Genomic DNA, 446,374 nt, shown 5'->3' with positions numbered 1-446,374 from the left:
CGGCCGGCAGCTTACCGTCATCGATCGCCTTGATGAACTCGGCGCCGTCCAGGCCGCCATCCCTGAGATGCTCGGTGCGCGCGGCGGTCCCGGGCGCGTAAGCCGCGAAATAGTTGAACGGCTGGTGGTGGAACTGGAAGTTCGGCACCGGCGTCGCGTTCTTGCCGTCCAGCGTTGCCTGCCAGGCGCCGGCATACCAGGCCCAGCTCACCCCCTTCAGCGACAGGAGATCGCCGATGGTGATGTCGTGCTGCGGCGGCAGCGTGGTGGGCGCGGCCGGGTCGGCGAGCGCCTTGTCGCCGCCCTCGGCCGGCTTGTTGTGGCTCGGCTGGTAGGGTGGCTGCATGGTGTTGACGGCGTAGAAGTCGGGCGTGATGGCGCCGTCATTGACGAATTTCGGCGCGCCGCCGAGCGCCGAGGCCGGCGAATTGTCGGCAACCTTCAGTGTCACGCCGTCGGGCTCGACGACGGCGATCTGGTCCTTCACCGGGCTGGTGTCGGCGTTGGGATAGACCGGCGTACAGGCGCAGGCGAGCTGGAAATGGTTGAGGAACGAGCCACCGAAGGCGCCCTGGAAGAAATTGTCGGCCAGCACGTATTTCTTCGCCACCGCCCACATCGGCAGGATCGAACCATCATAATGACCCATGACCAGGCCGCCGGAATCGGCCCAGGCGACGAATTTGTCGTTCTTGCCGCCGTCGATCTGCATCTGCTCCTGATAGAAACGGTGCCACAGATCGTGGGTGATGACGTTGGTGCCCTCGTTGAAACCCTTGGGGTCGTCTATGGCGAAGGCGGCGTTGGCGAGATGCGCCGTCTGCGCCTCCGTCACCGCGGGCGTGACACCTTTTCCGGTCAGCCCGCCCCAGGCCGGCGGAAGTTCGGCGAGCGGCTTGCCGTCGCGGTCGAACTGGCGCGCCTGGTCGGTCGAGACATTGGCCAGCCCATTGGCGCCGGGGAAGCCGCCATAGAGATTATCGAAGCTGCGGTTTTCGGCATAGATGACGACGACCGTGTCTATCTTGTCGAAGCCGGGAGGGGCGGCATTGGCCGCCGCGAGGGGAACCAGGGCCGAACCGGCCAGACAGAAGGAAGTGAGGAGCTTGAGCCTCGTCATGGAAAGACCTCGTGGCTTGACTGTGGCTAGAGAGACGCGCGGGGAACCATAGCGGCAGGTAACGTGGATGCCTTGTCACCTTTGTGACATCCGCCGCCTCGGCGAACACGGTTTCGTGAGCACTGGGGCCGGTCATCAATCCGTTGCACTGCATTCCTATTCCCGGGCCAAAGCGGACCTTGCCCCATGAAGACGAGACGATGGGAAAGCCTGATGATCGCGATTGCCGCGATCTCGACCTTCGCACTTGCCGCGCTCGCGAATACGGCGGACGGCGTCCATCCCGGCCCGCTATCGCGCGCGCAAGCGTTCGCGCGCGCCGAGGCGCTGACCGCCTTGGGCCGAAAAATGTTCTTCGACCCTGCGCTGTCGGCCTCGGGCAAGCAGGCCTGCTCGTCCTGTCATGATCCGCGCCACGCTTTCGGTCCGGCCTCGGCATCTCCGGTCGAGATGGGAGGCCCGAACCTCGACCAGTCGGGCGTGCGCGCCGTGCCGTCGCTGCGCTATCTCCAGGCGGCACCTGCCTTCACCGAGCATTTCCACGATTCCGAGGACGAAGGCGACGAGAGCGTCGACAACGGTCCGACCGGTGGCCTGACCTGGGACGGCCGCGCCGACCACGGCAAGGACCAGGCGAAAATCCCCCTGCTCTCGCCCTTCGAGATGGCCAACAAGGATGAAGCAGCCGTCTCCGCCTCCCTGCGCAAGACCGCCTATGCCGATGACTTCAAGGCCGTGTTCGGGCAGGATGTCTTCGAGCGCCCGGGCGACGCCTTCACCGCCGCCGCCGAGGCGCTTGGCACGTTCGAGCAGAGTGCCGCCGATTTCTATCCCTATTCCAGCCGCTACGATGCCTTCCTTGCCGGCAAGGCGACGCTGTCGGCGCAGGAACTGCGTGGCCGCGAACTGTTCGAGGACGAGGCGAAAGGCAATTGCGCCTCCTGCCATCTCAGTGAACCCGCCAATGACGGCGAGCCGCCGCAATTCACCGATTTCGGGCTGATCGCCATCGCCGTGCCGCGTAATCCGGCGATCCCGGCCAACGCCGACCCCGCCTATGCCGATCTCGGCCTGTGCGGTCCGCTGCGCACCGATTTTCGCGGCCGCACCGATTATTGCGGCCTGTTCAAGACACCGACGCTGCGCAACGTCGCGCTGCGCAAGAGCTTCTTCCACAACGGCTATTTCCACACGCTGCGCGACGCCGTCGCCTTCTATGCCAGCCGCGACACCGACCCCGGCCGCTGGTATCCGAGGAATGCCGACGGCACGGTCGACAAATATGACGATTTGCCAAAGGCTTACTGGCCGAACCTGAATCAAGACCCACCCTTCGACGGCAAGAAACCCGGCGACAAGCCGGCGCTGAACGACGCCGAAATCGACGATATCGTGGCGTTTCTGCAGACGCTCACCGATGCCGATCAGCGGACCGAGCCAGCGAATTGAACCCTTGGACCTCGCGCGGGCCGACGTGCCGGATTGGCCGCGCCCGCGAACCAGTTTCTGGCCTTGCCGGATTGCCGCGCGGGCCGGGAGGAACGGTAAAGAAGGACATTCGTCATTAGGGCTTCCTAAACTGCTCTGGGGTATCCCTTGCCAATCGATGGTAGGACGCCGATGAACGCATTCGGGCGAGCAGTCGGATTTGTGGTGATCCTTGTCACCGGCGCAGCAATGCTGGTGGCTTTGCACATCGATGCCCAGCGGGATTACGCGCTTGCCAGGGAACGTTATCTGGAAAACTCCCGGGCGGCATCGCGCGCGACCGCCAAGACCGTCGAAGACGCCTTGCGGTCCGTCTACGAAAATGTCCGGACCCTGACCTATCTGCCAAGCGTCAGGAACCTCGACCGGCACGGCACCAATCTGGGCGACGAAGGCCGTGCGACCATCCAGCAGATCTACAATAACCTCGCTAACAACGTCTCCATTTCCGAGGTCTACTTCCTGCCGCTGGATTTCGACCCGGACCGCTTCGACGCCGTGACCGGCAAGCTCGAGGAGCCGATCCTCCAGTTCGACCAGTTGATCGTGAATGCCAGGGCAAGGTCAGACGCCGCCGCGTACACAAAGCCCGTCAAGCTGGATGACAATTCGCTGATCCGTCCGCCCGAAGAAGTTGAAACCTATGAATACCATGAACTGGTCAAACAGCTTGCCTGGCTGAAGGCGAACTATCCCAATTCCAGCAACATCGACGGGCTGGATGTGCCGGTCATCGGCACGAAGGAACTCATCACCTGCGACAACACCGATTTCATCCATACCGGCAATGACGCTGATCGCTCTGGCTTCATTCTTTCGGTCCCGGTCTTCGGCCAGGATGGCAGACTGCGCGGCTCCGTCTCGGCGATCATGCTCACCTCGGCGTTGAGGAAACTGTTGCCGAGCAGCGATTATGTCATCGTCAATTCAGGCTACGGGTTCGAATCCGACCAGCACAAGATGTCGACGGCCCTGGCGGCTGATTCCCACGCTTTCACGGCTGCGGACCCCAATCTGATCTATTCCGAAGTCCTCCCGCTCTCGCTCAACGATCCTAGAAGTGCCTGGGGTCTCTGGGCCGGTTTTCCCAACAGCAGATTCGACGACAACATGGACGCCCAGGCCGTGCGGGAATTCGAACTGGCCGGCTACGCGGCGGTCGCGGTCGTCACGCTGCTGGCGCTGGCCTGCTGGTATGCGATCGGGCGCACGATGACGATGCAGGCCGATGCCGCCGAGACCCTGGAGCGGCGGGTCGAGGAACGCACCATCGAGATCCAGCACCTCGCCACGCACGACATCCTTACCGGCCTGCCCAACCGGGGTCTGTTGGCCGGCACGATGGACGAGGCGCTGAGAAGCCTCAGGGAGGGCGAGAAGCTGGCCGTCCATTGCGTCGATCTCGACCGTTTCAAACCGGTCAATGACACGCTCGGCCATCCGATCGGCGACCGGCTCCTCAGTGAAGTGGCGAGGCGCCTGCAGCAGCAGGCCGGTGAGACCGCCATGGTGGCAAGGATCGGCGGCGACGAATTCGTCATCCTCCAGCTCTTGCTCGATGGCAGTGACGAGGCCGGCGTTCTGGCGAGCCGGGTCATTCACGCCCTGGCCGGCGAATTCTTGATCCAGGGCCACAAGATCAACATTGGCAGCAGCATCGGCATCGCCGTCTTCCCGGACGATGGGCAAAGTTCGGAAATCCTCATCCGCAATGCCGACCTTGCCTTGTACAAGGCCAAGATGGAGGGCCGCGGGACCTGCAGGTCTTTCGAGGCAGGAATGGACGCAAGACTGCGGGAGCGGCGCCAGCTCGAGTCCGAGCTTGCTCTCGGCGTCGCGAACGAGCAGTTCGTCCTGCACTATCAACCGCTGCATGACGCACAGACCTCGGAACTGACGGGCTTCGAAGCGCTGGTGCGATGGGAGCATCCGCGCCTCGGCCTGCTCCAACCATCGGAGTTTATCCAGATGGCCGAGGAGACGGGCGTGATCGAGGCGCTTGGCGAGTGGATCTTGAGGCGTGCCTGCGTCGACGCCGCGAAGTGGCCCGCGACCATCAAGGTCGCGGTCAATCTCTCGCCGGCCCAGTTCAAACAGCAGACGCTGCCGCTTCAGGTTGCCTCGGCGCTCGTGGCCTCGGGCCTGCTGCCGTCACGGCTCGAGCTGGAAATCACCGAGTCGGTGCTGCTTGCGCACAATGAAAACACGATAACGACGCTCCACCGCCTGCAGGATCTGGGCATCAGCATAGCCATGGACGATTTCGGCACCGGCTATTCCTCGCTGAGCTATCTCAGGTCGTTCCCGTTCAACCGCATCAAGATCGACCGCAGCTTCGTCAGCCTGATGTGCGAGAGCAGCGAAAGCCGGGCGATCGTCAAGGCCGTCGCCGAACTCGGCGCGACGCTCGGCATGACCACGACCGCGGAAGGCGTCGAGACCGAGGACCAGTACAGGCTGGTCAAGGAAAATGGTTGCACGGATGTCCAAGGCTGGTTCTTCGGCCGCCCAATGCCGTGCTCCGAGGTTCATAGACTTTTCGAAAGGCCAAATGCCTTGAGCGCGTAGGCGATGCGGCGCGCCGGAGACACCGACACTGCGCGACGCCGTCGCCTTCTACGCCAGCCGCGACACCGACCCCGGCGCTTGTACCCGAAAAACACCGACAGCACGGTCGACCAATATGACGATTTGCCAAAGGCTTACTGGCCGAACCTGAATCAAGACCCGCCCTTCGACGGCAAGAAACCCGGCGACAAGCCGGCGCTCGACGACGCCGAGATCGACGACATCGTGGCGTTTCTGCAGGCGCTGACGGATGCGGATCAGGTGGGGGGCCACTGAAGCGTCGGGACGAGCATGGCACCCAAAACGAAACGCCGGCGGGCCAGCGCCCCCCTCTGTCCTGCCGGACATCTCCCCCTCAAGGGGGGAGATTGGCAGCTTCGGCGCCGGCTCTTTTCTTCAACACCGAAAATTGGCGAAAGCCGTGGTGACATCCGATCTCCCCCCTCGAGGGGGAGATGTCCGGCAGGACAGAGGGGGGCGCTGGCCCGCCGGCTTCTGCAAGGGATCGAGCCAATCCCGCTCACAGCGCCCTGATAACGCCCCCATCCACGCGGATATTCTGCCCCGTAATATATCCCGCCCCTTCCGAAGCCAGGAAGGCAATCGTGGCGGCGATCTCCTCACTCGTCCCGTAGCGCTGCATCGGCACGTTGTCGCGGCGCTCTTCGGTGCCGGGCAGGCTGTCGATCCAGCCGGGCAGCACATTGTTCATGCGCACATTGTCGGCCGCGTAGGTGTTGGCGAAAATCTTGGTGTAGGCGGCAAGGCCGGCGCGGAACACGGCCGAGGTCGGGAACATCGCGTTCGGCTCGGCGACCCAGGCCGTCGAGATGTTGATGATGGCGCCGCCCTTCTGCTTGACCATCTGCGGCGCCACGATGCGCACCGGTCGGATGACGTTCATCAGGTAGACGTCCATGCCGGTATGCCACTGCTCGTCCGTGATCTCCAGGATCGGCGCGCGCGGGCCGTGGCCACCGCTGTTGACCAGCACGTCGATGCGGCCATAGCGCTCCAGCGTCAGGTCGGCGAGACGCTGCAGATCGTCGTTCGACTGGTTGGAGCCGGTGACGCCCAGCCCGCCAAGCTCCTTGGCCAGCGCCTCGCCCTTGCCGGACGAAGACAGGATCGCGACCTTGAACCCATCCGCCGCCAGGCGCTTCGCCGCCGCCGCCCCCATGCCGCTGCCGCCGGCCACGATGACGGCTGTCTTTTCTGAATTCATTGGGATTTCCTCATCGAGTTGGCGGGGCTTGCGGTTTCAGCGGTCCTATAGCCGGTTTCGCCGCGCAGTTCGAACCAGAAAGACTGAATCGAGCTGCAGAAAACTTGCGCGGTGAGCTGCGCCCCCTACCCATCCACCGTCTCCAGCACGCTCAGCAGCGTGCCTTCCATGTCGGGCTCGTCGCCGGAGCAGACGCACAGCATCTCGGCGTCGCCCTCGCCCACCGAGAGATAGGCGTGGCCCATGGTGGAATCGATGTAGACGCTCTCGCCCTCTCTCAGCCGCACCGGAGCGTACTGTTCGGTGTGCAGTTCGATCTCGCCCTTGAGCACGATCAGGAATTCCTCGCCGGCGTGCCTGGTCAGCGGGCCGAATTCTTCCGGCGTGCGGGCGCGCGCATAGGCATGGATCGGCACCATGCGTTTGCGCACCAGGTCGGTGGCGAGATACCGGTAGTCGTAGTTGCGGGTCAGCTGGCGCAGCGTGTTGGATTGCGAGGTCACCGAACGGCGGGTGCGCGACGCCGGCTGCTTGCGGTCGCCGCTGAGCAGTTCCGTCACATGGATGCCGAGCCCCTCGCAAATCTGCAGGAGCTTGTCATAGCTCAGCGACATCTGGTCGTTCTCGACCTTGGACAGCGTCGACACCGCGACGCCGGTGAGAGAGCTGACCTCCTGCAAGGTCCAGCCATGGGTTTTTCTCAGGGCCCGCAGACAATCACCGAGGTTCGGTTGCTCCGACATTGTCAGCTCCATGGCGCGGCGGTCCAGCCGCTTCTCCACTCTAGCTATTCGAACTCCCGGCCGTCATCAACAACGCCAATAATTTTCCTATACGCTAAATATTGACTGGATACGAAATTATTTTTACGACTGATGGATGCAGTCGAATTCTCCCACGAAGATCATCGTCATCGGCGGCGGCATCGCCGGCCTCTCGCTTGCCGCCGAGGTGGCGGATTGGGCCGCAGTCACCGTCATCGAGCGTGAGCCGCATCTCGGCTACCACGCCAGTGGCCGTTCCGCCGCTCTGTTCACCGAGACCTATGGCAACCGCCTGGTGCGCGCGCTGACGCTGGCCAGCCGGCAGGCAATAGTTGAAGGCGGCTTCGTCGCCCATCGGCGTGGCGCGCTGCACGTCGGCTGGGTCGGCGACGATACCGCCATCGACAAGCTGGCTCATGAATTGCAGGCGCTGGTGCCGAGCGTGCGGCGTCTGTTGGCGGCCGAACTCCACGCACTGGTTCCGGTCATTGCCAGGGAAAACACCTGCGGCGGAGTCTATGAACCGGACGCGGTGGATGTCGATACCGGCAAGATGCTGGGGTCCAGCGCCTCGGCGCTGAAGGCCGGTGGCGGCATCATCCGCACCGGCGAGGAGGTCCGCTCCATATCACGCGACGGCAGCGCTTTTCGGATTGAAACGAGCGCCGGCGTCTACTCGGCCGACATCGTCGTCAACGCCGCCGGCGCCTGGGTCGATATCGTCGCCGGCATGGCGGGGCTCCCGAGCCTCGGCTTCCAGCCGAAACAGCGCACCGCCTTCCTGTTCGACCCGCCCGCCGGCATGGACATTGCCAGTTGGCCGCTGGTGGTCGACCTGCACGAGCAGTTCTACTTCAAGCCCGATGCCGGCAGGCTGATCGGCTCGCTCGCCGACGAGACCGATTCCGAGCCTTGCGACGCCTGGCCGCAAGACATCGACGTCGCCATCGCCGTCGACCGCATCGAACAGGCGACGTCGATGCGCATCGGCCGTCCGTCGACGCCATGGGCGGGCCTGCGCACCTTCGCGCCCGACCGCACGCCGGTCGCTGGCTTCGACCCGCGCCTGCCCGGCTTCTTCTGGCTCGGCGGCCAGGGCGGCTACGGCTTCCAGGTCTCGCTGACGCTGGCCAGGCTGAGCGCGGCGCTGATACGCGGGCAGTCCTTGCCCGAGGATGTCACGGCCCTCGGCGTCACCGCCGCGGCGCTGGCGCCCGATCGCTTCCTGGCCCCGGCGTCGGCTCCATGAATTTCACGCCCTTGCCTCAACCCGTAAAATGTCATCAGGAGCGTTTGCGATGAAATCCACCGTTCCAGAGCGCCTATGCCGACCGCGCCTTCTATGGGCACCAGGGCAGCATTCCGGGCTACGTCGCCGTCATGCTGCACGACCCGGAGGCGGACCTCACCATCGCCATGACCAGCAATGTCGGCTCCGGCAATCGCCTCTCCTTCCAGGCCAGCGGCCTGCACCCGGTGGTCGATCAGGCGATCCGCATCATTCTCGACTGACCGCGTTCAGCCGCCCTGCCCGGACGATGGATCGGGCAGGCCCGGCAGCATCTGGCTCAGCACCCGGTCGCGAAGGAAGATATGATGGAAGATGGCAGCGGCCGCGTGCAGGCCGGCGAGCCACATGATGATATCGCCAAGCGTGCCATGGATCTCCGCCAGCGGCGCTCCCCAGGAGCCGGAAAACGGACCGATCGCTCCCAACCCATAGACCGCGACCGGATGCCCGCCAAACCATGCGCCGAGCATGGCGGTCGCCGGGACAGCGAACAGAAGGGCGTAAAGCGCCCAGTGCGTTGCTTTCGAAGCAATCTCCATCCAGCCAGGCATGGCCGGCGAATCGGGAATGCGATCGAAAAGGCGCCAGACCAGGCGAATGACCAGCAAACAGAGAACCGAGAGGCCAAGCGACTCGTGCAGCAGCAATGTCGATGCCCTGGCCGTGGAATAGACGCGTTCGGGCGGCCCTCCGGCGGATACGAGGAAGGCGGCGAGCACCAGCAAAGCCGTCAGCCAATGGAGAGCCTGGGCAACGCGTCCATAACGGGTTGTCGAGCCGGAAAGCGACATGCGAAAACTCCCAAAAAGGTGAGAAAAATCCTGACGAGGATGAACGTGCAGCTATTTTCCCGGTTCCTCAAGTAACATCAGTTTACCGCCCATGTCGGTTGCGTCGCTGCCGCTGGCGGCGCTGCCTGACGAGACGAAGTCCCTAGAGCGGTTCAGTGTTTGTTGAAATCGCCGAACCGCTCTAACTCTTTGTTTTCACGCAATTCCCTAGGGAAAGCGCTACGCGCTTTTCCCGGGAAAACCGCTACGCACTTTTCCTGGAATTGCTCTAGCCTTGCTCCGTCCAGATCAGACGCAGCAGGCGAAGCAGCGTTGCCCGCTCCTTGGCTGTCAGCCGATGCAGGAACCGGTCTTCATGCCGGCGAACCTGTCGCCGCCATCCGGGCATGGCCTTCCTCGCGGCCGGTGTCAGGGTCAGCACCTGCACGCGCTTGTCGTCCGAATGGTCGTCGCGCTCGACCAGCCCTCGCCCTTCGAGCTCGGCAAGCAGCGGCGCCATGTTGGCGCTCTTCATGCCGAGCTGGCGGCAGAGTTCGGCGGCGCGGATACCGGGTTGTTCGTCGATGAGCGCCAGCATGCCATAGGTGACCGGGCGCAGCGCCGCATCCGCCAGCTCGACGGCGAAATCACTCAAGGCCAAAGTCGAGGCACGCCTGAGATTGTAGCCGATCTGCGCGTCGAGCGCGTCTTCGGTAATCGACCCTAATGCCCCCGGATCGGGGTGCGCACTGGGATCGGCGTGAATTTCCGTCTCATCCATGCTCGAACCGATCGCCGTGATCAAAGCCCTTGTCAAGCAAAAAAGACTATGCGACATAGCAAACTAGATAGCTATATCGCATAGCAATTTTCGCGACCGTCGCGCCGTATGAGAGGACACTGACCATGACCGAAGAGCCCGTTGCCTTCGATGTCGAGAACGGCATCGCCTGGGTGCGTTTCAACCGGCCGGACAAGCGCAATTGTATGAACCCCGCACTCAACCGGCGGATGATGGAGGTTCTGGACGAACTCGAATTCCGTGACGATGTCGGCGTGCTGGTGCTGTCGGGCGAAGGCAGCGCCTGGTCGGCGGGCATGGACCTCAAGGAGTATTTCCGCGAGACGGAAGCCAAGGGCCTCGGCGCCATCCGCAAGGCGCAGTCCGAAGCCTATGGCTGGTGGCGGCGCCTGCGCTGGTACCACAAGCCGACCATCGCCATGGTCAATGGCTGGTGTTTCGGCGGCGGCTATGGCCCGCTCTTTGCTTGCGATCTCGCCTTCGCCGCCGATGAGGCCCGGTTCGCCTTGTCGGAGATCAACTGGGGCATACTGCCCGGCGGCGGCGCCACCAAGGTGGTGGTCGACCTCTTGTCGATGCGCGACGCCATGTACCATGCGCTGACGGGCGAGCTCATCGACGGCAGAAAGGCCGCCGCCTGGAAGCTGGTCAATGAAAGCCTGCCGCTGGCCGACCTGAAGGCGCGTGTCGCCGAGGTTGCGAACGTCCTTTTGAAGAAGAACCCGATTGCCCTGAAGGCGACCAAGGACGCTATCCGCCGCGTTACCGAGATGACCTATGACAATGCCGAGGACTATCTCGTGCGGGCGCAGGAAGCGGCCAACTCCCATGACAATGACGGCCGCAAGGAGGGCATCCGCCAGTTCATCGACGAGAAGAGCTACAAGCCGGGTCTTGGCGCCTACGACAAGGCCAGATGACGCGATAAACCATCGACGCAATCTGGGAGGAGATGCGAATGCCAACCTGGACGACATCGGATCCCGTGGCCTTGCACGCCGGGACGCAGCCGGACCGTCTTGCCTGCGTCGACCTGGCATCCGGCAGGCGCTGGACTTATGCGGCGCTCGACCGGGCCATCCAGCGCGCCGTCGGCGTCCTCGAAACCGCCCGTGGCATCGAAAAGGGGCAACGGATCGCCACGCTTGCCCGCAACAGCGCCGACCTGCTTGTCCTGCAGCAGGCCGCCATGCGGCTCGGCGCCATCTTCGTGCCGCTCAACTGGCGGCTCGCCGGCGCCGAACGGCAGGCGATCCTTGCCGATTGCGGCCCGGTGTTGCTGCTGCATGACGCAGCGCTCGAAATGACGTTGCCGGCGGGCTGCCTATCGATCGAAGTCGCGACCTTCGCCAAGGCGGTCGAGGCTCAGGCGCCGGCACCGCGCCGTCCCCTGCCGGACGGCGATACGCCATCGATCATCCTCTACACATCGGGTACGTCGGGCCGGCCGAAGGGCGTCGTCGTCACGGAGCGCAACGCGTTGGCCACCGCAGTCAATTTCGGCGTGCTGGGGCGCGTCGGCAATGCCAGCGTCTTCCTCTGCGATGCACCGATGTTCCATGTCATCGGTCTCATCACCAGCCTGCGTCCGCCGCTGCTGCAAGGCGGCACGGTGCTGATCTCGCCCGGGTTCGACGCCGGTGTGACCAACCGCCGCCTGGCCGACCCCGCCCTCGGTATCACCCACTATTTCTGCGTGCCGCAGATGGCGAGGATGCTGCGTGAACACCCCGACTTCGCGCCGGCGCGCTGGACGTCCCTCACCGCCATCTTCACCGGCGGCGCGCCGAACCCGGCCATCGACATCGTTTGGTGGCTGGCACAAGGCATCCGCATGGTCGACGGCTTCGGCATGACGGAAGCCGGCACCGTGCTTGGCATGCCGGTCGAGGCCGAGCGGATAGCCCGCAAGGCCGGCTCGGCCGGCCTGCCTGCGCTGACGATCGGCCTGCGTATCGTCGACGACCACGGCCGGGACGTCGCCGCCGGCGAACCGGGCGAGATATGGCTGTCCGGCCCCTCGATCACGCCGGGCTACTGGAACCGGCCGGAAGAGACGGCGCGCGCCTTCACCGCCGATGGCTGGTTCCGCACCGGCGACATCGCGCGGCGCGATGACGAAGGCTTCGTCACTCTCGTCGACCGCCGCAAGGACATGTTCATCTCCGGTGGCGAGAACGTCTATCCCGCCGAAATCGAGATGGTGCTGCTCGACCATCCCGACATCGCCGAAGCCGCGGTGATCGGCGTCGCCGACGAGCGCTGGGGCGAAGTCGGCCGCGCCTTCATCGTGCTCAAATCCGGCCGCGTCCTGGATCCGGCCGCTCTCGCAAGCCATTGCGGCGCCCGCATCGCCCGCTACAAGGTGCCGAAGCAGTTTCTGCTCACCGAGGCGCTGCCGCGCACCGCGTCCGGCAAGATCCAGAAACACATTCTGCGCGGGTGGGCGGCCGGCGTATAGGCCTGACGCCGCGCCACCGTCGCCTGTCGCAAGATCGCCACGGCGTTCGCCTAACCTTTTATGAGGATATCGACGCTAGGGTCGGCGCGACACCAACGGAGGGGGCTCCTTGCTCACCGTCACCGAGGACGATTTCTCCGAATACCATGTGCCGCCCAGACGCATGCTCATGCATCATCCCCGGCACGGCCTGTCATTGGAGAACCTGTCCAGGGAACGGCTGGCGGCGCTCAATTTCCTCGACCTTCCGCATGTCGACGAACTCTACGCCGAATATGACTCCTTCGCCGCGCTGATCGGAAGCCATGTCGACACCCTCTATCTCGATGACGTGCTTGCCGACCATGAGCCGTACCGGCTAGAAGCCGCCGGCAATCCGAACCTGATTTTCATGCGTGACAGCTCGGTGACCTTGCCGTGGTCGCCCTCGACATTCATTCCGACCCGGCCGGCTCTGCCGAGCCGCGCCCGCGAGGCTGAAATCGTCACCGCCGCCCTGCAAAGACTGGGCATGAAGCCGCTCACCCGTCTCGAGCATGACGAATATCTGGAGGGTGGCGACGTTCTGCCGGTAACCTTCGACGGCCGGCGCGTGTTGCTTGTCGGCTTTGGCGTGCGCACCACCAAGGCGGCCGCGATCAAGCTGGCGCTCGACCTCATCCCCCACCATGTCGACTATATCATCGGCCTCTCGCACGATCCCGAGTTGCTGCATCTCGACACCGGCTTCACCGTGCTGCCCAACAAGGTCATCCTGGCGGCGGCCGGCATGTTCGGCGCTGGCTTCCTCATCGACGAGGATCGCCGGCTGAGCCCGGTGAACCCGCTTGCCTATGCAGAGGCGCTGGGCTGTTCAATCGTTCGCTGCGACAAGGCCGATGCCATCGCCCATGAACGCTGCAACCTGTTGCCGCTGGGCAATCGCAGCTACCTCGCCTTCGACCTCCCGGCCGAACTCAAGGCCACGCTGGAAGCGGCCGCCGGCGTAACAATCCATCTCGTCAAGGGCACCGAGATCGCCAAGGCGACCGGCGGCGTCCATTGCCTGACTAGGCCATTGTACGCCTGACACGGGAAGCCGGCTGGCCGGCCGCTGATCGGCTCGTCGACCCCAAGTGCAGTCAGAGAAGTCACAGTCAGAGAGATCGCGGTCAGAGAGGTCGGCGTCAGAGCTTGTCGTATTTGATGTTCGAGGCGACATACTCGTTCTTCAGCCGTCGCTGGCCGCCTTCGAACGGACCGGTGTTGAAGGCAAACACCTTGAGCTCCGGCATGTTCTCCGGCGTTGCCGTGCGCTTCCAGGCGTTGAGGAAATCGCCGTTCATGGTGGCCAGCCTCTCGAACACCGTCTCCTGCAAGGTTTCGACCGGCAGCGGCAGTGTCGCCCCCTCGACCAGTTCGACAGCCACTTCCATGCGCTTGTTGTGGGCGGCGTCCTCATAAGAGATCAGGCGGAAGGTCGACAGCACCGGCGCCAGCACGTCGAGGCCGAACAGGATCTCGCGCAAACTGTCCGGCGTGACCTTGGCGCCGTAGTATTCGATCGACATGTCGGAGCGGCCGTAGATGAACAACAGCGGCAGATCGAGGATGCGACCGCTGTTTTTCAGCATGTCGCCATGTCCAGTGTCGCGCAGGATGCGCTTCAATTCGCCGAAGCGCAGCACATGGCCGCGATCGTGGATGTTGTAGCGAATCTTGGGCGATATGTTGTAGGGCCGCGAAATCGTCGCCACCAGCTCGCCCTTGGCGTTCTCCTCCAGATAATAGGCCAGCGGATTGTACTGGAAGACCATCGGCGTGACGCCGTAGCCGACACGGATGATCGCCTCGCGCAACCGTTCGTCGCCGAGCAGTGCGCGGCGCAAATTGATGGTGAGTTCGCTCTCGAGCGCGAGATTGACCTCGAGGTCGGAGGCGCCGTAGCTGCCGACGACGCGGCGGAATTTCTTCAGGAGATAGTCGCGCAGGCTTTCCGAGATCCCCTCGCCACCAAAGGCGGCATCGATGGTGAATTTGGACCAGTCGAGACGCGGATCGTCGACGAGCGTCTTCAGGAACGGCGGGTAGCCCATGACCACATAGCGGAAGCGCGGGCCGAACTCGTGGATCGTGTTGACGATCTTGTCAAGGTTCGGGCCCGTCGACTTCAGGATCGTCGTGTCAGTCAGGGAGATCGCGACGTTCATGCCGGTCGCCCACGCGCCGAGCGCGAAGGCGTTGAGGATGAACAGGGTCTCGTTCTCGCCAGTGATGCGCAGGAACGTCATCTGCATCATCTGCTTGGTGATCAGCCGTTCGGTCTTGCCCCGCACCCAGCTTGTCGGCATGCCGCTGCTGCCGGAGGATTCATCGACCATCACCCCCATCGACGGCAGCTTGCCACCCAGCAGCCGCTCTTCCTGAGGGTATTTCTTGACGTAGCTGTCCTTGTCCATTTCCGGAATGGACGTCAGGTCCGGCTTGGTGACGTGGTCGAGCATAATTTCGGGCTTGCCGCCCAGCCTGTCGATATAATCGCGATAGGCCGGGACCTTGGCGTAGGCATGATAGAAATTCGCCCAGGCGCGCCAGGCGCCGACGCCCCACCGCATCCGCTCGAAACCCGGGATGAGCAGGATCTTGTAGGCATGCCGCGACGAGGCGAAGGCGCGCTCGACGACGTTGACGAGCGCGACCAGCGCCAGGAAGAAAGGCCGCACCGCTTGCTTGATCAGCCGCATAGGATGATGTCCTCGAACGGGAGCCGGTAGCTCAGGGGTGGGGTTTGGCTCTTGCCGAGCCGCAGCAGCAGCCAGACCATGTCCGCGCCGCCTTTTTCATCCGGCATGCCGAAATAACCGATCATGTTGGTGCGCGCCTCGTCCGAGGTGATCACCGAACCGTAAGGCTGCCAGTAGTAGCCATGGCGGGTGACGATCAGCCAGAGACGGAACATGGTGGTGCCGGCGTTGAACCAGTCCTCCATGGTCACGTAGGGACCGCGCAGCCAGCCGATGGTGCCGACGCCCTTCATGCTGCGGCCATAGACGAAACCGACAAGACTTTTGATGCCGGGCAAGGTCCAGAAGCCGGGGCTGGTGAAGAAGCTTTTGAGCAGCCGGGCGGAGAAACCGAGACAGCGTGCCGACAGGCCGTCGCCGGTAATGTCTTCCTCGCGCGTGCCAAAGCGCAGCCAGCGCACCAGCTCGTTGCGGATCGGCGCGTTCATCATGTCGTGAAAGAGTGCCTGGCGGTTGAGCTCGATCACCCAGTCGATGGCCTGGGCATCGCTGCGTGCCTCGAAGCGGTGGCCGGTGCGCCGCGCTTCGGCCTCCATGTCCAAAAGCAGCGCTTCGGGGATCGCCTGCCCGTCATAGGGAAGCCGGGAGGTGTGGCGATCGAGAATCAACTGGCTGTCGAAATCGGCCACCGGAGCCGCCGCCGGCCTCAGCGTCAGGCGTGAGATGATTTGCGGCGTCTCGGTATCGCCGCCGGGATACATCGCGGAGAAATCCGTGCGGCAATCGAGCTCGTAGCCCAGGCCATGCGCGGCGATGGCGCAAACCTGGGCGAAGATGCCCGCGGTCAGCCAGGTAAAGCGGCCATGCGGATCGGCCACCCATAAACCGCGGCGCGGCAGAAAGATGATGTCCGCCTCGCTGTCGCTGCGGATGCGCAGCCGGAAAGGTTGCGTGTTGTGAGGACTGGGGCAACTGACGGCGTAGCGGGCAATTTCCCGCCAAATGGCCGGTATCGTTACATTGCTTTCGGTCAAGGTATCGCCCTCCACGCGCGCCTTAGCAAGTAACAAACAAACAATACTGAAATGTGATTTCAGATGACTAACAAACGCTTATGCAAATGTACGGGATACTGCCGGTGTCAGGGACGTCGGGCACCCGCCTCGACCTTGAAGTCAGCTGAATCGCCGGGCAAAAAACCGCGGCGGCAGCGGCCACGATCTCCGCATTGTCCCTAGCCACCGAACCGCGCAAAGCCGTCGCGCCGTCACTCCTGACACGACGGCGCCGCCGTCAGCCGTGCCTCTTCACGTCATTCGCGGGCATTTGAATAAAAGGCGCCTGTGGATATTTACCCAGCGTTGCGCCAGGCCGGCCAAGATAACATTAGGGCGGGATCATGGAGGGACCATTGACCAGCGATTTTTCAGCCGCCCGTCTCCATCTCGAACGCGCCTACCACTATCTTCGCGGCAATGACGAGACGAGTCGTTCGACATGCGAGGCCCTCGACCTGTTGATCGAGATGGTGGCGGAAGCACAGCACAGGAAGCCGGAACCCGGGCTGCTGGAATTTCCGCGAGCGGCGGCGCGCCGGCACGGTTGAACAAAACGCGCCGTGTTCAACGGATTCAGGCCGCGCGCATCAAGTCTTCGTCTTCTTCACGCATGTCGCTTTGGAGCGACATGCATTTTGTCTGTCAGGACGCTCTGCGTCTCGATGCGTCGTCGGCCATTGGTGCCGCGCGCGCCACGATCCGCTCCAGCGGTTCGGGCCGGTGCAGCAGGAAGCCCTGGCCGAACTCGACGCCGATGTCGCCCAGCATGGCCACCGTGTCCTGCCGTTCGATCTTCTCGGCCACGACGGCGCAGCCGAGGCTGCGGGCGATGCTGGTGATGGCCAGCACGATCTCGCGGTCGAAGCGGCTTTCCGTGATATGCTCGATGAAGGAGCCGTCGATCTTGATGGCATCGACCGGAAAGCGCCTGAGATATTCAAACGAACTCATGCCGGCGCCGAAATCGTCTAGGCTGACCCTGCAGCGCCGCTCGCGCGCCTTGCGCACGAAGGTTTCGGCGGCATCGAAATTGGTGACGGCGGCGGTTTCGGTGATCTCGAAGCCGATGCCCGAATGCGGCGCCCCGGTTTCTTCGATGGTGCTGTCGACGAAGTCCCACAGCCCAGGATCGCTCAGCGTCTGTGCCGACAGGTTGAAGCCGAGCGTGATCACGCCGGATTTCATCGCCGCGCTGTGCTGCGACAGCGCGGTGCGGATGATCCAGCGGTCGAGCCGGGCGGCAATGCCGAAGCGCTCCGCCGCCGGTATGAACTCGCCAGGCGGGATCAGCCGACCGCCCTTTCCGGCAAGCCGCGCCAGCACCTCGACATGGCGGTTCTCTTCCCAGGGCCTGCCCAGCCGGTGGATCTCCTGGCCGAACAGTTTCAGCCTGCCGTCATCCATGGCGTCCACCGTGTCGGCGGCGAGCCGTGCCGCGTTGAGGCCGCCCGAACCCGAGATGGCATCGGTCGAAAACAGCGCGAAGCGATCGCGCCCGGCGGCCTTGGCCGCGTAGCAGGCATCGTCGGCGCAGGCCAGCGCGTCGGCAACCGTGGTGACACGGTCGCGGACAATGGCGATGCCGATGCTGGCCGCCAGCCGGCGCGATGTCGCGGCAAGGCCGAGATCGGCGTCGCGCACGGCCGCCAGGATGGCGCAGGCCAGCCGCTCGGCTTGCTCGGTGTCGCAACCGGGCACCATCAGCGCGAACTCGTCGCCGCCGAGCCGCGCCGCATGCGCCGACGGCGGCAGGCAACGGCCAATACCCGCCGCGACGCTCTTCAGCGCCAGATCGCCCGCGGCATGGCCGGCGAAATCGTTGAGCGCCTTGAAGTAGTCGAGGTCGATGTAGAACACCGCAAGCGTCACGCCGGTGGCGATGTGGTCGGCGAGCAGCCTGTCGAAGGCGGCGCGGTTCCACAGTCCGGTCAATGCGTCGTGGCGGGCGGCGAAGGCAAGCTCCTGCTCGCGCAGCTTGTCCTCGGTGATGTCGCGCACCGTGCCGAGGACTTGACCGGCGGCACCGGCGGCGGCGATGAAACGCAGCAGCGATTCGACATGGCGGATCTGGCCGTCGCGCTTGATAATGCGGTACTGCGAGACGATGACGCCGTCGGTTTCCAACGGCACCCTGTGGGCGCGTTCGGCGGCGTCCTTGTCGTCGGGATGCAGGTAGCTGTGCCAGAGATCGGCCGTCACCTCGTCGGTCACCGCCACGAGGCCGAATATCTCCCTTGTGCGCGCGTCCCAATAGCTCTTTCTGGTGGCGATGTCGTAGTGCCAGATGCCGCTGCCGCTGGCGGCGAGCGCCAGGCGAAAGCGGATATTGACCTGTTCGAGCGCGGCTTCGGCGGCCTTCTGCTTCGAGATGTCGGTCTGCACGCCCATCAGCCTGAGCGGCTTGCCGTCGGCGTCGCGCTCGACGATGCCGCCGCGGTCGAGCACCCATATCCAATGGCCCTGCTTGTGCTTGAGCCTGAGTTCGGTCTCGATGGCGTCGGTCAGCCCGGCAATGTGGCGGTCGCCGCTGGCCAGCGCCCGTTCCCGGTCGTCGGGATGGGTCAGTTGCAGCCACAGGTCGCTGGCATTGGCAAGTTCGCCCTCCTCGTAACCCAGCATCCGGGCCCAGGTCGCCGAATAGAAGCAGTCGCCGGTGCTGAGATCCCAATCCCAGACGCCAAGATCGGCGCTCTCCAGGGCCTTGGCCCAGAACGCTCCGTTGCGACTTTTCTTGCCCTGATCCGCCATCGTCCGTTTCGCCTGCCCCACCCGTCGGGCAATCTGCGGCAAAACCAGAGAAGAAACAGTTACCGGGGCAGCGAAGGGGCGGAGTGTCTACTCTCCCGGCGGCAATCGTGACTGCAGCCTTTCGATTGGCGGACAAGAACCGGAGTTTTGCGCGCCTCGAACGATCCTAGGAATGCCCGAGGTCACCAGCCAGCCCGGTGATCCCAAGGCAAACGAGAAGAGGACCTCCCCATGACCAAGCAGGAAGACAACAAGGCCGTCGTCGTCAAATGGTTCACCGACTTCTGGGGTGAAACCTGTGACCTCTCCGTCGTCGACGCCGTCGCCGCGCCCGACATGCTGCTGAAATATTCGCTGCACGAGCCGCGCCGCGGCCGCGACGACATCAAGGCCTTCATGACCGATTTCCGTGCTGCCTTCCCGGATCTCAACTTCTGGGCCACCGCCGATCTCATCGCCGAGGGCGACTATGTCGTCGGCCAGTGGGAGGGCGGCGGCACGCATACCGGCCCGGCCTTCGACGACTTCCTCACCGGCTCGCTGCCCGCCGCCACCGGCCGCACCATGCGCTTCACCGGCACCACGGTGCTGAAGGTGATCGACGGCAGGATCGTCGAGGAAATCGGCCTCGACGACGGCGTCGCCGCCCTCACCCAGCTCGGCCTGATCAAGGCCGCCTGAGAAACTTCGCGCAATATCGAGGCTTCGGCCAGGCGGCATTGGTGCCGCCTGGCCGTGCCGGTTACTGGGTTGGCGCCATCGCGTGCTCGCATGACACTTTGGGGTTCATGTCGGCGAACGTGCCGGTCGGGTTGCCTTTCCAGGCCCAGACATGCAGCTCGTAGAATTCACCCAGGCCATAGCGGTTGGGCGCGCTGTTGAAGTTGAACAGCTGCCCTTCGAGGGATGCCGGCCCCTTCGAGGTGATGTATTCGACGGCCACCAGCTTCAGCGTGCCGTCGGCCATCGGCTCGTACATCACAGCTTCGGGACGGGCGATGTCTATCTTGTCGTCCTTCAGATACCCGCCATTGACATAGTGGATGCCCATGGCGCCGCCGGTGATGCCGCTGGCGCAGGGAATGGGCGCATAGCCTTCCGCCGTCGCGGCGTTGACATCGAGAAACCGGCTGTTGGCCGCCCGCACCTTCTCGGCCAGCGGACTGGCATCCGGCGCGCCCGCTGGCGCCTCCTGATGCGCTTGTGCGAAGGTCGTGCAGACGGCCAGCATGGCCCCCGCCATGAGAAGCCCGTTGCGAAAGTTCGATTTCATATCCATTCCATTCCTGTTGAAAAAGCACGGCTGGCCGGCCGCCGATAATACGGCAGCGCGACAGGCAAGCGCCGTGGCTGTTGCTGCTTGGAGATCCCGAAAACGACGCGGCGAATGCCGGTCATCCCTTCGGCAGATACGGGATCGTTCCGGCCAGATCGGTGTCGTCGATCAGCTGGAAACGGCTGTCGCTGCCGCCCTGGCGGGCCGAAACGAAAGGCGCATAGGCCGGATCGTTGGTGAAGGCGCGCGCCGCGGCTTCCGACGGGAAAGCCATCAGGGCGATCAGCGTCGTGTCGAGCGGCTTGCCTTCGAGCGTCTTCACATTGCCGCTGCGCGACAGATATTTGCCGCCATGCTTGTGGACGAGGTCGTGCACCGAGGCGGCATAGGCCGGGACCCATTTCGGGTCCCTCATCTTGATGTCCGCGATAACGTAAGCAGTCATTGTGGTCTCCTGGTTGCGGCGCACGGGGGTATCCCGTACACCGGCCAAAGGGCTCGCATGGCAGGGCCCACGCCAGCCAGTCCGCGATCTGTACTGGGCCGGTACAGTTTCTGTACTCGCCGCCTCAATCACGAAGGGCTAATGTTCTCCCAAGGTTCGAGGGAGAGGGCACAAGTCATGACCCAGCACGGATACAAACAGTTCTGCCCGCTATCGATGGCCGCCGAGGTGCTGTGCACCCGCTGGACGATGGTGCTGATGCGCGAGCTCGTGGCCGGTTCGACCCGCTTCAACGACCTGCGCCGCGGCGTGCCCAAAATGTCGCCGACCCTTCTGTCGCAACGGCTGAAGGAGCTTGAGCTGGCGGGGATCGTCGAGCGCAAGGAGGTCCAGGGAGAAAAAGGGATTTTCGACTACCGGCTGACCGAGGCCGGCCGCGACCTGCGCCCGGTCGTCGAGGCGATGGGGTTCTGGGGCCAGAAATGGGTCGAATCCCGCCTGTCCCTCAAGAACCTCGATCCGTCGCTGCTGATGTGGGACATGCGGCGCAACCTGAACCCCTCGCCGCTGCCCGAGGGACGCACGGTGATACAATTTCTGTATCAGGAACTCCCCGCCTCCAAACGCTCCTGGTGGCTGATCGTCGAAAAGCACGGCGAGGTCGACCTGTGCTGGTACGATCCGGGTTTCGACGTCGACCTCTATGTCTCGACCGACCTGCACACGATGACAGCGATCTGGATGGGAGTGCTCACCGTCGAAAAGGCCGGCGCGAAGGTCGCCCTGACGGGCGACCAGGCCATCGGCAGGAAGATGCAGACCTGGCTCGGGCTCAGCCCGTTCGCTGTGGAACCCAAACGCGCGGCGTAGGAACCGGTGCTCTCGTCAAGCGCGTGGAGAAGCTTAGGCGCGCTTGCCGCCCCTTTCATTTGCGAGGTGATAGGGTTGCACGAGAATTTCGGCAGGAATGTTCCATTCCTTGTTCAGTTTGAAGATCATGTCGAGGGTAAGGGCGCGCTTTCTGTTCAGCACCTCGGTCGCCCGAGGCGACGACCCGATCACCTCGGCCAAAGCCTTTCGCGGCAGGTTGAACAATTGCATGTGCGAATGAATGGCTTCCACGGGATCGGGTGCTTCAATCGGGTAGTGCTTATCCTCGTAAGCCTCGATCAGCGTTGCGAGAACGTCGAAGCGATCGCCGTCGGGAGAGCCGATCTCCGGCTCATTCTCGAAATATTTGGTGATTTCGGCGATCGCCCAATCGTAGTCGGCTTCGGTCTTAATGGGTCGAATGTTCTCCATCACACCTTCTCCGGATCAATCTTGTCATACTCTTTATGTGTCCCGACGAATTTGATCAGGACGCGGTGAAATTTGTAGGCGACGTGGACGATCAAGCGGTACTTGTTGCCGCCAATATCGAAAATGACGCGGTTGTCGCCCACGAAATCGACGGTCGCCCCGAATGCGTCCTTGAGGTCGGCCGGAGTCTTCCAATCGGCCCTGCCGACAGCAACATACCAAGCAGTCAAAGGCGCTTCGGCTTGATGGTGCTTGGCCCAAAAGTCCTTCAGCGCTTTCTTGGCGATGATTTGCATCGCTTTATATAGCGAATTCCCAAATCGGGAACAAGGGAAATTCCCAAATTGGGAAGGACTGCGTTACATGCAACATCTTGACCTCGACCACGCATGCGCCTCCTGACAGTTGTCCGGAAACGGGTGGTGGAGCCGGCTTCCGCCGGCTTCAATGTACTTATGTTCATCACCTTGGCCAAACATCTGCAACCCGCGCCGCTGCCGGTGGCCGACGATCCGCGCTGGGTGCGCATCGTGGCGCGCGACAAGTCGGCCGACGGCGCATTCTGGTATTCGGTGGCGACGACCGGCGTCTATTGCCGGCCGTCCTGTCCGTCGCGGCACGCCAACCCCGCCAATGTCCAGTTGCACGACACTTTACAACAGGCGAAGGCGACAGGCTTTCGCCCATGCCGCCGCTGCAATCCGGACGGCCCTTCGCTCGAGGCCGCCAACGCCGCGATGGTCGCCGATGCCTGCCGCAGGATCGAGCAGAGCGAGGTGGAACCCTCGCTCGCCGAACTGGCTGATGCCGCCGGCCGCAGCCCCGGCTATTTCCATCGCGTTTTCAAGGCGGTCACCGGGCTGACGCCGAAAGATTACGCGGCGGCCCGGCGTGCCGCCCGGGTCCGTCAGGGCCTGGAAGACGGCGTCAGCGTGACATCGGCGATCTACGATGCGGGCTTCAATTCGAGCGGGCGTTTCTACGAAAAATCGACCGGCATGCTCGGCATGACGCCGACGCGCTATCGCGCCGGCGGCGCCAACGAGGAGATCCGTTTCGCCGTCGGCGAAACCTCGCTCGGCACAATCCTGGTCGCCTCGAGCCGCAACGGCGTCGCCTCGATCCTGCTCGGCCAGGATCCCGACACGCTGGTGCGCGACCTGCAGGACCGTTTCCCCAAGGCGCGGCTGGTCGGCGGCGACAGCAACTACGAGGCGCTCGTCGCCCGCGTCGTCGGCTTCGTCGAGGCGCCGGCGCTCGGTCTCGACCTGCCGCTCGACGTGCGCGGCACCGCCTTCCAGCAGCGCGTCTGGCAGGCCTTGCGGGACATCCCGGCCGGCCGCACGGTTTCCTATGCCGAGATCGCGCGGCGTATCGGCGCGCCGAAGGCGACCCGCGCCATCGCCGCCGCCTGCGCGGCCAATCCCCTTGCGGTCGCCATCCCCTGCCATCGCGTGATCAGGAAGGACGGCGCCCTGTCGGGCTATGCCTGGGGCGCGGAGCGCAAACGCGCGCTGCTCGACCGCGAAGCCGGCGGGCCGGTGAAGGCACCCGACAATGCCTGCCGGCCCTCGCGAGCCTGACGAGGATCCGGCAATGCGCGAGATGGCCAGGTCTCCCACCACCGGTGCGAACAGCCAGATCGCCAACGGCGAGGCCGTCAACCGAGAGGACGCGAAGGCACTGGTGATGGCCGCCATGGGAGAGCTGGTCGAGGATGGCCAGGCCGAATGGAGCCGCACCGCGACGGGTGAGATCGAGCTGCGGTTGATGTCGGGTGAAGTGTTCGTGCTGGGGGAGGTGTCCGTCCGGCGTGTTGCGTAAATACACTCAGCACTCTACGGCGCCCCCCTCAGTCCTGCCGGACATCTCCCCCACAAGGGGGGAGATCGGCGGCTTCAGCGCCGGCTCTTTCTTGCAGCATCGGAGATTGGCGAAAGCCATAGTGACGGCCAATCTCCCCACCCGTGGGGGAGATGTCCGGCAGGACAGAGGGGGGCGCCGTAGAGCACTTACCCCGGCTCCCTCCAGGCCCAGCGCCTGAAATTCAATTTAAAAGCAAGCATCGGAGTGAGGAACATCCGGCACATGGCTAGGGTTCAGGCACAACAAGGAGTGAAGGCAATGAACCACATGCAAGCCCATATGCCGGCGACAGCCGCCAGCGCCGGCCTCGACACCATCACCTATGCCGTCGGCCGGTCCGCCCTTGGAGCCATCCTCGTGGCGCGCAGCCCCATCGGCGTCTGCGCCATCCTGATCGGTTCCGACGCCAATGCGCTGGAACAGGACCTCGCCGACCGCTTCCCCGGCAGCGTGCTGCTCGAAGACGAGGCGGGCTTGCACGACGATCTCGCGGCGATAGCGCGCTTCATCGAAACGCCCGGCGCCGGTCTCGACCTGCCGCTCGACATGCGCCACGGCACGCCCTTCCAGCAGCGCGTGTGGGAGGCGCTGCGCACGATCCCGTGCGGCGCCACGGTCACCTACACCGCCCTTGCCCGGCGCTTCGGCATGCCGGACGGCGCCCGCGCCGTGGCGACGGCCTGTGCCGCCAACGCCATCGCGCTCGGCATTCCCTGTCACCGCGTGCTGCGCGCCGACGGCTCGCTGTCCGGGTACCGCTGGGGGATCGAACGCAAGCGCGCCTTGCTGGAAAAGGAGGCCACGATATGAAAGCCGACGCCAGGGTTGCACCATCGCTGGTCGAAGCCGCCGAGACGCGCATCGCCGTCTACGACTGGCCGGCGCTCGCCGCCGAGCTCGACGGCTTCGGCTGCGCGGTGATGGAAAAGCTGCTCTCACCGCAAGAGTGCCGGCAGCTCGCCGGCCTCTATCCGCAGGAGCAGCATTTCCGCAGCCACATCCACATGGCCAGACATGGCTTCGGCAAGGGCGAATACCGTTATTTCCGCTATCCCTTGCCCGACCTCATCGGCGGCCTGCGCGGCGCGCTGTATCCGAGGCTTGCCGAGGTCGCCAACCGGTGGAACGAGCGCATGGGGATCGCCATGCGCTACCCCGGCACGCATGCCGCGTTTCTCGAACAATGCCATGCCGCCGGCCAGGCCAGGCCGACGCCGCTTTTGCTGCAATATGTGCCTGGCGACTTCAATTGCTTGCACCAGGATCTGTATGGCGACCTCGCCTTCCCGTTGCAGGTGGCGATCCTGCTTTCCGAGCCCGGCGAGGATTTCACCGGTGGCGAATTCGCGCTGACCGAACAGCGGCCGCGCATGCAGAGCCGGGTCGAAGTGGTGCCCTTGCGCCAGGGCGATGCGGTGGCTTTCGCCGTCCACAACCGGCCGGTGCAGGGAACCAAAGGCAATTATCGCGTCAATCTGCGTCACGGCGTCAGCCGCCTGCGCTCAGGCATGCGCCATACCGTCGGCATCATCTTTCATGATGCGAAGTGAGGTATTGAGGCGGTCGGGAGCCTGCATCAGTGGACACCATCTCCAGGATCCACGGACAGGCATAATAGTCGGCAATGCTCTTGACGACGCCGCCATCGGCATGGATCCGCACCAGATACGCCGGCCGCCAGACATCGCCATATTGCCTGTCGACGACCAGCACGATCTCCTCTTCGAACACGCCTGGCCGCATGCGCCAGGGCAGCTCGCTGCGCTCATATTCCACGAAGTAGGGCGAGGCCGAGAGCAGGCCGCTGTAGCAGTCCGAAACCTGCAGCCGCGCATCGGCGCTGGTCAGTGCCCGCACCCCGTCCCAGTCCCTGGCGTTGAAGAGCGCGACATAGCGATCCAGCAGCCGCCCCAGTTCAGGATCATGCGGCGGCGCTGCGACCGGTTGCGCTGGCAAGGCGGCGAGCTTGGCGCGGCCGCGATTGAGCGCCGACTTGACGCCGCCTGGGGTCGAGCCGACCAGGTCGGCGATCTCCTCAAGCGAATGGTCGAAGACGTCCTTGAGCAGCACGCAGGCGCGCTCCTTCGGTGGCAGATGCACGACCAGCCGCTCGATGGCGCGGCCGGCGCCCGGACCGGCCGGCTCCACCGGCAGCACGATGTCGTCGCCGGCATAGAAGGCTTCGGCCGCGTGCCGCGTGCGGCGGTTGCGGATGAAGTCGATGCACCTGTTATGCGCGATGCGGAAAAGCCACGGTCGCAGCGCCTGCGCATCGTCGAGCAGCTCGATCTTGCGATAGGCCTCGAACAGCGCCTCCTGCATGATGTCCTCGCCGTCCAGAGCCGAGCCGGTCATGCGCGCGCAATAGCGATGCAGCGTGGCGCGCAGATGCGAAACCGTCTCCAGGAACGCGGCATAGCGCAGGTCGAACATACGGTCGGGCTCAGGCCAGGCCCGCATGCCTTGTGTCGTGTCGGGAGATTTGCGGATCTGCTGGTTCATCGCGGCACATAGGTCAGGGTCACCACGCCATTTGCGAAACGATTGATGTCGACCAGTTCGAGATCGACCGGTCCGACATCGTCGAAGGCGTGCTTGCCGTGCCCGACCCATGTCGGCACGATCGACAGATGATACTCGTCCACCAGCCCTGCGGAAAGCAAGGTGCGGTCGAGCTGCGACACGCCATATTTCAGGATGTCGCCGCCCGGCTGGCGCTTCAGTGCCGCGAGCGCCTCGGCGACGTTGCTCTCTATGAGCGAGGCATTCCACGTCACCGTCTCCAGCGTCGTCGAAGCGACCAGCTTCTTCAGGCCGTTGATGCGGTCCATGTACGGCCCCTTGATCTCGGGCCAGCGCGCGAAGAACATCTCGTAGGTGACGCGGCCAAGCAGGAAGAACTCGACGTTCGAAAGCGCCTGCAAGGCATGGTCCACATTCTCTCCGACGAAGAAAGGCGAGGCCCAGGTCATCGGCTCCTCGACGACGCCATCCAGTGAGACGAAACTCGACACGATCAGCCGCCGCACGCTCACGCCGCCTTTTCGCTGGTCTTTTCACCGGCAGCCGGCAGTCCCATTCTCGGCCGTACCCAGGCGGCGAAGCGGGCAATGGCATCGTCGGCCTCCGGCGCCCGCCCCGCCATCATCTGGAAGGAATGCAGCATGTCGTCAAAGACATCGAGCCGCGTCTCGACGCCCGCCTGCCTCGCCCGCTCGGCGAACATGAGGCTTTCGTCGACCAGCGTCTCATCGGCTCCAGCCTGCAGGAAGACGGGTGGAAAACCGGAGAGATCGGCGTAAAGCGGGCTGACCTCGGGATCGCGCCGATCGGCATTGCCGATGAAATTGGCCGCCAGCCAGTCGACGGCTTCCTTGGCAAAGGCCGGATCCTTTTCACGGTTGGTCTCGTAGCTGGCAGCGGTCATCGCCATGTCGAACCAGCCGGAGATGATCAGCGCGGCGACCGGCAGCGGCCGTCCCTGCGCACGCAGCCGCTGCAGGACGCCATAGGTCAGCACCGCGCCGCAGGAGTCGCCGGCGATCACGACACGTCCGGGGTCGAAGCCCTGGTCGGCGAGCCAGTTCCAGGCCGACATCGCCGCCTTGAGCTGGGCCGGGTGCTTGGCCTGATGCGCCAGCGGATAGTCGTAGAGCAGCGCCCGGCACCCCACGGCCTTGGCGAGATGGCCGACCATCTTGCGGTGGGTGTAGATCGAGCCGCCGATGAAGCCGCCGCCATGCGCATAAAGCAGCACCCGCTGCTCGTCGGCGCCTTTGGGCACGACCCACATCGCCGCCACGCCGCCGGCATCGACCTCGATATAGTCGACGCCGCGCGGCTCGCCGGTCAGCGCCGTCCAGTGGATATCGTTGTGGTCGATGATCGCCTGCGGGCTGGTCAGCTTGCCCGCATTGGCCGCGATCGCGGCGTAATGGTTCCTGTTTGCCTCGCTCTCGATGCTCGCCATGATATTCTCCCGGGGTTGCGGGTCGCGGAAGGCGCGACCTTCGGAAGGCAGAGACGTACGGGCAGGCAAAAAGGATACGTGGCGGTGGGCGCTTTTTTGCGGACGCGCTCAGCCTCCGCCAAATATGGCAGCATGCCGCCGGGCGAATTCGACGAACGGCGTCGGCCGCACGCCGAACATCTCATGCGTCGCCAGATGCACGCGCGATTTCGGCCGCCGCAGCCGCTCGGCCAGTTGCTCGTCCAGCGCATCGGCGAAGGTGAGAGAAATGCCGCTGGCCAGCAGATTGCGCCGGCGCTCCTGCGGACTGATATCGACATAGCGGACCGGCTTGCCGATCGCCTGCGAAATCCGCGCCGCGATGTCGCTCATGGTCAGCGCCTCAGGTCCGGTCATGTCAAGGCTCTCGCCTTCGTGGCCACTGTCGCGCAGCAGACGGACGGCGACCTTGGCGATGTCCTCGACATCGACCGGCGACAGCTCGGTGTCACCAAGCGCCAGATGGAAGGCGCCTTCGGCGGCAATGGTCGGCGCGTCGCGCAAATAGACCTGCATGAACTGGCTGGGGCGAAGGTGGGTCCACGCCATTCCGGCGGCTTCGAGATAGCGTTCGATGTCCTCATGCATGCGCGTGAAGCGGAACTTCGTCGCGTCATAGCCGATGTTGGATTCGGCACCGGAAAACTTCACCACATGCGCGACGCCGGCCTGCCTGCAGGCGTCGATGAAGCGGCACTGCGTCTCGACCATGTCTTCAGCGGCGGTCGAAATCATCAGCACACGATCGATGCCATTAAGTGCCGCGCCAAGCGTCTCCGCCCGGTTCATATCGCCCTCGACCAGTTCGACGCCGGCCACTCCGCCGAGCCCTACCGCCGATGCCCGGTCCAGATCGCGAACCAGCGCCCTCACTTCATGCTTCTGCCGCGCGAACTCGCGCACGATTGCCTTGCCGTTCAGGCCGGTGGCGCCTGTCACCAGGATCATGGTTCTGTCTCTCCCATTCAGCATTGATGCGGCCGCCCTTCCGACAACCGCACCTTGAAGACGAAGAGAGGCGGGCAAAGGATTCCGCCCAATTGTCTTTTTTGTTCGCGCGAGCCCTCGGCGATCAGCCCGCCGGCGCATAGCGGCTGACCACCATGCCGCAGGCATAGGCTTTCGAACCAAGCAGCCGCAGGTTTCGGAACCCGCCTTGGTCGAAGATGCGGCGGCCCGCGCCCAGCACGGCAGGATTGACGAACAGCTGAAACTCGTCGACCAGCCCTGCCACGATCAGCGCCGAGGCGAAGCCGGCGCCGCCGAAGACGGCCATGTCGCCGCCCTCGCCCGCCTTCAGCGCGTTGACCTCGCGCAGCAGGTCTCCGCTTACCACCGTCGTACGCTCCCATCGGGAGGCCTCGAGCCTGTCGCTCGGCACCACTTTGCGCGTCTCGACGACACGCCGGGCGAAGGCATAGAACGGATCGGCCGGATATTTCCTCGCCGCATTGCCCCAATGGGTGAGATAGCCCTCCTCGGCCATCTTGCGGCTGAGCAGGATGGTGTCGATGCCGGCGAACACGGCGTTGAAATCGCGCTTCAGTTCGGCGTCCCAGCCATTGTCGTCGCCCCATTCCCAGAGTTGCCATGGGTGGTCAGCATCGGCGCCGACGAAACCGTCGACCGACATCTGCATCTGCAGGATGAGCTTTTTCATCGGGTTGTCCTCGCCAAGCCTGGTCGCAAATGGTTTACTTTCGGAACCATTTGATCTGCCGGGAAAATGATGTCAATAGTAAAGTGATTTAAAAATAGAACCATAGAGATGTCGACACGTGAAAGATCCGGTTGCCCGATCAACCTGTCGCTGGAACTGCTCGGCGACCGCTGGACGCTGCTCATCATCCGCGACCTGATCTTCGCCGGCAAAAGGCATTTTCGCGAGTTCCTGCAATCCGATGAAGGCATCTCCTCGCGCACATTGGCGGAGCGGCTGCAGACACTGCAGGATGAAGGCATCATCACCCGCAGCGGCGACCCGAGCCACGGGTTGAAGGCAATCTACCGGCTGACCGAGGTCGGCATCGACCTCTTGCCGGTGCTGGCCACGCTCGGCGCCTGGGGCAGCAAGCACCGCAAGGCCGATGACAAGCTGGCCCGCATCGCCGACGAACTGGCGGCCGGCGGTGAGCCGGCGCTGGAGCGAATGAAGGCAACGCTGCGGGCGGAGCATATTGTCTAGGCTCCGCCTCGCCTGTGGGCAAAGGACGAGCCCTCGGCGCTTCGCATTGACAACGATCCGCATTTGTTCTCTATATGTTCTGGTCTATCAGCAATCGCGGATGAGCGGAACAGGATGGAAACGACGGCCACCATCCTGCATGCCGATCTCGACGCCTTCTATGCCTCGGTCGAGCAGTTGCTGGACCCGGCATTGCGCGGCAAGCCGATCGCGGTTGGCGGCGGCGTGGTGCTCGCTGCCTCCTATGAGGCCCGTGCCTTCGGCGTGCGCGGCGGCATGCCGGGGCGCAAGGCGCGCGAGCTTTGCCCGCAATTGACCTTCGTCGGCGGTAATTTCAGCCACTACCAGCGGCTGGGCGATGCGGCGATCAAGGTGCTCGACGATTTCACGCCGGTGGTCGAGCGCATCTCCATCGACGAGGCCTTTGCCGATGTCGCCGGCTGCACTCATCTGTTCGGCTCCCCCCGGGAGATCGCGACGGCGATCCGCCGCCGTGTGCGGGCCGAACTCGGCCTGCCGATCTCGATCGGCGTGGCGCGCACCAAGCATCTGGCCAAGATCGCCTCGCAGGTCGCCAAGCCCGACGGGCTGGTGGTGGTCGACCCCGGTACCGAGCTTGCCTTCCTGCACGACTTGCCGGTCTCGCTGATGTGGGGCGTCGGACCGGCGACCAGGGCGCGGCTGGCCGAGATCGGCGTCGAGACCATCGGCGAACTGGCCCGGACGCACTGCGGCGCGCTGACGCGGCTGCTCGGCCCCGCCGCCGGTGAAAAGCTCGCGGCCCTGTCGTGGAACCGCGATCCGCGCAAGCTGGAGACGAAGCGCCGGGCGCACTCGGCCGGCGCGCAGTCGGCGCTCGGGCAAAAACCGGCCGTTGCGCGGGTGATCGTGCCGACACTGCTGCATCTGGCCGACCGCGTCGCCAGCCGGCTGCGCGCCAGGAACCGCCCCGGCCGCACGGTGACGGTGCGCGTGCGCTTTGCCGATCTCAGCGCCGTTACGCGCTCGATCACGCTGGAGCAGCCGATCTCGGCGACCATCATGCTGGCCGAGATCGCGGGGGATTTGGTGCGCGGCGTGCTCGTCGATCATCCACGGGAGAAGACGATCTCGCTGCTGGCGATCTCGGTCTCGCACCTGGAGGAGAGCGTCGAACTGCAGCTTGACCTGCCGCTCGGCCTTGCCGACGAGAAGCGCCGCCCGGGCAGCCAAAAAGGGCTCGCCCGTTTCGGCGCCGACCGTGCCATCGACAAGATCCGCGAACGCTTCGGCAAACAAGCGGTCGGCTACGGCACGGTGGCGCTGGAGGCGGCGCGCTCGGTGCCCGATGAATTCAGGGAGTTGGCGGAAAAAGAGTTGTGAGCGGAGGAGCCCTCGCCGTCGCTCACGCCTTCCGGATCAACTTCCCGAATCAGGCGGCACGGCGGTCACGGCGGACAGCAGATCGCGCTTCACCATCACCGGCTTTTGGTAGACGCGAAATTGGGTAGCAGGTCAGTTTGCAGATCGCGGACATCGTTGCAATGATCGAAGCTATGCATGTCGCCCGGAAGTGTTTTCGGTTCCGGGACAACGACATGCATAAAATCAGAAGCTTACAGCAGATCGGGCGAATCCTATCCGCCGCGACATGCTGTAAGGAGCGGAGACGCTGATCGTTAGCGGGTCTTATAAGGAGAGTTGCCGCGTGACTGTCCTTGACAAGGCAAAGCAGTGGGCGAGGGCCATCAAGCGCGATGTGGTGGCCTTGTGGCTGGCCGCCCGCGACCCTCGCGTTCCCTGGTACGCCAAAGTTGCCGCCGGGGCAGTCGCCGCCTACGCGCTCAGTCCTATCGATCTGATACCCGATTTCATTCCCGTACTCGGATATTTGGACGATCTGATCGTCGTACCACTCGGCATCCTGCTTGCGGTGAAATTGATCCCCGCCGATCTGATGGCGGAGTTTCGCGCGGAGGCCATTCGCCGATCCAAACCGACCAGCCGCGGCGGTCTCGCATTCATCGTTGGAATCTGGATTCTGGTGGCCGCCGCGCTCATCTGGTTATTCTGGCCAGGGCGCTCGGCCTAGATTTTATCGCTCGACCGCCCGCGGACCACAAACGATGTTGGTGACCTGTCGAAAGACCCACCTCAAAGCCGCGCGGTGCCGAAAACCCGATCCCAGAATATCGACGTCACGCCGAAATTGGCGTTGTCGTCGAGATGGTGGTGCACCGCGTGGCGGCGCTTGAGCGTATAGAGATAGCTCGGATGGGTCGGATGCCAGTGATGGATCATGTGGTGGACGCTGACGTACCAGAGATAGCCCAGCATCAAGCCGCAGCTCACCGCGCTGGCGGTCGCGAAATCCGACACCATCCAGACAGGCAGGAACGCCACCAGCGCATGCACGCCCAGGCTGAGCCAGGTGGGCGTGCCCACCGGACTGCGCTCCTCGACATGGTGACGATCATGCAGGTCCCGGATCCAGGGGACATGGTGCAGCACGAACCGGTGCAGGACGTATTCGATCAGCGTCCACAGGCCAAGGCACATCAGCGCCGTGCCGATCCAGTCCGGCGCGCTTTCCTCTCCGGCCTCGATCAACCCGGCCACACCCAATATGGCAATCACCAGGGGATAGACCACGAAGTCGCTGTAGTAGCCGATCAGACCCAGCTGCATTCGGACGCCTCACCTGACTTTCGACGCCGCCCCAAAAACGATGCTATCAGATTGCCGGACTCGCGCATGAGGTGCAATGCAGATGCGACTGACATAGCGTCGCAATTTCCCGGTGCAAGGGCGGAAATGATCAACGCGGGATCGGCCGGCTTCGCACCACTGCCGCAAACGGACATGCAAACATGGCAAAACGCAGCGCGGGCCTGCTGATCCATCGCCGTAGCGGGGGTGACATCCAGGTGCTGCTGGTGCATCCCGGCGGCCCGTTCTGGGCGAAGAAGGACGATGGCACCTGGTCGATCCCGAAGGGCCTTGTCGACGAGGGTGAGGACCAACTGGCGGCGGCACGACGCGAGACCGAGGAAGAGCTCGGCGTGAAGGTCGAAGGCCCCTTCTCGCGCCTTGGCGACTACCGGCAACCGGGCGGAAAGACTGTCACCGCCTGGTCCGTCGAGGCCGACATCGATGTGGCCGCCATCAGGAGCAACATTTTCACCATGGAATGGCCGCCGCGATCCGGAAGGATGAAGGAATTCCCGGAGGTCGACAGAGCCGGCTGGTTCACATTGGCTGAAGCCGAGGTGAAGATGCTTGCGGGGCAACGCCCGATGGTGGTGGACTTGGCGGAACGGCTGGGGGCGGCATGATGCGGTCGCGATAAGCTGCCAACCACCCCTACAGCATGTCGCGGCGAATAGGATTCGCCCGACCTGCTGTAAGCTTCTGATTTTATGCATGTCGTTGTCCCGAAACCGAGGACACTTCCGGGCGACATGCATTAGGAGCGGGGAGATTGGCTGTCGTTCCTCAAACTTCGTCGTCGTCCACGCCGCATCCCAGTGCGCCATCGGCATGCGCGATACGTACCGGCGTAAGTGGCGCCGGGCACCGCGTCTGAGATGACCGCGCCAGTTACCCCTGCCAGTTGCGACACATCGCAAGGCGGTAGTGGGTCAGTTTGAAATCTGAAGACGATAGTCGAACTCCCAGCGCCCCAGCCTCGTTAGTTGCGCGCCTATCGCGTCCCATGTATCGCCCTCGGTAGCCGTGCAACGATCTGTGAGAAATTTTTCCAGCTCATCGTAGTCAAATCTGATCATGAAGATTACGCTTTCCCCAGAAAATACGTTGCCGCTTTGTGAGCGAAGAAAACGGTTCGGAGAGCAGACGGTCACCGTAAATGCGTCGGCGCTGGTATCTCCTTCTGGGCCTGCATAGAAATCTATAATAACGGAAAAATCGGTGGGATCGCGCGGCTTCCACGTATCAAGGGCGAATGTGCCAGCCTTGGTCTCTACAACTCGGTGACCCTTATATTGTGCTCTCATGAGGACAATTCTCCACGCTTGGCGAAAGCCCCTATTGTGATCGGGGCGGAATTTCAAACTGACCCACTACCCGCAAGGCCCTGGGATTGACGTGCACGCCCGCTCACTGCAATCTACGTTAACCAGCTGTTTACCATGCCGCGGCTGAGATTGGGGGACAGTTGGAACCGTTCTTGGACACGAACCTCCTGAATTGGGACGATCGGGCCGAACTGCACGCGACCGACAGAACCGGCAGCTATCGTATCGAGAACGTGCTGGCTGGTGGATCCAATCTCTATGAGCTGGAAACGCGCGAGATCGGTGACTTATTCGGCAAGGACATCGTCCATCTGCAGTGCCACATCGGGCTCGACACGATCAGCCTCAGGAATCTCGGCGCCGGCAGTGTGACCGGCCTGGACTTTTCACCAAGGGCGATCACCGCGGCGCGAGTTTTCGCCTCCAAGGCGGGCAGCGACGTTCGCTTCGTCGAAGCGCCGCTGTACGAGGCTGTCGAAGCGCTCGACCGGACCTATGACATCGTCTACGTTACCTGGGGATCGGTGAACTGGCTTGACGATGTCTTCCGTTGGGCCCGGGTGGTTGCCGATCTTCTGCGGCCCGGCGGCCGGCTCTATATGGCCGAGGGCCATCCCTTGATGTTCCAGTGCAATCGCAAGGCTGCTGCGCTCGAATTGAAGGACGATTGGCGAACGCCGGTAGCGCGACCTCTCGTCTGGAACGAAGAGCTGACCTACACCGGCGATGAGCGCACCTTGAAGCATCCTCGCTACTATGAATGGATTCATCCGATCAGCGACGTGGTGAACGCCTTGATCGCTGCGGGCCTGACGCTTGATTTCCTCAATGAGCACGACACCGTTTCCTGGCAGCACTTTTCATTCGCGGTAAGGGCCGGCAAGGATATGTACGGCCTGCCGGAAAACGCCCCCAAGATTCCAATGGCCTATTCAATCGGGGCAACCAAGCGCGGCGTCGGAACGTATCGGATCGCCCAGAAGAAAGTCGATAGCCACTAGTTTCGCCATGTGGCGAAATCTAGTGCGGTCCGCGCGCGGTGTCCGAAGGCGCAAAAATTTTAAGGACTGTGAAGGCTAAAATTAAGTTATAGCGAACTAATATTCCCTTGATGAGGCTTCAAAGAGCCTGACTAACACAGGGAATCTTGTTTTATTGGCTGTTTTCGCCGACATGTCCGGCCGCATGAAGGGGGCCGTCTTTTCCCCGGCGAGGATTCCGGTGGCGATCGCGGTTGTGGTCATTGCCGTTTGCGCGGCGTTCGCTGACCATCAAAACAAAGTCGTTGCGGACCAGGCCGCCCGCGCGGATGTCCTCGCCGAAGTCAATGTCGTTCGCGCCAGGCTCGAAGGGAACATCAACGGCAACCTCCAGCTGGCGCGAGGACTGGTCGCGGCAGTCACAACCGAACCCTACATGGGGCAGCAACGTTTCGCTGAGCTTGCCAGCAGATTGTTCAACGAAGAGTCTCAACTTCGCAATATTGCCGGCGCGCCCGACCTGGTCATTTCCTTGATGTACCCGATGGCCGGCAACGAGAAAGCCATTGGTCTCGATTACCGCAAGAACGACCAGCAGCGTGCGGCTGCCTTGCGTGCGCGTGACGAGCGCAAGCTTGTTCTCGCGGGCCCGGTCGATCTGCAGCAGGGAGGACAGGGCTTCATCGGCCGGTTTCCGGTATTCGTAAAGAGTGCGGGAAATACCGACCGGTTCTGGGGAATCGTTTCCGCGGTCGTCGACGTGCAACGCCTCTACCAGGCGAGCGGACTGCTCGACAAGAATCTCGGGATTGAGGTCGCGCTCATCGGCAATGACGCCCCCGGCGCGAAGGGACTCCGGTTCTTCGGTGACGAACGTGTCGTCAAAGGCGATCCGGTGACGGTCGACATTCTTGTCCCGTCAGGCTCCTGGCGGATCGCGGCGATTCCCAAGGGCGGTTGGCCCGCCACGCCCGCCAACGCCTGGCGGCTCCGGGCGATCATGGCGGCGGCAGCGGCACTGATTTTGTTTCCCTTCCTGGCGGCGGGCCGCCTGATCAATGAAAGGCAGCGAAACTACTGGGAACTAAATCGGCTGTCGCGACGGCTGGAACTTGCCCTGGAGGCCTCGGCCATTGGCGTTTGGGAACACGACCTCGAAACCAACCATCTTGCTTGGGACGACCGCGTCAACGAAATATATGGCAGGGAGGCTGATGGCGGACCACGCGGATATACCGACTGGGCCGGGGCCATTCATCCCGACGATCTGCCTCAGGCGCTTACAGACTTCGACAATGCCGTGACCGGGCGAGGCACATATTCATCGGAATACCGGGTTGTTCGTCCAGACGGCGAAATTCGCCATGTCCGGTCCAGGGCGATCTTTTACGAGACCGCGAACAATTCGCCCCGAATGGTGGGGGCCGAATGGGACGTGACGTCAGATGTAATGCTGAACACCGATCTGGTTCGCGCAAAACAGCTGGCCGAGTCGAAAAATGCGGAACTCGAAGCTGCCAAGGCGCGCACAGAACATGTCGCCATGCACGATTCGCTGACGGATTTGCCCAATCGGCGCTACCTGGACCAGGTGCTGAATGATTACGCGGCAAAGGCCAGGCTGAACGGCGGCCATGCCGCACTGCTTCACGTCGATTTGGACCGCTTCAAGCACATCAACGATACGCTCGGCCACGCGGCGGGCGACGCGATGCTGGTGCATGCCGCATCCGTTCTCAAGTCCAACGTCGGCGATCGAGGTTTCGTCGCTCGGGTTGGAGGAGACGAATTCGTCGTGCTCTGCACGGTAGGCGGTGAAGATGCCCAGGCGGCCGCGCTTGCGGACCGCATTATCGAAGAGATGCGCAGGCCCGTTTATTACCACGGTCACCAGTGCCGTTTTGGCGTCAGCGTCGGAATTGCAATCGACGATGGTACGGGCGCCGAAACCAGACAGTTGCTGGTAAATGCCGATATCGCCCTTTACCGGGCAAAGAGACGTGGCCGCAACCGGTTTGAATTCTTCACTGGCGAGTTGCAAAGCGAAATCGTCAACACGAAGAGAATTGCCGACGAAATTCTCGCCGGCCTCGAACAAAATCAATTCATCGCGTTCTACCAGCCTCAATTTAGCGCCAGGACGCAGGAGATCGTGGGAGTTGAAGCGCTGGCTCGGTGGAACCACCCTGAGAAGGGTATTCTGACACCCGACGTTTTCCTGAAGACCGCCGAAGAACTGAACGTCGTCTCGATAATAGACCAGAAAATCCTCCAGCAATCGCTTTTGGATTTCGAAGCATGGTCCGCGCAGAAGATTGGCGTTCCGCGCGTGTCAGTCAACGTTTCGGCACGGCGCCTTCACGATGAGCAACTCATAGCGAGTTTGCGAGATCTCGACATCAGGAAGGGAACGTTTTCCTTTGAGCTCGTCGAATCCATCTTCCTCGACGACAACGATGACCTGGTCACGTGGAACCTCGAGCAGATCAAGCAACTCGGTATCGACATCGAGATCGACGATTTCGGCACCGGCTACGCCTCAATCGTCAGTCTGCTCAAATTGCAGCCTCGCCGCCTGAAGATAGACCGCCAGTTGGTCGATCCAATCGTGAATTCACCCCAGCAGAGGCAAGTCGTGTCTTCGATCATCGAAATCGGCAAATCCCTCGGCATCGAGATCGTAGCAGAGGGTGTCGAGACGATGGAGCACGCCCGTCTGCTTAAAGCGCTTGGCTGCGACATTCTGCAAGGCTACGCCTTCGCGCAGCCCTTGGATTCCGACGGGCTGAGCAGATTCGTTCGATCTCGTCGGTTGTCCGTCGCCGGCTGATTCCGTTCGAATTCCCAATGCATGTCGCCCGGAAGTGTCCTCGGATCCGGGATAACGACATGCATAAAATCAGAAGCTTACAGCAGGTCGGGCGAATCCTATTCGCCGCGACATGCTGTAGGCTTGGCGTGACCTCACCTGAACAGGGCAGCCGTCCACGCTCCACCCGCCGCGTTCGACTCCACCGCCGCGGCGACGAACTTCACGCCGCGCGCGCCGTCGACCACGTCGGGCACCTGCGCCGCGCGGGCTGGATCGACCGCGCCTCCCGAGCGGTGGGCGCGGATGATGTCGGCGGCGTCGCGATAGAAATTGGCGAAGGCCTCGATATAGCCTTCCGGATGTGCCGCCGGCATGCGCGACACGCGGCGGGCTTCAGCCGTCGAGCCATGGCCGCCGCGCACCAGCGTGCGGGTTTCCTCGCCATGGACGGAAAAGCGCAGTTCCTCCGGCCGCGCGCCCGACCATTCGAGCCCGGCTCTGTCGCCATAGATGCGCACGGAGAGATCGTTGTAGTGGCCGGGCGATGTCTGGCTGGCCAGGATCGTACCGCGCGCGCCATCGGTCCAGCGCACCAGCACATGCGCATTGTCATCGAGCCGGCGTCCGGGCACGGCGGTGAACAGGTCGGCCGAGACAGCCTCGGCCTCGCGGCCGGAAATGAAGCTTGCCAGGTTGAAGGCGTGCACGCCGATGTCGGCCAGCACCGCCGACTGCCCTGCCCTCGCCGGATCGGTGCGCCACTCCGCCTGCTTCTGGCCGTCGGCGTCGATCGGCTTGGTCAGCCAGTCCTGGATGTAGGCCCCATGCACCGACACGATCCGGCCGAGCTCGCCCGTCATCACCATTTCGCGCGCCTGGCGCACCATGGCGTAGCCGGTGTTGTTGAGCGTGACGACGAAGCGGCGCTTTTTCGCCTTCGCGAGCGCCACCAGCGCTTCGGCGTCACCGAGCGTCGTCGACAGCGGCTTGTCGCAGATCACGTCGATGCCGGCTTCAAGGAAGGCGGTGGCGATCGGCGCGTGCAGATGGTTGGGCGTGACGATGACGACCGCCTCGATGCCATCCGGCCGCGCGGCTTCGCCCTTTGCCATGGCGCTAGTCGGCATAGCTGCCGCCGTCATCGGCGGCACCTCCATCTTCGGCGGCCGCGGCGGCTACACCGGCACCATCATCGGCGCCCTGATCCTCACCGTGCTGACGACGCTCTTGACCATCCTGCAGATGCCTGAGGGCGCGAGAAGGATCTTGTTCGGGCTGATCGTGCTGTTCGTGACGGCGGCGTATTTGCGGATCGTCGAGGAGCGGTAGAAGCATCTCGAAGTCCAGTGGTTACGACGAAGGATTTTGGGTTAAGCTGGCGCATTCCTGCCCTGCTAGAGAGGCACCCTTATGGTCGCACGTCCGCGTGGAGGATAAAGCAACGGATCTGTCGCAGGCGGTCTTGAGGACGACGATCTCGTCTTGCGTTTATTTATCAGGAGGCGGTGAGAGGTCTCACGCATCAGAAGACCGTTGTCGAGAACATGAACACCCGCGCCGGGAGTCTTATCTTTGCCACCGCATTCGCAAACTCGTTGCTGGGCGGCGCGGCCCTTTCCAACGAACTTGGAGTTTGGGACTGGACCGCGGTGACCCTGCTGTTCAGCATCGGCGGCCTGATCGTCTTCATGCTTTGGCCCTACCATCAGTACACATTCCGCTTCGATCCAGAAGAGCTGCTCCATCAGTATGTCGATGGCAACAAGCCGACGACAATGTCGGCCATGCACCGCGCGCTGGCCCTCCGCATCAAGGCGGACATGGCCAGCAACTGGCGGATTATCCAGCGGCTCCGGGTGGCGTTGCAGTTTGCGCTGGTCTTTCTGTTGCTCGATATCCTGGCTTGGCTTCTGGCGATCGCGGGCGTTTGAGAACGTTCCACCGACGTGATGACTATTGCGTCGATCTGCTTGGGCGCTCGTGCCGAGGCAGGGCTTGCGTCAATGAGCTTTGCTCTCCTGGGCTTCGGCGAACTCAGTCTTTCTTCCACGCCGCCAGCAGCGGGCCTTTGCTTCCATAGACGGGGTCCTTGCCCGGACGACCTACCCTGGGGATCGTCACCACCGCCTTGGCGTGATCGGCGGCGGTCGTGCATTCGTCATAGGTGCCGGACGGCGGATAGGCGCCAACCACGAGAAAGTCGTCGGAGGCGAAGATGCGCTGGTGCCCGGTTCCGGCCGGAAGAACCGCGACATCGCCGGCCTTCAGCGCCAGCGTTCGTCCCTTCTTGCCGCCGAACCGGACTTTCGCGATACCGCGCGCCACGCCCAGCACCTCGTGGATGCGCGAATGGTAGTGGAGATAGTCGTAGATGCCGTTGCGCCAGCTGTCCCCCCATCCGTTAGCCGAGAAAAGCTCCTCCATGACGGCGGCGGGATCGAACTCCTCCGGCAGCGTGACGGCACCGCGATAAACCATCAGCGGCCAGGACGGATGGTTGGGCACCAGCCCATCGTCCCCAAACCTGAACTCGTTCGATTTTCGTGGCCTGACAAGATCGGCCGCCTGTTGCCTGTCCGGTCTTGCGGCACCGGTCACCTGTTCGGCAGCGTTCTTGATGCTTTGCAGGATGCTCATGACGTCGCCTCGTCTCGGGGAACCCAATGCTGACTTAACCTGCGTGGCCGTCGCTTGGTTCCCCGCAGGCTCAGCGCCCGCGAAGCCGGGAACCGATCGCCGCACATCAGACGGATCGGCTCATCATCCCATCGGAATGGCGGGCGGTCGACGGTGTCATCCAGTAAGGGTGGCGTTCTCGCACGGCTGGCCTTCACCGAAATCCGATAAGCGACCGCACCCGGCCGGTCTTGCAGGGTGCCCGCCTGATCAGCCCGAGGTTGAACGTTTCATGGCGCCCTCACAACGCCAGGCTTCCCTGCTCCGCTCCTTCGGCGTTGGGATCGCCGGGCGCGGTGGCCCAGGCGAGTTCGACCAGCGTCACGGTGCGCCGGCCGGCGCCGTCGAGCTGGCAGACGATGAGACCCTGCTCCTCGATATAGGTCAGCAGACGCCGGGCGCGGCGCATGGAGTGCGAGCCATAGGCGCGGGCGATCGCGGCGTCGCTCGGGCACGGCCAGCCCTCCTTAGCCGCGCGCGCGATCATCATGAACACGCCCTGCATGTCCTCCGGCAGCAGCGAGGCGCGCACCGAAACATCCCGCCACGCATCATCCTCGGCCATCTCGGACCCCACCCCGGCACGGGCGCGTGTCAGCATGCGCCGGAATTCCTGGAGATCTGGCACCACCGAAGCCAACCCCTCGATGCGGCAGCGCACGACGAACTCCTGGTAGAGGACCCCGATGACGCGAAATCCCGCATCGGGCTCGGCCAGGATGGCGCGCAGGATGCGGTCCATCCGCTCGCGCCGTTCGGCCAGATCCTCGGCGCTGATCGGCGGCTCGACCGGTTCGGGGCGGATGTCGCGCGGCGCCGATTTCGCCGCCATCAGTTGCTCCAGCAGGTCCGGCGACGCCACCCGGCGCGGCGCGCGCATCGTCTCCGGCGGCGGGGCGGCCAGGATGATGGCGCGGGCATCCTCGAGCGCCGCCTCCGGCAGCGGCATCAGCCTGGGCGTGCCGTTGCGCGGGCTGGTGTCGGTCGGGCCAATGCGCAGGCCGAGAGGGCGGCGCGACAGCGCCGGCCCCAGCGCCATGAACTGCCCGCGCTCCAGATCGCGAAAGGCTTCCGCCTGCCGTCGTTCCATGCCCAGGAGATCGGCGGCGCGCGCCATGTCGATATCGAGGAAGGTGCGGCCCATGAGGAAGTTGGAGGCTTCCGCCGCCACGTTCTTGGCGAGCTTGGCCAGCCGCTGCGTGGCGATGATGCCGGCCAGCCCCCGCTTGCGGCCGCGGCACATCAGATTGGTCATGGCGCCGAGCGAGAGCTTGCGCGCCTCGTCCGGCACCTCGCCGGCCACCGCCGGCGCGAACAGCTGCGCCTCGTCGACCACCACCAGCATCGGGTACCAGTGGTCGCGCGCCACCTCGAACAGTCCGCCGAGGAAGGCGGCGGCGCGCCGCATCTGGTTCTCGGCATCGAGCCCTTCGAGGTTGAGCACCGTCGAGACACGGTGGATGCGCGCCCGCTCGCCGGCCGCCTGCAGGCCGCGCTCGGTATGCTCCTCGGCATCGATCACCAGATGGCCGTAGCGTTCGCCCAGCGAAACGAAGTCGCCTTCCGGGTCGATGATGGTCTGCTGCACCCAGGGCGCGCTCTGTTCGAGCAGCCGTCGCAAGAGATGTGACTTGCCGGAGCCCGAATTGCCCTGCACCAGAAGGCGGGTCGCCAGCAACTCCTCGAGATCGAGGTTCGCCGGGGTGCCCGCCGTCGTGTTTCCCATCTCGATCGCAACGGTCATGCCAGACTCATCAACTCCTTCGCAGACGGGCTTACCAACCCGATCGCGGCCCGTCGAGCGGCGCGGAGCCTGCGATTCGCGTTGCGCACAGCCGATAGAACGATGACGTGGCCACGATGGACGACCGGAAACCGGCGGGCCGCCTGCCGTTTACAGCCGCGGCCCTGTGGATAGTAACCACCTGTTCACCATGGGCCGGTGTTCCAATTGCGGACACCAGGCATCCGCCTAACCTGACCCTGCATCGCGCCCCAATGTGATGCACCCAACGCCCCCAAATGGCGACCGGCGTCTTCAAGTTCTTCTGTGTATGCGCCGGTCGTCAGCACGTCACGTCATCGCATCCTGCCGTGATACCGGCGGCAACTGCGGTGCGGCTGGTGCAATCCGACAATCATACATGCCCCGCGGACCGGGCGGAACGAGCAGCCCCATCGAAACAGGATGGGCGTGCAAAGTTTGGGTTGACCGCCTCCGATGGCGAGGCGACACTTCATCCCACAGCAAGGCAGGAGGTAAAACGATGGATGAGCCCGACCGCTGGCGCCACATGTCCAGCGCGCCGAAAGACGGCAGCCGGATACTCGTTACGGTCCGCCCGTCCGAACAGGGGCCAGCCGAAGTCGACCTCGCCTACTGGTCACGCGCCGATCAGTTCGGTGACGAAGGCTGGCGTGCCTCCGATTCCTCGCCCGGCCGCGTCGTCGAATATGTCGAGCCGGAACTGAAATGCTGGATGCCGATGCCCTCGGCCAATCTCAGCCGGGGCGCCTCGATGCCGGCGCCATGGGAAGGCGACGACGCGCAACAGCTGGACGGGTCGGGGATTTAACGCGCCTTCGTCCTCTCAGAACAAAAATGCTGCCGTCGCCGGGTTCGGCCCGTTACGGCCGTCGGCCGAATCCATGCCGCTGATCGTCTCCAGGTCCTGCGCGTCCAGCTCGAAATCGAAGACGTCGAAATTGGCTGCGATACGGTCCTGGCGCACCGACTTCGGGATGACGATCAGCCCTTGCTGGAGATGCCAGCGGATCATCGTCTGCGCGGCGGACTTGCCGTGTTTGCGGGCAATGCCTGATATGGTCGGGTCGCTCAGCAAGCGGCCGCTGCCCAGCGGACTCCAGCTTTCCGTATGGATGTCGTGCCGGGCGTGAAACTCCCTGAGCGCGCGCTGCTGGAAGCGCGGATGTAGCTCGATCTGGTTGACGACGGGTGTCACGCCCGTCTCGCCGATGATGCGTTCCAGATCATCAGGATTGAAATTCGAGACGCCGATCGACTTGATGCGGCCGGCCTGCTTCAGCTCGACGAGCGTCTTCCACGCCTCGACATATTTGTCCTGGCTGGGCACCGGCCAGTGGATCAGGAACAGGTCGAGCTGCTCGACGCCGAGCTTCTGCATCGTGTCGTCGCAGGCACGAAGCGCCGCATCGCGCTGGTGGGCGCCGTTGCGCAGCTTCGAGGTGATGAACAGCTCGCTTCGCGGCACGCCGGCGGCACGGATCGCCTCGCCGACCCCTTCCTCGTTCTGATAACCCTCGGCGGTGTCGATCAGTCGGTAACCGGCCTGGATCGCCCAGCCCACCACTTGCGCGGTGATGTCGTGATCGACCTGCCACACGCCAAGGCCAAGCTGGGGAATGGCGGCGCCGTCGTTCAACGTGATCTGTTCGGGCATGGTCTGGTCCTTTTGCGGGGGATGGTCCAGCCTATCTAGGCCCGACATCGCGCAGCGGCCAGTCGGTGGGGGAAAATTCGTGTCCCTCACTTCGGTCGGCGCACCGCCCGCACCACGCCGGCGTTTCCGCTGCCGCAGAAGAGGCGGTCGCGGCCGTCGGATTCCAGCCCCGAGACACCCATGCCGGCAGGCATGTCGAGCTTCTCCAGAACCTTGCCTGTCCGTGGGTCTATGCGGCGCAGATCGCTTTCGTCGCCCTCCCAGGTGGCGTGCCACAATTCGCCGTCGACCCAGGTCACCCCGGTGACGAAACGGTTGGATTCGATGGTGCGCAGGATCGCCCCGGTCTCGGGATCGATCTGGTGGATCTTGCGTTCCCGGTGCTGTCCGACCCAGAGCGCGCCCTCTGCCCAGGTGAGCCCGGAATCGCCGCCATTGCCGGGTGCCGGAATGGTGGAAAGCACCTCGCCCGTGTCGGGATCGATCTTCTGGATGCGGTCCTTGGCGAGCTGGAAGAAATGCCGGCCGTCATAGGCGGTGCCGGCATGTGCCGCGACATCGATCGAGCGCAACGCCTGACCGCTCTCCGGATCGAAGGCGTTCAGCCTGTCGCCCGAGGCAAACCAGACGTTCTTGCCGTCAAAGCTCACCCCGGCCACCGTATTGGCATCGGGAAAGGGTCCGTATTCCCTCAAAATTTCGGCCGCTGAATGTTTCATGTCTTGATCCTCGATGGTGGTCCTCATCGCTTCCTAGCCGTTCGGCAGCGGCGCCGGGAGTAACAAGGTGGTCGTGAAACCCACCACCGGCGGCGTCATCCAGCGGCGCGCCCGGCCATGGCCGAAGGACTGCACCTTGCCGGCCTCGGCAAGCGGCTCGAGCGCCCGCTGGACGCTGCGCTGGCCGGTTCCAAGCGCCATCGCCAAGGCCGAGCTCGACCAGGCCTCGCCGTCGGCCAGCAAGGCCAGCACGGCCGCGTGCCGCTCCTCGATCGGCCGCGCCAGCACCATCACCGCGCGCACATGGCGCGGCCCCAGCGTGAAGCCATGCTTGGTGGCGCTGATGCCGGCCAGTGCGCGAAGCTCGGCGCGCAGCCGCCCGATCTCGACGCGCAGGCGCGCGCGGTGCGATTCATCGGCATGCCTGCCGCCGAAGGCCCGCGCCACGAGTTCCCCCCGCGACACGTCCCCGGGCCAGGCTTCGGCGAGCGACCGTGCCAGCGAAAACAGCACCGGCCGGCTCGCCAGCGAGATCGTGACCCCGCTGCTGCGCACGGCGTAGCGGAAAGCATCGACGACCAGCGCCGGCGATCCCTGCAATGCCTCGACCTCTTCGAGCAGCAGCGGCTGCTCCCTGCCCTGCACGATCAGCCGCGCAGCGGGTGTCTCCAGCGCCAGCCATGCGCTGTCGACCTCCGCGATGAGGCCGGGAATGCCGGCCTTGCGGGCGGCATGGCGTGCCCACTCCAGCGCCGCGCGCGCCGGCCTGGTCCGCAGGCGCCGCATGGCGATGCCGGCGACGGCGAGCTCGTGCGCGGCTCTGGCTGCTGGCGGAAGCGGCGCGGGGTCGAGCCCGGCCAGCACATGTTCGGCCTCGTCGAGGCGGCCGATCAGCAGCAACCGCCGCACCTTGAGATGGCCGGCATGCGCCGCGTTCAACCGGTCGCCATGCTTTTCCAGCGTCGTGCGGGCCGCGTCGAGCGCCTTGGCCGGCCAACCGAGATCACGCGAGACCAGCGCGATCTCGGCCTCGGCGACGACGCATCTGGCCCGCGCGACGGCCTCTTTCGGGGAGAAGGCGCGCACGGCCCGCCGCAACAAGAGCTTGGCGCGATCGAAGTCGCCGAGCTGCGCCATCGCGATGCCGCGCAGCGCCAGGGCCGGCGCGTCCTCGCGCAGGGCGACGCGGTCGAGCGCGCCGAGCGGATCGCCGGCCGCCAGCGCCAGCGCCGCCGAGGTGATCAGCGAGTCCATTCAAATCCCGTCACACTTGTAACTCCCACCTCGGCACCGAGCCGCCCTAACTTAAGTCAGTACCGTCAACCAGCAAGCCGGCAATGACGGCATGCAAGGGAGAACCAGAAAATGCCTGCCTCCACCGACCTCGACACAGCCAATGATACGACCAAGCACGCCGCACGCCACCCCTGCTGCGCCGGACCGGATCTCTCGGATCCCGCCGCGCCTGCGGCACCCCGGCATACCCAGGCAACACCACACCGCAACGACGCCACGACTGGCCAAGGAGAAGACCAATGACCATGACGATGAAGACCCCGCCGATCGTTTCACGGCAGGATTGGGAAGCCGCGCACCAAAAGATGCTGGTGAAGGAAAAGGCGACGATGCGGGCCAGGGACGCGCTGTCGGCCGAACGCCGGCGCATGCCATGGACGGAAGTGGACAAGGCTTATGTCTTTGAAGGCCCCGATGGCAAGGTGAGCCTGCTCGACCTGTTCGAAGGCCGCCGCCAGCTGATCGTCTACCGCGCCTTCTTCGAGCCCGGCGTCTATGGCTGGCCGGAGCACGCCTGCCGCGGCTGCTCGCTCGGCGCCGACCAGGTCGGCCACCTCGCCCATCTCAACGCCCGCAACACCACGCTTGCCTATGCCTCGCGCGCCCCGCAGGCCGACATTGCGCGGCTGAAGCAACGGATGGGCTGGGACATGCCCTGGTACACGATCACCGACAGCTTCGACAAGGATTTCGGCGTCGACGAATGGCACGGCCACAACGTGTTCATCCATGATGGCGACCGCATCTTCCGCACCTATTTCATCAACAACCGCGGCGACGAGGCGTTGGGTACTGTCTGGAGCTATCTCGACGTCACGCCGCTCGGCCGCCAGGAGACCTGGGAGGACTCGCCCGAAGGCTACCCGCAGACCCCGCTCTACAGCTGGTGGAACTGGCACGATAATTACGAAGCCGGAGCCGACAAGAAATGGGCCGAAGTGTCCGCCGCCGGCGAGGCCGCCTTCCGCGACAAGGCCAACCAGTAGCCGGCGCAAGACTGTCCAGCCTGGGTTCCCCTCCCCCCTCCGGCAGGGCCGAGGAACCCAGGTCCCGACGGGTCGCAACCAGCAAGGGAATAAGACCATGAGCGATATCCATTCCGGCATCGGCAGCGCCGAAAATGCCGCCCCTCGTGGCATCGCCGACTGGCTGTGTCTCGCCGCGGCGCCCACCTTCGCGGTGATGGCGCTGGTCTCCTGTCTTCAGGGTGGCGATGCCGCCATGCTATGCATGGACGCTAATCCCTCGCCGCTGGCCGGCCCGATCCTGACCGGAATGCCTGCCATGTATGTGCTGATGAGCGCTTTCCATCTGGCGCCCTGGCTGCGGGTGATCTCCCGCCGGTAGGCGCCTGCCCACCTCACATGGCGATGTCGTTGACCGGCAGCAAGGGCTTGGGAAGGTCGCTCTCGCCGAGCCCGGCGCGCATCTCGATCTCGATGTCGCGGCAGATCTGCGAGATCGGCACATCGTTGGCGTTGCCCTCGAAGGGGTTGGCGCTGCTCTCGCCGACCTGGTCGAGGGACATGTAGGCCCAGCCCAGCAACGTGCTGAACGGGATCGTCAGCCAGATGGCGATCGAGCCGAGCATGCCGTCCAGTTTGCCCATGTCGGCGAACACCGGAACCACGCCGAACGGCAGCAGCGTGCAGAAGATCATCACGAACATGGAACTGACGATGGCGTATTGCCGGGGATAGGGATTGTTCTTGATGCGGTCGCAGCGCGCCTGCTGGTCGTGGAAGTCGCGGATCAGCTTCGTCAGTTCGACATAGACCTGCGACGGGACCTTGGCGTCCTTGAGCAGCCCGTTGACCTGGACCGACTGCAATTCGAGCAAGGCTATCGCCGGACGAGGCGATTTCAGGACAGCCGCGGTCTGGTCGCCCAGCAGCGGGCGCAAGTCGTCGGCGATCGAGCCCTTGTCCTCCTGGATGTGGTAACGCCGCCGGTATTCGATGTTGGCGGCCTTCCCCATCGATTCCCACGGCATCGGCCGCCGCAGCGCGTATCGCAGCGCCGTCATCCAGGCGATGTGGCGGTAGACGAGCTGCCGAGCCGTCGGCGCATCGAGGAAGTCCCGGCAGAAATTGGACCACATCCGGCTGCTGGCCGTGATCTGCGTGAAAGCCTGCAGCGCCTCACCGCTGCGGGTGAACACCTGCGAATTCTTGAAGCCTGCGACCAGCGACACCGTGGTGCCGAGCACCAGCACCACCGACCATGGCACGGAGAACCCGGCAATGCCTGGCAGGAGGTAAGCCGCCACGGCCAGCCCGCTCACCACCACCATGTAGAGGACGCTGCGCCGCGACCAGAGCGCGAAATCGACCACCTTGTAGGAACGGCCTACATACATTGAATGCCCTCGAAAACGTGGATAGCGGACAAATCGAGCTATCCTGCCGTGACGCCTGGCGCAATTCCAGGAAACGCTCCGCCGCTCTAGCATGCCGCATGTCCGGGATGAATGGCCGTTCTTGGTAGAGAGCCGCACAAGGCCGGCGCATGTGGTCGCGCGCCGTCCGGGTCCTCGGGCTCCGGCCCGGTGGCCTTGAGCGGACCGTCCTTGGCGATCTCGATCGCCGACTGCGGGCCGGGATCGACCGCGGCGATCGACGACAGCCCTTCCAGCCGGCATTCGCGAGGGCGCCTCGCCGCTCACTGGCCCCAGCAATTGCTAATTGACAGGTCGAAGGAAACGGCGCTCACTCGCTCGCGAAGGTGGATCGCTGCGAAAGGCGGGATCTCGACCGTCGGCGTCACCTCGGGAGGATGCCATGCCGACAGTCATTGCCCACCACAACATCACCAAAGATGCCAAGCACTGGCTCAATTCACCCAAGCGGGCGGAGCTTTTCGGTGCGCTCGGGGTAACCAACATCCGCACATTCATCGATCCCCAGAACCCGACCCGGGTGGCGGTGATGATGGACGTTCCCGATATGGCTAAGTTGGCGGGAATGATGCAGAGCAAGGCTGCCGCCGATGCGATGGCCCATGACGGCGTGGTGCCGGAATCCCTCGTGGTCCTGGTCGAAGCGAGGAAATAATCGCTTCGCAACGGCGTCGAGGGGAAGTCTTGGCGTCGTTGCGGTTCGGCTTGACCTTCAAGCACGCGGACACGACACCGTGACCGCGGCGGCGCGGACCGCCGCACGCCGCGACCGTTCACAGTCCAGGCGGCCTGACAAAGCCGTCGGTGAGCCTGGCCAGTGCCCGAGCAATGGCAAGCAGTCTCAGGTCCGCGTGGCGGCGGCCGACGAGCTGGACGCCGATCGGCAGGCCCTCACGGTCGAGGCCGATCGGGATGACTGCGACCGGATGCCCGGTCAGGTTGAAGCGGCAAGCGTGGCTCAGCGCGGCCCAGTACGGCGTTTCGACGCCGTCGACCGGGATCGGCACGCCCGTCTCTTGGTGGAGGAAGGCCGTGCACATCGTCACCGGGCAGACGAGCACGTCCCAGTCGTCGAAGAAGCGCTCCCAGGCGAAGATGAATTCATCGCGCTGGTTGAGCGCCTCGATATAGGCCGCCAGCGACGGCGAAGCGTCGCGCGGCAGCTGGAAGACCTGCGAGTACCAGGTGATCAGGTCCGAGAACAGCGCCCGCTCGGCAGCGAAATCATGCGACGGCAAGGCCTGCCCCACGCGCGCGCCGCCGGCCTCGATGACGGCGGCGAAGCCGGCGATCGCATCGGCGATGTCGAGCGCGACCGGCACCCGGGGAAAAGTCGGCGCCCAGGCGACCCTCAGCCGGTCCAGCGGCGGCTCCGGCGCTTCTTCCAGCGCGACCGGCGGAACCTCCGTATCGAGGCCGTCGGCGCCGGCGATGATGCGGTGAGCGAGGATGAGATCGTCGACATCGCGGGCCATCGGCCCGATGCCTAACAGCAGGCGGAAGCTGCGCGGCATGTCGGGCGGATCGCCATAGCTGCCGGTGATCGGCACCGTCGCCTCCGTCGGCCTGAAGCCATAGATGCCGCAGAAATGAGCCGGTATCCGGATCGAACCGCCGGCGTCGCTGCCGATCTCCAGCGGCACCAGCCCGGCCGCGACCGCGGCCGCGGCGCCGCCGCTGGAGCCGCCCGGCGTGCGTGCGACATCCCAGGGATTGAGTGTGCGGCCGAAGATCGGGTTCCAGGTCTGCAGGTCGCGGAGCCTGGGCGGAACATTGGTCTTGCCGATGATGATGGCGCCGGCCTTGCGCAACCTGGCGGCAATGGTGCTGTCCGTTGTCGGGATGTGATCGGCCCAGGCCGTCAGGCCGACCGTGGTGCGCATGCCCGCGGTGGCGTGGCCGTCCTTGAGGGTAATCGGCACGCCATGCAGCGGGCCGACGGCATCGCCGCGCGCGATCGCCGTATCGGCGGCCTTCGCCCCGGCGCGGGCCGCCGCCTCGTCGAGAGTGACGATGGCGTTGATGAGCGGATTGACCAGGGCGATACGGGCTAGCTGCGCCTCCATGGCCTCGCCGGCGCTGATCCGCCGTTCGCGGATCGCCGCCGCCAGACGGGTGGCGGTCATGAAGGTGGAGTCGTTGGCGAGGGCGTCGTTCATGTCCTTATCCTCCCTGAGGAGGCAACCGGGGAGTAGGGAGCGCGGATCGACCACATTCCCCTATTCCCCTACTCCCCGGCCATCTCCTTCTTGAACGTGTCGAAATCGACCTGCATGCCGTTGAAGATGGTGCTCCAGTGGCGCGTCAACGCCGACATGGCGACCGCCTCCTGGATCTCCTGGTCGGTGGCGCCGGCCTTCCTGGCGGCCTGCGTGTCCGACCAGATGCAGTAGCTGCACGGAATCTGCGCGGCGACCGCCAGTGAGATCAGCGACTTCACCTTCGGCGACAGCGCTGTGTTATCGCTGAGCTCAATGGCCTTGACCTCGGCCCAGGCGCCGGGCAGGCCGGCCTTCGGGAACTGCTTCACGAAGCTCGGCACGCCGCCCATGGTCGACTGGATGTCCTTGAGGGTGGCGTCGTAATCGTCAGCATGGGCGGGAGCCAGGGCCGGAATGGCGAGGACCGAGCCGAGAACCATGGCGCGGGCGAGATTATTGCGAATGCGGCTGACGGCAGACATGATATTCTCCTTTGCTGTGGGTTGGCGCGCCGGAAGCCGGCCGCGTGACCCAGAAAGGATGAAGCGGCCAACCGGAAAGTTCGCCGCCGCCGGATTTTCACGAAGACGTTATTCCTCCGAGCGGGCCGGCCGTGCGGAATTGTAGATGCGCATACCGCGCACTTGGTGCTCGCCATGGAACAGGACGAAGGCAAAGCCCGGCGGGCAGTGGAACGGATCTTCCGGCGGATTGAGGAAATTGCCTTCGAGCACGGTGACATTGCCGCTGGCCAGCGCCCGCACCGGCTCGGCGCGGACGCCATCGCCGGTGTCCCCGTCGACGATCTCGGCAAACAGATGACGCCCGAGGCGCCGCGGTCCCCCCGCCAAGCCGATTTCGAGGTCGTCGGCGTAGTGGGCCAGGAAGCGGTCCCTGCCACCGCCATAGAGCGAGCGGAATTCCGCGACATAGAAAGCAAGACGCTCCGCCACCAGCTTCTGGTGATCCCTGTCGGACAGGCCGGCCGATGCCAGCAAGAGCTCCGAAAGCCTGACTTTGGCGTCGGACAGCCGGCTGCGCACCGTGCCGACCGGCACGCCCAGGATGGCTGCAATCTCCTCATAGCTCGGCGAGCTGCCGAAATAGCGCAACATGACGGTGGCGCGTTGCATCTCCGGCAGCCGGCCAAGCGCTGCCCACACCCAGTCCCGCAGGTCGCGGCTTTCGATCCGGCTTTCGATGCGCTCCTCGTCCGCGAGCTCGCGGAAAACACGGTCGGTTTCGGCCGGCTTGGCGCAGGGCCGGCGCCGGCGCAGCGCCATCAGGCAGTGGTTCCTGAGGATGGAATGCAGCCAGCCGCCGACCGCGGCGGGATCGCGTAGGCCATCCAGCCGTGTGAGCGCGGTGACGAAAGTTTCGTGGACCGCGTCCTCGGCATCGCTGGTGTAGCCTAGCATCGACAAGGCGATGGCATAGAGCTGCGGCCGGTAGCGTTCGAACAGCAGGCCGAGACTGGGCGCCTCGCCACCGCGTGCCGCCATCACCAGCTCCGCGTCGGGCTTGCTACCCTCACGGTGAAAATTGGGCTGCCCCATGTCTGCATTCCCTGCCGCGATCATATCACAAATGGACAGGATGCGCTGAGGGGTCGGAAAGTTCGGCGGGGAAGGCCGGCGCGTCGGACTCCTCGCCAGGAAGCGCGGTCGAATTATGCCGGGCCGGAACTCAGATGCTGGATGCCGCTGCTTGCGGCCAGCCCATGATTAGAACGAATCCGGCGTCCGAACTGTTCTCATTCCGGCCGCTTCCCGGCCCCAAACCGCAACCCGTCCATCAACAGCTTCACCAGCCGGCGCGAGCGGTCGCGCCATTCCGGCGTGTCGGGCGCCGAGTAGATGCCACCGAGCGCATGCAGCACGTCGGAGGCATCGACGTCGCCGCGGATCGTGCCGTCGGCCACCGCCGCCTCGACCAGTTGCCGCAAGGCCTGCGACACGCGTCCCGACGTGTCGGAAAACAGCGTCGAATTGGTGGTGAACAGGATGCGCAGGCTGGTCGCCAGGCCGCGCTTGGTGGCGATGTAGTCGACGAAGCGGTGCATCCACTCTTCCAGAGCGACATCGGAGGGATGTTTTGCCGCAAGCTCGCCGGCGGCAGCGCACAGCGCCTCCGCCTCGCGGCGGTAGACCACCTCGACCAGATGCTCGCGCGTCGGGAAATGCCGGTAGAGCGTGCCGATGCCGACCCCGGCGCGCCGCGCGATCTCCTCCAGCGAGGCGTCGATGCCGCGTTCGGCAAACATGATGGCCGCCACCTCGACCAGCTTGTCGCGGTTGCGCCGCGCGTCGGCGCGCAACGGCTTGTCTGCGGCGGCGGGGTTTTGTTCGACAGTCGTGACAGGCTCAAAAGCCAATTTTTTTCTCCACCAGGGATATGGGGGCTTGAACCATGCGTGGCCAGCCCCCACGTAAATAAACGGAGGCACCTCCGCTTTTAGTGGAGAACCTTTATCATATAATCAGGGAGCCCGGTATGTCACGTCTTTCGAAGCCGCAAGCTGTCACCTTCCCCGCCTGCGGCGGATTGGCTGTCGCCTGACCTTGTCCTTCCCTGCCAAAGCGCCAGATCATCCCCCTCAGCGTCAAGCAACTGGAGCCAGACGCCCATGACCACCCTTCCCCTCTCGCTTACCGTCAACGGACACCACCATGAACTCGAGGTCGACACCCGCGTCACCTTGCTCGACCTGCTGCGCGAGCGGCTTGAGCTCACCGGCACCAAGAAGGGCTGCGACCGCGGCCAGTGCGGCGCCTGCACGGTCCTGGTCGACGGCAAACGCATAAACTCCTGCCTGGCGCTGGCGGTCAGCCATGACGGCGCCGAGGTGCTGACCATCGAAGGTGTCGCGCACGGTGAAGAACTGCATCCGGTGCAGGCCGCCTTCATCGCCCATGACGGCTTCCAGTGCGGCTTCTGCACGCCCGGCCAGATCATGAGCACGCTCGGTCTGATCGCCGAAGGACAGGCTGGCGCCGATCCCGAGCGCATCCGCGAGGGGCTGAGCGGCAACATATGCCGCTGCGCCGCCTATGGCGGCATCGTGGAGGCCGTTCTGGAGGCCCAGCAACAACTTGCCAGAACCGACCGGAGGACCGCGGCATGAGAGACTTCGATTTCGTCAGGCCGGCCACCATCTCCGAAGCCATAGCGGCGGCGGCCGGACCGGGCTCGGCCTATCTCGCCGGCGGCACCAATCTGCTCGATCTGATGAAGGGTGGCATTACCGCCCCCGAACGGATCGTCGACATTACCCGCCTGCCGGAACTCAATCGCATCGAAACGCTCGATGATGGCGGCTTGCGCATCGGCGCGCTGGTCCGCAATGCCGATCTCGCACACGATCCGGCTTTCGCCAAGGCCTATCCGGCGGTGGCCGAAGCGCTGCTTTCGGGCGCCTCGGCGCAGCTTCGCAATGCCGCCACCGTCGGCGGCAATCTGCTGCAGCGCACGCGGTGCAGTTACTTCTACGACACCGCCAGCGCCTGCAACAGGCGCGAACCCGGTTCCGGCTGCTCGGCACTGGGCGGCGAGAACCGCCTGCACGCCATCCTGGGTTGGAGCGATGCCTGCATCGCCACCCATCCCTCCGATTTCTGCGTGCCGCTGGTGGCGCTGGATGCCGTGGTCGAGATCGAGGGCAAGCAAGGCCGGCGCCATGTGACACTGGAGGAATTCCACCGGCTTCCTGGCGACACCCCGCAGCGCGAGACTGTGCTGGAGCCGGGCGAGTTGATCGTTGCAGTGCGCCTGCCGGCGGAAGCAGCCTCCTTCGCCGCTCACGCCCGGTATCTGAAAGTGCGCGAACGCACCTCCTATGCCTTCGCCGTCGTTTCGGCGGCCGTGGCACTTGTCGTCGATGGCGGCAAGATCCGCGGCGCAAGGCTGGCGCTGGGCGGTGTCGCGGCCAAGCCATGGCGCGCGCGTTCGGCGGAAGCCGCTCTGCTCGGCGCCGATGCCGACGAGGCGAGCTTCGTTCGCGCCGCGGACGTCGCGTTGGCAGACGCCAGCCCCTCCGGCGACAATGCCTTCAAGATCGAGCTTGCCCGCCGCATTGTCGTCAGGGCGCTGATATCAGCAAAGGCCGGAACGCCCGAGCGGATCCCGGCCCTTCCTGCCTCACCCTTTTCCTCCATTCCCGGAGTGCGCCATGACGCTTGAACTCAGCCTCAACCAGCAACCCGCCCATACGCGGCAGGGCTCCAGCATCGGCCAGCCGCTGACCCGCCGCGACGGATTCTTGAAAGTCACCGGCACGGCGCGCTACGCCTCCGACAACCACCCGCCCGGCATGCTCTATGCGGTGCTCGCCGTCTCAAGCATCGCGCGCGGCCGGGTCGTGTCGCTGGATATCGAGGCGGCCAAGGCGCATCCGGGCGTGGTCGAGGTGATGACGCCACTGAACCGGCCGGCGCTCGCCACCGATCCGGATGCCAAGGACCATCCCTTCATGTTCCGGCTCGACCTGCTGCAGAACGATGCGGTTCGCTACGCCAACCAGAGCATTGCCGTGGTGATCGCGGAGACGCTGGAAGCGGCGACCGAAGGCACGGCGCTGCTGTCGCCGCGCTATGAAGCGCTGCCGGCGCGCGTCGGTCTCGACGGCGCCAAAAGCTTCGTGCCCCGCGGCGTCGGCGTCGGCAACCCGGCGGTGCAGCGGAAGGGCGATGTCGAAGCCGGCCTCGAATCGGCAAGGACGCGGATCGAGGCGACTTACGAGACGCCGGCCCAATACCACAACGCCATGGAGCCCCACGCAATCGTCGCCGCCTGGGATGGCGACCGGCTGTCGATCGACATGCCGAGCCAGGGCCTTGCCATGGCGCAGGGCCGCATCGCCGGCCTGTTCGGCATCGCACCGCAGAACGTCCACATCCGCAGCCCTTTCCTGGGTGGCGGTTTCGGCTCCAAGGGCATGATTTCCGGGCCGCAAGTGCTGGGCATACTGGCGGCGAAGCTCGTCGGCCGCCCGGTCAAGCTGGTGCTGCGACGCGAGCAAATGTATGGACCGGTCGGTCATCGCGCCCCGACGCGCCAGACATTGCGCATGGGTATGGATGGCGAAGGGCGGCTGACCGCGATCTCCCATCACGCCAGGACCACATCGAGCACATTCGACGATTTCTTCGAACCGGCGGCCGACGCCTCGCACACGCTCTATGCCAGTCCGGCCATCGCCACCTCGCACGATGCCGTGCGGCTGGACACCGGCACGCCGCTGTTCATGCGGGCGCCCGGCGAGGCCACCGGATCGATCGCGCTCGAAAGCGCCATCGACGAGGCGGCCTATGCCTGCGGTATGGACCCGCTGGACTTCCGGCTCAGGAATTACGCCGAAGTCGAGCCGATGACCGGCAAGCCATTCTCCTCCAAGGCGCTGCGCGAATGTTACGAACAGGCGGCCGAGGCGTTTGGCTGGGCGAGCCGCCCGCTGCAGCCGCGGCGGATGCGCGACGCGGATGGTTTCCTCACCGGCTGGGGCATGGGCACGGCGACGTTCCCGGCCCTCATGTTCCAGGCCGAGGCCCGAGCCGTGCTGAGGGCCGACGGCAGCGGCTTGATGGAGACCGGCGCTCAGGACATGGGCCAAGGCGCCTGGACCGCCTTTGCCCAGATCGCAGCCGACGGGCTCGGGCTCGACATCGACCAGGTCGATTTCAGGGCCGGCAATTCCGACCTGCCCAATGCGGGCATCGCCGGCGGTTCGGGTCACACGGCAACGGCCGGCATGGCCATTCACAATGCGGGTGCGGCGGTCATCGCCAGGCTTGCCGATCTTGCCACCGGTAACGAAGCCTCGCCGCTGTTCGGCGCCGGTAATGAAGGTGTCCTGGCGCGCGGCGGACGCCTCTACCGGCGCGACGACGAAAGCCGCAGCGAAAGCTATAGCGAGATCCTTGCCCGCGCGGGCCTTGCCGAGATCGAAGGCCATGGCAAGGGTGCACCGGATCCGGCGTCGCAGGAGGCCTACGCCAAGCACGCGCATGGTGCCGTCTTTGCCGAGGTCAAGGTCGACCCGGATTTAGGCCAGATCCGCGTCACCCGGCTGGTCGGCGCATTCGCTGCCGGACAGGTCATCAATCCGCGGCTGGTGCGCAGCCAGTATTATGGCGGGATGATCTGGGGCGTTTCCTTTGCGCTGCATGAGGAAGCCGTCACCGACCGGCGCTCCGGCCGGATCCAAAATGCCAACCTCGCCGAATACCATGTCCCGGTGAATGCCGACGTGCCGTCGGTCGAAGCGCTGCTGGTTCATGAGGACGATCCTCACGTGAACGCACTCGGCATCAAGGGCGTCGGTGAAATCGGCATCACCGGCACGGCCGGCGCCGTCGCCAATGCAGTCTGGCATGCGACCGGCGTGCGCCCGCGGCGCTTTCCGATCCGGATCGAGGACCTGCTGGGGTGAGGAGCGGTCCGCCCGAAGGAACGGTTGGACCCTCCCTACCCCCTAACTCCAATTCATCCCCCAAGCGTCAAGCAACTGGAGCCAGACGCCCATGACCAGCAAGACCACAATTCCCGTCCATCTCGATATCAACGGCCAGCATCACACGCTGGAACTCGAACCGCGTGTCACGCTGCTCGACGCCCTGCGTGACCGGCTCGGCCTGACCGGCACCAAGAAGGGCTGCGACCATGGCCAATGCGGTGCCTGCACCGTCCATGTCGACGGCGAGCGCGTGCTGGCCTGCCTGACACTGGCCGCGCAAGCCGAGGGCCGCACCATCACCACCATAGAGGGGCTTGCACGGGAGGGCGAACTGCATCCCGTGCAGGCTGCCTTCCTCGAACAGGACGCCTTCCAGTGCGGCTATTGCACGCCAGGCCAGATCATGTCGGCGGTCGCCTGCATCCGCGAGGGCCATGCCGGATCGGACGAAGAGATCCGCGAATACATGGCCGGCAATCTCTGCCGCTGCGGCGCCTACCCGCACATTGTCGCCGCCGTGCGCCAGGCAGCGCTGGAGGCCGCGTCATGAGGGACTTTTCCTATCTTCGCGCCACCTCGGCCGACGCCGCCCGCCAGGCGGCCGCTCTCCCCGGCGCCATGCTGCTTGCCGGCGGCACCACGTTGATCGACCTCGCCAAATGCGGCGTCGCCGAGCCCGACACGCTGGTCGACATCACCCATCTCGAGGGGCTGGACCGGATCGAGATCAACGAGCGTGGCGCCATCATCGGTGCGCTTGCCAGGATGGGCCATGTCGCCGACCACGCGGACATCAAGAACCGCTTTCCCGCCATCTCGGAGGCGCTTTGGCAAGCGGCCTCGGCGCAGATCCGCAACATGGCAACCATTGGCGGCAATCTGATGCAGCGCACGCGTTGCCCCTATTTCCGCGATCCCTCGAATTTTGCCGCCTGCAACAAGCGTGAACCCGGCAGCGGCTGTTCGGCGATCGGCGGCGTCACCAGGGGCCATGCCGTGCTTGGCACCAGCGAAGCCTGTATCGCCATGTATCCCGGCGACCTCGCCACAGCGCTCGTCGCCTTCGACGCGACGGTATATCTCGGCGATCGGCGCATCCTCGTCGATGACTTTTTCCTGTCGCCCTGCACGACGCCGGACAAGGAACACGCGATCGAGCCCGGCGAGATGATCACCGCCATCGAAATCCCATCCTCCGCGGCCGCGCGGCGTTCGACCTACCTCAAGATCCGCGACCGGCAATCCTACGAGTTCGCCGCGGCCAGCGCCGCCGTCGGGCTCGAACTGGAATCCGACGGACGCACCATCCGCGACCTGCGCGTGGCGCTCGGTGGCGTCGCCACCAAACCGTGGCGGGCGCGCGCCGTCGAAGACGCGCTGAAAGGCAAGGCGCTGGAGCCGGAAGCTGTTCGCGCCGCAAGCCTGCTCGCCGTCGAAGGCGCCGTCGACCATGGCGCCAACCACTACAAGATCGAGCTCGCGCCGCGCGTCGTCGCACGGGCTATTCTCAAGATGGGAGAAACGGCATGACCGTTCACAGCATCAGAGTTGGTGAACCGAAACGGGGCGACGCCTCCGACGGCGGCGCCGAAGCCGTCGGCGGCCGGCTGTCGCGCGTCGACGGCCCAGCCAAGATCACGGGTGCGGCCAAATACGCCGTCGAGCAGCAGCTCGAAGGCCTCGCCTACGCCGTGCTGGTCGAAAGCACGATTGCATCCGGCAAGGTGCGCGCCATCGACAGCGAGGCGGCCGAGGCAGCACCGGGCGTACTCAAGGTGCTGACACCGGACACGACCATCAGCCTGAAAACCGCCTCGGACTGGTTCGGCACCCCGCCGCCCGACAAGCCCTACTGCCCGCTGGCGCGCGACGTCACCTTCTCGGGCCAGCATGTCGCCGCCGTCGTCGCCGAGACCTTCGAGCAGGCCGTGGCCGCCGCAGCGATGGTCAAGGTCAGCTATGACGAGACGCCGGCAATCGTCGACCTCAGCGATGGCAAGGCTGGTGACGGCATTCCGGTCGACGCCATGACCAAGGAATGGGGCGACGCGTCCGCCGCCTTCGCCGCGGCCCCGGTGCGCATCTGCGCCGCCTACAACACGCCGCGCGAATACCAGGCGCCGATGGAACCGCATGGCCTTATCGCCCGCTGGGAAGGCGACCACCTGACCGTGTGGGAGCCGAGCCAGTGGCTGGACGGCATGGCGCGCACCTATGCAGAATGGTTCGGCGTGCCGTTCGAGAATGTGCGGCTGGTGTCGCCCTATATCGGCGGCGGCTTCGGTTCCAAGGCGCTGGCGCTCAGCCATGGCGCGATTGCCGCGAGTGCCGCGAAAATGCTCGGCCGGCCGGTGCGGCTGGTGATGACGCGGCCGCAGACCTTCACCGGTTACGGCGGCCGCGCCGCGACCCGCCAGACGGTGACGATCGGCGCCGACCATGACGGCATGATCCAGTCGATCGTGCATCGCGGCGTCAACGAAACCTCGATCGATGGCATGTGGGTCGAGCCGCTGGGCTCGGTCACCTCGATCATGTACGCGACGCCGAATTTCTCCTCGAAACAGAATGTCGTGCGGGTGAACTCGGTGGTACCAGGCGCCATGCGTGCGCCGGGCGAAAACCCGTCGGCCTTCGGCATCGAAAGCGCCATTGACGAACTCGCCTACGAGGTCGGCATCGATCCGCTGGAAATCCGGCTGCGCAACTACGCCGAGCAGGACCCGCATGCGAAAAAAGCCTGGTCGACCAGGCAGTTGCGCGAGGCTTTTACAGCAGGCGCCGACCGCTTCGGCTGGACTAGGCGCACGCCCGAGCCACGCTCGATGCGCGACGGGAACCAGTTGATCGGCTGGGGCGTGGCCGCCGGCACCTATCCGGTGCGGCGCGCCTATGGCGAGGCGATCGTCCGCATCCTGGCCGATGGTTCGGTCGAGGTCGAAAGCTCCTCGATCGACATGGGCCAGGGCACCTACACCATCCTGGCGCAGACCGCCGCCGAGACGGTCGGCGTGCCCGCCGACAACGTCGTGGTGAAGCTCGGCGACTCCCGCTTTCCCCGTGCCGGCGTCGCCGGCGGCTCACGGCTGGCCGGCGTGATGACAGGCGCCGTCCACAAGGCGGCGACGTCGGCGCTCGACCAGCTGATCGGTCTGGCGATCAGCGATCCGCGCTCGCCCTTCCACGCGCTGCAGGCCAACACTTTGGTCGTCGCCAATGGCCGCATCACCGCGCCACGCGGCGACGGTCCTGATGTCTCGGTCGCCGAATTGCTCAAAAGCATCGGCCGCGACCGCATCGAGGCGACCGGCGACACTATGCCGGCCAATTCGAGCGCCGAGGATCGCTACAAGAACTACACCACCATCGCCATGGCGCTGCCGCACACCGAGGGCGACTATTCCCGCCATTCCTGGTGCGCGCATTTCGTCGAGGTGCGTGTCGACGAGGATTTCGGCACGGTGCGCGTGTCGCGCGTGGTGTCGGCGCTGGATTCGGGCCGGCTCTACAATCCGAAGCTGGCCGAAAGCCAATGGAAGGGCGGCATCATCATGGGTATCGGCCAGGCGCTGCTCGAGGAAGGCATCGTCGACCGCCGCCACGGCCGCATCGTCAACAACAACCTCGCCGACTATCTCGTCCCCACCAATGCCGACATCCCCGACATCGAGGTGATCTCGGTCGGCATCCCCGACCTGCACTCCTCGGTGCTTGGCGGCAAGGGCGTCGGTGAACTGGCGATCGTCGGCATGGCGCCGGCCATTGCGAATGCTGTGTTCCACGCGACGGGCAAGCGGATTAGGGATCTGCCGATTACCTTGGAGAAGCTGATTTAACAGTGAAGCGAGTAATCTGCCCCCAAGTGGGGGAGATGGCCGGCAGGCCAGAGGGGGGCGCTGTCCCGCCGGCATGTCAGCAGTTTGCGATCGCAAGTTTATGCAGCTCCTCAGCGCTCTCAGATTGACCGAAAGGCCGCGATCCTTCGCGCCCCCTCTGCCCTGCCGGGCATCTCCCCACGAGGGGGAGATCGGCTACTTCACCACTCCAGCCCGAACACCAGCTTGCCGAAATGCAGGCCGCCGGCGGCCATGTGGGTGTAGGCTTCGGTCGCTTGATCGGGTGAAAACATCTTGTCGACCACCGGCTCGATCCGGGCCGCGCCGATGGCATGGGCGGCGTCGAAGAGATCGGACACGGATCCGGTGTTGTTGCCGACCACCTTCAGCGCCTTGATGATGATCGGCAGCAGATTGACCGTGGCCTCGGCGCCGGTGACGAAGCCGATGGTGAACAGCGTGCCGCCGGGCGCGGTGGCGTTGACGGCGCGGGCGAAGGTTGCGGTTCCGCCGGTCTCGACGATGAGGTCGGCGCCGAGACCGCCGGTCAGCTCCAGCACCTTGCCGTCCCAGTCGGGCGTCGCGCGGTAGTTGATGAGATGATCGGCGCCGAGTGCCTTCGCCCGCTCCAGCTTCTCGTCCGACGACGAGGTGATGATGACCGTGGCGCCGGCGGCCTTCGCGAGTTGCAGGGTGAAGATCGAGACGCCGCCCGTGCCAAGCAGCACGACGACCGAGCCCGGCCCGACATTGGCGGCGCTGATGGCGTTCCAGGCCGTGGTGCCGGCGATCGGCAGCGTCGAGGCCGCCTCGAAGGAGAGATGCGCCGGGACCGGCACCAGCGAATTGGCCGGCAGCGCCACATATTCGGCCAGCGATCCCGGCAGCGAGATGCCGCGCATCTGCGTCGTCTCGTAAGGCCGCGGCGGCCCACCGATCCAGCGCGGCTTGGCATGCGCGACGACGCGGTCGCCGATGGCGAATCTGGCAACGCCCTCGCCCAGCGCTACGATCTCGCCGGCGGCGTCGGCGACGGGGATGAGCGGAAAGCTCGGTCCGGGATAATTGCCGCTCGCCACCGCGACATCGACGAAATTGAGGCTCGCCGCGCGCTGACGGATCAGCACCTCCCCACGCTGCGGTTCGGGGGTTGCAACGGTGACGGCGCGGAAGGCGTCCAGCCTGGGCTGGCTGAGTTCGATGGCTTTCATGGTTTCACTCCGGTGGGACGATTGATGGATTGAGTGAACCTATTTGCTGCGCTATCTCTGGATAATCCTTGTTTTCTGCAATTGAGAACTGTGAATGATGCAGCAATCTCACGAACCCGCGGCCCTTGCCGAGATGGCCGCCTTCGCGGCCATCGCCGAGGCGCGCTCCTTCACCCGCGCGGCGGCGCGTGTCGGACGCGACGCGACCATCCTGTCGCGGCGCCTGCAATCGCTTGAGACGCGGCTGGGGGTGAGATTGCTCTCGCGCACGACGCGCAGCGTGTCGCTGACCGAAGCAGGCGCCGAATTCCTGGTGCGTGTGCGCGCCATCCTCGCTGCCGTCGACGAGGCCGAGGCCGTCGCGTCCGCGCATGCCGGGGGCGGCCCGCGCGGCGTGCTCAGGCTGGCCCTGCCCGGCACGTTCGGGCGCATGTGGATCGGGCCGCTGCTGCCTCAATTCCTTGCCGAATTTCCCGATGTGCGCATCGAGGCCGAATTCTCCAACCGCTTCACCGATCTGGTCGCCGAGAATTTCGATGTCGCCGTGCGGCTGGGCAGCCTGGAGGATTCGCGCCTGGTGGCACGCAAGGTGGCGACGCGACGCCGGCTGCTCTGCGCCGCCCCCTCCTATCTTGCCCGCAGGGGCAGGCCGGAGACACCGCAGGCACTGCTCGACCATTCCTGCCTGGGCTTCTCGGGCTTCCAGACCTTTCCGGCCTGGGAGATGACCGACCGCGAGGGCCGGCGCGCGCGCGTTGAGGTTTCCGGGCCATTGGTCAGCGACGACGCCGAGGTGCTGGTCGACGCCGCCGTGCAAGGCGTCGGCCTGATGATGAGCACCGACTGGCTGGTCGGCCGCGAGCTTGCCGATGGACGGCTGGTGCCCGTGCTGGAGGAGTGGACGCTGGCGGACGAAGGCGCGGTCTATGTCGTCACGCCCTCGGCCAAGGGAAAGGCCGCCAAGACCCGCGCCTTCGCCGACTGGATCGGCAAGCGCTTCGCGCCGGAGCCGCCCTGGCGGCGGTAAAGCCTCTGACCCGCTGGCGGTAGAGACCACGCGCTCCGCCCTCAGGGTCCATGAGCCGCCAGCGGCGTGCCGATGTCCGACACGAGTTTGACGAGGTCGGCTTGGCGTCTCGTGCCGGTTCTGGCGAAAATCCGATTGAGGTGGGTCTTCAAGGTGTTTTCACCAATGCCGAGCGACGACGCGCTCTTGGAGGCTGACAATCCGCCGCCGATCCGCAGCAGCACCCGGGCCTCCGCGGGTGTAAGGTCGAACAGCGTGATCAGAACGGCTTCCGGGAGGGGAGAAGCCGATGTCGTCGTCGATATGAACACAGCCGCGCATGCCGGCCGGAAAACCGCGCGCGCCGTTCCTTCAGTCAGCGGCAACACATAGGCAACGGCGGGCGGCTGGCCCTGGGCCGAAACCGGCAGCCCTATGCCGCGCGCGCCAAGCGAAGCATCCGCGCCCGCCGCACTGGCGATCGCGTCCAGAAGGGCGCGGGCCGCCACCGGATTCTGTGCCTGGAGCAGGCCGTTCCTGGAGAGAATGGGACCCTGCGCCGAAAACATCTGTTCGGCGGCCGCATTCGCATGGAGGATTGCTCCGTTGGCGTGGGTAAGCACGACAGGCACAGCCAGATGATCGAGCGCCTGGCGATAAAGATGGGTGATGACGCGGCCCTGGTCGAGCAGATCGCCGATCAGCGAAGCACGGCGCAGATGCGGCGAGAGCAATTATCGATCCCGGCATTTCCGCCCAAAGTGTCGCGCAACAACTCGGCCTGTCGGCGCGCTATGTCCACGACCTCCTTCAAGAGACGGGAATGAGCTTCTCTGAACGCGTTCTCGAACTGCGTTTGCAGAGCGCCCACAGGATGCTCTCGCACAAACACAGCGACATGCGGGTCAGCGACATCGCCCTGACAAGCGGATTCAGCGACGTATCGTACTTCAACCGCTGCTTTCGTCGCCGCTTCGGCTATACGCCGACAAGCGCCAGATAAGTTTTGCAGCTCTCGGTCCGATACCAGCCCGTGCGAGGCCGAGACCGATGACGCCGAACTGCCACAGTGCGCGCAAAAGACGCTGCTTTTCGCTCCAGTCCAATTCCAGTGCCGGCCTGCCCAAGACAAGGCCGGGCTCCAATGACATGTCAACCTCAGGGTGAAACAGCGCGGTGATCGAGACCGGCTTCGACCTGCCGATGTCGGCCAATGCGACACTTGGCCTGTCCTATGTCGGCCAGTTCGGCGGCCACAACACCGACAACGGGGCCAAGGCAGATCTCAGCGTCAGGTTCTGACAGTGAGAAAAGATCAGGCGGACCCAGCAAGGACGCAATATCTGGCGGGACAGCGCCGTTCCTGCCGGGCGACCGCGCAGAAATGGACAAAAAAGACCTCGCGGCCCTGCGGACCGCGAGGTTCAGCGATGCTAAAAGGCTTTGTAGCCGCTCTAACCTATCTATCCTTGCCAAGGCACGGATCGAACACCGGGATCAATGCCAACAACACCGCGGCTTCCTGGATCAATCCGGCCAATGCATGGTCGGCGAGCACGCAATCAGGACACAGCTGTCGCACCCTTTTCATCACATAATTGGTGGAAATTACTGAGCGGCGACGATAGCCCCGCAATGTAAGGAGAATGGCTGTCTGAAGCTCCATTGCCCCATGATGTACCGATTTTGACTGCTCGGACAGGCTATCCTGTTTATTCCGGTATTCTGAACTCAAATGAAGGGTGGACATCCGCCATCCTCTCCAAAATATCGCAGCGGACGCCCTGTTACCCGAAGAAACCACTCTCGACTTTGATCTAGGACAAAGACTTATGGTTTATTTCTCACTTATTTTGAGTGTGCCTTGCAGTGCGTAAGCACGCCTTCTTGACGGAAACTGTTCCACATTTTTCCTGGACTTGTTGTTGTAGCGTTGAGCCAGACCAGGCCGAGCCGAGGGTGGACGATATCGAGAGCCCGGAAGCGAGCGTATTTGACGTCCGTGGGACCGGAAGCGCAGGAACCTGCAGGCTGGCTGAACTCACCCAGTTGGGAGGCGGAAAGGGGTTGCTTACTTCCCCTGCCCTTTCAGGAATTGACCGAGCAGGTCCACCGGCAACGGGAACACCACGGTGGAGGAGCGCTCGCCGGCGATGTCATGCAAGGCCTCGAAATAGCGCAGCTGCATGGCCTGCGGCTCGGCCGCCAGCATGCGGCCCGCCTCGACCAGTTTCGCAGCCGCCTGCTGCTCGCCTTCGGCATTGATCACCTTGGCGCGCCGCAGCCGCTCGGCCTCGGCCTGCTTGGCGATGGCGCGGACCATGTTCTCGTTGAGGTCGACATGCTTGATCTCGACATTGGACACCTTGATGCCCCACGCATCGGTGCGCTGGTCAAGGATTTCCTGGATGTCGCTGTTGAGCCTGTCGCGCTCGGCCAGCATCTCGTCGAGTTCGTGCTTGCCGAGCACCGATCGCAGCGTGGTCTGCGCCAGCTGGTTGGTGGCGGCCATGTAGTCCTCGACCTGGATGACCGCCCGTTCGGCGTCGACGATGCGGAAATAGAGCACGGCATTGACCTTCACCGAGACGTTGTCGCGCGAAATCACGTCCTGCGGCGGCACGTCCTGCACCACCACGCGCAGGTCGACCTTCACCATCTGCTGGACGAAGGGAACGAGGATGATGAGCCCGGGCCCCTTGACCCCGGTGAAGCGGCCGAGCGTGAAGACCACGCCGCGCTGATATTCCCGGAGGATGCGGATGGCCGCGGACAGGAATATGACCACAATTAGCGCTAGTACCAGATAGGCCACATAGCCGATGTTCATTGCCTTGCTCCATTCCTTCCCGCGTCGCGCCGCCGCACGGTCAGCACGAGGTCGCTGATGTCCGTCACCTCGACGCTGTCGCCGGCCGCGACGGGTTCATCGGCCTTCGCTCGCCAGCGCTCGCCCAGGGCCAGCACATGGCCCTCGCCGCCCTGCCAGTCGAGGATCTCGGCCGGCTGGCCGCGCATCGCTTCGCCGCCGACGCGCGGCGGGTTCCGGCGCGCCGCCCAGAGATAGGTACCGCTCAGCAGCGCCAATCCAAGCGTCAGCGCGGCGGCCGGACCGATGACGGCCCATGACATGGCAAAGCCCGGCCCCTCGATCCGCAGCAGCATGGCGGCACCGAACAGAAAGGCGGCCACGCCGCCGAGCCCGAGCACGACGGTGGGATTGAAGGCCTCGATGATGAGGAAAACGATGCCGAGCAGCATCAGGGCAAGGCCGGTATAGTTGATCGGCAGGAGATCGAGCGCATAAAGGCCGAGCACGAGACAGGTGGTGCCGATGACGCCGGGCGCGACCGCGCCCGGGCTGGTGAACTCGAAGACGATGCCATAGACGCCGACCAGCATCAGGATGACGGCGGTGTTCGGATCGGTGATGACGGAAAGCAGCTGGATGAACCAGCCCGGCTCCAGCGTCTCGACCGGCAGCCCCTTCGTCGCCAGCACCACTTTCTTGCCGGCCACATCGACGGTCCGCCCATCGGCCAGTTGCAGGAGCTCGGTGGTGTCGCGAGCGACGAAATCGATCACATGTTCCTGCAATGCCGCATTGGCCGACAGGCTCGCCGCTTCGCGCACGGCCTTCTCGCCCCAGTCGCCATTGCGATTGCGCAGTTCGGCGAGCGAGCGGATCAGGGCGACCGCGTCATTGGTCACCTTGGTCATCATCGCGTCGCCCGCCGGCCGTCCGGTGGCATCCTTCTGGTTGTCCTTCTGGTCGCCCGGAAGCGCCGGCAGCCCGCCCATCTCCACCGGTGTCGCGGCACCCAGATTGGTGCCGGGCGCCATGGCCGCGACATGGGTGGCATAGAGGATGTAGGTGCCGGCACTCGCCGCATGGCCACCGGCAGGCGCGACATAGCCGATGACGGGCACCGGCGAAGCCAGGATATCGGAGATCATCTGGCGCATCGAGGTGACCAGCCCGCCGGGCGTGTCGAGTTTAAGGATGAGGACCGCGGCGTCCCGTTTGGCGGCGACGCCGAGCGCTTCCTCGAGCTGCCTTGCGCTTGCCGGCCCGATGGCGCCATCGATCGCCACGCTCAGCGCAACCTTCTCGCTCCCGGCCGAAGGGAAGAGAGAAACGACAGCCGCGGCGACGAAGGCCGCGGCGAAAAGGGCCACCCGCGCGAAGGTCACGCTCAAACTCCTACCCAAGATATGGGTTCGATCTCATCGAAATCCATGAGCAGGCCTCCCGTTCGCAAGCGGGTGGCCAGATCGGCACGGGCGGACCGGCAAAAGGATGCCGGCACCGGAGCGCCAGCCCAAATTTCGCGTACCTTGGGCGCGCATTCCAGATCTGCGGGAGGAGCCCGTCACTCGCGCGCCGAGCCCCCACCCTTGGTCCGTCCCAGATCACGCGTGCGCGTGCGGGTGACGGAAGTCCCAGACGGCCCAGCCGGATACGGCAACCACCAGCACGCCGAGAACGACGTCGGTGGCCATCGCATGTGTGTTCGCCATGAAACCGAGTAGCCAGGGCGAAACGATCAGCCAGAGCCCGAGAACGACACTCACCCATTCTTCCCACTCGGCGAATGCGGTAAGCGCTGCCAGAGCCATGACACCCAGCACGACGCCAACAACCCAGGCGTTCCATGCAGGTGCGGTCTCAGCAGCGAAGCCGATTACCCAAGGTGAGATGAACAGGCAGATGGCAAGGACCAGATTGAGCCAGTCCTGGCCCTTCTTTCCTTCCATGAGCATATTAGCCATGACAACCTCCATAGATGAAGCTTGACCAAAGCAATTCGCGTGCGACGCACGCTTACCCATTGATGTAATTATGCTTCACGTGGCCTTCAAGACCTGCTCGGCGGCAGGCTCGGCCGGGCGTAGCTAGGGTTCCCTGCACCCTTTGCGGTCGCCTCGCTCCCGAACGGGATCAGTGCGCGGCATTCCCAGTGCAGGGATTGCAGCCGAGGTTTTGCCCCGGGGCGCAAATCCCAGGGTTGTCGTTGCCGACAATCGTGAGAAATTCGAAGCGCGGCACCTTCTCCGCTGGTGATTGACAGTGCCGGGCAACGGCGTAGCGTATGCCTACTGGTCTGGCGCGCCGATCGTTCGCGGGGTTGGACTGTCTGCCGCTCGAAAATGCAAGGAAAAGCGGCGCCACCTGGCCAAGAAAGCGGCGATATTCCGGCCCGCCTCGCACTCGGGAGGAGCCAATGGCAACCAGTTGGCAGTTGTCCGGAAATTATTTCGAAAATTGTAACTGCGACGTCGTCTGTCCCTGCCTGATGTCACCCAAAGCGCAACTGACGTCAAAGCCGACGCAGGGCGTCTGCGACGTTGCCCTGGCCTTTCACATCGACACCGGCAATTTCGGTGATGCGCGGTTGGACGGCCTCAACGTCGCGATGGTCGCGCGCACGCCCGGTCCGATGGCGGAGGGCAACTGGACGGCCGCTGCCTATATCGACGAACGGGCCGATGACACGCAAATGGAGGCGCTGGGCGCGATCTTCACCGGCGCCGCAGGCGGCCCGATGGCTATGCTCGCGCCGATGATCGGCACGAACCTGGGAGCCAAGAAGGCGCCGATCAGGTACCAGATCGATGGCAAGAAGCGGTCGGTGGAGATCCCGGGGGTCATGCATGTTGCGGTCGAACCGCTGCCGACGATGCGCGAGGACGGAGAGATGTGGGCGGCCACCGGCCATCCCATCAACCCCGACAAGCTGTTCATGGCGATGGGCGTGCAAGACAGCACGTTCAGCGACCACGGCATGCGCTGGGACAATTCCCGCCGCAACGGGCACTACGCTTCGATCAACTGGTCGGGCCAACAATAGGTCCGGCCGCCAGAGCGGGACGCTCCATTCGGTCAATGGGTCCGGCTCCGTCTCTTTGTTTCAGGGGTGTTTCTGCAATGCCGGCGGACTGAGTTCGGCTGCGAAATGCTCGATCGGAACGGACTTGGGCCATGCTCGATGCTGGGACCCCGTCACTGGCGCTGCAGCGAAACATCATCGCTGCGCTGCTGATCGCCGTTGCCGCCGCGGCCTGGGCCATGCTCATCCGGCTGCAGATCGGCATGGACATGCCGATGGCCATGAACACGCCCACGATGGGCATGAATGCGCTACTGTTCCTCGTCGTCTGGATCATCATGATGGTCGCCATGATGTTCCCGACGGCCGCCCCCATGATCCTGACGTTTCACCAGGTCCAGGCCGGGCGGCGGGGGCCCGGCGCAACCTTTGTCTCGACCTGGGTATTCGTGGGCGGGTATATGCTGGTCTGGGGCCCGTCGGGCGTACTCGCCTTTGCCGGCGCGGCGGGCGCGGAGAATATTGCCGGGCGAGAGGGAATGTCCACGGCGACGGCCGCTCGCATCGGCGGCGCGCTGCTGATGGTTGCGGGTGCCTACCAGCTCTCGCCGCTGAAGGATTTGTGCCTGGCCAAATGCCGTACTCCAATGAGCTTCATCCTGACCTCATGGCGCGACGGGCACTGGGGCGCGGTGCGCATGGGCTTGGAGCATGGGCTCCTTTGCCTGGGCTGCTGCTGGCTCCTGTTTCTCACTCTCTTCCCGCTCGGGATCATGAACATCGCGGTCATGGCCGTGGTCACGCTGCTGGTCTTTGCGGAAAAGACCTTCCCGATGGGAGAGAGGCTAGCAAGGCTGGCGGGCGCCGCCTTGCTGCTCTACGGCGCGGCGGTGCTGGTCCTTCCACGGTTGCTGCCGACTTTTCCGGCAGCCGAAGCCATGGCTGGAATGTGATGGCTTGATCGCATTCGACGGACCCCTCTACAGTCAGTCTGGTATCGTGCCACGGTCACCGGTGACCACCTCGCCGTCTTCCTTGGTGAAATGGATCGCCGGATGGTCAAGCAGGTCGAGCACAAGCTCGGATGGCCGGCACAGCCGCGTCCCCTTGGCTGTTTCGACGATCGGCCGGTTGATCAGGATCGGATGCTCCAGCATGGCATCGAGCAGTTCCTCATCGTTCCATTTGGCATCAGCCAGGCCAAGCTCGGCATAGGGCGTGCCCTTTTCGCGCAGCAAGGCGCGCACCGGAATTCCCATGGCGGCAATAAGCTGGCGCAGGCGGTCCCGGCTGGGTGGGTATTTCAGATATTCGATGACCACCGGCTCCTCGCCGCTCGCCCTGATCATGGCAAGCGTGTTGCGCGAGGTGCCGCAGTCGGGATTGTGGTAGATCGTTACGGTCATGGCCTGGTCTCGACGGCAAGAGGTTGGATTTCGGCTTGCGGCTGCAGCAGCCATGTCATCAGCGCCAAGGCGAGGCCGGCGCCCGCGAACTCGGCGGCGATGAAGCCGGGAAGGCTTGCCCAGCTGATTCCGGAATACGTGTCGGTGAACGCCCTTGCCACCGCGACCGCGGGATTGGCGAAGGACGTCGAGGCGGTGAACCAGTAGGCAGCGGTGATATAGAGGCCGACCAGCCAGGGCACGGAGGCACGTTCGAAGCGCAGGCCGGCGAGGATGACGGCGAGCAGGCCGAAGGTGGCAACGCCCTCCGAAAGCCATTGCGCGGCGCCGGTGCGGCCATGCGTCGACAGCACCAGCGGCGCCAGGCCGAACATCAGATGAGCGATCATCGTTCCGGCAATGCCCCCGGCAAGTTGGGCCAGCATGTACAAGGCGCAATCGCTGGCCGGCAGGCGGCGCGAAAGTGTTAGGGCGAGCGACACTGCCGGATTGAAATGGGCACCAGATATCGGGCCGAGGATTGAGATCAGCACGACCAGGCTCGCACCGGTTGGCAGCGTGTTGCAGAGAAGTGCCAGCGCGCCGTCGCTCGTCAGCGACTGCGCCATAATGCCTGAACCGACGACCGTAGCCACCAGCAGCGCCGTGCCGAGGCCTTCGGCGACCAGGCGTCGCGGCAGGTCGAATTGACGCTCGACTGTCATCGAACCGTCTCCTGCGCATCGGCCGCGCAGCAGCTCGGCGCCAGCGCCGGAGCGCAGATTTCGGGCCTTCCGTAGCAGCAATCCTCCATCAGGAAGCGGATCAGCCCGCTCAGCGCATCATACTCGGCGCTGTAGACCATGGACCGGGAATCACGCCGCACGCTCACCAGTCCTGCCCATTCGAGCTCCTTCAGGTGGAAGCTCACATTGGACGCCGAGACCTCGACTTTCTCTGCGATAGCGCCTGCGGCAACACCATCCGGACCCGCAATCACCAGATGCCGCAGGATGCGCAGACGCGTCTCCTGCGAAAGCGCCGCGAAAGCGGACAGGGCTTGACGTTCATTCATATTTCAACAATCCTAGAAATGTTGAAACAAGGATTACCGCACATGCTCGTCTCTGACAATCGGGAATTTGAACCCACCATCGTCAGTGATCCCGAGGACATCGCCATCGCTGGCCTCCTGGGCTTTCTGGCCGGTCACAAGGACAGGCCGTTGGTGTTTTTCTACGATGGCCGGCCGGTAAAGCCCGGCTACCACGTCACCGAGGTGAAGGCGGGCACGTTCGCCGCGCTGGATTGCGGCGCCAATCCGGAAGCCTGGGCCGAGATCTTCATCCAGCTCTGGGACGTCGACGAGGGCGACCGCACGCATATGCCGGCCGGGAAATTCTCCGCGATCATCCGCAAGGTGACGGAGCATGTCGACCTCGATCCGTCCGCCCGGCTCACTTTCGAGGTCAGCGACGGTGTACGCCCGATCGCGCTTTATCGGGCCGCCCTTCCCCGGCTGGCCGACGGCGCGGTACATGTCGAGCTTTCGCCCCGGCCTGCAAGCTGCAAGCCGCGCGACCGTTGGCTGGAGGAAGAGCGGAAAGCCAAGGCCTGTTGCGAGCCTTCCGCCGGCTCGCAACCTTGCTGCGGATAAGTCGGTCGCCGCAAAGCAGGAAAGGCCCTCGCCTCACTCAGAGATAGGGTGCTCGCGCTCCCAGGTTCAGCCGGAGAAGGACACGCCCCTGTGGCGCATTCCCACCTGCACGCCGCGCACGATCAACCGGGACAGGACTTCCATGTCCAGCGGCATTCCTGGACGCCAGACGTCGAGCAGCAGCGCAATGCGGGGCTCGTCGGCGTTGTTCATCACCTCGTGCGGGAAAGTGTCGTCCCAGAGCAGGCCTTCGCCATCCGTGATCCGCTTCTCCTGATGATTGATCATCATGATGGTCGCCGGGCGGCCATCGGCCTGCCGCGGAATGACCAGGCCGAGGTGAAAGCGCATGATGGCGCGAAACGGTCCGCGATGGCTGGGAATGTGCTTGCGCGGCGCCAGGAACGAGATGGCCGCCGATTTGACTTCGGGGCACTCGGCCAGCAACTGGCTCAGAACCGGCATCCGCGCCAGGTTTTCGGGTATGCCGATGTCGTAGGCCTTGAGCACGAACATGCGCCAGTCGAGACCGTCATTGGCCGAGATGTCGGCCTGTTCCGGCATGATGTCGTGGAAGCGCGGCGCCCCGCCCAGCCGCACGGCAAGCGCTTCGTCGCGTATGCCGCGCCAGGCGGCGGTGAATTTCGCCGCCTTCGGAAAATCGCTGGCGGCATCGAGGATAGCCGGCGCGTCTATGCGCTTTTCATAGACACGCCGGACCCCATTGGATGCAAGATCGTAGATGCGCGACATCTCATTGCCTCGAGGACACCATAAACGGGCCGCCGATGGTTCGGGTTGCACATTTTGTTCATTGCGTCGTGAGCGTCGATACTATCCGTGGCCCGGTCCCGACATCGACGATCTCAGGCCTGGTGCTATCGACCGCGCCGTTCCAGCCGCCGCCGAGCGCCTTGTTGAGGGCGATATAGTTGGTCGCCAGCAAGACGCGGCTCTGCAACAATGAATCCTCGGCCGAGTAGAGCGAGCGCTGGGCGTCGAGCACGTCGAGAAGACTGGTCTCGCCGGCCTTGTAGAGCGTGCCTTCGAGACGTGCCGCATCGCCATAGGATTTCGCCGACGCGGCAAGCTTGCCGAAGCGGATACGCTCCTGCGCCAGCGCAACGAGTGCGTTCTCGACATCCTCGAGCGCGGTCAGCACCGAAGACCGGTAGGCGATGAAATACTGGTCGCGCTGTGCCTGGGCGACCTCGACGGCCGCTTTCAGCTGCCCGGCATTGAACAGCGGCGCGCTGAGCGTCGGCCCGAAGGACCAGCCGATGGACGAATTCTTGCCGAGGTCGCCGAGATTGAGGGCCGCCGTACTGATGTTTCCCGTCAGGCTGACCGTGGGATAGCGCGCGGCCTCCGCCTGGCCGACCTTGGCGTTGTATTGCGCGTATTGCCGCTCGGCCATGCGCACGTCGGGACGCGACAGCAGGATATCGGCGGGAATCCCGGTCGGCATCGGCAGGCGTGGCGCCGGGATCGGCTTGCTGCGCTTCAGGCGCTCGTTGAGTGCCGCCGGCGGCCGGCCGGTGAGCACCGACAAGCGATGCAGCGCTTCGGCATAGCTTGCCTCCAGCGTCGGCACCGCGGCCTCGGTGCTGGCCGCTTGGCCCATCGCCTTGGCAACATCGGCGGCGGTCGCAGTGCCCGCCTGCGCCATGGTGCGGGTGAGTTCGGCGGTCTGCCGCTGCGACGCGGCCGAACGCCGGGCGAGCGCGATGCGCGCCTGATAGCCGCGTGCCTGGGTGTAGTCGGACGCGACATCGCCGACCAGGGTCAAAAGGGTCGAGCGCAATTCCTGCTCGGACGCGTCCACCCCATAGCGTGCCGCCTCGACACCTCTGCGGTTGGCGCCGAACAGGTCGAGTTCCCAGCTGGCGTCGAAGCCGGCCTGGTATTCCGCGTAGACGGAATTGGTGCCAGATGTCGTCTCGGCTGACTTGTTGCGCGTGACCGAGCCGGATCCATCCACCGACGGCGCCAATGCGCCGGCGGACTGGCGATAGCTGGCGCGCGCCTCGCGGATCTTGGCCTTCGTCGTGGCGACATCGAGATTGCCGGCGACCGCTTCCTCGACAAGCGTGTCGAGCTGCGGGTCGCGCAGGCGCTGCCACCATTGCGAAAGCTGCGCCGGCTGGACGGACTTCGTCGGCTTCTGGCCGCTCCAGTTTGCCGGCATCGGCAGGATGGCTGTCCGGTAGTCCGGCCCGACGACGCATCCCGCGAGCAAGGCCGCGCCGAGAACAGGCGCAAGGAGCCGCCCCGCGGCCAGCGGGCCACGTTCAAAACCTGTCATGTGAAGAACCCTTATTGCTGGTTGGCCGTCACCGGCGTTTCGCCCGTATCCTGCCCGGGATCTGGTTTGGCCACCCTGCCTTTGAAGATGCGCCGCACCGTGACGAACAGCAGCGGCACCAGGAACACGCCGATCACGGTCGCCGCGATCATGCCGCCCATCACGCCGATGCCGACGGAGTTCTGCGCGCCTGAGCCGGCGCCGCTGGCGATCGCGAGCGGCGTGACGCCGAGGATGAAGGCCAGCGACGTCATCAGGATAGGCCGCAATCGTTGTCGCGCCGCCTCGAGCGTCGCCTCCACGAGCCCCATGCCGGCCGTCTGCCGCTCGATGGCGAACTCGACGATCAGGATGGCGTTCTTGGCGGCGAGACCGATCGTGGTCAGCAGACCGACCTTGAAATAGACGTCGTTGGTCTGGCCGAACAGGCTTGCCGCCGCCAGCGCGCCGAAGATGCCGATCGGCACCGACAGCATGACCGCGAACGGGATCGACCAGCTCTCATAGAGCGCCGCCAGGCACAGGAACACGACCAACGCCGAGATCGCGTAAAGCGACATCGCCTGGTTGCCCGAAAGCCGCTCCTGATGTGACAGCCCGGTCCATTCATGTGAATAGCCGGCCGGCAGCTGCGCGACGAGTTTGTCGATCTCGTCCATCGCCGCGCCCGAGCTCACGCCCGCAGCCGCCGCGCCCTGGATCTCGACCGCCGCCGAACCATTGTAGCGTTCGAGCCGGGGCGAGCCGAATGTCCAATGACTGGAGGCAAAGGCCGAGAACGGCACCATGGCGCCGCTGGCATTGCGGACCTGCCATTTGTCGAGATCCTCCGGCTGCATGCGGAAATTCGCGTCCGACTGCATGTAGACCGGCTTCACCCGTCCGCGATCGATGAAGTCGTTGACGTAATCGCTGCCCCATGCGCTGGACAGCGTGTTGTTGATGTCGGCAAGACTGACGCCCAGCGCGCTTGCCTTCTCCTGGTCGATGTCGACCGAGAATTGCGGCTGGTCCTCCTGGCCGTTGGGGCGCGTGTTGGCGAGCAGCTTGCTCTGCGCCGCAAGACCCAGAAGCTGGTTGCGCGTCTGGATCAGCGCGTCATGCCCGGCGCCATTGACGTCCTGCAGGTAGAAATCGAAGCCGTTGGTGTTGCCGAAACCCTGGATGGCGGGAGGCGCCAGCGCGAAGACCTGCGCATCCCGGATCTTGCGGAAAGCGCCCATCGCGCGGCCAGCGATCGCCTGCGCGGCCATTGCGGGCGACTTGCGCTGGGCGAAATCCTTCAGCCGCACGAAGCCGATGCCGACATTCTGCCCGGCGCCGCCGAAGCCGAAGCCCGACGCGGTGAAGACCCCGTCGACAGCGTCCTTTTCGTCGTTGAGATAGTGGTCGGTGACTTGCTTCAGAACGCGCTCGGTGCGGTCCTGCGTGGCGCCGACCGGCAATTGCACGCTGGTGATCAGGATGCCCTGGTCTTCTTCCGGCAGGAACGAACTCGGCAGCCGGGCGAACATCCAGCCCACGGCGATGACGATGGCGAGGAAGATGGCAAGAAATCGCCACGACCGCTTGATGATGCCATGCGAGCCGTCGCGATAGGCCGTCGTGCCGCGATCGAACATCCGGTTGAACCAGCCGAACGGACCCGTCTGCGTCGCATGGTCCTTCGGCCGCCGCAGGATCGTGGCGCACAGCGCCGGCGTCAGCACCAGCGCCACCAGCACGGACAGCACCATGGCCGAGACGATGGTCACCGAGAACTGCCGGTAGATGATGCCGGTCGAGCCGCCGAAGAAGGCCATCGGCACGAACACGGCCGACAGCACGGTGGCGATGCCGACCAGAGCGCCGGTGATCTCGTTCATCGATTTTCGCGTCGCCTCTTTCGGCGACAAATCTTCCTCCGCCATGACGCGCTCGACATTCTCGACCACGACGATGGCGTCGTCCACGAGCAGGCCGATGGCCAGCACCATGGCGAACATGGTCAGCGTGTTGACGGAATAACCGAACAGCGACAACACGCCGAACGTGCCGAGCAGCACCACCGGCACCGCGATGGTCGGGATGATCGTCGCCCGCAGGTTCTGCAGGAAGATGAACATCACCAGGAACACCAGCACGATCGCCTCGGCCAGCGTCTTGACCACTTCCTCGATCGACAGCCGCACGAAGGGCGAGGTGTCATAGGGGTAGACGACCTCGACCCCTTGCGGGAAGGTCGAGCTCAGCCGGTTGATCGTCGAGCGCACCGCTTCGGCGGTGCTGATGGCATTGGCGCCGGTCGCCAGGTTGATGGCGACGCCGGCCGCCGGCTTGCCGTTGTAGTGGGCCTGCGTCGTATAGCTTTCGGCGCCGAGCTCGACGGTGGCGACGTCATTGAGGCGGACCAGCGAACCGTCCGTCTGGCTCTTCAGGATGATGTTGCGGAACTGTTCGGCGGTTTGCAGCCGGCTCTTGGCGGTCACCGTGGCGTTGAGCTGCTGGCCCTTGCGCGCCGGCAGGCCGCCGAGCTGGCCGGCCGAAACCTGCGTGTTCTGCGCCTCGATGGCGCTCGCCACGTCGTTCGGCATCAAGGCATATTTTGCGAGCTTGTCCGGGTCGAGCCAGATGCGCATGGCATAGCCCGAGCCGAACAGCTGCGTCGAGCCGACGCCTTCGACGCGTTTCAGCGTGTCGTTGACCGTGGCGTCGACATAGTCCGCGAGATCGGTCGAGTTCATCTTGCCGTCGCTGGAGACGAAGCCGATGACCATCAGGAAGCCGGTCGACGATTTTGAAACCGTGATGCCGTTGCTCTGCACCACCTGCGGCAATTGCGACTGCACCAGTTGCAGCTTGTTCTGCGTCTGCACCTGGGCGGTGTCGGGATCGGCCGAACTGGTGAAGGTTAGCGTGATCGAGGCCGAACCGGTCGAGGTCGACGTCGCCGTCATGTAGTCGAGATTGTCGATGCCGGTCATGCCTTGCTCGATGATCTTGGTCACCGAATTCTCGACCGTCTGCGCGTCGGCGCCGGGATAGGTGGCGCTGATGTTGACCGTGGTCGGCGCGATCTGCGGATATTGCGAGATCGGCAGCGTGGTAAGCGCGAGCAGGCCGCCCAACATGATCACGATGGCGATCACCCAGGCGAAGATCGGCCGGTTGATGAAAAATGCTGACATCGTCTCAGTTCCCGGTCGAGGCGGCGGGTTGCTGGCTCGTGCTGGCCATCTTGGATGGGGCCGGCAAAGCCGATGTCTGACCGCGGTCCTTGATCTCCCCGGTCGCCTCGTCGATCGTCACTTCGACGCCCGTCGCGTCGCCGCCGGGGCGCACGAGCTGCAGCCCCTCGACGATGACGCGGTCGCCATCGCCGACACCGCTGTCGACCAGCCAGTTGTTGCCGACGGTGTTGCGCACGGCGAGCACGCGCGTCTCGACCTTGCCCTGCGCATTGATGACCATGGCCGTCGCCTCGCCCTTCGTGTTGCGGGTGACGCCGCGCTGCGGCACCAAAAAACTGTTCTGGGCGACGCCCTCCTCGACCAGCGCCCGCACATACATGCCGGGCAGAAGCAGGCGGTCGGGATTGGGAAACTCGGCTCTCAACGCGAATGTGCCGGTGGTCGGGTCGACATTGGCGCCGGCGAATTCCAGCTTGCCGGTCTGCGTGTAAACGGTGCCGTTCTCGAGTTTCAGCTTGACGCTGACATTGGGTCCGCTGAACTTCAGCCGCCCTTCCGAGATCGCCTGGCGCAGATTGAGCAAATTGGTGCTCGACTGCGTGACGTCGACATTGATCGGATCGAGCGAACGGATCGTGGTCAGCACCGTCTCCTGGTTGGCGGTGACCAGCGCGCCCGGCGTCAGCGTGGACTTGTCGATGCGACCGGCGATCGGCGCGGTGATCGAGGTGCGGTCGAGGCTGATGCGTGCGGTTTCGGCGCTGGCCTTGGCGGAAGCCACATCCGCCTGCGCCTGCGCCAGCGTGGCGGCGGCATCGTCATAATCCTGTTTGGAAACAACGTTCTGCTTCAAGAGGCCGGCATAACGGTCGAACTTGGCCTGCGCGGTAGGCACCGCCGCCGCCGCCTTCTGCTGCGCCGCGACCGCACTGTCATAGGCCGCCTTGTAGCTCGCCGGATCGATGAGGTAGAGCGGCTGTCCCGCCGCCACCTCGCTGCCTTCCTTGAACAGGCGCTGCTGGATGATGCCGTCGACCTGCGGGCGTACCTCGGCGATCAACGACGCCGCCGTGCGCCCCGGCAGTTCGGCCGTGATCGCCACCGATTGCGGATGCAGCGTGACGACGCCGACTTCCGGCTTGCCGACGCCGCCCATGCCCGCGGGAGCCTTGGCTTGCTCCTGTGAGCAGGCCGCCACGAGAAGGGCTGCGGCAAGCGCCGTCCAGGGCGCGAGCCGGCGAACCGGCGGGGAGGACTGGCTGGACTGGATAGACATGGGCTGAATGATCTTTCGCTTGAGGTGCGGTGGCTGCCTGGGCATGGGATCGTGCAAGGAGGGGCGAGGCCGAACGCTGGCGGTGTCGAGCAGTGCTTCGAAGCGGCTCATGTCGCGCTCCTGCTTCGCGGGTGGAGCGCACTCGAGGATCGAGTGGCTGGCTGCGATGCCCCCGCGTCATTATGCCGATCAGCGCCGACATGCCAAGCGCCTTGCCAAGTCTCACGCGATCTTGCGGTCATGATTTTCGTCGGGCCGGTGCGCAAGCGGGAGCGACAGGCGCCAGGCGGCGAATTGCAGCCGGATCGCGCCCTTCAGCGTGTCGGCGGGCAGCGCCGCGTCGTTGGCGCGCCCGGGCAGCGCCGCATGACTGGCGCGCCCGGGCAGCGCCGCATGACTGGCGCGCCCGGCATGGCCGAGCGATGCGATCAGCCGCAGCAGCATCAGGGCTTCCCACATTGTCGTGCCTTTATTGCAAGGGGTGAACCTGGGATGGCGCGTTTCGCCACCCCGGGAAGGAAACCGGCCGGCCCGGGAACGGGTTGAGTACCGGAGCCGGCCGGCGCAGCCGGTCAGAATTGTCAGCCGTTCCCGGGCTGGGGTGGCGACATCAGGCCATCATTGGGTGGGCCTGCCGGACTGGCCGCATCATTCGGCGGGCCGCCCCAGGGACCGGGGGGTGGTCCGTGGGGCCCTTCCGCCGAAGCGAGGATTTCGAGCTGTTCTGGCGTGAGCTTGGCGCGCAGCTCGGCGATCGCGTCCTTCAGCTTCGCGGCCGAGGCGGCGCGCGCCGTGACGTCGTCGGCCAGCCTTTCCTGGAAGGCGAAGGGATCGGGCGTGCCGCCAGCACCCGCATCGGGGCCTTTCGCCTGCGGACCACGATCAGGCCGCGGCGGCGACAGCACCGCCTGCAGCGCGCTGGTGTAGTCGCGCCAGGCGTCGAGCTGTTCGCTGCGGATGCCGACGCGGGTTTCGAGCGCGGCAAGCCGGGCGGCCAGCATGAATTCCGGCGGCGGCCCCAGGCGGTGGGGGCCAAAACCTTCCGGGCCGTGCGACATCGGCCCGCGCGGGCCAAAACCCTGCTGCCAAGGCATCGGGCCATGGTCTGGGCCATCCTGCATTGCCATGACCGGCGGCCCGCCGGGTGCGGCACCCGGATCGGGTTGCGCCGCCAGCGCGGGGTGAATGGCGGCGGCGGAAAACAGGCCGAGCGCAAGAAGTCTGCTTCGCATGACGGTGCTCCTTTCATCCATACCTTGGACGCCGGGAGGATAGGAAGCGTGTTTGTCTGCTTCGCGTCGGCGTGTTGCCGAAGGTTTCCGCAAAAGGGCAATTTGTTTCCGAACGTTTCCATGAGCCGGCCAGAAACATTGCGTTGCAATTTTCCATGCCGCTTGCGCGCGCTCTCCCTATAATCGGCGCCAAGCAAAGGGCACGGCAATGCAGTCACAACCCCATATCCTCGTCGTCGACGACGACCGCGAAATCCGGACGCTGCTCGGGCGCTATCTCGACGGCCAGGGTTTTCGCGTCTCGGTGGCGGCCGACCGGCGCGAATGCGAGCAGAAGCTGGCCTCGGGCCAGTTCGACCTGACCGTGCTCGACGTCATGCTGCCGGATGGTTCTGGGCTCGATATCTGTCGCGCCTTGCGCGACCGCAAGCCGCATATCCCCGTGATCCTGCTGACGGCGCTGAAGGAAGATGTCGACCGCATCATCGGGCTGGAGCTCGGCGCCGACGACTATCTCGGCAAGCCGTTCAACCCGCGCGAGCTGACCGCCCGCATCCGTGCCGTGCTCAGGCGCTCGACCCCGGAAGAGGCGGCGCCGGCGCCCCCGCCCCGCGCCTACCGTTTCGCCAGCTATAGGCTGGAGCCGGACACCCGCAAAGTGACGGATGCGCAAGGCGCGGCCGTCGATCTCACCGGCGCCGAATTCGACCTGTTGCAAGTCTTCCTCGACCGCCCCGGCCGGCTGCTGTCGCGCGACCAGCTGCTTGATCTCACGCAAGGCCGCGAGCGTGACCCGCTCGAACGCTCGGTCGACGTGCTGATGAGCCGGCTGCGCCGCAAGTTCACCGACACCGGCGACGGGCCGCTGTTCAAGACCGTGCGCAATGGCGGTTACCAGCTCACCGCGCGCGTCGAGACGGTGGAGGCGCAGGCGTGAACTCGCTGCGCCGCCGCCTCATCCTGTTGCTGGTTGCTTCGATCGTCGGCGTCGTCGGCCTGGCGACGGTGGCCGTGCTCAGCGTGCGCGGCGGCGGGCCGCCGCCGGAACTCGTCGTGCCCTGGGTTGCCCAGCAGATGGAGCTCGTGGTGCGGCTGCTGCCGGGGCCCATACCCGATGTGCTGCGGGTGCAATTCAGCGACCGACCGGCCGATGGCAAGGTGGACCGGCAGGAGACGGCGATGCTCAATGATCTGCTGCGCCGGCGAGGTTTCGACGTCCTGGCCGTCGTCAGCGACAAACCGGGTGAACCCGCCCAGCGTGCCTCCATGCGCCTGCCCGACAGCCGTTGGGCGATCCTGGAAATTGCCCACATCGATCCGCCCAGGCGCGAATGGCTGGTGCTCGCCGGCTGGATCTCGCTGATCGTGGCCGGCGCCACCGCCGTCTCGGTCTATTTCACCGCGGTGCTGATCCGGCCGCTCGAAATGCTGGAGGCCACCGTCTCCAAGATCGGCTCGGACGGCGTGCTGGCGCCGGTGCCGGAGGTGGGATCGGCCGAGGTCAAGGCGACGGCGCATGCGCTGAACCAGCTTTCGTCCAGGCTGAAAACCGCCATGGAGAGCCGCATGCGGCTGGTGGCCGCCGCCGGCCATGACCTGCGCACGCCGATGACGCGCATGCGGCTGCGCGCCGAATTCCTCGACGAGGAGCGCGACAAGTGGCTGCACGACCTCGACGAGCTTGACCGCATCGCCGACAGCGCCATCCGCCTGGTGCGCGAGGAGGTCAACCAGGATGCCGTCGAGCCGCTGGACCTGGAGAAGATGGTGCGCGACATATCAGCCGAGATGGCCACGCTCGGCCATTCCGTCTCGATCGGGCATCTCGACAAGGTTTCGGTGCGCGCCGGCGCGCTCGGCCTGCGCCGCGCGCTGCGCAACCTGATCGTCAACGCCGCCACCCACGGCAAGGCCTGCACGATCGCGCTCGACCTCGCCGGCAGGCGCGCCGTGCTCTCGATTTCGGATGTCGGCCCTGGCATTCCGCCCGACCTCATCAACAAGGCCTTCGAGCCCTTCTTCCGCGTCGACCCCGGCCGCCAGCAATCCATTCCCGGCGCCGGCCTCGGCCTCGCCATCGCCAAGGAAATCATCGAACGCTACGGCGGCACCGTGACGCTGGAGAACCGCCAGGGCGGCGGACTGGCGCAGACCGTGGTGTTCGCGGCTGTGTGATTGCGCGAGGGCAGCGGCCGTCCGCGTCGTCAAGGGCAACCCAACGCTGGGACACTGCCAGGCAATGGGGCCCGCGACCCTCGCTAGCGGAGCGAGCTACGACGTGGCGCGCAGATTTCTGCGCATGGTCCGCCTGCCCGTCGCACGGGCCTTCTCGGCCACCACGGCGGCGATCTCGACCACCTCGCCCTCGCGCGATCTGCCGTTGGTGGCTTTGTGGAGCCGCTCGTAGGGCAGCAATTCCTTGATCCGGGCGTTGAGCGACGCGATTTCGGCCCGCAGGTCCTCGCATTCCTGCCGCTGGACATCCCGCTGTATGTCCTCCGATGCCTGTTGCAGCGCAATCTGCGAAAGATTGGCGTTCGCTTTGGAAAGGCTCATCTTGTCGGTTTCGTTCTCGTCCGTGAGCGCCGACAATCTTTCATCGGCGATCTTCTTTTCGGCCACTGCGTCGTCCAACTCGGTCTTGAGCCTGGCGATCTCGGCGGCGGCCGCGCTGTTCTCGTTCGAGGCCCGCTCCAGCCGCGATTCCAGGTCCTGTATCTCGGAACGCAATCCGCGCATTTCCGTCTGGCCGCGAGCCCGTTCGGCTTCCCAGTCGCCTTCCATCATGCTGGCCGACTCGGTCTTTTCCGCCAGCTTCGCCTGCGTGGCCTCGAGCGCCTTCTGCAGCCGGATCTCCTCTTTCTCGCTCTTCCCGAGCGCCGCCATCAGTTCGGCAAGCCGCGCTGCTTCGCTGGCGTGGATTGCCGAAAGCTCGTCCAGCCTGTGGCGCGTCTGGGTCTCCCGCTTCAGCACCTTGTCGAGCTCGGCCGACAGGCTGACATGTTTCTCCCGCAGCATCTTGCTCTCGCGCAGGCGCCTGTTGGCCTCGACCGTCCTGGCCGTCAGCCGGTTGGCGATGTCGCCGAACTCCGCGTCGCGTTTGGCGTTGGCATTGGCCATCTCCGCGAGTTCGAGCCTTACCGCTGCGAGCGTTGCGCGAAGCGTCTCCCGGTCCTGGACCAGGGTCGTCTCGCGCTGCTGCAGCAATTCGCACGCGCCGTCACGCTCGCGCAGCTTTGCCGCCGTGTCGTGCAGCTTTTCCGACAGCGTTCTCTGCTCCGCGATCAGGCCGGCATTCGCGAGCTCCAGCTCATTGGCGCGAAGAATGTCGGTGTGGAGGATGTTGAGGAATTCCCGCGTCAGATGGTGCGAGGTCGAGATCTCCGACAGTTTGCCGTTGATCTCGTCCAGATAATCCCTGGCGTCGTGGAACATCCCTTCGAAGGCATTCAGTGCCGCCAGCCGGGTCTGGGCATGAGGCGTCAGTCGTGGCGCGGTTTCGGCGGTCTCGGCATTGCCCGCCGCATCGGGAGCGTCCGCGGCATCCGCTTGTGGCGCATCGGCTTGGACTGGCGAGGCGTCGGCGCCTGACGCGGGATCCGGGACATCGTCGCCCTTTGGCGGGTCCTCGAATTCGCTATCGAGGCTGGCATCCAGGGCGTCGGCCAGATCGTCCTGTAACTCCTGGAGTGCGTTGTCTACGTCTTCAGCACGCTTGATCAGGCTCTTGAAGTTCATACGGAACTCCCTCTTACGCAACCAAACCCAGATATTTAATAAACTGCTAATATGTATCCTTACATCCGCTTATTCCGCAAGGGAAGGCCCCGGTGGGAAATGTAAATTTGCAACATTGGCGATTTGGATGCCGCGAGCAGCCGGCGTTCGCGACGGTGTGAACGTCGTGTGCAGCCTGATATGCAGCCGGCAAACGGCCTGCAGGTCGAACGGGAGGGCGTGGAGATGTAGATCAAGGTGATCGGAACCGGCTTCGGCCGGACGGGCACGGATTCGATGCGCGAGGCGCTGGCCATTCTCGGCTTCGGCCCCTGTCATCACATGCATGAAGTGATCGGCAACGAGGAGCAGAAACGGATGTGGCGTGCGCTGGCGCAAGGTGCCGCGCCGGACTGGAACCAGCTGCTCTCGGGCTATGTCTCCTGTCTGGACTGGCCCTCGGCGTATTACTGGCGCGAACTGATCGAGTTCTATCCGGATGCCAGGGTGATCCTGACCTACCGCTCGGCCGAAAGCTGGTGGGAGAGTTTTGAAAAGACGATCGCGGCGGGACTTGAGCAAAGCGTGGACCGGGAATCGCTGGGCATTGCCCTGATCGCCAGGCAGGTGTTCGGCGGCCGGCCTGGCGATCGAGCGCATGCCATTGCCTGCTATGAGGCCAATGTCCGAGCGGTGTACGCCGGGGTGCCACCGGATCGGCTGCTGGTCCACGCTCTTGGCGATGGCTGGGAACCGCTGTGCACCCATCTCGGCGTTGCGATACCGGATCAGGACTATCCCAATAGCAACAGCGCCGCGGGTTTCAGGTCGAGATTTTCGCTGAACTGATCTGGACGAATACCTGCGGTGCCGGACCGGCAAATCGCGTTCCTCGCCCCCCTCTGCAGAGGGGCGAGGAAACAGCGCGGCGTTTTATCCCGCCATGGCCAGCGGCACGGCGCTCTTGTTGGGGATCTGGATGTCGATTTCCAGCGTCGACATGGTCTCGCCGCGATCCATCGAGACCTGAAGGTAGTCCTGATCGATCTGCACATGCTTGGCGATCACAGCCATGATCTCCTCGCGCAGGATGGAGACGAGATCGGGCTGGCCACGGCTGCGGCGCTCATAGGCGAGCAGCACCTGCAGCCGCTCGCGCGCCACCGGCGCGCTGGTGCGCCGCTTGAAGAGGTCGAGGATGCTCATGCGGCCCTCCTTCCGAGCAGACGGTCGAGAAAGCCCTTGCGTTCGAAGGGCACCACCACCGGCAGATCTTCGCCTTCCAGCCGCCTTGCCGCTTCGAGATAGGCCTTGGCGGCGTTGTTGAGCGGCTCCGACAGCGTCACCGGCGAACCGAGATTGGAGGCGCGCAGCACATCCTGGCTTTCCGGGATGATGCCGAGCAGCGGCACCGACAGGATTTCCAGCACGTCGTCGATCGAGAGCATTTCGCCGCGCGCGGCGCGCGCCGCGTCATAGCGGGTGACCAGCACGTGCTTGGCGATCTGCTCGCCCTGTTCGGCGCGCATGGTGCGGGCGTCGAGCAGGCCGATGATGCGGTCGGAATCGCGCACCGACGACACTTCCGGATTGGTGACGATGACCGCCTCGTCGGCGAAGCGCATGGCGAGCTGCGCGCCGCGCTCGATGCCGGCCGGGCTGTCGCAGAAGACATAGTCGAACACCGAGCGCAGCTTGTCGATCACTTCGCCGACGCCGTTCTCGGTCAGCGCATCCTTGTCGCGCGTCTGCGAGGCCGGCAGCAGGAACAGCGTGTCGACGCGCTTGTCGCGGATCAGCGCCTGCGACAGCTTGGCTTGACCCTGGATGACGTTGACGAGGTCGAAGACCACGCGCCGCTCGGCGCCCATGATCAGGTCGAGATTGCGCAGGCCGACGTCGAAATCGACCAGCGCCACCTTCTTGCCGGTCTTGGCGACCGCGGCCCCAAGCGCGGCCGTCGAGGTGGTCTTGCCGACGCCCCCCTTGCCCGATGTGACGACCACTACCTTGCCCATGGAAAAAGCCTCCGTTGCCTGTTGTCGTTGCCGTGCGCCGCACGGTTGTTGTCAGAGCCTGCCATCATGCCATCCCAAACCGGTCCGAGGCTTGCGCGCGGCGCCTCGGCGCTTGTCCGGGCCGGAACCGTGAAACCGGGCGTCAGCATCGCGCCGCCCTAGTTCAGCGGCACGACGGCGAGCATGTCGCCTTCGAGGAAGGCCTGCACCGCCTTGCCGCGCGAGACGCCTTCCATCTCTTCGGCCGTCGTGTACCAGCCATCGACCGAAATCAGTTCCGCCTCGTTCTTGCGGCAGAAGATGCGCGCCGACCTGTTGCCCTGCGAACCGGCGATGGCGCGGCCGCGCAGCGTGCCATAGACATGGATCGAGCCCGCCGCGATGATCTCCGAGCCCGACGCGACCGAGCCCAGCACGATGACATCGCCATGCGGATGGAAGATCGACTGGCCCGAGCGGATCGGCGACTTGACCATCAGTGTGCCGGCCTGGACAGCATCCACCGCGCCGGCTTCAGCAGCCTTGGCAGCCTTGCCCTTGCCGGCCTCGGCCTTGATCTCGACCGGCTTGCCCTCTGCGGGCTTGCCGGCATCCTTGCCGCGCTCCGAAAACACCGTCTCCAGCTTGCCGGCTTCATCAGCCGCCTCCGCCTTGCCCTTGCGCCCGGAAAGCAGGCCGTCCGAAGTCGCCTCCTTGGCGCCGGTCAACAGCGGCGGCAGGTCAAGCCCCAGCGAAGCCCCTTCGAGCTCGATCGCATAGACCCGGATGCCACGCGCACCGAGCGAAGCGACCAGCAGCGCGATATCGGCGACCTCAGGCTTCAGCACATTCAAATCGAGCACTACCGGCCGCCCGGCAAAATACCCCGGCGAATTGCCGATCCAGTGATCCAGCCCCTCCAGCCAAGCCGCAATCGGCGCCTCCGGCGTCAGCGTGAAGGCCACGAACGAACGGGCGCGAAAACGAATGGATTTTGTTTCGACGGGGGCGGCAAAGGTCACGGCCAGCGAATCCTTACTGAGAGGTAAACGCTAGGGGGTTAATGGTTAACGAATGGTTAACGGGTGGCTCAGGTGGCGCGGCTTGAAGCGAATGCTGGAGCGAACAGTTTTTCCCCCAGTCGCCTCGCGAGGAACATTCCAGAAATAGCTGATTAAAAATAGCCAGCCAATCGCCTTAGCGCAACGCTTCACCTGAGGAGGTTCGAGACCATATCCAATACGAACTTCGCTGACACAAAAGAACCATACTCATGCAGGCTGTCACCTTTGGTGTTAGTCGCGTCATCGACGACAACTTTTGCAGCGAACGTTTGCAGTTGGTGACCTGACAATTCCGAAGCTACATAAAAACCGAATATCTCCATGTCCAATCCAGCGAACTTTCTGTGCTGCAGCCGTATCGACCCCAATCGCTTCTCGCTGGCTATGACAGCAGAGCCCGTGGCGAATGGTGCGATCTTGGGGGAGGAGCGTTCAGCGGGTCTGAATTTACCCGTATATTCTGCTTCAAGATGCGTCAGAAGAAGCGGGTCTTCCATGATCTTACTGATCGCCAGCTTAGTAGCAGGGGTAATGTTGGCTTGGTAGGGTTCAGCTTCGAACAGGTCGTCTAACCACTTGCCAGATTGATACTCCCAGCACATGTCGGCGACCAAAAGCTGCCCGAGCTTTGAATGATCGCCATTCCCGGCACAAATGCCAGACATTGCGACGACACGTGGGGCATACTGGTCCAGAACACGCGAAACCAACGTCGCTGCAACTACGAGCCCCATCCTGGGCATAAGAACGATCGTCCCTGACCTGCCATCCAGTTCAAAATCCCAAAGGTCAATCCCGTACCGTGTCAGGCTTTCAATCTTTACACGCCCGTCGCTGAGAAACCCCCTTCTTTCCTTCTCCAATGCTGTAAATATAATAAAATCATATCGGCCGCGGTCACGAGCCTGGGCCAGAAAAATATCTAAGGCCTGCGACCACATTTCCTGTCTATCAAAATCATAAATGATACATCCACGCGCCGCAAAATCATCGCGGCAATTGTCAGCTTCTTCGGGGAATGCCGTTATAGCTAGTACTGGGACGCGGATGTGGCCGGAATAGTCCAGCATCTTGAGAATTTCACGGCCAGAACTCCTCGACTCTCCACCCTCTACACCTGGCATCCTAATATCTAGAATACAAAGATCAGGGGAGCTCCCACCTATAGACGCAAATTGAGCGACTGTCTTGACCCTATGTATCGCAGCATCCTTGACACCCTTCTTCGATAACTCAGCACGGATAGCCTCGAATTTGTCGTCCATGTCTTCAAACACGACGATCCTCATTTAATTCTCTCCATCACTGAGTCGAATGCCGCCTCCCAATCGGGACTCTTATACGAGTAAAGTATCGCTCCAACAACCGTCTGGCCATATTTCTGCGAAATTAGCCGTGGAATATTATTCAGCTTTATACGATCCCCACTTATGATGACATCTGGGTACTGCGTTACAACAATAATCCTTGTATTTCGGCTGCATGCTTTGAGAGCCCGCAGAACCTCCATGCCGCCTACGGCCTGATTAACCCCCCCCTCACCTCCCTTGGCCTGATCCTTGGAAAAGGTTGGCAGAGCCATATCGAGGACAATAAGGCCGAAATCCGTTGCGCCAACTTTCAGGACAGCCTCTTTAACACCCTGAGCGATCTCAAGATTTCCCTCAGCCACGCCGGCCGCGAGAAGTCTCTCTGTCAAGTCAGCCGTCTTGTGTTCTTCGTCCTCAACCAATAGCACCTTCACGAGCGGTCTCCGTTATTGCAAGCTCGACCGTAAGAACAAACGATATCTCACAGTCATCTGCATTTAGATTCAAAGCCGTCGTTGAGCGTCCCTCACTACTCCCTGTGATGAAGCGTAGCTTCTTGATCCCTGAATAACCTTCCCTCGCCATTGACGTATCCAAGTCCGTGGCAGAGAAACAACTCTCTAATCTTTGGATGTGCCTCATTCGACCTTCGGCGGGCAACTTAGAGATCACTCTAACTGATAGGCGACCGATACTCCCCTGCTCCGGAATTACGCTTTCGACCACTATCGAGATGGCGGTGTCCGCTTCTCGATAGTCGAGAGCATTGCGAACCAGCACTGAAAGGCAATCGTACATTCTATGGACGGACAGACCGTCAAGGACTAAATCGACACTGTCACCTTGCCAAGTGAGGGCGGACTCCGGGAGCAAAGCGTGGTTAGTCACCTCCATTACGATGAGATCGCCGAGTTGCCGTGTGGAAGCGCTTACGAATCCGCTCTCGGGTTGTCGGAACCAACTGCCTAGCACTACTTTGGCAGATTTTTAGCGGCGGCGCGTTTTTGGAATTCCCAAGAGAGAGTTTGCGTGATTCATGGGAGGTCGGCTTGTGGAGGGCCGATCAATGGATGTGGACTGGCAAGCCGATCTCGAGCACTGGCTTCAACCGTTTTTGGCAGGTCTTTCGCATCCAGCTCGGCGCCGGATGTGTCCGCTGTACATTGCTGGTCTGATCGGGCCGGGCGACCGTAAGAGCGTACAACCGATGGCCGCGCGCACTGGCGAGGTCGGCTACGATCAGCTTCATCATTTCGTCGCGGCAGGGGTTTGGGACAGCGCCCCGCTCGAGGCCGCCCTGCTGAAGGAGGCAGATCGCCTGGTCGGCGATGAGGCGGGTTTTCTCGTCATCGACGACACAGCGTTACCGAAGAAGGGACAACATTCGGTTGGTGTCGCGCCTCAATACGCTTCGTCGCTTGGCAAGACGTCCAATTGCCAGTCACTGGTGTCGGTGACCCTGGCCTCGCGCGAAGTGCCGGTGATGGTGGGCCTTCGGCTCTTCCTGCCCGACACCTGGACGAATGATCCCGAGCGGATGATGCGGGCGCGCGTCCCGAAGGATCGACAGGTCGCTCTGACAAAGCCGGAGATCGCCATCGAAGAGATCGATCGTATCATCGCCTCCGGCGTGCGTTTCGGCTGCGTGCTTGCCGACGCGGGTTACGGGTCGAGCAGCTCTTTTCGTCAGGCTTTAAGTGAGCGCGGTCTGCTGTGGGCTGTAGGACTATCGCGACGCCAAAACGTCTATCCGGCCGATGTTGATCTGATCTTCCCGGTCGCGACCACCGGCAGGCGCCGCCAATATCATGTCCCAGACCAGCCGCCGGTCTCTGCCGAGGTGATGCTGTCTGGTGAGAGATGGCACAAGATAAGCTGGCGGCGCGGCACTAAAGGTCGGCTGACATGCCTCTTTGCGGCTCGCCGTGTCCGCGTTGCGGATGGTCATAAGCACCGGATGCTCGACAATCGCGTGCAATGCATGCCAGGCGACGAGGTCTGGCTCGTCGGCGAACGCCGGTCGACTGGCGAGCAAAAATACTATGTGTCGAACCTACCGGCCGATGCGAGCCTCAAGATGCTCGCCGCCACGATCAAGGCCAGGTGGGTTTGTGAGCAGGCACATCAGCAATTGAAGGAGGAACTCGGCCTCGACCACTTCGAAGGCCGATCATGGACTGGATTACATCGACATGCCTTGATGACCATGATCGCCTACGCCTTTCTCCAAGCCCGCCGCCTCAAAGCAGCGGGACGAAAAAAAAAGAGTCGGCGGACCACCGCCACAACCGAGCATGCCAGCTGTTAGACAAGCCATTCTCGACCTCTTCACGCGATCGCCACCCCGCAGATGTCCTCACTGTCAGAAGCTGCCCGCACACGCCCTCAAACCTAAACTGCCAAAGTAGTGCTAGACGAGTGAACCTTTCATAGACAGCATTCCACAATTCGGTGCGATACTGCCGGTGCAATTCTCCCGTGAACCCTCCCAGATGCTCATCCATGCTCGCCTGAGCTTGGTGCAGAATATCCACGGTAATCACCTTTGAAGCGCTCGCGAGCTGCGGCTCGATCTCAATCCAACAAAAGCGAATAAGCAGGTCCAAGAAAATTTCATAACTTCTGCCCGCTATAGCAGAGAGCCGCAGCTGAATTAGATTTATGCGAGTTATCTCGTCTTCGTCCTTGATCTCAGCAGAGAATATCCCTCTAGATTTATTAGGAGATTTGAATTGCAGCAAATCAAGGCGCATGTGCTTAACCAGCGACCGATATGACTCAACCCAATTGTCATTGGCCTCCACAAAGTCATAATCTATTGCCAACGCTTGGAAATGCGGCCGTTCAATAATGGAATCGACACCACCGAGCATCGTTCCCATAAGTGTGTTATGCCTAATACGCCGACCAAGGTACGATTCAATTCCAAAATTCGTATTTAGACAGAACTGCGCAAAAGCATACTTTACAACTTCCATAAGAACATAGTCAAAGGCATTGTTAGCAGGAATCTCAGCCGTTCCAGTCTGTATTCCGCTCGGTCCGATGACAATTGTAGTGGCTTGAATTGTTTTTATCTCATGCTCGATAACTCTTGCATACTCCTGAGTATAAGCATTCGGATTCTCGATTAGCCATTTCTTCATTCCGAATCCGTCAATATATATACGACTGTCATCAAAATACTTCCTAAGTTTTGACACCTGACGCTGCGCCTCGATTGCGTCCGCTTCGATGAGATAGTCGATACGTTCAAGTGCTCTACCAACCAGGCGGAGTATTGACTGTCTAACGATATCAGCTTGGTCGGCAGAACTAATCACCCAATAGAGCTTTTGAAGCGTTGGGCGGTCAAGAGTTACAAGTAAAAAATTGGCGATATTTGGAGTAGACACCAGAAGCCACTCAATGAATTTCTCCACGCTTCCGCTGAATTTTTCTAGTACGGTGTTAGACAGACTTAGTCTGAATTTAAAATCCACATCCTCATCGACCGCGCGTGACTTATATAGCGCCAGAGCAAGGACAGTGACGAGGGGCCTTGAAGCCTCGTCGCAGAAGGCATACAAGCGCTCTATTTCCTGCTCCGCCAACAAAACGTCGAGGGATTGAGTATGTTCGAGAATGAAACGGAGCTCATGGCTATTTAAATTATGCGCTTGCGAACTCGTCTTCATGTATATCAGGAAGAATATTGTACGCATAAATATACCGCTATTCTGAAAGTTTTCATAATCCATAGGGCTCCGAAATCCTACCAGTCCCTTATTCAAATCTTTACTAGTTGGCTGAGGGTAACCTAGTAGACTGTCTTCACTATCGAAGAACCCCGGTAACAATCTTGACGCAAGCACCCTATCAACGAAATGACGATATCGTGCAGGTTTGGAGAACTCCAAAAATGCAATCGATCGCCTATAATATGTGAAATCGGCGTCTTCCGGCCCGACATCATTGTAAAGGGCTAAAGGGTCAAAAGCCGATTTCTGAAAGTCGCAAAAAGCGACGAACAGTTCTGGGTCCATTGTCAGCTTTATGGTGCTGGAAATTCCGGGCCAAGCCTCGCCGATGTGCATCAATTGAAGGATACCGACTACCTCATCGACCAGTGACATCGCGTGCGATTTTCGGAGGAACGGGCCGACGTCGGACATACAAACCGGGGAAGGAATAATGTTATTTAGATGTAATAGCTGCCGGAAGTCTCCTTTCGCATATTTCTGATAGCCTTGAACGCGAGTGGACATTGCTGGGAAGTATGGAAATTCGATATCGATCGACTCTAGGGCTGTAAAGTATGGACCTGGGTGCTTCCGTTGATCTACGATTTCGGACAGATGTGAGAACTGAGCCGTCAACTCGTCCGTCCGGTTTTCGCTGCCGCGAGCCATTATATAAGCGGTCTTCTTCGCCAGATAATTAGAGGCGCCCCATTCCACAGCAAAATAGCTAAGGGCGCTCAATGCATCAACGTAGTCTGCTCCAGCCAACGGGGCCAACGTTGCGATTGCACCAATTATCCCAATGGATCTCTCTTTCCATCCATTAAGGTGACCAACTACAAAGGCAATCTCTTCCTCAGAGCCTATTGGATTGAGTTGATGCGTCTTCAGCAGATTCCGATAAGTCCCGCCGGTGTTAGGAAACGGAAACGCGCCTTCACGCCCAAGCAGCATCCTTGCTGCCAGCGCCAAGTCACCAACATGCGCGTTCTTTCGTATAAGGTTTATGCCAGTTGACGATATAATTTTCGCATCGTCCTTCGCGAGTACGCCCCTGATAATGTTGCGCGTCGCAGCACTCTTTATGTTCCGCAAGTCTTTGTATGTCCGGCGCCGATCATACCTAGTCGGTCTGACTTTGCCGCGAGAATCCAGCCCACCCCCCAATTTAGCCACCCATCCCATTTAGGATTCAGCTCGAATCCTCGCACCAAGACTAGAAGCATGTAGCTATGACATGCAAACGTCGAGTCTTTGCGGTAAAAAAGTCTGTGTAGGGTTTAGCGGATTGAACTGGTAATGCCCGGCCTGTCTCTCATTTTGATAGTAAGCCACCCCCTCACCCCCGCTTAAAATACTGCACCTCCCTTTCATGCTTCTCCGCCGCTTCCCGCGTATCGAACGTCCCCAAATTCCTTCGCTTCCCCGTCTTCTCGTCCTTCTTCCTTGAATAAAGCCGGTATTTTCCGTCTTTCAGCTTCCTGATCATCGGTCTCTCCCTTGGAAAAGACGAAGGGCCCGGCCGTCGCCGAGCCCTTCTTTTTGTCAGTCGCGGTGTTCGGGCATGGCTTTCAGCTGGTCCTTGGTCCAGTTGGTCACGGCGTGGACGTCGCCGTCCTCGTCGCGCATGAAATCGAGTTCGTTGGCGGCGACGGCGACCGGTTTGGCGCCGATGCCGAGGAAGCCACCGACATCGATGACAACCAGGCCGCTGCCATGCATATGGTCGACAGAGCCGATCTTCTCGTCGTGGGGGCCGTAGATGGACGCGCCTTCAAGCGTGTCCGGTGTCAGTTCGGCGGGGCGGAGCCTTACGTGATTTGCGTGGTCCATCAGTGCATCTCCTCTCGGGTTTGGACAGGGTGAACCTCCGAGGCGGCCAAGGGTTCCGACCGATTTCATGTCGCCGATGCCTTTGGGGTTACGCCGGTCAGACCGCACCAAGCCCACCGGCGCCGGGTACCGGTGGCGCCGCGTTTTCGTGCGCTGATCAGGGCAATTCCAGGAAAAGCCTGAAACGGTTTTCCCTTGGAAATTGCGTGGCCTAGCTGCGCTTCTTCGCCTTGAGGCTGCGCGCGGCCTGCTCGATCGCGGCGCGGTCGTTGCCCAGGCGGTCGAGCAGCTCCTGCGCCTCGTCGCCCGATATGCCCGTGCGGACGGCCAGTTCCTCCACCGTCAGAACGTCGGTGCTGGCGATCTCGCCGGTCTGCGGCAGCGCGTCGCCGGCCGTGAGCGGCAGGGCGGCCTCCCGGTCGATCTCCATCTCGGCCTGGCGCCAGTGCCGGTCATGGTCGCCATGCGCGCCGCCTTCGCGTTGCCAGATCTCGTAGGCGCGGTTCCTGATCTTGTCGTCGCGGTCGTCGCTCATATCGTTCCTCCACTCATGTGAGGCATGAACGCCGCGCCGATCCGAACGATCCAAAAAATCTGCGTGATCGCCGGGCATCACAAGGCGCCGACCTTCAGCCTGCCCGCCCGCACCTGGCGGCTACTCGCACTGGCGCCTGGGTCCGCCGGAATAGGGCTGGTAGCTGTTGTCCTCGGGCCGGTAGGAGCGGTAGCGGCTGAAGCAGGAATCGACATGGTCGGCGGAAAGCGCCGTCGTGGAAGCGGCGTCGCCCGTCTCGGCATAGCTGACTTCGGCCGAAGCGCCCCGGTCGGCGCCGGCGTCGAGATAGGGCGAGACGCAGGGGCGCAGCCGCCCGCTATAGGACATGTAGCTGTTGTCGTCGGGATGGTAGGAGCGGTAGTGGCTGGCGCACCACTGGAGATGCGACGCCGGCAGTTCGGCCGCTGCGGGCGCGGTCGAGCCGGTCGCGGCCGGGTCGGGTGCCGGCTCCTTGGCCGCGATATCAGGCGGCGCGGGCTGGTCGGCCGGCAAGCGCTGGAGATTTTGCGCCGCCTTGTTCACCGGCCGCGCGTTCCTGGTCCACAGTTCCGCCACGCTGACGGTCGGCCTTGCCTCATGCGCCGGCTTGGCGGCAAGCAGCCAGGCGGCAAAGCCCAGCCCGCTGCCGAAGACCGCAAGCGTCAAGACGAAGCCGCCGACCAGTGCCAAAATCGCTTTCACGTCACGCTCCTTCAGTCCCTGCTTATAGAATGCGGAGCATCAAGGCTGGTTCCAGCACAGCGCGCGCAAGCGTGCGTGGGCGGCGCGGGCTCAGCTCCGCTCAAGTCGGCAACCTCACCTCCAGGGAAAATTGGTTCTCCACCGCCAGCAGCGCCGCCACCATTTCCTTGTCGCGCCGCCGCTGCTGCAAATAGCCGGCCAACAACCAGTCCAGCGAGAACCTGCCCGCGCCGGCAACGGCCAGCACGAACATGCCGCCTGATATGGCCAGATCCTTCTCGAAATGCAGCAGTTCGTTCTGGCTGGCGAAGTTGGTGTGGAACAGCATGGCCGTGGCCAGGCAGAACAGGCCGAGCCCGACTGCGCCCGGCCGCGTCAGCAGGCCCGTTGCCACCGAGAGCCCTGCCCCCAGTTGCAGCGCGATGGTGGCGATGAACAGCGGCAGGCCGACGCCAAGGGCTGCCATGGCCTTGGCGGCGCCCTCGAAATGCGTGGCCAGCGTGACGCCCTCATGCAGGAAGATGAAGGACATAAGCATGCGCCCGACAAGCAGGGTCACATCCCTGACATAGAGTTTGGTGGCGAGGGTGTGCAGCTTCGCGGCGCGTTCGTTCAGGGTCATGGTCGGGCTCCGATATTTCTACACCATGCGGGCACGCGCGGGGATGGCGCTTGCCGAATGTGATGCTTGAAAGGGCCGGAGCCGGCTCGAGGGAGAGGCGCCGGCTCCGGCAATGGGCGCCAGCCACGAGCGCCCGAACTTTGGTTCATTTCGCGTTGAGGTTCACGCCAAGGCCCCCTCATCCGGCCGCTTCGCGGCCACCTTCTCCCCGCCGGGGAGAAGAGGCAGATGCCGGCGCCAGCGCCCTCCTCTCCCCTCGGGGAGAGGTCGGATTGCCCCGAATTGCTCTTTGCAATTCGGTTGGCAATCCGGGTGAGGGGGAACTTGCGCCGCCGCCCTACTTCGTCACCTTGGTGTCGATGGCCTTTTGCAGGTCGGAAAGCTCCTCGCAGCCGGCGGGACACAGTTTCTGCAGCGAGGCCAGCTGCTCATTGGCCTTGGCCATGTCGCCGGTCTCGACATAGAGCTCGCCCAGATACTCACGGGCGGCCTTGTGGTCGGGCTTCAGCTCCAGCGCCTTGTTGTAGTAGGTCAGCGCGGTGGCGGTGTCGCCGGTCTTGCGCAGCGTGAAGCCGAGCAGATTGTAGACATCGGCCTGCTGGTTGTCCTGCGCGAGGTCCCGCAGGTCCGCCAGCGCGCCCTTATAGTCCTTGGCGTCGAGCTTGGCCTTGACGGCGGTGAGGTCGGGCGCGTCGGCGCCCTCGATGTCGTCCACCGCAAAGGCCGGCATGATCGTGGCGACGGGAACGACGGTCAACACGGCAATGGCGCCGAGCAGGCCGAACAGGGCGTGCTTGCCCAGGTAGGATTGTTTCATTGTCTTTCTCGCTTTGGTTGGGAGCTCGTGCTCAGATCTGCACCGGAGTGAAGCCGTAGGCATTGCCGTCCTTGACGAAAACGCCGGTGCCCGGGAACGGGAAGTGCGAGCCGGAAATGCGGATGTTGTCCGCGATCACCCGGTCGATGAGCTTGTGGCGCGTGGCGATCGCCGTCGGCCCGTCCTGGTCGTAAGCGCCCTGCCATTCCGGGTGCGGCGCCAGAAGCGCCGGCACATACATGGTGTCGGCCGAGATCATCAGTTGCTCCTTGCCGGAGTTGGCGAGATAGACGGAATGACCCGGCGTGTGGCCGGGTGCGGCGATGATCTGAATGCCGGGCACGACCTCGGCGCCATCCTCGACCAGCCTCCAGTTCTTCCATTTCGGGAAGTTTTCGGCGATGCGCTTGCCCGCCGGCTTGCGCCCCTCGGGCAGCTTGGCCAGGCGGCTGGGATCGGTCCACCAGGTATATTCGGTGGCGTTGACGATCAGCTCGGCATTGGGGAACACTGGCGTGTTGGTGCCCTTCTCCATCAGGCCCCAGACATGGTCGGGGTGGAAATGCGAGATCATGATGGTGTCGATCGCCTTGTAGTCGATGCCGGCGGCGGCCATGTTGGCCGGCAGATGTGTGGCGTTGGCCTGCCATTGGCCGACGCCGGAACCCGCATCCATCATGATCAGCCTGCCGCCCATCTTGAGCACGGCGACGGTGAGCGGAATGGGCATGAAGTCGGTGGTCAGCCCGGCCTTGGCGAGTGCCGCCTTGGTGTCGTCGACCGAAACATCCTTGATGAAGGCCGGGTCGTGCGGCTTCTTCCAGATGCCGTCATAGATAGCGGTCACCTCGATGCCGCCGACCGAGTACTTGTAGAAGCCGACTGTGGGTTCCACCGGCATCTGCGCGAAGGCGGGCCGGGTGAATTCGAGCTTGCCGGCAAGGCCGAAGGCGGCAGCGGCGGCGGCGGATTGAAGCACTGTGCGTCGTGACATGCTGAACATGGCGTATTCTCCTGTGGGTTTCGGTGGCGGTGGCGGTGCAGGTGACGGAGGAGCCACGCCACATGGCCCTCCGTCCTGATTGCGGACGGGGTCAGGACCTGGAGGATGGTCCGAACCCCTGAACTCAGTTGCCCCAGATGCCCTGGCCTGGTTCATCCGCATCAGATTTCATCGTCGCCCGCATGCCGTGGCGGACAATCTCCGGCTTGGCGGTCGAGGCGGTGTAGGTGTTGTCGACGGTGGTGAGCGTCTGGTCGGCGGCGCTCGTGCCAAAATGGTCGCTACCGGCAAAGGCGAAACTCGAGGCGAGCAACATCGCAGCCACGCTGAGAGCGAGCTTGGTCATTTCGGTAAATCCTTGTTTCGTTTTCCAGGGGTCGCGGACCGCAAGATTGCCCGCTTGCAGAGAAGACCCGCAGGGGCCGCGCTTTATTCCCGAGCGGGGCGGGATTTTTTCGGGAAGGGCAGAAACCGGCGGCGGCGGCCATGCGGAAGCGCGCCCAGACACAATCCAGAAACAAGTTTCAACAGTTCAGAAAAACTGGCGAAAAGATCGGATGGCATAAGCATCCCTCAACGGCCGGAAATCTGGCCGCCGCACAGGGCGCACGGACACAAGCGCACGGGGTTGGGCACGGGCGATGCTACGAGGTTCGAACGGACGGATGGGGCCCCTGCCTTGCATGTCGCCCGCCGCCGGCAGCCTCCAGGCGATGCCCCGCGCTCATGCTGCCGAATATGTGAAGACAGGACGGCCGATTCCGTGATAACCGCCCGGCCAAAGAGGATCCGGCGATCAGCGATCTCCGGTCGGGATTCCGGAATCTTCCGTTTTGGACGCTTCGGTCATTCCACCTCCATCAACCACGATCAAATTGCAGCGCCGGTACAGCCGATAATGCCTGCTCGAGCGGCGGCATGATCGAGATGTGCCCGTGACGGCTTCGCCAGGACGAGAAAGTTTGGAAATGGACCACGGTATCGATATCGCCGAACTGGACAGGGAAGCGGCAAGATCGGGCGGAGAGCCCGAGACCAGACCCGACAGCGCCGATGCACTTGCGGAACTTGCCTCGGTAGCGCGCAGCCAGATCCTGGTGGGTGCCGACTTTGCCCGGGCAGGTCAGCCGGATGAGCGGCTCGACAAGGTCTTCGAGCAACTCGCCGAAACATTCGCCACGCTGCCGGCGGTGATTTCCGAAGGCCGCACCTGGACGTATCAGGAGCTGGACAAGCGCGCCAACCAGTTCGCCCGCCTGCTGGTCAAGCGTGGCGTGCGGCCGGGTCACCGGGTCGGGCTCATCCTCGACCGGTCCGCGGAAACCTATGTGGCCCTGCTCGCCGTGGCGAAGGCGGGCGCCGCCTTCGTGCCGCTGGCCACAGCCTTTCCTGAAGAGCGCATGGCGCTCATCGTCGAAGACGCCGGCGTCAGCCTGATCGTCACCATTGCCACCTACGCATCGCGTGCCGGCCAGTTGCCGGTTCCGCATCTGTTGATCGACAGTGCCGCCGCCGAGATCTCAGCCCAGTCCGACGCGCCGCTGAAGCCGCACAAGGCGCCGGCCGCAATCGAAGACATCTGCTATATCCTCTATACGTCGGGCACCACCGGCAGGCCCAAGGGCGTGGCCATCCGTCACCAGAGCTTCGTCAACTTCATCCGCGTCGCCGCCGCATCCTACGGCTACAAGCCGGGCGACCGCGTCTACCAGGGCATGACCATTGCCTTCGACTTTTCCTCCGAGGAGATCTGGGTGCCGTTCGTCGCCGGCGCGACCGTCGTGCCGGCACCCGGCCAGATGCCTCTGGTGGGCGAAGAGCTCGCCGATTTCCTGCGCCATCACGACATCACCTGCATGGCCTGCAGCCCGACGCTTCTGTCGTCCATGACATCGGAGGTATCAAGCCTGCGCACACTGCTGGTGGGCGGCGAGGCCTGCCCCCACAATCTGGTCGTGCGCTGGTCGAAGCCGGGCCGGCGGATCCTCAACACCTATGGCCCGACCGAGGCGACCGTCACCGCAACCATGGGAGCGCTGACGCCGGACCGGCCGGTGACGATCGGCGCGCCGCTGCCCACCTATTCGATCGTCATTCTCGACCCTTCGCTGCCGCAGCTTGCCGAACCTGGTGAACTGGGCGAGATCGGCATTGCCGGCATCGGGCTGGCGGTCGGCTATCTCGACCGGCCGGACCTGACCGAACAGAAGTTCATCGCCGATTTCCTCGGCCTGCCGAACAATCCGTCCAACCGCATCTACCGCACCGGCGACCTTGGCCGGATCAACGACGCCGGCGAGATCGAGTATGCGGGGCGCATCGACACCCAGGTGAAGATCCGCGGCTATCGCATTGAACTCGGCGAGATCGAGGCCGTGCTGCTGGACCAGCCCGAGATCGCGCAGGCCGCCGTCACCACCTGGGAGATCGAGCCCGGCCGCGTCGAGCTCGTTGCCTATTATGCGCCCAAGGCCGGCCAGCCTGCGCTCTCGCGCGCCGACATTGCCCAGACGATGAAGCGACGGCTGCCGGATTACATGGTGCCCTCCTACCTGGAGGAACTGCCGGCGATCCCGATGACGGTCTCCAACAAGGTCGACCTTCGCCAGCTGCCCAAACCGACCAGCGTCAGGCTGTCGGCCGACCGCGCCATGGTGTCGCCCGGCAATGACGATGAGCGTTTCCTGGCCGACGCGCTATGCGCCGTGCTGAAGTTCGACGAGGTGTCGGTCGAGGACAATTTCTTCGACGATCTCGGCGCCAACTCGCTGCTCATGGCGCATTTCTGCGCCCGCGTCCGCACCCGCAAGGAATGGGCGACGACGTCCATGCGCGACATCTATCTCTATCCGACCGTGGCGCGCCTGGCCAAGCACCTGAGCGTGGCGGAAGAGATGATGACGGCCACCAACGAGCCCGTTCTCACCCGCCAGGCGTCCAACCTCGTCTACTGGACCTGCGGCGCGGCGCAGTTGCTGTTTTACGCGCTTTACAGCTACGTGGCGCTGTGGGCGATCAACGGCGGCCTCAACTGGGTCTATGACACGCTCGACGATCCGCTTCAGCTTTATGTCAGGTGCGTGGTGCTCTCCGCCGGTGTGTTCTTCGGCATGTCGGGCTTTGCCGTTCTCGCCAAATGGGTGCTGGTCGGCCGCTGGAAGGCGGAAGCCTTCCCGATCTGGGGCCTGCGCTACTATCGCTTCTGGGTCGTCAAGACCCTGATCCGCTCCGCACCCGTCGTCCTGTTCCGCGGAAGCCCGCTCTACAGCCTGTACCTGCAGCTCCTTGGAACCAGGATCGGGAAGAACGTCGTAATCGAATCCCGCGCAGTGCCCGTGTGCACGGACCTGATTTCGATCGGCGACCGAACGATCCTGCGCAAGGAATCGCTGATCCTTGGCTACCGCGCCCAGGCCGGCTATATCCACACCGGGCCGCTGACCATCGGCCGCGACGCATTCGTCGGCGTCGGCTGCACGCTCGACATCGACACCGCGATCGGCGACGGCGGCCAACTCGGCCATTCCTCCTCGCTGCAGCGCGGGCAAAGCATCCCCGACGGCGAACACTGGCATGGATCGCCGGCGGTGCCGACCACGGCGGACTATTGCAAGGTGCGCAACGTCAACCCTCCCCGCATCCGGCGCTTCCTCTACGAGGCCGTGCAACTGATAGGGCTGTTTGCGATCGTCACCCCGCTGCCGCTTTTGTTCCACAGCTATTGGGAGAATGTCGGCGACGACTATCAGGAGACGATCGGCATCGTGGCGATCGGCACCACGGTCACGCTTTTCGGCTACATCGCCGTGGCCTTTTTCGCCGCCACGGTGGTACCGCGCCTGTTCAGCCTGATCCTGAAACCCGGCCGCACCTACACGCTTTACGGCTTCCGCTACTGGCTGCAGACGGTTGCCGAGTTCTCGAGCAACTCCCGCGTGCTCGGGCTGCTGTTCGGCGACAGCTCGGCCATCGTCCATTACATGAGCGCCATCGGCTGGAACCTCAACAAGGTGGTGCAGACCGGCTCCAATTTCGGCTCCAACCAGCAGCACGAAAACCCGCTGCTGTGCGAGATCGGCACCCAGACCATGGTGTCGGACGGGCTTTTCATGATCAACATGCACAAGTCCGCTTCCGCGTTCCGGCTCGAGCCGACGCGGATCGGCGAGCGCAACTATCTCGGCAACAACATCTACTATCCGCCGGATGGACGCACGGGCGACAACGTTCTGCTCGGCACCAAGGTGATGGTCCCGATCGACGGGCCATTGCGCGAGAATGTTGGCCTTCTGGGCTCGCCCCCCTTTGAAATCCCGCGCATGGTGAACCGCGACAAGGAACTCATCGCCGGCATCGACGAGGAAGACCGGCGCCAGCGTATCCCGCTCAAGAACCGTCACAATCTGGTAACGATCCTCCTGTTCTTGGCGACGCAATGGATCATGCTGTTCGCCACGCTGGCGATCTGGGACCGGGCGCTGAACTATTATACAGAATGGGCGGAAATCGCCCTCTTCGCGGCGGTGCTTTTGACCTCGGCGATCACCATTCCGTTCTACATCTTCGTCGAGCGGGCAAGCCTCGGTTTCCGCAAGCTAAAGCCGCAGATAACGACCATCTACGACGTCACCTTCTGGCGCCATGAGCGCCACTGGAAGCTCGCAGATTCGCCCATCGTGCGCCTGTTCGCCGGCACGCCGTTCCGGCCGATGATCCTGCGCATGCTGGGTGTCAAGGTGGGCAAGCGTGTGTATGACGGCGGCGCCAACCTGACCGAGCGTTCGCTGGTGGTGATCGGCGACGACGCCACGCTCAACGAAGGCTGCGTCATCCAGGCCCACTCGCTGGAGGAAGGCGCGTTCAAGTCCGATTTCATCCGCATCGGCGATGGCTGCACGCTGGGGCCGTCCGCCTTTGTCCATTACGGCGTGGTGATGGGCAAGGGATCGATGGTCGATGCCGATTCCTTCGTGATGAAGGGCGAGGAACTCGAGCCCAACTCCATCTGGCGCGGCAACCCGGCCAAGCTGCATCGGTTCGTCGAGCCGATCATGGAAGACTGCTCCAGGGCGTCGTCCTGACGCTTGAGCCCGATATCATCGGAGGCCACGTGGCACAGCGATCCGGAAGCACCGTGGGCATCCATATCGCCCCCGTGACCAAGGCCAATCGCGCCTTGGTCACGGCCCTGCAGCTGGCGCCGGAGCAGATGGACTTCGTCGCCAGCAATGCGGACTCCCTGCGCGAAGCCAGATCCGATCGGGACGCGCGGCCACGCGCCGTCATAGTCGGGGACCAGCCTGTCGGATTCCTGATGTACGAGGTGCCACGGGACCACGACGAGGCGCGCATCTACCGCTTCATGATCGACCGTGCCTGGCAGGGCCGAGGCTATGGCAAGGCCGCGCTGCGGGCGGTGCTGGAGGAAATCCGCGGGCTCGGCCATATCAGGCACGTGTCGATCTGTTACGAACCGGAGAACGAGGCGGCGCGGCGGCTCTATCGCAGCGCCGGTTTCGTCGAAGAGGGGCTCGACGAGGACGGCGAAATGATCGCCGATCTCCTCCTCCCAGCCGGCGACCGATGACGCCATCAGCCGATCCGTCCGAGGAAATCGCCCTGGCGCGCGCCATGGCGGCCATGGCCCCGGCCGGGGTCCGCACCGGTTGCCGGATGATCCGCGAAGGTGACGAGGCCCATCTGTTGCCGGCGGAGGCAAGTTCCATCCCCGCCCGCCAGGCGGCCATGCGGCGGGCCAGTGGCGCGGCGCGCTGGATCGCGCACCGGCTGCTCGCGAATGCCGGTTTCGACGGTTTCGCCCTCTTGCGCACGCCGTCCGGTGCACCGGCCTGGCCCGAGGGGATGACGGGCTCGCTCGCGCATGACGACGACATGGCCGTGGCGGCGGTCGCGAATGTTGCCGGCATCGGCTCGCTGGGCATCGATGTCGAGCCAGCGCTGCCCCTGCCCGATGACATTTTCTCCCTCGTAGCCATTCCCGCCGACCGCATGGGTGCCGCCGACCGGCATCTCGCCGGCCGCATCCTCTTTGCCGCCAAGGAAGCGGTTTACAAGGCTGCCTATCCGCTGGATCGCGAGGTGCTGGGCTATGAGGATATCGCCGTGGATCTCGAGACTGGCCACGCGACGACGAGCACCGGCCGCAAGGTCAGCCTCGCATACTGTATCGTCCCCCGCGTGGTCGTGCTGGGGTTTGTGGGGGAATAACGCCTATTCGCCAACCACTTCGCGATAGCTCCTCACCTGCCCGTCCAGACCGCGTATCCGCCAGCTCTGCCCGTCCTGTTGCTCGACATGGCAAGGTCCGAGTGGCACCTTGCCTCCCCCATCCGGCAGGTCCAGCACATAGACCGGATTGCAGATGCCGGACAGCCGTGCGCGCAGCGCTTCGGCCAGCGCCTGGCCCTGCGCGATCGTGGTGCGCCGGTACGCCATGCCACGCGCCAGATCGCCATGGTGCAGATAGTAGGGTTTTATCCCCAGCCGGTACATCAGCTCGCGGCACAGTTCTTCCAGCACCTCGACACTGTCGTTGACGCCCTTCAAGAGAACGCTCTGGTTGAGCAGCACGAAGCCCGCCTGCCGCAAGGCGCGGCAAGCTGCTTCGGTGGCATCGGTGATCTCGCGCGCGTGGTTGAAGTGGGTGACCACCGTCACCATCAGCCGGCCCTGTAGCGCCGCGACCAGCCCTTGCGTGATGCGCGACGGCAGCGCCACCGGCACCCGCGTGTGGATGCGCAAGAGCCGCACATGGGGGATAGTCTCGATGCGGGCGCGGATTTCGGCGAGCGCTGCGTCGGGCAGCGACAGCGGATCGCCGCCGGTCAGGATCACTTCGCGGATTTCGGGATGATCCGCGATATAGGCCAGCGCCGGCTCCAGCGCCTCGCGCGTATAGCCCCTGCCGATCGAGGTCAGCGATTCCTTGCGGAAGCAGAACCGGCAATAGACCGCGCATTGATAGGTCGGGAACAGAAGCACCCTATCGGCATGGCGATGCGTCAGACGCGGCACCGGGCTGAATTCATGGTCGGCGATCGGGTCGCCAAGCTCGCCCTCCGCCTCCTCCAGTTCCCCAGGCGACGGGATCACCTGCGCCCGGATCGGATCGGCCGGATCGTTCCAGTCGATCAGGTCGAGATAGCTTTTTGGTGCGCGCACCTTGTGCAGCGTGGCGGCGGCTTCAGCGGCTTCGCGCTCGGCCGGCGAGAGCGGCAAGGAGGCGAGGTCGCGCACATGGCGCACGCCTGCGCGGACATCGTCCTGCCAGGCGGTGTCGGCGGCGCGGGTTGCATCTTTGAGGTTTGGCATTGGCAGGTCTCGGGCTGTTCGCCCGGACCTATCGGCCGGATGGGCTGTCGGGTCAACCATCACAGGAGGCCAACGACATCCGCCGCGCCCTATGGCGCCCCCCTCTGTCTTGCCGGACATCTCCCCCTCAAGGGGGAGATCGGATGTTGCGACGGCCTTCGACAATCTTCAAGGTTACAAGGGGAACGCCGGCGCCCGAGCTGCCAATCTCCTCACTTGAGGGGGAGATGTCCGGCAGGACAGAGGGCGGCATCGTAGAGTGCCAACCTCTGCCAAGAACCCTAATCACAACCTCCGCCCACCCGCGCCCGCCATCGCCACAAAAGCGCTCTCAATGCTTTCAAACCTCAGCTCCGGATAAAGCGTCCCGACTTCCGGCGTGGCGGTCTCGAGCGCGGTCTCGCCACGGGTCCAGAATGCCCGCAGCAACCCAAGGCCGGGGACCGCCGCAATCAGCGCCTCCAGTTCCTCGGCGCTCATCTGCTTGACGCGCGGCGAGCGGCCGCTCACTTGCCGCCACAGCTCGATCATCGCGCTCTGCGTGATCTTGTTTTGCGCGATCCGTATCTCGCTGCGAACAGCGTTGGGATCCTCCAGCGCGCGCAAGGTGACCGCCGCGATATCCTTCTCGCTGACAAACGTCGCCGGCACGTTGCCGTCGCCATAGAGCGTCACCTCGTCCGGCGGCAGCGGCGACGAGCCGAAGCGCGTCAGGTCACCCAGTGTCGCCACCCAGGTCGAGAAGAAGCCGTTGGTGTAGATCACCGTATAAGGCAGGTCGGCCTCCCGAACCGCGTCGAAGACGGCCCGCTTGATGTCGAGCGGTTCGATCGACCCGGGTGCGGCGGCGGCAAAGTCGAGGCCAAAGCCGGCCGACGGCACATAGCGGGAGACGCCGGCATCCCTGACGACGCGCACCAGCGTCATCTCGTTGGCCGACCCGACATGCACCGAGCTGATGACGCGATCGACGTTGCCGACGGCGCGAACGAGGCTGTCATAATCGTCGAGATCGCCGACATGCACCGTGGCGCCCAATTCCATCAGAGGGCGCATCCGCGCTTCATTGACTGATGTGGCCGGCCGGACGAGGACGTGCAGGCTGTCGCCATTGCGGGCGCTGGCCTTCGCCATCTCGCTGCCGAGAAGCCCGGTCGCGCCGATGATCAATGTGCTGGTCATATCGTCCTCCCGTTGCCCAGAATTCCTTTAGCAAGAATGGAGCCGTCCCAGTCGCGTTCGAGGCCGATGTCATGCAAACGGCGATCGGAAAGCCGGGATATCTGGCGCAGCGTGCGGCGGCGCTCGAACGCTGCCGCGCTTCGCAGGGCAAGGCCGCTCATCGCGGCGCCGATGGGTCGAAGGGTCAAGCTCATAATCCGTCTCCTGTGTCTCACTGGGCGCAAGCCTGCCGATGTCGCCCGAGCGGGGCGAGCATGACGATTGCTCACACTTGTCTGGTCAATTCAGCGCATCGATGAACCGAAAGCCCGGTATGGATGCTTGGTACGCCTGAATATTGGGCCGTTATGGACTGGACGACAAACGACTCTTTGTGCAGGATTTGTGAGCAACGCTCACAGATCGAACCCATGCCGCGCAGATTGCCGCCCCTCACCGCTTTGCCCGCCTTCGACGCGGCGGCCAGGCATCTGAGTTTCTCCAAGGCCGCGGAGGAACTCAACGTCACCCATGGCGCCGTCAGCCGGGCCATCCGCAACATCGAGGACAGGCTGGGCATCCAGCTCTTCGATCGCGGCACACGCTCCGTGCGCCTCACCGCTGTCGGCGCGGCCTATGCGGCGGAGGTCGGCAAGGCGCTCGACCAGATCGCCGCCGCCACCATCGCCGCAACGCCCGACCGCTCGACGCGCATCCTCAACGTCAGCACGTCGGACGGCTTCGCCGGCCGCTGGCTGGTGCCGAGGCTGCATCGCTTTCATCGCGCCAATCCCGACATCGACGTGCGGCTGGCGACCTCGGGCGTTCTGGCCGATTTCGTCAGCGACGGCATCGACATATCCATCCGCTACGGGCGCGGCGGCTATAGCGGAGTGACGGCGGAATTCCTCGCCGACGAGGAGGTCTTCCCTGTCTGCAGCCCGGAGCTCCTGCAAGGCGAGCATCCGTTGCGCCTACCCGAGGATTTGAGGCATCACAAGCTGATCCACGATGCCTTTCGCATCGACTGGGCGACATGGCTTGAACAGGCCGGCGTCGAAGGCATCGACCCCAAACGCGGCGTGCGCTTCGATTCCGCCACCTTCGCCGTCGAGGCCGCCGTACACGGCGAAGGCGTGCTGCTCGGCCGCAGCGCGCTGGTCTCGGCCGACCTCGCGGCAGGCCGGCTGGTCCGGCCCTTCGACCTCGCGTTGAAATCAGCCGCCAGCTACTACGTCGTCTATCCCGAAGGCGCGCTGCGCCAGAAAAAGGTCAGGGCGTTCCGCGACTGGCTGTTCGCCGAGATCGCGACCGACTGGGCGGGCATGCCCAGGAGCGCCCCCTGAGCTCAAGCCGTTGACTCCGGCGGGTATGCGCAAGGCCGCTTGAGAGCACCTGAGCGCATACGAAGTGAGACAGGTGGCGCGACCTCTCCCGCGCCTCCCGCCTGGTTCGTCCGACATTTTCGGCATGGCCGCCGCCGGACCCGACATCGAGGCACTGCAAATGCAGCTGTCCTCATCACTATGAAGGGGGACGTGAGCCGGCCGCCGTGAGATGATGCCCGGCAAGGCAAACACGCCTTGCCCCTAAGACCTGGCCGCGAAAGGCGGACTTGGTCAGGCCTGGTCGCCATGAGCAGCTCGATGCTCCGGACGCTTGAATGGCATTTCCCGTTTGGCTGCGGCATCGCGGAACGCAGCCGTCGCCGTCACGCCCTGCCGAGAATGCTCGGAAACGGAAATCGGAGGCTGCGATGAAGCGCGTTACCCTCATGCTTGGCTGTCTTCTGCTTGGCCTGTTGGAGCCCACCAGCACTCGGGCAGCCGGCGCGATCTTCTTCGGCGACGATGAGTCCTATGGTTGGTGCTCCGGCTACACAAGCAAGGAAGCCGCGCGCAAATGCGCGCTTGGGCAGTGCAAGGACGCCGGCGGCGTCAATTGCCAGCTGGCCCTGGAATGCCAGGGCGGATGGGGGGCGATCGCCACCGGCGACAATGGCGGCTATGGCATGGCCTGTGAGACCTCCAACGAGGTCAACGCGCGCATTGAGGCCGGGCTGGTGTGCATGACCACGGTGAAAGGCTTGTGTCACACGCAAACCACCTTCTCCGAGCGCAATCAATCCATCAGCCAGGAGGACAATGCGCTGTTCGACCGCACGCTCTACGCGCAGGTCCTGCTGCTCAAGCTGGGCTACTATAAAGGCGGGATCGACGCCAATGCGGGATCGGACACACGGAGCGCGCTGAGGTCGTTTCAAACCCAGGCGGGGCTGCCGGTCACCGGCGAGCCCGACGAGAAAACCCTCGACCAGCTGACGGCCAAGTTCGGCGGCGGCGGCGCACTCGTGGCGGCCATTTTGGAGGGAAATCGCAATATCGATACATCGGACTGGCACACAAAGACCGCGGCGCCGCGCGCCGAGGTCGCGCAGGCATCGACATCGCAGAATATACCGACCTCCCCGCTCGAGGCCTTCGGCGTGAACGAAGAGGCCTTGAACGGGGCCCTTTCGGAAGGCGTCGGCAACATCAACCGCCAGACGAGCGATCGTTTCAGCTTCCAGGGCACTTTCAGCTGCGGCCGCCTGGCGGGCGACAGCAAGATCAGGTGCACGACGACGGTGGCCGATCCGGCCAGCCCGGAGGCGGATGTCGTCGATCTCTACCATGTCGATGGATCGGACGTATTCGCCCAGATGGAGGCGATGGCCGACAAGAAGGCGAGCGAGGAAGGCGGTGCCAATTACCTCGACAGGAGGTCACAGGTAACGTTCACGACCAACGGAGAAAAACGGCTGGTCGAATTCGGTTGCGTGCAGCACATCGGGGATCGGGTCTCGCACGGATTCTGCTATATCGAAGTCACGAAAAGCATCGGCGTGATGACGACCGTCGCGCCGCCGTCGTCAAATCCCGGTCCGGGCGGCGTGACGACAACGGATGAAGGAACTGCCGAGATGCGCAGGGCATACGACCTGTTGGCAGGGATGTCGCTCGCCCTGCTCAGCGTTCCGCTGAAGAAGTAAGGGACGAGAGATCCGCTGCTACAAGGCTGCCCAGGCGGCAAGCAGCCGTTCCTGCCCTCAGCCCCCGCGCTTCCTGCCCGGCGCTCCCGACAAAGAGACAGGGGATGGGCATCGATCGTTGCCCATCGGCGCCATCTGATGCCATTGTCGCCGCGACAGCGCGCCATGGGCAGATGGCGCAGCGCCAGGGAGGGTTTTCATGACAACGACACAGACCAGCCTGCCGCGCTATGACGATGCCATTGCGGGCTTTCGTATCGAGGATGAGGTTTCCAGACTGCAGGGCGACCCTGCGACCGGCATCAACGCCTATGTCGAATGCTGCGGCCGGCACACCGGCGCGAACCGCCTGGCGCTGCGCGCCATCTCGGCCGGCGGCGAACTCAGCGAATTCAGCTTCGAGGATCTGGACGACATGTCCGGCCGTGTCGGCAATCTGCTGAAGGGGCTGGGCGTCGGTCCCGGCGATGTCGTGTCCGGCATGCTGCCGCGCATTCCCGAACTGGTGGCGCTGATCCTCGGCGCCTGGCGCATCGGCGCCGTCTACCAGCCGCTGTTCACCGCCTTCGGCCCGAAGGCCATCGAGCATCGCCTCGGCTACAGCGCGGCTAAGCTGGTGGTGACCAATCCCGCCAATCGCGGCAAGCTCGACGAGGTCGAAAACCCTCCGCGAATCGCCACCATCCTCGGTGCGGGCGAGGCCCTGCCCCCGGGCGACATCGATTTCCGCGCCGCCCTTGCCGCCGCCTCCCCCGACTGCGATCCGGTGATGCGCAAGGGCGAAGACCTGTTCATGATGATGTCGACCTCGGGCACCACCGGCCTGCCCAAGGGCGTGCCGGTGCCGCTCAGCGCGCTCATGGCCTTCGGCACCTATATGCGCGACGCGATCGGCCTGCGCGCCGACGACGTCTTCTGGAACATCGCCGATCCGGGCTGGGCCTACGGCCTCTATTACGCCATCACGGGGCCCCTGCTGCTCGGTATCGCCACCACCTTCAACGAGGGCGCCTTCACCGCCAGGAGCACCTATGACGTCATCGAGCGGCTCGGCGTCACCAGCCTAGCCGGCTCGCCCACAGCCTTCCGCCTGCTGCTCGCCGAAGGTCCCGATGCCGCCGCGCGTGTAAAAGGCCGGCTGCGCGTGGTGAGCAGCGCCGGCGAGCCGCTCAACCCGGAAGTGATCCGCTGGTTCGACGCCCATCTCGCCGCCCCCATCCATGACCACTACGGCCAGACCGAGAACGGCATGATGGTCAACAACCACCATGGCCTCGCGCATCCCGTGCGCGCGGGCTCCGCCGGCTTTGCCATGCCGGGCTACCGCATGGTGGTGCTGGACGAGGCTGGCAACGAGCTCGGCCCCAACCAGCCCGGTATCCTCGCCGTCGACATCGCCAATTCGCCGCTGCGCTGGTTCGCCGGCTACCACCGGGCCGAGACGCCGGCCATATCGGGCGGCTACTACCGCACCGGCGACACGGTGGAATACGAGCCCGACGGCTCGGTCTCCTTCATCGGCCGCGCCGACGACGTCATCACCTCATCCGGTTACCGCATCGGCCCCTTCGACGTCGAAAGCGCGCTGATCGAACACCCTGCGGTCACCGAGGCGGCGGTGGTCGGCGTACCTGACCCGCAGCGCACCGAGATCGTCAAGGCCTTCGTCATCTTGGCCCCCGCCTACCAAGGCAGCCCGGAGCTCGCCGAGGAACTGGCGCAACATGTCAAAAAACGCCTCTCAGCCCACGCCTATCCGCGCGAGATCGACTTCGTGACGGAGCTGCCGAAGACACCGAGCGGCAAGATCCAGCGGTTTCTGCTGCGCAAGGCCGAGGTGGAGAAGAGGAAGGGGTGAAGGGCTGGCGCGCGGATTGGAGTCCGTTGCGCCCGAAGTGCAGACCCTTGGCGAAGTCATGTGATGCTTTGAGTCGGACCGCGAGCAGATCGGCAGTTCTTCGAGTATCTGGCCCGATCGGGGCCAATCCGCCAACAGGCCAAAACTAGATGGCCGTAAACGGCCCTGAGGGTGGTGAACCGACCTTCGTCGAAAAGCGATGGCCCGCGAGGGAAGATTGCCAAATCGGCCTTTTGGCACGCTCGACATAGAGCGGTTCGAGTGCGCCTGTTCGCCCGTAGATGGAATAGGGCGGCGCCCAACCATCGGTCGTCGGATAGTCGTGACGTCCGCAGGAACTCAGCCCCATTATGCGGCCGCTTCGTCAAATGTGATGCAAACTCCACTATTTCGAAGGCCGATGTCCAGCTGACCGCAACGCTGCGCCTAAGTTGAGCAGCACCCTGGCCCAAGATCAGTCCGCGGCTTGGATCGAGACGTGACCTCCTAACGTCGCCACATAGGCTCGGGGGTGGAATCATGTATTGGCCGATATTCGTACGGTGGCGCCAGCCGGTTGCCAGTGCCATCGACTTCGCTGCCCATCCCTTCCAGGAACAGATGGGGCGTAATACACCATGGGGTACTTTACTAAACGCAGCGATGGTCAGGTCACATACCGAAGTTGGGAAGCGGAAAAACACTCAAACTCCCGACAACTGAGGATCCTTGCTCTCAAGCTAGATCATGTAGGCGACTTCTGGATGGCGATGGGCCCATTGAAAGAATTGCGCCGGCGGTTTTCTCACGCCCACATCACGCTTGTCGTCGGAAGCTGGAATATCGAGACCGCGAAGGAGTTCCGCCTCGCCGACGACTACATTGCTTTCGATTTCTTCTCTCGCAATCCGTCGGTCGACAAAGGGCGTGAGGAAGCTGCCAGCATCAAACCTTTGCTGCTTGGCGAATTTGACCTCGCCATAGATATGCGGGTTCCTGATGAAACAAGGCCAGTCTTGCTCGCAGTTCCGGCAAGACATCGGGCGGCGATCGTGGACCAATACCGCGTGGATGGCATCGACATTGCGATCGCGCCATTCAATTTGAAGTTACGCAGAAACCTCTTCTACAAGCTCGCCCAGAGGATAGGAATTGCTGACAGAATACCTCGGAGGTTCTTTGATTGGTTCACTGATCGCAATCAAGTGCGCCTTCAGCATGTAACAGAAATACTTTCCTTTCTGGTGGCAAAGGCCGCCGCCTATTTCGACAACGAGAACGATGCGCACAATCACCAGAATGCGGCGACAAAAGGAGCCCCTGTTGTAGTGGCTCCCTTCTCGAACTCCAACCTGCGGGATTGGCCCATTGAGTATTTTGGGCAACTCGTGGCTGCGCTCGCTGAGCGTAGCGAAGTAGTCGTCATCGGCCGGAGCGAAAGTCAGGCAGCGCTCGAGAACGTCGTGAAAATCGCCAATGATCTTGGGGCCGCCTTGGTTAGCACTGCCGTCGACCTCCCGGAGCTAGAGTTCAATCAACTCATAAAGTCGGCATCGTTGGTTGTTTCGAACAACTCGGGCACAGGGCACGTCGCCGCTCAACTTGGCCGCCCAACTGTAGGCATTTTCACCGCATCACATCTGCCGGAAATTTGGGGGTTCCAAGGCCCGCTGGTTAGCATGCTTATGAGCTCGATCGAATGCCGTGGATGCGGTTTGGATCAAGTTCGCAGATGCCCGATCGGGGTCCGCTGCAAATTCGACATCAAACCGGATCGTGTGTTTGCAGAAATAAGCTCGATGATGAACCACGTGAGGGGAAAAGTTGCCGACGCGGTGCCTTTGGCCGTGAGTACTGCGGCGATCTATCCACTGCAGATGGGTCTAGCTGGCCGCATTCTGGAAGGGGCACCGTTATGATAATCGTTACTGCAAGCGACGATAATTTTGTTCCCGGGCTTTTTGTACTCGTCTATTCAGCTTGGCTGCATAATCGTACGGCGAAATTCTTCGTCATCGATGCAGGGATAGGGCTCGCCAGCGCAGCAGAATTTCGTCGCTTTTGTGAAAGAAATGGAATTGATTGTGAGCTGGTCCAAGCAGACTGCGACCGGATTTCTAATCTGCCCACGAGAGGAAAACTGACGGCTGCTGCATATGCCCGGCTTCTCATTCCCGAGATCTTGCCCGACTGCGACAAGGCCATCTACCTGGATGCGGATACGCTCGTGGTGTCAGATCTCCGCGACCTCTGGTCGGTGGACTTGGGCGACAATTTGGTCGCCGGCGTGGTCGACGGTTTCGTGGAGCAGGAAGAGCTTGATGACGTAGGATTGGTTCGGGACGAATACATCAACTCGGGCGTTTTGGCTATCAACCTCGACGCATGGCGCAGGGAAGGCATTGCGGATAGGATCTTTGCAAAAGCCAAGGAAACCGTAAGCTCGCGGTACCTGGACCAGACGGTCTTAAATTCGGTGTCGCGCGGGCGAGTTCATTACCTGGCCAGGGAATGGAACTTCTTTTCAGAGCGGTACGTCCAGAGCGAACGGCGGCTTCCCAAGGTGATCCACTATGCTGGATCGGCTAAGCCCTGGCGCTACAAGCGCGTCCCTTTTGCGGAGGTTTTCAATTCCTATAGAATCATGTCGGGATCGAATGTTCCTGCGGCGACGGCGGCTACAAAATCCGTCCGTGCCCGGAAGATTATCCTTGGCCTCATCGGATTGAGAAGGAAATATTGGTCCTCCCTGCTGGCAAGTGTCTACTACCGCCGTCGCTTTACCAAGCCACACCTGCGAAGGTTGGAAGAGATCCGTCAAGGAGGCGCTTCGGCGTAGGCTCCACTGATCCTGGACCCATAAGTGGCGCAATATTCTCGCGGCGGTACCGGCCCTTTACCAAGTCGGCGGCTGGCGGGTGCGCCGTCGCTGCCGGCATATCGGCTCCTGGCGCGATCACGATCTCCGGTGCTGTCGCGCCAGAAATGTCCGCTTTCGGGCGACGGCGAAATTGAATCCTAGATTGGGGCGCGAAGCAGACGCCCGGCATTGGTCGCCGTAAGAACGAAAAGAACGAGACTTCGTTGCCCGTCAGAGCGGCCTAAGCCAGCGTTCACAGTATGTCCAGCGGCAGCCCCTCCCCCTCACACCGCGATCTGCAGCGTCCCGTAGCGCCGCACCTCGGCCTCTATCTCCCTCACCAGCGTGTCCAGCGCGGGGTTGCGGGCGTTGCGGGCGCGGCGGATGACGTAGGCGAGGTCCGGGGGCTTGGGGAACTGCTTGTCGACTATCTCCATGCCGGGCTGCAGATGCCGCTGGCTGAGCAGCGCGACGCCGAGCCCGGAGGTCACGCCGGCGATGATGCCAGCGGCACTCGAACATTCGAACACGATCTCGAACACCGTTCCCTCGTCCTGGCCGAGATCTAGCCCCCAGCGGCGATAGAAGCAGTTGTCGTCGAAGGACAGGAACGGCACCGGGTCGCCTTTCACCAAGGTCAGTTCGGGCGACTTCACCCAATGCAGGCTCTCGCGGAAGAGCAGGATGTCGGTGGGCCGGACCTCGTGCTGGAACACCTGGATGATGGCCGCGTCGAGCGCCCCCTCGCCCAGCAGCCTCTGCAAGGCAAGGCTCATGCGCACTTGCGTGCGCACGCTCACCTCTGGGTAGAGCCGGCGAAACCGGCCAAGGATGCGCGAAAGATCCGTGCAGGTCGTATCCTCGGTCATCCCCAACGCGATCTTGCCTTGCAGCGTGCTTTTCGACAGGCTCAGGATCGCCTCGTCATGGATGCCCAGGATGCGCCTGGCATAGCCCAGCAGATCCTGCCCTGAACTGGTGAACATCGGCGCATTGGCCTTGCGGCTGAGGATTTCGCAGTCGAGGCTCGCTTCCAGCCGCCTGATCTTGTGGCTGACGGCCGACTGCGACAGGCCCAGCACCTCGGCCGCACGGGTGACCCCGCCATGTTTCTCGATCGCCACCATCGCCCGCAAGGCATCGACATCCAGGCGGCGGCTCATCACTCCAGCCATGACAATCCTCGTTTGAAACGAAAGCGGCGCTCCAGGTCCTGGCGCGGAACCGGTTTTCGAGCAAATGACTATGCCAGATTTCGTGGCAATTTCATGGATGCATCGAAATTTGTCATGTGCAAACGCGTGCGTGCCGCCATAAATCCGCCCCGGCACCCGCTTCGACGAAGAGACCGCATGACGCTCCCGAAACATCAGCCCCTGCTCTGGCCGCTCATGGCGGCCGCGCTTGTCGTCAGTTGGAGTTCCGGCTTCGTCGGTATCCGCTACGCCAGCGAGAGCGCCAATGTGATGCTGGTCCTGTTCTGGCGGACCCTGATGTCGGGACTGGTCCTTCTGCCCTTCGCGCTCATGGTCGGGCCGCGCATCGGCGCACGTGCCTTGATACAGCAGATGGCGTTTGGCGTGGCGATGATGTTCCTCTATCTCGGCGGCTTCGCGCTCGCCATCGGCCAGCGCGTGCCGACCGGCCTCGTCGCGCTGATCTCGGACCTCGTCCCCCTCGCCATCGCGGCACTTTCGCAGCCCGTTCTGGGTCACCGCCTGACATCGAGGCAATGGACCGGAACGGCGCTCGGTGTGCTCGGTGTGCTGATAGTCTCGCTGAACAGCCTCAGCCTCGGAACGGCGCCGGCCTGGGCATATATTGTGACCATCGCCTCCATGATGGTCTTCGCCCTGGCGACCGTGCTGCAGAAGCGGATGGCGACAATCGACATGCCCATCCACCAGAGCCTTTGCATCCAATGCCTGACGGCGGCGATACTTTTTGCCGCCTGCGCCGGCTGGAATGGCGGGCTGATGCCGCCCCTCGATGGCCGGTTCGAGTGCGGCATCGCGTGGCTGGTGCTGTTTTCGACCTTCTTCTGCTACGGCGTCTATTATGTGAGCCTGCGCCTCCATAGCGCCGCGCAGGTCAGCAGCGTGATCTATCTCAGCCCGCCGGTGACGATGCTCTGGGCCTGGCTGCTGTTCGGCGAGCCGCTTTCATCGGCGATGGTCCTCGGCCTTGCGGTGACGCTGTTCGGCGTCTGGCTGACGTCGTCGCGCGGCACCGCATCGAAGGCAGGTCCGAGCCCGGTCGGGCAGCCCGCCGGGCAACCGGCCGATTGATCGTGATCCCGCACCAAACCAACCATCCAACCCAAGGGAGTGAACCCCATGAAGCTGACTGATTTCAAGGCCCTCACCTTCGACTGCTACGGCACCCTCATAGATTGGGAATCCGGCATGATCGACGCCCTGAAGCCGCTGACCGCGCGAGTTGGCCGCGGCCTGAGCCGCGACGACATCCTGCAGGCGCATGCAAGGCATGAATCCAGCCAGCAGAACTGGACGCCCCAAAAACGCTACTGCGACCTTCTGGCCGTCGTCTACAAGCGGCTCGCCGAGGAATGGGGCGTCGCGGCCACGCCGGAGGAATGCATCGCCTATGGCCAAAGCGTGAAGGACTGGCCGGCCTTTGCCGACACCCCCGCAGCCCTGCAATACCTCAAGCAGCACTACAGGCTGGTCATCCTCTCCAACGTCGACAATACGAGCTTCTCCTTCAGCAACAGGAAACTCGGCGTCGATTTCGATGCGATCTACACGGCGGAGGACATCGGCTCCTACAAGCCGTCGCCCCGGAACTTCGACTATATGCTCGAAAAGCTGGCGACGCTCGGGATTGGCGACAAGCAAGTCCTTCACACGGCCGAGAGCCTGTTCCACGATCACACCGTCGCCAACCGGCTGGGCCTCACATCATGCTGGATCCACCGCCGGCACGCCGATCAGGGTTTTGGCGCCACGATGCATCCCGGCGACATGCCGAAGGTGGACTTCCGCTTCGACAGCATGGCCGACCTCGCGAAGGCACATAGGGAGGAATTGCGCGCCTGACGGAAGAGCCGCCGGCCATCCCAGCGGAAGCCCAACTCGCCTGACGGCATCAAGTCTTTTTACGGGCGATGCCGGCGTGCTCATGCGGCCTTTCGGCCGGCGCGCCGGAACCCCACAAGGCGCGGCCGAGCAAGCCCCTGCGCCTGCGCGGGACAAGATCGATATCGCTGACGAGCTTGGCGCCGCCCTTGCGCCGCTCGAGCGTGATCTTGCGGCTGTGGAACGCCTCCAGTTCGGCCCGGTGCGCCACGCTCAAGATGGTCACATTGGGCAGTTCTTGGATGATGGTCTCCATCATCCTGTCCTGGCTCTTCTCGTCGAGCGCCGCCGTTGCCTCATCCAGCACGACGATGTCGGGCGCGTGCAGGAGGAGCCGCGCGAAGGCCAGCCGCTGCTTCTCGCCGCCCGACAGGGTCTGGTCCCATGGCGCCTCTTCGTCGATCCGGTCGCCGAGATAACCGAGCCCCACCTTGTCGAGGGCGGCCCTGATCTGTGGAACCGTCCAGTCGTCGGCAGCACCTGGATAGGCGGCCGCCCGACGCAGCGTGCCCGAGGGAATGTAGGGACGCTGCGGCAGCATGAACAAGCGCTTGCCGGGGTGGAAATCGACGCTGCCGCCACCCCACGGCCACAGCCCCGCTATCGCCCGCACCAGCGTGCTCTTGCCCGTACCGGATTCGCCGGCCACCAGCAGCCGCTCGCCCGGTTGGACCACCACCTCGGTCTCCTTGACCACGGCGGTGCCGTCATCGAGCGACACGGAGAGATTGTTCAGGCTGAGCATCGTATCGTCCTTGGTCTCGCCGCGACTGATGCGTCCGAGCGCATCGCTTTCTTCCGCGCGCTCGAGCCCGTCGAGCGACATCATCAGCGAGGCGATGCGCCGTGCCGAGGCGTTCCAGTCGGCGAGGCGCGGGTAGTTGTCGACCAGCCATCCGAACGCGCTCTGCACGATGGCAAAGGCGGATGCCGCCTGCATGACCTGCCCAAGCGACATCGAGCCGTCGAGGAATTTAGGCGCGCACAAAAGCACCGGCACCACCGGCGCGAACAGGCTCGACCCCTGGGAGACCAGCGCCGTGCGCATGTGCTGGCCAGCAAGCATCGCCCACCGCTTCAGCACGCCGGCGAAGGTCCGGTCGATGCCGCTGCGCTCCTCCGCCTCGCCGCCGAGCAAGGCGATGCTCTCGCCGTTTTCGCGCACGCGCGTCAGCGTGTAGCGAAACTCCGCTTCCGCCTGATTCTTTTGCTCGGAGAGTTCGACGAAATGCCGGCCGATAATCACCATCGAGGTGGAAGTGATGGCGGCATAGATGACCGCGGTGATGACGAGGAAGCCTGGAATGGCGATATTCGATCCGCCGATCGGCAGCGTCAGCGCGCCGCCTATCGTCCACAGCACGACGATGAAGGTCGAGGCCGCCAGGAAGGCGTTGATGACGCCGGAGACGAAATCGACGGGCGATTCGGTGGCGATCCGCAGATCCTCGGATATGCGGGCCTCCGGGTTCTGGTGATCGCCGCGGACGAGATTGAGCTGGTAGTAGCGGCCGTTCGTGAGCCAGCGGCCGATGACCGATGTGGTGAGCCAGGAGCGCCAGCGACGCTGGATGGTCATGCGCAGATAGACCTGCGCGACGACGAGGCTGACGCTTCCAAGCACCAGCGGCACGAACACGGCGCTCAGGAAATAGACGGTCGGCGCATTGCGCTGTTCGATGGCGTCGAAGATCGCGCGGTTCCAGACATTGATGCCGTATTGGAAACCGACATTGACGCAGATCAGGATCAGGAGCCCGATCGTGCACGGCCAGGCGAGCTTGTCGCCGCGCCGGCTCCAATAGCCGCGCGCGCTGATCCAGAAACGCTTCAGCAGGTATTTCTTGCGCGCCTGCTCGGCCTGTTCAGGGGTCAGTTGCGGATCGGGTTCCACCGCCGCTGGCGGCGGCGGAGCCTCGCCCACGACCTCGGATGCGACCTCGACATCGGGTGCCTTCTCCCGGCGGGGCTTCCTGGCACCGTTTGGCTTGGCGCCGCCGGCCGGCTTCGGTTTGGGTTTGATGTCTGTCACGAGGGCCATAACGGCGTGGAAATCGGAAGGTTTCATCGTCCTTCGCCATAGGACGCCTCCGGCCGTGCGAAGGCTATCCTGGTGCCCCGATATCTGCCACGCCGCGCCAGACCTCACCGCCGCACAATCGCCACCAAGCCACGCGAAGAGCTTGTAAAAACGGAGGTTCCACGATGCGTCTGGTCTGGACTTTGGTGTTCGCGCTGGCGAGCGGTGCGGCCTATGCCACTTCGCCGGAGGACGACTACATCGCCGCCCGCGACAATGCGATATCGGCCATCGCCGCGATGGAAAGCGCGAATGCCCCTGTCGAAACGCTCGATGCGGCCAATGAGAAGGCCCGCGCCGATCTCGAACAGCGCCTTTCCGCGCTTCTCGGGCCTTTCACGGTCCAGGGTTTTCCGGCGGCCGGCACGATCAACATCGAAAGCCTCAGTTCCTCCGATGTCGGCTTCGGCATGCTAGACGGACTTCGCCACGGCACCGAGGACGGCCCCAGCATCGTGGTATCGACGCGCGGGCTGGTCGAGCGCTGGCTGCAGTCACGCGCCGCCGAGACGGACGCCGATCTCAAACTGCCCACCGACTTCGACGCGGCGCTGAAACTCGATGCCTTCTACACCCAGGCCATCGGCAGCGATGCCGCGTTCACCGGCACGCTCGACTTCACCGTGAAGAAGCCTGACGGCGCCGACATGGCGATCGCCCGCCTCGGCGGCTGGGCACAGGATGTCGGGCCGAACTACGACCAGGAGGTCGTCGTCACGGTCGTCAAGGGCAACAGCGTCATGATCGCCGAGGCGCCCGCGACCGTCCCGAAAATCGCGGCCTGCGACGCGGTCTGGACCGCCGCCGATGCCGCCGCCCAGAAACTGATCAAGCAAACCACCGGCGACAGCGACGAAAATACATCCGATGCCGCCGACGCCGCCTGGGCAAAAGGCGACAGCGACTTCCGCGCCTGCATGGGCAAGAACCTGCCCGACAACCCCGTCTTCCCCGCGCTGCTCGCCCAGGCGCAGACGCTGGCGGATCATATGGCCGGTAAGTAGGGGCGCGGAAGCTGCCAATCTCCCCCCTCGTGGGGGAGATGCCCGGCAGGGCAGAGGGGGGCGCGAAGGATCTCGGCTTACCAAAAAACTGGGAGCAGCACGGGGTCGGCTGAGATGTCGGCGGGACAGCGCCCCCCTCTGGCCTGCCGGCCATCTCCCCCACAAGTGGGGAGATTGGAAACTTCGGCGCCGACGCCGATTCTTGCCCCCCTTGTCACCCCCGCACCCCATTACGATATTGTCGGCGCGCTGGCCTTGCTGAACGCCGTTGCCAGCACGGTTGAAAATGGTTGAAAGGAAGTCCCGGACGCGCCATGGCGCGACGGGCGGATGAACAGCGTGGGAAACTCGGCAATGACGACAGACACAAAAGCGACGGAAACCAAGGCATTCGAGGCGGATGTTTCGCGGCTGCTGCATATGATGGTGCACTCGGTCTATTCCGATAAGGACGTCTTCCTGCGCGAATTGATCTCCAACGCCGCCGACGCCTGCGAGAAGCTGCGCTTCGAGGCAGTCAGTCGTCCGGAGTTGCTGGTCGACGATCCCAAGCCGCGAATCTCGATATCGGCCGATCCCGACAGCAAGCTGATCACCGTCGAGGACAACGGCATCGGCATGAGCCGCGACGACATGACGGAGGCCCTGGGCACGATCGCGCGCTCGGGCACGCGCGCCTTCATCGAGCGCGTCGGTTCCGGCACCGAAGACACGCAGCTCATCGGCCAGTTCGGCGTCGGCTTCTACTCCGCCTTCATGGTGGCAACCCGCGTCGACGTCATCAGCCGCCTGGCGGGAAGCGACGAAGCCTGGCGCTGGTCGTCGGATGGCAAGGGTTCCTACGAGATCGCGCCCGCCCCGCTCGAAGCCGCACCCAAACGCGGCACCCGCGTCGTGCTGCATCTCATGGACGACGCCGTGTCCTACACCGGATCCTACCGGCTCGAGCAACTGGCCAAGTCGCAGTCGGGCCATGTGCCGGTGCCGATCACGCTCATCGAGAAGCCCGGCGCCGAAGCGCGCGACATTGCCGACGGCACAGCCCTTTGGATCAGGCCGAAGAGCGAGATCAAGCCCGAGGAATACACGGATTTCTACCGCAGTGTCGCCGGCCAGTATGACGAGCCGGCCGCCACGATCCATTTCCGCGCCGAGGGCCGGCAGGAATACAGCGTGCTCGCCTTCGTGCCAAGCTCGCGTCCCTTCGATCTCTTCGACCAGGACCGCAAGGGCCGCATCAAGCTCTATGTGCGCCGCGTCTTCATCACCGACGATGCCGATCTGTTGCCGCGTTACCTGCGCTTCATGCGCGGGCTGGTCGATTCCGCCGACCTGCCGCTCAACGTCTCGCGCGAGATGATCCAGGAAAGCCCGCTGCTGGCCGCGATCCGCAAGGGCCTGACCAACCGCGTGCTCGGCGATCTCTCAAAGCTCGCGGAGAACGAAGCCGAGACCTATGCCAAAATCTGGGAAAATTTCGGCGTCGTCCTCAAGGAAGGGCTCTACGAGGATCATGAACGCCGCGAGCAGTTGCTGAAGCTTGCCCGCTTCCGTTCGACCGCCTCGGGCGAAAATTGGCGCGGCCTTGCCGACTATGTCTCGGCGATGAAGGAAGGCCAGACGGCGATCTTCTTCATGGCCGGCGACGACCGCGCGCGGCTCGAAGCCTCGCCGCAGCTCGAAGGTTTTCGGGCACGCGGCATAGAAGTGCTGCTGCTCACCGACCCCGTCGACAGTTTCTGGACGTCGATGGCGCCGGAATTCGACGGCAAGCCGTTCAAGTCGGTTACGCAAGGGGTGGCCGAACTCTCCGAGATTCCCTTGCTCGATGATGCCAAGAAGCCGGACGCGGCGGCGACGCCCGAAGTCGATGGCTTCCTGGCCTTCGTCAAAGCGGCGCTTGGCGACGCCGTGTCGGATGTGAAGCCTTCCGACCGCCTGACCGAAAGCGCGGTCTGCCTGGTAGCGCCAGAGCACGGTCCCGACCGCCAGTTCGAGCGGCTGCTCAACGCCGCCGGCCGCCTCGACAAGACGGCCAAACCGATCCTCGAAATCAACCCCCGCCACGAGCGCATTCTGGCGCTCGCCGGCCTCGGCGAAGACGAGAAGGCCTTCAGGGACGACGCCGCCCACCTTCTCTACGACGAGGCGCGCGTGCTCGACGGCGACAAGCCCGCGGATGCCAGGGCGTTTTCCGAGCGCCTTGCCCGGCTGATCGCGCGGGGTATCTCGAAGGGCTGAGGAGCGCCGGCCAGCCCTCCTCGACAGGTTTGTCGATCGGTCGCAAGGCGGCGCTGCGCAGCGAACGCCGCCTTCAAGAATTCGACGTCTCTCGCAGCCAGCGGCGCGCTGAAGTCTACTGGCTCAATCGCCTGGTGTAGACATCGCGCCTGCAATCACCCAATCTTGGCCTCGGGAACAAAACAGCGCTTCAAAGAAGGCGCGGACGTCCGGGTGCTTATGAAACGACGATGGACATTGTATGATCCACGGCTGGCCTGGATGCTCGTCGCGCCGGTGCTCCTGCTGCTGATCTTCTTCCTGGTGCTGCCGATCGCCGTGATGGGCGCCTACACCTTCTTCACCTTCGTCACCGCCGGCGTGGAAACGAGCGCGCTGACGACGGCGAACTGGCACGAATTCCTCACCGACAGCTATTATCACGGCTTCCTCCTGAAGACGCTGAGGGTCGGGGCCATGACGGCGCTGCTGTGCGGAGTGCTCGGCTATTTTCCCGCCTATTTCATCTGGGCCACGACCTTCAAGCACAAATGGCTGCTGCTGCTTTTGCTGATCGTGCCGTTCTGGATCAGCTTCACCATCCGCACCTTTTCCTGGATCAACATCCTGGGCGAACAGGGCGTCATCAACGTCGCGCTGCTCAAAATGGGCATCATCCATGAGCCCTTGCAGATGCTCTACAATGAAGGCGCGGTCATCCTGGGCATGCTGCACTTCCTGCTGCCCTACATGATCCTCAACGTCTATGTCAGCCTGGAAAGCATTGATCGCACGTTGATTTCGGCGGCTCGCTCAATGGGCTGCACGAGCGCGCAGGCGTTCCGCGAGGTCACGCTGCCCCTGTCGCTGCCCGGCCTGGCGGCGGGCCTGCTGCTCTGCTTCGTGCTGGCAGCCGGCAGCTATGTGACGCCGCAGCTCCTCGGTTCGGGCCGCGACGCGCTGTTCGGCAACCTGATCTACGACACCATCATGGGTGAGCTGAACTGGCCGATGGGCGCCACGCTTTCGATCGTGCTGTTCGTCGTGCTCGGCTTCTTCGCCGCCGTCTACACGCGCTACATGGGCATGTCTCAGATCGTCAAGGGGCTGGGCGGATGACGGGGCTTGGAGGATGAGAGGAACGCGGCGCAAGCAGGAAGGCAGATGGGCCTGGCGGCTGACCGGCTTCGTCACGGTCTGCGTCTACATCTTCATGTTCGCGCCGATCGTGGCGACGGTCATCCTGTCGTTCAACGCCTCGATGTTCGGCGGCTTCCCGATGACCGGCTTCAGCCTGCAATGGTACGGCAAGCTGATGGCCAACGAGGCGGTGCTGGCCGCCTTCCGCACATCCTTGTGGATCGCATTGGTCACGGCGATCGTCACTACCGCCATCGGCGTCACCACGGCATTTGCCTTGGTCCGCTTCGATTTTCGCGGCAAGCAGGCGCTGAGCACTCTGGTGATCCTGCCGGCGCTGGTGCCCGAAACCATCCTCGGCGTCGGCCTGCTGGTGCTGATCAAGGCCGTCGACCAGCCGAGGACGATGCTGCTGCTGGTGCTCGGCCATATCCTGCTTGCCGTGCCCTATGTCGTGCTGATCGCCCAGGCGCGCATGATCGGCATCCGGCGCGTCTATGAGGAGGCGGCACTGTCGCTTGGCGCCTCGCGCTTCTCGTCCTTCCGCGAGATCACGCTGCCGCTGCTCATCCCGGCAGTGGTGGGCGGCGCCCTGCTCGCCTTCACCATCTCCTTCGACAACACCTCGGCCAGCCTGTTCTGGCGGCCGGCCGGCGTCGAGACCATGCCCACCCAGATCCTTTCGATGCTCAAGATCTCGATCAGCCCGGAAATCAACGCGCTCGGCACCGTGATGATCCTGGTGACCGTCGGCATCCCGCTGATCGGCGGCCTGATCCTGCAAAGCCTGACAAAACTGAGAAGACGTGGCGAACCAAAGGAGGAAACACAATGAAAATCACCACCACGAACCGGCTGGAACGGCTGCACGATCGATACGCCAATGGCGACCTGAGCCGCCGCACTTTCCTGACGCTGACCGCCGCCGCGGCGGCATCGGCGGGCCTTTCCATGCCGTGGATGGGCCGGGCGCTCGCCGCGGTCCAGGAGGTTCGCTTCGACGGCTGGGGCGGCACGGTGCAGGACGCGATCGACAAGTTCGCCTTCCAGCCCTACACGGCCAAGACCAAGATCAAGGTGGTCCAGGGCACGTTCGGCGACGAGGACGAGATCATCACCAAGATCAAGACCGCCAAGCCCGGCGACTACCAGGTCATCCATTCTTCCGGCGTCAACTACTACATCAAATATGTGAATGGCGGCCTGACCTCGGAGATCAACGAGGCCAACATTCCCAATATGGCCAATGTGCTGCAGCCGATGATCGAGCCGTTCCGCAAGCTGACGCCAAAGCTTTCGGCCGTGCCCTACGACTACGGAACGACGGGCATCGCCTACAACACCAAGGTGATCTCGCCGGAGGAAGCCAAGGAAAAGGGCGCCGGGCTCCTGCTCGACAAGAAATATGCCGGCAAGGTTGGCGGCTATTCCGACATGACGACGCGCGTCTGGTACGCGGCGCTCGCCACCGGGCAGGACCCCAACAACCTCAAGGACATGGACGCCATCTGGGCCAAGGTGCGCGAGACGCGCGACCTCGCCAAGAAGTTCTGGAGCTCCGGCGCGGAACTGATGGACCTGCTTTCCAAGGGCGAGATCGTGGTGACCGACGCGTGGTCGGGCCGCGTCGCCGCGCTGCAGGACCAGGGCCATCCGATCGGCTATCTCGATCCGGCCGGCTCCTATGCCTGGATGGAGGATATGCTGATCCTGAAGGGCTCGCCCATGGCCGAGTGCGAAGAGCTGATCAACTTCATGCTCGACCCGGCGACCTCGATCGCGGTGGCCGAGGGCCAGAGCTATCCCCCGTCGCTCGACCCGAACAAGGTCAAGCTGACCGAGAAGATCGAGAAGCTGCCGGCATTCGACAAGACCGGCACCATGAAGTCGCTGACCTTCGCCGATCCGACCTACTGGGCGACCAACGAGGACGCCTGGACCAAGCAGTGGAACAGGATCTCCAAAGGTGCCTGAAAGCCAAGGCACGACACTCCATCCCCGGCCTGTCCTGGCCGGGGTAGCCGGCGCGAGCGCGGCCGCCGAGGCAAACAGCCCGGCGGTCGAGTTCCGCGACATCGACATCGCCTATGGCAAGTTCGTCGCGGTGCGCGATTTCTCGCTCTCGATCCGCAAGGGCAGCTTCGTCACCCTGCTCGGGCCCTCGGGCTGCGGCAAGACCACGATCCTGCGCTCCATCGCCGGCCTGGTCGATATTTCGGGCGGCCAGATCATGATCGACGGGCGGCGTGTCGACGACGTCCCGATCTACAAGCGCAACATCGGGCTGGTCTTTCAGAGCTACGCGCTGTTCCCGCACAAGAACGTGTTCGACAACGTCGCCTTCGGCCTGAAGTACCGCAACGTGCCGAAGCCCGAGATCGCGCGCAAGGTCGGCAAGGCGCTCGAAATGGTGCGGCTGCCGGGCAGCGAGAAGAAGCTGCCGTCGCAACTGTCGGGCGGGCAGCAGCAGCGCATCGCGCTTGCCCGCGCCATCGTCTTCGAGCCGCAGGTGCTGCTGCTGGACGAACCGCTATCGGCGCTGGACGCCAACATGCGCGAGGAGATGCGCGTCGAGATCAAGAAGATCCAGAAGGAAACCGGCATCACCGCCATCTTCGTCACGCACGACCAGGAAGAAGCGCTCGCCATGTCGGATCGCATCGTGGTGATGAACGCGGGCGCCGTGGAGCAGATCGGTACTCCGGAGGAGGTCTATGAGACGCCGGCCACGGCCTTCGTCGCCGACTTCCTTGGCAAGGCCAACATGCTTGCCGGGACCGTGAGCAGGTCCGGCCAAGGGACGGCAGCGGTGGTGCTTGGCACCGGTCAGACGATCAACGTGACCTGTCCAAGGCCGCTCGGCGACGGCAGCAAGGTCACTGTCGTGGTGCGGCCGCAGAAATTTTCGGTCGGTGCCGGAGCGAGCGCCAACCGGCTCACTGGCCGCGTCGTCTCGGCCTCGTATCTGGGCGGCAGCGCAATCTACGAGATCGACATCGGCGGCAAGACCAACCTCCGCGCCAACGCGCCGATCACCGGCCGCGTCCTTCGCGAAGGCGAAACGGCCGACCTCGGATTCGATGCCGAGGGCTGCGTTCTGCTCGACGAGGGCGGGCAGCGGATTTCATAGGCGCCGCACTCACGTCGCGAACTTCATTGTATCGCCGCATCGCCTGGCATGCGGTTTGGATGCCTGAGATGGGTCGGCGTGATGCCGATCTGCTGGCGGAACACGCGGCTGAAATGACCGGCATTGGTAAAGCCGCAGCGGTAGGCGATTTCGCCGATCTGCAGGTCGCTGCCTTCGAGCAGCGACTTCGCATGATGCACTCGTAACGCGAGATACGCCGCCATCGGGCCGATGCCGAGTTCCAGCCCGAAGAGCCGTTCGAGCTGGCGCCGCGAGCAGTTCAGGCGGCTCGCGATCTCGGCGACCGGCAGTGTCTCCTGGAGGTTGCTCTCCATCAACAGCAAAGCGCGCTTCACCGCCCGGCTCGACGCCTCCGGAAACAGGTCGCCAACGGGCTGCACGTCCCTGCTGCTTCTGATGCGGTCGAGCACCAGGATCTTGGCGGCCTTTTCCGCCGCCTTCTGGCCGATGAACTGGGACACGAAATGGCCCGCGAGGTCGGCGGCACCCGTGCCGCCCGCGCATGTCGAGCGGCCCCGGTCGACGGAAAACAGGCTGTCGGCGTGAGCGTTGACCTCCGGGAACCGGCTGCGGAAGTCCTTGATGTGGAACCAGCTGACGGCGGCGCTGTAGCCGTCGAGCAGGCCGTAGCGCGCCAGCACGAAGCTTCCCGTGCAGAGCGCCGTCAGCGGCACCCCCTTCCCAGCTGCCCGCAACAGGAAGGCCTCCTTTTCGGAACTCAGGCTGCGGTTGGTGTCGAGCAGGCCGCCGACCACGACGACATTGTCGAAATCCTCGGGATTGCCGATGCCCCCGGTCGGCAGCAATTCGACGCCGCAACTTGCCCGGATCGGCAGGCCGCGTTCGCCGACGATCTGCCAGTCGAACTCTATCCTGCGGCTGCGATCACCCTCATCGCCCGCCAGCCGCAGCGTGTCGATGAACAGCGACAGCGGCGACAGGGTGAAGTCGCGAACGAGGAGAAACGCAAACCGCCTGGCCATTGTTGTCCGGAACCGCCTTGTCTCAAGCTTATTCAGCCAGCACATTATCCTGGAACAGCGGACGATGTGTTTGCCAAAAGCGGCACCGGACTCGCTAAGGCTGGGTAGCGCCATCTGGACACCAAAGCCTACGATGTCGCATCCTCTTCTTGGGACAAGGGGAGACTGCAATGGCCAGCAAAGTCAGGGCTATCCCAGCTTACACTGCCAAGGATTATCCTCATATCCGCCAGCTTTCCGGAGCCGATGATATGCCGGCGACTTGGGAAGAGTGGCATGCGGCTTTCGAAGCTGCCAAGACGGAGAGGCTCCGCCGGCGCGAATTTACCCACGCCAAAGTCCTCATCAGACCTGGAAAATTCAAAGGGTGGCTTGATGACAACTCACTTTCGGCTTTGGAGCATACGAGACAGCTCTACGCTCAGGAGCTCCTGGATACGAAACTGGCGAGACGGGAAGCGGACCGCGAGATGGAGCGAATGTTAATCGTTTCGCAACGACAATTGCTATTCTATCGGCCGCGACGCGTAGCGTACCACGACCCCGTCACCAAAAGCTCATTCGGTCTGATCCATGCGGTCATAGCCGGCTTATATCTCGCCTGGATGGCACATCATTGGCTTGGTTGAACCCGCGTGCCATCTCTCATAAAGCGCGGGCTAAGTTTGCAGATTTCAAACTGATGCACTACCCCCGCCTGCGCATGCCTGGGGAACTGTTGATCCTGATTTCGGTTGTCTGTCGTGCGAACGATCGTTCCACGGCAGGCACCTAATGAGCGCAAAAAGAGACATGAGCCCTGCACACAAGAAGCGCGGCTCCTTTCGGAAGATCCTGAGCGGCATCGCGGCGAAAATTGCCACCGCCCCCAATCGCGCGGCCGAGCAAGGCACGGGCACCGCGTCAATGGTTGCCGAATGGCCGCTGTCGCCAGCGGCGACACTTGGGTCTTCCTTGCGCCTGAAGGGGATCGAACGCGAAGTTCGAGCCAAGCTGCCGTGGACGGTGCGGAAATTTGCCAAGGCCGAGACGGGCCGCATTGTCTTGCGCACGGCGCAGACCGACGCGGATGCGTTTGAGGCCGCCTCGGCAACCATCTCCAGGACGCTGGAGGGAATCGAGGCACTGCCCGTGCTTCCGCGAGAGGCGGAGGACATTCTCGCCATCTCGTCGCGCGAACGACACAAATGGCTCAGGGATGGTCGCCTGAAAAGCATCGGCACGCGCACCGTGAAGATGCGCGGGCGATCCAAGGCCGTGACCTTCCATGTCTTCGATCCACGCCACATCGAGGACGTTCTCGATCGCGACCTGGCGACCGCCTGGCGGGAGGAGGATGCGCTGGAAGCGTCCGAAAACAGACGGCGCGGGGCCGGCAAGGCCGCACTGACGCGAGCAGGCAAGCGCACCGGCAACGCTCGCCGTACCAGAAATTCCGGAAAGGATGATGCGCCAAAGCTCGAAGGTTGGGACACGTTCGAGGCAGAAGGATTGCTACGCTAGAAGCAAATCCGTGGCGGTTTTCAGGTTATGGATATTTCGCCTTGTCTGGGCCGGCGGGGCTCAAATCGCCCTGTAACTCCTTCGGCAGGGGAAGGCTCGAACATTGCAGGTGCACGTTGCGGGCGAGCAGCTTTCGTTGCTTCTGCTCGTGCTCCTTGGTGGCCGCTATGATCCCCAACCCGTAGGGGCCAAGTGCGACGAATTCCCAACCCGGGTGCTGTTTTTCGCGGACCGCGTAGTCCGAAGCCCTCGCCCGGGCTTGCTGGCATTGCGGCGTCGCCCATTTCTGGTCCTGCTGCGAAAGCGAGGCTCCATAGTCGACCGGAGACGTCGCGCATCCAGCCATCGTCGCGGCCAATGCCGACAATGCAAGCCCCGTCACAATTCTCATCCCAAACCCCTTGCCAACCACCGTAGAAAGTACACGGGCGCCTCCATCCCACAACGAGACCGCCGCGACCAGAGAGCCGGCTCGTTTCGTTGCGGTCTTCCCGCCGCCGGCTGAGAGAGAACGGGCGAAGGTTTTCTCAGAACGCCGTTTCCTCGCCGCTCAATTCGTTCGGCAAGGTAAATTGGCCCTGCCAGGGAACAATCCATCATTTCGAAGGTTGGAGCGTCATATCCGATGGACGCTTCCCATGCCCGCGAACACTTTCAGTCGCCGCCAGATCCTGACAGTTGGAGCCTCGGCGGCGGCATCGGTGACGCTCGGCGCGAATACGGCCGCTGCACGGGAAATCAAAGGCGGCGTCGACGACCCCTGGCTGCCGCATCAGGCCGATGCGCCCGTGCCGCTCGAAAACCCTGGGTTTGCCTTCTTCACGCCCGCCGAGGCCGCGTTCGTGCAGTCGGCGACTGAAAGACTGATCCCTGAGGACGACCTCGGTCCCGGCGCCAAGGCGTGCGGGGTGGCACTTTTCATAGACCATCAGCTTGCCGGCGCGTATGGCCGCGCGGGCAATTGGTACATGCAGGGCCCGTGGGCAAAGGGCGAGAAAACGCAGGGCTTTCAGTCGCGAATGACGCCCGCCGATCTCTATCGCGCGGCTATCAAGGCGATCGACGAACATACGATGTCGGCGCAGGGGGGCAAGCTGTTCGCGGACCTCCCGGTTGAAGCGCAAGATGCGATGCTTTCGGACCTCGAGGGTGGCAAGGTCGATCTCGGCGGGGCAGACGCCAAGACCTTCTTCCAGATGCTTTGGCAAAACACCAAGGAAGGGATGTTTTCGGACCCGATCTATGGCGGCAACAAGGACATGGCTGGCTGGAAGATGCTGGGCTTCCCGGGCGCGCGCTACAACTACCTGGATTGGGTTGATCGGCACGGTGAACGCTATGACCAGCCGCCGGTCGGCATTCGCGGCAGGCCGGCGTGGAACGGCGCGGGATAACAGGCATGGCGCAAAGGCTTCCCGGCGTCGACGTGCTGCTGGTCGGGTTCGGCTGGACCGGGGCGATCATGGCGCAGGAGCTTACCGCCGCCGGCCACGACGTGCTGGCGATCGAGCGCGGCAGCTGGCGCGAGACCAGTACCGATTTCGCGCCGTCCTTCATCCAGGATGAATTGCGCTATCGTTACCATGGACACCTGTTCGAGCAGACCGCGCAGGAGACACTCACCTTCCGCAACACGCCCGACCAGACGGCCTTGCCGATGCGACGCCTCGGTTCGTTCCTGCCGGGTACCGGCGTCGGTGGCTCGATCCTGCACTGGAACGGCCAGGCGTTCCGTTTCCTGCCTTACGATTTCGAAATCCGCCGCCAGACTGCCGCTCGTTACGGGGAGGCGATGATCCCTCCGGATATGACGCTTCAGGACTGGGGCGTCACCTATGACGAACTGGAGCCTCACTACACGCGTTGGGAAGAGCTGTGCGGCATCTCGGGCCAGACCGGCAATCTGAAGGGGCAGAAACAGGCCGGAGGCAACCCTTTCGAAGGCCCGCGCTCCAAGCCTTACCCGACACCCCCGATGAAGCAGACTTATGGCCCCATGTTGTTCGGCGAAGCGGCCGCATCGTTGAAACTGCACCCGTTTCCATGCCCTTCGGGCAACATGTCACAAGCCTATACGAATCCGCTGGGCGTCAGCATGGCGCCCTGCACCTATTGCGGCTTCTGCGAGAAATTCGGCTGCGGGAACTATTCCAAGGCGAGCGCCCAGACGACCATCCTGCCGGTGCTCATGCAGAGGAAGAACTTCACCCTGCGGACAGAGTGCGAGGTGACGCGGATCAACCTCGATGGTTCCGGCGCGCATGCCACTGGCGTGACCTATGTCGACGCCCATGGCAACGAATTCGAGCAGCCGGCCGAGCTCGTCATCGTCTGCGCCTACATCCTGCACAACGTGCACCTTTTGATGGCCTCGGGCATCGGCACCAGATACGATCCGGCGACCGGGCAAGGAACGCTTGGCAAGAACTACTGCTACCAGCTCACCCCTTCCGTCGACGTTTTCTTCGACGACAAGCTCCTCAATCCCTTCGTCGGCGCCGGCGCTCTGGGCATGATCGTCGACGACTGGAACGGCGACAATTTCGACCATGCCGGCCTCGGCTTCATCCACGGCGGCTACATTGGCGGCTATATGACCACCGGCAGGCCGATCGAGACGGAGCTGCTGCCGGAAGGCACGCCGAAATGGGGGGCCAAATGGAAGCAGGCGTTCGTGAAGAACTACCTGACCTCTATGTCGCTGTCCCTGATGGGGTCGGTAATGCCCAACAAGGCCAACTATCTCGACCTCGACCCGACCTATCGCGACGTCTACGGGCGCCCGCTGATGCGCATGACCTACGATTTCAAGCAGAACGAGTTGAAGCTGCAGGATTTCGCCATGGGCAAGATGGTGGACATCGCAAACGCTATGAAACCGCGCGAAATCAAGAAATCGCCACGCGGTCCGCACTACGACATCGCGCCTTATCAGTCCACGCATAATACGGGCGGGGCGATCATGGGCGTCAACCGGCGGGAAAGCGTGGTCAACCGCTATCTCCAGCACTGGGACGTGCCGAACCTCTTCGTCGTCGGCGCCAGCGCCTTCCCTCATAACAGCGGCTATAATCCGACCGGCACGGTGAGCGCGCTTGCCCTATGGGCGGCAACGGCAATCCGCGACCAATATCTCAAGCATCCCGGCCCATTGGTCCAGTCATGAGGCAGCGCGCCCTCCTCACCCTTGCCGCCAGCGGCGCTCTGATCGGCGCGGGCATGCTGGTGTTCGGTCCGCTCGCGCATGGCCAGATCGGCGATTTCTCCAGACAGGAGCGCGGCCGCGAGCTCGTCGCCGCAGGCGATTGCGTGGCCTGCCACACGGCGCCCGACGGCCAACCCTTCGCCGGCAACAGGCCGATCGGAACGCCTTTCGGCACGATCTACTCGGCCAACATAACCCCCGACGCGGAGACCGGCATCGGCGCCTGGAACGAAGAGCAGTTCTACCGCGCCATGCATGAAGGAGTTGCCTCCGACGGCAGGCGGCTCTACCCGGCTTTCCCCTACCCGTGGTTCACCAAGGCGACGCGCGGAGACGTCGATGACATTCGCGCCTATCTGCGCACGCTGGAGCCGGTGCGCTCGGCGCAGCGTCCCAATGAATTCACCTGGCCGTTGAACCACCGCATCGCAATGGCAGGATGGAACCGCTTGTTCTTCACTCCAGGCGAATTCAAGCCTGACAAGAACCAGTCGGCCGACTGGAACCGTGGCGCCTATCTGGTCGAAGGCCTTGGCCATTGCGGCGCATGTCACACGCCGAAGGACGTCTTCGGCGCCGACAAGACCTCGCAACGCTACCAAGGATCCGAGATACAGAACTGGTTCGCGCCGAACCTGACCGGCGACAAGCGCACCGGCCTCGGAACTTGGAGCGATCAGGATATTGTCGCCTTCCTGAAGGCCGGCCATAACAACCGCACCACCGCATACGGCCCGATGGCTGAGGTCGTGAAAGATTCCACCTCCAAAATGAGCGATGCGGATCTGAAGGCGATTGCGATCTACCTCAAGTCGCTGCCGGCTGCCCCCGCCGAGGAGCCGTCCGCTGCCCAAGGGACTGCGATGAGCGCGGGAAAGAGCATCTATGGCGACCAATGCTCAGCTTGCCACCAACTCGGAGGTGACGGCGTAAAGAACATGTTCCCCTCGCTGAAAGGCAGCGCTGCCGTACAGTCCCGCCAGCCGCTTTCGGTCGTGCGGCTCATCCTGAACGGCGGCCATCCCGCGTCCGGTCCGGCAATTCCGAACGCGCTGTCGATGCCGTCGTTCGGGTGGAAACTCTCGGACGATCAGGTCGCCGCAGTGGCGACTTACATCCGAAATGCCTGGGGAAATCAAGCCGAGCCAGTCTCCGCTGGGGACGTCAAGGCGCTGCGCGATTCAGTGCAGGCCGTAAACAGCGCCTACTAAGGCTGAACCGGGTGTTCCGGCGAGAGCGCCGCCGCCAGATTCAGACCGCCGCTTGGAACCAATGATGGGCAAGACTGTTCAGTTGTAACTTTGATGCCACGCTGACATTCTTGCCGACGGCCACCTTCAGGAGCTCCATCATGACTATTTCGTCCGGATTTCGTTCAATCGCCGTAGCCGTGATCGCCACAGCGGGCGTCAGCCTTGCCAGCGCCGCGCATGCCGACAGCGGTAAGATCCGCTTCTCCGTCTACAAGGCGGCTTTCTTTGTCGGCGGTTCCGGTGGCGAGGGCACGCTGACCTTTCATGGCCGCAGATATCCGATCTCGATCGGCGGCGTCTCGGGCGGCCTCGCCTTCGGCGTCTCCAAGACCTATTTCCAGGGCACCGTGCGCCACATCAAGCGCGCTCGGGACGTGACTGGCGTATATGGCGCGGCCGGCGGCGGCGGCGCGCTCGGCAGAGGCGCCCAGGTGATCGTGATGACCAACGACAGGGGCGCCCAGCTCGAACTCACGGGCAGACAGGTGGGCCTGCAGGTCAACGCCGATCTCAGCGGCATGAGCATCTCGCTGAGGTAGGCCATCATTTCCAGAAGCGCGTCGCCATGATCACGCGACGCGCTTCGCGCATCCAATGAAAACTCGAATTAGCTCCGCAAGCCCGGCGCTTCCTGTCCCGTGCGCTCGACATATTCGGTGTAGCCGCCGCCATAGGTGTGGATGCCTTCGGGCGTCAATTCGAGCACGCGGTTCGACAGCGCGGCCAAAAAGTGCCGGTCGTGCGAGACGAACAGCATCGTGCCTTCATATTGCGACAGCGCCTCGATCAGCATCTGCTTGGTGGTGATGTCGAGGTGGTTGGTCGGCTCGTCCAGCACCAGAAGGTTGGGCGGGTCGAACAGCATCAGCGCCATCACCAGCCGCGCCTTCTCGCCGCCCGACAGCACCCGGCATTTCTTCTCGATCTCGTCACCGGAAAAGCCGAAGCAGCCGGCGAGCGCCCGAAGCGGCGCCTGGCCGGCCTGCGGGAAATTGTCCTCCAGCGTCTGGAACACGGTGCGCTCGCCTTCGAGCAACTCCATGGCGTGCTGGGCGAAATAGCCCATTTTCACGCTCGGTCCCCGCGCCACCGTGCCGGTGTCGGGATCGGAGGCGCCGGCCACCAGCTTCAGGAGCGTCGACTTACCCGCGCCGTTGACGCCCATGATGCACCAGCGCTCGCGGCGGCGGACCTGGAAGTCGAGCCCTCCATAAATGGTGCGGCTGCCATAGGCCTTGTGCACGTTCTTCAAGGTCACGACGTCCTCGCCGCAGCGCGGTGCCGGCTGGAACTCGAAATTCACCACCTGGCGGCGCTTTGGCGGCTCGACACGGTCGATCTTGTCGAGCTTCTTCACCCGGCTCTGCACCTGGGCTGCATGCGAGGCGCGCGCCTTGAAGCGCTCGATGAAGGCGATCTCCTTGGCCAGCATCGCCTGCTGGCGCTCGAACTGCGCCTGTTGCTGCTTGTCGGCGATCGCCCGCTGCTGCTGATAGAATTCATAGTTGCCGGAATAGGCGGTGAGCGATCCCGCATCGATCTCGACGATCTTGTTGACGATGCGGTTCATGAACTCGCGGTCGTGCGAGGTCATCAACAGCGCGCCGTCATAGCCCTTCAAGAACTGCTCGAGCCAGATCAGGCTTTCCAGGTCGAGATGGTTCGACGGTTCGTCGAGCAGCATGACATCGGGCCGCATCAGCAGGATGCGGGCCAGCGCCACGCGCATCTTCCAGCCGCCCGACAGCTTGCCGACATCGCCGTCCATCATCTCCTGGCTGAAGCCGAGACCGTCCAGCACTTCGCGCGCACGTCCGTCCAGCGCATAGCCGTCGAGTTCCTCGAAGCGGTGCTGCGCCTCGCCATATTGTTCGATGATCTCGTCCATCCGGTCGGCCTGGTCTGGATCGGCCATGGCAGCCTCGAGTTCGGCCATCTCGGCCGCCACGTCGCTCACCGGCCCGGCGCCGTTCATCACCTCGGCCACCGCGCTGTGGCCCGCCATATCGCCGACATCCTGACTGAAATAGCCGATGGTGACGCCGCGATCGACCTGCACCTGGCCCTCGTCCGGCTGTTCCTGGCCCGTGATCATACGAAACAAAGTCGTCTTGCCGGCGCCGTTCGGTCCGACGAGGCCAATCTTCTCGCCCTTCTGCAGCGAGGCCGACGCCTCGATGAAGACAAGCTGACGGCCGTTCTGCTTGCCGATGTTTTCAAGTCTGATCATGGGAATTCCAAGGGGTATCGATGCGGAATTGGGATTTGCCCGCGCACTTACGCGAATGACGATGTCGGGGGAAGAGGCAGAAGCGCCGCAGATGCCTGACGGGGCGCGAGGCGCCGATCTCCTCAGCGGGGGAAATCGGCTGTCTGCATAGCCGCTCTCCCCTGCCCGCGCACATAAAAATCGACCGGCGGTCGAAATCCGCCAATGTCGAACGACTTCGGGTTGGCGGCCCGCACGGCCCGACCATCGACAACAACAGGACAGGACCACGGCAATGGCCAAGATGCTTGTGATTTACAAAACCCCGGCCGATCCGGCCGCGTTCGACCGGCACTATTTCGACGTTCATATACCGCTCGCCAAGAAGCTCCCCGGCCTGCGGCGCTACGATGTCAGCAGGCGGCCCATGATCAAGCTCTCGGCGGGCGAGATGCCGTATCTGGTCGGGACATTGTATTTCGACAGCCTCGATGACATCCGCGCCGCATTCGCCAGCGAAATCGGCGTTGCCTGTGCCGCCGACCGGCGGATATTGGCCCCGGGCGACGACGATCTGACGATGCTGCTGTTCGACGCCGACGAAGTGTGAACCCAGCCTCCAGACACACTCCAGAAACAAGATTCAACATCCGGGAAAAACTGGCGAAAAGATCGTCTGCGATAACGATCCCGTGGCGGCCGGACAGCGGCCGCCGGACAACGCCAAGGGATATCGCCTGCAATGCAACGGGGATGGATGGGCGCCGTGATTGGCATTTCGCTTGCCATGCTCCCGGTCGCACAGCCGGGCGCGGAGGCGGCTGTCACTCGCAGCGAATATTGCAGCCGGCTCGGTCTTCAACTCGACGGCGCTATCCGGACCAAGGCCAGACCGGGTGCCAGTGCGAGCCAGATCGCAGAGGCAACGGCGCTGCAGGACAAGGCGAACCGGTTCTGTGCGGAGCGCAAGCAAGCGCAAGGCATCCGGACCTACGCCAACGCCCTGAAGCTCCTCGGCGTGACACCGGTCGACCTCGACCAGTGACGGCAGCCCAAAAGGTCTGGCTATTGCGCTCGGTCCCGCCGTGTCAGTTGTCGGCGTAAGCACGATCGCAGCCATCGTGCGACCGACTGCATGAATTCGTTGCGCAGGAATCGGGTGTCGGCAGGCGTCGCGCCATGCGATGTTCACCCATCAAGAGGACCGGTCATGCTCACGCTTCACGATTATCTGCCGTCGCAGAACGGCTGGAAGGTCCGGGTCCTGCTCGGCATGCTCAAAATTCCCTATGACAGCCACCCCGTCTCGATTTTCGAGGGCGAGAGCCATACCGACGCCTTCCTCGCACTCAATCCGGCAGGCGCGGTTCCGGTCCTTCAACTCGAGGATGGCAGCGCCATCGCCGAATCCAATGCAATCCTCGCCTATCTTGCCGAGGGCACACCCTTCCTGCCGTCAGACCGCTATCGGCGTGCCAAGGTCATGCAGTGGCTGTTCTTCGAACAATACAATGTCGAGCCCGTCATCGGCTCGCTGCGCTTCTGGACCTTGACCGGACGGCTCAAGCGCAACCAGGCCATGGTGGCCGGCAAGCGCGAGGCCGGAGCCCGCACGCTCGCCGCCCTGAACCGAAGCCTTGGCGAGGCGCCGTTTCTGGCCGGCAACGACTTCACCATCGCCGACATCGCCGTCTACGCTTACAGCCATCTTGCCAGGGATTGCGGCTTTTCTCTCGCGGACTATCCGGCGTTCGCCGCATGGACCGACCGCGTGCGCGATGCCGTCGGACCCGGCTACCCCGTCCATCCCTACGCCATCGACCCGCATTCGGGCGCCTGAGCAACCTTACTTCTTTCCCTGTGGATAGATCGTCTCGCCACGCTTCAGCATTGCCACGAAGGTTTCGATCTTCTTCTTGCGGCCGGCCTCGGTCTTCATGTTGTGGGTCCGGAAGGCGAGCGAGAAGCGGTTCTGTGCGCTGAGCTTTTCCAGCATCGCCTTGGCCGCCGGCTCGGCATCGATCGCCTTTTGCAAATCATCGGGGATTTTCATCTCCTTGCCACTGCCATAGGCGCGCGCCCAGCGCCCGTCTGCCTTGGCTGCCTCGACCTCTCTCAACCCATGCTCGGTCATGCGGCCCTCCTCGACGAGGCGCGCGACATTGTCGACGTTGATCTTGCTCCAGATGCTGTTTTTGCCGCGCGGCGTGTAGCGCTGCAGGAAACTGTTCTCGTCCAGCCCCTTCCGCACGGCATCGATCCAGCCGAAGCACAGCACGACATCGATGGCTTCCTTCGGCGTGATCGACTTCAGTCCCGACCCCACCTTGTGCACCTTGATCCACACTTCGGTTTCCGTGGCGTGGTGTTCGCTGAGCCAGGCGTAAAAGCTCGCCGCGTCGGGAAATTCCCGCACCTTGTCGGGATCGACCTTGACCGGCGCCATCAGTGCGCTTGCCCAATCAGTGTCGTTGTCGCTAGCGTTGCTGTCATCTTGCCTCCGGCATCGTGCGATTCCCGGCATCATGGCATGGTTCACTACCAATTTTCGTCAGCAGTAAGGGGCACGCTGCGCCAGGCACGGAACGCACCATCCATCGCCGCGTTCCGGCAGGAGTGCAATCGCCATGGAGGATCGCGATGGCCGTGCAGACGGTTTTTGCCCATGTCAGCTGCTCCGACCTCGAGCCCAGCATCGTCTGGTACGAAAAGCTCTTCGGCAAGCCGCCGTTGCGCCGGCCGATGCCCGGCCTTGCCGGATGGCAGTTCACGGAAAGCGCCGAGGTGCAGCTCTTCGAGGACAAGGAAAAAGCCGGCACCTCGACGCTGACGCTCGGCGTCCTGCCGCTGGCGCCGGAGCGGCAGAGACCGGTGGATGCAGGCCTCGAACCCGGCCCGATCGAGAAAGCCGACAATTTCTGGATCATGCGGATGCGCGATCCCGATGGCAATCTGGTGGTGTTCGCGAGTGCGGAGCGGGAATAGAGCCGCCGCAGCCCCAGGAGCTGAGCTCGCGCTCTACGCCGGTGTCGGTGCCGCCGGCGTCAGGCCGTGGCGGCGCATGATCTCCATCATGCTGGCCTTGTCCGGCGGGCCACCGGCGGCGGCATGGAACATTGCGAAAATCTCGCGAAAATAGTCTGGGCCGATCGCCGCCGGTGTCACGATACACAGTACCGTTGCGTCGTCGGCACCCTTGTTGTCGAACCGGTGGACGGCGCCGCGTGGAATGCATAGCGCCTCTCCCGGCCCGACATCGATCGCCTTGCCGTCGACGGTCCAGGTCAGCACCCCGTCAACGCCGTAGATCGTCTCTTCATAATGATCGTGGCTGTGCGCCGGCGCCAGCAGCCGCGATCCGCCAGCCACTTTTAACTCGAAGGCGGCGATGCTGCCGTTCGAACTGTCGCCCGTCACCAGGAAGCGAATCGATAGCATCTTGTCGCCGATGGTCTCTTCGGCTGGATTGACCTGAAGATTCATGGATGACATTGCGCAAACTCCTCCGGTAAATTACATTTACTAGCAATCAGTAAACTCAATTTACCGGATCGTCAATGGCCACCTCCACCGAAGTACTGCAGACCAAGACCGAGGACCTGTTGATTGGCGCCTTGCTGCGCGTGCCTGCCCAGGCAATCCAGCGCCGGCTGATCAAGGAGCTCAACGCCGCCGGTTTCGACGAATTGCGCCTGCCGCACATGGCGGTGCTGCAGTTTCCCGGCCCGAATGGCGCGCGGCCCGGCACGATCGCCGAGCGTGCCGGCATGAGCAAGCAGGCGATCAACCAGTTGCTCAGCAGTCTGGAAAGCTATGGCTATCTCCTTCGCTCCGACGGCGAAGGCAGCGCGCGCGTGGTGCGGTCCACCGAGCGCGGCCACGCCGCTTTCTGGAAAATGGTCGACATATTGCGTGACATCGAAGAGGAGTGGCGCACCGAACTCGGACCGGAGCGCTTTGCCCAACTGAAAGCACTGCTGTTCGTCGTCTGGGACAGCCCGCTGGTGCGCTGAGATGGCGCTCATATGCCGCCGGCACCATCGGCATCTCCGATGACACCATCGGTTTCTTCCGTTTCCGCTTTCCGCATCGAGCTGCCAATCCCTGCCCTTGTCCCTCCAACAAAGGCAGAGCGAAATGCACCTTTCGAACCCGAAAATCCTGATCGTCGGCGGCGGCTCCGGCATGGGTCTCGCGCTTGCAAGGCGCTGCCTCGAAGCCGGGGCCAAAGTCGTCATCGCCGGGCGCGGCGAGGACAGGCTGCGGCAGGCACGCGAGGCGCTGGGCAATCCCGCCGCCCTCGAAACAGCCATTGTCGACATCACGCGGGAAGACCAGGTTGCGGCGTTGTTCGCCGGGATCGGCGGTCTCGACCATATCGTCAGCACCGCCGCCGATATCGAAGGCGCCTACCGGCTGTTGCCGGAGCTCGATCTCGAGGCGGCGCGACGCGTGGTCGACAGCAAGCTCTTCGGCCCGTTGCTGCTCGCCAAGCACGGCGCGCCAGGGCTGGCCGTGACCGGCTCGATAACCTTCGTTTCCGGCATCGCCGCCTATCGCCCGGCCGCGCGCGGCTCGGTCGTCGCCGCCGTCAATGCCGCGCTCGAAGGGCTGGTGCGGGCGTTGGCGATAGAACTCGCACCGGTCCGCGTCAACGCCGTCTCGCCCGGCTGGGTCGATACCGGGATTTGGGCGCAGGTGGCCGGCGACAGGAAGGCAGAGACGCTTGCGGCGATGGCCGAGCGGCTGCCGGTCGGCAGGATCGGCCAGCCCGAGGACATCGCCGACGCCATTTTCTTCCTCATGGGCAATGGTTTTACGACCGGCACGACGCTGCATGTCGAGGGCGGGCATCGCTTGGTCTAGCTGACGACGGCTTTCCCGGAATTGTTTGCAAACAAGGGGTTGGAGCGGTTCGCCGATTCAGGTCCTGAGCCGGCACCGGAGCTTGCCGGCGCCAGTGTGTCGCGCGCGGCGGCAAGCAGGTGCCGGAGCGCCGGCGGCTGGACGCGCCGGCGCCGCCAGATCATCGTCAGCGGCGCCGCTTGGGCTCGGCCAGGCCACGGCAGTTCGATCAGTTCACCACGCTCGAGCGCGTCGCTGACAGCCAGACGTGGAACGAGGCCCAGCCCCACGCCGGCCGCCACCAGCCGGGCAATGGCGCCGATGCTGCCGACTTCGGCGGCAAGTTCCGAGGCACCGATGCCCGCCTCGGCGAAGGCGGTATCGAACATGTGCCGGTAGATGCATCCAGGCTCCGTCGCCACGAAACGTTTTGCGGCAAGGGCGGCAAGGTCGCACGGAACCAGGTTCTGCCCCGGCGCTGCGACCAGCACCAGCGGTTCGGCCGCTATCGTGTGCCTGGCGAAGCGTTGATCGGCACCGCCCTTCGAGGCATCGCGGCGATCGAAGCAGAAGGCGACATCGATGTCGCCGTCCTCCAGCTGGCGCAGCAGCGTGCCGCTGTCGGTCACCTTCATCCGCACCGCAATGTCAGGATGACTGGCCTGGAACCCCGGCAGCCAGGGCGCCAGCCGGGCCGAAGCAATCGTCTCCAGCGCACCGATGGTCAACGCGCCGCTGGTCTGCCCGGACGCAGCCTGAACGGCGGCACGCGCCTCGCCGTCGAGCCGCAGCAATTCTTCCGCGACGGGCTTCAGCGCCAGACCGGCCGGCGTCAATTCCAGCCCCGCCTTCGAGCGCGCGAACAAGACAGCACCCAACTCGGCCTCCAGCGACTGGATCTGGTCGCTGACGCTCGACTGAGCGAGATGAACCGTCTCGGCGGCGCGCGTGATGTTGCGGCTGCGCGCCACGGCAAGAAAGGTCTTGAGCAGTCTGGGATGCATTATCGATGCAACGCCGCTACTGCAGCTGCGGCTTCTTCAAAAAACTACCGCGATCGGCGGACTTGACGCGCAGCCAGGTCTCGCGGCCGTCACGCACCACCCGCATCGGGATCTCGGCACCGGCCGAACCGCTTTCCCAAAGCTTGCGATAGAAATCGGCGAGCCCATCGACCGTACCGTCGCGGACCTCCGAAATGACGTCGCCTTCGCGAAGGCCGGCCTTGGCCGCCGGGCCGCCCTCGGTCACACTCATCACCACCACCTTACCGTCGCTTTCGGCCGAGAGCGCGCCGAGCCACGGGCGCGGCGGCTTGGCCACGTGGCCACGCGTGAGCAGATCGTCGAGGATCGGCGGCAACAGGTCGATCGGCACCACCATGTTGATATCGGCAACCTCGCCGGCGCGGCTCATCTGCAGGCGCAGCGAACCGATGCCGAGCAGCGCCCCCTCGGCGTTGAACAACGGCGCGCCGCCCCAGGACGGATGCGCCGGCGCGATGAAGATCGCCTCGTCGAGCAGATACTCCCAATAGCCGGCGAATTCCTGCTTGGTGACGATCTTGGCCTCGACCGCCCGGCCGATGCCGTCGGCAAGCACCACCGAGTCGCCGATCCTGGCCTTGCCGGCATCGCCCAGCGCGACTGCCGGCAGACCGGTCGGCGCCAGCGCCTGAACGAGGCCGAAGCCCGATTCCTGGTCGTAGGCCAGCGCGTGCGCCGGGATGACGCGCCCGTCATGCGAGGTCAGCCAAACCTCCTCCGCCTCGGTGATGAGATAACCGATGGTCAGCACCAGCCCGTCATCGCGGATGACGACGCCGCTGCCTTCCCGGAGTGTACCCAGCGCGCCGGCGGTAAACGCGTCCTCCGGAACGGTCGCCCGCACGGCAACCACGGAGCGCGGATTGGGATTGATGGTCATGATTTTGTCCTGCGATGCGAATGCCTGGCGGCTTCTTCTATAGGTATGCCACGGGGGAGATGCTGCAAGGGGTGAGAAGCGGTGGCCATAGGGCGAACGCCTGGCAGGGCGATGCGTCGCGCCCCGCATTGACAATAGTTCAACACAAGTTGAACTTCCCTGTCCGCAGCCCTAGCTATGGGTAACCTGCCCATCCTCCCACGATACGAGAGCCGACATGACCGAATACACCCCGCCGAAAGTATGGACCTGGAGCAAGGGCAATGGTGGCGCCTTTGCCAGTATCAACCGGCCGATCGCCGGACCGACGCATGACAAGGAACTGCCGGTCGGCAAGCACCCGCTGCAGCTTTATTCGCTGGCGACGCCAAACGGCGTCAAGGTGACGGTGATGCTGGAAGAGCTCCTGGCACTTGGCCACGAGGGCGCCGAATACGACGCATGGCTGATCCGCATCAACGATGGCGACCAGTTCGGCAGCGGCTTCGTCGACATCAACCCGAATTCCAAGATCCCCGCGCTGATGGATCGCAGCGGCAAGACCCCGGTGCGCATTTTCGAATCCGGCTCGATCCTGGTCTATCTCGCCGAAAAATTTGGCGAATTCCTGCCGGCCGAACAGCCGGCCCGTGCCGAAGTCCTGTCCTGGTTGTTCTGGCAGATGGGCTCGGCCCCCTATCTGGGCGGCGGCTTCGGCCATTTCTACGCCTATGCGCCGGCAAAGTTCGAATATGCCATCGACCGCTTCTCGATGGAGGTTAAGCGTCAGCTCGACGTGCTCGACCGCCGTCTGGCCGAGGTGGAATATCTTGGCGGCACCGGCTATTCGATCGCCGACATGGCGGTCTGGCCCTGGTACGGCGGGCTGGCGCTCGGCAGGCAGTATAACGATTCCGCCACCTTCCTTTCGGTGCACGAGTATAAGAACGTGCAGCGCTGGGCGAAGGCGATCGACAAACGACCCGCGGTGAGGCGTGGCCGCATGGTCAACCGCGCCTTCGGCGAACCGGCCATGCAGCTGCACGAACGCCATGATGCCAGCGATTTCGACACGAAGACACAGGACAAGCTGGCCGCCGAGTAGATTCGGGACAGCTGTCGAAGGCCGGCGTCAAAACAAAAAGCCCGTCACCAGTGTTAAAATCGGTGACGGGCTTTTTGCTTGATGCGTGAGACGGATCAGTGCAGCACCTCGACGACCTGACGGGTATCGGGGTCGACCAGCACGGTCTCGTCATTGATCACTGCCACGCGGTACCTGACGTTGGGAACTTCGCGCAGTTCGACCTTGTCCGGTACCGGCGAGCCGAGCTTGAGTTCGACGCCGAGCAGGTTCACCGACGCCAGCGGCTCTCTCTTGATGTATTCGCGAACGACCGTTTCCTGCTCTGGCTGCACAACGACGGTGCTGTCCGCCAGGGCCACGCCGGCACCGCCCAGCAGGACGATGGCAGCTGCGGCACTCGTAAGATAACGTTTCATGACAATCTCCATGGTTGGCGATTCCAGTCCCGCCCTGGAGGTAAACTCGTCCGTAACCCGGAGGTTCCATCCCTTTTCTTGAAATAAATATGGCAAATAACCAACAATATGCCACATTCTTTTAGCGCCGAGCGTGAGGATGTCAGCAAAGATATGCTTTGCGTGCGCCAGAAATTTCTACATGTTATTGACAGAAGCAAAAACGTCATGCCTTGAAAAGGCGACCGAAGACGTCTTCCGTGGATGGTTCGGTTCGCACACCGTCTTGCCGATAACTAACGTGTGCAGCCGGGTGTCGTTCCGAAGACCTGCCGAGCGTCCAAAAAAGGCTCGCCCTGCCGGGAGCAGAGCGAGCCACCAAAGACCGGTGGAGGTGGCGCCTCACCGGTCACATCAGGAAAACGCCCGGCGTCGGCATCCGGTTCCAGCGGGGCGCGTAGCGTGGCTGCACCGGATGCAACGATGTCGACTTCATGGCGTTGGTGTCCTGTATTTTTCCTGACGAAATTTTCAGCACGGATATCGCGCCATGGCTCCCCGCCCTCCCGTGACCAAGCACCCCTTTACGCTGGTGTTTGTCATTTTCGCGTTCATGGCGCCGCTTGTCGGCCTTGCCTGGGGCGCTCACGAATGGATAGGCTGGTAGCCAACCGGTCCAAGCGGCTTTCAGCGCATCGCCTCACCAAAACGTGACCGTTCAATAATATAAGTAGTCTCTAAATGACCATGGGCTGATGGTATTAAACACGAGCTGTCGCCAAACCGGCGGCCGGAACAGGGGAGGATGGATCCATGAATATCAAAACTGTCTGCCTGGGAGTGTTGGCTGCCACCGTGATTGCCGGCTCGGCACTTGCTGGCATTCTCGACGAGCCGAAGATGATGGCACCCTTCTTCACCGACAAGACCATGAAGACCATGAAGTCGGACGCTGCCATGAAGAAGGTCTGGGCGAAAATGTCGAAGAAGAACCAGACCGCGATGATGAAGGAATGCCAGGACGCCGCGATGAGCAAGCCGCATGCCGAATTCTGCGCCAAGCTGAACGCGCTGGCCGGCCACGCCTGACGTCTTTAGGCAAGGGATGGCGGACCCGCGAGGTTCGCCATCCCAGCCGAGTTCAAAGCCGGACGCGATCCCTACGCAGCGGCGGCAAGGTGTTGACCGAATCCTCGCTTGCGGCGGCGTCTTGTTCACGCCTGTAGATCAGCCCCAGGACGAGCACGAAGTAGCCGACCTGCAAGACAACCAACGTCACCACTGTCCAGGCAAGCGCCTCCCAGAACGAACCGGTGGCCATATAGGCCCAGACCGCGATAAGGATCGTGGTCGCTGACATCCCGACGAGAAATGGCCCAAAATACATCAGCCTTCAAGATCGCCGAAACCGTTCCTGTCCCGGCGACTCCCTCCAAATCTCCACACCTGCACACAGGCTTTCATTATTTTAGCAACTACGCAAGTACTCGATCTCCCGCTCGACATCCACGTAGAAATTCGTTGCGCGGCGGCCTTGGCAGGAGCAGTTTGGTGCTCACTGACCGCGGTAATCGGGAAAAGAAGAAGACCGGGGGGATCGGGGAATGACGCTCAAGCTTATCGGAGCTGGTTTCGGCCGCACCGGCACATGGTCGACCTTTGCCGCGCTGAACAAGCTCGGCCTGCCCTGCTACCACATGCAGGAAGTGATCATAAACAAGGCCAATAAGGGCCATCTCGATTTCTGGCGCAAGGTGGCCAACAGCTCGCCAGGCACCCAGCACGACTGGAACCGCGTGTTCGCCAACTATACGGCCACCGTCGACAATCCAGGCTGCTGCGTCTGGAAGGAATTGATGGCCGCCTATCCCGACGCCAAGGTGCTGCTGACGCTGCACCCGCGCGGCGCCGAAGCGTGGTATGAAAGCACCATCGATACGATCTACTTCACCGAGAATCTGTGGCAGTTCAAGATCCTGGAATGGCTCACCCCGTTCGGCCGGAAGTTCGGCGACATGTCGCGCAAGCTCATCTGGGGCCGCACACTGGCCGGCGTCATGGGCGACCGCGACAAGGCGGTGGCCCGCTACGTCAGCTATGTCGACGAAGTGAAGGCCGCCGTACCGCCGGAAAAGCTGCTGGTCTACAAGGTCAGTGAAGGCTGGGGTCCGCTCTGTCATTTTCTCGACGTGGCGCAGCCGAACGAGCCCTTCCCCAACCTGAACGACCGCGAAACGATCAAGAAGATCATCCGCGACATCATCAAGGGTTCCTACATCATGCTGGGGCTGACGGTGGCCGCCATCGCGGCGGTGATCGCGGCATTGTGGTGGTGGCTGGGCTAGACTAGTCGCAAAAATTGAGATGGTGGGTCAATGGTCATCTGCGACGCTTTCTCAATCGCCATGGCCTCGTCATCATGGCGGTCAGAAGGATCGCACGCTGCGCCCAGGGAAGGCTGCTGTGCCAGATTTCCCTGAGCCCCGCGGCCCTGAGGGCTCTTCGCTGGCTTCGGTGGTGGGTCCAAGCCTTGCTGATGCTCCCCGGGCGATAATACTTGTGACATAGCACCTGCGGCACACGCACAAAGGCGCCGAGTAATGACAGATGCAGAAGCCAAGTCCAGTCGGCGCAGTATTCGCCTTGGCTATTGGGCTTTATCCCGCCGCTGCGATGGAATGCCCATGCCCTGAACAGCCCGCGATTGGGAACCCACCAGCCATGCGGCTGTTGCGCCATAACGAGGCCCCGCGACAGGCTACTATGAAGTCCCGACAACCGGTCGAAGGTGCTGGTCGCGCTGTCGCCGTTGACCTCGATCACTTCCACGTCGCTATAGGCCAGCACCGCCGAGGGATTGTCCTGCAACGCTCGCACAAGCGTTTCCACATACGTTGGATCGACAACGTCATCATGGAAGGCAAAGAACATCAACTCGCCTTCTGCACTGGCCATGAGGTCGTTGGTGTTCCTTAGCCACCCGAGATTGTGTTGCCGGTTGAGGACACGCACATTGCGGTGCCCTGCGGCGAATTTAGCGACGATCTGCGGCGTGGCATCGGTCGAGCGGTCCTCGCCGATCAATATCTCCAGGTTCGGCCATGTCTGGGAGGCGAGACTGTCAAGCGTGCGGGAAATGAACGCGGCCGCATTATGGCACGGCACCAAAGCCGTAACCCGTGGGTGCCAGCCGGGCTGGGTGTGTGTGTCATGCATTCAGCCAACGCCGTAAAGTTGCTTTGCCAGCATGTCAGCAAGCCAGGGAGCAGTCGAATATTTTCCCGTGTCGACGGACAGATAATTGCCGCGCCGGGCAGTGCCAAACAGATCACGGCGGTGAATCGTGGCGCCGAGGTCGCTGAGAGAGCCTTGCCCCTGTGCAAAGACGAACCCGCCCCGGATGTCGATTGTCTGTGCCGATTCGAAGAGGCGAGAGGCGTCCGGGATCAACCTGGTGATCTCCGTGCGAACCTCATCGACGAAGAACTGTCTCCGATTCACGGCGATTTCGTCGGGTTGTGCTAACGTCAATGCGCCGCTTTGCGCAACCAAGCCAGTTGGGTACCATGAGATATAGAAACGACGCCCGTCATAATTCTTGATGTCGCCAAAAGGACCGAGCGCAATCACCGATGATACAACATCGACCGGCTGGCCGGTGCAGCCGAACAGGCTAAGGCGATATCGGTGAGACCAGCCGGGGCTTGGTTCGATACCCGCAAGCCGATCGATTGCAAGCCGGCCTTCCCAAAGGCAGTTGACGACGACGTCGAATGTCTCCCTCCCGGTCTCAGCCGCAACCCGCCATTGCCCTTCGATTCCATCTGTCGGCGTCGCCGAGAGGATTTTCGACCTCATTCGCAGCGAAATGTTCGGTTCGCTCCTCACCACCTCGACCATCCGATCGGCGATCCACTGAGTATCGACCGATCGCTCAGGCACCCGGAACCCGGCGACGATGTCGTCACTATCTGTCATTGCGGCAAGCTCGGCTCGCGAAAGACGCACGGAACCAGCTTTTGACACGTCGACCAGATATTGCGATGCGTCCGGATGCTCACGCAGCAGCGCATCCACTTTACGAAATGTGCCAGACAGCGTCTGCGCATCGACTACCGAACGGCGATGGACAAGGTAGACATCGTCAGCCGAGGTCGTGTGTGGCCGAAGATCTTCGTCGAGCAATTGCGAGATGAGCTTGCCGAAACGCAGCCCGCCCGGAATGACATGCCTTGCCGTGCGCATCGAGGGGTCGGCACCATACAGGTAGCCCAAGTGGATCTTCCCCTCGTTCCAACGGCTGGCGCAGCTGAGCGGCTCGTCCTCCTTGTCGAAGAGCGTAACCGCGCAACCCAGTCTTGCCATCATGATGGCAAGGCTGGCGCCCATGATCCCGGCGCCAAGGATCGCCACTCTGCCGCGAGTGAGCTTCATGGGCAACAAACCGCAGCGCACCGCCGCACGGCGGCCTCTGCGCAAAGCACCTGCCGGCCTTCAGTCATGGCTGCCAATTGTCTCGGAGACACACTTCCGTGGTCATTGGCCCGACTCCACATCCAACAAATAGCCCTTCGGGTCATACTCCGTATCGCTGAAAACGATCATGGTCGGATTGTCGCCGTGATACGTCTGGCTCGACCAGACCGGCGCTTCGATGAGCACGGCCTTGTTTGTTGAATCCAGAACGATCTGCTCGACCTCCTCCCGATACCGAAGCGCAATGTATATCTCTCCGGAGACATGCATGAACAGCTGTCGCCCCGTACGATGACCATGTCCTCCCCTTGTCGTCCCGTGCGGTGCGGTGACCACAAACGCCCTCCGCGGTTGAAAGCCGAATCTGCCGAACTGAACGAGCGTCAGGACCCCCCTGGCGTCACCATGAACCGATATTGAGATTTCTGCGACCTTGCCGCCAAACAAGACCCGGTCCGCCATCGTGCCCCCTCCCAAGCCTGTTATCCTGCCGGTGTGCGGCCAGGATGGCGACGTCGTTCTTCGATGTGGATAATGATAGCAGCGCCGGCTGCCGCACAATTATTTTCTAATGCATGTCGCCCGGAAGTGTCCTCGGTTCCGGGATAACGACATGCATAAAATCAGAAGCTTACAGCAGGTCAGGCGAATCCTATTCGCCGCGACATGCTGTAACCGATCAACCAGAACAAGGCCGGACGGCTGGCGCTTCGGCCCCGCTGCCAAAGTGACAGCGCGCGACCATGCGACTTGATTTATGCCAGGGCTGACCCCAGGAATTGACCGGGGTACTGCCGGACGGGTCACCAGTCCATGGCCGTCCGACCAGACTTCCCCTTCTCACATGGTGGTGAGGCCGCTTAATTATATCTCGATTGGATGAAATAGCGGAACGTCCAATGGACATTGCCGGAACCGAACAGGCCCTCTCGGACCTTTGCGCACACCATACAAGACCTTGGTCCTATAAGGAAAACCGGATGGTTCGATCCGCGGACGCACGGCCTCTCGGAGCAGACGGCAACGCGTCGTGCCCGCCCGCCTCATGGTTGGCCGACCATACCCCGCTAGGATGCCGGGCCTTGCAGCCCCTGCCTATTCCGCTTTCGCGGAAGTTTCGGCCGTCATCCAATGTGCGATGGTGTTGTCGCGGCGGTACGAGCCGCCCTGGTTGGCGCGGGCGCCGAGCACACCCCAACAATGCGCCCCCCGCCTGCGTCGACCATGGCAAGCGCCTGGGTACTACGGCTTTGCTGCCAGCCCGCTGGGCTGCGAGCTTAGCGCCAGAGATGACTTGCGGAAAGGGTCGCGTGCGGCCGTCAGGAGTGACGACAAGGATGCGGGCGCGGTATCCGCTGGGCTAGGGAGAGATGGGCAGTCTGGCCGAAGAGCCTGGCTCGCCGATGGCAGCGCGATCAACACTCGCATCTTGAAATGATGCCACAAGTCGGATTTCGCCATCGTATATGATTGTTGCCGTTGCTATTCGCGATTCCTAGCCTCTTAAAGCTTAAAGTTTCTGCTCACCCCAATTCCACCCACACCGGCGCATGGTCGCTGGCGCCGTCCTGCCCGCGCACGTCGCGGTCTATGCCCGCCCCGTTCAACCGGCGTACGAGCGTCTTCGACAGCAGGATGTGATCGAGCCGCAGGCCGGCGTCGCGCGGCCAGCGGTTCCGGCGGTAATCCCAGAAGGTGTAGAGCGTCTCCTTCGGATATTTCTTGCGCAACGCATCGGTCCAGCCTTGTTCGAGCAGCGAGGCGAAGGCGGCGCGGCTTTCCGGCTGCACCAGCGCGTTGTCGTCATAGGAGCGTGTGGCATAGATGTCGCGCGGCTCGGGCACGATGTTGTAGTCGCCGGCCAGCACGACAGGCAGGCCAGTGTCGAGCAGTTGTTCGGCATGCGCCTCCAGTCGCGCGTGCCAGGCGAGCTTGTAGGTAAATTTCGGCCCCGGTTGCGGATTGCCGTTGGGCGCATAGAGGCAGGCGATGATGATGCCGTCCACCGCCGCCTCGACGTAGCGGCTCTGCCGGTCGGCATCGTCGCCGGGCAAGGCATCGCGGGTCAGCACCGGTTCGGCACCGCGCGCGAGTATGGCGACGCCATTCCAGGTCGGCTCGCCCTTCCACACCGCGCCATAGCCGGCGTCGGCAAGCGCGGTGCGCGGAAACTGCGTGTCGCGCGCCTTCAATTCCTGCAGGCACACGACATCGGGTCTTGCGGTGGCGAGCCATGCCAGCAGGTTGTCCAGCCGGCTGTTGATGTTGTTGATGTTGAAGGAGGCGATCTTCATCGGGGATCAGGGGGCGATCCTGCCCGCCCACGCCTTCACCGTCTCCGCCAGCGTCGTCAGATGATCCGCGGTCGAGAAACCCGAAATGCTCTTGCGCGGCTTGAGATCATGGTCGCCGTCCTCGAGCCAGATCACTTCGATCGCATCGGAAAGACCGTAGGTCGCGACCTCGTCCTTCGTGCCGAACTCGTCGCGCGTGCCTTGAAAAATCAGCGTCGGCGTCTTCAGCCCGGCGAGATGTTTTGTCCGCAATTGCTCGGGTTTGCCGGGCGGATGGAAGGGATAACCGAGGCAGACCAGTCCCGATATCTCGCCCTTGGAAAACATCTCGTCGGCGACCATCGAGGCGACGCGCCCGCCCATCGACTTGCCGCCGATGATGAGCTTGCCCGTCACACCCTTCGCCCTGAGGTCGGCGATCGCCTTGATGTATTCCGGGTTCACCGTCTCAGCGCGCGGCGGCGGCTTGCGCTGGCCGTAGCGGCGCGCCGCCATGTAATGGAACTCGAAGCGCGCGACCTGGAACCCGACGGCGGCGAGCGCCTTGGCGGCGGCGGTCATCGAGGGGGAGTCCATGGAGGCACCCGCGCCATGCGCAAGCAGGATGGTGGCGGGAGCGGTGTCGTGGCCATCGAAGAGGAAGGTGGTCATGGAAAGCCCATCTTACGGAAGCCGAGTTCCTTCGCGCCCCCCTCTGCCCTGCCGGGCATCTCCCCCTCTAGGGGGGAGATTGGCCGCTTGATCGTTGCGCCAATTCTCCACGGCTGATGATTGGCGAAAGCGCCCGCGACAGCCGATCTCCCCCCTTGAGGGGGAGATGGCCGGCAGGCCAGAGGGGGGCGTTCAAGCACGGGCATGACCAACCCTCACCCCGCCGACTTCGCCAATTGCATATCCACGAACTGGACGCCCCTGGCCGCCACCCCAGCCCATTCCGACACCGCGTCGAGCTCCAGATACCGCACCCACAGCCGCCGCGCTTCGAGCAAATTGCCGGCATCGAATTCAAGCCGCGCCAGGTTGAAGACAGGATCGGCGTAAGTTTTGTCGAGCCCGATCGCCTTCTGCAAATGCCGTCGCGCCGAGGCGTCGCGACCTTGTTCGCTCATCAGCCCGGCGAGGTTGAACCAGGCTTCGACGAAGGCCGGGTCGAGTTTGATCGCCCGGGCATAATCGTGCGCGGCTTCAGCCACGCGCCCGGACCCGCGCAAACAGTTGGCGCGGTTGAAGGCGGCGATGGCGTCGGTGGGATCGATGGCGAGGCAGCGCTGGTAGAGTGCGGCGGCACCGTCATGATCGCCACCCTCCTCGGCGGCTTCCGCCTCGGCGAAAAAGTCTTCCAGCGTATCGTCGCCTTGTGCCGCTGCGCCCAGATCGAACAGCAACTGCCCGTCGAGTTCGCTCTGGCCGCCTTCGAGGTAGATCGCGTCGGGCCGGCCATGCTGCGAGCCGACATTGAGCGACTTGGCGGTGAGCGAAGCGACGGGGCCGGAGCGATGGACAGAGCGCGCGATCGCGCCCCATGTGGCGCCGCCGGCGATCAACCCGGCATATTTGCGCGCCAGGATCAGGTCGCGGAAGGAATAGGGCTCCGCGTCATGCTCGAACGCATCGAAGAGCGACAACAGGTCGAGATCGGGGCCGGACAGCCTGGACTGGTCGATCAGCGATTGGCGCGACAGCGAAGACGCCTCGGGCGCCTTCATCAGACCGAGTAGCCGCAGGAAACCGCTCTCGCTCAAAACAATACGCCCGGCCGCGCGCTCGGCGCCGAGACGGCGTTCGATCTCGCCGTCGCCCGCCTTGGTCAGCCCAGTCTTGGCCAGCCCAGCCTTGGCCAGCCCAGCCTTGGCCAGCAGCGTCCGTCCGAACACGACATGCGTGGTACGCCTGGTGACGCCGCGCCTGAGTTGGCCGTGCTGACGCTCCACCTCGCGCGCGGCGAGCCTGAGCGGAAACGCTGCCAGCGCGCCGATCGTACCAAAGACGGAACCCGGAACGGCCGGTGCCGTCATTTCTTGCTCTTGCCGACCGCCTTGAGCAGGTTGGCCTTGAGCGGATTTTCAGGCGCACCGCCCGCTGCCGCCTTCTTGGCGGCGGGCTTGGCGACCTCGTCGGCCTTGCTCTTCGACTTGGCCGGCGGCTTCGACTGCGACAGGCTGGCCTTCAGCGCGTCCATCAGGTTGATGACATTGCCGCGCTCCGGCGCCGCCGCGATGATCGGCTTGTGGCCCTTCAGCTTCTCGCGGATCATCGACATCAGCGCGATCTCGTAGCGGTCCTCGTAATTCTTCGGATCGAAGGTGGTTTCCTTCTGCTTGATCAGCGCTTCGGCTAGCTGCAGCATTTCCGGGTCAGGCTTGCCGGCCGGAATGTTTCCGAAATATTCAGCCGTGCCGCGCACTTCGTTCGGATTTCTCAACGTACACACGAACATGCCGTTCTCGCGCGCGCCGATCGTCACCACGCGCTCGCGGCTGGACAGCACCAGCCGGGCGATGGCGAGCTTGCCGGACTTGCGCATGGCCTCGCGAAGCACCGCGAAGGTTTCCTCCGCCATCGCCCCGTCCGGCGCCATGTAATAGGGCGCGTCCTGGTAGATGACGTCGACCTCGTCCTCGTCGACGAAGGCCTCGATGTTCATCGTGTGGTTGGATTCGATACGCACCGCGTCGAGGTCGGCATCATCGATGATGATATACTGCTTGTCCTCGTACTCGTAGCCCTTGACCAGGTCCGCGCGTTCGACGAGCCCCAGTTCAGGGTCGACCGGCTTCATGTTGATGCGGTTGTGGGTCTTCTTGTGCAGCTGGTTGAACGAGATGCGTTCGCTGGCGCTGGTGGCGGGGTATAGCCGCACCGGACAGCTGACCAGACTAAGCTTGAGGTAACCTTTCCAACTTGCCCTGGGCGCCATGATGAACTCCTACGCGGCCATGCGCTGACAGTTAATTCGCAGCGCTTCGTCCGAAGGACGAACAAGGCTGCGCAAATCCTACACCGACCCCGCACAATACCGGCAAATCCCTGACGAAATCTTCCCGCCGGTTTTCGGGGCACGGGCGGAGAATAATTCAAATTGTCGGAAGCGTCGATGGAGTCGGTGTGGCGCTGGCCGTTAGCCTGGGCGGCCATGGCTTCGTCATCGTAGGGCGAAGCAAGGAGCGAAGCGAAGCGGCGAAGACCCTATGATGACGAAGGAGAGGTCGGCAAATCCCGCGCGAACTCGTCGATGTCAGCCCACGGATCGCCGGACGTCTCCAAAAGCCCCGGCAGCGATGCATAATTCAAATCCTGCGGTGCATCGATCGCCTCCAGATCGCTCCAGCTCACCGGTGTCGAGGCCGGCAGATTGGTGCGGGCGCGCAGCGAATAGGGGGCGGCGGAGGTGTGGCCGCGCGCGTTGCGGTGATAGTCGATGAAGATGCGCCGCTTGCGGTTTTCCTTGCCCATGGTGGTGGTGAAGGTGTCGGGCGCGGTGGCCGCCAGATGCGTTGACATGGTGCTGGTCGCCTGGTGCAGCTTCTTCCAGTTCTGCTTGCCCGTCACCGGAACGGTGATGTGGATGCCGCTGCCGCCGGAGGTTTTTGCGAACGGCACCAGCCCGAGCCCCTCCAACTCGCCCTTGATGTGGACGGCGGCCTCCACCACCTCGCGCCACGAAATCCCCTCGCCCGGGTCGAGGTCGAAGACGATCTGGTCGGGCTTGTCGAGGCTCGTGCGATGCGTGCCCCAGGTGTGGAATTCGACGACGCCGAACTGCGCCAGCGCCAGATAGCCTTTCGCGCCCTCGACCGAGAGATAGGACTTGGTCTCGCCCTCGGAGTTGGTCGCCTGGAACGTCACCACGGAAGGCGGCATGCCGGTGAAGGCATGGCGCTGGAAGAAGCAGTCCTTGGGCAGGCCGGTCGGGCAGCGCACCAGCGACACCGGGCGGCCAAGGATGTGCGGCAGCATGAAGTCGCCGACCAGCGCGTAATAGACGGCGATGTCGAGCTTGGTCGGCCCGGTCTTGCCGAACAGCCGCCGCGTCGGGTTTGTCACCCAGATCGTGGCAAGGTCGGCTTCGGCGATCAGCCGCTTGCGTTTTGCCGAAACCGGCGTCGACAGGCCGACGTCACGCAGACCCCGAAACACGCCGTGGCGCAGTGCATTGTCCGCGGTTCGGTTGGCGAAATGGATGCGCGCCGAAAACAGCGGCTTGACCCAGTGCATCTCGCGCATGATTTCGCGCGACACGCCTTCCGGCGGCGTCGCGCCTGACGTGAGCGGCTCCAGCCGCGCCAGCAGGTCGGCCGCGGTCCCGGCATCGAAGCCGGTGCCGACCTTGCCGCGATAGTGCAGTTCGCCGTCCACCCATTCGGCCATGCCGAGCGCGGCCAACCCCTCGGCCGCGGCCGAAGTGGTGTAGCCGGCGATGACGAAATCGTCCTTTTCGAGCGCCTTGGTCTTGGTCCAGCTCTTGGTGCGGCCGCTCTGATAGATCGCGGTGGCGCGCTTGGAGACCACGCCCTCCAGGCCGAGTTCCGTCACCTTGTCGTAAAGCCCCTGCCCCGAACCCTCGACATGGTCGGAGAACTGGATGGCGGAGTTGGCGCCAAGCCCGCCAAGCAGTTCGGCCAGCAGCGCCTTGCGCCGGATGAGCGGCACCTTCATCAGGTCCCAGCCGTCGAGATGCAGGAGATCGAAGGCATAGAAATGCAGCTTGCTGCCGGCGCCCACCGCCAGCGCGTCCTGCAGCAGCGCAAAACGGGAAATGCCCTTGGTGTCGAGCACGACGATCTCGCCGTCGATGATCGCCTCGCGGCACGGCAGCTTGGCGAACGCGCTGGCCAGGTCGCCGTAGCGCTTCGTCCAGTCGATGCCGCCACGCGTGATCAGCCGCACCTCCCCGTTGGAGATATGCGCCATGGTGCGGTAGCCGTCGAATTTGATCTCATGCAGCCAGAGCTCGTTCGTATTCTCGGCAAGGCTTTCGCCCCCCGGCGGCTTCGGCACCTGGGTTGCCAGTTGCGGCTCGACACGGCTCAGCGCTGGCGCCTTGGCCGCGCCGGGCAGCTCGCCCGGCTTCAGCGACCCAGGCTTTGGCGCGGACTTCGCGGCCGGTTTGGGCGGCGCCAGCAGCTCCTCGATGCGCAGGCCGGATTTCACGCTTTCCGGTCGTGCTTCGAGGATGTTCAACGCCGTATCGGCGGCGAGGTCGCGCTCCTTGAACAGCAGCCAGTTCTTCTTGTTCTCGTCCTCGCCGGGCTTGGGCTTCAGCCGGGTCAACATCCAGCCGCCATTCAGCTTTTCGCCGGCCAGCCGGAACTTGAAGGCGCCGGTGCGCAGGCTTTTGTCGATATCGTCCATCGGCGCCCAGGTGCCGGTGTCCCACACGATCATTGGCCCGCCGCCATATTCGCCTTCGGGGATGACGCCCTCGAAATCGATATATTCGAGCGGATGGTCCTCGGTCTCCACCGCCAGCCTTTTGTCGGCGGGATTGAGCGAAGGTCCGCGCGGCACCGCCCAGCTTTTCAAGACATCGCCAACCTGCAGGCGCAGATCGTAGTGGTCGGCGGTGGCGTGATGCTTGTGAATGACGAAGCGGTTGCCGCCTCCGGCCATCGACCCGCCAGCCGGCTCCGGCGTCTTCGAGAATTCGCGCTTGGCGCGATAGGTCTGGAGTTTGGCGGGCGGCATGTCAAAAGCCGAGCCTGGCGGAAATCAACAACCGCCTCGTTCCTTCGCGCCCCCCTCTGTCCTGCCGGACATCTCCCCCTCTAGGGGGGAGATCGGCGGTTTCGCCGCCGGCTCGTCCCTTGCCAGTTCGGAAATTGGCGAAGCCCGTCGTGACGGCCAATCTCCCCACTAGAGGGGGAGATGTCCGGCAGGACAGAGGGGGGCGCCGTAGGGCGCTACGTTGGCACCACTCGCGATTTTTCACGTGGTCTCAATCGTCAATCGCCGGTATCAGCTCCAGCTCGGCCGGCGACAGCCCCTGCTGCAACTGGCTCAAGCGGAATTCGTCGACCCAGTAGGCTTCGCCGTCGACCAGCACGCGCGCGCTGTAGGTGCCGCCGGAGAAACGCTGCGCGGTGATGTAGACTTTGTGGCGGTCGAGCGCTTTGCGCACCGCTGCGCGCTTGGAGTTCTGGCTGTTCACGGCAGTGGACATGCGCTTCGCCCTCGGTCGCCCGACACGGAACTCGGCCGCTCTTGGCGGCCCGGCGACTGGCCGCAAGGATGGCGGAGAGCGGCGCAAGTGTCAATTTCGCGGTCGCGCCGCTTCAGTTCTTCAACCGCCGCAAACGGCGCATCACGCCCTGCACGGCCTTGTAGAGCCGCGGCTTGGAGCGCACGAACAGCTCGGTTTTGCAGCGCAGCCTGATATAGGCGGTCGAGGCCCTGCCCTTCAGCGTCATCGCCTCGCACAATTCGGCCAGCACCGAGTTCGAGGCGCCGATATGCTGTTTGTATCCCTGTCCCCCGACTGAGAGATCGAAATAGCCGAGCCCTTGCGCCCGTCCCCACAGCATCAGCTTGCCGATCATCGTCAGGCCCGGCGCGACGTTGGCCACTGCATCCTGGTCGATCCCGAGCAACAGGGCGTGCAAGGTGCCCTTCATGACCAGCACATACATGACAGCGAGATAGGCTTGACCGACGCGCAGCCCGAACAGCCGCACGGAGCCGTCGGACAGCCCTTGCAGGGCGGCGTCGCGGTAGAACTCGACGATCGGCGCCTGCGTCAGGAGGTCGAAGCGCCCGAGTTCGCGAAAACGGTTGAGCCTGAGGTCCAGCAGCGTGCCGAACTGCTCCTCGATCATATCGGGCGTCTCGGCTTCGACCAGTGCGAGGCCGCCGAGCTGTTCGAAGCGGCGGCAGTGCCTGTTGAAATTCTTGGTGAAGGACGATTTGCAGATACGTTTGATCAGCGTCTCCGGCTCGCCATCCATGACAAGGCCCGAGGCGATCTGGATGGAGTCGCGCGCCGTCGAAAGCAGCGCCAGCGGATTGGTCACGCCGTGGATTTCCTGCGGAATCCCCGCAATATGGATGCGGTCGGCCGGCGGCAGCGCGGAGCGGACCGCCGCCCAGGCGGCGTCCGCGCTCTGCCGGGTCCAAGGCCTGGCATCGGCCAGCAGCGGCGCCGAATAATCGCACACGCCGCAGCTCAGCCATTCGATCACATAGTGGCCGAGCGCCCGGCGCCGCATCAGCGGCAGCAGCATGACAGGCGCACCCGTGGCGGCGTCGCTGACTTCGACGACGAGCAGATCGGCGCTTTTGGGCATCAGCCGCCTGGCAATCCCTTCCACCCAGGCAAGGCCCTGGTGGCCGGTGCACAGGCCGGTCTCCTCAAGGCGCAGCCAGAGCTGCCTTACGGTGTCGAAGCTGGTGTGCAGCCGCGCGGTATAGCGCGCGGTGGCGACAATGCCGGATCTGATCGGGGAACTTGATTGAGTCGGCGCATCCGCCGCCGCGACCAACTGCACTGCCTGGCTTGCCACATGCTTCTCCCATTCGTTCTGGCCCGCCTCGGCGTCATCCACGCAAGCGCCGCAAACCCCGCATCGTTCCCTGGACCGCTTTGAGCAGCCTTGGGTTGGATCGCACGAAAGCCTCGGCCCGCCTGCGGAACTCGATGACGGCATTGGCCACACTGCCCCGCATCGTGAACCCATGACAGAGTTCGACCAATACCGAACCCTTGGCGCCCATATGTTCCTTGTAGCTCTGGTTGCCGACCGACAGGTCGAAATACCCAAAACCCTGTTCGCGCGCCCAGCCGATCAACCTGCCCATGATTGCAAGCCCGGGTGACACATTGGGCACGACGCCCTGGTCCATCGCTATCAGGAGAGCATGAACAGTCCCTTGATGAACCAGCAGATATTGAACCGCGATCAGGGCCTCGCCGACGAGCAGCCCGAAAAGCCGCACCGAACCGTCCAACAGGCCCTGAACAGCCGCGTTCCGGTAGAAATCCACGATCTTCTCCTGCGTCAGCAGGTCGAAGCGGCCAAGCTCGCGAAAGCGGTCGAGCCGCATTCGCACCAGTTCGCCGAAGATACGCTCAACCTCGGACGGCGCGGCGGCTTCGACCAGCTCCACACCGCCAAGCCGTTCGAGGCGACGCCAGTCCTTGCCGAACTCCTTGACGAAGGACGGCCTGCAAAGACGCTTGAGGACTGTTTCCGGGTCGCCGTCGATGGCGAGGCCGAACGCGGTCTGGATGGAATCGCGTGTCGCCGGGAGCAAGGCCAGCGGATTGGCCACGCCGTGGATCTGTCGCGGAATTCCCACGATGTGGACGCGGTCCGACGGCGGCAGCGCCGAGCGCACCGCCGTCCACGCAGCCTGCGCGGATTGGCGTGACCACGGGCTGGCATCGGCCAGCAGCGGCGCCGCATAGTCGCAGACGCCACAACTCAACCATTCGACCACCCAATGGTGGAAGGCCCTGCGCCGCATCAGCGGCACCAGCATTCTGGGTTCGCCGGTCGCGGCGTCGGCCACCTCCACGATGAGGAGTTCCGCGCTTTCCGGCAGCAGCCGCCCGACGATCCCTTCCGCCCAGGCGAAATTCTGGTGACCGGTGCACACGCCCTCCGCCTGGAGGCGCAGCCAGAGCGGCCTGACCGCCTCCAGGCTGGTGTGCAGTTTCGCCGTATAGGCGTCGTTCGCCGCGATGGCGGCGGGATGCGGGACCTGCCCGCCGGGCAAGTCGGTCATCGCGGTGATTTGAACTGCCTGGCCTGACACATCCCTCTCCTATCGTCTTGCCGCGGCGAACGAAACCGCCCGCCGCCAGGAGCCCAGCCGGCTGTCGTGCTGCTGATCCGGGTGTTCGATGTTCCACATGCGGTGATGCATGAAATACCATGATGCCACGAGCACGAATATCTCGGAGACCGCCGAACCCAGCAGCGCCCACGGGGGGGAGGCGATCGACAGCAGGATCGCGATCGACGCCAGCCCGACGATGGCGCCGCCGAGGGTAATGAAGGCGACGATGCGGAAGTCGCCCATTATCTCGAGCACGATGCGGGGCATGATATAGAGCATGATCGGGACGAAATTCGCGGTCACGAAAAGCCCGATGAACCCCACCGACGCATCCTGGAGAGCCTGGGATTTTATCATGGGCAGGACAAACATGATGGCGCATCCATAGGCCACCGCGCCGAGCCCCATGACGACAGCCCACAGCTTCGCCTGCGCCCAGACACGGCGCGTTTCGTTGTTGCGCATCAGCTTGGCCAGTTCCGGTTGCGTCATGTTCACGAAGGCGAGGCTGATGATGCGCAGCGGCGCGAACAGCACGAGCACCGCCGCCAGCGGCGCATAGGCGGCCGGCCCGGCAATGCCCGCGACCAGCAGCGCCAGGCATTGGCCCTGGATGTTGGTTGTGGTGGCGCTGAATGCCGACCAGCAGAGCTGGGACCAGAGCTTTGCGTAGCGCCGCCGCGTCGGCATGCGGAAGCTGATGCGCATCGTGCGGCGAGCCAGCCGGACCAGGACGAATATGCCAAACAGATTGGCCGCCGCGAGTGCGGAGAACACGGACTGCAGCGCATCCCTGGCCAGCCAGATCGCCAGGCCGGCCATGACGATGCCGGCGATCGTGAAGGCGGCATCGCTGATGGAGACGATCACTTGTTGGCGGCGCGCGAAGAAGGCCGTGCGCATGTGGCTGCGCAGCGACCATGCGCCGACGAAGCAGCCGGCGGCAATTCCGCTGGGATCGCCCAAGAGATGCATCACGATCGCCGTGCCGACGGCCATCAGCAATGCAACGACCAGCGCCGCCGTCCCGAAGGCCACGTCATAGGCGTCGACGCCGGCGCTGTTGGTGCTCTTGCCCATCCATATCGAGGCGGGAACGGCGGTGAGCGACCTGATATAGGACAGGCCGACACCGCCCATTACCATGCCGATGGCGAAGAGGCCGTAGCCTTGCGCCGACAGCATGTGCAGCAGCGCGATGTTGAGGGCAAAGTGGAAGCCGCTCTGCATCGCCTCGCCGCCGATCATCAGCATGAGGCGGCGCACCAGATGGCCAGGGAGTTTCACGGCCGTGTCTCCGCCTGGCGGGCGGTTGCCGTCCGGCCCGGCTTGGCGATGATTGCCTTCAGCTTGTCCGCGGCTATTGCCGCGATCGCCGCCGCCGCGACCGGCTCGCTGAAGACCGCCTCGTAGCGCGCGCGTCCGGCGGCGACAAAGGAGCGCCAGGCCTGGGGATGCAGGATGATTTCCTCGAGTTTGCCGGCGAGCGCGGCGGCATCGCCGGGCGGAACATGCCAACCCGTTTCGCCGTCGGCGACCACTTCGACCAGCCCGCCGATCGCCGACACCAGCGGCGGCCGGCCATAGGCCATCGCCTCGATGGCGACACGGCCGAGCGATTCCGGACGCCGCGACGGTACGGTGACGATATCGGCCCAGCGATAATGCTCGGACGGGTCGGGGATGAAGGGCAGCACGCTGACACGTCCGGTGAGCCCCATGGTCTCGACCAGTTCGGCGAGCGCGTGCTCGCGTTCGACGCTTTCGAAGGCGCCGCCGACCAGCCGCACCTCGATCCTCGACTTGAGTTCCGCCGGCAGCGAAGCGATCGCCTCCAGAAGCACTTCCTGGCCCTTGATCCTGTTGATGCGGCCAAGCAGCAGCACCTTGAGCGGGCGCTTGCCGTCATAAGTCATCGGTTCGGCGGCGATCGGGCCGGCAACGCCATTATAGACCACATAGGACCGCGCGGATCCGGGGTCGCCAAACGCGGCGCGGGTGGCGCGCGAGTTGAAGATGAGATCGGCATGGCTCCAGTGCATCAGGCCGACGAGGATCCTGCGCATGGCGCCTTCGGGAATTTCGTGGATGTGCAGCACGGCCTTCTGCGGCAGAAGGCGCGCGGCCAGCGCGTAGTCGGCCACGATCGAGGTGTTGACATAGGTGAGATCGCAATCCCTGAGCCGCCGCCAGGCCCTCAGCACCGCGACCGGCAGCCGCACCATCTCGATGGTGGCAAGGCGCGCGATGGCCTGGCGCCTCAGCACCCACAGCGGCTCGAAGACGATCCGGGTCGCATGCGGTTCGAGGATCTGTGTGATCGGTCCGCCGCGCGGCAGGACCACTTCGATGTCGGCTGACGGAAACGCGGCGCGCAGCGCGGCCACGCTCTCCGCGAAGCTGCGGTCGGAACCATAGAGTTCATAGCCCTGATGGATGCAGGCAATCCGCATATTCACATGCATCTTTCTGTCAGGGTGGTGACGATTCCGCCACCTGACGGATCAGGCGACTGGAGACTTCAAGCCCAATACCCCTTTGGACTTCACTTGTTGCCAGCATGGTGGCGAGCGGATGTGGAACCTCGATCACCATACCAATGCTGCACGTCCTCCGCCGGTGTGGCGCACAGAAGTCCACGAGCAAGGATCATGCCGGCCCTGATCTGACCGTCTGCTGGTCGCCAGCTTGCGGCATTGCCTTGTTTCGATACACATACGCCGGGATAGTTGACCGATAGTGAAACAACTCCGGCCGTTGGAAGAAATATTTTACACCCCGGTGCGATGATGGGCGGAACTGAGCCTGGCATGGATATCGCTGGGCTGTGGTTTCCAGACGGGACGGCCCGCGCATTGCGGAATCGAGCGGATTTGAAAGCGCCAGCAGCCATGAAACCGGAAGCGCCCACCATCCTGATCCTCGGGACGCGCGGCATTCCCGCCGCCCATGGCGGCTTTGAGACCTTCGCCGAGAAGCTGGCGCTGTTTCTTGTCGGGCGCGGCTGGAAGGTCGGCGTCTACTGCCAGGAAGAGGTCGACCGGGTCGACCAGAGGGTGCGCGTCGACATCTGGAAAGGCATCGAGCTCATCCATGTCCAGGTCGCCTCGAAAGGCCCGCGCGCAACGCTGGAATTCGACTGGCAATGCGTGCTCGACGCCGCCCGCCGGCCCGGCGTCTGCCTGGTGCTCGGCTATAATGGCGCGGTCTTCCTGACCTGGCTGAGGCTGATGCGGCGCAGGATCATCACCAACATGGACGGCATCGAGTGGCGCCGGCCCAAATGGGGCGTGGCTGCGCGCACATGGTTCTGGCTCAACGAATGGATCGGCGCCTGGGCCTCGCACCGTCTGGTCGCCGACCATCCCGTCATCGCCGATCACCTGGCGACGCGCCGGCCGCGCAACGCAATCGCCACCATCACCTATGGGGCCGACCCGGTGACATCGGCACCGGAGGCGCCGGTGCGCGCGCTCGGCCTCGAGCCCGGCAAATACCTGATTTCGATCGCGCGCATCGAGCCCGACAATAACATCCTGCCCATCGTCGAGGCCTTCTGCAGCCAGAAGCGCGACATGAAGCTGGTGGTGCTGGGCACGCTTTCCCCTGAAATTCCCTATCATGTCGCCGTCCGCAACGCGGCCAACGCCTCGGTCGTGCTGGCCGGCGCCATTTACGACCAGGCGGCGGTGAAGGCGCTGCGTTTTCACGCGCGCGCCTATCTGCATGGCCACACCGTCGGCGGCACCAACCCGTCGCTGGTCGAGGCGCTGGCCGCCGGCAACATGGTGATCGCCCACGACAACCCCTATAACAGATGGACCGCGGGTGCGGCCGCCATCTATTTCACCGACGCGCGTAACTGCGCCGAACGCATGCAACAGGCGCTGGAGGATGACACCCTGGTCAAGACCTGCGGCGAGGCCGCCAGGGCCCGCGCCAATGAAGTCTTCCGCTGGGACGATGTCCTGCTTGCCTATGAAACCGAAGCCTACCGGCTTCTGGGCGTGGGCGCCGCCGGCCCCGTACCGGTCGACCGCCCCTCTCCCGGCGCCGTATGACGGGCTGGTCGCGACGGCGGCTGCTGAGGACCGCGCTGTCGACGGCGCTGGTGCCCGCCACCGCCGCCCTTTCCGCCGCACCGCCCGCGCTCGCCGCCACCGGCGAATGGCGCTTTCGCCGCGGCGTCAACGCCTGGCCCTGGTTCGCGCTGACGCGTGAGTTTCCCGCACCGCGCACCGACTATGCCTGGCCGCCCTTCCAGTCGCAGCGGCCGGTGCCGACACCGGGCGACCTTCGCCGGCTGCGCCAGACCGGGCTCGATTTCATCCGCCTGCCGGTCGATCCCGGCCCGTTCCTGGCCGCCGACGCCGCCACGCACGCAAAATTGCTGACGATGCTGGACGATGCCGTGGCGGCCGTCATCGATGCGGATCTCGGCATCATCGTCAACGTGCAGGCCAACGGCGCAACCCACTACTGGAATCCAGACCGCATGGTCTCCAGCACCGCCGCGCCGGAATTCGAAGCCTATCGTGCGCTGGTCGGCACGCTTGCCGGCCGGCTGCAGCGGTTCGCACAGGGCATGGTGGCGCTGGAACCGGTCAACGAACCGCCGCAATCCTGCTCCTCCAACGTCTGGTCGAACGTCCAGACGGCCCTTTTGACGGCGGCCAGGGCATCATCCCGGGCCTTGCCGCTTGTCGTCACCGGCGGCTGCGGCTCGATGGTGAGCGGGCTCGCCGCGCTCGACCCGGAGCCGCTGGCGGCCTTCGAGCCGATCCTGTTCACCTTCCATTTCTACGAGCCCTATCTGTTCAGCCATCAGGGCGCGCCCTGGATGCGTGAACCGGTCTACCGCGCGCTCAACAACGTGCCATGGCCGGCCTCCACCGGTTCGCTGGAACAGACGCTGGCCTCGGTCAGGGCGCGCATGGCTCAGGACACCGAAACCTCCGAAGCGGACAAGCAGGCCGCCTACGAGGAAACCGAACGCGTGCTGAAGGTCTATTTCGACGCCAGGCCCGACCGCTGGTTCGTCGACAAATATATCGGCCAGGCGCGCGACTGGGCCGACAGCCACGGCATCGCGCCGCAGCGCGTCATCATGGGCGAATTCGGCGCGCTGCGCACCGACGCCCGCTATGTCGCCGCCCCCAACCCCGACCGCGCCCGCTACATTTCCGATGTCAGGCAGAGCGCCGAGGCATCAGGCTTCCCCTGGGCCTTCTGGGACCTCTTCGACGGCATGGGCATGATGGACGACAAGACGCGGGCGCTGGACCCGGCGATGGTCGAGGCGCTTGGGTTGAGGATGCCGGAGTAGAGAAAGCGCTACGCGCGCCGCGCTTGCGCCGGCCGCCGCAACCCCACTTTCACCGGCCTGTAGAGCGCCAGCGCGATCACCACGAACTTGGTCATCAGCGTTGTCTTGGACGCCAGGCTTTCGGAGGTGTTGAGCAGGATCAGCCAGCCCAGCATCGGCAGCCAGATGCCAGGATGGCAGCGGCGCGCCACTTCGTGCATGAACAGCACGAAGCTGAAAAACAACAACAGGGTGAAGAAGGCGCCCTGATAGAGGACCAGACGGATGATCGGATTCTCGATCCCCTGTTCGAGGCCGTTGATGCGGCGCAGGCTTTCAATGAGATCGATATCTGGGCCGATGATCAGGTCGCGCAGTTCGAAATGTTTGAACAGGTCGAACATCTCGACGCGGGCATTGGCGCTGCCGGAGTCCGAGACGAAGCGCTCGAGCAGCGCGTCGAAAAAGCCATAGGAAGCGGCGAGCACGATAACGACCGGCACCAGCGCGGCAAGGATGAGGCCAAGTGCGGCGCCAAGCAGGTTGACACGCCCCGCGCGCAAGGTGCGCAGGCCTTGGAGGAGCAGGTAGCAACCGCCGAGCACGATCGTCGTCACCATCGCCGAGCGCCCGCCAAAGGCGACCAGCGCCGCGCATTGCAGGCCGATCAGCCCGAGCCGCAGCGGCATGGACAGCGACCGCGAGCCAGAAAGCAGCGCCAGTACGTAGATCGAGGTGATCGTGGCATTGGACAGCGGATGGCCCTGGAGGGCAGTCGAGCGCAGGTCGTTCATGAACACCACGCCGTCGAGCCGATAGGGAAAGATCAGCGTCTTGGTGGCGAACTCGAACAGTGCGAGCAGTCCGTTCACGGTCATGACCGTGTGAACGACGGTCTGCATGCGGGCGAATGTCTTTTCGTCGGCCTCGGCCAGCATCATCGCCAGCAGCGCCGGCGCCACGAAGGTGTCGATCATGCCGGCCATGCCGGGACGCTGCCTGACGATAACGACGACCAGGAGCATGACCGACATCACGGCCATCAGCGCGCTGGCCGGCCGCCTGTCGGCGATGGCCAGCGTGTAGCCGACCGGGTTGCCGAACGTGCAGGCGCGCCAGGCAAACATCAGCACGAGCAGATAGGTGGAGGGATGGATCTTGGTGGCTGGATTGCCGATCAGGCCGTCGTAATTGTAGCCCACCAGCCACAGCATGCCGCCCGAAATGCCGAACAGCAGCGCCACCGCGGCGACCAGGCCGTAGCCGGTCACCCAATCGAGGGAATTGCCGCCGCGAGGCGCGGCCACGGCTTGACCCTGGCCGGCCCAGCCGGCCGCCGGAGTGGCGGGCCGGATGGCAACCATGTCAGGCCGCCTCGTCGACCAGCAGGGCGGCGGTCGGCAGCCGCCCCATGACGGAAATGGCCTGCGAGGCCGCCGCGACGTCGCGCATCGGCGTCGCGTTGAGCGTGGCGACGAGCACGATCTCGTCGACCATGGCGACCAGCGGCGAGGCGTTGAGATTGTCGGCCAGAGCACCGCCGTCGACGACGACGAGTTCGAAATTGCGGCTCGCCTGGGCCAGCATATGCTGCGTGAAATAGACGCCCTGCGCCTCGGAGAAGGCAGCCTTTGGCCGCCCCTTGCCCAGAACCGCGACGTTGCTGCCGGGCGCATGCTGGCTCAGCGCCTCGAAGGCATATTCGCCGCGCAGCACGTCGAGCAGGCCCGGCTGCGGTTCCTTCTGGCCCTTGCCGGCATTGGTGTCGATGAACAGGACACGGCTGCCCCTGGCAGCCGCCGCGTTGGCCAGCAGGCGCGCCACCCGGCCCCGTTGCGCGGCGTCCTCTGGCGCCGACGTCACCAGGATGGACGGCACCAGCGGCCAGTTCGGCGGACGCTGGCTGGAGGAGAACAGGCGTCTCAGCGCCAGTCCGGCGACGGCGTCCATCTTCTGTCCGGCCGGCGTGGCGGCGCTGCCGAAAGGCCACCAGCGGCGGCGCGCCGATTTTGCCGGCAGCACGCCCACAACCGGCGCATCGATGGCCGATTGCATCTGCGCGCTGGAAAGCACCGTCGGCGATGAATATTCCGTGATCAGCGCCAGGCCGGTGCCCAGCCCCAGCCCGCCGAAAAACGCGCCGAACACGAGCAGCCCGAGCGGCGGCCAGCTCTTCTTCAGCGCCGGCATGGCGTTGGAGATGATGCGCGCATTGGTGCTGTCGACATTCACCTGCTCGCGCGTTTCCTGCGCCCGCTGCAGATAGGTGGCGTAGACGGAGCGCAACGCCTCGAGATCGCGCTGCAGTTCGCGCAGCTTGACCGAGGCCTGGTCGGTGTCGAGCGACTTGCTCTTCAAGCCCGCGACCTTGGCCTCCAGCGCCTGCTGGTTGGCCAGCGCCCGTTCGTAGTCGGTTTCGGCGGCGGCGCCGATGCGGCCGAGTTCGCGCGCGATGAGCGCGCGCGTGTCGCGCAATTGCTGCTGGGCCGCCATCATCGAGGGATGGCGCGGCCCGAGTTCCGTGCCGAGCTGGGAGACCTGGTCGACCAGCGTCGCCTCCTGCGCCCGCAGGCTCGAAATCACCGCCGAGCGCATCGCTTCCGAGGTCGCGTCCGGCGCGCCGCCGGGCCGGCGCAACTGGTCGACCTGCGCCTTCAGCGCGACCGTGCGGCTCTGCGCGGCCGCGAGCTGCGTGTTGATCTCGGTCAGTTCCTGGTCGCTGACCAGATTGCCCGCGGCCATCACCATGTTGTGGGCGGACTTGTAGGCCTCGACCGCATTCTCGGCCTGCTGGACGCGCTTGCGCTGCTCGTCCAGCCGCGCGGTGATGGAGTCGGAAGCGTCCGTGGCCATCTTGGCGCGCGCGGCGGCCTGGTCCGTCAGGTAGGCCTGCGCGATGGCATTGGCGAGCTTCGCCGCCTTGTCGGCGCTCTTGGCGGTGACGATCACGTCGAGGACCAGCACCTTGTCGGCCCGCTTGACCGCCAACCGCCGGCGCAGCGCATCGAGCGTCTTGCCCGTCCTGTCGGTTTCGGCCGAACCCGAGCCCAGCACGCCGCCGAGCAAATGGCTCAACAACCCGCCCTGTCCGTTGAATTCCGGATCCTTGGTCAGGTCGGTCGCCGCGATAGCCCTGAGCAACACGCTGCTCGACTGGACGACGGCGACCTGGCTTTCCACCATGGTGATGCCGCCATCGGGCGGAACGCGGCTCGGATTGACATCGTTGGTGACCACCTGCAAGTCCTGCGGATCGACGATGATCTCCGCCACCGAGCTGTAGAGCGCCGGCGTGAACAATCCATAGAGCAGCGCTCCAAGGGTCAGCAGCGCGGCTGTGGCGAGGATCAGGAAACGGCGGCGCACCAATATGCGCTTCAGGTCACCCAGTTCGACGGTCGAGGATGGATAGGACGCGGCCGGTGGCGGCTCCGGCGCATATTGCATCACCTCCGGAGCGTGTTGTTGCGGCAACGAGAGCAGGGATGATTGCAAAGGTCGCTCCGACAACACTCCATATGCCCCAAAAGATTAAATTGCGGCTTCAGCCTAGCTATTACTCCAACTGTTAAAACACTGTTAATTATGTTGGGAGCTCTTCTGATTTTTGGCACGGAGTTTGCGTAGCAGAGGCACGGGTCGTGTTGACAGGGCGCAAGCGAGCGGGAAACGAATGGAAATGGAGCAAACATCGGTCTCCAATCCAACCGTCGCCCACCTCTCGTGCCCAAAAATCGAACACCGGCCAGTTACCGAACATCAGAATTCTAGGGGTGCGACATGCAGGTGAGCCTGCGCCTGGACAGCGACTGCCTCCGTGCTTTTCACCTGCTGCTGTTGCAGCGCCTGGCCGCGCTCACGGATGTCGAGGTTTGCGTCGACGCACGCCCAGGCGGGAGCAGCATTCCAGGCAGCGTCGCTGCGCTGTTCCAGCTTGAAACGGTCATCCATGGCTTGCCCGCGGACGGGCTGGCCAAGCGCCTGCCGCTGTCGGCGCTGGCAGCCTGGCGCACGCAGCCTCCCGCCTCGCCCGACCTCGTGCTCGACCTCCGCGGCGACGTGCAACTGGAAGGAACGCGCGTCTGGCGTGTGACCTATGACGGCGCCGGCGGCGAAGCGGCCCTTTTGGCGTCGATCCTCGATGGCCGGACCCCGCTGGCCCGCATCGAGGAGAACGGCGCCGTGGTCGCCGAAGCACGGCTCGGAACCGAATATGGCGGCATCGCGCTCGCATCGTTCCAGGATATGCTGGCGCGCACGGCAAGCCTGATCCTGGCGGCGGTGACGGGCGCTGCACGCGGCGCCCTGCCCGTCCTGCCCGAGCCGGCGGACGGCAGGGCCGCGCCGTCGCTGCCCTCGGCCGGCAAGCTCGGCGTAAAGGCAGGCAAGGCGCTGGCGCGGCGCATCGTCCAGAAGATCTATCATCTCTGCTACAACGCCCCGCACTGGAAGGTCGGCTGGCGCGAGACGGGAGGGCGGGATCTGTTCGACCTGCGCGCGCATCCGGAATCGGGCTGGCAAGAGCTGCCCGATGATGGCAGCCGCTTCTACGCCGACCCGTTCCCGATCCTTTACCGGGGACAGGTAACCCTGTTCGTCGAGGACTATATCCACCGTCTCGGCAGAGCCGTCATCTCCGCCGTGCCGTTCGGCCCGTCGGGGCCGATCGGCCGCCCGGAGCCTGTGCTCGACCTGCCCTACCATCTTTCCTACCCCTTCGTCTTCGAGCGTGACGGCGAGGTCTGGATGGTGCCGGAGAGCTGCGCCAACCGCACCGTGGATCTCTACCGCGCCACCGCCTTCCCCGGCGGATGGGTCAAGGAAGCGACGCTGCTGTCCGATATCGTCGCCAGCGACGCCACCTTGGTCGAGCATGGCGGCTCATGGTGGATGTTCGCCACCGTCCGGGACAGTGAAGGCATCGCCCGGGATGGCGGCGGCGCCTTCTCCGACGCGCTGCATCTGTGGTCGGCGCCGAACTTTCGCGGCCCGTGGACACCGCATCCCAAAAATCCGGTGCTGATCGACATCGCCTCGGCGCGACCGGCCGGCCGCATGGTGGAACGTGATGGCCAATTGCTGCGCCCGGTGCAGGACTGCCGCAGGAGCTACGGCGGCGCGCTTGGCATCGCACGCGTAACTCACCTTGATTTGAACGGCATGGACCAGCGTGTCGAGACGATCTTAACCCCCGGGGCGCTATGGAGTGGGCGTAAGCTGCACACGCTCAACGAGGCGGGCGGCCTGGAATTCATCGATGGCTCGGCGATCGCGCCGCGCTGGAAGCAGAAGAGGCGTAGTTAACCTAAACGTTTGTTGCTAGCAGCCACCCGCGCTGGTTGCTTGAGGTTGATTACGTCTGGAAGATATTTTCCGCCACAGCTTGTGGAGAAGGACGATGACTAGCATGAAGGGCAGCGAGATGAACACCATCGAGGCTGTCCCGGCCGAGGTCGATGTGGCGATCGTTGGCGCCGGAATGGCCGGCACCACGCTGGCAACCGCTTTGGGAAAAGCCGGCCGCAAGGTGGCGCTGATCGATCCGCACCGGGTTCATCACGACGAGTTCCGGGCCGAGAAGATCGGTACCGATCAGATACGGCTATTCAAGAAGCTCGGCCTCGACGAAACGATCATGCGTCTCGTCACCCCGTTCGACGATATCCATGTCTTCCGCCTCGGCCAGCTGTTCGCGCGTGAGCGCAGGCCGGAGTATGCATTTTCCTATGGCGCGCTGATCAACGGGCTTCGTGACGCCCTTCCACCGCAAGTGCCGCTTACGGTCGGCAAGGTCGCCGAGATCTCGACCGGACCGGACTGGCAGCGCCTTGTGCTCACCGACGGCAGGATCATCGATGCACGCCTCCTGGTGGTGGCCACCGGTCACAGCGAAGCGGTGCGCCGCGCCATCGGCGTCGAGCGCGTCGAGCAATCGAAAGCCCATTCGCTGTCGATGGGCTTCGACCTCGCCATCTCCCAGCGCGACTGCGGCTTTCGGGCCGTCACCTGCTACGGCAAGCGGCCTTCGGATCGCGTCGCCTACATCACCGTTTTTCCCCTCGGCGACAAGATGCGGGCCAACATGTTCGTCTATCATACCGTCGCCGACCAATGGACGAGGGATTTCCGGGCCGATCCGCAAAAGATGCTTTGCGAGCTGATGCCCGAAATATCGGCGCAGTGCGGCAACTTCGCCGTCGCGAGTCCCGTCGAGGTCCGGCAGATCAATCTGACCACGACGCAGGGCCATCGCCGCGACGGGGTCGTCTTCATTGGCGACGCGTTCTGTACGACATGCCCGACGCCGGGGGTCGGCATAGGGCGGGTCATGATCGACGTCGATCAGCTCCATTCCGTCCACATTCCACGCTGGCTGGAAACACCAGGCATGGCGTCTGACAAGATCGGGACTTTTTACGACGATCCGGTCAAGGTCGCTTCCGATGAGGCCGGCATGCGCGTGAGCGTCTATGCCAGGCAGATCACCACCGAGACCGGACTGGAATGGCGCGCGCGGCGCCTGCGTAACAACACGGCACGCCAGCTGATGATCATCGGACGCAAGGTAGCCCATTTGGGATTGCGGCGGGAGCCGGGCGTGGCCTGAGCAGCCTCCCACCTTCATCGTCATCGAAGGAACTTGCCGGTGCTGCCGTAAGGGTAGCACCGCTTCCCCTCTCCAACCCTGCGGCCTTCACCAAGATAATGAGATAGCGCTGAAAAAAAGCGGATCCAGTGCCGTTCAGTCGGAACAAGCGGTGCGCCGACAGGTTATGCCCGCAGGAGATCCTGTCATGGTCAAGAATATCGACCGCGCGTTGCAGGATGCCATTCTGGCGATGCGCACTCTTCGCAAATCCATAATCGATCATGGGCATATGGACGCCATGGCCGAATTTGATGGCTTGATGAGCGTGACCATATCCGAGGCCGAGCGCCAACTCATCAGTTGGCAGGCCAGTCATCGCCACGAACGATCAGGCCAGGCAAAATCCTGACGCGATCGCTCGTAGTCGGCATCCGGCGGAACCTTGCCGCACACGGTTGGTTTTATGGAATGTGACATGCCGCCGGAGAACGAAGTGACCCGATTGGTCGACAAGCAGAAGCTTGAGAGAGCGGATCGCGAGTCGCGGATCATCCTCGACGCCGAACGTCAGGCCCGCGACGCAAAGACCGCCCGCCTTCGCAAGCAGCGTCTGTCCGCCGAGCCGAGCGGCGAGCAACAGAAGCCCCCACCGCCAAAGCGGCGGAGGTGACGATTTGCTCTTTCCGCAAAAGCAAAAGGCGCGATCGATCCTTTGTTCGGCGAGCGAATTCGCCAACCCGTTCAGGTCAGCGTAGAAGATACAGTTTGAGCAGTGACGGCCGAAAGCCGTTCGCGCTTCTGCCAGGTCGGCTTCTCGTACTTCTTCATCAGCTATTCCCCCTTTTGGATACCGCAGAGAAGACCGGCTTCGCAGCGAATGTCAATCGTGCCAGGACGGCCATCTTGATTTCGAGCGAAACGCTCCTGCGCCGGGTAAATCAGTCTACCATGCTTTTAAATCCGCCAGTCCGGGATAGATTTCGGACCGAGAAAGCGCCACACGCCGCTTCGGGAGGACCTTGCCATGTCAGACACCGCCTTGCCGCTGGTCATCAGCGCGCCCGAGCCGCGCACGCTCGAGCTGATCTTCACGCCGCCGCAGCTGGCGCGGCTCAGGGCGCATTACCGCATCGTCGAGACGACGCCGGACGGCGTGGCGCGACTGCCGGCCGGGGTGCTGGCCGAGGCCCGCTACATCGTCGGCCAGCCGCCGATCTCGCGCGAGACGCTTGAAGCGATGAAGGCGCTGCGCTGCGTCTTCAACGTCGAGAGCAATCTCCTCGACAACATGCCCTACGAAACGCTGTTTTCGCGCGGCATCCATGTCGTCACCACGGGCCTGGTCTTCGCCGAGCCGGTGGCCGAGCTCGGCCTGGCCATGGCGCTCAACCTTGCCCGCGGCATCGTCGATGCCGACCTCGCTTTCCGCCAAGGGGAGGAGCTGTGGGGCGGCGACGGCAACCGGACCGCGCGGCTGCTTTCGGGCGCCGATGTCGGCATCATCGGCTTCGGCGACCTCGGCCGCGCGCTCAACCGCCTGCTGTCGGGCTTCCGCACCCGCACGAAGGTGTTCGACCCCTGGCTGCCGCCGTCGATCCTGAGGGAAAATGGCGTCGAGCCGGCCTCGCTGGACGCGGTGCTGTCGCAAAGCGACTTCGTTTTCGTCGTCGCCTCGGTGACCTCCGAGAACCAGGGGTTTCTGGGCGCCGATGCTTTCGCCAGGATGCGCAAGGGCGCTGCCTTCATCCTGCTCAGCCGTGCCGGCGTGGTGGATTTCCCCGCCTTGATGGCGGCGGTGAAGAGCGGCCATATCCTTGCCGCCAGCGACGTCTTCCCCGAAGAGCCGCTGGCGGGCGACCATCCCGTGCGCGCACTGCCCGGCTTCCTGCGCTCCGCCCATCGCGCCGGCGCCCTCGACATCGCCTTCAAGCGCATGGGCGACATGGTGTTGGAAGACATGGACCTGATCGATCGCGGCCTGCCGCCGATGCGCTCCAAACGCGCCGAGCGCGAGACGGTCTCGAGGATGCGCTCGAAGCCGTCGGACAGGAACTAGGCCCGGCCCATGCCGAGACGCTTACCTTGGCCAAAGCTTGAAAAGCCCCGGTGCGGGCGCTTTCTCCGGCGTATCGGGGAATTCACATGAAAAAACCTATCAGAAGCCGCCTCTGGTGAAGCGCGACAAGCTGTCGTCCGTGACGGCGGTCTGCCCCGTCGGTTCTATGATTTTTATACGGGGATAGGAACGATCGCGCCGCCGGCAGGTTTTGCAAATGGCCGGGCGGTGGGAAGCCCGGCGTACTCCAGAAGGCCCGTCACGAGTCGCGTCGGTGGCGGGCCTTTCCATGTCGGCCCGCAAGCAGCGATATTGGCAGCGTCCTGACCGGAGCGGGCCGGTTTGCCTGCCGGTCCTCATGCGCCAGGAAGTCGGCGGGATCAGCTGCGGCAGGCGATGCCGATGTCCGGCGTCGTCAGCCTCGACGACCCGCGCCTCGACCAGCTTGTGGCCAGCTTCGCGCGCGAAGGCTAGAGTGGTGGGGGCCAATGATGATTTGGCCAACGAGAGGGTCGCGATGCTCAACACGGTCGACTATGGCGGCAAGGAAGCCGATATCGTCCACGCGCTGGAGGAAGACATCATCTTCGGCCGGCTGGCGCCCGGCACGCGCCTGGTCGAGGACGTGCTTCTGGCCCGCTTCCCGGTCTCGCGCCACACCATTCGCCAGGCCTTGTACCAATTGGAAAGGCTCGGCGTCGCCACGCGCGAGCGCAACAAGGGCGCCATGGTGCGCCGGCTCGCGCCCGAGGAAGTGCGCCAGATCTACGAGGTGCGCGAGATGCTGCAGCGCCAGGCCGCGCTGATGATCCGCTTGCCGGCGAGCGACGCGCTGATCGCCGAATTGACCGCGATCCACCACGTCTACAGCGGCCATGTCGACGCCGGCTATCTCAGAGGCATCCACGAGGCCAATGACCGTTTCCACCTCACCATGTTCTCGGCCTGCGGCAATGCCTATCTGGTATCCTCGATCGAGCACTATATGCGCCTCAGCCTGCCGGTACGGGCCAATTCGCTGGCCGACCGGGACAAGCTCGACATCTCGCGCCAGCACCACTTGATGATGATCGAGGCGCTGAAACGCAGCGACAACTGGGTGCTGGCGCAACTCTGCGTCGACCACCTGCAGCCGAGCAAGGTTTTTTATCTCCAGGAGGTCGAGACAGGGCCGGCGGGCTAGCGCCGGCCGGAGAACCGGGCATCGCCGCAAAATTGGGCCTGCGGCTCCCGACTGTCTTATCTGACCTTCACGACCACCTTGCCCTTGGCACGTCCCGTTTCGACATAGGCCAAGGCCTCGTTGGTCTGTTCGAACGGAAAAGTCCGGTCCATGACGGGACGTATGACGCCGGTTTCGATGAGCGACGTGATCCGGCTCAGCTGGTCGCCCTGCGCCCACATGAACAGGAAGGAATAGTCCACACCGGCGCGTTTGGCCCTGCGGCGTATGCCGAGACTAAGCAGCCGCAGCACCAGCTTCAGCACGATGTTCAGGCCTTGCTTCCTGGCGAACTCGGGATCCGGCGGACCGGAAATGGATATCAGCTTCCCGCCCCGCTTCAGCACGCGCAGCGATTTTTCGAGCGTCTTGGCATCCTGGCTGTTCACGACGACATCGTAGCCCTGCAGGACCTTCTCGAAATCGTCCTTGCGATAGTCGACGACGACATCGGCGCCGAGACTTTTCATCAAATCCGTACTCGCCGCGCTCGCCGTTGTCGCAACCGTCGCGCCGAGATGCTTCGCCAGTTGGATGGCAAACGTGCCCACCCCGCCGGAGCCGGCCTGGATGAAGACCTTCTGGCCTTTCCTCAGCCCTGCCCTTTCGACCAGCACCTGCCAAGCGGTCAGGCCGACCAACGGAATGGAAGCGGCCTCCTCCATGCTGAGATTTTTTGGCTTCGGGGCCACGTCGGCCTCATCCATGGCGATGAGTTCGGCGAAAGTCCCGATCCGGCCATCGCGCGGCCGCGCATAGACTTCGTCGCCGGCTTTGAACTTGCGGACCTTCGATCCGGCCCGTACGACGATGCCGGCCACGTCGTGGCCCAGGATGAAGGGTGGCCGATAGGGCAGCAGGGGTTTGAACTCTCCGTCCCGGACTTTGGAATCCAGAAGGTTCACGCCGGCGGCGTGGATTTCTACCAGGACATCATTGTCTCCCAGCTCCGGCTGCGGCATGTCGGCAAGCCGCAGCGCGCCTTTTTTCTGATATTTGTCGACGACGAAGGCTTTCATCATATTCGCTTTCTGAAATCTTTCTCGATGTCCGGCACGAAACAGGCCGGCTTGACCAGGTTTGTCGTGGTTGCGTGTCGCATGCGCGTGAAATCCTTCGCCTTGTTGGCATTCAGACCGGCAAACGGAACTGCTTGCGCAAGGTCTTGTCGAACATCCCGGCAGGGGCGAAGCGGCGCAGCAGGCTGACTTGGCGCGCTGCCTTGCCGACGGTATAGCGCCGCCGCGGACTGGCATCGGTCGCCGCCTCGACCACCGCATCCGCCACTATTTCTGGCCGATCGGCTTTGGGCATCACATCGGCAAGCAGCGCCTTGAACCCGGTTCGCGCCTGATCGTATTCTTTCAACAGGGAATCCGGCTCGATTCCGTTCTGGTCGAAGACGGTACGCACGAATGCCGGCTCGATGACCGAGACGCGAATATTGAAGGCACGGACCTCGTGATCGAGCGATTCCGAATAGCCTTCGAGCGCGTGCTTCACCGCCGAGTAGTGAGCTGAGTATGGCGCGGGTACCAATCCCAGAATCGAGCCGATGTTGACGACGCGCCCTTGGCCACGCCGCCGCATCGACGGCAACACCGCATTGGTCATGCGGATGACGCCGAACAGATTGACGTCGAACAGGGACTGCACCTGTGCGATGGAGGACTCTTCGGCGCCTCCCAACAGGCCGATACCGGCATTGTTGACCAGCAGGTCGATCCGACCGGTCTGCGCGAGCACGTTCGAAACGAGGGCGTTGACCGAGTCCCCGTCAGTCACGTCGCACGCCAGCATGGACACATTTGCTGGGCCATTGCCTGTCGCCCGGCGGCTTGTCCCGAAGACGGTGAACCCCGCCCGCGCCAAGGCCTCGGCGCTTGCGCGACCAATGCCGGAAGAAGCTCCGGTTACGATCGCGGTCTTTCCAGAATGTGCTTTCATTTGACGCTCCAAAGCCACCAGGGCTAGCCTTCTTCGATTGATTGGATTATACTCGTAATATCATATTATGCTCATAATACAATAGCGAGCAGAAAGGAAAAATTATGCGATACGAGAAGGGCCGGAAGGACGCATCGCGCAGCCGGATCATGGAGGTCGCCACACAACGGTTCCGCGGCGACGGCATTGCCGCCTCGGGACTGGCAAGCATCATGAGCGACGCCGGGCTGACCAACGGCGCCTTCTATCCGCATTTTCCCTCCAAGGCGGTACTTGTCCAGGAATGCGTGGCGGCGGCGCTGGAGGGTCAGTCAGGCCAGATCGCGCAGGCGCTGGCCTCCGGCGGCCTGGCAGCGGCCATAGACGCCTATCTGTCGACGCAGCACCGCGATAGTCCGGGCACGGGCTGCGCTTCCGCCGCCCTGTTGCCGGAAATCGCGAGGGAGCAGCCCGAAACGCGGCAACTCTACACCGAACGCTTGATGACTTTGGTGCGGCAGGTGTCAGCCGCTCTTCCGCCGCATACCAGCGATCCGGAAGCCGTAGCATTCGGCATCTTCGCCACGCTCATCGGCACGCTTCAGCTGGCCCGCGCGGTGGAGGGCGCTGACCTATCGGATCGCATCCTGGCGGCCGGAGCGGATGCGGCCCGGTCGCTGGCGCAGCCACGCAGGGGCGACGAGGCGTCGTAGAGGATCGGACGGCAAAGCTGTTAGCCCGGAGCGTCCAAGGCCGCCGGGCGGCAGCCGTCCGAGGCCGGCGCGACCATGGCTGTAGAAACGGATATCGAACACTGAAACTCTCCGCGAGCTGCGTGATCGCCTCCCGGGCGATGACAAGACCCTCCAATCAATGCCTCGCTGGCGGGGCGTTTTTTTGCAGCGCCGGGGCCGCCGTGTCGAGCCTCCGGAACCATCCGCAAATCGCGAAGTTGTCCAAACGGCCGCAAGCCTGCGCCTTCGGTCATATTCGCCGGTCTCTCGCCCTCCGGAGGTCGTCGATATCGCCCGAAGGGCGAGCATTGCGATCCGGTTCCCCACTCCAGGCGTTTGGCGTGATGCCGCGAGTTCCATCGATCGGCACAGTTGCCGCGCTTCCATGAAGCGGTTGCACCCAGCTTCCTTGTTCCGGCCATGTTGCACTGCGAAAGATTTATTGCATTGCGATAGCGGCCTGTTCGGCCGAGATTGGCAAGGGCTGGATCTTGGGGGCTGGGCTTGCACCAAGGAGGCCTCGTGGCGGCATCGTTTCGGCCTGATATACAGGGCTTGCGCGCGCTGGCGGTCGGCGGCGTCGTCGCCTACCATTTTGGCCTCATCGCGCTGCCCGGCGGCTTTGCCGGCGTCGACATCTTCTTCGTCATCTCCGGCTGGCTGATCACGACGCATCTGATGCGGGAGATCACCGAGACCGGCCGGCTCGACCTCTGGCGCTTCTATGCCAGGCGCGCCCGGCGCCTGCTGCCGGCCGCCATCTTCGTCATCCTGGCCACGCTCGCCGCCGGCACCCTTATCCTGGCGCCGCAGGAGCAGGCGCTCTATTCGCGCGGCGCCATGTATGCAGCAGCCTACACCATCAATCTGTGGCTGCTGCGCTGGTCGTTCGACTATTTCGCCGCCGATGCCTCGAGCAATCCCTTCATCCACTTCTGGTCGCTGTCGGTGGAGGAGCAATTCTATCTCGTCTGGCCGGCACTGCTTGTCTTCGCCGCCTGGCTATATCCGGGCCGGCGCATGACGGTGGCCGTGATCGGGATCGTCGGCCTCGCTTCCTTCGCCGCCTGCCTCTGGCTCACCAGCCTCTCGCCGGCCTGGGCCTTCTACTTCTCGCCGCTGCGCGCCTGGGAGTTCGCCGCCGGCGGCCTGGCGACGTTCGCAGCGCCAGCCTTGTGGCGGCATCAGTCCTGGCTGCGGGCGGCACAGGGATGGCTGGGCCTGGCGCTGATCGCCCTCGCCTATCTCGCCTTGAGCGAAGACCTGCCTTTCCCCGGCTGGTACGCGCTACTGCCCGTTGCCGGCACCGTGCTGGTGCTCTTGAGCGGCGCCGGCAGGCAGGGCGACGCACCGGCCGGCACCCGTTGGCAGGCCTTGGCGCCCGCCGCCATGCTCTCGCTGGCGCCCTTGCAGTGGGTCGGCACGCTCTCCTATTCGCTCTATCTCTGGCACTGGCCCATCATCGTCTATGCCGGGATGCTGGAGCCGGACCTCGGCGTCGCGCAGCGCATCGGCTGCGCCGTACTGGCGCTTGCCTTGTCGGCGGCGACCTACCGGCTGATCGAGAACCCGGCGCGGCGCGGCGACTGGCCGGCGGCGGTCGCGCGCGCCTTCAACGCCGGCCCGGGCGCAAAACCGCTTAGGCTGTTTCCCGGACTAGCCCTTGCCCCGGCCCTTGTGCTGACCGCCGCCGGCGTGGCGGCGGCCTACGCCAACGCGCATCTGGCCACGCGCAACATCGACCCTACCCAGCGCGGCATCGAAGAGGCCGCCGAACAGCCTTCCATCGCACGCGCCGTCGACAAGAACTGCCTGCTCGACTTCCACACGGTGAAACCGAAACCTTGCACCTTCGGACCGGCCGACGCCGCCCACACCATCGTGCTGTTCGGCGATTCGCATGCCGACCATTGGTCGACGCCGCTGGTCGAAGCGGCAAAACGCAACGACACCAAAGTGGTCACCTACCTCAAATCCTCATGCCGCGCCTCGCGGCTGTCGACCTTCAACGCCGTGCTCAAGCGCGACTACACCGAATGCGACGCCTGGCGCGAACAGGCGATTTCAGACATCATTCGCCGCAAGCCGCGCATGGTGGTGATCTCGGAATTCTCGATCGGCAATCTGACGCGCGACATGTCCGCCGCCAGTCGCAAGGCCGAGACCGCGCGCTGGCAGGCCGGCCTGCGCTCCACCTTGCAGGCCTTCAGCAAGGCCGGCGTCGAAACCGCCGTCATCCGCGACACGCCGATCGGCGACAGCTTCGCGGACGCCTGCGTTGCCCGCGCGCTGTGGTGGCGCGAGGCGCCGTCGCTGTGCGACACGCCGAGGGCGCAGGCCGCCAATGACGGCGCCGCCGCCGCCGAACGCGCGGTGGTGAAAAGCGTGCCCGACACGCGCTATGTCGACCTCACCGACCGCTTCTGCGGCTCGACCGAATGCCATGTCTTCATCGGCGGCAAACTCGCCTTCCGCGACCGGCATCATCTGGCGACGGGGTTTGCCGAGACGCTGGAGGGACCGCTGGAAAAGGCGTTGTTTTAGAAAGAGTTGGACCTTCATTCTCCCTTTGTGGGAGAAGGAAGAAACGCCACCCCGCTCACCCAGCTCTGGCAAGATCGGCCACATACCGCTCCAGCGTCACCTTCCCGCGCTCCGGCCTGGTCGGCGGATCATAGGTGCTATCGACCGTCGCCTCCGTCATGCGCGCATAGGATTGCGCGGCTTCCGGCGAAAAACCCATGTCCTCGAACGTCTCCACCCAATGTTCGCGGGGTGCCGAGACCACGCTGACCTCCTTGCCGAGCGCCTCGCCGAAGGCGGCGGCAACGTCCCTGGCGGTGTAACGCGACGGCCCTTCGACATGATGCAGGTCGTTCTTGTCCGCCGGCTCCATCAGCAAGCGCGCCGCCGCTTCGCCGAGGTCGCGTGGCGCCACCATGGGCAGTTCGAAATCCGCCGGCAAAAGCGTGTTGACCACGCCATCACGCCTGGCGGTCTCCAGCGAGGCATCCCAATTGCTCATGTAATAGGCCGCGCGAATGATGCTGGCGGCAATGGGCTGGCGATGCAGCTTCTCTTCCAGCCCATGCAGGACGGTGAGGTCGCCGGTACGCTCGCCGGCCTGCGCGCCATAGGTCGATTCGGCGACCACCTTCTCCAGCCCCGAGCCGTCAAGCGCGGCAATGATCGCCTCCACCGTCCTGCGCTCCTGGGCATCCGTGTCGGTCGAAGGATCGGCCGGCGGATTGAGCAGGAACGCCCGTGTGCCGCGCCTGAACACGCCACGCAGCGCCTCGACATCGAGCACGTCCGCCACCGCCACCTCGGCACCTTGCGCGGCCAGAGGCGACGCCTTTGCCTTATCGCGCGTCACGACCGTGACCGGCTCGCCTTGCCGCAGCAGCGCTGCCGCAGCGGCCGAGCCGACATGCCCGGTGCCGCCAAGAATGATATGCATGATCCAATCTCCCTTGCTGGTTGCATACAGGGGAATGGATGGCGGCGGCCGAGGTTCAAAGTTCGCGTCACCATGCTGACACGTATGGCCACGCACCGCACCATCGCAGCGGCCCGCTTTTGCCGTCACGGCGCGCGGTTCCAGCCATCGATCCACCGATTTATGGGAACAGGGTCGCTACCGCAGCGTTTATTAGACACACCTTGAAGAGGAGGTTGTCATGAAAAAGCTCTTGCTTGCATCAGTCATCGCAATGATTTCAGCGGTGTTGATCGCTCCCGCAAATGCCGCCAGTATCACGCTTGGCATCGGGAATGGCTATGATGGCGATTACTACGTTCCCAGAAATCGCGACTATTACGGCGCCTATTCCGACTATGGCCCCTATTATGGCCGTCACCACTACCGCATGTATGACAACGGCTATCGGCCGCGCTATTTCGGCATGCACAGCCATCGTTGCCGTATCGAGGTGGTGAGGCACTGGCGTCATCACCACCGTGTCGTCGAGAGAGTGCGTGTCTGCGGTTATTGACCTTGGGATTTATCCGGCCGGCATACCGTCGGCCGGTGGCTTGCTAACCAACGGATAAAAGCGTGCCTCAAGATCAGTGCACGCCCGCGAACCGCTCTCGGTGATGAGCCAAGAACGCCGGATGTGGCATCAATCGCGAATCCTTGGGCCAGTGCAAACCCTGGGATTCAGGGCGAAAGAGATTTCTCAATTCACTGGGGACCCGATTGTGAGCGACCAGCAGCCGATGGTTCTCGCCTATCGAAATCAGGTGTCGGTCGAACAACCAGTGCACCGTGGCAGATAGTGCGATGCCATTGCGCACAACATCGGGACCATCAGCCGCTACCGGCTTGATATGAGCGGCCTGAACTTCAGATCGACCACCACCATTGATGATGCGCAAGCCGGTGACAGCGCAGGTATCCTCATAGGCGCGACAGACCTCCAGCCGGAAAGTTGCATCACGGACTTTGCGGTTTAGCAAAATCTGCTCGACCCGACGATCGACTGTCTCGGCAAAACCGGACTGTCCATCGAGACCAGGTTGCATCGACCATGGAACGTCGAGCGGAAGCATATCGGGGCTAAGTCTTCTGGCATTTGCGGGGTCAAGTGGTTCGCGCAAACCAGCCAGAACGATCTCGTCGAAATCCTCCTGCGGGATTAACCGTATCGATCTGCCCTGTATCTCTCGACCGACGCGGCGCGGGTCACCGATATCGCGTAGCGCTGTCTCGGCGTAGCGGCCATCGTTTTTGAAGGGCACAGGTGCCGGAAAATCAAGATAGTCCGTCACATTGGCATAGTAGTGGCCGGCCAGTTCCAGATCCGGCTCAATATCGGCCACCCGAGCGACGGCAATATACGCTTGGCTACCATTATTGCGTCGTGGCTCACGGTAGAGCACCCAATCGCCAACCGAATTTCGAGCCACTTCCAGATAGCGAGCCGGAAAGTGATAGTGGCCTTGGCCGTCCTTATAACGAGACCCCGACTTCAAATCGAAGATGGCTTTCACGATTCCCCCCCCGGCACTACACGGAGTGGAACTTAGCCATGTTTCGAGCATCGAGCGAGACGGCTTCCTCCAGCAATGCTTGCGCGTGTGGCCCTTCACATTCGCGGCAAAACGCAACACCATCTTCCCGAATCATGAGACGATGAAAAGTGGACACCCTCTCGACTATCGAACGAAGCAAACGAATGGCGCGTATCCATGGCAGGGATACGAAGCCAGAAATGGTCGTTCGGCGGCTCCTTCACCGCATGGGCTACCGTTACCGGCTCCATTGTGGCGACCTACCCGGAAAACCGGACATTGTTTTTGGAAAACGAAAAAAAGCGATTTTCATTCATGGATGCTTTTGGCATCGTCACGACGATCCGGCGTGCAGGCTCGCTCGCCTTCCAAAGTCCCGGTTGGACTTCTGGGGACCTAAATTGTCGGCGAACGCGGAGCGCGACGCGCTCAAACAGGATGCATTGAAGCGGCTCGGCTGGAAGGTACTGGTTGTCTGGGAATGCGAATTGCGGCAGAGTGAACAATTAGAGAACAAGCTGCGCCAATTCGTGGGGGAATAGCATGAAATCGATCGAGCTGTTCGCGGGCGCTGGCGGGCTTGGCATGGGTGTGAGCCGTGCCGGATTCACGCCGGAAGCCGTAATCGAGTGGGACCGGTGGTGCTGCGACACCATTCGCGAAAACCGGGCCGATGGCCTCGGCCTGGTCGGTGATTGGCCGGAGCCCATCGAGGGCGATGTCCGCGGCGTGGATTTTCGGGCGCACGAGGGCAAGATCGATCTGGTGACAGGCGGCCCGCCCTGCCAACCATTCTCGCTGGGTGGCAAGCATCGCGCCCATCTGGATTCGCGTGATATGTGGCCGGAAGCAGTCCGGGCGGTTCGGGAAACCAAGCCACGTGCCTTCATCTTCGAGAATGTGAAAGGGCTGACCCGCGAAACCTTCGCGACGTATTTTTCGCATATCGTGCTGCAGATGACATACCCGGAGCTAGTCGCCGAATCCGACGAGGGTTGGGAAAGCCATCTGCGTCGGCTTGAAAAGCATCATACCGGCCGTCGCGGACCAAGAGGCCTTGAATATCGGGTCGTTCCACGTTCGTTGAACGCGGCGAATTACGGTATCCCGCAGCGTCGGGAGCGCGTGATTTTCGTGGGCTTCCGAGCCGACCTCGACATCAAATGGGCTTTTCCATTGGAAACACACTCTCTCGAGGCCTTGCTGTGGGATCAGGAAAACGGGGATTACTGGGATCGACACAAAGTCCGCAATGCTGATCGCAAGGTTGGGGATAGGCATTCCGAGCGCGCGGCACGACTCGACGTCAAACCAAAAACCGCACCATGGCGGACAACGCGAGACGCGATTGGTGATTTGCCCGATCCCGAGCATGAGTTGCGAAAGGCCGCGAACCATAGCAACCACCGGTTCCAACCTGGGGCGCGATCCTACCCCGGGCATACCGGAAGCCCACTTGACGAACCGGCCAAGACGTTGAAAGCAGGTGTCCACGGCGTTCCGGGTGGCGAGAACATGCTGCTGCGGCCAGATGGTAGCGTGCGCTACTTCACCGTGCGCGAAAGCGCTCGCTTGCAGACATTCCCGGACAATTTCCGTTTCCACGGCGCATGGTCCGAAACGATGCGCCAGCTCGGCAATGCTGTCCCGGTAGAACTGGCGACCATCATCGCGCGCAGCGTGAAACGCCATCTCGACTTCGGTGGGTCGGATTTCTTGAAATGAAGGGTTATGTCGAATTCGAATTCGACCTCCCAGGCGCACTGTTGGCACGACTTATCGAGGTGCTCGACAGGCTTGATGCTGCTCCGCTCAACAGCGCGAGTTTGCAGGCGGTCCCCGAAGAACAGGGCGTCTATCAACTCCTGCTTGATGGCCAACTCGTATATGTAGGCAAGACTGACGCCGAGGCCGGACTCCAGAAGCGCCTGTCGCGCCATGCCCGCAAGATCGTGCACCGCGTGGGCCTGGATCCAGCGCGCGTCAGCTTCAGGGCCGTGCGCATTTTCGTGTTCACAGCCATGGATCTGGAGGCGAATCTCATACGCCACTATGGCGGCGTAAAGGCCATAGATTGGAACGGAAGCGGATTCGGCTCCAACGATCCAGGTAGGCAGCGCGACACCACTAAGGTCAAACCCAAGAACTATGACGCCAAGTTCCCGATCGACATTGACCGGCAAATGGCGTTCGCCATCGACCATGGCGAGACCGCGTCAAGCGCCCTCGCTCGGCTCAAAGAGGCCTTGCCGTACACGTTCCGTTTCCAGAAGATGGACTCGGATTTCGATGCAACCAAGCTGGCGGCATTGAGCGGCCCTCTAACTCCAAGGTCAGCAATCCGTCATATCGTGGATCCCTTACCTCAAGGATGGCAGGCGACTGCCCTGCCCGGTTACATCATCCTCTACAAAGAGAAACGTGATTACCCCCAGGCTGAAGTAATCGCGGTTTCAAAGGGGTAGAAGGGCCTAACAAACAGCCGCGCCTCAGCGCCCCATCATCATCCCATAGTGGACGGCCAGCAGGTCGAGCCCCACCTTCAGCAGCTTCGTCACCACGTCGCGTCCTTCGCCATCCTGCTCGGCCACGGTCTTCACCGGCTGTTCCAGGCACACGACCTTCTGCACGATTGCCGTCACGTCCCAATGCCCGAGCGCCCGTGTCGCGGCGGCATGCGCGCGGCCGGCGTTGAGCACGCTGTCGGCGATGCCGCCGCCGATGCGGCCGCCGTCGACGCGTTCCGTCCAGCGCATCGGCTTGATATCGGCTCGCTGGCTGCACTGAAAATGCTCGCGGTAGCGCAGGCCGGCCTCGCGCTGCTGGCGTGACAGCGAGGTGATGCCCAGGAGCGGATCGACATTGCGCACCCGCACGATGCCGCCGGTGGAAGTGTGGCCGTCATTCGACACCTCGTAGACGCGCCGCGCCTCCGCCGTGCCCGATGTCAGCCGCTTGCGGCCGAAGGCATCGTCCCTCAGCGCGAAATCATGGCCGACCTCGCGGCGGATGCGCACCTGCTCGGCCTCGCCCTTCGGCAGTTTCGGCGCCTGCGGCCTGGCGGCTTTGGTTTCCTTGGGCATGGGGTGGCTCCTCTTGGTTGGGTGTTCGAGTGATGGCCTTGCTGAACCCGGGTTCCTCTCCGCCGCTTTGCGGGGGTGAGGAACCCAAGCCGGCGCCGCGCCGCGCCAGCAGCTCCCGCATCACCCGCCGCTCGCGCACTTCGATGCAGAGCTGCGCGCTCGAAGGGCAGAACTGCGCGTTGCCGCTCCTCACCTCGCCGCGCACGAAGCGCTGGATGGCGGCCTGCAGGTCGGCCAATTCGGCATCTCTGATGGCGCCGAGATAGCCGCGCAGCTGCATCTCGACATCAGTCAGTGCGGATTGCGGGAAGCAGGAGAACATTGCCGCCAGCGCCTTCGTCGCCTGCTGCAGTTCGGCCGTGGTCATATCCGCGGATCTCCTCGATGATGGCGTTGGCGGCGTCGCCGTGGGTTTTCGGCCTGATCCAGCCCGGCGGTTTCTTGGGCCGACCCAGGCCGTGCGATCCCGAAGCCGCCTCACGGCCCCGAATCGAAATCCCCGGTCTTTCGCGCGCCCCGCGCGCTGAAAAAGCGGAAGCTTCTTCCATCTGATTTCTGGAATCTGGAGAATGCCGCATCAAAACATCGGCATTTGCCTGGACATGCGCCTTTGCTTTCAAGGCGGTGGCGGCCCCGCCGCGCGCGCCGGCGGCCGCCCTCGCCTCGCTCTTGAGCCGCGCCTTGTGCAACTCCTTCGTCAGCCTCTTGTGGCCGATCTCCCCGTCCTCGCGCTCGAAGAAGGCCAACAGCTCGGCGCTGATCGCCCGCCATCGTTTCAACGGCAGGCGCGCCACGCGCGCCAGCCTGGCGTCGTCGTCGGGCAGGCTGCCGCCGGCATTCCACATTGCCATCAGAAGCAGCATGTAGGCGCCGATTTGTTCGGTCGAGAGCTGCAGCGTGTCGCCGACGAAATCGGAGACGTAGAGCTGCATGAAAGGCCGTTCGCTCATGCCGCGCTCCACGCCGCGCTAATGGAACCAGCCGCCGGTCCGGACGTTATGACGCGTCCATGGCTAGGGGAGGTTTGCCCATGACGGCTTTCATGCCGGTGACCCTGCGTTTCTGCGACAACAAGACCATGCTGGTCGGCTCGGTGGCCGATGCGGCGACGGCGCTTCGTTACCAATGGCCCGACAAGACCGCGCCGGCCTATCTCGAAGCAGCACGGCTCATCCGGCTAGCGGTCGAGGGCACCTGCTGCCCCCGCCCCGCCTTCGAGGCCTTTCGCGAGGCGGCCAGGCAACAGGGCATATTGGTAGCCAAGCCAAGAAGCCGCGCGCATGAGTGGCTCGACGCGGCGGCGAGCCCCTGAAACGGCGGCGATGCAACCGCTTGCCGGCCTTGTGCGTTTATGAGCGTCGGCTTGAATGCCGCGCCTGGGCCGAAGGTGAATGCCATGGGTACGATGAAAACCGGAGTGCCGCTCAAAGTGTCCCTGGACGGACATGTCGAGGAGATCGAGAATGTCAGCGACGCCGCCGATTTCCTGCAGCGCTGGCCGATCGAGCGACGGGGCCACGTCTATCGTAGTGCGCTCAACGCCTGCAGCGCCGCCATCGCGGCGCAGATTTCGCAAGCCGATGCGATAAAAGTATTCACCGGCTTTGCCCGCGTTGCCGGCATCCTGGTTGCCGGCGGCGGCCCGGCGACGATGCTGGAGCGACGGACGGTGCAGAGCCGTCTGCCCAAACAGGGCCGCCAGATGCCGAAATAGCGGTGCGGCGCGAGTGCTGTTCAAGCAATTCTCCCAATATTTTCCACATCGACCGAGATTGGCGAAAGCGTCGGTGCCGGTTTTTTCCCCCCGTCATTACACGGGGAGAAATGTCCGGCAGGGCAATGAGGGCAGTGCCAGCGTTTCCATAGGTTGACGTCTGCCCGAGTTCCAAATTCCGTTATGTCGGCGCCGCCCCTCATCCGCCTGCCGGCACCTTCTCCCCGTTGAACGGGGAGAAGGGACTTACCCGGCCTCGCAAACACGGCGCTGGAAACGCGCCTGATGATAGGTGCAGTAGCTTTACATCGCCTTGGTGCGCATGCCGCAGCACAGCATGTCCTGGCCCGGCCGCCCGCCGGGCGCACCATTTTGAGGCTCTTCCTCCACTCTCAGGTCGAGCGGAGCTCGGCAGCGATTGAACAAGCAGTCGATGAAGCGCATGGCCACGCCATGCGGCTGCCGGCCGATGGGACCACGTGGCGGCGCAGGTACCTCGATACGGTAGGTTTGCCCATCGGCGATCAGCACGCCCGCCTCGCGCTGGAAAAGCCGTGGCCGGACGGGCGAAGGAGCCCGCTTCGGCCGTGTGGCCGATTTGACCGCCGGCTGCAGGCTGGCGCCGGAACGGCTGGCTTCCACCTTGGCGGCGCGGCTCGCTGCCTTGGCCATCGCCGTGCGGGCCGCCGGCCGGCCCTTGCCATTGGCAAAGCCGATCGCGCCCAGCATGGCGTTGCGGTGGACGATGCCGATAATGGCGTTGCGCGATACGCGCGCGCCGCGCTGCGCGCTGAACGCCGCCGCGATCCCCGATGCCGAAAGCCCCTCCCGCAGCCAGGCGCCGATCGCCTGCAATTCGCTGTCGCTGTAGCTTGCCATGTCCGTCTCCATTGCGCGGCCAGCGGCCGCCGCGCACGGCGCCATCAGGCAAGCGTCGGGGTTTGCCCGCAGCCGCCATGGGCTGCCGGGGCCTGGTCCGGCCTGTCGGCCGCTGGGTTGCCTGTGGAAGGGTTGCTTTCAGCCCCGCCGGTCGGCCGACTGGGCAAGGCGCGCAAGCCGCGCCAACGCCCTATCCCTGTCAGGTGCGGAAACCGCCCTGCCCGTCGTCGGCTCATACAGAATGACGGTGCCGTCCTGCGTGCGGATCAGGGAACAACCCGCGGCCGGATCGAATGGGGGGCCGGAGCCGCGGGGAGCGGCGGCTCCGGCCGTTCCGGCCGCCGGTGACGGGCGGGCCGGACGCGAGGCCGATGCACCAAGGCAATCGGCTTCGCGCTTCGCCCCGGCCGGGGAGGAGGCGGCCGGGGCGGAAGGGAAAGGGCAGCCCGGCAAGGCCGGGCTGGAGGCGCTGTTGACTCTGAGGGGATTGAGCTTTTGCATGAAGCGATATAAGCATAACTCAAAAACTTATGCAAGTCATTCTTTCATGGACGAAAGCAGGACTTGTTGGTCACATGAGGCCATGGTGAAAACGCAACTGTCGATCAGGGTCGGGGCCGCGATCCGCCAGGCCCGCAAGCAGCGCGGCCTGGTCATGCGCCACATCGCCGAGCACAACGACACCGACGTCGCGGCCGTCGGCAACTGGGAAACCGGGCGCAACCTGCCCAAGACCGAGAACCTGTTGAAGACCGCTGCCTTCCTGCGCGTCGACCCCGTGGCGCTCGGCAAGGGCGAGGTCGTCTTCCTCGACGATGCCGGCCCGGTGGCGGACGCCGAGATCGTCACCGATGCCGGCCCGCTGCCGGCCGGCGCGATGGATATTCCGGTGCTCGGCGCCGCCGTCGGCGGTGACGACGGCGACTTCACCTTCAACGGCGAGCCGGCAGGGTACGTGCAGCGTCCGCCGGGCGTCCGCAACCTGCCGAAAGTGTTCGCGCTGCATGTGCTCTCGGATTCCATGGTGCCGCGGTATGAACCCGGCGACATGATCTATTGTGGCGGCCGCGACGCTGTGCCGGGCGACCACGTGGTGATCGAGACCTTTCCGGAAGAGAACGAGAAGAACGGCAAGGCCTTCATCAAGAAGCTGGTCCGGCGCACCGCGGGCGAGTTGGTGGTCGAGCAGTACAATCCGCCCAAGACGCTGACCTTCAACCGCTACGCCATCAAGCAGGTCTGGCGCGTCATCCCGCTGAAGGAACTGCTGGGATATTAGGGCGCCCTTTCCTTCTCCCCTTGCGGGTTCCGAAGGGCGGGCGAGGCCCGTGACTCGCCCAGGGCGGTGGCCTCGCGAAGCGAGATCGGATGAGGGCGCTCCAGAGAACGCCGACGTCTCCCTCAACCGAACGCGCCGATCCACCCCCACAAGGGGAGAAGGAAGAACCAGACCTCTCAAGCCCGCCTCGATCCTTCCAGCGGCACTTCGCGGTCGCTCAGCATCCGCGCTTCCGAGCGCACGCGCTGGCGCTCGTCGATGAACGCGGCCTGGATCGAGACCGCGCTGCCCGGCAGCCCTTCGGCACGGCAGGCCGAGCAGACGATGCGACCCGACAGCGCGGCCAGCGGCGTGTTCCCGCTCACCCCGAAGCGCTTCAACTGATCGGGCCGCCACCACCTGTTGCGGCCGCAATCGGCGCACTCGACCGACAGCGATGCGACCTGCGCGATCACTGCTTCCCTGCCCGGCAACGCCATCGTTCCTCCGTCCGTTTGTTCCTGATTTGTTCGTATCTTCCCGTGTTTTGAAGCAGGAGTCGAGTCGCAGTTTTCCAGACTCCTCCAAAAGTCTCTCTTTTACATCAGTTTGAGTTATGCTTATATATGACTTGCAAATATGAGTCGGCGCTGGCTTGCACGCGCCAGATCCGGGAGCAAGAATGGATGCCGCCGATTTCGCCCGCGCCTGCGGTTACACCGGCGACAGTCCCACTTTGCTCGAAGCCTTCGAGGCGATCCGCCGCAACGGCATCGAGCAAGCCCGCCTGGATCATTTCAGGCGCAAGGCCGTCATCGACGAATTGAAGCCGTCGGAGCTTCTGTTCCTGGCCGCGATCGGCCCGGCGCTGTCGGCGCACGAAGCCGTCGAGGATGCCATCCGCTTCATCGCCGGCTGGCGCAACATGCCGCGCTGGCGCCAGGAACGGCGCTTGCCCGATCTCGCCAGGGCAAGGCAGCAGCTTCTCCTGGCCCGTTTTTTCCGCCGCTACGGCCATGATCTCTGGGCAAGGCAAGCGGCTTGAGGCTCGATAGCGCCATTTGCGGGTTTCAGGCGAGGACTTTTGCAAGCAACGCGGCAGCCGGTTTTCCCTTCTCCCACAAGGGAGAAGGAAAAACCACCCCCTCACCGCCTCACCCGTGATTTCAGCCAGCGGTCGAACGCCACCGCCAGGATCAGTATCAGCCCGATGACGATGCTTTGTGTGTAGGACGAGACGTTGTTGAACTGCAGCCCGTTCTGCAGCACGCCGATCAGGGCCGCGCCCACCACCGTGCCGCCGACCGAGCCTATGCCGCCGAACAGCGAGGTGCCGCCGATGACGACGGCCGAGATCACCGTCAGTTCATAGCCGATGCCGGCGACCGCTTCGGAGGAATTCAGCCGCGCCGACAGCACGAAGGCGGCAAGCCCGGCGAAGAAGCCGACGATGACATAGACGGAGACCAGGATACGGTCGACGCGCAGGCCCGATAGCCGCGCGGCCTCCGCATTGCCGCCGACGGCGTAGACGGCGCGGCCGTAGCGGGTGTAGCGCAGCACGATGTGGCACAGGATGGCGGCGATGGCGAAGATCAGCGCCGGCACCGGCACCGGGCCGATCAGCCCGGTGCCGAACCAGCGCATCGAGGCGTCGAAGCCCGAGATCGGCCCGCCATTGGAGATGGTCAGCGTCAGCCCGCGGAATACCGTCAGCCCGCCCAGCGTGACGACGAAGGGCGGCACTTTCAGCCTTGTGATGGCGAACCCCTGCACGCCGCCGGCGAGCGCACCGACCACGACGGCGGCCAGCAGCGCGGCGAACCAGCCAAAACCCTGCGTGCCTGAGGTCGACAGCGAGAGCGTATTGGCGGTGCCGCCCTTGGCGACAACGGCCGCCACCATGCCGCAGAAGGCGAGCAGCGAGCCGACCGACAGGTCGATGCCGGCGGTGAGGATGACGAAGGTCATGCCGAGCGCGATCAGCCCGGTGATCGAGATCTGGCGCGTGATGTTGAACAGGTTGATCGGGTCGATGAAGCTCGGCTTCAGCACGGTGAAGACGACGACCAGCGCCGCCAGGAACAGCAGCGGCCCGAAGCTCATCAAAAGCCGCGCGATCGTCACGCCGCCGCGCTGGTTCTGTTCCTCGGCGATGCTCATCGTGCCTGCCCCTCCGCGTCCTGTCCCGGCGCGTCCTGTCCCGGCGTATCCTGCCTGTCGAGCGCCATCAATTCCATCAGCTTTTCCTCGTTTGCCTCGACGCCCGGCATCTGCCCGGTGATGCGCCCCTTGCGCATGGTGACGATGCGGTCCGACACCGCCAGCACCTCGGGCAGCTCGGACGAAATCATCATCACCGCGATGCCGCGCGCCGCCAGTTGCACCAGGATCTGGTGCACTTCCGCCTTGGCGCCGACATCGACGCCGCGGGTCGGCTCGTCGACGATCAGCACTTTCGGGTCGCGCGCCAGCCAGCGCGCCAGGATCACCTTCTGCTGGTTGCCGCCCGACAGGCCCTCGATCGCCTGTTCGGCCGACGCCATGCGGATCGACAGCATCTTCCTGAACCCCGACAGCGCGTCGCGCTCGCGCCGCTCGGCCATGAAACCGAAGCCGTTGCTGAAGCGCCCGAGCGAGGCGACGGAGAAATTCGGCAGGATACCGAGCGCGGCAAAAATCGCCTGGTGCTTGCGGTCCTCCGGCACCAGGCCGATGCCGAGCGCGATGGCGTCGGCCGGCGAAACAGGCGCTATTGGTTTGCCATCAAGCGTGATCGTTCCCGCCGCGATGCGGTCGGCGCCGAAAATGGCACGCGCCAGTTCCGTGCGGCCCGAGCCGACAAGCCCGGCGACGCCGAGGATCTCGCCGGCCTTGAGATCTATGTCGACACCGTCCAGCACGATGGCATGCGGCGCCTCGGGGTCGCGCACGGTGCGCAAGCCGCGCACGGAAAGCACGACATCGCCGGCCACCGCGCGTTGAGCGGGCCGTGCGTAAAGTTCGGAGGCGGCGCGCCCGACCATCTTTTCGATGATGGCGGGCAGCTTGATCGGTCCGCCCTGACGGTCGAGATGCCCCGCCAGCCTGCCGTCGCGCAGCACCGTCATGCGGTCGCAGATGGCGGATGCCTCCTCCAGCCGGTGGGTGACGAACATGATCGCGACATGGTCCTTGCGCAGCCGGTCCATGATCGACAGCAGCCGCTGCACCTCGGTCTCGGTCAGTGCCGAGGTCGGCTCGTCCATGATGATCAGCCGGCTTTTCAACGACAGCGCACGGGCGATCTCGACCAGCTGCTGCTCGGCCACCGACAGTGCCGATACCGGCGTCATCGGGTCGATGGAGAGACCGACGCGGGCAATGATGGCGCGGGAATCCTGTTCCATCTTGCGCCAACTCACCAGCCCGAGCGGTCCGGTCGGCGCACGGCCGATGAAAATGTTCTCCGCCACCGTCAACGTCGGGATCAGGCTGAGCTCCTGGTAGATGGTGACGATACCGTGCCGCTTGGCGTCCTGCGGGCTCGCCGGCTGGTATTCGGCGCCATCGAAGGTGATACGGCCGCCGGAAGGCGGCATGACGCCGGACAGGATTTTCAGAAGCGTCGATTTGCCGGCGCCGTTTTCGCCAAGCAGGCCGAGGATTTCGCCGGGCCGGACGTCGAGCGAGACATCGCTCAGCGCGGTGACACCGGCGAAATGCTTGGTGACGCCCTCGACGGCAAGCAGGATGGGGGATGCGGCTTCAGCTAAAGGCAAAGACTTCTCCTTGTTGCCATCCCTGCATGAGTCAAGTTGCGCCTGAGCGCCCCCCTCTGTCCTGCCGGACATCTCCCCCTCAAGGGGGGAGATTGGCAGACTGAACGCCAGCGCCCTTTCCTGCAATGCTGGAGATTGGCGAAGGCAGAAGAGACATCCGATCTCCCCCCTCGAGGGGGAGATGTCCGGCAGGACAGAGGGGGGCGCTGTCCCGCCGGCTTGTCAATCGCAGGCTGACTGCCTCTACTTCGTCTCGTTCAGCCTCTCGGCCTTGTCGAGATTGTCCTTGCCGATGACGATGGGCGTCAGCAGCACCAGCTTCTCCTTCGGCTCGGTCTTGTTCTTGGCGTAGGCGACCGCGATCTGCACGGCGGTGCGCGACTGCTTGCCGGGGAACTGTTCGACCGTGCCGGCGAGCTTGCCGTCGCGCACGGCGACCAGCGCTTCCGGCAGCGCATCGAAGCCGTAGATCTTGACGTCGCTGAAGTTGCGCGCGGCGCACGCCTCGAGCGCGCCCAGCGCCATGTCGTCATTGGCGCAGATGATGGCGTCCGGCTTGCCGTTGGCGGCAAGGCCGGCTTCTGTCACCGTCAGCGCCTCGGCGCGGGCGAAGTTGGCGGTCTGCTCATAGATGATCTGGTACTTGTCCTTCAGCGGATCGAGCACGTTGTGCACGCCCTTGTTGCGGTCGATCGCGGGACCGGCACCCGGCTGGCCCTGCAGGTGGAACAGCTTGGCGCCATTGGGGAATGCCGCCACCACGGCCTGGGCTTCCGCCTCGCCGCCCTTCACATTGTCGGCGCCGACATGGGCCAGAATGCCCTGGACACCGTCGACGCGGCGGTCGATCGTCACCACGGGAACGCCGGCCTTGACCGCTTCCTCGATGGCCGGCGCCAGCGCGTTGACGTCGAGCGGCGAGATGACGATCGCATTGACCTTCTGCACCAGCGCCGCCTCGATGTCGGCGGTCTGCTTGGTGGCCGAGTTCTGGCCGTCGCTCTCGGTCAGGTTGACGCCTTGCGCCTGCGCTTCGGCCTTGATCTCGTTCAGCATGTGCACGAAGAACGGAAAGCCGAGACTGGGCACCGAGCCGAGAATGGTGAGTTTGTCCTCGGCGAAAGCCGAGCGTGCGGCCAACATCATGGCGCCCGCGGCCACGGACGTCATCAGGAATTCACGTCTGTTCATGGGTTCCTCCTCCACTGAAGCGCACGTCCCTTAAAACCGGGACCGGTTTCAGGAAGGATCATGCGCCGGTTAAAGTGTTGGAGCATCCTCCTTGCGCCAAGAACGCATGCAGCTCCAGCTGACCGCCGCCTAAATTCCTCCGATCGGCGTCAACAAGAGGATGCTAACCCAGGGTCAACCGTTTGTGCAACATCGATATAACAGAGCCGGACGGCGACTTGTCGGAATTTTGGATTGCGGGCATGCTGCTCCTTCGAGGGCCATGGCTTCCTTCCGTATTTTTATTGAAAGGCCGCCTTTCGATGTGTATAAATACACATGACTAGCGCTGAAATCATCCGTCTGTTGGAAGCTGACGGTTGGTTCGAGGTCGCCCGAAAGGGTAGCCATGCGCAATTCAAACACCGCGACAAGCCAGGGCGCGTCACCGTTCCCCATCCAAAGCGCGATATTCCGATAGGCACTTTGCGCAGCATCGAAAAGCAATCTGGACTGAAACTGAGGTGACGGACATGAAGCAGTATATCGGACTTATCCACAAGGATGCCGACAGCGACTTCGGCGTGTCTTTCCCTGATTTCCCAGGCGTGATTACCGCCGGCAAGGATCTGGATGACGCCCGGTCCATGGCTGAAGAGGCGCTTGCCCTCCATATCGAAGGGCTGGTCGAGGATGGCGATGCCATTCCGGAGCCTTCCAGTCTGGAGACAGTGATGACAGACGCCGACAATCGTGACGGCGTTGCAATCCTGGTCGCGGCAAGAACCGGGGCCAGGAAGGCGGTGCGTATCAACGTGACGCTGCCGGACGATGTTCTCCAGCGGATCGATGCCTTTGCCGAAGCCCACGGCTATACGCGATCGGGGTTTCTGGCGAAGGCGGCGGAGAAGGTGATGGCGCTTGAAGCGGCCTAGCCCGGTCACGCCCCAAACATTGCAATCGACATAGCCGGCGTTACTTCACGGTCTGCGAGAGTTTGGCTGCTCCTTTGGCCAGCCGTCTCGTGTCGTACGGGCACCTAAAGCGGTACGGTTTGGGGGGACCACGCACGACAAGGCCTGAATTTTGGAATCCATCTCCGGAGAAATCGCATGAAGCCGCAAATCATCTGCCATATGCTTGCCTCGCTCGACGGCAGCCTTCATCCGAGCCGCTATACCGCCAGCCCCGATGGCAGCCGGGCCGAGTGGTCGGGTCTCTATGAACAGATCCACAACGACCTCGAAGGCGACGCCTGGATCGTCGGCCGCGTCACCATGGCGGAGATGAGCAAAGCCGGCGCGCACCCGCCGGCGCATGGGGGCAAGGTCGACCGGCCGCATCATTTCGCGCGGCGCGACGCGGGCAGCTATGCCGTGGCGCTCGATGCCTCCGGCAAGCTGCACTTCGCCAAACCCGACATCGGCGGCGACCATGTCGTGGTGCTGCTCGGGCGTGATGTCGCCGACAGCCATCTGGCCGAGCTCGCCGCCGACGGCGTGTCCTATATCGTGTCGCAAACGGCCGACATCGATCTCGCCGCGATGCTCGACGTGCTCGGGCGCGAACTCGGCATCCGCCGCCTGCTGCTCGAAGGCGGCGCCGGCATCAACGGCTCCTTCTTCGCGGCAGGGCTTGTCGATGAACTCAGCCTTCTCGTTACCCCCGCGCTCGATGCGCGGGCGGCAAACCAGGGTTTTGTCGAGTTCGGCGAAAGCGGCCTTGCCGGCAAGGTGCAGCTATCGCTCAAAAGCTGCGAACCCCTGGCGCATGGCCTCGTCCATTTGCGCTACGCCGTCAGCCCTGCATGATCCTGAAGCAGGAAACCGTTTTCCGTCTGGTTGCCTGGTGCAAAAGCCTGAATAGGCTGCGTGCTTGCGTTTATGGACTGCATGCCTCCATCGCTTCGTCATGCACGGGCGGAGCAAGGAGCGTAGCGACGCGGCGCAGACCCGAGGATCCATGCCGGGACTCCTGAGCACCGCCACAGTGCAAAGTTCTGCTCCGCTGCACTCTTCGGCCCAGGTCACGGAAGGATCCCAGGCTCTCCGCGACGGAGCGCCGCTCCTGCTGCGCCCAGGGATGACGAAGTTTAGAGGGCTTTGGCTAACCTCGAACGTTGCTAAGCGCCTCAATACCGCATGGCGTCGAGATCGGCGATCAGCGTCGGCCCGGTCGGATGCCAGCCGAGCCGCGCCTGGGTCAGCGCGCTGGAAGCCGGCAGGTCCATGGGAGCGAACATCGCCATCCAGCCGAAATGCTCCGCCGCCTTTTCCGGCGCGATCGAAACCACCGGCAGGTTCAGGCCCCGGCCAAGCGCCTCGGCGATGGCGCGCACCTCGACGCCTTCCTCGCCGACGGCGTGATAGCGTGCGCCCGGCTGCCGCTTTTCCACGGCAAGGCGATAGAGGCGCGCCACGTCGAGGAGATGGCCCGCCGCAAAACGATTGCGGCCTTCACCGACATAGGCCGAGACGCCTTTCTGGCGCGCGATTTCGACGAGCGGCGAGATCAGCCCCTGCTTGACCGTGTCATGGACCTGCGGCAGCCGCATCACCGACACGTTGATGCCCGCCTCCAGCAGGGCATTTCCGGCGAGTTCCGAGGCGACGCGGGGATTGGGATGGCTGGGATTGAAGACGTCCTCGACCGCCAACTCACCATGTCCGGGGGCGCCCATGCCGGTGCCCGACGTGATCACCAGCGGCCGGTCGGAGCCGGCGAGTGCCTGGCCGAGTGCCGCGATCACGCGCCTGTCCTTTTCGCAATTCTCGGCAAACCGCGAAAAATCATGGTCGAACGCGGTGTGGATCACGGCCTCCGCCTTCGCCGCGCCGTCGCGCAGCCCCTCGGGATCCTCGAGGGTTCCGCGATACACCTCCGCGCCCGCGGCGGCCAACGCTTCGGCGCCGGCATCGGAGCGGGTGACGCCGACCACCTGATGGCCGGCCTGGATGAGTTCGGGGACAATCGCCGAACCGATGAAGCCGGTGGCGCCGGTAAGAAAGATATGCATGCAAAATCTCCTGCACAGTTGCCTGCGTAATATCGCTGCCCTATTATTCCATTAAAGTAGTGATCTTATCATGGTATAATGACTACCAGCTTGAAGGCTAACAGGATGCCCAACACTTCCACCGGTTCGCTCGCGGCATTTCTGAAAGACCGGCGCACCCGGCTCGACCCCGCATCGTTCGGCTTCTCCGGGCGCAGGCGCACGCCAGGGCTGCGCCGGGAAGAGGTCGCCCAGCGCGCCAACATCAGCCCGACCTGGTACACATGGCTGGAACAGGGCCGCGGCGGCGCGCCTTCGGCCGACGTGCTGAACCGGATCGCCAAGGGGCTGCTGCTGACCGAGGCCGAGCGCGAACATCTTTTCATGCTCGGGCTGGGGCGCCCGCCGGAGGTCCGCTACGTCGGCGCCGAGGGCGTCAGCCCCCGGCTGCAGCGCCTCATCGACACGCTCGAGGCGAGCCCGGCCCTGATCAAGACGGCGACCTGGGATGTCGTTGCCTGGAACCGCGCCGCGCAGGTCGTGCTCACCGACTACAGCGTCCTGCCCCCCGGTCAGCGCAACATCCTGCGCTTCATGTTCCTGAGCCCCACCGTCCGTGCCAAGCAGCACGATTGGGAAAACCTCGCCCGCTTCGTGGTCGGTGCGTTCCGGGCCGACGCGGCACGCGCCGGCGCGGTGTCGGAGGTCGCCCAGTTGGTGGAGGAGCTTTGCGGCGCCAGCCCGGAGTTCGACGCGCTATGGCGGGAAAACGACGTGCTCAGCCATGGCGACGGAACAAAGCGCCTGAAGCATCCCGAACTCGGAGACATCGAGCTCGAATATTCGGCCTTCGCGGTCGACGGCCGGCCGGATCTGAGCCTGACCGTCTACAACCCGGTGGACAGCAAGGTCGCCGATCGAATTCGCGCGCTGGCCCGGCGCCTCCAAGAGCAAGCGGCGGCCCTGTCGCGATGACGCTGGATCCGTCGCACACCGCCTTCAGGATCTGCAAAGTCGGCCCCCAGTAAAGATTGGCATGCGGGCGGATCGACGGTTCGGCGAAATCGCTGAGCGTCAGCGAGGCGTCTGGCGAAATCGGTCATGGACGCAAGGCCTGCACGGCCCAGTTTGCTCCACAGCCGATTTCCCTCACAGGATGTTTGTCGCCAGCCGGTCCAGCCTGGAGTCTTCGCGGTATATGGCGCGGACAAGCACGGCGGCGGCAATGCCGGTCAGAGCGCCGCCAAGCACATCCGTCGCGTAATGGATGCCCACAAACAGCCGCGAGCAGCAAACCAGCAGCGCCATTGCTCCGAAAACCAACGCGCGCCTCGGAAGCGCCTGCAGGACGAATGCGGCAACGATGGCGAAAGCCGCTGTCGCGTGATCCGAAGGGAACGACCAGTCGATGCTGGCGGGAATGATGAGGTGGGTCACGCCGGCGTCGTAGGGACGCACTCGATGCACGAAGAGCAGGATGATCTGGTTGGCGCCAAGTCCGATCAGGAAGACAGTCCGGCTGCGATCGCGGCATGACCCACATGCGTCCTGTCCGTCCTGCTCCACCATTGCAGCACGACGCAGGCCACCAGAAGCGGAACACCGAATTTCGTCACGGCTATCATGATCTGATCCAGCACCAGGCTTATTCCCGCCGCCGAATTGATCCAATGTGTAATCGTCACGTCCATCAACTCACCCTGTCATCGACGCGCCACGCCAAACGCCAGGAGACCGCATGAACGAGCAGCGTGTCCACCAGATTTTCGAGGTCAGCCTGCTGCTAAAAGGCGCACATGCCCTGGTCGAATGCGTCGGCGGCCTGCTGCTCGCCATCGTCGGCACCAGCACGATCGTGTCGCTGGTGAACAGGCTCACGCAGGAAGAGCTGGTCGACGACCCGCACGATTTCATCGCCGGCCATTTGATGGACGCGGCAAGCCATTTCTCTGTCGGCACGCAGCATTTCTACGCATTCTACCTTCTCAGTCACGGCGTGATCAAGATTGCCCTGGTCGCAGGCCTGTTGTGGGGCAAGCTATGGGCCTATCCGGCATCGCTTGTCGCCTTGCTGGTCTTCATCGTCTACCAGCTCTACCGCTTCAGCTATACTCACTCGGCCGGGTTGATCGTGCTCACCATATTCGACCTGATCGTCATCTGGCTGATCTGGCATGAGTACCGCCTCGTTCTGCGGCACAAGATAGCAAGCCGCTAGCGGTACGGCATTCGCCCACCGGATCAAAGTCCATGGCTGCAATGTTCCCCACTGGAAGGTGTCCTGCGCGGAATGCCGGTAGGTGGATCTGGGAGTTCTGCTGCGACGATCGCGAGGTCAGGATCGGCGAAACCGCAGCCCTTACAGGCCGGCTCGAAGACACTTCCGGGCGACATGCATTAAAGGGCATCGACCCGCGCAAATTCCGATTGCTCAGGCAATCCATCTTGCGTAGCCGGCCCGCCACCAGCCCGGTGGCGGGCCAGGCGCCGTTACTGGATGATCTTGACGATCTTGCGGGTGCCTGGATCCACGATCACGGTATGGTTGTCGACGACGGTGTAGCGATACTTGACGTTGGGAACTTCGTGCAGCTCGACAGTATCGGGCAAAGCCGTGCCGACATTGAGTTCCACGCCGGGAATCTTGATCGAAGCCAGCGGCTGCTTCTTCACATATTCCTTGATCACCGTTTCCTGCTCGGGCTGGATGACGACGTCCTCGGCCGCGGCCGCGCCGACACCTGCGAGCAACAGAACCGCGGCTACGGCGGCAAGATTCTTCTTCATGAATTCCTCCATCTGCAATCCGCACAGCCACAACATTGTCACTGCGCTGCGGATCGAACTCCAGGTAGCATCGAATGTTCCAGGCTTGGGCTTCGGTCCCATCGGCCCAAGACTTAAGTCCCATATAAAAACGCAATAGTCCTGCCGGAACCGTCGCCGGGAACGGCTGCCTTTCGCGCTCGTTGTTCGCTGCGAGGACACGGCGGGTAGTTGCTAAAAGCCGGACAGTAACCGCGAATTTTTTTGCAAATTGGCGCAGCTACGTCCCTTCCTGCGCCAATAGGGTTCGCTCACCGCTTCCATGCGGTGGGCGAACCCTAAATTCCCTGGTTTTGGGCCGAGATGTGAGGAGATTCGGATGTTCGGCGACAAGCAAACCCGCCTTATCGAGGCGGCGCTATTGATGGCGGTCCCGTTATCGGCCTTGATTGCCGTCCTGCTCGTCAGCTTTACCTTAAGCTGGTAGCAGCCCTCGCTACCGGCTGGCCGCCGGTGCGCAGGCTGTGCCCTTATCGTTCGACCCGCAACTCGGACCGAAGTCCGAAGTGCCGGGCGCATTGGTCCTAAACGTTGAACGTAGTCCGCTGGTGCTCGTTGCCGATTGCAGGTGCGTGATTTGGAGGAAAGGCAATGCAGCTTGGTGAGATCATAGCCAACATCTTGGCCATCCTCTTGCTGGTCTGTTTTCTCGCCGGCACGTTCGTTCTTTTCGGAAAGCCATTGTGGCCAGAGCAGCATGTGCGCATGGTCATCATTCCGCCGGTCGACACGATGTCGACAGCCTCGACCGGCCGGAATGACACGCCTGTCCTCCCGGGCACTTTCGACACCAACCTTGCCCATCCAAGGCCGTCCTGACGGGCATCATGGGTGCGCGCGGCAGCGAACGCAGGTGCGCGCAAACAGCCGGAACCAAAATGACCGGCAACGGTTTCCCACTTGAAGGGACCGTAGCCACGGAAACAGCAGTAATGGAACTTCTTCTGACCTTGGAACTGGCCAGGGCTAGGCAGCGACTTAACCGAGCGGAACTCGCCCTCGAACGTGCAAACGCGATGTTGGACGAACACTGTGGCGTTGGTATCAATCTGACGCTTTGTGACAGGATACGATCCGCGCAACAACGTGTCGGCGAGGCGAAGGCTCATCTTGTGAAGCTCGATCACGCCAGCACGGATTCAGTTCGCACCGGTTGAAGCTTGCACGCCACTTGAGAGAGGTGCGCGCCCGGATCCTCGTTCAGGCACTCGCCAGTTCAGCCTCGATCCAAATTCTACTGGCAACCCGGTGCCTGGGAACGCTCATGTCTTGCGCCGCGAACCGGTCGAGCGTTGGCCGCTGAGATGCGGACGCCAGCCATGCACCCGGTCCCGCCCCGCGGCCTTGGCGCCGTAGAGCGCCTCGTCGGCGCGGCTCAGGAGATCGGCGATCTCCATGGCGGCGTCGGCCTCGAAGGTGCTGACACCGATGCTGACGGTGACGATGCCTTTTTCGCTGCCGGCATGCGCAAGAGCGAGGTCGCGCACCTTGCTCCTGAGGTTTTCGGCGATGACGAAGGCCCCCCGCGCGTCGGTCTCGGGCAGGATGAGGCCGAACTCCTCGCCGCCGTAACGGGCGGCGGCGTCCGCCGGCCGGCGGGCTGCGGCCTCGATGCAGCGGCTGACGACGCGCAGGCAGTCATCGCCAGCCGGATGGCCGTAATGGTCGTTGAACCGCTTGAACCAGTCGACGTCGATGATGAGCAGGCTGAGCGGCATCGCGTTGCGGGTGGCGCGGGCGAATTCGCGCGCCAGCGCTTCGTCGAAGGCGCGCCGCGTCAACAGTTCGGTCAGGCCGTCGCGGTGCGCCAGGAGGTTCAGCTTCTCATTGGCGGCCATCAGTTCGGCCTCGATCTGCTTGGCTTCGGTGATGTCGGAAAACACGCTGAGGCTTCCGCCATCGCCGGTCGGCCGGGTGCGCACATCGAGCCAGCGCCCGTCGGCAAGCCGGACCAGGCGGTGGCTGACGAGCTTCTGCGAGGCCATAATGTCGGCGATCCAGTCCTCGACCGCGTCCGGCGGTGTGGTCCCCTCGCCGCGCGCCGCCGCGGCGCGCAGGATGTCACGGTAGTCGGCACCCGGAACTCTTAATTCGGCCGTCTTCGGAAACATGGCGCGATACTGTGCGTTGCACAGCACCAGCACGCCATCCGGGTCGAACATCACCAGGCCGTCGGCCATGTGCGTCAAGGCGTCTCCGAGCCGGACCCGGCTTTCCGCCAGCTCGGTCTCGAGTTGCTTGCGCGCGGTGATGTCGCGATTGTGGGTGATCAGGCCGACGACCGCCCCGGTCCTGTCGCGGAACGGAGCTTTCAAGGTCGCCAGCCAGCCATCGGTGCCGTCCTCGTGGCGAAGGCGCTGTTCGATGGTGGCCGAGGCGCCCGACGCAAGCACGACAAGCTCGTCCTCGCGGAAGCCTTTGGCCGTCTCATGCGGAAAGAAGTCGAAGTCCGTCTTGCCGATCAGTGCCTTGGCATCGGGCGCATGCAGCAATTCGGCCGTTGCCGGGTTGGCCGCGATGAACCGTCCGTCGAGATCCTTGACGTTGAGGCAATCGGGCAGCGTCTCCACCACGGTCTTGTAAATGCGCCGGGACCGCAGCGCTTCGAGGCGACGCCGCTCCTGGTAGAACGTCAGCCCCGACAGCACCACCGAGACAAAGATGAGCAGGGAGGAAGGCAGCGCCACATCAGGCAGAACCATTCGCAGGACATCCCGCGGCAGGACGCTGAGGCCAAGCAGTGACGCCGCCGCCGCGGCCCCGCCAAGGATCATGATGTCGAGTATGGTGGCGTGGCGGCCCTTCAGGGCCAGGTTTCCGGCAACACCGACCAGCATGGCTGCCGCTATTCCCACCGCGCCGGCGAAGGTGCCGATGCCGCCCTCGAATGTCCGGAAGGCGCCGGCCATGACCCCGGCGACGATGCCGGCGACAGGACCGCCGAAGAAGCCGGCAATGGCGATCATCGTCGCCCTGAGATCGGCGAGAACACCAGGCTGCAACTGCATGGGTGTGAGCATCAGGACGATGGCGCCGGCGCCCATCAGCACGCCGAAGGTCGCTGCCTTTACGGCGGCCGGCCAGCGATCCAGCCACACATGCGTGTGGATCCAGACCGAAACGAACATCGCCACGACCGCGAGATTGGCCAGCAATTCGGACCAGGGCGAACCCATTGCGCGCCTTTTTCCCTTCATCGGGCTTTCGCCGTACCGCCTCTTCGATAGACCTCCAATGACAACAAAGTGTTACATCAGGGGATTTGCCCTTTGGTCGAAAAGGGAAACACGGCGGCAGGGTCGAAAAGGCCGACACATGCGGCGGGACGAGATCGGTCAGGTATCACCCCCAGCGCATCCCACCGACAAAATCAATGAACGCCCGCAGCGGCGCCGGCGTCAGGCGGCGGCCGGGATAATAGAGGAACGGGCCTGAAAATTCCTGCCACCAGGGCTCCAGCACCGGCTCCAGCCGGCCGTCGTCGAAATACGGGCGCAGCCAGTCCTCGAACAGCGAGACGATGCCGCCGCCGGCGACCGCCACCTCGAGCGCAAGCGCCATCGCCGTGCCGGTGCTGACCAGCAGCGGTCCAGTCGGTTCGACGCTCACCACCTCGCCATCGCGCTCGAACTCCCAGGGCGGCGTGAAACCGCTGGCGAAGCGGCCGCGCAGGCAGGCATGATCGAGCAGGTCGCGCGGATGGACGGGCCGGCCGCGCCGGTCGAGATAGGTCGTTGCGGCGGCTGTGGCGAAGCGCTGCCGGCGCGGGCCGATCGGCACGGCGATCATGTCCTGCTCCAGCCGCTCGTCATAGCGGATACCGGCGTCGCAGCCACTCGCCAGTATGTCGACGAAACTGTCCTCGGCGGTCACTTCCAGGCGAATTTCGGGATAGGCCGCGAGAAAGGGCGGCAAAAGGCGCGGCAGCACCAGTTTCGCAGCGACGACAGGCACGTTGAGCCGCAGCGTGCCGGCCGGGCGGCCTCGAAAACCGTTGACCACGTCGAGCGCCGCCTCGACCTCGCCGAGCGCGGGGCCGAGCCGCTCGAGCAGCCGCGCACCGGCCTCGGTCGGCGCCACGCTGCGCGTGGTGCGGTTGAGGAGCCGCACGCCCAGCCCGCTCTCCAGCCGCCGCACCGTCTCGCTGAGGCTGGAGGCGCTGACGCCGCCCACCCGGGCGGCCTCGCGGAAGCCGCCGGCGCGCGCCACCGCCATGAATGCCTGGAGGTCGCCCAGATCCGCCATTGTTCGCCTTTCCGCACAGGCCGTACCGATTGCACCATATTATCGTGCAGGCAGGCGTTGTCTATATCTGGCTGATCCAACGGAGATGAGACCATGACAGACATCAGCAAGGCCGGAAGCTTCAGGCTCGGCGACCGCACCGTGAAGCGCCTCGGCTACGGCGCCATGCAACTGGCCGGACCGGGCGTCTTCGGCCCGCCGAAGGACCGTGACGCCGCGCTCGCCGTGCTGCGCGAGGCTGTTGCCAGCGGCGTCGACCACATCGACACATCGGATTTCTACGGCCCGCACGTCACCAACCAGATCATCCGCGAGGCGCTGCATCCCTACCCCGCCAACCTCACCGTCGTCACCAAGATCAGTGCCCGGCGCGGCGCGGATGCATCGTGGATCCCCGCAATGTCACCGCGGGAGCTGACGCAGGCCGTGCACGACAATCTGCGCAATCTCGGGCTGGACGTGCTCGAGGTCGTGAACCTGCGCTCCATGCATGGCATCCACGGACCCGTCGAGGGATCGCTCGAGCCGCAGCTCGACACGCTCGCCGAACTGCAGCGCCGGGGCCTGGTGCGCCATATCGGCCTGAGCAACGTCACCCGCAAACAGATCGCACAGGGACGCGGCATGGTCGACATCGTCTGCGTGCAGAACCAATACAACATCGCGCATCGCCAGGATGACGGGCTGATCGACGAGCTTGCCGCCGACGGCATCGCTTATGTGCCGTTCTTCCCGCTCGGCGGTTTCACGCCGCTGCAGTCGGGCACGCTTGCCGACGTCGCGCAAAAGCTCGGCGCCACCCCCATGCAGGTGGCGCTCGCCTGGCTGTTGCAGCGCTCCCCCAACATCCTGCTGATCCCCGGCACCTCGTCGGTCGGGCATCTCAGGGAGAATCTGGCGGCGGCCGAGCTGACGCTACCGGCCGACGCGATCGAGGTGCTGAACGGGATAGGCGGCGAGGCCAAGGCGGCCTGAGGTTTCCAGCAGAACTCTGCCGGGTAGGAACTTGCTCCCCGGCAGCCGCCCTCACCTTCACGGCCTCGCGGCTGTGGTACCGCACGGACAGGCCGAAATGAACGCGTCCACCGCATCCGACCGCAGCTTTGCTGTCGGGCGGATTTTCGACGCACCCGTCGAGCGCGTGCTCGCCGACACTCATCCATGACCGAAAATGCGTGCCAGCCGTTTCTTCAGCGCCCGCAGGGACAGGCGCCACCTCAGCGAAAATCCCGCGACGCGCCAGCGCACTGTCCGCATGGCGTCGGCATGAACGGCATCGACGCTCATGCTGCCGTCGCCGAGCAGAAGGTTGGGGCCGGAGGCCGGCCGCATGATACCGCGCAACGCCTGGGCATGCATCTGGGCGTAGCGGCTGTAGTCGGCGCCCGCCTCCCACCCGGGCGGTCGCGCCAGGACCGTCGGGTTGCTATTGATCTCGAAGGTCTGGACCTGGCCGTCGACGATGCCGTAGTCGATGCGGCCATAGTCGATGCCGGCCAGCGCAAAGACGCGCTCGATCTGCGCGGCATGCGGATTTTGCGCTACATAGGCGCGGCTCTCGGCCCTGTCCGCCTCGCTGAAGCGGGTGCCGGGAAACTTGATGTACCAGCTTTCATTGATGAAGCAGTGCTGCGGATAGACCGTCGGTCCGACCTTGTAGGCCGAATATTTGCGAAACCGCCCGTCGGCCGATGGCGCTGCGCCATATTCGACGATCATCAGGTCCGGGTCGCTGCGAATACGCGCCGGCAAACTGGCGATGGCCCGCTCCAGGCCATCCGCACTGTCGATCAATCCGGTCAACGGCGGCTCATGCTGGCTCTCCCAGCGCACGAAGATGGGAAAGCGATGGATTGCCTTGCGGTCCTCCAGGCGATGCACGTCGAAATGGTTGAGGCCGGCCGCCTTCAGCCGTTTCAGCAGGTCGAAGCGACGAGGCACGATCGCCGGACTGTTGAGCAGCAACAGGTCGGGATTGAGGGAGCCAATCCGCCTGTGCAGCGAAATAGCCGCCTGCAGCCGCGCGGCGGACAGCCTTTCGAAGTCGGTGAAGATGAAGGTGCCGGGCGCGACGGGCCCAAGCCTAGCCATATGCTCATAGGGAATGATCCGCACCAGGTCGCCTAGTCCATGGTCATAATAGCCAAGCATCACGCCCACCGTGTAAGCGTGTTGGCGGGTGCAGAAATAGTAGATCGGTCCTTGATCGGTGGTCATGGCCGGCTAATGGTTTCCCGGCGCGCTCGACGCATGCCTGGTCTGGCTGGCAAGGTGGGGTTTTTTGAAAAGCGATGCATACCGGGCCCTCCTCCTCGTTCGAGGCAGTCGAGCATCCATGGCAAGGGATTCGAGCCGGTGCCTTCGAGGCCGCCGCCGACACTTATGCCATCCATGATGAAATGCGGCGGCTGGCCCCCGTCTGGCAGGCGCCGTGGGGCGATGTCTATGTCACCGGATACGATCTCGTTTCGAGCAGTCTTGCCAATCGCAGCCTGTCGCACGTGCCGCCGGGTAGCGAGGCGGCGGGGCCGAATTCGGCGACACGCGACTGGCTGATCTACCAGGAAGGCAGGGCCCATGCCGCGTTGCGCCAATCCCTGCAGCAACCCTTTGTCGGCAAGGGTATGGCAGCCCTGCGCCCAGCGGTCGCGCAAGCGGTTGACGAACTCGTCGGCGATGCCGGCCTGTCGGGCCCCGTCGATGTCGTCGCCGCCTTCACGCGCGCCGTCCCCGAACGTGTTATCTGCCGCCTGTTGGGCGTGCCGGGGAAGGACATGCCGCTGATCCGCGCCTGGTCGGTTTCGATCCGCACGATGCTCGACACCGGCTTCGACGACGCCTTTGGCGGCCGCGCCAACCCGGCCGACGAGATGTCCGGCTATTTCGTCGAGCATCTGCGCCATCTGCTCGCCGCCCAGCGCCTGCCGCCGTTGCTGACGGGCATGCCGGCTCTGGTCGACGCGCTGGGGCTGACGGCTGCCGGCCGCAACATCGCCTTCCTGGCCTTTGCCGGCCATGAGACCACGGTGCATCTCATCGGCAACATGCTGTTCCATCTTGCCCACCAGCCCGACCAATGGTCGGCACTGCGGGCCGATCGCCGGCTTGCCGCCAGCGCCGTTGCCGAAACGCTGCGGCTGGAAAGCCCGGTGCAGAAGATCTGCCGCTGGCCGCTCGAGCCCGTGGTTGTTGGCGGCCAGGAGATCGGAAAGGACCGGCTGATGGTGCTGCTGGTCGGCGCCGCCAATCGCGACCCTTCCCAGTTTGCCGATGCATCCCGTTTCAACCTTCGCCGCGCCGGCAAGCAGAACCTCGCCTTTGGCCGGGGCGCGCATGTCTGCATAGGCAGGGCGCTGGCCGAGATGGAAGGCAATGCGATGCTGGAAGCCGCACTCGTCCGCTGGAAAGCCATCGAGCCTGTCGCCTGGCGATGGATGAACAATTCCTCCATCCGTGGCCTGGACGCATTGACGTTGCGCCTGACGGCCTGACCGGGACAGCCCGGTTCCTTCCTCGCCAGACATCACGGCAAATTCCGATTCCAGTTCAGAGGGGTAGCGTGTCATCCTAAACTCCCGCTTCGCCGGCATCGAGGGCCGACAGAAGTGCGTCGTCCGATTGCCTGAGCAGGATTGGCGCCTTCATGCCGGCAATGCTCGCGCCGCCTTTCATGCGGTGGCGCTTCAGCCTGCCATAGAGGTCGTCGACGGTGGTCGCCCGCAACGCGCCCAACTGACCGATGCGGCGTGCATATTCATATTGCGGATTGGCCATCAGTGCGTGCTCGACGGCTGGACCGGGCGGCGCAATTCTCCCTGCGGTTCCCCCGGTTTCGACGAAAAGCCGATAGTGCGGGTGCGGCGCCGCGACCGCGACGAGCAGCGCATAGGTGCGGGGATCGAGCCCTGTATCGGCAAGACAGCGCGCGACGAAGGCTTCCGTGAGTTTTTCGCCGCAGAGATCCGACACCATGCCGGCGCGACCGATGAAGCGCAGGCGCGGCGTATCGCCGGTGAAGCCACAAACCTCGACCATGTCTTGCGTGTCGTAGCGATAGAGCCCCGAGCCCGTGGTGACGATCAGCCGGTAGCAGCCGCCGACCTCCAGCTGCCAGGCAAAACGGCCGGCACCGCTGTCGTCGAGAAATTCGAAGAACCCGCTTTGCGATGCCAGGATGCAGCCGGGACCATCGGCATACGGAAATGACACGGCGGCCTCGGTCGACATCAGTCCTTTCGACTGGATGAAGGTTTGGGGAAATTGCCCCTGCAATTCGGCGGCAAAGCCGCGGCTCGAGGCATCGGTCCAGCAGCTGATCGTGTCGAGCCGAGGCCAGATCGCCGACAGCCCCGCGCCGGATCCTCCAAGAGCTGCCTCCAGAACGGCAATGCGGCGGCTCACCCTGCCCGCCGGCCGCGTAGCGCCAAGCCTGTCCGCGAGTTCCGGCAGCAGGCTCGCCGCATCGCGCTGCATGGCGCGCAGGATCTCCGTCAAATAGGTCGGGCTCCAGACCCAGATCAGGCTCAGCTCATCGGCGGCCAATAGGTGCAGGCAGGTCTGCCTTTGCCAGCTGGCGAAATCGCCGAGCAGCCTGAGCTCCATCGGAACGGCCGAAAGCTCGATGAGGCTGTCGCGCAAGGCGCCGAAATAGGCAAAAGGCACCGGACTGCCGAGCCTGTGGGCGCCGACGCGTTCGTCCGCGCCGCGGCCCACGGGGCTCAGCGCGAAATAGCCGTTTCCTTGCGCCACACCCGGCCGGCGGCGGATCAGGTCCGCCAGCCAGGGATAAAGGCAAGAGGTGAAGGCCCGCAGGCCGCTGTCCGTATAGGGGATATATTTCGAGCCGCCCGAACTGCCGCCGGTCTGCTCCAGGAACCGGACCGGCTCGGCGGTCAGCACATTGCCAGCGCCATCGACTGTGCGCCTGATGTAAGGCAGCAACGCCTCGTAATCGGCGACTGGAACCAGATCGCGAAACGCTTCGGCCGATGTGGCGCTGGCGAAAGCGTGGTCGCGGCCGAATTCCGTCCCGGCATTGGCTTCGATCAGCCCCCGCAACAGCTCGCGCTGCGTCGTCTCCAATTGGCCAAGCAGCGCCTGAAAACCGGCTTCGGCGGCAGCGGTCGCGCCGGCAATCCGTGCCCAGGCCTCAGCGGCCATCGCGCACCCCTTCGGCAAAGCTCGTGGCGCCATAGCGCTTCAAATTGCCGATCTCGAGTTCGGTCAGGCAGGCGAGTTCGACGCCCCGGAAATAGAAAGGATTGGCCTTGAGAAAGAACGCGGCGAAGCGGTTTCGAATCGCTGTGTCCTCTACATCCGCCCATTCTTCCCGCAAATGACCTTGCGACGAACCGAAGTCGATCAGCCCTGTGGAGGGTTCGAAAGAATGGCCATGGCGCGCAACCGCTATCGTGTCACGTATTGTCCGCAGTTGGCTCGAATCCTGGGCATCGACGGCTGGAACGAACTCGCGGAAGAAATTGGGCAGGATACGGAATGTCCTATGGCCGCCTATGATGGAGAACCAGAACAGCCGACCCTCGACCTGGGCCTTGGCAGCGCCGGCCGCGCGGAAAAAACCTTGCAGGAGCACGGGATTGCCCCAAAGCGAGGAATGCAGGACGGTGTCCCCGGAGAAGAGGTAATGTACGGTCTCGGCGCCGATCGCCTGGTGCCGGACGAGATAGGTCGAGAAACCGATGATCTTCCGGCTGCGGCGGACCAGCACGACGGCGTCCTTCTCGGACAGATCGCGCTCGAAAAGGTCGCGATCGATAGCCTCGTAGTAGGTCTCGTAGAGGGCGAACATCTGGTCGCGGTCGGCCGGCGCCAGTTCCGCGACCGGCGTTATTCCTGACTCTATGAAATCCGCTCGGCCCGCACCAAGTCCCAAGTAGTCTGTCCCGCCCTATCACCCCGATCCACGAATATCAGCCATGGCTTGCAAAGTTCAACCCGGTCCTCGACGATTCGTTCCTTGGTCTTGCCGGCAATCCAGCCGCGTGGCTTGCCCGGCTTGCGGTGCCCACCTCACCCATGGCATCTGTCGGCTGGAACGGATCACCGGCAGCAGCATGGCCCCACGACCACCACCGCCCGGCAGGCCGCCACCCGGCAAGCCACGCAGCGCCGGGCCTCCCGGCGTCAGCCTGAGCCGCGCGCTGTCGAAACTCGGCCTGTGTTCGCGCACGCAGGCGCAGGTGCTGATCGCGGATGGCCGCGTGCGCGTCGGCGGCAAGGTGGTGCGCGATGCCTCGCTGCGCGTCGACTTGAACCGCGACCGCATCGTCGTCGATGGCGAAGCGGTCGTTGCCGAGCGCAAGGTCTACGTCATGCTCAACAAGCCGCGCGGGGTCGTCACCACCCGCGACGATCCGCTCGAGCGCGATACCGTCTATGCCTGTCTCGAAGGGCTCGGCTTGCCCTACGTCTCGCCGGTCGGCCGTCTCGACAAGGCGAGCGAAGGCCTGCTGCTGATGACAAACGACACGCAGTTCGCCAACCGCCTGATGGACCCGGCCTCGCATCTGCCCAAGACCTACCACGTGCAGGTCGCCACGGTGCCGGATGAAACGCTGCTGGACCAGCTCCGCGCCGGCGTCACAGTCGACGGCGAGACCCTGGCGGCAAACTCGATCCAACTGCTGCGCAGCGGCGGCCGCACCGCCTGGCTGGAGATCGTGCTCGACGAAGGCAAGAACCGCCACATCCGCCGCCTGCTCGCCGCGTATGGCATCGAGGTCAAGCGCCTTATCCGCATCGCCATCGGCCGGCTGCCGCTCGGCGACCTCGCCAAGGGCACGGCGCGGCATTTGACGGCGCAGGAACTGGCATTGCTGGCGGGCTGAAAAAACGCCCCCGCCCGCCAGACCGAAAGCGGCCTGGCCATTCATGCGGCACTGGCGGTCAGATCGAGTTAATGCATGTCGCCCGGAAGTGTCCTCGGTTCCGGGACAACGACATGCATAAAATCAGAAGTCTACAGCAGGTCGGGCGAATTCTATTCGCCGCGACATGCTGTAGAGCAGTCGATCAGGCCTTGTTGGTGATCCACATGGTTGGCGCGCCTACCACGCCGGCGCTCGCCATCGCCTCTTTCAATTTTGGGTTTTTGATGAAGGCCTGCGCTTCGGCGGCACTGGCGAAATCATGCGTTACGGTGACGTCGTTGGGGTTGTCCGCCGCCTGATAGACAGCCTCTGCCTTCACGCCATTGGCCTTTTGAACCGGGGCGAACCCGTCATAGACTTTGCGCCAGGCCTTGTAGTCGGACACGGTATGTCTCACGAACAGCGTCGTCATCGTACATTCCTCCCAGGCTGTTGTTTATTGGCGCCCAAGAGATCGGCCATGGGCCGTCCAGTTTATCGCCCCAATCATATCCTTGGCAAACCGGCGAACGAATGAGAGTCGCACAGGCCTCCTGACAGAAAGCTGGCAGGAGACCTGGGTTATGGATCGGTCGGGAGCCGGTCGCGGCTTCGAGATCAAGGAGCCAATGCGATGAATTTCGTCTCTGTCCGCATCATAACCTCGGATGTCCAGCGCCTCGTGCGCTTCTACGGTGAGATCACCGGCATGCCGGTGACGGTGTACACCGAAGACTTCGCCGAACTGGCGACGCCGGCCTGCACGCTGGCGATCGGCAGCACGCGCACCTTGATGCTGTTCGGCGGCGACATCGCCCGCCCCGCCGACAACCACACGGCCATCCTCGAATTCCGCGTCGGCGACGTCGATGCCGAATTCGCCCGGCTGTCGGATATCATCAAGGGCACGACCGTGCAGCAGCCGACCACCATGCCCTGGGGCAACCGCTCGTTGCTGTTTCGCGACCCCGACGGCAATCTGGTGAATTTCTTCCAGCCTGTCACCGCCGAGGCGATTCGGAAGTTCGAGAGGTAGGTTTTCGCCAGGACGAAGCAGCCGCGAAGCGGCGTCGCGGAGACCCTGGTATCCATGCCGTGACATCGATCGAGGGGTGCAGCGGAGCAGGATCGGCACCGTTGGCGACGCCTTGAGCTCGCGGCATGGATCCTCGGGTCTGCGCCGCGTCGCTTCGCTCCTTGCTCCGCCCGTGGTTGACGAAGCGATTGATGTCGGCGCTAAGCTGCCAGCCCTACCTCAGATTCCACTTGCGCACGACCGGCTCGCCGAGGCCATGCTCGTAGCCGAGCACGCTGATGCTGGCCGTGTCGAGCACGAACAGCGCGCCGCCTTCCGGCGGCAGCCCGAGCCAGCGGGCGGCGAGCACGCGCAGGAAATGCGCGCTGGAAAAGATCAGTATGTCGGCATTGGCCTTGCGCAGACGGTCGATGATCCTGTCGGCACGGGCGCCGACATCGGCCGCCGTCTCGCCTTGCGGGCAGCCGTCGCGAAACACGTTCCAGCCCGGCCGCTCGGCCAGGATTTCTTTCGTGGCGCGCCCTTCATAAGCGCCGTAATCCCATTCCTGCAGGTCGTCCATCCTGACGCTGCGCTCCCCAAAGCCGGCGAGCACGCTGGTGTTGTAGGCGCGCTGAGAAGGGCTCGACCACACCGCCGAAAACGACAGGCCCTTGAGCCGATCCGCGACGCCGCGCGCGGCCGCCTCGCCGGCCGGCGTTAGCGGCATGTCGGTGCGCCCGGTATGCTGCCCCGAAAGGCTCCATGCCGTCTCGCCATGCCGGACCAGATGAATCTGCGGAAACGCGTTGCTCATGGGGTGCCTTTCGGAGTTGTCGGCACCTTAGAGGACGATTCCGCCAAGGGGAATCCGGCTGGCTAAATCTGCGCGGTGCTTCTTCTCGATAGGTTGGCGCCGCCCCTCATCTGGCTGCCGCCATCTTCTCCCCGTATAGTGACGGGGAGAAGGACGCATTCGTCGATGATTTCGCGAATCTCCAGCGCCGCAGAAAGAGCGCCAAGGTCGCAACTGCCCTTTCTCCCCGTCTCTATACGGGGAGAAATGCCCGGCAGGGCAATGAGGGGCGGCGCCGACGCCAACAATTGACCGCGCGAGAAACCAAGCTCTGGATATCAAGCCACATTTCTGGCCCTGATGCCCGCCGCATTGGCTCAATGAATGAGCGCGGGGGCATAACTATCTCTGTTGGATAGTCATCACCGGAACATGTCCGCCCGCGGACAATCCTCGCACGACAGGTCGGATCATCATGTACAAACATCTGCTCATCGCCACCGACGGCTCTGAACTGGCCGACAAGGGCGTTGCCCATGGCCTCACGCTGGCCAAGGGCATCGGCGCCGCCGTCACCTTCATCACCGTCTCGGAACAATTCCCGATCTTCGCCTGGGGCGGCGCCATGGCCGGCTATGCCGCTGGCGATGAACTGGCCGCCTACCAGGAAGAAGCGCGCCGCTACGGCAAGGAAGTGCTCGACAAATGCAAGGCATCGGCCGAGGCCGCCGGAGTATCCGCCAAACTGATCCATGTCGAGGAGAAAAGACCCGCCGAGGCGATCTTGGAACTGTCGCGGGCGCAGGGTTGCGACCTGATCGTCATGGCCTCGCACGGCCGCCGCGGGCTGGGCAGGCTGCTTCTGGGCAGCCAGACGGCGGAGGTGCTGTCCTACACCGAAATCCCGGTGCTCGTGGTGCGATAGCGGCCGCAACTCGATATCTTCAAAATGGCGCCGTTGGTCAGCGCTGCTTCGCGTGTTCATTCGCCAGGGCATATTCAACCCGTGGCCGCACCACCCGCATTCACACCACCGCCAGCACCTTGCCCGTGTCGTGCTGGCGCACGAAGTCGACGCGTCCGCCGTCCCAGTGGTAGCTGTAGTGGCGGCCCTGGACCGGGACATCGATGACGTCTGGCCAGAAGATGCCGATGCACTCTCCTTCCGCCATGCGCACGCTGTTCCACACCAGCCCGTCGCTGCCGGCGGCCCGCAGCGCCCGCCCTTCCGCCTGCGACGCCGTATAGTCGTCCGGGTCGAGCACGCCGGGCACGGCGTTGACGTCGTCGAGATCGCGGTCGACGCTGCCGATCAGCACGCGAAAATCGGCCGTCCAGCCGGGCGCCTCGTTGGTGGCGCGCATGAAGTTCTGGTGATGGTGGATGGTTTCGGCCAGAGCCACGTCCTCGCTGTCGCCGGCATAATAAATGCCGTAGCTGCCATCCGAGAAGCGGCCGGGTCGTAAGGTCGAGCAATGCACGAAAGGCGCCATGACGAAACTGGCGCCGGGACCCGAAACCCGCCTTGCGGCCGGCACCTTGCCGAGATCACCGAGCTCGAGCCGGATGCGCGGGTTGGTCTTCTCCTCGACGGCGGCCAGCGCATCCCAGTCGCGCGGGTCGGCGATGTCCTCGAAGAGGTCGATCGGCGGATGGATGGAGCGGATGATGCGATAGGTCTGGGGCCGGTGGACGCGGCGCCGGACCGCAAGTCCACTCACCATGCACCACGCTCCGCGTCGAGCCATTCGCGCATCGCCGCGAGATCGGCAATGTCGCCGCGCAGCATCAGGTCGAGCGCCGATTGCCCGCCGAAGGTGGCATTGGGCTTGCGGATCCACGCATAGCCGCGCGCCGGTTCGGTAAAGAGGTAGCGCAGCCCTTTGTGGATGCCCATCAGATGCGCCATGCGGGTGCGCAGGTCGCGGTCGATCCGGCCGATGCCGCCTTCCTTCCAGCGCGCCCAGGTGCGCGCCGAGATGCCGCCAAGCAGCACGCAAGCCTCGAAGTCGGTCAGATTCCACGCCTTGAATAGATTGACCGTGGTCCGCGCGAGCGCACCCGCCTCCTCATCCGAAATGGCGCTGCCAACCGTGGCTGGCGTGGTGACGATGGACTGAAGCTGCATGTTTAGACCTCGCTAATGGCAGATATATGGCATGTATATGCCAATTGGCAAGGATGGAGGCTGAGAGTCAAGCGCAGGGCACCTGCTCCAGAAACAGTTCGAACTCCGTGGGGACCTACAACGCCGAAGTCGGCGCCGCCCCTCATTGTCCTGCCGGACATTTCTCCCCGTATAGTGACGGGGAGAAAGGGGCTGGCGGTAATGTCGGCGCTCTTTCTCTAATGTTGGCGATTGGCGAAATCCGCCGCGGAAGCGTCCTTCTCCCCGTCTCTATACGGGGAGAAGATGCCGGCAGGCAGATGAGGGGCGGCGCCGGCGCCTCTCCAGCTACGCTGCAGCCAAAGAACTACTCAGCCGCCTCATACCCCGCGATGCCCTTGATCTCGAGGAAATCCTCGAGCCCGTATTCGGCGTACTCCCGGCCGTTGCCTGACTGCTTGTAGCCGCCGAAGGGCAGGCCGGCGTCCCATTGGGGATAGTTGATGTAGACATTGCCCGAGCGCATGCGCGCCGCCACGTCGCGCGCCTTCTGCAGGTCCTTGGCCTGGATGTAGGAGGCAAGGCCGTAGACGGTGTCGTTGGCCTGCTCCACCGCCTGTTCGACCGTGTCGTAGGGCAGGATCGCCAGCACCGGCCCAAAGACCTCTTCGCGCGCGATGCGCATGTCGTGGGTGACGTCGGCGAAAACGGTCGGCCTGACATAGTAGCCGCGGTTGAGTTCGGCCGGGCGGCCGGGGCCGCCGGCGACCAGCGTCGCACCCTCGTCGATGCCGCTCTGGATCAGCTCCTGGATCTTGTCGAACTGGACCTGGCTGACGACAGGGCCAAGCTTGGTGTTGGCGCCGTCGGCCGGGCCGACCGTGAACTTTTCAGCCGCGACCTTGGCATATCCGGCGGCCTCGTCGTGGCGGTCGCGCGGCACGAACATGCGGGTCGGCGCGTTGCAGGACTGGCCGCTATTGCTGAAGCAGCCGGCGACGCCCTTGCTGACGGCGGTGGCGAGGTCGACATCCGGAAACAGGATGTTGGCCGATTTGCCGCCAAGCTCCTGGTGCACGCGCTTGACCGTGTCGGCGGCGGCCTTGGCCACCAATATGCCGGCCCGCGTCGAACCGGTAAACGACATCATGTCGATGTCGGGGTGGCTGGACAGCGCCTGGCCGACGCCCGGGCCGTCGCCGTTGACGAGGTTGAACACGCCCTTCGGCACGCCGGCCTCGTCGATGATCTCGGCGAAGATGATGGCGTCGAGCGGAGCGATTTCGGACGGCTTCAGCACCATGGTGCAGCCGGCGGCGAGTGCCGGACCCACCTTGCAGGTGATCTGGTTCAGCGGCCAGTTCCAGGGCGTGATCAGGCCGACGACGCCGATCGGTTCCTTGACCACGAGGTGGTTGCCCTTGACGTGGCGGAATTGGAAATTCTTCAGCGTCTCGGCCATCTTGGTCAGATGTGCGAGGCCAACGCCGACCTGGCTGTCGAGCGCCATCTGGCGCGGCGCGCCCATCTCGCGCGACACGGCGAGCGCCAGGTCCTTGCTGCGCTTCTTGTAGACTTCGATGACGCGGTTGAGGATATCGAGGCGCTCCTCGACCGAGGTGAAGCCATATGAGTCGAAGGCGCGCTTGGCGGCGGCCACCGCCTTGTCGACATCGGCTCTGGAGCCGAGTGAGATCTGCGCGAACACATCCTCGTTCGACGGATCGACGACGTCGAGCGTGTTGGGCACGACAGGATCGACCCATGCGCCGTCGATATAGAACTGCAGATTGTGTGACATGGTTTCTCCTGGGGTGTGCCGCATGGCCGGTCAGGCCGTCATATCGGGCAAGAAATAACGATGCGCAAACGGCGCTGTCAAACGCAACCCCCGAATTGGTTGAGCCAGCGCGCCAGTGGTTGAGCCAGCGCGGTTGGGCCGGCGAGCAGTGCGATCAGTTCGGCTTTGAACCGATATCGCATGGAACCTCGAAACCTGCATTGGCAAGCCGCTGGCGAAAGCGGCGAACCCACTCGTTGCCTTCGTCCCGAAGCATATCCCACAGCGGCCATTCGGGAGCCGTTTCGACAGCACGTAAAATGGACCAGTTGAGCCCGTAGCCTGTGTCGCCGTCGGCAGGCAGCAACGATATCAGGGCGCTGACGTCATCGGCAGACAGTGGGGGAAGCAGGGATTCAATGCACGTTTGCGCCGCGGCAATTTGCTCGAGAGTGAGATCTTCCGTCAACTTCGGAGCAATCCCCCAGAGACCGCGCACGGCTTTCTGCATCACGCCAGCCTCCCTATTTGCTCAGAGGTAAGCGTATGACCCGCCTCGCCCAACAGCCGTCTCGCCGCTTCCTGATCCGACGCTTTCACCAGCAGGTGGTCGCCATCGAAGGTCGATACCAGGAAGATGCCCAGCTCGTTTTCCGACAGCGGCCTGATGACCGACAGCACGATGCCGGTTTCGTCGAACGCAAAGGGTCCCTGCAATTTGAAGGCGACCCAGTCGCGATCGTGCTTGACGGCATCCGGCACGCGATGCTGGAGGCAGGTGATCGAGAGCTCGTCGTCGGTTCTGGTGATGCTGACGAAGCCTGGCCCGTCCGCCCAGGCAGGAATGCCGTCACCGGCTTCAAGCCGCGAAATCGCGTACAGGCCGGGGAGTTGCTTAAGCTTGATCCTGGCAGCCATGCTCACGCTCCGATTGGTGGGCATCCAACTGGCCGCTTGCTCATATAGACCGTCGTTCCGTTCATGAACGGCTCCTCCCGATCGATCGTATAGCCAAGCTTGCGATAGAGCGACACATTGGCTTCGAAGGCGCCGTTGGTCAACAGGCGGAGCTCCGGGCGTCCTGCCTCGCGCGCCTTGGTTTCCGCACGCTCCAGCAGCAGCCGGCCGATGCCCCTGCCGTGCGCCTCCGGCGCGACGCAGACATTCTCGATCCAGAGGTGACCGTCCTCCAGCATGGTCTCGATCATGCCGACGATGCGGTCCTCCGCGACGGCGAGCTCGATCTGGTGTTCGGCGATGGCCTTGTCGTAATCGGCGCGCATCGGCAGCGGCTCGCGGCCGATCACCGGCACCCATCTGGCATAGGCGGCACGGACTATGTCGCGGATCGCTGCGGCGTCAGCAGGTTCGGCCGGCCGAAACCGGATGGAAGAATTGACAATCATCAGAAGGCTCCAGGCATGAAAAAACCCGCCGGCGTTATTCGCGGGCGGGCTGGGGAAACGAAGCGGATCTATAAAGCCGATCTTCCTCGTCGCGCAACCAGCGTGCCCTTCCGCATTGTGCGGGGGCGGCGTCGCTTGGTGTCGGCGGGCGCGAGAACGAACATGGCGGCAGGCTGGGGCAGCAACTGCCATGCGTCAAGGCACGGTCCAGGCCGATCGTTAGGCCAACTATCGGCAGCGCTTTGGCAAGGCATGGTCAAAGCAGGCTGAAGCCCAGCTTCTTGTGAAGCCGATTTGCATCGATATCGGGCCGGCAGCGACGCCGGCCCTCCCGACGCTGGTCGATGCCTTGCGATATCGCGGGTAAAGCGGCTGGATTGTATCCGTGGCCGTTCTATCTTCCCGATCGGGCGTTCTACCAACGGAGCCATCGCCGTGACCGAAACCGATCTCTATCGAGGCTATATCGACTGCCTCAACAATCAGGATTGGCAAAGGCTGCATCGCTTCGTCCATGACGAGGTGCATTATAATGGCGACCGGGTTGGACTGTCGGGCTATCGCGACATGCTGGAACGGGATTTTCGCGAAATCCCGGACCTCTATTTCGATGTCCAGCTGTTGATCTCAGACCCACCGTTCATAGCGAGCCGCCTCCAGTTCAATTGCACGCCCAAGGGAACTTTCCTCGGACTGCTCGTCAACGGCAGGAAAGTCTCCTTCAGCGAGAACGTCTTCTACGAGTTTCTGAACGACAGGATCAGGAACGTCTGGTCCGTGATCGACAAGGCGGCGATCGAGGCGCAGCTTTGATGTCATGCGCCACCTATCCTCTTTGCAGCCGGTGGTAAACTTGCCTACTTTGTCCAGATAGGAGTAGCCGCCGATGGCGAATGTCGAGAAAGTGAGCGTTGCCCTCACGCCCGAAATGGCAACCATGATGCGCGAGGTCGTTGCGGCGGGCGAATACGCTTTGGCGAGCGAAGTCATGCGCGAGGCCTTGCGCGAGTGGAAGTTTCGTCGGGTGCAACGCGACCAAGCCATCGACGAGTTAGGCCGCCTATGGGACGAAGGCATGGCAAGCGGCGATCCCGTAGATGGACGGGATGCCTTCGCCCGGATCAAAGGCAAGCTTGATGCGAGGATTGCCGAGCGCACATCGCGATGACGCTGCGCCTAAGACCGGAGGCCGAAGCTGATATCGAAGCCATCGCGCTTTATATAGCCGAGGACAGTCCCTCGGCGGCATTGCGTTTGGTATGACGAAATCCATGCCCATTGCGAACGCATCGCCGACATGCCGGGCATGGGCATTGCCCGGCCGGAAGTGCGAGCAGGCTTGCGCACGTTCCCCGCGGGAAACTACTTGATCCTCTATCGCCAAACGGACGACGGTGCGGAGATCGTGCGTGTTATTCATGGCGCACGGCGGTGGCAGGAATTGTTGTAGCCCGACGGCTTGCGTCCTCGCAGTTCGGTGCGCTTGTATGATCGCCAAGGCACCAGCAATGCGCGCACGCGTTCTTGAGGCCGTTTTTTTGAGCGCGATCGTTCGAAAAATTCGATCATTCTAACTAGAATAATTCGTTGGAAAGATCGATTGTGAAATGGCATTTCCCCAGCATACCCGCCTGGAGAATTGCATTGTCTTCCCTGACCCGCATTGCGAACGATATTCCGAAAAGCAGGATTTCCACCGATCTGGTCGCAGGCCGCAAGCGCGTCGATTCCCTTTGGAACGGCATCATCCCCGGCATCGTGCTGGTGGCGATGATCACCGCCGTCGCCTTCTCCGCCCGCAATGTCTCCGGCTTCGCCTTGTTCAGCCCCATGATCCTGGCCGTCGTCGCCGGCATGATCTATTCCAACGTGCTCGGCACGCCGGCGCACGCCAAGGCCGGCATCGCCTTCTCGCAAAAGCGCCTTTTGCGCTTCGCCATCGTGCTGCTCGGTTTCCAGCTGACGCTTAGCCAGGTCGTCTCCATCGGCGCTAGCGGCGTCGGCATCGTGGCGCTGACCCTTGGCGCCACCTTCCTCCTCACCATCACGCTCGGCCGGCTGATCGGCGTCGACGCCAAGCTGGCGCGGCTGATCGCCGCCGGCACCTCGATCTGCGGCGCCTCGGCGATCGTGGCCACCAACATCGTCACCGATGCGCGCGACGAGGACGTCACCTACGCCGTCGCCTCGATTACTTTGTTCGGCACCGTCGCCATGCTCGGCTTTCCGCTGCTGGCGCCGATGCTCGGCCTCGACCAGCATGCGTTCGGCCTGTGGGCGGGCGCTTCGATCCATGAGGTGGCGCAGGTCATCGGCGCCGGTTTCCAGAACGGCACCCAGTCCGGCGAGATCGCCACGGTGGCCAAGCTGACCCGCGTCGCCATGCTGGCGCCGATGGTCATCGCGCTCGGCCTGGCGGCGCGCCGCGGGAGCAGCGACCAGTCGGCGGCACGCCCGCCCATGCCATGGTTCGTCGCCGCTTTCGTCGCCGTCGTGGCGCTGAACAGCCTGGTCGCGATGCCGGCTGAGGTGAAGCAGGCAATGGCGATCGCCACCACCATCATGCTCACCATGGGACTGGCCGCCATGGGCCTTCAGGCCGACATCTCGCAGCTGCGCTCGCGCGGCCTGCGCCCGCTGGCGCTCGCCTTCTGCGCCTTCCTGTTCATCGGCTGCTTCAGCCTGATGCTGGTGAAGGTCTCAGGCTAATCAATCCACAAACGAACTCGCCGCGACATAGATCGCCGCCAGCGCCTCGATGCCGGCCTGGTCGGCACTGTCGAAACGGCCGGGCGTCGGACTGTCGAGGTCGAGCACGCCGAAGACGCCCTCCTCGTCTTCCAGCAGCACCACTAGCTCGGAGCGCGAGGCGGCGTCGCAGGCGATGTGGCCGGGGAAATCATGCACGTCCTTGATCAGCATCGAGGTGCCGAGCTCGACCGCCGTTCCGCACACGCCGTTGCCGACAGCGATGCGCACGCAGGCCGGCTTGCCTTGGAAGGGTCCGAGCACCAGTTCCTCGTCCGATGCCAGGAAGTAGAAGCCAGCCCAGTTGAGGTCGGGCACCATCTGGAAGATCAGTGCCGAGGTGTTGGCGGCATTGGCGATGGAATCGCCCTCGCCCTCCAGCAATGCCTTCAGTTGCGCGGCGAGGTCGCGATAGAATGCGACCTTGTCCGAGGTATCGATGGCCTTGGCGGCAAACATGACTTGTCTCCGAACTGAGAATCGCGGTTCCGTTTCCGCAAGCTCCCTGCACCAAACGACCACCCGACGATACTAGCTTGAATTCCAGTCGCCGCGAAAGTCGGAAGAAGATGCCTAGTCGGACACTCGGCAGCACGGCACGTCCATCGAACCGTGCTGCCTTGATCAAGAAGGCAAGTTCGTCAGCCGGCGGGTTTGTACGCGCCCGCAGCCTTTTTGGCGGCCGCGAGCACTGCCTTCATATCGAGTTCTTCCAGTACAACCATCTCGGTCAGCGAGCCGCTCGCTCGCACGGCAAGGGACATGCCAATCCCCGCTGACTGGTCCGGCACCTCGCCATTGACAACGACGTCATAGATGCCGCGCGTGAACATCACGCTGCTCACCTTGCCGCCAACGCTTTCAAAAAGCGCCTTGACCGCAGCCTGCCTGTCCGAGCCCTGCATCAATCCTTTGGCGGCATGAGGCGCATAGTTTGCCAAGATAATCACTTTCATGGGTATTTCCTCCAAATGTCATTGTCTCGTGCTGCTCCATAATTCGAGCGGCACGGAGTGATTTATTTTTCGGAACAATCGCAGGCGCCCCCGGGACGCGTCGGCGGCCAAGGGCTCGCTGCCGGACAAATATGCTCTCAAGCTAATATAATGACAATACCGGACACTCCGACGCTGCCGACAGGATTGTCTGGCTGGACCACGCTCGGCCAACCGCATCGAGCTCGCGCCGTTGACGCGCGATGTGGTCTGAGGTTGAACGGCCAGTAGCGGCGCGGCCTTACATCGGGCGCTTGGGTTCGCCCTTTTGTGGCGTTGCCGCATCTGAATCGGACTTCTTATGCTTGTCGGCGGCAATCCTGCGGATGCGGTCGAAGCGGCTTTCCTTGGTCGTCTCGGTCGTGACGACCGTCTCTGGCTTCTGCGCGACCACGATCATGGATCGATCTCCTGGGCTAGAGGCCTGCGCGCCGGGAGAAAATCCCCCGGCGGCAATATCGAGCTTCAGTGAGCAGCCGGCGCCGCCGGATTGAGGCAGGCCTGGAAAGCGGCTTCGATGAAGCCACCCCCGCAGGTCGACTGAATCCTTAGTAGCCGCCCATGCCACCACCACCACCCGCCGGTGCCGCATCCTTCGGCGGGATGTCGGTGATCATCGCTTCGGCGGTGATCAGCAAGGCCGCGATCGAGCCGGCGTCCTGCAATGCCGTGCGCACCACCTTCGCCGGGTCGACGATCCCAGCCTTGATCATGTCGACATAGACCTCGTTCTGGGCGTCGAAGCCCTGATTGTGGTCCTTGCTGTCGGCGAGCTTGCCGACGACGATCGAGCCCTCGACGCCGGAATTCTCGGCGATCTGGCGGATCGGCGCCTCAAGCGCGCGAAGCACGATGGAAATGCCGGCGGTGACATCGGCATTGGCGCCGTTCAGGCCTGATAGCGCCGACCGGGCACGAAGCAGGGCGACGCCGCCGCCTGGCACGATGCCTTCCTCGACCGCCGCACGCGTGGCGTTCAGCGCGTCGTCGATGCGGTCCTTCTTTTCCTTCACTTCCGACTCGGTGGCGCCGCCGACGCGGATGACGGCAACGCCGCCTGACAGCTTTGCCAGCCGCTCCTGGAGCTTTTCCTTGTCGTAGTCCGAGGTCGTCTCCTCGATCTGGCCCTTGATCTGGGCGACGCGCGCCTGGATGGTCGCCTTGGTGCCCGCGCCGTCGATGATCGTGGTGGTATCCTTGTCGATCAGCACGCGCTTGGCGCGGCCGAGCATCTCGATGGTGACGTTTTCAAGCTTGATGCCGAGATCCTCGGAAATCATCTGGCCCGATGTGAGCACCGCGATGTCTTCCAGCATCGCCTTGCGACGGTCGCCGAAGCCCGGTGCCTTGACGGCCGCGACCCTGAGGCCGCCGCGCAGCTTGTTCACGACCAGGGTAGCGAGGGCCTCGCCTTCGACGTCCTCGGCAATGATCAGCAGCGGCCTGCCGCCCTGCACCACCGCTTCGAGGATGGGCAGCATCGCCTGCAGATTGCCGAGTTTTTTCTCGTGGATGAGGATATAGGGGTCCTCGAGTTCAGCGCGCATCTTGTCGGCATTGGTGACGAAGTAGGGGCTGAGATAGCCGCGGTCGAACTGCATGCCTTCGACGACGTCGAGTTCGGTGTCGGCGGTCTTGGCTTCCTCGACGGTGATGACGCCGTCATTGCCGACCTTGTTCATCGCCTTGGCGATCATTTCGCCGACGCTGGCGTCGCCATTGGCGGCAATGGTGCCGACCTGCGCGATCTCGGCCGACGACTTGACCTTCTTGGCCTTCGCCTTGATTTCCCCGACGACGGCGGCGACGGCCTGGTCGATGCCGCGTTTCAAATCCATCGGGTTCATGCCGGCGGCGACCAGCTTGGCGCCTTCGCGCAGGATCGAAGCGGCCAGCACCGTGGCTGTCGTGGTGCCGTCACCAGCGAGGTCATTGGTCTTCGAGGCCACTTCGCGCACCATCTGCGCGCCCATGTTCTCGAACTTGTCCGCAAGCTCGATTTCCTTGGCAACGGCGACGCCGTCCTTGGTGACGCGTGGGGCGCCATAAGCCTTGTCGATGATGACGTTGCGACCCTTGGGACCCAGAGTCACCTTCACCGCATTGGTGAGGATTTCGACGCCGCAGAGCATGCGGTCACGCGCATCGGTGGAGAATTTGATTTCCTTGGCAGACATGATTTTTTCCGTTCGAGTTTGAGGGGGCCAGTCGCCGCGCCGAACGCGCGGCGCTCCAGTCAGGCGGCCTTCTTGGCTTCGACAGCCCTTTCGATGACGCCCATAATGTCGGCTTCCTTCATGATCAGCAGGTCTTCGCCGTCGATCCTGACCTCCGTCCCCGACCATTTGCCGAACAGAACCAAGTCGCCGGCCTTGACGTCGAGCGGAACGAGCGCGCCCTTTTCGTCGCGTGCCCCCGGACCGACGGCAATGACTTCGCCTTCCTGCGGCTTTTCCTTGGCATTGTCGGGAATGATAATGCCGCCCTTGGATTTAGTATCGCCTTCGGCGCGCCGGATGACGACGCGGTCGTGGAGTGGACGGAACTTCATGAGAACTTCTTTCTGGGGCCGGCATAGGCGACCGCGCCCTCTCCTATAGGCGGTTTGGCACTCGATAGATAGGAGTGCCAAAATTTATCGTGAGACGAATTAAATATTAGAAGTATTATTTCAGCGCTCGGTTTCTCCACGCCGGCAAGGGCCCAAATAATTCGAAAGATTGAATTTTTCCTGCCGAGCCCCTATTTATCTGACAAGTTCGTTTTCACGATTTCAGCATGAAGGAGATTTGTTCGATGGCCGATGGCAATCACACTCTGATGGAAAAAGCCCAAGCCCGCTTTGTCGACAAGCAGAAGAAGACGGCCGAGCACAACAAGGCAACCGCTGAATACATGTCCGAGGCGCGGGCCAGGGAGATCAAGACGAAACGGCTGAGAGAGCTGCGGCTGGCCAAGGAAGAAGCCGACCGCATGGCGGAAGCCCAGAACCCGACACCGAAGAAGAAACGGGCGGTAAAGAAGGCCTAGAAATTCCAGGAAGGTGCGGCGGTTTCGCTCGCGCGGGCAAAGAGCGTTCAGCCCTCATGCCGCGGCGCTGCGCCCTTTCACTTGCCCCTCGGCCTTGAAGATGCGGAACGTGTTGCGGCCTGCGGCCTTGGCGGCATAGAGCGCGGTGTCGGCCTGCATGAACAGGTCGCAGGGCTGACCGGCCTCGGCGAAGGCAATGCCGACCGAGGCGCCCAATCTGAGCGACTGGCCACGGACGGGAAGCGGCTTGGCCATCGCCTCGATGAGGTGGCGCGCCATGCCTGAGACGGCGGCTCGATCGAGATGCGGCCCAAGCAGCACCGCGAACTCGTCGCCGCCGACGCGCGCCACCAGCTCCGCCTCGCCGCAACCGCCGGCAAGGCGTTCTGCCGCCGCCTTCAGGCACTCGTCGCCGACGACATGGCCGAAGGTGTCGTTGACGGCCTTGAAGCCGTCGAGGTCGATCAAAAGGAGCGCGCCGACGGGTCGGCCCTCCTCCGCATGCCCGAGCCGCGCCTGGAAGCGAGCGCGGTTGGCAAGCCCGGTCATGGCGTCGAATTCGGCCAGATAGCGCATCCGGTCCGAAAGGATTTTTTCCTCGGAGATGTCCTGCTTCATGCCGAAGATGCGCACGGGCACATCAGCCTCGCACTCGACGGTGGCGGTGATGCGGATCCAGCGCCAATGGCCGGCCACGGTCGTGATCTCGGCATCGAGGGTGAAGCCGCTGCGCTCGGCGATGGCACGGCCGCGCAGACTATCCAGTGCCTTGCGCGATTCAGCCGGATAGCACTTGATGATCTCGCCGCGGTCGAGCACCGAGCCGCGCGGCAAGTCGAACAGGTCGTAGACCACATCGGTCCAGGTAAGTCGCTCGTCGGGCAGGCTGCATTCCCACACGCCGATGCGCGCCGCGGCCGACGCCCGGTCGAAGATCTTGCGGCTGTGGGCAAGCGAAACATCCTGACTGGCGATCAGCGCCGCCTGCGCGGCAAGTTCCGCCTCGAGCCTGGCGATGGTCGCGGCATCGTGGCGCCGTTCGTCGGCGCTGCCTTGCCCCATCCGCTTGCCGGGTAGCGAGGCCGGGTCTTTCGGAATGCAGGATGTATCGGGCATGGAGGACCTCCTGGCGGGCGACCACCATGGCGCAACAGCCCTTAAAACTTCGCTGACGGCAGGCCTGGTTTTGATGGAATCGATTGTCGAAGTCGGCGCCGCCCCTCATCTGCCTGCCGGCATCCTCTCCCCGTATAGGGACGGGGAGAGGGGCGCTTATTGATGGCTTCGCCAATCGCCAACGTTGCAAAAGAGGGCGCCGAGGTCGCGGCCGCCCCTTCTCCCCGTCACCGTACGGGGAGAAGTGCCCGGCAGGGAGAGGGGCAGCGCCACCGCTCGGAATGGCGTGGTGGAATGGAGGAGCTTATCCAACACTTTTCCCCTTGAACCCACACCCAATCTGGCCTAGCCTTGATTTGAGAAAAGGTTTTTCCAGATGTTCCCGATCAAGCTCGGCCGTTGGCCGGGCTTTATTCCGACCGGTAAGGGAAAACCTTTTCCCAACTAAGGATTCTCGCCGCGATGGCATCGGACGATCAGCCAGTTCCGGTCTTTCCCAAGCCCGTCACCTTGCGTGACGTGGCCGCCCGGGCCGGCGTCAGCGTCGCCACCGCCTCGAAGGCGCTCAACGACCAGGGGCGGATGACCGCCGAGACCCGCGAGCGCATCCGCGACACGGCGCGCAGCCTGGGGTTTCGTCCCAACAGCCTGGCGCAGAGCCTGCTGAGGCGGCGCTCCTTCACCGTCGGCCTGCTCACCAACGATACCTATGGCCGTTTCTCGCTGCCGCTGATGTCGGGCATATCTGACGCGCTGGTCGATGCCGGCGTCTCGGTGTTCCTGTGCAATGTCGAGGAGGATCCGCGCCTCGGCCAGCTTCATGTCGAGGCCATGCTCGACAAGCGCGTCGACGGCATCATCGCCACCGGCAAGCGCATCGACCGCCATTTGCCGGTCGACCTGTCCAATCTGCATGTCCCGGTGATCTATGCCTTCACCCAGCCCGATCCCGACGCCGTCGCCTTCGTTTCCGACGATGCCGGTGGCGCGCGGCTGGCGATCGAGCATTTCTGCCGGCTCGGCCGCAAGCGCATCGCCCATGTCACCGGCCCGGCGAGCTTTGCCGTGGTGCACGAACGGGCGCAGGCCTATCGCGCCGCGCTGACCGAAAACGGCCTGCCTGCCATCGAGCCGCTGCTCGGCGCCTGGTCGGAAGCCTGGGGACATGAGGCCGTGGCAAAACTGTTCGACACCAACGGCGAAAAACCGGACGCTGTCTTCTGCGGCAACGATCAGATCGCGCGCGGCGTCATCGATGCTCTGCGCGAACGAGGCCTCGGCGTGCCCAATGATGTCGGCGTCATCGGCTTCGACAATTGGGAGATCGTGGCCGAGGCGACCCGCCCGCCGCTGACCTCCATCGACATGAACCTGGCAGCGCTTGGACGCGAGGCCGGGCTGACCCTGCTTTCCCAGGTTGGCGGCAAGCCCGCCACGCCGGGCATTCGAAAACTGCCGTGCCGGCTGGTGGTGCGGCAGTCCTGCGGCCGCCTGTCAAATGGCTGAGAAAGACGGCTGAAGAACGAAACGCCGCGATTGGCGGCAAGCCGCGCATCGCGGCCAATGTGGAGGAGGAGAACATGAGGACTTTGATTGCCAAACTGGCCCTGACGGCTGCCGCTCTGGGCTGCGGCCTGCAATTTGCCGCCGCCGAGACCGCCAACATCTGGGTACGTGCCGACGGCTCGAACTTCATGCCGAAGATCGTCGACGCCTTCAACAAGGCGAACAAGGACCAGGTCAAGCTCGACATCATCCCCAATGCCGAGATCATCCCGAAATATGGTGCGGCCGCCGCCGGCGGCACGGCGCCCGACGCGTTGTCGCTCGACCTGATCTACACGCCCTCCTTCGCCGCCGCCGGCCAGCTGGAGGACATCACCGACTGGGCGAAATCCCTGCCCTATTTCGCCAGCCTGTCTCCGGCGCATGTGAAGACCGGCACCTACAAGGACCATATTTACGGCCTGCCCTTCTCGGCCGACGCCTCGGTGCTGATCTGGAACAAGAAGCTGTTCAAGCAGGCCGGCCTCGACCCCGAGAAAGGTCCCACCAACTGGGCCGAGATCGAAGCCGACGCCGAGAAGGTCAACGCGCTTGGCGGCAACATCAAGGGCTTTTATTTCTCCGGCAATTGCGGCGGCTGCAACATCTTCACCTTCACGCCGCTGATCTGGGCCTCGGGCGGCGACATCCTGTCGGAGGACGGCTCGAAGGCGACGCTGGACAGCCCGCAGCTGCGCGGCGCCATCGATCTCTACCGCTCCATGGTCAAGAAGGATCTGGTGCCGGCGGGAGCCCAGACCGACACCGGCGCCAATTTCTTTGCCGCCTTCGCCGCCGGCAATATCGGCATCTCGCCGTCCGGCGCCTTCGCTATCGGCGCGCTCAACACGCAGTATCCCAATGTCGACTACGGCGTCACCTTCCTGCCGGGCAAGGATGGCAACTGGTCGTCCTTTGCCGGCGGCGACAATTTCGTCGTCACCAAAGGCACCAAGAAGCTGGCCGTGGTGAAGGAGTTCCTGGACTTCGCCTATTCGCTCGAAGGCCAGACCATCCTCGCCAAATACGGCAGCCTGCCGGTGCGCGGCGACATCGCCAAGGAAGCGCTCAAAGATCTCGACCCGCGCTACCAGATCGCCGCCGAAGCCATGGCCAAGGGCAAGACGCCCTATTCCGTGGTGTTCAACGACCTGATCAACTCCGCCAATGGCCCGTGGACGCAGATGATCAACGAGGTCTTCTTCGGCGACGACGTCGACGGCGCGATCGCCAATGCACAGGAAACCATGCAGTCGATCATCGACCAGGCGCCGCAGAAGTAGCGCGCGCCTGTCCGGCCGCCCGCCTGTCTCCCTGGGCGGGCGGCCGGGAATTTGCATCGCTAACGACAGGGCTATCGCGTTGAGACAAGACCCTCTCATCCGGCCGCTACGCGGCCACCTTCTCCCCGCTGGGGAGAAGCGGCTGGCGCCCGTGCCGGCGCCCTCCTCTCCCCTCGGGGAGAGGTCGGATTGCCCCGAATTGCCCTTCGCAATTCGGTTGGCAATCCGGGTGAGGGGGTACTTGGCCGATGCCCTAACAGCATCGAGCGCTCAACCATGACCACCATCACCGCAACCACCGCCCCGCCTCGCGCTCGCAAACTCGTCGGTGCCGGGCGCCGGCAATGGATCGGCCTGCTCTATGTCGCGCCGGCGGTGGCGCTGGTGATGGTGTTCTTCGTCATTCCGCTCGGCATGACGGCGTGGATGTCGCTGCACAACTGGCCGCTGATGGGCGAGCACTCCTTCATCGGCCTCGGCAATTACTGGGCGATCCTGCGCGACACCAGATTCTGGAACGCGCTGAGATTCACCGGCTACTACACGGTGGTCGTCACCATCGCGATCTTCGCCGTCGCCTTTCCGCTGGCGATCTTCATCGAGCGGCCGCGCCCGTTCACCAATCTCTACCGCACAATGTTCTTCATGCCGGCGGTGGTCGGCTTTGCCTCGGCGAGCCTGCTTTGGTCGTGGCTGCTCAACGTCGATTCCGGCCTGTTCAGCCCGGCCGCCTACGACCTCGGCCTGATCGACAAGAAATTCAACCTGCTCGCCACCTTCCAGCCGGCCTTCTGGTCGATCATCGCCATGGTGGTGTGGAAGGTCGCCGGCTTCACCATGATCATCCTGATGACCGGCCTGCAATCGATCCCGCAGGACCTGCAGGAGGCCGCCGTCATCGACGGCGCCGGGCCGTTCGCCCGGTTCAGGGCAATCACCCTGCCGCTGATGCGCCGCACACTGGCGCTGGCGCTGATCCTGTCGGTGGCCGGTTCGATCCTGGCCTTCGACCAGTTCTACATCATCCTGCGCGGCGGCCCGCGCAACCAAACGCTGACGGCGGTGTACTGGATCTTCAACCAGTCCTTCGTGTCGTTCAAGCTCGGTTACGGCGCCGCACTCTCGATGGTGCTGCTGGTGATCCTGGTGACGCTCAGCCTCGTCCAGCTCTGGCTGCTGCGCAAGCCAGAGGGGCTCGACTGATGGCGCAGGCGATGTCAGACACAGGCAAGCTCGCGGCTCGCTTGGCCAGGCATTCCACCGGCATCATTGCCTCGGTGCTGTTCGTGGCGCCGATCGTGTGGACGGTGCTGTCGGCCTTCAAGCCGGCGCAGGAGGCCCGCCTGCCACCGCTGCCGCCCTGGCCGACGACGGGATTCTCGCTCGAAAACTACGCCACGTTGAACAGCTTCGGCGACGGGCTGTGGGTCTCGACCCAGAACAGCATCTACGTCTCGGTGATGACCGTAATATTGTCGGTCATCGTCAGCGTGCTCGCCGGCTACGGTTTTTCGCGGTTCCGGTTTCCCCTGAAGGATCTGTTCTTCGTCCTCATCCTGTCGACGATCATGATCCCGTTCCAGTCGATCCTGACGCCGATCTTCCTGGTGCTGACCAAGCTTGGCCTGCACAACACGCTGACCGGCCTGGTCGGCGTCTACGTGACGCTGCAGCTGCCGTTCTCGATCTTCATGATGCGCAACGCCTTCGACGCGGTGCCGCGCGAGATCGAGGAGGCCGCGCGCATGGACGGCGCCGGCAACGCCACCATGCTCATTAAGGTCATGCTGCCGCTGGTCTGGCCGGGTGTCGTCACCATTGCGCTGTTTGCCTTCCTCGGCGCCTGGAACGAATTCCTCGCGGCCCTGGTGCTGATGACCGACCAATCCAAATTCACGCTGCCGGTGATGATGACAGCGCTTCAGTCGGGCCGCTTCGGCGCCATCGACTGGGGCGCCGTGCAGGCGGGCGTCACCGTGATGATGGTGCCGTGCCTGATCCTGTTCCTCGCTTTGCAGCGCTTCTACATCCGCGGCCTGATGGCCGGGGCCGTCAAATAGCAGATCGAATGGAGTGAGTTCATGACCGGATCGCAAACCGCAAAAACGGCTAGAACGGGTAAGCCGAAGCTCGCCTTCCGCCCGCTGCCGGTGCCGCAGGTCGACGTGCACGGCTTCTGGGGCGACCGCGCCGAGGCGGTGGCGACGCGCACCGCCGACATCCTTTACGACCGCTGCGTGGAGGCGCGCATGCTGGAGCAGATCGATCCCGACCGCCCCTCGCCCGGCATCGTCATTCCGTTCCATTCGCCTTCGCCCGACGAGGCCGCCTCCCCCGGCTTCACCGGTTCGACCGTGACCACGCAGATGTTCTGGGATTCCGATCTCGGCAAGACTATCGAGACCGCGGCCTATTCGCTCTACCGGCGCAAGAACCCTGAACTGGAGAAAAAGATCGACGCCGTCATCGACATGTACGGCAGGCTGCAGCAGGACGACGGCTATCTCTCCAGCTGGTACCAACGCATCCAGCCCGGCAAGCGCTGGACCAATCTGCGCGATTGCCACGAGCTCTACTGCGCCGGCCACCTGATCGAAGGCGCGGTCGCCTACTACCAGGCGACCGGCAAGCGCAAGCTGCTCGACATCATGTGCCGCTACGCCGACCACATCGCCTCGGTACTGGGCCCCGAGCCCGGCAAGAAGAAGGGCTATTGCGGCCATGAGGAGATCGAGCTGGCGCTGGTCAAGCTGGCGCGGGTAACCGGCGAACAAAAGTACATGGAGCTGGCCAAATACTTCATCGACCAGCGCGGCCAGCAGCCGCATTATTTCGACGAGGAGGCGCGCGCCCGCGGCGCCGACCCGAAGGCCTATCATTTCAAGACCTACGAATACAGCCAGTCGCACATCCAGGTGCGCGAGCAGGACAAGGTCGTCGGCCATGCGGTGCGGGCCATGTATCTCTATTCGGGCATGGCCGACATCGCCACCGAATATGGCGACGACACGCTGCGGGTAGCGCTCGACCGGCTATGGGACGACCTCACCACCAAGAACCTCTACATCACCGGCGGGCTCGGGCCGTCGGCGCACAATGAGGGTTTCACCAGCGACTACGACCTGCCCAACGAGACCGCCTACGCCGAGACCTGTGCGTCGGTCGGGCTGGTGTTCTGGGCGAGCCGCATGCTCGGCATGGGCCCCAACGCCCGCTACGCCGACATGATGGAGCGCGCACTCTACAATGGTTCGATCTCGGGCCTGTCGCTCGACGGCTCGCTGTTCTTCTACGAGAACCCGCTGGAAAGCCGGGGCAAGCATAACAGGTGGAAATGGCACCGCTGCCCTTGCTGCCCGCCCAATGTCGGGCGCATGGTGGCCTCGATCGGCAGCTATTTCTACAGCCTGGCGGACGATGCACTTGCGGTCCATCTCTATGGCGACTCCACCGCCCGCTTCGACATGTCGGGCACGCCGGTAACGCTGACGCAGGCGAGCCGCTATCCCTGGGATGGTGCCGTCGAGATCGCGGTCGAGCCGCAATCGCCGGTGGAGTTCACGCTGCATTTGCGGGTGCCGGGTTGGAGCTCCAAGGCCGGCCTCGCCGTCAATGGCGAGACGGTCGACCTCGAGGAAGTCACCAGCGACGGATATGCCGCGATCCGGCGCAACTGGACAAAGGGCGATCGTATCCGGCTCGATCTCGAAATGCCGATCGAGCGGCTCTACGCCAATCCCGAGGTCCGGCAGGATGTCGGCCGCGTCGCACTGTCGCGCGGGCCGCTGATCTACTGCGTCGAGGCATCAGACAATGACGCCAGCCTGCATCGCCTGACCCTGCCGCGCACGGCCGGCATAGAGGCCCATGACGAACCGGACCTGCTCGGCGGTGTGGTGACGCTTTCAACTGTCGCACAAGCCGACGCCGGCGACGGCTGGCAAGACGGGCTCTATCGTTCCGAACCGCCGGCCAAGGTCGAGACGCGCCTGACGGCCATCCCCTATTTCGCCTGGGATAACCGCGAGCCCGGCGAGATGCTGGTCTGGCTGCGGGATGGATGAGGTTGGTTGCGGGGCCCGCAAACCTCTCGCGGCCCTGTTATGTCCGGCTTGACTGGGTAGCCGCCGCGGGCAGCGGCGTTTTCGGCGCCGCTTGCGCGGCGCTCCTGTCGACATGCGCCCAGGCTGGCCGTTCGAATAGGAACATGCCGAAACCAATGCGCTGGACGATGAAGTAGAGCACGACGGGGCTTATGATCGAGACCAACAGCACTGCCAGGCTGAGCATGCCCGTGTCGGTCAACAGGCCGCTGGCCAGCGCCGCGCCGCGAAACAGCGACATCGGGATGGTGAAGGCGACATAGACGACCAGTGAGTGTTCGCCGAGCCAGCGCAGCCATTCCATGGCGGGAAATTTCGACAGGAAGCCGCCAAGCACGCAAAGCGCCACCGCTCCAGCGACGGCCAGCACCAGATGCAGCGGCGGCCATGCCGCCAAGCCCATCCGCATGCCGACGGGCTGCATGGCATAACCCGGCGAATAGACCAGCAGGCCGTTGACAACAGCCCACAGCAGCAGCCCGGCAACGGCCAGCGCCGGGCGGGCTTGCGTCCATTCGACGAGCCGGAACACCAGCGGCGCCATCACGAAGCCGACGTAGAAAAAGACGAAATAGGCCGCGAATTGTTCGACCGCATAGCTGTCCGGATGGGGCGCCCACATCTGCAGGCAGGCGGCGATCGGGATGACGATCCAGGCAGGGACGGCGAACTGCCGCAGCAGTTTCGCGGCAAGGCCGAACACCGCCAGCATGTAGATGAACCACAACACGCCATAGGGCTGGACGACGGCCATTGCCAGGTCGTGCAGCATGCCGGCGGGATCCCGGCTGAAAATGCCGATCTTCAGCCCGATCGAGATGATCGCCCACAGCACGTAGAAATAGAGATAATGGACGACGCGCCGGTCGATATAGCGCCGCCACGGCCGGTCGATCACCTGCGACAGGAAAAGCCCCGAGATCAGGAAGAATTCGGGCATCCGAAACGGCGTCGCGAAGCCGATGACGTAGTGGAGGAAGCCGACGCCGCCCGTGTACTCGCCGGTGTTGTAGGCTGAGTACATCATGACCACGAGGATGATGGAGAGGCCTTTGGCCGTATCCACCCACGGCATGCGCATCGGGCTTTTCATGGCGGCGAATCCAGACCGGGCCGGCCCGGCTGGCCAGCCATCATCCGGCGATGTCTAGCACCATCAAGCTTCCCAGATCGTAAACGCGCCTGGCCTCTTGCCGCGACGAAATGATTGCAATTTCCATCGTCGGCGCTGCCCCTCACCTGCCTGCCGGCATCCTCTCCCCGTAAACGGGGCGAGGAACGCTTTCGCGACTGCTTTCGACAATCGTCAGCGTTGCAGAAAGGCGCCGGCGTTGCAGCCAGCCTCTCTCGCCCCGTTTACGGGGAGAGATGTCCGGCAGGACAGTGAGGGGCAGCGCCGACGGCGACTGTTGACGCGGTTACCTTCGCGCCTTCGACTTGTTCAGCGCCACGGCGGCGTGTACCAGCGCCTTGAAGGCTTCCTCATTGACTTCTTCGCCTTTCTGGAAATCGATAGCGCGGCGCGTGTTGCCTTCGAGGCTGGAGTTGAACAGCCTTGCCGGATCGGGCAGCGCGGCCCCCTTGGCGAAGGTCAGCTTGACGACGGCCTTGTAGGTCTCGCCGGTGCAGATCATGCCGGCGTCCTCCCACACCGGCACGCCGCGCCATTTCCACGTCTCGACCACATCGGGATCGGCTTGATGGATCAGCGCGCGCAGCCGGCCCAACATCTCGCCGCGCCAGTCGCCCAATTCCCTGATCCTGCCGTCGATCAGCTCGGAGGGAGATTTGCTGTCCTGCGTTTCCGTGGTCGTCATACCGTTTCTCCTTCGAACCCTAGAAATAGCGCACTCACATACGCTCGCCAGGCAATTGGCTGGCCTGCTTCACCCAGGCGCTGAACTGCGCCTCATCGAAGGCATCGTCCTCGTGAATGTGGAAATAGCGCATATCCTTGCTCTTGGACGCGACCGGAGGCACCGGGTCCAGCGACTGGCCGCGGAAGAAAGCGACCTTGATGTACTTGGTGAAGCAATGGATGTTGAGGAACCAGCCCTCGCTTTCGACGCCGTAGAAGGGCGAGTTCCATTTGACCGCCTTGTGGACACCGGGCACGGCGCGCTCGATGAGCGCGTCGAGGCGTTGGCCGACCTCGCGCTTCCAGCCCGGCATGGCCGCGATATAGGCCTGCACCGGTGCATCGCCATAGCCCTTGGCGATCTGCGGATTGCCGCCGGAAAGCAGCTTCGGCTCAGCCTTGGCGGGCTTGCTCGATTTCCGCTCGGTCTTGGCCATACCCTCCCTTCCTATCCGTTGGCCCGCTGCACGCTGCGTCCCCTGGAAACATAGGGCAGCACGAACATATAGAGGCCGCTGAACAGCAAAAGGAACAGCGGCAGGAGCGGCGAATAGACCAGCCAGGCGGGCGGCTGCCCGAACGCCATGGTGGCGAAGTTCGCGGCGACGGTGATCGTGAAAATAATCGACAGCCAGCGATGCGCCTGCCGTATCCATTTGCTCCAGTCCAATTCTGCCTCCTTTGCACTATGCGTTGAAACCCGGCGCCCTACCAGCGCGCCAGCTCTGTGATCTGGACGAGATTGCCGCAGCCATCATTCACCTGCGCGATGGTCGAGCCGGTCACCGCGGTCGGCGCCATGGCGAAGGCACCTCCATTCGCCTTGATGCGCTCGTGATCGCCCTTGATGTCGTCGGTGAAGAGCATCAGCGCCGGCTGTCCCTGCTTGAAGATCGCCTGCTGGTAGGCCTTGGCCGCCGGATTGTCATTCAGCGCCAGCTGCAATTCGGTCCCGTCGGGCTCTTCGGCCGAGACGACCGTCAGCCAGCGGAACGGACCGTTGCTGAAATCGGCCTTTTTGGTGAGGCCGAGCACATCGGTATAGAAGGCGAGCGCCTTTTCCTGATCGTCGACATAGATGCTGGTCAGTTTGAGTTTCATCGCTTTTTCTCCATAGGTTTTGCTGGCGGAGGACCGCCCTTTACTACCGCTGTGTGGCATTCGGCCTGGCCGGAGACCTCAGTCGGTCCGCGCCAGAAGCTCTTCCAGCTTCTCCAGGAATTGCGGCCACCCCACCTTGGCGCCGCCATAGGCCCGTCTCTGGTCGGGCCGGAAACCGGCCTGCTCCATGCGCAGATGGGTTCCCGTCGACGTTGGGGTGAGCGTGAAAGTCACCACGCTCCTGAGATCGAAAGCCGGATCCTGGTGCGCGAGGTTCCAGCTGTAGGACAGCGTCTTGTGCGGCTCGACGGCAAGCACCTCGCAATCCAGCACGCCGCCCCAGTCGCCGCGGAGGTTGAAGCGATGGCCGACGACCGGATTGAAATCATTCTTCATCAGCCACTCCTCGATCAGATGCGGTTGCGTCAGCGCGCGCCAGAGTTTTTCAGGTGGATGGGAGACTTCCCGCTCGACGACGACAGTGCGGGTCTCCTGGGCACTATCGTTCACTGGTCCATCCTTTTGAGCAAATCCTCGAGGTCGTCGAACCGGCTTTCCCAGAACCCCGCCATCTCACGCGTCCAGTCCATCAGCGGCGCCAGCGCGGCAAGCTGCGCGCTGTAATGCGTCTGGCGACCTTCATGCCGGTCGCGCACCAGCCCGGCCTGCTTCAGCAAGCCGAGATGCTTCGACACCGCCGGCTGCGAGACGCCGGACTGGCTCGTCAGTGCCCCGACCGTCTGCTCTCCCTGGCGGCACAGCCGTTCGAAGATCGCCCGCCTGGTCGGGTCGGCGAGCGTCCTGAAGAGCATGTCATGAGCGTCTGGCATCCGAAATCGATAACCCATTGGCTATTGGTTGACGTATAACCGCAGGGATATATGTTCGTCAAGTGGAAGATTGGAGCGACAGGAATATCGGTGAGATGGACGGCAAAGCCAACATAGTTCCTTCGGCGCTGGACGCGATCGCCTTCACCCGTTGACAGCGGCTTCGTCCAACCGGACGAACAGGCTGTTCATCTTGGCCAAATCAGGTATTATAGGTAAGGGCCTGCCGCAACGTAGTTTGCTCAATCCATGGCCTCTTCCGCTCAGGCGACCGTCGATACCCCGCCCCCCGCCCTTCGGCGGTCGTCAGCTATTTCCTGTTCACGCAGACGCATTCGCGCGGCGCCGGCTCCGGTTTTTCAGCGGACGTGGGTGCGGCCAATTTCCTGCGCCACCAGTTCCTGCAATTGCCACAGATTGCGGTCGCGGATACCGCAGGCGTCGAGATGGCGGATCGTCTCGAACAGATACTCAGCGCCCGAGCCCCAATGGCCGACGGCTCTGGCCAACGTCGCCGCGACCGCCTGCTTGTCGAGCTTGCCGGCATAGCGCGGATTGGCGGAATCGACCACGAAACCCAGCGCCAGGCACGGCCCGCCTTCGGTGCTGACCCGCAGCCAGCGCGGCACGTTGACGGCGGGCAGGATGGTCATTTCGCGGCGCAGCAGCGCCTCCAGATTGGCGGCAACAGGTTCGGCGATCTCGAACACCATGCCCTGGCACTGGCCGCCGCGGTCGAGCGCCATCATCAGGCCTGGCTGATCGAGCGTGCCGCGAAAGCGCTGCACCGTGAAGCAGAACGACCGGTGCCAGCCTCGCGCCACCGCATGCTCGCCACCCCGCACCTCCCCCGCCGGTTTCCACAGCAGCGAGCCATAGGCGAACAGTTTCAGCGGCCCAACCGGTGCCGAGGCCATGATCTCGTCACGAAAACGCGCATAGTCCTGGTCGGTCATATAGACCATGCCCGGCGTCGGCCCGGCATCCTCGACCGCGCGCGAGGTGCGCGCCACCAGCGCCTCGGTCAGCGCCATCGGCGTTTTGCGCGGCGGTGCGGCGGAAATGGCCTTGCTCATCCTTGCGCTCCCAGCCTTGCCGCCATCTTGCCGAAGGCTGCGAGATTCTCAAGAGGCCTCCTTGCGACCGGCGCCAAATCCGCCGGCTAGAGCATGATGCCGAAAAAGTGTGAAGCGGTTTTCGGACGACATCATGCTCTATCCATTTGATTCAGAGGCGTGCGCGGCCCGCGCCCGGCAGCTCTGTTCTAGTGCTTGGTGCCCTTGCCGCCGATGGGGATGCGCTTTGCCTTGTTCTGCGCCTTCTCGGATTTCGGCAAGCTCACGGACAGTACGCCGTTGCGGAAATCGGCGGCGATCTTGTCCTCCGCGACTTCGAAGCCGATCGGGATACGACGTTCGAAGCGGCCATAGAACCGCTCGGAGAACTGACGCTCCTTGTCCTCGGTTTCGGCGTGTTTTTCGCCGCGCAACGTCAGGACGCCGTCATCGAGCAGCACTTCGACGTCCTTCTCCTCCATGCCAGGTATCTCGGCGGTCACGCGGAGCTCCTTGTCCGTTTCGGAGATTTCCACGCTGGGCCAACCGGTGCCGGCCAAAGAGAACCTGCCCATGGAAGGAAGCCGCGAATCGAAGCCCCGGAACATGTCGTCGACTAGGCGGCTCATTTCGCGATGCAGACCCATGAACGGGTCCGGGTCGCCTTCGCGAAAGCGGGTCGCGGATTGGCTGGTGTCGCGGCTCCATGGCATGAGATCACGAATGGTCATTGCATTTTCTCCTTTTCTTGATCCTGTTTCTGGCACGCTTGCATACCCTGGCTGCCATGCTCCGGGGACAATGCGCCGTCTGACGCAGGCATCGCTGCCGACCCCGTTTGCGCTCGCTGTTTTCGCTCTGCTTTGGTCCGATCCGCTCCACCTTTGGGACCGCCCTTGCCGGTCGCGGCCGGTCGCGCGTCTCGCGAGACGTCATCGCCTCCGGCACATGATGCCCGGGTCCGAACGGTCACCCGACGCGCCGACACGAAGCGCCGACACGCGTTCCGGAACGGCCCCGTCTGAGCCGGCATGGTCGATCTGGGCTTCGTTGCGGCGGGGTCAAGACCTGGTAATGCAATGTGATCGGCGCCATTGTTCGAAATGGAGCGGGACTAAAAATCAAAGCTCCACGCCGCATTTGGATAGACATCTTCGCCAGACCCAATCTCTAACTCACGACACCGGCCGGCTGGTCGCCCGCGTCACGACACGGCGGTCGTCATGGAACGAGATCGCTCCCGGAACGTTTCATCGGGTTGGGAGGAAGCCATGAACGATGCGCCGGCAACGCCGGTCGGCAGGCCGCTTTCGTCAGGCGAGCTGGTCACCGTGATGTCCCATTTCCATCGCGCCGAGATCGCCCGCATGGCCGGCTGGCGCGACCGCCTCGACCGCACCAGCAATTGGGCGATCACCGTTGTCGCGGCGATGCTGTCGGTGTCGCTGTCGACGGCCAGCGCCCATCACGGCGTGCTGCTGTTCGCCATGCTGCTGGTGCTGCTGTTGCTGTGGATTGAGGCGCGCCGCTACCGCTTCTTCGATGTCTACCGCGCCCGCGTGCGCCAATTCGAGCGCCATTATTTCGCGCAGATCTTCTCGCCGCAGCCCGACTTCGCCTCCGACTGGCTGCTGGTCGTTGGCGAGAGCCTGCGGACGCCGAAGTTCCTGGTTTCGCAGCGCGTGGCGCTGGCGCGCCGTTTGCGCCGCAACTACCTGCACATGATGCTGATCCTGCTGCTCGCCTGGATCCTCAAACTGTCGACACCGAGCCTGATCGATCAGGCCGCGCCGGTCGGCTTTGTCGGCACATTGCGCGAGGCCGTAGGTGCCGCGGCGCTCGGTCCCATTCCGGGCGTGGCCATCGTCGCCGCGATTGCCCTCCTCTATGCCGGCCTGCTGGCGGCCGCCTTCCTGACGCCGGGCGACGACGGCGAACTTTCCTTCGGCGACGTCCACGTCTGAGCCCGATATCTGAACGAGATATCTGAGTTCGATGTCTCGCGACGGATGGCTGCAACGCAAACCTCGGCCGCGCGTTGTGATGGTCAGTCCGCGGCGGCGTCTTGAAGGGACCCATGATCCACCTAACGGCAACGAGGTCGCACGGCGCTGCGGTCGCCTTTTCGCTGGCAATTCTCGTCCTGGCGTCGGCGGCAAGCGATGCGCTGGCCGCGCAGCCGGCCGGTCACGCCTCTGGCATGGGCGGCTCGGCCGAAGGGCTGTTCGTTGCCGAGATCGTCCTCCTGCTTCTGGTCGGGCGCGGCCTCGGCGAGATCTTCCAGCGCTATCGCCAGCCGGCGATCATGGGCCAGCTGATCGGCGGCATCCTGCTCGGGCCGTCGCTGTTCGGCTGGCTCTGGCCCGACGCCCAGCATCTGATCTTTTCCACCGATCCCGCGCAGAAAAGCATGATCGATGCCGTCTCGCAGCTCGGCATTCTGCTCCTCTTGCTGCTGACCGGCATGGAGACGGATTTGCGCCTCGTGCGGCGGGTGGGTGCCGCCTGCTTCTCGATCTCGATCACCGGCGTCGTCCTGCCCTTTGCCTGCGGCTTCGCGCTGGCGCAGGTGCTGCCGGATTCCCTTCTGCCCGAGCCGACCGAGCGCATCGTCGCCGGACTGTTCCTCGGCACCGCGCTGTCGATCTCCTCGGTCAAGATCGTCGCCATGGTGGTGCGCGAGATGAACTTCATGCGCCGCAATCTCGGCCAGATCATCGTTTCCTCCGCCATCATCGAGGACACGATCGGCTGGCTGGTCATCGCCGTCACCTTCGGCATCGCCACCAATGGCAGCCTGCAGGTGCTGCCATTGGTGCTGACGGTCGCCGAAGTGGCGCTGTTCATGCTGTTCTCCTTCACCATCGGCCGCCGCCTGGTGTTCACGCTGATCCGCTGGAGCAACGACAGCTTCCGCAGCGAATACGCCGTCATATCGGTCATCCTCATCATCATGGGGGTGATGGCGCTGATCACCAATCTGATCGGCGTGCACACCGTGCTCGGCGCCTTCGTCGCCGGCATACTGGTCGGGGAATCGCCGATCCTGTCCGACCACATAGAGGGCCAGTTGCGCGGCGTCATCACGGCGCTGTTCATGCCGGTGTTCTTCGGCATGGCCGGCCTGTCCGCCGACCTCACCGTGCTTGCCGACCCCACGCTGGCGCTGCTGACGCTGGCGCTGGTGCTGATCGCCAGCATCGGCAAATTCTCGGGCGCCTTCCTCGGCGGCCGGCTGTCCGGCATGTCGCTGAAGGAGGCCACCGCCGTCGGCAGCGCCATGAACGCGCGCGGCTCGACCGAGGTCATCGTCGCCTCGATCGGCCTGTCGATGAACATCCTGTCCCACAATCTGTTCACGATGATCGTCACCATGGCCGTCATCACCACGCTGGCCATGCCGCCAATGCTGCGCTGGGCGCTCGGCCGGCTGCCGGTCGGCAATGCGGAAAAGCAGCGCGTCGACCGCGAACTGCTGGACGAGCGCGGCTTCGTCTCCAAGCTGGAGCGGTTGCTGCTGCTCGTCGACGACAGCCCGGTCGGCAAGTTCACCGCCTATCTCGCCGGTCTCGTCGGCGGCGGCAGCGGCATGCCGACCACGCTGCTCCACCTCGAGGGCGGGGAACTGCCCGGCCCTGTCCGCGACAAAGGTCCCGAGCAGGCTTCGCGGCAGGTCAAGAAGGGGGCCGCCAGAAGCGCCAGGGCCGTCCGCAAGGCCGAAGATACGCCGGTCGACAAGGTCCACCTGACAGCCCGCACCGAGCTTGAAGCCACCACCGAAACGATCGCCGCCGAAGCCCGCAAGGGCTACGGCCTGCTGCTGGTCGGGCTGGACAACGCGATGACCGACAAAGGCACCTTCAGCGGTACGCTGAAGGATATCACCAGCGGTTTCGACGGCCCGCTCTGCCTGGTGCTGAATGGCGCCAAATCCAGCGGCAAGATGCCGTTGCTGCGCGCCGGCGCGACCATCCTGGTTCCCGTCAATGGCACCGAGGTGGCGCGGCGCGCGGCCGATTTCGCGCTCGCCTTGGCGCGGCCGCACCGGGCTCGCGTGAAAGCCCTCTATGTCTCGCAGGCCCGCAAGGGCAGCCGGCCAAGCACGGTTTCGCACCGCCGCGAGGAGGCCGTGCTCAAGGATGTCGCCGATCTCGCCGACCGCTATGGCGTCGCCGTCGAGACCGCGATCAGGACGCGCGCCACGCCAGACAGGGCGATCGCCAGGGAGGTGACCAAGGGCGCCGCCATGGTGGTGATGGGCGTCACCCAGCGGCCAGGCGACGAGCTGTTCTTCGGCGACACGGCGACCGCGGTGCTGGCGGCCGTCGCCTGCCCGGTCGTGCTTCTGGCCAGCGACCGCGTCAGGCGAACGGAGGCCGGCGCCGAGGAGGCCGAGACCGGCGCCTGATGCCCTGCGGTGCTACAGCCCGAAGAACTGCCGCCCGATCATATAGCCCAGCGCCGCCGCGACGAGCGGAAACAGCGTCGGCGCGACCTTGCCGAAGAAGGAGACGCTCGTGTCCTTGGGCGGGACATAGCGTCCATTGCCGAGATTCTTGGTCATTGCGTATCCCGAACCGATAATTAGCGGACGCTTATTGACGCATGGCCGCATTAACGGGTTGCAAAGAAATTCGATCGAATAGCCGACCATTGCGCGGTGCCCACAGCCATTTGTCGCCGATCTCGGCGCAGGCCGCACCGGCTACAGACAAGGCGCCGGTCCTTCGGCTAGAGTTTCGCCAGACGCGTCACCAGGGGAAGAACCGAGATGAGCGAAGCCAGTTCAACGCCGGCCGGGCAACCCAGACCGCTCGCCGAGATCGCCAGCTACCACGCCCATATCTACTATGCCGGGCAGGCCGAGCGGCAGCATGCCGAATGGCTGCGCCAGCGCATCGCCGAACGTTTCCGCGTGCGCCTCGGCAACTGGCACGACGGACCAGTCGGCCCGCACGGGCAGGCCATGTACCAGGTCTCCTTCGCCACAGAAATTTTCGCCACGCTGGTGCCCTGGCTGATGCTGAACCACCGGGGCTTGAGCATCCTCATCCACCCCAACACCACCAACCCCAAGCGCGACCACCTGGTCGACCCGATCTGGATCGGCCGGCCGTTGGAAGTGCATGGGGAGGTGCTTGGCGAGGAGCATGAGGCGGAAGAGGCGCTGGAGGTGAATACGGAGCCGACGCTGGGGGCGTGAGGGGCGCCGCGATGAGAAGGCCGTTTGGCCCTCTCGCGGGTTTGATAACCCATGGGGAATGACAGGATGAAATCCATGGCCGCCGAAACCTTGTCCTATCTGTCATCCGCGCTGCTCGACCGCCTGTCGATCTCGACAGTCGACATGGTCGACGAGATCGAACGCCAGATCGTCGGCCAGCGGCGCGGCGAGGTCTGGTGCGCCCCGAAAGCGGTGGTGCTGCCGGGCGACGACCGCTACATCATGGCGACGCTCGGCGTTGCCTCCACGCCGCCCGTGCTGGCCACGAAATCGCTGGTCGTCAATCCGCGCAACGCCGGGCGCGGACTGCCCAGGCTGAATTCGCTGATCACGCTGCTCGACGCCGAAACGGGCCTGCCGCTTGCCCTGGTCGACGGCAATTGGGTGACGGAGAAACGCACGGCCGCCTTGAGCGCCGTCGCCGCCAGGCGCATGGCGAGCAGCGATGCGTCATCCCTGGCCTTCATCGGCTGCGGCGTGCAGGCGCGCGGCCACCTCGAAGCCTTCGCCGACCTCTTCCCCTTGCGCGAAATCCGCGCCTACGGCCGCGGCACGGCCAATCGCGACGCGCTGTGCCAGATGGCACGCTCGCGAGGGCTGCAAGCAATCCCATGCGACACGGCAAGGGAAGCGGTCGAAGGCGCCGACATGGTGGTGACGACGGTGACCCTGGTGCCCAGGCCCGCGCCATTCCTCGATGCGAACTGGCTGAAGCCGGGAAGCTTCACCGTGATGACCGACCAGGCCCTGCCCTGGCTGCCCGAAACGATGCCCCGTTTCGACCGCATCATCGTCGACGACCTGGAGCAGGAGAGAAATATGGCCAAGCCCATGATCGACCCCGGCCTGGTCGCCGGCGACCTGACGGGTTTGGTCTGCGGTGATTTTGCGGGCCGGGAGGGGCCGGGCGAGACCACGGCGTTTGTTTTCCGGGGGCTGGCGGTGGGGGATCTGGCGGTGGCAGCGCTGGCGTATCTGCGGGCGCAGGCGGCTGGGGCGCTTGGGGCGTAGGGCAAGGTCGGGAACGGCGGGAACGGGCGCGACGTCGGCGCGCTGGAAGACCTGATCCGCTGCCAGCTGGTGCCGGAGAATGACCGGATAACCCTGAGCCTAGAAGCGGGCACTCTGGCCGCTTTGGCAGAGAAGGATGCAGATCTAGTAGGCCAGGCGGGTTGTTGCGATCGATGCTCGAAGGCGCGGCGGGGCATGGGATATCGGTGAGCAAGCGGGGGATCGAGGAGGGTATTGGCGCGATCACGGCGACCTGAGGGAGAGACAGACGTTTTTGTTGTGACGTGAGCGGATGGCTGCGGGCGCGGCTCGATGTCAGGCGCGCCCCCATCGTCGTGTGCCGCAGTGATCTGGAGCTCAGCAAGGATCAATCCCCCTGTGCCCAAGGCCTCGGCCTCGAAACCGGCCGTTTGTTGAGGGGCAGTCCAACTCAATGCGAACGGCCACTCTGTGCGGTTAAAATCGTCTCGAAGAACGATAGTGCGTGGCGCATTGCCGCGCCCTGCCCAGATCAGAAATCTCGCGCGAAAATACGTATTCTCTCGTTTCCAGTTTGACTTATCCGCGATAGGATCACTGGCGTGTGCCAGCAGGACAGCGGCGATGCGACCTATTTCGAGTTTGAGCGATTGCAGTTAGAATGAAGAACGAAAACGTCGTCCAAAAGATTTGGGCTCTGTGCCATATCCTTCGTGGAGATGGAATTAGCTATCATCAATATGTATCTGAACTAACCTACCTCCTCTTCCTTAAGATTGCAGAAGAAAATGAGATTGAGAAACTTCTTCCTATAAATTATCGTTGGCAAGACCTTGTCAATCATCCAAAGGAGGGACTTCTAGGTTTCTATCAAGAAATGTTGACCCATCTTGGCGCTAGCGCTGAGAGTGAGGTCATCCGGTCAATTTACGCCTTTCCAACTACTGTTTTCTCTCATTCGGAAAATCTCCACGCCGTTATTGACGGGATCGCGAAAATCGCTTGGCATGACGTTAGCGGTGACCGATTTGGTGAGATATACGAAGGGCTAATCGAGAAAAGCTCTCAGGATGTTCGATCTGGCGCGGGGCAGTATTTTACTCCGCGCGCGCTCGTAAATTCTATGATCAGGGTATCGAAGCCTGGTTTAGGTGACCGGATCCAAGATCCAGCTGTCGGGAGCGGCGGGTTTTTGATCTCCGCAGACCGCTTCATTCGCTCAAATTGTTCGGAACAATCCTATCGGGAAAATCCCCCGAAATATCAGGGGGTCGAGATTGAAAAAAATACCCGCAGAATATGTTTGATGAACACGTTCCTGAACGGTCTGGATGCTGAAATTATACACGGAGACGCGTTGACTGAAGACGGTCGCGAGCTGGGCGCAGCAAGCCTAGTGCTGGCGAACCCGCCGTTTGGGAGCAAGGCAGGAAGCCGGCGGGCACTACGAGCGGATTTCCCCTACCGCAATACGAACAAGCAGCTGGCATTTCTTCAGCATATCTATCTGACCCTCAACGATGGCGGTCGGGCTGCGGTCGTGCTTCCCGACAATGTGTTGTTCGAAGATGGGGCCGGCAGGTCCGTACGCCAGGACCTGATGGCTAGGTGTAGCTTGCACACGATCCTCCGGCTTCCCAAGGGCATCTTTCCTGGAGCGGGGGTCAAGACCAACGTGCTCTTTTTCCGCAAGCAGGCCGGGGTCGCGACGGACGGCGTCTGGTTCTACGACCTGCGCACCAACATGCCGGCATTTGGCAAAACAAATGCGCTGACCGACTCCCATTTTGAAGAATTCGAGCACCTGTACGGCGCTGATACTGGAGGTGCCACACAGCGCCGGGAACAAGGCGAGAGTGGCAGATGGCGCAGGCTTTCGCGGGACGCCATTGCAGAGCGCGGTGATAATCTCAACTGGCTATGGCTCCGTGACGAGAGCAGTGATCAAGACGACGAGATGCAGGATCCCAATGAAATCCTTATCGCAATAATCGGCCACTTGCGTTCAGCGCTGGGCGAGATCGATGCCCTGAGCTCGGAAGTTGAAGCAGAAGACCTTCAGCCTAAGCACGCTTCATGAGCATGCCTTCCCGAGCGATGTCCAATGAACCAAGTTCCCAGCGTTTTGCACGTGCAGCTGTTCGGCGCGGGATGGTGATAGCCAGAATTTCTTTGCCGGGGGGCACGTTGAGGCGGGAACACTGGCGCCATGAATGAGCTTCCAGCCGGATGGGCTCGAGCGAGGCTAGGCGACATCGGCGTTTTGCATACAGGACAGTCACCGAGCGCTGACACCGTCAACCAGGAGGGGCGGGGAACCAGCTATGTAACCGGACCTGAGCAGTGGGATGGTAGCGCGTTCCACAAGCCGAAATGGACGACCGACCCCAAGCGGGTGGTTCCCGAAGGCTGCATCTTTATCACGGTTAAGGGCGCCGGCGTGGGCAAAACCTTCCCGGGCATTCCCGCCGCGATCGGGCGAGATATCTATGCCTATCAACCCAGCGCTGAACTAGACTTTCAATTCATTCTAAGGACGATCGCCTACCGTGCAGAAGAGATCATCGAGAACGCCCACGGCGACATCCCGGGACTTTCAAAGCACCATATCGAAGGCTATTCGGCCGCCATCCCGCCAGTGTCCGAGCAACGCCGGATTGTGGCGCGGCTCGATGAACTGAGCTCGCGCGTTGACCTCTCGCGCAGCGAACTGCAAAAGATTTCACCGTTGGTCGAGTATTACAAGCTCAACCTCCTGCGGTCTGCCTTCCGGGGCGAACTTACGGCAGGGTTTCGCAAGCAGCAAGTGCTCGAGCCCGTGGAGCAACTTCTCGCGAGAATTGACGAGCCCGAGCAGACGCGTGGCGGGCGCCATGCGACGAATGAAATCATCGAAGGCAGAGGTGGTATCTCGATCAATAATCCCGGCACGGTCCTCCCTACTGGATGGGACTGGGTTCCTCTCCTGCGAGTGGCGCGCCAAGAGACCGGGCACACACCAAGTCGTTCCCATCCCGAATGGTGGGGCGGCGATGTACCATGGATCGGCATTCCTGACGCCAATCGGCATCATGGGAGCACGATCGATGACACAATCCAGAAAATCAACGACACAGGACTATCCAATTCCTCCGCGCGACTACTTCCGGCGGGTACTGTCATTCTTTCCCGCACGGCGTCGGTCGGATATGTCGCGATCATGGGCCGCGAGATGGCCACGAGCCAAGACTTCGCTACCTGGTCCTGCACCGATGCCGTCGATCCCAAATACCTTATGTACGCCTTGCTTTCCGAAGGTGATGACATTCGCAATTTTGGACGAGGAACTACCCACACGACCATATATTTCCCTGAGATCAGGGCCTTCAACATTAAGCTCGCCCCGCTCGAGGAGCAGCGGGAAATCGTACGACAGATCGAGGACGCATTCTCTAGGGTCAGCCACCTCGCTCGCGAGGTGGAACGCTCCTTGTGGCTCGTCGGTCGAGCGGAGCAGCGCATCCTCGCCAAGGCTTTCACAGGACAGCTGGTCGAACAGGATGTCGGCGAGGAACCGGCAGACAAAATGCTGGATCGTATACGAGAGACGAGTACCATCTCCGTCATGGAAGTGCGTCCAAAGCGCCCGAGAGCGAAGACAGTGAAAACGGATCCAAAGCAGGTACTTTTGACCGACAGCGCCAATTGGCCGGAGAAGGGGCTGGCATTCGAGGCGATCGTCCAACGCGTGGTGTTGCCCTACGGCGCGGTACGCGATGCCCTCTTTGAGCTTCTGAGCGGTAAAGCTCCCGAGTTGGTGCAGGTGTTCGACAAGGATGAAGGTCGCATGCTCCTTAAGAGGGTGGCGCGATGAGGCTGAGGCTGCTCAAGATAGAGCGATCGGGAACCGGCGGCGGGCTCTTTGACGGCACGGAGGTCTGGTTTGGCCGCGGCAATGACGGTAAGGATGGCGAACCACTTGCGCCGCTTTGTATGATTGGCCCGAACGGATCGGGCAAATCTCAGTTCCTCCAACTGATCGCAGAAATTTTCCAGGCAGCATGGCATGAGCACGCGCCTACGGAGGAGCGACGCAGCGCTAACGACGCGGTACTCTTTGACCTCGAATACATGATCAAACCCGCTCACGGGGACGATCATGAGACCGTGCGTCTCGTTAGGGCGCTGAAGGGCAAGAAGCCGGGACCGATTGAACTTATCCGTGCCGACGGACAGATCATAAGATCAAAAGAACCAGCGTTCGGTCAGTTTCTGCCGTCTTTGATCGTTGGGTATACGTCTGGAGACAATGAAACCTTAAGCTTACCCTTTCTCGCCAGCCGAAGCGGATACGCTGGCGATGTCGCAACTGCAGCACTCAAAGGAAATGCAAAGGCGATTCCGGATAACAAGTTGATGCTTATCGACTATGGCACCAACCTTGAGGTCCTGTTCTCCAATCTCATGCTGGGTTCGACCCACATTAGAAAGGAGCTTCTGCGACACGCCCGCCTGGGCGATCTTGCCTCCTGCCGATGTATCGTGCGCCTTGCGCATTCCGCCGTTCCCAAAATCCCGAAATCCAAGAGGCGCACCTTGGCGCGCAAGGGTATCCAGCTTACCGACGAACTTGAGACCGTTATCGCTCATCTCCAGCGCACCGCAACCTGCTGGCACGTCAACGAGAAAACGGAGACTTACACATTCGATTTTCTGATCACGGACGCGACCCGAGAGGCATTCGCCCACTTCTGGGATGAGGCCTTCACGCTTTACCGGTCTCTGCACAAGCTTGCCCTACTGAACGATCTAGCCATCCCGCGCACCGCACGACGCCGGTTCGACAAAGCCGTGAAGGAACGACGATTTGCCTCCAGACTGCCCGAGCCGCAACAGGAGGACATGGTCTTCAGCTTCGAGGAAGTCCGCTTCTGGCCCGAGGGACATAAGTCGGGCGCCGTTGACTATGTCTCCCTCTCTGACGGTGAGCATCAGCAAGCGCTGATCCTAGGCACCTATGCCATGATCGCTGACACGAACGCGATTTTCCTGCTCGACGAGCCTGAATCGCATTTTAACCCGAAATGGCGCGTAGAATTCGTTCAACAATTAATGAAAATGGTGGGAAGTCGCGGCAATCAGGAATTCCTGCTCACGACCCATGCGCCGTTTGTACCTTCGGACATGCCGAGAGATCAGGTCATGATCTTCTCCAGAGATGAAGCATCAGGCAAGTTCAATGTCAAAGACCCGAAAATTGAGACCTTTGGAACAACTTTCGATCGCATTCTAGAAAGCTGTTTCGATATCCGCCCTCCCAATTCGCACATTGCCGAGAAAGAAATCGCGAAACTCTTGAAATCGGATGACATCGAAGAGATAGAAGATGGTTTTAGGGAGCTCGGGCCGTCTATCGGAAAAGCTCTTCTGGCGGATCATCTGCGAAAGCTGAAAAGCCAAGCCTAGAATGCTGTTTTCCTACCCGATTGAAGCATTGGGCGCCAATTGGCTGAACACCTCGGCTGTTGACGTGATGTTGGCGGGAATGGATGCGATTGACGCTAACGCCGAGCCCGAGAGCTGGCCGGAATGCCTGCCAGAGGGCCGGCGCGAGATTTTAGCACAGCGTACCGGTTTGAGATCAAAGCTTGCGAGTTTCTTGCTAAAATATTCTGAGCTACCCGCCCAAGAGCGGCCGCCCGTTCGCGCGGCAATCATGAGACAGACGGCCTTGCCGAACGTTTTCAACGATAACGCCTTTTGCCCGACCATCGATACCCTCCCGCTTTCAATCAGAGCGCCCGCGCGCGCGCTGGCAGTATATCTCTTCGGTCAGCTAGCTAGTATCAAAGAGGGGAATGGCTTCCTTCGGGACAATCAGTACGGCACTATTTACGCTGCTAACATTAGGCAGTGTCCGTTTTGCGGCCTGAATTACTTTCGGGCTCCCGGTGCACCACGTCATGCACTCGACCATCTGTTGCCGATTTCGATATATCCGTTTGCCGCTGCCGACCTACGCAACCTCCCACCAGCGTGCGACGAATGCAATTCGACGTACAAAGGCAGTACCGACATCCTCACAGGAGGTGGCGGACTGAGGCGCCGCTGCTCAGATCCGTACCTCGGGCCTACCTACCGTATCACGCTAGAGGGGAGCGAATTTTTCATCGGCAATGAGGTTGGGGGCTATACCTTGCCGCGCTGGAATATCAATATTGTGGGCGACGAGCTGGATAGAGCTGAAACATGGAATAGCGTTTATCAAATCAAGCTCAGATATTCACGAGACGTTCTTGATGCTGACTTCCTCTCTTGGATTGGCCACTACAGCAAGTGGTTCTTGGTTGAAAAGGGAAGAGATCAAACTGCTGATCAAGTAGCAGCGGAGGTCCCACGATACATCGAAGGCGTAGTTCAAGACGGGTATGCAGACCGTGCGTTTTTAAAGGCGGAAGCCTTCCGACTACTAGATCGGTCCTGCAACGATCCAGAGATTGGCGAAGACGTCAGGCAGTGGCTTTGGAATTTCGTCGAGTATTCTAATTAGAATCGCGTTCCAAGGATTGTCCGCTCCAGGGGGTACTGCAAAACCCGCCGGTCCGCTAACGGCACTACCAAGATGTGTGAGACCTGACGCAAGCCGACAGCCCCTCACCCCCCAGCCAATCTCGGCAACAAAAATATCTCCGCCCCCGGCGGCAACTCCTTCGACCACGTATCCCGATAAATCGTCCCGTCGATCGCCACCGCGATCCCGCGGTCGATCCACGGCTCCAGGCCGGGATACTGTTCAGCCAGTTTCCTGAACAGCTCCCTTATGTCCTTGGCCTCGACCTCGACCTTGCTTCTGCCTCCGGCGACCTGGCCAAGCGCGCCCCAGAGGGTGACTTCGACCATCGCCGCTTGCCCTGCCCTAGCCTTCCCGTTCCGCCTCGATCGCCGCCAGGATGCGGGGCGGCGACATCGGGATGTGGGTCATGCGCACGCCCGCCGCGTTCGAGACCGCGTTGGCGATCGCCGCCAGCGGCGGCACGATCGAGGTTTCGCCGACGCCGCGCACGCCATAGGGGTGGTTGGGGTTGGGGATTTCCAGGATCTGCGTGTCGATCATCGGCAGGTCGGAGCAGACCGGGATGCGGTAGTCGAGGAAGCCGGCGTTCTGCAGCCGGCCGTCCTTGCCGTAAATATACTCCTCGTTGAGCGCCCAGCCTATGCCTTGCGCCGCACCGCCCTGGTACTGGCCCTCGACATAGGTCGGGTGCACCGCCTTGCCGGCATCCTGCACCACCGTGTAGCGGATCACCCTGGTCGAACCCGTCTCGGGGTCGACCTCGACGTCGCATATATGGGTGGCGAAGGAGACGCCGGCGCCGTCGGCGACGAGCTCGCTGTGGCCGGCGATCGGCCCGCCGGTCTTGCCGGATTGCGCCGCGATCTCCTTCAGCGACAGCTTGCCGAGATTGCCGTGCTTCTCGCCCTTGGCGACCGCGTGGCCCTGTTCCCAGACCACGTCGTCGACCGAGATATCCCACATCTGCGCGGCGCGCTCGCGCAGGATTTTTATCGCGTTGCGGGCGGCCGAGATCGTCGCCATCGAGGACGAGAAGGTGCCGCGGCTGCCGTCGGTCATGTCGTTGTAGCCGAGGCTCGACGTGTCGGCGACGATGGCCTTGACCTGCTCATAGGCGATGCCGAGCTCCTCCGCCGCCACCAGCGACAGCGAGGCGCGGGACCCGCCGACATCGACCGTGCCGACGGCGAGCGAGACCGAGCCGTCCATGCCGATGTTCAGGTCGGTGCAGGTCTGGCCGCCGAAATTGAACCAGAAGCCGCAGGCCATGCCGCGCCCCTGGTTTGCCTTGAGCGGCGCCTTCATGTGCGCGTGGTTCTTCACCGCTTCCAGCGTCGGGCCGATGCCGATCGGCCCGTAGACCGGGCCGTAGGACGACCGCGTGCCTTCCTGGGCGGCGTTCCTGATGCGGAACTCGACCGGATCCATGCCGAGCTCCTTGGCGAGCTCGTCGACGGTGCTTTCCACCGCGAAGGCCGCCATCGGCGCCGACGGCGCGCGGTAGGCGGCGGTCTTCGGCCGGTTGACCAGCACTTCGAAGCCCACCGTCTTGACGTTGTCGAGCCTGTAGCAGGCGAACGCCGTCATGGCGCCGATCTCGGCCCAGGTGCCGGCATAGGGGCCGCTTGTGTAACGCAGCGTCGCTTCGGCCGCCGTGATCGTGCCGTCCTTGCGGGCGCCGATCTTGACGTCGATCGAGGTGGCGCTGGTCGGGCCCGAGGCGCGGAACACCTCGTCGCGGGTCATCACCAGCTTCACCGGGCGTCCGGCCTTGCGCGACAGAGCGAGCGCCACCGGCTCGGCCCAGACATGGGTCTTGCCGCCGAAACCGCCGCCGATCTCCGAGGAGGTGACGCGCAGCTTCGAGGCTTCCATGCCGAGCAGCTGCGCGCAGTGCTGGCGGTAGACGAAATGGCCCTGCGTGCAGACCCAGAGGTCGGCGGTGCCGTCGGTGCTGACATTGGCCACGCAGGCATGCGGCTCGATATAGCCCTGGTGCGTCTGCTCGGTCTTGAACGAGCGCTCGACGATGAAATCGGCGTGGCCGAAACCCTGATGGACGTCGCCATGGCCGAACTGCGAGCGCTTGGTCACGTTGGACGCCTTGACCGGCTTTTCCTCCAGCCCCTCGGTGAAGATCGCGTCGTTGATCAGGGGGGCGTGGTGCTGCATCGCCTCGTCGACATCGGTGACATGCGGCAGCACCTCATAGTCGACCACGATCAGCTTCAGCGCCTGCCTGGCCGTGTGGGCATCGATCGCGGCGACGGCTGCCACCGCATGGCCGTCATAGAGCGCCTTGGTGCGCGCCATGCAATTGTCGAGGATGTCGTACATGGCGGCATCGCCATCGGTGAGATCAGGCAGGTCGGCAGCGGTGATCACCGCCTTCACGCCGGCAAGCGCTTCCGCCTTCGAAGTGTCGATCTTCCGGATTTTCGCATGCGCGTGTGGGCTGCGCAGCACGCGGCCGACCAGCTGGCCGGCCATGTTGAAGTCGGCGCCATAGCGGGCGCGGCCGGTCACCTTGTCGACACCGTCGGGACGGATCGGGCGCGTGCCGACGGAAGCGAATTTACGCCCTGAAAAACGCGGATCGAAATTCATCTCAGGCTCCCTTCATTACGGTGGCGGCATCCTGGACGGCGCGCACGATCTTGTCGTAGCCGGTGCAGCGGCAGAGGTTTCCGGCAAGCCCGAAGCGGATTTCCTCCTCGGTCGGGTCGGGGTTTTTCGCCAGCAGGTCCTTCGCCGCGATCAGGAAGCCGGGCGTGCAGATGCCGCATTGCAGTGCGGCGTGCTCCAAAAACTTCTGCTGCAGCGGGTGCAGCTTGTCGCCATGCGCCATGCCCTCGACGGTCTCGATGCGGCGGCCTTCCGCTTCCGCGCCGAGCACCAGGCACGAACACACCAGCCGGTCGTCGACGATGACGCTGCAGGCGCCGCAGTCGCCGGTGCCGCAGCCTTCCTTCGCACCGGTCAGCCCGAGCCGGTCGCGCAGCACGTCGAGCAGCGTCTCGTCGGGCTGGCAGAGATATTCGACGCTGTCGCCGTTGATTGTGGTTGAAACAGCTACACCAGCCATCATTTGCCTCCTGCACGTGCATAGGCGGTCTGTGCGGCCCGTTTGGCCAACACGCCCGCAACCTTGCGCCTGAACTCGATTGTGCCTCGCTTGTCGTCGATGGGCCGGCAGGTCCCGGCGCAGACCTTGGCGAGCCGCTCCAGCGCTGCTTCGTCGAGCTTGCGGCCGATCAGGGCCTCGGCCCCTTCTTCGACCAAAAGCACGGTCGGCGCGGCGGCGCCGATCGCCACGCGGGCCGCCGTCACGACGCCGGCTTCGTCCAGCGTCAGGTTCACGCCGGCGCTGACCACGGCGATGTCCATCTCCGTGCGCGGAATGAACCTGAGATACGCATCGGCCGAGCGCGGCGCGCGCTTGCCGAGCAGGATCGCCTCGATGATCTCGCCCTTGGCGAGCGATGTCCGGCCCGGCGCGGTCGGCACGGTCTCGACGGCGATGGTGCGCTTGCCCGACGGTCCGACGACCACGGCCTTGGCGCCCGCCGCCACCAGCGCCGGCACGCTGTCGGCCGCCGGCGAGGCGTTGCAGAGATTGCCAACGATCGTGCAGCGTCCCTGCACCTGCTTCGAGCCGATCAGCTTCGCAGCTTCGACGACGCCTGGCCAAGCCTTCTTGAGCGCGGCGTTCTCGCCCAGCACGGCGCAAGGCACGGCGGCACCGATGCTGAAGCCGTCGGCGGTTTCCCTGATGTCGCGCAAGCCGGCGATCGACTTGATGTCGATGATCAGTTCGGGTTCGACAAAGCCGCCCTTCATCCTCACCAGAAGGTCACTGCCTCCGGCAAGGATGGCGGCCGGGCCGGCCGATCCGGCCAGTTGGCCGACGGCGTCTTCGATTGAAAGCGGACGTATGTAACGCATCGTCTCCCCTTGGTATGGCGATTTCAGCGACCGTTATAAACAATCGCCTCATAATGACCATCCGTTTCCCGGGCCGAGGCGATTGGGCCAGGTGCGGCAAAATGCGGTCCACCTGAACGGAAGTCCGCCCAGGGAAGCATAGGTGCAGGGCCGCATTAAGGCTTGACCGGATGATGCCGCGCGTCAATCCTTCGCTCCAAGGGAGGAGTTTCCATGCGACGTCTCTTGGCTGTGCCTTGCGCCGTGATGCTGGCCGCGCCGGCTGGCGCCGCGACGCTCTATTACGGCTCCAGGGTCGGAATGGAGCTTACCATCGTCAAAAAGGCGGGCATCGGCTCCACGCACGCCAGCATCCTGGCCAGACACAGCAGGCCGAACGCCCGCGTCTACTGCCGCGAATATGCCCACGACTTCACCGAGGCGTGCGTCGACGCGGAGATGACGGTGCCCCTGCACTTTGAAATCACCGCCAACTGCAAGACCGGCGAGTTCACCACCTTCTATGGCGCCAAGATGCTGTTCCAGGGCCGCAACAAGGGCACCGATGTGACGACCGATTACCGGATCACCGCCGTCGACGAAAAAGTGGTGCTCGATGGTTCGGGCGCCTCGGGCTACGACTACACGCTCGACCAGTTCAAGGCGCTCTGCCCCAACCGCGTGCGGTAGGCCCTCGCCAGGGGCTTGCCGCGCTTCTGGCCCGCCGAAGCCCGGAACTTGGACCGTGGCAGGCACGGCCGTTTATCGCTAGCACGGGACCGCAGTGGAGGCGAAAAACCATGACCCTGACCAATCGCGACATCGTCGAACTGACCGAGTGGCGGCGCAAGCTGCACCGGCAGCCGGAAATCTCGAACGAGGAGGAGAAGACGGCGAAAGAGGTCGTCGCCTTCCTCGCCGACACCGGGCCGGACAAGGTGCTGACCGGCCTCGGCGGCCACGGCGTTGCGGCCATCTACGACAGCGGCAAAAACGGACCAACCGTCCTGTTTCGTTCGGAACTCGATGCACTGCCGATCGAGGAACTGTCCGGCGTGCCGCATGCATCGCAGGTGCCGGGCAAGTCGCATATGTGCGGCCATGACGGACACACCGCCATACTGGCCTCGCTTGGCCGCCAGTTCGGCCGGGAGCGGCCGGCCAGCGGCCGCGTCGTGCTGATGTTCCAGCCGGCGGAGGAAACCGGCAATGGCGCGGCCGGTGTGGTCGCCGATCCGCGCTTCGGTCAGATCGCGCCGGATTTCGCCTTCTCGCTGCACAATCTGCCCGGCGTGCCGTTCGGCGAGGTCAGGCTCAAACCCGGCGTGGTCAACTGCGCCTCGCGCGGCATGCGCATCGTGCTGGAGGGCAAGACAGCGCACTCCTCCATGCCCGAGACCGGAACCTCGCCCATGCTCGCGATCAGCGAGCTGATGCCGGCTCTGCCCGCGCTCGGCCGCGCAACCTTCGCCGACGATGATTTCTCAATGGTCACCGTCCCCCATGCGCGGATGGGCGAAGCCGTGTTCGGCATCGCGCCCGGCCACGCCGAGGTCTGGGCGACGCTGCGCACCCGCCGCGACGAGCGCATGGCCGATCTCTGCGCCGCCGCTGAAGCGCTGGTCACCGAGATCGCCGGCCGGCACGGCCTCTCCGCCAGTTGGGATTATCACGAGATCTTCGTCGCCAGCGTCAACGCGCCCGACGCGGTCGAGCATCTGCGGCGCGCGCTCGACGAAGAGAGCGTCGCGCATGGCGAGGAAGCCCTGCCGATGCGCGCCTCGGAAGATTTCGGCCTGTTCGGCCACAGCGCCTCGTCGGCGATGTTCTTCCTCGGCGCCGGCGAACGCCACCCGGCGCTGCACAACCCCGACTATGACTTTCCCGACGACCTGATCCCGATCGGCTCGAAGATTTTCATGAGGACAGCGCGCAACCTTCTCGGCTGATTTCAACGGAACCCGGCCAGCACCGTCGCCAGCACCGCCACGCCCTGCCGCAAGGCCTCGGCGTGGAGCCCGGCATAGCCCAGGATGAACCCCGCCAGGGCCGGCTGCGGCCCGGCCGGGTCGTAGAGCGGCAACACCGGATGGAGGCCGATCCCGGCGGCGTGCGCGGCCGTGACGATCGCCGCAACGCGCCCGGCGCCGACGCCGTTCACCCAGATGACGAGATGCAGCCCCGTGTCGGCGCCCTCGATGGTGACCGACGGGCCGAGATTGTCCGCCAGCGCCTTCAGCAGCAGCGCCCTTCGTTCGGCGTTCTTCCTGCGGATGGCGCGCACGTGGCGCTCATAGGCGCCGCCGGCCAGCATGTCGGCCAGCGCCTCCTGCTCCAGCAGCGGAGAGTGCCGGTCCGTCAGCCGCTTGGCGGCGCTGAAAGCCACGCGCAGGCCGGCGGGCACGACGAGATAGCCGAGCCGCAGCGTCGGCGACAGCGTCTTGGACAGCGTGCCGGCATAGATGACCGTGTCTGCGTCCAGCGTCTGCAGCGGCGGAATGGGTGCGATGTCGTAGCGGTATTCGCCGTCGTAATCGTCTTCGATGATGTAGGCGCCTTCCCGCGCGGCCCAGGCCAGGAGCGCGCGCCGGCGCGTCGCCGACAGGATGCCGCCGAGCGGAAACTGGTGCGAGGGCGTTACATAGGCGAGCCGAGCCGGCGGCAGCGCGTCCGTCCTCAGCCCGTCGCGGTCGACGGCGACGGGCGAGGCAACTCCGCCCGCCGCCGCGAAGGCCTGGCGGGCAAGCAGGTAGCCGGGGTTCTCGATGACGAAACGGTCGCCGGCGTCGAGCAGCAGCCGGGCGCAGAGGTCGAGGCCCTGCTGCGAGCCGTTTACGATCACGATCCGGTCCGGCGTGCAGCTGATGCCGCGCGCCCGCCAGAGATAGCCTTGCAGCGCGGCGCGCAGAGCGGCCGACCCCTGGGGATCGCCATAGGCCAGCCGCGCGCCGCGCCGCACGCTGGCCCTGTTCATGGCGCGCCGCCAGGCCAGCACCGGAAAGTCGGCGCCCGACAGGTCGCCATAGCGGAAGTCCGCGACCAGCGCCGGTTGCGCCAAGGCTGGCGCCGGCAGGGCAAGCAGGCGTTGCGCGAAGGCCGAGAGGTGCCGGGGCAAGGCCGCCATGGCGGGCTTCGGCGCCGCCGCGGCCCCCAACCCTTGCGCCACTTCCGCGCGCGCACCGGCCCGCGAGGCCAGGTAACCCTCGGCGATGAGCTGGCTGTAGGCCGCCGTCACGGTCGTGCGCGACGCCCCCCATTCGGCGGCGAAGACCCGCGTCGACGGCAAACGGTCGCCCGGCTGATAGGCGCCGCTGTGGATCTGTTCCTTGATCGCGGCGATGATGCGGCGCGCGGTTCCGTCGCCAGTCAACTGGACCACCTCAACTGGACCATCCAAACTCTTTAAAACTGGATATTCCAACAGGCCAGATTGTGTGGCATCTTCCCCTGCAATGCAAGGAGTTCGAAAATGTACACGCCGCCCGCCTTCCGCGACGACGACAAGGACAGCATCCTGGCGACGATCCGCGCCGCGCGGCTGGCCAACCTGGTCACCGCCACGGCGGACGGGCCGCTCGCCACCCCCCTGCCCCTCTTTCTCGACGAGACCGAGGGCGAGCATGGCGTCATCCATGGCCATATGGCCAGGGCCAACCCGCAGTGGCATGTTCCTGCGATTGGCGACGGGCTCGCCATCTTCATGGGGCCGAACGCCTATGTGACGCCGGCCTGGTATGCCACCAAGCAGGAAACCGGCAAGGTCGTGCCGACCTGGAACTACGCCGCGGTCCACGCCTATGGGCCGGTCGAGTTCTTCGACGATGCGGACAGGCTCCTGGAGGTCGTCACCCGGCTGACGAACCTGCATGAGGGCGCGCGCGCCGCGCCCTGGGCGGTGTCGGACGCGCCGCCCGACTTCATCCAGTCGCAGCTTCGCGGCATTGTCGGCCTGCGCATGCCGGTCGTCAGGCTCGAAGGCAAGCGCAAGATGAGCCAGAACCGCAACGCCGCCGACCGCGCCGGCGTGGCCGCCGGGCTGGCCGCGAGCGAGCGGCCGTCCGACCGCGAGGTCTCGGCCCTCATCCCGTCGTGAAGGCACGACGCCTCGCCTGATGCGGCGGCCCGCGTCAAGCGTCGATCCGGCCCGCGACCTATCGGCGTCCACCGCCGCCGCTGGAGTATCCGGCTTCCCTTGCCAGCACCAGTTCCGCGTCGTCGAGAACGTAGCTGGTATAACGGTAGTCGCGAATGAAGCTGATCCGGCCGTCGCGCCATTCCAGCCACATGAAATGATGCGGCTTCGGGGCGGCCCGGTCCTCGAACACCGCGATCACCTCGCGGCCCTCGACCCATGCCGGCCGGAACCACAAGCCGTCGCTCTTGGCATAGATCGTGAAGAACATGCCGACGTCGGCGGCGCCCGCGCGCGGCGGGTGCATGGACTGGTGGAGCTTCACATCATCGGCGAGCAGCGCGCGCAAGCCGTCCCAGTCGCGTTGGTTGAACAGATTGACGTAGCGCACGGTGGCCGCCGATGCGATGCGTGCATCGGGAAGCGGCTTGGCCTCGGCGTTGATCCGCCGAAGCCGGGCGCGGCCGCGCGCCAGATGCGCCTTCACCGCATCGACCGTGACGCCAAGCAAAGCGGCGATGTCGGCCAACGGTTCGTCGAGCACATCCTTGAGGATGATGACGCTGCGTTGCGGCACCGGAAGCTCCGCGAAGCGCGACACGGCGGTTTGCACGGCTTGCCTGCGCATCAGCATCTCCGCCGGGTCGGCCTCGTCGGCAATCTCAAGCGCCGCCTCGATGGGCTCCGCAGCGCGGATCGCGCGGCTGCGCAAAAGATCCAGCGCACGATTGTGGGCGATCCGGAACAGCCAGGGCCGGAGCTGCGGCACCTCGCGCAATTCGTCGAGCGCAACGAAGGCGCGCGCGAACGTGTCCTGCACGACATCCTCGCCGTCGATCACCGAGCCCATCAGCCGCGAGCAATAGCGGTGCAGCTCCGGCCGCAAGGCCGCCGCAAGGGCAAGCAGCCCTTCCTGCCGGTCGCGCTCCACGGGTCGCTTTCCGTCGCTCAAGGACCCTCCATGATCGTTACGCCCGCGTCGCCGCTGAGGCCGAAGACGACGCCCTCGGCATATTGCGGGTCTTCCAGCACGGAAACCACCCTGTCGCCGAACGCCCGGGGCGGCATCGGCGCGCCGAAACGGGTGACGAATTGTTCCGGCGTGATGCCCATCGAGCCGGCATAGGCGCCGGCGCCCGCATCGCCGATCCCGGTACCGAGGATCATCTGGCGGGGCAGGATCGCCTGAAAGCGTATGCCGAGGCCCTTCTCCTGCGCCACGCCATTGGCGTATTTGGCCATGAACCAGAGCATCCGCTTGGAGCCACCATAGCCGCCCGACATCTGCGACCCCGTGACGGCGGCACCGCTCGACCCGACCAACACCCGGCTGCCCGGCTTGAGCGGCAGGTTCAGCGCCGCCTGCAGCCAGTAGAGCCCGGCCTTGACGTCGGTCTCCCAGGTGACGGAGAAATCCTCCCACTTCAACTGGTCCAGCCGCCCCATCCGGGGCGTTGCACCGGCGTTCAGCACCACTATGTCAGGGCGGACCTCGCCAAGGATGCGATAGGCCGCGTCCTCGTCCGTGACATCGGCCGCGACGGTGGCGACCCCAAGCCGCGCACCGACCGCATCCAGCGCCTCGGCGCCGCGCGCGACCACGGTCACGCTGGCCCCCTGCTCGACCAGCGCTTCGACCAATCCGAGGCCGAGCCCCCGGCTGCCACCGGTGACCACAATCTTCTTATCCCTGAGGCTCATTGACCCTGCTCCAGTGTTTCACTGTAGCTAAGACTTTTGAGGGTCGGGAAAAGAGTCAGGGGTGAGCGAGATTTGGTGATGGTGTCTGGACATGACGCCGACGCGCAAAGCGATCGTTGAGCAGCAAGCGATTGCCAAAATGACCGCAACGGCAAAGGATACGTCGGGGCAGTTTTACGAATGCGTGTGGGTTCGGGTGAGATCATGTTCAGGCAAACAATCTTCGCCGTGGCGGCTGGCCTCTCGGTCCTGATGCTTCTTTGCACGCTTCCGAGCCATGCGGAGACGCTCCGTCTGAACGGATCCATGCATTGGGTGATCCTTGCGGCCACACCGGACCCGGACATCGCAATAGGCGTCGCCAGGAGCTACGGCGGGCTCACACAAGGGGCGCAGGTTTTTCAGGCGCGAAATGGCTCCTACACGGTGGTTACTGGTCCGATCAGTGCGCGAACCATTTCGGACGCCAAGGCACAGATTACGAAATGGGATCCATTGCCCGATGATGCCTATCTTTCGTCCGGATCCGAGTTCGAGCGAAAGATTTGGAGCTTTTCGTCGCCAGTTCTGGCAGGCGGTAACTACAAGGCCGGCGCGGCCACGAGCATCCGGTACCAGGACATTCGGGTTGATCTCAGTGTCGCGCCACATGGTGACATGTCGGTGCCGGTGGTCAGCGTCTGGGAGGGTGACAAGGCGGCCTTCAGCTTCGTCGGGTCAGACGAATATGCGATGCCTTCGGCTGTTCTCAGTGCCAATATTGTCTGGCTCGATAAAACGTCGAGCAAGCCACAGATTGTAATCACGACATTCACTGGCGGTGCCCATTGCTGCGTCAAAGCGGTTCTTATCGGAAAGACCCCCTCCAATACGTGGCAATTGGCCAAGGGAGAAGATCTCGACGGAGGCGGATACGGGCTTGAGGACGTCGACGGTGATGGCAATGCCGAACTGATCAATTCCGACAATCATTTCCTCTACGCTTTCAGCTCGTATGCGGACTCTTTTTCTCCGATCCGGATCAGCAAGTTTGTTGACGGCGGATTGATCGACGTCACGGATCGGCCGGCGATGCAGCATCGCTTAATTCAGCACGCGAACCAACTTGAGTATGCCGCCAGGCGACAACCAGATCTCTGGCATTCAAATGGCTTCCTGGCTGGATGGGTGGCTTCGAAGATTCTCGTGGAGCAGGGCGACCAGGCGTGGTCCCGCATGACGACGAGTTATACCGCTATCTCGGATTTTGGCCCTGAGACGTGCGCGAACGGTGGCGCGGTAGAAGGATGTCCGCCTGATCTGGTGCGGAAAATCCCTTTCCCCACGGCTCTGCTAAAACTTCTCAAGGAGTTGCGCTACACGCCACTCCCCAACGTCACGGATGGGCCTGGCAGCGCAGCGTCGACGCCGGCGGACTACAATGCAGCGCGGACGGCATTTGAAAGCATGCCGCTTGAAACACGCTACCAGTTCCAGATGCTGCTAGGCGTGGCCGGATACTGGCCTGCCGTGAGCAATGACAATTTTGGCAGACGCCTCTTCGAGGCGATCCAGAGCTTTCAAACGGACAATCACCTGCCTGTCACGGGTTCGCCGACGCAGGAAACGCAAGGCATTCTGGCACAGGCCGCTTCGCCATTGCTGCAGCAATGGGGCTGAAGGAGATTTCACACCCCGCGGCTGCCTCACGGCTTTGGGTTCCGGCCGGCATTGGACTGAGTCAGATTCCGACCAAATCGGGGTACAGCTTCGCTTCCAGCTCAGGGATCGCGATCTCCTTTGACTATTACCCCGGGAGCAACCTTTCAGCGAGTTATGACTCTCTCTTGAGGTATGCCGGACAGTATCAAATTGTCTACAAGGTGAAAAAATCCCGGTTCTTCGCCTTGAACTTCCTCGACAACAATCGGAACACCTATGCCAGATACGAGGCTGCGTTAGGGGGCCTCATCGGCTTCACGATCAGTTGGCAAGCCGATTCACCGCTTCACGGCGAGCGCCTTTCAACCGTGATGTCCGATCTGTTTCGAGCGAATGTCGAGCTGTTGCAAGAGCGCGTTCCGCCAAGCGCCTTGGTGGGAGCCGCCACCAGCGCCTCCGCCAATCCTCCGCCAGCGCCTTCGGTTGAACCGCCTCCCGCACCACAGCAAGCTGTCTCTCCACCTCCGCCCGAAGGAAATCGCACTGACCCAGCCGAAAGCCTCACTGGCGATACCGGATCCGGCTTCTTTGTGACGCCCTCGGGCCAGTTGGTGACGAACGAGCATGTGGTTCATGAATGCAAGACCATAGCGGTGCAGTTTCACAATGTGACGTTGCCAGCAAACCTGATAGCTCGTGACCCTGCAAACGATCTGGCTGTTCTCGACACGCACAATCCGGGCATGACCGCTGTTTCGATGCGTGAAAGCGCCCGGCTGGGTGAAGGGATCGCGGTGTTTGGGTTTCCGCTCAATGGCATCCTGTCCAGTGGCGGAAATTTCACCTTGGGAAATGTGACAGCGACGTCAGGCTTGGGCGATGACAGCAGGCATTTGCAGATTTCGGCGCCGGTCCAGCCCGGCAACAGTGGCGGGCCGCTTTTGGATCTGTCCGGCAATGTTGTCGGCATTGTTCAGGCCAAATTCAACGCGATCAGGATGGCTTCAGTAACCAATGACATCGCTGAAAATATCAATTTTGCGATAAAGTCTGAGATCATAACAAGCTTTCTGAAATCGAATGGCATTTCATATTCCGTCGGCGATCAATCGAGCGTGCTGAAGCCTGAAGACCTTGCAGATCGCGCCAAAGGTTTTACGGCTCTCGTTGTTTGCTTGAAGTAGGCTGATAGTTATTGAGGCGGCTTGGCTAGTATTCCTAGCGTCGGCGTCAGTGACTACCTCCTCCATATCGATCCCGACGATATCTCCTTCAGGACCAGGTGAAGCCGATATCTGCGGTCGAGACTGCGCAACCGAGAGGCACAACATTGCAAACGGCGATGTCTGTTTCTAGGTGCAGGCAGAGGCTGGTTGTACGGCCGGCATAGGGTGCATAGCAGCCATATGGCTTGGGGGCCGGCGGCGAACCAGCAGCTTCAAGGGCATGCCCAGTGGACGGTCCGCGGGACATGTGCTCCATGGGGCGGTGACGAAGTGGTGGGGAAGAAGTGAAGCGCGTTTTTCGATTGCTCGCCGCGGTGATCGTGGCGTCCGCAGTGAGCGGTTGCACCAGCATTTCCTACTACGCGCAATCGCTGGAGGGTCATGTTCGGATCATGGCCGCGCGCGAAGACGTTGGAAAATTGATCAAGGCCCCTTCGACCCCTGAGGCACTGCGCGCCAGGTTGACGTCGGCGAGCGCCATAAGGCGGTTCGCGACGGACGAGCTGGCATTGCCTGAAAACAGCAGCTACCACAGCTATGTCGACATCCACCGGGACGCCGTGACCTGGGCCGTTTTCGCCGCCCCGCAATTCTCGCTCACGCCAAAAACATGGTGCTTTCCGGTTTTCGGCTGCGTTCCGTACCGGGGTTACTTCGATCGGAAATCCGCGACGGAAAGCGCCGTCGCGCTTCATGAACAGGGGTTCGACGTCTACGTCACGGGCGTCACCGCATATTCCACACTGGGCTGGTCCAGTGACCCGCTGCTCAGCACCATGCTCCGTCAGGACGACACCTATCTCGCAAGCCTTATCTTTCATGAACTGGCGCATCAGCGCCTCTATGTGAACGGCGATTCCGCATTCAACGAGGCTTTCGCGGTGGCCGTCGAGACTACCGGCACAAGAAAGTGGCTCCGCGCAGCCGGCGATCGCGCCGGATTGCGCCGCTACGAAGCCGATCGCAAGCGCAGCGCCGATTTTGTCGCACTGGTATCGAAAACGCGCGACGAGTTGCGGCAGGTCTATGAAAGCTCCCGTGCCCCGGATGAGATGGCGGCCGCCAAGGCCGCCACGCTCGACAGGCTGCGGATGCGCTATCGGCAAATGCGCGACAAACGATGGGCCGGATACCGGGGATACGACGCCTGGTTCAATTCCCCGATCAACAACGCAAAGCTCGCCGCGACCGCCGTCTACGGCGAACAGGTTCCGGCGTTTCTTCGCCTGTTCGACCTGTGCTCCGGCGATTATCCGAGGTTCTATGCATCCGTTCGAAGGATCGCGAATTTGCCCGAACCGGCCCGTGCCGAAGCGCTCAAGGCCGCGAGGTCGTGTGATTGACTTGGATAACCACGGGGCTTGGCGTGCTCCGATCTCAGCCCGGGGCCGCGAGCGGATGGCTCAGGAGCAATTCCAGGAAAAGCGCGTAGCGCTTTCCCTAGGGAATTGCGTAAAAACAAAGAGTTAGAGCGGTTCGGCGATTCTATCAAACGCTGAACCGCTCTAAGTCTGGCTCGCCAGGAGTGACGTTCCGATGTCTGCGTCGAGCGCAAAACGCTGGCAATGCTCGCCGTCGGACTCATCGATGAAGCTCTCGATATGTTTGAAGCCGAGCTTCGCCAATATCCGCAGCGACGCGACATTGCGCGTCACCGCCTCGGCCGTCACCTGTTCCAGAGCCAGGGTTTCAAAAGCATAGCGAACGACTTCGCGCGCGGCCTCGTTGCCCAGTCCCTGCCCCCAATGCGCACGCGCCAGCACAAATCCCAATGCGGCCGCCTTGGCGTCGGTTGCGAAGGACAGGGTTATCGTCCCGATCACTTCCGATGCCCGGTCTATGGACCACTGGATCGCCTTGCCGTCGGCGAAGCGCTGACGCGAAAGCGCGAGCCATCGCGCGCCCGCGCTGATGTCGTCTGGAACGGGATCGCCGGCAAGGGAGGCGGATTCGACGTCCGTGGCGCGCGCGAACCATGCCGGGATATCCCGCTCGCCCGGCGCCCGAAGCACGAGCCTTGGTGTGGTGAGCCTGGGAACTGCTTTCATCGGAGGCATTTTCGACCCGGGGCGGCGCCAAATGCAACGGCGATGGCAGAAGCGGCGGCTGAGCGCCAAGGGCAACACTTAAACGAGGTAACTTGGTGTGGCCGCCATGGCAAAACCGATGGTGTTTGGCAAGTCGTAGTGTCGAACGGGCTTGGTCAAAAAGTCGGACGCTCCCGGCTTTATCGCCCATACGCACATGGTGACGTCTGCGTAGCCGCTGATGAAAACGATCGGAAGCCTAACGTCGGGAAATGCCCAGCGCATCGGCCTTGTCGGTTACGGTGGCGAGACGAACAGGATACAATGCTATTTGGCAGCAGCTGGTCGAGGAAAGCCTCACCGTCATGAAACCGATGAACGAAGAGCATCTTGCGGTTCTGCGCAGGCACATGGTCGAGATGATTGCGATCCATGCCGACCTTGCAAGCGAAGAACTCGGCAAGGCAACGCTCGATGAGCGGGTGATGGCATCGATGCAGCGGGTCCCGCGACATCTCTTCGTGCCCTCTGCGGTCGCGCCCTATGCCTACCAGGACATGCCGCTGCCGATCGGCTTCGATAAGACTGTGTCGCAGCCCTTCATGGTCGCTCTGATGACCGATCTCCTTACTCCCCAAGCGCACGAAACGGTGCTCGAGATCGGGACTGGCCTGGGCTATCAATCCGCCATCCTCGCTGAACTCGCAGGACAAGTTTGGAGCGTCGAAATCATCGAGGAATTCGCGAGCCATGCCGAGGCTCTGCTGCAGGGCCTTGGCTTCTCGAATGTCGCCGTTCGTGTCGGAGACGGGTCTCGCGGCTGGCCCGAGCACGCCCCATTCGACAAGATCCTGGTTAGCGGAGCAGCTGAGCGGACGCCGCCGGCTTTACTGAATCAGCTCAAGCCAGGGGGACGCCTTGTTCTGCCTTTGGCCTCTGAAGAAGTACAGTTTCTGACTGTCATCGACAAGGATGCTGCTGGGCAACTCGAGACTCGGAAACTCATCCCGGTTCGGTTCAGCCGGCTTGAAACCATCTGACGAGGTGCGCACCGTCAGCCGGGTGCCGGCAGCTCCGCACTCTTCTCGTCGCAATCCTCCGACTGTCAAACTCGATCCTCGTAGAACTCAATGGGGAGACCGTCGGGGTCTGCCACGAAGGTAAACGAACGTCCTGTGTGAGGGTCTATGCGGACCGGCTCAACGTCGACGCCTCTTGCCCGAAGCAACCGGGCTGTCGCCTCTACCGAGTCGACCGAGAATGCTACGTGTCGTAGTCCGCATGCTTCAGGCCTGGTCGGCCGGCTGGGTGGCATGGGAAAACTGAATAATTCGATCTGGACGGGACCATGCCGCAAGTCGCACTTCCAAGATTGCTTTTCGGTGCGCCAATTTTCGTCGACGATGACGAAATCGAGTTTATTGTAGAACTCCTTCGACAGCTCGTAGTCGCTGCAGATGATTGCAATATGATGGATTCCTAGAAGCATCGATCTAACCCCACATGAGCATGGTCAAGCCTGACGCCGCGGCTAGAAAGTCAGCCAGCCCTTTAGGATGACAGATAACGAGCCCAGTCCCAAACATGCGCGCTCAACGGCCGGGCCCGCTTCGGCGCCAGTGAGGCGGGCCCACAGCAATTGACAAATCAGGATTCCCCCGAGAAGGCCGCTGCCGAAAAGCGACGAGCTTTTTTCACGGTTGGCAACAGCCCGACGAAAGGCAAGTTCGGGCGAACGCAGCCGTTGTCCCTTCGCTGCTGGCCACGCGGGCAGCTTGGCCGGCCCGCGCCTGTCGACGGAATCTTCCGTCCTGGGAGCCAGGGATGATCGGCATTAAAGCATAATCAGGGGTCTGATCGGCTGGCAAGATGTGGGGCGGCGATATGGATGACGGTCACTGGGACGAAGGTTGGCAGCGGCGCAGGATTCGGAGCAACCCCTCCTCCGCCCGTTGACCTAACCGGCCGATATCCTCATCACCAACGACCCGATGAAGCCAATGAAGCCTCCTCGGAATCGGCGCGCAACAAATGCGCTGACTGGGTTCTGCCGCGTTTGTCGAGTTGGATAGCTCAGCCGACGGCCTTTTGCCAAAGTACCGAAAAATTGACATAAATTAGTAATCACTAATACAGAATACACTGCTATTTTATGTGGCAATAGGACATGTGCTGAGAGTTCGAGCCGGGTACATCCGGTTCGACCTCAACAAGGGGTGGAGATTGCGAAGGCACGCAGCTGTTGCTGGACGCAAGCCGAACGGCGGCGCCGCAGAGGATTGGGGCTCACTCGGGGCATTGGTTGCGTGCTGTGCTTCAGGCCCTCTCTGTCCAGGTGCCAATGATGGCCGATGGTAAGCGGACTCATACTGAACCGGAGACGAGTTCTTGGACCGGCCGCAACAGGCGTCTCGACCCATCGCGCCTGCCGGAGACTGTGAGCTATACCACGCGCGACGACTATGGCGACGTGACCTTCACGCTCAACCAGCGTGGTGTGGTGGTCCGCCGCAGGCAGGATTTAAGCAGCGTGCCAGCAATCATTGCCCTTCCCGCCAAGGCTTTCCGCGGCGTGGCCGCCTGCGCGATGGAGGATCCGGATGGAAAATTCACAGCGGAGCTCAAGCTTCTGCACAATGATCCGATGCTGACGGTGCCGCTGCTGGTGTCCGACGACCTCGAACTTGTTGCCACCGACTGGCGTGCCTGGGCCGAGGCCTACCGACTGCCTATGCTTCTGCTTGGCGCCGACGGCATTGCCCGAACTCTTGAGGAAACGCTCGGTGCCAACATGAACCCGCCCTCACCCCAGAGACCGCAACATGGGCGACGTCTCGACCAAGCGCCCAGGCTTTCCAAGGCTGGCCTGATGAACAAACTGACGTCACTGGTGTAATCCAAATTACGGCAATCAGGATTACGCTAGTCCAGGCGACCAAAGTAAGGACGGCTATGCGGCCGCGAAAAGCACTAAGGCCGGGACAAGCCACTGGAAAGAAACCGCTTTCGGAGCGCCAAGATTCCGATCGATTCCCATAGAGTGTCCAGGAAGCGTGGCCATGCAAAGGCTCATACGAACCGCGACGCTCTGGCGAAGGTATCGGCCGTTGCCGCTGTCCGCAACGCTGCATCCAATTCTGCGCGGCTCTATCCGAACGGCGGGACAAACCAGGATTCAGCATCAGTTCACCGCCGACGGGAGCACATCCGCACGTTGATCCGGCTCGCTAATGACGACCTCGTCCTGGTGGACTACGCGAGAGTGTTTTCAAAGCCGACGATGTGTTGAGTTGGCAGGGTCCAGCCGGACCAAGCGCCTCACCCGAGATCGTTTGATAGATCAGCCGTCAGATGTGTCCGGTCCCTGTTGACGATGCCTGACAGCTGGTTTGAAGCCGTCGACGCCTCTTTCGTCAAAAGTCCGCTGTACTGGACCGCTATCTGCGCAAAAGCCTGGATCGCATGGTTGTTGGTAGCATCTGGTGAGGCGGGAGGGATGTGACTGCCGGACGCTGGCCGCCAATGCAGGGCACCTGAGCCTCGCGCTGCTTAAGGTCACGTCGGCGGCTGGACGAGCTGCGGCAGGACTTCGGTTCAGGCTGGGTCTCCGCGCCCTTTGCGTCCAAGCTGCATTCCACGGAATAGAATTCCGCCTTTTCGACGCAGGCGGGCAACCTTTCCTGCACGATGACGTTTCGTGGGATGATCGTTGCATGCGATCGACGTAAATCGTGAGGAGATGAAAGTGACCTTCAAAATGCTCACTATGGGCGCGATGGCGCTCACAATGATGACTGGCTCGGCGCTGGCTGCATCTGGTGGTGGCACCTCCGCGCTCGACGATCCGGCAAAGATGTCGCCGTTCTTCACCGATGCCGGCATGAAAACACTCAGGTCGGAAGCGGATTTCAAGACCGCATGGATGTCCATGAAGCCAGATGAAAAGAAGGCGGTGTTGAAAGACTGCGGCGATACCACGATCAACAAGTCGCATGCAGATTTCTGCGCGATGGCCATGAAGATGGGTGGCTAATCTGCGGGAAAGAGGGCCGTTTCGCGCCGCCTTTTTGCCACAGACGCGTATCTTATCGAGCCGTTTGAAGGTACCGGTAAGAGCGCCTATGGTGCCTCGAATGGAGGCGGCGAATGGCGTTCACCGTTATTTGGTATGGAAGACAGAGCATCATCGACAAGGTGATCTTTGACGCCGAAAAGGTGGCAAAACGCAATCGCTATGTTTCAGACCCGAAGGGGTGACGAGGGGATCATTTGCGTTGAAGTTCGCAAGGACAATGGAACTGTCGTCTTCAGCCATGCTGAAAATTAGGATGGCTACTTACCTAATCGGCACGCTGAGCCGCTCGCCGTCTCAAGGTCACGGTAAACGGTTCTAACTCGCCTTTCCCGGGAAACCGTTTCACGCTTTTCCTGGAATGCTCTAAAGATCGAGCTCCACCATCACTCCACGCTCCTCCGCCATTTCCAGCAGCAGATCCTGCAGGTCCTCGATGGTCAGCGCCGCGCCAGCTGTCGCCGGCAGTTCCTCGATACACTCCTTCATCGAAATCACGGAGGCCCCGGTTTTCTGCGAAAGCAGCCGTGCGATGGCCGCGCGGACAAGCGCATTCTGGTCAGGCATGATTCCCCTTTCATGCGATGATAACGGCACCATTTTCTTTCATGCTGTATGCCTTGTCGCAACTTATGAGAGCGTTCATTCACGCTTGCAAGCGTCTCGCTGATATTCGTATGAGAGACGGCCGCTCGACAGCGAGAGCGACGGCACCCCGCTGTCATCGGGCTCCATGCTGGCGAGCAGAGCCAGCGGCACTTCGTGCCGATGGAGCCCGATCAAGGTCCTGCCTTCCACCGTAACCGGCAATTCGGTGTATCTGTCGAAAATGGAATACGTGCCTGTCGGCTCGTACAGGATCTCGAAACGCTCCAAAATCGCAAACCTCCTCCCGGGGAGGCTGTAACGCACGCGTCCATCAGAGGTTGCATAAAAAATCGATTCTTTCCGGCCGCGTGCGGCCGATCAGGGGTGGGCGCCCTGAACCGGCTCGGGCCGGCGGCGCATCAGCAGATAGAACGCGGCGACGTGCGTGATCATCAGCAGCGGCACATAGAGGATCGGGATCGCGTAGGCGGCGCCCAGTTCTCCTGCCAGATCGGGAAGGTCGAGCTGGACCCCGTGATAATAGTCGACGACGATGTCGACGGTTCCCACGAGATTGAAGGCGACGACGAGCGGCCAGAATAGCTGATGTCTCCGGGCCGTCAGAAGCGCCAGCATGGCCAGCAGGCCGGTGGCGAAGTCACCATAAGCCGCGAGGACGGCGAAACCAGCCGGCAGATTGGGCCCGACGACACCCGGAAGCATGAAGACAAGCCCGAAGAAGCGGAAGCTGTGCAGGGTGGCGATCGCGCGTTGCGCCTCGAGGCGGTCCATCGACTTGAGCCTCGGCCAGACATAGGCGCCGAAGCACAGCAACCACGGCACGTAGCCCAGAGCGAGATGGATGTCGAAGATGATTGCCGGCGACATTTCCGCCTCCCTCAGGTCTTGCCCGGAATAGCTTCGAAGACGGCTGTCAGGATGCCCAACCGGCCTTCCCCGAGATTGCGTCCAAGGTTGGCGGCAACTCCCGCGAAGTCCGGCCCCATGACGACGCCGAGATTGAGCAAAGGAGGCGGTCCGGACGCCCGCAATTGCGAAAACCACGCCTTGGCCGCCTCCGTGTCGTCTTGCCACACCAAGGTTTCAAAGCCTGCCTGCTCGATCCGCGTCCGCGTTTCGGCCGCGGTGAGCAAGAAACTCTCCGCCGGGCTTCGTGCCCAGGGAACGGGATAATGCGGATCGCCGCTATTTATCACGACGTCGTAGGTGGCAAACCGGCCGCCCGGCTTCAGCACCCGCCTGATCTCGCCATAGAGCCTTGCCCGGTCGGTAATGTTCATCGCCACATGCTGCAGCAACACGACGTCGAAATGGCTGTCCTCGAAGGGAAGCGCCAGCGCGCTGGCGCTCTCGAACGTCACCTGTTCGCTTAGCCCCATTCGTTCGGTCAGATAGTGTGCGGCCTCGACGAACGGCTCGCTGAGGTCTACGCCCGTCACCCGGCAGCCATGGGTCGCCGCCAGGAAACGGGCCGGCCCGCCAAGTCCCGAGCCGACATCGAGGACCATCGTTTCCGAGCCAATCCCGGCCAAGCCGGCAAGCTCGGCGGTTGCCGCGAGCCCACGAGTGTGGAACTGGTCGAGCCCGGCCAGCTGTTCCGGCATGAGCCGTTGGTCCTCTGGTCCCAAAGCGGCCAGCGCCGTCTTGAGACGCTCGGTCAGGCCGCTGGCGCGGTAGTGAGCGCGCACGCCGTCGAGATTATCTGTCATTGCGGTTTCCTCCGGATTTCGGTCGTTGCTGCAGAGATAGAGGCGCTTTCGAACCACGACTATCCGCGATAATGTCGATGCGTCATGAAGCAGAACTTCACAGTCCGGCAGGGAGCGCTCGACGGCGTCGAGGCCTTCCTGAGCGTCGCCCGGCATCGTAATTTCCGCAAGGCGGCGGCCGAGCTCAAGGTGACGCCGTCGGCGATGAGCCAGGCGATCCGCACACTCGAGGCGCGCATCGGCGCGGCGCTCTTCACCCGTACGACGCGCAGCGTCGGCCTGACCGAAGCCGGGGAGCGCTTTCTATCGCGCGCAGGACCCGCATTCGAGGAACTGGTCGCCGCGAGCGAGGTGGCGCGCGACCTCGGCCAGCGGCCGACCGGACTGCTGCGCCTCTCGGTGCCTCCGTCGGTGGTGCCGATCCTGCTGGAGCCGCTCATCGCATCCTTCTGCCAGGCCTATCCGGAAATCGAGCTGGAGATCGTGGCCAGTGGAGAACTCGTCGATCTCGCCGCCGAAGGCTTCGACGCAGGCATCCGGCCCGGCGAATTTGTCGACGCCGACATGATCGCGGTGCGCTTGACGCCGCCGCTGCCATTCGTGGTCGTCGCCAGCCCTGATTACCTGCGCCAGCGAAACGTGCCGCAACGCGTCGAGGATCTGCGCGGCCATGCCTGCCTGCGCATGCGCCGGTCAAACGGATCGATCGCGCCCTGGCCCTTTATCGACGGCAACAAGTCGGTCGAGGCCATCGTCTCCGGACCGCTGATCGCGCATGATTATCCGACGCTTCTGGGCGCGGCGATGCGAGGCGCCGGGCTTGCCCAGGTACCCCAACCGCTTGCCAGCGTGCCGATCGCCGACGGCCGGTTGCGGGAGGTGCTGGGACCCTTTGCCGTGACCTTGCCTGGGCTTTTCCTGTATTACCCGGGAAAGCGTCAGGTCCTGCCCAAGCTGCGCGCGTTCATCGACCATGTCAGGCGCCGGAGCGATGCCGAGGCGAGCGCCTGAGCCCACCTGGCCCGCAACGAATTCCGATTGGCGCTTGCCGAAGCCGGCGGCCTCGCTCATCCATGGCGTACAGACACATGGCGTACAGACAATAGCCTGGGAACAATGATGACCGACACAAGCCTTCATCTCGTCGAAGCAACGATCGAGCAACTGCGCCGCGCGCTCGATGACGGCCTCGTCACCTCAGTCGAACTGGTCGCGGCCTATGTCAGGCGCATCGCGCATTTCGACCGGCACGGCATCGCGCTGAACGCCGTGCCCGTGCTCAACCCTGATATGTTCGGGGAAGCCGCCGCTTCCGACCAGCGGCGTCGCGCAGGCACCCTGCTCGGACCGCTCGACGGCATGCCCTACACCGCCAAGGACAGCTACAAGGTCAAGGGCCTGGCGGTCGCCGCCGGCTCGCCGGCCTTCGAGCATCTCGTCGCCAACGAGGACGCCTTCACCATCGCCAGGCTGCGTGCCGGCGGCGCGGTGCTGATCGGCCTCACCAACATGCCGCCGATGGCCAATGGCGGCATGCAGCGCGGCGTCTATGGCCGCGCCGAGAGCCCCTACAATGCCGACTGCCTGACCGCCGCCTTCGCGTCGGGCTCCTCGAATGGCTCGGGTACCGCGACGGCGGCCAGCTTCTGCGCCTTCGGGCTCGGCGAGGAAACCTGGTCGTCCGGCCGCGCGCCGGCCACCAACAATGCGCTCGTCGCCTACACGCCTTCGCGCGGCATCATCTCCGTGCGCGGCAACTGGCCCCTGGTGCCGACCATGGACGTGGTGGTGCCGCACACGCGCAGCGTACCCGACATGCTGGAATTGCTCGACGTCATCGTCGCCGACGATCCGGAAACGCGAGGCGATTTCTGGCGCGCGCAGCCCTGGGTCGCGCTGCCCAAGAGTTCCGAGGCGCGCCCACCGTGCTACACGGATCTGACGCTGGAAGGATCACTCCGGGGCAAACGGCTCGGCGTACCCAAAATGTATATCGGTCGCGACGTCGAGGCTGACCGTCCGATCGAAACCCGCGCCTCGGTGCTTGATCTATGGGAGCAGGCGGCGGCGGATCTGCGGCGGCTCGGTGCCGAGGTGGTCGAGGTCGATTTTCCCGTCGTCTCGAACTATGAGCGCGACCGGCCCGCCACGCAAACCATGGCAGAGCGCGGGCTGGTGCCGCCGGACTTCGCCGAGCGCGAACTCTGGGATCTCTGCATCTGGGGCTGGGACGATTTCCTGCGCGCCAATGCCGACCCTGCCTTGCCCGACCTCGTCTCGGTCGACGGCCCGAAAATCTTTCCCCAGCCGCCGGGCACGCTGCCGGACCGCTATGAAGGCGGCTTCGATCTGGCGGAGTATGTCGAACGCGCGAAATCGGGAGTCGCGCCCTTGGCCGACATTCCCACGATCGAAGACGGCATCAAGGGACTTGAAGCAACAAGGCGCATCGACTTCGAGGATTGGCTCGACGCCAACCGCCTCGATGCCGTGATCCTGCCGGCCGCCGCCGATGTCGGCCCGGCCGATGCCGACGTCAACGAGGCGTCCGCCGCGCTCGCCTGGCGCAACGGCACCTGGGTCGCCAACGGCAACCTGGTCTGGCGCCATTTCGGCATCCCGACCGTCACCGTGCCGATGGGCACCATGGCCGACATCGGCATGCCTGTCGGCCTCACCTTCGCCGGCAAGGCCTATGACGACGAAAGGCTGCTTCGGATGGCCGGAGATTACGAACGGTCGACCCGGCGCCGCACCCGCCCGCCGCGCACGCCCGAGCTGGCCGACGACGTGTTTTCGCATCGTCCTGCCCGAGCCGGCGATGGCAAGGCGCCTGCGCTCACCATCAAGCTTGCGGCCGAGACGCGGGCTTCTGGGGATCTGGATGAGATCGCCATCACCCTCGAAATGGCTGGCGAGACAACTGAAACGACCAGCATCAAGGTGCATGTCAACGGAGAGCCCGTCGCGATGCAGCGCAGCGGTGCGCGTTTTACCGGGCAAGCGCTCGTGCCGACCGCCGAGTACCAGCGGTTCCACAGTGTCTGGCGGGGCTCCTACGGCTCGATCGTGACTGCGGTGGTGCGGCTGCGGGATGGCCGCATCGCCGGTGCCTACGCGGTTGCCGGCGGGATTGAGTGATGGTGCACTGTACGGGCCGCCTGCGCAGCCGGCCAGACCACGGAACCTAGCCATGATCAAAGTCAAGCAACTCGCCCATGTCTGCATCTTCGCCAATGACCTCGAGGAGACGCGATGCTTCTACGGTGATGTCCTTGGCATGGACGTCCAGTTCAACTTCCTGCGCGACGGCGCGATTTTCGGGTTCTACCTCAATTGCGGCGGCCGCAGCCATGTCGAGGTTTTCCAGAAGGATGGGGCGCGGTTCAGCGAGATGGACCAGATCAACCATTTCTGCCTGGAAGTCGAGAACATCGACGCCGCGATCGCCCACATCGCATCCATGGGCGTCGATGTCACCGCCAGGAAACACGCTTGCGACGACACCTACCAGGCCTGGCTGCGCGACCCCAACGGCGTGAAGATCGAACTGTTCGAATACACCGCCAAAAGCGCGCAATTCACCGGCGGCGACCGCGTCGCCGACTGGTAGGCTAGTCGCGCGCGGCCCACAGCAAACCGCGCTCCATGATCAGCGCCATTTCCGGCACCGCGAACTCGTCGGCCGTATGGCCAAGCGAGCTGTAAAAGACCTTCCCGGCGCCATAGCGGCGCTTCCAGACGACCGGCATGATGACGCCGCCAATCCCGGGGAAATGCGCGTCGGTGAAGGTGGTTGTCGCCAGCACCTCGTTGCCGGGATCGACATGCATGTAATATTGCTCCGACCGATAGGCGAAACCACTGACGCCGCTGGTGATCGGGTCGTCCGGCCGGGTGATGACGACACGATAGTCTATGATGTCACCGGGATGCGCGACCCATTGGCCACCGGTCATGAACTGGTAGTCCGGCTCATTGCGGAAACTGTCGCCCATCGTGCCGTGAAAACCGCCGAGCCCGCTCCCTTGGCGAACCGCCTGCGTCAGGTTCTTCAGTTCGGCCTTTTCGATCGTCGACATGGTGATGACAGGCACGATGAGGTCGAATGAAGCAAGGTCCGGATCGGCGAACATCGCCGTGCCTTGGCCGAGCGTGACCGCGAACCCGTTACGCCGGAGCATGTCGCGCACGACATTGGCGCTGCGCTCCGGCGTGTGGCCTTCCCAGCCGCCCCAGGCAATCAAAGCCTTCTTCGGCATGCGGCAACCTCCCTCGATCTATGGACCGACGACCGCTCGCCGCATGGGTCAGCGCCAGCCGAGCGCCGGCGCGACATGGGTGAGGATCGCCTCGATGACATGGGCGTTGTAGTCGACGCCGAGCTGGTTGGGAACCGTGAGCAGCAGCGTATCGGCCTCGGCGATCGCCTCGTCCTGCGCCAGCTCCTTGATCAGCACGTCCGGCTCGGCGGCGTAGCTGCGGCCGAAGATCGCTCGCGTGTTTTCCTCGATGAAGCCGATCTGGTCGCGGCTTTCATTGCCGCGGCCGAAATAGGCGCGGTCGCGGTCGTCGACCAGCGCGAAGATGCTGCGGCTGACCGAAACGCGCGGTTCGCGCTTGTGGCCCGCCGCCTTCCAGGCCTCGCGATAGATGCGGATCTGCTCGGCCTGCTGGACATGGAACGGCTTGCCGCTCTCGTCGAACTTCAGCGTCGAGCTCTGCAGGTTCATGCCGAGCTTTGCCGCCCATTGCGAGGTTGCGTTGGTGGCCGCGCCCCACCAGATGCGCTCGCGCAGGCCCTGCGAATGCGGCTCGAGCCTGAGCAGACCGGGCGGATTGGGAAACATCGGTCGTGGGTTGGGCTGGGCGAACCCCTCGCCGCGCAGCGTGTCGAGAAAAACCTCGGCGTGATGGCGCGCCATGTCGGCGTCGCTCTTGTCGTCCTGCGGCACGTAGCCGAAGTAACGCCAGCCATCGATCACCTGCTCGGGCGAGCCGCGGCTGATGCCGAGTTGCAGGCGTCCGCCGGCGATGATGTCGGCCGCACCCGCGTCCTCGGCCATGTAGAGCGGATTTTCGTAACGCATGTCGATGACGGCCGTACCGATCTCGATGCGGCTGGTCTTGGCGCCGACGGCCGCCAGCAGCGGAAATGGCGAGGCGAGCTGGCGGGCGAAATGATGGACGCGAAAATAGGCGCCGTCCGCGCCGAGCTGCTCGGCCGCGACCGCGAGATCGATGGATTGCAGCAGCGCGTCCGAAGCCGAACGTACCTGCGATTGCGACGAGGGCGTCCAGTGCCCGAACGACAGGAAACCGATTTTCTTCATCGCCGTGAAGTATATGCGAGCGGCACGTGCTTCAATGGCAAAAGAGCGGGGTTACACACCGTCGCCCTCTCGGTGCCAAAGTTCGCAAAGCACCAAAGAGTTGACCGCTGTGGAGGATGGGATGCTCAGGGGAATCCGCATCGTCGAGATCGAGGCGCTGGGGCCGGCGCCCTTCGCCGGCATGCTGCTCGCCGATCTTGGCGCCGATGTCATCGTCGTCCATCGCAAGCTGGCGTCCATGCCGGGCGCGCCCAAGCGCTCGCTGCTCGATCGCGGTAAGCGCTCCATCGCCCTCGACCTCAAGGATGCCGGGGACGTGGCCGTGCTGATGCGCCTGATCGCCACCGCAGACGGGCTGATCGAGGGGTTTCGGCCCGGCGTCATGGAACGTCTCGGGCTCGGCCCGGATGCCTGCCTCGCCGACAACTCGCGCCTGGTCTACGGCCGCATGACGGGCTGGGGCCAGGACGGACCGCTGGCCTCCGCCGCGGGACACGACATGAACTATGTCGGCGTATCGGGCGCGCTCTGGTACGCCTCCTTGCCGGGAGAACCACCCATGGCGCCGCCGACGCTGGTCGGCGACATAGGCGGCGGCGCGCTCTATCTGGCGATCGGCATGCTGGCCGGCATCATGAATGCCCGCGCCGGCGGCAAAGGCACCGTCGTCGATGCCGCGATCGTCGACGGCTCGGCCCACATGATGAACCTGCTGATGTCGCTCGGCCAGTCCGGCGCGCTCGCAGCCGAGCGCGGCCAAAGCCTGCTCGATGGTCCACATTGGTGCCGTGTCTACCGCGCGTCGGATGGCGGGTTCGTCAGCGTCCAGTGCATCGAGCCGAAATTCTACGCGGACTTCCTCGACAGGCTTGGCCTGTCGGCCGATCCGCAATTCGCCGATCAGTTCGATCGCGATCTGTGGCCGGAACTCGGCGACCGGCTGGCAGCGATCTTTGCCACGAGACCTCGCGACGAATGGGGCAAACTGTTCGAAGGGTCCGACGCCTGCGTCGGTCCAGTCCTCAGCCCCCATGAAGCAGCACTGCATCCGCACATGACCGCGCGCGGCACATGGCAGACAGTGGACGGCGTCCTGCAGGCGGCGGCCGCGCCGCGCTTTTCCGGATGGGAACAAAAGACATCGGCCAAAAGCCCTGCGCGCGGTGAACACGATGCCGAAATCCGCGCGGGCCTGGCGGAACCGTGATGACGGCGTGCCAGGCTATGCCAGTGTTCGCTGGCCGCCTATGGCCTCACTCGAAGATGATTGGCAGATAGGACGAGGTCCGTGGCGGTTCGACCGATCTTGAAGTTCCCCAATCCCCTCCTCCGCGCCGTGGCGGAGCCGGTAAAGCTGTTCGACAGCGACCTGCACGGTTTGGCCAGCGACCTCATCGACACCATGCACGCAGCCCCCGGGATCGGCATCACAGGCCCGCATGTCGGCATCTTGAAACGCCTGGTCGTGATCCAGCTTCTTTCCGCCACAAAGCCGGGAATCTACGCAAATCCATCTGTCATCCAGGCCTCGACCGAGATGATCCGTCATGCGGAAGGCAGTATTTCGATGCCCGGCATCACCGAGGATATCGATCGGCACGCCCGCATACGCGTCCGCTATCAGGATCTGGATGGCAATGAGCGGTTCGAGGACGCCGAGGGCCTGCTGGCGGTCTGCCACCAGCATGAGATCGATCAGCTCGACGGGCTCTTCTGGACGCACAGGCTGACGCGTCTCAAGCGCGACCGGCTGATCAAGCGCTACGGCAAGCTGATGCGAGCCTCGTAGCGCCGTACCCGCAGGAGAAGCGCGCGATCGCGGCTCGGGATGGGGGCTTGCCGTCCTGGACAACGTCACGCCGGCCGCTGTCCGCGCCGGCGCACCGTGTCCCGTTCGCACCGGGCTGGCCTGATGGCCGGCAGCCGATTATTTCCCGCAGTGGTGATCGTTGATCTTGTTTATCGCGAACGCGTCCGGTCCTGTCCGGTGGTAGGAACAGGCCCCGGCAGCCGTCGTGAACAACTGCTGGTCGTAATAGCGCGGGCCGCCGAACAGGAAGTCGATGAGATCGTCATTGGCCGGAACGTAGCGTTCCTGTTCGGCTTGTTGATAATGACGGTGCCTGGCCCCCGCGAATGCCGACGAGGACATGCCGCAGCCCATTGCGAGAGCAAGAGCGCAGATCGCTAACCGTTTGGTCGTCATCGCAAACACCCTTCTGTTCGGATTCGATCTTATATCCAAATCGTCAGGCGGCGAAAAGTTCCTGAGCAGTCGCCAGCTGGAGAGGCCCGTGTCGCCAGGGTACATCCTGCTGGACTCACATTGATCCGCCTGGAGCAGCTTCCAAGATTTCGTGACGATGATCTATTGGGCAAGTTAGCGTGGCACCAGCGGCGTTGCGCCGAGCGCGAGCCACCGCTGTGGTGACAACGGCAAACACCAGGAAGAAGAGGATGCCCGGATCGGCGCTGCCAGCTGACACAGAGTTGGCTATTATGCTGGCGGAGGGATGCGTTTCTGACGCTTGTGACCACGGCATCCGTTTCCGGCTCCATCCACTGCCGCACGCGACCGGTTCCGCTGACCAGGACACCCAGCAAGATCACCATCATCAGCGATCCGCTCGGGCGGCAAGCGGAACGATTGAACAGGCGGAAACGATTGAAATCGCGCGGCGGCCGTCGTGGCAGGGAACCATCACTCGGCACAAGGGTTGTGTTCGACGTTTCGAAAAAATGCAGGGAACGACGATGCGGATGTTGATGATAGTTGCCGCGCTTTCCGGAGTGGTCGTCACGCAGCCCCTCTACGGGCAAGCCGTCAACCCGCAGGTTCCTCAGACACCCGTTCCTCAGATGACGCCCTTGGAGCCCCAGCCGGATCAGATACCGCTGCCCGGGCAAGGAACTGCTGACCAGAATTTCACCGATGTTGCCGTTGTCGCAGTCGAGGATCTACCCGCGGAAATCAAAGCGCAGGCGGAAGCCGTGATTACCCAGACCAGCGCGGAAGATCTGCTGCGGCTGCAGAACTCCATCGATGCATCGCCTCAGGCAACAACGGCGCTGAGGGCGAACGGGCTCAACTCTTCACAGGTCGTGGCCGCCAACATCGATGGTGACGGCACGCTGACCCTGATCATCCAGACGACAACTTGATCGGCACCCCGAACGATACGGCCGCGCCGTGAAGCAATGAAACGCAGATATCGCCGAGAGCCGCCATGGCCGAAGCCGCTGTTCGCAACTTCACCATCAATTTCGGACCCCAGCATCCGTCGGCCCACGGGGTTCTACGGTTGGTGCTGGAACTGGATGGCGAGATCGTCGACCGTGCCGATCCCCATATCGGCCTGCTCCATCGCGGCACGGAAAAGCTCATAGAATACAAGAACTATCTGCAGTCCCTGCCCTATTTCGACCGCTTGGATTACGTCGCACCGATGAATCAGGAGCATGCCTTCTGTCTCGCCGCCGAGAAATTGCTCCAGATATCGGTGCCAAGGCGTGGGCAGCTTATCCGCGTCCTGTTTTGCGAAATCGGCCGGCTTCTGTCGCATCTCCTCAACGTCACGACCCAGGCCATGGACATAGGCGCCCTGACTCCGCCGCTCTGGGGTTTCGCGGAGCGTGAGAAATTGATGGTCTTCTACGAGCGCGCCTCCGGCGCCCGCATGCACGCGAATTATTTCAGGATTGGAGGCGTGCACCAGGACCTGCCTGCCGCGCTGCTTGACGACATCTGGGATTTTTGCGACCCGTTCCTCAAGGTCTGCGACAATCTTGACGGCCTGCTCACCAACAGTCGTATTTTCAAGCAGCGCAATGTCGATGTTGGCGCGATTGGCCTCGACGACGCCTGGGCCTGGGGCTTCTCCGGCGTGATGGTACGCGGGTCCGGGGCGCCATGGGACCTGCGCAAGGCACAGCCATACGAATGCTATCCCGAGATGGATTTCGATATTCCCGTCGGCAAGAATGGAGACTGTTACGATCGTTACCTGGTTCGCATGGAGGAAATGCGCCAATCGGTCCGGATCATGAAGCAATGCCTGGAAAAGCTGCGCGCGCCCGAAGGCCAAGGGCCTGTGGCAATTCCGAACCAGAAGATCACACCGCCACCGCGCGCCAAGATGAAACGATCGATGGAAGCGACCATCCACCATTTCAAACTTTATACCGAGGGCCTTCGTGTGCCGGCCGGAGAAGTCTACGCCGCCGTCGAAGCGCCGAAAGGGGAATTTGGCGTCTATCTGGTTTCGAACGGAAGCAATGTTCCCTACCGATGCAAGATACGCGCGCCGTCCTTTGCCCACCTGCAGGCGATGGATTTCCTATCCAGGGGTCACATGATCGCCGATGTCGCCGCAATCATCGGATCCCTCGACATCGTCTTCGGCGAGATCGATCGCTGATCAATGCGCGGATCCGATCGCAGTGCCAATCTCCGATTTCGGCCGCGGCAAGGACTTCCTTATCTCCCGGTGGAATTTTTCGTAGGCCGGAAACGTCAATGCTCCCGCATTGTTCCGTCTTGCTACAACTTTGTACCGGGCGATCCCGACCTTGCCATTGATGGCCTCATCGCATCGGATCCTTATTCCTCGTCTTCCGGCTCCAGCAGGTCGATCAAGGCGGCCACGCGGGTCCCGGGCAGCGGCCGTCCTTCGCTCATCAACGCCTCATCCCCGTTAAGCCACGCCCAGGCTTCGCGAAGCTCATCGGCGGAGGCGCCGGTAGCGATTATCTCCGCCACGGTAGCCTCCTCGATCGGACCGAGCACTGAAGTCACGTCGTCCTTTGTCAAAGTCGTGCGCATGTACGATTTCCTCCGGGGTGATCCAAGATCAACGGCCGCGAACCATCTGCCGTTCCGGGGGAACAACTTTTAATGAACAACTCTTGACGGAAAAAAGGTGAATTACCAGATCAGTTTCGCCGACGCCCAACGGGTCGGCAAGTCAAGGGGCGCCGCTTCCTTGGCGCCTCTCGTGTCTATGTTGCTCAAAGGAGGATATAGCTATGAGAACCGCTTTCGACTTTTCTCCCCTTTTCCGATCGAGCATCGGCTTCGACCGGATGCTGAACGCTCTGGATGCCGCCAGCCGCATCGAAACGATCGACAACTGGCCTCTCTATGACATCGCCAAGACAAGCGAGGACGACTACCGCATCACCATGGCGGTGGCTGGCTTCTCGCAGGACGAACTGACCCTCACCCAGGAGCAGAACATGCTCGTGGTGTCTGGCCAGAAGACTGGCGATGACGAGGGCGATGACAAGAGTCGGTACCTGCATCGCGGCATCGCCGGGCGTGCATTCCAGCGCCGCTTCGAACTGGCCGACCACGTCAAGGTCGTCGGCGCTGCCCTGGTCAATGGCCTGCTGACGATCGATCTCAAGCGCGAGATTCCCGAAGAGATGAAGCCGCGCAAGATCGAGATCGCAGCCGACACGACGCTGCCCAAGGGCGCGACGAAACAGATCGAGGGCGAGAAGAAGGCCGCCTGATCCCCGCACGGTGCCGGGCATTGCCCGGCGCCGTCAGGACGATTTTGTCACCGAACGACCGAAAGGAGAAAAAATCATCAGTGTCCGTGATCTGATACCTTGGGGTCGCGGCAATGGCGACCAGGCCCCAGCCTTTTCCGCGACGGTGAGCGCGACCCGTTCCTGTCGCTGCATCGAGAAGTAAACAGGCTGTTCGACGATGTCTTCCGCTTCGGCACAGGCATGCCGTCGTCGGGAGGGCCGCGTTCGGCGAAAATTGGCCGAGCGTCGAGATCTCCGACAGCGAGAAACAGATAAAGGTCACCGCCGAGGTGCCCGGGCTGGAGGAGAAGGATATCGAGGTACTGCTCGAAGACGGTGTGCTGACGCTCAAGGGCGAAAAGCAATCCGAAACCGAGGACAAGGACAGGCAGTTCTCGGAGCGCTACTACGGCCGCTTCGAGCGCCGCATCCCGCTCGGCTATGAAGTCCGCGGAGACGAGGTCGAAGCCCGCTTCAAGAATGGCGTGCTGACCGTGGCCTTGCCCAAGACGGAGAAGGCGCAATCGCAGGTCAAGCGCATCGAGATCAAGAGCTGATCATGCCGAGAGCGACGCGAAATCAGCCTCGCGGAGCAAGGTGGCGCAGGAACCATCGGATTGCGTGGTCGGCAACATCGTCCAGCGTCCCAGGCTCCTTGATGTGGCGGATCCTGTATTGTTATTGATGTCAGTGCCGGGGATATATCCGCGGTGGGCGCACTCGATCGCGTTGTATTGAAAGCACGGCGGCGGCGCCGCGAGGTCGATGTCGTCGGTCTGAATGCAGCCAGCAATCAGTCCTGTCGTGGCGCAAAATCAGTAGATACGGACACGTTCCGCACTTCCTTTAGGCACCGGCGTCACAGCACCCAGCGGAAGGCGCGCTTGAGTTCCTTGACGCCATCCGCCTCATACCAACGCCCGTGTGAGATGATCACGCGCTCGGGCTGCCAGTTGATCATGCGGCGAACAGCCGACCGCAATGACTTCTGGTGTCGGAAGAAACTCAATCGCATGTCGAATGGGGCTTTGCCGTCCGGGTCGATAACGCCGCCGATTTTCATGAGGGCGCGATAGAACCAGCCATGGATGCGTTTTGGCTCGAAATTCTCGATCAAGTCGGTGAGAATCAGGGTTCGTGAAGCGCGATGAAAAAATACAGCCTCCGTGAGCACGTCGCCACTGACAATCAGCATGTCGATTTCTTCCGGCCAAGGCGTATCATGGCCCGTCAACTCCATGTCGACGACGACGCGGCGCTTGGCCCCCTTTTGCAGGCCGGGCACCGCCAGGACCGTTGCGCCCGGCAAACGAGCTTTCCAGTCCGGCAGCCACCAATAGTGAAGCGAATTCGGTGCGATGAGATAGCGGATTGGCCCCAGCGCCTCCACCGCCGTCTGGAGGGCCGCTGTGTGACGCACGGGCGAATGAAGAACCAGGTCGCCGCCACGAAGCCGAACAACCGTCATGCGGGTGGTGAACGGCACTTTCAGCCAGCCGAGACCAAACTCGATTTCTGGTCCGTCGACAATCCAGACATCGGCGGCCGCCGGTTTGAGGACATCGATCGGCGCGTATGGTTCCAGCCAGTTGTGTTCGCGAGAATGGCTATGAGGTGTCACCCGATCGTTCCATGCTTCTCAGTCGCCTGAGGGACTCGGCGAGCAGCGGCTCGTGTTTGGACATCTCCTGGAGGTGATCGGCGGCCAGGCGTTCAAGCAGCGCCGCCCCTTTGTCCGTCATGACGACAAGCACGCTGCGGCGATCCGTTGAGGATTGCCGGCGTTCGGCGAGGCCAGCTCCGACAAGCCTGTCCACCAATTGCACCGCGCCATTCGGTTGAAGCAACATCTGCCGTGCGAGTTCCTTGATCATAATGGCTTGATCAGGATGTACCCGGATAGCCAGCATCGCCTGGTATTGCTGCGACGTGACTCCAGCCGCCGAGGCGGCAACTTCACTGAACGCCAAAAACCGGCGAAGCGCATGACGAAATCCAGCCAATCCTTGGTAGGCATTCTCATCCAGGCCTCGGGAACGTTCATCGGACGGATCCACGCTGCTGGCGCCAGGGGGTGTTTTTTCCAACTTGGCGCGCCCACGCTTGGTGCCCTTGCCACGGGATGGCTCCGAAAAAGCAGGAGGATCAGTCGCCGTCACTCTTTTCAATGCTCCCAATGTATGTCATGGCATGACATATATATCAAGCTGAGCTCGATCACCCAGCGGGTTCGGTTGGCAAGGCCCAGGCCTTCATCCTCCAGTCCATCTTTTCCGGGGCGCATCTTTTATGGCACGCGGCGACACGGCAACGTCCAGCAACTCGAAACCTGGTGAATCAGACGACGGCAAACCTTCCGCGCAAGATGCCTCGCATCGCGCAGCGATGGAAGACGAAGAAAGCCACCGGCTTAGCCTGCTGGTTCTCACCGTCCTCGCGCTCGGTCTTGGCATTGTAACCGGTTTCGGCGCGGTCCTCTTCCGCGAATTGATAGGGCTGCTCCACAATCTCTTCTTCAACGGCACTTTCGCGGTCGGATATGACGCGAACGTGTTCACGGCGCCCAGCCGGTGGGGCGGGTTCATCATTCTGGCACCGGTGATCGGTGCCGTCCTGGTCACGTTCCTCGTCAGCAATTTCGCGCCCGAGGCAAAAGGCCACGGCGTGCCCGAGGTCATGGACGCCATTTACTATCGGGAAGGGAAAATTCGGCCGATCGTGGCGTTGGTCAAGTCGCTGGCTTCGGCCATTGCCATTGGCAGTGGCTCGTCGGTTGGCCGCGAGGGTCCGATAATCCAGATCGGATCAGCGCTCGGATCGACATTGGGGCAGATCATCCGCATGCCGGTCGGCCAGCGTATCGCGATGGTCGCCGCGGGTGCCGGTGCGGGTATAGCGGCTACGTTCAATACGCCGATCGGAGGCGTGATGTTCGCCATCGAGTTGATGATGCCCGAAGTGAGTGTGAGCACTTTCCTTCCGGTCGCCATAGCAACTGGCGCCGCGACCTTCGTGGGACGCTGGTTCATTGGCCCGCAGCCTGCATTTGCCGTGCCGCCATTGCAGGCCCTGACCACGGATGGCAATGCAGTCGTGCTGCTTGTGCTCTATGCCGCCCTCGGCGGTGTGACCGGAGTGGCGGCCGCCGGCTTCATCCGCAGCCTGCATTTGGCCGAGGACTGGTTCGACAAAATCCCCGGGCGATACACGCGCCACATACTCGGAATGCTGCTGCTAGGGCTCCTGATGTATGTTCTCTTCGTCACGCTCGGACAGTATTACGTCGATGGCGTGGGCTATGCGACGATCGAGAGCATCCTGGTCGGTCACACCTCGGCTGTATGGCTGCTCGGTCTTTTGTTGGCTTGCAAGGCGGCAGCCACATCGATCAGTCTCGGCTCGGGGTCTTCCGGCGGCATCTTCTCGCCTTCGCTGTTCATGGGCGCCACTTTGGGCGGCGGCTTCGCCGCGCTGCTGCAGGCGACAGGCATTCCGATCCCCCTCAGCATTCCGGCCTTTGCCATGGTCGGCATGGGGGCGATGGTTGGCGGCGGTACGGGGGCTGTGATGACCGCCATCACCATGACCTTCGAGATGACCCGCGAGTATGACATCGTCATGCCGATGATCCTGGCCGTTGCCACCAGTGTCGGCGTCCGACGACTGCTTTCGCGTGAAAACATCTACACGTTGAAGCTGGTCCGCCGCGGGCGTGCCATTCCCAAGGCGATGCACGCCAACATGTTCCTGGTCCGCCATGCCCGCGAAGTGATGGATGCGGACATCCTGGTGCTGCAGGCGGAGCACAGCTTCGATGGTTTTCTGCGTGAGCATGAAGCGGAGGGCAGACTTCGTCATGTGGTGGTCATCAAAAATGGCCAGATCTTCGGTGTGCTCCGCGTCAACACCGGGCTGCGGCGCGGGCTCGAAGGCGCGCATACCGGTGTCACGCTCGCGGACATCGCCAGCCGTGACTACACGATTGTCGGCGAGAACATGATCGTCTCCGACGTGATCGAACGGATTTGGCGGAAGAACGCATTCATGGCCGTCGTCGTGCAGGGACACGGAATCCCTCGAGAAGATGACGTTGTCGGCGTCATCACCAGGGAGCATGTCGCCAACTCCGTAGCCGACGGCCTGAAGATCTATCCCAGATGACGATCGGAATTGCAGCGAGCCATTTCGCAGGCGGAGGTGGCAAACGGTCGGACCCGCCCTCCAGTGGCGGTTTAGTCGCCCGGGGATTGGATATGCGATCCTCTCGACCGATCTACAGCATGTCGCGGCGAATGGGATTCGCCCGACCTGCTGAAAGCTTCTGATTTTATGCATGTCGTTATCCCGGAACCGAGGACACTTCCGGGCGACATGCATTAGCCAGCGCTTGGCGACGCTCTGCCTTCCGCCGGCCGTAACCGATCTCGAACCAGCACGGCTATTTCTTCGCAAGCCCTCAAACCGCCCACGTCATGGATCGGGTCGAGGGGCGCGCGCACGCGTGACCAGACAGGGTCGCCCGTCGTTACGGCCAGAACGGCCTTGACCGCCGGCACGACCGGCAATTTGAGCAATCTTTCGAGAATGTCATCGATCAGCGGGACGTCCTCCCCGCGCACCAGCGTCGCGATCAGGTCGGGAGCGAAATTCGCCACGCCGCTGATCGAACCGCTGGCCCCGGCCCGCACCGCGCGCGCCAGATCTCCTTCGTGGCCGACGAGGATGGCGAGATCCCGGTGTTCCGCCAGCAAAGCGGTCGTCTGCTGCCAGTCGCCACTGGAATCCTTGACGCCGGCGATGGCTTGCGGAAACGCAAGCCGTAGTCGGGCGACGAGGCTTGGGCCGATGCGCACGCCGGTCAAGCCTGGAATGTTGTAGAGGATGACATCGCGGCAAGCCGGTCCGACACGTTCCAATACTTCCGCGAACCAGCGGTAGACACCTTCCTCCGTCGGCTGCTTGAAATAGAAGGGAGGTGTCAGAAGGATGCCGGCGCAACCCGCATCGAGTGATCGCCGGGCATGGTCGCCCGCATCTTGCGACGACGGCCCGTAAACGCATTCGACCAGACCGCCCGCGTCGACCCCGGCGGCGGCCATGCGCTCATAGAGCGGAGCGCGGGCCGAGGTCGAAATGGAAATGCCTTCGCCGGTCGTGCCGAAGGCGGTCACCACCCGCATGCCTTGCCCCAGAAGGTATTTGGCGTGGGCGCCGAAACGGGGCCAGTCGATTGCGCCTCTATCGTCGAACGGCGTCGCCAGTGCCGCGCTGACACCGATTTTCTTGCGCACGGGATGATCGTCGAACACTGCGGATAATCCTTGGTCAGTTGGGAGGTGTTTCGAGAAGCATTCGGCGCAAGGCGCCAAGATCGGCCGGCACCTGTCCCGTGAAGATGCCGAAGGCGTCGATGCCTTGATGGAAGAACAGTTCGTAGCCGCTGAGCACCTCGAGGCCCGCCGCCTCCGCCTGCCGTTTGAACAACGTGTCGACCGGCGTGTAGACGGCGTCGAACGCCCAGCGCTGCGCTCCGAGCATTTCCGGCGGGACCGGAGACCCGGGATGGCCGATCATGCCGAGCGGCGTGCAATTGACGACGCCTTCCGCTCCGCCCATCGCCGTGCGGATAGCATCGCTGGATGACGTTTTGACGGCGCCATGCGAGGCTGTCGCGATCGCGGTCGCAAGCGAGCGCGCCTTCTCTGCATCGCTGTCGACGACAGTCAGGGCCTCGGCGCCGAGCGCCAGCAGCCCGAAGGCCACGGCCTTGCCGACACCGCCGGCTCCGATCAGGCAGACCTTGCCCGGCGCCGTGTCGCCAAAAGTCTCGCGATAGGCGGCGATGAAACCGGTATGGTCGGTATTATAGCCGCTTGCGCCCCGCGGCCCGAACAGCACCGTGTTGACCGAACCTATCCGTCTGGTCAGTTCGTCGTCTATGCGCAGCCTGGAGGCCACCATCTCCTTGTAGGGATAGGTGACATTGATGCCGCGAAGACCGCTGTCGCGGCAGGCGTCGAATACGGCGTCGAAATCCTTGCCCATGTCGCGCGGGATGAAGAGGTCGTAGCTGACGTCCAGACCGAGGAGTCGGCCGGCGAGACGATGCAGGTCCGGCGAACGCGAGCGCTTTATGTTGTCGCCGATCAGCCCAAGCCTGACCGGGCCGGTGAGGCCGGCGCTTCGGCGATCGTGCGGAGCCGTGCTCATCCCTGGTATCCGAACTGCCTCGGCAGCCACAATACGATTTCCGGAAACAGCATCATCAGCAGCAGCGCGACGACCAGCACGCCGATGAACAGCCAGATCTCGTTGATGATTTCGCGCAGCGGAATGCGCGTCGTCGCATTGATGACGAAGAGCACGACGCCATAGGGCGGCGTGATCAGCCCGATCATGGTATTGACCACCACGACGACGCCGAAATGCACCAGGTCGATCCCGAGCAGCCGGCAGGTCGGGATGAACAGCGGTACGATGACCAGGATGATTGTGGACGCGTCGAGCAGACAGCCGAGCAGCAGCAGCAGCACGTTGACCATGAACAGGAAAGCGAGCGGGGATATGTGCAGTCCCTGCAACGAGGCTGCCATGTGGGCAGGAATGTTTTCGCTGGCGACGATGTAGTTGAAGATCAGGGCGCCGCCGATGACCAGGCCGACGGCCGCGGACGAGCGCGCGCTTTCTGAAAGGATGGCGTAAAGTCTCCGCCAGCTCAGCGCACGGTAGAAGACGCCGGCCAGGATCAGCGCATAGGCGGCCGCCACGGCCGCCGCTTCGGTCGGCGTCGTCGCGCCACCATAGATGCCGTAGAGCAGGATGACCGGCATAAGCAGCGCCGGAAATGCATTGAGCGTCACCTTCGGCAAGGCTCGCAGAGGCACGGCTTCCTCGACCGCGAAATCGCGCTTGCGGGCGACCCACGCGTTGAGGCCCATCAGCACCACGCCCATCAGCAGGCCGGGCAGGATGCCGCCGAGGAACAGGAAACCGATCGAGGCATCCGAAACCAGCGCGTACATCACCATCGGGATCGACGGCGGGATGATCGGTCCGATGGTCGAAGCGGCGGCGGTGATGGCGGCGGCGTAACCGCGCGGATAACGACCATCTTTCGTCATCATTTCGATGATGATCTTGCCGAGGCCGGCCGCATCGGCAACCGCCGAACCCGACATGCCGGAAAAGATCAGATTGGCGACGACATTGACATGCCCGAGCCCACCTCGCAGGCGCCCTACGATCGCCATGCAGAAGGCCAGCAACCGCTCGCTGATCGTGCCGGCGTTCATGATGTTGGCGGCGACGATGAACAGCGGCACGGCCAGGATGATGAAACCGTCATAGAGCCCCTGGATGATCTGCTCTGCGGCAAGCCCCAGATCCTGGCCCTTCACGGCAAGGTAGACGATCGCCGCCACGATCATGGAATAGGCGACCGGCGTGCCGATCCCGGCAAGGACGAACAGCGCCAGCAGGCAAAGGGCGAAGGCGACGGTCACAGCGGTGTCGCCTCGTCATGCTGTTCGGGCGCGCCGCCGCGAGCAAGTTGCCATATGCGCAGGGCGTAACGTACGATGACGGCGACGGCGAACAGTCCGTAGACGCTGAACACCACATCGAGCCGAATACGCAGCGTGGCGCTCTTCTTGATCTTGTAGAAGGCGATGTATTCGTATGTCGCCGGCAGCGCCGCCAGGAACCCGGCGACGATCGCCGCCGCCGAAATCAGCGCGAAGACGCGCTGCATGCGGCGGCTGGCGATCAGGTAGAACAGGTCGAACGTCACATGGTCGCGCTCGGTGAGCACGAATGCGGAACTCCAGAACACCAGCCACAGCCATGTCGTCAGGCATACTTCCAGTGTCCATCCGAGCGGATCGTTGATCACGTAGCGCGTGAATATCTGCAGGATGAAGGCGATGAACATGGCGGCGAGAAGCGCCACCGCCACGTTGTCGGCCCGCGCCTGCAACCAGCGGATGGTTGCCGACATCGGTCTTTCCCGGCTCAGAGGGCGTTGATCTTGTCGACCATGCCTTCCGGCCAGTCCTTGGCGAAGTCGGACTCCAGATAGGCCTTCTGCACATGTTTGCGGAAGGCGTCGACGTCGGGTGTGTAGACCTTCAAACCCTTGTCCTTGAAGAACTGCTCGAGTTCCGATTCCAGCTTCAGCTGCTTCTGCCGTCCGGACTCGGCCGCATCGTCCGCCGCCTTCTGCACCGCCGCCTGCTGATCCGGTGCCAGGCCGTCCCAGACCTTCTTCGAAAAGGCGAGGTAGTTCAGGTCCACGAGGTGGCTGGTCAGGCAAATCTGCTTGGTGACCTCGTAGAATTTGGAGTCCTTGTCGGATGGCAGCGGATTGTCCTGCCCGTCGATCGCACCGGTCTGCAACGCGGTGTAGATTTCGGTGAACGCCACGGGCACCGGATTGGCGCCGAGCGCCTTGCCCAGAAACTGCCAGGCGTCGGTTCCGGGCATTCTGAGCTTGACGCCGGCCAAATCGTCCGGGGTCTTGATTTCCTTGTCGATGCGAAGGTTCAATTGGCGGCGGCCGAGATACATCACCGTCAAGAGCTTGACGCCGAGTTCATCTTCCACCTTCTTCTTCATCGGGTTCATGAAGTCGGCCGCGAAAACCTTCTTTTGATGCGCGGCGTCACGATGCAGATAGCCGGCGGTGAATATCCCCCATTCGGGATAGAGCGAGGCCAGTTCCTGCGCCGAGGTGATCGACATTTCGAGATTGCCGCGGGCGATTGCTTCCAGCTCGGTGCCTTGCTTGAACAGTTCGGCGTTCCAGTGTGGCTCGAAAGTGGCGAAGGCGCTGACCGCGGGGGCGAAAACGTCGGTCAGCGCCACCGCGCGCTGGTCGCCAGGCGTCGCCGGCGACGAGAGCCGGAGTGTGATCTTGTCCTGCGCCCTCGCGCCGGACGACATCACGGACAAGGCGGCAAATGCCATTGCGGAGCCGCCGAGGAACCGGCGGCGATCGAGGGTGATGGTCATGCTTTCCTCCCTGAATTGCATGGGCGGTGGTCAAACCGTCTGGGCAAACCATGCCACGTTCATAATGGTGCTTCAACCCACGAACAGTGCAATCATCATAGATTTGTCATTTTATCAGACACAATATCGCTTGAGCTGGGCGTTACGCCGAACCGGCCTTCTTCTTCTGGAATTCGGGCGCGCTGGCCAGCAATCCGCGCTCGACGCCTGCCTCGACATGCTTGCGCAACACCATTTGGGCTGTGATGGCGTCGCGCGCCAACGCCGCATCGAGCATCTGCCGATGCTCGTCAGCGGCGATCTGACCGCGAAACGTCAATGAAACCATTTGATACCGCAGATATTTGTCGAATACGGCGGCATGCGTATCCATCAGCACCTTGGAGCCGCAGGCAGAGATCAATGCCTGGTGGAACTCCCAGTCATAGCGCTTCCATTCCTTGGCAATCGAATGGTCGCCTGAAATCATGCGCCTTTCCATTTGCTGAAGCTTGTGGTGCGCCGCGACCACGCGGCCTTCCCAATCCATGTCGCCGGAGGCGAACGACAACTCCATCGCATAGCATTCGAGCAGTTGCCTCAAGGCGGCGATTTCCTTCAGATCCTGAGGTGACACTGGCGCGACCTCGAAACCACGCTGCCCCTCGGCGGTCACCAGCCCGTCGGAGGACAAGCGGTTTAGGATTTCGCGCAGGGTAGAGACGCTGGCGCCATAAAGGTTTTTCAGCCTGTCAAGCTTGAGTTTTTCGCCGGGTGTGAGTCGGCCGAAAATAATGTCGGCGCGAATCTGTCGGTACGTTGTTTCAGATATTGTCGAATTCTGCGTGTTTTCATGCATTGCAAAAAAATATCATAAATTTTCTGAAATACCATAGATCATGCCGCTGAACCGGTCACCTGGCCAGCCTGGCCATGCAGGCGTACAGCCAGCATGTCGGCGTCCTGCCATTCACAAAATTGCGACTGGCTTGGAATAGTTTCCGATCGGCCTCGGTATATGGAGCATCAAGGCGAACTTCGTCCGCCCTTCTCATTTGGAGGATCTCCAGGTGCCCGAGCGCTACGTCGCTATGCTGAAATGCTGGGTCTAGTGCGAGCGTTCGAAGACCGGCGCCAACGGATTTTTGCTCGCGTCCGGAAGCTCCGCCCGTCAGAACCGGTTCCCCTTCCCCGTTCCCTAACTGCTGGCCGCTTCCCGCGGCAACGTTTCACCAGCCCGAACGATCGGGTTGCGTTCAGGTCATAGTCGAAAGGAGAAAGCCATGGAGGACAATCAAACACTGTCGCAACGCTTCGACGACTACCAACCTTCCAAGACAATCTGGTTCTGGTCGGTAGTAGGCGCCGCGGTGCTGACGATGATCGTCGGTTTTACCGCCGGCGGTTGGACCCTGGCAGGAACAGCGGCGGAAATGGCGAAGACCTCAGCCATCAAGGCGAGGGCGGAACTGGTCGCCAATCTTTGTGTCCAAAAGTTCGTCACGGCGTCCGACGCGAGCCAGAATCTGGCCAAGCTAAAGGAAACATCCTCCTATCAAAGAGATGGTTTCATCAGCGATGGCGGGTGGGTCAAACTGGCCGGCATGAAGAAGGATGCTCCCGGCGCCGCGGATCTGTGCGCGGACAAGTTGGCTGCGATGGATGCGATACCCGCTCACGACGTTTCCCAGAATCAAACGAACGGTTCATAGCCCAACGCTAGAGTTCGCCCGGCAGCGAGAGTTTGCCGGGCGGCGGTCAGAGAAGCTCAAGCGCCGCAAGGACGCTTTCAGCGAAGTTCCCAACACGCCAGAACCGGAAGCACGGCTCGGGTGGCCCCCTTCCATGGCTTCTGATGGTGCCGGGCGGTGATGATCGACCCCTTCTACATTCGATGGTGAATGCGCATGAAATCGAGAGCTGCTTTCGGTTTCCGAATGGTCGGCGGGGAGATCAGACATCACTTGTATGTCGCGCTCGCTCGCTTCATTCTGGCGACCGCATCGCTTGCGGCATCCGCGACGACGACGGGACTGCGAGCAGAGGCCGGTGCTCTTCCTCTGCCCCGCTTTGTCTCGCTGAAAGCTTCGTCCGCCAATCTGCGTGTCGGGCCTGGTGTCGGCTACGACATTGAATGGGTCTTTACGCGGCCGGGCATCCCGCTGGAAATATACCAGCAATATGGCAATTGGCGCAGGGTAAGGGATTGGGACGGAACCAGCGGATGGATCTATGGACCGCTGCTTTCAGGCCGCAGGACCGGCATCGTCGCGCCCTGGGCCAAGGACGACCTTGCGCTGTGCAAGAAGCCGACAATTGACAGCCCCATAACTGCCTTGCTCCAACCTCGCGTTCGCGTGGAACTGACGCGCTGCGACGGGCAATGGTGCGCGGTGGAGTTGGGCCCGATGTCTGGCTTTGTCAGGCAAATCGGTTTGTGGGGCGTTTATCCCGGCGAGGTGCTGTAAAAGGGCGGCACAATTCGACCGGGGTCGTCCAAACCAACCAACAAGCGATCACCCCGACGTGCTGATCATCCTGATTTCCATCGGGTGGAGCTTGTGATGGGCCGACACCACCCTGCCCTCCCAGTCCATTCGCCAGCGGCGAAGGACAATTCCATCGCATGGCATTCCAGCAATTGCCGCAGCGCCGCGATCTCCTTGAGATCCTCGGGCGAGACCGGCGCGACCTCGAAGCCCCGCTGCCCTTCGGCACGACCGGCCCATCGCGGCGGAGCCAGCGCAACAGGGTTTCGCGCGACAACATGCCGAGGATCAGCAGCGGCAGCGCAGCACCGATGTCGAACAGAACCATGGTCGCAGCCGCCTAGCAGAGATTTATGAACCGGGACAATCGGCAAGATCCGCGCCAAAAAATGCCGCCGGAAGCTTGTGCTGAGCGCATGGAGGTTGAAAATGTTCGCGCCACGCTATGTTACTTACTGGCTGTGGGGTTTCTTCCGCATCTTTGACGGCACTTGCAACTCGGCCGGAAAGGATTGCGAGGGGGCAGGTCTCAGCCAGCTAAGGGTGTCTGGTGTTATTGTCTAACATTTGAGGTCGGCGGCGTGTCCACCATGTGTCCGTTGCCGCATAGGGAGGAAAGACAATGGACGGAGAAACGCATTCCAAATCAAGGCGAAGCTTTCTGAAGTCGAGCGGACTTGTCGCCGGGCTCACGGCGACGGCGGTTGCGGCTCCCTGGGTTCGCAGGGCCGGAGCAGCGGATACCATCACCTGGAAAATCCAGACCTCGTGGCCGGCGGGCGTCGGACTCGAAACCTTTCAGAACTGGTGCGGGACCATCAAGGACAAGACGGGAGGCCAGCTCGCATTCCAGCCTTTCAAGGCCAAGGATATCGTTGGCGATTTCGAGCTTTTCGACGGCGTGAAGAACGGCGTTCTGGAAGCGATGAACTCGTTCTCGCTGTACTGGGCCGGCAAGCTTCCGGCGACCGCCTTTCTTTCGTCCTACACGATGGGACTGCGCTACCCGCACGAGTGGGACATCTTTTTCTATTCAAAGGGTGGCCTGCAGGCTGCGCGCGACCTTTATGCCGCTCAGGGCCTTTACTATGTCAACCGCATTCATCACGGCCCGAACATCATCCATTCGAAGACGCCGATCCGTTCGATCGAGGATTTCAGGGACCTCAAGCTGCGCGTGCCGGGCGGCATGATTGCCGAGACGTTCGCGAAGGCCGGCGCCAAGACAACGCTGCTGCCGGGCGGCGAGGTGTTCTCCGCGCTGGAGAAAGGCACGATCGATGCCGCCGACTACACAGGCCCGGCGGTGAACTGGGCGCTCGGGTTCCAGCAGGTGACCAAGTACATTTCCATGGGGCCGCCCGGATTGATGTCGGTGTATCAGCCAGTCGACCTGATGGATTTTGCCGTCAACATGAATGTCTGGACCCAACTCCCGGACAATCTCAAGAAGTTCGTCGAAGACGAAATCCAAGTCTATTCCAATATCCATTTCGGAGCCATCCAGAAGGCCGACATGGAGGCCTGGCAGAAATTCCTGGATGCCGGAATTGAAATCAATCGGCTTGGATCCGACGATCTGCAGAAGTTCCAGGAAATCGCCGTTCCGATCTGGTTCGAGTGGGCCAACAAGGACAAGGACGCGGCGCGCATCTTCAAGCTGCAGCTCGAGGTGATGGAAAACCCGACCGTCGGTTACGTCACGCCGGACATGTATCAGGGGTTGTCGATCAACCTGTGAAGCCACTTGGCGTCCGTCGGTGACGGCGGACGCACTCTCCTTCAACAGGCGTTCACCGATGCCCTCACTCACTTTTGTGCTGCCGCACTGGCTCTACTGGTCGAGCCTCGTGCTTTTTCCGCTTGCCGCGGTCTTCTTTGTCTACCGCGAGCGGGCACAACGCGACGCCGGCCGCGCCAACCTGTTCCTCGCCTATTTCTTTCTGATCACCGCCGGATTTCTCGGCATGCATCGTTTCTACCTGAAGAGCCGCTGGGGGTTCTTGTTCATCCCGTTCTTCGTCGCCGTGCTCTGGACGAGTGGGCAGGTGCGCGACGGACGCGAGGCATTGTCGCTGGCGCGGTCGCAGGCCGAGCATGCCGAAAGGGTCTTGACGCATGCCAAGGCGGACGTTGCATCCGGCAAGGCCGGCGCCGCCGATCGCCTCGCCAAGGCCGACTCGGATGCGGTGAGCGCCCGCGACAACAACGCTGCCGCCATTGGCGGGCTCGTCCGATCGAACAACCTCGCGCGAATTGCCGGAATTCTCCTCGGCATCGTTCTCGTGGGCGACATCTTTCTAGTGCCCGGCCTGGTTCGCCGCGCCCGGGAACGTGAGCGGCAACCGGCCCCTACCGACGTCCACCCTCTCGTGACCGACGTGCCCGTCACACCCGTCAAGCAGCCACTCGCTGTTTTCCGGCCCGTTGACTGGCTGGTCAGGGTGACAGGCGAGTTGGTCGCCTACTGGGCGGTCCTCGCGGTCATCGCCTACTACTACGAGGTCGTGGCGCGTTACGTTTTCAACTCGCCGACGAACTGGGTGCACGAGAGCATGTTTCTCATGTTCGGCATCCAGTACATGCTGGCCGGAGCCTATGCCTATCGCGACGAAACCCATGTCAGGGTAGACATCATCTACAGCCATCTCTCGGAACGTGGCCGTGCGGTCTGCGACATCATCACCTCGGCCTTCTTTTTCCTGTTCACGGGCACCATGCTCGTCACGGGCTGGCGTTTTGCCAGTGACGCAATGGCGGTAGGCGAGCGTTCTTTCACCGAATGGGGTATCCAGTACTGGCCGGTAAAGCTCGCCATCCCCATCGGGGCGGCGCTGCTGTTGCTTCAGGGTCTGTCCCGGCTGATGCGCGACATCACCATTGCCACCAGAAGGATCGGCTGAGCGATGGGTCTCGAACTTCCGATCCTGTGGCTCAGCATATTGATGTTCGGGGGCCTGGGCGTACTTCTGCTGCTCGGGCTGCCGATGGCCTTTTGCACCGGCAGCCTTGCTGTGCTTTTCCTCTTCCTGTTCGGCAACTCGGCCATGCTGAACATGCTGCCCTCCCGGGTCTTCCCGTTCATGACGGATTACCAGCTCTCGGCGGTGCCGCTTTTCATCTTCATGGCCGCGATTCTCGAGAAGGCGGGTATCATCGAGGAGTTGTTCGACGTCGTCTACAAATGGCTGGGCGGGCTGAAGGGCGGGCTCGCCTCGGCCACTGTGATCTCCTGCACGCTGCTGGCCGCGATGGTAGGCGTGGTCGGGGCGACGGAAGTGACGATGGGCATGATAGCGCTGCCGGCGATGTTGCGCCGAAACTACGACGCCAAGCTCGCCTGCGGCTCACTTCTCGCCGGCGGGACGCTTGGCATTCTCATCCCACCCTCCGTCATGGCGATCGTCTACGCCGTCGTCGCGCAGCAGTCGCTGGGCGAACTTTTGATCGGGTCGGTGTTTCCCGGGCTGCTGCTGTCGGGAATGTATGTCGCTTACGTGACGGCGCGCTGCTACATCAACCCGAAGCTCGGACCCGCGTTGCCGCCGAACGAGCGCATCGCCTTCACCGAAAAACTCAAGCTTTTGCGCCGCACGTTCATGCCGATACTGCTGATCCTGCTTGTGCTCGGGGTTATCTTCATGGGCATTGCCACGCCTGTCGAGGCCGCCGGCATCGGTACGTTCGGTGCCTTCATCGTCTGCGCCGCACACCGGCGCCTGACCTGGGGCACGATCCGCGACGCCAGCGTATCGACCCTGAAGGCGACGGCGATGGTCATGTGGATATTTTTCGGCGCCACCATGTTCGTCGGCTTTTTCATCTTGAAGGGCGGGCAGAACTTCGTGGCCGAGTCCATTCTGGGAACGGGTCTGGCGCCCTACGGCGTTCTTATTCTGATGATGGCGATCCTTTTCGTCCTCGGCATGTTTCTGGACTGGGTGGGAATCCTCCTTCTGACCGTGCCGATCTTTCTGCCCATCCTCAAGTCGCTTCAGTTCGGCGGCGCGTTTGGGTTCGCCGGCGTGGCTCCCGAAGACGTCCCGCTTTGGTACGGCGTCATATTCATGGTCAACATGCAGATGGCTTTCCTGAGCCCGCCGTTTGGCTATTCGCTGTTTTACCTGAAGAGTGTTGCGCCGCCGGAGATTTCAATGGCGACGATCTTCAGATCCGCGGTGCCCTTCTTGTGTCTGCAAGCCATCGGAGTGGGCCTGTGCATTGTGTTCCCCTCGATCGTCGTGTGGCTGCCGAAGGTCATGTACGGCGGCAATTGACTGGCTTGGCCATTCGAGGCCGGCGGAACAATCGAATTTGATAGTTTGCGCTTGAATGGCGCCACATTTTTGCGTTCCTTGGCGCTGTGTCGAGACCGATTTTCGAAACCATACTGGCGGTGAGTGCTGGCGTTGCACTGTCGACCAGTCTTGGCTATCTCGCCTACGCCGCGCCGGGCGACGCGGTGTCCATGCTGGACTGGCTTACCAGTCCGCTCACCTTCAGCACCTTCCTGTGGGCCGCTCTCGGGGCAATATTCGGGCTCAGCGCCTTGCAATTCCGGCGCGGCCGCAGATCCGTCAGCCGCATCGCCCGGCCCGTGACCAGGAAAGGCGATGACGGACAGAAGCCAGCGACATGCGTGAGGCAGAGGCCCGAACCGCGTCGCATGAATCCGCTCGAACGCGACGTGCTTTAAGGTGCTGCTGCAGCCGCCAGGCTATCCGCCCTTCGGCGTCTCTGCAGCCAGAAAACCAGCCCGAACAGCAAGAGCGCCGGAAGCACGAACCAGTAGCGTGACGGCCGGCTGCTCGGCACCATGACCCCGATGATTTCGTCTCCGGGCTGCAGACCGAATTTTGCCGCCTGGCTGCCGAGACGCACGATCCCGACTGTCATCGTGTCGCCGAGCGCACTCACGGTCAGTCCCGCGCTTTCCAGCCGCTCCGCCGCATTTTTGCCTTCGGCGAGATCGAGCCTGATCAGTTTCTCGATCTCGTCGCCGTTGATGTTGACCGTCTTCAGCTTGACACGAACCGCTTGACCGGCGGGCGTGGCATCGATCGTCTGGTTCAATTGCGATACGGGTTTTGCAACAAAGGGCTCATCGACCAGATCGAGCCAATAGCCCGGCCGAAACAGCGTGAAGCAGATCAGCAACAGCGCAATGGCCTCGTACCACCGGTTGCGAACCAGGAACCAGTTCTGCGTCGCCGCCACAAAGGCCACCATTGCCAGCGCCGATGTGGCGATGACCATGATGAAATCCAGCGGCCCCTGGATGTCGATCATCAGCAGGCCGTTGTTGAAGATGAAGATGAACGGCAGCAATGCCGTCCTGATTTCGTACTTGAATCCCTGAAAGCCGGTCTTGACCGGATCGGCGCCCGAAATCGCGGCCGCGGCATACGCCGCTAGACCGACCGGTGGCGTCACATCGGCCATCAGCCCGAAATAGAAGACGAAGAGATGCACGGCTACCAGCGGTACGGCCAGGTCGTTCTGCGCGGCGAGGTCGACCATCACCGGCGCCATCAGCGTGGCGACGACGACATAGCTGGCCGTGGTCGGCATGCCCATTCCCAGAATGATGCAGATGAGGGCGGTGAACAGCAGCATGACGATGAAGCTGCCGGCCGAGATGAATTCGACGAGTTCGGTCATCACAAGCCCGACACCGGTCAACAGCACCGTGCCGACGATGATGCCGGCCGTCGCCGTGGCGATGCCGACCGTGGTCATGTTGCGCGCCGCGGCCGACAGCCCCTCGATGAGATCGACGAAACCTTCGCGCCAACGCGGCATGAGATCTTGCTTGCGAAAGAACGCCGTCAGCGGGCGCTGTGTGACGACCAATACCATCAAGGCGGCGGAGCCCCAGAAGGCGGAAAGGCCGGGCGAAAGCTCCTCGACCATCAGGCACCAGATGAGGAGCACCACCGGCAGCAGGAAATGCAGGCCTGTCCGTGCCGTCTCACCGAAATGCGGAATTTCCAGGATATCGCCCTTGAGGCTGTTGAGCGGCAAGTCGGGATGCTTTGCCCTGTAAGCGACGAGACCGACATAGACGACGGCAAGCGCCGCGACGATCATCCAGGTCGCGGCGCTGCCGAACGCGGTCTTGGTCCAGCCGATGCCGTAATAGACGAGTCCGGCCAGGATGACGAAGGCGCAGATGCCCATCAGCGAGCGCAGCGCCCCTTGCAAGGCGGGATGGCGGCTGCGCGACGGCAGGCCCTTCAGGCCCATCTTCATCGCTTCGATGTCGACGATATAGAAGAGCGAGCCGTAGGTAAGCAGCGCGGGAAAGAAGGCGTGCTTGACCACCTCGGCATAGGAAATGCCGACATATTCGGCGATGAGGAAGGCGGCTGCCCCCATCACGGGCGGCATGATCTGCCCGTTGACGCCGGCGGCACATTCGATGGCGCCGGCTTTGACCGGCGTGTAGCCGACGCGCTTCATCAGGGGAATGGTGAAGGTGCCGGTGGTGACGACATTGGCGATCGACGATCCGGAAATCATGCCTGTCAGGCCTGATGCGACGACCCCGGCCTTGGCGGGGCCGCCGCGATATTTGCCGAGGACGGAGAAGGCAAGCAGGATGAAATAGCCGCCTGCCCCGGCACGCTCGAGCAGCGTTCCAAACAGCACGAACATGAAGACGACGTTGGTCGAGACACCGAGCGCGACGCCGAACACGCCCTCGGAAGTGAGCCACATCTGCGAGGCGGCGCGCGACAGCGTCGCGCCTTTGTGCGCCAGCAGGCCGGGCATATAGGGGCCGACGAAAATGTAGATCAGCATCAGCCCGGCGATGACGGTGATGGCGGGACCGACGGCTCGCCGGGCGGCTTCCATCAGTATGACGATGCCGATGATGGAGATGACGAGATCCGCGGTCGTGGGGAGCCCGGGCCGGGTGGCGATCTCGCCGTAGAAGACGACGAGGTAAAGCGCCGCCGCAGCGCCGGCTATGGCAAGGATCCAGTCGGGCAATGGAACGCGGCTGCGTGAAGAGCTTTTGAAAGCGGGGAAGGTGACGAGCGCCAGGAACAGCGCAAAGGCCAGATGAATGGAACGCGCAATGCCGTCGCTGACGACGCCGAAACCGAGCATGAAAGGGATCGGCGAGGAGTACCAAAGCTGGAACAGCGACCAGGCCAGCGCGACCGCCAAGACCAGATGCGCGGCCAGGCCGGTCGGCTTGCGGCCGCCCGTATCCGCTTCCGCGACAATCTCGTTCAGTCTGTCGATATCGACGTCTTCAGGTGCTCCTGCCTTGCGGAACTGGTCTGTCATTGTTCCCCTCGACCGATTGTTTTTTCATTTTGGTCTTTTCGGCTCCGTGGCCGGACCGCCCTTCAGGCAGCCCGGCCCAGCTGAAGCTCAGAGCCAGCCTTTTTCCTTGTAGTAGCGCTCGGCGCCGGGATGCAGCGGCGCCGAGAGGCCGGCCTTGATCATCTCCTTGGGGTCGAGATTGGCGAAAGCCGGATGCAGCTTCTTGAAGTCGTCAAAGTTCTCGAAAACCGCCTTGACCATTTCGTAGACCACGTCGTCCGGGGTCTTGGCGCTCGTGACCACGGTGGCGCGCACGCCGAACGTCGTCGTCGGATCGGGATTGTTGGCGTACATGCCGCCGGGGATGGTCGCGACCGAATAATAGGGGTGCGCCTTCACCAGCGCGTCGACGGCGTGGCCGGTCAGCGGAACGAGCTTGGCGCCGCAGGCGGTCGTCGGATCCTGGATCGCGGCTGACGGATGTCCGACGCCATAGAAGAAGCCGTCGATCTTGTTGTCGCAAAGCGCACTGCCCTGCTCATCGGCCTTGAGCTCGGCGGCTAGCGAAAAGTCCTTCAGGGTCCAGCCCATCTGCTTCAACAGCTCTTCCATCGAGGACCGCGTGCCGGAACCGGGATTGCCGACATTAAAGCGCTTGCCTTTGAAATCCTCGAAGGTCTTCACGCCCGCATCGGGCCGCGCCAGCACGGTGAACGGTTCGGGGTGGACCGAGAAGACCGCGCGCAGATCCTTTACCGCCTTGCCGTCGAAATTGCCGACGCCGTTATAGGCCTGAAACTGCACGTCGGACTGGGTAAGGCCGAAATCGAGGTCGCCGGTATTGATCGAATTGACGTTGAAAACCGAACCGCCGGTCGATTCGGTCGAGCAGCGTATGCCGGTCTTCTGCCTGTCCTTGTTCATGAGCCGGCAAATGGCGCCGCCAACGGCATAATAGACGCCGGTCACGCCGCCGGTGCCTATGGTGATGAACTTCTGCTCGGCGAACGAGGGTGTGGCGGCAAGCAGACACCCCGCCGCGCCCGCGGCTATCAGGGTTTTCAGCAGACTACGCATTTCGACTACCTCTCTGGTGGTTTGGTCCGGCCTTGCGCCGGGCTCTGGTCAGGCGCGTCCCGCCAAGTCGGGAGCGCGCAAGGCTGCATCGACGGCATCGCCGAGCCGTTCGACGATGGCATCGATGTCCTGGCTGGTGGAAATGAACGGCGGCGCGAGCAGCACATGGTCGCCTCTGACGCCGTCGATCGTGCCGCCCATGGGATAGACCATCAGGCCGTTGTTCATGGCTTCGCGCTTGATGCGGACGTTGAGCTTCAGCGCCGGATCGAAAGGCTCCTTCGAACCGCGGTCGGCGACCAGTTCGATCGCCTGGAACAGGCCACGGCCGCGAATGTCGCCGACATGATGATTATTGCCGAAGCGTTCGCCCAGGCGCCGTTGCAGATGCATGCCCATCGCCTTGACGTTGTCGAGCAGATGGTCGCGACGGATCACCTCCTGGACGGCAAGGCCGGCCGCCGCGGCCATCGGATGACCCATATAGGTGTGGCCGTGCTGGAAGAAGCCGGAGCCGTTGGCGAAGGCGTCGAAGATATGCTGGCCGAGCAGCACGGCGCCGACGGGCTGATAACCGCCGCCTAGCGCCTTGGCGATGGTCATGAGATCGGGAACGACACCGTCCTGTTCGCAGGCGTGAAGCGTGCCGGTGCGGCCCATGCCGCACATTACCTCGTCGAGGATGAGCAGCACGCCGTAACGGTCGCAGATGGCGCGGACGCGCTTCAGGTAGTCCGCCACCGGCGGCACGGCGCCGGCGGTCGCACCGACCACCGTCTCGGCGACAAAGGCGATGACCTCGCCGGAGCCGAGTTCGAGTATCTTGTCCTCCAGGGCCTGTGCTGCCCGCGCTGCGTAGTCGGCATCGCTTTCATCAGGCAGTTGATGGCGATAGGCGAAACATGGATCGATATGATGGGTTTCGATGAGAAGCGGCTGAAATTGCCGCCGCCGCCATTCATTGCCGCCCGTGGCGAGCGCGCCAAGAGTGTTGCCGTGATAGCTCTGGCGGCGGGCGATGACGTGACGCCGCCGCGGCTCGCCTTTCTCGACAAAATATTGCCGCGCCATCTTCAGCGCCGCCTCCACCGCTTCCGATCCGCCGCTCAAGAGATAGGCATGGCTGATCCCGGCCGGGGCGTCTTCAACCAGGCGGTCGGCCAAACGTTCGGCCGCCTCCGTACTGAAGAAGCCGGTGTGGGCATAGGCGATGCGGTCGAGTTGTTCATGCAAGGCGGCGATGACGTCGGGATGGCCGTGGCCGAGACACGACACCGCCGCGCCGCCGGATGCATCGATGTAGGAGCGGCCGTCGCTGTCGAATATCTGGATGCCTTTGCCGCCGACGGCGATCGGAAGCGAACCTTTGGTGGTGCGATGGAGAAGATGGGTCATTTCTTGCCGAGCCGCGGTTTCAGGTGAACATTGAGCGCCGCATGGTGTTCGTCGGTGCGTCGTATCTCCGCCAGCGCCTGCTCGCCGCCATGGCCGGCGACGACCGCTGCCAGGATTTCCGCTACGGCGAAGGCCGGCGCCATGGTGTGGAGGAAGGATGGGGTCTGCGTTGGAACGAGGATGACCTCGGCCGCGATCTGGGCGAGCGGCGCCACCTCGCTGTCCGTGATCGCGACGACGCAGACACCGCGTCCGGCCGCATATTCGGCGACCTCGACCGTCTGGCGGGTGTAGGGGAGCACGCTCGCCACGAGCAGCACATCGTCATTGGTGGCGCGGCCAATCGCGTCGGCACCGGTTCCGGCCACGCCGTCGAGCAGCACCGATTTCTCGCCAACGAGCGACAGGACATAGTGGATATGCCAGGCGACAGGATGGCTGGAGCGCAGGCCGAGGCAATAGATCCGGCGCGCGGCCGAGAGCCGTCTCGCCGCAGCCACGATGCGGTCCAGCCTATCTGGCCTGGCAAGCTGGGCGAACTGGGCGGCTAGCGAGTCCAGCATCTCGGCGGCTTGAGCGCGGTCGCCCTTGAGCTTCTGGCTGCGCAGCTGGACCCCCGCTTTTCCTGCAAAGCCGGGATATCCGCTGCGCACCGCCGCGGCGTAGGAATCGCGCACGACATCATATCCTTCGAAGCCGAGATGCTGGGCCAGACGCGTCATGGTGGCCGGCTGCACCCCCGCCTGCCGCGCCTGCTCGCGCATGGAAAGCAAGGCCACGTCGCTCGGATGGTCGAGCATGTAGCGAGCCGCGGTCTGCAGCTGCGCCGACATGCCGTCGAACTCCGCGACGATGCGTTCCGCCAAGGGCCCCTGGTCCATCGAGGCAGTCTGCCGCGCATCGATTTCGTTTGCAACAAGTGTTTCACAAGTTATGTTGGTGATCCAATTGTCCAGCCACCGGTATGCGCATGCAGTCCCAATCCTCGGACAGGCCCGTCGCGATCGCCGTCGCGCCGAATGGCGGCAGACGCAGCAAGGCCGACCATCCGGGCTTGCCGATGACGCCGGCCGAACTGGCGCGGACGGCGGCCGAGTGCCTCGAGGCCGGCGCGGCCATGATTCACCTGCATGTGCGCGACCGGGATGGCCGGCACATTCTCGACCCCGACGCCTATCGCGCCGCCACCGCCGCCATTCGACGGACGGTTGGCAATGCAATGGTGGTGCAAATCACCAGCGAGGCGCTTGGCGTCTATCAGCCCGGCAGGCAGATGGAAGCGGTTCGCGAGACCAGGCCCGAGGCCGTCTCGCTGGCACTGCGCGAGCTTGTCCCGGACCGGGATGCCGAGCCGGTTTTCGCCTCGTTCCTCGGCTGGCTGAAGCGCGAACGCGTGTTGCCGCAGATCATACTCTACGATCCCGGCGAGGCACTGTACCTGTGCGATCTACAGCGGCGGGGCATGATCCCCTGGGACGACATTCCCGTGCTCTTCGTCCTTGGCCGCTACACGACATCGCAGCAATCGGCGCCCATGGATCTGCTGCCGTTTCTTTCGCCAGGTATTCCGGCCTTCAGTTCCTTCATGGTCTGCGCCTTCGGCCGCGACGAGGCTGCCTGCGTGTCCGCCGGGGCGCTGCTGGGTGGAGATGTCCGGGTCGGCTTCGAGAACAATCTTCTGCTGCCGGACGGTTCGACGGCGCCCACCAACGCATTTCTGGTCGATACTGTCGCGCGTATGCTCCGAGGCTTTGGACGGCCAATCCGAACCCCCGCCTCATTGCGCCATGCCTGGGGCATGGGTCACCGGTGAATGGATGATCAATCGTCCGTCGCAAAGTCGCAGGATCGTCATGAGTATGGGGAGCCATGGAACCCATGTCAGCCTGGCCATCCTGGGTAGCCAATGTTCCGACACAGAGAATCGGCCTTGGAAATTCGAACACCTTGTCGGGCGCCGCTCTCATGCATATATGTCATGCTGTGACATAAATTCCGCATCGAAGACAGCCCCAACGGTCAGTTAGCCGGCTTTGATTCCGGAAGGCAAGAAACCGTTGGTCCGCCCAAGCGAGCGGTTCTGTTCATGTCTGCGATGTAACGTACGAGGTCTGGTTATGGCTCAGGGTTGGTTTGCCGCTCCTGTATCGGTGACGGTAGGCATCTTCGGAAGCATCAGAAACATCATTAGCGCGCGCCAGGCGGATGAACTGCTCCGTGAAAGGCTGCGCCATGGCGGCTCACCCAAGATTCTGGCCGCTCATCACGCCTGTCGAGCCGCGATGGAAGATGAAGCAAAGGCGGAAGCCGCCCGAATGGCGTTCATCGAGGCCGCACGGGAAGCGCGCCTGTTGCCCGGCAACTGAAGAAAACGTCCCCCGAAATGTCGGGAAGCTCGTCCGATGGCTTGCCGAGCAATCCACTCCGCGCTTCTAATCTATACGCCGAGGTAGCGCTGCAAGAGTTCCGGCTGCGCCTTGATCTCGGCGGCAGGTCCTTCATGGGCAATGTGGCCGTTGTTGATGATATAGACGCGCTTTGCAAGCGCCAAGGTCGCGGCCAGGTTCTGTTCGACCAGAACGATGGTCTGCCCGGCCTCGGCCAGTTCGCGACAGGCTTTGACGAGATCCTGGACAATAACCGGGGCAAGCCCCTCGAACGGTTCGTCCAGCAGGACGATCTTCGGGTCGCGCACGAGCGCGCGGGCGATCGCCAACATCTGCTGTTCGCCCCCGGAGAGGTCCGTGCCCCGGCTGGTGCGCCTCTCCTTCAGCCGCGGGAACATCTCGTAGATGCGCTCGAGCGGCCACCTGTTATCGGCGGTCAGGCCCGCAAGGATGATGTTGTCCTCGACATTCAGGCTGCCGAAGATGCGGCGATCCTCGTGCACGAGTTGCATGCCGAGCTGCGCGATTCTGTGCGCCTTCCTGCCCGCCAGTTCCTCGCCATCGAACTTGATGCTGCCTGTGCGCGGCGTGACGACACCCATCAGGCTCTTCAGCGTCGTCGACTTGCCGGCGCCGTTCCTGCCAAGGAGCGCGACAACCTCGTTTTTCTCCACGCGCAGCGATACGTCGAACAGAATGTGGCTGTCGCCGTAGTAGCTGTTCAGACCTTCGACCTCGAGCAGGCTCATCAGGCAATCTCTCCGTGAACGCCGCCGAGATAGGCTTCCTGCACTTTTGGATTGGTCTTGATCTGCTCCGGGATGCCGTGAGCGAGGATGCGACCCTCTTGCAGCACAGTGACCGTCTCGACCAGTTCAAACAGCGAATCCATATCGTGGTCGATGATGATCATCGTGCGGCCGCCCGCGATCGACTTCAGCAGCGCAACCGTTTCGACGCGCTCGCGCGGACTCATGCCGGCCAGCGGCTCGTCGAGCAGCAGCAGGCTCGGCGAAGTCGCCAGCGCCAGCCCGATCTCCAGCCGGCGCTTCTCGCCATAGGCGAGTTGCGAGACCAGCGTGTCCGGGCAGTGCGTCAGGTTGACCAGCGCCAGCGTGCGCTCGACCTGCTCGTCGAGGCCCGGGATCTTGCGGATATTGCGGAACAGGTCGAGCCTGAACTTGCCGCGGATTTCGCCAAGCGCGGCGATTGTAAGGTTCTGCCTGACGGTCAGCCGGTCGAAGAGCTGGTTGATCTGGTAGCTCTTGGTCAGTCCGAGCTGGCAGACATCCGTCACGCTCATACCGGTGATGTCGCGGCCCTCGAACACGATTTTGCCCGAGGTCGGCGACACCTCGCAGGTAAGCATCTTGAAGAAGGTGCTCTTGCCGGCACCATTTGGTCCGATGATGCCCCGCGTCTCACCATGGTTGATGGTGAAGTCGATATCGCTGTTGGCCATCAGGCCGCCGTAGCGTTTGCTCAATCCCGTAGCCTGCAAGATGGGACCGGAAGCGTGGTCCGTGGAACGGTGGCGCGCCGGCATCGCCTCGACGACGACCGGCGACGAACCCGGCGCGATCGGCGGGGTGATTGCTGCCGCCTCGACCGGCTCAACGGTTTTCCTGGCGCCCGTCGCCAGGTCGTAGACGTCCGCGATGGCGCCGACGATACCGCGCCTCAGGAAGACGACCAGCAGCACGAAAACAATGCCGAGCACCAGCTTCCATGTCGCGCCAAGGTGGAGCGTGTTCTGGAAGAAATCGCTGAGGAAAAGCCACACGGTCGCTCCCACCAGAGGCCCGAACAGTGTGCCGGCACCGCCTATCGCGGTCTGCATGACGAGTTGACCTGATGTATCGAACATGAACGCATCCGGCGGCATGAAGCCCTGCATGACGCCGAGCAGGCCCCCGGCAAAGCCGGCGTAGATCGCGGCGACCACGAAGGCGGTATGCTTGTAGGCGTGGATGTTGTGGCCGAGCGCGACCGCGCGCAGGGGATTGTCGCGGATGGCGGAAAGAATGGCTCCGACCGGCGAGCGCACGATACGCAGGGCAATCACCAAGCCGACGAAGTACCAGAATGCCAGGAAGGTATACGTCGCCCAGTCGGAATCGAACCTAAGCGTGGTGAAGCCGAGAAAGACGCTCGGCGTCGGCACGCCCGGCAGACCGTTCTCCCCCCCGGTATAGGCCGATAGCGGGTTGAACTCGACGAAGAAGAACACTTCCGAGATCGCCACGGTGATCATGGCGAAATAGATGCCGGTGCGCCGGAGCGCGACCATCCCTACGAGATAGCCGACGAAGCCGGCGACGACAGCGCCGATGACGATCGCCACCATGACGTAAGGAAAATTCAGTTCGGTCAACAGGTAGGCGGCGAACATGCCGCCGGTGCCGTAGAAGGCCGACTGGCCGAAGGAAAGCAGGCCGGTGTAGCCGAAGAGGATGTCGAAACCGAGCCCGAACAGGCCCCAGATCAGGATCCGGTTGATGGTTGTCGGCGCGAAGCCGAGATGCGGCAGGACGAAAGGCGCGGCGATCAGTGCGATCACCGTCAGCACCTCGACGAGGAAGGAGCGTTTCATGTTCATGCGCGGACCGCGTTCACTCGCGGCCCGCCGTGCCGAGCAGTCCGTAAGGACGCAGCACCAGCACGAGAGTCATCGCCACGAAAAGCATGACATAGGCATAGCCTGGGTTGAACATCGAGGTGATGGAGATGATCTCGCCGGCGATGATGCCGCCGAGCACCGCACCCGGGAACGATCCGACGCCGCCGATGACCACCACGACGAAGGTCTGCACCAGGATCGCCTCGCCGACATCAGGCGCGATCGATACCACCGGCGCGTTGACGATGCCGGCGAAGCCCGCCGCCATGGCGCCGATGCCGAACACCAGCATGAAGACCTTGTAGACGTCGATGCCCAGCGAGCCGACCATGACCGAATCCTCGATGCCAGCGCGCACGATCATGCCGATGCGGGTACGGTAGAGCACGAAATAGAGCGCCAGCAACGCCACGGCAACGATGCCGAGCAACGCCAGACGATAGGTCGGGTAGACCATGAAGCCGAGATTGGTGATGCCTTGGAACAGGCTCGGTGGCGGCACCGTCTTTGACAGGCTGCCGAAGAAGAAGCGCACCCCCTCGACGAAGACGATGCCCAGTCCGAAGGTGACGAGGATCTGATCCTCCTGCGGACGAGCGTAGAAGTAGCGGATGATAAGCCGCTCCATAAGGACGCCGACCAGCATGACGAAGAGGGAGCCGGCGATGAGCGCAACAATGAAGGAGCCCGTATAGTCATAGGCGACCCAACCGGCATAGCCGCCGAGCATGAACATCGCGCCATGCGCAAAGTTGAGCACGCCGAGCGTGCCGTAGATGATGGTCAGACCGGAGGAAATCAGCGCCAGAAGCGCGCCGAGCACCAGCCCGTTGAAGCATTGCGAAATGAAATTAGCCCAATTGACCACGCTGCCGCCCGCTTTGAGGTTGATGAATAGCCTGTCGCGTCGCCGTCCAGCCCGCCATAATGACAGGCAATCCGTTGCCATGCGATAGTTAATCGGCCAGACCTCAAGCCGCAAAGACACTGCTTCGCGCCCTCTTTGGTCTGCCATATACGGGATGAAGTCCTTCTCCGCATCGATGACGCGGAGAAGGCAGTTGTGACCGTCAGGTGTAATCGCCAAGCTTGCAGCCGAAGGCGTCCGGCTTCTGCATCAGTCCTTCGCCCGGCACGACGTCGAGCACCTCCCAGAAATCCTCCTCGTTCTTCATGTCCTTCGGCGCCTTGCCGCGGACGATGACGACGGGACGGATCAGCTGATGGTCCTCGGGCCGGAACTTCACGTCGCCGACCATGGATGGGAAGGTTTCGCCCTTCTCGTATTGTTTGATGACGTCCGGCGGATAGAAGGTGCCGGCTTCCGAGACCATGCGCGCCCAGATGGCGAACTGCATGTAACTGTTCTCGGCGCCCCATTCCGGCCGGTAGTTGTACTTCTTCTGGAACTCGTCGACGAACATCTTGGCGAGCGGATACTTGTCCTCCATCGTCCACCAGAAATCAGTGGCGGCAAACACGCCTTCAGTGAGTTCGGCACCCACTTCCTTGGCCAGGAACGGAATCTGGTAAGGGATCACCATCTTCATGTTCGGCGTGAGGCCGAATTGCTTGGCCTGCTGCACCGACAGCACGGCGTCACGCCCCCAGTTGACGTTGATGATGAACTCGGCACCGGAATTGGCGATGTTGGTGAGATACTGGCTGAAGTCCTGCGTGCCCAGCGGCGAGATCTGATTGGTCACCATTTCCCAGCCGCCATTGGCTGTCAGATAGTCGTTGACCGACTTGGTTACCGTATGGCCATAGGTGTAGTCGGGCGTCATGAACGCCGCTTTCTTGCCCTTGCCGAAGTTCTTCAACAGCACCGGGCCTATAGCGTTGGCGCAAGTCTCACCATAGACGCACTGGCGGAACGAGTAGCGTGCGCAATCCTTGCCGGTGGTGTCGTTCGAGCCGGATATGGCCACCAGATAGAGGATCTTCTCACGTTCCGCGAACTTGTTCAGCGCCACCGCGACTGCCGACGAGGTCGACCCCGTCATGGCGATGATCTTGTGGTCGTTGATGAACGTCTGCTGAGACTGCACGGCATTGTTGGGCTTGGCACCGGAATCGGCGACGACAAGTTCCACCTTCTTGCCGAGCACACCCTTGTCGACCTTCGGCGCGATCTGCTTGAGCAGATCGCTACCGGCGTTGATGTGCTCGACGGCTAGCTGCATACCCTTGAGCTCGTCCTCACCCTGTACGGCATAGGCGCCAGTGCGCGGCACGGTGGCGCCGATATAGACGGTGTCGCCCTGCGAGCCTGCCGGCCACGTGCCGATTGCCGGCTTGTCGTCCGCGGCATAAACCGGACGAATGAAGGAAGCCGGCAACATGAAGCTGCCGGCAAAGCCGGCACCAGCATGAAGCAAGGTACGGCGGGACAGGCTGGCTGGTTTATGATCGTCGAATAGCATCGGATATTCCTCCCTCGGCAAGACCTCCAGAGGCACTCGTTGTTGCCCCATTTTCCACCGGCCGTGGAAACAAGCCGGATCGCACTGGCATTCGCAGCTGCGGGAGCGGTTCGGTCAATGCAACTTTCGTTGGATGATTTGGATTAATGATCTAGATTAACAAGCCACCGCAGGATGCTGTGGACGATCGGCCTCTCGCAGTTTGGAACATTGGTATGCCGCTGACCGGTCACGCGATCATGACCAGACTGACGCGCGTCATGAAACTGGACGCGGCCGACCTCGCCAGTCTTGAAGCAATCTTCGAACGCGACGTGACTGTCAGGAAGCGAGAGGAACTCGTCATCCATGGGTCGCAGTTCCGGAGCCTGTGCTTTATCAAAGAGGGCTACGCGATCCGCTACAGACTGCTGCGGAGTGGCAAGCGACAGATCCTCAAGCTCATCCTGCCCGGCGACGTGATCGGGTTTCCGGTCAGCTTTTTCGATCGGTCCACCTATGCTGTCGTGGCACTGACGGAATTGACGTGCACCGTCTGCTCGCTCGATTCCTATATCCGCCTCTGCTACGAGCAGCCGCAATTCGGACTGGTCTTGAGTTGGCTCGCCGCGCAGGAGGCAGCGAACTACGCGGAGCACATTGTCAATCTCGGCCGCCGCACACCGATCGAACGGTTGGCCCACCTTCTTCTCGAGATTCATGCGCGCCTTGTCGAGGTAGGACTTGCGCCAGAGACGAGTTTTGATCTGCCCTTCTCGCAGGAGGTCATGGCGGACGCACTCGGGCTGAGCGTGCCACATCTCAACCGGGTCATGCAGCAGCTGCGCGCCGAACAGCTGATCACCAGCAAAGCGCGGCTCATCGCGTTGAGCGACCCCGCGGGCTTGCGACGACTGGCCCAGTATCAGCCGCAGAACCTCGTGCCGATCCCCTTGCTGGAAGGGCACCGCTGACGATAGAGGCCACGCCTGGCTACGGTCGCGCGTCAAACGAATGTCGTATCGCCCCTCTTGCCCCGGAGCGCTTGAACTCCAGTTTCAGGCTCTAGCCAATGGCGTTCCCGAACGGCTTTGGTTGATGCCACCACCAGCCTGCGGCTCATTGCCGATGGCACAACAAAAGACGCTTAGGGAGGAGACACCATGTCAAACAGCATGCTTCATCTGGCCGGCGCCTTGCTGGCCGGCGCGGCCCTCGCATTTTCATCGGGCGCGGCATCCGCGGACGACATCGTGCTTGGCGCATCGGTGCAGTTGACCGGCGCCTCGGCCAATACCGGCCGCTATTACAAGGACGCCTACGAGTTCGCGATCGATAAGATCAACGCAGCCGGCGGTGTCACCGTGGGCGGCGAGAAACACAAGCTGGCGCTGAAAATCTACGACAACCAGTCGGATGTGAATTTGAGCGTGCGGCAGTACACGCAGTTGGTCTCGCAGGACAAGGTCGCCCTGCTGCTCGGGCCGTTCGCGTCGAATTTCGCGCTGGCGGATTCGGCCGTCTCGGAAAAGTACCGGATACCGATGGTTCAGGGCGGCGGCGCATCCGACCAGATTTTCTCGCGCAAGTTCAAATACATATTCGGCACGCTGGCGCCGGCGAGCAACTATTTCGGCTCGACGGTGAAGATGCTGAAGGAACTCGACCCGGCACCCAAATCCGTCGCGCTTCTCTATGCCGACGACGCTTTCGACGTCTCGGTAGCGGATGGCACGCGGCCATTGCTGAAGGATGCGGGGCTGACGATTGCCATGGACGAGAAATACAGTTCCAACGCCAGCGACTTTAATTCGCTGCTGTCACAGATCAAGAGCAATGGCGCCGAGGTCGTCCTGGTAGCCGGCCACGAAACCGAAATCCTCAATTTCGTGCGCCAGGCGAAAAGCCTCGCCGTCGCCCCAAAGCTCTACTCCTTCACCGTCGGCGTACCGAGCGAGGATTTCCGCAAGGCGCTGGGCGCCGACGCCGACTATGCCTTCGGCATGACCGCCTGGCTGCCTTCGGCGGAGCTGAAGGACAAATGGTTCGGCAATGCCGCTACCTTCGCCAAGGACTACAAGGCGAAATACAACTACGATCCCGATTACCACGCCGCGTCGGCCGCGGCCGATGTCGAGGCACTGGCACAGGCGATCGAGGATGCCGGTGGCACCGACCCCGCCAAGGTGCGCGATGCGCTCGCCAAGCTCAACCTCGACAGCCTTTACGGCAAGATTGCCTTCGCCGAAAACGGTCAGATCAACCTGTCCCAGACGGTGATCCAGGTTCAGGGAACGGAGCTCAAGGCAATCTATGGCGCCAACGGTTTCGTCGAGAAACCGAAATATCCGATGCCGGCCTGGGACAAGCGCTGACCTTTGACAAGGTCGGACTGAGGGGAACGGCGTGGATCTGCTGGCGCAAATCCTGATCAACGGCATCCTGCTGGGCGGCCTCTACGCCATCATGGCGCTCGGGCTCGCCCTTGTCTGGGGCGTGCTCAACATCGTCAACTTGGCGCATGGCGCCTTCATCATGCTGGGCGCCTACCTGTCCTGGCATCTCTACACCTATCTCGGCATCGACCCTTTCCTCGGCCTGCCGATGACGGCCGTCGTCATGTTCACGCTCGGCTACGCGGTGCAGCGCGGCCTGCTCAACCTTGTCGTGCGCGGGCCGATGTTCAACACGTTGCTGATCACCTTCGGGTTGGAGGTGGTGCTGACCTATCTGGCACAGCTTGCCTTTTCCGCCGACTTCCGCACCATCAACCCGCCCTACGCCGGCAACAGCATCGCGCTCGGTCCGGTCGTACTGCCGCAGGCGCGACTGATGGCGTTCGGCGTCGCCGTCGTGCTGACGCTCGCCATGTGGGCTTTCCTGCTGCGCTCCAAGCTTGGCCGCGCCATCCGCGCCACCGCGCAGAACCTCGTGGCAGCAAGGCTTTACGGCGTCGAGCCGCGTCACCTTTATGCCGTGACCTTCGGCATAGGCATCGGACTTGCCGGTGCTGCCGGCGGGCTTTACGGCACGGTGTCGCAGATAAATCCCTATATCGGCGCGGCATTGACCGCCAAATGTTTCGCCATCTCCATCATCGGCGGACTGGACAATCCGTTCGGCGTCCTGATCGGAGGGCTGTTCCTCGGCATCATCGAGTCACTGGCGGTGCTCTATATCGGCGCGACTTTCGCCGACGTGGCAAGCTTCGGCGTGCTGGTCGCCGTACTGATCGTGCGGCCGAGCGGCCTGCTGGGCAAAACCGCATGACCGCTCTCCGCATAATCATCGCGTTGGTCGTGATCGCCGCGCTCGCCACCGTGCCGTGGTTCGGTTCGGACGTGCTGGTCCAATTCGGCATCAATGCACTGCTGCTGGCTGTTCTGGCGCAAGGCTGGAACATCATCGGGGGCTATGCCGGCTATGCCTCGTTCGGCAATTCGGTGTTTTACGGCCTCGGCAGCTACGGCGTCGCCATCGCCATGGTCCAGTGGGAACTGCCCTTCGCCATCGGGCTGGTGTTCGGCGTGGCGCTGGCCCTCGTCTTCGCTTTTCTGCTCGGCCTGCCGGTGCTCAGGCTCAAAGGGCATTATTTCGCGATCGCGACCCTGGCTCTGGCGCAGGTCATGATCGCCATTGTCTCCAATATCGAATTGGCCGGCCAGAATATCGGCCTCGTGCTGCCGCCGCTCAACAACGACCCGTTGTTCTACGAACTGGCGCTCGGGCTGCTGGTGCTGACGACGCTGACCATCTTCTGGCTGACACGGAGCCGCTTTGGTTTCGGGTTGATCGCCATCCGGGAGAACGAGGAAGGTGCTGCCGTCATGGGCGTCAACACGACGCTCTACAAGGTGCTCGCCTTTGCCCTCTCCGGCATATTCAGCGCGCTCGCCGGCGGCATTCACGCCTACTGGATCACCTTTCTCGATCCCGAAAGCGCCTTCGACATCAGCCTCAACGTCAAGATGATCATCATGGCCGTATTCGGCGGGCCGGGCACCATCCTTGGCCCTGTCGTCGGTGCCTTCACCCTTTCAGCGGTGTCGGAATTCCTGTCGAGCGAGGTGACCAGTGTCGCCGGCCTGTTCTTCGGCATCGTGGTGGTGGCCGCCGTGGTGCTGATGCCGCGTGGGCTGGCCGACGTGGTGCGTCGTTTCCGCAAGTCGGGATGGCGCTATTTCATCGAGAACATCCGGGCACATCGCATATGAGCACGATCCTCCAAATCAGCCATGCCACGCGCCGCTTCGCTGGGCTGATCGCCGTCGACGATGTCTCCTTCACGCTCGACGAAGGCGAAATCCTCGGCGTCATCGGGCCCAACGGCGCAGGCAAGACGACGCTGGTCAGCCTGATCAGCGGCACGCTGGCGCCAAGTTCCGGCGATATCATTTTCGCCGGACAGTCGATCGCCAAACTGCCTGCTTACCGGCGCGCACGGCTCGGCATCGGCCGCACCTTCCAGATCATGCGGCCCTTTCCCGGCCTGTCGGTTCTGGACAACGTCGCCGTCGGCGCGCTGTTCGGCCATGGCGGTGGCGAAGCCGATCTCAACCGCGCGCGCGAAAGGGCGCGCGGCTACCTCGACTTCGTCGGCCTTGGCAAATCCGTCGACCAGCGCGCCGACGAACTTGGCGGCCCGGGACGCAAGCGGCTGGAACTCGCCAAGGCGCTGGCCATGCAGCCGAAGCTTCTGTTGTGCGACGAGGTGATGGCGGGATTGAACCATGTCGAGATCGACGAGGTGATCGACGTCATCCGCAAGGTGCGAGATCAAGGCATCTCCATTCTGGTGATCGAACACGTCATCAAGGCGATCAAGAGCCTGTCGGACCGGCTGCTGGTGCTGCACCATGGCGAAAAGATCGCCGACGGCGCGCCGGATGCGGTGCTCTCCGACAAGACGGTGGTCGAGGCCTATCTCGGCAAGAGGCGCGCATGAGCGCCGCGGCGAAGAAAGGGCAGGCTCCGCTGCTGAAGGTCGCCGACCTTGGCGCCGGTTATGGCGGCATGCCGGTGCTGCGAAACGTTTCGCTTGAAGTGCACAAGGCCGAGATCGTCGCCCTGGTCGGCGGCAATGGCGCCGGCAAGACGACATTACTCCGCGCCCTGTCGCGTGTGATCGCCGCCACCGGAAAGATCGAATTTTCCGGCCGGGATCTGGTGCCGATGACCTCGGACGAAGCGTTTGCGTCAGGGCTCGTGCAGGTGCCGGAAGGCCGACAATTGTTCGACCGCATGACCGTCGAGGACAATCTCTTGATGGGCGCCTACCGGCGCAGCGACAAGGCGGCCGTGGAACGCGATCTCAAGCGTATATACGGCCTCTTTCCCCGGCTTGGCGAACGCAAGAAGCAGCTCGCCGGATCGATGTCGGGCGGCGAGCAGCAGATGTGCGCCATGGCGCGCGGGCTGATGGCGGCACCCGTCCTGCTGATGATCGACGAGATGAGCCTTGGCCTGGCGCCGGTCGTGGTCGAGCAGTTGATGGCAGTGCTGGGGACCATCCGCGACGAGGGCGTGACCATCCTTCTGGTCGAACAGGACGTGCATCTGGCGCTGTCGGGCGCCGACCGTGGCTATGTCATGGAGACCGGCCATATCGTGCACCGGGGCGCGGCCAAGGAACTCATCGACGATCCCGAAGTTCGCCGCGCCTATCTGGGGCTTTGAACCCGGGTTGGTCTTCCGCCTTTCGGGCACACGAAAGCCTGACCGGTACACAATGACGAAGCCGCCAACATTTGGGAGCTACTTTTGCTTCGCGGCATGGCGTTCGAAGGTAGCCAAGATACGTTCCGCCAGCCTCGAATAGTCACCGTCGAAATGGTGACCGCCCGCCGTCCGAATGACCTCGGCGCCCCGGGAGACCAATTGCGGGCAAAATGAGTCGGTCTCTTCCTCACCGTAAAAGCATTGAATGGCCGCAGCCGGCATGCGCCCGACGGCTGGTTCGACGGGAGTGGCTTTCGCGCTCGGCGGGGCTCCCAGCCACCCGGCGACGGTAATCTTCCAATCGGCCGCGCCCGCGAAGCCCAATAGCGAAACAATCGCGACACGCTGCCTGAGATCGGCGGGCAACCCGTCATAGGCGAACGGCAGGACGTCCGCCCCAAACGAATAACCGATCAACGCCACCTTGTCGGCATGCCACTTCGCGCCATAGGCTGAAATGACACTCGCCAGGTCGGCTGCCGTTTGCTCCGGCGATTTCTCGTTCCAGAAATAGCGAACGCTGTCCCAGCCGACCACGGAAACCCCTCGCGCCTGCAGATCCTCAGCTATGGTCTTGTCGAGGTCGCGCCAGCCTCCGTCGCCCGACAGCACGATCGCCATCAGCCCCGAGGGTTTCGAAGCCGGCAATTCTATAAGTGGCAGGGCGGCCACGCCCTGGGCCGTTCCCTGGTCCAGATGCGGTCCGACCAGCCCAGCCAACATGTCATCGCGACTACCGGAGTTGACTGACTGGAGGGTCAATGGCGTAGCTGCGGCGCGAAGCCGGTCGAAGTGTTCTCTCGCGCTCGCGGGCTCGGACGCCGTCAGCCCGACGTCCCAGAAGCCGTGCAGCGGTGAAATCGGCCCATAGGTGTAGCCGCCGGCGCCGCGCGTCGACGGTGCGCCCGCGCAAACCGGGCGCTTGCCGCTCAAGCCGATGCTGGGGTCCAGCGATACGGCGCCCGCCAGCGTGTTGACCGGCGCTTGCGCCAGAATGGCCCCGGCAAGGGTGCCGCCTTCTCCGGCGCCGGCGAGGATCGGAAAGTGATATTCAAGGCCGCCATGCGTGCGCTGCAACTGGCGGCTGAGTGCCTCCACGTCGCCGACGAGATTGTCACATGGGCGATCGCCATCGGCGATTCTGTCGAGATAGAGCTTTGTATCGACGCCGACCGCGAGTGCCCCGTTCTTGCCCAGAGCGTCCAACGTAGTCTGATCGGCAGCACTCCAGCCGCCGATATCGGAAAACACCACGACGTATCCGCGCATCGGTCCCTCGGGCAAGGCGACATGGACGTCGCCGAAGCGGCCACCGTCAAGCGCCAAGACGGGTGTGGCAGAAAGCATTGCCGCCGCGGCAAGCAGGCAGGCGAAGAGCCTATTCACGGTTCGAAAGCTCCTTTGGTCTCTTGAACCCCCTGCCGATCAAAGTGGTGGCATCGGCAAGGGCCATGAAAGGACTGAGCGTGCCCGACGCCGCCAGATAGCGTGGCTCCCATATCGGATTGAACTTGTCCTTGAAAAGTCTCAGGCCGCGAAAGTTGTAGAACGGGCTGCCATAGTGCCGGATGATGGCCCCCAGCCTGTTCCAGCGGGAAGAGAGGGGCGGAGACTCGATGCCGCTGAGCGGCGCCATGCCAAGACTGAGGCAACGGCAATTCAGTTCCTTGAGCTGAAGCATCAGATTCGTGAACAGGAATTCCATCGCGTATGGTGACGTGCCGCGTGCGTGCCGCATCAACCCTGTCGATGCTTCCCGAACCGAACTGGTCGTCATCACGGTGACGAAAGAGGTGGGCACGCCATGTTGACGGACGAGCGCGACCCATTGGGACTCGAGATAGCGTGGTTCGAACGCGGCAACCGAGAAGCCTTTTTCGCCGTTCCGCCGTGTTTCGAGCCAATCCGACGAGATCGTTTCCAGCGCGGCGAGGATGAAAGTCACACGATCCGGCGGCACCAATTCGAAGGTTAGTCCATCGCGCTCGCCACGTTTGAGCGCATAACGAAGATGGGCTTTCGCACCGCCCTGGAGACTGAAGTCGGTGAGCGGCACACATGCTTCCTCGCCGAGCTTCATGACGGTCAGGCCGGCATCCAGGTAATATGGCAGGCTCTCGGGGCGTATCTGGTAAAAAGCCGCCCGCCCGCCATGGCCGTCAGCGAGCCCGATGAAACGCCGGATCAGTTCCGTCCATTCCTCGCACGGGCCGACGGGGTCAAAAAGCGCAATCCAACTGCGCCCGCGCTTGCCGTACATGATGAAAGCCTTGCCGGAGGTGGAAAAGAGCAAGCTCTTGTCTCCCATCATCGCAAGCAGGCTTTCGCTGCGGCCCTGCAGGTCGATGATGCGCGATGCATGCGCGAGCGCGGCGGCATCGGGCGGCGAGGCAAGGCCCTTGGGCGGGCGAAGCAATTCCCACAAGCCAAATGCTATCGCGATGACTGCTGCTCCGAGCAAGGCGCGCAATGCCCGCGGAGCCTGCGCGTCGAATTCGAACTGCCACCAAAGGTCGTGAGCCGTGTAGTCGACGTCGCGGAACGCCAGAAAAAAGATCAGTTGGGCAGCGACCAGGATGACTGCCACCGCGACGAACCAGCCAATCGTGAATGGTTGTTCGAGCATCGAGGCCGGACGATCGAACTGCCGCCGCGTCGTGAGAAGAAGAGCAATCAGGAAAGAAAGGAAACCTGCCTCGCCATAGGCCAGCCCCTTGGCGAGTGACAAACCCAGGCTCGCAATTGCCAGCGCCAGCGCAATCCACCAGGCGCCGTCCCGCCGCTCGAAGAGACCGCGAGCGACAAACAAGAAGACAAGGCCCAACAGACTGCCGAGGAAGTGCGATGTCTCGACAATCCACAGCGGCAGCCGCATGGACAGGATTGCCAGCCGGTGCCCGAAAGTAGGTGTTGCGCCGGAAATGAGCAGCATCACTCCGGCCGCGAAAGATATGACGCCCATGAAGCGCGGTGCCAGACCGGCGGCGGCTCGGACAAGGCGATCGTCGCGGGATCGTTCGTGGCCGATGGCAAGGCGGGTCTCGAAGATTGCCAGCAGTGCCGCGGAAAGCGCCAGCGGCACGGCGAAATAGATGCCGCGATAGGTCAACAGGGCCGCTGCTATCGAATCGGGAGAAGCCTGTCCTTTGAGAGCCCAAAGCACGACGGCCTCGAAGACCCCAATCCCGCCAGGCAGATTGCTCACCGCGCCCAAGGCGGTGGCGGCCGAGAACACCGCGGCAAAGGTCAAGAAATCGATCGGTGCGCCGGGCAGAAGGATCCACAGCGCCGCCGCGGCACCGGTCAGGCGCGTCGCGGCCAGCAGCAGTTGCGCCGCCGTGAGCATCCTGCTCGGGCCGGCAATTGAAAACGCGCCTATTCGCAAGGTGCCGCGCGGACCGAAGAACACGATGGCCACCGCCGCCGAGAGAGCCATCGCCGATATCAGTCTCAGCAACTCCGGCCGCCATCCCAAGAGATGCGCGACCGGTACCGGCTCCATCAGCCCGGCGAATCCGCCGAACCCGGCAAGTCCCAGTCCGAAACCTCCGGCAATGAATAGCAACAGCCGGGCAATGTCGCGCGACCTGATGCCGACAGCGCCATAGATACGATATCGAACCGCCGCGCCGGTGAGGGTGCCGAAGCCCACGGCATTGCCCAGCGCGGTGCCGCAGAACCCCGCCAGAAACGGTGCCAAAAGAGGAGTGCGGCCGCCAACATAACGAACCGCACAGACGTCTCTTGCGACGAGTGCGGCAAAGCTCAGGATCGTCGCGCAGATCGACCAGCCGATGGCGGCGGCGGGCATGTGACGCATCGCCCTGACAAGAGCTTCGTAATCGAGGTCTTGGACGACATCGCTGAAACCGGCGATGGTCAGTCCGATGGCCACGAAGACGGTGAGCGACGCCGCGATGCGGCGAAGCGGCCCGCCAAAGTGGCGCGCCCGCGCGACTTCGCAGCCGATCGTCGGGTCCGCCGACTTCAAGATACTGTTCACGGATATCCCGGTATTGCGCGGTTCGAAGGCAAGTGCCGCGCTCGCGCCGTCATGCCCTTATCTCCTGACGCTGGAACGATACGTATGCGATCGTGAACAGCAGAAGAAGCACCGCGATCATGCCGGCAAGCTGCGGCCAGATGAGCGCCATGCTCAGCGAAAACGGCAATGGCGCGCCCATCACGGCGCCGCTCATCTGGTCGGCGAACAGCAGGCCGAGCGAGCGTGTCGCCGGGTTGAGCAGCGCAAGCGTGGCTTCGCCGTAAAGCGTGTTGGGCGAGACGCGGGCGATCGCCTGCTCGAGACCGATCTGGTGCACCGCCGTCATCGGATCGAGGGGATCGATCGGCACGACCACACCTGCGATCAGGGGCGCCAGCATCGGCCAGAATACGGTGAACAGCAGCCAAACGGTGAGTGCGCACAACGCCGATGTCGCCGGCGATCTGACAAGGGTGGAGAAAGCCATCGCCATTGCCAGCCAGACGCCGGCATAGACGAAGGACGCGAAAAGGAAGGCAAGTCCGCGCGCGACTTCCTCGCCGCTCGGGGGTAGGCCGAGCAACAGCATGCCGAGGCCGGTGACCAGCAGCCACAATGCCAGCAGGCAGATGGCGATGACCAGGAGCCCTCCCAGAAACTTGCCGGCAAGCAGCGCGTCGCGGTAGATCGGCTGCGACAGGATGCGCGACAGGGTGCGGCGGCTGTATTCGCCGTTGATGGCATCGAAGCCGAGCGCGATCGCCACCAGGGGAATGAGAAAGCCGAGGAAGGAGACAAACGAAGGCAGCGGCGGCTGCGCCGTGGTGAATAGGCGCAGGAACAGGAACGGGTCCTCGCCCAGCGTCGCCTTGATCTGGCCGATGGCCGCATAGACCGAGCCGATCGCCGTCAAGACGACGAGGAGCATGACCAGGTGGATGCGGACGCTGGTCATATGATCGGCCGCTTCCTTGAGCGCGACCGTCGACAGGCCGACAAAGGGCGACCCTTCACGCCGCTGCGTCATGGCTCTCTCCCTCGAAAAAGCGGACATAGACCTCGTCGAGACCGGACTGGCGAATGCTCATGGCATGAAGCGCGCCTCCCGCCGCCACGACCAGCCGGGCAATGTTGGCCCTGATGTCGGCGTCGGTGTGGACGCGCCATCGCCCCGGCCTCAGAGGTGTCACGCCCAACACATGCGGCGTGCCCGCCAGTACGAGGCGCAGATCGGTTTTCTCGGCTTCCACCTCGACCACATGCGTGCCGCCGAGCACCTCCGAGGTCAGGTCGTCGACCCGGCCGATGAGCCCGATGCGGCCCTTTCGGAAAAGTGCGACACGGTCGCAGATCGTCTGCATCATGCCAAGCAGATGCGAAGAGAGCACGATTGTGACGCCATCGGCGGCAAGCTCGCGGATATGGTCCAGCAGTTCCTGCGTCGATTGCGGATCGAGACCCGAGGTCGGCTCGTCGAGGATGGCGATCTCGGCCTGCTTGACGAGCACTTCGGCCAGGCCGAGCCGCTGGCGCATGCCGCGCGAGAAGGTCGCGACGCGGCGATCGGCGACATCGGCCAGCCTTACACGCTCCAGAGCCGCGGCGATGCGCCGGTTCGCCTCCTCGGCGACAAGGCCCGCGAGCCTCGCCGAGTAGACCAGGTTTTCGCGCGCCGTAAGCTGGTCGTAGAAGCCTATCTGATCCGGCAGATAGCCGACCCTGCGCTTGACCGCCAGCGGCTGGCGCAGCGGGTCGAGGCCCAGAACTCGAATTGTGCCGGAAGTCGGTTCGGTAAGACCGAGCAAGAGCAGGATCGTGGTGGTCTTGCCCGAACCGTTGGGGCCGAGCAAACCGAAGACCTCGCCCCTGCCGACGCCAAGATCGATGCCGTCGACGGCGGCAATGCGCCCGTAGCGCTTGACCAGGCTGGTCGCTTCGATGACCGTGTTCATCGCCGGCCATACCGGGTTACGGCAAAAGCCAGCATCAGCGCCGAGGCGCCGATGACGCCGAGGCCGGTGACGCCCCACAGCGTCGAGGTGCGCACCGTGACGCGGAAATTGGCGTCGTCGGAAGTCCCTTCGCCATTGGCACGGACCGAAACCATGTAGTCACCGGCAATCGCCTGCGCGGACGGCGTCATCGAGACGCCGACATCGGACGTAGCGCCAGGCGCGATCTCGTCGACCTTTTCGGGGCTGAAGGCCACTTTCCATCCAGAAGGCGGGCTTGCCGTCAATTTCAGGTCGCGGGCGGGCGCCGAGCCATTGTTGGAGAGCGTAAAGGTGAAGGTCCGTTCCTGACCCGCCGTGGCGTTGCCGGAAAGCCGACCTTGGGGACCGGAAAGCGAGATCGTTGGCCTGCCGGTAACGTCGAGGACCAGCTTCGTATCGGCGCTGACATTGCCGCCGCTGGCGGCGATGTCGACGGGGTACTGGCCCGCCTGGGCATTGTCCGGCGGCTGGACACCGACCGAGAGCGTCTTCGACTCACCGGCCTTCAGCGGCAGGCTGGTCAATTCCTGCGATCCGTAGCCCTGCTTGAAGGTCACCTGAAAGCCGGATGGTGCCCGCGACAGGAGATTGACCGTCGTGTCCTCCTGTCCCTCGTTCTTAATGTCGACCTGGAAGTCGAATGCCGACTTGGCCGTGCCGCGCAACGCCGGCAGCTTCGGCTCCAGTGTCAGCTTCGCCGGCTCGGTCTTGGCAAGGGTCAGTTGCATGGGCAGTTTGAGGGCCTCGCCACCGGACTTGCCCGAGACGGCGAAGTCGATCGCCTTGACGCCACCGGCCGCCGGTGGCGTCAGTTTCAGTGTCAGGCCGACCGTATTGTCGGCGCCGGCGATCGCCGCGGAGACTGGTTTGCCGCCGCCGTCGATTTCCCATTTCCAGCCGGTCGGCAAGCCATCGACGCCAAACTCGACACGCTGGGGCGGCAGGCCATGGTTGGCCAGGCTCAGGGGAACGCTCACCTCCTTGCCGACCTGGGCGGAAAATTCCGGATAGGGCGTCGTCAGCCACAGGCCGGTCGGCATCTGGCCGGCAAGCGCCGCGCCCGAGGCCGCGGCCTGCTGGGCGCGCGCCGGGACGACGTTCAACAGCAGACCGAGGCCTATCAGAGCTGTAGCCAGTTGTGTCGTCGGGTTGGGAAAAGACATACGAATAGATGCAGGATTCACATCCGCCTCCCGCGCAATGTTGGCAAATAGTCGTTTTCTTGCAAAGCCTTAGGGAGCTTGATGCAACGAGGAAAACTAGCGATCCGTTTATGGCGCCAATGGGGCGAATCGACTCATCGGCGGGATCCTCACGAAATTGTAACCGAACGTGTTGTTGCGTGATCGAAGCAGGCCACGAGATGGGCACGGCGATCGGCGTGCCGAGATCATGACATCGTGGCAATGCGATGATTGAAGAGGCGACGGCGGCCGGAGGCGCTTCTGCGACCGTCGGTCCATGGATCCCTTGCCTCGAACGTCGCGCCCGCTAGCTTTTTGGCATGGATAGCCGAACGGTGCTGATTTCCGGCGGAGGAATTGCAGGGCCGGCCCTCGCCTTTTGGCTCGATGCAGCTGGATTCCAGCCAACGCTGATTGAGCGAGCGCCAAGGCTACGCACCGGAGGATATGTCATTGACTTCTGGGGCCTCGGATACCGCATCGCCGAACGAATGGGACTTGGTGCCGACATCGACCGTGTAGGTTACCACGTGCGCGAGGTTCGCATCGTGAATGATCGCGGAAAGCGGCTTGCCGGTTTTGGCACGGGCGTCTTCAGCGATCTGACGGATGGGAGATATGTGACGCTCGGGCGCAGCGATCTCTCGCGATTGCTGTTCGAAAAGATCAAGAACACGACCGAGGTCATTTTCGACGATGAGATCGTCAGGCTTCAGGAGCAGTCAGACGGGGTGAAGGTTCGGTTACATGGTGGAGCCGAGCGTCAGTTCGATCTGGTGATCGGCGCCGATGGGTTACATTCGGCCGTTCGCCGGCTGGCCTTCGGCCCCCAGGCCAGGTTCGAGAAGAAACTCGGCTACGCTGTCGCGGCCTTCGAGGCGGGTGGCTATCGTCCGCGCGATGATGACGTATACTTGATGTACGCGCGGCCTGGGCAAATGGTCGGCCGTTTCACGCTTCGTGACAACCGCACGCTTTTTCTGTTCGTCTTTGCCGTCGACAGCGATGCCATGCCAGTCGCGCTGGCCATGCAGAAGAAAATGCTGCGGGAGCGTTATGGCGATGGAAACTGGGAATGCCCTCGCATCCTGGAGGAGTTGGATCGTACGGACGAACTCTATTTCGACAGCGTCAGCCAGATCAGGATGAACAGTTGGTCTCGAGGCCGCATTGCCCTGACCGGCGATGCCGCATTTTGCGTGTCCCTTTTGGCGGGACAAGGATCGGCCCTGGCCTTGATTTCCGCCTATGTGCTGGCAGGCGAGTTGCTCAGGGCCGACGGGCGGTGCGAGGAAGCTTTTCCCCGATACGAAGAATTCCTGCGGGATTACATCAACGCGAAGCAGCAAGGTGCCGAGCGATTTGCTGGAGCCCTTGCACCAAGAACGCGACTGGGCCTGTTATTCCGCAAATTCGCAATCCCCGGACTGGCACGTGTGGCGTTCGGAAGGGAAATTACCGACACCTTGCAGTTGCCTGACTATCACTGGCCATCCCCGTGAATTGACCACCGCAAAGCCCTGCCTTTGGGATACAACGCCTCAACGGTTGCGGGCGCCAGGCTTTCGAAAAATGTCTATCGGGCTGGAATAGTTTCGCCCCTGGCTCAGTAAGTAGGGCAATGAGGGTGAGCTTTCGGCGTGGCGGCAACTGGCAGGCCAAGGTCGGACAAAGGGAGCGACAGCGCGGGTAACGATGTTTTTCGACAGCTCAGCGCTTTGCGTTCGGGAGGAGCGCGCTCCCATCAGGCCCAGCGGTTATTTCCCTGACCGCTGGGCCGATCCACATGTCCAAAGCACACTTGAACGACTTCGAATTCTATCCATGAAGCGAATTCTATCCATGAAGATTGTGAGGCGCAGGGCCTCTGAATTTGGGGCACGAATCACTCTTGCCGTAGGCAGCGATCGGCTGGGGACGGCGTCAAGGGTGGCTCGGAACAAGGCGAAATGAGAGCGAAGTTCGACGTCACACCTTACCTGGAGGATCTTTGGCGCTATGGGCGCGTGCTCACGCGGGATGATGCTGACGCCGATGACCTGGTTCAGGAGGCGCTCGCTCGCGCACTTTCACTGGCCGGCACCTATGATGCTTCTCGTCCGCTGCTGCCTTGGCTGATCAGAATTGTTCGCAATACGTTTCTGACCGGCGCGGCCCGTGCGAACGCCGACAAGCGGCGCCTTGAGTCTTACGCCGAAACGTCTGACACGGCGTTGCTCCCATCACAGGAGCATAGCGCTGAACTGTCCAACGTAAGGAAGGCACTGGTCGGATTGCCAACCGAGCAAGCGGAAGTTCTCCATCTGGTCGGCGTGCTGGGCTTTACCTATTCCGAGGCCGCCGAATTGCTGGGGGTGCCAACAGGAACCGTCATGTCGCGCCTGAGCCGCGCACGAGCCGCCTTGAAGCGCAACATGGAAAAAATGAGCGGCTTCGCACCGGCTCAGTTTAAGGTAGTGGGAGGCCGTGATGTGGCCAAGTGATCGCGTTTCCGAGGAAGAAATCAACCGCCTCCTCGATGGCGAACTGTCGCCGTCGCAGAGATCCGACCTGCAGGCACGTCTTGCCCTGGAACCGGAACTGGCGGCGGAAGTGTTTGCTCATGCGCAGCGCATGGGGTCACTGCGCGACGTCCAGCCCCAGCGGTTGTTTCCGCCTTCTGCGAGCCTGCAAGGAGCAAAGCGGTTGGAGGGAGCGTTTCGCCGGAGGAGATTCTTTGCCGCGCTGAGATTTCAAATCGCCGCCGTCGTACTGATTGCGCTCGGGTGGTCGGCCAACTCGTTGACCATGTCGCTTCGCCAAGGCGGTCAAACGGCGGATGCGAGTTTCATTCTGGCAGCGCGTGATGCCTTGCGCGTTGCGCAATTGAACGCCGGTCCCGGGAAGGGCAGTGAGCCGAAGCAGGACAAGATCGAACGACTGGTGGGCGCCGCGAATATAAGTATGCCGACCCTTCCCTCAGTATGGGTGGTGACGGATGTTCAGGTGCAACCCTGGAACGGGAAGCAGAGTCTGGTTTTGACGGCGGATACGCCGAGCGTTGGTAGGATCACCTTGGTGGCGGCTCCGATGAATGGCGAAGATGCTGTCCCTCCGACCCCAGCCACTGACGGCCGCGTGCCAACTGTTTACTGGCAATCGGGAGGCACAGCCTACGCCTTGATGGGGTCCGCCGCCCCGGATCGGCTCGAGAAAGAAGCAAAGCAAATGGAAGTCGCCACAAGGAGGAACGTTGCGCCCAAGACAAGGGGCTGATTGGGGCCGACATGACGATGGCAAGAAAATGAGAACCGAGTTTGGATCCGACCGGTTCAGCTCGTTTCCTCGCCGAACCATGTTTCCCTAGTTGCGTACGCGGTGATGAACACTCGCACAGGTTCCACGCCCTGGTAGCACACAAGGAAGGTTGACCGATGAATGCCTTTTCGTTTGACAAAAGCCCAAGGTACTACCCATCAACCTGCCCGATCTGTACGGGCACGGCACTCGAAGCCGATATCACGCCGCGAAGGGTAGAATTCCAATGTGCCTCCTGCGGCGCATATGAGATCACTGCCGCTGCTCGTTCCGCAATGAAGGGCCTATCGCGGGAGCATCGAGAATTGTGGCTCTCGCAGACCCGGCAACAGGCTGCGAGTGCGCGGCAAGTTCCGCTCGTGGCCTGCGCGAATGAGACGTTGCGCCTTCAGACGGACCGCTTCTCGTGAAGCACGCGATGCAGTTCGAGGAAGTGCGTCCGCGCGGGCACTTCCTTACGGCCCGGCGTCCGGCGGGGTTGGCGCCGGGCCGCTCTCCCGCGGCACTGCCTGTTGAGTAAATGGCGAACCGGCATCCATGGTTTTGAGTTGAGGCGAGCGTTGATGCGAAAATTGGAAAAGCACGAAGGGATAGGGCTAATCGGCTACCCGTGCGACGGAGAATACCTGGCCGTGGTTGACAGCAGAAGAGAATATGACTGGATATTGGGAGGTGATCTGTGTGAACTAGATGGTGCATCCTTGGCCGATCAAGCGGCTAATCTTCCTAGATACTATCCTGATGGAAGCCGTTTGGTATTAGCCACCATAAAGGGCGACATGCTTGTCGCACTTCGGGATTATTAGACGGCATCCGCGCTAAAAAGAACCGGCTATGTGATCACCATGTCAATCGACGAGAGCCCCGAAACCACGAGCCCGGCACAAGATCCACGCATTGCCGATCTTCGCGCGGCGGCAATGCTGCGCGACGCCGGCTTCATGTCTTTTGATGCGACAACCGAAAGCGCGTTGGCGACCATTTCCGCCGAGATGAACCTGGGGCGCCTGGATCTCATTCGGATTGCGCTAACTGAATGGCTGGAGATGCGCGACAAATGCGCAATCCCTGATTCCCCTGGAAGCCTGCCGTAGACTAGTCGGTCTGGATCCAGATCGACTTCGTCTCGAGATACTCATGCAGATGCTCGACGCCGCCCTCGCGGCCATAGCCGGACATCTTCATGCCGCCGAATGGCACGGCCGGGTCGATGGCATGGTACATGTTGACCCAGACCGAGCCGGCCTTGATGCGGCGCGCCAGCTTGTGCGCGGTGCCGAGATTGGTGGTGAAGATGCCGGCCGCCAGCCCATAGGGCGTCGCATTGGCGCGCGTGACGGCCTCGTCCAGCGTGTCGAAAGGCATCGCCGAAATGACCGGCCCGAAAATCTCTTCGCGTGCGATGGTCATGGTGTCCGACACCGCGCCGAAGACGGTCGGCGCGATGAAGTTGCCGCCATCATAGAGCGCGCCCGTCAGCCGCGAGCCGCCGGCGACCAGTTCGGCGCCTTCGTCGCTGCCGGCCTTGATGTAGCCTTCCACCTTGCCGGCCTGCCTGGCATTGATGAGCGGCCCGATTTCGGTCTCCGCCTCGATGCCGTGGCCGATGCGCAACCTGCCGGCGAACTCGGCGACCCGGCGCACGAATTCGTCATGGATTTCGCGCGCCACGAACAGGCGCGAGCCGGCAATGCAGATCTGGCCCGAATGCACGAACACCGCCATGGCCGCGACCGGCACGGCCTTGTCGATATCGGCGTCGCGGCAGACGATGATTGGTGACTTGCCGCCCAGCTCCAGCGAAACGCGCTTGAGGTTGGTCACACCAGCCCGTGCGATCGCTTGACCGGTCAGCGTCGAGCCGGTGAAGACGATCTTGTTGACGTCGGGATGTTCGGCGAGCCGCGCTCCGGCTTCGGCGCCGGTTCCGGTGACGATGTTGACGACACCGTCGGGCACGCCGGCTTCCTGCATCAGCCGGGCGATCAGCAGCGGCGTCAGCGATGCATCCTCCGAGGGTTTCAGCACGATTGTGCAGCCCGTGGCGAGCGCCGGCGCGATCTTCCAGATCGAGGCAGCGGTCGGCGCGTTCCAGGGAATGATCGCGCCGACGACGCCGACCGGTTCGCGCCTTGTGAAGGTGAGGATCTCGCCGGGAATGGAATTGTCGATGGCCTCGCCATGCAGCACGGTCGCCATGCCGCCGTAGAAGCGCAGCATGCCGATGACGCGGCGCCGGTTGGCCAGGGTGCGCGTGATCGGCAGCCCCATGTCGAGCGTGTCGGAGACGCTGAGCTCTTCCCAATGTGTCTCGAACAGGTCGGCGATCCTGAGCAGCACGCATTGCCGTTCGTAGGGCGAGAACTTGGACCAGGGACCTTCGAACGCCGCGCGCGCCGCGGCCACAGCCGCGTCGACATCGGCGGCCGAGCCGCGCGGCACCGTTGCCAGCACGTCGCCCGTCGCCGGGTTCAGCGCCTGCATCTCCTGGCCGGACTGCGCCGCGACCCACTTGCCACCGATGAACATCGGCCGGAACTCGCCATGATAAAGCGTGGTGGCCTTCGCCCTCGGGTCGAAGCTCAGCGTCATCGTCTCCTCCTTACGAATTCCGTGGCGACTATTACTCCCGGCGCGAGCGACCTCAAACAAGGAAAGCTGAAAGAGCGTTCAGATAATCGGACTTGTGCAGCGCGCGTGTCTTCCCCGATGGTTCCAGCAACGGAGGAACGGATATGAGACTTGCTGGCAAGGTTGCCATCGTCACAGGTGGCGGGTCGGGATTTGGCGAAGGTATCGTCAGGAAGTTCGTCGCCGAGGGCGCGCTGGTCCTGCTGATGGACCGTGAGGAGGCGGCTGCTTCCCGGGTTGCCAGCGAGGTCGGTGCAAACGTTCGGCCGATCACCGGCGACATCTCCAAACTGGAGAGTTTTGAAGCGGCCGCCGACCTGGCCCGCTCAACCTTTGGCGCACTCGACATACTGGTCAACAACGCCGGTGTCGCAGGGCCGCCCTATTCGGTGCCGTGGTGGGGGAGCCGGGTGTGGCAAAGGTTCTTGACATTCTATTGGACGAAGTGGCAACTGACCTCAGACTTTGCGGACTGCCCTGTTTTGAGCAAGTGGAGCCAGGACTAATAGCATAGGGATACCTGCTCAGCAGTGCGTCAAGGGAACGTCGGCGGAGCAAAACTGCCATTTCCAGGCGCTTGGCCGGTACAGCCACTATCGCCGGGATAGGCGGCGGGCCGTATCTAGCCGCCCCGCCGCTTGCACACACCGGAATGCCGCTAATCAGTCCGCAATGGTGAGTTGGAGTTCGCCGGCCAGCACACGCTCGTTCGGATCGATCGGACCGAGCTTCCGGACGACCCGGAAGCGACCGCGCTCCGCCTGCGCGATGTACATGTTCATGCGAACATGGTGCTGGCCGGGAACCATTTCGGCCGGTCCACCTGGTCCCTCGCTGATCCGGGCATGATCGAGCGCCCGGATGACGGCGCCCTGGTCGAGCGTAGCGGCTTCGTTCACTGCTGCTTCCCACATCTTGATCGCCCGGTAATGCCCGGTGCAGCCGCTGCCTGCGGTCAACATGGCGCTACCTGGGAAACGCGCTGTGTAGCGGTTCAAAAGCGCGCGGCCATATGGATCGTCGAGTTCCTGGTAGTAATCGAGGCAGCTGTAGAGTCCCTCGATCTGCTCGGACGGGACGAGGTTGAGGAAGTTCTCATCAAAATAGGTGCAGACGATCCTGCCGCCGCGCTTGCCGAATCCGGCCTTGTCCAGCTCATCGAGGAACGGCGTCAGCCCCGGCGGAACGATGGTGTTGAACACGACATCGGCGCCGCTGGCCATGATCTGCTGCACCGTCCGTCGGAAATCTACGGTATCGAGCGGGAAATACTCCTCGCCGACGATCTCGCCGCCATTGGCGCGCACGACCCGGCTTGCCGCCTTGTTCAGAATATGGGGCCAGATGTAGTCGGCCGACGGCAGATAGAAGCTTTTCGCCCCTGTGGTCTCCATCAGCCACGGTATCAGCGGCTCAACCTGCTGCGCGGGTACCGGACCCGTGCAGAATATCAGGCCGTCGTTCTCCTGTCCCTCATACTGCTCGGTGTAGATGTAGAGCGTCTTGCCGCGTGTGACGGCCTCGCTCTTGATGGCCAGTCGGGTCGAGCTGTAGATGCCGCCGACGACAAGGTCGACCTTGTCGACATCCACGAGTTTGGCGGCCCTTGCCTTGGCGGCGCTGTCGGTGGTCTCGCCGTCCTCGATGATCAACTTGACCGGCCGACCGAGGAGGCCGCCGCCGGCGTTGATATCGTCGACAAGCATGGTCGTGAGATTGGCATTGGCAATGCCCATGAAGGACAAGGGGCCAGTGAGTTCGGCGATAAGGCCGATCTTGATGGGATTCTGGTTCATCTGATCTCTCCAACTCTTGGGGTTCGTTGGGCGCGCCGCCGCCGATGGCAGGCGGCGCACAGAACGGATTCAAGCCTCGTAGTGGCCGAGCAGAAGTGCGGCCTGCGGCTTCCCGACATGGCCGGCTTCCTGCATGATCCCGGGCACCTCGGGGTCGGAGACGAAATTCTTCCAGCCCTCGGCGTCCCAGTCGAAGATCGCCCAGATGCGGTCGGCCTCGCTGGGGTCGCGGAACACAGTGGCGCCGCTCGACCCGTGCAGCCGCCGCTTGTCGGCGCCCTTGGTCGAAAAGATGTGGATGAAGCGGTCGAGGTCCGCCACTTTGGTCGTTGCGAGAAGCATCTGAATTCCTCCTGTCGGTCGCGGCCACCATTGGTCCGTCGACAGGATCACGATGCGCGTCTCGCGGCCGGCGCACATGGGGTGAATTCCCTATGGCTGCGTTTCGCCTGGCCTGACCAGGCCGTGCTCGACCGCGTAGAGCGCCGCGGCCGCACGGGTGGCCACGCCGATCTTGGAATAGACGCTCTGGACATGATGGTCCGCGGTCTTCGGCGAGATGTCGAGCCTGCGGGCCGTTTCCTTCGCGGTCAGGCCGGCGGCGATCAGGCGCAGCACCTCGATCTCGCGCGGCGTCATGCCGGCCAGCGACCGCGGGGGCGGCCGTCGCGACGGCTGTCCGGCGAAGGACAACACAGCCTCGGCGGCGTCGGGACAGATACAGCCATCGCGAACGGCGGCACGCAACTGCGCCGCCGCAGCCTCGCTGGACAGCGCCTTGCGGTGGGGACGCTCCTCCCGCGAAGTTTGGAACGCCTCGGCCGCGGCCAGGATCCTCGCCGCCGGGGACAGGTCGGACCCGCCGACTTTGCGGTGATAGCCCGAGCCGTCCAGGCGTTCGTGATGGCGCAGCACCACGTTGGCCATGGTATCGCCGTCGCGGCCGAACGAGGCCAGCGCGCGCTCGCCGTAATAAGCGTGCAGTTGCGCAGCGTCGCGCTCGCGGACCGACAGCGGACCGTTGCGCATCCAGGTTGCCACCGGCACCACCAGTTCGCCGATGTCATGGATGCAGCCAGACCAGCGCAGAGCGCGGACATCGGGCTCGGGCAGCCCGAGCCGTCGTGCTCCGCCCTCGGCCAGTTCCGCCACCATCCGCGAATGGCCCTGCGTGAACGGCATGCGCATGTCGATCATGTCGGCGATGGCAAGGAAAGCCTCGTCGCAAGCCGCCTCGTCCAGCGTCACCGGCGGATCGGGCTCCAGTGCCAAAATCGTCTCGCGATCAACCGTCGCCCCGATGCCCTCCATCAGCGCGAGCGCGTTGGCGGAGACGAGGCGGGCCAGCTCCGCTTCGTAGGGGCCATCGCCACGACTGGCGATGGTTTCGGCCATCGCGTCGATGCCGACGGCGTCGCTGAGCGCAATGACGTCCTGTGCCAATGTAATCAGGCGCACGGCGGGCAAGACATCTTCGCCGCCCAGCCCACGCGGCAGGCCCTTGCCGTCCCAGCGTTCGTATATCTGTCCAAGGTTGCGCCGTATCTCGTCGGACAGGCCGAGCCGCTCGCCGATCCGCTGCGCGACCTCGCAATGCGCAGTGAGCACCGGGCGGGCCACCGCGAGCGCTTGCGACATCGCGGCCTCGATCGCCTTGGCCTGCGCGTCGGGGTCAAGATCATAATAGAGCCGCTTGAAGGCCTGAACGAAGACCCGGCCCAGTTCGGCGCGGTTGCCCATGTCCAGACCGACAAGGTCCTGGCGTAGCGCGATTTCGTCGCCGAAAGTGGCCGACAGAAGGTCGGTGTCGGCATTGCAGCCGACGTAACGCAGCATCGACTGGTGGTAGGCATTGCGCCGGACTTCCTCCGAAAGGCCGGCAAGCTCGGCGATCCGCATCGCAAGCACGCAGGATTTCAGCGCGAAATCGCGCGAATGGCCGGTGGCGAGATCCGACGCGTAGGCGAGGACCATCATGAAGTCCGCCCGGCGGATCGAAATCTTTGTCATCGCCGACCTCCCCTTGACCACGTTAGCCCCGCGCGCCGCCAATACCTAGGAAAAAGCGGTGACAAGGCCGAGATTGCCCGGGGATACCGTGTCAGCCATCGGCCGCTCTTATTGGCTGGTCGACACCCTATCTGATCGCAGCAGGCACCCGCATCGGGCCGTTCGAGGCCGGCGAGCATTTCTGACCGGTTGATGCTCAAAATTGCTCCCGATCAAAAAGAGGCAGGTATTTTGTTGGTATCTATCTCGACGGGGGCAGCCATGATTGGCCGGTGATCGGCTGGAGGAGAGATCTGCCTTCCTACTTCTTTCGACGAATTGACTATGTGCTGATCGAACCGCAGACCGGTCGGATCAGGAGGAAAGAGATCCGGTGGGAGGATAGGTATGGGAGAGAATCCACACGGCCGTCATGCTGACCGCATCCAGGCGGCGATCGCCTCGGACGCTGCAGCGAAGTCCGCGCTGGTTGCCTCATGGCGACGGTCTTCCAATCTGCATCGGCTCGATCCAGCTGACTGCAGTCCTCCACATTATCTGACTGAAGCCGAATTGGCGCAGGCCCGGCAAAGCATCGAACCGCTCGTCAGGGCAGCCCAATCGAGCCTCGACCGTCTCTATATTGCGGTTGGCGGCGTCGGATGCTGTGTCCTGCTCGCCGATCGTGACGGCGTCCCGGTCGAACGGCGGGGCGCTCCCGTCGACGACGAGACGTTTCACTCCTGGGGTTTATGGACCGGCTCCGTCTGGAATGAGGAAAGCCAGGGCACCAACGGGATCGGCACCTGTCTGGTCGAGCGGCGCGCACTGACAATCCACCGTGACCAGCATTTCCATACGCGAAACACACTGCTCAGTTGCACCACCGCTCCGATTCATGATCACGAGGGCAATCTTGTCGCCGCGCTGGACGTGTCGTCCTGCCGGGCAGATCTGACCGAAGCATTCTCCAATCTCATTTCGATGGCCGTGGTCGACGCGGTGCGTCGGATCGAAAGTGAAAACTTCAAGATGGCATTCCCAAAGGCGCGCATTCTGCTGGCGCCGGTGGCCGACAAAGGCTCCGGCGCGCTGATCGCCGTTGATGCGGACGATCTGGTGGTCGGCGCGACCCGTTCGGCCCGCCTGGCGCTTGGAATTACGCAGCAGTGTCTCGACAAACCGATGCCCGCCGGCGATCTCCTCGGCTGGGCTGAGAGCAGCTCCAAAGATATCGCCGAGGCAGAGCGCGGAGCACTGCAGCGTGCGCTGGCTCGCGCTGACGGAAATGTCTCGGCCGCGGCTCAGGCGCTTGGGATCAGCCGCGCGACGCTTCACCGCAAACTCAATCGCCTGGATGTCCACCGGTCACACTGAACGCCCGAACTCTCATGACTGTCGCAATTCTGCGACACATCGTACCCGACCGCCGTGACCGGCGCGGTGACAACCACAGGCGGAAATCGCAAGTCTCTTCCGAAGCGTCGCATCCCGCGACGTCAGCTTTGGGAGGAAGACACATGAACAAGGTTGAATTTTCACGCTCGGTCAAGGCGCCCTTCGACAAGCGCTATGGCAATTTCATCGGCGGCAAATGGGCCGAGCCGCGGTCCGGCCGCTACTTCGAGAACTTTTCGCCGGTGAACGGTCAACTGCTGTGCGAGGTGGCACGTTCGGATGCCCAGGACATCGACGCGGCCCTTGACGCGGCGCATGCCGCCAAGGACGCCTGGGCGCGCACCAGCGTGGCCGAGCGCTCGCTCATCATCAACCGCATCGCCGACCGCATGGAGGAAAACCTCGATCTCCTCGCTTGCGCCGAAACCTGGGACAACGGCAAGCCGATCCGCGAAACGACCGCGGCCGACCTGCCTCTGGCCATCGACCACTTCCGCTATTTCGCCGGCGCAGTGCGTGGCCAGGAAGGCAGCCTCTCCCAGATCGACGACGACACCGTCGCCTACCATTTCCATGAGCCGCTCGGCGTGGTCGGCCAGATCATCCCCTGGAACTTTCCGCTGCTGATGGCGTGCTGGAAGCTTGCTCCCGCACTTGCCGCCGGCAACTGCGTGGTGCTGAAGCCTGCCGAGCAGACGCCCGCCGCCATCATGCTGTGGGCCGATCTCATCGGCGATCTGCTGCCGCCGGGCGTGCTCAACATCGTCAACGGCTTTGGCCTCGAGGCCGGCAAGCCGCTGGCTTCCTCGCCGCGCATTGCCAAGATTGCCTTTACCGGCGAGACCACGACGGGCCGGCTGATCATGCAATATGCCAGCCAGAACCTCATTCCCGTCACGCTGGAACTGGGTGGCAAATCGCCAAACATCTTCTTCAAGGACGTGGTCGCCGAGGACGACGATTTCTTCGACAAGGCAATCGAAGGCTTCGTCATGTTCGCATTGAATCAGGGCGAGGTTTGCACCTGCCCAAGCCGCGCGCTCATCCATGAATCGATCTACGACACCTTCATGGAACGCGCCCTGAAACGCGTCGAGGCGATCGTGCAGGGCGACCCGCTCGATCCGGCAACGATGATCGGGGCGCAGGCCTCATCCGAGCAGTTGGAAAAGATCCTGTCCTACATCGACATCGGCCGCCAGGAAGGCGCCGAGGTGCTGACCGGCGGCGCGCGCAATCTTCTGCCCGGAGATCTGGCGGGAGGCTACTATGTCCAGCCCACGGTATTCAAGGGCCACAACAAGATGCGCATCTTCCAGGAGGAGATCTTCGGACCCGTGGTCTCGGTCACGACCTTCAAGGACGACGACGAAGCGCTGTCGATTGCTAACGACACGCTCTACGGCCTTGGCGCCGGCATCTGGACACGCGACGGCAACCGGGCCTACCGCTTCGGCCGGGCAATCCAGGCTGGCCGCGTCTGGACCAATTGCTACCATGCTTATCCCGCTCATGCCGCCTTCGGCGGCTATAAGCAGTCCGGCATCGGCCGCGAGACGCACAAGATGATGCTCGACCATTACCAGCAGACCAAGAACATGCTGGTCAGCTACAGCCCGAAGAAGCTCGGCTTCTTCTGATCATCGGTTTGGCTTACAGGCGCGGCTCCGCACAGGGCCGCGCCTCCGACTGGAAATCGAAAATTCATGCATGCGAAGGTCACGGCGACCCCGGCAGCGCTTGGACTGATCGCGGAGATCGTTGCCGAGCACGGTCCAGTGCTGTTCCATCAGTCCGGTGGCTGCTGTGATGGCTCTTCGCCGATGTGCTATCCGTTGGCTGGCTTCATCATCAGTGACCATGATGTGCTGCTTGGTCACATCGGTGACACGCCCTTCTACATCGGGGCCTCGCAATTCGAGGCCTGGAAGCACACCGATCTCATCATCGACGTTGTGCCTGGTCGTGGCGGCATGTTCTCGCTCGACAATGGGCGGGAAAAGCGATTCCTGACCCGCTCAACCATTTGCGCTGTTCGGATCGGGATGTAACCCTTCCCATCCGACTGCAGCCGATGCTCAGACCGCTACGGAATGCCTCGCCTTGCCGGTTTCGAGATATCTGTCGAACTTCGCCGCGACACTTCTGACAAAGGGGCGGTTTTCTACACGCACGACGAAGTGATCGCCGTCAAGTTCCAGCATCCGCGCAGGATCAAGAAGGGCGGTGGAACTCGCTTTGCAAAGAAGTCTTTGGCCGGCTTCGCCAAAGCGTTCCACCAAGTCGATTGCCGAGAAGCCGAAATCGCACATCAGCCGTTCGATAATCCAGCCGCGAGCGCGGTCGTCGTCGGAAAGTGCGACACCGCGCACTGACGCCAGTCCGCCATTGGTGACCATGCGTTCATACTCTGCAGTCGACGGCATATTCTGTGCATAGCCTTGCCGGTACTGGCTGATGGACGACGGACCGAGGCCGATCAGGGTTTCGCAGCGATCCTCGGTGTAGCCCTGGAAGTTGCGATGCAACGTCCCTGACCGCGCGGCCAGCGCCAGCGCATCGCCTGGTTTTGCGAAATGGTCGAGCCCGATTGCTTCGTATCCCTGGTCCAGGATGGCGCGCGCTGCCAGTTGCGATTGGGCGAACCGTTCCTCCGGGCCTGGCAACCAGGCGTCATCGATCATTGTCTGGTGTTTCTTGAACCATGGCACGTGGGCGTAACCAAAAAGAGCGATCCGGTCTGGCTCCAGCGACAGCGCCTGCATGACCGTGGACAGGACACTCTGCCTGGTCTGGTGCGGCAGGCCGTAGAGCAGGTCCAGGTTGACGGACTCGACGCCGCGTGAGCGAACGCCATCGACGACCGCTTTGGTCTGCAAAAAGGTCTGCTCGCGATTGATTGCCTTCTGCACTTTCGGATCGAAATCCTGGACGCCGAGGCTCGCTCTCGTCATGCCGATTTCGGCAAGTGCGTCGAGGCGGGCTTCGTCCATGTCGTTGGGTTCGATTTCGACACTGATCTTGGCGCCGGCAAGAGAGGTGAACCTGTCGCGCAAGACTTCCGCCAGTGCGACTATATCCTGCGGCTTGAGCATGGTTGGCGAACCGCCACCGAAATGGACGGCACGAACGTGACCTTTGCCTGCGACAAGACCGGCAACGGTCGCGATCTCGGCATGCAGTGAGCGCAGATATTTGGCCACCGGCTCGTAGTGGCGTGTCTGCTTTGTGTGGCACGCACAGAACCAGCAAAGCTTGTCACAGTAAGGGATGTGCAAATAGAGCGAGATCTCTTCGTCATCACCGAGCGCCTGCAGCCAGCTGCGACAGACGGCAGCGTCAACAGCTGGATGAAAATGCGGGGCCGTCGGATAGCTGGTGTAACGCGGCACGTTCTCACCAAGTCTGGCAACTAAATCTGGCCGCATTTCGCGATGTGCTCCGCGCTGTGTCCGACGATACTGGGCACAAGGGGCGACAAGCACCTTGATCTCGGTCAATGCTCATCGGTTACGGACAAACTGCCGCAAGGTTTTTTCCAGGGTCGATGCTATACCCCTACAGCAGCTTTCGTTCCTCGGAAGACCACGATGACAGCGCGTCAGGATGTACACAGCGCCGGCATTCCCGTGCTTTGCCAATCGTGCGAAGCGCGGCACCATGGCATTTGCGGCGCGCTCGATCCCGAACAGTTGGTGGGTCTCGCCAAGACCTCGTCGAAGCAAACGATTGAACCGGGCGTGGAACTGATTGGCGACGCAGAGACGGTCGACAGTTACTCGAACGTGCTCTCCGGCGTGGTCAAGCTCACGAAGAGCCTTTCGGACGGGCGCCAGCAGATCGTCGGGCTTCAATTTGCTCCCGATTTTCTGGGCCGGCCCTTCAAGGCCGAAAGCGCGATCAACGCCGAAGCAGCAACAGCAGTCTCTTTGTGCTCGTTTCCAAAGGCCGCCATTGAACGGATGATGAGGGAATCGCCAGGACTGGAGCATCGTCTGTTTAAGCAGACGCTGAATGAACTCGATGACGCACGCGATTGGATGGTGACGCTGGGCCGCAAGAGTGCGTCGGAAAAGGTGGCAAGCTTTCTTCTGATGATCGCCAGAAACATCGACCCCGCGCTTGACCCGGCCGCCCAGTCGACACGTTTCGATCTGCCGTTGACCCGCGCCGACATCGCCGATTTCCTCGGCCTGACTATCGAAACCGTCAGCCGCCAGCTGACCAGACTAAGATCGGATGGCGTGATCCGCATCGAGAACAATCGGCATATTATCGTCGATAGCTTGAACCGGCTGCAGCGCCGCTCCGGCGCTTAGGATCGATCGACGATCCCGATCATCGGCAAGACGTGCTCCCGCTCAAAGGCGATATGCCGGCGCAAGCCTTCGAAGAAGCCGCGCAGCATGAAGCCAACGGCCTCCACATTGTCGATCGACTTGCCGTGGCCGATCCCCAACAGAATCTCGGTCACCTCGCCGGCAAAGGATTCGTCCTCGACGTGTTCGGCGCGCAATCGCCGGACTGAATCAATGTCCGCACCGCTTCTGGCCAAAGCGTTCTCATAGGCTGGAAAGATGACCGTCTCTTCGTATCGATGACTGTCGCGCAACAGCGGGACGATTGTGTTTGCCGCACTTAGGCATGCCAAAAGATCCACCTTGGGCAGGCAGTCCGCGATCCGTTCCAAGGCGTCGCAGAGCTGCAATTTTTCAAGATGCGCACGTCTCATCACCGCAGCTGAGGCCGCTTTTGTGCCGGATCGAATCGCCGGCATCGAATTGGTGCCGCTTGTTTGCAGCGGGAACGATCCGCCTCGTGTCTGCGAGCTCAACGGCAGCCTCCCGGTCGTTTGCAGGACCAAGGCTGCCCAATCCAAAAGCAAATGACTTTGACATGGATCAAGGCGGCAACGGAGCGACTGCGGAATTGGTGTCCATGCGGAGCGGATTGACGTCCGCGCATCGGAATCCGAGGTCGGGGATATGTCATGAAGTTCGGCACACAAATCTTCGCGTTGAGCCTTTTTACATTCGCGGCTTTGGTGGCTGCCGGCTTCGGCGTCGACGAGCCATTCCGGCAACATATGTGGGTGCTGTTTTTCGTCCTACTCGGCTTCATCGCCATTCTGCTGCGCAACACGAGCTTCGAGGCCGCCGCCCCAATCGACCCATCCGCATACATGGACGGTCCGATCCGCTACGGCGCCATCGCCACTATGTTCTGGGGTGTCGTCGGCATGCTGGTCGGCGTGGTCATCGCGCTGCAGCTTGCCTACCCCGATCTCAACATCCAGCCCTGGTTCAATTTCGGCCGCTTGCGGCCAGTGCATACGTCGGGCGTCGTCTTCGCCTTTGCCGGCAACGCATTGCTTTGCACGTCATTGTACGTCGTGCAGCGCACCTGCCGGGCGCGCCTGTTCGGCGGCGATCTCGCTTGGTTCGTCTTCTGGGGATACCAGCTTTTCATCGTCATGGCCGCGACCGGCTACCTGCTCGGCATTACCGAGAGCCGCGAATACGCCGAACCTGAATGGTATGTCGACATCTGGCTGACCATCGTCTGGGTCGCCTATCTCATCCTGTTCCTTGGCACTATCCTGAAGCGCAAGGAACCGCACATCTATGTCGCCAACTGGTTCTACCTCTCCTTCATCGTGACCATCGCGATACTGCATGTGGTCAACAACCTGTCGATGCCCGCTTCCTTCCTCGGATCCAAGAGCTACTCCGCTTTTTCTGGAGTCCAGGACGCCCTGACGCAATGGTGGTACGGACACAACGCCGTCGGCTTCTTCCTCACTGCCGGCTTCCTCGGCATGATGTATTATTTCGTTCCCAAGCAGGCGAACCGGCCGGTCTATTCCTATCGGCTGTCGATCATCCATTTCTGGGCGCTCATCTTCCTCTACATCTGGGCCGGACCGCACCACCTGCACTACACCGCCCTGCCCGACTGGGCGCAGACGCTGGGCATGGTGTTCTCGATCATGTTGTGGATGCCCTCATGGGGCGGCATGATCAACGGCCTGATGACGTTGTCAGGCGCCTGGGACAAGCTACGCACCGATCCGATCATCCGCATGATGGTGATGGCCATCGCCTTCTACGGCATGTCGACCTTCGAAGGTCCGATGATGTCGATCAAGACGGTCAACTCGCTGTCGCACTATACCGATTGGACCATCGGGCACGTCCATTCGGGTGCACTCGGCTGGGTCGGCATGATCTCGTTCGGCGCGATCTACTACATGGTGCCCAAGCTCTGGAACCGCGAGCGGCTCTACTCGCTGAGGCTCGTCACCTGGCACTTCTGGCTGGCGACACTCGGGATCGTCGTCTACGCGGCCGTCATGTGGGTGTCCGGCATCATGCAGGGCCTGATGTGGCGCGAATACGACGAGCAGGGCTTCCTGGTCTACTCCTTCGCCGAAACGGTCGCAGCCATGCACCCCTACTATGTCATGCGGGCCATGGGGGGCGCGATGTTTCTCTCGGGTGCCCTGATCATGGCGTGGAACATCGCGATGACCATCCTCGGCCGCCAGCGTGAGGAGCAACCGATGCCGGGCTCTGTACCCGCCCTTCAGCCTGCACAGTAAGGAGCCAGAAATGGGCTTGATGGATAGACACGCGATCATCGAGAAGAACGCCACGCTTCTTCTCGTTGGCTCTCTTCTGGTGGTGACCGTCGGCGGCATTGTCGAGATCGCTCCGCTCTTCTATCTCGACAACACGATCGAGAAGGTGGAAGGCATGCGCCCTTACTCGCCGCTCGAACTTGTCGGGCGCAACATCTACGTGCGCGAGGGCTGCTACCTCTGCCACAGCCAGATGATCAGGCCGTTCCGCGACGAAGTCGAGCGCTACGGCCACTACAGCCTGGCTGCTGAATCCATGTACGATCATCCCTTCCAGTGGGGATCGAAGCGCACCGGACCGGATCTCGCCCGGGTCGGTGACCGTTACTCGAATGCCTGGCATGTCGCGCATCTCTCGGCTCCACGTTCGGTGGTGCCGGAATCGATTATGCCCAGCTACGCATTCCTGAAAGACGTGCCGATCGAGGTGAAAGACTTCTCGACGCACCTCGTCGCCAACCGGCGTGTCGGCGTCCCCTACGATGATGACATGATCGCGCACGCCAACGCCGATCTGATGGCGCAGGCTGATCCCAACGCCGACACATCCGGGCTGGAGGCGCGCTATCCCAAAGCCAAGGTCGGCGACTTCGACGGCAATCCGCGACAGGTCACCGAAATGGATGCCCTCGTGGCCTATCTGCAGATGCTCGGCACGCTGGTCGATTTCAAGAACTACGACGAAGCCGCCGGTTACCGCTAAGGAGTTCTATCCGTGGATTACAATCTAATGCGGGAATTTGCTGACAGCTGGGGTTTGGTCGCCATGGCGCTTTTCTTTGTCGGGGCAATTGTCTTTGCGCTGCGCCCTGGCAGCCGCAAGCTGGCCGACGAGGCTGCCCGGATTCCTCTTGAGGACGAGTGATCATGAGCGACGAGCACATCGATGAAATCTCTGGCGTCTCAACCACGGGCCACGAATGGGACGGCATCAGGGAGCTGAACAATCCGCTTCCGCGCTGGTGGGTCATAACCTTCTACGTGACCATCGTCTGGGCGATCGGCTACACGGTCGCCTATCCGGCATGGCCACTGCTGCACTCCGCGACAACCGGGGCGCTCGGCTATTCGAGCCGCAAGGACGTCAAGAACGAGCTGGCGGCGGCGGACCTGGCAAAGGGCAAATATGTCGCGGCCGTTGAATCGAAAACAGTCTCGGAGATCACCGCGGACGATGCCTTGCGCGAATTCGCGGTCGCCGCTGGCGGCGCCGCGTTCAAGGTCAATTGCACGCAGTGCCACGGCTCTGGTGCTCAGGGGTCCGCCGGCTTTCCCAACCTCAATGACGACGACTGGCTGTGGGGTGGCAAGGCAGAGCAGATCCAGCAGACGATCATGCACGGCATCCGCTTTGCGACCGATGCGGAAACGCGTCTGTCGGAAATGCCGGCCTTTGGCGACACCATCACTGCCGACCAGATTGCACAGGTCAGTGCCTACGTCGCCAGCCTGTCCGGTAAGGTCCACGATGCAAGTCTGATCCAGCCTGGCGCCAAGGTCTTCGCCGACAACTGCGTTGCCTGTCATGGTGACAACGCGAAAGGCAACAAGGAGTTCGGCGCCCCCGACCTGACCGACGCGATCTGGCTTTATGGCTCAGGCGAGACGGCAATCGCCGACCAGGTTCGCGCACCCAAGCAGGGCGTCATGCCAGCCTGGGGCTCGCGCCTGGGCGAGACCAAGGTCAAGGAACTGGCGGTTTACGTGCATTCGCTCGGCGGTGGAGAATAGGAAGCGAGGACTATTCTCCGGCCCTCACCGCTCGAGTGACGAGGCCCGGCTTTGCCGGGCCTCGATTTCTTTCTGCCATGACGAGATTGACTTGCATCAACGCGGAGCGATCCCCCCGGCGGCATTCTTGCCAAGCGCAATCAAAATCACAGTCTGCGCGCAAGTGGAGATCCTGGTGCTGGACAATACGCAGGTAGAACGGCTGGAAGCCGAAGCGGTCAATTCCGCCAAGACCCGTCAGCCCCTTTATGCCGCGCGAAAGAAGATCTTTCCCAAACGCGCTGCGGGGAAATTCCGCCGCTTCAAATGGCTGGTGATGGCGATCACGCTTGGGATCTACTACCTGACGCCATGGCTGCGTTGGGACCGCGGCCCGTTTGCGCCCGACCAGGCGGTGCTGCTCGATGTCGCCAACCGGCGTTTCTACTTCTTTTTCATCGAGATCTGGCCACAGGAATTCTTTTACGTGGCTGGCCTCCTGGTCATGGCGGGCGTCGGTCTTTTCCTGATCACGTCGACTGTCGGACGTGCCTGGTGCGGCTATACATGCCCGCAGACCGTCTGGGTCGATCTGTTCCTGGTCGTCGAGCGCGCGATAGAGGGCGACCGCAACGCTCGCATGAAGCTCGATGCGGGACCCTGGACCGCGCGCAAGCTGATGCTGCGGGTATCGAAGCACGTGATCTGGCTGGTCATCGGCGCGGCGACAGGCGGCGCCTGGATTTTCTATTTCGCCGATGCACCGACGCTGCTCGGCGAGCTTTTCACCGGCACTGCCGCGCCTGTCGCCTACATCACCGTCGCCGTCCTGACGGCAACCACCTACACGTTCGGCGGCCTGATGCGTGAGCAGGTCTGCACCTACATGTGCCCATGGCCGCGCATCCAGGCGGCCATGCTCGACGAAAATTCTCTCACTGTCACCTACAACGACTGGCGCGGCGAACCGCGTTCGCGTCACGCCAAGAAAATGCTGGCCGCAGGCCAGCCCGTAGGCGACTGCGTCGACTGCAACGCCTGCGTCGCGGTCTGCCCGATGGGGATCGACATTCGCGATGGCCAGCAGCTCGAATGCATCACCTGCGCGCTTTGCATCGACGCCTGCGACGGTGTCATGGACAAGCTCGGCAAGGAGCGCGGGCTGATCGCCTATGCTACGCTGTCCGACTACAACGCCAACATGATGCTGGCGACCGCAGGCGGCTCCGGCCCGGTCAGTCCACCGCTGGTCAGGACTGCTGGCGGCGCCTTCTCCGATCAGGTAGCGCATTTTCACGTCCGCAAGATCTTTCGACCGCGCACCTACGTCTACATGGGTTTTTGGTCGTTGATTGGCCTTGGCCTGCTCTATTCGTTGCTGACGCGTGACCGGCTGGAACTGAACGTATTGCATGACCGCAATCCCCAGTTCGTCACGTTATCCGACGGGTCCATCCGCAATGGCTATACGGTCAAGCTGCTCAACATGATCCCGGAGCCGAGAACGATCGTCGTCAGCATGCGGGGGCTTGAAGGCGCCGACATGACTGTCGTCGGCGACGACATCCCGGCGGGCCGCTCTTTCGCCGTTCCGGTCGAGCCCGACCGCCTGAAAATGCTGAAGGTCTTTGTTCGCCAGCCGGCGGACCAAATCCGCGCCCCGGCGCAGACCTTCACGTTCCGCGTCGAGGACAAGGCCAGCCTCGAGTCCAATGAATACACCGCCACCTTCAACGCGCCAGAGGCCGCCAGATGACCGCCAATGCTCACAAGCCTCGCGAATTCACCGGCCGGCACATGCTGGCCATCATCCTCGCCTTCTTCGGAGTGGTGATCGCGGTCAACCTGACCATGGCGACGCTTGCCAACACCAGTTGGACCGGCCTCGTCGTCGAGAACACCTACGTTGCGAGCCAGCAATTCAACAAGCAGGCGCAGGAGGGTCGCGCCCAAGCGGCACTCGGCTGGACAGGCAAGCTTACCATCGCATGGGGCGAAGTCCGCTACAGCCTCTCCGACGCAGCCGGCAAGCCGGTTCCTCTGCACGGCGTGAAGATGCTGTTTCGTCATCCCGCGTACGAGAAAGAGGACAAGTCAGTCACGCTCGCCCTCGCTTCAGGCGAGGAATTCGCCGCCCGGCACACGCCGAAAGACGGCGTCTGGATTATCGAAGTCGATGCCGATGCCGGTCTGGACAAACCCTACCGCGACGTCCGCCGGGTCATGATTTCCCATGGGGCGCTGAAATGAGCTGTTGCGCGCCGGGCGCTGAAATGGGGCTGGACATGGGCAGCGGCCAATCCGTCCTGCCATCCAGCCAGGAAATCAGGCTGGCGAGCCGATCGCTCGGCGATGGCCATCGCCAGACCGATCTTTCGGTGCCGAGCGTTCATTGCGCAGCTTGCATCCAGACGATCGAGACGGCGTTAGCGAAGCTCGACCGCGTCGAGAGCGCCCGCGTCAACCTGTCGACGAAACGGGTCTCGGTCCGGTGGCGTGGAGATGAAGTTCCACCGTTTGTCGCCGCGCTTGGGCGGCTCGGCTACCAGGCGCATCTCTTCGCCCCCGAGATCGACGAGAAGGACAAGACGCTTTCGGAATTGATCCGCGCCGTCGCGGTCGCTGGATTTGCGGCGGGAAACATCATGTTGCTCTCGGTGTCGGTCTGGTCGGGTGCCGAAGGGGCTACCCGCGACCTGTTTCACTGGGTCTCGGCGCTGATCGCCATTCCGGCGCTCGCCTTCGCCGGCGGAATCTTCTTCCGGTCGGCCTGGAATGCACTGCGCCACGGCCGCATGAACATGGACGTTCCGATCGCGGTCGGTGTTTCACTCGCCTATGCCATGAGCCTCTATGAGACGATCAACCATGGCGACCACGCCTATTTCGACGCCTCGGTATCACTGCTGTTCTTCCTTTTGATCGGCCGCACGCTCGATCACGTGATGCGGGAACGTGCCCGCACGGCAGTAAAAGGCCTGTCGCAGCTGGCCGCGCGTGGCGCCATGGTGGTTCGCGGCAACGGCGCGCGCGACTATTTGCCAGTCGGCGAGATCGAACCGGGCATGCGGTTGTTGATCGCAGCCGGCGAGAGAATCCCCGTCGACGGCAAGATCATCCAGGGAGCGTCGGATCTCGACTGCTCGCTGGCTTCAGGCGAAAGCACGCCGAAAAACGTGGCACCAGGCGAAACCGTGCAGGCCGGCGTGCTCAATCTTACCGGCCCGCTGACCATCGAAGCGATTGCCGCCGCAAAGGATTCGTTCCTGGCGGAGATGGTGCGGCTGATGGAGGCCGCCGAAGGCGGTCGCGCCCGCTATCGCCGCATCGCCGACCGCGTTTCGGCGCTCTACGCGCCCGTTGTTCATCTCGCCGCTTTGGCGACATTCCTGGGCTGGATGGCGGCGACCGGCGACTGGCACCGGGCCATGACGATCGCTATCGCTGTTCTCATCATCACGTGCCCCTGCGCGCTTGGCCTGGCCGTCCCGATCGTTCAGGTGGTCGCCGCACGGCGCCTGTTCGAGAACGGCATCATGGTCAAGGACGGCTCGGCCATGGAGCGCCTGGCGACAATCGACACGGCGGTATTCGACAAGACCGGTACGCTCACGCTTGGCCAGCCCGGGCTCGTCAACGCGGCCTCGATCGATCCAGCCATGCTTGCCATCGCAGCCGACCTGGCCGCGCATTCGCGTCATCCATTTTCAAAAGCCATTGCTGGCTTTGCCGTTGGCGGCAGCCAGCACAGATTCGATGCAGTGACGGAACACCCAGGTTTAGGGATCGAAGCCACCGACACCGGAACCATCTGGCGGCTGGGTCGACGCGGATGGGCCGGCTGGAAGGCTCGAACCGGCGGCGAAGGCAAACACGGGTACGGTGGAACGGTTCTGACAAAAAACGGGATGATTGTCGCATCCTTCGCTTTCGAGGATGTGCTGCGCGCCGATGCTACACCGGCCATCGATCAATTGCGCGGTGCCGGGGTGTCAGTCGAAATGCTGTCGGGCGATACCGCGGCAGCCTGCGCCGAGGTTGCGAAGGTGCTTGGTGTCGATGACTTTGTTGCCTGCCTGCTGCCGTCCGGCAAGGTCGAACGCATCGAGACGCTGGCGAAAGACGGACAGAGGGTTCTGATGGTTGGCGACGGCCTCAATGACACGCCGGCACTGCGCGCTGCGCATGTCTCGATGGCACCGGCGACCGCCGCCGATATTGGTCGCAACGCTGCGGACTTCGTCTTCCTGCGCGAGAGCCTTCTGGCCGTCCCGCTGGCGTTGGACGTCTCGCGCCAGGCAGGACGCCTGATCCGGCAGAACATCGTCGTCGCGATCGTCTACAATGCGGTCGCCGTACCGATAGCGATCCTCGGGCACGTTACGCCCCTGATCGCGGCGATCGCCATGTCCGCCTCATCGCTGCTTGTCGTTGGCAATGCGCTACGCCTGCGATCGTCGCAGCCGTTTTCACCGGCCAAAGAAGTTCGCCGCAACAGGGTGTCCAACTTCGACAAACTGGTCCGATCGTCATGACCACTCTCACCTACCTCATACCCGTCGCTCTGTTCCTTGGAGCGCTTGGCCTTGGGGGCTTCCTTTGGGCATTGAAGAGTGGCCAGTACGAAGATCTCGACGGAGCCGCTGAGCGAATCCTGATCGATCTGGAAGACAAAAGCGACCGCTGATATTCAGAAAGCCGCTGGTGGCAGCGCATCGTCGCAGAAAAACGCGACACCAAACCTTCGCATTTCCAATCGTGCCCCTACAAAACCTCTGCATCCCGAGCTGTTGTTCCTGCGATTGACAACACAGTTTGCGCCAGCGCAAAGAAGGCTGGCGTCAGGTCAGGTACCTTCTGCTCGTCCGCAACGGTCGAGAGACAGGAGATTGACATGATTACACGACGCGAAGCCCTCTTTGGAGCAGCTATTGGCGCTGCCGCCGTTGCGGCACTGCCCGCATTGTCCGCCACGGTTACAAAGGCAGAGATTCGCGGGCTGCCGCGCGAAAAGATCACGCTCGTGGCACCGCCTTTTGTTCATCCGCACGATCAGGTCGCCAAGCACGGGCCGAAGATCGTCGAGTTCACCATGAAGATCGAGGAGAAGCCTCTCGTCATCGATGCCGACGGCACGAAGCTCAATGCGATGACCTACAACGGCTCGATCCCCGGCCCGCTGATGGTCGTGCATCAGGACGACTATGTCGAACTGACGCTCATCAATCCCGATACCAACTCGCTTGCCCACAACATCGATTTCCACGCCGCTACCGGCGCGCTGGGAGGCGGCGGCCTGACCTTGATCAATCCCGGCGAACAGGTGACCCTGCGCTTCAAGGCGACGCGGACGGGAACGTTTGTCTATCACTGCGCCCCTGGCGGCGCGATGATCCCATGGCATGTCGTTTCCGGCATGAACGGTGCCATCATGGTGCTGCCGCGCGACGGGCTCAGGAACGACAAGGGCCAACCGGTCAAGTACGACAAGGTCTTCTACATCGGCGAGAGTGACTTCTACATTCCGCGCGACGAGAAGGGCAACTTCAAGAGCTACGAATCCGCCGGCGACGGCTACGACGACATCGTCAAGGTCATGCGCGGTCTCATTCCGACGCATGTGGTGTTCAATGGCAAGGTCGGATCCCTGACTGGCGACAACGCCATGAAGTCCAAGGTCGGCGAAACGGTGCTGATCGTCCATTCGCAGGCCAACCGCGATACGCGGCCGCACCTGATCGGCGGTCATGGCGACTACGTCTGGGAACAGGGCAAATTCGCCAACCCGCCGGCCAAGGATCTGGAGACGTGGTTCATCCGTGGCGGCTCCGCCGGCTCGGCGCTCTATACTTTCCTGCAGCCTGGCGTCTACGCCTACGTCAATCACAATCTGATCGAGGCCGTCGAACTCGGAGCGACCGCTCACTTCAAGGTCGAGGGCGAGTGGAATGACGACCTGATGACACAGGTCGAAGCGCCCAAACCCATCGCCACCAACTGAACGCCACTCCAGTTTGCCCGGACAGCGACCCTGTCCGGGCATGGACAAAAGACATGTCGGCTTTCATCCTGAAGCTCATGCCGATCGCCATGGTGGCCGTGGCCGCGGCTGTGCCGGTAGGACTTTCGATACAGGCTGCCGGTGGTCATAGGCAGTCCCACGCCATTGCCATGACGGTCAGCCTGCCTCCCGGTTCGATCAGATATCCGATGCCGGGAGAGTTCCTGCGAGATGGACGCCCGCAAGCCAATCCCAAGGTCGCGCGGCAATTCGACGGTCCGCTCGAGATCATGGCCTATCAGGTCAGTGCGACCGACTACGCGGATTGTGTGTCGGCCGGCAGCTGCCGGCCGGCGGAGGAGACCCGCTCAGTCCCGCGTGACGCACCCGCTACCGGCGTGAGCTACCTCGACGCCGTTGCCTACGCCCGATGGTATTCTGAGGAGACCGGCAGCCAATGGAGGCTGCCATCCGACGAAGAGTGGGCCCTTGCCGCAGCCGAGCGGTTCGCGGGAGAATTCGAGGGTGTCGAAAACGATGCCAACAACCCCGCCAGGCATTGGCTGACCAGCTATCAGGCGGAGGTCGAACTCAATCGCAAACCGGACCCGTTGCCCAGGAGTCGCGGCTCCTTTGGAGTGAATTCGCGCGGGCTTGCCGACTTTTCCGGCAACGTCTGGGAGTGGACTTCGACGTGCTATGTCCGCACGACGCTCGCCAAAGACGGCAGCGGCGTTGCGAGCTCGGTCGACAATTGTGGGGTCCACGTCCTGGAAGGCCTGCATAGAGCCTATATGTCGAATTTCATCAGCGACGGGAAAAGCGGAGGTTGCGCCGTTGGCTTGCCTCCCGACAATCTGGGGTTCAGGCTGGTGCGAAACCACGCTGGCTGGGCGAGCGATCTGCTGTCTCATTTGGGTATACTCTGACGAGCAAGCGCCATCAGAGTATGGCGACACAATCCGCCTTGAGGACGACAAGCGCTGGACTTGCCGAGCAAATTGAGGTCGCCCCCTCTGGGTCGCCAGGTCCGCCTCGGACTTACAGCATGTCGCGGCGAACAGGATTCGCCCGACCTGCTGTAAGTTTCTGATTTTATGCATGTCGTTATCCCGGAACCGAAGAGGCACACGACTGGCGCCACGATCCTCTTGCAAACATCGTTACCGGCGCTTCGCCGTCGTCAAGGCCACTCCATGGGTCAGGAGAAAGCCGGCGTATGCCATAGCCCACGCAACGCCCGCGACTTCAACGATCCCGTCATAAGGGACAAAAGCCGCAACAATGCGTAACGACGCCGCAATCAAAATCGCTGCGAAGATAATGATCGTTTGTCGTCCGGCCCGCAGTAGCCGGCCGGTATGGCCAAGCGTAGCGCGGGTCATCACTGCGATCGTCATCGACCCGACCGCACCGGCACCGAACGCATGCAGCCCGGCGGCGACCGGGATTGCAGGCAAAAAGATCGATGCCGAAACCAGGGCAAGACCAACGGGCACGAAGGCGTATGCAAGGTGGAGGATCAGTATAAGCGGATCCCGCAATGTGCGTTCGCCAGCCCAGCGCGACAGCCGTGACGCCTGAGCAATGGCGGCGACGGCCATAAGAAGACCTGAGGCGCTGTTGTCTGGGGCAATTGTCCATGCTCCCAGCGCAACGGTAGAGATGGCTATCGAAGCGATGTCAAATCGGTCGAATGGCGCCGGCAACCTGCCGGGATTTTCGCGCACGAGCCAATTGCGTGTGAAGCTCGGAATAATTCGCCCGCCGATCAAGGATATGAGCAGGATCGCGGCTGCCATGCCGAGCCTTCGGCTGATGTCCGACATTCCCAGGACATGAGCCTCGATGTGGAACGCGCCGTTCGCGGACGCCAGCACGACGAGCGGCAGCAGCACCTTGAGGTTTCGCCAGTTGCGTCCCGCGACGATTTCGCGTGCGGCCGCGGCAGCCACTGCAAGCAAGAATGAGCCATCGATCACAGCTGCTGCTTCCCAGCCAATGTCTGCCGAGAAGAAGACAGCGGCGCGGCCGGCAAGCCACAGGACAACCAGCGCCAGCAGCGGCAGGCCCTGCACGGGCAGCCGGCCGGTCCAGTTGGGGATCGCCGTCAAAAGGAACCCGGTCACGATCGCCGGCAGATAGCCGAACAGCATCTCATGTATATGCCAGTCGACCGGAACGAACAGGCTGTGGGTTTGAAGTTCCCCCGCATACATCGGCAGCCAGAGCAGAATGGAGAGCGCGGCATAAAGCGAGCCGAGGAAGAAAAAGGGTCTGAACCCATAGGACAGAAAGGCGGGGCCGGAGTAGCGCCGCAGACGTGGAATAGCCATGACTCGCATCCTGAAATGAAAGGCCGGGTGGACCGCCGCCCTCGGTCCGTCCGGCTCGTGCCCGCCCACTTGTGGCAGGCAAGCTATCTCATGCCGGTCAGTTGGCCGGAATCTGGGTGAACAGATCCGCGAATACCGTCTTTGCCTTGCCAGGATGCTTGACCGCTTTCGCGGTATCGAGATTGACCGGCTTGCCGACGACGATCAGTGCGACCATGCCCATGCCATAGTGCGGCGCGCATTTGACGCCATAGACGCCCTCCTTGGTCAGCGTAACGGTGATTTCTTCACTCGGTTTCCCCTTGAACGGCTCGGCGCCTTCCGGAATCATGTCCTTGATCGACTCGGCATCGTGCGTCTTGTCGGTCGGCACGAACTTCACGGTGTCGCCGGGTGCGGCCTTGACGAAGGCCGGCTGGAAAACCATGGCGCCCTTTTCGCCCTTGTTGAGCATTTGCACCACATGCTCTTCCGCGCTTGCGCCTCCGGCGAGCGCGAGAAGGGAGATTGCGGCGGCGAGGATGGTGCGTTTCATCGATTTGTCCTTTGTCTCATGTTCGCGGCATTGCGCCGTTCAATGTCATTTAGCCTGATGCCCCTGCGAACAATTTGCGCTGGCGCAAACTCGCGATAAGAATGGTTGCCGCGCGCTGGCGCAGTGTCTTGGGGTCGTGAGGAAACACATTTTGGCTGCGCTCGACCGATCGCTGATATCGCAGCTGCCGCTCTTCCAAGGGATGACTGCGGAAGAACAAAGCGAAATCCTGCGAAGCGCACGGTCGTCACGCTATGCCAAGGAATCCGCGATCTTCGAGCAGGAAACGGATGCCCATTCGTTTTTTGTGCTGATCTCTGGTCATATCCGCGTCGTCCGCACCACGCCGGATGGACAACAGGTCATTGCCAGGTACATCAGCGAAGGCGAAATCTTTGGTGTCGCCGCGGCGCTCGGCCGGACGGCCTATCCCGCCAGCGCCCTCGCGGCCGTCGACTGCGTGGTGCTGGCGTGGCCCAACGCTCTGTGGGCGGAGATGGCGCGACGATTCCCGATATTTGGGGCAACCACCTACAGAACCGTTGGCACCCGACTGCAGGAGACCCAGACGCGGGTCGTAGAGATGTCCACGGAGCAGGTCGAGCAAAGGGTCGCGCATGCCTTGCTGCGGTTGGCAAACCAGACCGGCCGAAAGACCGAAAGCGGCATCGAAATCGACTTCCCGATTTCAAGGCAGGACATCGCGGAGATGACAGGCACGACGCTGCACACAGTCAGCCGGCTGCTCAGCAGGTGGGAAGACATCGGAATAATCGTCAGCGGCCGCCAGAAAGTCACGGTCAAGGATGCGCATCGCCTTGTGGTTCTCGCAGAGAACCCGGGCAAGCACTGACGTTACCGTTCGCCCCGGATAGTCGCTTCCAGATCGGCAAGGAAACGCGCCTCGTCCACGCAGTGCTCATGGCACGCCTCGGCCACGGTGTGAAACGTGCCGATCGGACAGCCGACACAAAGCATCCTGTAGCCCATCAGCACTGCCACGCTTGCCGGCCATTTCCTCATGATTTCGTCAACCACCATATCGGGAGTGATGGAGCTGGGTTCCTTCACGACGCAGTCCTCCGCGATTTGCGACGCCCTCGTCCTACATCGCGCTCAGGACCGCTTCGTTGCGATTTCGCAACTTTATTGGCCAAGCGCTGAGACTTCTTGAGGCAGTAGGACTCGCAGATATCGGAGCGGATAAAGGCTACCGCACCGTCAGATGGCAGTACCAACGATCGCACCGATGCCTGCGGTCAGCGCCATTGCCGCCGCGCCCCAAAAGGTGACGCGAACCGTTGCTTTCAGCACATTGGCGCCGCCGGCTTTGGCCCCGATGGCGCCCAGAACCGCCAGGAACAGGAGTGAGGCAACAGACACCGTTGCGGCAAGCCACACGGCCGGCGAAACAAGCACCATCGCCAAAGGCATGGCCGCGCCAACCGAAAATGCTGCCGCCGAGGTCAGCGCGGCCTGGATCGGTCTGGCCGTGGTGACTTCGGAAATGCCGAGTTCGTCGCGAGCGTGGGCGCCGAGCGCATCCTTCGCCATCAATTGGTGGGCGACCTGCAAGGCAAGGCTCGGCTCGACGCCTCGTCTGACATAGATCTCCGCAAGTTCCTGCAGCTCGAAATCTGGCTGTGTCGCCAGTTCCCCTTTCTCACGCGCAAGGTCGGCATGTTCGGTGTCGGACTGCGAACTGACCGAGACATACTCGCCTGCCGCCATCGACATCGCTCCGGCGACCAGTCCGGCGACGCCGGCAACCAGAACGTTGGAGGCCGCGGCATTGGCTGCCGCCACGCCAACGATGAGGCTGGCCGTCGAGACAATGCCGTCATTGGCGCCGAGCACGGCGGCGCGCAGCCAGCCGACGCGGGATACAAGATGGTTTTCACTGTGAAGGCGGCTCATGACGTCACCTCAGGCGTCGTCCAGCCGGTCGCAGCATCCTGACGAGCACGTCCGATTTCATGAGGAAATGCTGCCACGAGGCTCCCACCGCATGGAGGCCGACGACGACGATGATCACCGGCTTGGCGAGTTCGTGAATCTCACCCATCGCTCGAAAGCTGAAATACCAGGCCAGCGCCCCAGTGATAGGCATCCCGAAAATGAAGAGATACAGCAGGAAATGGGCAGCCGCGGCGCCGGCTGCCGGCTCGGCAGCGCGCGAGAACGCCCGGTAAGCCGGCTTGATGTCCTCACCTATCACAAGCTGGACGACGATCAGCACCGCGATGGTCCAATGCAGCAGTATCTGGGGTCCGGTGTATCCGGCCGGCTCGTTGGCAACACGCATCGGCAGCTACCTCGCTAAAAGAGACCCTTCCTACCTCGCTGCTTATGCGACAATCTTGATCTAGGACAAATCTTCTCGCCATCCCGTTGAGCTTTCCACCTGCCGCGACTCGATCTTGGCTGACAGCCAGTTGTCAGCTTGGTCGTGCGATAGTGCATCCGCGGCGAACCGGATGGATCGCCACTGCAAAGGTTCAATGTGGAAACATAATTTCGATGAAGAAGTTTGCGCTGTCGCTTTTCGTGGTCGCTGCCTCCGGCGCCTATGTCTGGGATCAGGCCGGAAGGCATCCGGCAAACGATATGCTCGGCGAGGCGCTGCCGGCCGACGCAGCCGAAGCGCCTTCCGTGCAGCCAAAAGAGCCCCGATCCGCTGCGGCTTTGCCGGTGCTTCGCACTTCGCCGGCACCCCTCGATCTCCGGTTTGGAACAAGGTTGCCGATCTCCGGGGAAACGACAGCTGGCATAGGAGCGCCTGCCGAACGGCCAAATGATCCAGTCAAGCGGACAGTGGTTCCGGTGGCACCACACCCGTCGCCAACGCCAGTGGCACCGTCTGTCGCCGATCCTGCATCGCCAACGCCTTCCTTCGCCGTTACGCCCGCCGTCTACATACCAGTCCCGCAGCCGAGGCCGGCATATCCGGATGCACCAGCACGGGTCGTCCGGGTAGACATGAAGCTCGCCGCAAAGGGCTATGCCGATGGCGTCTACACCGGCCCCACGGCCGATGCCTATTACGGCATCATCCAGATTCAGGCCGTCGTGCAGAACGGACAGCTCACGGCGCTGAAAGTGCTGAAATATCCATCCGACCGCCGCACCTCCGTGAATATCAACAGGCAGGCGCTGCCCATGCTGCGCGACGAAGCGATCAGCGCCCAGAGCGCCAATGTCGATATTATTTCGGGTGCGACGCTAACCAGCAGGGCTTTCATCCAGTCCCTGCGCGGCGCGCTGAAGAAAGCATCGTCGTAGGCCCATGCGCGACACGCGAATTTTGATGGGCATGCCGATCACGGTCGACATCGGTGGCACGTCGGCCGGTGAGCTGGTCGATACGGTCTTCGGCTATTTCGAGCATATCGACCGGCGCTTCAGCACGTACCGGGCCGACAGCGAGATCGCGGCCATCAACCGCGGCGACGTTCCGGTCGTCGACTGGAGCAGCGAGATGATGGAAGTGCTGGCCATTGCCAAGCAGACGAAAAATGAGACGGACGGATACTTCGATATTTGCAAGCCCGACGGTTCGCTCGACCCTTCCGGCATCGTCAAGGGCTGGGCCATCCGCAATGCGGCCGGGATTGTTCAACGGGCCGGCGTCAGTGATTTCTTCATCGAGGCCGGCGGCGATATCCAGTCCTGCGGCAAGAATGCATTGGGCCATGACTGGAGCGTCGGCATCCGCAATCCCTTCAATGCGGACGAGATCGTAAAGATCGTCTATCCCCGCGGTCGCGGTGTCGCAACCTCCGGCACCTATGTCCGCGGTCAGCATATCTACAATCCGCATGGAGTTGGCAGTCCGATCCAGGACATCGTCAGCCTGACCGTGATCGGTGCCGATGTGCTCGAAGCCGATCGTTTCGCCACCGCGGCCTTCGCCATGGGGCGGGACGGCATTCTCTTCATCGAGCAGACGCCTGGCCTGGAGGGCTATCTCGTCGACGCCGATGGCCGCGCCACGCCGACAACCGGGTTCGGAGCCTTTTGCCTGCCATGATCAAGACCATCGACCGATTTCTCGACCACCTGACCATGTACAGGCTGGTCCTCTACTATCTGATGGCGCTGGTCGGCGCAGCGTTCGTGCTCGGCTTCGTCAAGCTGGTGCCACATGATCCGATTGCGCTTGCCTTTACGACAGCGCTTGCGCTAGCCGCCTGCTGGATCACCAACAAGGTCTTTGCGCATGTCTTCGCAGTCCCGGCCAACAACGAGTCCGTCTACATCACCGCACTCATCCTGGCGCTCATCCTCGATCCGGTAGCGATTACGGACATAAAGGGGATTGCGGCGGTGGCATTCGCAGCTGTCTGGGCAATTTCATCCAAATTTATTCTCGCCATCGGCCGGAAGCACCTTTTCAACCCGGCTGCGCTGGGCGTGGCGCTGTCCGCGATGCTGCTCGACCAGCCGGCCAGCTGGTGGGTTGGTGGCAATCTGCCATTACTTCCACTCGTGCTCGTCGGCGGCATGCTTGTTGTCCGCAAACTGCGCCGGCTTGACCTCGTCTCGACCTTCGTTGTCGTGGCGCTGGCGACCATTCTGGCAACCACGGACCCATCGCAATACTGGACCGCGCTTGCTGAGACACTGGGTTCGTCGCCTTTGCTGTTCTTTGCCTTCGTGATGCTGACCGAGCCGCTGACCGCACCGACGATGCTTTGGCCGCGTATCGCCTTTGCCGCCATCGTCGGCTTTCTGTTTGCTCCCAACATCCATATCGGCTCGTTCTATTTCACGCCGGAACTGGCGTTGCTTGCCGGCAACCTGTTTGCCTATGCGGCTGGCCCCAAGGGACGCCTGGTGCTGACCTTGGAACGCATCGAGCGATCGGCCGTCGACAGCTTTGACTTCGTTTTCCGATCGCCAAGCAAGCTCGCCTTCGAGGCCGGCCAGTATCTCGAATGGACGCTTGGTCTCGATCGCGCCGACAATCGCGGCAACCGCCGCTATTTCACGGTCGCTTCGGCGCCGACGGAGGAAACGGTTCGTCTCGGCGTCAAGTTCTATCCGCAATCAAGTGCCTTCAAGCGCGAGTTGATGACCATGAAGCCAGGCAGCACGATTCACGCCGCGCAACTGGCCGGCAACTTTACGCTGCCCGCCCGGCGTGAAACCAAGATCGCTTTCCTGGCCGGAGGCATCGGCATCACCCCGTTCCGCTCAATGCTGCAATATCTCATCGACCGTCAGGAGCGGCGACCGATCGTCATGCTCTACGGAACCGAAGGCCAGCAGGACATCGCTTATCGCGACGTGCTTGACGCGGCCAGGCAGGAACTTGGTATCAAGACGATCCACGCTGTGGCGCACGGTGGCGAGCGCGGGCAATATCCCGGATATATCGACGAGCGCCTGATACGTCTGGCCATACCCGACTACCTTGAGCGCACTTTCTACATTTCCGGCCCGCAGGCGATGGTCAAGGCGCTGCGCCAGAAGCTGTTGGCCATGGGTGTTCGCCGCTCGAAGATAAAGGTCGACTATTTCCCGGGTTTTGCCTGAAGGACACTCAATTGTGTCGCGGCAAGGAAATGGTCACGACCAGACCCGGATCGGCGTTGGCCATGGCAAGGCTTCCGCCGTAGGCTTCGACGATGTCGAAAACGATGGCCAGGCCAAGACCGCTGCTGCCGCCCTTGCTGTCGAGTTGCACGCCGCGCGACAGCGCGGACCCCAGATCGGCATCCGGTATACCTGGGCCATCATCAGCAACACTGACGGTCACCTCGTCCCAGGCGGTGGATGCACCCACACGAACTGACGATTTTGCATAGCGCGCGGCATTCTCGACCAGATTGCCGAGAATTTCTGACAAGTCGCCTTCGTCGATCGGCGCCGTAAGATCGTCCGTGACATCCAGGTTGAACGAAAGCTGCTTGGCGCTTGGTGTCCGTTTGACGACGGCAATGACGCCAGCCGCGACGTCGGACACCAGGCAGGACGCCTTGCCGGAAACGCCGGGTGCAAGGCGCGCGCGCGCGAGCTCCCGCTCGACATGGCGCCGGATCGCTCCGGCGCTCTTTTCGATATCGTCAGCCAGATCCGTCTCGCCTTTCTTGCGCAAAGCCCGGATGTCGGCCGACAGAACTTGCAGCGGTGTCTTGAGGCCATGCGCCAGATCGGTGGCGCGCGAGCGGGCTCGCACAAGCGCCTTTTCCTGGGCATCGAGAAGGCGATTGATCTCGTCAGCGAGCGGCTGCACCTCGCTTGGTGCCGCCACATCGAGCCTCGCGGTTCTTTGCGCGATCACGTTCCTTACGGCGACCCGCAAAGTTTCCAGCGGTGCAAGACCGATGGTAATCTGGATAAAGAACGCAACCATCAGAACTGCCGCGAGCATCAGGAGGGCCGGAGCGAGATCGCGAACATATTCGCTGACAGACACGGCAACGGTGCGATGATCTTCCGCAACGATTGCGCGAAAGGACCGGCCCGAGGCGTCGATTATTGTACGCTCGACCGCAATACTGAGTTCTCCGCCAGGGCCGAGGAACTCTTCGACCGTTCGCAGCTCACCGCTTGCGCTCCGGGCAGGCAACGTCAGCTTGGCGTCCCACAAAGACCGCGAGCGCTCGAGATCGCCAGTGGCGACATTCTCGACCTGCCAGTAATAACCGGACAGCGGATTGGCGAAACGCGGGTCGGTGAGCACGGGGCTCACGACAAGGCGACCATCGCTTGTGAAGCTCGTTGCACCGATCAGTTCGTTGAGGTCGACCGTCAATTCGCCCACCACGCGCCGCTCGACGTGAAGTTCGAACAAATAGCGCAGGCCGGCGCCGGCTATGGCAAGCGCGACAAGAACCGAAATCGTGGCAGCCAGCCACAGCCTGAGGCGGATCGAGTTGCCCATCAGGCGGCATCATCGGGCATCAGATAGCCGAACCCGCGCCGCGTTTCGATGACATCGCTGCCGAGCTTTCGTCGCAGCCGCGCAACGATGACCTCGATCGTGTTCGGATCGCGATCATTCCCTGAATCGTAAAGATGCTCGGCAAGTTCGGTCGGCGCCACCACCCGGCCGGCGTGGTGCATTAAAAACGCCAGTAACCGGTATTCCAACGGCGAAAGCGCAATGGGAATGCCGCGTAGCGAAATGCGCATCTGGCGCGTGTCCAAGACCAGCGGCCCAGACTTCAACACGGGTGCTGACTGACCCGCCGAACGCCGCAGGATAGCCCGCAACCTGGCGAGCAGTTCTTCCATCTCGAAGGGCTTGGGGAGATAGTCGTCTGCACCGGAATTGATACCGTCCACGCGTTCTGTCCACATGCCCCTTGCGGTCAGGATGAGAACCGGAAACCGGCGCGCGTTGGCCCGCCAGCGCTTCAACACCGTCAGTCCATCGAGTTTGGGTAGGCCGAGATCCAGAATGGCGGCATCATAGTTCTCCACGTCGCCGGCAAACCAGGCAGCTTCACCATCCCGCACGATATCGACCACCATTCCGGACGCCTTGAGGGCAGTCTCGATATCGACTGCTATGCGGGGCTCGTCCTCGGCCAGCAGGATCTTCATCAGTCACCCTCTCCGTCCCGCATAATCACACCGGCACCGGCGTCGACGTCGACTGCCTTTCGCCGGCCATCGACGTCGACGACCTGAAATCGGTAGACCCATTTGTTTGCCTTGCGGATCAGATCGACTGCCACGATATCGCCTGGAGCCCGCGCGCGAACGACATCCAGGATACTGGCCAAGCCCTTTATTTCGCCACGCTCGTACAGGTCTCTCGCGCGGTCATGATCGCCATCGTCGTCCTCGTCGGCGCGAGCGGCGAGCGGCTGGGCCAGGACAAGCCCGGCCAGCCCTGCTATCGCCAGGCGCTTCAGAATGGCTCTCATGAACGGTGCATGTCGCATGTCGAAGCTTACAATCTGCTGTCAATCGTCCTCAGCCGGAAGCAAGCAAAGGCTGTCTATCGGCATCGTCGCGTCCAATCATGGCCGCGTCGAGAAGGATATCGAAACCATGCGCAATTCCACGCTTCTGCTGGCGGTATTCGCGGGCCTGGCGAGCTTTGCCCTGCCTGCGGCCGCTGCATCCGACGAAGAGTCATGCGGCGTGCAATCCTCCGGGACGCCGCCCGGGCCGATCGACCTCCAGGCCATACCGATGCAGGACACGACCGCCACGAAAGCCATCAAAGGTATTGGCGATGTCGAATGTGATGGCAACCACCTCCGCGAAAGAGCCGCTCTCGTCGGCGAGGACGAAGGCGATGCTCTCGGAGACGACGACTAAACCTTCCGATGACTGTCCGCGACATCTGTCATTGTCGCCGCGCCCCAGATGACCCCCCGCCCACCGTACAGCTGGCGTCCTGCAAGGCCGCGCAGCTCTCGTCTGACCTCCGGAGATTCTCCCGCTATGATACCAGCCCAGCACATCCATCCCATGCTTGTGCATTTTCCCATCGTTCTCATCTACACACTGGTGATAATCGACATTGTGTTGCTCGCTCACGGCAACGCGGTGACCAAGCGTTCTGGCGCGGGGACGATTTCCGCTTTTGTCGCGCTGGCAGCCGGAGTTTTCGCCATCGGAACCTGGTTCTATGGCGGACTTGCCCTCGATCATGCCGAAGCGGCCGGCTTCAGCAGTGACATAGCAGAGATCCATGAAAGCCTGGGGGGTGTCACTGCGTTCACCTTCCTGATCTGGGGGCTTGCGAGGCTCGCGTTTTGGACGCGAAATCGAGAGTCTCGCATGCTCGCGATCGCCATTCCTCTGGTCGAAATTGGCGGCGCTATTCTGGTCACTGCGACGGCCTATTATGGTGGACTGCTTGTCTACGAACTTGGCGTAAATGTCGCCAAGGCCGCGGTCGCCGGTTGACGAGCACGCGCGCGGCAATCTGAAGCCCCAGCTTTGGGCCATTTTTCTCGACGGCAAAATGATTCAGATCAAGGCTCAACTGCTCATTAGGCATCTAAGAAGCCGGGGAATGGGAATATCTCCGGAGAGCGTACATGCAAGCCGAAGCCATAATGAGCAAGCCAGTCATCTGCACATATCCGTCGGCGTCCATCGCCGAGGTGGCCGGGCTGATGCTGTCCAAAGAGATCAGCGGCCTCCCTGTCATTCGTGGCGACGGCACGTTGGCGGGGATTGTCAGCGAAGGCGATTTCCTGCGGCGAGCAGAACTGGGCACTCAACAGAAGCGCTCGCGCTGGCTGGAGCTGCTGGTCAGCCCTGGAAAAGCCGCCGACGAATATGTCCGAGCCAATGGTCGACAGATCGCAGAGGTGATGTCCGACAACGTCGTCACAGCATCTCCGGCCGCGTGGCTCGCCGAGATCGTGGATCTTATGATGCACCACCATGTCAAACGCATTCCAATCGTGGACAATGGAAAAGTCGTCGGCATCATTACCCGCTCTGACATTCTGCGGGCATTGTTCGGCGCCCTTCCGGACGCCGAGCACGCAGCGGTCGATGATCTACGGATACGACAGAACATCATTGCCGAGCTTGCGACGCAGAAATGGGCCAGCAAAGCGCTGATCAACGTGGCGGTGGAGAAGGGCGTGGTGAAACTCAGCGGCGCCATTTTCGACGAACGCGAGCGTCAGGCAGCCATCGTCGCCGCTGAAAACGTCGCAGGCGTCAGGTTTGTCCAGGATAATCTGTTTTGCGCCGATCCGCTGTCCGTCATCCTCGTATCATAGCCATTCCACCACCGCGCCGGAGTAGGGCTGAATCAAAGGTCCGCGTGGACCGACAAGCGCAATAAATCCTTGAATACCCGCCACGTCGCGATCGAGTTCAGAAAGCTGATCGCGATAAACTTCGAGGTCGTGATCGCCTGCCACTGCAACGGGCTCAATGCCACCGGCCAGCGGCACAAGTGCTGTTAGCGGGCTGCCAGTGTGAGCAGTGGGGTTATAACCCAGAACATCATGGTTCTTCCGACAGGGGCAGAGCCCTGCCCCGCCAATGAACTACCACACATTCGGGATGAGCCGCCTGTCTTCAGTGACCCGGAGGCGAGCGCGACGACCTAGCCTTTGCCAGACACGTGTTGCAGCCGCGCGATCAGGTCGCTGTTGCGGCAATAGGCTGGCGGCTCGTCGGCGTGGTGATGATTGTCAAGCCAGGCCGAGCAGTCGTCTTGATGGCCGCAGGAGCGGCAGCGATTAACGGCCCGATTGGTGACAGCTGCGTGATCCGCGACGACCGTCAATTGCCGGTCGACGCCCAGAGTCCGCATCATGCGATCCATCAGCGCCGTCCTGGCATCAACTGAAATCAGATAGTCGAGAAAGGTCATGTGGCTTCTCCCCGCACGTGTCGCCAATCTTTGCGCTTCCGGCAGCCACATCACATTGATCTCGGTCAACACACGCTGCGTCGGCGTCGCCATTGCGGTGACGCCGAGGCTCTCCAATTTCTTGGTGATCTGAGCCGAGCTGAAGGTCCACGCAAGACTGCAGGTCGTCAGAGCCGGACAGGAGTCGCAGCCACAATCGCGATCAAAGGCTGTCCTCGATGATCGGTTCGATCTGGACTGTGTTCTCGCCTCTGTTGAAGGCGACAGCCAGGCGGAAGCTGTGGGCAATGCGGAGCGCCCGTGCCATGAAAATTGCTGCGACGTCGGGCGGACAGATGCGCTTCACCACCGCCCGAAACAACGTAAGCCAGCGCCGGAAGTGCTCCTCGCCCAGACCGGGAATAACCAGATGCGGCGGCAACGGCCGCCCCGCGTAACGAGAGGTCCGCAACAGTGTGGCCGACCAGAAATCACACATCTTCGCCAGATGCGACGGCCACGCCTCCGCTCTGATGGCTGCATTGAAAACGGGGCCAAGAAGCGGGTCGCGGCGGATTTCATCGTAAAAACCGTGGACGACCTTTCGGATCATCGTCTCGTCGAGAAGCGGGGAAAGCTCGACGCCGTCGACAATGACCGTTGGCTTGCTTCGTTGGATACCATTCATGCGCGCTGCCTCTTGCTATCTATCCTGATGGTCACGGGATGTTCTCCTAGACGAAGGCCATCACCACGGTCCCGCCTGTGACAATCAGAGCCACGCCAAGGATCAGCATCGGCAACAATGAATTGCCGGCCTTTACGGCGCTGGCCGCCTCAGCGCCGTAAACCAGGCCCGGCCACACTTCGATCACCTCGTTGCTCCGGACGTTGTCCATTTTTTGACTCTCTTCCTTTTTCCAATATGACGCCTTCACCAGCTCGAGGTGGGCGCAGGTAGTTCGAGATCATCGTATGTCTGGCCAGCAGCGGGGATTTCGATCCGTCGCTCAACTTTGCCTTCCGAACATCCCTGGATAACCGGAAAATAGAGCGTGCCGCCGACCTTGAGCTCCGAGGACAGGTAGCCGCGAAGACGAATTCGTCATATTCGCCATCGCCGAGATCACCTCCCCTCCAGACGATTTCATTGACGCCTTCACTGAGCTTGGTCCCGCAAGGCAATTCAGTATTGAGAGCCGAGGATTTTCCTGCTTTTGCGAAGCTTCGCAAAAATCGATTTGTATCCTCCGTGCCGGCCACGATCGAAGAACCAGCGCTTGGTCGCCTCCGACGCCAATAGATAGAGTGCAGTGATGACGGCAAGTCCGGCCAGCACCGGCAGCGGCAGAGGTACAAAGCCGAACCATGCCGCGAACGGCAGATAGGGGATCGCGATCGCGACAATTCCGACGGCCAGCGTCAGCCAGGCAAGCAAGGGGCTTGGGCGGCTCGCCCAAAAAGCCCCATGCGTGCGCACTATGAGCACTATGGCGAGCTCCGTCAGCAAGGATTCGACAAACCAGGCGGTCTGGAACGTGGCGGCCGTGGCGTGCGCGAACAGAAGCAGGAAGGCGAAGGTTGCGAAGTCGAACAGCGAGCTCACAAGGCCAAAGCTGATCATGAACCGCCGCACGAAGCCGATGTCCCAGTGGCGAGGCCGTCGCAGTTGGTCTTGATCGACGTTGTCACTGGCTATGGCGAGTGAGGGAACGTCGGAAAGGAAATTGTTGAGCAGGATCTGCTTTGCCAGAAGCGGCAGGAAAGGCAGGAACAGCGAGGCGACGGCCATGCTGATCATGTTGCCGAAGTTGGCGCTGGTGGTGATCGAGATGTATTTCATGGTGTTGGCGAAGGTTTTCCGGCCGTCGTCGACGCCGCGCACCAGCACGGCGAGGTCCTGCTTGAGGAGGATGATATCGGCGGCCTCGCGCGCGACATCGCATGCGGTGTCGACGGACACCCCGATATCGGCCTCATGAAGCGCGGGGGCATCATTGATGCCGTCGCCAAGATAGCCAACGACATGGCCCCTGCTCCGCAGGGCCTGGACGATGCGTTCTTTCTGGTTGGGGTCGATCTCGACGAAGAGATCGGTGTCCTGAACGCCCGCAAACAGCGCGCTCTTGGTCAGCTTCGACAGATCCTCCCCGGTCATGATCCGAGCGATGCGCAAGCCGACCGCTTGGGCAAGATGGGCAGCAACGTAGCGGTTGTCGCCCGTAATGACCTTCACCGCGATGCCGCGACGGGCGAGTTCGGCAAGCGTGTTCTTTACGCCTTCCTTGGGCGGGTCGAGGAAAAGCAGGAAGCCGGCGAAGGCGAGATCGACCTCGTCCTTCCTGCCATAGGCACTTCGGCTTTCAAACCGACGCGTCGCTAGCCCCAGAACCCGATAGCCGTCCGAACTCCAGAGCCGAAACTTCTTGTCGATCGCCGCACGGTGCGCGTCTTCGAGAGGTTCCAGGCCTTTCGCTGTGAGGACAACGCTGCAGGTTTCGAGAACATTTTGTACCGCGCCCTTGGTGATCAGGAGATCGCCGGTGTCCTCGCTCCGCACAACGACGGAGAGGCGCTTGCGAATGAAATCGTAGGGCACTTCGTCCACCTTCGTGAAAGCACCCAATGACGCGTTCCCGCCCGGGGTCCCGGCAACCGCTTCATCCAGCGGGTTCTTCAGTCCGGTCTGCAGGCTGGCGTTGAGCCGGGCCCAAAGAAGGATCTCCTCTGACCGATTGCCATCGACATCGAACCATCCGTCGAGGCGGATCACACCTTCCGTCAGCGTTCCTGTCTTGTCGGTGCACAAAAGATCCATGCTGCCGAGATTCTCGATGGCATCGAGCCGCCGCACGATAACGCCATTGGCAGCCATGGCGCGCGCGCCTCGAGCAAGCGTTACACTGATAATGGCCGGGAGCAGTTCCGGTGTAAGGCCGACCGCGAGTGCCAGCGAAAACAACAGCGATTCAATCAGCGGACGATGCAGCATCAGGTTGGCAAAAAACACCATGATGACAATCGCCAGCATGATCTCTGTCATCAGATAACCAAACAACCTGATCCCTCGGGCAAAACCCGTTTCCGGGATTTGCCGCTCCAGTGCCGCGGCGATGGAAGCGAATTCTGTGCGGGCGCCGGTCGCTGCCGCAAGCACGGTTGCAGTGCCGCTGCGCACGGATGTGCCGGTAAACACCGCATTGTTGCGTTCGGCGACGGAGGCATCAGGGGCTGAATGCCCCGCCATCTTCAAGACGGGGAAGGTTTCGCCGGTCAGCACGGCCTCGCTGACGTTGAAGTCGCGCGCGTCAAGGATGATGCCGTCGGCAGGTATGAGGTTTCCGGCCGACAACCGGATGAGATCCCCCGGCACGATTTCTTCAGCAGAAACGGAGGATTCGACGCCATCGCGCAGCACGATAGCCTTGCGCGAGATACGCTGTTTGAGTGCCTCTGTCGCTCGCGACGCCCCATATTCCTGGGTGAAGCTGAGAACGCAACTCGCCAGTACGATCGCGACGATGATTGTGGCCTCCTGACCTTCGCCGACGAAGGCCGAAACGCTGGCTGCGAAGATCAGGATCAGGACAAGGGGGCTCCGGAACTGGCGAACGAACACGGCAAGCGCCGACGTGCTTGACTTCGACGCCGGAGTATTTGCGCCGTATCTGGCGAGCCGCGAGGCGGCCTCGGGCCCTGCCAGCCCCGACGTGGCGGACGTCGCCAGACGTCGCACGAGCTCCTCGCTGCTGATCGACCAATAGGGTTCTGCGACCGCGGTGGCGGATTGTTGGTCCACGCCAGAGGGCACGATATTCGATGCCATCAGTATGACAGGAAGCGGTTGATGCTGCTCTCTTCGATCAGCGTGCGGGTGACGCCGCCAAACGCCCATTCGCGCAGGCGGCTATGGCCATAGGCGCCCGAGACGATCATGTCGGCATGGATCGAGCGTGCGAATGTCACCAACTGCTCGCCATCGACTTCACCGGTTATCAGTTCCGTCCGGGCCATAATGCCATGGCGCTCGAGATAGACGGCCACATCGGCGAGGCTGTCGCGAACGCTGTCGTCGCCTTTGGCTGCGATCGTGGCGACGACAACCTCATTGGCGTTGGCCAAGAAGGGCAAGGCATCTGCCATCGCCCGCCGCGCCTCCCTGGTATCCTTCCAGGCAACCAGGACCGTTTTGGCGCGGACGTGTTCTAGTTTGGTGCCCGTGACCAGGACTGGCCGGCCGATGCCGAGCGCCAGGCTGCCAAGATCCACAGCACGAAACACGTTGTCTCCCGACTCGCCGGTCACGACAAGGTCGGCTGCGCGGGCGAAAACGCTGAGGAACCGGGTCGGACTGCAGACGGCTTGTCCCCATTCGCTTGTGATCGAAGCCGGAACCAGGCCTTCGAACTCGGCACGCAATTCGGCAAGCCGCTTTTCGATTTCGGTTCGCTGGATTTGCATGACCTCGCCTTCGTAGACCATGCCGTCGCCGGTGGCGACCAAAGGCGGAACATCCGCCGCCGCCAGACCGATGAGATGGGCTCCAAAACGTTGCGCGAGCTCGATACCCACCTTCACGATGGCAGCAGGAGGCGCATCGACGGCAAGGTTCACGATTATTGACTTGTAGGACATTGGACGCACCTTTCACTGAAGCGGTTCGAATGCGCCATGAATTGCATTCAGCGGCGCTGGCTTCCTTGATGCGCGTCAAAGAACCGTCCAATTGCATTTGCAAGCAAATCCATCGGTCTCGTTTCGTTTTGCCTCTGATCGGGGAAGTGATAGTTAGGCTTTCTTTGATGTGTCTCGAGCCTAGGAACCGCAGGTGATCCAAGACGAAGCACTCAGTTTGTCGCCTGGCGGCACGACACTGAAATCACTGTTGTCGCAAATGTTTGATCAGGCTCCGGGATTCATGGCGCTCATACGCGAGCCCGACCATGTATTCGTGCTGACCAATGCCGCCTACCAGCGACTTGTCGGCGACCGGCAAGTTATTGGGAAGTCGGCCCGCGAGGCCTTTCCCGAACTCGAGGGACACCAATTCCTCGAGCGTTTGGACAGTGTGTACTCGACCGGCGAACCATACAGCGGCAAGGGCGTGAAGATCGGTCTTCGCAACAACCGCGATGGGCCAATTGAAGAGCGTATCCTGGATTATGTCTATCAGCCAATCAGGGCCGATGACGGCCGAATAACTGCCATCTTCATTGAAGGCGCGGATGTCAGCGATCTCTCTTTCGCGAATGCGGCTCTTCTGTTGCGCGAAGACCATCTGCGTTCGATCCTGGCGACCGTGCCCGATGCAATGGTGGTCATCGACGAGCAAGGCAGTATCCAATCCTTCAGCACCGCCGCCGAAACGCTGTTCGGTTACCAGTCAGGCGAAGTCGTCGGGCAGAACGTCAAAATGCTGATGCCGGCGCCGTATCGTGGCGAGCATGACGCCTATCTTCATCGTTATCTGGCGACAGGGGAGCGGCGGATCATAGGGCTCGGACGCATCGTGACCGGGATCCGCAAGGATGGCTCAACCTTTCCGATGGAGCTTTCCGTTGGAGAAATGAATCCGGGAACCGGTCGTTTCTTTACCGGCTTTTGCCGCGACCTGACCGAACGGCACCGCGCGGAAGCACGAATACAGGAACAGCAACAGGAACTCCTGCACATGGCGCGGTTTACCGCACTTGGCGAGATGGCTTCGACGCTTGCCCATGAAATCAACCAACCACTGTCAGCCATCACGAATTATCTGAAAGGCAGCCGCCGACTCCTCGAGAACAGCGAGGAAAAGAACGCGCCGATGCTGCGGGATGCCGTGGAAAAGGCGGCCGAGCAGGCCCTGCGGGCAGGAGATGTCATTCGTCATCTGCGCGATTTTGTCGCCAGAGGCGAAAGCGAGCGTCAGGTCGAACGACTGCCGGCGCTGATCGAGGAAGCGTCGTCGCTCGCGCTGGTCGGTGCAAGGGAGATCAATGTCCAGGTCAGCTACACGCTCGATCCGGCCGCGGAACTGGTCTTGACCGACCGCATTCAGATTCAGCAGGTTCTTCTCAATCTGATGCGCAACGCCGTCGAGGCGATGCAAGACGCGCCGCGCCGCGAATTGACAATCAGAACGGTCGCCCGGGACGATGGCATGGCCGAGGTGAGCGTAATCGATACGGGCCCGGGTCTTGCCCCGGAGGTTTCGGCACAGCTTTTCCAGCCATTTGTGACCACAAAGAAGCAGGGCATGGGAGTCGGCCTCTCCATTTGTCGCACCATTGTCGAATCGCATGGCGGTCACATCTGGGCCGAGGCAATGCCTATGGGCGGCACCGCTTTTCGGTTTACCTTGCGCATAGTTGAGAAAGACGAGATCACAAATGGCCGGCAATGACCTAGTGCACGTCGTCGACGACGATCTCGATGTTCGCAAATCTCTCGGCTTTCTGCTGGCGACAGCCGATTTCGCTGTACGCCTGCACGAATCGGCCACCGCTTTTCTCTCGACGGCGACTGGCCATCTCGACGGGTGTATTGTTACCGACGTGCGCATGCCGGGGATAGACGGTATCGAACTGCTGCGGCAACTCAGAACGCGCGGCCATACGATTCCGGTCATTGTCATGACAGGCCACGCCGACGTGGCGCTCGCCGTTCAGGCCATGAAGGAAGGCGCTGCCGACTTCATCGAAAAGCCGTTCGACGACGAGATGCTGATCGGAGCGATCCGCTCCGCACTGGCCAACAGGAACCAAGCGAACGCGGCGCATCCCCAGTCTTTAGATATTCGCACAAGTCTGTCCACCTTATCAGAGCGGGAGCGCCAAGTGCTGGACGGACTTGTTTCCGGTTTGCCCAACAAGACGATCGCGTACGATCTGGGAATCAGCCCGCGTACGGTCGAAATCCACCGGGCCAATGTCATGAGCAAAATGGGGGCGAGCAGCCTGTCACACCTGGTGCGCATGGCGTTGATCGTGGAGTCCAGACCCTAGCACTACTTTGGCAGATTTTTAGCGGCGGCGCGTTTTTGGAATTCCCAAGAGAGAGTTTGCGTGATTCATGGGAGGTCGGCTTGTGGAGGGCCGATCAATGGATGTGGACTGGCAAGCCGATCTCGAGCACTGGCTTCAACCGTTTTTGGCAGGTCTTTCGCATCCAGCTCGGCGCCGGATGTGTCCGCTGTACATTGCTGGTCTGATCGGGCCGGGCGACCGTAAGAGCGTACAACCGATGGCCGCGCGCACTGGCGAGGTCGGCTACGATCAGCTTCATCATTTCGTCGCGGCAGGGGTTTGGGACAGCGCCCCGCTCGAGGCCGCCCTGCTGAAGGAGGCAGATCGCCTGGTCGGCGATGAGGCGGGTTTTCTCGTCATCGACGACACAGCGTTACCGAAGAAGGGACAACATTCGGTTTGGTGTCGCGCCTCAATACGCTTCGTCGCTTGGCAAGACGTCCAATTGCCAGTCACTGGTGTCGGTGACCCTGGCCTCGCGCGAAGTGCCGGTGATGGTGGGCCTTCGGCTCTTCCTGCCCGACACCTGGACGAATGATCCCGAGCGGATGATGCGGGCGCGCGTCCCGAAGGATCGACAGGTCGCTCTGACAAAGCCGGAGATCGCCATCGAAGAGATCGATCGTATCATCGCCTCCGGCGTGCGTTTCGGCTGCGTGCTTGCCGACGCGGGTTACGGGTCGAGCAGCTCTTTTCGTCAGGCTTTAAGTGAGCGCGGTCTGCTGTGGGCTGTAGGACTATCGCGACGCCAAAACGTCTATCCGGCCGATGTTGATCTGATCTTCCCGGTCGCGACCACCGGCAGGCGCCGCCAATATCATGTCCCAGACCAGCCGCCGGTCTCTGCCGAGGTGATGCTGTCTGGTGAGAGATGGCACAAGATAAGCTGGCGGCGCGGCACTAAAGGTCGGCTGACATGCCTCTTTGCGGCTCGCCGTGTCCGCGTTGCGGATGGTCATAAGCACCGGATGCTCGACAATCGCGTGCAATGCATGCCAGGCGACGAGGTCTGGCTCGTCGGCGAACGCCGGTCGACTGGCGAGCAAAAATACTATGTGTCGAACCTACCGGCCGATGCGAGCCTCAAGATGCTCGCCGCCACGATCAAGGCCAGGTGGGTTTGTGAGCAGGCACATCAGCAATTGAAGGAGGAACTCGGCCTCGACCACTTCGAAGGCCGATCATGGACTGGATTACATCGACATGCCTTGATGACCATGATCGCCTACGCCTTTCTCCAAGCCCGCCGCCTCAAAGCAGCGGGACGAAAAAAAAAGAGTCGGCGGACCACCGCCACAACCGAGCATGCCAGCTGTTAGACAAGCCATTCTCGACCTCTTCACGCGATCGCCACCCCGCAGATGTCCTCACTGTCAGAAGCTGCCCGCACACGCCCTCAAACCTAAACTGCCAAAGTAGTGCTAGGGGGAGAATTCGGAAGGTTTGCGAATTCTGGTGTCGGCCCTTTGCCGACCCCAATCGCGCCAGTGGGTCGGCCGGATGTCGAGACGGGCACCACTGGCAGCATTCTTCCAGCCTTCCTTCACCCTTCTGCAGGCAAACACGAGCGCGTGCTCACCGTCTTCGTCGATGACGGCCAGTTCGAGATCGCGACCAAACGGAGCGCTTGGGATTGGTTTCCACATCGCATCAAAATCTTCGCAAACGGTGTGGTGCGCCTTGATCTGCATCATTTTCTGAAATCGCCGGCCGGGCCGATGCGATCGTCTGCGTCGAACTGAAGCCGACCACGGTTCCGACGGCAGACGCCATACAGGTCGCAATTGCATGGGCGCCGCGCGCAGTGCAATTGATCGCGATCGCAGCACCGATACCTGATCCGACGTCCATGGCGATGGGTCTCTTTTCCCTGAACTACCTCATGACCTCGCTCCGGCCATGGTCAGCCATCTTAAGCCGGCTGCCGAACCACAATTTGATCAGCGTCAAACGCCTCGCGTTCGCGGCATCTGCGTCACACGCCGTTTGATGTGACCAAGGACCGCGCGGAGGGGCATAGGTTCGGCAGGACAGGGAGAAACGCTATGCGGTATATCGAGGTCGATGAAGCCCTACGGGCGAGCAGCCTGAGCGATGGTTGCTTACCGGCGGCGCCTCGATCAATGCCGGAGAACGCATAGCCGACGTTCGCGTTGAAGACGCACTGCAGGCGTTCAGGCTCGATCGCCGGCAGCATTTTGGGCTTGCATCACGGACCCTGCAGCGTGCTGATATAGGTGATGATTGCCTCGATCTGATCGGGGCTGGCAATCCACTCAGGCATGTCCGGATGCCCCGTAGAAATGCCCTCAGCGAGGGCCTCCTCTAGGTCAGAGATCGGATAGCGCTTTGACAGCGTGCGAAATGGCGGAGCGTCGGGATGGCTGCTTTTGTCCGTTTTTCCGACGCCGTGGCAGCGGGCGCAGTTGACCTCAACCAACGCCTTTCCATGCTCAGTCACGCTGTCGGCCGAGGCTGACTGCACACATGCGAGGAGCACCAGTCCGATTGCGGAAGCCTTGAGACGACCATGTCGGCAAACGGCGTTCATGTTGTCTGACGACCTCCGCATTGCGGTCTACGCGACTGTCTTCGCTGCGCCATCTTCGATCGCGATCCTGGCGCCCTTGCGCACATGTCTGGCCGTTTCGGAAGCGAACTTGGAGGTCAGTGTGGCGACCTTGCCCCCTTCGGTCATATACTGCGACGTCGCATTCTGCAGGAAAGCCGCGACGATGTCGAAGGCGTCGTTGAACTGCCAGGGCTGCGAACTCGGGTTAACGCGCTTTGGGGATTGCGGCTGATCTGATTCCATGGGGGTCCCATGATTCGGAGCCTCGCCATGACCACTGTCGCCCTTGAAGGATTCGAAAAGTCCCGCCTGAGGTCGCTTCTCGAGCATTTTGGCGAGATCGAAGACCCGCGTGAGCCGTGGCGGGTTGCCCATCCGCTGCCCGAGGTGCTGCTTCTGGTCGTCTGCGGCACGATCTGCGACTGCGAGGATTACGACCTGATAGCAGCGTGGGGAAATGCCCATCTTGACTTCCTGCGCCGCTATCTGCCCTACCATCACGGCGTGCCGGGCGGCCGCTGGCTGACTTTGCTCATGAACCGCATCGATCCGGCGCTGTTTGCCGGCGCCTTCACCGCGTGGGTGCGCGAGACGTGGCCGGACAAGCCCGACTTCGTTGCCATCGACGGCAAGACCTCGCGGCGCAGCCACGACAAGAGCGCAGGCAAGGCGCCGCTGCATCTGGTTTCCGCCTTCGCCACCACCGCACGGCTGGTGCTCGGCCAGGAGGCCGTGGCCGACAAGAGCAACGAGACAACGGCCATTCCCGTGCTTCTGGAGCGCCTCGGCGCCAATGGCGGCCTCCTGGGCGCGCTCGTCTCCATTGACGCCATTGCCACAAATGCCGCCATCGCAACCGCAATCCGCGCTCACGGCGCCGACTATCTGCTCGCAGTCAAGGCCAATCAGCCGACATTGCGCGCCGAGATCGAGCGCTACTTCGACGACGCGCCGCAAGACAGCCTCGACAGCTTCACCGACCTCGACAAGGGCCATGGCCGCATCGAGGAACGCGTCGTCACCGTCAGCCGCGAGACTGGATGGCTCGCAGGCCAGCGCCGTTTCCCCGGCGAACTGCGCCTGCCTGAGGTCAAGGCCATCGTCCGCGTCACTTCACGCACCGGACTGAAGGACAGGAGCCGCTTCGATACCCGCTACTTCATCGCCTCCGCCGACCTCACCGCCGAACGGGCCGCCCACGCCGTGCGCGGCCACTGGCTGATCGAGAATGCCCTGCACTGGACCCTTGATGTCGTCTTCAAGGACGACCAGTCGCGGCTCAGAAAGGGCCATGGCGCCCACAACATGGCCATCGTCCGCCATTTTGCCCTCAACCTCGTCCGGGCAATCAACGACAGGCAGTCGATCAAACTGAGGCGCAAAAAGGCCGGATGGAGCCCCGACTACCTCGCCTCAATCCTCGGTCAACTTCCCCGTTAACCTGGATTCGCAGCCCTGGTTGAACTGCGGACCACTGATCAAGTCATCGGCCAGCTTCAGGTCCTGTTCACAGCGGTGCTTCAGAAACCCCAGCGTTTCAACATTGTAGCGCATCATGGCCTTGAAGGCATGCACCTGAAGCGACGCGATGGCGAGGAAGAATTTCTGGCCATTTTCCGTGGTCGGCAACAATGGCATGTCCAAAGACGACAGTACGGACGTAGTTTGCATTATCGATTGCTCCGTTCCGACGACGTACAAACGATGGTCGCCAACTGTCAAATTGACACCATTCCTGTCCATGTCCTTGATCGAGATCAACCGTTTGACTCTGCCGGAAATGCAGAGCCGTCAGCCGATCGGAAGTTTTGGACGCGCGCCGCTCTGACCCGGGCGAACTGCTGCTTCAGATTGGCCGGGAGACCGCTGCGGATCTGATTGTCGTCGGTGGTTATGGCTACAGTCGCGTCCGTGAAATGACCGTTCCCGGCGTGACGCGTTTCCGTGCTGCGCAGCGGATCGATGCATCGGTTCATACCGCTCTAAGGAGTGACTTCCCGAGCCGTGGTTTTGATCTGAATCAAGGCCGTCTTCTCGCGCAACCGCTTACGTTCAAGCCTCGCCGAGTTGGGTGTGGCCGATACCCCGCAGCACAGAGCCCGCGAGTAAACGCGGGCATCAGCGATAAGGTCACGCTGGCGCCAGAACTTGGTGAGTGGCCGTCGTACTGTCCCCACGACAATGGAAGAATTCCAGCAGCGGGGGCGGTGCGGCGGCACCTGAATCGCTCAAGCCAAAGGAAATTCGGACATGAATTACCAGCGTTTCTTCGAGGAGGCGATCGACCAGCTGCATGCAGAGCGTCGCTACCGCGTCTTCGCCGACCTCGAGCGCATCGCGGGCAAGTTTCCGCGCGCCATCTGGCGTTCCAACGGCCGCGCCGAGGAAATCACCGTCTGGTGTTCCAACGACTATCTCGGCATGGGCCAGCATCCCGATGTGATCGCCGCATTCCAGAACGCGGCCGGCAAGATGGGCTCCGGCGCCGGCGGCACCCGCAACATCTCGGGCACGTCGAACCCGCTGGTCGAACTCGAGCATGAACTGGCCGACCTGCATGGCAAGGAAGCGGCCCTGGTCTTCACCTCCGGCTTCGTCTCCAACGAAGCCTCGATCTCGACCATCGCACGGCTCTTGCCCAACTGCCTGATCATCTCGGACGAGCTGAACCATGCCTCGATGATCGAAGGTGTCAGGCGCTCGGGCGCCGAGAAAAAGATCTTCCGCCACAATGACGTCGCGCATCTGGAAAGCCTGTTGCAGACGGCCGGGCGCGAACGCGCCAAGCTGATCGTCTTTGAAAGCGTCTATTCGATGGATGGCGACATCGCGCCGATCAAGGAGATCGTCGAACTCGCCGAGCGCTACAACGCCATGACCTATATCGACGAGGTCCATGCGGTGGGCATGTACGGGCCGCGCGGCGGTGGCATCACCGAGCGCGAAGGCCTGGCCGACCGTATCGACATCATCGAAGGCACGCTCGCCAAGGCGTTCGGCACGCTGGGCGGCTACATCACCGGCACCAGCGCCGTCATCGACGCGGTGCGCTCCTATGCGCCGGGTTTCATCTTCACCACCGCGTTGCCGCCGGCGATCGCCGCCGCGGCCACAACGTCGATCCGGCATCTCAAGCGCTCACAGGCCGAACGCGACGCCCAGCAGCAGCAGGCGAGCCGAACCAAGCAGATCCTCTCCGCCGCCGGCCTGCCGGTGATGGAGTCCGCCACCCATATCGTGCCGGTGCTGGTTGGCGATCCGGAACTGTGCAAGATGGCCAGCGACCGCCTGCTCGGCGTGCACGGCATCTACATCCAGCCGATCAACTACCCGACCGTGCCGCGCGGCACCGAGCGGCTGCGCATCACGCCGACGCCGTTCCATTCGGACCCGCTGATCGCCGAGTTGCAGGACGCGCTGGTCGAAACCTGGGACGCGCTGGGCATTCCCTACGGTTCGGCGGGACGGCCGGCCGTCGCGAAAAGCGACCGCATTATTCCACTGCTGGTGCAGAAATCCGGCGGCTGAAACCCGCCGCCTGTCCAAAACGGTCTTCGTCCCCCTTGCCAGTCGGTGCGCGGCCTCTTCGAGCTGGTCGAGGCGGCGGTGGAAAAACAATCGGGGCGATGCACTTTTGAACGATTTGATCCTGCTCAATGCTCAAGGCCTTTCGATGCCTGAGAATGGAGTTCAAATCTTCGAGGAGCATCGCCATGGGTCATATCTCCCACACATCCTTTGCTGACTTCACGCACGCTGGCCAGCAGGCGCAACAATGGGTCAAGGAGCTCGCCAAGGACCTCTGCTGGAGCGAGTCGAGCGCGTGTCGTCTGCTGAGGTCTGTCCTGCACACGGTGCGGGACTGGCTGTCGCCGGCTGAAATGGCCGATCTCTCGGCGCAACTGCCTGTTTTGGTCCGTGGCCTCTACTTCGAAGGCTGGAACCCCTCGGCGTCAACGCATGAGCGCACCAAGCGCGACTTCATTGTCAGCGTCAGAAACAGTTTCGGCTACGATGACGAGATCGATTTCGATGTCGCGATCAGTGCCGTGTTCAAGCTTCTCGACCGTCACCTTTCGCATGGTGAGATCGTGCAGGTCAGAAACTCGATGAAGAAGTCGCTGCGAAAACTGTGGCCGGTGGATTGACCGATGTTCCGTGACCGGGAAGATGCTGGAGTGAAGCTTGGCCTGGAACTGAGCAGGCTTCAACTGCATCGGCCCATCGTACTGGCATTGCCGCGTGGCGGCGTGCCCGTCGCAGTGGAAGTGGCCAAAGCCCTCAACGCTCCTCTCGACTTGCTGATCGTCCGCAAGGTGGGCGCCCCCGGCAATCCCGAGCTGGCTGTCGCCGCAATCGTCGATGGCGATCCTGGGGAGGTCGTGTTGAACCGTGGAATTGTCGAGACCTATGGCCTCGACGACGACGCCTTGCGTGTCTTGATTACAAATGAGCGTCCGGAACTCGAACGCCGGCGCGTTGCCTATCGTGGTAAGATTAGACCGATGTCGATAGCGGGAAAGACGGCGATCATCGTCGATGACGGGGCCGCGACCGGTACGACCATGAAAATCGCGATCCGCGCCCTCAAGCGCCGGTCACCGAGGGAGATCGTCGTGGCTGTTCCTGTTTCGCCGCCCGAAACGGTCGCCGCGCTGGAACAGGAAGCGGACCATGTGGTCTGCCTTAGCCAGCCAGGACAGTTCGGGGCCTTGGGCCACCACTATCTGCGGTTCCCGCAGCTCTCCGACAACGACGTTGTCTCCGCTATGGACGAGGCTGCGCAACCGTACAAAACTGGCCAGCGGCACGTTTCCGGCCCAGTTCAAAAGCCGTGAAGAACAGGAGATCGCACTAATGCAGATCCGCACGCTTTCTGCTTTGGAATGTACCAGATTGCTGACGGCCAATCGCGTGGGTCGCCTGGCATGCGCAAAGGATGGGCAGCCCTACGTCGTGCCCTTCTACTACGCCCATTCGGATGCTCATCTTTACGCGTTTTCCATGCCGGGCAAAAAGATCGAATGGATGCGGGCCAATCCGCTGGTGTCCGTTCAGGTCGATGAACATGGCCAGGGGCGAGGATGGAAAAGTGTCATTGTCGACGGCCGATACGAAGAACTGCCTGACCGGATCGGCCACAAGCTTCAGCGGGATCATGCCTGGTCCGTTTTGAGCAAGCACGCCGACTGGTGGGAACCTGGCGCGCTCAAGCCCGTCGTTCCTCCCACAGCCGACAGTGCACCGCACGTTTTTTTTCGGATCCTGATCGAACAGCTATCCGGACGGGAAGCAAGCGAGTAGTCGCACCATCAAGTCTTGCGAGAAATGAAAAAGGGCCGGTGCAATCTGCACCGGCCCTTTTTCCTACCGTTGAATTGCTATCGCGCCATCAAGACCGGCAGCGATTGACCCGCGAGCATCGACTTGGTGACCCCGCCGAAAATCCGCTCGCGCAATCGGGAATGACCATACGCGCCCATGACCATCAACTCGGCCGCAACGTCGCCGGCATGCTGGCGAAGCACGTCGGCAACCGAATGCTTCGCGCTCGGCAGCCGCTCGACCGTAACCTTCACGCCGTGCCGTGCAAGATAGGCCGCGGCATCTGCACCCGGCTCCTCGCCATGATGGAACTCATCTTCAATGGGATCGACGATGACAAGGCGAACATCTTCGGCGCCTTTCAGCATATCGAGAGACTCGCGGACGGCGCGCGACGACTCGAGGCGGGCGTCCCATGCAACGAGGATGCGTTTCGGCTTCAGCGTCGGGGGCGAGCCCTCGGGAACGATCAGAATGGGCTTCCCCGATGAGAACAGAGTGCCCTCGATGACTTTATCCTTCAGCGCATGGCTTGCCAGCAGATCCGGTCCCAGAATGGTCAGATCAGCGTAACGGGCACGCCTTCCGATGACATCGTCCGCCCATCCCGTGTCTGGATAGTCGTCGCTCAGATCAGCCGATATGGCGCTCTGAGAGAGAAAGCCGGCGACGTCAGAAATTCTTTTCTCGAGCCTTTTCAACTCGGCCTGCCGTTCCTCGAGCCAGGCAGGCGAGACGACAGCAGCATACTCGCCGCCCGAGGGCGGTGCTGCCAGTTCGAGGACGAGCACGGAGAGATGGGCGCCGACCTGTTCGCAAAGATTGGCGGCGAGCTTCAGATCGCCCTCGCCCTGGTTCGGTCCGGTAACCGTAAGCAGTGTCTTGAACGCCATGATGGCAACTCCTCCTCACTTCGGGTGAAGGTTCACTCGGTGTCGAAGCCATAGCCGATGCGGCCACCGCGTTCATTGCGCTGAATCAAACACTTTGTGCGCGGCGTTTGATCCGCATCAACGTCACGGCACATCAGAGCTGTAGGTTCAACTGATCAATCGGGACAACGCCAATGAAACTTCTGGTCGCGGCGGTTCTCGCAGGCATGACCTTCCATACGGCCAGTGCTCAGGACCTCGGCGGCGGCAAGGCCGAATACATGAACTCGTGCGCCGTCTGCCATGGCCCGGACGGCAAGGGCGATGGACCGCTGGGCGACGAACTGTTGAAGCGGCCGAGCGACCTGACGCGCATCTCCAGGCGCAATGGTGGCGAATTCCCTTATTGGCGTGTCTATGCCGTGATCGACGGCCGCGCGATGGTGCCGGCGCATGGCGAGCGCGACATGCCAGTATGGGGCAGCCAGTTCCTGCCTGCCGACGTGAAGAGATACGGCCCGAACGCAGGCGAAATCGTCACCAGGGAACGCATTCATGAATTGGCAGGTTATGTCCAGACATTGCAGCAATGAGCGCGGATCGAGGAAACGAATTTCGCAGGATACAATGGGAAGGCCGGCCATGATCGTCGACGACCAGCAAGCCGCAGCCGAGTTCCTTTTTGATCCGGCCTCCTATGGCGCCACGGGGCCGGTCGAGGCCATCGAGACCCACATTTCACGCATCTTCCTCGTTGGCCAAAGCGCCTACAAGATGAAGCGGGCGGTCAAGCTGCCCTACGTCGATTTCTCGACGTCAGCCCTCAGGCTGGCCGCTTGCGAGAAAGAGGTGGAACTCAACTCGAAGACCGCACCCGGCCTTTACCTCGGGGTGCGTCACATCACACGCGAAGCCGACGGCAAATTGGCTTTTGATGGCGCGGGGCAAGTGGTCGACGCAGCGATCGAGATGGTCCGCTTTGATCAGTCCAAGCTTCTCGATCGTATGGCCACCGCGGGAGAATTGACGCCGGCACTGATGACCGCTGTTGCACGCATGATCGTCGGATACCACCGTGCCGCGCCGACGGTTCATGATGGCAGCGGCTCGTTCAACCTGGCGGGTGTGCTTGATATCAACGAGGCCAGCTTCGCCACCAGTCATGTCTTCAAAAAAGCAGAGATCGAGACCTTTGCCGGGGCCTTCTGCTCAGAACTCGCCCGCCATTCCGAATTGCTCAACCGCCGCGAAGCCGCGGGCAAGATCCGCCGGTGTCATGGCGACCTGCATCTGCGCAACATCTGCCTTTTCGACGGCGAGCCCCGCCTCTTCGATTGCATCGAATTCAACGACCAGATCGCCAGCATCGATGTCCTGTACGACCTTGCCTTCCTGTTGATGGACCTGTGGCACCGCGGCTTTCCGCAGCTCGCCAATCTTGTGATGAACCGCTATCTCGACGAAGCCGACGACGAGGACGGGTTCATCCTGCTGCCTTTTTTCATGGCGGTGCGGGCTGCAGTGCGCGCGCACATTACTGCCACCCAGGTCGAGGAAGGCAGTGCCGATACTGACAAATTGAGTGCCGAAGCCAGATCCTATTTCGACCTTGCGCAAGCATTGCTCCAGGAAAAGCCTCCGCGGCTCGTTGCCATCGGTGGCCTCAGTGGCTCCGGCAAGACGACTATTGCCGAGGCGCTCGCCGCCCATGTCGGTGCGCCGCCCGGCGCGCGCATTGTCGAAAGCGACCGTATCCGCAAGGCCATGCACGGAGTGCCGGCCGAGACTAAGCTGCCGGACAAAGCCTATCGGCCGGAAGTCTCCGATCGCGTCTACCGCGAAATGGCATGGCGGGCGGGCTTGATCCTTTCGCAGGGCGGTTCGGTCGTGGCCGATGCCGTTTTCGACAGACCAGCCGATCATGAGCGGATCGAGAAAGCGGCGCGCAGCCGGGCTGTCGACTTCCACGGATTTTGGCTGGAAGCGGACCCGCTCGTTCTTTGGCAGCGGGTCGACGAGCGCAAGGGGGGGCCTTCCGACGCCACGATAGATATCCTCTCGCGGCAATTGCTGCGAAATACCGTCCAGTCTGGCTGGCGAAGAATCAACGTCGATCGAAAGCTCGCTGACATCGTCTTGGAATTGAGAAGGCACTCCGAGAGCGATGCGTCCGAAACCCTGCGCACAGCCTCCTGATTGCTGCAGCAGGGCGATTGGCATCAACAGAGTTCGAGAGTTGCCTCGACAAGACCGGGTTCCTTCGGATGGCGCCTTATCGAGAAGCCGAACTCGCGGCACATGGCCAGCATCTTCGTAGTCGTCCGTGAACAATGAAGTGGGTCAGGCTGCGCTGGATCTGGGGCGGCTTTGGAGTGCTGTGATGAGAAGCCACAAAAGCAGCCTGAACCATTTGATCAGGAGCGAGAAGTTGTAGCCGGCGGCGGCGAGGATGGCGTTGATGGCGTCGCCCTGTTCGCCGGCGAGGTAGTTGCGGCCCATGCGGTGCTCGGCCTTGATGTGGCCGATGACGGGTTCGACTGCCGATCGCCTGCGCATCTGACGCTTGATGGCAGGTGTGACGCGGCGCTTCTGGCCGGCGGTGAAGACCCTGAGCTTGTGGCTTTCAGGTGCGTTGTGGCCGCGATATCCGGCGTCGGCGAGGATGCGGCCGATTTCGTTGCCGATGGTCTTTTCCATGTCGGGGATAACGGTCGCGAGCGTATGGCCGTCATAGGGATTGCCGGGCAGTGCCTGAGCGTGCAGGGCGAACTGGCCGCCCTTCGAGCGTTCGAGCGTCGTGGCGATCGAGACCTTGACGCCGAACTCGTAAGGGGCATGCGCCTTGCCCTTGCCGATGCACTCGACCTCATGGGCGTGCAGGCTGTAGATTTTGCGGCCGCGCTGGCGCTGACGTTGCTCCAGAACCGCCGAGGCCTGGTAGAGCGGCCACTTGAAGCTCGCCTCGAGGTCCGTTTGGCCGGTGATCCGGCGGGAGATGTCGCGAATGGTGCGGCCGAGATAGGTCTTGAGCTTGCGCAGCGCCTTGTTGGCCCGCTTGAACTGCTTGGCGTGCGCGTAGCGCTGGTGCTTGATCAGCGCCAGCTTGCCGACCCGCACGTAGGTCTGGCGCAAATCGAGCCCCGCCTTCTTGGCCAGCCGCACCAGCCGCTCGCGCGCCCGATTGACGAGCTTGGCGTCGGTGGGGAACATCACGTTCTTCGGCTGCACGGTCGTGTCGACGATCACCCGGCGCGTATCGGCCGGCTTCATCGCTCCGCTCTTGACCGCCACCGCCAGGCTTTCTTGCAGGAGCGCCGTGATCGGCTCCTCGCCCATGCGCTGGCGCCAGCGCGTCATCGATGAGCGCTCGAAGGAGAGCTCGTGGCGGAAGAAACTCTTCACCGCACAGATACTGGAAGTAGGGGTTCTCCACCCAGCGGGCGCACAGCTCCTCGTCCGACAAGTCGAAAGTGTGCTTCAGGATCGCAAGGCCCGCCATCAGTCGCGTCGGCAAGGGCGGCATGCCAGGACCGTCCGAATAGACCGCGCCGAAACGCTCCTCCAGCACCGGCCAGTCGATCGCCTGCGCCAGCCGCACCAACTCGTGCTTCATGTTGATGATCTGATCGAGCCTGGAGCGGAACAGGTCCTGCTCTCCCGTCTCGCGCTTCTCGCGTGGCCTGGACATTCGCCGTCCCCTCGATTCGCCCGCCAAAACGAGTGAATCACGCATCGGCGCACAAGGGAATCGTCAAATCGAATTGCAAGAAAACGGCAACCAGACACCGCAAATGTTGCAACGCTATTCCCGCATTCCTCGCCGATTAGGAAACCAGATCAAAGCCTTGCGGATAGTTCACCGACGACTTCGTATTCTCGCCAAGTATTGTCCCTTCGATCCGTCCGATCCCATCGGCTTTCGCATAATCGACGAGCTGCCTGAGCAATTCCCAGCCCAGGCCATGACCCTGTATATCCGTACGCACCAGCAAGGCGTATTCGGCGACGGCGTGGTCTGGATCGCAAGATATCCGGCTGATACCCGCCAGCGCGCCGGAGCTCGTCTCCAGCGCGACGAAAGCCATGTCACGATCGTAGTCGAGCTGGGTGAGCCGCTTCAACATCTGGTCGGAGAAGCTTTTGCGTGGCGACAGAAAACGCAGGCGCAGATCATCAGGCGAAATCCTGGCAAGGAATTCGGGATAGAGCGCGACGTCGGCCGGCTTGATCGGCCGGATATGGTAACACATGCCGTCGGCCGAAAACTCTTTTCCCCAACCCGACGGATAAGGCCTGATGGTAAGCGCCGGATTCGGACCCGGCTCGTCCACCTGTTCCGGGTCGATCTCGATGCGAGCGTCGACTGCGATCACGCCGGCGGTATCGGCGAGCAACGGATTGATATCGATCGAGACGAGGCACGGAAAGTCGACGATCATCTGCGACAGGCCGTTGAGCGCTGCGATGATCGCCTGCCGATCGGCCGGCTTGCGGTCGCGGAATCCGGCCAGCAGGCGGCCAATCCGCGTTTGCCCGATCAGGTCACGGGAAAGAATGTCATCGAGCGGCGGCAACGCGATCGCCGTATCATCCATTACCTCGACGGCGACGCCGCCGGCTCCAAACAGAATGGCCGGGCCGAAGATCGGATCCTGGTTCATGCCGAGAATGAGTTCCTGGGCCTGTTTCCGCACCACCATTGGCTGAACGGCATAACCTTCAATGTCTGCTTGCGGTGCGTGCTCGTGCACACGCGCCTCGATCAAGTATGCGGCCTCGCCGGCGGCAGCAGCGGTGGCGATGCCAAGCACCACTCCGCCAATGTCCGACTTGTGCGAGATCGCCTTTGACAGCAGCTTGACGACGACCTGCTCGGATGTCCTGAGAAGCCCTCCGGCCGCCTTCCCCACTTCGGCAGGAGATCTCGCGATGATCGTTTCGGGTACCGGGATGCCGTAGGCCGAAATCGCCGCCTTGGCTTCGGTTTCGGTCAGCATTCGCCGACCTTCCTTGGCAACCTGCCGGAATACGGCAAGCACCGCTTCTCGGCCGCTCGTGGCGGCCTCGCCCTGGCTCGACGGCGTGCGCAGCAGGGCCCGCTGGGCTCGTGACCATTCGCTGAGGTTGGAGACGGCCATCGCGGCATCCGCTGGCGTCTCGAAGCTGGCAATACCGGCATCCTGAAGAACACGTCGCCCTTCACGCGCCGTGTATCCGCCAAGCCAGCAGGTCAGGACAGGTTTGCCGCCAATCTTGCCGTCTTGCACGAGCGCCGCCACCGCGCTTGCCGCAGCGAGCGGCGAGCCGAGCCCAGTCGGGCAGTTCATGACCAGGATGACGTCGGTCCCGGCATCGGCCGCGACGGCCTCGATCGCGCCTCGATAGCGCTCTGGCGGGGCGTCACCGATAATGTCGACAGGATTGGCGTGGGACCATGTGCTCGGCAGGACGGCATCCAGGCCGGCGATCGTTCCTGGCGAAAGTTCGGCTAATTCCCCGTTGCCTTCGATGAGTTGATCGACAGCAAGCACGCCGGCGCCGCCGCCATTGGTGACGATGCCGACGCGGGCTCGTTCGAGCGGGACGAAACGAGCGGTCGTTTCAACCGCATCGAACAACTCCGTGAGGCCCTTGACGCGCAGTATGCCAGCGCGCAGCAGGGCCGCATCGACGACGCGGTCGGCGCCCGATAGCGCGCCGGTATGGGTCGCGGCCGCTTTGGCCGATTGCTCGTGCCGGCCCGATTTTATTGCGATCACCGGCTTGATCCTCGCCGCCGCACGCGCGGCCGAGATGAACTTGCGCGGATTGGGAATCGTTTCGAGATACATCACGATGGCGCGTGTTCGAGCATCCCCCGCCAGCATGTCGAGACAATCTCCTACGTCGACATCCGCCATGTCGCCCAGGGAGACGATCTGCGAGAAGCCGACATTGTTGTCCGCCGCCCAGTCGATCAGCGATGTGGCGATGGCGCCGGATTGCGACAGCAGCGCGATGTTGCCGGGCCTGGCGGCCATATGCGCAAATCCGGCGTTAAGTTTGACGGGCGGGATCATCAGCCCGACTGTATTCGGTCCGATGATGCGAAAGAGCGTGGGCTTGGCCGCATCGAGCATCGCCTGGCGCAGGCCGTTTTCGCGCGTAAGGCCGGCGGTGATGACGACCGCCGCCCGCGTGCCCTTTTCAGCAAGGTCGCGCACGATGCCTGGAATTGTCTCGGGCGGCGTGACGATGACACCAAGGTCCGGGACACCCGGAAGATCGGCCGCGTTGCGATAGCATTGCCGACCCTCCACTTGCAGGTATTTCGGGTTGACCGGCCAGATCTCGCCCTCGAATCCGCCGCTGACGACGTTGTCGAAGACAACCCGGCCAACGGAACCGTCACGCGCCGACGCGCCGAAGACAGCAACCGACTTTGGCGCGAACGCATGTTCGAGATTTCGGATCGTCACCCTTATTTCTCCTGTTCGTGGCGATCATCGCTGGTCGATCCTGCCCGTTCGTTGCGTTGGATCAAAGCGTTCTCCAGTTCTTGCGGTTAGCTGTTGCCCGAGTTCGACGCGCCCGTCAGCGCTGACGAAAATTGGCGAGCATCGACCAAATCGGAAGACATCGCATGAACGAGTCCACCCTTCGCCGCGCATTGCTGGCTATCGCCATTCTGGGCCTCGCCATTGGCTTCGGCGTTCGGCAAACCAGGGTCGGCCCGCTTGAGGCCGACACGATCTGGACGATCGCGACCTTGCCTGTGGTCGGGGCTCTCGCCATCTCCATTCTGCGTGATTTCTGGATCGGCCGCTTCGGCGTGGACGCGATTGCGCTCGTGTCGATGTCGGCTGCGCTGCTGCTCGGCCAGCCGCTGGCGGCGGTGGTGGTCGCGATCATGTATGCCGGCGGCACAGTGCTCGAGGACTTTGCCCGCGGCCGCGCCGAGCGGAGTCTCAAAGCACTTACCGATCGCTCGCCGCGTGTCGCGCATCGCAAGTCGGCAAATGGAACAGAAATGATCCCGATTGAAGAGGTCGCTGTCGGTGACACTCTCCTGGTGCGCGCCGGCGAGCTGCTACCGGTGGACGGCATCTTGCTCGACCCGTCGGCATCGCTGGACGAGTCGGCGGTGACCGGAGAGCCGCTGCCGGAGCGGCGAAACGCGGGCGACATGCTACGCAGCGGAACCATCAATGCGGGCGAAACCTTCAGCATGCGGGCCTCCGCACGCGCGGACCAGAGCACCTATGCCGCGATCGTGCGCATGGTAGCGGCAGCGCAGACCGTCAAAGCGCCCTTTATTCGCATGGCCGACCGCTTTGCTCTCTTCCTGCTGCCAGCCACTTTGCTGGTTTCCGGTGCCGCCTGGTACATCTCCGGCGATCCAATCCGGGCGCTCGCCGTGCTGGTCGTCGCGACGCCTTGCCCGCTCATCCTCGCGGCGCCCGTTGCCTTCATCGGCGGCGTATCGCGCGCCGCGCGCGCCGGCATCCTGATGAAAGGCTCGGCGGCTCTGGAGGCCCTCGCCCAAGTTAGGACGGCGATCTTTGACAAGACGGGGACCTTGACCATCGGTGGCGCCGAACTCATCGAGATTGAAGCTGAACCCGGCCGCGATGCCGACCATCTGCTGCAACTGTTGGCGTCCCTGGAGCAGGCCTCGCACCATGTTCTCGCCGACTCGATCATCCGGGCAGCGCGCGGCAGACATCTGATGCTTTCGCATCCGCATGATGTGCGAGAGCATCGCGGTGCGGGAATGAACGGCCGGGTCGAGAACATGGCTATCGCGGCGGGATCCCGGGCTCTCGTGCTGGCCAACAAGCCATTGCCGTGTTGGGCGAAGAGCGGTGAAGAAAGATACCGGGACGAACCGGTGCTCAGGGTTTTTGTAGCACTCGGCGGACGGCTTGCCGGTATATTCACGTTCGGTGACGCCCTGCGTGTCGATGCGCGGAGTGCACTCGGCAAGCTGCGCTCCGCCGGCATTGCACGCATGATCATGCTCACAGGCGACGATGTCGTGGCGGCGAAGCGCATTTCTGCTTTGCTCGACCTCGACGCCATTGTGGCCGACGCGACCCCTGCCGACAAAATCGCGACTGTCGAAGCCGAGAAGGCCCTGGCGCCGACGATGATGGCCGGCGACGGTATCAACGATGCCCCTGCCCTGGCGGCCGCAACGGTCGGTGTAGCCATGGGAGCACGTGGCGCGACCGCCTCCTCCGAGGCAGCCGACGTCATCGTTCTGACCGACCGGCTGCAGCCGGTAGCCGATGCGGTGCGCATTGCAAGGCGAACGCGGGCGATCGCCTTGCAAAGCATCATTGCAGGGCTGGCGCTGTCGGGACTGGCCATGGCGGCCGCGGCCATGGGGCAGATCACGCCCGTTGCCGGTGCGCTGATTCAGGAGGGTATTGACGTTGCGGTTATCCTGAACGCGTTACGCGCCCTTGGCGATGGACAGCCGTGGCGCGCATAGTGGGTCGAGAACAAGTTCGGTGAATGGCCATGGCACAGCAAAATCTGGTGGTTTGCAGCAAATGCGGCGGGGTCAACCGTCTGCCGCCGGCCCGCAACGCCATGGAGGCGAAATGCGGAAAGTGCAGGAACAGGTTGTTTTCGGGTCACCCGGAAGACGTCGACACCCGCGTTTTCGATTGTCAGATCGCGCGCAGCAGCCTGCCGGTTGTCGTCGACGTCTGGGCGCCCTGGTGCGGACCCTGCAAGATGATGGCTCCGGCATATGAGTCCGCGGCCAACGAGCTTGAGCCGCATGTTCGCCTGATCAAACTCAACTCCGACAACGAGCAGGCTGTCGCGGCCAGACTCGGCATTCGCGGCATCCCGACCATGATCCTGTTCCATGGCGGGCGCGAACTTTCGCGCACATCCGGTGCAATGACGGCGGGCCAGATCGTCAGGTGGGTTCGCGACCGCCTGCCGACTGTCGCCGCCTGAAAATCGCCGCGTAGATGGGATCCGCTCATTGCCCAGCTTGGGCTCGCCTTGGCAATAGGTCTGCTCGTCGGTCGGGAGCGTGGCTGGCAGGAACGGGACGCACCTGACCGCAGCCGCACGGCCGGCATTCCGACATTCGGCATATCGGGGCTGCTTTGGCGGCGTGCTCGCCGCGCTCGCCGCAAATGCGCTTGGCCGCCTGCTACTTGCTGTCTCCGCCGGCCCGGCCAGGTTCTGGCCGCCATTGGCCCTCGCCACCCTGATCGCGATGGCCTTGGCCAGCGGCGCAATGGTGTGGATGAGCCCCTGAAGAAGCGCAGGTTTCGAGGCTTCCTTGATGCGGATCAAGAGCCACATCCTGTTGCCGCGATATAGAACTCCGTGAAAGGAGTTCGCCATGACCACTTCAAAGGATCTCTCGTCGAAATTCCGCCACATACGGTTGTTGCTTGCCCGCGACAAAGGTCATCCGGAAGGTGACCGTCAGGAAGGCTATGATCTACTGGCCCCATTGACCGGCGAAGGTCGGATCGACGTGCAGGAGTGGAGATCGCACAGGGGCTCTTGCCGTGTTCGCCGGTTTCGTACCGGCGAGGAAGATCTCATCGGCCGGCTGAGGCGCAAGCCAGGCGGCCAGTGGTTTTTCGACTATGCCGATGGCGATCGCGACGACGAGATCGGTTTCCATCTCGGCGACGAACTGTTCGTGACTGGCGAATATGTGTCGGTCGAGCGCAACGGTGCCATGCATACCTATCAGGTTGCCCGTGTAGAACGGCCGTGATGGCTCAGCCTAGGCCGATGACGCGATTTCGCCTTTGGATCGCGTCGGAAAGCTGACGGGTCGGCGGCGCGAACCAATCGAAAACCCGCCGCAGCTTTGGCGCGGCGGGCCCTTCATCGACCACGGCCTATTTGACCAGGATTGTCGCCCACATTCCGTTCATGAAGTGGCCGGGAATATTGCAAAAGACTGCGTAGTTGCCGGGCTTGAGGTCGAGCGTCAGCGATCCGGTCTTGCCCGGATCAAGCTCCGAGACCTCGCCGAGATGGCCTGCCGCATCCTCGTTGACCCGATTTTCATTCGGCGCATATGGCAACGCGGCTTTCTTGGCATCCGCGACCGGGACGACGATCATCTCGTGGACCGTGTCCTTGGAGGTGTTGCTCACCTGGAAGGTGACTTTGCCTGCCGGCACGACGGTCTGGTCCAGCTTGACCCTCATGGTTGCCATGCTCATGTTCGCCGGCATGCCCATTCCCATCTTGGCGTCGGTGTTCACGACGCCGTCCTTGTCCCATAGCTTGACGTTTACCGTCGCGTTGGCGAAGGCGGGCGCCGACGCCGTCAAAAGGACCAAGACCAGCCCAGACTTGAAAAGCTGCATGTTCAAATAGCTCCTGATCGCATGCGGCGACCCCGCAGGCGATTGTTTTTGGGGAATCATTCCTCGGTCGCAAAGCCCGGCTAGAACAGCCAAGCTGACAATGGGCTTACAATGGTGACAGGCGACCAGGGATGAGGCGCACCATCAGTATCGCCACATTTCCGATCCCGCAGCTTGCCACCATTCCTGAAAACCGGCGATCCCGGCAACCGTCGGAACCGGGACAACCACCGCTGCAGCGCGAACCGCTGTCCGCTTTATGGATCGACGGTGAACTCAGCCCACATGCCGGCCCCGTAGTGGCCTGGCACGTTGCAGATAAGCAGGTATTTTCCAGCCTTCAGGTCGACTGTCAACGCACCTGATTTGCCGGGGCCAAGCTCCGAAACCTCGCCCTTGTCGCCGGCCCTGTCTTCGTCGACGCTGTTTTCGGCTTCAACGTAGGGAAGCGGCTTGCTGGGATCGGCAAGGTACATCACGATCATCTCGTGAACGGTGTCCTTGGAGTCATTTTTCACATTGAACGTAACCTCCCCGGCCTTCACAGCTCCAGGCAAAGCCTTGATGCCCATGGTCGCCCTGGCCGGATCAAGGCCTGGCATTGCATAGGCAAGGCCCATCGGCATTTCCATGCTTGCGCCCTTGTCCCACAGCGAGACTTGAACAAGCGCGGCGGCCTGGACGGCGCCGGCAGCACCGGCCATGAACATTGCGGCAGCGAGCCCGAGCCCTGCACTCCTCGATATCGTTTTCATGACAATCCTCCTTCAGGACGACGGCAAAAGCGCTCTCAGTCCGGACCGGCATGCTGCTCGCGCTGTGAGACGCCGGCCTTGCGCCAGATCAATCCACCCGGCGCGAGCCCGATCTTCAGCGTCGATGTCGCTGCCCGTGCAACCGTCAGCTGTTTGTCAGCTTGAATTGGCTATGTCGCACCATGACGGTCACATCGCCGTCCAACAAAGCCGATCCGAATCCCACCCACGGGCGCAACATCCGCGCCTTCAGAATGGAGCCATCATGTACCGTACACTCACCTTGGCCGCCCTGGCGGGCTTAATTGCCGCGCCAGCCCTCGCCGCCGGCGGCAGCTGCAGCACCGCTCCGAAATCGCAGTTCAAGCCCAAGGCAACGCTCGAGGCCCAGTTGACCGGCGAAGGCCTCACGGTCCGCCAGATCAAGGTCGAGAAGGGCTGTTACGAAGTCTACGCGGTCGACAAGGCCGGCAAGAAAGTGAACTGGGCTTACAATGCCGAGACCCTTGAAAAGCTCGACAATGCCGAAGCCGGCGAAAATTGATCTGAGTACTTCAGCGATCACGGACGCGCAGCCATCGTCGGAGATGGTGCGCGTCTGGGACCGGGTCGTGCGGGGCTTCCACTGGGCGCTGGCGCTCAGCTTCATCACCGCCTGGCTCACCTCCCATTCTTCGGAGGTCCTTCACCATTTGGCGGGTTACGCTGCTGCCGCGCTGGTCGCAATGCGGCTCCTATGGGGTGTCCTGGGCACGCACTACGCGCGGTTCACTCAATTCGTGCGCGATCCGGCGACGGTGCTGCGCTATCTCGCGGCAATACTGAGCGGCCGCGAAGCCCGCTACATCGGCCATAATCCGGCCGGCGGTGTGATGGTGATCGTGCTGATGGCGGCTATGGGCTCAACCGCGCTGACCGGCTGGCTGATGACTACCGACGCCTATTTCGGCGTGTCGTGGGTCGAATTGGCGCACAGCCTGGCCGCGCACGGCCTGCTGCTGCTTGTCTTGCTGCACATTGGCGGTGTCGCGTTGGCAAGCCTACGGCACCGTGAAAACCTGGTCCGGGCCATGATCACCGGGCGAAAACGCAAGGCCGAACCGGCCGACATCGCCTGACGATCTGTCAGTGCACCAAGCCCGATCCTGGCCGACTGCGGAGACGTGCGTGGGTCGGGCTTTGTTCGACATCGACCCCTTCGCCCGCGATGCGACGCGGGCGAAGGGACCCGCATATGCATGGGCGCCGGCGTGCCATGCTCGCTTCCCTTTGACGTTCCGACGCTTTAAGCGATTGTAAGGTGGTCTTCGACCATGCGCACCCCGGGCACGGCCCAGGCCGCGCGCTCTGTCGTGCGACGTTCGGCCCAGCTGTTGACCTTGCCTTTCAGTGTAACCTTGCCGTCGGACACGTTGACTTCTATCGCTTTCGACTCGACTTCCGCACTGCGCTTCAAGGCGTCTTCGATGCACTTTTTCACATTGGACGCCGTGGCCTGTGGCAGCACCTCGATGCTGTTATGCACGCCGAGAACGCCAGCCAGATATCGGATCGCGGCGAACGCCGCGGATCTCTGATACTGCCACTCCACCTTGCCGGTGAGTGTCACCCAGCCATTCTGGACCCTGACCTGTACCGCTCCGTCGGGGACGACGGTATTCCAGCTGATAGAGTGCAGGGCGCGCTTGGCGATCTCGTCGTCGGCCGTCAGGTTGCCGCCGACAGGCCGCACTTCGATCTCCTGCGCGATACCCTTTACACCTTTGACGCGGCGTACCGCCTCTTCCGTGGTTGCCTTCTGCGCATAGGTCGACACATGGCCGGTCAGGGTGACCACGCCGTTGTCGACGGCGACGCCGATATTGGCCGCGTCGATACTCGGCTGAAACTCCAGCTCATCGATGATGTCCTGCCTCAGAATATTGTTGTTCATGATTGCACCTCTGCATGGGAGCGGGCCGCGCTCGGTTTATTGAACGGCCTGAATATGCAGAGGCGATTTCGTCTTGACGTTGATGAGGATCAAACGATCTCTGGTCGAGCGAGATGAGTGACCCCTCAACTCACACCTTTGGAAATCAAGTTTCAATTTGACCGGCATCAAAGCTGGAAGCCTCGTCTTCCTATTCATTGCCTCCCATCAGAGCCTTCAAATTCGGGAGCGCATCATGACTACGGCTGATATCGATATTGCTGTTATGAAAGTCGAGACCGCGGCGCCAGCGAGACTTCGACTGGGTTCCTTGACTGCACTCGTGATCGGTTCAATGGTCGGCTCCGGCGTGTTCAGCCTGCCGCAGAACATGGCGGCTGGTGCCGGTCCCCTCGCCGTCCTGATCGGCTGGGCGATCACCGCAGTCGGCATGCTGGCGCTGGTCTTCGTCTATCAGTCGCTAGCGACCCGCAAGCCCGAACTCGACGCCGGCCCGTATGCTTACGCCAAGGCCGGCTTCGGCCCTTTCATCGGCTTCAACAGCGCCTGGGGCTACTGGATCAGCGCCTGGGTCGGCAACGTCTCCTACGCGGTGATCGTGTTCAGCGCCCTATCCTATTTCTTTCCGGCGTTCGGCGATGGCAATACCTGGCAGGCGGTGCTTGGCGCATCGGTTTTGCTGTGGCTGATCCACCTCCTGATCCTTGCCGGCATCCGGCAGGCGGCGGTCGTGAACCTCATCGTCACGGCGGCAAAGATCGCTCCGATCGTCCTGTTCGTTGGGGTTGTTGCCGTTGCCTTCAAGCTTCAGGTCTGGTCTCTCGACTTCACCGGTCTCGGCAACGCCAGCCTCGGCTCGATCACCGCACAGGTGAAAAGCACGATGCTGGTGACGCTGTGGGTCTTCATCGGCATCGAGGGTGCCAGCGTATTCTCCGGCCGTGCCGAGCGCCGCAAGGACATCGCCACGGCGACGATTCTCGGCTTCTTCACCTGCCTCGCGCTCTACGCCCTGGTGTCGCTGCTGTCGCTCGGCATCCTGAACCAGCCGGAACTTGCCGCGCTGAAAAACCCGAGCATGGCCGGCGTTCTGGAGGCGGTTGTCGGGCCCTGGGGTGCAATCCTCATCAACATCGCGCTTGTCGTGTCGGTGGTCGGCGCCTTCCTCAGTTGGACGCTGCTGGCGGCCGAAATTCCGCATGTCGCCGCCAAGGATGGGACGATGCCGAAATTCTTCGGCCAGGAAAGCGAACGCGGCGTGCCGTCGATCTCGCTTCTGATCACCAACCTGCTGGTCCAGGCTTTCCTGGTGATAACGCTCTTCGCCCAGAGCACCTATCAGGCCCTGTTCTACATCGCGTCGGCGGCCATTCTTGTGCCTTACATCTTCTCCGGCGCCTACGCGGCCAAGCTGGCATTGACTGGAGAGAGCTATACGACTGGCGAGCAGCGAACAGGTCCTCTCTTCGCTGGACTACTAGCAACGGTCTACGGGCTCTGGCTCGTCTACGCGGCTGGACCTGCCTACCTGTTCATGTGCGCGATCCTCTATGCTCCCGGCATCATCTTCTACATCTGGGCGCGCCGCGAAACCAGTCAGCGTCTATTCCGTCCTGCCGAAGCGGCACTCGCCGTAGCCCTCGTCGCAGTCGCCATTCTCGCTGTCTACGAAATGTGGACCGGCGCCATCAGCCCGCTTTGAAGAGAGCGCTCGATGACGAAGCTGGGTGTCCACTCCGAAGTCGGCCGTCTGCGCGAGGTGATGGTCCATCGACCCGATCTCAGCCTGCGCAGGCTGACACCGGAAAACTGCAAGGCGCTGCTTTTCGACGACGTGCTGTGGGTCAAGCGGGCCCGCCAGGAGCACGATGTCTTCGTCGATGCCTTGCGTGAACGCGGTGTGCTGGTGCATTCCTTCGGAGAACTCCTGGCAGAGACGATGAGCCTGGCCAAAGCCCGCGATTGGCTCCTCGACCGCAGGATTCACGCCGGTGTCGTCGGCCTCGACATGGTCGGCGAAATGCGGGGTTGGCTCGATGAAATGCCATCGGATCACCTCGCGACCGTGCTTGTCGGCGGCATCGCTCGTGCCGAGCTACCCTTCGAGCCCGCGGGACTGACCGGCAGGACGTTCGCCCCTCAGGAGTTCGTGCTGCCACCGTTGCCGAACCAGCTTTTCACGCGCGACAGTTCCTGCTGGATCCATGGCTCGGTCTCGGTCAATCCCATGTACTGGGCCGCGCGCCGCCCGGAAGCCGCCAATGTCGAAGCGGTGTATCGGTTTCATCCTCGCTTTCGAGACAGTAGCATTCCCTTCGTGTCGCCTGACCTGGGAACCAGTAATAGCCTGGAGGGTGGGGATGTCATGCCGATCGGTGGTGGAACGGTGCTCGTCGGCATGGGAGAACGCACGACGCCGCAAGCGGTGGGCGACCTTGCACGAAAATTGTTCGCGTGCGGCGAAGCGACCCGTGTGATTGCAGCCCTGATGCCGAGAGATCGCGGTTTCATGCATCTCGACACCGTTTTCACTTTCTGTGATCGCGACCTGGTCACCATGTATCCGCCCGTTGTCGAACGCCTGCGTTCCTTTTCGCTGCGACCCGGTGACGGAGACGCGACAGTCGAGGTAACGGAGGAAAGAGAGCCATTCACGTCTGTTGTCGCCGACGGGCTCGGATTGAAGTCGCTGCGGATCATCGCCACGGGAGGCGACCGCTATGAAGCAGAGCGGGAACAATGGGACGACGGCAATAACGTCGTCGCGATCGAGCCGGGAGTGGTCATCGGTTACGACCGAAACGTCTACACCAACACCCTTCTGCGCAGGGCTGGAATAGAAGTAATTACCGTGGAGGGCGCCGAACTCAGCCGTGGGCGCGGCGGCGGGCACTGCATGACCTGTCCCTTGGCGCGCGACCCAATCTGAAAGGAACTTCACAATGTCGATCAACCTGCACGGCCGGTCCGTCCTCACGCTGGACGATCTGACAGGTGACGAGATTCGATTTCTGTTGAGGCTTGCAGCGGATCTCAAGGCAGCCAAGCACGCTGGACACGAAGTGCCGCGCCTTTCCCGAAAAAATATCGCACTGATCTTCGAAAAGGATTCGACGCGCACGCGCACAGGGTTCGAGGTGGCGGCTTACGATCAGGGCGCTCATGTCACGTATTTCGGTCCGAGCGGAAGCCATATCGGCCATAAGGAATCCATGAAGGATACCGCACGTGTGCTTGGCCGGATGTATGACGCCATCGAGTATCGCGGTTTTGCCCAGCAACAGGCGGAAGTGCTGGCCACCTATGCCGGGGTGCCGGTCTACAATGGCCTGACGGACGAAGCGCATCCGACGCAGATTCTTGCCGATTTCATGACCATGCGCGAGTTCACCCATAAGCACCTCTCGGACATGACTGTCGCTTTCGTCGGCGAGGGGCGCGACAACGTCGCGATGTCACTAGCGCTGGGCGCGGCCAAAGTCGGTATCGACATGCGCATTGCTTCGCCCAGCGAACTCTGGCCCGACGAGGCGTTCAGCGCTCACATCAGGGACCTGACGCAAAACAGCCGGGGGCGCTTCAGATTGGGCGAAGACGTAAAGGACTGCGTCCAGGATGCCGACTTCGTCTACACCGATGTCTGGATGTCGATGGGCGAGGACAAATCCGGTTGGGCCGAGCGCATTCGCCTTTTGACACCTTACCGGGTGACGAGCGACGTAATGGCGGCCACCGGCAATCCGCGCGCGAAATTCATGCATTGCCTGCCGGCTTTCCACGATACCGATACCGAGATCGGTGCATTCATTGCGCGCGAATACGGCATCGACTGCATGGAGGTCAGCGACGAGGTATTCGAGTCGGACGCGTCGATCGTATTCGATCAGGCGGAAAATCGCATGCATACGATCAAGGCCCTGCTAGTCGCGACGATTGGCAACTGAAATGCTTATCGTGGCCGCGCTTGGCGGGAACGCGTTGCTGCGGCGCGGCGAGCCGATGACCGCCGACAACCAGCGCGCCAACATCAAGCGTGCCGCATCCGTGTTGGCGGCGCTGATCGGCGAAGGGCACTCGATCGTAATCACGCATGGCAATGGCCCACAGGTGGGCTTGCTCGCGCTGCAAGCAGCGGCAGCCCATCCTGACGGCGGAGCCTTTCCACTCGACGTACTTGGCGCCGAAAGCGCGGGGATGATCGGCTACGTCATTGAACAGGAGCTCGGCAATCTCCTCAAGGAGCGGCTGTTCGCCACCCTGCTGACGCAAGTGCGGGTGGATCCTCGCGACCCGGCTTTCGCTCGACCAACCAAGCCGATAGGCCCAGTGTACGAGAAGGCGACGGCGCTTCGGCTTGCCGCGGAACGCGGATGGCCGATCGCGCCCGATGGCGACAAATGGCGCCGCGTCGTCCCCTCGCCGAGGCCGCTTGAGATTCTGGAAGCCTCCGTGATTTCGTTCCTTGTCGAGCGCGGCGTCATCGTCATCTGCACGGGCGGCGGTGGAGTTCCGGTGATGGCCATGGATGACGGCAGCCTCTGCGGCGTGGAAGCCGTCATTGACAAGGATCTGGCGAGTTCCCTTCTTGCCCGCCAATTGAAGGCCGACATGCTTCTGCTGCTGACCGACGTCGATGCCGTTTATGCCGACTATGGCACCGCCACAGCCCGTGCCCTCCGCCGGCTAGCCACGACGGAGATATCCGGACGAGATTTTGCCGCCGGCTCGATGGGGCCGAAGGTCGCCGCCGCGATCGAATTCGTTGACGCGACGGGCAAGCCAGCCGCGATCGGCCAACTCGATGACGCCGTGCAAATTGTTAAAGGCGAGCGCGGTACATGGTTCGAAGGCAGCGCTTCGGCCTGCCCGCTGCTTCTTGCAAAATGCTGAACTGCTGTGACGCATGGAGACTGAGAGCATATCAACATTTCCTCGCAGCAAGCCCGGTCCTGGCCAATCGCTCCGACTCGGATTTGAGTACGTCCCTACAGCATGTCGCGGCGAATAGGATTCGCCCGACCTGCTGTAAGCTTCTGATTTTATGCATGTCGTTATCCCGGATCCGAGGACACTTCCGGGCGACATGCATTGCATTAGCTTCGGCAATCTCAGCTCGGCAGTCGCTATGAAAGCGAGCGCCGGCATGACGCTCTACCCTCGGCCCAACCGTTGCTTTCGATGGGCGACAGCACCCAACCGGCGCCAAGGCGACATCGGTCACAGATCTGATGGGGGGATCACGCCAGCGGCAACTAGAAAGGTGCGGACTGCTAAGCGAACCTGCTGCAACCGTCCGACCAAGAGATGTCCGCCGGTGTCGTAGACGACCAGCCGTGCATCGGGGATCCTATCGGCGGTCAATTCGGCAGCGGGCAGCGTATTGAACAGATCGTCGCGCGCGGAGATGATTATCGTGGGTGCAGTGATTTTTTCCAACGGCAACTCATGCAGCTCGGGCGCGCTGTCGATGTTGATACCGGCGAAGCGCAGCGACAGCGGTTCAACGCTCCTGACGAAGCTCATGACGCGGACCCTCTCCGCTTGCGGCGCAGCCGCCAATAGTGCCGGTCGAACGCCGACAAACCGAATAAGTGCCGACGGTGCGATATTCTCGGCGGCCCACCAAGCGAAATCGCCTCCTGCACTGACGGCCCAGAATGCAAACTTGCTGCCGCGACCCACGTGGATGGCAACCGGACTGCTGGGTGAATAGAGGGCTGGGACTATCAGAATGAGACCGGCGACCCTGTCCGGATGCCGCAGTGTCAGCTGGACCGCTGAACGGGCGCCCGCCGAAACACCGACAACCACCGCTTTTGGAATCTTCAGTCTAGAAAGCAAGGCCGCGTGGGCGTCGCCCTGCGCGACTGGAGAGGGATCCCTGGGAACGGGCGTGCGAAGATAGCCGAAGCGCGACGGCGCGATGACCCGAAAGCCGCCCCCAACAAGATCGGCGGCAAGGGCAAGACCCTGGTCAAAGCCGCCGCCGGCACCGTGGATCGACAGCAGCGGAATGCCCGCACCGCTGTCGGCGTATTCGATCGGGCCGATGTCGAGGTAGGCGATTAGACTGCCTCGGCTGACCGCGTCCCGCTGACGGCCAAGCTCGTTCTTGTAGTTCAAGAAAGCCACACCGGCCATAACCGCTATGGTGATGGGCATGACCAGCAGGAAAGTGCCGATTCGTCTCATTGCGAGAGCTCCTGCACGCGAAAATTGGCCTGCATCGGCTGGAAGGACGTCGACATATCTAACCCCTCCTTGAGCGATCACGATCCGCCATCGTTGGCCAGACAAGGATGACTACTGCAAGGACCCCAATGGTAGATGCCACCAATTGTGCCGGCCAGACGCCTCAATTGTAGGCTACCAGATTTGCGAGAGACTCGTCGCTGGTGAAGGACGGCAGCGAGCGAAGCTCCATCCACCTCACCGTAACGACAATCGCTGCGCGTCTATTTGATCTGACGCGAATCGACGACGTTGCATTCCGGCGCCACTTGAAATCGATCCGACAACAGGAAAGCATTCGACAGGCCGCTCTGTTCCCGTTCACGTGCGCAGCACCCGGTAGATCGCGGGGATGACCAGCACCGTCAGCAGCGTCGAGGACGCCAGGCCGAACAGCAGGGAGATCGCCAGCCCCTGGAAGATCGGGTCGGTCAGGATCACTGCCGCGCCGATCATGGCGGCGAGTGCCGTCAGCAGGATCGGCTTGAACCGGATGGCTCCAGCCTTGATCAGCACCTCGCTTAGCGGCCTTTCAGGCGACGCCGCGTGGCGGATGAAGTCGACCAGCAGGATCGAGTTGCGCACGATGATGCCGGCCAGCGCGATGAACCCGATCATCGAAGTGGCCGTGAACGGCGCGCCGAACAACCAGTGCCCGCCGAGGATGCCGATAAAGGTCAATGGGATCGGAGTGAGGATCACCAGCGGCACCTTGAACGACCCGAACTGCGCGACGACCAGGATGTAGATACCGAGCAGCGCGACCCCGAAGGCAGCCCCCATGTCGCGGAAGGTCACCCAGGTGACTTCCCACTCACCATCCCACAACAGCGTCGGTCGGCTTTCATCCTCCGGCTGGCCATGCAGCGCGATCGTGGGCTTCTGCAAGCCGATCCAGTCCTGAGCGTCGATGGCCTTGCCGACAGCCTGCATGCCGTAAAGCGGCGCCTCGAAGGAACCGGCAAGCTCGGCCGTCACCATTTCGGCGGCGCGGCCATTGTGCCTGAACACCGGGAACGAAGCGCGCTCCGGCGTCACTCGCACGACATCGCCGAGTTCGACCACGCCGCGGTCGCCGGGCAGGACATTCGACGGAATTGGCGTGGTCAGGAAGCGCTCGTCGAGCGTCTTTTCGCCCTTCGGCCGCTCGATGCGGATCGGGATCGGCTGGCGGCCGCCGCCGCGATGCGAATAGCCGACGGTCCTCCCGCCATTGAGGATGGCGAGCGTGTCGAAGACGTCGCTTTCCTCGACATGGAAGAACTCCGCATCGTCGGTCGAAATCGTGGCGCGCAGTCGGCGCGCAGGCTGGCCCCAGGAATTGTCGACGTCGACGATGAAAGGCACGGAGCGAAACGCCGTCTCGATCCTGGCGGCGACCTTGCGGCGCGTCTCGCCGTCAGGTCCGTAGATCTCGGCCAGCAGGGTCGCCATCACCGGCGGGCCGGGCGGCGGCTCGACGACCTTCAGGCTGGTACCTTCCGGCACCGGGATCGTTGCGATGCGCTGGCGCACATCGAGCGCGATCTCATGGCTGGAGCGGGTACGGTTCGCTTTCGGCAGCAGGTTGAGCGCAACGTCGCCCTGCTGCGGCTCGGTGCGCAGGACGGCATGGCGGACGAGGCCGTTGAAATTGAAGGGCGCCGCCGTTCCGGCATGTGTCTGGACCGTTCGGACCTCCTCCAGCTCGAGAACCTTGGCGGCGACGGCCTGCGCCACCGCATCGGTCGCCTCGACGGAAGACCCTTCCGGCAGGTCGATGGTGACCGACAGTTCGGACTTGTTGTCGAAGGGCAGGAGCTTGACGGTGACATGCTCGGTGTAGAACAGCGCAAGCGAGCCAAGCGTCAGCACGCCGACGGCAAGGAGGAAAGCCCAGCTCGCCTTCTTCGAGGCCAGGATCGGCCGGGCGACGGCTGTGTAGGCGCGGCCGAGCGGACCGCCATTGCCATGGTCTTGATGGGCGTGCACCGGCGCCCGTTCGGCGAGTTTGAGCATCAGCCACGGCGTCACCATCACCGCGACGAAGAAGGAGAAGATCATCGCCGCCGACGCATTGGCCGGGATCGGGCTCATATAGGGGCCCATCATTCCCGAGACGAACAGCATCGGCAGCAGGGCTGCGACCACGGTCAAGGTGGCGACGATGGTCGGGTTGCCGACTTCGGCCACCGCCTCGATCGCCGCTTGCCGACGATCGCGCCCGCCGCCCATGGCCCAGTGGCGCGAAATGTTCTCGATCACCACGATGGCGTCGTCGACGAGGATGCCGATGGAAAAGATCAGCGCGAACAGCGAGACGCGGTTCAGCGTGTAGCCCATGACGCGCGAGGCAAACAGCGTGAGCAGGATGGTCACTGGAATGACGACGGCCACGACCATGGCTTCGCGGCGGCCGATGGCGACCCAGACCAGCACGATGATCGAGATCGTGGCCAGGCCGAGGTGGTAGAGGAGCTCGTTGGCCTTGTCGTTGGCGGTTTCACCGTAGTTGCGCGTCACGTCGATCGAGATATCGCCGGGGATCAGTCCGCCCTGGAGCAGGGCGACCCGATGCAGGATAGCATCAGCGACGGCGACCGCGTTCGATCCGGCGCGCTTGGCAATGGCGAGCGTGACCGACGGCACGCGCTCCACGCCGGCGCCGGCCCTGGTGACCGTGGATACCAGCGCTTCACCGGTGTCGGTGGCGAAGGCGACGTCGGCGACGTCGCGGACATAGACGGGCCGGTTGTCGCGCGAGGTCAAGAGCAGGTTGCCGATCTGGTCGGGCGAAGCCAGCGTCTCGCCGGCGACGATATCGATCTGCTCGCCCTGATTGCGCACGCGCCCAGTCGGAAAAGCCTTGTTGGCGCCGGAAACCTTGGCCGCGAGCTGCTGCAGGGTGACGCCGTAAAGAGCGAGCTTCTCCGGGTTCGGGCCGACGCGGATGATCTCGCCGGTGTCGCCGACCAGATAGGTAAGGCCGACATTGTCGATCTTGGCAATCTCGGTGCGCAGTTCGCGCGCGATGCGGGTGAGGTCGTTGGCAGTCATGCGCGCGGCCGCCTCCGGCTTCGGCGACAGCGTCAGCGTGACGATGGCGACGTCGTCGATGCCGCGGCCGACGATCAGCGGCTCGGGCACACCGATGGGAATGCGATCCATGTTGGCGCGCACCTTGTCGTGGACGCGCAGCACCGCGGCGTCCGACGATGTGCCGACGACGAACCGGGCGGTGACCATCACCTGATCGTCGCGGGTCTGGGAATAGACATGCTCCACGCCGTCGATACCCTTGACGATCGTCTCCAGCGGCTCGGTGATCAGCTTGACGGCATCGTCGGCCTTCAGCCCGTCCGCGCGCACGAAGATGTCGACCATCGGCACCGAAATCTGCGGCTCCTCCTCGCGCGGCAGCGTCAGCAGCGCCACCAGCCCGAAGGCGAAAGCCGCGACCAGGAACAGTGGCGTCAGCGGCGAGCCGATGAAGGCCCGCGTCAGCGCGCCGGCAATACCGAACGATGCTGGATCTTTCATGGCGTGATCACGACATCGCCGGCCGCGAGGCCTGTCAGGATCTCGACATAGTCGCCGCCGGCGCGCTTGGTCCGCTCGCCGGCGACCACCGCACGTTCGGCATCGCCGCCGCCGGCGGCGACGCGCACGAAATCGATCCCCGAACGGGTCTCGATCGCCGATGCCGGCACCAGCAGCGCGGAGCGCTCGGCGACCGGCAGCTCGACCAGGACCCGGGCATCGATGAAATTGGTATCGAGATTGTCGACCTCGACATCGGCGATAACACGGCCATTGTCCATCTGCGGATAGATCTTGGCGAGCCGGCCGGCGGACTCCTTGCCGCCGGCATTGATGCGGATGACGGCTCCCTGCTTCAGCGACCCCGCGTAGCGCTCCGGAACAGCCAGCCGCAGGAACACGCCACCGCCACCGATGGTGGCCACCACTTCACCGGCCATGATGACGGCGCCGCGCGTCACCGGCACGTTCAGCAAGCGGCCATCGCCGGGAGCAAGGACATCGCCCTCGGCGCCCTGCTGCACGATCACCGAACGCTGCGCCTCGGTCGCGGCAAGCTGGTTGCGCGCGACGTCGACCTCGGTGCGCAGCTGATCGAGACGCTGCGCGGTAATAACGCCCTTGTCGACCAGGGTCTGGCCGCGTTCGAGTTCGGATTGAGCCGTATCCAGCTGTGCCCGCAGAGCGCGCAGCTCGGCATCGAGCGCAGCGACCTGAAAGGCGATCTTGTCGTCCTGGACGGTGGCGATCTTCTGCCCCGCCTTGACCATGTCGCCCTCGGTGATCGCCAGCTCCACGACAACGCCGCCGATGCGGGCGCGCGCCGGAACGGTGTCGCGCGCCTCGACACGGCCATAGACCGCCTTCCATTCGGTCACCGTGGTCGGCGCCAGCGTCAGCGTGCCGGCAAGCGCCGGAGAGGTAGCCAGCAACGCGGCGAACAGAACAGACGAGCGCATCTTGACCTTCCTCAGAACGCGCATCCAGGCTTGACGCCGAGCTTGCGGAAGATCATCGCCGCCGGACAGAAGCCGGTGAACGCCGATTGCAGCATGTTGAGGCCGACAAAGACCGTCAGCCAGACGAACAGCGGCGAGACAAAAGCGGTAAGCGCGACGGACAAAAGCACCATGGTGCCCGCGAAGGCCAGAACGGAACGGTCGATGGACATTGTCATCTCCATTTGCATATGATTATATTTTAATATACGAATACTTATCATTGACTGCAAGGGCTCGTGTTGAATTTGCCGCAGGCGACCGCTGGTTGTCGCTTGCCCGCCAACCGGCCCCATCGCCGGCTTACCTTGGTCAGTCAGCCGGGACATCCACGGATGCCTCGACTTTGATCTGCTTGAGCTTGTCGATGCCCAGCACCTGCAGCACCAGGCGTTCGTAGAAGGGCTCGGCCTTGCCGGTCCTGATCTTGTGCAGGAAATACTTCTCGAAGCCGACCTTGGCGGTGTGCACCCATTTGCCGGAAGACGACCAGTTGACGTTGCGCGGCGGGATCTGCGGCTGCGCCACGAAGGCCACGCCGGAATCGCCGAAATCGGCGAGACAAACCGCATTCCATGTGCCCTGGGCATCGGGCGCGATGCCTTTGACCAGCCGGCCGATGTTGCGGGCCGTCGCGATGACCATGGATTCGATCATGAAGCCGGTCTTGGGCACGCCTACCGGAACCGGCGTCTTGCCGATCGGCGGGATGGCAACGCAGACGCCGACCGCGAATATGTCGGGGAAGGCTGGGTTGCGCTGGTGCTTGTCGACGAGGATGAAGCCGCGCGGATTGGTGAGGCCTTCGATGCCGCGCACCGCCGCCACGCCACGGAACGCCGGCAGCATCATGGCGAAGGCATGCGGCAATTCATGCGCCTGTCTGACCGACCCATCGTCGGCGATTTCCTGGACGAACATCTTGCCCGGCTCGACCCTGTCGATCTTGGCGTTGCAGATCCACTTGATGTGATGCTGGCGCATCTCGCTCTCGAGCAGGCCCTTGGTGTCGCCAACGCCGTCGAGGCCGAGATGGCCGATATAGGGTTCCGAGGTGACGAAGGTCATTGGGACGCGATCGCGCACCTTGGCGTCGCGCAACGCCTTGTCGAGAATGAAGGTGAACTCATAGGCGGGCCCGAAGCAGGACGCGCCCTGGACCGCGCCGATGACGACCGGACCGGGCTTGGCGACGAGCGCATCGAAGGCCGTCTTGGCCTTGAGTGCGTGATCGATGTGGCAGACCGACTGGGTATTGTGCTCAGGCCCGAAGCCTTCGATCTCGTCGAATGCCAGTTCGGGGCCGGTGGCGATCACCAGATAGTCGTAGGTGACGGATGAGCCGTCATTGAGTTCCACAGTGCGCTCGACCGGGTGAACGCGCCTGGCACCTTGCGGATGAAAGCCGATGTTGCGCCGCGCCAGCACCGGAACAAGGTCGATTTCGATCGCTTGCCGGTCGCGCCAGCCAACGGCGACCCAGGGGTTGGACGGCACGAATGAATAGTGGCTGCCATTGTTGACCACGGAAACCTGATGTTCGCTCGCCAGTTCGTCGCGAAGCTCGTAGGCCATGATGGTACCACCCAGCCCGGCACCCAGGACCACAACATGCGCCATGCTCTATCCTCCCATTGCGGCGGTGCTTGCGTGCAGAGCCGATGTTTGCCGCTGCCGCAGACAGCGACATTGGCTCATCTTGCGCCCTTGCGACCGGTTGCGACTTGATGCGGGTCAAACGATCCTGCCAGTGTGGATTTCCCGCAGGGTCATCGATCCGTCGGCTTGACAGGCGACAGCATCGGGCTAATATTATGCGCAACTGTTAATATGCTAATGTGTTCATATGCGCAATAAGAAAGTCGCCGAATTGGACAAGAGGGCGCGCGAGGCATCCGAACTGCTCGCGGCAATGGCCAATGAAAAACGGCTGATGATCCTGTGCCACCTGCTGGACGGCGAGACATCCGTCAACGAACTGGCGGACCTTGTCGCGATGAACCAGTCGGCGCTGTCGCAGCAACTGTCGAAGCTCAGGGCATTGAAGCTGGTCGACACCCGCCGCGACGCCCAGCAGGTCTACTACCGCCTGGCTTCGGAGGAGGTGGAACGCATACTCCAGACGCTCTACGGCATCTACTGCGACCCCGAGACGAAAACGGCCAAAGCCAAGCGTGGGTGACGTCCGCCAGCACGGCTGGCGCGAGGGTCGGAGCCTGCCCTGCCTTACGCCGATTTCCTCAATCGGCCGGCTGCATGGCATCGCGGAACTAGCCATGGTCGAAGACGCTCGACAAGGTGTGTGCGTCAAGTTCTGCAAAATTGGGCGGCCCTGGAAGGCCATGCAGTCGCCAGTGCATCGAATCGGGCTGAACTGACTAGGTAGTATCCCTTAGGGACATAACCGAATTTCGCGATCTGCGGATTCGCGCGATTGCTGTGTCACGGACCAACCGGGGAGACAGCCATGTACGCTCGACAGATCGCCAAGATTGAACTGCCGACACAGCCGAGCCCTTTCGCTCTCCTCGACGGGGCTACGGCGCAACCAGTCAGCTTCTTCCCGGCCGGCACGGAGATCTACGCCCAGGGCGAAAAGGCCGGGCCTCTTTACCAGGTCGAGTTCGGCGCCGTGCGTGTGTACCGGCTGCTGGCTGACGGCCGCAGGCAGATCAGCGCCTTTCATATGGCCGGAGAGACTTTTGGCTTCGAGGCCGACGCCACGCATCATTTCTTCGCAGAGGCAATCAACGCGACCGGTATCCGCGTTGTCCGGATCGCCGCGGCCACGGACATGTCCCGCCAGTTGCTGCCGCTGGCGCTCAAGGGTTTGATCAGAGCCCAGGAGCATCTTCTGGTCCTCGGCCGCCAGAACGCCATCGAACGGGTCGCCGCATTCCTGGTCGACATGACGGAACGCCAGGGCGGCTTGCGCCAGGTCGAATTGCCGATGTCGCGCCTGGATATTGGCGACTATCTCGGCCTCACCATCGAGACCGTGTCGCGGGTCTTCACCCGCCTGAAGGACAAAGGCGTCATTCGCCTGCTCGGCCTGCGCAGCATCGAAATCCTCAAGCAGGACGTGCTTTTGGACATGGGCGAATAACCGCCCTCGCCGCTGCGATGAAGCCTGACCACAGACCAAGGATCAGATGCAATGAACAAGACGCTCACCACCCACACGGGATTCCGTTTCCAAGTGCGCGGCGCGCGCCCCGAGGACGAGCCGGCATTGGCTGAGTTTTTCACCCATGTGACGCCTGAAGATCTGCGCTTCCGCTTTCTCGGCGCCGTGCGGGAAGTTTCGCACGAACGGCTGGTTGCCATGACGCGCTCGGATGATGCTCATATCCATAACTTCCTTGCATTTGCACCAGACGGAATGTTGATCGCGGTAGCGACGCTCGCCAGCGATCCGGCCGACCGGCGTGGCGAGGTCGCAATCTGCATTCGCGACGACCGCAAGCACCTGGGTGTCAGTTGGGAGTTGCTCGCCCACATTGCCCGCCACGCGGATGAGCAGGGTCTCGACATGATCGAGTCGATCGAAAACCGGGAAAACCACGCAGCAATCGAGCTCGAGCGCGAGATGGGCTTCACAGTCACGACTGACCCGGATGACGCAACACTCGTGCTGGTCCAGCGCAAGCGGGGCGCCAAGTTGCCGAAGTAAGGTGCGGCAGCGGCCCCAGCAGCTTGCGGACCACTCAGACTGTGTTCAGCGCGCGCGCCACGGGCTGTTCCTCGTCAGCCGGAACGACGAGAATGTCGACGCGGTTGCGCGCTGACACTCTGTGCACCTTTCCGATTCAAATCATCATCGATTCATGGCAGCCGGCGGCAGACTGACGCACGACGAAATCGTCACCCAACCGGGCGGTGACTGCGTGATCACCGAAGCCTGATATTGCTGAAAGGAAGTGATCGACCTGTCGCTATGGCAGCTACTGACCTGCCCGCCTAGCGTCCGCTTCGTGACGCCGTCGGAGTTCCTCGCGGAAAACGCTTCTTGCCTCCTTCAGGCTGCGCTTGCCGAGAAGCCTGGCGAACCTGGCGACGGTCGTCTTCGAGACGCCGGCGCTGGCAGCAATCTCGAGCGCACTGTCGAAAGCCAGAAGTTCAGGACGCGCAAAGGCGACGGCGGCGAGTTTTTCGACTTGCGGCGGGAAAACGAGCTCGCGACAAGCAATCCCTCCTTTCAGATCCGCAAAGGTCGCCGACCGATTGGTGCCGTGATCTGAAACCGACATGTCCCACCACCTTCGCGCAATCCTTCAGATCTCGCTCATCGACACGGTGCGCCGCTCTTCCACCGACTTGATGCATGCCAGAGCGATCGCAAGCGCGGTGCGCGCGTCCTGACCGGTCGGCCCTTTGACCACGCCGCTGCGAACCGCGCCTACGAAGGAGGCAAGCTGCGCGGTGTAGCCGTGCACGAAATGATCGGTGTCGCGCCGCCACGTATCGCTGGAGACGCCGTTTTTGTCGAAGAGGGTCATGCTCGAGCGGCGCACGTCGCCCATGGTGATCATGCCGCCCGAACCGAAGACTTCGCCGCGAATATCGTAGCCGTACAGGGCGGAAAAATTGGCTTCGGCTACGGCGATCGACCCGTTGTCGAAGCGGATTGTGACGACGGCCGTGTCGTGGAAGCCTTTGTCCTTGGCATCGGGGCGCACGAGCGCATCGGCGATTGCCGTGACCTAGACCGGCCGAGCTGCGGGGTTGAGCCAGACAAGCGTGTCGAAGTCGTGCATCAACGTCTCGTAGAAGATCGTCCACCGTGGCGTCTTTTCCGGATTGCCGCCATAAGGGCCGGGATCGCGCGTCAGCGACCGGATCAATTGCGGCGTACCCACCTTGCCCGCATCGATCGCGGCGCGTCCTTCGGCGAAAGCCTGATCCCAGCGGCGATTGAAGCCTACCTGGAGCGGCACGCGAGCGCTGGACGCGGCGGCGATGGCGCGATCGGCCTCTTCGAGGGTCAGTGCCATAGGCTTTTCGCAGAAGACGGCCTTGCCGGCCACGGCCGCCTGAACGGCGAGGCTGGTGTGGAAGCGTGCCGGCGATGCAATGATGACGGCTTCGACCGCCGGGTCGGCGAGCACCGCCGAGACGTCGGTCGCGGCGGTTGGCACGTCCAGATTTCTGGCGAGTGCCTGCGCCGCGCCCTCGGCCGGATCGGCGATCGCGACCAGATTTGCGTCGACAAGCCGACGCACAACGGTTTCAGCGTGGAAGGAACCGATGCGGCCAGCTCCGATCAGGGCGATGTTCACGGGGCGTTGGGCAGGCATTTGATACTCCGAAATTCAATTGACGAGAAAAGGGTGGCCTAGCAGGTGAAAGCCTGGCGGAAGTGACTGAGCGCGAGCTCGTCGTCGCCCGACGGCCAGGCCTCCATGCCGATGACGCCGCGGTAGCCCATCTGGTAGAGGGCGCGGGCGATGGCGGGGTAGTTGATTTCTCCGGTACCCGGTTCGTTGCGGCCGGGAACATCGGCCACTTGGATCTCCCCGATGTGGGGAAGCGCAAGGCGGCAGAGCTCGATCAGATTCCCTTCGCCGATCTGCGCATGGTAGAGGTCGAGGTTGAGCTTGAGCGACGGCCGGTTGACCGACGCGACGAGCGCGATCGTGTCGGCCGCCTTGGCAAACGGTGTTTTCGGGTGGTCGACAGCCTCGTTGAGGTTCTCGAGCACGAAGGTCACGCCTTCCTGCTCGCCAAGGTCGGCGATGCGATTGAGCGTATCGCGGGCCTTGAGCCACATTTGGCCGGTCACGTCTTCGGACTTGACGACCGGCAGCCCCTGCCCGTCGAGCCCCGTGCCATGAAGGTTGAGCCGCGGGCAATTCAGCTCCTTGGCGACCGGTATGGAGAGTTTCGCCGTCCTGATCAGCTCGTCCGCGCCCGCGTCATCGGCGAGCGTGCCTGTCACATAGCCGGTCATCGAGGAAAACGAGGCTCCAGACCTGGCAAGCGCGGCGATGTCGTGCTTCGTCCAGTCCCAGATCTCGGCGGCGAAGCCAAGTTCGGTGATCCGCGCGAGGCGATCGAGCACAGGTAGCGAGCGGAACACCATCTCCGCGCAAACCGCCAAGGTGAAGGGTCCCGCGGTCTCAAGGGCCGTTGTCATCATCAATATCCCGTTCGAGGTTAGATCGTTCCGCCGAGCTCGTCGGACAGGGTCTGCAGTTCCTTGCCGCCGGCCATCATGTTTTGCAGTTCATCGATGCCGATCTCGCCTTTGGCGCAGGTGCCAAGCGTCTTGCCCCGGTTGAGCACGGTGAACCGGCTGCCGACAGCATAGGCATGACGGACATTGTGGGTGATGAAGATCACGCCTAGGCCCTTCTGCTGAACCTGATGGATGTATTTCAGCACCATCGATGTCTGGGCGACGCCCAGCGCCGAAGTCGGTTCATCGAGAATCAGGACCTTGGCCCCGAAGTAGACGGCGCGCGCGATGGCCACGCATTGCCGCTCGCCGCCCGAGAGCGTGCCGACCGCCTGGTTGGGGTCGCGGATGTCGATGCCAATCTTGCGCATCTCCTCATGCGTCACGGCATTGCAGTGCTTGAAGTCGATGTGACGGAACGGCGGGATGCCCTTGAGCGGCTCGCGGCCCATGAAAAAATTGCGGGTGATCGACATCAGCGGGATCATCGCCAAATCCTGATAGACCGTGGCAATGCCGGCATCGAGCGCGTCGCGAGGGCTGTTGAAGTTGACACTTTTGCCCTCGACGAGGAAGTCGCCGCTGGTCGGACGAACAACACCGGAAAGCGTCTTGATGAGCGTCGACTTGCCGGCGCCATTGTCGCCCAGCAGGCACAGCACCTCGCCTTGCGACACCTTCATCGAAACGCCCGACAGCGCGATGACGGAACCATAGTGCTTGACGATGTTGTTGACCTCGATGACGGGCGGCGAGGTCACTGTCTTGCCATCAGCCATGATCAGCGCTCCCCTGTCACCTTGCGGCGGATGAAGTTGTTGAAGAGGACGGCCAGAAGCAGCATCGAGCCCAGGAACACCTGGAACCAGTCGGAGTCGAACTGGGTGTATGTCAGGCCGATGGAGACGAGGCCGAAGATGATGGCACCGAAGAAGGCGCCGATCGCCGAGCCATAGCCGCCAGTCAGCAGACTGCCGCCGATGACGGCCGCAATGATGGCCTCGAATTCCTTCTGAAAGCCGCGGCGCGCGTCCGTCGAGCCTGCATCCAGCACAGTGATGATGGCAACGAGCGCCGCCGCGCACGCCGTCAGGGCGAAGAGCCCCGTCTTCACGCGGTCGACAGGCACGCCGGAATTTCTCGCCGCGACCGGATCGCCGCCTGCCGCGAAGATCCAGTTGCCGACGCGCGTGCGCAGCAGCATCCAGGTGGCGACCCCCGTGATCCCGACGAACCAGAGAACCGAGACCGGCACACCCGTCACCTTGGGCACGCCATTGTCGAATTTCTCGATGAGATCATGCTCGGCCAGCCAGTTGAACAAGGGTTGGAAGGCGACGCCCGAAAACACCTGCTTCAGCAATCCGTCGCCGACGACATCCTCTATCCCGCGCAGTTGGGTCGAGCCGCCAGTCGCCCATTTGAGGCCGACCAGGGTCAGGCCACGCAGGATGAACAGGAAGGCAAGCGTAACGATGAACGAGGGCAGCCGCGTCCTGATGACGATCTGCCCGTTGACCGCGCCCATGACGGCCGCAAGCAGCAGCGTGAAGACGATGGAGATCCAAAGCGACTGACCGAAATTGGTCAACAGCGCGCCGAAGATCAGGCCGGTGAAGGCCACCATCGAGCCGATCGAAAGATCGAACTCGCCGCCGATCATCAAGAGCGAGGCGGCGACGGCCAGGATCCCCAGTTGCGACGCCGGCGCCAGGATGGTCATCAGGCCGGAAAGCGAAAACATCGAGGGGTCGGCGGTGAAGAAGAAGAACACCACCACCAGGACCAGCCCGGCGACGGCGCCGAGCTCGGGCCGGCGCATCATATGTGTGAGAAAACCGACTTGCCTGATCCGCTCATCGGGTTTCGCGGCAGCGGCGCTCTGTTGTTCGATCTGAGCCATGATTCCTCCCCATAGCGTGCGAAGTTGCCGAGGTGCTCGTGTCCGGACGGTGTTGCGGAACTTGCGGCTGGCGGTCGAGCGCCCTCCCCGAAACCGGGGAGGGACCGTCGACAATCGGCATTGGGCAATGCTTGATTCAGCGAATGCCCTTGGCCGACAATTCGACGACCTGCGCCGCCTTGTCCTTGGTGATCAGGTTCGGGCCGGAAGGCACGTTGCCGCCCGGGATCAGGCCGTATTTCGCATAATTCGCCAGGAAGACGACCGGCAGATATCCCTGCAGGAACTGCTGCTGGTCGATGGCAAAGGCGGCGTCGCCGGCCGCGACCGCCTTCAGGAAGTCCGCCGAAAGGTCGAAGGTGGCGACATTGATCTTGCCCAGCTTGCCGACATCCTTGACGGCGGCCAGCGATGGTTCGCCGGCGGTGCTGGCGCCGAGCGCCATGATGGTGTCGATGTCGCCGTTCGCGCTCAACGCCGCCTTCACCTTGGCGCGGACGTCGGCGGGATCATTGGAAACCGGCAGAACCTTCACATTGCCTGCAAAGCCGTCGCCGAAGCCCTTGCAGCGCTGGTCGAGCGCGACATTGCCGACTTCCTGGTTGACGCAGATGGCTGTCTTGCCGCCCATCTCCTTCAGCTTCATTCCCGCCGCCTTGCCGGCGCTATACTCGTCCTGGCCGACATGCAGGAGTGCGCCGAGCGACTGCGAAACATCGGAGCCGGAATTTATCGAGATGACCGGGATTCCGGCGGCGACCGCCTTCTTGATCGAGGGCCCGAGCGCGGAAGCGTCCGGAATCGAGACGATCAGCCCATTCGGCTTCTGATTGACCGCCGCATCGATCAGCTGGCTCATCGCCACCATGTCGAACGTCTCGGGCGCGCGATAGTCGACCTTGACGCCGACATCCTTGGCGCCCGCCGTCACGCCGTTCTTTACGACCGACCAGAACGGGTCGTTGGCCTGGCCATGGCTGACGACGATGATCTTGACGTCCTTTGCCGAAGCGATCTGGGCACCAGTCACAAGGCAGCCGAGCACGGCTGCGCCGAAGGCAAGCTTCCTCACTATCGATTTCATTTCGATTCCTCCAAATGGGCGCGGCTTGGCGGCGCCCCTCCTCCATCTTTCGGCGCATTCACACGCGCCGATGCTCCCGTCTGGCTACCTCTTTGCTACCGGTAGCAAACGTGCATATTCATAGCGGCGGGCGAAGGAATGTCAACGTCCATTTCATTTTGCCGTAAAATGAAATAGGCATTCCATATGACGACGCGGGCGGGAAGAGTGATGGCTAAGAGGGCGACTGCAAGAGACGTCGCGGAACAGGCGGGCGTCTCCAAATGGACGGTCATTCGCGCCTTCACGCCGGGGGCGTCGATCACCGAGAGCAGCCGTGCCAAGGTCATGGTTGTCGCGGAAAGGCTGAACTACCGGCCCAACCTGCTCGCCCGAAGCCTTGCGACCAATCTTACGCATCAAGTGGCCGTTCTCGTCGACGACTTCGAAAATCCCTACAAGCTGTCGTTCCTCGAGCGGCTAACTCTCGAACTTCAATCGGAAGGTCTCGTTGCCGTCCTGATCAACATCAACGAGCATTTCGACCACGTGCATGCGCTTCTCAACGCCGATCAGCGCCAGCTGGATGCCGTGATCATGTGCGGCACCGCTTTCAGAACCGAAATGCTGCAGGATATCAGGCTGGACGGAGCGGCCCCGATGTTCGTTCTGGCACGCGACAGCCAGATCCCCGGCGTGCCTGCGATCAACTGCGACACCACCCTGGCCATCAAGGACCTGTGCAGGCATCTGTATGGAAAAGGATACCGACGCCCGGGCTTCATGGCCGGACCAAAGACTTTGTCGACCGCGCTTGGCCGGCATCGGGGCTTCAAGGCATTCTGGAAGGCTCACGGCATCGCCGAGATGCCGGAACTGGTGGCGCACCATTATAGCGCGGCCTCGGGCGCGGAGGCTGTGCGGCGCTATCTGAACGAGGTATCGCCCGCTGATCGCGTCGACGTCCTGCTGTGCGAAAACGATGTCCTGGCCTTCGGGGCGATGGACGTCATCCGCGGCGAGTTCGGCTTGAAGGTGCCGGCAGACATCGCCGTGGCGGGCTTCGATAACACGCTGTTCGCTGCCGCGCCGGCCTATGATCTAACGACATACGAACAACCCGTCGAGGCAATGGTGAAGGCAACCGTTGCCATGATCTTGGGCCGCGAGCCCAAGAAGACGGTGATCATTCCCGGACGACTGGTCGTGCGCGGATCCGCGTGACGCCAGGTAGGTGCCGGTAGGCATCTGTTCCGTGCGAAGGAGGCGTTCTGACCGCCGCGAAGTCGCCTATTGGTGTTCGGACGCTCGCGCGACGACGAACAACGATGTTCCAACTGAAAGTCGACATTGGCTCCTGACCCAACAGCTATAGACCGGCGCGCTGTAGCTCGAACCGGACCTTGGCTTCGGAAACGGCTGGAACGCTCTGCTGGTTGAGGCGACTTCAGGCCCTGGCAAGATTCAGGATTTGCAGGAAGCCGCGCCGCAGTCTCAAGCGCTACCCGCGAGGCTATCATTGAGAGGTCGGTAACACGTCCCGATCGCGGAAAGCCGTTTGGGGCGCTCTCAATTTTGGTGCGGTCGCCCGCAGACGCAACTGCTTTGACGATATAGGCGCTCCTCGTGAGTGACCAGTCAAACTCCCTCGCTGCCTCAGAACCGGGTAAGGCGCTCTGCGGGTTGTGGCGACTTCAAACCCTGGCATGAGCACTCCGGATCAGCCGGTAATCTTGCGGCAGTTTCCAGCGCAACTCGCGATGCTGTCATAGAGAGGCTTGGCAACACGTCGTCCTGAAGCAATTCCTGGCGATTGCGGTCCATATAATCGTTGAAGCCCGCCGTCACGAACGCACAAGGCACGAAACAGGCGCCGATCTCGCGCGACAAGGTCGCTTCGGGGGCGATCGAATGGTTGAGCACGTCGGCTCCCATGCTTCGAAACGCCAGGGCTTCGGCCGGAGTTGTTAGCCGCGGCCCGTAACAGTGGGCAGCGACCAGCTGCTGCTCGATGCCATGAACGCGGCATTGGGACGGCCAATGACGGCGGGCGGTTTCGACCAGAGCGGCCGCGCATATTGGGCATACGATCTGCTTGCCCGAGCAGTCGAAGCTCTGGCGGCCAGGGAGCAGTGAAAACGGCGTCTGCGTCAGTTCGATGATGTCGGCGGGCACCACCATGTCGCCGGGCTTGATCGCCTTGTTGACGGCGCCAATGGTCGAGCAGGCCAGGATTTGCCTTACACCCGCGCTCATCAACACCCAGAACGCGCGGCGATGGCAGGAATGGTCGATATGGTCGCGAGGGTTGCCGTGCGAATACATACATAGCGCCTGTTTCGTTTTGCCTTCGGCGGTAATCGAGGCATCGAACTCGATGAGCTTCCAGTGGTCGGTGCGGCCAAAGGGTGTCTCAAAGCTCATATCGCGCTGTAAGGTGCGCACGCCGTCGACTTCGACATCCTCCGGAAAGGCCAGTCCCCAGTTTGCCGAGCCGGTGATGATCGCCAGCCCCACCTTGGGTATGTCTGTCGAATGATCGGCTGCGATAGGATTGATTGGCATGTTTTCGGTCTCAGTCAGGATTTTTGGCGAAGGGTAACGATCAGGATGACGGCCACGACAATGGCGGTCCACAATGTCGAGATCGCCGCGATGGTCGGATCGATCTGGTCGCGCAGCGACAGGAACATGAGTTTCGGCAGCGTGCTGTTTCGACCACTCGCGACGAAGATCGAGATGACAGACTCATCGAGCGAGGTCAGGAAGGCCATCAATGTCGCCGACAACAGGCTGATTTGAAGTTGCGGAACGATGATGCCGCCAATGGATCTGGTCCAGTCGGCGCCCAGGCTGCGCGCCGCCTGAACCTGGTTCCAGTCGAAGCGGGCAAGAGCGGGCGCCAACACAATGCAGGCGACCGGGATGGCCAGCACCACATGCCCGACCAGCACGCCGAACAGCGTTCCGACCAGGCCTTGCGCCGCCAGCACGAAGAAGAGGCCGATCGCAAGCAGGATTCCGGGCACGATGGAGGGGGTGAGCAGCACGCCTTGAATGGTCGCGGCGGCCCTGCCGCCGAGCCTGTTCATCGAGATGCAGGCCAGTAGCGCCAGCGGCACCGCAACCGCCGCCGTCAAGGTCCCAAGAATCAGGCTCGTCCTCAGCGCGGCCATCCATGTGGCTGAGCCGAAGAAGTTCTCATACCAGCGCAACGAATAGGCGCGCGGCGGAAACTCGAGAAGGTCGGACGCCGAAAAGGAGAGCGGCACGACGACAAGCGTCGGCAGTATCAAGAACGCCATGACAAGCGCGGAAAAACCCCATAGAAGGACGCGAGCGAGCCTGTTGTCCAGATAGGCCTCAAGCATGGGCCGCGCCCATCTTGTTGTGTGCCATCAGCCGTCTTGCCGCCAGGAGCATCACAGCGATCAGCGCCATGAGCACGAGGAGCAGAATGCCCAGGACGCTCGCCGAGCCCCAATCCTGGAAGGTCGACAGCGTGCGCTCGATCCGGATGGAGAGCGGATTCACCTTGCCTCCGCCAAGCACCGCTGGCGTGATGAAGAAACCGATCGTGTAGATGAAAACAATGATCGAACCCGAGAAGATGCCGCCGGCCGAAAGCGGCAGAATGACCGTGCGGATCACTTGCCCGAGCGTAGCGCCCATGCTGGCAGCGGCGCGAATGAGGTTTGTGTCGATATCGCGCATCGCGGCGTAAACGGGCAGCAGAAACAGCGGCAGCATGTAGTGAACCATGCCGATGAGCGTGCCGGTGAAATTGTAGACCAGCGGCAGTGGCTCCGCGGTCAGCCCTGACCCCGTCAAAGCCGCGTTGATCAAGCCATCGCGCCGCAACAGCACGAGCCAGCCATAGGTGCGCACAAGAATAGAGGTCCACAAAGGCAGCATGACGAAGGCCATCAGCACGTTGGCCACCCTTGGCCTGGCGCTGGCCAGCGCGAGCGCCAGGGGAGTGCCGAGAAGGATGCAGGCCGCCAGCGTGCCCAGCGACAGTTCAAGGGTTGTGACAAGCGCCGCCCACGTCAGCCCACTCGACAGGACCTTCTCGTAGTTGCCGACGGTGTATTCCCCAGCCGTAGTCAGGAAGGATTGCCGGATGATCCAAAGGAGCGGCAGTATCGCCGCCAGTCCAACGATGAAAAGCGCCGGAAGCGACAGCGAAAGGAAGAACCGCCGCTCGCGTCGGCCGTCCGCGGCAAGAACGGGATCGGCGGCGATGGTCACGCAATCGCTCCCGGAAGCGCGTGAACTTTCTCCGCTGGCGCATAGGCGGTCACCCGCTGACCGGCCGCAAGCTCGGCGCAGCCGCCAGCCAGTGCCGCAGGAATACACACAAGGATTTCCTGCCCACCGCCAAGCGCGAGCGTCAATAGCCAGTTGTCGCCGCGAAATGCCTTGGCGCGCAGCGTCCCCTCGAGCGCCACTCCGTCCCGGCCGACCAGACTCGCATCGAGATGCAGGCTTTCCGCACGGATCATCAGGGTCTCGCGCTGCGCTTCGGCACCGTCGATCCTGCGCGCCAGGCCCGGCGCCACGATGTTGGCCTCGCCCATGAACTCCGCGACGAAGCGGGTCGATGGACAATCATAGATTCGCTGCGGCGCATCGATCTGCTGGATGCGGCCGGAATTCATCACCGCGATCCGGTCGGACATGGTCAATGCCTCGCGCTGGTCATGGGTCACATAGATGGTGGTGATCCCCAGATCGTCGTGCAGGCGCCGGATCTCGTATTGCATGGTCTCGCGCAGATTCTTGTCGAGCGCCGACAACGGCTCATCCATCAGCATCACGCGAGGTTCGAAGACGATCGCCCGCGCCAATGCCACCCGCTGCCGCTGGCCGCCGGACAGGGCGGCGACGCTGCGCTCCGACAGACCTTCCAGTTTCACGCGAGCCAAGGTGTCAAGCGCCCGCTGACGCGCCTCCGCCTTCGGTATCCTGCGCAGCGCCAGCGGATACTCGACGTTGGCGAGGACGTTCATGTGGGGAAACAGGGCGTAGTTCTGGAATACTATGCCGATCTCCCGCTTGTTGGGGGCCAGGCGGGTGATGTTGCGATCACCCAACAGGAGCTTTCCGGCATCGGGCCGGACAAAACCGGCCAGAGCCATGAGCAACGTGGTCTTGCCCGATCCGGACGGGCCCAGCAGCGTGAGGAACTCGCCGGCCCTAATATCGAGCGAAACATCGTCCAGCGCGACGTAAGACCCATAGGCCTTACGCACGCTGTCGATGGTGATCGGAAGCGATTTCATCATGCGCTCCGGCCCTGCAGTTGATGCATTGGAGCGTCAGCGGCTGATCATTTCATCGAAGGCCTTTTGTGCGGCTTCGCCGTTCTTGACCCACCAGTCGGCGTTCGAGAACACTGAAGTGCCGGCATTTTCGGGCGCCGTCGCCAGGGTCCTCAAGCGGTCCTTTGGGATAAGGCCCCCTTCATATGCGGCAGGGTTGACCGGACCATAGGCGATGAAGTCGGTGAGCTTTGCCACGCGCGCGGGCTGCGTCATCGCTGCAATGAGCTTCATGGCCGCATCCTTGTTCTGGGCTCCCTTCGGCACACCAAGGCAGTCCGTGCCGATTACGGAACCCTTGAACGTGTAGTCGACGGCGCCGCCATCTGCCTTGACCGTCTGGGCCCGTCCATTCCAGGTAACGACCAGATCCGCTTCGCCGTCTTTCAGCAACTGCGCCGACTGAGCTCCCGAGGTCCACCATACCGAGACGCTTGGCTTGATCGCCTCAAGCCGCTTGATGGCGCGCTGCAGGCCTTCCGGCGTGCTGAGCACAGGATAGACGTCCGCCGGCGCCACGCCGTCGGAGAGCAGTGCGATCTCGATCAAGTCCTGCGCATTGGCGCGCAGAGCGCGACGGTTCGGGAACTTGGCGACATCCCAGAACTCCGCCCAGGTCTTCGGCGGGTTCTCGCCAAAGGTCTTGGTATTCCAAGACATGACGGTGCCGTAGGAGTCGAACGGATAGCAATAGTCCGACTTTGCGCCGGCCGGCACGGACTTGGGATCGATGATCTTGTAGTCAAGCGGCTCCAGCAGCGACTGTGCAGCCGCCTGCGCGCCTTCCGGTGAACCGAGATGGATGATGTCGGTGGTGACCGCACCCGAGGTGACCTGCATCTTCAACGCGGCAAGGCCGTCGCTCTGCGTCTCCTCGCGGACATCATAGCTAAGCTCTTTGGCGGCGGGTTCCCACATGGCTTCCTTCATGGCCTTGCCGTAGTCGCCGCCGGCGGTGGTGATGGTGACCGTTTGAGCATAGGCGGGCAAGGCAGCCGAGACTGCGATCAAGGCAAGGGAAATGCGTGGTAGCCAGGACATGGGTTCTCCTCCTCCAGGATTCATCAAAATGTCGCTTAGGTGGGGTTTTTATTAATCGTAACGTTACGATTGCAGTGAAATGCAATGGAGTCAAGCGGCTTTCAAATGGACCATTCGGTTGTGGTGGCGTTGGATTTGACCGTCAGGTCGAATCCGGTAACGTTACGAAGCTCGGCAAAATCAGCCGACGCTTCCGCAAATCAAGTCGGGCGACATGGCCAATCTAAAACAGATAGCGGCGGAACTTTCTCTTTCGGTAACCACCGTATCGCGCGCTCTGAAGGACGGGCCGGAAGTGCATCCCTTGACCGTGGCGCGGGTCAAGGAGGTGGCCAAGCGCGTCGGCTACGTGCCGGATCATCACGGTCGCGCGCTCAAAACCGGACGGACCATGACACTGACGGCAGTGCTGCCGATGGAGACGAGCGATTACTTGTCCGATCTGGCCAAGCTTCCCCTGATCGAGGGCATGACGCTGGCGGCGCGGCAAACGGGCTATAGCCTGTCCATATATTCCACCACACCAGACGACGATCCGGTCGAAAGCATGCGGCGCCTGCTCCAGGCGCACAGCGCGGACGGACTGGTCATCACGCGCATGGTCTCGGGCGATCCGCGCGTCAAGCTGCTGCTCGACCGGGGCATGCCGTTCGTCACCTTCGGCAGAACCGATCTGGACATCGCCTATCCCTATGTCGATATCGACAATGAGCAGATCGCCTACGAGGCGACCCGACGGCTGATGGCCAAGGGCTGCCGACGTATTGCGCTGCAACTTCTCGTGCCGAAAGACCAGGCGAGCGCCACGCGTCTGGCAGGCTATCAAAGAGCGATTGCCGAGGCCGGCATTGCGGTCGACCAATCGCTGATCGGCCACGGCACATTCACGATAGAATCGAGCGCAGCCTGGTTCGATCGCCTGCTGGCGTCGTCAGATCCGCCGACTGGCCTGGCATGCGCCAATGAACTGGGCCTTCTTGGAGCGTTGCACGCACTCGGCCGGCGGGGCCTTGAGCCGGGCCGCGACGTCCACATCGTCGCCCGCGACAACACACGTCTGGCGCGCTTCCTGCCGGCGAAGATCGGCGTTCATTCAGTCGACATGGCCGCGGTTGGGCGGACACTTGTCGAAGTGCTGGAGAGGCGGATCACTAATCCGGCGGGACCGGTGGAGACAATCTTGTTCAAAGGTGAATTCGACCCTGGTGAACAGGCGGGATGCACGAACAATTTGGCCGTTGATTGAAACCGCCGCCATGTATTCGAAGTATCTCAGTTCCGTGAATCGTCACCGATTGCCTCTCGATTGACGCGGTGGAGTTTTCCCCACAATCATAGCCACGGAACTTCGCCACCCGGCTGCGAGCGACCGTATGATGAAGACCATGGGAGCGAAAAATCCAAAGAGCTCCCCGCGTCTCTACCTGCGTCTGATAGCGCCCAACCAAGGTGCTCATGGCCGCCGGATACGCAACGCTGCGGACCTCATCGGATGCGCACGCCATTACCGCAACCGCGGTCGCGGGAAATGTCTGCTTCCGAGCAGCAGCAAAACTGGCCTCTACGTCGAGGATAGGCGCGAAGCCGTCGTTCAACAGGCGCAGCGAGAACGACGGCCATAAATAAATAACAGTTCGGCGAAAGCCCCCTTCCAAGTCAGGATAACGCAGCTGCAATGACCATTGCGACACGGTTGCTGTTTTCGCACTAGAGCGGGATGAGATTTATAAGAGTCGTGAGATTCCCAAATCATCGCAGTTCTGATTCAACATGCATGCTGGGAGGAGGCCAGCATGGATGGCAGCCTATTCGATGGACCTTCGCGAGCGGGTTGTAGCCGCGGTCAAGACGGAAGGGCTCTCGCGACGCGCGGCGGCGGCTCGATTTGGCGTCAGCTACAGCGCGGCCATCGCGTGGCTTAAGCGCGTCGAAGAGACTGGCAGTGCTGCGCCTCGCCAGGTCGGCGGCTACAAACCGAAGAAGCTCTCGGGAGCGTGGCGCGACTGGCTGATCGAACGCTGTCACGACAGGGACTTCACCTTGCGCGGGCTTGTGGCCGAACTTGGCGAGCGTGGCCTGAGGGTCGACTACCGTTCGGTGTGGGAGTTCGTGCATGCCGAGAAGCTCAGTCACAAAAAAAGACGCTGATCGCCGTCGAACAGGATCGTCCCGATATCGCGCGACGGCGCATGCAGTGGACGAAGTATCGGGACCGGATTGATCCGACGCGACTGGTCTTCATCGACGAGACCTGGACCAAGACCAACATGTCGCCGCTAAGGGGCTGGGCGCCGGTTGGACAGCGCATCAAGGCCAAAGTGCCGCATGGCCACTGGAAGACCATGACCTTCCTGGCCGCGCTGCGCCACGATCGCGTCGAGGCGCCCTGGCTGATCGACGGACCTATCAACGGCGAGAGATTTCTTCTCTATGTCGAGAAGGTTCTCGCTCCGACCCTCCAGCCGGGCGACATCGTCATCATGGACAATCTCGGCTCGCACAAAGGCAAGGCGGTGCGCCGCGCCATACGCGCCGCCGGCGCCAGGCTCTTCTTCCTGCCGAAATACTCGCCCGATCTTAATCCGATCGAACAGCTCTTTTCAAAACTCAAGCACTGGCTGAGAAAGGCAGCAAGCCGCACCGTCCAAACCGTTTGCGACGCGATCGGCCAAATTCTCAACCGCATCACACCGACAGAATGCTCACACTACTTCGAAAACTCCGGATATGACCGAAACTAATCTCATCCCGCTCTAGCTTATTTGCATCCGCAACCTATCGATGTGGCGGGCCAAACCATCCCGATCGCAGGCCGTTACCGCCTTTTGCCGCCCCTATCGTCCAGTGGTCTTTTCAGCCTTGAAACAACTGGGCTATGAATGGCTGTGCGCAACCCGATTGACGAACAGGAGCAAGGGTAAAAGATAGAGACAGGCGTAGATTGTCCCCGCGCATGGATCATGTTCATGCCGGAATAATCGAACTGAGTCCTGCGCAGAACAAACTGAATTGGCCCACTTCAGAACGAAGTTGGCCATAACTAATTGGTATTGAAAGATTTTGGCCCGGAGGACGTGTCTGGAACATTGATTTTATTGATTTTTTCGTGGGTTCGAGTCTTCAGGATTCCCGCATTGTTCCGTATCATCCCGCGACCGGCTGGCGCGAGGGCCGCGACCAAAGGCCAATTTCTTCCTGAAGGGTTCGATTGCCAGGAGCAGTTGGGTCTTTGACAGCGAAAACAGGTGAACCAGCCCGGCGTCGCAGAACAGATTGACGGTGATCGCCATGTCGACACGCCAGCCATGCGCGCCGCCGTCACTCGTTTTTTCAACCTTACCTGTTGCCGGGTTAGATTGTGGGCACGCGCAGGCCTGCCGTATCGAACAGATGCATCCGCTCTGGATTGAGCCGCAGGCTGATCTGCTTGCCGCCGGCGCCGATGCCCTGCTGGTTAAGCACCGCGACCATCTTCTCATCGCCGGCGATGGTGGCGTGAACGACCGTCTCGGGACCTAGAGCCTCGACCAGCGTGACACGCGCCTCGACGCTGCCGGGACCGCCTGCCGAAAGATCGACGTCGTGCGGGCGGATACCGAGCGTAGCTTCGTCTCCCGGCTTCAGGGCGGCGCCATTGGCAGCGATCACGGCGCTCAGTCCGCCCGGGCCTTGCACCGCGACTTCATTCACGGCGACGGAAAGCACCTTCACGGGCAAGAGGTTCATACGCGGCGCGCCGATGAAGCCGGCGACGAACAGGTTTGCCGGCGCATTGTAGAGATCGAGCGGCCGGCCGATCTGCTCGATCCGCCCCGAGCGCATCACCACGATGCGGTCGGCCAGCGTCATCGCCTCGACCTGGTCATGGGTGACATAGATCATCGTGGTTGCCAGTCGCTTGTGCAGGGCGGCCAGCTCAGCGCGTGTCGAGATGCGCAGTTCGGCGTCGAGATTGGACAGCGGTTCATCGAGCAGGAAGGCGGTCGGATTGCGAACCACCGCACGGCCGATCGCCACACGCTGCTTCTGCCCGCCGGAAAGCTGCCCGGGCCGGCGGTCGAGATAGGGCGCAATCTCCAGCATGCGCGCCGCTTCCGCGATGCGCGCATCGATCTCGGCCTTCGCCATGCGGATGTTTTCGAGCCCGAAGGCGAGATTCTGGCGCACGCTCATATGCGGGTAGAGCGCGTAAGACTGGAACACCATGGCCAGACCGCGCTGCGCGGCCGAAACGTCGGTGGCATCGACGCCGTCGATCTCGATCCTGCCGCCGGTCGGACGATCGAGCCCGGCGATCAGCCGCAACAGCGTGGACTTGCCGCAGCCCGACGGGCCGACAAGCACCAGCATCTCGCCGTCGGCGACGTCGAGATTGATGTCGTGCAGGATCTTCATCTTGCCGTAAGCGCGATCGATGCTGGTAAGCGTTATCCGTCCCATGGCGCCCTCATTTCAGCCCGGTGCCGGCAATGCCGGAGGTGATGTAACGCTGCAGGAAGACGAAGACGAGAACCACAGGGATCATCGTCACCACTGTCATCGCCAGTATAAAGTGCCACTGCACGTTGAGCTGGCCGGCATAGGTATTGAGCCCGACCTGGAGCGTGTAGAGCTCCTTGCGCGACAGCACCACCAGCGGCCAAAGGAAGTCGTTCCAGCGCCAGACGACAGAGAAGATCGCGAGCACCGCGAGCGCCGGTGCGGCAAGCGGCAGCACGATACGCCAGTAGATCTGCCATTCGGACGCATTGTCCATACGCGCCGCGTCGAGCAACTCGTCCGGGATGGTCAGCATGTATTGGCGAAGCAGGAACACGCCGGTCGGCGTCGCCACGGTCGGCAGGATCACGCCCCACAGCGAATCGAGCAGGCCGACGGCGCTGACCACCGAATAGAGCGGCACAAGGATGACCGACAGCGGCACCATCAGCGTGCCGACGATCACCAGCATGGTGAGATCTCGGCCGCGGAACCTGTATTTCGACAGGGCAAACGCCGCCATCGAATTGGTGAGCAACGTGATCAGCGTCGCCATCGCGGTGACGAAAACCGAATTGCGCAAATAACGGAGGAAATCGAAATGGACGAAGGGCTCGGTGTAGTTTTCTGTCGCGAAGCCGATTTCGCGCACAGGTTCCCGGTTGGCGATGTTGACCTTGATGATGTCCTTCGGCGCCTGCGGATCCACCATCTGCGCCACGATGCCGAGGCGGCGTATCTCGGCCAGCACCTTGGTCGAACGGTCCGGCAGCTTCACTTTGTAGAGCGTGAGCGGCTTGTCGTAACCTTCGACGCTGACCTGCTGGCTGACATAGGGCAGGATGGTCAGCGGGAACTCGGCAAGCTGCGCCGGCGTCTTGAACGACGAGCCGACCAGCCAGATGGCCGGGCCGAACATGATGACGAGACCGCCGGTGAGCCACAGCCAGCTCACGACATCCGTCCAATGCCAGCCACGGCCGCCGCGCCGGCGGGTCAGGAATGTCATGACGCCGCTCATTGGCGCACCCCTTTGCGTTCGCCCCGGCGTCCGACCTGCAGCTGAAGCAGGGTCAACACGACCAGCACCAGCCCCATCAGCATGGACGCCGCCGAGGCCAGTCCCGGATTGCGCAGCAGCGAGGCGAAGCCGATCTCATAGATGTACTGCGTGAGATAGAGGGTGGAGGTTCCTGGTCCGCCTCCCGTCAGCACATAGACTTCGTCGAAGATCTGCACGGCGCGGATCAGCGCCAGCACGATGACGACGAGCAGGTTCGGCATCAAGAGCGGCAGCGTGATGCGCCAGAACACCCGCGCCGGCTTGGTGCCGTCCATCTCGGCCGCCTCGTAAAGATCGCGCGGGATCGCCTGCAGCCCGGCAAGCAGGATCAGCGTGTAGAAGCCCATATGGGCCCAGACCGAAACGCTGACGGCTGCGGTGAAGGCCCAGAAACGGTCGGTCAGCCAGTTGTAGGGCTCGCCTCCGAAGTCATGGACGATCAAGTTGAGCAGTCCCTGGCGTTGCAGGATCCAGCGCCAGATCAGGCCTGTGACGACCGGCGACAGCAGCACCGGAAAGAAGAACACCGCGCGCCAGAACGAGCGCCCCGCGATCTCGCGGTTGAGGATCAGCGCCGTGACAACAGACACGACCGTCATCAGTGCCACCTGCACGACGACGAACAGGCCGGTATTGTGCACGGCTTTCCAGAATAGATCCTCGCGGCACGTGGCGGTATCCAGATAATTGCTGCAATCGAGCAGGCGCTGATATTGCTCAAGTCCGACATAGCTGCGGTCCTGCAGGAAGTAGGCAGTGCCTGACGTGGCCGAATAGAAGAAGTTGATGACCAGCGGCACCAGCACGAAGATGCCGAAGATCGCCATGTTCGGGGCAAGGAAGAAGGCGGCCATGCCGCCGGTACCCGTCGCGCGCTGCCAAGATTTGAGCGGCACGTTGACGGCAGATGCAAGCCAGACGACCGGCGCCGCAAGCGCGGCGCCAGCCCATGCCTTGAGGGTCGCGGAGGCGCTCATTTGCCCTCGGCGACCTTGTCGGCGATGTCCTGGTCGATCTTGCCCCAGGCCTCGTCGAGGGTGAGTTCGCCGGCCATCACCTGGCTGACGCGGGTCACCAGAGCGGCATAGTAGGCGTTGGCCCATTTCCACGCCGGCAGCGCGTCGGCCGCAGGCAAGGTCTCACCCGCCGCCTTTACGAACCTATCGAGCGCCGGGCCGACATTCTTGTCTGCCGAACCCCACTTGAGCCCGCCTTTCGCGACCACGCCCTTGTGCGCCGGCAGGAACAGCGTGCGTTCGCTGAACTCCTTCACGATGGCTTCGCTGGCCAGGTAGTCCATGACCTTGGCGACATCCTTGGGGTTCTTGGTATATTTGATGGCGACAAGTGCCGCGCCGCCTTTCACGCCCGAGCAGCCGACCGTGCCGCAGGGCGAACCGGTTGCCACCCAGTCGAAACTGTCGCCGATCTTGGTCGACAGATTGGCGACCTGCCAGCTGCCCGAATAATAGAACGGGATCTGCGCGTTGATGAAATCGTCGGTCGCCGCGCGGTAGGTCGATCCCGCCGCCGACACCCAGGTATCCTTCAGCATCAGGCCCTTGGCGGTCCAGTCGACGAGCTTGGTGATGAACGCCTTGGTGCCGTCGTCCACTTTCGCCGGCTTGCCGTCGGCTCCGATATAATTGGCGCCGTAGGAGACATTGGCGCCCGAAATGCGATGGCCGGAGCGGTCGATCGCAAACGCCGCCGGTAGCTGCTGGCTCTTCGCCACCTCGGCGGCGGCATTGATCCAGTCGTCCCACGTCGCCTTGTCGCCGGGCAGCGCCACGCCGGCCTGTTCGAACAGCGTCTTGTTGGCGAAGCCGCCGGTCAAGGTGAGCTGCGTCATGAAGCCGGTGATGGCCTTCGAGCCGTCGGGGCGCATCCAGTCCAGCGTATCGCCGAAATTATCGTCCCAGTATTTCGGGTCGGCAACCAGCGGCCTGAGATCGAGCCAGTGCTGGGCAAGCTCCTTGATGTTGGTGACGCGGGCGATGTCCGGGCCCTGGCCGGCTTCGAGCTGGATCGGCAGCTGCTCCTGGATCACCTTGTAGGCGACATTGTCCAGCGTGACGTGAATGTCGGGATTGTCCTTCATGAAGCGGTTCAGAAGGTCCTGGATGACGTCGCCTTCGACGCCGTCCGAATACCACATGATGCGCACATCGCCGGCAAACGCGCTGGTCGATGCGAGCAGGCTGACCGATATCGCGGCCAGCAAGGTGCGGGTCTTGATCATGCTACGTCTCCTCCTTTGTCGGGGTTCAGCCCCTATCAATTCAAGCCGCCCCGCCCTCTCCTCATGAGGGCACGGCCTGATCCTCCCTATTCCCTGCGTTTCATGCGTGTCGCCTCGCCGCGCACGGTCCAACTGGCCGGATCGAGTGTCCGTCCCTCGGCCACTATCGTTGCGTCGGCGAGGAAACGCACAGTGCCATATTCCGGATCCTCGACGGTGAGTTGGCCATCGGCACTCGAATGCAACGACAGGCCGGCGAAGGCATCGCTCCAGCTTTCGAGCGTCGGGAGATTGGTGTTCCGGTCGCCGAGACGGACGATCCACGTCGCCTTGCGCCCGGCCGCACGCAATTCATTGCCGGCGGTCGGGCCGCTGGTAACCTGGGACAGCGGCACATCCGTCATGAGCATCGCGAAAGCGTCGCCGGCCTGCGCCAGCGCCGACTGACCGTCGATGCGGACCGTGTCGAAGACACCGGCCGGAAACCAGGCATGCGTGAAATCAGGCTGTTCGTCCGAACAGGAGAAGCTGACGACGGCGAGGTCGCGGTATTGGTGGACCCTGGGCAAGGTGCCGGAGCCGCCCCAGTAGGACGGCCTGCCATAGCCGGACTGCAAGACTTCGCCCGGATGGTTGATCCAGATTTGCGCATCCGCGTTCCCGCCCAGCCGGGCGTGAAGGACCGTTTCTTGGTATCCCCACTGGTTCCAGCGATAGCCGGAGGCGCTGCCCATGGCATGGCCGCGCGTCTTGTGGTGATAGAGCCGCGCGAAGCGGTCCTGTCCTTGCGCGAAACTCCACTCCCACGCCGTATCGTCAGCGACCGAGGCAATGGGTGCAAGCTCGGCGGGAATGCTCAGGCCGTGGTCGCGCAGGCACAACGCAAGCTGCGGCAGCGCATGGAAGCGCATGCCGTAATTGCCCTTGCCCCAGACCATGCGGCAGATGCCCGACAACTCCAGCGAGCGCGCGGCGCGCAGCGTGTGCTCGTAGGAGCGGCCCTGAGCACCGGTCAGCATGCCGTGATGGGCCGAGCGGGCGACGATCTCCAGTAGGCGGATGACAGCTTTTCCGGCACGATCGGCGATGTCCTTGTCCGGCGCCAGCGCGTAAAGCGCACACAGGCCCTTGAGGTCGATTGGAAAGTAGGGCGCCGAATTGAACTCGGCCATTTCCCACGCCTCGAAATGGTCGAGCCAGGCCCGCACCCGGGCCGCGCCCACCGCCGACTGCTCGCGGCCAGAGCGGCCCGAGCGCGCGAAGCGCGCTTGCGGCAACAGCCCGCCGGCGAGATAGGCCGCGGTGTGGAAGAGCAGCGCGTGGTTCTCGGAAAAGTACCACTGCACGTCGTTGCCGGGCTCGTCCATCCAGTAGCGATAGCCGAGGATCGCCTTGTCGACGCGCCCGCGCAGGCCGGCGTCCAGCCGATCGCCATAGGCCCTGCGGCACCACAGCAGCGGCACCAGGATGAAGTCGGCGCAGTCGTGACAGTCCTCGATCGCCGGCAGCACGCCGGAGATCATGGCGTCGGTCTCGGTACCCTCCTGCCCTTTCGCCAGCCGCGCCAGCGCGCGCACCGTGTCGGCCTCGGCATGACCGGCGACTTCGCTCAGCGCCTCGTCGATGCGCGCGGCAAGCGTTTCCGGCGCGCCGCCCTGTCGCCGCGCGTGGCAGATCTCGACGCCGAAGACGCGCGATGCGGCATGGCCACCAATCGTCAGCGTCACCTTGAAATGACGAAAATCGGCGGGCAGTTGCTCGGTGTCGGCGATCGGCAGCCGCGTTTGGCCGGCGGACAATTCGAAGGCAAAGCGCACCGGCGCCTCGATCGACATGAAATCGCCCTCGATCTCGACCGCGACCTGGGCATCGCGCGGCAGCGCCACGCCGGTGACCAGCGCCACCTCGCCGCCATCATAGGCAGGACGCTCGAAACGCATGTCGTCGAGCGCCGCCTCCATCGCATCGGCGACCGCGCCCTCGACCTCGATCGGCAAGGCGACCGCAGCGGCCGGGCCCGACAGATAGTCGAGCTGGAAATAGTAGCGGGCGTCACGCTCGGCGAGATCGTCGAACCAGATGCGGATATCGTTGCGGCCGGCGCTGAGCGCGACCCGGAAGTCCTCGGCGCTTTCCAGGTTGCGGCCGTAGGGCGCCATCCAGCCGGCTTCCCCACCGTTGACGAAGAGTACGGCGCCGCCGCATGTGCGCAGCCGCAGCAGCGCCTCGCCGGCCGAGGCAGCGTCGATGATCGTCTCGGCCCAGGTTCCAAGCACCGTCGGCCGGAACCAGAAGCCGGACAGGTCGACACGCGGCGAAGCGAAAGGCAGCCAGATGCGCCCGGCGCTGAATTCGGCGCCGACCTGAGGCCGCTTGCCGCGGCGTTCGGCTGCGAACTGCGTGCGGCACGGATATTCATGCGGAATGAAATTCTTGTGCTTGGTCAGGAAGAAGAAGGGATCCATCTCCCCCTTCATCGGTTGGTCGGCCACATCGTAGCGCTGCTCGGCGATAGGCCCGAGCCGCCAATGAACGACCGGCTGTCCCGCCGCGAGCGGCCGGCGCAGCGTAAAATCGGTCTGAACGGTCTTTGCCGCCACGCTCATCGCAAATCCTTCACAGCAACCGGGTCGACATCGGTGTAGGCCTGGTTCTCGCCGGTCATTCCCCAGACGAAAGCGTAGGGGCCGGTGCCGGCACCCATATGGATCGACCAGGCCGGCGACAGGACGACGTCGCCGTCGGCGACCATCAAATGGCGTGTCTTGTCGGGCCGGCCCATCAGATGAACGACCCGGTCGGCCGCGGCGAGATCGAAATAGCAATAGGCCTCCATGCGCCGTTCGTGCAGATGCGGCGGCATGGTATTCCAGATGCTGCCCGGCGCCAGGTCGGTGATGCCCATGAGCAGGAGACAGGATGGGGCGACCTCGGGGTGGATATACATGTGCAGCGTGCGCTTGTTGGCGCGCGCCTCCTCGCCCAGCACCAATGGCTTGGCTTCGCCCTTGGCGATCAGGCGATGCGGGATGTCGGCGCCGGCCGGCACCGAATTCATGTAGAAATGTGCCGGCCTTGCCGCATCGTCGCTCTCCAGCATCACCTCGCGGGCGCCGCGCCCGACATAGACGACATCGCGGTTGGCCAAGGCAAAGCGGGCGCCATCGACAGTGACGGTGCCGTTGCCGCCGAGATTGGCGATGCCCATCTCGCGCGCGGTGAAGAACAACTCGGTGCCGACATCCGCGCCGTTGCCGAACAGCAGCGGATTGGCCAGCGGCACCGCGCCGCCGACGATCATGCGGTCGATGTGGGTGTAGGCGAATTCGATCGCACCCGGCCGGAACAGGCCGTCGACCAGGAATTCGGCCCTCAGCCGCTCCGTATCCATGCCGGCAATGTCCGCCGGCGATGCGCCAAACAGCGTCCGCATCATGCCGCCTCCACCTCCGCCTTGATGTGCCGCGCCCCTTCGGTCAGGCACAGGATGGCCAGCGCCTGTCCATAGCCGGTCGGGTGGATCGGTATGTCGCGGTAGAACTGCAAATCATGGCCCATTCGTGTGCCATAGGAGACGTTGGCCACCACACCCTGCTTGTCGATGTTCGCCACCACCGCCTCCAGGGCGCGGAGCCCGGCGGCCCGGCATTCCGGCGGGCCGATCCCCAGCCGTGCGGCCTTCATCAGCCCATAGCCGAATCCGGCCGTGGCCGAGATCTCCTCGTAGGAGGTCGGGTCGTCGAGCAAGGTATGCCATGCGCCCGAGCCCGACTGAACCTTGAGCAACGCTTTGATCTGCGTCTCGAGCACGCCGAGCAGGTAGGCCTTCACCGAAGGCGTGATGTCGGCAAATTCGATCACGTCGAGGATGCCGACGGTGATCCAGGCATTGCCCCTGCCCCAAAGGGCGCCGGCGAAATTATGCCGGCCCGCGAAGGTCCAGCCGTGGAACCACAGTCCCGAGGCCGGATCGGCGAGATAGCGGGCGTGGACGAGGAACTGCCGTTCCGCCTCCTCGACGAAGTGGCGCTGGCCGGCGGCCTGGCCGTAGGATGCGAGAAACAGCGCCACCATGAACAGCGTGTCGTCCCACAATTCATCGTCGTTGACCCGGTCCGAAACATTGTGCTGGAAGCCGCCCTCGGGCGTCCGCGGCATGGCGGTGATCACCCGCTCGGCCCATTCGCGCAACACCGGCTCGAAGCGCGGCTGGCGCTGTCGGCGCCAAAGCTCGCTCAACGCCAGCAGCGGTGCCGTGGTGTTGACGTTCATCGCTGGCAGCCCGGCGGCGATGCGCCGGTCGTACCAGGCTTCCAGCGTCTGCAGCAGGCTGTCGTCGCCGGTCTGCGCCCAAAGCCGGACAAGACCATAGAGCCCGACGCCCTGCGGCCATTCCCAGCTCTCGAAGCTGACATAGTCGCCCGGCGTCCCGTCGAGATTGGGTTCATCGAACCGCCCGTCATGGCGCAAGCCGGTCATGCCGGCCACGAGGCTCGCAAGCGCGGAATTCAGGCGTTCGGCCGACAGCGGCATCATTCCTCCCGTTTCCTCCACCCTGCCGAAACTGTCTCACAGGCATTTTTCTTGCGCAATCTGAAAATTTTTTGCAGGATTGTGCAACTTTGCTGGAGAAGGCGCATGACGATCCACGGAAAGAGAGGCCGACCCAGCCGTCGCGTTCGACTTGAGGAGATCGCGGCGCGTTGCGGCGTGTCGGTCAGCACCGCCTCGCGTGCCCTTAGCGGCGCGGTCGGCGTAAGGGATGAGCTTCGCAGCAAGATCATCGAAATGGCGAAGTCGATGAACTACGTCATTCCGGCCTCGGTCGCCGGCCGCAAGGTCATCCTGGCGGCAAGCAGCGTGGCCATGGTCGACAGTGCCCGCAGCCAGTTCACCTACCATGTGCTCGACGGGCTCAACGAGCGCGCCCGCCTGCTCGGTGTCGAAGTGGTGACGCGGCCGGTCTCGACGCCCAATGACGAGATCGCACTGCTGCGCGAATCCGAGCATGACGACAGCGTCGCCGGCTGCCTTTTCCTGACCCTGGACGACAATGAAGTCCTGACGCTGACGGCCGGCCTCTCCAAGCCGATCGTGCTCGTCAACGGCGACGATCCGTCGATGCGCCATTCCAGCGTCACGCCTTGCAACCGCTCCGCCGCCATGCTCGCCGCGCAGCACCTGATCGGCCTCGGCCACCGCCGCATCCTGTTCCTGATGCGGCGCGGCCGGCGCACCATCGAGCGCCGCTACGAAGGCTGGCGCGACGCGTTGATCGCCAGCGGCGCCGCCGGCTTCGACGATCTCGTGGTCGAGGTGCAGGACTGGCTGCCGGAGCTCGCCAGCAAGGCGGTGAAGGAGCGCATTGCGGCGCGTGGCCTCGATTTCACCGCCGTGCTGACGGCCGGCGATAGCCTGGCCTTCGGCGCCATCGCCGGCATCCAGGAGGCCGGGTATTCGGTGCCCGGCGATGTCTCCGTCGTCGGCATCGACGACCTGCCGCTGGCGGCCTTCTGCAATCCGCCGCTGACGGCGATGCACATTCCCATGCGCGAAATCGGCTCGGCCGCGCTCAGCATGCTGCTCGACGACATGGCTCATTCGAACCTGCCGCCGCGCCGCGTCGAACTCGCCTGCCATCTGGTGGTGCGCCAATCGACGGCACCGGCCCGAGCCGGCGCGAATATTCATCACACCGCGTCCTGAGCCTGGGACTTGCCGCCGGCAAACAGCAACGGCGATCCGTCCTGCGTTTCCAGTTCCAGCACGCGCCCGAGCAGTATCATGTGATCGCCGGCTGGGAAACGGTCAGCGACGCAGCATTCGAACCGCGCCAAGGCCTTGGGCAGCAGCGGCACGCCATGTGCATTCCAGGTGAGGTCGAGACCGGCGAAGTCGGAGCCGGATTTCGAAAAGCGCCAGCACAAATCGGTCTGATCCTGCGCCAGCACGTGGATGGCATAATGGGCGGCGTTGGCGAAAGCATCGAACCGGCGCGAGTGGCGGCCGATCGACCACAGCACCAGCGGCGGGTCGAGCGACACCGACGAAAAGCTGTTGGCCGTGATCGCGACCGGGCCGTCGGCGCCGCCGGTGGTGACCACCGTGACGCCGGTGGCGAAGCGCCCGAACGCGTTGCGCAGACTGCGCGGATCGCACACGACATGCTCCATCAGCGCCGCGCCCCAGTTCCCAACGGTGTGTCCGGCATCCGGTTCGGCACCCGGCCATAGGCATGCGGCAAGGAGCAGGTCTTGAGCTGCGGAAGCACCTTGGTGCCAAAATGCCGCGCCTCGTCGAGATGCGGGTAGCCGGAGAAGATGAAGGCGCGGATGCCCATTTTCATATAGGCCTCGATCTCCGACAGAACCTGATCGGCCGATCCGACGAGTGCCGCGCCGCAGCCCGAGCGGGCGCGACCGACGCCCGTCCACAGATGCGGCTCGACATAGCCTTCCGCATCGGCGATCTCGCGGTTTTTGGCTTGGTGCGACACGCCAAGCGATCGGGCATCGAGCGCCCGCTCGCGGATCGCTTTGCCCTGTTCGTCGTCGAGCTTCGAAACCAGCTCTCGCGCGTATTCCTTCGCCTCGGCCTCGGTGTCGCGCACGATCATGTGGATGCGCAGGCCATAGTCGAGCGTACGCCCGTGCCGCGCGGCGCGCTCATGGACGGCCTTCATGCGCCCGGCCAGTTCTTCCCTGGTTTCCGGCCACATCAGGTAGACATCGCACTGTTCGGCGCAAAGCTCGAGGGCGTCCGGTGAATAGCCGCCGAAATAGAGCAATGGACCGCCATTCCGCTGATAGGGTTTCGCCGGAGCCGTCGGCACACCCTTGAATCGATAGACCTCGCCCTCGAAATCGATGCTGTCGCGGGTCCAGGCCTGGCGCAGGATCTGCACCACTTCGCGCGAACGCTGGTAGCGGTAGGCGCTGTCGGCCGTCTCGCCGGGAAAGTCCGACGAGATGATGTTCAGTGTCAGCCTGCCTTCCAGCATGTGGTCGAGCGTCGCGATCGTGCGCGCCAGCATGATCGGCTGCATCTCGCCGCAGCGCACTGCCGCCAGCAGATTGATCTTCGACGTGATCGGCGCGCAGCCGGCAACGAAGCTCAGCGTGTCCTGGCCGACCTGATAGGATGACGGGCACAATATGTTGCGGAAACCGAGCTCCTCGGACGTCTTCACGATTTCGGAACAATGCGCCCAACTCGAGCGCAGCGCGCCGTCCGATACGCCGAGATGGCGGTAGTCGTCCGAGCACAGCGCGGCGAACCATGAGACTTCGGCCGAGTCGAGATCCGGCGAGGTGATGGGGACGATGGTCATGCCGGTCCTTCGGGAAGCGCGTTGGCCTTGGCGGCGGAATAAGGCTTGCGTAGCATCCGTTTTGATGTAGATCAATACTGTATCAATTTTCGATGCAGCCAAGAAGGCGGATTGGAGAAAGCGGAAATGCCGCTGACACGGGCCGAGCCCGGCCACCGATCGAGCCAGATGCGCGGTCCCTTGCCCGTGCACCTTCAGATCAGCGAGATGCTGATCCGCGAAATCGCGGTCGGACGGCTGGCTGACGGGGCGCGGCTTCCGCCCGAGCGTGAGATGGCCGCCAGCCTTGGGATAGCAGTCGGCACGTTGCGGCGCGCGCTTGCCGACCTCACCGACAAAGGGCTGCTCGATCGCATACAGGGTTCAGGTAACTACGTGCGGGCGCGCGGCGACCTGCTCGGGGTCTACGCCTTCTTCCGGCTGGAGCGCATCGGCGGTGGCGGGCTGCCGACCGCCGAGGTGCTGTCGGTCGAACGGCTGCCCAAACCCGCCGGCCTGCCGGAGTTCGGCAACGCACAGGAAGCCCATCGCATCCGCCGGCTGCGGCGGCTCGACGGCGAGCCGGCGGCGGCAGAGGAGATCTGGCTCGACGCCGGCCGCGCCGAGCGGCTCAAGCGCGAGGAGCTATCGGAATCGCTCTATCTCCATTACCGGCTGGCGCTCGGTTTTTCGATCGTCCGCGCCGAGGATCTCGTCTCCGTCGCGCCGGCACCCGACTGGGCGCCCGCCGATTTCAGGCCGCCGCCGGGGACGGTCGTCGGCTTCATCGAACGTGTCGCCTGGGATGGAGACGGAGCCAGCGTGGAGTATTCCCGCAGTTGGTTCGATCCCGACGTGGCGCGCTACGTGACCCGTTTCAAATAAGCATTGGAAGGAAGACGCAGCGTGACCACATCATCGATCGGCTACGGCATTATCGGCTGCGGCATGATGGGCCAGGAGCATATCCGTAACATCGCGCTGCTGCCTGACGCGCATGTCGCCGCGATCTTCGAGCCGGACCCAGCCATGATGGCGGCCGCGCTCGCCCTGGCGCCGGATGCATGCCCGGCGGCGTCGGCCGCCGAATTGCTGGCAATGGACACGGTCGACTGTGTTCTGATCGCCAGCCCCAACCACCGTCATCTCGCCCAGTTGGAGGAGATCGCAGCGCTGCGGCCAGTGCCTGTGCTGGTGGAAAAGCCGCTGTTCACCGACGCCGCCGATGAAAGACGGATCGCGGCGCTGACAGCCCGGCTTCCTCTCGTCTGGGTAGCGATGGAATACCGCTATATGCCCTCCGTCGCCAATTTCATCGAACACGCTGGCGATGTCACAGGGGGCACCCGCATGCTGACCATTCGCGAGCACCGCTTTCCCTTTCTGGCCAAGGTCGGCGACTGGAACCGCTTCAACCGCAACACCGGCGGCACCTTCGTCGAGAAGTGCTGCCACTTCTTCGATCTGATGCGGCTGATTCTCAAATCAGATCCCGTCCGCGTGATGGCGAGCGCGGGACAGGCGGTCAACCATCTCGACGAACGCTATAGCGGCGAGACGCCGGATATTCTCGACCACGGCTATGTGCTGATCGATTTCGCCGGCGGCGCGCGCGCCATGCTGGAACTCTGCATGTTCGCCGAGGGCAGCCGCTACCAGGAGGAGCTCTGCGCCGTCGGCGGCAACGGAAAGATCGAATGTCGGGTGCCGGGACCCGGGCGCTTCTGGCCACAGCATCTGGGCGCCAACCCCGTGCCGGAGCTCATCATCAGCCCGCGCAATCCGCCGGGACCGCGCCTGCTGGAGTTTCCGGTCGACCCGCGGCTGCTTGCGGCCGGCGATCACAACGGCTCGACCTATTTCGAACACGCCCGCTTCCTCGCGGCGGTGCGCGGACAAGGCAATGTGGAGGTGAGCCTGCACGACGGCTGGTGGGCCGTCGTCATGGGCCTCGCCGCTCAGAGATCGGCCCGCGAAGGCCGTGCCGTTAACCTCGCCGGTGAGTTCACGTTGCCAACTTAGGGAGTGCTGCCCCGGCAAGATGGCGTCCAGCGGCCACCATCTGTTTCAAGCCGGCCACGGCCAAATATTCTCATATCGTTCGTTGCTCGAATATCTGAGGGTTCGAGTCCAAAACACCGAGGTTAGCATGGCCATAAAATATAATAAAATCAATAAGTTAAAGTATTGGTGGGCCCGGAGGGACTCGAACCCCCAACCAAGCGGTTATGAGCCGCCGGCTCTAACCATTGAGCTACAGGCCCCACGCGGGCTGGATTAATGTTTTTCGCATCGCGGCACAAGGCTTTACCTGCGGGGTTTCGCAGATCGCCCAAATCACCCCATAATCGCGCTCTACGCGACCCCTGCGACCTGGTCGCAGACCAAGGAGATTTTTCATGACCAGACATCTTTTGCCCCTCGCGCTCGCCGCTGCAATCGCTTTTCCGGCGATGGCTGGAGCCACCGATCTGCCGACGCCGCCTCGCATTATCGTGTCCGGCGAGGGCGAAGCAACCGTCGCCCCCGATCTGGCGGTCCTGACGCTCAGCGTCATGCGTGAAGCCAAGACGGCGCGCGCCGCACTCGATGCCAACAATGACGCCATGGCCGCCGTGATCGCCGCGATGAAAGCAGCCGGCATCAAGGATCGCGACCTGCAGACCGCAGGCATCCAGATCAACCCTCGCTACAACTACACCAACAAGCCGGACGGCAGTCAGGACGCCGAACTCGTCGCCTATCAGGTGACCAACACGCTCTCGGTGCGGGTACGCGATGTCGACAAGACAGGCGAGATCCTCGACAAGGCGGTGTCGCTCGGCGTCAACCAGGGCGGCGGCATCGCCTTCACCAATGACAATCCGGCGGCCACCGTCAGCGAGGCGCGCAAGAAAGCTGTCGCCGACGCCATGGCCAAGGCCAGGACGCTGGCCGAGGCGGCCGGGGTCAGCCTCGGCCGGGTGCTCGAGATCACGGACCAGAACATCAGGCCGGCGCCAATGCCGATCAACGCCAAGGCCTTCGACGCCGCCGCCGGGGCGGCACCTGTGCAGGCCGGCGAGAACGCCTACAATGTCCAGGTCACCGTTACCTTCGAACTCAAGTAATCGGTCGAGGCGATGGCCGGTCCCCGCCGGCCATGGGTCCCCCGTTGGCACCCATGAAAGAACCCCGCGGGATCGCTCCCGCGGGGTTCTTTCGAGCTGCGCCCGTTCAGCGGTTGATGATCGGGCAACCACGCTCGTTGGCGAACACGATGACGACACGGTCGCCGTACTGACGGCCCATCACCTTGACCACGCGGCGATTGGCATCGACGATGCGGGCACGGTGCAGCCCCATGCGCTCGGCCTTGTCGAGGGCGCGGTCCGGCGAGCAGCCGCGGCGCCAGTCGTCGCGGCGCTCATCCCGGCGGTGGCGATAGCCGTCGTCGCCGGCATAGACGCCGAAGCGCGGATCGTTGTTGTTGCCGAAACCAAGATAGAGGCTGTCGGCATGGGCGGGAATGGCCGCCAGCGTGCCGAGGCCGACCAGAGCAGAAAGCGCTGCCGTCTTGATGGTGGTGTACATGGTTCTCTCTCCTTGTTGCGGGCTTGCGCCCGTCCTCGTGAAATCGATGGAGGGAGAATGCACTGGCCTGTCTGAACTATTTACGAACTCGCCGTTCATCTGCAGTTCATGTGGCGCCGGCGGGCGAGGCGCTGGCCGTTTGCAAATCCCTTGCCGGCCCAAATCCCTTGCCGGCCCAAATCCCTTGCCGCATTGAACGATATTCGCGCCAAACGCCCTGCCCCCTCGCCGGGTTCTCGACATCCGCGCGGGTCAAGGCTCGTCGTCGAGCATATAGTCAAAATAGTCTTCCGGCTCGGCCAGCTCGGTCTCGCTCGCCTTGACCCGGCCGCGCATCGAGATGCCGGCCTCGTGCACGGTCTCCGCGCTGCCCGAGATCAACCGGTGCCACCAGTAAAGGTCGCGGCCCTCGGCCACCAGCCGGTAGGCGCAGGTGCTGGGCAGCCAGCTGATCGTGCGCACATTCTGCGGCGTCAGGCCGACGCAATCGGGAACGCGCGCCAGCCGGTTGGCATAGTCGGCACAGCGGCAGCTCTCGGCGTCGAACAGCCGGCAGCCGACACTGGTCCAGTAGATTTCACCGGTGTCCTCGTCCTCGAGCTTCGACAGGCAGCACTTGCCGCAGCCGTCGCAGAGCGATTCCCACTCCGTGAGGGTCATCGCTTCCAGCGTCTTGGTTTTCCAGAACGGCGTTTCCATTTCCGGCATGTGGCCCCAGCCGCCGCCAAGGTCAAGCGTGGCGACAGCCAGAATGGCGCGATAACTCGGCCGAATGACACGAATTTGCCTTCAAAAGGCCGGCCAATAGCCCCGTACGGCCCCTAACGATGGGCCGCTGGAACCAATTTCGTAAAAAGCGGTTTCGGCAAGGATGGGACCCCACAAGGAGAATTTCGATGAAACGCCAACCACGGATTCTGGCAGGCACAGCCCTTGGCCTGTTGATGGCATCCGCGCCGTTAGGCGCGTCCCCGCTTCAGGGGACAGCCGCGTTCGGCCCCATGCAACGCGGCGCTGTGCCTTTGATCCTGGCCCAGGCGGCCTGCGCCGAGGGCGAATCAGCCGAAGCCTGCGCACAGAAGCAGGGCGAGCAGAAGCCCCAGCGCAAGAAGCGTGAGCAGCAGCAGACCGACCAGGCACCGGCGGCGCAGGCCGCTCCCGCAACCGAGGACCAACAGCCGCGCAAGAAGAAGCGCGACCAGCAACAGCAGACGGAGTCCGCCCCGGCCGCCCAGCAGCCGGCCCCTGCGGTCGAGGAACAACAGCCTCGCAGGAAGAAGCGCGACCAGCAGCAGCAGACCCAGCAGGCTCCGGCCGCCGAGGCCGCGCCCGCCACGGACGAGCAGCAGCCGCGCAGGAAGAAACGCGACCAGCAGCAGCAGACCCAGCAGGCTCCGGCCGCCGAGGCCGCACCCGCCACGGACCAGCAGCAGCCGCGCAAGAAGAAGCGTGACCAGCAGCAGCAGCAGACCGAGCAGGCCCCGGCCGCCGAGGCCGCGCCCGCCACCGGCGAGCAGCAGCCGCGCAAGAAGAAACGCGACCAGCAGCAGCAGACCGGGCAGGCCCCGGCCGGCGAGGCGGCTCCTGCCAATGACAACCAGCCGAGCAAGCCCGGCAGGAAACCCAAGCAGGATCAGCAGAAAGAGGCGCCTGCCGCCGTGCCGGAGACCACCCCGACGCCGAAGCAGGCTCCTGCCGGCGAAGCGACGCCGAAGGTTGAACCGGCCCCGGCCGGCGAGCAGCCTCCCGCCCAGGGCGAGCAGGATAAGACGAAGAAGCACGGCAGGAAACCGGCTGGCGAACAGCCTACGACCGGTGAGCAGCCCGCTAACGGCGAACAGCCGCAGACCGGCAGACAGCCCGCCACCGGCGAACAGCCGGCGACCGGACAGCAGCCCGCTACCAATGGGAAAGCCGCGCCTGTCCAGGGCGAAAACCCGGTTCAGGGCGAAGCACCCGCCGACAAGAACGCCGCACCCATCCTCGACAGCCAGAAGGATGCCAGGCGCAAGGGTCGCGGTGAGAATGCCCAGGGCGGCCGGACCCCCGCCAACCAGAATAGTGAAGAGCAGAATGGTGGGCAGCAAAATGGTGGGCAGAATGCCCAGCAGGGCGGTGACCAGGGCCGCAAGCCGGTAGTGGCGCCGGTGGATCAGGGTCCGCCTCCAACCGACGATAGGGCCGCCCAGGAGGCGATCAAGCCCGAAAAGATCGTTCCTGTGACGGAGGAGAAGGGCAAGCGGCTCGAGCGCGCGCCTGACGAGAATATCCGTGACCGCCGCCGGCCAAAGGGCGTCGACGTGCTCAAGGAGATCGGCGACCGCGTCATCATCCAGCTCAACGATCAGACGTTCGTCCAGAGCAATGACCGCCCGCGCCTGACCCGCGGCGCCAAGGATGTCTACTACGAGGACCTGCCGCAGGGCCGCACACGCGAGACGGTCGAGCGCGACAATGGCTTCCGGATCGTCACCATCCGCAACCGCTACGGCGACATCCTGCAGCGGTCGCGCATCGCGCCCGACGGTCGCGAATATGTGCTGAGCTATGTCGACGAGCGCAGCTACCAGGACGAAAATGACTGGCGCGATCCCGGCGATGACCTGCCGCCGATGCGGCTGACCATTCCGCGCCGTGATTACATCCTCGATTCCGAGAATGTCGAAAGCCCCGACGACTACTATACCTTCCTCGAACAGCCGCCGGTGGAGAAGGTGCAGCGCCTCTATTCGATCAACGAGGTCAAACGTTCGGCCCGCGTGCGTGACATTGCACGGCGCATCGACCTCGACACGCTGAACTTCGAATTCGGCTCCTCTTCGATCTCCGACACCGAGGTGCAGAAGCTCCAGGGTGTCGCCGACGCCATGGAGAAGCTGTTGAAGAAGAACCCGGCGGAGACCTTCCTGATCGAGGGCCATACAGACGCCGTCGGCACTCCGGAGGCGAACCTTGCTTTGTCGGACCGCCGTGCCGAAGCGGTTGCGGAGGCGCTGACCAATGCCTTCGGCATCCCTCCGGAGAACCTGACGACACAGGGCTATGGCGAGGAGTACCTGAAGGTCGACACCTCGGCGCCCAACCGCGAGAACCGGCGTGTCGCCATCCGTCGCATCACCTCGCTGGTGGCGCCGGTGGCGAGCAACGACTGACCCGCGTTTCCAGCGACTTACAGTGATTTCTGGAATCAGGTCGGCAACAAGGTCCCATCCCGGTCAACCGGGGTGGGATGGACTACGGACAGTACGGCCTGGGCCAATAAGATTCGTACAGCCCAAGGGCCGGCTCATTGAATCGACAGGCTTCGCACCCCAGATTCCTGTCTGGGCGTTCCCTGCCCCGTCCCGACTCCAGCGGGACGCATTGAGCCCCGCCGGCCCTCTCCGGCGGGGTTTTTTGCTTCGGGGGTGACGTCCGCTAATAGATGCTTTTGACGTTCGTGTCGGAATTGGCAAACACCTCGTCGGGCACAAAGAAATCTCCCGCCAACGGTCCCGTCGCGTCAGGCGCAGAGATAGAGAAATCGCTGACGCCTTCGGCGCGCAGCACCTCCTCGTCGATGTAGAAATTCCCTGTCGCCTCACGCGACGGCCGCATGAAGATCGCATGCGCGGCATCGGCCATGATCTCGGGCGACCGGCTCATCGCCGCCACCGTCGCCCCACCCAGGAGATTGCGCACCGCCGCCGTGTCGATGGTCGAGATCGGCCACAGCGAATTGACGGCGATGCCGTCCCCAGCGAATTCCGCGCTCATGCCGAGCGTGCACATCGACATGCCGAACTTGGCCATGGTGTAGGCGACGTGGTTCTTGAACCATTTGGCCTTCATGTCGAGCGGCGGCGCCAGATTCAGGATGTGAGGGTTTTTAGCCAACTTCAGGTGCGGGATGCACATTTTGGAAACGAGGAAGGTGCCGCGCGTGTTGATCTGATGCATCAGGTCGTAGCGCTTCATGTCGGTTTCCAGCGTGCCGGTGAGTTGGATGGCGCTGGCATTGTTGACGCAGATATCGATGCCGCCAAATCTTTCGACGGTCCTGGCGACCGCCTCGGCCACCTGCGCTTCCTCGCGGATGTCGCACAGCACCGGCAGCGCCTTTCCGCCCGCCTGCTCGATCTCTTGCGCCGCGCTGTAGATCGTGCCCGGCAGCTTGGGATGCGGCTCGGCGGTCTTGGCCGCGATCGTCACGTTGGCGCCGTCGCGCGCGGCGCGCAGCGCGATCGCCAGCCCGATGCCGCGCGACCCGCCGGAGATGAACAGCGTCTTACCCTTGAGCGACATTTTTCCTCCGCCTGCCTGCCGTTTCGTCGACGCGATCCTTGCTCGTGGCGAACCCGGATACAAGGGCTTGCAACTCCAAGCCATGGTGACGCTACGGAGGGTTCCGCGTCACGCCAATGGCAGGGATGTGCCACTAGAACAGATTTGGCATATATTCAGAGCACAAGGGCAGACGATCAAATGGCTTTGTCGATCAAAAACAGGGAAGTGGAAGAGCTGGCGCGTGAGCTTGCCCGCAGCCGCGGCATATCGGTGACCGAAGCGATCCGGCAAAGTCTCGAAAGCGAAATTGCTCTCTACAGCGTGACCTCTTGGCCGAACGAATCTGATCTGATCATAAAGCTCACGGAAATTTCAGATCGCGCAGGTCGGATACCAGAGCGCGACAATCCAATGACGGAAGACGAGATACTCGGTTACGACGAGTTCGGAATCCCGACCAGATAATGCATACTTCGCCCACAGCGTCGCGCCGCCAACCTCTCAGAACTTGGATTGCTAGACCAGCACCAGCCCCTGTCGCATAGCAATGGCGATGGCATCCGTGCGATTGGCGGCGCCGAGCTTGATCAGGATCGCGGCGACATGGAATTTCGCCGTATGCACGGAGATGTTGAGCCGCCGCGCGATGACCTTGTTGGGGGCGCCTTCGGCGAGCAGCGCCAGCACTTCCGCCTCGCGCGGGGACAGCGCTGGCCGGGAGGCGTGCTCGTCCAGAGCTTCATCCTCGAACGGCGCGCCATCGCCGGCATGGAAATCCTCACGATGTCCGGGCGCGCGGCCATTGCCCGATATGCTGTAGCCAGCGGCGGCCAACCGCGCCGCCGCGGCGATCAGCAGGTCGTCCGCGCCTGCGGGCATGACGGCAGACACCTCGCCGGCAGGCCGGTCGCCGCTGGCGCGCGCCGAGAGCAGCACTCGTGGCACCGAGGCGGGCACGGCGTCACCGCTCCTGTCGTCGACGATCGCGACGTCGGCCCTGCCGGCGCCAACCACCACCGGCAACAGGTCGTCGCTGGCGGCAAGCGAGGCGGCCAGGCGCTCGGCGCGCCCGGCATCGCCAAGCGCAATCAGCACCACCAGCCGCCGTGAAGCCGCATTGTCGGTCCCGATCCGCTCACTGGCGAGTGTTTCCATCATTCCTCTCAGCTCAGTGGTTTTTCGCCGATGGTCAGCACGACGTCGCGCTGTTCGCCGCCGCGAACGACACCCAACGTCACCGAAGCACCGGCACTATCGGGTCCGAGCCGGCGGATAAGGTCGCGCGGACCATGCACTACCTCGCCGTTCCACGCCACGATGATGTCGCCGAGCGAGAGGCCGGCGGCCTTGGCCGGGCCATTGTCGTCGAGGCTCATCACCATTGCGCCATGCGCGTCGCGGTCGCGCACCGGATGCAGGCCGGCGCCGAGATAGCCGCGTGCGACATGGCCCTTTTCACGCAGCGTCGCCACCGCGCGTTCGATCGTTTCGTGGGGCATGACCAGCGCGCGGCCGCGCGGCCCGAACAACAGCATGCCGATCAGCGCGCCCTTGGCGTCGAGCACCGGGCCGCCCTCGAAGCGGCCACCGGCGCCGACGGCAAGGTTGATGCGCCGGTCTATGGTGCCGCCGCGCATCGAGCGCCAGGCCGGCCCGACTTCGCCGACCGAGCCGGACACAGCCAGTGCTGACCCCTGGCTGTTGCCGATGGCAATGGCGATGTTGCCCGGCCGAACGGCATCGGCCTTGGCAAGGACAGGCGCGGTGGCCGCATCGGCCGGCTTCAGCAGGGCGACGCCCGTCGAAGGATCGCGGCCGGTGAGTTCGGCCTTAACCGTTTCGCCGGAGGCCAGCGTCAGTTCGATCTCCTCGCCGGCCTCGACGGCTTCCTCGGCGGTGACGAAATAGCCGTCGCGCCAATGGAAGGCACTGGCCGTGCGGTGGTGATGGGTGGCGAAACTCGCCGTCGCGGGGGCCGCTTTCGCGGCCAGATCGGCGATGGCGTCTGAAAACGCGCTCAGATTGAAGTCGCTCATAAGGGTCTCCTGGGTTTCTTGCATGTCCCAGATATCGCTCGGCCGCGCGCCTGCAGGTACTCGCCTGACGGCTAGTTACGGGTTCGACTGGCCATCTGGTCAGGTCGCGGCGGTTCGGACCGCTCCGCACATATAGTGCGTGTCGCGCAAAAGTGCTCACCGGTTTTGGGACAACGACACGCATGCAGGAAACGCATCGTTGTGTCTGAACACGGAGCCCGCTCATGGCCCTCGCCGCCCAGAAATTCGAATCCGACGACACACTTCTCGACGGTACGCTGCTCGACGCCTATTCGACGACTGTCGCGGATGCGGTCGACCGCATCGGCCCGGCCGTCTGCCGCATCGAGCGCATCGGCGGCCCGGGCGGCCATGGCTCGGGCTTCGTCATCGCGCCGGACGGGCTGGTCGTCACCAATTTCCATGTCGTGGGTGACGCCAGGACGGTGCGCGTGTCGATGCCCGACGGCGCCTCCAGCGAGGGCCGCGTGCTCGGCCGCGACCCCGACACCGACATCGCCCTGGTGCGCGCCGACGGCAGCTTCGCCGATGTGGCGCCGCTCGGCGATTCCAAGCGGCTGCGGCGCGGCCAGATCGCGATTGCCATCGGCAATCCTCTGGGCTTCGAATGGACCGTCACGTCAGGCGTCGTCTCGGCACTCGGCCGGTCGATGCGCGCTTCCACCGGCAGGCTGATCGACGCGTCGTCCAGACCGACGCCGCGCTCAACCCCGGCAATTCCGGTGGACCGCTGGTGTCGTCGGCGGGCGAAGTGATCGGCGTCAACACGGCCATGATCCACGGCGCGCAAGGCATCGCCTTCGCCGTCGCTTCCAACACCGCGAACTTCGTCATTTCGGAGATCATCCGCTTCGGCCGCGTGCGCCGCGCCTTCATAGGCATCTCCGCCGACACCGTAAACCTGCCGCGCCGCGCAGCGCTGTTGTCGCAGGTGTCGACCAGCACGGCCGTGCGGCTGCGCAGCGTCGAGAAGGATGGACCGGCGGCCAAGGCCGGTCTCAAGGAAGGCGACATCATCGCCGCCATTGACGGGCGCCCGGTGACCGGCGTCGACGATCTCGTGCGCATGCTCGACGCCGAGCGCATCGGCCGCGAGACGCTGTGCACGGTGGTCCGCCGCACCGGTGTCAGCCAGGTGGCGGTGACGCCGGTGGCAAGGGCTGGTTGAGGCTGCCGCTCACACCTCCGCCGCGCCTTCCGCATACTGCGCCAAAAACTCCTCGCTGGGCGGGATCGGCTTGATGACGTCGATCAGCACTCCGTTGGGATCCCTGGTGATGAAGTGGCGCTGGCCGAAGGGCTCGTCGCGCAGCGTGCGCAGGATCGGCAGGCCAGCAGCAAGTATCCGCTCATAGACCGCATCGGGATCGCGGACCTCGAAATTGATCAGCAGGCCCGAGGTCCGCCCCCGCCCCTCCTCGGGGATCGTCTCGTGGTCGCCCTGGACGATGCCGAGATTAACCCTGCGATTGTCCACCGATTGCAGATGCACGTACCAGTCGCTCGTAAACAGCGGCTGGAAGCCGAAATGCCTGACGTAAAATGCCGCCGTGCCGGCGACATCGCCGGTCATCAGCACCGGGTAGTAGCTCGTCGTCTTCATCTTTCCTTCTTCCGCCAGTTAACATACAGTCTGCATGTAAATTGAATTAACATACAGGCTGCATGTATGCAACAGGAAACCGGCCGCCGCTCGAACCGCGACCGCACCGAGGCGACACGCGCCGACCTGATCGCGGCGGCGCGGAAACTGTTTACGGAGAAGTCCTATGCCGAGACCGGCACGCCGGAGATCGTCGCCGCCGCCGGCGTCACGCGTGGCGCGCTCTACCACCACTTTGCCGACAAGCAGGCGCTTTTCGCCGCCGTCGTCGAACAGGAAGCGGCGACGGTGGCCCGGGAGATCGACCGCGCCTCCCCGCCTTCGCTCGGTGCCCGCGATGCGCTGATTGCCGGTTCGGATGCCTATCTCGCCGCCATGCGCGTGCCCGGCCGCACGCGGCTGTTGCTGCTCGATGGCCCGGCCGTGCTCGGCCGCGCCGCCATGGATGCGATCGACAACCGCCACGGCAACCGCTCACTGCGCGAGGGCCTGGTCGCGTCGATGCGGACGCAGTCGATGAAAAGGCTGCCGCCGGAAGCGCTGACCGCCCTGCTCGGCTCGGCTTTCGACCGCGCGGCGCTCGCCATCGAGGCCGGTGCATCAGCCGAGGACTACCGCGCCGTTCTCATGGCAGTGATAGACGGACTGTCGCGCGCCTGAAGTGCTTCATTCTTCACGAGGCGAATGTGATCACGCAGTCGCTGCCCTGTTGCGGGCGACGATTTGGTCGTGTGTCAGCTTGTCGCCGGCTGCCATGAACTCCTTGATCAACGCATCACGATTGCCGGGAGCGCGGGACTTGTCGGCCGATTGCAGTGCCGCCTTCAGCTGGTCCCTCGTCAGCTCGGTGCAATAGGCGGGAGTGCCGGGCTGCTGACGCCAGGAATCGACAAGGCTCCCTGAGTCCAGCGCCTCAAAGCCCGTGGCTTCTACCAATTCCATAGCCGTGGCCTTAGCCTGGGAATCGTCACCGGCGACCGGAATGGCGATACGTCCGGATGCTCCGGCCGGCAGTCCTTTGTCGGACAGCGTCGCCGCCAGAATGGCATTCCAGGCTTTGACCACGGGACGAGCGATCTGCTCACGAACCCAAACGGCCTCGGACTTTCCGGCATCGACCTCGGCGATATGGCCGTCGCGCAACGGATAGTAGTTGGAGGTGTCGATCACGACGACATCGGTCGGTACGTCATCGAACAGGTTGGTGAGATCCGAATAGTTCGCGAACGGGATCGAAAGAACGATCACCGCGACGTTTCGCACCGCTTCCTCCTTCGTCACAGCGGCAGCGCCAACGTCCTGGGCGAGATCGCGAATGGTGTCCGGTCCCTTTGAATTGGCGAGCTTGACCTCATGTCCGCTGGCGGCGAGCTTTCGCGCCAATGTGGCGCCGATGTTTCCAGCCCCGATGATTGCGATCTTCATTCGATGTCCTTTCGCGAGTAAAACCAACACCGTCAGACCGGTAGCCCGAGCTGCTTTCTCAGGCTCTTGTCGAATGCGGATGCGGGAACGAAACGGCGCAGGAAACTGACCTGGCGCGCCACTTTTCCCGCCGTATAGCGCCTCTTCGGAGTGGCATCGATCGCAGCCGCCAAAACGACCTTGGCTATCGCTTCGGGCGCATCGCCTTTTTCCATCGATTTCCGCACGGCCATGGTCATACCGGCGCGCGCGGAGTCATAGAGATCCAGCACCTGATCGGGAGCGGCGAGATTCTCCTCGAACGCCGTGCGGGTATAGGCAGGCTCGACCAACGCAACGCGAATGCCGAACGGACGCAGTTCGTGGTCGAGTGATTCGGAATAGCCCTCGATGGCATGTTTGGTCGACGCATAAAGCGCGAAATAGGGAGCCGGGATGAACCCTTGTACCGAACTCAAATTGACGATCCTGCCCTTTCCCTGGCGTCGCATTGCCGGCAACACCGCATTGGTCACGCGCAACACGCCGAAGACGTTCACATCGAACAGCGCCTTGGCCTGGGCGATCGAGGACTCCTCCGCGCCGCCAAACAGACCCATTCCGGCATTGTTGACGAGCAGGTCGATACGTCCGGCCTTGGCCAGCACGTCGTCGACCAGCTTCGCCACGGACGCGTCATCGGTCACGTCGCAGGTCAGCATGGTGACGCCGTCGGATCTCTCGCCCGCCGCGCGACGGCTGGTTCCGAACACGCGAAAGCCCGCGTCCAGCAGGGCTTTGGCCGTTGCGTGCCCGATGCCGGAGGATGCCCCGGTCACCAGGGCGACGCCGGGATTGGTCTTGTTCATGGAAGCTCCTTCTTCAAGCTGGGTTTGCGTTTCGAAAATATGGCCCGCTGGTCGGCTCAGGACCG

The 446,374-nt window shown here is 63.1% G+C and carries 443 protein-coding genes, 1 tRNA gene and 11 pseudogenes (1 of these 455 only partly in view); 217 read left to right on the top strand and 238 right to left on the bottom strand.

The features are described 5' to 3' along the window. Positions 1 to 1,120, bottom strand: partial view of an acid phosphatase gene (locus FJ970_RS14270; RefSeq protein ID WP_140765292.1) — the 5' portion only. It extends 416 nt beyond the left edge of the window; the window shows 1,120 of its 1,536 coding nt (coding positions 1-1,120); its start codon is at positions 1,118 to 1,120; its stop codon lies beyond the left edge, outside the window. Positions 1,121 to 1,333: 213 nt separating this feature from the next. Between FJ970_RS14270 and FJ970_RS14265 the strand changes: the two genes are divergently transcribed. The 3 genes and pseudogenes from FJ970_RS14265 to FJ970_RS14255 all read left to right on the top strand — a co-directional run. Beyond that, entirely contained in the window at positions 1,334 to 2,569 is a 1,236-nt protein-coding gene (locus FJ970_RS14265) for a cytochrome-c peroxidase (protein WP_227792170.1), read from the top strand. 204 nt (positions 2,570 to 2,773) lie between these two features. Continuing rightward, positions 2,774 to 5,176 carry a putative bifunctional diguanylate cyclase/phosphodiesterase gene (locus FJ970_RS14260; protein WP_227792131.1) on the top strand — a complete coding sequence of 801 codons (2,403 nt, stop codon included), beginning with the start codon at positions 2,774 to 2,776 and terminating at the stop codon, positions 5,174 to 5,176. A gap of 25 nt (positions 5,177 to 5,201) precedes the next feature. Continuing rightward, positions 5,202 to 5,452: pseudogene (locus FJ970_RS14255) on the top strand (cytochrome-c peroxidase); the annotation flags it as partial. Positions 5,453 to 5,696: 244 nt separating this feature from the next. Here the strand turns inward: FJ970_RS14255 and FJ970_RS14250 are convergent. Both FJ970_RS14250 and FJ970_RS14245 read right to left on the bottom strand, forming a co-directional pair. After that, positions 5,697 to 6,401, bottom strand: coding sequence for an SDR family oxidoreductase (locus FJ970_RS14250; RefSeq protein ID WP_140765296.1), 705 nt, complete (start codon positions 6,399 to 6,401; stop codon positions 5,697 to 5,699). Positions 6,402 to 6,526: 125 nt separating this feature from the next. After that, positions 6,527 to 7,144, bottom strand: coding sequence for a helix-turn-helix domain-containing protein (locus FJ970_RS14245; RefSeq protein WP_140765298.1), 618 nt, complete (start codon positions 7,142 to 7,144; stop codon positions 6,527 to 6,529). Positions 7,145 to 7,280: 136 nt separating this feature from the next. On the opposite strand from FJ970_RS14245, the gene FJ970_RS14240 reads away from it, so the two are divergent. Further along, positions 7,281 to 8,414: an NAD(P)/FAD-dependent oxidoreductase gene (locus FJ970_RS14240; RefSeq protein ID WP_140765300.1), complete on the top strand. Its 1,134-nt coding sequence runs from the start codon at positions 7,281 to 7,283 to the stop codon at positions 8,412 to 8,414. A gap of 131 nt (positions 8,415 to 8,545) precedes the next feature. Continuing rightward, positions 8,546 to 8,677 carry a hypothetical protein gene (locus tag FJ970_RS33605; protein WP_263489051.1) on the top strand — a complete coding sequence of 44 codons (132 nt, stop codon included), beginning with the start codon at positions 8,546 to 8,548 and terminating at the stop codon, positions 8,675 to 8,677. A 6-nt stretch (positions 8,678 to 8,683) separates the two neighbouring features. Here the strand turns inward: FJ970_RS33605 and FJ970_RS14235 are convergent, their stop codons facing one another. Together FJ970_RS14235 and FJ970_RS14230 are read right to left on the bottom strand one after the other, a co-directional pair. Continuing rightward, complete coding sequence (locus tag FJ970_RS14235) at positions 8,684 to 9,247, bottom strand: cytochrome b (RefSeq protein ID WP_140765302.1); 564 nt, start codon at positions 9,245 to 9,247, stop codon at positions 8,684 to 8,686. Positions 9,248 to 9,515: 268 nt separating this feature from the next. Next, positions 9,516 to 10,007, bottom strand: a complete 492-nt coding sequence (locus FJ970_RS14230) for a MarR family winged helix-turn-helix transcriptional regulator (protein WP_140765304.1) — start codon at positions 10,005 to 10,007, stop codon at positions 9,516 to 9,518. Between the two features lie 125 nt (positions 10,008 to 10,132). Between FJ970_RS14230 and FJ970_RS14225 the strand changes: the two genes are divergently transcribed. The 3 genes from FJ970_RS14225 to FJ970_RS14215 all read left to right on the top strand — a co-directional run bounded on the left by FJ970_RS14225 (position 10,133) and on the right by FJ970_RS14215 (position 13,558). Further along, a complete protein-coding gene (locus FJ970_RS14225; protein WP_140765306.1) occupies positions 10,133 to 10,948 on the top strand; it encodes a p-hydroxycinnamoyl CoA hydratase/lyase in 816 nt (271 codons plus the stop codon). A 32-nt stretch (positions 10,949 to 10,980) separates the two neighbouring features. Continuing rightward, positions 10,981 to 12,489 carry an AMP-binding protein gene (locus FJ970_RS14220; RefSeq protein ID WP_140765308.1) on the top strand — a complete coding sequence of 503 codons (1,509 nt, stop codon included), beginning with the start codon at positions 10,981 to 10,983 and terminating at the stop codon, positions 12,487 to 12,489. 109 nt (positions 12,490 to 12,598) lie between these two features. After that, positions 12,599 to 13,558 (top strand): dimethylarginine dimethylaminohydrolase family protein, encoded by a 960-nt coding sequence (locus FJ970_RS14215; protein WP_140765310.1) that lies wholly within the window; start codon positions 12,599 to 12,601, stop codon positions 13,556 to 13,558. 97 nt (positions 13,559 to 13,655) lie between these two features. On the opposite strand, the gene FJ970_RS14210 is transcribed toward FJ970_RS14215, so the two are convergent. After that, on the bottom strand, positions 13,656 to 15,212 hold the full coding sequence (locus FJ970_RS14210) for a phenylacetate--CoA ligase family protein (RefSeq protein WP_140765312.1): 1,557 nt from the start codon (positions 15,210 to 15,212) through the stop codon (positions 13,656 to 13,658). Then, positions 15,203 to 16,246 (bottom strand): hypothetical protein, encoded by a 1,044-nt coding sequence (locus FJ970_RS14205; RefSeq protein WP_140765314.1) that lies wholly within the window; start codon positions 16,244 to 16,246, stop codon positions 15,203 to 15,205. Before FJ970_RS14205 ends, FJ970_RS14210 begins: the two co-directional genes overlap by 10 nt. 377 nt (positions 16,247 to 16,623) lie before the next feature. Here FJ970_RS14205 and FJ970_RS14200 point away from each other — a divergent pair, with 377 nt between their 5' ends. Then, on the top strand, positions 16,624 to 16,818 hold the full coding sequence (locus tag FJ970_RS14200; protein WP_181178825.1) for a hypothetical protein: 195 nt from the start codon (positions 16,624 to 16,626) through the stop codon (positions 16,816 to 16,818). 94 nt (positions 16,819 to 16,912) lie between these two features. On the opposite strand, the gene FJ970_RS14195 is transcribed toward FJ970_RS14200, so the two are convergent. Next, complete coding sequence (locus tag FJ970_RS14195) at positions 16,913 to 19,018, bottom strand: EAL domain-containing protein (RefSeq protein ID WP_140765318.1); 2,106 nt, start codon at positions 19,016 to 19,018, stop codon at positions 16,913 to 16,915. Between the two features lie 231 nt (positions 19,019 to 19,249). Between FJ970_RS14195 and FJ970_RS14190 the strand changes: the two genes are divergently transcribed. Further along, positions 19,250 to 19,699 carry an ester cyclase gene (locus FJ970_RS14190; RefSeq protein WP_140765320.1) on the top strand — a complete coding sequence of 150 codons (450 nt, stop codon included), beginning with the start codon at positions 19,250 to 19,252 and terminating at the stop codon, positions 19,697 to 19,699. A 61-nt stretch (positions 19,700 to 19,760) separates the two neighbouring features. On the opposite strand, the gene FJ970_RS14185 is transcribed toward FJ970_RS14190, so the two are convergent. Further along, complete coding sequence (locus FJ970_RS14185) at positions 19,761 to 20,297, bottom strand: hypothetical protein (RefSeq protein ID WP_181178826.1); 537 nt, start codon at positions 20,295 to 20,297, stop codon at positions 19,761 to 19,763. Between the two features lie 115 nt (positions 20,298 to 20,412). Beyond that, the gene (locus FJ970_RS14180) at positions 20,413 to 20,739 is read right to left on the bottom strand and encodes a DUF1330 domain-containing protein (protein WP_140765322.1); all 327 of its coding nucleotides are present in this window, start codon (positions 20,737 to 20,739) and stop codon (positions 20,413 to 20,415) included. Between the two features lie 177 nt (positions 20,740 to 20,916). Between FJ970_RS14180 and FJ970_RS14175 the strand changes: the two genes are divergently transcribed. Next, a complete protein-coding gene (locus FJ970_RS14175; RefSeq protein WP_140765324.1) occupies positions 20,917 to 21,609 on the top strand; it encodes a winged helix-turn-helix transcriptional regulator in 693 nt (230 codons plus the stop codon). 33 nt (positions 21,610 to 21,642) lie between these two features. Here the strand turns inward: FJ970_RS14175 and FJ970_RS14170 are convergent, their stop codons facing one another. Together FJ970_RS14170 and FJ970_RS14165 are read right to left on the bottom strand one after the other, a co-directional pair. Next, a complete protein-coding gene (locus tag FJ970_RS14170; RefSeq protein WP_140765326.1) occupies positions 21,643 to 22,041 on the bottom strand; it encodes a helix-turn-helix domain-containing protein in 399 nt (132 codons plus the stop codon). Continuing rightward, positions 22,041 to 22,337 carry a type II toxin-antitoxin system HigB family toxin gene (locus tag FJ970_RS14165; RefSeq protein WP_140765328.1) on the bottom strand — a complete coding sequence of 99 codons (297 nt, stop codon included), beginning with the start codon at positions 22,335 to 22,337 and terminating at the stop codon, positions 22,041 to 22,043. The genes FJ970_RS14170 and FJ970_RS14165 overlap by 1 nt, the downstream gene beginning before the upstream one ends. A 159-nt stretch (positions 22,338 to 22,496) precedes the next feature. On the opposite strand from FJ970_RS14165, the gene ada reads away from it, so the two are divergent. The 4 genes from ada (at position 22,497) to FJ970_RS14145 (ending at position 25,457) form a co-directional block, all read left to right on the top strand. Beyond that, positions 22,497 to 23,624, top strand: a complete 1,128-nt coding sequence (gene ada / locus FJ970_RS14160; RefSeq protein ID WP_181178828.1) for a bifunctional DNA-binding transcriptional regulator/O6-methylguanine-DNA methyltransferase Ada — start codon at positions 22,497 to 22,499, stop codon at positions 23,622 to 23,624. A 13-nt stretch (positions 23,625 to 23,637) separates the two neighbouring features. Then, positions 23,638 to 23,865, top strand: coding sequence for a hypothetical protein (locus FJ970_RS14155; protein ID WP_140765332.1), 228 nt, complete (start codon positions 23,638 to 23,640; stop codon positions 23,863 to 23,865). Positions 23,866 to 24,165: 300 nt separating this feature from the next. Next, complete coding sequence (locus FJ970_RS14150; protein WP_140762247.1) at positions 24,166 to 24,717, top strand: methylated-DNA--[protein]-cysteine S-methyltransferase; 552 nt, start codon at positions 24,166 to 24,168, stop codon at positions 24,715 to 24,717. After that, positions 24,714 to 25,457 (top strand): 2OG-Fe(II) oxygenase, encoded by a 744-nt coding sequence (locus tag FJ970_RS14145; RefSeq protein WP_140762244.1) that lies wholly within the window; start codon positions 24,714 to 24,716, stop codon positions 25,455 to 25,457. The genes FJ970_RS14150 and FJ970_RS14145 overlap by 4 nt, the downstream gene beginning before the upstream one ends. On the opposite strand, the gene FJ970_RS14140 is transcribed toward FJ970_RS14145, so the two are convergent. The 5 genes from FJ970_RS14140 to FJ970_RS14120 form a co-directional block, all read right to left on the bottom strand. Then, positions 25,435 to 26,409 carry a sigma-70 family RNA polymerase sigma factor gene (locus tag FJ970_RS14140; protein WP_140762241.1) on the bottom strand — a complete coding sequence of 325 codons (975 nt, stop codon included), beginning with the start codon at positions 26,407 to 26,409 and terminating at the stop codon, positions 25,435 to 25,437. The genes FJ970_RS14145 and FJ970_RS14140 overlap by 23 nt on opposite strands. Beyond that, positions 26,406 to 26,942, bottom strand: a complete 537-nt coding sequence (locus FJ970_RS14135) for a dihydrofolate reductase family protein (protein WP_227792129.1) — start codon at positions 26,940 to 26,942, stop codon at positions 26,406 to 26,408. Before FJ970_RS14135 ends, FJ970_RS14140 begins: the two co-directional genes overlap by 4 nt. Continuing rightward, positions 26,939 to 27,877 (bottom strand): alpha/beta hydrolase, encoded by a 939-nt coding sequence (locus FJ970_RS14130; RefSeq protein WP_140762238.1) that lies wholly within the window; start codon positions 27,875 to 27,877, stop codon positions 26,939 to 26,941. Before FJ970_RS14130 ends, FJ970_RS14135 begins: the two co-directional genes overlap by 4 nt. Before the next feature lie 108 nt (positions 27,878 to 27,985). After that, on the bottom strand, positions 27,986 to 28,864 hold the full coding sequence (locus FJ970_RS14125; RefSeq protein ID WP_140762235.1) for an SDR family oxidoreductase: 879 nt from the start codon (positions 28,862 to 28,864) through the stop codon (positions 27,986 to 27,988). Between the two features lie 124 nt (positions 28,865 to 28,988). After that, positions 28,989 to 29,576: a dihydrofolate reductase family protein gene (locus FJ970_RS14120; RefSeq protein ID WP_140762232.1), complete on the bottom strand. Its 588-nt coding sequence runs from the start codon at positions 29,574 to 29,576 to the stop codon at positions 28,989 to 28,991. Positions 29,577 to 29,684: 108 nt separating this feature from the next. Here FJ970_RS14120 and FJ970_RS14115 point away from each other — a divergent pair, with 108 nt between their 5' ends. The 3 genes from FJ970_RS14115 (at position 29,685) to FJ970_RS14105 (ending at position 32,172) form a co-directional block, all read left to right on the top strand. Further along, a complete protein-coding gene (locus tag FJ970_RS14115) occupies positions 29,685 to 30,101 on the top strand; it encodes a winged helix-turn-helix transcriptional regulator (RefSeq protein ID WP_140762229.1) in 417 nt (138 codons plus the stop codon). Positions 30,102 to 30,215: 114 nt separating this feature from the next. Next, entirely contained in the window at positions 30,216 to 31,463 is a 1,248-nt protein-coding gene (dinB, locus tag FJ970_RS14110) for a DNA polymerase IV (protein WP_140762227.1), read from the top strand. 325 nt (positions 31,464 to 31,788) lie between these two features. Then, the gene (locus FJ970_RS14105; protein ID WP_140762224.1) at positions 31,789 to 32,172 is read left to right on the top strand and encodes a YkvA family protein; all 384 of its coding nucleotides are present in this window, start codon (positions 31,789 to 31,791) and stop codon (positions 32,170 to 32,172) included. Between the two features lie 62 nt (positions 32,173 to 32,234). Here the strand turns inward: FJ970_RS14105 and FJ970_RS14100 are convergent, their stop codons facing one another. Continuing rightward, positions 32,235 to 32,768, bottom strand: a complete 534-nt coding sequence (locus FJ970_RS14100) for a sterol desaturase family protein (protein ID WP_140762221.1) — start codon at positions 32,766 to 32,768, stop codon at positions 32,235 to 32,237. A 182-nt stretch (positions 32,769 to 32,950) separates the two neighbouring features. On the opposite strand from FJ970_RS14100, the gene FJ970_RS14095 reads away from it, so the two are divergent. Further along, entirely contained in the window at positions 32,951 to 33,415 is a 465-nt protein-coding gene (locus tag FJ970_RS14095; protein ID WP_140762219.1) for an NUDIX domain-containing protein, read from the top strand. A 306-nt stretch (positions 33,416 to 33,721) separates the two neighbouring features. Here the strand turns inward: FJ970_RS14095 and FJ970_RS14090 are convergent, their stop codons facing one another. After that, complete coding sequence (locus tag FJ970_RS14090; RefSeq protein ID WP_140762216.1) at positions 33,722 to 34,096, bottom strand: Imm8 family immunity protein; 375 nt, start codon at positions 34,094 to 34,096, stop codon at positions 33,722 to 33,724. 173 nt (positions 34,097 to 34,269) lie between these two features. Between FJ970_RS14090 and FJ970_RS14085 the strand changes: the two genes are divergently transcribed. Together FJ970_RS14085 and FJ970_RS14080 are read left to right on the top strand one after the other, a co-directional pair. Beyond that, entirely contained in the window at positions 34,270 to 35,118 is an 849-nt protein-coding gene (locus FJ970_RS14085; protein WP_224593243.1) for a class I SAM-dependent methyltransferase, read from the top strand. A 184-nt stretch (positions 35,119 to 35,302) separates the two neighbouring features. Then, positions 35,303 to 37,927: an EAL domain-containing protein gene (locus FJ970_RS14080; protein ID WP_181178732.1), complete on the top strand. Its 2,625-nt coding sequence runs from the start codon at positions 35,303 to 35,305 to the stop codon at positions 37,925 to 37,927. A 134-nt stretch (positions 37,928 to 38,061) separates the two neighbouring features. Here the strand turns inward: FJ970_RS14080 and FJ970_RS14075 are convergent, their stop codons facing one another. After that, positions 38,062 to 39,021, bottom strand: a complete 960-nt coding sequence (locus tag FJ970_RS14075; protein ID WP_227792127.1) for a Gfo/Idh/MocA family protein — start codon at positions 39,019 to 39,021, stop codon at positions 38,062 to 38,064. Between the two features lie 10 nt (positions 39,022 to 39,031). Here FJ970_RS14075 and FJ970_RS14070 point away from each other — a divergent pair. Beyond that, a pseudogene (locus FJ970_RS14070) lies at positions 39,032 to 39,238 on the top strand (ABC transporter permease); the annotation flags it as partial. A gap of 215 nt (positions 39,239 to 39,453) precedes the next feature. Continuing rightward, positions 39,454 to 39,840, top strand: a complete 387-nt coding sequence (locus tag FJ970_RS14065) for a hypothetical protein (RefSeq protein ID WP_140762210.1) — start codon at positions 39,454 to 39,456, stop codon at positions 39,838 to 39,840. A gap of 103 nt (positions 39,841 to 39,943) precedes the next feature. Here the strand turns inward: FJ970_RS14065 and FJ970_RS14060 are convergent, their stop codons facing one another. Both FJ970_RS14060 and FJ970_RS14055 read right to left on the bottom strand, forming a co-directional pair. After that, a complete protein-coding gene (locus FJ970_RS14060) occupies positions 39,944 to 40,546 on the bottom strand; it encodes a cupin (RefSeq protein WP_140762207.1) in 603 nt (200 codons plus the stop codon). A gap of 280 nt (positions 40,547 to 40,826) precedes the next feature. Continuing rightward, positions 40,827 to 42,329, bottom strand: coding sequence for an ATP-binding protein (locus FJ970_RS14055; protein ID WP_140762204.1), 1,503 nt, complete (start codon positions 42,327 to 42,329; stop codon positions 40,827 to 40,829). Between the two features lie 523 nt (positions 42,330 to 42,852). On the opposite strand from FJ970_RS14055, the gene FJ970_RS14050 reads away from it, so the two are divergent. After that, positions 42,853 to 43,161 carry a hypothetical protein gene (locus tag FJ970_RS14050; protein ID WP_140762202.1) on the top strand — a complete coding sequence of 103 codons (309 nt, stop codon included), beginning with the start codon at positions 42,853 to 42,855 and terminating at the stop codon, positions 43,159 to 43,161. Between the two features lie 15 nt (positions 43,162 to 43,176). Here the strand turns inward: FJ970_RS14050 and FJ970_RS14045 are convergent, their stop codons facing one another. The 3 genes from FJ970_RS14045 to FJ970_RS14035 form a co-directional block, all read right to left on the bottom strand. Beyond that, positions 43,177 to 44,007, bottom strand: coding sequence for an aldo/keto reductase (locus FJ970_RS14045; protein ID WP_140762199.1), 831 nt, complete (start codon positions 44,005 to 44,007; stop codon positions 43,177 to 43,179). A gap of 86 nt (positions 44,008 to 44,093) precedes the next feature. Then, complete coding sequence (locus tag FJ970_RS14040) at positions 44,094 to 44,726, bottom strand: DUF5074 domain-containing protein (RefSeq protein ID WP_140762196.1); 633 nt, start codon at positions 44,724 to 44,726, stop codon at positions 44,094 to 44,096. A gap of 33 nt (positions 44,727 to 44,759) precedes the next feature. Then, positions 44,760 to 45,980, bottom strand: a complete 1,221-nt coding sequence (locus FJ970_RS14035; protein WP_140762194.1) for a helix-turn-helix domain-containing protein — start codon at positions 45,978 to 45,980, stop codon at positions 44,760 to 44,762. 281 nt (positions 45,981 to 46,261) lie between these two features. Between FJ970_RS14035 and FJ970_RS14030 the strand changes: the two genes are divergently transcribed. After that, positions 46,262 to 47,008 carry a DUF899 domain-containing protein gene (locus FJ970_RS14030; protein ID WP_140762191.1) on the top strand — a complete coding sequence of 249 codons (747 nt, stop codon included), beginning with the start codon at positions 46,262 to 46,264 and terminating at the stop codon, positions 47,006 to 47,008. Between the two features lie 97 nt (positions 47,009 to 47,105). Then, complete coding sequence (locus tag FJ970_RS14025) at positions 47,106 to 47,369, top strand: hypothetical protein (protein WP_140762188.1); 264 nt, start codon at positions 47,106 to 47,108, stop codon at positions 47,367 to 47,369. A gap of 13 nt (positions 47,370 to 47,382) precedes the next feature. On the opposite strand, the gene FJ970_RS14020 is transcribed toward FJ970_RS14025, so the two are convergent. After that, positions 47,383 to 48,381: a bestrophin family protein gene (locus tag FJ970_RS14020; RefSeq protein WP_140762185.1), complete on the bottom strand. Its 999-nt coding sequence runs from the start codon at positions 48,379 to 48,381 to the stop codon at positions 47,383 to 47,385. A gap of 421 nt (positions 48,382 to 48,802) precedes the next feature. Here FJ970_RS14020 and FJ970_RS14015 point away from each other — a divergent pair, with 421 nt between their 5' ends. Then, positions 48,803 to 49,075 (top strand): hypothetical protein, encoded by a 273-nt coding sequence (locus FJ970_RS14015; protein WP_140762182.1) that lies wholly within the window; start codon positions 48,803 to 48,805, stop codon positions 49,073 to 49,075. A 118-nt stretch (positions 49,076 to 49,193) separates the two neighbouring features. Here the strand turns inward: FJ970_RS14015 and FJ970_RS14010 are convergent, their stop codons facing one another. The 4 genes from FJ970_RS14010 to FJ970_RS13995 form a co-directional block, all read right to left on the bottom strand. Beyond that, positions 49,194 to 50,579 carry an amidase gene (locus FJ970_RS14010; RefSeq protein ID WP_140762181.1) on the bottom strand — a complete coding sequence of 462 codons (1,386 nt, stop codon included), beginning with the start codon at positions 50,577 to 50,579 and terminating at the stop codon, positions 49,194 to 49,196. 68 nt (positions 50,580 to 50,647) lie between these two features. Beyond that, complete coding sequence (locus tag FJ970_RS14005) at positions 50,648 to 51,103, bottom strand: carboxymuconolactone decarboxylase family protein (protein WP_140762178.1); 456 nt, start codon at positions 51,101 to 51,103, stop codon at positions 50,648 to 50,650. 108 nt (positions 51,104 to 51,211) lie between these two features. Continuing rightward, positions 51,212 to 52,177, bottom strand: a complete 966-nt coding sequence (locus FJ970_RS14000) for an RNA polymerase sigma factor (RefSeq protein ID WP_140762175.1) — start codon at positions 52,175 to 52,177, stop codon at positions 51,212 to 51,214. Positions 52,178 to 52,374: 197 nt separating this feature from the next. Beyond that, entirely contained in the window at positions 52,375 to 52,995 is a 621-nt protein-coding gene (locus FJ970_RS13995; RefSeq protein WP_140762172.1) for a TetR/AcrR family transcriptional regulator, read from the bottom strand. A gap of 252 nt (positions 52,996 to 53,247) precedes the next feature. Here FJ970_RS13995 and FJ970_RS13990 point away from each other — a divergent pair, with 252 nt between their 5' ends. The 6 genes from FJ970_RS13990 to FJ970_RS13965 all read left to right on the top strand — a co-directional run bounded on the left by FJ970_RS13990 (position 53,248) and on the right by FJ970_RS13965 (position 60,908). After that, a complete protein-coding gene (locus FJ970_RS13990; RefSeq protein WP_140762169.1) occupies positions 53,248 to 53,745 on the top strand; it encodes a (2Fe-2S)-binding protein in 498 nt (165 codons plus the stop codon). Beyond that, the gene (locus FJ970_RS13985) at positions 53,742 to 54,800 is read left to right on the top strand and encodes an FAD binding domain-containing protein (protein ID WP_140762165.1); all 1,059 of its coding nucleotides are present in this window, start codon (positions 53,742 to 53,744) and stop codon (positions 54,798 to 54,800) included. The genes FJ970_RS13990 and FJ970_RS13985 overlap by 4 nt, the downstream gene beginning before the upstream one ends. Then, positions 54,790 to 57,048 (top strand): xanthine dehydrogenase family protein molybdopterin-binding subunit, encoded by a 2,259-nt coding sequence (locus FJ970_RS13980; RefSeq protein WP_140762162.1) that lies wholly within the window; start codon positions 54,790 to 54,792, stop codon positions 57,046 to 57,048. The genes FJ970_RS13985 and FJ970_RS13980 overlap by 11 nt, the downstream gene beginning before the upstream one ends. A gap of 91 nt (positions 57,049 to 57,139) precedes the next feature. Beyond that, on the top strand, positions 57,140 to 57,622 hold the full coding sequence (locus FJ970_RS13975) for a (2Fe-2S)-binding protein (RefSeq protein ID WP_140762159.1): 483 nt from the start codon (positions 57,140 to 57,142) through the stop codon (positions 57,620 to 57,622). Then, complete coding sequence (locus FJ970_RS13970; RefSeq protein ID WP_140762157.1) at positions 57,619 to 58,602, top strand: FAD binding domain-containing protein; 984 nt, start codon at positions 57,619 to 57,621, stop codon at positions 58,600 to 58,602. The genes FJ970_RS13975 and FJ970_RS13970 overlap by 4 nt, the downstream gene beginning before the upstream one ends. Continuing rightward, a complete protein-coding gene (locus tag FJ970_RS13965; RefSeq protein WP_140762154.1) occupies positions 58,599 to 60,908 on the top strand; it encodes a xanthine dehydrogenase family protein molybdopterin-binding subunit in 2,310 nt (769 codons plus the stop codon). The genes FJ970_RS13970 and FJ970_RS13965 overlap by 4 nt, the downstream gene beginning before the upstream one ends. A 200-nt stretch (positions 60,909 to 61,108) precedes the next feature. Here the strand turns inward: FJ970_RS13965 and FJ970_RS13960 are convergent, their stop codons facing one another. After that, positions 61,109 to 62,119: a zinc-dependent alcohol dehydrogenase family protein gene (locus FJ970_RS13960; RefSeq protein ID WP_140762151.1), complete on the bottom strand. Its 1,011-nt coding sequence runs from the start codon at positions 62,117 to 62,119 to the stop codon at positions 61,109 to 61,111. A gap of 97 nt (positions 62,120 to 62,216) precedes the next feature. On the opposite strand from FJ970_RS13960, the gene FJ970_RS13955 reads away from it, so the two are divergent. Further along, positions 62,217 to 63,146 carry a LysR family transcriptional regulator gene (locus FJ970_RS13955; protein ID WP_140762252.1) on the top strand — a complete coding sequence of 310 codons (930 nt, stop codon included), beginning with the start codon at positions 62,217 to 62,219 and terminating at the stop codon, positions 63,144 to 63,146. Positions 63,147 to 63,187: 41 nt separating this feature from the next. On the opposite strand, the gene FJ970_RS13950 is transcribed toward FJ970_RS13955, so the two are convergent. Next, entirely contained in the window at positions 63,188 to 63,859 is a 672-nt protein-coding gene (locus FJ970_RS13950) for a helix-turn-helix transcriptional regulator (RefSeq protein WP_227792126.1), read from the bottom strand. An 89-nt stretch (positions 63,860 to 63,948) separates the two neighbouring features. Here FJ970_RS13950 and FJ970_RS13945 point away from each other — a divergent pair, with 89 nt between their 5' ends. Then, complete coding sequence (locus tag FJ970_RS13945) at positions 63,949 to 64,128, top strand: helix-turn-helix domain-containing protein (protein WP_263489053.1); 180 nt, start codon at positions 63,949 to 63,951, stop codon at positions 64,126 to 64,128. Positions 64,129 to 64,301: 173 nt separating this feature from the next. Next, on the top strand, positions 64,302 to 64,427 hold the full coding sequence (locus tag FJ970_RS33600) for a hypothetical protein (RefSeq protein ID WP_263489054.1): 126 nt from the start codon (positions 64,302 to 64,304) through the stop codon (positions 64,425 to 64,427). Positions 64,428 to 64,584: 157 nt separating this feature from the next. On the opposite strand, the gene FJ970_RS13940 is transcribed toward FJ970_RS33600, so the two are convergent. From FJ970_RS13940 to FJ970_RS13925, 4 genes are all read right to left on the bottom strand, one after another. Continuing rightward, positions 64,585 to 64,875 (bottom strand): hypothetical protein, encoded by a 291-nt coding sequence (locus FJ970_RS13940; protein WP_140762149.1) that lies wholly within the window; start codon positions 64,873 to 64,875, stop codon positions 64,585 to 64,587. A gap of 321 nt (positions 64,876 to 65,196) precedes the next feature. Continuing rightward, the gene (locus tag FJ970_RS13935; RefSeq protein WP_140762146.1) at positions 65,197 to 65,955 is read right to left on the bottom strand and encodes a slipin family protein; all 759 of its coding nucleotides are present in this window, start codon (positions 65,953 to 65,955) and stop codon (positions 65,197 to 65,199) included. Then, positions 65,952 to 67,319, bottom strand: a complete 1,368-nt coding sequence (locus FJ970_RS13930; protein ID WP_140762144.1) for an NfeD family protein — start codon at positions 67,317 to 67,319, stop codon at positions 65,952 to 65,954. The genes FJ970_RS13935 and FJ970_RS13930 overlap by 4 nt, the downstream gene beginning before the upstream one ends. A 219-nt stretch (positions 67,320 to 67,538) precedes the next feature. Next, positions 67,539 to 67,898 carry an SPW repeat protein gene (locus FJ970_RS13925; RefSeq protein ID WP_140762141.1) on the bottom strand — a complete coding sequence of 120 codons (360 nt, stop codon included), beginning with the start codon at positions 67,896 to 67,898 and terminating at the stop codon, positions 67,539 to 67,541. A gap of 452 nt (positions 67,899 to 68,350) precedes the next feature. Between FJ970_RS13925 and FJ970_RS13920 the strand changes: the two genes are divergently transcribed. Together FJ970_RS13920 and FJ970_RS13915 are read left to right on the top strand one after the other, a co-directional pair. Continuing rightward, positions 68,351 to 68,977, top strand: a complete 627-nt coding sequence (locus tag FJ970_RS13920) for a DUF1326 domain-containing protein (RefSeq protein ID WP_140762138.1) — start codon at positions 68,351 to 68,353, stop codon at positions 68,975 to 68,977. 131 nt (positions 68,978 to 69,108) lie between these two features. Then, positions 69,109 to 69,909 (top strand): DUF2182 domain-containing protein, encoded by an 801-nt coding sequence (locus FJ970_RS13915; RefSeq protein WP_140762135.1) that lies wholly within the window; start codon positions 69,109 to 69,111, stop codon positions 69,907 to 69,909. Positions 69,910 to 69,942: 33 nt separating this feature from the next. Here FJ970_RS13915 and arsC read toward each other — a convergent pair whose 3' ends face one another. The 3 genes from arsC to FJ970_RS13900 are packed head-to-tail and all read right to left on the bottom strand — an operon-like array spanning position 69,943 to position 71,416. Further along, positions 69,943 to 70,362, bottom strand: coding sequence for an arsenate reductase (glutaredoxin) (gene arsC / locus FJ970_RS13910; RefSeq protein WP_140762132.1), 420 nt, complete (start codon positions 70,360 to 70,362; stop codon positions 69,943 to 69,945). Next, positions 70,359 to 71,066, bottom strand: coding sequence for an MIP/aquaporin family protein (locus FJ970_RS13905; protein WP_140762130.1), 708 nt, complete (start codon positions 71,064 to 71,066; stop codon positions 70,359 to 70,361). The genes arsC and FJ970_RS13905 overlap by 4 nt, the downstream gene beginning before the upstream one ends. Continuing rightward, positions 71,063 to 71,416, bottom strand: coding sequence for an ArsR/SmtB family transcription factor (locus FJ970_RS13900; RefSeq protein WP_140762127.1), 354 nt, complete (start codon positions 71,414 to 71,416; stop codon positions 71,063 to 71,065). The genes FJ970_RS13905 and FJ970_RS13900 overlap by 4 nt, the downstream gene beginning before the upstream one ends. A 42-nt stretch (positions 71,417 to 71,458) precedes the next feature. Here FJ970_RS13900 and FJ970_RS13895 point away from each other — a divergent pair, with 42 nt between their 5' ends. After that, entirely contained in the window at positions 71,459 to 71,998 is a 540-nt protein-coding gene (locus tag FJ970_RS13895) for a DUF6428 family protein (RefSeq protein ID WP_140762123.1), read from the top strand. Between the two features lie 66 nt (positions 71,999 to 72,064). Here the strand turns inward: FJ970_RS13895 and FJ970_RS13890 are convergent, their stop codons facing one another. From FJ970_RS13890 to FJ970_RS13865, 6 genes are all read right to left on the bottom strand, one after another. Beyond that, a complete protein-coding gene (locus tag FJ970_RS13890) occupies positions 72,065 to 72,751 on the bottom strand; it encodes an aspartyl/asparaginyl beta-hydroxylase domain-containing protein (protein WP_140762120.1) in 687 nt (228 codons plus the stop codon). A gap of 58 nt (positions 72,752 to 72,809) precedes the next feature. Continuing rightward, positions 72,810 to 74,303, bottom strand: a complete 1,494-nt coding sequence (locus tag FJ970_RS13885) for an efflux transporter outer membrane subunit (protein ID WP_140762118.1) — start codon at positions 74,301 to 74,303, stop codon at positions 72,810 to 72,812. An 11-nt stretch (positions 74,304 to 74,314) separates the two neighbouring features. Continuing rightward, a complete protein-coding gene (locus FJ970_RS13880; RefSeq protein ID WP_140762115.1) occupies positions 74,315 to 77,470 on the bottom strand; it encodes an efflux RND transporter permease subunit in 3,156 nt (1,051 codons plus the stop codon). A 4-nt stretch (positions 77,471 to 77,474) separates the two neighbouring features. After that, a complete protein-coding gene (locus FJ970_RS13875) occupies positions 77,475 to 78,749 on the bottom strand; it encodes an efflux RND transporter periplasmic adaptor subunit (RefSeq protein WP_140762249.1) in 1,275 nt (424 codons plus the stop codon). Positions 78,750 to 78,971: 222 nt separating this feature from the next. Further along, positions 78,972 to 79,193, bottom strand: coding sequence for a hypothetical protein (locus FJ970_RS13870; protein WP_227792125.1), 222 nt, complete (start codon positions 79,191 to 79,193; stop codon positions 78,972 to 78,974). Positions 79,194 to 79,330: 137 nt separating this feature from the next. Then, on the bottom strand, positions 79,331 to 79,981 hold the full coding sequence (locus FJ970_RS13865) for a hypothetical protein (protein ID WP_140762109.1): 651 nt from the start codon (positions 79,979 to 79,981) through the stop codon (positions 79,331 to 79,333). 208 nt (positions 79,982 to 80,189) lie between these two features. On the opposite strand from FJ970_RS13865, the gene FJ970_RS13860 reads away from it, so the two are divergent. Both FJ970_RS13860 and FJ970_RS13855 read left to right on the top strand, forming a co-directional pair. Then, positions 80,190 to 80,918 (top strand): response regulator, encoded by a 729-nt coding sequence (locus tag FJ970_RS13860; RefSeq protein ID WP_140762106.1) that lies wholly within the window; start codon positions 80,190 to 80,192, stop codon positions 80,916 to 80,918. Next, a complete protein-coding gene (locus tag FJ970_RS13855; protein WP_140762103.1) occupies positions 80,915 to 82,156 on the top strand; it encodes an ATP-binding protein in 1,242 nt (413 codons plus the stop codon). Before FJ970_RS13860 ends, FJ970_RS13855 begins: the two co-directional genes overlap by 4 nt. 96 nt (positions 82,157 to 82,252) lie before the next feature. Here the strand turns inward: FJ970_RS13855 and FJ970_RS13850 are convergent, their stop codons facing one another. Next, positions 82,253 to 83,719: a hypothetical protein gene (locus FJ970_RS13850; protein WP_140762100.1), complete on the bottom strand. Its 1,467-nt coding sequence runs from the start codon at positions 83,717 to 83,719 to the stop codon at positions 82,253 to 82,255. Between the two features lie 237 nt (positions 83,720 to 83,956). On the opposite strand from FJ970_RS13850, the gene FJ970_RS13845 reads away from it, so the two are divergent. Next, positions 83,957 to 84,547 (top strand): sulfotransferase family protein, encoded by a 591-nt coding sequence (locus tag FJ970_RS13845; protein WP_227792124.1) that lies wholly within the window; start codon positions 83,957 to 83,959, stop codon positions 84,545 to 84,547. A gap of 84 nt (positions 84,548 to 84,631) precedes the next feature. Here FJ970_RS13845 and minE read toward each other — a convergent pair whose 3' ends face one another. The 5 genes from minE to FJ970_RS13820 form a co-directional block, all read right to left on the bottom strand. Then, on the bottom strand, positions 84,632 to 84,904 hold the full coding sequence (gene minE / locus FJ970_RS13840) for a cell division topological specificity factor MinE (protein ID WP_023774842.1): 273 nt from the start codon (positions 84,902 to 84,904) through the stop codon (positions 84,632 to 84,634). Continuing rightward, the gene (gene minD / locus FJ970_RS13835; protein ID WP_140762098.1) at positions 84,901 to 85,716 is read right to left on the bottom strand and encodes a septum site-determining protein MinD; all 816 of its coding nucleotides are present in this window, start codon (positions 85,714 to 85,716) and stop codon (positions 84,901 to 84,903) included. Before minD ends, minE begins: the two co-directional genes overlap by 4 nt. 158 nt (positions 85,717 to 85,874) lie before the next feature. Continuing rightward, positions 85,875 to 86,717, bottom strand: coding sequence for a septum site-determining protein MinC (minC, locus tag FJ970_RS13830; RefSeq protein WP_140762095.1), 843 nt, complete (start codon positions 86,715 to 86,717; stop codon positions 85,875 to 85,877). A 188-nt stretch (positions 86,718 to 86,905) separates the two neighbouring features. Further along, positions 86,906 to 88,048, bottom strand: a complete 1,143-nt coding sequence (locus FJ970_RS13825) for a response regulator (protein WP_140762093.1) — start codon at positions 88,046 to 88,048, stop codon at positions 86,906 to 86,908. Beyond that, complete coding sequence (locus FJ970_RS13820) at positions 88,045 to 88,503, bottom strand: response regulator (RefSeq protein ID WP_140762090.1); 459 nt, start codon at positions 88,501 to 88,503, stop codon at positions 88,045 to 88,047. Before FJ970_RS13820 ends, FJ970_RS13825 begins: the two co-directional genes overlap by 4 nt. Before the next feature lie 595 nt (positions 88,504 to 89,098). Here FJ970_RS13820 and FJ970_RS13815 point away from each other — a divergent pair. Further along, positions 89,099 to 90,377: pseudogene (locus tag FJ970_RS13815) on the top strand (IS701 family transposase). Here FJ970_RS13815 and FJ970_RS33900 read toward each other — a convergent pair. The 9 genes from FJ970_RS33900 to FJ970_RS13775 form a co-directional block, all read right to left on the bottom strand. Next, positions 90,310 to 92,763, bottom strand: coding sequence for a hypothetical protein (locus FJ970_RS33900; protein ID WP_415752033.1), 2,454 nt, complete (start codon positions 92,761 to 92,763; stop codon positions 90,310 to 90,312). The pseudogene FJ970_RS13815 and the gene FJ970_RS33900 sit on opposite strands and share 68 nt — an antisense overlap. A 367-nt stretch (positions 92,764 to 93,130) precedes the next feature. Next, positions 93,131 to 93,280, bottom strand: a complete 150-nt coding sequence (locus FJ970_RS13810; protein ID WP_140509404.1) for a hypothetical protein — start codon at positions 93,278 to 93,280, stop codon at positions 93,131 to 93,133. A gap of 56 nt (positions 93,281 to 93,336) precedes the next feature. Beyond that, entirely contained in the window at positions 93,337 to 93,624 is a 288-nt protein-coding gene (locus FJ970_RS13805) for a PRC-barrel domain containing protein (RefSeq protein ID WP_140759623.1), read from the bottom strand. A 211-nt stretch (positions 93,625 to 93,835) separates the two neighbouring features. Then, positions 93,836 to 94,159, bottom strand: coding sequence for a DUF2934 domain-containing protein (locus tag FJ970_RS13800; protein ID WP_140759626.1), 324 nt, complete (start codon positions 94,157 to 94,159; stop codon positions 93,836 to 93,838). 120 nt (positions 94,160 to 94,279) lie between these two features. Beyond that, positions 94,280 to 94,861, bottom strand: a complete 582-nt coding sequence (locus FJ970_RS13795; protein ID WP_140759629.1) for a BA14K family protein — start codon at positions 94,859 to 94,861, stop codon at positions 94,280 to 94,282. Between the two features lie 100 nt (positions 94,862 to 94,961). Further along, the gene (locus FJ970_RS13790; RefSeq protein ID WP_140759632.1) at positions 94,962 to 95,483 is read right to left on the bottom strand and encodes a DoxX family protein; all 522 of its coding nucleotides are present in this window, start codon (positions 95,481 to 95,483) and stop codon (positions 94,962 to 94,964) included. A gap of 337 nt (positions 95,484 to 95,820) precedes the next feature. Continuing rightward, positions 95,821 to 96,300, bottom strand: a complete 480-nt coding sequence (locus tag FJ970_RS13785; protein WP_140759635.1) for a tetratricopeptide repeat protein — start codon at positions 96,298 to 96,300, stop codon at positions 95,821 to 95,823. A gap of 31 nt (positions 96,301 to 96,331) precedes the next feature. Further along, the gene (locus FJ970_RS13780) at positions 96,332 to 97,303 is read right to left on the bottom strand and encodes an MBL fold metallo-hydrolase (RefSeq protein WP_140759638.1); all 972 of its coding nucleotides are present in this window, start codon (positions 97,301 to 97,303) and stop codon (positions 96,332 to 96,334) included. A 124-nt stretch (positions 97,304 to 97,427) separates the two neighbouring features. Continuing rightward, entirely contained in the window at positions 97,428 to 97,649 is a 222-nt protein-coding gene (locus tag FJ970_RS13775; RefSeq protein ID WP_140759641.1) for a DUF680 domain-containing protein, read from the bottom strand. A 622-nt stretch (positions 97,650 to 98,271) separates the two neighbouring features. Here FJ970_RS13775 and FJ970_RS13770 point away from each other — a divergent pair. Genes FJ970_RS13770 through FJ970_RS13760 form a run of 3 tightly spaced genes read left to right on the top strand, consistent with a single transcriptional unit; the run spans position 98,272 to position 103,531 of the window. Continuing rightward, positions 98,272 to 102,384, top strand: coding sequence for a Pls/PosA family non-ribosomal peptide synthetase (locus tag FJ970_RS13770; RefSeq protein ID WP_181178656.1), 4,113 nt, complete (start codon positions 98,272 to 98,274; stop codon positions 102,382 to 102,384). Between the two features lie 59 nt (positions 102,385 to 102,443). Further along, positions 102,444 to 102,890, top strand: a complete 447-nt coding sequence (locus FJ970_RS13765; protein WP_227792168.1) for a GNAT family N-acetyltransferase — start codon at positions 102,444 to 102,446, stop codon at positions 102,888 to 102,890. Next, entirely contained in the window at positions 102,887 to 103,531 is a 645-nt protein-coding gene (locus FJ970_RS13760; RefSeq protein WP_140759645.1) for a 4'-phosphopantetheinyl transferase family protein, read from the top strand. Before FJ970_RS13765 ends, FJ970_RS13760 begins: the two co-directional genes overlap by 4 nt. A 3-nt stretch (positions 103,532 to 103,534) precedes the next feature. On the opposite strand, the gene FJ970_RS13755 is transcribed toward FJ970_RS13760, so the two are convergent. From FJ970_RS13755 to FJ970_RS13745, 3 genes are all read right to left on the bottom strand, one after another. Continuing rightward, entirely contained in the window at positions 103,535 to 104,635 is a 1,101-nt protein-coding gene (locus tag FJ970_RS13755; protein ID WP_140759648.1) for a KamA family radical SAM protein, read from the bottom strand. Positions 104,636 to 104,920: 285 nt separating this feature from the next. After that, positions 104,921 to 105,817: an NmrA family NAD(P)-binding protein gene (locus FJ970_RS13750; protein ID WP_140759651.1), complete on the bottom strand. Its 897-nt coding sequence runs from the start codon at positions 105,815 to 105,817 to the stop codon at positions 104,921 to 104,923. After that, complete coding sequence (locus FJ970_RS13745) at positions 105,814 to 106,011, bottom strand: DUF1127 domain-containing protein (protein ID WP_140759654.1); 198 nt, start codon at positions 106,009 to 106,011, stop codon at positions 105,814 to 105,816. Before FJ970_RS13745 ends, FJ970_RS13750 begins: the two co-directional genes overlap by 4 nt. Positions 106,012 to 106,227: 216 nt before the next feature. On the opposite strand from FJ970_RS13745, the gene FJ970_RS13740 reads away from it, so the two are divergent. The 5 genes from FJ970_RS13740 (at position 106,228) to FJ970_RS13720 (ending at position 113,503) form a co-directional block, all read left to right on the top strand. Then, the gene (locus FJ970_RS13740) at positions 106,228 to 107,142 is read left to right on the top strand and encodes a transcriptional regulator GcvA (RefSeq protein ID WP_140759657.1); all 915 of its coding nucleotides are present in this window, start codon (positions 106,228 to 106,230) and stop codon (positions 107,140 to 107,142) included. Positions 107,143 to 107,597: 455 nt separating this feature from the next. Beyond that, the gene (locus FJ970_RS13735; protein ID WP_227792123.1) at positions 107,598 to 108,827 is read left to right on the top strand and encodes a peptidoglycan-binding protein; all 1,230 of its coding nucleotides are present in this window, start codon (positions 107,598 to 107,600) and stop codon (positions 108,825 to 108,827) included. A gap of 199 nt (positions 108,828 to 109,026) precedes the next feature. Continuing rightward, positions 109,027 to 110,685: an acyl-CoA synthetase gene (locus tag FJ970_RS13730; RefSeq protein ID WP_140759663.1), complete on the top strand. Its 1,659-nt coding sequence runs from the start codon at positions 109,027 to 109,029 to the stop codon at positions 110,683 to 110,685. A gap of 743 nt (positions 110,686 to 111,428) precedes the next feature. Beyond that, positions 111,429 to 112,583, top strand: coding sequence for a glycosyltransferase family 9 protein (locus FJ970_RS13725; protein ID WP_181178659.1), 1,155 nt, complete (start codon positions 111,429 to 111,431; stop codon positions 112,581 to 112,583). Beyond that, positions 112,580 to 113,503, top strand: a complete 924-nt coding sequence (locus FJ970_RS13720; protein ID WP_181178661.1) for a glycosyltransferase family 8 protein — start codon at positions 112,580 to 112,582, stop codon at positions 113,501 to 113,503. The genes FJ970_RS13725 and FJ970_RS13720 overlap by 4 nt, the downstream gene beginning before the upstream one ends. A gap of 305 nt (positions 113,504 to 113,808) precedes the next feature. Here FJ970_RS13720 and FJ970_RS13715 read toward each other — a convergent pair whose 3' ends face one another. Then, positions 113,809 to 114,699, bottom strand: coding sequence for a LysR family transcriptional regulator (locus FJ970_RS13715; protein ID WP_140759672.1), 891 nt, complete (start codon positions 114,697 to 114,699; stop codon positions 113,809 to 113,811). A gap of 177 nt (positions 114,700 to 114,876) precedes the next feature. Between FJ970_RS13715 and FJ970_RS13710 the strand changes: the two genes are divergently transcribed. Beyond that, complete coding sequence (locus tag FJ970_RS13710) at positions 114,877 to 115,812, top strand: DMT family transporter (RefSeq protein ID WP_140759675.1); 936 nt, start codon at positions 114,877 to 114,879, stop codon at positions 115,810 to 115,812. Between the two features lie 48 nt (positions 115,813 to 115,860). Further along, positions 115,861 to 116,583 carry a haloacid dehalogenase type II gene (locus tag FJ970_RS13705; RefSeq protein ID WP_140759678.1) on the top strand — a complete coding sequence of 241 codons (723 nt, stop codon included), beginning with the start codon at positions 115,861 to 115,863 and terminating at the stop codon, positions 116,581 to 116,583. 49 nt (positions 116,584 to 116,632) lie between these two features. On the opposite strand, the gene FJ970_RS13700 is transcribed toward FJ970_RS13705, so the two are convergent. Then, positions 116,633 to 118,690, bottom strand: a complete 2,058-nt coding sequence (locus tag FJ970_RS13700; RefSeq protein ID WP_227792122.1) for an ABC transporter ATP-binding protein/permease — start codon at positions 118,688 to 118,690, stop codon at positions 116,633 to 116,635. A gap of 137 nt (positions 118,691 to 118,827) precedes the next feature. Here FJ970_RS13700 and FJ970_RS13695 point away from each other — a divergent pair, with 137 nt between their 5' ends. From FJ970_RS13695 to FJ970_RS13670, 6 genes are all read left to right on the top strand, one after another. Continuing rightward, the gene (locus FJ970_RS13695) at positions 118,828 to 119,706 is read left to right on the top strand and encodes a hypothetical protein (protein WP_140759681.1); all 879 of its coding nucleotides are present in this window, start codon (positions 118,828 to 118,830) and stop codon (positions 119,704 to 119,706) included. A gap of 354 nt (positions 119,707 to 120,060) precedes the next feature. Next, the gene (gene htpG / locus FJ970_RS13690; RefSeq protein ID WP_140759683.1) at positions 120,061 to 121,947 is read left to right on the top strand and encodes a molecular chaperone HtpG; all 1,887 of its coding nucleotides are present in this window, start codon (positions 120,061 to 120,063) and stop codon (positions 121,945 to 121,947) included. A 219-nt stretch (positions 121,948 to 122,166) separates the two neighbouring features. After that, the gene (locus tag FJ970_RS13685) at positions 122,167 to 123,045 is read left to right on the top strand and encodes an ABC transporter permease (RefSeq protein ID WP_140759686.1); all 879 of its coding nucleotides are present in this window, start codon (positions 122,167 to 122,169) and stop codon (positions 123,043 to 123,045) included. Positions 123,046 to 123,058: 13 nt separating this feature from the next. Beyond that, the gene (locus tag FJ970_RS13680) at positions 123,059 to 123,901 is read left to right on the top strand and encodes an ABC transporter permease (RefSeq protein ID WP_084636714.1); all 843 of its coding nucleotides are present in this window, start codon (positions 123,059 to 123,061) and stop codon (positions 123,899 to 123,901) included. Further along, complete coding sequence (locus FJ970_RS13675; protein WP_140759688.1) at positions 123,898 to 125,040, top strand: ABC transporter substrate-binding protein; 1,143 nt, start codon at positions 123,898 to 123,900, stop codon at positions 125,038 to 125,040. Before FJ970_RS13680 ends, FJ970_RS13675 begins: the two co-directional genes overlap by 4 nt. Further along, complete coding sequence (locus FJ970_RS13670; RefSeq protein WP_140759691.1) at positions 125,033 to 126,196, top strand: ABC transporter ATP-binding protein; 1,164 nt, start codon at positions 125,033 to 125,035, stop codon at positions 126,194 to 126,196. The genes FJ970_RS13675 and FJ970_RS13670 overlap by 8 nt, the downstream gene beginning before the upstream one ends. Positions 126,197 to 126,219: 23 nt before the next feature. Here the strand turns inward: FJ970_RS13670 and FJ970_RS13665 are convergent, their stop codons facing one another. Next, positions 126,220 to 127,200 carry a GlxA family transcriptional regulator gene (locus FJ970_RS13665; RefSeq protein WP_140759694.1) on the bottom strand — a complete coding sequence of 327 codons (981 nt, stop codon included), beginning with the start codon at positions 127,198 to 127,200 and terminating at the stop codon, positions 126,220 to 126,222. Positions 127,201 to 127,370: 170 nt separating this feature from the next. Here FJ970_RS13665 and FJ970_RS13660 point away from each other — a divergent pair, with 170 nt between their 5' ends. Together FJ970_RS13660 and FJ970_RS13655 are read left to right on the top strand one after the other, a co-directional pair. After that, the gene (locus tag FJ970_RS13660) at positions 127,371 to 127,829 is read left to right on the top strand and encodes a hypothetical protein (RefSeq protein WP_140759697.1); all 459 of its coding nucleotides are present in this window, start codon (positions 127,371 to 127,373) and stop codon (positions 127,827 to 127,829) included. A 163-nt stretch (positions 127,830 to 127,992) separates the two neighbouring features. Further along, positions 127,993 to 128,703 carry a hypothetical protein gene (locus FJ970_RS13655; protein WP_140759700.1) on the top strand — a complete coding sequence of 237 codons (711 nt, stop codon included), beginning with the start codon at positions 127,993 to 127,995 and terminating at the stop codon, positions 128,701 to 128,703. 25 nt (positions 128,704 to 128,728) lie between these two features. Here FJ970_RS13655 and FJ970_RS13650 read toward each other — a convergent pair whose 3' ends face one another. After that, complete coding sequence (locus FJ970_RS13650) at positions 128,729 to 129,094, bottom strand: hypothetical protein (protein ID WP_140759703.1); 366 nt, start codon at positions 129,092 to 129,094, stop codon at positions 128,729 to 128,731. Between the two features lie 310 nt (positions 129,095 to 129,404). On the opposite strand from FJ970_RS13650, the gene FJ970_RS13645 reads away from it, so the two are divergent. The 4 genes from FJ970_RS13645 to FJ970_RS13630 all read left to right on the top strand — a co-directional run bounded on the left by FJ970_RS13645 (position 129,405) and on the right by FJ970_RS13630 (position 133,700). Further along, positions 129,405 to 130,097, top strand: a complete 693-nt coding sequence (locus FJ970_RS13645; RefSeq protein WP_227792120.1) for a gluconate 2-dehydrogenase subunit 3 family protein — start codon at positions 129,405 to 129,407, stop codon at positions 130,095 to 130,097. Between the two features lie 5 nt (positions 130,098 to 130,102). Beyond that, complete coding sequence (locus FJ970_RS13640) at positions 130,103 to 131,869, top strand: GMC family oxidoreductase (protein ID WP_140759706.1); 1,767 nt, start codon at positions 130,103 to 130,105, stop codon at positions 131,867 to 131,869. After that, positions 131,866 to 133,119: a c-type cytochrome gene (locus tag FJ970_RS13635; RefSeq protein WP_140759709.1), complete on the top strand. Its 1,254-nt coding sequence runs from the start codon at positions 131,866 to 131,868 to the stop codon at positions 133,117 to 133,119. Before FJ970_RS13640 ends, FJ970_RS13635 begins: the two co-directional genes overlap by 4 nt. A 140-nt stretch (positions 133,120 to 133,259) precedes the next feature. Next, the gene (locus FJ970_RS13630) at positions 133,260 to 133,700 is read left to right on the top strand and encodes a hypothetical protein (protein WP_140759712.1); all 441 of its coding nucleotides are present in this window, start codon (positions 133,260 to 133,262) and stop codon (positions 133,698 to 133,700) included. Between the two features lie 68 nt (positions 133,701 to 133,768). Here the strand turns inward: FJ970_RS13630 and FJ970_RS13625 are convergent, their stop codons facing one another. Continuing rightward, positions 133,769 to 135,391, bottom strand: coding sequence for an ABC-F family ATP-binding cassette domain-containing protein (locus FJ970_RS13625; protein ID WP_140759715.1), 1,623 nt, complete (start codon positions 135,389 to 135,391; stop codon positions 133,769 to 133,771). A 274-nt stretch (positions 135,392 to 135,665) separates the two neighbouring features. Between FJ970_RS13625 and FJ970_RS13620 the strand changes: the two genes are divergently transcribed. The 3 genes from FJ970_RS13620 (at position 135,666) to FJ970_RS13610 (ending at position 137,210) form a co-directional block, all read left to right on the top strand. Then, entirely contained in the window at positions 135,666 to 135,980 is a 315-nt protein-coding gene (locus tag FJ970_RS13620; RefSeq protein ID WP_140759718.1) for an EthD family reductase, read from the top strand. Between the two features lie 147 nt (positions 135,981 to 136,127). Further along, complete coding sequence (locus FJ970_RS13615; RefSeq protein ID WP_140759869.1) at positions 136,128 to 136,415, top strand: hypothetical protein; 288 nt, start codon at positions 136,128 to 136,130, stop codon at positions 136,413 to 136,415. 165 nt (positions 136,416 to 136,580) lie between these two features. Then, positions 136,581 to 137,210, top strand: a complete 630-nt coding sequence (locus FJ970_RS13610) for a glutathione S-transferase family protein (RefSeq protein WP_140759721.1) — start codon at positions 136,581 to 136,583, stop codon at positions 137,208 to 137,210. A gap of 6 nt (positions 137,211 to 137,216) precedes the next feature. On the opposite strand, the gene FJ970_RS13605 is transcribed toward FJ970_RS13610, so the two are convergent. Further along, the gene (locus FJ970_RS13605) at positions 137,217 to 137,816 is read right to left on the bottom strand and encodes a YdeI/OmpD-associated family protein (RefSeq protein WP_140759723.1); all 600 of its coding nucleotides are present in this window, start codon (positions 137,814 to 137,816) and stop codon (positions 137,217 to 137,219) included. A 194-nt stretch (positions 137,817 to 138,010) separates the two neighbouring features. Between FJ970_RS13605 and FJ970_RS13600 the strand changes: the two genes are divergently transcribed. After that, entirely contained in the window at positions 138,011 to 138,355 is a 345-nt protein-coding gene (locus tag FJ970_RS13600; RefSeq protein ID WP_140759726.1) for a VOC family protein, read from the top strand. Between the two features lie 33 nt (positions 138,356 to 138,388). On the opposite strand, the gene FJ970_RS13595 is transcribed toward FJ970_RS13600, so the two are convergent. Then, on the bottom strand, positions 138,389 to 138,862 hold the full coding sequence (locus FJ970_RS13595) for a cupin domain-containing protein (RefSeq protein WP_140759729.1): 474 nt from the start codon (positions 138,860 to 138,862) through the stop codon (positions 138,389 to 138,391). Positions 138,863 to 138,927: 65 nt separating this feature from the next. Here FJ970_RS13595 and FJ970_RS13590 point away from each other — a divergent pair, with 65 nt between their 5' ends. Together FJ970_RS13590 and FJ970_RS13585 are read left to right on the top strand one after the other, a co-directional pair. Then, positions 138,928 to 139,383 (top strand): MarR family winged helix-turn-helix transcriptional regulator, encoded by a 456-nt coding sequence (locus FJ970_RS13590; RefSeq protein WP_140759732.1) that lies wholly within the window; start codon positions 138,928 to 138,930, stop codon positions 139,381 to 139,383. Between the two features lie 124 nt (positions 139,384 to 139,507). After that, positions 139,508 to 140,236 carry an SDR family oxidoreductase gene (locus tag FJ970_RS13585; protein ID WP_140759735.1) on the top strand — a complete coding sequence of 243 codons (729 nt, stop codon included), beginning with the start codon at positions 139,508 to 139,510 and terminating at the stop codon, positions 140,234 to 140,236. Here the strand turns inward: FJ970_RS13585 and FJ970_RS13580 are convergent. Both FJ970_RS13580 and FJ970_RS13575 read right to left on the bottom strand, forming a co-directional pair. Next, on the bottom strand, positions 140,233 to 141,219 hold the full coding sequence (locus FJ970_RS13580; protein ID WP_140759738.1) for a LysR family transcriptional regulator: 987 nt from the start codon (positions 141,217 to 141,219) through the stop codon (positions 140,233 to 140,235). The two genes, FJ970_RS13585 and FJ970_RS13580, sit on opposite strands and share 4 nt — an antisense overlap. Before the next feature lie 16 nt (positions 141,220 to 141,235). Further along, the gene (locus FJ970_RS13575) at positions 141,236 to 142,141 is read right to left on the bottom strand and encodes a S1C family serine protease (RefSeq protein WP_140759741.1); all 906 of its coding nucleotides are present in this window, start codon (positions 142,139 to 142,141) and stop codon (positions 141,236 to 141,238) included. Positions 142,142 to 142,358: 217 nt separating this feature from the next. Between FJ970_RS13575 and yghU the strand changes: the two genes are divergently transcribed. Beyond that, positions 142,359 to 143,225, top strand: a complete 867-nt coding sequence (yghU, locus tag FJ970_RS13570; protein WP_140759744.1) for a glutathione-dependent disulfide-bond oxidoreductase — start codon at positions 142,359 to 142,361, stop codon at positions 143,223 to 143,225. 95 nt (positions 143,226 to 143,320) lie between these two features. Here yghU and FJ970_RS13565 read toward each other — a convergent pair whose 3' ends face one another. Then, a complete protein-coding gene (locus FJ970_RS13565) occupies positions 143,321 to 143,623 on the bottom strand; it encodes a DUF1236 domain-containing protein (RefSeq protein WP_140759747.1) in 303 nt (100 codons plus the stop codon). 792 nt (positions 143,624 to 144,415) lie between these two features. Between FJ970_RS13565 and FJ970_RS13560 the strand changes: the two genes are divergently transcribed. Next, on the top strand, positions 144,416 to 144,691 hold the full coding sequence (locus FJ970_RS13560; RefSeq protein WP_140759750.1) for a hypothetical protein: 276 nt from the start codon (positions 144,416 to 144,418) through the stop codon (positions 144,689 to 144,691). A gap of 52 nt (positions 144,692 to 144,743) precedes the next feature. On the opposite strand, the gene FJ970_RS13555 is transcribed toward FJ970_RS13560, so the two are convergent. After that, positions 144,744 to 144,962 (bottom strand): exopolysaccharide production repressor protein, encoded by a 219-nt coding sequence (locus FJ970_RS13555; protein ID WP_318013036.1) that lies wholly within the window; start codon positions 144,960 to 144,962, stop codon positions 144,744 to 144,746. Between the two features lie 244 nt (positions 144,963 to 145,206). On the opposite strand from FJ970_RS13555, the gene FJ970_RS13550 reads away from it, so the two are divergent. Beyond that, positions 145,207 to 145,947: a sulfotransferase family protein gene (locus tag FJ970_RS13550; protein WP_140759756.1), complete on the top strand. Its 741-nt coding sequence runs from the start codon at positions 145,207 to 145,209 to the stop codon at positions 145,945 to 145,947. 34 nt (positions 145,948 to 145,981) lie between these two features. On the opposite strand, the gene FJ970_RS13545 is transcribed toward FJ970_RS13550, so the two are convergent. The 13 genes from FJ970_RS13545 to FJ970_RS13485 form a co-directional block, all read right to left on the bottom strand. Next, a complete protein-coding gene (locus FJ970_RS13545) occupies positions 145,982 to 146,818 on the bottom strand; it encodes a glycosyltransferase family 2 protein (protein WP_140759759.1) in 837 nt (278 codons plus the stop codon). Next, positions 146,819 to 148,036, bottom strand: coding sequence for an FAD-dependent oxidoreductase (locus tag FJ970_RS13540; protein ID WP_140759762.1), 1,218 nt, complete (start codon positions 148,034 to 148,036; stop codon positions 146,819 to 146,821). Positions 148,037 to 148,138: 102 nt separating this feature from the next. Then, positions 148,139 to 148,540: a sugar 3,4-ketoisomerase gene (locus tag FJ970_RS13535; RefSeq protein ID WP_140759765.1), complete on the bottom strand. Its 402-nt coding sequence runs from the start codon at positions 148,538 to 148,540 to the stop codon at positions 148,139 to 148,141. Positions 148,541 to 149,601: 1,061 nt separating this feature from the next. After that, positions 149,602 to 150,372, bottom strand: a complete 771-nt coding sequence (locus FJ970_RS13530) for an exodeoxyribonuclease III (RefSeq protein WP_140759768.1) — start codon at positions 150,370 to 150,372, stop codon at positions 149,602 to 149,604. A gap of 6 nt (positions 150,373 to 150,378) precedes the next feature. Then, the gene (locus tag FJ970_RS13525) at positions 150,379 to 151,023 is read right to left on the bottom strand and encodes an alpha/beta family hydrolase (protein ID WP_140759771.1); all 645 of its coding nucleotides are present in this window, start codon (positions 151,021 to 151,023) and stop codon (positions 150,379 to 150,381) included. 215 nt (positions 151,024 to 151,238) lie between these two features. Further along, the gene (locus tag FJ970_RS13520) at positions 151,239 to 152,387 is read right to left on the bottom strand and encodes a tetratricopeptide repeat protein (RefSeq protein ID WP_140759777.1); all 1,149 of its coding nucleotides are present in this window, start codon (positions 152,385 to 152,387) and stop codon (positions 151,239 to 151,241) included. After that, entirely contained in the window at positions 152,384 to 153,289 is a 906-nt protein-coding gene (locus FJ970_RS13515; RefSeq protein WP_140759780.1) for a Ku protein, read from the bottom strand. The genes FJ970_RS13520 and FJ970_RS13515 overlap by 4 nt, the downstream gene beginning before the upstream one ends. 269 nt (positions 153,290 to 153,558) lie before the next feature. Then, a complete protein-coding gene (gene ligD / locus FJ970_RS13510) occupies positions 153,559 to 156,057 on the bottom strand; it encodes a DNA ligase D (protein ID WP_140759782.1) in 2,499 nt (832 codons plus the stop codon). Positions 156,058 to 156,307: 250 nt separating this feature from the next. Beyond that, on the bottom strand, positions 156,308 to 156,532 hold the full coding sequence (locus tag FJ970_RS13505) for a hypothetical protein (RefSeq protein ID WP_140759785.1): 225 nt from the start codon (positions 156,530 to 156,532) through the stop codon (positions 156,308 to 156,310). Positions 156,533 to 156,644: 112 nt separating this feature from the next. Next, positions 156,645 to 157,868, bottom strand: a complete 1,224-nt coding sequence (locus FJ970_RS13500; protein ID WP_140759787.1) for a GNAT family N-acetyltransferase — start codon at positions 157,866 to 157,868, stop codon at positions 156,645 to 156,647. 34 nt (positions 157,869 to 157,902) lie between these two features. Further along, a complete protein-coding gene (locus FJ970_RS13495; protein ID WP_140759790.1) occupies positions 157,903 to 159,123 on the bottom strand; it encodes a GNAT family N-acetyltransferase in 1,221 nt (406 codons plus the stop codon). Between the two features lie 9 nt (positions 159,124 to 159,132). Continuing rightward, positions 159,133 to 160,434 (bottom strand): hypothetical protein, encoded by a 1,302-nt coding sequence (locus FJ970_RS13490; protein WP_181178663.1) that lies wholly within the window; start codon positions 160,432 to 160,434, stop codon positions 159,133 to 159,135. Then, the gene (locus FJ970_RS13485) at positions 160,431 to 161,600 is read right to left on the bottom strand and encodes a glycosyltransferase (RefSeq protein ID WP_140759874.1); all 1,170 of its coding nucleotides are present in this window, start codon (positions 161,598 to 161,600) and stop codon (positions 160,431 to 160,433) included. The genes FJ970_RS13490 and FJ970_RS13485 overlap by 4 nt, the downstream gene beginning before the upstream one ends. 438 nt (positions 161,601 to 162,038) lie before the next feature. On the opposite strand from FJ970_RS13485, the gene FJ970_RS13480 reads away from it, so the two are divergent. Together FJ970_RS13480 and FJ970_RS13475 are read left to right on the top strand one after the other, a co-directional pair. Next, positions 162,039 to 163,208 (top strand): DUF1972 domain-containing protein, encoded by a 1,170-nt coding sequence (locus tag FJ970_RS13480; protein ID WP_140759792.1) that lies wholly within the window; start codon positions 162,039 to 162,041, stop codon positions 163,206 to 163,208. After that, entirely contained in the window at positions 163,205 to 164,473 is a 1,269-nt protein-coding gene (locus FJ970_RS13475; protein ID WP_140759795.1) for a glycoside hydrolase family 5 protein, read from the top strand. Before FJ970_RS13480 ends, FJ970_RS13475 begins: the two co-directional genes overlap by 4 nt. Before the next feature lie 8 nt (positions 164,474 to 164,481). Here FJ970_RS13475 and FJ970_RS13470 read toward each other — a convergent pair whose 3' ends face one another. Both FJ970_RS13470 and FJ970_RS13465 read right to left on the bottom strand, forming a co-directional pair. Continuing rightward, a complete protein-coding gene (locus FJ970_RS13470; protein ID WP_140759797.1) occupies positions 164,482 to 165,816 on the bottom strand; it encodes a VpsF family polysaccharide biosynthesis protein in 1,335 nt (444 codons plus the stop codon). Position 165,817: 1 nt separating this feature from the next. Continuing rightward, positions 165,818 to 167,947 carry a GumC family protein gene (locus FJ970_RS13465; RefSeq protein ID WP_140759800.1) on the bottom strand — a complete coding sequence of 710 codons (2,130 nt, stop codon included), beginning with the start codon at positions 167,945 to 167,947 and terminating at the stop codon, positions 165,818 to 165,820. Between the two features lie 285 nt (positions 167,948 to 168,232). Between FJ970_RS13465 and FJ970_RS13460 the strand changes: the two genes are divergently transcribed. The 6 genes from FJ970_RS13460 (at position 168,233) to FJ970_RS13435 (ending at position 174,280) form a co-directional block, all read left to right on the top strand. Beyond that, on the top strand, positions 168,233 to 169,756 hold the full coding sequence (locus tag FJ970_RS13460; protein WP_140759802.1) for a formyl transferase: 1,524 nt from the start codon (positions 168,233 to 168,235) through the stop codon (positions 169,754 to 169,756). Positions 169,757 to 169,850: 94 nt separating this feature from the next. Beyond that, positions 169,851 to 171,059 carry an FAD-dependent oxidoreductase gene (locus FJ970_RS13455; protein ID WP_181178665.1) on the top strand — a complete coding sequence of 403 codons (1,209 nt, stop codon included), beginning with the start codon at positions 169,851 to 169,853 and terminating at the stop codon, positions 171,057 to 171,059. Positions 171,060 to 171,246: 187 nt separating this feature from the next. Continuing rightward, a complete protein-coding gene (locus FJ970_RS13450; RefSeq protein ID WP_140759805.1) occupies positions 171,247 to 171,450 on the top strand; it encodes a hypothetical protein in 204 nt (67 codons plus the stop codon). Between the two features lie 66 nt (positions 171,451 to 171,516). Beyond that, positions 171,517 to 171,711, top strand: coding sequence for a hypothetical protein (locus FJ970_RS13445; RefSeq protein WP_140759807.1), 195 nt, complete (start codon positions 171,517 to 171,519; stop codon positions 171,709 to 171,711). Between the two features lie 354 nt (positions 171,712 to 172,065). Beyond that, positions 172,066 to 173,097, top strand: a complete 1,032-nt coding sequence (locus tag FJ970_RS13440; protein ID WP_140759809.1) for a hydroxyacid dehydrogenase — start codon at positions 172,066 to 172,068, stop codon at positions 173,095 to 173,097. 517 nt (positions 173,098 to 173,614) lie between these two features. Next, positions 173,615 to 174,280, top strand: coding sequence for a GntR family transcriptional regulator (locus FJ970_RS13435; RefSeq protein WP_140759811.1), 666 nt, complete (start codon positions 173,615 to 173,617; stop codon positions 174,278 to 174,280). A gap of 56 nt (positions 174,281 to 174,336) precedes the next feature. On the opposite strand, the gene FJ970_RS13430 is transcribed toward FJ970_RS13435, so the two are convergent. Together FJ970_RS13430 and FJ970_RS13425 are read right to left on the bottom strand one after the other, a co-directional pair. Then, positions 174,337 to 175,338: an NADP-dependent oxidoreductase gene (locus FJ970_RS13430; RefSeq protein ID WP_140759880.1), complete on the bottom strand. Its 1,002-nt coding sequence runs from the start codon at positions 175,336 to 175,338 to the stop codon at positions 174,337 to 174,339. Positions 175,339 to 175,450: 112 nt separating this feature from the next. Further along, a complete protein-coding gene (locus tag FJ970_RS13425) occupies positions 175,451 to 176,266 on the bottom strand; it encodes an oxidoreductase (protein WP_140759883.1) in 816 nt (271 codons plus the stop codon). Between the two features lie 104 nt (positions 176,267 to 176,370). Here FJ970_RS13425 and FJ970_RS13420 point away from each other — a divergent pair, with 104 nt between their 5' ends. Together FJ970_RS13420 and FJ970_RS13415 are read left to right on the top strand one after the other, a co-directional pair. Further along, a complete protein-coding gene (locus FJ970_RS13420; RefSeq protein ID WP_140759814.1) occupies positions 176,371 to 176,958 on the top strand; it encodes a TetR/AcrR family transcriptional regulator in 588 nt (195 codons plus the stop codon). Between the two features lie 543 nt (positions 176,959 to 177,501). Next, a complete protein-coding gene (locus FJ970_RS13415; protein WP_140759816.1) occupies positions 177,502 to 179,523 on the top strand; it encodes an acyltransferase family protein in 2,022 nt (673 codons plus the stop codon). A gap of 55 nt (positions 179,524 to 179,578) precedes the next feature. Here the strand turns inward: FJ970_RS13415 and FJ970_RS13410 are convergent, their stop codons facing one another. Continuing rightward, on the bottom strand, positions 179,579 to 180,439 hold the full coding sequence (locus FJ970_RS13410; protein WP_140759818.1) for an NmrA family NAD(P)-binding protein: 861 nt from the start codon (positions 180,437 to 180,439) through the stop codon (positions 179,579 to 179,581). 220 nt (positions 180,440 to 180,659) lie between these two features. Between FJ970_RS13410 and FJ970_RS13405 the strand changes: the two genes are divergently transcribed. Continuing rightward, positions 180,660 to 180,974: a hypothetical protein gene (locus tag FJ970_RS13405; RefSeq protein WP_140759820.1), complete on the top strand. Its 315-nt coding sequence runs from the start codon at positions 180,660 to 180,662 to the stop codon at positions 180,972 to 180,974. Between the two features lie 73 nt (positions 180,975 to 181,047). Here the strand turns inward: FJ970_RS13405 and FJ970_RS13400 are convergent, their stop codons facing one another. Beyond that, positions 181,048 to 181,974: an HNH endonuclease gene (locus tag FJ970_RS13400; protein ID WP_140759822.1), complete on the bottom strand. Its 927-nt coding sequence runs from the start codon at positions 181,972 to 181,974 to the stop codon at positions 181,048 to 181,050. 185 nt (positions 181,975 to 182,159) lie between these two features. Between FJ970_RS13400 and FJ970_RS13395 the strand changes: the two genes are divergently transcribed. Genes FJ970_RS13395 through FJ970_RS13385 form a run of 3 tightly spaced genes read left to right on the top strand, consistent with a single transcriptional unit; the run spans position 182,160 to position 184,460 of the window. Further along, complete coding sequence (locus FJ970_RS13395; protein WP_265336225.1) at positions 182,160 to 182,537, top strand: very short patch repair endonuclease; 378 nt, start codon at positions 182,160 to 182,162, stop codon at positions 182,535 to 182,537. A 1-nt stretch (position 182,538) separates the two neighbouring features. Then, positions 182,539 to 183,720: a DNA cytosine methyltransferase gene (locus tag FJ970_RS13390; protein ID WP_140759826.1), complete on the top strand. Its 1,182-nt coding sequence runs from the start codon at positions 182,539 to 182,541 to the stop codon at positions 183,718 to 183,720. Then, a complete protein-coding gene (locus tag FJ970_RS13385) occupies positions 183,717 to 184,460 on the top strand; it encodes a GIY-YIG nuclease family protein (protein WP_140759829.1) in 744 nt (247 codons plus the stop codon). The genes FJ970_RS13390 and FJ970_RS13385 overlap by 4 nt, the downstream gene beginning before the upstream one ends. 24 nt (positions 184,461 to 184,484) lie before the next feature. Here FJ970_RS13385 and FJ970_RS13380 read toward each other — a convergent pair whose 3' ends face one another. The 3 genes from FJ970_RS13380 to FJ970_RS13370 are packed head-to-tail and all read right to left on the bottom strand — an operon-like array spanning position 184,485 to position 186,028. Next, a complete protein-coding gene (locus tag FJ970_RS13380) occupies positions 184,485 to 185,078 on the bottom strand; it encodes a DUF6456 domain-containing protein (protein WP_140759831.1) in 594 nt (197 codons plus the stop codon). After that, on the bottom strand, positions 184,984 to 185,445 hold the full coding sequence (locus FJ970_RS13375; RefSeq protein WP_140759834.1) for a hypothetical protein: 462 nt from the start codon (positions 185,443 to 185,445) through the stop codon (positions 184,984 to 184,986). The genes FJ970_RS13380 and FJ970_RS13375 overlap by 95 nt, the downstream gene beginning before the upstream one ends. Then, on the bottom strand, positions 185,366 to 186,028 hold the full coding sequence (locus FJ970_RS13370) for a YdaU family protein (RefSeq protein ID WP_140759837.1): 663 nt from the start codon (positions 186,026 to 186,028) through the stop codon (positions 185,366 to 185,368). The genes FJ970_RS13375 and FJ970_RS13370 overlap by 80 nt, the downstream gene beginning before the upstream one ends. Before the next feature lie 80 nt (positions 186,029 to 186,108). Here FJ970_RS13370 and FJ970_RS13365 point away from each other — a divergent pair, with 80 nt between their 5' ends. Then, positions 186,109 to 186,390 (top strand): DUF982 domain-containing protein, encoded by a 282-nt coding sequence (locus FJ970_RS13365; RefSeq protein ID WP_140759840.1) that lies wholly within the window; start codon positions 186,109 to 186,111, stop codon positions 186,388 to 186,390. A gap of 84 nt (positions 186,391 to 186,474) precedes the next feature. Further along, complete coding sequence (locus FJ970_RS13360) at positions 186,475 to 186,792, top strand: DUF982 domain-containing protein (protein WP_224596297.1); 318 nt, start codon at positions 186,475 to 186,477, stop codon at positions 186,790 to 186,792. 303 nt (positions 186,793 to 187,095) lie between these two features. On the opposite strand, the gene FJ970_RS13355 is transcribed toward FJ970_RS13360, so the two are convergent. Then, complete coding sequence (locus FJ970_RS13355) at positions 187,096 to 187,671, bottom strand: GcrA family cell cycle regulator (RefSeq protein WP_140759846.1); 576 nt, start codon at positions 187,669 to 187,671, stop codon at positions 187,096 to 187,098. 583 nt (positions 187,672 to 188,254) lie between these two features. Here FJ970_RS13355 and FJ970_RS13350 point away from each other — a divergent pair. Next, the gene (locus tag FJ970_RS13350; RefSeq protein WP_027144203.1) at positions 188,255 to 188,950 is read left to right on the top strand and encodes an XRE family transcriptional regulator; all 696 of its coding nucleotides are present in this window, start codon (positions 188,255 to 188,257) and stop codon (positions 188,948 to 188,950) included. A gap of 176 nt (positions 188,951 to 189,126) precedes the next feature. Here the strand turns inward: FJ970_RS13350 and FJ970_RS13345 are convergent, their stop codons facing one another. Then, entirely contained in the window at positions 189,127 to 189,429 is a 303-nt protein-coding gene (locus FJ970_RS13345) for a hypothetical protein (RefSeq protein WP_140759849.1), read from the bottom strand. A gap of 182 nt (positions 189,430 to 189,611) precedes the next feature. Between FJ970_RS13345 and FJ970_RS13340 the strand changes: the two genes are divergently transcribed. Further along, complete coding sequence (locus tag FJ970_RS13340) at positions 189,612 to 189,974, top strand: hypothetical protein (protein WP_140759852.1); 363 nt, start codon at positions 189,612 to 189,614, stop codon at positions 189,972 to 189,974. 101 nt (positions 189,975 to 190,075) lie between these two features. Here FJ970_RS13340 and FJ970_RS13335 read toward each other — a convergent pair whose 3' ends face one another. The 4 genes and pseudogenes from FJ970_RS13335 to FJ970_RS13325 form a co-directional block, all read right to left on the bottom strand. Continuing rightward, a complete protein-coding gene (locus FJ970_RS13335; protein ID WP_140759855.1) occupies positions 190,076 to 191,092 on the bottom strand; it encodes an ABC transporter permease in 1,017 nt (338 codons plus the stop codon). Further along, positions 191,089 to 192,177, bottom strand: a complete 1,089-nt coding sequence (locus FJ970_RS13330; protein WP_415752044.1) for a sugar ABC transporter ATP-binding protein — start codon at positions 192,175 to 192,177, stop codon at positions 191,089 to 191,091. The genes FJ970_RS13335 and FJ970_RS13330 overlap by 4 nt, the downstream gene beginning before the upstream one ends. A 42-nt stretch (positions 192,178 to 192,219) precedes the next feature. Beyond that, positions 192,220 to 192,600 (bottom strand): annotated as a pseudogene (locus FJ970_RS33895) (ATP-binding cassette domain-containing protein); the annotation flags it as partial. A 333-nt stretch (positions 192,601 to 192,933) separates the two neighbouring features. Continuing rightward, positions 192,934 to 193,881, bottom strand: coding sequence for a substrate-binding domain-containing protein (locus tag FJ970_RS13325; RefSeq protein ID WP_140763545.1), 948 nt, complete (start codon positions 193,879 to 193,881; stop codon positions 192,934 to 192,936). Between the two features lie 318 nt (positions 193,882 to 194,199). On the opposite strand from FJ970_RS13325, the gene FJ970_RS13320 reads away from it, so the two are divergent. The 3 genes from FJ970_RS13320 (at position 194,200) to FJ970_RS13310 (ending at position 195,671) form a co-directional block, all read left to right on the top strand. Further along, positions 194,200 to 194,388, top strand: coding sequence for a type II toxin-antitoxin system HicA family toxin (locus tag FJ970_RS13320; RefSeq protein ID WP_140763548.1), 189 nt, complete (start codon positions 194,200 to 194,202; stop codon positions 194,386 to 194,388). Positions 194,389 to 194,393: 5 nt separating this feature from the next. Next, entirely contained in the window at positions 194,394 to 194,795 is a 402-nt protein-coding gene (locus FJ970_RS13315; RefSeq protein WP_140763551.1) for a type II toxin-antitoxin system HicB family antitoxin, read from the top strand. 177 nt (positions 194,796 to 194,972) lie between these two features. Then, positions 194,973 to 195,671, top strand: a complete 699-nt coding sequence (locus FJ970_RS13310) for a RibD family protein (protein ID WP_140763554.1) — start codon at positions 194,973 to 194,975, stop codon at positions 195,669 to 195,671. A 320-nt stretch (positions 195,672 to 195,991) separates the two neighbouring features. On the opposite strand, the gene FJ970_RS13305 is transcribed toward FJ970_RS13310, so the two are convergent. Then, complete coding sequence (locus FJ970_RS13305; RefSeq protein ID WP_140763557.1) at positions 195,992 to 196,876, bottom strand: SDR family oxidoreductase; 885 nt, start codon at positions 196,874 to 196,876, stop codon at positions 195,992 to 195,994. Positions 196,877 to 196,981: 105 nt separating this feature from the next. Between FJ970_RS13305 and FJ970_RS13300 the strand changes: the two genes are divergently transcribed. Beyond that, positions 196,982 to 197,830 carry a helix-turn-helix transcriptional regulator gene (locus FJ970_RS13300; RefSeq protein ID WP_181178773.1) on the top strand — a complete coding sequence of 283 codons (849 nt, stop codon included), beginning with the start codon at positions 196,982 to 196,984 and terminating at the stop codon, positions 197,828 to 197,830. Positions 197,831 to 198,004: 174 nt separating this feature from the next. Here FJ970_RS13300 and FJ970_RS13295 read toward each other — a convergent pair whose 3' ends face one another. Continuing rightward, complete coding sequence (locus FJ970_RS13295) at positions 198,005 to 198,424, bottom strand: phosphatase PAP2 family protein (protein WP_321575741.1); 420 nt, start codon at positions 198,422 to 198,424, stop codon at positions 198,005 to 198,007. Between the two features lie 169 nt (positions 198,425 to 198,593). Here FJ970_RS13295 and FJ970_RS13290 point away from each other — a divergent pair, with 169 nt between their 5' ends. Next, positions 198,594 to 199,073: a DUF2127 domain-containing protein gene (locus tag FJ970_RS13290; RefSeq protein WP_140763563.1), complete on the top strand. Its 480-nt coding sequence runs from the start codon at positions 198,594 to 198,596 to the stop codon at positions 199,071 to 199,073. A gap of 272 nt (positions 199,074 to 199,345) precedes the next feature. On the opposite strand, the gene FJ970_RS13285 is transcribed toward FJ970_RS13290, so the two are convergent. The 4 genes from FJ970_RS13285 to FJ970_RS13270 all read right to left on the bottom strand — a co-directional run bounded on the left by FJ970_RS13285 (position 199,346) and on the right by FJ970_RS13270 (position 203,926). Beyond that, positions 199,346 to 199,642, bottom strand: a complete 297-nt coding sequence (locus FJ970_RS13285) for a DUF1236 domain-containing protein (RefSeq protein ID WP_140763566.1) — start codon at positions 199,640 to 199,642, stop codon at positions 199,346 to 199,348. A 563-nt stretch (positions 199,643 to 200,205) separates the two neighbouring features. Further along, the gene (locus FJ970_RS13280; RefSeq protein WP_181178774.1) at positions 200,206 to 200,790 is read right to left on the bottom strand and encodes a hypothetical protein; all 585 of its coding nucleotides are present in this window, start codon (positions 200,788 to 200,790) and stop codon (positions 200,206 to 200,208) included. A gap of 153 nt (positions 200,791 to 200,943) precedes the next feature. Then, complete coding sequence (locus FJ970_RS13275; RefSeq protein ID WP_140763572.1) at positions 200,944 to 202,857, bottom strand: diguanylate cyclase; 1,914 nt, start codon at positions 202,855 to 202,857, stop codon at positions 200,944 to 200,946. Between the two features lie 166 nt (positions 202,858 to 203,023). Continuing rightward, positions 203,024 to 203,926, bottom strand: a complete 903-nt coding sequence (locus tag FJ970_RS13270) for a LysR family transcriptional regulator (RefSeq protein ID WP_140763575.1) — start codon at positions 203,924 to 203,926, stop codon at positions 203,024 to 203,026. A gap of 93 nt (positions 203,927 to 204,019) precedes the next feature. On the opposite strand from FJ970_RS13270, the gene FJ970_RS13265 reads away from it, so the two are divergent. Beyond that, positions 204,020 to 204,901, top strand: a complete 882-nt coding sequence (locus FJ970_RS13265) for an aldo/keto reductase family oxidoreductase (RefSeq protein ID WP_140763578.1) — start codon at positions 204,020 to 204,022, stop codon at positions 204,899 to 204,901. A gap of 180 nt (positions 204,902 to 205,081) precedes the next feature. Here FJ970_RS13265 and FJ970_RS13260 read toward each other — a convergent pair whose 3' ends face one another. Beyond that, positions 205,082 to 206,143, bottom strand: a complete 1,062-nt coding sequence (locus FJ970_RS13260) for a hypothetical protein (protein ID WP_140763581.1) — start codon at positions 206,141 to 206,143, stop codon at positions 205,082 to 205,084. Positions 206,144 to 206,217: 74 nt separating this feature from the next. On the opposite strand from FJ970_RS13260, the gene FJ970_RS13255 reads away from it, so the two are divergent. Next, entirely contained in the window at positions 206,218 to 207,417 is a 1,200-nt protein-coding gene (locus tag FJ970_RS13255; RefSeq protein ID WP_140763584.1) for a cytochrome P450, read from the top strand. Between the two features lie 76 nt (positions 207,418 to 207,493). Here the strand turns inward: FJ970_RS13255 and FJ970_RS13250 are convergent, their stop codons facing one another. Next, complete coding sequence (locus FJ970_RS13250; RefSeq protein WP_181178775.1) at positions 207,494 to 209,086, bottom strand: GH3 family domain-containing protein; 1,593 nt, start codon at positions 209,084 to 209,086, stop codon at positions 207,494 to 207,496. Beyond that, a complete protein-coding gene (locus tag FJ970_RS13245; RefSeq protein WP_140763590.1) occupies positions 209,076 to 209,819 on the bottom strand; it encodes a hypothetical protein in 744 nt (247 codons plus the stop codon). The genes FJ970_RS13250 and FJ970_RS13245 overlap by 11 nt, the downstream gene beginning before the upstream one ends. 181 nt (positions 209,820 to 210,000) lie before the next feature. Here FJ970_RS13245 and FJ970_RS13240 point away from each other — a divergent pair, with 181 nt between their 5' ends. Then, positions 210,001 to 210,774: a pseudouridine synthase gene (locus FJ970_RS13240; RefSeq protein ID WP_140763593.1), complete on the top strand. Its 774-nt coding sequence runs from the start codon at positions 210,001 to 210,003 to the stop codon at positions 210,772 to 210,774. Between the two features lie 184 nt (positions 210,775 to 210,958). Here FJ970_RS13240 and FJ970_RS13235 read toward each other — a convergent pair whose 3' ends face one another. Next, positions 210,959 to 211,228 (bottom strand): cyclase, encoded by a 270-nt coding sequence (locus FJ970_RS13235; RefSeq protein ID WP_127870192.1) that lies wholly within the window; start codon positions 211,226 to 211,228, stop codon positions 210,959 to 210,961. 201 nt (positions 211,229 to 211,429) lie between these two features. On the opposite strand from FJ970_RS13235, the gene FJ970_RS13230 reads away from it, so the two are divergent. Beyond that, complete coding sequence (locus tag FJ970_RS13230) at positions 211,430 to 211,831, top strand: VOC family protein (protein WP_140763596.1); 402 nt, start codon at positions 211,430 to 211,432, stop codon at positions 211,829 to 211,831. Positions 211,832 to 212,045: 214 nt separating this feature from the next. Here the strand turns inward: FJ970_RS13230 and FJ970_RS13225 are convergent, their stop codons facing one another. Further along, positions 212,046 to 212,627, bottom strand: coding sequence for a histidine phosphatase family protein (locus tag FJ970_RS13225; protein WP_140763599.1), 582 nt, complete (start codon positions 212,625 to 212,627; stop codon positions 212,046 to 212,048). A gap of 454 nt (positions 212,628 to 213,081) precedes the next feature. Between FJ970_RS13225 and FJ970_RS13220 the strand changes: the two genes are divergently transcribed. Then, a complete protein-coding gene (locus tag FJ970_RS13220) occupies positions 213,082 to 213,531 on the top strand; it encodes a universal stress protein (protein WP_140763602.1) in 450 nt (149 codons plus the stop codon). 100 nt (positions 213,532 to 213,631) lie between these two features. Here the strand turns inward: FJ970_RS13220 and FJ970_RS13215 are convergent, their stop codons facing one another. The 6 genes from FJ970_RS13215 to FJ970_RS13190 form a co-directional block, all read right to left on the bottom strand. Then, entirely contained in the window at positions 213,632 to 214,330 is a 699-nt protein-coding gene (locus tag FJ970_RS13215) for an RES family NAD+ phosphorylase (protein WP_140763605.1), read from the bottom strand. After that, positions 214,324 to 214,734: an MbcA/ParS/Xre antitoxin family protein gene (locus tag FJ970_RS13210; RefSeq protein WP_140763608.1), complete on the bottom strand. Its 411-nt coding sequence runs from the start codon at positions 214,732 to 214,734 to the stop codon at positions 214,324 to 214,326. Before FJ970_RS13210 ends, FJ970_RS13215 begins: the two co-directional genes overlap by 7 nt. Positions 214,735 to 215,080: 346 nt before the next feature. Next, positions 215,081 to 216,514 carry an aldehyde dehydrogenase family protein gene (locus FJ970_RS13205; RefSeq protein WP_140763611.1) on the bottom strand — a complete coding sequence of 478 codons (1,434 nt, stop codon included), beginning with the start codon at positions 216,512 to 216,514 and terminating at the stop codon, positions 215,081 to 215,083. A 154-nt stretch (positions 216,515 to 216,668) separates the two neighbouring features. Continuing rightward, entirely contained in the window at positions 216,669 to 217,007 is a 339-nt protein-coding gene (locus tag FJ970_RS13200; protein ID WP_140763614.1) for a hypothetical protein, read from the bottom strand. Then, a complete protein-coding gene (locus FJ970_RS13195; RefSeq protein ID WP_140763617.1) occupies positions 217,004 to 217,411 on the bottom strand; it encodes an ACT domain-containing protein in 408 nt (135 codons plus the stop codon). Before FJ970_RS13195 ends, FJ970_RS13200 begins: the two co-directional genes overlap by 4 nt. Before the next feature lie 2 nt (positions 217,412 to 217,413). Then, entirely contained in the window at positions 217,414 to 217,899 is a 486-nt protein-coding gene (locus FJ970_RS13190) for a GNAT family N-acetyltransferase (RefSeq protein ID WP_140763620.1), read from the bottom strand. A gap of 435 nt (positions 217,900 to 218,334) precedes the next feature. Between FJ970_RS13190 and FJ970_RS13185 the strand changes: the two genes are divergently transcribed. The 4 genes from FJ970_RS13185 to FJ970_RS13170 all read left to right on the top strand — a co-directional run bounded on the left by FJ970_RS13185 (position 218,335) and on the right by FJ970_RS13170 (position 220,608). After that, positions 218,335 to 218,712: an ester cyclase gene (locus tag FJ970_RS13185; protein WP_181178776.1), complete on the top strand. Its 378-nt coding sequence runs from the start codon at positions 218,335 to 218,337 to the stop codon at positions 218,710 to 218,712. A gap of 73 nt (positions 218,713 to 218,785) precedes the next feature. Beyond that, a complete protein-coding gene (locus tag FJ970_RS13180; RefSeq protein ID WP_140763622.1) occupies positions 218,786 to 219,067 on the top strand; it encodes a type II toxin-antitoxin system ParD family antitoxin in 282 nt (93 codons plus the stop codon). 129 nt (positions 219,068 to 219,196) lie between these two features. Then, positions 219,197 to 219,349 carry a type II toxin-antitoxin system RelE/ParE family toxin gene (locus FJ970_RS13175; protein ID WP_318012957.1) on the top strand — a complete coding sequence of 51 codons (153 nt, stop codon included), beginning with the start codon at positions 219,197 to 219,199 and terminating at the stop codon, positions 219,347 to 219,349. A gap of 194 nt (positions 219,350 to 219,543) precedes the next feature. Continuing rightward, the gene (locus FJ970_RS13170; RefSeq protein ID WP_140763624.1) at positions 219,544 to 220,608 is read left to right on the top strand and encodes a YeiH family protein; all 1,065 of its coding nucleotides are present in this window, start codon (positions 219,544 to 219,546) and stop codon (positions 220,606 to 220,608) included. Here FJ970_RS13170 and FJ970_RS13165 read toward each other — a convergent pair whose 3' ends face one another. From FJ970_RS13165 to FJ970_RS13145, 5 genes are all read right to left on the bottom strand, one after another. Next, a complete protein-coding gene (locus FJ970_RS13165; protein ID WP_140763627.1) occupies positions 220,609 to 221,106 on the bottom strand; it encodes a GAF domain-containing protein in 498 nt (165 codons plus the stop codon). Between the two features lie 182 nt (positions 221,107 to 221,288). Then, positions 221,289 to 221,603, bottom strand: coding sequence for a GYD domain-containing protein (locus FJ970_RS13160; RefSeq protein ID WP_140763630.1), 315 nt, complete (start codon positions 221,601 to 221,603; stop codon positions 221,289 to 221,291). A gap of 280 nt (positions 221,604 to 221,883) precedes the next feature. After that, positions 221,884 to 222,042 carry a hypothetical protein gene (locus tag FJ970_RS13155; protein WP_181178777.1) on the bottom strand — a complete coding sequence of 53 codons (159 nt, stop codon included), beginning with the start codon at positions 222,040 to 222,042 and terminating at the stop codon, positions 221,884 to 221,886. Positions 222,043 to 222,190: 148 nt separating this feature from the next. Further along, positions 222,191 to 223,819 carry a chaperonin GroEL gene (gene groL / locus FJ970_RS13150; protein ID WP_140763633.1) on the bottom strand — a complete coding sequence of 543 codons (1,629 nt, stop codon included), beginning with the start codon at positions 223,817 to 223,819 and terminating at the stop codon, positions 222,191 to 222,193. A 59-nt stretch (positions 223,820 to 223,878) separates the two neighbouring features. Further along, complete coding sequence (locus FJ970_RS13145) at positions 223,879 to 224,193, bottom strand: co-chaperone GroES (protein WP_140763636.1); 315 nt, start codon at positions 224,191 to 224,193, stop codon at positions 223,879 to 223,881. Between the two features lie 245 nt (positions 224,194 to 224,438). Here FJ970_RS13145 and FJ970_RS13140 point away from each other — a divergent pair, with 245 nt between their 5' ends. Further along, positions 224,439 to 224,672, top strand: coding sequence for a hypothetical protein (locus FJ970_RS13140; protein WP_140763639.1), 234 nt, complete (start codon positions 224,439 to 224,441; stop codon positions 224,670 to 224,672). A gap of 54 nt (positions 224,673 to 224,726) precedes the next feature. On the opposite strand, the gene FJ970_RS13135 is transcribed toward FJ970_RS13140, so the two are convergent. Continuing rightward, positions 224,727 to 225,788, bottom strand: a complete 1,062-nt coding sequence (locus FJ970_RS13135; RefSeq protein ID WP_140763642.1) for a diguanylate cyclase domain-containing protein — start codon at positions 225,786 to 225,788, stop codon at positions 224,727 to 224,729. Positions 225,789 to 226,250: 462 nt separating this feature from the next. Between FJ970_RS13135 and FJ970_RS13130 the strand changes: the two genes are divergently transcribed. From FJ970_RS13130 to FJ970_RS13110, 5 genes are all read left to right on the top strand, one after another. Then, on the top strand, positions 226,251 to 227,294 hold the full coding sequence (locus tag FJ970_RS13130; protein WP_140763645.1) for a LacI family DNA-binding transcriptional regulator: 1,044 nt from the start codon (positions 226,251 to 226,253) through the stop codon (positions 227,292 to 227,294). Between the two features lie 74 nt (positions 227,295 to 227,368). Beyond that, positions 227,369 to 228,616 carry an ABC transporter substrate-binding protein gene (locus tag FJ970_RS13125; RefSeq protein ID WP_140763648.1) on the top strand — a complete coding sequence of 416 codons (1,248 nt, stop codon included), beginning with the start codon at positions 227,369 to 227,371 and terminating at the stop codon, positions 228,614 to 228,616. 276 nt (positions 228,617 to 228,892) lie between these two features. Beyond that, on the top strand, positions 228,893 to 229,819 hold the full coding sequence (locus tag FJ970_RS13120) for a carbohydrate ABC transporter permease (protein ID WP_140763651.1): 927 nt from the start codon (positions 228,893 to 228,895) through the stop codon (positions 229,817 to 229,819). Next, entirely contained in the window at positions 229,819 to 230,676 is an 858-nt protein-coding gene (locus FJ970_RS13115; RefSeq protein ID WP_140763654.1) for a carbohydrate ABC transporter permease, read from the top strand. The genes FJ970_RS13120 and FJ970_RS13115 overlap by 1 nt, the downstream gene beginning before the upstream one ends. A 21-nt stretch (positions 230,677 to 230,697) precedes the next feature. Continuing rightward, positions 230,698 to 232,680: a glycoside hydrolase family 127 protein gene (locus tag FJ970_RS13110; RefSeq protein WP_140763657.1), complete on the top strand. Its 1,983-nt coding sequence runs from the start codon at positions 230,698 to 230,700 to the stop codon at positions 232,678 to 232,680. A gap of 37 nt (positions 232,681 to 232,717) precedes the next feature. Here the strand turns inward: FJ970_RS13110 and FJ970_RS13105 are convergent, their stop codons facing one another. The 9 genes from FJ970_RS13105 to FJ970_RS13065 form a co-directional block, all read right to left on the bottom strand. Beyond that, on the bottom strand, positions 232,718 to 233,812 hold the full coding sequence (locus tag FJ970_RS13105; protein ID WP_140763660.1) for an acyltransferase family protein: 1,095 nt from the start codon (positions 233,810 to 233,812) through the stop codon (positions 232,718 to 232,720). 325 nt (positions 233,813 to 234,137) lie between these two features. Beyond that, entirely contained in the window at positions 234,138 to 234,536 is a 399-nt protein-coding gene (locus FJ970_RS13100) for a DUF1801 domain-containing protein (protein WP_140763663.1), read from the bottom strand. Between the two features lie 34 nt (positions 234,537 to 234,570). Then, positions 234,571 to 235,014 (bottom strand): DUF1801 domain-containing protein, encoded by a 444-nt coding sequence (locus FJ970_RS13095; protein WP_140763666.1) that lies wholly within the window; start codon positions 235,012 to 235,014, stop codon positions 234,571 to 234,573. A gap of 11 nt (positions 235,015 to 235,025) precedes the next feature. After that, positions 235,026 to 235,247 (bottom strand): hypothetical protein, encoded by a 222-nt coding sequence (locus FJ970_RS13090; protein ID WP_140763669.1) that lies wholly within the window; start codon positions 235,245 to 235,247, stop codon positions 235,026 to 235,028. Between the two features lie 38 nt (positions 235,248 to 235,285). Continuing rightward, the gene (locus tag FJ970_RS13085) at positions 235,286 to 235,678 is read right to left on the bottom strand and encodes a VOC family protein (RefSeq protein WP_140763672.1); all 393 of its coding nucleotides are present in this window, start codon (positions 235,676 to 235,678) and stop codon (positions 235,286 to 235,288) included. A gap of 78 nt (positions 235,679 to 235,756) precedes the next feature. Next, complete coding sequence (locus tag FJ970_RS13080) at positions 235,757 to 236,188, bottom strand: SRPBCC family protein (protein ID WP_140763675.1); 432 nt, start codon at positions 236,186 to 236,188, stop codon at positions 235,757 to 235,759. Further along, positions 236,185 to 236,508 (bottom strand): ArsR/SmtB family transcription factor, encoded by a 324-nt coding sequence (locus FJ970_RS13075; protein ID WP_140763678.1) that lies wholly within the window; start codon positions 236,506 to 236,508, stop codon positions 236,185 to 236,187. The genes FJ970_RS13080 and FJ970_RS13075 overlap by 4 nt, the downstream gene beginning before the upstream one ends. Before the next feature lie 359 nt (positions 236,509 to 236,867). Continuing rightward, positions 236,868 to 237,584 (bottom strand): gamma-glutamylcyclotransferase, encoded by a 717-nt coding sequence (locus FJ970_RS13070; protein ID WP_140763681.1) that lies wholly within the window; start codon positions 237,582 to 237,584, stop codon positions 236,868 to 236,870. Between the two features lie 188 nt (positions 237,585 to 237,772). Beyond that, positions 237,773 to 238,294, bottom strand: coding sequence for an Hsp20/alpha crystallin family protein (locus FJ970_RS13065; RefSeq protein ID WP_140763684.1), 522 nt, complete (start codon positions 238,292 to 238,294; stop codon positions 237,773 to 237,775). A gap of 540 nt (positions 238,295 to 238,834) precedes the next feature. On the opposite strand from FJ970_RS13065, the gene FJ970_RS13060 reads away from it, so the two are divergent. Together FJ970_RS13060 and FJ970_RS13055 are read left to right on the top strand one after the other, a co-directional pair. After that, entirely contained in the window at positions 238,835 to 239,527 is a 693-nt protein-coding gene (locus tag FJ970_RS13060) for a DUF2270 domain-containing protein (RefSeq protein WP_140763687.1), read from the top strand. 113 nt (positions 239,528 to 239,640) lie between these two features. Further along, positions 239,641 to 241,971 carry a cation:proton antiporter gene (locus tag FJ970_RS13055; protein WP_415752032.1) on the top strand — a complete coding sequence of 777 codons (2,331 nt, stop codon included), beginning with the start codon at positions 239,641 to 239,643 and terminating at the stop codon, positions 241,969 to 241,971. A gap of 12 nt (positions 241,972 to 241,983) precedes the next feature. Here FJ970_RS13055 and FJ970_RS13050 read toward each other — a convergent pair whose 3' ends face one another. Then, the gene (locus tag FJ970_RS13050) at positions 241,984 to 242,127 is read right to left on the bottom strand and encodes a hypothetical protein (protein ID WP_181178778.1); all 144 of its coding nucleotides are present in this window, start codon (positions 242,125 to 242,127) and stop codon (positions 241,984 to 241,986) included. 207 nt (positions 242,128 to 242,334) lie between these two features. Here FJ970_RS13050 and FJ970_RS13045 point away from each other — a divergent pair, with 207 nt between their 5' ends. The 6 genes from FJ970_RS13045 (at position 242,335) to FJ970_RS13020 (ending at position 250,306) form a co-directional block, all read left to right on the top strand. Next, a complete protein-coding gene (locus FJ970_RS13045; RefSeq protein WP_140763690.1) occupies positions 242,335 to 242,766 on the top strand; it encodes a DOPA 4,5-dioxygenase family protein in 432 nt (143 codons plus the stop codon). Between the two features lie 75 nt (positions 242,767 to 242,841). Beyond that, positions 242,842 to 243,798 carry an ornithine cyclodeaminase family protein gene (locus FJ970_RS13040; protein WP_227792119.1) on the top strand — a complete coding sequence of 319 codons (957 nt, stop codon included), beginning with the start codon at positions 242,842 to 242,844 and terminating at the stop codon, positions 243,796 to 243,798. A 640-nt stretch (positions 243,799 to 244,438) separates the two neighbouring features. Next, the gene (locus FJ970_RS13035) at positions 244,439 to 245,857 is read left to right on the top strand and encodes an N-6 DNA methylase (protein WP_140763931.1); all 1,419 of its coding nucleotides are present in this window, start codon (positions 244,439 to 244,441) and stop codon (positions 245,855 to 245,857) included. 129 nt (positions 245,858 to 245,986) lie between these two features. Further along, positions 245,987 to 247,630: a restriction endonuclease subunit S gene (locus tag FJ970_RS13030; protein ID WP_140763928.1), complete on the top strand. Its 1,644-nt coding sequence runs from the start codon at positions 245,987 to 245,989 to the stop codon at positions 247,628 to 247,630. Next, a complete protein-coding gene (locus FJ970_RS13025; RefSeq protein WP_140763925.1) occupies positions 247,627 to 249,222 on the top strand; it encodes a restriction system-associated AAA family ATPase in 1,596 nt (531 codons plus the stop codon). Before FJ970_RS13030 ends, FJ970_RS13025 begins: the two co-directional genes overlap by 4 nt. A gap of 1 nt (position 249,223) precedes the next feature. Next, a complete protein-coding gene (locus FJ970_RS13020) occupies positions 249,224 to 250,306 on the top strand; it encodes a hypothetical protein (RefSeq protein WP_140763922.1) in 1,083 nt (360 codons plus the stop codon). 104 nt (positions 250,307 to 250,410) lie between these two features. Here the strand turns inward: FJ970_RS13020 and FJ970_RS13015 are convergent, their stop codons facing one another. Genes FJ970_RS13015 through FJ970_RS13000 form a run of 4 tightly spaced genes read right to left on the bottom strand, consistent with a single transcriptional unit; the run spans position 250,411 to position 254,275 of the window. Further along, the gene (locus FJ970_RS13015) at positions 250,411 to 250,656 is read right to left on the bottom strand and encodes a MoaD/ThiS family protein (protein WP_140763919.1); all 246 of its coding nucleotides are present in this window, start codon (positions 250,654 to 250,656) and stop codon (positions 250,411 to 250,413) included. 16 nt (positions 250,657 to 250,672) lie between these two features. Then, on the bottom strand, positions 250,673 to 252,937 hold the full coding sequence (locus FJ970_RS13010; RefSeq protein WP_140763916.1) for a xanthine dehydrogenase family protein molybdopterin-binding subunit: 2,265 nt from the start codon (positions 252,935 to 252,937) through the stop codon (positions 250,673 to 250,675). 1 nt (position 252,938) lies between these two features. After that, entirely contained in the window at positions 252,939 to 253,415 is a 477-nt protein-coding gene (locus FJ970_RS13005; protein ID WP_140763913.1) for a (2Fe-2S)-binding protein, read from the bottom strand. Beyond that, complete coding sequence (locus FJ970_RS13000; RefSeq protein ID WP_140763910.1) at positions 253,415 to 254,275, bottom strand: FAD binding domain-containing protein; 861 nt, start codon at positions 254,273 to 254,275, stop codon at positions 253,415 to 253,417. Before FJ970_RS13000 ends, FJ970_RS13005 begins: the two co-directional genes overlap by 1 nt. Before the next feature lie 213 nt (positions 254,276 to 254,488). Between FJ970_RS13000 and FJ970_RS12995 the strand changes: the two genes are divergently transcribed. Next, positions 254,489 to 254,944 carry a hypothetical protein gene (locus FJ970_RS12995; RefSeq protein WP_140763907.1) on the top strand — a complete coding sequence of 152 codons (456 nt, stop codon included), beginning with the start codon at positions 254,489 to 254,491 and terminating at the stop codon, positions 254,942 to 254,944. A 110-nt stretch (positions 254,945 to 255,054) separates the two neighbouring features. Beyond that, positions 255,055 to 256,203: an amidohydrolase gene (locus FJ970_RS12990; RefSeq protein WP_140763904.1), complete on the top strand. Its 1,149-nt coding sequence runs from the start codon at positions 255,055 to 255,057 to the stop codon at positions 256,201 to 256,203. A 2-nt stretch (positions 256,204 to 256,205) separates the two neighbouring features. Here FJ970_RS12990 and FJ970_RS12985 read toward each other — a convergent pair whose 3' ends face one another. Then, complete coding sequence (locus tag FJ970_RS12985; protein ID WP_227792118.1) at positions 256,206 to 257,633, bottom strand: PLP-dependent aminotransferase family protein; 1,428 nt, start codon at positions 257,631 to 257,633, stop codon at positions 256,206 to 256,208. A gap of 90 nt (positions 257,634 to 257,723) precedes the next feature. Between FJ970_RS12985 and FJ970_RS12980 the strand changes: the two genes are divergently transcribed. Then, a complete protein-coding gene (locus tag FJ970_RS12980) occupies positions 257,724 to 258,347 on the top strand; it encodes an FMN-binding negative transcriptional regulator (protein ID WP_140763898.1) in 624 nt (207 codons plus the stop codon). Positions 258,348 to 258,405: 58 nt separating this feature from the next. Here FJ970_RS12980 and FJ970_RS12975 read toward each other — a convergent pair whose 3' ends face one another. Continuing rightward, positions 258,406 to 259,338 carry a sigma-70 family RNA polymerase sigma factor gene (locus tag FJ970_RS12975; protein ID WP_140763895.1) on the bottom strand — a complete coding sequence of 311 codons (933 nt, stop codon included), beginning with the start codon at positions 259,336 to 259,338 and terminating at the stop codon, positions 258,406 to 258,408. Beyond that, positions 259,335 to 260,087: an SDR family NAD(P)-dependent oxidoreductase gene (locus tag FJ970_RS12970; RefSeq protein ID WP_140763892.1), complete on the bottom strand. Its 753-nt coding sequence runs from the start codon at positions 260,085 to 260,087 to the stop codon at positions 259,335 to 259,337. Before FJ970_RS12970 ends, FJ970_RS12975 begins: the two co-directional genes overlap by 4 nt. A gap of 204 nt (positions 260,088 to 260,291) precedes the next feature. Between FJ970_RS12970 and FJ970_RS12965 the strand changes: the two genes are divergently transcribed. From FJ970_RS12965 to FJ970_RS12955, 3 genes are all read left to right on the top strand, one after another. Next, positions 260,292 to 261,746 carry a peptidoglycan-binding domain-containing protein gene (locus tag FJ970_RS12965; RefSeq protein ID WP_181178782.1) on the top strand — a complete coding sequence of 485 codons (1,455 nt, stop codon included), beginning with the start codon at positions 260,292 to 260,294 and terminating at the stop codon, positions 261,744 to 261,746. After that, positions 261,737 to 262,912, top strand: a complete 1,176-nt coding sequence (locus FJ970_RS12960; protein WP_140763885.1) for a S1C family serine protease — start codon at positions 261,737 to 261,739, stop codon at positions 262,910 to 262,912. The genes FJ970_RS12965 and FJ970_RS12960 overlap by 10 nt, the downstream gene beginning before the upstream one ends. Positions 262,913 to 263,238: 326 nt before the next feature. Next, complete coding sequence (locus FJ970_RS12955; RefSeq protein ID WP_140763868.1) at positions 263,239 to 264,297, top strand: aminopeptidase; 1,059 nt, start codon at positions 263,239 to 263,241, stop codon at positions 264,295 to 264,297. Between the two features lie 162 nt (positions 264,298 to 264,459). Here FJ970_RS12955 and FJ970_RS12950 read toward each other — a convergent pair whose 3' ends face one another. Next, a complete protein-coding gene (locus tag FJ970_RS12950) occupies positions 264,460 to 265,071 on the bottom strand; it encodes a GNAT family N-acetyltransferase (RefSeq protein ID WP_227792117.1) in 612 nt (203 codons plus the stop codon). Positions 265,072 to 265,346: 275 nt separating this feature from the next. Between FJ970_RS12950 and FJ970_RS12945 the strand changes: the two genes are divergently transcribed. Further along, positions 265,347 to 266,021: a protein-L-isoaspartate(D-aspartate) O-methyltransferase gene (locus tag FJ970_RS12945; RefSeq protein ID WP_140763862.1), complete on the top strand. Its 675-nt coding sequence runs from the start codon at positions 265,347 to 265,349 to the stop codon at positions 266,019 to 266,021. A 65-nt stretch (positions 266,022 to 266,086) separates the two neighbouring features. On the opposite strand, the gene FJ970_RS12940 is transcribed toward FJ970_RS12945, so the two are convergent. After that, entirely contained in the window at positions 266,087 to 266,470 is a 384-nt protein-coding gene (locus FJ970_RS12940) for a VOC family protein (protein ID WP_140763859.1), read from the bottom strand. 948 nt (positions 266,471 to 267,418) lie between these two features. On the opposite strand from FJ970_RS12940, the gene FJ970_RS12935 reads away from it, so the two are divergent. Both FJ970_RS12935 and FJ970_RS12930 read left to right on the top strand, forming a co-directional pair. After that, a complete protein-coding gene (locus FJ970_RS12935; protein WP_415752031.1) occupies positions 267,419 to 267,877 on the top strand; it encodes a DUF6101 family protein in 459 nt (152 codons plus the stop codon). A gap of 849 nt (positions 267,878 to 268,726) precedes the next feature. After that, positions 268,727 to 269,014 carry a hypothetical protein gene (locus FJ970_RS12930; protein ID WP_140763856.1) on the top strand — a complete coding sequence of 96 codons (288 nt, stop codon included), beginning with the start codon at positions 268,727 to 268,729 and terminating at the stop codon, positions 269,012 to 269,014. A gap of 405 nt (positions 269,015 to 269,419) precedes the next feature. Here FJ970_RS12930 and FJ970_RS12925 read toward each other — a convergent pair whose 3' ends face one another. The 4 genes from FJ970_RS12925 to FJ970_RS12910 all read right to left on the bottom strand — a co-directional run bounded on the left by FJ970_RS12925 (position 269,420) and on the right by FJ970_RS12910 (position 271,371). Further along, a complete protein-coding gene (locus FJ970_RS12925; protein WP_140763853.1) occupies positions 269,420 to 269,620 on the bottom strand; it encodes a hypothetical protein in 201 nt (66 codons plus the stop codon). Between the two features lie 75 nt (positions 269,621 to 269,695). Next, complete coding sequence (locus tag FJ970_RS12920; protein WP_140763850.1) at positions 269,696 to 269,929, bottom strand: hypothetical protein; 234 nt, start codon at positions 269,927 to 269,929, stop codon at positions 269,696 to 269,698. 90 nt (positions 269,930 to 270,019) lie between these two features. Next, on the bottom strand, positions 270,020 to 270,529 hold the full coding sequence (locus tag FJ970_RS12915) for a hypothetical protein (protein ID WP_140763847.1): 510 nt from the start codon (positions 270,527 to 270,529) through the stop codon (positions 270,020 to 270,022). Positions 270,530 to 270,540: 11 nt separating this feature from the next. Next, positions 270,541 to 271,371, bottom strand: a complete 831-nt coding sequence (locus tag FJ970_RS12910; protein WP_140763844.1) for a class I SAM-dependent methyltransferase — start codon at positions 271,369 to 271,371, stop codon at positions 270,541 to 270,543. Positions 271,372 to 271,455: 84 nt separating this feature from the next. Between FJ970_RS12910 and FJ970_RS12905 the strand changes: the two genes are divergently transcribed. The 3 genes from FJ970_RS12905 (at position 271,456) to FJ970_RS12895 (ending at position 274,984) form a co-directional block, all read left to right on the top strand. Beyond that, on the top strand, positions 271,456 to 272,382 hold the full coding sequence (locus FJ970_RS12905) for a LysR substrate-binding domain-containing protein (RefSeq protein WP_140763841.1): 927 nt from the start codon (positions 271,456 to 271,458) through the stop codon (positions 272,380 to 272,382). Positions 272,383 to 272,490: 108 nt separating this feature from the next. Continuing rightward, positions 272,491 to 274,512, top strand: a complete 2,022-nt coding sequence (locus tag FJ970_RS12900; RefSeq protein WP_140763838.1) for an amidase — start codon at positions 272,491 to 272,493, stop codon at positions 274,510 to 274,512. Between the two features lie 52 nt (positions 274,513 to 274,564). Next, the gene (locus FJ970_RS12895; RefSeq protein ID WP_140763835.1) at positions 274,565 to 274,984 is read left to right on the top strand and encodes a VOC family protein; all 420 of its coding nucleotides are present in this window, start codon (positions 274,565 to 274,567) and stop codon (positions 274,982 to 274,984) included. 1 nt (position 274,985) lies between these two features. Here the strand turns inward: FJ970_RS12895 and FJ970_RS12890 are convergent, their stop codons facing one another. Both FJ970_RS12890 and FJ970_RS12885 read right to left on the bottom strand, forming a co-directional pair. Then, on the bottom strand, positions 274,986 to 275,633 hold the full coding sequence (locus tag FJ970_RS12890) for a ThuA domain-containing protein (RefSeq protein ID WP_140763832.1): 648 nt from the start codon (positions 275,631 to 275,633) through the stop codon (positions 274,986 to 274,988). Positions 275,634 to 275,681: 48 nt separating this feature from the next. After that, entirely contained in the window at positions 275,682 to 276,704 is a 1,023-nt protein-coding gene (locus FJ970_RS12885; RefSeq protein WP_140763830.1) for an LLM class flavin-dependent oxidoreductase, read from the bottom strand. Positions 276,705 to 276,825: 121 nt separating this feature from the next. Here FJ970_RS12885 and FJ970_RS12880 point away from each other — a divergent pair, with 121 nt between their 5' ends. Further along, the gene (locus FJ970_RS12880) at positions 276,826 to 277,911 is read left to right on the top strand and encodes a CaiB/BaiF CoA transferase family protein (protein ID WP_140763827.1); all 1,086 of its coding nucleotides are present in this window, start codon (positions 276,826 to 276,828) and stop codon (positions 277,909 to 277,911) included. 81 nt (positions 277,912 to 277,992) lie between these two features. Continuing rightward, the gene (locus tag FJ970_RS12875; RefSeq protein WP_140763824.1) at positions 277,993 to 278,493 is read left to right on the top strand and encodes a peptide deformylase; all 501 of its coding nucleotides are present in this window, start codon (positions 277,993 to 277,995) and stop codon (positions 278,491 to 278,493) included. Positions 278,494 to 278,631: 138 nt separating this feature from the next. On the opposite strand, the gene FJ970_RS12870 is transcribed toward FJ970_RS12875, so the two are convergent. Beyond that, complete coding sequence (locus FJ970_RS12870) at positions 278,632 to 278,910, bottom strand: hypothetical protein (protein ID WP_140763821.1); 279 nt, start codon at positions 278,908 to 278,910, stop codon at positions 278,632 to 278,634. A 251-nt stretch (positions 278,911 to 279,161) separates the two neighbouring features. Here FJ970_RS12870 and FJ970_RS12865 point away from each other — a divergent pair, with 251 nt between their 5' ends. After that, positions 279,162 to 279,866, top strand: a complete 705-nt coding sequence (locus FJ970_RS12865; protein ID WP_227792116.1) for a hypothetical protein — start codon at positions 279,162 to 279,164, stop codon at positions 279,864 to 279,866. A 65-nt stretch (positions 279,867 to 279,931) separates the two neighbouring features. After that, positions 279,932 to 281,122, top strand: coding sequence for an NADH-quinone oxidoreductase subunit D (locus FJ970_RS12860; protein WP_140763818.1), 1,191 nt, complete (start codon positions 279,932 to 279,934; stop codon positions 281,120 to 281,122). Positions 281,123 to 281,304: 182 nt separating this feature from the next. Here the strand turns inward: FJ970_RS12860 and FJ970_RS12855 are convergent, their stop codons facing one another. Then, positions 281,305 to 281,526, bottom strand: coding sequence for a hypothetical protein (locus FJ970_RS12855; protein ID WP_140763815.1), 222 nt, complete (start codon positions 281,524 to 281,526; stop codon positions 281,305 to 281,307). A 203-nt stretch (positions 281,527 to 281,729) separates the two neighbouring features. On the opposite strand from FJ970_RS12855, the gene FJ970_RS12850 reads away from it, so the two are divergent. The 3 genes and pseudogenes from FJ970_RS12850 to FJ970_RS12840 all read left to right on the top strand — a co-directional run. Further along, positions 281,730 to 282,218 (top strand): Hsp20 family protein, encoded by a 489-nt coding sequence (locus tag FJ970_RS12850; RefSeq protein ID WP_140763812.1) that lies wholly within the window; start codon positions 281,730 to 281,732, stop codon positions 282,216 to 282,218. Positions 282,219 to 282,294: 76 nt separating this feature from the next. Next, a pseudogene (locus tag FJ970_RS12845) lies at positions 282,295 to 282,796 on the top strand (Hsp20/alpha crystallin family protein). A 117-nt stretch (positions 282,797 to 282,913) separates the two neighbouring features. After that, positions 282,914 to 283,030, top strand: a pseudogene (locus FJ970_RS12840) (sodium-independent anion transporter); the annotation flags it as partial. A gap of 68 nt (positions 283,031 to 283,098) precedes the next feature. Here the strand turns inward: FJ970_RS12840 and FJ970_RS12835 are convergent. Together FJ970_RS12835 and FJ970_RS12830 are read right to left on the bottom strand one after the other, a co-directional pair. Then, on the bottom strand, positions 283,099 to 283,725 hold the full coding sequence (locus FJ970_RS12835) for a DUF4336 domain-containing protein (RefSeq protein ID WP_227792115.1): 627 nt from the start codon (positions 283,723 to 283,725) through the stop codon (positions 283,099 to 283,101). A gap of 121 nt (positions 283,726 to 283,846) precedes the next feature. Further along, positions 283,847 to 284,398 carry a MarR family transcriptional regulator gene (locus FJ970_RS12830; protein ID WP_227792114.1) on the bottom strand — a complete coding sequence of 184 codons (552 nt, stop codon included), beginning with the start codon at positions 284,396 to 284,398 and terminating at the stop codon, positions 283,847 to 283,849. Positions 284,399 to 284,624: 226 nt separating this feature from the next. On the opposite strand from FJ970_RS12830, the gene FJ970_RS12825 reads away from it, so the two are divergent. Continuing rightward, entirely contained in the window at positions 284,625 to 286,400 is a 1,776-nt protein-coding gene (locus FJ970_RS12825; RefSeq protein WP_140763806.1) for a chloride channel protein, read from the top strand. Positions 286,401 to 286,615: 215 nt separating this feature from the next. Here the strand turns inward: FJ970_RS12825 and FJ970_RS12820 are convergent, their stop codons facing one another. The 6 genes from FJ970_RS12820 to FJ970_RS12795 form a co-directional block, all read right to left on the bottom strand. Beyond that, entirely contained in the window at positions 286,616 to 287,548 is a 933-nt protein-coding gene (locus tag FJ970_RS12820) for a dihydrodipicolinate synthase family protein (RefSeq protein ID WP_140763803.1), read from the bottom strand. A gap of 16 nt (positions 287,549 to 287,564) precedes the next feature. Beyond that, a complete protein-coding gene (locus FJ970_RS12815) occupies positions 287,565 to 288,449 on the bottom strand; it encodes a shikimate dehydrogenase family protein (protein ID WP_140763800.1) in 885 nt (294 codons plus the stop codon). Next, on the bottom strand, positions 288,446 to 289,741 hold the full coding sequence (locus tag FJ970_RS12810) for a TRAP transporter large permease (protein WP_140763797.1): 1,296 nt from the start codon (positions 289,739 to 289,741) through the stop codon (positions 288,446 to 288,448). The genes FJ970_RS12815 and FJ970_RS12810 overlap by 4 nt, the downstream gene beginning before the upstream one ends. Next, complete coding sequence (locus FJ970_RS12805; protein WP_140763794.1) at positions 289,738 to 290,235, bottom strand: TRAP transporter small permease; 498 nt, start codon at positions 290,233 to 290,235, stop codon at positions 289,738 to 289,740. Before FJ970_RS12805 ends, FJ970_RS12810 begins: the two co-directional genes overlap by 4 nt. 14 nt (positions 290,236 to 290,249) lie before the next feature. Beyond that, positions 290,250 to 291,248 carry a sialic acid TRAP transporter substrate-binding protein SiaP gene (locus FJ970_RS12800; RefSeq protein WP_227792113.1) on the bottom strand — a complete coding sequence of 333 codons (999 nt, stop codon included), beginning with the start codon at positions 291,246 to 291,248 and terminating at the stop codon, positions 290,250 to 290,252. 142 nt (positions 291,249 to 291,390) lie between these two features. After that, on the bottom strand, positions 291,391 to 292,086 hold the full coding sequence (locus FJ970_RS12795) for a GntR family transcriptional regulator (RefSeq protein WP_140760811.1): 696 nt from the start codon (positions 292,084 to 292,086) through the stop codon (positions 291,391 to 291,393). A gap of 424 nt (positions 292,087 to 292,510) precedes the next feature. Here FJ970_RS12795 and FJ970_RS12790 point away from each other — a divergent pair, with 424 nt between their 5' ends. The 7 genes from FJ970_RS12790 (at position 292,511) to FJ970_RS12760 (ending at position 298,412) form a co-directional block, all read left to right on the top strand. Continuing rightward, positions 292,511 to 292,939 carry a hypothetical protein gene (locus tag FJ970_RS12790; protein WP_140760813.1) on the top strand — a complete coding sequence of 143 codons (429 nt, stop codon included), beginning with the start codon at positions 292,511 to 292,513 and terminating at the stop codon, positions 292,937 to 292,939. Positions 292,940 to 293,134: 195 nt separating this feature from the next. Then, a complete protein-coding gene (locus tag FJ970_RS12785) occupies positions 293,135 to 293,695 on the top strand; it encodes an SH3 domain-containing protein (protein ID WP_227792111.1) in 561 nt (186 codons plus the stop codon). 158 nt (positions 293,696 to 293,853) lie between these two features. Further along, complete coding sequence (locus FJ970_RS33595; RefSeq protein ID WP_181178696.1) at positions 293,854 to 294,060, top strand: hypothetical protein; 207 nt, start codon at positions 293,854 to 293,856, stop codon at positions 294,058 to 294,060. 278 nt (positions 294,061 to 294,338) lie between these two features. Then, positions 294,339 to 295,457 carry a TRAP transporter substrate-binding protein DctP gene (gene dctP / locus FJ970_RS12775; RefSeq protein ID WP_140760815.1) on the top strand — a complete coding sequence of 373 codons (1,119 nt, stop codon included), beginning with the start codon at positions 294,339 to 294,341 and terminating at the stop codon, positions 295,455 to 295,457. A gap of 58 nt (positions 295,458 to 295,515) precedes the next feature. Next, on the top strand, positions 295,516 to 296,619 hold the full coding sequence (locus FJ970_RS12770) for a TRAP transporter small permease subunit (RefSeq protein ID WP_140760817.1): 1,104 nt from the start codon (positions 295,516 to 295,518) through the stop codon (positions 296,617 to 296,619). 3 nt (positions 296,620 to 296,622) lie between these two features. Beyond that, the gene (locus FJ970_RS12765) at positions 296,623 to 297,993 is read left to right on the top strand and encodes a TRAP transporter large permease (RefSeq protein WP_140760820.1); all 1,371 of its coding nucleotides are present in this window, start codon (positions 296,623 to 296,625) and stop codon (positions 297,991 to 297,993) included. Positions 297,994 to 298,112: 119 nt separating this feature from the next. Next, complete coding sequence (locus FJ970_RS12760) at positions 298,113 to 298,412, top strand: hypothetical protein (RefSeq protein WP_140760822.1); 300 nt, start codon at positions 298,113 to 298,115, stop codon at positions 298,410 to 298,412. Here FJ970_RS12760 and FJ970_RS12755 read toward each other — a convergent pair. From FJ970_RS12755 to FJ970_RS12740, 4 genes are all read right to left on the bottom strand, one after another. Then, a complete protein-coding gene (locus FJ970_RS12755; protein ID WP_140760825.1) occupies positions 298,409 to 301,015 on the bottom strand; it encodes a TRAP transporter permease in 2,607 nt (868 codons plus the stop codon). The genes FJ970_RS12760 and FJ970_RS12755 overlap by 4 nt on opposite strands. A gap of 87 nt (positions 301,016 to 301,102) precedes the next feature. Continuing rightward, complete coding sequence (locus FJ970_RS12750; RefSeq protein WP_140760827.1) at positions 301,103 to 302,071, bottom strand: TAXI family TRAP transporter solute-binding subunit; 969 nt, start codon at positions 302,069 to 302,071, stop codon at positions 301,103 to 301,105. Positions 302,072 to 302,119: 48 nt separating this feature from the next. Then, positions 302,120 to 303,466: an aspartate aminotransferase family protein gene (locus tag FJ970_RS12745; RefSeq protein ID WP_140760829.1), complete on the bottom strand. Its 1,347-nt coding sequence runs from the start codon at positions 303,464 to 303,466 to the stop codon at positions 302,120 to 302,122. Beyond that, positions 303,463 to 304,347 (bottom strand): MurR/RpiR family transcriptional regulator, encoded by an 885-nt coding sequence (locus tag FJ970_RS12740; protein ID WP_140760831.1) that lies wholly within the window; start codon positions 304,345 to 304,347, stop codon positions 303,463 to 303,465. Before FJ970_RS12740 ends, FJ970_RS12745 begins: the two co-directional genes overlap by 4 nt. A gap of 89 nt (positions 304,348 to 304,436) precedes the next feature. On the opposite strand from FJ970_RS12740, the gene FJ970_RS12735 reads away from it, so the two are divergent. Continuing rightward, positions 304,437 to 305,279 carry a 3-keto-5-aminohexanoate cleavage protein gene (locus FJ970_RS12735; protein WP_140760833.1) on the top strand — a complete coding sequence of 281 codons (843 nt, stop codon included), beginning with the start codon at positions 304,437 to 304,439 and terminating at the stop codon, positions 305,277 to 305,279. Positions 305,280 to 305,583: 304 nt separating this feature from the next. Further along, positions 305,584 to 305,832 carry a DUF982 domain-containing protein gene (locus FJ970_RS12730; protein WP_140760835.1) on the top strand — a complete coding sequence of 83 codons (249 nt, stop codon included), beginning with the start codon at positions 305,584 to 305,586 and terminating at the stop codon, positions 305,830 to 305,832. 71 nt (positions 305,833 to 305,903) lie between these two features. On the opposite strand, the gene FJ970_RS12725 is transcribed toward FJ970_RS12730, so the two are convergent. From FJ970_RS12725 to FJ970_RS12710, 4 genes are all read right to left on the bottom strand, one after another. Then, positions 305,904 to 306,602 (bottom strand): ABC transporter ATP-binding protein, encoded by a 699-nt coding sequence (locus tag FJ970_RS12725; protein WP_140760837.1) that lies wholly within the window; start codon positions 306,600 to 306,602, stop codon positions 305,904 to 305,906. After that, positions 306,602 to 308,452 (bottom strand): ABC transporter permease subunit, encoded by a 1,851-nt coding sequence (locus tag FJ970_RS12720; protein WP_140760839.1) that lies wholly within the window; start codon positions 308,450 to 308,452, stop codon positions 306,602 to 306,604. Before FJ970_RS12720 ends, FJ970_RS12725 begins: the two co-directional genes overlap by 1 nt. 13 nt (positions 308,453 to 308,465) lie before the next feature. Beyond that, positions 308,466 to 309,341 (bottom strand): branched-chain amino acid ABC transporter permease, encoded by an 876-nt coding sequence (locus tag FJ970_RS12715; RefSeq protein ID WP_140760841.1) that lies wholly within the window; start codon positions 309,339 to 309,341, stop codon positions 308,466 to 308,468. 202 nt (positions 309,342 to 309,543) lie between these two features. Next, the gene (locus FJ970_RS12710; RefSeq protein ID WP_140760843.1) at positions 309,544 to 310,899 is read right to left on the bottom strand and encodes a substrate-binding protein; all 1,356 of its coding nucleotides are present in this window, start codon (positions 310,897 to 310,899) and stop codon (positions 309,544 to 309,546) included. A gap of 215 nt (positions 310,900 to 311,114) precedes the next feature. Here FJ970_RS12710 and FJ970_RS12705 point away from each other — a divergent pair, with 215 nt between their 5' ends. From FJ970_RS12705 to FJ970_RS12680, 6 genes are all read left to right on the top strand, one after another. After that, positions 311,115 to 311,852, top strand: a complete 738-nt coding sequence (locus FJ970_RS12705; protein WP_140760845.1) for a Crp/Fnr family transcriptional regulator — start codon at positions 311,115 to 311,117, stop codon at positions 311,850 to 311,852. A gap of 189 nt (positions 311,853 to 312,041) precedes the next feature. Next, the gene (locus tag FJ970_RS12700) at positions 312,042 to 313,253 is read left to right on the top strand and encodes an amino acid ABC transporter substrate-binding protein (RefSeq protein ID WP_181178697.1); all 1,212 of its coding nucleotides are present in this window, start codon (positions 312,042 to 312,044) and stop codon (positions 313,251 to 313,253) included. Positions 313,254 to 313,284: 31 nt separating this feature from the next. Then, positions 313,285 to 314,148, top strand: a complete 864-nt coding sequence (locus FJ970_RS12695) for a branched-chain amino acid ABC transporter permease (protein ID WP_140760847.1) — start codon at positions 313,285 to 313,287, stop codon at positions 314,146 to 314,148. After that, entirely contained in the window at positions 314,145 to 315,092 is a 948-nt protein-coding gene (locus FJ970_RS12690; RefSeq protein ID WP_140760849.1) for a branched-chain amino acid ABC transporter permease, read from the top strand. Before FJ970_RS12695 ends, FJ970_RS12690 begins: the two co-directional genes overlap by 4 nt. Beyond that, the gene (locus FJ970_RS12685) at positions 315,089 to 315,823 is read left to right on the top strand and encodes an ABC transporter ATP-binding protein (RefSeq protein WP_140760851.1); all 735 of its coding nucleotides are present in this window, start codon (positions 315,089 to 315,091) and stop codon (positions 315,821 to 315,823) included. Before FJ970_RS12690 ends, FJ970_RS12685 begins: the two co-directional genes overlap by 4 nt. After that, a complete protein-coding gene (locus tag FJ970_RS12680) occupies positions 315,820 to 316,554 on the top strand; it encodes an ABC transporter ATP-binding protein (RefSeq protein WP_140760854.1) in 735 nt (244 codons plus the stop codon). Before FJ970_RS12685 ends, FJ970_RS12680 begins: the two co-directional genes overlap by 4 nt. Positions 316,555 to 316,632: 78 nt before the next feature. Here FJ970_RS12680 and FJ970_RS12675 read toward each other — a convergent pair whose 3' ends face one another. From FJ970_RS12675 to FJ970_RS12655, 5 genes are all read right to left on the bottom strand, one after another. After that, positions 316,633 to 317,850 carry a virulence factor family protein gene (locus FJ970_RS12675; RefSeq protein WP_227792108.1) on the bottom strand — a complete coding sequence of 406 codons (1,218 nt, stop codon included), beginning with the start codon at positions 317,848 to 317,850 and terminating at the stop codon, positions 316,633 to 316,635. Positions 317,851 to 317,974: 124 nt separating this feature from the next. Further along, a complete protein-coding gene (gene mprF / locus FJ970_RS12670; RefSeq protein ID WP_227792106.1) occupies positions 317,975 to 320,599 on the bottom strand; it encodes a bifunctional lysylphosphatidylglycerol flippase/synthetase MprF in 2,625 nt (874 codons plus the stop codon). A gap of 49 nt (positions 320,600 to 320,648) precedes the next feature. Beyond that, positions 320,649 to 321,608 (bottom strand): ABC transporter permease, encoded by a 960-nt coding sequence (locus tag FJ970_RS12665; RefSeq protein ID WP_140760856.1) that lies wholly within the window; start codon positions 321,606 to 321,608, stop codon positions 320,649 to 320,651. Beyond that, positions 321,592 to 322,533, bottom strand: coding sequence for an ABC transporter ATP-binding protein (locus FJ970_RS12660; RefSeq protein WP_140760858.1), 942 nt, complete (start codon positions 322,531 to 322,533; stop codon positions 321,592 to 321,594). Before FJ970_RS12660 ends, FJ970_RS12665 begins: the two co-directional genes overlap by 17 nt. Then, entirely contained in the window at positions 322,530 to 323,738 is a 1,209-nt protein-coding gene (locus tag FJ970_RS12655) for an NEW3 domain-containing protein (RefSeq protein WP_227792105.1), read from the bottom strand. Before FJ970_RS12655 ends, FJ970_RS12660 begins: the two co-directional genes overlap by 4 nt. A gap of 356 nt (positions 323,739 to 324,094) precedes the next feature. On the opposite strand from FJ970_RS12655, the gene FJ970_RS12650 reads away from it, so the two are divergent. The 4 genes from FJ970_RS12650 to FJ970_RS12635 all read left to right on the top strand — a co-directional run bounded on the left by FJ970_RS12650 (position 324,095) and on the right by FJ970_RS12635 (position 328,150). Then, positions 324,095 to 325,261, top strand: coding sequence for an FAD-binding domain (locus tag FJ970_RS12650; protein WP_265336224.1), 1,167 nt, complete (start codon positions 324,095 to 324,097; stop codon positions 325,259 to 325,261). Positions 325,262 to 325,708: 447 nt separating this feature from the next. After that, positions 325,709 to 326,242, top strand: coding sequence for a sigma-70 family RNA polymerase sigma factor (locus tag FJ970_RS12645; protein ID WP_140760864.1), 534 nt, complete (start codon positions 325,709 to 325,711; stop codon positions 326,240 to 326,242). After that, positions 326,229 to 327,014 (top strand): hypothetical protein, encoded by a 786-nt coding sequence (locus tag FJ970_RS12640; protein WP_140760867.1) that lies wholly within the window; start codon positions 326,229 to 326,231, stop codon positions 327,012 to 327,014. The genes FJ970_RS12645 and FJ970_RS12640 overlap by 14 nt, the downstream gene beginning before the upstream one ends. Positions 327,015 to 327,901: 887 nt before the next feature. Beyond that, positions 327,902 to 328,150, top strand: a complete 249-nt coding sequence (locus FJ970_RS12635) for a hypothetical protein (RefSeq protein ID WP_140760869.1) — start codon at positions 327,902 to 327,904, stop codon at positions 328,148 to 328,150. A gap of 1 nt (position 328,151) precedes the next feature. Here the strand turns inward: FJ970_RS12635 and FJ970_RS12630 are convergent, their stop codons facing one another. Then, on the bottom strand, positions 328,152 to 329,648 hold the full coding sequence (locus tag FJ970_RS12630; protein ID WP_140760871.1) for an aldehyde dehydrogenase family protein: 1,497 nt from the start codon (positions 329,646 to 329,648) through the stop codon (positions 328,152 to 328,154). A gap of 143 nt (positions 329,649 to 329,791) precedes the next feature. Between FJ970_RS12630 and FJ970_RS33890 the strand changes: the two are divergent. Both FJ970_RS33890 and FJ970_RS33885 read left to right on the top strand, forming a co-directional pair. Continuing rightward, positions 329,792 to 330,007 (top strand): annotated as a pseudogene (locus FJ970_RS33890) (SDR family NAD(P)-dependent oxidoreductase); the annotation flags it as partial. 74 nt (positions 330,008 to 330,081) lie between these two features. After that, a complete protein-coding gene (locus FJ970_RS33885; RefSeq protein WP_415752030.1) occupies positions 330,082 to 330,201 on the top strand; it encodes a hypothetical protein in 120 nt (39 codons plus the stop codon). Positions 330,202 to 330,349: 148 nt separating this feature from the next. Here the strand turns inward: FJ970_RS33885 and FJ970_RS12620 are convergent, their stop codons facing one another. From FJ970_RS12620 to FJ970_RS12610, 3 genes are all read right to left on the bottom strand, one after another. Beyond that, positions 330,350 to 331,483 carry a substrate-binding protein gene (locus tag FJ970_RS12620; RefSeq protein ID WP_140760873.1) on the bottom strand — a complete coding sequence of 378 codons (1,134 nt, stop codon included), beginning with the start codon at positions 331,481 to 331,483 and terminating at the stop codon, positions 330,350 to 330,352. A gap of 69 nt (positions 331,484 to 331,552) precedes the next feature. Further along, entirely contained in the window at positions 331,553 to 331,825 is a 273-nt protein-coding gene (locus tag FJ970_RS12615; protein WP_140760875.1) for a hypothetical protein, read from the bottom strand. A 90-nt stretch (positions 331,826 to 331,915) separates the two neighbouring features. Beyond that, positions 331,916 to 333,493, bottom strand: a complete 1,578-nt coding sequence (locus FJ970_RS12610; RefSeq protein ID WP_140760877.1) for an HD domain-containing phosphohydrolase — start codon at positions 333,491 to 333,493, stop codon at positions 331,916 to 331,918. Between the two features lie 387 nt (positions 333,494 to 333,880). Here FJ970_RS12610 and FJ970_RS12605 point away from each other — a divergent pair, with 387 nt between their 5' ends. The 3 genes from FJ970_RS12605 (at position 333,881) to FJ970_RS12595 (ending at position 336,921) form a co-directional block, all read left to right on the top strand. After that, positions 333,881 to 334,849: a GAF domain-containing protein gene (locus FJ970_RS12605; protein WP_140760879.1), complete on the top strand. Its 969-nt coding sequence runs from the start codon at positions 333,881 to 333,883 to the stop codon at positions 334,847 to 334,849. A gap of 143 nt (positions 334,850 to 334,992) precedes the next feature. Beyond that, positions 334,993 to 336,510, top strand: coding sequence for an aldehyde dehydrogenase (gene adh, locus FJ970_RS12600; RefSeq protein ID WP_140760882.1), 1,518 nt, complete (start codon positions 334,993 to 334,995; stop codon positions 336,508 to 336,510). A 66-nt stretch (positions 336,511 to 336,576) separates the two neighbouring features. Continuing rightward, positions 336,577 to 336,921, top strand: coding sequence for a DUF779 domain-containing protein (locus tag FJ970_RS12595; protein ID WP_140760884.1), 345 nt, complete (start codon positions 336,577 to 336,579; stop codon positions 336,919 to 336,921). Between the two features lie 27 nt (positions 336,922 to 336,948). Here the strand turns inward: FJ970_RS12595 and hemN are convergent, their stop codons facing one another. After that, positions 336,949 to 338,298 carry an oxygen-independent coproporphyrinogen III oxidase gene (gene hemN / locus FJ970_RS12590; protein WP_140760962.1) on the bottom strand — a complete coding sequence of 450 codons (1,350 nt, stop codon included), beginning with the start codon at positions 338,296 to 338,298 and terminating at the stop codon, positions 336,949 to 336,951. Positions 338,299 to 338,460: 162 nt separating this feature from the next. Here hemN and FJ970_RS12585 point away from each other — a divergent pair, with 162 nt between their 5' ends. Further along, a complete protein-coding gene (locus FJ970_RS12585) occupies positions 338,461 to 339,189 on the top strand; it encodes a Crp/Fnr family transcriptional regulator (RefSeq protein WP_140760886.1) in 729 nt (242 codons plus the stop codon). Here FJ970_RS12585 and FJ970_RS12580 read toward each other — a convergent pair. Further along, on the bottom strand, positions 339,186 to 339,602 hold the full coding sequence (locus FJ970_RS12580; protein WP_140760964.1) for a hemerythrin domain-containing protein: 417 nt from the start codon (positions 339,600 to 339,602) through the stop codon (positions 339,186 to 339,188). The two genes, FJ970_RS12585 and FJ970_RS12580, sit on opposite strands and share 4 nt — an antisense overlap. A 258-nt stretch (positions 339,603 to 339,860) precedes the next feature. Here FJ970_RS12580 and ccoN point away from each other — a divergent pair, with 258 nt between their 5' ends. The 10 genes from ccoN (at position 339,861) to FJ970_RS12530 (ending at position 350,150) form a co-directional block, all read left to right on the top strand. Beyond that, the gene (gene ccoN / locus FJ970_RS12575; protein WP_140760888.1) at positions 339,861 to 341,471 is read left to right on the top strand and encodes a cytochrome-c oxidase, cbb3-type subunit I; all 1,611 of its coding nucleotides are present in this window, start codon (positions 339,861 to 339,863) and stop codon (positions 341,469 to 341,471) included. A gap of 10 nt (positions 341,472 to 341,481) precedes the next feature. After that, complete coding sequence (gene ccoO, locus FJ970_RS12570) at positions 341,482 to 342,213, top strand: cytochrome-c oxidase, cbb3-type subunit II (RefSeq protein ID WP_140760890.1); 732 nt, start codon at positions 341,482 to 341,484, stop codon at positions 342,211 to 342,213. A gap of 12 nt (positions 342,214 to 342,225) precedes the next feature. Next, positions 342,226 to 342,375 (top strand): cbb3-type cytochrome c oxidase subunit 3, encoded by a 150-nt coding sequence (locus FJ970_RS12565; RefSeq protein ID WP_140522798.1) that lies wholly within the window; start codon positions 342,226 to 342,228, stop codon positions 342,373 to 342,375. Positions 342,376 to 342,377: 2 nt separating this feature from the next. Then, positions 342,378 to 343,241: a cytochrome-c oxidase, cbb3-type subunit III gene (gene ccoP, locus FJ970_RS12560; RefSeq protein WP_140760894.1), complete on the top strand. Its 864-nt coding sequence runs from the start codon at positions 342,378 to 342,380 to the stop codon at positions 343,239 to 343,241. 175 nt (positions 343,242 to 343,416) lie between these two features. Further along, positions 343,417 to 344,976, top strand: coding sequence for a cytochrome c oxidase accessory protein CcoG (ccoG, locus tag FJ970_RS12555; RefSeq protein ID WP_140760896.1), 1,560 nt, complete (start codon positions 343,417 to 343,419; stop codon positions 344,974 to 344,976). Further along, the gene (locus tag FJ970_RS12550; RefSeq protein WP_140760898.1) at positions 344,973 to 345,470 is read left to right on the top strand and encodes a FixH family protein; all 498 of its coding nucleotides are present in this window, start codon (positions 344,973 to 344,975) and stop codon (positions 345,468 to 345,470) included. The genes ccoG and FJ970_RS12550 overlap by 4 nt, the downstream gene beginning before the upstream one ends. Then, the gene (locus FJ970_RS12545; protein ID WP_140760900.1) at positions 345,467 to 347,755 is read left to right on the top strand and encodes a cation-translocating P-type ATPase; all 2,289 of its coding nucleotides are present in this window, start codon (positions 345,467 to 345,469) and stop codon (positions 347,753 to 347,755) included. The genes FJ970_RS12550 and FJ970_RS12545 overlap by 4 nt, the downstream gene beginning before the upstream one ends. Then, positions 347,752 to 347,907, top strand: a complete 156-nt coding sequence (gene ccoS / locus FJ970_RS12540; RefSeq protein ID WP_140760902.1) for a cbb3-type cytochrome oxidase assembly protein CcoS — start codon at positions 347,752 to 347,754, stop codon at positions 347,905 to 347,907. The genes FJ970_RS12545 and ccoS overlap by 4 nt, the downstream gene beginning before the upstream one ends. 207 nt (positions 347,908 to 348,114) lie before the next feature. Beyond that, on the top strand, positions 348,115 to 349,221 hold the full coding sequence (gene nirK / locus FJ970_RS12535) for a copper-containing nitrite reductase (RefSeq protein WP_140760904.1): 1,107 nt from the start codon (positions 348,115 to 348,117) through the stop codon (positions 349,219 to 349,221). 53 nt (positions 349,222 to 349,274) lie between these two features. Beyond that, positions 349,275 to 350,150, top strand: a complete 876-nt coding sequence (locus tag FJ970_RS12530) for an SUMF1/EgtB/PvdO family nonheme iron enzyme (RefSeq protein WP_140760907.1) — start codon at positions 349,275 to 349,277, stop codon at positions 350,148 to 350,150. Between the two features lie 234 nt (positions 350,151 to 350,384). On the opposite strand, the gene FJ970_RS12525 is transcribed toward FJ970_RS12530, so the two are convergent. Together FJ970_RS12525 and FJ970_RS12520 are read right to left on the bottom strand one after the other, a co-directional pair. Further along, positions 350,385 to 351,557 carry an NnrS family protein gene (locus FJ970_RS12525; RefSeq protein WP_140760909.1) on the bottom strand — a complete coding sequence of 391 codons (1,173 nt, stop codon included), beginning with the start codon at positions 351,555 to 351,557 and terminating at the stop codon, positions 350,385 to 350,387. Positions 351,558 to 351,654: 97 nt separating this feature from the next. Next, positions 351,655 to 352,092, bottom strand: coding sequence for a pseudoazurin (locus tag FJ970_RS12520; protein WP_140760911.1), 438 nt, complete (start codon positions 352,090 to 352,092; stop codon positions 351,655 to 351,657). A 151-nt stretch (positions 352,093 to 352,243) separates the two neighbouring features. Here FJ970_RS12520 and FJ970_RS12515 point away from each other — a divergent pair, with 151 nt between their 5' ends. Next, a complete protein-coding gene (locus FJ970_RS12515) occupies positions 352,244 to 352,945 on the top strand; it encodes a Crp/Fnr family transcriptional regulator (protein WP_140760913.1) in 702 nt (233 codons plus the stop codon). A 2-nt stretch (positions 352,946 to 352,947) separates the two neighbouring features. On the opposite strand, the gene FJ970_RS12510 is transcribed toward FJ970_RS12515, so the two are convergent. From FJ970_RS12510 to FJ970_RS12500, 3 genes are all read right to left on the bottom strand, one after another. Beyond that, entirely contained in the window at positions 352,948 to 353,163 is a 216-nt protein-coding gene (locus FJ970_RS12510) for a DUF1858 domain-containing protein (protein ID WP_140760915.1), read from the bottom strand. Between the two features lie 150 nt (positions 353,164 to 353,313). Next, on the bottom strand, positions 353,314 to 354,009 hold the full coding sequence (locus FJ970_RS12505; RefSeq protein ID WP_140760917.1) for a VIT family protein: 696 nt from the start codon (positions 354,007 to 354,009) through the stop codon (positions 353,314 to 353,316). A 4-nt stretch (positions 354,010 to 354,013) separates the two neighbouring features. Next, positions 354,014 to 354,397, bottom strand: a complete 384-nt coding sequence (locus tag FJ970_RS12500; protein WP_140760919.1) for a cytochrome b — start codon at positions 354,395 to 354,397, stop codon at positions 354,014 to 354,016. 674 nt (positions 354,398 to 355,071) lie between these two features. On the opposite strand from FJ970_RS12500, the gene FJ970_RS12495 reads away from it, so the two are divergent. Genes FJ970_RS12495 through FJ970_RS12485 form a run of 3 tightly spaced genes read left to right on the top strand, consistent with a single transcriptional unit; the run spans position 355,072 to position 357,630 of the window. Continuing rightward, a complete protein-coding gene (locus FJ970_RS12495; protein ID WP_224597077.1) occupies positions 355,072 to 355,374 on the top strand; it encodes an FMN-binding protein in 303 nt (100 codons plus the stop codon). 25 nt (positions 355,375 to 355,399) lie between these two features. After that, the gene (locus FJ970_RS12490; RefSeq protein ID WP_224613395.1) at positions 355,400 to 356,122 is read left to right on the top strand and encodes an FAD:protein FMN transferase; all 723 of its coding nucleotides are present in this window, start codon (positions 355,400 to 355,402) and stop codon (positions 356,120 to 356,122) included. Next, a complete protein-coding gene (locus tag FJ970_RS12485; protein ID WP_140760926.1) occupies positions 356,119 to 357,630 on the top strand; it encodes an FAD-dependent oxidoreductase in 1,512 nt (503 codons plus the stop codon). Before FJ970_RS12490 ends, FJ970_RS12485 begins: the two co-directional genes overlap by 4 nt. A gap of 7 nt (positions 357,631 to 357,637) precedes the next feature. On the opposite strand, the gene FJ970_RS12480 is transcribed toward FJ970_RS12485, so the two are convergent. Genes FJ970_RS12480 through FJ970_RS12470 form a run of 3 tightly spaced genes read right to left on the bottom strand, consistent with a single transcriptional unit; the run spans position 357,638 to position 359,972 of the window. Further along, positions 357,638 to 358,981 (bottom strand): sensor histidine kinase, encoded by a 1,344-nt coding sequence (locus tag FJ970_RS12480; RefSeq protein ID WP_140760928.1) that lies wholly within the window; start codon positions 358,979 to 358,981, stop codon positions 357,638 to 357,640. Beyond that, the gene (locus FJ970_RS12475; protein WP_140760930.1) at positions 358,981 to 359,646 is read right to left on the bottom strand and encodes a response regulator transcription factor; all 666 of its coding nucleotides are present in this window, start codon (positions 359,644 to 359,646) and stop codon (positions 358,981 to 358,983) included. The genes FJ970_RS12480 and FJ970_RS12475 overlap by 1 nt, the downstream gene beginning before the upstream one ends. Then, positions 359,646 to 359,972 carry a PepSY domain-containing protein gene (locus FJ970_RS12470; RefSeq protein WP_140760932.1) on the bottom strand — a complete coding sequence of 109 codons (327 nt, stop codon included), beginning with the start codon at positions 359,970 to 359,972 and terminating at the stop codon, positions 359,646 to 359,648. The genes FJ970_RS12475 and FJ970_RS12470 overlap by 1 nt, the downstream gene beginning before the upstream one ends. Positions 359,973 to 360,099: 127 nt before the next feature. Here FJ970_RS12470 and FJ970_RS12465 point away from each other — a divergent pair, with 127 nt between their 5' ends. From FJ970_RS12465 to FJ970_RS12455, 3 genes are all read left to right on the top strand, one after another. Continuing rightward, positions 360,100 to 360,372, top strand: a complete 273-nt coding sequence (locus FJ970_RS12465) for a hypothetical protein (protein WP_140760934.1) — start codon at positions 360,100 to 360,102, stop codon at positions 360,370 to 360,372. Between the two features lie 126 nt (positions 360,373 to 360,498). Then, entirely contained in the window at positions 360,499 to 360,966 is a 468-nt protein-coding gene (locus tag FJ970_RS12460) for a DUF2231 domain-containing protein (RefSeq protein ID WP_140760936.1), read from the top strand. Between the two features lie 134 nt (positions 360,967 to 361,100). Continuing rightward, a complete protein-coding gene (locus FJ970_RS12455; protein ID WP_140760938.1) occupies positions 361,101 to 361,799 on the top strand; it encodes a CBS domain-containing protein in 699 nt (232 codons plus the stop codon). Here FJ970_RS12455 and FJ970_RS33790 read toward each other — a convergent pair. Then, positions 361,794 to 361,943: a hypothetical protein gene (locus tag FJ970_RS33790; protein ID WP_181178698.1), complete on the bottom strand. Its 150-nt coding sequence runs from the start codon at positions 361,941 to 361,943 to the stop codon at positions 361,794 to 361,796. The two genes, FJ970_RS12455 and FJ970_RS33790, sit on opposite strands and share 6 nt — an antisense overlap. Before the next feature lie 188 nt (positions 361,944 to 362,131). Then, positions 362,132 to 362,401 (bottom strand): DUF6455 family protein, encoded by a 270-nt coding sequence (locus tag FJ970_RS12445; RefSeq protein WP_140760940.1) that lies wholly within the window; start codon positions 362,399 to 362,401, stop codon positions 362,132 to 362,134. Here FJ970_RS12445 and FJ970_RS33590 point away from each other — a divergent pair. Next, entirely contained in the window at positions 362,400 to 362,534 is a 135-nt protein-coding gene (locus FJ970_RS33590; RefSeq protein ID WP_265336223.1) for a hypothetical protein, read from the top strand. The two genes, FJ970_RS12445 and FJ970_RS33590, sit on opposite strands and share 2 nt — an antisense overlap. Positions 362,535 to 362,603: 69 nt before the next feature. Here the strand turns inward: FJ970_RS33590 and FJ970_RS12440 are convergent, their stop codons facing one another. The 5 genes from FJ970_RS12440 to FJ970_RS12420 all read right to left on the bottom strand — a co-directional run bounded on the left by FJ970_RS12440 (position 362,604) and on the right by FJ970_RS12420 (position 367,015). Continuing rightward, entirely contained in the window at positions 362,604 to 363,068 is a 465-nt protein-coding gene (locus FJ970_RS12440; protein ID WP_140760942.1) for a group III truncated hemoglobin, read from the bottom strand. A gap of 46 nt (positions 363,069 to 363,114) precedes the next feature. Next, positions 363,115 to 363,279: a hypothetical protein gene (locus FJ970_RS12435; RefSeq protein ID WP_181178699.1), complete on the bottom strand. Its 165-nt coding sequence runs from the start codon at positions 363,277 to 363,279 to the stop codon at positions 363,115 to 363,117. A gap of 35 nt (positions 363,280 to 363,314) precedes the next feature. Beyond that, positions 363,315 to 363,419 carry a hypothetical protein gene (locus FJ970_RS33880; RefSeq protein WP_415752043.1) on the bottom strand — a complete coding sequence of 35 codons (105 nt, stop codon included), beginning with the start codon at positions 363,417 to 363,419 and terminating at the stop codon, positions 363,315 to 363,317. 147 nt (positions 363,420 to 363,566) lie between these two features. Continuing rightward, entirely contained in the window at positions 363,567 to 366,206 is a 2,640-nt protein-coding gene (gene mgtA / locus FJ970_RS12425; protein ID WP_227792100.1) for a magnesium-translocating P-type ATPase, read from the bottom strand. Continuing rightward, positions 366,206 to 367,015 carry a universal stress protein gene (locus FJ970_RS12420; RefSeq protein ID WP_140760947.1) on the bottom strand — a complete coding sequence of 270 codons (810 nt, stop codon included), beginning with the start codon at positions 367,013 to 367,015 and terminating at the stop codon, positions 366,206 to 366,208. Before FJ970_RS12420 ends, mgtA begins: the two co-directional genes overlap by 1 nt. Before the next feature lie 193 nt (positions 367,016 to 367,208). On the opposite strand from FJ970_RS12420, the gene FJ970_RS12415 reads away from it, so the two are divergent. The 3 genes and pseudogenes from FJ970_RS12415 to FJ970_RS12405 all read left to right on the top strand — a co-directional run bounded on the left by FJ970_RS12415 (position 367,209) and on the right by FJ970_RS12405 (position 370,706). Further along, positions 367,209 to 368,765: a PAS domain-containing sensor histidine kinase gene (locus tag FJ970_RS12415; RefSeq protein ID WP_140760949.1), complete on the top strand. Its 1,557-nt coding sequence runs from the start codon at positions 367,209 to 367,211 to the stop codon at positions 368,763 to 368,765. Beyond that, on the top strand, positions 368,752 to 369,366 hold the full coding sequence (fixJ, locus tag FJ970_RS12410; RefSeq protein WP_140760951.1) for a response regulator FixJ: 615 nt from the start codon (positions 368,752 to 368,754) through the stop codon (positions 369,364 to 369,366). The genes FJ970_RS12415 and fixJ overlap by 14 nt, the downstream gene beginning before the upstream one ends. 60 nt (positions 369,367 to 369,426) lie before the next feature. Next, a pseudogene (locus FJ970_RS12405) lies at positions 369,427 to 370,706 on the top strand (IS701 family transposase). Positions 370,707 to 370,808: 102 nt separating this feature from the next. On the opposite strand, the gene FJ970_RS12400 reads toward FJ970_RS12405, so the two are convergent. From FJ970_RS12400 to FJ970_RS12390, 3 genes are all read right to left on the bottom strand, one after another. Then, positions 370,809 to 371,081: a hypothetical protein gene (locus FJ970_RS12400; protein ID WP_318012955.1), complete on the bottom strand. Its 273-nt coding sequence runs from the start codon at positions 371,079 to 371,081 to the stop codon at positions 370,809 to 370,811. Between the two features lie 515 nt (positions 371,082 to 371,596). Next, positions 371,597 to 371,938, bottom strand: coding sequence for a c-type cytochrome (locus tag FJ970_RS12395; protein WP_140765952.1), 342 nt, complete (start codon positions 371,936 to 371,938; stop codon positions 371,597 to 371,599). Positions 371,939 to 371,965: 27 nt separating this feature from the next. Then, entirely contained in the window at positions 371,966 to 372,202 is a 237-nt protein-coding gene (locus FJ970_RS12390) for a hypothetical protein (RefSeq protein ID WP_181178862.1), read from the bottom strand. A gap of 27 nt (positions 372,203 to 372,229) precedes the next feature. Between FJ970_RS12390 and FJ970_RS12385 the strand changes: the two genes are divergently transcribed. Beyond that, positions 372,230 to 373,399, top strand: a complete 1,170-nt coding sequence (locus tag FJ970_RS12385; RefSeq protein ID WP_027168284.1) for an ISAs1 family transposase — start codon at positions 372,230 to 372,232, stop codon at positions 373,397 to 373,399. Here FJ970_RS12385 and FJ970_RS12380 read toward each other — a convergent pair. Beyond that, entirely contained in the window at positions 373,373 to 373,720 is a 348-nt protein-coding gene (locus FJ970_RS12380; RefSeq protein WP_181178864.1) for a hypothetical protein, read from the bottom strand. The two genes, FJ970_RS12385 and FJ970_RS12380, sit on opposite strands and share 27 nt — an antisense overlap. Positions 373,721 to 374,209: 489 nt before the next feature. Between FJ970_RS12380 and hemA the strand changes: the two genes are divergently transcribed. The 4 genes from hemA to FJ970_RS12360 all read left to right on the top strand — a co-directional run bounded on the left by hemA (position 374,210) and on the right by FJ970_RS12360 (position 377,263). Beyond that, complete coding sequence (hemA, locus tag FJ970_RS12375; protein WP_227792099.1) at positions 374,210 to 375,487, top strand: 5-aminolevulinate synthase; 1,278 nt, start codon at positions 374,210 to 374,212, stop codon at positions 375,485 to 375,487. Positions 375,488 to 375,672: 185 nt separating this feature from the next. Further along, positions 375,673 to 376,107 (top strand): DUF2267 domain-containing protein, encoded by a 435-nt coding sequence (locus FJ970_RS12370; protein ID WP_140765859.1) that lies wholly within the window; start codon positions 375,673 to 375,675, stop codon positions 376,105 to 376,107. A gap of 3 nt (positions 376,108 to 376,110) precedes the next feature. Continuing rightward, positions 376,111 to 376,797, top strand: a complete 687-nt coding sequence (locus FJ970_RS12365; protein WP_140765861.1) for a phosphoribosyltransferase — start codon at positions 376,111 to 376,113, stop codon at positions 376,795 to 376,797. Between the two features lie 19 nt (positions 376,798 to 376,816). Continuing rightward, positions 376,817 to 377,263, top strand: a complete 447-nt coding sequence (locus FJ970_RS12360; protein WP_140765863.1) for a pyridoxamine 5'-phosphate oxidase family protein — start codon at positions 376,817 to 376,819, stop codon at positions 377,261 to 377,263. A 77-nt stretch (positions 377,264 to 377,340) separates the two neighbouring features. Here FJ970_RS12360 and FJ970_RS12355 read toward each other — a convergent pair whose 3' ends face one another. Beyond that, positions 377,341 to 378,177: a universal stress protein gene (locus FJ970_RS12355; RefSeq protein ID WP_140765865.1), complete on the bottom strand. Its 837-nt coding sequence runs from the start codon at positions 378,175 to 378,177 to the stop codon at positions 377,341 to 377,343. Between the two features lie 173 nt (positions 378,178 to 378,350). Here FJ970_RS12355 and FJ970_RS12350 point away from each other — a divergent pair, with 173 nt between their 5' ends. Beyond that, positions 378,351 to 378,749 carry a c-type cytochrome gene (locus FJ970_RS12350; protein ID WP_140765867.1) on the top strand — a complete coding sequence of 133 codons (399 nt, stop codon included), beginning with the start codon at positions 378,351 to 378,353 and terminating at the stop codon, positions 378,747 to 378,749. Positions 378,750 to 378,798: 49 nt separating this feature from the next. After that, positions 378,799 to 380,352: an AAA family ATPase gene (locus FJ970_RS12345; RefSeq protein WP_140765869.1), complete on the top strand. Its 1,554-nt coding sequence runs from the start codon at positions 378,799 to 378,801 to the stop codon at positions 380,350 to 380,352. 144 nt (positions 380,353 to 380,496) lie between these two features. Here the strand turns inward: FJ970_RS12345 and FJ970_RS12340 are convergent. Both FJ970_RS12340 and FJ970_RS12335 read right to left on the bottom strand, forming a co-directional pair. Further along, positions 380,497 to 381,844, bottom strand: a pseudogene (locus FJ970_RS12340) (IS5 family transposase). Between the two features lie 136 nt (positions 381,845 to 381,980). After that, positions 381,981 to 384,614 (bottom strand): bifunctional acetate--CoA ligase family protein/GNAT family N-acetyltransferase, encoded by a 2,634-nt coding sequence (locus FJ970_RS12335; protein ID WP_140764967.1) that lies wholly within the window; start codon positions 384,612 to 384,614, stop codon positions 381,981 to 381,983. Positions 384,615 to 384,778: 164 nt separating this feature from the next. Here FJ970_RS12335 and FJ970_RS12330 point away from each other — a divergent pair, with 164 nt between their 5' ends. From FJ970_RS12330 to FJ970_RS12320, 3 genes are all read left to right on the top strand, one after another. Next, the gene (locus FJ970_RS12330) at positions 384,779 to 386,632 is read left to right on the top strand and encodes a heavy metal translocating P-type ATPase (protein ID WP_140764973.1); all 1,854 of its coding nucleotides are present in this window, start codon (positions 384,779 to 384,781) and stop codon (positions 386,630 to 386,632) included. A 29-nt stretch (positions 386,633 to 386,661) separates the two neighbouring features. Further along, a complete protein-coding gene (gene trxC / locus FJ970_RS12325; RefSeq protein WP_140764965.1) occupies positions 386,662 to 387,111 on the top strand; it encodes a thioredoxin TrxC in 450 nt (149 codons plus the stop codon). 397 nt (positions 387,112 to 387,508) lie between these two features. Next, on the top strand, positions 387,509 to 387,895 hold the full coding sequence (locus tag FJ970_RS12320) for a hypothetical protein (protein ID WP_140764962.1): 387 nt from the start codon (positions 387,509 to 387,511) through the stop codon (positions 387,893 to 387,895). A 127-nt stretch (positions 387,896 to 388,022) separates the two neighbouring features. Here FJ970_RS12320 and FJ970_RS12315 read toward each other — a convergent pair whose 3' ends face one another. Both FJ970_RS12315 and FJ970_RS12310 read right to left on the bottom strand, forming a co-directional pair. Further along, complete coding sequence (locus tag FJ970_RS12315) at positions 388,023 to 388,394, bottom strand: plastocyanin/azurin family copper-binding protein (RefSeq protein ID WP_227792098.1); 372 nt, start codon at positions 388,392 to 388,394, stop codon at positions 388,023 to 388,025. Between the two features lie 362 nt (positions 388,395 to 388,756). Next, positions 388,757 to 389,254, bottom strand: a complete 498-nt coding sequence (locus tag FJ970_RS12310) for a plastocyanin/azurin family copper-binding protein (RefSeq protein ID WP_140764956.1) — start codon at positions 389,252 to 389,254, stop codon at positions 388,757 to 388,759. A gap of 265 nt (positions 389,255 to 389,519) precedes the next feature. Here FJ970_RS12310 and FJ970_RS12305 point away from each other — a divergent pair, with 265 nt between their 5' ends. Beyond that, positions 389,520 to 389,798, top strand: coding sequence for a PepSY domain-containing protein (locus FJ970_RS12305; protein ID WP_181178814.1), 279 nt, complete (start codon positions 389,520 to 389,522; stop codon positions 389,796 to 389,798). Next, positions 389,776 to 390,372, top strand: a complete 597-nt coding sequence (locus FJ970_RS12300; RefSeq protein ID WP_321575739.1) for a cytochrome b/b6 domain-containing protein — start codon at positions 389,776 to 389,778, stop codon at positions 390,370 to 390,372. Before FJ970_RS12305 ends, FJ970_RS12300 begins: the two co-directional genes overlap by 23 nt. Before the next feature lie 167 nt (positions 390,373 to 390,539). Here the strand turns inward: FJ970_RS12300 and FJ970_RS12295 are convergent, their stop codons facing one another. Beyond that, complete coding sequence (locus FJ970_RS12295; RefSeq protein WP_140764950.1) at positions 390,540 to 391,187, bottom strand: BON domain-containing protein; 648 nt, start codon at positions 391,185 to 391,187, stop codon at positions 390,540 to 390,542. 235 nt (positions 391,188 to 391,422) lie between these two features. On the opposite strand from FJ970_RS12295, the gene arcD reads away from it, so the two are divergent. Genes arcD through arcC form a run of 4 tightly spaced genes read left to right on the top strand, consistent with a single transcriptional unit; the run spans position 391,423 to position 396,077 of the window. After that, positions 391,423 to 392,889 carry an arginine-ornithine antiporter gene (gene arcD / locus FJ970_RS12290; RefSeq protein ID WP_140764948.1) on the top strand — a complete coding sequence of 489 codons (1,467 nt, stop codon included), beginning with the start codon at positions 391,423 to 391,425 and terminating at the stop codon, positions 392,887 to 392,889. A gap of 12 nt (positions 392,890 to 392,901) precedes the next feature. Continuing rightward, positions 392,902 to 394,116: an arginine deiminase gene (locus FJ970_RS12285; protein ID WP_140764946.1), complete on the top strand. Its 1,215-nt coding sequence runs from the start codon at positions 392,902 to 392,904 to the stop codon at positions 394,114 to 394,116. A 13-nt stretch (positions 394,117 to 394,129) separates the two neighbouring features. Then, a complete protein-coding gene (gene argF, locus FJ970_RS12280) occupies positions 394,130 to 395,131 on the top strand; it encodes an ornithine carbamoyltransferase (protein WP_140764944.1) in 1,002 nt (333 codons plus the stop codon). Between the two features lies 1 nt (position 395,132). Further along, positions 395,133 to 396,077, top strand: a complete 945-nt coding sequence (gene arcC / locus FJ970_RS12275) for a carbamate kinase (protein WP_140764943.1) — start codon at positions 395,133 to 395,135, stop codon at positions 396,075 to 396,077. A gap of 327 nt (positions 396,078 to 396,404) precedes the next feature. On the opposite strand, the gene FJ970_RS12270 is transcribed toward arcC, so the two are convergent. The 5 genes from FJ970_RS12270 to FJ970_RS12250 all read right to left on the bottom strand — a co-directional run bounded on the left by FJ970_RS12270 (position 396,405) and on the right by FJ970_RS12250 (position 403,555). Continuing rightward, positions 396,405 to 397,379 (bottom strand): alpha/beta fold hydrolase, encoded by a 975-nt coding sequence (locus tag FJ970_RS12270; RefSeq protein WP_140764941.1) that lies wholly within the window; start codon positions 397,377 to 397,379, stop codon positions 396,405 to 396,407. A gap of 360 nt (positions 397,380 to 397,739) precedes the next feature. After that, positions 397,740 to 400,937 (bottom strand): efflux RND transporter permease subunit, encoded by a 3,198-nt coding sequence (locus tag FJ970_RS12265; protein WP_140764940.1) that lies wholly within the window; start codon positions 400,935 to 400,937, stop codon positions 397,740 to 397,742. Next, positions 400,934 to 401,896: an efflux RND transporter periplasmic adaptor subunit gene (locus FJ970_RS12260; RefSeq protein WP_227792097.1), complete on the bottom strand. Its 963-nt coding sequence runs from the start codon at positions 401,894 to 401,896 to the stop codon at positions 400,934 to 400,936. The genes FJ970_RS12265 and FJ970_RS12260 overlap by 4 nt, the downstream gene beginning before the upstream one ends. Positions 401,897 to 401,907: 11 nt before the next feature. After that, positions 401,908 to 402,108: a DUF2892 domain-containing protein gene (locus tag FJ970_RS12255; RefSeq protein WP_140764937.1), complete on the bottom strand. Its 201-nt coding sequence runs from the start codon at positions 402,106 to 402,108 to the stop codon at positions 401,908 to 401,910. A gap of 139 nt (positions 402,109 to 402,247) precedes the next feature. After that, positions 402,248 to 403,555: an NAD(P)/FAD-dependent oxidoreductase gene (locus FJ970_RS12250; RefSeq protein ID WP_140764935.1), complete on the bottom strand. Its 1,308-nt coding sequence runs from the start codon at positions 403,553 to 403,555 to the stop codon at positions 402,248 to 402,250. 226 nt (positions 403,556 to 403,781) lie between these two features. Here FJ970_RS12250 and FJ970_RS12245 point away from each other — a divergent pair, with 226 nt between their 5' ends. The 4 genes from FJ970_RS12245 to FJ970_RS12230 all read left to right on the top strand — a co-directional run bounded on the left by FJ970_RS12245 (position 403,782) and on the right by FJ970_RS12230 (position 406,176). Beyond that, positions 403,782 to 404,117 carry an ArsR/SmtB family transcription factor gene (locus FJ970_RS12245; protein WP_140764933.1) on the top strand — a complete coding sequence of 112 codons (336 nt, stop codon included), beginning with the start codon at positions 403,782 to 403,784 and terminating at the stop codon, positions 404,115 to 404,117. A 285-nt stretch (positions 404,118 to 404,402) separates the two neighbouring features. Next, complete coding sequence (locus tag FJ970_RS12240; RefSeq protein ID WP_140764929.1) at positions 404,403 to 405,041, top strand: helix-turn-helix domain-containing protein; 639 nt, start codon at positions 404,403 to 404,405, stop codon at positions 405,039 to 405,041. Positions 405,042 to 405,092: 51 nt separating this feature from the next. Continuing rightward, entirely contained in the window at positions 405,093 to 405,608 is a 516-nt protein-coding gene (locus FJ970_RS12235) for a GNAT family N-acetyltransferase (RefSeq protein ID WP_140764926.1), read from the top strand. Between the two features lie 247 nt (positions 405,609 to 405,855). Beyond that, positions 405,856 to 406,176: a hypothetical protein gene (locus FJ970_RS12230; protein ID WP_181178813.1), complete on the top strand. Its 321-nt coding sequence runs from the start codon at positions 405,856 to 405,858 to the stop codon at positions 406,174 to 406,176. A gap of 33 nt (positions 406,177 to 406,209) precedes the next feature. Here the strand turns inward: FJ970_RS12230 and FJ970_RS12225 are convergent. The 5 genes and pseudogenes from FJ970_RS12225 to FJ970_RS12205 form a co-directional block, all read right to left on the bottom strand. Beyond that, positions 406,210 to 407,232: pseudogene (locus FJ970_RS12225) on the bottom strand (Gfo/Idh/MocA family oxidoreductase). Between the two features lie 38 nt (positions 407,233 to 407,270). Beyond that, positions 407,271 to 408,071 carry a TIM barrel protein gene (locus FJ970_RS12220; RefSeq protein ID WP_140764922.1) on the bottom strand — a complete coding sequence of 267 codons (801 nt, stop codon included), beginning with the start codon at positions 408,069 to 408,071 and terminating at the stop codon, positions 407,271 to 407,273. Positions 408,072 to 408,091: 20 nt separating this feature from the next. Continuing rightward, the gene (locus tag FJ970_RS12215) at positions 408,092 to 408,892 is read right to left on the bottom strand and encodes an ATP-binding cassette domain-containing protein (protein ID WP_140764919.1); all 801 of its coding nucleotides are present in this window, start codon (positions 408,890 to 408,892) and stop codon (positions 408,092 to 408,094) included. Positions 408,893 to 408,894: 2 nt separating this feature from the next. Then, positions 408,895 to 410,016 carry an ABC transporter permease gene (locus FJ970_RS12210; protein WP_140764916.1) on the bottom strand — a complete coding sequence of 374 codons (1,122 nt, stop codon included), beginning with the start codon at positions 410,014 to 410,016 and terminating at the stop codon, positions 408,895 to 408,897. A gap of 136 nt (positions 410,017 to 410,152) precedes the next feature. Beyond that, entirely contained in the window at positions 410,153 to 411,100 is a 948-nt protein-coding gene (locus FJ970_RS12205; RefSeq protein ID WP_140764913.1) for a sugar ABC transporter substrate-binding protein, read from the bottom strand. A 210-nt stretch (positions 411,101 to 411,310) separates the two neighbouring features. Between FJ970_RS12205 and FJ970_RS12200 the strand changes: the two genes are divergently transcribed. Continuing rightward, positions 411,311 to 412,303, top strand: a complete 993-nt coding sequence (locus tag FJ970_RS12200) for a LacI family DNA-binding transcriptional regulator (RefSeq protein WP_140764910.1) — start codon at positions 411,311 to 411,313, stop codon at positions 412,301 to 412,303. A gap of 432 nt (positions 412,304 to 412,735) precedes the next feature. Here the strand turns inward: FJ970_RS12200 and FJ970_RS12195 are convergent, their stop codons facing one another. From FJ970_RS12195 to FJ970_RS12175, 5 genes are all read right to left on the bottom strand, one after another. Next, entirely contained in the window at positions 412,736 to 413,596 is an 861-nt protein-coding gene (locus tag FJ970_RS12195; RefSeq protein WP_224596102.1) for a 5'-methylthioadenosine phosphorylase, read from the bottom strand. Between the two features lie 62 nt (positions 413,597 to 413,658). Continuing rightward, the gene (locus FJ970_RS12190; protein WP_140764904.1) at positions 413,659 to 414,450 is read right to left on the bottom strand and encodes an ABC transporter permease; all 792 of its coding nucleotides are present in this window, start codon (positions 414,448 to 414,450) and stop codon (positions 413,659 to 413,661) included. Continuing rightward, entirely contained in the window at positions 414,443 to 415,330 is an 888-nt protein-coding gene (locus FJ970_RS12185; RefSeq protein WP_140764901.1) for an ABC transporter permease, read from the bottom strand. Before FJ970_RS12185 ends, FJ970_RS12190 begins: the two co-directional genes overlap by 8 nt. Continuing rightward, on the bottom strand, positions 415,327 to 416,364 hold the full coding sequence (locus FJ970_RS12180) for an ABC transporter ATP-binding protein (RefSeq protein ID WP_140764898.1): 1,038 nt from the start codon (positions 416,362 to 416,364) through the stop codon (positions 415,327 to 415,329). The genes FJ970_RS12185 and FJ970_RS12180 overlap by 4 nt, the downstream gene beginning before the upstream one ends. 36 nt (positions 416,365 to 416,400) lie before the next feature. After that, positions 416,401 to 417,444, bottom strand: a complete 1,044-nt coding sequence (locus FJ970_RS12175; RefSeq protein WP_140764894.1) for an ABC transporter substrate-binding protein — start codon at positions 417,442 to 417,444, stop codon at positions 416,401 to 416,403. 214 nt (positions 417,445 to 417,658) lie between these two features. Here FJ970_RS12175 and FJ970_RS12170 point away from each other — a divergent pair, with 214 nt between their 5' ends. Then, positions 417,659 to 418,690 carry a LacI family DNA-binding transcriptional regulator gene (locus tag FJ970_RS12170; RefSeq protein WP_140764891.1) on the top strand — a complete coding sequence of 344 codons (1,032 nt, stop codon included), beginning with the start codon at positions 417,659 to 417,661 and terminating at the stop codon, positions 418,688 to 418,690. A gap of 551 nt (positions 418,691 to 419,241) precedes the next feature. Then, positions 419,242 to 420,185 (top strand): IS630 family transposase gene (locus FJ970_RS12165; RefSeq protein ID WP_227791897.1). Its coding sequence is split into 2 segments (ribosomal slippage): positions 419,242 to 419,578 and positions 419,578 to 420,185, totalling 945 coding nucleotides; the frame shifts between segments, so codons are not numbered across the junction. A gap of 351 nt (positions 420,186 to 420,536) precedes the next feature. On the opposite strand, the gene FJ970_RS12160 is transcribed toward FJ970_RS12165, so the two are convergent. The 8 genes from FJ970_RS12160 to FJ970_RS12125 all read right to left on the bottom strand — a co-directional run bounded on the left by FJ970_RS12160 (position 420,537) and on the right by FJ970_RS12125 (position 429,764). Next, positions 420,537 to 420,734, bottom strand: a complete 198-nt coding sequence (locus FJ970_RS12160; RefSeq protein ID WP_140761307.1) for a hypothetical protein — start codon at positions 420,732 to 420,734, stop codon at positions 420,537 to 420,539. Positions 420,735 to 420,795: 61 nt separating this feature from the next. After that, positions 420,796 to 421,884, bottom strand: a complete 1,089-nt coding sequence (locus FJ970_RS12155) for an ABC transporter ATP-binding protein (protein WP_140761304.1) — start codon at positions 421,882 to 421,884, stop codon at positions 420,796 to 420,798. 7 nt (positions 421,885 to 421,891) lie between these two features. Next, entirely contained in the window at positions 421,892 to 422,944 is a 1,053-nt protein-coding gene (locus tag FJ970_RS12150) for a carbohydrate ABC transporter permease (protein ID WP_140761302.1), read from the bottom strand. After that, complete coding sequence (locus FJ970_RS12145) at positions 422,941 to 423,963, bottom strand: carbohydrate ABC transporter permease (protein WP_140761299.1); 1,023 nt, start codon at positions 423,961 to 423,963, stop codon at positions 422,941 to 422,943. Before FJ970_RS12145 ends, FJ970_RS12150 begins: the two co-directional genes overlap by 4 nt. Next, the gene (locus tag FJ970_RS12140; RefSeq protein WP_140761297.1) at positions 423,960 to 425,228 is read right to left on the bottom strand and encodes an ABC transporter substrate-binding protein; all 1,269 of its coding nucleotides are present in this window, start codon (positions 425,226 to 425,228) and stop codon (positions 423,960 to 423,962) included. The genes FJ970_RS12145 and FJ970_RS12140 overlap by 4 nt, the downstream gene beginning before the upstream one ends. Positions 425,229 to 425,314: 86 nt before the next feature. Further along, positions 425,315 to 427,834 (bottom strand): hypothetical protein, encoded by a 2,520-nt coding sequence (locus FJ970_RS12135; protein WP_227792096.1) that lies wholly within the window; start codon positions 427,832 to 427,834, stop codon positions 425,315 to 425,317. Next, a complete protein-coding gene (kduI, locus tag FJ970_RS12130) occupies positions 427,831 to 428,664 on the bottom strand; it encodes a 5-dehydro-4-deoxy-D-glucuronate isomerase (protein ID WP_140761295.1) in 834 nt (277 codons plus the stop codon). The genes FJ970_RS12135 and kduI overlap by 4 nt, the downstream gene beginning before the upstream one ends. Next, complete coding sequence (locus tag FJ970_RS12125) at positions 428,661 to 429,764, bottom strand: glycoside hydrolase family 105 protein (protein ID WP_321575738.1); 1,104 nt, start codon at positions 429,762 to 429,764, stop codon at positions 428,661 to 428,663. The genes kduI and FJ970_RS12125 overlap by 4 nt, the downstream gene beginning before the upstream one ends. Positions 429,765 to 429,866: 102 nt before the next feature. Between FJ970_RS12125 and FJ970_RS12120 the strand changes: the two genes are divergently transcribed. After that, complete coding sequence (locus tag FJ970_RS12120) at positions 429,867 to 430,934, top strand: LacI family DNA-binding transcriptional regulator (protein WP_140761292.1); 1,068 nt, start codon at positions 429,867 to 429,869, stop codon at positions 430,932 to 430,934. On the opposite strand, the gene FJ970_RS12115 is transcribed toward FJ970_RS12120, so the two are convergent. Both FJ970_RS12115 and FJ970_RS12110 read right to left on the bottom strand, forming a co-directional pair. Next, entirely contained in the window at positions 430,919 to 431,401 is a 483-nt protein-coding gene (locus FJ970_RS12115) for a flavin reductase family protein (RefSeq protein WP_140761289.1), read from the bottom strand. The two genes, FJ970_RS12120 and FJ970_RS12115, sit on opposite strands and share 16 nt — an antisense overlap. Beyond that, entirely contained in the window at positions 431,401 to 432,558 is a 1,158-nt protein-coding gene (locus tag FJ970_RS12110) for an LLM class flavin-dependent oxidoreductase (protein WP_140761286.1), read from the bottom strand. The genes FJ970_RS12115 and FJ970_RS12110 overlap by 1 nt, the downstream gene beginning before the upstream one ends. A 126-nt stretch (positions 432,559 to 432,684) precedes the next feature. Between FJ970_RS12110 and FJ970_RS12105 the strand changes: the two genes are divergently transcribed. Then, entirely contained in the window at positions 432,685 to 433,422 is a 738-nt protein-coding gene (locus FJ970_RS12105; RefSeq protein ID WP_227792095.1) for a GntR family transcriptional regulator, read from the top strand. A gap of 63 nt (positions 433,423 to 433,485) precedes the next feature. Then, a complete protein-coding gene (locus tag FJ970_RS12100; RefSeq protein ID WP_210243057.1) occupies positions 433,486 to 434,559 on the top strand; it encodes a Gfo/Idh/MocA family protein in 1,074 nt (357 codons plus the stop codon). Positions 434,560 to 434,725: 166 nt separating this feature from the next. Here the strand turns inward: FJ970_RS12100 and FJ970_RS12095 are convergent. Further along, positions 434,726 to 434,801 (bottom strand) — tRNA-Ile (locus FJ970_RS12095). A gap of 135 nt (positions 434,802 to 434,936) precedes the next feature. Between FJ970_RS12095 and FJ970_RS12090 the strand changes: the two genes are divergently transcribed. Further along, positions 434,937 to 435,647, top strand: a complete 711-nt coding sequence (locus tag FJ970_RS12090) for an SIMPL domain-containing protein (RefSeq protein ID WP_140761280.1) — start codon at positions 434,937 to 434,939, stop codon at positions 435,645 to 435,647. Positions 435,648 to 435,753: 106 nt separating this feature from the next. Here FJ970_RS12090 and FJ970_RS12085 read toward each other — a convergent pair whose 3' ends face one another. After that, positions 435,754 to 436,110, bottom strand: a complete 357-nt coding sequence (locus tag FJ970_RS12085; protein ID WP_140761277.1) for a hypothetical protein — start codon at positions 436,108 to 436,110, stop codon at positions 435,754 to 435,756. Between the two features lie 252 nt (positions 436,111 to 436,362). Then, positions 436,363 to 436,809, bottom strand: coding sequence for a YcgN family cysteine cluster protein (locus tag FJ970_RS12080; protein ID WP_140761321.1), 447 nt, complete (start codon positions 436,807 to 436,809; stop codon positions 436,363 to 436,365). 197 nt (positions 436,810 to 437,006) lie between these two features. Between FJ970_RS12080 and FJ970_RS12075 the strand changes: the two genes are divergently transcribed. Then, entirely contained in the window at positions 437,007 to 439,262 is a 2,256-nt protein-coding gene (locus FJ970_RS12075) for an OmpA family protein (RefSeq protein WP_227792094.1), read from the top strand. A 265-nt stretch (positions 439,263 to 439,527) separates the two neighbouring features. Here the strand turns inward: FJ970_RS12075 and FJ970_RS12070 are convergent, their stop codons facing one another. Continuing rightward, the gene (locus FJ970_RS12070; RefSeq protein WP_140761271.1) at positions 439,528 to 440,394 is read right to left on the bottom strand and encodes an SDR family oxidoreductase; all 867 of its coding nucleotides are present in this window, start codon (positions 440,392 to 440,394) and stop codon (positions 439,528 to 439,530) included. Between the two features lie 180 nt (positions 440,395 to 440,574). Between FJ970_RS12070 and FJ970_RS12065 the strand changes: the two genes are divergently transcribed. Then, positions 440,575 to 440,841 (top strand): type II toxin-antitoxin system VapB family antitoxin, encoded by a 267-nt coding sequence (locus FJ970_RS12065; RefSeq protein WP_140761268.1) that lies wholly within the window; start codon positions 440,575 to 440,577, stop codon positions 440,839 to 440,841. A gap of 51 nt (positions 440,842 to 440,892) precedes the next feature. Here the strand turns inward: FJ970_RS12065 and FJ970_RS12060 are convergent, their stop codons facing one another. Together FJ970_RS12060 and FJ970_RS12055 are read right to left on the bottom strand one after the other, a co-directional pair. Beyond that, positions 440,893 to 441,531 (bottom strand): helix-turn-helix transcriptional regulator, encoded by a 639-nt coding sequence (locus FJ970_RS12060; RefSeq protein WP_140761319.1) that lies wholly within the window; start codon positions 441,529 to 441,531, stop codon positions 440,893 to 440,895. Positions 441,532 to 441,539: 8 nt separating this feature from the next. Next, on the bottom strand, positions 441,540 to 442,412 hold the full coding sequence (locus FJ970_RS12055) for a S1C family serine protease (protein WP_140761265.1): 873 nt from the start codon (positions 442,410 to 442,412) through the stop codon (positions 441,540 to 441,542). 224 nt (positions 442,413 to 442,636) lie between these two features. On the opposite strand from FJ970_RS12055, the pseudogene FJ970_RS12050 reads away from it, so the two are divergent. Further along, positions 442,637 to 443,601 (top strand): annotated as a pseudogene (locus tag FJ970_RS12050) (S1C family serine protease). Positions 443,602 to 443,610: 9 nt separating this feature from the next. Here FJ970_RS12050 and FJ970_RS12045 read toward each other — a convergent pair. Then, positions 443,611 to 444,036 (bottom strand): VOC family protein, encoded by a 426-nt coding sequence (locus FJ970_RS12045; RefSeq protein WP_140761262.1) that lies wholly within the window; start codon positions 444,034 to 444,036, stop codon positions 443,611 to 443,613. A gap of 66 nt (positions 444,037 to 444,102) precedes the next feature. Between FJ970_RS12045 and FJ970_RS12040 the strand changes: the two genes are divergently transcribed. Then, the gene (locus FJ970_RS12040; RefSeq protein ID WP_140761259.1) at positions 444,103 to 444,696 is read left to right on the top strand and encodes a TetR/AcrR family transcriptional regulator; all 594 of its coding nucleotides are present in this window, start codon (positions 444,103 to 444,105) and stop codon (positions 444,694 to 444,696) included. 30 nt (positions 444,697 to 444,726) lie between these two features. Here FJ970_RS12040 and FJ970_RS12035 read toward each other — a convergent pair whose 3' ends face one another. Both FJ970_RS12035 and FJ970_RS12030 read right to left on the bottom strand, forming a co-directional pair. Next, positions 444,727 to 445,461 carry an NADPH-dependent F420 reductase gene (locus tag FJ970_RS12035; RefSeq protein ID WP_140761256.1) on the bottom strand — a complete coding sequence of 245 codons (735 nt, stop codon included), beginning with the start codon at positions 445,459 to 445,461 and terminating at the stop codon, positions 444,727 to 444,729. A 32-nt stretch (positions 445,462 to 445,493) separates the two neighbouring features. Continuing rightward, entirely contained in the window at positions 445,494 to 446,309 is an 816-nt protein-coding gene (locus tag FJ970_RS12030) for an oxidoreductase (RefSeq protein WP_140761254.1), read from the bottom strand. Positions 446,310 to 446,374 lie beyond the last annotated feature (65 nt).

Origin of the sequence: Mesorhizobium sp. B2-1-8, from assembly GCF_006442545.2 — a bacterium.
Classification (GTDB): Bacteria; Pseudomonadota; Alphaproteobacteria; order Rhizobiales; family Rhizobiaceae; genus Mesorhizobium.
This window is presented reverse-complemented; position numbering and strand designations above follow the sequence as displayed.

Coding starts and splice junctions, on each gene's coding strand:
- FJ970_RS14265 (WP_227792170.1), top strand. CDS start 1,334: ATGATCGCGATTGCCGCGATCTCGACCTTCGCACTTGCCGCGCTCGCG.
- FJ970_RS14250 (WP_140765296.1), bottom strand. CDS start 6,401: ATGAATTCAGAAAAGACAGCCGTCATCGTGGCCGGCGGCAGCGGCATG.
- FJ970_RS14245 (WP_140765298.1), bottom strand. CDS start 7,144: ATGTCGGAGCAACCGAACCTCGGTGATTGTCTGCGGGCCCTGAGAAAA.
- FJ970_RS14240 (WP_140765300.1), top strand. CDS start 7,281: ATGCAGTCGAATTCTCCCACGAAGATCATCGTCATCGGCGGCGGCATC.
- FJ970_RS33605 (WP_263489051.1), top strand. CDS start 8,546: ATGCTGCACGACCCGGAGGCGGACCTCACCATCGCCATGACCAGCAAT.
- FJ970_RS14235 (WP_140765302.1), bottom strand. CDS start 9,247: ATGTCGCTTTCCGGCTCGACAACCCGTTATGGACGCGTTGCCCAGGCT.
- FJ970_RS14230 (WP_140765304.1), bottom strand. CDS start 10,007: ATGGATGAGACGGAAATTCACGCCGATCCCAGTGCGCACCCCGATCCG.
- FJ970_RS14225 (WP_140765306.1), top strand. CDS start 10,133: ATGACCGAAGAGCCCGTTGCCTTCGATGTCGAGAACGGCATCGCCTGG.
- FJ970_RS14220 (WP_140765308.1), top strand. CDS start 10,981: ATGCGAATGCCAACCTGGACGACATCGGATCCCGTGGCCTTGCACGCC.
- FJ970_RS14210 (WP_140765312.1), bottom strand. CDS start 15,212: ATGCGGCTGATCAAGCAAGCGGTGCGGCCTTTCTTCCTGGCGCTGGTC.
- FJ970_RS14195 (WP_140765318.1), bottom strand. CDS start 19,018: ATGGCGGATCAGGGCAAGAAAAGTCGCAACGGAGCGTTCTGGGCCAAG.
- FJ970_RS14190 (WP_140765320.1), top strand. CDS start 19,250: ATGACCAAGCAGGAAGACAACAAGGCCGTCGTCGTCAAATGGTTCACC.
- FJ970_RS14185 (WP_181178826.1), bottom strand. CDS start 20,297: ATGGATATGAAATCGAACTTTCGCAACGGGCTTCTCATGGCGGGGGCC.
- FJ970_RS14180 (WP_140765322.1), bottom strand. CDS start 20,739: ATGACTGCTTACGTTATCGCGGACATCAAGATGAGGGACCCGAAATGG.
- FJ970_RS14175 (WP_140765324.1), top strand. CDS start 20,917: ATGACCCAGCACGGATACAAACAGTTCTGCCCGCTATCGATGGCCGCC.
- FJ970_RS14170 (WP_140765326.1), bottom strand. CDS start 22,041: ATGGAGAACATTCGACCCATTAAGACCGAAGCCGACTACGATTGGGCG.
- FJ970_RS14165 (WP_140765328.1), bottom strand. CDS start 22,337: ATGCAAATCATCGCCAAGAAAGCGCTGAAGGACTTTTGGGCCAAGCAC.
- ada (WP_181178828.1), top strand. CDS start 22,497: ATGTTCATCACCTTGGCCAAACATCTGCAACCCGCGCCGCTGCCGGTG.
- FJ970_RS14155 (WP_140765332.1), top strand. CDS start 23,638: ATGCGCGAGATGGCCAGGTCTCCCACCACCGGTGCGAACAGCCAGATC.
- FJ970_RS14150 (WP_140762247.1), top strand. CDS start 24,166: ATGAACCACATGCAAGCCCATATGCCGGCGACAGCCGCCAGCGCCGGC.
- FJ970_RS14145 (WP_140762244.1), top strand. CDS start 24,714: ATGAAAGCCGACGCCAGGGTTGCACCATCGCTGGTCGAAGCCGCCGAG.
- FJ970_RS14140 (WP_140762241.1), bottom strand. CDS start 26,409: ATGAACCAGCAGATCCGCAAATCTCCCGACACGACACAAGGCATGCGG.
- FJ970_RS14130 (WP_140762238.1), bottom strand. CDS start 27,877: ATGGCGAGCATCGAGAGCGAGGCAAACAGGAACCATTACGCCGCGATC.
- FJ970_RS14125 (WP_140762235.1), bottom strand. CDS start 28,864: ATGATCCTGGTGACAGGCGCCACCGGCCTGAACGGCAAGGCAATCGTG.
- FJ970_RS14120 (WP_140762232.1), bottom strand. CDS start 29,576: ATGAAAAAGCTCATCCTGCAGATGCAGATGTCGGTCGACGGTTTCGTC.
- FJ970_RS14115 (WP_140762229.1), top strand. CDS start 29,685: ATGTCGACACGTGAAAGATCCGGTTGCCCGATCAACCTGTCGCTGGAA.
- dinB (WP_140762227.1), top strand. CDS start 30,216: ATGGAAACGACGGCCACCATCCTGCATGCCGATCTCGACGCCTTCTAT.
- FJ970_RS14100 (WP_140762221.1), bottom strand. CDS start 32,768: ATGCAGCTGGGTCTGATCGGCTACTACAGCGACTTCGTGGTCTATCCC.
- FJ970_RS14095 (WP_140762219.1), top strand. CDS start 32,951: ATGGCAAAACGCAGCGCGGGCCTGCTGATCCATCGCCGTAGCGGGGGT.
- FJ970_RS14090 (WP_140762216.1), bottom strand. CDS start 34,096: ATGAGAGCACAATATAAGGGTCACCGAGTTGTAGAGACCAAGGCTGGC.
- FJ970_RS14080 (WP_181178732.1), top strand. CDS start 35,303: ATGAAGGGGGCCGTCTTTTCCCCGGCGAGGATTCCGGTGGCGATCGCG.
- FJ970_RS14075 (WP_227792127.1), bottom strand. CDS start 39,021: ATGGCAAAGGGCGAAGCCGCGCGGCCGGATGGCATCGAGGCGGTCGTC.
- FJ970_RS14065 (WP_140762210.1), top strand. CDS start 39,454: ATGAACACCCGCGCCGGGAGTCTTATCTTTGCCACCGCATTCGCAAAC.
- FJ970_RS14060 (WP_140762207.1), bottom strand. CDS start 40,546: ATGAGCATCCTGCAAAGCATCAAGAACGCTGCCGAACAGGTGACCGGT.
- FJ970_RS14055 (WP_140762204.1), bottom strand. CDS start 42,329: ATGACCGTTGCGATCGAGATGGGAAACACGACGGCGGGCACCCCGGCG.
- FJ970_RS14050 (WP_140762202.1), top strand. CDS start 42,853: ATGGATGAGCCCGACCGCTGGCGCCACATGTCCAGCGCGCCGAAAGAC.
- FJ970_RS14045 (WP_140762199.1), bottom strand. CDS start 44,007: ATGCCCGAACAGATCACGTTGAACGACGGCGCCGCCATTCCCCAGCTT.
- FJ970_RS14040 (WP_140762196.1), bottom strand. CDS start 44,726: ATGAAACATTCAGCGGCCGAAATTTTGAGGGAATACGGACCCTTTCCC.
- FJ970_RS14035 (WP_140762194.1), bottom strand. CDS start 45,980: ATGGACTCGCTGATCACCTCGGCGGCGCTGGCGCTGGCGGCCGGCGAT.
- FJ970_RS14030 (WP_140762191.1), top strand. CDS start 46,262: ATGACCATGACGATGAAGACCCCGCCGATCGTTTCACGGCAGGATTGG.
- FJ970_RS14025 (WP_140762188.1), top strand. CDS start 47,106: ATGAGCGATATCCATTCCGGCATCGGCAGCGCCGAAAATGCCGCCCCT.
- FJ970_RS14020 (WP_140762185.1), bottom strand. CDS start 48,381: ATGTATGTAGGCCGTTCCTACAAGGTGGTCGATTTCGCGCTCTGGTCG.
- FJ970_RS14015 (WP_140762182.1), top strand. CDS start 48,803: ATGCCGACAGTCATTGCCCACCACAACATCACCAAAGATGCCAAGCAC.
- FJ970_RS14010 (WP_140762181.1), bottom strand. CDS start 50,579: ATGAACGACGCCCTCGCCAACGACTCCACCTTCATGACCGCCACCCGT.
- FJ970_RS14005 (WP_140762178.1), bottom strand. CDS start 51,103: ATGTCTGCCGTCAGCCGCATTCGCAATAATCTCGCCCGCGCCATGGTT.
- FJ970_RS14000 (WP_140762175.1), bottom strand. CDS start 52,177: ATGGGGCAGCCCAATTTTCACCGTGAGGGTAGCAAGCCCGACGCGGAG.
- FJ970_RS13990 (WP_140762169.1), top strand. CDS start 53,248: ATGACCACCCTTCCCCTCTCGCTTACCGTCAACGGACACCACCATGAA.
- FJ970_RS13985 (WP_140762165.1), top strand. CDS start 53,742: ATGAGAGACTTCGATTTCGTCAGGCCGGCCACCATCTCCGAAGCCATA.
- FJ970_RS13980 (WP_140762162.1), top strand. CDS start 54,790: ATGACGCTTGAACTCAGCCTCAACCAGCAACCCGCCCATACGCGGCAG.
- FJ970_RS13975 (WP_140762159.1), top strand. CDS start 57,140: ATGACCAGCAAGACCACAATTCCCGTCCATCTCGATATCAACGGCCAG.
- FJ970_RS13970 (WP_140762157.1), top strand. CDS start 57,619: ATGAGGGACTTTTCCTATCTTCGCGCCACCTCGGCCGACGCCGCCCGC.
- FJ970_RS13965 (WP_140762154.1), top strand. CDS start 58,599: ATGACCGTTCACAGCATCAGAGTTGGTGAACCGAAACGGGGCGACGCC.
- FJ970_RS13960 (WP_140762151.1), bottom strand. CDS start 62,119: ATGAAAGCCATCGAACTCAGCCAGCCCAGGCTGGACGCCTTCCGCGCC.
- FJ970_RS13955 (WP_140762252.1), top strand. CDS start 62,217: ATGCAGCAATCTCACGAACCCGCGGCCCTTGCCGAGATGGCCGCCTTC.
- FJ970_RS13945 (WP_263489053.1), top strand. CDS start 63,949: ATGAGCTTCTCTGAACGCGTTCTCGAACTGCGTTTGCAGAGCGCCCAC.
- FJ970_RS13940 (WP_140762149.1), bottom strand. CDS start 64,875: ATGTCCACCCTTCATTTGAGTTCAGAATACCGGAATAAACAGGATAGC.
- FJ970_RS13935 (WP_140762146.1), bottom strand. CDS start 65,955: ATGAACATCGGCTATGTGGCCTATCTGGTACTAGCGCTAATTGTGGTC.
- FJ970_RS13925 (WP_140762141.1), bottom strand. CDS start 67,898: ATGGCTAATATGCTCATGGAAGGAAAGAAGGGCCAGGACTGGCTCAAT.
- FJ970_RS13920 (WP_140762138.1), top strand. CDS start 68,351: ATGGCAACCAGTTGGCAGTTGTCCGGAAATTATTTCGAAAATTGTAAC.
- FJ970_RS13915 (WP_140762135.1), top strand. CDS start 69,109: ATGCTCGATGCTGGGACCCCGTCACTGGCGCTGCAGCGAAACATCATC.
- arsC (WP_140762132.1), bottom strand. CDS start 70,362: ATGACCGTAACGATCTACCACAATCCCGACTGCGGCACCTCGCGCAAC.
- FJ970_RS13905 (WP_140762130.1), bottom strand. CDS start 71,066: ATGACAGTCGAGCGTCAATTCGACCTGCCGCGACGCCTGGTCGCCGAA.
- FJ970_RS13900 (WP_140762127.1), bottom strand. CDS start 71,416: ATGAATGAACGTCAAGCCCTGTCCGCTTTCGCGGCGCTTTCGCAGGAG.
- FJ970_RS13895 (WP_140762123.1), top strand. CDS start 71,459: ATGCTCGTCTCTGACAATCGGGAATTTGAACCCACCATCGTCAGTGAT.
- FJ970_RS13890 (WP_140762120.1), bottom strand. CDS start 72,751: ATGTCGCGCATCTACGATCTTGCATCCAATGGGGTCCGGCGTGTCTAT.
- FJ970_RS13885 (WP_140762118.1), bottom strand. CDS start 74,303: ATGACAGGTTTTGAACGTGGCCCGCTGGCCGCGGGGCGGCTCCTTGCG.
- FJ970_RS13880 (WP_140762115.1), bottom strand. CDS start 77,470: ATGTCAGCATTTTTCATCAACCGGCCGATCTTCGCCTGGGTGATCGCC.
- FJ970_RS13875 (WP_140762249.1), bottom strand. CDS start 78,749: ATGTCTATCCAGTCCAGCCAGTCCTCCCCGCCGGTTCGCCGGCTCGCG.
- FJ970_RS13870 (WP_227792125.1), bottom strand. CDS start 79,193: ATGCTGCTGCGGCTGATCGCATCGCTCGGCCATGCCGGGCGCGCCAGT.
- FJ970_RS13865 (WP_140762109.1), bottom strand. CDS start 79,981: ATGCGAAGCAGACTTCTTGCGCTCGGCCTGTTTTCCGCCGCCGCCATT.
- FJ970_RS13860 (WP_140762106.1), top strand. CDS start 80,190: ATGCAGTCACAACCCCATATCCTCGTCGTCGACGACGACCGCGAAATC.
- FJ970_RS13850 (WP_140762100.1), bottom strand. CDS start 83,719: ATGAACTTCAAGAGCCTGATCAAGCGTGCTGAAGACGTAGACAACGCA.
- minE (WP_023774842.1), bottom strand. CDS start 84,904: ATGAGCATCCTCGACCTCTTCAAGCGGCGCACCAGCGCGCCGGTGGCG.
- minD (WP_140762098.1), bottom strand. CDS start 85,716: ATGGGCAAGGTAGTGGTCGTCACATCGGGCAAGGGGGGCGTCGGCAAG.
- FJ970_RS13825 (WP_140762093.1), bottom strand. CDS start 88,048: ATGAGGATCGTCGTGTTTGAAGACATGGACGACAAATTCGAGGCTATC.
- FJ970_RS13810 (WP_140509404.1), bottom strand. CDS start 93,280: ATGATCAGGAAGCTGAAAGACGGAAAATACCGGCTTTATTCAAGGAAG.
- FJ970_RS13805 (WP_140759623.1), bottom strand. CDS start 93,624: ATGGACCACGCAAATCACGTAAGGCTCCGCCCCGCCGAACTGACACCG.
- FJ970_RS13800 (WP_140759626.1), bottom strand. CDS start 94,159: ATGAGCGACGACCGCGACGACAAGATCAGGAACCGCGCCTACGAGATC.
- FJ970_RS13790 (WP_140759632.1), bottom strand. CDS start 95,483: ATGACCCTGAACGAACGCGCCGCGAAGCTGCACACCCTCGCCACCAAA.
- FJ970_RS13785 (WP_140759635.1), bottom strand. CDS start 96,300: ATGAAACAATCCTACCTGGGCAAGCACGCCCTGTTCGGCCTGCTCGGC.
- FJ970_RS13780 (WP_140759638.1), bottom strand. CDS start 97,303: ATGTTCAGCATGTCACGACGCACAGTGCTTCAATCCGCCGCCGCCGCT.
- FJ970_RS13775 (WP_140759641.1), bottom strand. CDS start 97,649: ATGACCAAGCTCGCTCTCAGCGTGGCTGCGATGTTGCTCGCCTCGAGT.
- FJ970_RS13770 (WP_181178656.1), top strand. CDS start 98,272: ATGGACCACGGTATCGATATCGCCGAACTGGACAGGGAAGCGGCAAGA.
- FJ970_RS13760 (WP_140759645.1), top strand. CDS start 102,887: ATGACGCCATCAGCCGATCCGTCCGAGGAAATCGCCCTGGCGCGCGCC.
- FJ970_RS13755 (WP_140759648.1), bottom strand. CDS start 104,635: ATGCCAAACCTCAAAGATGCAACCCGCGCCGCCGACACCGCCTGGCAG.
- FJ970_RS13750 (WP_140759651.1), bottom strand. CDS start 105,817: ATGACCAGCACATTGATCATCGGCGCGACCGGGCTTCTCGGCAGCGAG.
- FJ970_RS13745 (WP_140759654.1), bottom strand. CDS start 106,011: ATGAGCTTGACCCTTCGACCCATCGGCGCCGCGATGAGCGGCCTTGCC.
- FJ970_RS13740 (WP_140759657.1), top strand. CDS start 106,228: ATGCCGCGCAGATTGCCGCCCCTCACCGCTTTGCCCGCCTTCGACGCG.
- FJ970_RS13730 (WP_140759663.1), top strand. CDS start 109,027: ATGACAACGACACAGACCAGCCTGCCGCGCTATGACGATGCCATTGCG.
- FJ970_RS13725 (WP_181178659.1), top strand. CDS start 111,429: ATGGCGATGGGCCCATTGAAAGAATTGCGCCGGCGGTTTTCTCACGCC.
- FJ970_RS13720 (WP_181178661.1), top strand. CDS start 112,580: ATGATAATCGTTACTGCAAGCGACGATAATTTTGTTCCCGGGCTTTTT.
- FJ970_RS13715 (WP_140759672.1), bottom strand. CDS start 114,699: ATGGCTGGAGTGATGAGCCGCCGCCTGGATGTCGATGCCTTGCGGGCG.
- FJ970_RS13710 (WP_140759675.1), top strand. CDS start 114,877: ATGACGCTCCCGAAACATCAGCCCCTGCTCTGGCCGCTCATGGCGGCC.
- FJ970_RS13705 (WP_140759678.1), top strand. CDS start 115,861: ATGAAGCTGACTGATTTCAAGGCCCTCACCTTCGACTGCTACGGCACC.
- FJ970_RS13700 (WP_227792122.1), bottom strand. CDS start 118,690: ATGAAACCTTCCGATTTCCACGCCGTTATGGCCCTCGTGACAGACATC.
- FJ970_RS13695 (WP_140759681.1), top strand. CDS start 118,828: ATGCGTCTGGTCTGGACTTTGGTGTTCGCGCTGGCGAGCGGTGCGGCC.
- htpG (WP_140759683.1), top strand. CDS start 120,061: ATGACGACAGACACAAAAGCGACGGAAACCAAGGCATTCGAGGCGGAT.
- FJ970_RS13685 (WP_140759686.1), top strand. CDS start 122,167: ATGAAACGACGATGGACATTGTATGATCCACGGCTGGCCTGGATGCTC.
- FJ970_RS13680 (WP_084636714.1), top strand. CDS start 123,059: ATGAGAGGAACGCGGCGCAAGCAGGAAGGCAGATGGGCCTGGCGGCTG.
- FJ970_RS13675 (WP_140759688.1), top strand. CDS start 123,898: ATGAAAATCACCACCACGAACCGGCTGGAACGGCTGCACGATCGATAC.
- FJ970_RS13665 (WP_140759694.1), bottom strand. CDS start 127,200: ATGGCCAGGCGGTTTGCGTTTCTCCTCGTTCGCGACTTCACCCTGTCG.
- FJ970_RS13660 (WP_140759697.1), top strand. CDS start 127,371: ATGGCCAGCAAAGTCAGGGCTATCCCAGCTTACACTGCCAAGGATTAT.
- FJ970_RS13655 (WP_140759700.1), top strand. CDS start 127,993: ATGAGCCCTGCACACAAGAAGCGCGGCTCCTTTCGGAAGATCCTGAGC.
- FJ970_RS13650 (WP_140759703.1), bottom strand. CDS start 129,094: ATGAGAATTGTGACGGGGCTTGCATTGTCGGCATTGGCCGCGACGATG.
- FJ970_RS13640 (WP_140759706.1), top strand. CDS start 130,103: ATGGCGCAAAGGCTTCCCGGCGTCGACGTGCTGCTGGTCGGGTTCGGC.
- FJ970_RS13635 (WP_140759709.1), top strand. CDS start 131,866: ATGAGGCAGCGCGCCCTCCTCACCCTTGCCGCCAGCGGCGCTCTGATC.
- FJ970_RS13630 (WP_140759712.1), top strand. CDS start 133,260: ATGACTATTTCGTCCGGATTTCGTTCAATCGCCGTAGCCGTGATCGCC.
- FJ970_RS13625 (WP_140759715.1), bottom strand. CDS start 135,391: ATGATCAGACTTGAAAACATCGGCAAGCAGAACGGCCGTCAGCTTGTC.
- FJ970_RS13620 (WP_140759718.1), top strand. CDS start 135,666: ATGGCCAAGATGCTTGTGATTTACAAAACCCCGGCCGATCCGGCCGCG.
- FJ970_RS13615 (WP_140759869.1), top strand. CDS start 136,128: ATGGGCGCCGTGATTGGCATTTCGCTTGCCATGCTCCCGGTCGCACAG.
- FJ970_RS13610 (WP_140759721.1), top strand. CDS start 136,581: ATGCTCACGCTTCACGATTATCTGCCGTCGCAGAACGGCTGGAAGGTC.
- FJ970_RS13605 (WP_140759723.1), bottom strand. CDS start 137,816: ATGGCGCCGGTCAAGGTCGATCCCGACAAGGTGCGGGAATTTCCCGAC.
- FJ970_RS13600 (WP_140759726.1), top strand. CDS start 138,011: ATGGCCGTGCAGACGGTTTTTGCCCATGTCAGCTGCTCCGACCTCGAG.
- FJ970_RS13595 (WP_140759729.1), bottom strand. CDS start 138,862: ATGTCATCCATGAATCTTCAGGTCAATCCAGCCGAAGAGACCATCGGC.
- FJ970_RS13590 (WP_140759732.1), top strand. CDS start 138,928: ATGGCCACCTCCACCGAAGTACTGCAGACCAAGACCGAGGACCTGTTG.
- FJ970_RS13585 (WP_140759735.1), top strand. CDS start 139,508: ATGCACCTTTCGAACCCGAAAATCCTGATCGTCGGCGGCGGCTCCGGC.
- FJ970_RS13580 (WP_140759738.1), bottom strand. CDS start 141,219: ATGCATCCCAGACTGCTCAAGACCTTTCTTGCCGTGGCGCGCAGCCGC.
- FJ970_RS13575 (WP_140759741.1), bottom strand. CDS start 142,141: ATGACCATCAATCCCAATCCGCGCTCCGTGGTTGCCGTGCGGGCGACC.
- yghU (WP_140759744.1), top strand. CDS start 142,359: ATGACCGAATACACCCCGCCGAAAGTATGGACCTGGAGCAAGGGCAAT.
- FJ970_RS13565 (WP_140759747.1), bottom strand. CDS start 143,623: ATGAAACGTTATCTTACGAGTGCCGCAGCTGCCATCGTCCTGCTGGGC.
- FJ970_RS13560 (WP_140759750.1), top strand. CDS start 144,416: ATGAATATCAAAACTGTCTGCCTGGGAGTGTTGGCTGCCACCGTGATT.
- FJ970_RS13555 (WP_318013036.1), bottom strand. CDS start 144,962: ATGTCAGCGACCACGATCCTTATCGCGGTCTGGGCCTATATGGCCACC.
- FJ970_RS13550 (WP_140759756.1), top strand. CDS start 145,207: ATGACGCTCAAGCTTATCGGAGCTGGTTTCGGCCGCACCGGCACATGG.
- FJ970_RS13545 (WP_140759759.1), bottom strand. CDS start 146,818: ATGCATGACACACACACCCAGCCCGGCTGGCACCCACGGGTTACGGCT.
- FJ970_RS13540 (WP_140759762.1), bottom strand. CDS start 148,036: ATGAAGCTCACTCGCGGCAGAGTGGCGATCCTTGGCGCCGGGATCATG.
- FJ970_RS13535 (WP_140759765.1), bottom strand. CDS start 148,540: ATGGCGGACCGGGTCTTGTTTGGCGGCAAGGTCGCAGAAATCTCAATA.
- FJ970_RS13530 (WP_140759768.1), bottom strand. CDS start 150,372: ATGAAGATCGCCTCCTTCAACATCAACAACATCAACAGCCGGCTGGAC.
- FJ970_RS13525 (WP_140759771.1), bottom strand. CDS start 151,023: ATGACCACCTTCCTCTTCGATGGCCACGACACCGCTCCCGCCACCATC.
- FJ970_RS13520 (WP_140759777.1), bottom strand. CDS start 152,387: ATGACGGCACCGGCCGTTCCGGGTTCCGTCTTTGGTACGATCGGCGCG.
- FJ970_RS13515 (WP_140759780.1), bottom strand. CDS start 153,289: ATGGCGCCCAGGGCAAGTTGGAAAGGTTACCTCAAGCTTAGTCTGGTC.
- ligD (WP_140759782.1), bottom strand. CDS start 156,057: ATGCCGCCCGCCAAACTCCAGACCTATCGCGCCAAGCGCGAATTCTCG.
- FJ970_RS13505 (WP_140759785.1), bottom strand. CDS start 156,532: ATGTCCACTGCCGTGAACAGCCAGAACTCCAAGCGCGCAGCGGTGCGC.
- FJ970_RS13485 (WP_140759874.1), bottom strand. CDS start 161,600: ATGCGGATTGCCTGCATCCATCAGGGCTATGAACTCTATGGTTCCGAC.
- FJ970_RS13480 (WP_140759792.1), top strand. CDS start 162,039: ATGAAACCGGAAGCGCCCACCATCCTGATCCTCGGGACGCGCGGCATT.
- FJ970_RS13475 (WP_140759795.1), top strand. CDS start 163,205: ATGACGGGCTGGTCGCGACGGCGGCTGCTGAGGACCGCGCTGTCGACG.
- FJ970_RS13470 (WP_140759797.1), bottom strand. CDS start 165,816: ATGGTTGCCATCCGGCCCGCCACTCCGGCGGCCGGCTGGGCCGGCCAG.
- FJ970_RS13460 (WP_140759802.1), top strand. CDS start 168,233: ATGCAGGTGAGCCTGCGCCTGGACAGCGACTGCCTCCGTGCTTTTCAC.
- FJ970_RS13455 (WP_181178665.1), top strand. CDS start 169,851: ATGACTAGCATGAAGGGCAGCGAGATGAACACCATCGAGGCTGTCCCG.
- FJ970_RS13450 (WP_140759805.1), top strand. CDS start 171,247: ATGGTCAAGAATATCGACCGCGCGTTGCAGGATGCCATTCTGGCGATG.
- FJ970_RS13445 (WP_140759807.1), top strand. CDS start 171,517: ATGCCGCCGGAGAACGAAGTGACCCGATTGGTCGACAAGCAGAAGCTT.
- FJ970_RS13440 (WP_140759809.1), top strand. CDS start 172,066: ATGTCAGACACCGCCTTGCCGCTGGTCATCAGCGCGCCCGAGCCGCGC.
- FJ970_RS13435 (WP_140759811.1), top strand. CDS start 173,615: ATGCTCAACACGGTCGACTATGGCGGCAAGGAAGCCGATATCGTCCAC.
- FJ970_RS13430 (WP_140759880.1), bottom strand. CDS start 175,338: ATGAAAGCCTTCGTCGTCGACAAATATCAGAAAAAAGGCGCGCTGCGG.
- FJ970_RS13425 (WP_140759883.1), bottom strand. CDS start 176,266: ATGAAAGCACATTCTGGAAAGACCGCGATCGTAACCGGAGCTTCTTCC.
- FJ970_RS13420 (WP_140759814.1), top strand. CDS start 176,371: ATGCGATACGAGAAGGGCCGGAAGGACGCATCGCGCAGCCGGATCATG.
- FJ970_RS13410 (WP_140759818.1), bottom strand. CDS start 180,439: ATGCATATCATTCTTGGCGGCACCGGGCATGTCGGCTCGGCCGCTGCG.
- FJ970_RS13405 (WP_140759820.1), top strand. CDS start 180,660: ATGAAAAAGCTCTTGCTTGCATCAGTCATCGCAATGATTTCAGCGGTG.
- FJ970_RS13395 (WP_265336225.1), top strand. CDS start 182,160: ATGGCGCGTATCCATGGCAGGGATACGAAGCCAGAAATGGTCGTTCGG.
- FJ970_RS13390 (WP_140759826.1), top strand. CDS start 182,539: ATGAAATCGATCGAGCTGTTCGCGGGCGCTGGCGGGCTTGGCATGGGT.
- FJ970_RS13385 (WP_140759829.1), top strand. CDS start 183,717: ATGAAGGGTTATGTCGAATTCGAATTCGACCTCCCAGGCGCACTGTTG.
- FJ970_RS13380 (WP_140759831.1), bottom strand. CDS start 185,078: ATGCCCAAGGAAACCAAAGCCGCCAGGCCGCAGGCGCCGAAACTGCCG.
- FJ970_RS13375 (WP_140759834.1), bottom strand. CDS start 185,445: ATGACCACGGCCGAACTGCAGCAGGCGACGAAGGCGCTGGCGGCAATG.
- FJ970_RS13370 (WP_140759837.1), bottom strand. CDS start 186,028: ATGAGCGAACGGCCTTTCATGCAGCTCTACGTCTCCGATTTCGTCGGC.
- FJ970_RS13365 (WP_140759840.1), top strand. CDS start 186,109: ATGACGGCTTTCATGCCGGTGACCCTGCGTTTCTGCGACAACAAGACC.
- FJ970_RS13360 (WP_224596297.1), top strand. CDS start 186,475: ATGGGTACGATGAAAACCGGAGTGCCGCTCAAAGTGTCCCTGGACGGA.
- FJ970_RS13355 (WP_140759846.1), bottom strand. CDS start 187,671: ATGGCAAGCTACAGCGACAGCGAATTGCAGGCGATCGGCGCCTGGCTG.
- FJ970_RS13350 (WP_027144203.1), top strand. CDS start 188,255: ATGGTGAAAACGCAACTGTCGATCAGGGTCGGGGCCGCGATCCGCCAG.
- FJ970_RS13345 (WP_140759849.1), bottom strand. CDS start 189,429: ATGGCGTTGCCGGGCAGGGAAGCAGTGATCGCGCAGGTCGCATCGCTG.
- FJ970_RS13340 (WP_140759852.1), top strand. CDS start 189,612: ATGGATGCCGCCGATTTCGCCCGCGCCTGCGGTTACACCGGCGACAGT.
- FJ970_RS13335 (WP_140759855.1), bottom strand. CDS start 191,092: ATGAGCATCGCCGAGGAACAGAACCAGCGCGGCGGCGTGACGATCGCG.
- FJ970_RS13330 (WP_415752044.1), bottom strand. CDS start 192,177: ATGGACGAGCCGACCTCGGCACTGACCGAGACCGAGGTGCAGCGGCTG.
- FJ970_RS13325 (WP_140763545.1), bottom strand. CDS start 193,881: ATGAACAGACGTGAATTCCTGATGACGTCCGTGGCCGCGGGCGCCATG.
- FJ970_RS13320 (WP_140763548.1), top strand. CDS start 194,200: ATGACTAGCGCTGAAATCATCCGTCTGTTGGAAGCTGACGGTTGGTTC.
- FJ970_RS13315 (WP_140763551.1), top strand. CDS start 194,394: ATGAAGCAGTATATCGGACTTATCCACAAGGATGCCGACAGCGACTTC.
- FJ970_RS13310 (WP_140763554.1), top strand. CDS start 194,973: ATGAAGCCGCAAATCATCTGCCATATGCTTGCCTCGCTCGACGGCAGC.
- FJ970_RS13305 (WP_140763557.1), bottom strand. CDS start 196,876: ATGCATATCTTTCTTACCGGCGCCACCGGCTTCATCGGTTCGGCGATT.
- FJ970_RS13300 (WP_181178773.1), top strand. CDS start 196,982: ATGCCCAACACTTCCACCGGTTCGCTCGCGGCATTTCTGAAAGACCGG.
- FJ970_RS13295 (WP_321575741.1), bottom strand. CDS start 198,424: ATGGTGGAGCAGGACGGACAGGACGCATGTGGGTCATGCCGCGATCGC.
- FJ970_RS13290 (WP_140763563.1), top strand. CDS start 198,594: ATGAACGAGCAGCGTGTCCACCAGATTTTCGAGGTCAGCCTGCTGCTA.
- FJ970_RS13285 (WP_140763566.1), bottom strand. CDS start 199,642: ATGAAGAAGAATCTTGCCGCCGTAGCCGCGGTTCTGTTGCTCGCAGGT.
- FJ970_RS13280 (WP_181178774.1), bottom strand. CDS start 200,790: ATGAGCCTTCGCCTCGCCGACACGTTGTTGCGCGGATCGTATCCTGTC.
- FJ970_RS13275 (WP_140763572.1), bottom strand. CDS start 202,857: ATGGGTTCGCCCTGGTCCGAATTGCTGGCCAATCTCGCGGTCGTGGCG.
- FJ970_RS13270 (WP_140763575.1), bottom strand. CDS start 203,926: ATGGCGGATCTGGGCGACCTCCAGGCATTCATGGCGGTGGCGCGCGCC.
- FJ970_RS13265 (WP_140763578.1), top strand. CDS start 204,020: ATGACAGACATCAGCAAGGCCGGAAGCTTCAGGCTCGGCGACCGCACC.
- FJ970_RS13260 (WP_140763581.1), bottom strand. CDS start 206,143: ATGACCACCGATCAAGGACCGATCTACTATTTCTGCACCCGCCAACAC.
- FJ970_RS13255 (WP_140763584.1), top strand. CDS start 206,218: ATGCATACCGGGCCCTCCTCCTCGTTCGAGGCAGTCGAGCATCCATGG.
- FJ970_RS13250 (WP_181178775.1), bottom strand. CDS start 209,086: ATGGCCGCTGAGGCCTGGGCACGGATTGCCGGCGCGACCGCTGCCGCC.
- FJ970_RS13240 (WP_140763593.1), top strand. CDS start 210,001: ATGGCCCCACGACCACCACCGCCCGGCAGGCCGCCACCCGGCAAGCCA.
- FJ970_RS13235 (WP_127870192.1), bottom strand. CDS start 211,228: ATGACGACGCTGTTCGTGAGACATACCGTGTCCGACTACAAGGCCTGG.
- FJ970_RS13230 (WP_140763596.1), top strand. CDS start 211,430: ATGAATTTCGTCTCTGTCCGCATCATAACCTCGGATGTCCAGCGCCTC.
- FJ970_RS13225 (WP_140763599.1), bottom strand. CDS start 212,627: ATGAGCAACGCGTTTCCGCAGATTCATCTGGTCCGGCATGGCGAGACG.
- FJ970_RS13220 (WP_140763602.1), top strand. CDS start 213,082: ATGTACAAACATCTGCTCATCGCCACCGACGGCTCTGAACTGGCCGAC.
- FJ970_RS13215 (WP_140763605.1), bottom strand. CDS start 214,330: ATGGTGAGTGGACTTGCGGTCCGGCGCCGCGTCCACCGGCCCCAGACC.
- FJ970_RS13210 (WP_140763608.1), bottom strand. CDS start 214,734: ATGCAGCTTCAGTCCATCGTCACCACGCCAGCCACGGTTGGCAGCGCC.
- FJ970_RS13205 (WP_140763611.1), bottom strand. CDS start 216,514: ATGTCACACAATCTGCAGTTCTATATCGACGGCGCATGGGTCGATCCT.
- FJ970_RS13195 (WP_140763617.1), bottom strand. CDS start 217,411: ATGGCTGCCAGGATCAAGCTTAAGCAACTCCCCGGCCTGTACGCGATT.
- FJ970_RS13190 (WP_140763620.1), bottom strand. CDS start 217,899: ATGATTGTCAATTCTTCCATCCGGTTTCGGCCGGCCGAACCTGCTGAC.
- FJ970_RS13180 (WP_140763622.1), top strand. CDS start 218,786: ATGGCGAATGTCGAGAAAGTGAGCGTTGCCCTCACGCCCGAAATGGCA.
- FJ970_RS13175 (WP_318012957.1), top strand. CDS start 219,197: ATGCCGGGCATGGGCATTGCCCGGCCGGAAGTGCGAGCAGGCTTGCGC.
- FJ970_RS13165 (WP_140763627.1), bottom strand. CDS start 221,106: ATGTTTGCCGCCAAGGCCATCGATACCTCGGACAAGGTCGCATTCTAT.
- FJ970_RS13160 (WP_140763630.1), bottom strand. CDS start 221,603: ATGAAAGTGATTATCTTGGCAAACTATGCGCCTCATGCCGCCAAAGGA.
- FJ970_RS13155 (WP_181178777.1), bottom strand. CDS start 222,042: ATGATCGTGGTCGCGCAGAAGCCAGAGACGGTCGTCACGACCGAGACG.
- groL (WP_140763633.1), bottom strand. CDS start 223,819: ATGTCTGCCAAGGAAATCAAATTCTCCACCGATGCGCGTGACCGCATG.
- FJ970_RS13145 (WP_140763636.1), bottom strand. CDS start 224,193: ATGAAGTTCCGTCCACTCCACGACCGCGTCGTCATCCGGCGCGCCGAA.
- FJ970_RS13140 (WP_140763639.1), top strand. CDS start 224,439: ATGGCCGATGGCAATCACACTCTGATGGAAAAAGCCCAAGCCCGCTTT.
- FJ970_RS13135 (WP_140763642.1), bottom strand. CDS start 225,788: ATGCCCGATACATCCTGCATTCCGAAAGACCCGGCCTCGCTACCCGGC.
- FJ970_RS13130 (WP_140763645.1), top strand. CDS start 226,251: ATGGCATCGGACGATCAGCCAGTTCCGGTCTTTCCCAAGCCCGTCACC.
- FJ970_RS13125 (WP_140763648.1), top strand. CDS start 227,369: ATGAGGACTTTGATTGCCAAACTGGCCCTGACGGCTGCCGCTCTGGGC.
- FJ970_RS13120 (WP_140763651.1), top strand. CDS start 228,893: ATGACCACCATCACCGCAACCACCGCCCCGCCTCGCGCTCGCAAACTC.
- FJ970_RS13115 (WP_140763654.1), top strand. CDS start 229,819: ATGGCGCAGGCGATGTCAGACACAGGCAAGCTCGCGGCTCGCTTGGCC.
- FJ970_RS13110 (WP_140763657.1), top strand. CDS start 230,698: ATGACCGGATCGCAAACCGCAAAAACGGCTAGAACGGGTAAGCCGAAG.
- FJ970_RS13105 (WP_140763660.1), bottom strand. CDS start 233,812: ATGAAAAGCCCGATGCGCATGCCGTGGGTGGATACGGCCAAAGGCCTC.
- FJ970_RS13100 (WP_140763663.1), bottom strand. CDS start 234,536: ATGACGACCACGGAAACGCAGGACAGCAAATCTCCCTCCGAGCTGATC.
- FJ970_RS13095 (WP_140763666.1), bottom strand. CDS start 235,014: ATGGCCAAGACCGAGCGGAAATCGAGCAAGCCCGCCAAGGCTGAGCCG.
- FJ970_RS13085 (WP_140763672.1), bottom strand. CDS start 235,678: ATGAAACTCAAACTGACCAGCATCTATGTCGACGATCAGGAAAAGGCG.
- FJ970_RS13075 (WP_140763678.1), bottom strand. CDS start 236,508: ATGCCAGACGCTCATGACATGCTCTTCAGGACGCTCGCCGACCCGACC.
- FJ970_RS13070 (WP_140763681.1), bottom strand. CDS start 237,584: ATGAGCAAGGCCATTTCCGCCGCACCGCCGCGCAAAACGCCGATGGCG.
- FJ970_RS13065 (WP_140763684.1), bottom strand. CDS start 238,294: ATGACCATTCGTGATCTCATGCCATGGAGCCGCGACACCAGCCAATCC.
- FJ970_RS13060 (WP_140763687.1), top strand. CDS start 238,835: ATGAACGATGCGCCGGCAACGCCGGTCGGCAGGCCGCTTTCGTCAGGC.
- FJ970_RS13055 (WP_415752032.1), top strand. CDS start 239,641: ATGATCCACCTAACGGCAACGAGGTCGCACGGCGCTGCGGTCGCCTTT.
- FJ970_RS13050 (WP_181178778.1), bottom strand. CDS start 242,127: ATGACCAAGAATCTCGGCAATGGACGCTATGTCCCGCCCAAGGACACG.
- FJ970_RS13045 (WP_140763690.1), top strand. CDS start 242,335: ATGAGCGAAGCCAGTTCAACGCCGGCCGGGCAACCCAGACCGCTCGCC.
- FJ970_RS13040 (WP_227792119.1), top strand. CDS start 242,842: ATGGCCGCCGAAACCTTGTCCTATCTGTCATCCGCGCTGCTCGACCGC.
- FJ970_RS13035 (WP_140763931.1), top strand. CDS start 244,439: ATGAAGAACGAAAACGTCGTCCAAAAGATTTGGGCTCTGTGCCATATC.
- FJ970_RS13030 (WP_140763928.1), top strand. CDS start 245,987: ATGAATGAGCTTCCAGCCGGATGGGCTCGAGCGAGGCTAGGCGACATC.
- FJ970_RS13025 (WP_140763925.1), top strand. CDS start 247,627: ATGAGGCTGAGGCTGCTCAAGATAGAGCGATCGGGAACCGGCGGCGGG.
- FJ970_RS13020 (WP_140763922.1), top strand. CDS start 249,224: ATGCTGTTTTCCTACCCGATTGAAGCATTGGGCGCCAATTGGCTGAAC.
- FJ970_RS13015 (WP_140763919.1), bottom strand. CDS start 250,656: ATGGTCGAAGTCACCCTCTGGGGCGCGCTTGGCCAGGTCGCCGGAGGC.
- FJ970_RS13010 (WP_140763916.1), bottom strand. CDS start 252,937: ATGAATTTCGATCCGCGTTTTTCAGGGCGTAAATTCGCTTCCGTCGGC.
- FJ970_RS13005 (WP_140763913.1), bottom strand. CDS start 253,415: ATGGCTGGTGTAGCTGTTTCAACCACAATCAACGGCGACAGCGTCGAA.
- FJ970_RS13000 (WP_140763910.1), bottom strand. CDS start 254,275: ATGCGTTACATACGTCCGCTTTCAATCGAAGACGCCGTCGGCCAACTG.
- FJ970_RS12995 (WP_140763907.1), top strand. CDS start 254,489: ATGCGACGTCTCTTGGCTGTGCCTTGCGCCGTGATGCTGGCCGCGCCG.
- FJ970_RS12990 (WP_140763904.1), top strand. CDS start 255,055: ATGACCCTGACCAATCGCGACATCGTCGAACTGACCGAGTGGCGGCGC.
- FJ970_RS12980 (WP_140763898.1), top strand. CDS start 257,724: ATGTACACGCCGCCCGCCTTCCGCGACGACGACAAGGACAGCATCCTG.
- FJ970_RS12970 (WP_140763892.1), bottom strand. CDS start 260,087: ATGAGCCTCAGGGATAAGAAGATTGTGGTCACCGGTGGCAGCCGGGGG.
- FJ970_RS12965 (WP_181178782.1), top strand. CDS start 260,292: ATGTTCAGGCAAACAATCTTCGCCGTGGCGGCTGGCCTCTCGGTCCTG.
- FJ970_RS12960 (WP_140763885.1), top strand. CDS start 261,737: ATGGGGCTGAAGGAGATTTCACACCCCGCGGCTGCCTCACGGCTTTGG.
- FJ970_RS12945 (WP_140763862.1), top strand. CDS start 265,347: ATGAAACCGATGAACGAAGAGCATCTTGCGGTTCTGCGCAGGCACATG.
- FJ970_RS12940 (WP_140763859.1), bottom strand. CDS start 266,470: ATGCTTCTAGGAATCCATCATATTGCAATCATCTGCAGCGACTACGAG.
- FJ970_RS12925 (WP_140763853.1), bottom strand. CDS start 269,620: ATGCCTGACCAGAATGCGCTTGTCCGCGCGGCCATCGCACGGCTGCTT.
- FJ970_RS12915 (WP_140763847.1), bottom strand. CDS start 270,529: ATGTCGCCGGCAATCATCTTCGACATCCATCTCGCTCTGGGCTACGTG.
- FJ970_RS12910 (WP_140763844.1), bottom strand. CDS start 271,371: ATGACAGATAATCTCGACGGCGTGCGCGCTCACTACCGCGCCAGCGGC.
- FJ970_RS12905 (WP_140763841.1), top strand. CDS start 271,456: ATGAAGCAGAACTTCACAGTCCGGCAGGGAGCGCTCGACGGCGTCGAG.
- FJ970_RS12900 (WP_140763838.1), top strand. CDS start 272,491: ATGACCGACACAAGCCTTCATCTCGTCGAAGCAACGATCGAGCAACTG.
- FJ970_RS12895 (WP_140763835.1), top strand. CDS start 274,565: ATGATCAAAGTCAAGCAACTCGCCCATGTCTGCATCTTCGCCAATGAC.
- FJ970_RS12890 (WP_140763832.1), bottom strand. CDS start 275,633: ATGCCGAAGAAGGCTTTGATTGCCTGGGGCGGCTGGGAAGGCCACACG.
- FJ970_RS12885 (WP_140763830.1), bottom strand. CDS start 276,704: ATGAAGAAAATCGGTTTCCTGTCGTTCGGGCACTGGACGCCCTCGTCG.
- FJ970_RS12880 (WP_140763827.1), top strand. CDS start 276,826: ATGCTCAGGGGAATCCGCATCGTCGAGATCGAGGCGCTGGGGCCGGCG.
- FJ970_RS12870 (WP_140763821.1), bottom strand. CDS start 278,910: ATGACGACCAAACGGTTAGCGATCTGCGCTCTTGCTCTCGCAATGGGC.
- FJ970_RS12865 (WP_227792116.1), top strand. CDS start 279,162: ATGCCCGGATCGGCGCTGCCAGCTGACACAGAGTTGGCTATTATGCTG.
- FJ970_RS12860 (WP_140763818.1), top strand. CDS start 279,932: ATGGCCGAAGCCGCTGTTCGCAACTTCACCATCAATTTCGGACCCCAG.
- FJ970_RS12855 (WP_140763815.1), bottom strand. CDS start 281,526: ATGCGCACGACTTTGACAAAGGACGACGTGACTTCAGTGCTCGGTCCG.
- FJ970_RS12850 (WP_140763812.1), top strand. CDS start 281,730: ATGAGAACCGCTTTCGACTTTTCTCCCCTTTTCCGATCGAGCATCGGC.
- FJ970_RS12825 (WP_140763806.1), top strand. CDS start 284,625: ATGGAAGACGAAGAAAGCCACCGGCTTAGCCTGCTGGTTCTCACCGTC.
- FJ970_RS12815 (WP_140763800.1), bottom strand. CDS start 288,449: ATGAGCACGGCTCCGCACGATCGCCGAAGCGCCGGCCTCACCGGCCCG.
- FJ970_RS12805 (WP_140763794.1), bottom strand. CDS start 290,235: ATGTCGGCAACCATCCGCTGGTTGCAGGCGCGGGCCGACAACGTGGCG.
- FJ970_RS12800 (WP_227792113.1), bottom strand. CDS start 291,248: ATGACCATCACCCTCGATCGCCGCCGGTTCCTCGGCGGCTCCGCAATG.
- FJ970_RS12795 (WP_140760811.1), bottom strand. CDS start 292,086: ATGCATGAAAACACGCAGAATTCGACAATATCTGAAACAACGTACCGA.
- FJ970_RS12790 (WP_140760813.1), top strand. CDS start 292,511: ATGGAGGACAATCAAACACTGTCGCAACGCTTCGACGACTACCAACCT.
- FJ970_RS12785 (WP_227792111.1), top strand. CDS start 293,135: ATGAAATCGAGAGCTGCTTTCGGTTTCCGAATGGTCGGCGGGGAGATC.
- FJ970_RS33595 (WP_181178696.1), top strand. CDS start 293,854: ATGGCATTCCAGCAATTGCCGCAGCGCCGCGATCTCCTTGAGATCCTC.
- dctP (WP_140760815.1), top strand. CDS start 294,339: ATGGACGGAGAAACGCATTCCAAATCAAGGCGAAGCTTTCTGAAGTCG.
- FJ970_RS12770 (WP_140760817.1), top strand. CDS start 295,516: ATGCCCTCACTCACTTTTGTGCTGCCGCACTGGCTCTACTGGTCGAGC.
- FJ970_RS12765 (WP_140760820.1), top strand. CDS start 296,623: ATGGGTCTCGAACTTCCGATCCTGTGGCTCAGCATATTGATGTTCGGG.
- FJ970_RS12755 (WP_140760825.1), bottom strand. CDS start 301,015: ATGACAGACCAGTTCCGCAAGGCAGGAGCACCTGAAGACGTCGATATC.
- FJ970_RS12750 (WP_140760827.1), bottom strand. CDS start 302,071: ATGCGTAGTCTGCTGAAAACCCTGATAGCCGCGGGCGCGGCGGGGTGT.
- FJ970_RS12745 (WP_140760829.1), bottom strand. CDS start 303,466: ATGACCCATCTTCTCCATCGCACCACCAAAGGTTCGCTTCCGATCGCC.
- FJ970_RS12740 (WP_140760831.1), bottom strand. CDS start 304,347: ATGGACCAGGGGCCCTTGGCGGAACGCATCGTCGCGGAGTTCGACGGC.
- FJ970_RS12735 (WP_140760833.1), top strand. CDS start 304,437: ATGCAGTCCCAATCCTCGGACAGGCCCGTCGCGATCGCCGTCGCGCCG.
- FJ970_RS12730 (WP_140760835.1), top strand. CDS start 305,584: ATGGCTCAGGGTTGGTTTGCCGCTCCTGTATCGGTGACGGTAGGCATC.
- FJ970_RS12725 (WP_140760837.1), bottom strand. CDS start 306,602: ATGAGCCTGCTCGAGGTCGAAGGTCTGAACAGCTACTACGGCGACAGC.
- FJ970_RS12720 (WP_140760839.1), bottom strand. CDS start 308,452: ATGAACATGAAACGCTCCTTCCTCGTCGAGGTGCTGACGGTGATCGCA.
- FJ970_RS12710 (WP_140760843.1), bottom strand. CDS start 310,899: ATGCTATTCGACGATCATAAACCAGCCAGCCTGTCCCGCCGTACCTTG.
- FJ970_RS12705 (WP_140760845.1), top strand. CDS start 311,115: ATGCCGCTGACCGGTCACGCGATCATGACCAGACTGACGCGCGTCATG.
- FJ970_RS12700 (WP_181178697.1), top strand. CDS start 312,042: ATGTCAAACAGCATGCTTCATCTGGCCGGCGCCTTGCTGGCCGGCGCG.
- FJ970_RS12690 (WP_140760849.1), top strand. CDS start 314,145: ATGACCGCTCTCCGCATAATCATCGCGTTGGTCGTGATCGCCGCGCTC.
- FJ970_RS12685 (WP_140760851.1), top strand. CDS start 315,089: ATGAGCACGATCCTCCAAATCAGCCATGCCACGCGCCGCTTCGCTGGG.
- FJ970_RS12680 (WP_140760854.1), top strand. CDS start 315,820: ATGAGCGCCGCGGCGAAGAAAGGGCAGGCTCCGCTGCTGAAGGTCGCC.
- FJ970_RS12665 (WP_140760856.1), bottom strand. CDS start 321,608: ATGACGCAGCGGCGTGAAGGGTCGCCCTTTGTCGGCCTGTCGACGGTC.
- FJ970_RS12660 (WP_140760858.1), bottom strand. CDS start 322,533: ATGAACACGGTCATCGAAGCGACCAGCCTGGTCAAGCGCTACGGGCGC.
- FJ970_RS12655 (WP_227792105.1), bottom strand. CDS start 323,738: ATGTCTTTTCCCAACCCGACGACACAACTGGCTACAGCTCTGATAGGC.
- FJ970_RS12645 (WP_140760864.1), top strand. CDS start 325,709: ATGAGAGCGAAGTTCGACGTCACACCTTACCTGGAGGATCTTTGGCGC.
- FJ970_RS12640 (WP_140760867.1), top strand. CDS start 326,229: ATGTGGCCAAGTGATCGCGTTTCCGAGGAAGAAATCAACCGCCTCCTC.
- FJ970_RS12635 (WP_140760869.1), top strand. CDS start 327,902: ATGTCAATCGACGAGAGCCCCGAAACCACGAGCCCGGCACAAGATCCA.
- FJ970_RS12630 (WP_140760871.1), bottom strand. CDS start 329,648: ATGACGCTGAGCTTCGACCCGAGGGCGAAGGCCACCACGCTTTATCAT.
- FJ970_RS12620 (WP_140760873.1), bottom strand. CDS start 331,483: ATGAACCAGAATCCCATCAAGATCGGCCTTATCGCCGAACTCACTGGC.
- FJ970_RS12615 (WP_140760875.1), bottom strand. CDS start 331,825: ATGCTTCTCGCAACGACCAAAGTGGCGGACCTCGACCGCTTCATCCAC.
- FJ970_RS12610 (WP_140760877.1), bottom strand. CDS start 333,493: ATGACAAAGATTTCGATCCGCCGGGCGGACTTCATGATGGTCCTCGCC.
- FJ970_RS12605 (WP_140760879.1), top strand. CDS start 333,881: ATGGGAGAGAATCCACACGGCCGTCATGCTGACCGCATCCAGGCGGCG.
- adh (WP_140760882.1), top strand. CDS start 334,993: ATGAACAAGGTTGAATTTTCACGCTCGGTCAAGGCGCCCTTCGACAAG.
- FJ970_RS12595 (WP_140760884.1), top strand. CDS start 336,577: ATGCATGCGAAGGTCACGGCGACCCCGGCAGCGCTTGGACTGATCGCG.
- hemN (WP_140760962.1), bottom strand. CDS start 338,298: ATGCGGCCAGATTTAGTTGCCAGACTTGGTGAGAACGTGCCGCGTTAC.
- FJ970_RS12585 (WP_140760886.1), top strand. CDS start 338,461: ATGACAGCGCGTCAGGATGTACACAGCGCCGGCATTCCCGTGCTTTGC.
- FJ970_RS12580 (WP_140760964.1), bottom strand. CDS start 339,602: ATGAGACGTGCGCATCTTGAAAAATTGCAGCTCTGCGACGCCTTGGAA.
- ccoN (WP_140760888.1), top strand. CDS start 339,861: ATGAAGTTCGGCACACAAATCTTCGCGTTGAGCCTTTTTACATTCGCG.
- ccoO (WP_140760890.1), top strand. CDS start 341,482: ATGGGCTTGATGGATAGACACGCGATCATCGAGAAGAACGCCACGCTT.
- ccoP (WP_140760894.1), top strand. CDS start 342,378: ATGAGCGACGAGCACATCGATGAAATCTCTGGCGTCTCAACCACGGGC.
- FJ970_RS12550 (WP_140760898.1), top strand. CDS start 344,973: ATGACCGCCAATGCTCACAAGCCTCGCGAATTCACCGGCCGGCACATG.
- FJ970_RS12545 (WP_140760900.1), top strand. CDS start 345,467: ATGAGCTGTTGCGCGCCGGGCGCTGAAATGGGGCTGGACATGGGCAGC.
- ccoS (WP_140760902.1), top strand. CDS start 347,752: ATGACCACTCTCACCTACCTCATACCCGTCGCTCTGTTCCTTGGAGCG.
- nirK (WP_140760904.1), top strand. CDS start 348,115: ATGATTACACGACGCGAAGCCCTCTTTGGAGCAGCTATTGGCGCTGCC.
- FJ970_RS12530 (WP_140760907.1), top strand. CDS start 349,275: ATGTCGGCTTTCATCCTGAAGCTCATGCCGATCGCCATGGTGGCCGTG.
- FJ970_RS12525 (WP_140760909.1), bottom strand. CDS start 351,557: ATGGCTATTCCACGTCTGCGGCGCTACTCCGGCCCCGCCTTTCTGTCC.
- FJ970_RS12520 (WP_140760911.1), bottom strand. CDS start 352,092: ATGAAACGCACCATCCTCGCCGCCGCAATCTCCCTTCTCGCGCTCGCC.
- FJ970_RS12505 (WP_140760917.1), bottom strand. CDS start 354,009: ATGAGCCGCCTTCACAGTGAAAACCATCTTGTATCCCGCGTCGGCTGG.
- FJ970_RS12500 (WP_140760919.1), bottom strand. CDS start 354,397: ATGCGTGTTGCCAACGAGCCGGCCGGATACACCGGACCCCAGATACTG.
- FJ970_RS12495 (WP_224597077.1), top strand. CDS start 355,072: ATGAAGCTCGCCGCAAAGGGCTATGCCGATGGCGTCTACACCGGCCCC.
- FJ970_RS12490 (WP_224613395.1), top strand. CDS start 355,400: ATGGGCATGCCGATCACGGTCGACATCGGTGGCACGTCGGCCGGTGAG.
- FJ970_RS12485 (WP_140760926.1), top strand. CDS start 356,119: ATGATCAAGACCATCGACCGATTTCTCGACCACCTGACCATGTACAGG.
- FJ970_RS12480 (WP_140760928.1), bottom strand. CDS start 358,981: ATGGGCAACTCGATCCGCCTCAGGCTGTGGCTGGCTGCCACGATTTCG.
- FJ970_RS12475 (WP_140760930.1), bottom strand. CDS start 359,646: ATGAAGATCCTGCTGGCCGAGGACGAGCCCCGCATAGCAGTCGATATC.
- FJ970_RS12470 (WP_140760932.1), bottom strand. CDS start 359,972: ATGAGAGCCATTCTGAAGCGCCTGGCGATAGCAGGGCTGGCCGGGCTT.
- FJ970_RS12465 (WP_140760934.1), top strand. CDS start 360,100: ATGCGCAATTCCACGCTTCTGCTGGCGGTATTCGCGGGCCTGGCGAGC.
- FJ970_RS12460 (WP_140760936.1), top strand. CDS start 360,499: ATGATACCAGCCCAGCACATCCATCCCATGCTTGTGCATTTTCCCATC.
- FJ970_RS12455 (WP_140760938.1), top strand. CDS start 361,101: ATGCAAGCCGAAGCCATAATGAGCAAGCCAGTCATCTGCACATATCCG.
- FJ970_RS33590 (WP_265336223.1), top strand. CDS start 362,400: ATGTGGCTTCTCCCCGCACGTGTCGCCAATCTTTGCGCTTCCGGCAGC.
- FJ970_RS12445 (WP_140760940.1), bottom strand. CDS start 362,401: ATGACCTTTCTCGACTATCTGATTTCAGTTGATGCCAGGACGGCGCTG.
- FJ970_RS12440 (WP_140760942.1), bottom strand. CDS start 363,068: ATGAATGGTATCCAACGAAGCAAGCCAACGGTCATTGTCGACGGCGTC.
- FJ970_RS12435 (WP_181178699.1), bottom strand. CDS start 363,279: ATGGACAACGTCCGGAGCAACGAGGTGATCGAAGTGTGGCCGGGCCTG.
- mgtA (WP_227792100.1), bottom strand. CDS start 366,206: ATGGCATCGAATATCGTGCCCTCTGGCGTGGACCAACAATCCGCCACC.
- FJ970_RS12420 (WP_140760947.1), bottom strand. CDS start 367,015: ATGTCCTACAAGTCAATAATCGTGAACCTTGCCGTCGATGCGCCTCCT.
- fixJ (WP_140760951.1), top strand. CDS start 368,752: ATGGCCGGCAATGACCTAGTGCACGTCGTCGACGACGATCTCGATGTT.
- FJ970_RS12400 (WP_318012955.1), bottom strand. CDS start 371,081: ATGATGCAGATCAAGGCGCACCACACCGTTTGCGAAGATTTTGATGCG.
- FJ970_RS12395 (WP_140765952.1), bottom strand. CDS start 371,938: ATGAACGCCGTTTGCCGACATGGTCGTCTCAAGGCTTCCGCAATCGGA.
- FJ970_RS12390 (WP_181178862.1), bottom strand. CDS start 372,202: ATGGAATCAGATCAGCCGCAATCCCCAAAGCGCGTTAACCCGAGTTCG.
- FJ970_RS12385 (WP_027168284.1), top strand. CDS start 372,230: ATGACCACTGTCGCCCTTGAAGGATTCGAAAAGTCCCGCCTGAGGTCG.
- hemA (WP_227792099.1), top strand. CDS start 374,210: ATGAATTACCAGCGTTTCTTCGAGGAGGCGATCGACCAGCTGCATGCA.
- FJ970_RS12370 (WP_140765859.1), top strand. CDS start 375,673: ATGGGTCATATCTCCCACACATCCTTTGCTGACTTCACGCACGCTGGC.
- FJ970_RS12365 (WP_140765861.1), top strand. CDS start 376,111: ATGTTCCGTGACCGGGAAGATGCTGGAGTGAAGCTTGGCCTGGAACTG.
- FJ970_RS12360 (WP_140765863.1), top strand. CDS start 376,817: ATGCAGATCCGCACGCTTTCTGCTTTGGAATGTACCAGATTGCTGACG.
- FJ970_RS12355 (WP_140765865.1), bottom strand. CDS start 378,177: ATGGCGTTCAAGACACTGCTTACGGTTACCGGACCGAACCAGGGCGAG.
- FJ970_RS12350 (WP_140765867.1), top strand. CDS start 378,351: ATGAAACTTCTGGTCGCGGCGGTTCTCGCAGGCATGACCTTCCATACG.
- FJ970_RS12345 (WP_140765869.1), top strand. CDS start 378,799: ATGATCGTCGACGACCAGCAAGCCGCAGCCGAGTTCCTTTTTGATCCG.
- FJ970_RS12330 (WP_140764973.1), top strand. CDS start 384,779: ATGAACGAGTCCACCCTTCGCCGCGCATTGCTGGCTATCGCCATTCTG.
- trxC (WP_140764965.1), top strand. CDS start 386,662: ATGGCACAGCAAAATCTGGTGGTTTGCAGCAAATGCGGCGGGGTCAAC.
- FJ970_RS12320 (WP_140764962.1), top strand. CDS start 387,509: ATGACCACTTCAAAGGATCTCTCGTCGAAATTCCGCCACATACGGTTG.
- FJ970_RS12310 (WP_140764956.1), bottom strand. CDS start 389,254: ATGAAAACGATATCGAGGAGTGCAGGGCTCGGGCTCGCTGCCGCAATG.
- FJ970_RS12305 (WP_181178814.1), top strand. CDS start 389,520: ATGTACCGTACACTCACCTTGGCCGCCCTGGCGGGCTTAATTGCCGCG.
- FJ970_RS12300 (WP_321575739.1), top strand. CDS start 389,776: ATGCCGAAGCCGGCGAAAATTGATCTGAGTACTTCAGCGATCACGGAC.
- FJ970_RS12295 (WP_140764950.1), bottom strand. CDS start 391,187: ATGAACAACAATATTCTGAGGCAGGACATCATCGATGAGCTGGAGTTT.
- arcD (WP_140764948.1), top strand. CDS start 391,423: ATGACTACGGCTGATATCGATATTGCTGTTATGAAAGTCGAGACCGCG.
- FJ970_RS12285 (WP_140764946.1), top strand. CDS start 392,902: ATGACGAAGCTGGGTGTCCACTCCGAAGTCGGCCGTCTGCGCGAGGTG.
- argF (WP_140764944.1), top strand. CDS start 394,130: ATGTCGATCAACCTGCACGGCCGGTCCGTCCTCACGCTGGACGATCTG.
- arcC (WP_140764943.1), top strand. CDS start 395,133: ATGCTTATCGTGGCCGCGCTTGGCGGGAACGCGTTGCTGCGGCGCGGC.
- FJ970_RS12270 (WP_140764941.1), bottom strand. CDS start 397,379: ATGAGACGAATCGGCACTTTCCTGCTGGTCATGCCCATCACCATAGCG.
- FJ970_RS12265 (WP_140764940.1), bottom strand. CDS start 400,937: ATGAAAGATCCAGCATCGTTCGGTATTGCCGGCGCGCTGACGCGGGCC.
- FJ970_RS12260 (WP_227792097.1), bottom strand. CDS start 401,896: ATGCGCTCGTCTGTTCTGTTCGCCGCGTTGCTGGCTACCTCTCCGGCG.
- FJ970_RS12255 (WP_140764937.1), bottom strand. CDS start 402,108: ATGTCCATCGACCGTTCCGTTCTGGCCTTCGCGGGCACCATGGTGCTT.
- FJ970_RS12250 (WP_140764935.1), bottom strand. CDS start 403,555: ATGGCGCATGTTGTGGTCCTGGGTGCCGGGCTGGGTGGTACCATCATG.
- FJ970_RS12245 (WP_140764933.1), top strand. CDS start 403,782: ATGCGCAATAAGAAAGTCGCCGAATTGGACAAGAGGGCGCGCGAGGCA.
- FJ970_RS12240 (WP_140764929.1), top strand. CDS start 404,403: ATGTACGCTCGACAGATCGCCAAGATTGAACTGCCGACACAGCCGAGC.
- FJ970_RS12235 (WP_140764926.1), top strand. CDS start 405,093: ATGAACAAGACGCTCACCACCCACACGGGATTCCGTTTCCAAGTGCGC.
- FJ970_RS12220 (WP_140764922.1), bottom strand. CDS start 408,071: ATGACAACGGCCCTTGAGACCGCGGGACCCTTCACCTTGGCGGTTTGC.
- FJ970_RS12215 (WP_140764919.1), bottom strand. CDS start 408,892: ATGGCTGATGGCAAGACAGTGACCTCGCCGCCCGTCATCGAGGTCAAC.
- FJ970_RS12210 (WP_140764916.1), bottom strand. CDS start 410,016: ATGGCTCAGATCGAACAACAGAGCGCCGCTGCCGCGAAACCCGATGAG.
- FJ970_RS12205 (WP_140764913.1), bottom strand. CDS start 411,100: ATGAAATCGATAGTGAGGAAGCTTGCCTTCGGCGCAGCCGTGCTCGGC.
- FJ970_RS12200 (WP_140764910.1), top strand. CDS start 411,311: ATGGCTAAGAGGGCGACTGCAAGAGACGTCGCGGAACAGGCGGGCGTC.
- FJ970_RS12190 (WP_140764904.1), bottom strand. CDS start 414,450: ATGCTTGAGGCCTATCTGGACAACAGGCTCGCTCGCGTCCTTCTATGG.
- FJ970_RS12180 (WP_140764898.1), bottom strand. CDS start 416,364: ATGAAATCGCTTCCGATCACCATCGACAGCGTGCGTAAGGCCTATGGG.
- FJ970_RS12175 (WP_140764894.1), bottom strand. CDS start 417,444: ATGTCCTGGCTACCACGCATTTCCCTTGCCTTGATCGCAGTCTCGGCT.
- FJ970_RS12170 (WP_140764891.1), top strand. CDS start 417,659: ATGGCCAATCTAAAACAGATAGCGGCGGAACTTTCTCTTTCGGTAACC.
- FJ970_RS12160 (WP_140761307.1), bottom strand. CDS start 420,734: ATGGCGATCACCGTCAATCTGTTCTGCGACGCCGGGCTGGTTCACCTG.
- FJ970_RS12155 (WP_140761304.1), bottom strand. CDS start 421,884: ATGGGACGGATAACGCTTACCAGCATCGATCGCGCTTACGGCAAGATG.
- FJ970_RS12150 (WP_140761302.1), bottom strand. CDS start 422,944: ATGAGCGGCGTCATGACATTCCTGACCCGCCGGCGCGGCGGCCGTGGC.
- FJ970_RS12145 (WP_140761299.1), bottom strand. CDS start 423,963: ATGAGCGCCTCCGCGACCCTCAAGGCATGGGCTGGCGCCGCGCTTGCG.
- FJ970_RS12140 (WP_140761297.1), bottom strand. CDS start 425,228: ATGATCAAGACCCGCACCTTGCTGGCCGCGATATCGGTCAGCCTGCTC.
- FJ970_RS12135 (WP_227792096.1), bottom strand. CDS start 427,834: ATGAGCGTGGCGGCAAAGACCGTTCAGACCGATTTTACGCTGCGCCGG.
- kduI (WP_140761295.1), bottom strand. CDS start 428,664: ATGATGCGGACGCTGTTTGGCGCATCGCCGGCGGACATTGCCGGCATG.
- FJ970_RS12125 (WP_321575738.1), bottom strand. CDS start 429,764: ATGATGCCGCTGTCGGCCGAACGCCTGAATTCCGCGCTTGCGAGCCTC.
- FJ970_RS12120 (WP_140761292.1), top strand. CDS start 429,867: ATGACGATCCACGGAAAGAGAGGCCGACCCAGCCGTCGCGTTCGACTT.
- FJ970_RS12115 (WP_140761289.1), bottom strand. CDS start 431,401: ATGGAGCATGTCGTGTGCGATCCGCGCAGTCTGCGCAACGCGTTCGGG.
- FJ970_RS12110 (WP_140761286.1), bottom strand. CDS start 432,558: ATGACCATCGTCCCCATCACCTCGCCGGATCTCGACTCGGCCGAAGTC.
- FJ970_RS12105 (WP_227792095.1), top strand. CDS start 432,685: ATGCCGCTGACACGGGCCGAGCCCGGCCACCGATCGAGCCAGATGCGC.
- FJ970_RS12100 (WP_210243057.1), top strand. CDS start 433,486: ATGATGGGCCAGGAGCATATCCGTAACATCGCGCTGCTGCCTGACGCG.
- FJ970_RS12090 (WP_140761280.1), top strand. CDS start 434,937: ATGACCAGACATCTTTTGCCCCTCGCGCTCGCCGCTGCAATCGCTTTT.
- FJ970_RS12085 (WP_140761277.1), bottom strand. CDS start 436,110: ATGTACACCACCATCAAGACGGCAGCGCTTTCTGCTCTGGTCGGCCTC.
- FJ970_RS12080 (WP_140761321.1), bottom strand. CDS start 436,809: ATGGAAACGCCGTTCTGGAAAACCAAGACGCTGGAAGCGATGACCCTC.
- FJ970_RS12075 (WP_227792094.1), top strand. CDS start 437,007: ATGAAACGCCAACCACGGATTCTGGCAGGCACAGCCCTTGGCCTGTTG.
- FJ970_RS12070 (WP_140761271.1), bottom strand. CDS start 440,394: ATGTCGCTCAAGGGTAAGACGCTGTTCATCTCCGGCGGGTCGCGCGGC.
- FJ970_RS12065 (WP_140761268.1), top strand. CDS start 440,575: ATGGCTTTGTCGATCAAAAACAGGGAAGTGGAAGAGCTGGCGCGTGAG.
- FJ970_RS12060 (WP_140761319.1), bottom strand. CDS start 441,531: ATGGAAACACTCGCCAGTGAGCGGATCGGGACCGACAATGCGGCTTCA.
- FJ970_RS12055 (WP_140761265.1), bottom strand. CDS start 442,412: ATGAGCGACTTCAATCTGAGCGCGTTTTCAGACGCCATCGCCGATCTG.
- FJ970_RS12045 (WP_140761262.1), bottom strand. CDS start 444,036: ATGAAGACGACGAGCTACTACCCGGTGCTGATGACCGGCGATGTCGCC.
- FJ970_RS12040 (WP_140761259.1), top strand. CDS start 444,103: ATGCAACAGGAAACCGGCCGCCGCTCGAACCGCGACCGCACCGAGGCG.
- FJ970_RS12035 (WP_140761256.1), bottom strand. CDS start 445,461: ATGAAGATCGCAATCATCGGGGCTGGAAACATCGGCGCCACATTGGCG.
- FJ970_RS12030 (WP_140761254.1), bottom strand. CDS start 446,309: ATGAACAAGACCAATCCCGGCGTCGCCCTGGTGACCGGGGCATCCTCC.